380 protein-coding genes, 3 tRNA genes and 122 pseudogenes (2 of these 505 cut by a window edge) are annotated in these 458711 nt (G+C 71.2%); 183 read left to right on the top strand and 322 right to left on the bottom strand.

The genetic code is table 11. The features are described 5' to 3' along the window. The 6 genes and pseudogenes from DEJ15_RS00250 to sucC all read right to left on the bottom strand — a co-directional run. Positions 1-483, bottom strand: a pseudogene (locus tag DEJ15_RS00250) (ABC transporter ATP-binding protein) (it extends 1346 nt beyond the left edge of the window). A gap of 571 nt (positions 484-1054) precedes the next feature. After that, positions 1055-2689: pseudogene (gene purH / locus DEJ15_RS00255) on the bottom strand (bifunctional phosphoribosylaminoimidazolecarboxamide formyltransferase/IMP cyclohydrolase). Then, positions 2686-3279 (bottom strand): phosphoribosylglycinamide formyltransferase, encoded by a 594-nt coding sequence (gene purN / locus DEJ15_RS00260; RefSeq protein ID WP_110824174.1) that lies wholly within the window; start codon positions 3277-3279, stop codon positions 2686-2688. The pseudogene purH and the gene purN overlap by 4 nt, the downstream one beginning before the upstream one ends. An 84-nt stretch (positions 3280-3363) precedes the next feature. Continuing rightward, positions 3364-5457: a cell division protein PerM gene (locus tag DEJ15_RS00265; RefSeq protein ID WP_110824175.1), complete on the bottom strand. Its 2094-nt coding sequence runs from the start codon at positions 5455-5457 to the stop codon at positions 3364-3366. Between the two features lie 88 nt (positions 5458-5545). Beyond that, positions 5546-6436, bottom strand: a pseudogene (gene sucD / locus DEJ15_RS00270) (succinate--CoA ligase subunit alpha). Between the two features lie 14 nt (positions 6437-6450). Continuing rightward, a pseudogene (gene sucC / locus DEJ15_RS00275) lies at positions 6451-7621 on the bottom strand (ADP-forming succinate--CoA ligase subunit beta). A 231-nt stretch (positions 7622-7852) separates the two neighbouring features. Here sucC and DEJ15_RS00280 point away from each other — a divergent pair. The 4 genes from DEJ15_RS00280 (at position 7853) to DEJ15_RS00295 (ending at position 11648) form a co-directional block, all read left to right on the top strand. After that, complete coding sequence (locus DEJ15_RS00280; RefSeq protein ID WP_110824178.1) at positions 7853-9484, top strand: RecQ family ATP-dependent DNA helicase; 1632 nt, start codon at positions 7853-7855, stop codon at positions 9482-9484. A 301-nt stretch (positions 9485-9785) separates the two neighbouring features. After that, a complete protein-coding gene (locus DEJ15_RS00285; protein WP_110824179.1) occupies positions 9786-10091 on the top strand; it encodes a hypothetical protein in 306 nt (101 codons plus the stop codon). Positions 10092-10128: 37 nt separating this feature from the next. Beyond that, positions 10129-10947, top strand: coding sequence for an oxygenase MpaB family protein (locus tag DEJ15_RS00290; protein WP_284175352.1), 819 nt, complete (start codon positions 10129-10131; stop codon positions 10945-10947). A 65-nt stretch (positions 10948-11012) separates the two neighbouring features. Next, complete coding sequence (locus tag DEJ15_RS00295) at positions 11013-11648, top strand: pyridoxine/pyridoxamine 5'-phosphate oxidase (RefSeq protein ID WP_110824181.1); 636 nt, start codon at positions 11013-11015, stop codon at positions 11646-11648. A 214-nt stretch (positions 11649-11862) separates the two neighbouring features. On the opposite strand, the pseudogene DEJ15_RS00300 reads toward DEJ15_RS00295, so the two are convergent. From DEJ15_RS00300 to DEJ15_RS00315, 4 genes and pseudogenes are all read right to left on the bottom strand, one after another. Continuing rightward, a pseudogene (locus tag DEJ15_RS00300) lies at positions 11863-14074 on the bottom strand (GNAT family N-acetyltransferase); the annotation flags it as partial. Beyond that, positions 14071-15499: pseudogene (locus tag DEJ15_RS00305) on the bottom strand (lysine N(6)-hydroxylase/L-ornithine N(5)-oxygenase family protein). The pseudogenes DEJ15_RS00305 and DEJ15_RS00300, both read right to left, overlap by 4 nt. Next, on the bottom strand, positions 15496-16431 hold the full coding sequence (locus DEJ15_RS00310) for a pyridoxal phosphate-dependent decarboxylase family protein (protein ID WP_284175354.1): 936 nt from the start codon (positions 16429-16431) through the stop codon (positions 15496-15498). Before DEJ15_RS00310 ends, DEJ15_RS00305 begins: the two are co-directional and overlap by 4 nt. Positions 16432-16468: 37 nt before the next feature. After that, positions 16469-16888 carry a pyridoxal-dependent decarboxylase gene (locus tag DEJ15_RS00315; RefSeq protein WP_284175356.1) on the bottom strand — a complete coding sequence of 140 codons (420 nt, stop codon included), beginning with the start codon at positions 16886-16888 and terminating at the stop codon, positions 16469-16471. Between the two features lie 272 nt (positions 16889-17160). Between DEJ15_RS00315 and DEJ15_RS00320 the strand changes: the two genes are divergently transcribed. Beyond that, entirely contained in the window at positions 17161-17664 is a 504-nt protein-coding gene (locus tag DEJ15_RS00320) for a GNAT family N-acetyltransferase (RefSeq protein ID WP_110824185.1), read from the top strand. Between the two features lie 8 nt (positions 17665-17672). On the opposite strand, the pseudogene DEJ15_RS00325 reads toward DEJ15_RS00320, so the two are convergent. After that, positions 17673-20133, bottom strand: a pseudogene (locus DEJ15_RS00325) (ATP-dependent helicase). Positions 20134-20145: 12 nt separating this feature from the next. Then, entirely contained in the window at positions 20146-21192 is a 1047-nt protein-coding gene (locus DEJ15_RS00330) for a glycerophosphodiester phosphodiesterase family protein (protein WP_349814762.1), read from the bottom strand. A gap of 262 nt (positions 21193-21454) precedes the next feature. On the opposite strand from DEJ15_RS00330, the gene DEJ15_RS00335 reads away from it, so the two are divergent. Next, the gene (locus tag DEJ15_RS00335; RefSeq protein ID WP_502866179.1) at positions 21455-22384 is read left to right on the top strand and encodes a Bax inhibitor-1/YccA family protein; all 930 of its coding nucleotides are present in this window, start codon (positions 21455-21457) and stop codon (positions 22382-22384) included. A gap of 414 nt (positions 22385-22798) precedes the next feature. On the opposite strand, the pseudogene guaA reads toward DEJ15_RS00335, so the two are convergent. From guaA to DEJ15_RS00400, 12 genes and pseudogenes are all read right to left on the bottom strand, one after another. After that, positions 22799-24380, bottom strand: a pseudogene (gene guaA / locus DEJ15_RS00340) (glutamine-hydrolyzing GMP synthase). A gap of 454 nt (positions 24381-24834) precedes the next feature. Next, positions 24835-25335 (bottom strand): hypothetical protein, encoded by a 501-nt coding sequence (locus DEJ15_RS00350; protein WP_284175358.1) that lies wholly within the window; start codon positions 25333-25335, stop codon positions 24835-24837. Then, positions 25332-25628 carry a hypothetical protein gene (locus DEJ15_RS00355; RefSeq protein WP_284175360.1) on the bottom strand — a complete coding sequence of 99 codons (297 nt, stop codon included), beginning with the start codon at positions 25626-25628 and terminating at the stop codon, positions 25332-25334. The genes DEJ15_RS00350 and DEJ15_RS00355 overlap by 4 nt, the downstream gene beginning before the upstream one ends. A 47-nt stretch (positions 25629-25675) precedes the next feature. After that, on the bottom strand, positions 25676-27103 hold the full coding sequence (locus DEJ15_RS00360; protein WP_110824192.1) for a cation:proton antiporter: 1428 nt from the start codon (positions 27101-27103) through the stop codon (positions 25676-25678). A 3-nt stretch (positions 27104-27106) separates the two neighbouring features. Beyond that, positions 27107-27598, bottom strand: a complete 492-nt coding sequence (locus tag DEJ15_RS00365; RefSeq protein ID WP_284175362.1) for a cation:proton antiporter regulatory subunit — start codon at positions 27596-27598, stop codon at positions 27107-27109. A gap of 878 nt (positions 27599-28476) precedes the next feature. Next, a pseudogene (locus DEJ15_RS00370) lies at positions 28477-30216 on the bottom strand (glycerol-3-phosphate dehydrogenase/oxidase); the annotation flags it as partial. A 63-nt stretch (positions 30217-30279) separates the two neighbouring features. Further along, on the bottom strand, positions 30280-31398 hold the full coding sequence (locus DEJ15_RS00375) for a GuaB3 family IMP dehydrogenase-related protein (RefSeq protein WP_110824195.1): 1119 nt from the start codon (positions 31396-31398) through the stop codon (positions 30280-30282). A gap of 54 nt (positions 31399-31452) precedes the next feature. Continuing rightward, positions 31453-31629, bottom strand: a complete 177-nt coding sequence (locus DEJ15_RS00380) for a hypothetical protein (protein ID WP_181419459.1) — start codon at positions 31627-31629, stop codon at positions 31453-31455. 341 nt (positions 31630-31970) lie between these two features. Next, a pseudogene (locus tag DEJ15_RS00385) lies at positions 31971-32697 on the bottom strand (ABC transporter ATP-binding protein). A 134-nt stretch (positions 32698-32831) separates the two neighbouring features. Further along, positions 32832-33791: an ABC transporter ATP-binding protein gene (locus DEJ15_RS00390; RefSeq protein WP_502866180.1), complete on the bottom strand. Its 960-nt coding sequence runs from the start codon at positions 33789-33791 to the stop codon at positions 32832-32834. After that, positions 33788-34774, bottom strand: a complete 987-nt coding sequence (locus DEJ15_RS00395) for a branched-chain amino acid ABC transporter permease (protein WP_110824198.1) — start codon at positions 34772-34774, stop codon at positions 33788-33790. Before DEJ15_RS00395 ends, DEJ15_RS00390 begins: the two co-directional genes overlap by 4 nt. A gap of 12 nt (positions 34775-34786) precedes the next feature. Then, entirely contained in the window at positions 34787-36115 is a 1329-nt protein-coding gene (locus tag DEJ15_RS00400) for a branched-chain amino acid ABC transporter permease (RefSeq protein WP_110824199.1), read from the bottom strand. A 365-nt stretch (positions 36116-36480) separates the two neighbouring features. Between DEJ15_RS00400 and guaB the strand changes: the two genes are divergently transcribed. Further along, on the top strand, positions 36481-37983 hold the full coding sequence (gene guaB / locus DEJ15_RS00405; RefSeq protein ID WP_110824200.1) for an IMP dehydrogenase: 1503 nt from the start codon (positions 36481-36483) through the stop codon (positions 37981-37983). 86 nt (positions 37984-38069) lie between these two features. On the opposite strand, the pseudogene DEJ15_RS00410 reads toward guaB, so the two are convergent. Then, positions 38070-38889: pseudogene (locus tag DEJ15_RS00410) on the bottom strand (SDR family oxidoreductase). Positions 38890-39138: 249 nt separating this feature from the next. Here DEJ15_RS00410 and DEJ15_RS00415 point away from each other — a divergent pair. After that, positions 39139-40476: an ABC transporter substrate-binding protein gene (locus DEJ15_RS00415; protein WP_110824202.1), complete on the top strand. Its 1338-nt coding sequence runs from the start codon at positions 39139-39141 to the stop codon at positions 40474-40476. Positions 40477-40721: 245 nt separating this feature from the next. On the opposite strand, the gene rarD is transcribed toward DEJ15_RS00415, so the two are convergent. Together rarD and groES are read right to left on the bottom strand one after the other, a co-directional pair. Then, positions 40722-41681, bottom strand: coding sequence for an EamA family transporter RarD (rarD, locus tag DEJ15_RS19180; RefSeq protein WP_502866133.1), 960 nt, complete (start codon positions 41679-41681; stop codon positions 40722-40724). Positions 41682-41804: 123 nt separating this feature from the next. Continuing rightward, positions 41805-42101, bottom strand: coding sequence for a co-chaperone GroES (groES, locus tag DEJ15_RS00425; protein ID WP_110824204.1), 297 nt, complete (start codon positions 42099-42101; stop codon positions 41805-41807). Positions 42102-42260: 159 nt separating this feature from the next. Here groES and DEJ15_RS00430 point away from each other — a divergent pair, with 159 nt between their 5' ends. Further along, a complete protein-coding gene (locus DEJ15_RS00430; RefSeq protein WP_110824205.1) occupies positions 42261-43463 on the top strand; it encodes a class I SAM-dependent methyltransferase in 1203 nt (400 codons plus the stop codon). 113 nt (positions 43464-43576) lie between these two features. On the opposite strand, the gene DEJ15_RS00435 is transcribed toward DEJ15_RS00430, so the two are convergent. The 6 genes and pseudogenes from DEJ15_RS00435 to tsaB all read right to left on the bottom strand — a co-directional run bounded on the left by DEJ15_RS00435 (position 43577) and on the right by tsaB (position 46817). Further along, positions 43577-44518 (bottom strand): DUF4190 domain-containing protein, encoded by a 942-nt coding sequence (locus tag DEJ15_RS00435; protein ID WP_110858032.1) that lies wholly within the window; start codon positions 44516-44518, stop codon positions 43577-43579. A gap of 98 nt (positions 44519-44616) precedes the next feature. After that, the gene (locus DEJ15_RS19185; protein ID WP_502866134.1) at positions 44617-44799 is read right to left on the bottom strand and encodes a hypothetical protein; all 183 of its coding nucleotides are present in this window, start codon (positions 44797-44799) and stop codon (positions 44617-44619) included. Between the two features lie 67 nt (positions 44800-44866). Continuing rightward, a pseudogene (locus tag DEJ15_RS19190) lies at positions 44867-45034 on the bottom strand (tRNA (adenosine(37)-N6)-threonylcarbamoyltransferase complex transferase subunit TsaD); the annotation flags it as partial. Positions 45035-45116: 82 nt separating this feature from the next. Beyond that, positions 45117-45674, bottom strand: a pseudogene (locus DEJ15_RS19195) (tRNA (adenosine(37)-N6)-threonylcarbamoyltransferase complex transferase subunit TsaD); the annotation flags it as partial. Continuing rightward, complete coding sequence (gene rimI, locus DEJ15_RS00445) at positions 45661-46200, bottom strand: ribosomal protein S18-alanine N-acetyltransferase (RefSeq protein WP_258365823.1); 540 nt, start codon at positions 46198-46200, stop codon at positions 45661-45663. The pseudogene DEJ15_RS19195 and the gene rimI, both read right to left, overlap by 14 nt. Next, a complete protein-coding gene (gene tsaB / locus DEJ15_RS00450) occupies positions 46197-46817 on the bottom strand; it encodes a tRNA (adenosine(37)-N6)-threonylcarbamoyltransferase complex dimerization subunit type 1 TsaB (RefSeq protein WP_110824208.1) in 621 nt (206 codons plus the stop codon). Before tsaB ends, rimI begins: the two co-directional genes overlap by 4 nt. A gap of 210 nt (positions 46818-47027) precedes the next feature. Here tsaB and DEJ15_RS17185 point away from each other — a divergent pair. From DEJ15_RS17185 to DEJ15_RS19200, 4 genes and pseudogenes are all read left to right on the top strand, one after another. Then, positions 47028-47459, top strand: a pseudogene (locus DEJ15_RS17185) (RNA polymerase sigma factor); the annotation flags it as partial. A 50-nt stretch (positions 47460-47509) separates the two neighbouring features. Then, entirely contained in the window at positions 47510-48580 is a 1071-nt protein-coding gene (locus tag DEJ15_RS00455) for a CU044_5270 family protein (protein WP_110824210.1), read from the top strand. Positions 48581-48770: 190 nt separating this feature from the next. Continuing rightward, complete coding sequence (locus tag DEJ15_RS00460) at positions 48771-49379, top strand: hypothetical protein (protein ID WP_110824211.1); 609 nt, start codon at positions 48771-48773, stop codon at positions 49377-49379. A 213-nt stretch (positions 49380-49592) separates the two neighbouring features. Beyond that, complete coding sequence (locus DEJ15_RS19200; RefSeq protein ID WP_284175368.1) at positions 49593-50207, top strand: hypothetical protein; 615 nt, start codon at positions 49593-49595, stop codon at positions 50205-50207. Positions 50208-50601: 394 nt separating this feature from the next. Here DEJ15_RS19200 and tsaE read toward each other — a convergent pair. The 6 genes and pseudogenes from tsaE to glmS all read right to left on the bottom strand — a co-directional run bounded on the left by tsaE (position 50602) and on the right by glmS (position 55612). Beyond that, a pseudogene (gene tsaE / locus DEJ15_RS00470) lies at positions 50602-51058 on the bottom strand (tRNA (adenosine(37)-N6)-threonylcarbamoyltransferase complex ATPase subunit type 1 TsaE). Between the two features lie 38 nt (positions 51059-51096). Continuing rightward, complete coding sequence (gene alr, locus DEJ15_RS00475) at positions 51097-52260, bottom strand: alanine racemase (protein ID WP_181419462.1); 1164 nt, start codon at positions 52258-52260, stop codon at positions 51097-51099. Further along, a complete protein-coding gene (gene alr / locus DEJ15_RS00480; RefSeq protein WP_284175369.1) occupies positions 52257-53054 on the bottom strand; it encodes an alanine racemase in 798 nt (265 codons plus the stop codon). The genes alr (DEJ15_RS00475) and alr (DEJ15_RS00480) overlap by 4 nt, the downstream gene beginning before the upstream one ends. A gap of 109 nt (positions 53055-53163) precedes the next feature. Further along, positions 53164-53343, bottom strand: a pseudogene (locus tag DEJ15_RS00485) (alanine racemase); the annotation flags it as partial. A 15-nt stretch (positions 53344-53358) separates the two neighbouring features. Then, complete coding sequence (locus DEJ15_RS00490; RefSeq protein ID WP_110824215.1) at positions 53359-53757, bottom strand: holo-ACP synthase; 399 nt, start codon at positions 53755-53757, stop codon at positions 53359-53361. Between the two features lie 6 nt (positions 53758-53763). Then, positions 53764-55612, bottom strand: a pseudogene (gene glmS, locus DEJ15_RS00495) (glutamine--fructose-6-phosphate transaminase (isomerizing)). Positions 55613-55726: 114 nt separating this feature from the next. Between glmS and DEJ15_RS00500 the strand changes: the two are divergent. From DEJ15_RS00500 to coaA, 3 genes and pseudogenes are all read left to right on the top strand, one after another. After that, positions 55727-56911, top strand: a complete 1185-nt coding sequence (locus DEJ15_RS00500) for an ATP-binding protein (protein WP_146232817.1) — start codon at positions 55727-55729, stop codon at positions 56909-56911. Between the two features lie 10 nt (positions 56912-56921). Next, a pseudogene (locus DEJ15_RS00505) lies at positions 56922-57401 on the top strand (glutathione peroxidase); the annotation flags it as partial. Positions 57402-57493: 92 nt separating this feature from the next. After that, positions 57494-58440, top strand: a pseudogene (gene coaA, locus DEJ15_RS00510) (type I pantothenate kinase). A gap of 186 nt (positions 58441-58626) precedes the next feature. Here the strand turns inward: coaA and glmM are convergent. From glmM to rplM, 3 genes and pseudogenes are all read right to left on the bottom strand, one after another. Further along, positions 58627-60002, bottom strand: a pseudogene (glmM, locus tag DEJ15_RS00515) (phosphoglucosamine mutase). Positions 60003-60024: 22 nt separating this feature from the next. Continuing rightward, a complete protein-coding gene (gene rpsI, locus DEJ15_RS00520; protein ID WP_110824220.1) occupies positions 60025-60510 on the bottom strand; it encodes a 30S ribosomal protein S9 in 486 nt (161 codons plus the stop codon). Positions 60511-60548: 38 nt separating this feature from the next. After that, a complete protein-coding gene (rplM, locus tag DEJ15_RS00525; protein WP_110824221.1) occupies positions 60549-60995 on the bottom strand; it encodes a 50S ribosomal protein L13 in 447 nt (148 codons plus the stop codon). A 243-nt stretch (positions 60996-61238) separates the two neighbouring features. Here rplM and DEJ15_RS00530 point away from each other — a divergent pair, with 243 nt between their 5' ends. Further along, complete coding sequence (locus tag DEJ15_RS00530; protein ID WP_284175372.1) at positions 61239-61373, top strand: hypothetical protein; 135 nt, start codon at positions 61239-61241, stop codon at positions 61371-61373. A gap of 11 nt (positions 61374-61384) precedes the next feature. Here the strand turns inward: DEJ15_RS00530 and DEJ15_RS00535 are convergent, their stop codons facing one another. The 6 genes from DEJ15_RS00535 to DEJ15_RS00560 form a co-directional block, all read right to left on the bottom strand. Then, a complete protein-coding gene (locus DEJ15_RS00535; protein WP_349814765.1) occupies positions 61385-62281 on the bottom strand; it encodes an endonuclease/exonuclease/phosphatase family protein in 897 nt (298 codons plus the stop codon). Between the two features lie 216 nt (positions 62282-62497). Further along, positions 62498-63349, bottom strand: coding sequence for a hypothetical protein (locus tag DEJ15_RS00540; protein WP_284175375.1), 852 nt, complete (start codon positions 63347-63349; stop codon positions 62498-62500). A gap of 109 nt (positions 63350-63458) precedes the next feature. Beyond that, positions 63459-64145 carry a lamin tail domain-containing protein gene (locus DEJ15_RS00545; RefSeq protein ID WP_284175377.1) on the bottom strand — a complete coding sequence of 229 codons (687 nt, stop codon included), beginning with the start codon at positions 64143-64145 and terminating at the stop codon, positions 63459-63461. A 134-nt stretch (positions 64146-64279) separates the two neighbouring features. After that, positions 64280-65026, bottom strand: a complete 747-nt coding sequence (locus DEJ15_RS00550) for an MBL fold metallo-hydrolase (protein ID WP_110824222.1) — start codon at positions 65024-65026, stop codon at positions 64280-64282. Positions 65027-65075: 49 nt separating this feature from the next. Continuing rightward, positions 65076-65993 (bottom strand): tRNA pseudouridine(38-40) synthase TruA, encoded by a 918-nt coding sequence (gene truA / locus DEJ15_RS00555; RefSeq protein WP_258365824.1) that lies wholly within the window; start codon positions 65991-65993, stop codon positions 65076-65078. Positions 65994-66135: 142 nt separating this feature from the next. Next, the gene (locus DEJ15_RS00560) at positions 66136-66300 is read right to left on the bottom strand and encodes a hypothetical protein (RefSeq protein ID WP_284175379.1); all 165 of its coding nucleotides are present in this window, start codon (positions 66298-66300) and stop codon (positions 66136-66138) included. A gap of 443 nt (positions 66301-66743) precedes the next feature. Between DEJ15_RS00560 and DEJ15_RS00565 the strand changes: the two genes are divergently transcribed. Continuing rightward, a complete protein-coding gene (locus DEJ15_RS00565) occupies positions 66744-67259 on the top strand; it encodes a hypothetical protein (RefSeq protein WP_284175381.1) in 516 nt (171 codons plus the stop codon). 10 nt (positions 67260-67269) lie between these two features. Here the strand turns inward: DEJ15_RS00565 and DEJ15_RS00570 are convergent, their stop codons facing one another. The 7 genes and pseudogenes from DEJ15_RS00570 to infA all read right to left on the bottom strand — a co-directional run bounded on the left by DEJ15_RS00570 (position 67270) and on the right by infA (position 71833). Beyond that, the gene (locus tag DEJ15_RS00570) at positions 67270-68427 is read right to left on the bottom strand and encodes an FUSC family protein (protein ID WP_110824224.1); all 1158 of its coding nucleotides are present in this window, start codon (positions 68425-68427) and stop codon (positions 67270-67272) included. Between the two features lie 177 nt (positions 68428-68604). Beyond that, positions 68605-69186: a 50S ribosomal protein L17 gene (gene rplQ, locus DEJ15_RS00575; protein ID WP_110824225.1), complete on the bottom strand. Its 582-nt coding sequence runs from the start codon at positions 69184-69186 to the stop codon at positions 68605-68607. 64 nt (positions 69187-69250) lie between these two features. Beyond that, entirely contained in the window at positions 69251-70246 is a 996-nt protein-coding gene (locus DEJ15_RS00580) for a DNA-directed RNA polymerase subunit alpha (protein ID WP_110824226.1), read from the bottom strand. A gap of 188 nt (positions 70247-70434) precedes the next feature. Beyond that, positions 70435-70824 (bottom strand): annotated as a pseudogene (gene rpsK / locus DEJ15_RS00585) (30S ribosomal protein S11); the annotation flags it as partial. Positions 70825-70843: 19 nt separating this feature from the next. Then, a complete protein-coding gene (gene rpsM / locus DEJ15_RS00590; RefSeq protein WP_110824228.1) occupies positions 70844-71218 on the bottom strand; it encodes a 30S ribosomal protein S13 in 375 nt (124 codons plus the stop codon). Positions 71219-71424: 206 nt separating this feature from the next. Further along, positions 71425-71541 carry a 50S ribosomal protein L36 gene (rpmJ, locus tag DEJ15_RS00595; RefSeq protein ID WP_022903266.1) on the bottom strand — a complete coding sequence of 39 codons (117 nt, stop codon included), beginning with the start codon at positions 71539-71541 and terminating at the stop codon, positions 71425-71427. Between the two features lie 70 nt (positions 71542-71611). Further along, positions 71612-71833: a translation initiation factor IF-1 gene (gene infA / locus DEJ15_RS00600; RefSeq protein ID WP_017885509.1), complete on the bottom strand. Its 222-nt coding sequence runs from the start codon at positions 71831-71833 to the stop codon at positions 71612-71614. Between the two features lie 462 nt (positions 71834-72295). Between infA and DEJ15_RS19205 the strand changes: the two are divergent. Together DEJ15_RS19205 and DEJ15_RS00605 are read left to right on the top strand one after the other, a co-directional pair. Further along, a pseudogene (locus tag DEJ15_RS19205) lies at positions 72296-72439 on the top strand (hypothetical protein); the annotation flags it as partial. Between the two features lie 73 nt (positions 72440-72512). Further along, positions 72513-73403, top strand: a complete 891-nt coding sequence (locus DEJ15_RS00605) for an LCP family protein (RefSeq protein ID WP_284175383.1) — start codon at positions 72513-72515, stop codon at positions 73401-73403. A gap of 310 nt (positions 73404-73713) precedes the next feature. Here DEJ15_RS00605 and map read toward each other — a convergent pair whose 3' ends face one another. The 23 genes and pseudogenes from map to rpsJ all read right to left on the bottom strand — a co-directional run bounded on the left by map (position 73714) and on the right by rpsJ (position 86278). Then, positions 73714-74544 carry a type I methionyl aminopeptidase gene (map, locus tag DEJ15_RS00610; RefSeq protein WP_258365826.1) on the bottom strand — a complete coding sequence of 277 codons (831 nt, stop codon included), beginning with the start codon at positions 74542-74544 and terminating at the stop codon, positions 73714-73716. 1 nt (position 74545) lies between these two features. Beyond that, a pseudogene (locus DEJ15_RS00615) lies at positions 74546-75150 on the bottom strand (adenylate kinase); the annotation flags it as partial. Further along, the gene (secY, locus tag DEJ15_RS00620; protein ID WP_110824231.1) at positions 75147-76469 is read right to left on the bottom strand and encodes a preprotein translocase subunit SecY; all 1323 of its coding nucleotides are present in this window, start codon (positions 76467-76469) and stop codon (positions 75147-75149) included. The gene secY and the pseudogene DEJ15_RS00615, both read right to left, overlap by 4 nt. Before the next feature lie 178 nt (positions 76470-76647). Continuing rightward, positions 76648-77112 (bottom strand): 50S ribosomal protein L15, encoded by a 465-nt coding sequence (gene rplO, locus DEJ15_RS00625; protein WP_110824232.1) that lies wholly within the window; start codon positions 77110-77112, stop codon positions 76648-76650. Beyond that, positions 77109-77294 (bottom strand): 50S ribosomal protein L30, encoded by a 186-nt coding sequence (gene rpmD / locus DEJ15_RS00630; RefSeq protein WP_082517835.1) that lies wholly within the window; start codon positions 77292-77294, stop codon positions 77109-77111. The genes rplO and rpmD overlap by 4 nt, the downstream gene beginning before the upstream one ends. Next, positions 77294-78107: pseudogene (gene rpsE, locus DEJ15_RS00635) on the bottom strand (30S ribosomal protein S5). Before rpsE ends, rpmD begins: the two are co-directional and overlap by 1 nt. Next, a complete protein-coding gene (gene rplR, locus DEJ15_RS00640) occupies positions 78104-78481 on the bottom strand; it encodes a 50S ribosomal protein L18 (protein WP_110824233.1) in 378 nt (125 codons plus the stop codon). Before rplR ends, rpsE begins: the two are co-directional and overlap by 4 nt. Positions 78482-78483: 2 nt before the next feature. After that, positions 78484-79020, bottom strand: a complete 537-nt coding sequence (gene rplF, locus DEJ15_RS00645; protein WP_110824234.1) for a 50S ribosomal protein L6 — start codon at positions 79018-79020, stop codon at positions 78484-78486. A gap of 6 nt (positions 79021-79026) precedes the next feature. Beyond that, positions 79027-79426, bottom strand: a pseudogene (rpsH, locus tag DEJ15_RS00650) (30S ribosomal protein S8). Positions 79427-79581: 155 nt separating this feature from the next. Beyond that, a pseudogene (gene rplE, locus DEJ15_RS00655) lies at positions 79582-80174 on the bottom strand (50S ribosomal protein L5). Beyond that, positions 80174-80527, bottom strand: coding sequence for a 50S ribosomal protein L24 (gene rplX, locus DEJ15_RS00660; RefSeq protein ID WP_110824237.1), 354 nt, complete (start codon positions 80525-80527; stop codon positions 80174-80176). The pseudogene rplE and the gene rplX overlap by 1 nt, the downstream one beginning before the upstream one ends. A gap of 3 nt (positions 80528-80530) precedes the next feature. Continuing rightward, the gene (gene rplN / locus DEJ15_RS00665; protein WP_110824238.1) at positions 80531-80899 is read right to left on the bottom strand and encodes a 50S ribosomal protein L14; all 369 of its coding nucleotides are present in this window, start codon (positions 80897-80899) and stop codon (positions 80531-80533) included. 31 nt (positions 80900-80930) lie between these two features. Further along, positions 80931-81216, bottom strand: a pseudogene (gene rpsQ, locus DEJ15_RS00670) (30S ribosomal protein S17). After that, positions 81216-81536 (bottom strand): 50S ribosomal protein L29, encoded by a 321-nt coding sequence (rpmC, locus tag DEJ15_RS00675; RefSeq protein ID WP_110824240.1) that lies wholly within the window; start codon positions 81534-81536, stop codon positions 81216-81218. Before rpmC ends, rpsQ begins: the two are co-directional and overlap by 1 nt. After that, a pseudogene (gene rplP, locus DEJ15_RS00680) lies at positions 81536-81953 on the bottom strand (50S ribosomal protein L16); the annotation flags it as partial. The pseudogene rplP and the gene rpmC, both read right to left, overlap by 1 nt. Positions 81954-81966: 13 nt before the next feature. Next, complete coding sequence (gene rpsC / locus DEJ15_RS00685) at positions 81967-82767, bottom strand: 30S ribosomal protein S3 (protein WP_284175385.1); 801 nt, start codon at positions 82765-82767, stop codon at positions 81967-81969. Then, positions 82767-83161: pseudogene (rplV, locus tag DEJ15_RS00690) on the bottom strand (50S ribosomal protein L22). Before rplV ends, rpsC begins: the two are co-directional and overlap by 1 nt. A gap of 26 nt (positions 83162-83187) precedes the next feature. Further along, positions 83188-83469, bottom strand: coding sequence for a 30S ribosomal protein S19 (gene rpsS / locus DEJ15_RS00695; protein ID WP_017885529.1), 282 nt, complete (start codon positions 83467-83469; stop codon positions 83188-83190). Between the two features lie 11 nt (positions 83470-83480). Beyond that, positions 83481-84320 (bottom strand): 50S ribosomal protein L2, encoded by an 840-nt coding sequence (rplB, locus tag DEJ15_RS00700; RefSeq protein ID WP_110824244.1) that lies wholly within the window; start codon positions 84318-84320, stop codon positions 83481-83483. Positions 84321-84338: 18 nt separating this feature from the next. Next, positions 84339-84639 (bottom strand): annotated as a pseudogene (gene rplW, locus DEJ15_RS00705) (50S ribosomal protein L23). Further along, positions 84636-85297 (bottom strand): annotated as a pseudogene (rplD, locus tag DEJ15_RS00710) (50S ribosomal protein L4). The pseudogenes rplW and rplD overlap by 4 nt, the downstream one beginning before the upstream one ends. Before the next feature lie 2 nt (positions 85298-85299). After that, positions 85300-85954 (bottom strand): annotated as a pseudogene (gene rplC / locus DEJ15_RS00715) (50S ribosomal protein L3). Between the two features lie 15 nt (positions 85955-85969). Then, positions 85970-86278 carry a 30S ribosomal protein S10 gene (rpsJ, locus tag DEJ15_RS00720; protein ID WP_110824248.1) on the bottom strand — a complete coding sequence of 103 codons (309 nt, stop codon included), beginning with the start codon at positions 86276-86278 and terminating at the stop codon, positions 85970-85972. A gap of 550 nt (positions 86279-86828) precedes the next feature. Here rpsJ and DEJ15_RS17205 point away from each other — a divergent pair. Next, positions 86829-87413 (top strand): annotated as a pseudogene (locus DEJ15_RS17205) (TrmH family RNA methyltransferase); the annotation flags it as partial. 155 nt (positions 87414-87568) lie between these two features. Here the strand turns inward: DEJ15_RS17205 and DEJ15_RS17215 are convergent. From DEJ15_RS17215 to DEJ15_RS19230, 24 genes and pseudogenes are all read right to left on the bottom strand, one after another. Beyond that, a complete protein-coding gene (locus DEJ15_RS17215; RefSeq protein WP_349814767.1) occupies positions 87569-88504 on the bottom strand; it encodes a DarT ssDNA thymidine ADP-ribosyltransferase family protein in 936 nt (311 codons plus the stop codon). 82 nt (positions 88505-88586) lie between these two features. Then, on the bottom strand, positions 88587-88919 hold the full coding sequence (locus tag DEJ15_RS00730) for a site-specific integrase (protein WP_284175389.1): 333 nt from the start codon (positions 88917-88919) through the stop codon (positions 88587-88589). Further along, positions 88916-89572, bottom strand: coding sequence for a DNA topoisomerase IB-related protein (locus tag DEJ15_RS00735; RefSeq protein ID WP_284175391.1), 657 nt, complete (start codon positions 89570-89572; stop codon positions 88916-88918). Before DEJ15_RS00735 ends, DEJ15_RS00730 begins: the two co-directional genes overlap by 4 nt. A 143-nt stretch (positions 89573-89715) precedes the next feature. Further along, positions 89716-90903 (bottom strand): elongation factor Tu, encoded by a 1188-nt coding sequence (tuf, locus tag DEJ15_RS00740; RefSeq protein ID WP_110824252.1) that lies wholly within the window; start codon positions 90901-90903, stop codon positions 89716-89718. 150 nt (positions 90904-91053) lie between these two features. Beyond that, positions 91054-93168 carry an elongation factor G gene (fusA, locus tag DEJ15_RS00745; RefSeq protein ID WP_110824253.1) on the bottom strand — a complete coding sequence of 705 codons (2115 nt, stop codon included), beginning with the start codon at positions 93166-93168 and terminating at the stop codon, positions 91054-91056. 88 nt (positions 93169-93256) lie between these two features. Next, positions 93257-93728: pseudogene (rpsG, locus tag DEJ15_RS00750) on the bottom strand (30S ribosomal protein S7). A 5-nt stretch (positions 93729-93733) separates the two neighbouring features. Beyond that, positions 93734-94104 (bottom strand): annotated as a pseudogene (gene rpsL, locus DEJ15_RS00755) (30S ribosomal protein S12). 264 nt (positions 94105-94368) lie between these two features. Further along, positions 94369-95442, bottom strand: coding sequence for a hypothetical protein (locus DEJ15_RS00760; protein ID WP_284175392.1), 1074 nt, complete (start codon positions 95440-95442; stop codon positions 94369-94371). 164 nt (positions 95443-95606) lie between these two features. Further along, entirely contained in the window at positions 95607-96062 is a 456-nt protein-coding gene (locus DEJ15_RS00765; RefSeq protein WP_110824256.1) for a DUF6121 family protein, read from the bottom strand. Positions 96063-96102: 40 nt separating this feature from the next. Beyond that, a complete protein-coding gene (locus DEJ15_RS00770; RefSeq protein WP_284175394.1) occupies positions 96103-96543 on the bottom strand; it encodes a hypothetical protein in 441 nt (146 codons plus the stop codon). Positions 96544-96682: 139 nt separating this feature from the next. Continuing rightward, a pseudogene (locus DEJ15_RS19210) lies at positions 96683-96961 on the bottom strand (CBU_0592 family membrane protein); the annotation flags it as partial. A 73-nt stretch (positions 96962-97034) separates the two neighbouring features. Continuing rightward, positions 97035-97265, bottom strand: coding sequence for a hypothetical protein (locus tag DEJ15_RS19215; protein ID WP_502866135.1), 231 nt, complete (start codon positions 97263-97265; stop codon positions 97035-97037). Between the two features lie 1289 nt (positions 97266-98554). Further along, a complete protein-coding gene (gene pilM / locus DEJ15_RS00780) occupies positions 98555-99607 on the bottom strand; it encodes a type IV pilus assembly protein PilM (protein ID WP_110824260.1) in 1053 nt (350 codons plus the stop codon). Between the two features lie 102 nt (positions 99608-99709). Then, complete coding sequence (locus DEJ15_RS00785; RefSeq protein ID WP_349814914.1) at positions 99710-100291, bottom strand: prepilin peptidase; 582 nt, start codon at positions 100289-100291, stop codon at positions 99710-99712. A gap of 24 nt (positions 100292-100315) precedes the next feature. Further along, positions 100316-100426, bottom strand: a pseudogene (locus DEJ15_RS17220) (hypothetical protein); the annotation flags it as partial. Next, positions 100425-101279 (bottom strand): annotated as a pseudogene (locus DEJ15_RS17225) (prepilin peptidase); the annotation flags it as partial. The pseudogenes DEJ15_RS17225 and DEJ15_RS17220, both read right to left, overlap by 2 nt. Beyond that, complete coding sequence (locus DEJ15_RS00790; RefSeq protein ID WP_284175398.1) at positions 101188-102402, bottom strand: hypothetical protein; 1215 nt, start codon at positions 102400-102402, stop codon at positions 101188-101190. The pseudogene DEJ15_RS17225 and the gene DEJ15_RS00790, both read right to left, overlap by 92 nt. Before the next feature lie 13 nt (positions 102403-102415). Beyond that, on the bottom strand, positions 102416-104470 hold the full coding sequence (locus DEJ15_RS00795; protein ID WP_284175400.1) for a prepilin-type N-terminal cleavage/methylation domain-containing protein: 2055 nt from the start codon (positions 104468-104470) through the stop codon (positions 102416-102418). Between the two features lie 83 nt (positions 104471-104553). Beyond that, positions 104554-104991, bottom strand: a complete 438-nt coding sequence (locus DEJ15_RS17230; RefSeq protein ID WP_110824264.1) for a type IV pilin protein — start codon at positions 104989-104991, stop codon at positions 104554-104556. Positions 104992-105186: 195 nt separating this feature from the next. Further along, positions 105187-106308, bottom strand: coding sequence for a type II secretion system F family protein (locus DEJ15_RS19220; protein WP_502866136.1), 1122 nt, complete (start codon positions 106306-106308; stop codon positions 105187-105189). A gap of 106 nt (positions 106309-106414) precedes the next feature. Beyond that, complete coding sequence (locus DEJ15_RS00820; RefSeq protein WP_284175401.1) at positions 106415-106612, bottom strand: hypothetical protein; 198 nt, start codon at positions 106610-106612, stop codon at positions 106415-106417. A gap of 133 nt (positions 106613-106745) precedes the next feature. Continuing rightward, a pseudogene (locus DEJ15_RS00825) lies at positions 106746-107261 on the bottom strand (type IV pilus twitching motility protein PilT); the annotation flags it as partial. A gap of 787 nt (positions 107262-108048) precedes the next feature. Beyond that, complete coding sequence (locus DEJ15_RS19225) at positions 108049-108450, bottom strand: GspE/PulE family protein (protein WP_502866181.1); 402 nt, start codon at positions 108448-108450, stop codon at positions 108049-108051. An 88-nt stretch (positions 108451-108538) separates the two neighbouring features. Further along, positions 108539-109426: pseudogene (locus tag DEJ15_RS19230) on the bottom strand (GspE/PulE family protein); the annotation flags it as partial. A gap of 624 nt (positions 109427-110050) precedes the next feature. Here DEJ15_RS19230 and DEJ15_RS00840 point away from each other — a divergent pair. Continuing rightward, positions 110051-110449, top strand: a complete 399-nt coding sequence (locus DEJ15_RS00840; protein ID WP_110824267.1) for a VOC family protein — start codon at positions 110051-110053, stop codon at positions 110447-110449. Between the two features lie 174 nt (positions 110450-110623). Here the strand turns inward: DEJ15_RS00840 and DEJ15_RS00845 are convergent. The 3 genes and pseudogenes from DEJ15_RS00845 to DEJ15_RS00855 form a co-directional block, all read right to left on the bottom strand. Further along, positions 110624-114507 (bottom strand): annotated as a pseudogene (locus DEJ15_RS00845) (DNA-directed RNA polymerase subunit beta'). A 47-nt stretch (positions 114508-114554) separates the two neighbouring features. Next, positions 114555-118043, bottom strand: a complete 3489-nt coding sequence (gene rpoB / locus DEJ15_RS00850; protein ID WP_110824269.1) for a DNA-directed RNA polymerase subunit beta — start codon at positions 118041-118043, stop codon at positions 114555-114557. A gap of 359 nt (positions 118044-118402) precedes the next feature. Continuing rightward, complete coding sequence (locus DEJ15_RS00855) at positions 118403-118729, bottom strand: hypothetical protein (RefSeq protein WP_284175402.1); 327 nt, start codon at positions 118727-118729, stop codon at positions 118403-118405. A 606-nt stretch (positions 118730-119335) separates the two neighbouring features. Here DEJ15_RS00855 and DEJ15_RS00860 point away from each other — a divergent pair. From DEJ15_RS00860 to DEJ15_RS00895, 7 genes and pseudogenes are all read left to right on the top strand, one after another. After that, on the top strand, positions 119336-119710 hold the full coding sequence (locus DEJ15_RS00860; protein WP_110824271.1) for a hypothetical protein: 375 nt from the start codon (positions 119336-119338) through the stop codon (positions 119708-119710). Next, positions 119703-120546: pseudogene (locus DEJ15_RS00865) on the top strand (spermidine synthase). The gene DEJ15_RS00860 and the pseudogene DEJ15_RS00865 overlap by 8 nt, the downstream one beginning before the upstream one ends. Positions 120547-120991: 445 nt before the next feature. Then, a complete protein-coding gene (locus DEJ15_RS00870; protein ID WP_284175405.1) occupies positions 120992-121369 on the top strand; it encodes a hypothetical protein in 378 nt (125 codons plus the stop codon). 112 nt (positions 121370-121481) lie between these two features. Further along, complete coding sequence (locus DEJ15_RS00875; protein ID WP_110824274.1) at positions 121482-122315, top strand: hypothetical protein; 834 nt, start codon at positions 121482-121484, stop codon at positions 122313-122315. After that, positions 122312-122830, top strand: coding sequence for a SprT-like domain-containing protein (locus tag DEJ15_RS00880; protein ID WP_258365828.1), 519 nt, complete (start codon positions 122312-122314; stop codon positions 122828-122830). The genes DEJ15_RS00875 and DEJ15_RS00880 overlap by 4 nt, the downstream gene beginning before the upstream one ends. Positions 122831-122867: 37 nt before the next feature. Beyond that, a complete protein-coding gene (locus DEJ15_RS17255) occupies positions 122868-123536 on the top strand; it encodes a CGNR zinc finger domain-containing protein (protein WP_349814769.1) in 669 nt (222 codons plus the stop codon). 123 nt (positions 123537-123659) lie between these two features. After that, positions 123660-124911, top strand: a pseudogene (locus tag DEJ15_RS00895) (Nramp family divalent metal transporter). A gap of 13 nt (positions 124912-124924) precedes the next feature. Here the strand turns inward: DEJ15_RS00895 and DEJ15_RS00900 are convergent. Both DEJ15_RS00900 and DEJ15_RS00905 read right to left on the bottom strand, forming a co-directional pair. Then, positions 124925-125224 carry a DUF427 domain-containing protein gene (locus DEJ15_RS00900; RefSeq protein WP_110824277.1) on the bottom strand — a complete coding sequence of 100 codons (300 nt, stop codon included), beginning with the start codon at positions 125222-125224 and terminating at the stop codon, positions 124925-124927. Positions 125225-125273: 49 nt separating this feature from the next. After that, on the bottom strand, positions 125274-125918 hold the full coding sequence (locus DEJ15_RS00905; protein WP_110824278.1) for a hypothetical protein: 645 nt from the start codon (positions 125916-125918) through the stop codon (positions 125274-125276). 95 nt (positions 125919-126013) lie between these two features. Here DEJ15_RS00905 and DEJ15_RS00910 point away from each other — a divergent pair, with 95 nt between their 5' ends. The 4 genes and pseudogenes from DEJ15_RS00910 to DEJ15_RS00925 all read left to right on the top strand — a co-directional run bounded on the left by DEJ15_RS00910 (position 126014) and on the right by DEJ15_RS00925 (position 128315). Then, the gene (locus DEJ15_RS00910) at positions 126014-126646 is read left to right on the top strand and encodes a GNAT family N-acetyltransferase (protein WP_110824279.1); all 633 of its coding nucleotides are present in this window, start codon (positions 126014-126016) and stop codon (positions 126644-126646) included. 121 nt (positions 126647-126767) lie between these two features. Continuing rightward, a complete protein-coding gene (locus DEJ15_RS00915; protein ID WP_110824280.1) occupies positions 126768-127241 on the top strand; it encodes a hypothetical protein in 474 nt (157 codons plus the stop codon). 70 nt (positions 127242-127311) lie between these two features. Next, positions 127312-127945 (top strand): annotated as a pseudogene (locus DEJ15_RS00920) (DUF1684 domain-containing protein). 10 nt (positions 127946-127955) lie between these two features. Continuing rightward, positions 127956-128315 carry a GntR family transcriptional regulator gene (locus DEJ15_RS00925; protein WP_110824444.1) on the top strand — a complete coding sequence of 120 codons (360 nt, stop codon included), beginning with the start codon at positions 127956-127958 and terminating at the stop codon, positions 128313-128315. A 97-nt stretch (positions 128316-128412) separates the two neighbouring features. Here the strand turns inward: DEJ15_RS00925 and DEJ15_RS00930 are convergent, their stop codons facing one another. Continuing rightward, the gene (locus DEJ15_RS00930; protein WP_258365829.1) at positions 128413-129285 is read right to left on the bottom strand and encodes an endo alpha-1,4 polygalactosaminidase; all 873 of its coding nucleotides are present in this window, start codon (positions 129283-129285) and stop codon (positions 128413-128415) included. 440 nt (positions 129286-129725) lie between these two features. Here DEJ15_RS00930 and DEJ15_RS19235 point away from each other — a divergent pair, with 440 nt between their 5' ends. The 3 genes from DEJ15_RS19235 (at position 129726) to DEJ15_RS00940 (ending at position 131616) form a co-directional block, all read left to right on the top strand. Further along, positions 129726-129947, top strand: a complete 222-nt coding sequence (locus DEJ15_RS19235) for a DEAD/DEAH box helicase (protein WP_502866137.1) — start codon at positions 129726-129728, stop codon at positions 129945-129947. 47 nt (positions 129948-129994) lie between these two features. Next, on the top strand, positions 129995-131299 hold the full coding sequence (locus tag DEJ15_RS00935) for a DEAD/DEAH box helicase (RefSeq protein ID WP_502866138.1): 1305 nt from the start codon (positions 129995-129997) through the stop codon (positions 131297-131299). A 116-nt stretch (positions 131300-131415) separates the two neighbouring features. Then, positions 131416-131616, top strand: a complete 201-nt coding sequence (locus tag DEJ15_RS00940; protein ID WP_110824283.1) for a CsbD family protein — start codon at positions 131416-131418, stop codon at positions 131614-131616. Positions 131617-131697: 81 nt separating this feature from the next. Here DEJ15_RS00940 and DEJ15_RS00945 read toward each other — a convergent pair whose 3' ends face one another. Beyond that, a complete protein-coding gene (locus tag DEJ15_RS00945) occupies positions 131698-132201 on the bottom strand; it encodes an NUDIX hydrolase family protein (RefSeq protein WP_284176260.1) in 504 nt (167 codons plus the stop codon). Positions 132202-132577: 376 nt separating this feature from the next. On the opposite strand from DEJ15_RS00945, the gene DEJ15_RS00950 reads away from it, so the two are divergent. Next, entirely contained in the window at positions 132578-132946 is a 369-nt protein-coding gene (locus DEJ15_RS00950) for an alpha/beta hydrolase (protein ID WP_284175408.1), read from the top strand. Positions 132947-132960: 14 nt separating this feature from the next. Here the strand turns inward: DEJ15_RS00950 and DEJ15_RS00955 are convergent, their stop codons facing one another. Next, a complete protein-coding gene (locus tag DEJ15_RS00955; protein WP_284175409.1) occupies positions 132961-133665 on the bottom strand; it encodes a PadR family transcriptional regulator in 705 nt (234 codons plus the stop codon). Positions 133666-133905: 240 nt separating this feature from the next. On the opposite strand from DEJ15_RS00955, the gene DEJ15_RS17260 reads away from it, so the two are divergent. From DEJ15_RS17260 to DEJ15_RS00965, 4 genes and pseudogenes are all read left to right on the top strand, one after another. Next, positions 133906-136566, top strand: coding sequence for a DEAD/DEAH box helicase (locus DEJ15_RS17260; RefSeq protein WP_349814916.1), 2661 nt, complete (start codon positions 133906-133908; stop codon positions 136564-136566). Further along, positions 136541-136645 (top strand): annotated as a pseudogene (locus tag DEJ15_RS19240) (hypothetical protein); the annotation flags it as partial. The gene DEJ15_RS17260 and the pseudogene DEJ15_RS19240, both read left to right, overlap by 26 nt. Before the next feature lie 109 nt (positions 136646-136754). Continuing rightward, positions 136755-138521, top strand: coding sequence for an Lhr family ATP-dependent helicase (locus tag DEJ15_RS17265; RefSeq protein ID WP_502866182.1), 1767 nt, complete (start codon positions 136755-136757; stop codon positions 138519-138521). A gap of 23 nt (positions 138522-138544) precedes the next feature. Then, positions 138545-139324 carry a DNA-formamidopyrimidine glycosylase family protein gene (locus tag DEJ15_RS00965; RefSeq protein WP_110824287.1) on the top strand — a complete coding sequence of 260 codons (780 nt, stop codon included), beginning with the start codon at positions 138545-138547 and terminating at the stop codon, positions 139322-139324. 1 nt (position 139325) lies between these two features. Here the strand turns inward: DEJ15_RS00965 and DEJ15_RS00970 are convergent, their stop codons facing one another. The 7 genes from DEJ15_RS00970 to DEJ15_RS17275 form a co-directional block, all read right to left on the bottom strand. Then, a complete protein-coding gene (locus DEJ15_RS00970) occupies positions 139326-139850 on the bottom strand; it encodes a hypothetical protein (RefSeq protein ID WP_110824288.1) in 525 nt (174 codons plus the stop codon). A gap of 78 nt (positions 139851-139928) precedes the next feature. Beyond that, positions 139929-141035 carry a glycosyl hydrolase gene (locus DEJ15_RS00975; protein WP_284175411.1) on the bottom strand — a complete coding sequence of 369 codons (1107 nt, stop codon included), beginning with the start codon at positions 141033-141035 and terminating at the stop codon, positions 139929-139931. After that, a complete protein-coding gene (locus tag DEJ15_RS00980) occupies positions 140951-142015 on the bottom strand; it encodes a hypothetical protein (protein ID WP_284175413.1) in 1065 nt (354 codons plus the stop codon). The genes DEJ15_RS00975 and DEJ15_RS00980 overlap by 85 nt, the downstream gene beginning before the upstream one ends. 2 nt (positions 142016-142017) lie before the next feature. Further along, on the bottom strand, positions 142018-142758 hold the full coding sequence (locus DEJ15_RS00985) for an efflux RND transporter periplasmic adaptor subunit (RefSeq protein WP_110824290.1): 741 nt from the start codon (positions 142756-142758) through the stop codon (positions 142018-142020). Next, on the bottom strand, positions 142755-144722 hold the full coding sequence (locus DEJ15_RS00990; RefSeq protein WP_258365831.1) for a glycosyltransferase family 2 protein: 1968 nt from the start codon (positions 144720-144722) through the stop codon (positions 142755-142757). Before DEJ15_RS00990 ends, DEJ15_RS00985 begins: the two co-directional genes overlap by 4 nt. 568 nt (positions 144723-145290) lie before the next feature. After that, complete coding sequence (locus DEJ15_RS17270; protein WP_349814772.1) at positions 145291-145737, bottom strand: ArgP/LysG family DNA-binding transcriptional regulator; 447 nt, start codon at positions 145735-145737, stop codon at positions 145291-145293. Beyond that, complete coding sequence (locus DEJ15_RS17275; RefSeq protein WP_349814773.1) at positions 145649-146041, bottom strand: LysR family transcriptional regulator; 393 nt, start codon at positions 146039-146041, stop codon at positions 145649-145651. Before DEJ15_RS17275 ends, DEJ15_RS17270 begins: the two co-directional genes overlap by 89 nt. Before the next feature lie 68 nt (positions 146042-146109). Here DEJ15_RS17275 and DEJ15_RS01000 point away from each other — a divergent pair, with 68 nt between their 5' ends. Further along, complete coding sequence (locus DEJ15_RS01000) at positions 146110-146781, top strand: LysE/ArgO family amino acid transporter (RefSeq protein ID WP_110824291.1); 672 nt, start codon at positions 146110-146112, stop codon at positions 146779-146781. A gap of 247 nt (positions 146782-147028) precedes the next feature. Here the strand turns inward: DEJ15_RS01000 and DEJ15_RS01005 are convergent. The 3 genes and pseudogenes from DEJ15_RS01005 to DEJ15_RS01015 all read right to left on the bottom strand — a co-directional run bounded on the left by DEJ15_RS01005 (position 147029) and on the right by DEJ15_RS01015 (position 150079). Continuing rightward, positions 147029-148499: pseudogene (locus DEJ15_RS01005) on the bottom strand (APC family permease). 79 nt (positions 148500-148578) lie between these two features. Beyond that, positions 148579-149448 (bottom strand): Cof-type HAD-IIB family hydrolase, encoded by an 870-nt coding sequence (locus DEJ15_RS01010; RefSeq protein WP_110824293.1) that lies wholly within the window; start codon positions 149446-149448, stop codon positions 148579-148581. Between the two features lie 166 nt (positions 149449-149614). Then, a complete protein-coding gene (locus DEJ15_RS01015) occupies positions 149615-150079 on the bottom strand; it encodes a hypothetical protein (protein WP_284175415.1) in 465 nt (154 codons plus the stop codon). A gap of 266 nt (positions 150080-150345) precedes the next feature. Between DEJ15_RS01015 and DEJ15_RS01020 the strand changes: the two genes are divergently transcribed. After that, entirely contained in the window at positions 150346-150522 is a 177-nt protein-coding gene (locus DEJ15_RS01020; RefSeq protein ID WP_284175417.1) for a hypothetical protein, read from the top strand. Positions 150523-150648: 126 nt separating this feature from the next. Here the strand turns inward: DEJ15_RS01020 and DEJ15_RS01025 are convergent. Together DEJ15_RS01025 and DEJ15_RS01030 are read right to left on the bottom strand one after the other, a co-directional pair. Next, positions 150649-151162 (bottom strand): annotated as a pseudogene (locus tag DEJ15_RS01025) (methylated-DNA--[protein]-cysteine S-methyltransferase). Positions 151163-151165: 3 nt separating this feature from the next. After that, a pseudogene (locus DEJ15_RS01030) lies at positions 151166-152777 on the bottom strand (DNA-3-methyladenine glycosylase 2 family protein); the annotation flags it as partial. Between the two features lie 349 nt (positions 152778-153126). Here DEJ15_RS01030 and DEJ15_RS01035 point away from each other — a divergent pair. After that, positions 153127-153390 carry a hypothetical protein gene (locus tag DEJ15_RS01035; RefSeq protein WP_284175418.1) on the top strand — a complete coding sequence of 88 codons (264 nt, stop codon included), beginning with the start codon at positions 153127-153129 and terminating at the stop codon, positions 153388-153390. 165 nt (positions 153391-153555) lie between these two features. On the opposite strand, the gene DEJ15_RS01040 is transcribed toward DEJ15_RS01035, so the two are convergent. Further along, positions 153556-154104: a type 1 glutamine amidotransferase domain-containing protein gene (locus tag DEJ15_RS01040; protein WP_110824298.1), complete on the bottom strand. Its 549-nt coding sequence runs from the start codon at positions 154102-154104 to the stop codon at positions 153556-153558. A gap of 222 nt (positions 154105-154326) precedes the next feature. On the opposite strand from DEJ15_RS01040, the gene DEJ15_RS17280 reads away from it, so the two are divergent. Continuing rightward, a complete protein-coding gene (locus DEJ15_RS17280) occupies positions 154327-155196 on the top strand; it encodes an ATP-binding protein (protein ID WP_349814774.1) in 870 nt (289 codons plus the stop codon). Positions 155197-155228: 32 nt separating this feature from the next. Then, a pseudogene (locus DEJ15_RS17285) lies at positions 155229-155456 on the top strand (ATP-binding protein); the annotation flags it as partial. A gap of 456 nt (positions 155457-155912) precedes the next feature. Here DEJ15_RS17285 and DEJ15_RS01045 read toward each other — a convergent pair. The 4 genes and pseudogenes from DEJ15_RS01045 to folE all read right to left on the bottom strand — a co-directional run bounded on the left by DEJ15_RS01045 (position 155913) and on the right by folE (position 159055). Then, positions 155913-156713, bottom strand: a complete 801-nt coding sequence (locus tag DEJ15_RS01045; protein ID WP_284175420.1) for an HAD-IA family hydrolase — start codon at positions 156711-156713, stop codon at positions 155913-155915. A gap of 53 nt (positions 156714-156766) precedes the next feature. Next, positions 156767-157417, bottom strand: coding sequence for a pyrimidine reductase family protein (locus tag DEJ15_RS01050; RefSeq protein WP_284176261.1), 651 nt, complete (start codon positions 157415-157417; stop codon positions 156767-156769). A gap of 93 nt (positions 157418-157510) precedes the next feature. Next, positions 157511-158437: a dihydropteroate synthase gene (gene folP, locus DEJ15_RS01055; RefSeq protein ID WP_110824302.1), complete on the bottom strand. Its 927-nt coding sequence runs from the start codon at positions 158435-158437 to the stop codon at positions 157511-157513. Further along, a pseudogene (folE, locus tag DEJ15_RS19245) lies at positions 158437-159055 on the bottom strand (GTP cyclohydrolase I FolE). Before folE ends, folP begins: the two are co-directional and overlap by 1 nt. 156 nt (positions 159056-159211) lie before the next feature. Here folE and DEJ15_RS01065 point away from each other — a divergent pair. After that, positions 159212-160682, top strand: a pseudogene (locus tag DEJ15_RS01065) (NCS2 family permease). A 161-nt stretch (positions 160683-160843) separates the two neighbouring features. Here the strand turns inward: DEJ15_RS01065 and DEJ15_RS01070 are convergent. Beyond that, positions 160844-161245 carry a hypothetical protein gene (locus DEJ15_RS01070; protein WP_284175421.1) on the bottom strand — a complete coding sequence of 134 codons (402 nt, stop codon included), beginning with the start codon at positions 161243-161245 and terminating at the stop codon, positions 160844-160846. A gap of 189 nt (positions 161246-161434) precedes the next feature. On the opposite strand from DEJ15_RS01070, the gene DEJ15_RS01075 reads away from it, so the two are divergent. Beyond that, a complete protein-coding gene (locus tag DEJ15_RS01075; RefSeq protein ID WP_110824305.1) occupies positions 161435-161698 on the top strand; it encodes a hypothetical protein in 264 nt (87 codons plus the stop codon). Positions 161699-161736: 38 nt separating this feature from the next. Next, positions 161737-162255 (top strand): DUF1697 domain-containing protein, encoded by a 519-nt coding sequence (locus DEJ15_RS01080; protein WP_110824450.1) that lies wholly within the window; start codon positions 161737-161739, stop codon positions 162253-162255. 7 nt (positions 162256-162262) lie between these two features. On the opposite strand, the gene budC is transcribed toward DEJ15_RS01080, so the two are convergent. From budC to DEJ15_RS01095, 3 genes and pseudogenes are all read right to left on the bottom strand, one after another. Continuing rightward, a complete protein-coding gene (budC, locus tag DEJ15_RS01085; RefSeq protein WP_110824306.1) occupies positions 162263-163030 on the bottom strand; it encodes a meso-2,3-butanediol dehydrogenase in 768 nt (255 codons plus the stop codon). 147 nt (positions 163031-163177) lie between these two features. Further along, positions 163178-165622 carry a glycoside hydrolase family 65 protein gene (locus tag DEJ15_RS01090; RefSeq protein WP_284176262.1) on the bottom strand — a complete coding sequence of 815 codons (2445 nt, stop codon included), beginning with the start codon at positions 165620-165622 and terminating at the stop codon, positions 163178-163180. 133 nt (positions 165623-165755) lie between these two features. Then, a pseudogene (locus DEJ15_RS01095) lies at positions 165756-166488 on the bottom strand (HAD family hydrolase); the annotation flags it as partial. A 168-nt stretch (positions 166489-166656) separates the two neighbouring features. Between DEJ15_RS01095 and DEJ15_RS01100 the strand changes: the two are divergent. Further along, positions 166657-168009 (top strand): APC family permease, encoded by a 1353-nt coding sequence (locus DEJ15_RS01100; RefSeq protein WP_110824308.1) that lies wholly within the window; start codon positions 166657-166659, stop codon positions 168007-168009. A gap of 80 nt (positions 168010-168089) precedes the next feature. On the opposite strand, the gene DEJ15_RS01105 is transcribed toward DEJ15_RS01100, so the two are convergent. The 7 genes and pseudogenes from DEJ15_RS01105 to DEJ15_RS01135 all read right to left on the bottom strand — a co-directional run bounded on the left by DEJ15_RS01105 (position 168090) and on the right by DEJ15_RS01135 (position 171696). Continuing rightward, positions 168090-168437: an alpha/beta hydrolase gene (locus DEJ15_RS01105; RefSeq protein WP_284175424.1), complete on the bottom strand. Its 348-nt coding sequence runs from the start codon at positions 168435-168437 to the stop codon at positions 168090-168092. Between the two features lie 61 nt (positions 168438-168498). Further along, positions 168499-168882, bottom strand: a pseudogene (locus DEJ15_RS17300) (alpha/beta hydrolase); the annotation flags it as partial. A gap of 77 nt (positions 168883-168959) precedes the next feature. Next, positions 168960-169337, bottom strand: coding sequence for a PepSY domain-containing protein (locus tag DEJ15_RS01115; protein ID WP_284175425.1), 378 nt, complete (start codon positions 169335-169337; stop codon positions 168960-168962). Then, positions 169237-169605, bottom strand: a complete 369-nt coding sequence (locus tag DEJ15_RS01120) for a hypothetical protein (RefSeq protein ID WP_284175426.1) — start codon at positions 169603-169605, stop codon at positions 169237-169239. The genes DEJ15_RS01115 and DEJ15_RS01120 overlap by 101 nt, the downstream gene beginning before the upstream one ends. A 4-nt stretch (positions 169606-169609) precedes the next feature. Continuing rightward, the gene (locus tag DEJ15_RS01125) at positions 169610-170218 is read right to left on the bottom strand and encodes a sensor histidine kinase (RefSeq protein WP_284175427.1); all 609 of its coding nucleotides are present in this window, start codon (positions 170216-170218) and stop codon (positions 169610-169612) included. 13 nt (positions 170219-170231) lie between these two features. Continuing rightward, a complete protein-coding gene (locus DEJ15_RS01130; RefSeq protein ID WP_284175429.1) occupies positions 170232-171026 on the bottom strand; it encodes a HAMP domain-containing protein in 795 nt (264 codons plus the stop codon). After that, complete coding sequence (locus DEJ15_RS01135) at positions 171019-171696, bottom strand: response regulator transcription factor (protein WP_110824311.1); 678 nt, start codon at positions 171694-171696, stop codon at positions 171019-171021. The genes DEJ15_RS01130 and DEJ15_RS01135 overlap by 8 nt, the downstream gene beginning before the upstream one ends. Before the next feature lie 124 nt (positions 171697-171820). On the opposite strand from DEJ15_RS01135, the gene DEJ15_RS01140 reads away from it, so the two are divergent. Then, a complete protein-coding gene (locus DEJ15_RS01140) occupies positions 171821-172186 on the top strand; it encodes an SHOCT domain-containing protein (protein ID WP_110824312.1) in 366 nt (121 codons plus the stop codon). Positions 172187-172388: 202 nt separating this feature from the next. Here DEJ15_RS01140 and hxlA read toward each other — a convergent pair whose 3' ends face one another. After that, the gene (gene hxlA / locus DEJ15_RS01145; RefSeq protein WP_110824313.1) at positions 172389-173018 is read right to left on the bottom strand and encodes a 3-hexulose-6-phosphate synthase; all 630 of its coding nucleotides are present in this window, start codon (positions 173016-173018) and stop codon (positions 172389-172391) included. Between the two features lie 26 nt (positions 173019-173044). Beyond that, entirely contained in the window at positions 173045-173617 is a 573-nt protein-coding gene (gene hxlB / locus DEJ15_RS01150) for a 6-phospho-3-hexuloisomerase (protein WP_110824314.1), read from the bottom strand. 460 nt (positions 173618-174077) lie between these two features. On the opposite strand from hxlB, the gene DEJ15_RS01155 reads away from it, so the two are divergent. From DEJ15_RS01155 to DEJ15_RS17305, 5 genes and pseudogenes are all read left to right on the top strand, one after another. Then, positions 174078-174500 (top strand): sensor histidine kinase, encoded by a 423-nt coding sequence (locus DEJ15_RS01155; protein ID WP_284175431.1) that lies wholly within the window; start codon positions 174078-174080, stop codon positions 174498-174500. Continuing rightward, positions 174473-174673, top strand: coding sequence for a helix-turn-helix domain-containing protein (locus tag DEJ15_RS01160; RefSeq protein WP_284175432.1), 201 nt, complete (start codon positions 174473-174475; stop codon positions 174671-174673). The genes DEJ15_RS01155 and DEJ15_RS01160 overlap by 28 nt, the downstream gene beginning before the upstream one ends. Before the next feature lie 88 nt (positions 174674-174761). Next, positions 174762-175073, top strand: coding sequence for a transcriptional regulator (locus DEJ15_RS01165; protein ID WP_110824315.1), 312 nt, complete (start codon positions 174762-174764; stop codon positions 175071-175073). After that, entirely contained in the window at positions 175070-175345 is a 276-nt protein-coding gene (locus tag DEJ15_RS01170) for a hypothetical protein (RefSeq protein ID WP_284175434.1), read from the top strand. The genes DEJ15_RS01165 and DEJ15_RS01170 overlap by 4 nt, the downstream gene beginning before the upstream one ends. Continuing rightward, a pseudogene (locus DEJ15_RS17305) lies at positions 175243-175539 on the top strand (nucleotidyl transferase AbiEii/AbiGii toxin family protein); the annotation flags it as partial. The gene DEJ15_RS01170 and the pseudogene DEJ15_RS17305, both read left to right, overlap by 103 nt. 195 nt (positions 175540-175734) lie before the next feature. Here the strand turns inward: DEJ15_RS17305 and DEJ15_RS01175 are convergent. The 8 genes and pseudogenes from DEJ15_RS01175 to DEJ15_RS01210 form a co-directional block, all read right to left on the bottom strand. Further along, on the bottom strand, positions 175735-176421 hold the full coding sequence (locus DEJ15_RS01175) for a response regulator (RefSeq protein ID WP_110824317.1): 687 nt from the start codon (positions 176419-176421) through the stop codon (positions 175735-175737). Further along, a pseudogene (locus DEJ15_RS01180) lies at positions 176418-178911 on the bottom strand (ATP-binding protein). Before DEJ15_RS01180 ends, DEJ15_RS01175 begins: the two are co-directional and overlap by 4 nt. A gap of 123 nt (positions 178912-179034) precedes the next feature. After that, positions 179035-179639 (bottom strand): annotated as a pseudogene (gene kdpC, locus DEJ15_RS01185) (potassium-transporting ATPase subunit KdpC). Continuing rightward, positions 179636-181654 carry a potassium-transporting ATPase subunit KdpB gene (kdpB, locus tag DEJ15_RS01190; protein ID WP_502866139.1) on the bottom strand — a complete coding sequence of 673 codons (2019 nt, stop codon included), beginning with the start codon at positions 181652-181654 and terminating at the stop codon, positions 179636-179638. Before kdpB ends, kdpC begins: the two are co-directional and overlap by 4 nt. A gap of 130 nt (positions 181655-181784) precedes the next feature. Beyond that, positions 181785-183468: pseudogene (gene kdpA, locus DEJ15_RS01195) on the bottom strand (potassium-transporting ATPase subunit KdpA). Further along, the gene (locus DEJ15_RS01200) at positions 183468-183557 is read right to left on the bottom strand and encodes a potassium-transporting ATPase subunit F (RefSeq protein WP_017887940.1); all 90 of its coding nucleotides are present in this window, start codon (positions 183555-183557) and stop codon (positions 183468-183470) included. The pseudogene kdpA and the gene DEJ15_RS01200 overlap by 1 nt, the downstream one beginning before the upstream one ends. Then, the gene (locus tag DEJ15_RS01205) at positions 183554-183775 is read right to left on the bottom strand and encodes a hypothetical protein (protein ID WP_146232820.1); all 222 of its coding nucleotides are present in this window, start codon (positions 183773-183775) and stop codon (positions 183554-183556) included. The genes DEJ15_RS01200 and DEJ15_RS01205 overlap by 4 nt, the downstream gene beginning before the upstream one ends. Continuing rightward, the gene (locus DEJ15_RS01210) at positions 183741-184760 is read right to left on the bottom strand and encodes a helix-turn-helix transcriptional regulator (protein WP_110824322.1); all 1020 of its coding nucleotides are present in this window, start codon (positions 184758-184760) and stop codon (positions 183741-183743) included. The genes DEJ15_RS01205 and DEJ15_RS01210 overlap by 35 nt, the downstream gene beginning before the upstream one ends. 293 nt (positions 184761-185053) lie before the next feature. On the opposite strand from DEJ15_RS01210, the gene DEJ15_RS01215 reads away from it, so the two are divergent. Continuing rightward, a complete protein-coding gene (locus DEJ15_RS01215) occupies positions 185054-185284 on the top strand; it encodes a VOC family protein (protein WP_284175436.1) in 231 nt (76 codons plus the stop codon). A 40-nt stretch (positions 185285-185324) separates the two neighbouring features. Here DEJ15_RS01215 and DEJ15_RS01220 read toward each other — a convergent pair whose 3' ends face one another. Next, positions 185325-186149, bottom strand: a complete 825-nt coding sequence (locus tag DEJ15_RS01220; RefSeq protein ID WP_284175437.1) for a putative RNA methyltransferase — start codon at positions 186147-186149, stop codon at positions 185325-185327. A gap of 58 nt (positions 186150-186207) precedes the next feature. On the opposite strand from DEJ15_RS01220, the pseudogene DEJ15_RS01225 reads away from it, so the two are divergent. Then, positions 186208-186516: pseudogene (locus DEJ15_RS01225) on the top strand (maltokinase N-terminal cap-like domain-containing protein); the annotation flags it as partial. A 366-nt stretch (positions 186517-186882) separates the two neighbouring features. Then, a pseudogene (locus DEJ15_RS01230) lies at positions 186883-187837 on the top strand (aldo/keto reductase). 299 nt (positions 187838-188136) lie between these two features. Here DEJ15_RS01230 and DEJ15_RS01235 read toward each other — a convergent pair. The 12 genes and pseudogenes from DEJ15_RS01235 to DEJ15_RS17310 form a co-directional block, all read right to left on the bottom strand. Next, positions 188137-188394 (bottom strand): hypothetical protein, encoded by a 258-nt coding sequence (locus DEJ15_RS01235; RefSeq protein WP_284175439.1) that lies wholly within the window; start codon positions 188392-188394, stop codon positions 188137-188139. An 81-nt stretch (positions 188395-188475) separates the two neighbouring features. Further along, positions 188476-190104: a serine/threonine-protein kinase gene (locus DEJ15_RS01240; RefSeq protein ID WP_110824329.1), complete on the bottom strand. Its 1629-nt coding sequence runs from the start codon at positions 190102-190104 to the stop codon at positions 188476-188478. 45 nt (positions 190105-190149) lie between these two features. After that, entirely contained in the window at positions 190150-190953 is an 804-nt protein-coding gene (locus tag DEJ15_RS01245) for a phosphatase PAP2 family protein (RefSeq protein ID WP_284175441.1), read from the bottom strand. A gap of 86 nt (positions 190954-191039) precedes the next feature. After that, positions 191040-192725, bottom strand: a complete 1686-nt coding sequence (locus DEJ15_RS01250) for a bifunctional 3'-5' exonuclease/DNA polymerase (RefSeq protein WP_110824331.1) — start codon at positions 192723-192725, stop codon at positions 191040-191042. 49 nt (positions 192726-192774) lie between these two features. Beyond that, positions 192775-192969, bottom strand: a complete 195-nt coding sequence (locus tag DEJ15_RS01255; RefSeq protein WP_110824332.1) for a multidrug transporter — start codon at positions 192967-192969, stop codon at positions 192775-192777. Continuing rightward, positions 192966-193754, bottom strand: coding sequence for a hypothetical protein (locus tag DEJ15_RS01260; protein WP_110824333.1), 789 nt, complete (start codon positions 193752-193754; stop codon positions 192966-192968). The genes DEJ15_RS01255 and DEJ15_RS01260 overlap by 4 nt, the downstream gene beginning before the upstream one ends. Then, positions 193751-193912 (bottom strand): hypothetical protein, encoded by a 162-nt coding sequence (locus DEJ15_RS01265; RefSeq protein ID WP_284175444.1) that lies wholly within the window; start codon positions 193910-193912, stop codon positions 193751-193753. The genes DEJ15_RS01260 and DEJ15_RS01265 overlap by 4 nt, the downstream gene beginning before the upstream one ends. Then, complete coding sequence (locus DEJ15_RS01270) at positions 193875-194660, bottom strand: carbohydrate ABC transporter permease (protein ID WP_284175445.1); 786 nt, start codon at positions 194658-194660, stop codon at positions 193875-193877. The genes DEJ15_RS01265 and DEJ15_RS01270 overlap by 38 nt, the downstream gene beginning before the upstream one ends. After that, entirely contained in the window at positions 194657-195616 is a 960-nt protein-coding gene (locus DEJ15_RS01275) for a carbohydrate ABC transporter permease (protein WP_110824334.1), read from the bottom strand. The genes DEJ15_RS01270 and DEJ15_RS01275 overlap by 4 nt, the downstream gene beginning before the upstream one ends. 121 nt (positions 195617-195737) lie before the next feature. Then, a complete protein-coding gene (locus DEJ15_RS01280; protein WP_284175447.1) occupies positions 195738-198293 on the bottom strand; it encodes an extracellular solute-binding protein in 2556 nt (851 codons plus the stop codon). Between the two features lie 156 nt (positions 198294-198449). Beyond that, positions 198450-198974 carry a DeoR/GlpR family DNA-binding transcription regulator gene (locus DEJ15_RS01285; RefSeq protein ID WP_349814918.1) on the bottom strand — a complete coding sequence of 175 codons (525 nt, stop codon included), beginning with the start codon at positions 198972-198974 and terminating at the stop codon, positions 198450-198452. A gap of 151 nt (positions 198975-199125) precedes the next feature. Further along, positions 199126-199239, bottom strand: a pseudogene (locus DEJ15_RS17310) (DeoR family transcriptional regulator); the annotation flags it as partial. 131 nt (positions 199240-199370) lie between these two features. Here DEJ15_RS17310 and DEJ15_RS01290 point away from each other — a divergent pair. The 7 genes and pseudogenes from DEJ15_RS01290 (at position 199371) to DEJ15_RS01320 (ending at position 204210) form a co-directional block, all read left to right on the top strand. Then, complete coding sequence (locus DEJ15_RS01290) at positions 199371-200249, top strand: SIS domain-containing protein (RefSeq protein ID WP_110824338.1); 879 nt, start codon at positions 199371-199373, stop codon at positions 200247-200249. Positions 200250-200480: 231 nt separating this feature from the next. Then, a pseudogene (locus tag DEJ15_RS17315) lies at positions 200481-200726 on the top strand (ROK family protein); the annotation flags it as partial. Between the two features lie 7 nt (positions 200727-200733). After that, complete coding sequence (locus DEJ15_RS01300) at positions 200734-201228, top strand: ROK family protein (RefSeq protein WP_284175450.1); 495 nt, start codon at positions 200734-200736, stop codon at positions 201226-201228. 124 nt (positions 201229-201352) lie between these two features. Then, on the top strand, positions 201353-201895 hold the full coding sequence (locus tag DEJ15_RS01305) for an amidohydrolase family protein (RefSeq protein WP_284175452.1): 543 nt from the start codon (positions 201353-201355) through the stop codon (positions 201893-201895). 43 nt (positions 201896-201938) lie between these two features. Beyond that, positions 201939-202352 carry a hypothetical protein gene (locus tag DEJ15_RS01310; RefSeq protein ID WP_284175453.1) on the top strand — a complete coding sequence of 138 codons (414 nt, stop codon included), beginning with the start codon at positions 201939-201941 and terminating at the stop codon, positions 202350-202352. Further along, positions 202349-203377: a 1-phosphofructokinase family hexose kinase gene (locus DEJ15_RS01315; RefSeq protein ID WP_284175454.1), complete on the top strand. Its 1029-nt coding sequence runs from the start codon at positions 202349-202351 to the stop codon at positions 203375-203377. Before DEJ15_RS01310 ends, DEJ15_RS01315 begins: the two co-directional genes overlap by 4 nt. Next, positions 203374-204210: a class II fructose-bisphosphate aldolase gene (locus tag DEJ15_RS01320; RefSeq protein ID WP_110824342.1), complete on the top strand. Its 837-nt coding sequence runs from the start codon at positions 203374-203376 to the stop codon at positions 204208-204210. The genes DEJ15_RS01315 and DEJ15_RS01320 overlap by 4 nt, the downstream gene beginning before the upstream one ends. A 66-nt stretch (positions 204211-204276) precedes the next feature. Here the strand turns inward: DEJ15_RS01320 and DEJ15_RS01325 are convergent, their stop codons facing one another. From DEJ15_RS01325 to DEJ15_RS01340, 4 genes are all read right to left on the bottom strand, one after another. Further along, positions 204277-206454 (bottom strand): S8 family serine peptidase, encoded by a 2178-nt coding sequence (locus tag DEJ15_RS01325; RefSeq protein ID WP_284175456.1) that lies wholly within the window; start codon positions 206452-206454, stop codon positions 204277-204279. 302 nt (positions 206455-206756) lie between these two features. Further along, positions 206757-208154 (bottom strand): L-serine ammonia-lyase, encoded by a 1398-nt coding sequence (locus DEJ15_RS01330; protein WP_110824344.1) that lies wholly within the window; start codon positions 208152-208154, stop codon positions 206757-206759. Positions 208155-208229: 75 nt separating this feature from the next. After that, entirely contained in the window at positions 208230-208424 is a 195-nt protein-coding gene (locus DEJ15_RS01335) for a PspC domain-containing protein (protein ID WP_110824345.1), read from the bottom strand. 106 nt (positions 208425-208530) lie between these two features. Further along, complete coding sequence (locus DEJ15_RS01340; RefSeq protein WP_220032669.1) at positions 208531-209448, bottom strand: NADP-dependent oxidoreductase; 918 nt, start codon at positions 209446-209448, stop codon at positions 208531-208533. 111 nt (positions 209449-209559) lie between these two features. Between DEJ15_RS01340 and DEJ15_RS01345 the strand changes: the two are divergent. After that, positions 209560-210379: pseudogene (locus DEJ15_RS01345) on the top strand (shikimate 5-dehydrogenase). A 121-nt stretch (positions 210380-210500) separates the two neighbouring features. Here the strand turns inward: DEJ15_RS01345 and DEJ15_RS01350 are convergent. From DEJ15_RS01350 to DEJ15_RS01390, 9 genes and pseudogenes are all read right to left on the bottom strand, one after another. Further along, the gene (locus DEJ15_RS01350) at positions 210501-210950 is read right to left on the bottom strand and encodes an SRPBCC family protein (RefSeq protein ID WP_349814919.1); all 450 of its coding nucleotides are present in this window, start codon (positions 210948-210950) and stop codon (positions 210501-210503) included. Continuing rightward, positions 210947-212393, bottom strand: a pseudogene (locus DEJ15_RS01355) (phytoene desaturase family protein). The gene DEJ15_RS01350 and the pseudogene DEJ15_RS01355 overlap by 4 nt, the downstream one beginning before the upstream one ends. 47 nt (positions 212394-212440) lie before the next feature. Continuing rightward, complete coding sequence (locus DEJ15_RS01360; protein WP_110824350.1) at positions 212441-213112, bottom strand: hypothetical protein; 672 nt, start codon at positions 213110-213112, stop codon at positions 212441-212443. Positions 213113-213554: 442 nt separating this feature from the next. Further along, positions 213555-214580, bottom strand: coding sequence for a glycine betaine ABC transporter substrate-binding protein (locus DEJ15_RS01365; protein WP_110824352.1), 1026 nt, complete (start codon positions 214578-214580; stop codon positions 213555-213557). Beyond that, a pseudogene (locus DEJ15_RS01370) lies at positions 214577-215342 on the bottom strand (ABC transporter permease). The gene DEJ15_RS01365 and the pseudogene DEJ15_RS01370 overlap by 4 nt, the downstream one beginning before the upstream one ends. 117 nt (positions 215343-215459) lie before the next feature. Beyond that, positions 215460-216666: pseudogene (locus DEJ15_RS01375) on the bottom strand (ABC transporter ATP-binding protein); the annotation flags it as partial. Further along, positions 216653-217300, bottom strand: coding sequence for an ABC transporter permease (locus DEJ15_RS01380; protein WP_110824355.1), 648 nt, complete (start codon positions 217298-217300; stop codon positions 216653-216655). The pseudogene DEJ15_RS01375 and the gene DEJ15_RS01380, both read right to left, overlap by 14 nt. Before the next feature lie 206 nt (positions 217301-217506). Beyond that, on the bottom strand, positions 217507-218148 hold the full coding sequence (locus DEJ15_RS01385) for a DUF6197 family protein (RefSeq protein WP_110824356.1): 642 nt from the start codon (positions 218146-218148) through the stop codon (positions 217507-217509). 114 nt (positions 218149-218262) lie between these two features. Continuing rightward, a complete protein-coding gene (locus DEJ15_RS01390; RefSeq protein WP_110824357.1) occupies positions 218263-219153 on the bottom strand; it encodes an aminoglycoside phosphotransferase family protein in 891 nt (296 codons plus the stop codon). A gap of 105 nt (positions 219154-219258) precedes the next feature. On the opposite strand from DEJ15_RS01390, the gene DEJ15_RS01395 reads away from it, so the two are divergent. Then, positions 219259-219636, top strand: coding sequence for a hypothetical protein (locus DEJ15_RS01395; RefSeq protein WP_110824358.1), 378 nt, complete (start codon positions 219259-219261; stop codon positions 219634-219636). Here the strand turns inward: DEJ15_RS01395 and DEJ15_RS01400 are convergent. The 3 genes and pseudogenes from DEJ15_RS01400 to DEJ15_RS01410 all read right to left on the bottom strand — a co-directional run bounded on the left by DEJ15_RS01400 (position 219605) and on the right by DEJ15_RS01410 (position 222796). Continuing rightward, positions 219605-220756, bottom strand: coding sequence for a SpoIIE family protein phosphatase (locus DEJ15_RS01400; protein WP_284176263.1), 1152 nt, complete (start codon positions 220754-220756; stop codon positions 219605-219607). The two genes, DEJ15_RS01395 and DEJ15_RS01400, sit on opposite strands and share 32 nt — an antisense overlap. Before the next feature lie 116 nt (positions 220757-220872). Then, a pseudogene (locus DEJ15_RS01405) lies at positions 220873-221678 on the bottom strand (ThuA domain-containing protein). Continuing rightward, complete coding sequence (locus tag DEJ15_RS01410) at positions 221675-222796, bottom strand: Gfo/Idh/MocA family protein (protein ID WP_284175461.1); 1122 nt, start codon at positions 222794-222796, stop codon at positions 221675-221677. The pseudogene DEJ15_RS01405 and the gene DEJ15_RS01410 overlap by 4 nt, the downstream one beginning before the upstream one ends. 196 nt (positions 222797-222992) lie before the next feature. Here DEJ15_RS01410 and DEJ15_RS01415 point away from each other — a divergent pair, with 196 nt between their 5' ends. Both DEJ15_RS01415 and DEJ15_RS01420 read left to right on the top strand, forming a co-directional pair. Then, positions 222993-224432 carry a DUF4832 domain-containing protein gene (locus DEJ15_RS01415; protein WP_110824362.1) on the top strand — a complete coding sequence of 480 codons (1440 nt, stop codon included), beginning with the start codon at positions 222993-222995 and terminating at the stop codon, positions 224430-224432. Between the two features lie 80 nt (positions 224433-224512). Then, complete coding sequence (locus tag DEJ15_RS01420) at positions 224513-224971, top strand: DUF3817 domain-containing protein (protein ID WP_110824363.1); 459 nt, start codon at positions 224513-224515, stop codon at positions 224969-224971. 229 nt (positions 224972-225200) lie between these two features. Here the strand turns inward: DEJ15_RS01420 and DEJ15_RS01425 are convergent. Continuing rightward, positions 225201-227412 (bottom strand): annotated as a pseudogene (locus DEJ15_RS01425) (NADP-dependent isocitrate dehydrogenase). 161 nt (positions 227413-227573) lie between these two features. Continuing rightward, positions 227574-228062 (bottom strand): hypothetical protein, encoded by a 489-nt coding sequence (locus DEJ15_RS01430; protein ID WP_110824365.1) that lies wholly within the window; start codon positions 228060-228062, stop codon positions 227574-227576. A gap of 579 nt (positions 228063-228641) precedes the next feature. Here DEJ15_RS01430 and DEJ15_RS01435 point away from each other — a divergent pair. From DEJ15_RS01435 to DEJ15_RS01460, 6 genes and pseudogenes are all read left to right on the top strand, one after another. Beyond that, the gene (locus DEJ15_RS01435) at positions 228642-229295 is read left to right on the top strand and encodes a M23 family metallopeptidase (protein WP_284175463.1); all 654 of its coding nucleotides are present in this window, start codon (positions 228642-228644) and stop codon (positions 229293-229295) included. A gap of 171 nt (positions 229296-229466) precedes the next feature. Beyond that, the gene (locus DEJ15_RS01440; protein WP_110824367.1) at positions 229467-230750 is read left to right on the top strand and encodes a hemolysin family protein; all 1284 of its coding nucleotides are present in this window, start codon (positions 229467-229469) and stop codon (positions 230748-230750) included. Between the two features lie 131 nt (positions 230751-230881). Continuing rightward, positions 230882-231781 (top strand): helix-turn-helix transcriptional regulator, encoded by a 900-nt coding sequence (locus DEJ15_RS01445; RefSeq protein WP_110824368.1) that lies wholly within the window; start codon positions 230882-230884, stop codon positions 231779-231781. Positions 231782-231965: 184 nt separating this feature from the next. After that, a pseudogene (locus tag DEJ15_RS01450) lies at positions 231966-232145 on the top strand (methyltransferase domain-containing protein); the annotation flags it as partial. 133 nt (positions 232146-232278) lie between these two features. Next, complete coding sequence (locus DEJ15_RS01455; protein WP_284176330.1) at positions 232279-232608, top strand: hypothetical protein; 330 nt, start codon at positions 232279-232281, stop codon at positions 232606-232608. Positions 232609-232775: 167 nt separating this feature from the next. Continuing rightward, positions 232776-233255, top strand: a complete 480-nt coding sequence (locus DEJ15_RS01460; RefSeq protein ID WP_110824370.1) for an FBP domain-containing protein — start codon at positions 232776-232778, stop codon at positions 233253-233255. Between the two features lie 94 nt (positions 233256-233349). On the opposite strand, the pseudogene DEJ15_RS19250 reads toward DEJ15_RS01460, so the two are convergent. Further along, positions 233350-234338, bottom strand: a pseudogene (locus DEJ15_RS19250) (aldo/keto reductase). 219 nt (positions 234339-234557) lie between these two features. On the opposite strand from DEJ15_RS19250, the gene DEJ15_RS01470 reads away from it, so the two are divergent. From DEJ15_RS01470 to DEJ15_RS01495, 6 genes are all read left to right on the top strand, one after another. Further along, on the top strand, positions 234558-235103 hold the full coding sequence (locus tag DEJ15_RS01470) for an acyl-CoA thioesterase (protein WP_110824372.1): 546 nt from the start codon (positions 234558-234560) through the stop codon (positions 235101-235103). A gap of 5 nt (positions 235104-235108) precedes the next feature. After that, positions 235109-235723, top strand: coding sequence for a YdeI/OmpD-associated family protein (locus DEJ15_RS01475; protein WP_220032659.1), 615 nt, complete (start codon positions 235109-235111; stop codon positions 235721-235723). Positions 235724-235733: 10 nt separating this feature from the next. Continuing rightward, positions 235734-236615, top strand: a complete 882-nt coding sequence (locus DEJ15_RS01480) for an aldo/keto reductase (RefSeq protein ID WP_110824373.1) — start codon at positions 235734-235736, stop codon at positions 236613-236615. A gap of 484 nt (positions 236616-237099) precedes the next feature. Then, a complete protein-coding gene (locus DEJ15_RS17335) occupies positions 237100-237381 on the top strand; it encodes a hypothetical protein (protein WP_349814775.1) in 282 nt (93 codons plus the stop codon). Continuing rightward, positions 237378-238109, top strand: a complete 732-nt coding sequence (locus tag DEJ15_RS01490) for an ABC transporter ATP-binding protein (RefSeq protein ID WP_110824375.1) — start codon at positions 237378-237380, stop codon at positions 238107-238109. The genes DEJ15_RS17335 and DEJ15_RS01490 overlap by 4 nt, the downstream gene beginning before the upstream one ends. A 1192-nt stretch (positions 238110-239301) precedes the next feature. Next, positions 239302-240915: an ABC transporter permease family protein gene (locus DEJ15_RS01495; RefSeq protein WP_284175466.1), complete on the top strand. Its 1614-nt coding sequence runs from the start codon at positions 239302-239304 to the stop codon at positions 240913-240915. A 76-nt stretch (positions 240916-240991) separates the two neighbouring features. Here the strand turns inward: DEJ15_RS01495 and DEJ15_RS01500 are convergent, their stop codons facing one another. Together DEJ15_RS01500 and DEJ15_RS01505 are read right to left on the bottom strand one after the other, a co-directional pair. Beyond that, complete coding sequence (locus DEJ15_RS01500) at positions 240992-241276, bottom strand: hypothetical protein (RefSeq protein ID WP_110899783.1); 285 nt, start codon at positions 241274-241276, stop codon at positions 240992-240994. Between the two features lie 109 nt (positions 241277-241385). After that, positions 241386-242513, bottom strand: a complete 1128-nt coding sequence (locus tag DEJ15_RS01505; RefSeq protein WP_284175468.1) for an SDR family NAD(P)-dependent oxidoreductase — start codon at positions 242511-242513, stop codon at positions 241386-241388. Between the two features lie 117 nt (positions 242514-242630). Here DEJ15_RS01505 and DEJ15_RS01510 point away from each other — a divergent pair, with 117 nt between their 5' ends. From DEJ15_RS01510 to DEJ15_RS17345, 4 genes and pseudogenes are all read left to right on the top strand, one after another. After that, positions 242631-243341 carry an SDR family NAD(P)-dependent oxidoreductase gene (locus DEJ15_RS01510; protein ID WP_284176264.1) on the top strand — a complete coding sequence of 237 codons (711 nt, stop codon included), beginning with the start codon at positions 242631-242633 and terminating at the stop codon, positions 243339-243341. Positions 243342-243444: 103 nt separating this feature from the next. After that, on the top strand, positions 243445-243660 hold the full coding sequence (locus tag DEJ15_RS01515; RefSeq protein ID WP_284175469.1) for a hypothetical protein: 216 nt from the start codon (positions 243445-243447) through the stop codon (positions 243658-243660). Positions 243661-243752: 92 nt separating this feature from the next. Further along, positions 243753-244188, top strand: a pseudogene (locus tag DEJ15_RS17340) (PQQ-dependent sugar dehydrogenase); the annotation flags it as partial. Between the two features lie 121 nt (positions 244189-244309). Further along, positions 244310-244564: pseudogene (locus DEJ15_RS17345) on the top strand (PQQ-dependent sugar dehydrogenase); the annotation flags it as partial. A gap of 76 nt (positions 244565-244640) precedes the next feature. Here the strand turns inward: DEJ15_RS17345 and DEJ15_RS01525 are convergent. From DEJ15_RS01525 to DEJ15_RS17350, 6 genes are all read right to left on the bottom strand, one after another. Continuing rightward, on the bottom strand, positions 244641-245708 hold the full coding sequence (locus DEJ15_RS01525) for an SDR family oxidoreductase (RefSeq protein WP_110824382.1): 1068 nt from the start codon (positions 245706-245708) through the stop codon (positions 244641-244643). A 106-nt stretch (positions 245709-245814) separates the two neighbouring features. Next, positions 245815-246456: an ATP-binding cassette domain-containing protein gene (locus DEJ15_RS01530; protein WP_110824383.1), complete on the bottom strand. Its 642-nt coding sequence runs from the start codon at positions 246454-246456 to the stop codon at positions 245815-245817. Then, a complete protein-coding gene (locus tag DEJ15_RS01535; RefSeq protein ID WP_284175472.1) occupies positions 246456-247043 on the bottom strand; it encodes a hypothetical protein in 588 nt (195 codons plus the stop codon). Before DEJ15_RS01535 ends, DEJ15_RS01530 begins: the two co-directional genes overlap by 1 nt. 31 nt (positions 247044-247074) lie before the next feature. Beyond that, positions 247075-247947: a bacteriocin-associated integral membrane family protein gene (locus DEJ15_RS01540; protein ID WP_284175474.1), complete on the bottom strand. Its 873-nt coding sequence runs from the start codon at positions 247945-247947 to the stop codon at positions 247075-247077. Positions 247948-248535: 588 nt separating this feature from the next. Continuing rightward, a complete protein-coding gene (locus DEJ15_RS01545) occupies positions 248536-248919 on the bottom strand; it encodes a lactococcin 972 family bacteriocin (protein WP_110824385.1) in 384 nt (127 codons plus the stop codon). A 466-nt stretch (positions 248920-249385) separates the two neighbouring features. After that, the gene (locus tag DEJ15_RS17350; protein ID WP_181419516.1) at positions 249386-249541 is read right to left on the bottom strand and encodes an antitoxin VbhA family protein; all 156 of its coding nucleotides are present in this window, start codon (positions 249539-249541) and stop codon (positions 249386-249388) included. Between the two features lie 482 nt (positions 249542-250023). Between DEJ15_RS17350 and DEJ15_RS01550 the strand changes: the two genes are divergently transcribed. After that, positions 250024-250260, top strand: a complete 237-nt coding sequence (locus tag DEJ15_RS01550; RefSeq protein WP_110824386.1) for a hypothetical protein — start codon at positions 250024-250026, stop codon at positions 250258-250260. Between the two features lie 411 nt (positions 250261-250671). Here the strand turns inward: DEJ15_RS01550 and DEJ15_RS01555 are convergent, their stop codons facing one another. The 4 genes from DEJ15_RS01555 to DEJ15_RS01570 form a co-directional block, all read right to left on the bottom strand. Next, positions 250672-250905, bottom strand: coding sequence for an SDR family NAD(P)-dependent oxidoreductase (locus DEJ15_RS01555; RefSeq protein ID WP_502866140.1), 234 nt, complete (start codon positions 250903-250905; stop codon positions 250672-250674). Between the two features lie 70 nt (positions 250906-250975). After that, positions 250976-251848 carry a leucine-rich repeat domain-containing protein gene (locus DEJ15_RS01560; RefSeq protein ID WP_110824387.1) on the bottom strand — a complete coding sequence of 291 codons (873 nt, stop codon included), beginning with the start codon at positions 251846-251848 and terminating at the stop codon, positions 250976-250978. A 78-nt stretch (positions 251849-251926) separates the two neighbouring features. Continuing rightward, a complete protein-coding gene (locus tag DEJ15_RS01565; protein ID WP_110824388.1) occupies positions 251927-252163 on the bottom strand; it encodes a hypothetical protein in 237 nt (78 codons plus the stop codon). 123 nt (positions 252164-252286) lie between these two features. After that, on the bottom strand, positions 252287-253267 hold the full coding sequence (locus DEJ15_RS01570; protein WP_110824389.1) for an NAD-dependent epimerase/dehydratase family protein: 981 nt from the start codon (positions 253265-253267) through the stop codon (positions 252287-252289). A 51-nt stretch (positions 253268-253318) separates the two neighbouring features. Here DEJ15_RS01570 and DEJ15_RS01575 point away from each other — a divergent pair, with 51 nt between their 5' ends. Next, a complete protein-coding gene (locus tag DEJ15_RS01575) occupies positions 253319-254299 on the top strand; it encodes an aldo/keto reductase (RefSeq protein ID WP_110824390.1) in 981 nt (326 codons plus the stop codon). 88 nt (positions 254300-254387) lie between these two features. Here DEJ15_RS01575 and DEJ15_RS01580 read toward each other — a convergent pair whose 3' ends face one another. Then, positions 254388-254882 carry a DUF4126 family protein gene (locus tag DEJ15_RS01580; RefSeq protein WP_110824391.1) on the bottom strand — a complete coding sequence of 165 codons (495 nt, stop codon included), beginning with the start codon at positions 254880-254882 and terminating at the stop codon, positions 254388-254390. Between the two features lie 122 nt (positions 254883-255004). Further along, positions 255005-255556 (bottom strand): MarR family winged helix-turn-helix transcriptional regulator, encoded by a 552-nt coding sequence (locus tag DEJ15_RS01585; protein WP_110824392.1) that lies wholly within the window; start codon positions 255554-255556, stop codon positions 255005-255007. A gap of 337 nt (positions 255557-255893) precedes the next feature. On the opposite strand from DEJ15_RS01585, the gene DEJ15_RS01590 reads away from it, so the two are divergent. Together DEJ15_RS01590 and DEJ15_RS01595 are read left to right on the top strand one after the other, a co-directional pair. Further along, complete coding sequence (locus DEJ15_RS01590) at positions 255894-256019, top strand: hypothetical protein (protein WP_258365834.1); 126 nt, start codon at positions 255894-255896, stop codon at positions 256017-256019. 149 nt (positions 256020-256168) lie between these two features. Beyond that, positions 256169-256696, top strand: a complete 528-nt coding sequence (locus DEJ15_RS01595; protein WP_146232823.1) for a hypothetical protein — start codon at positions 256169-256171, stop codon at positions 256694-256696. A gap of 120 nt (positions 256697-256816) precedes the next feature. Here the strand turns inward: DEJ15_RS01595 and DEJ15_RS01600 are convergent, their stop codons facing one another. Continuing rightward, on the bottom strand, positions 256817-257314 hold the full coding sequence (locus tag DEJ15_RS01600; protein WP_284175477.1) for a TetR/AcrR family transcriptional regulator: 498 nt from the start codon (positions 257312-257314) through the stop codon (positions 256817-256819). Between the two features lie 113 nt (positions 257315-257427). Here DEJ15_RS01600 and DEJ15_RS01605 point away from each other — a divergent pair, with 113 nt between their 5' ends. Continuing rightward, on the top strand, positions 257428-258309 hold the full coding sequence (locus DEJ15_RS01605; protein ID WP_110824395.1) for an SDR family oxidoreductase: 882 nt from the start codon (positions 257428-257430) through the stop codon (positions 258307-258309). A 55-nt stretch (positions 258310-258364) separates the two neighbouring features. On the opposite strand, the gene DEJ15_RS01610 is transcribed toward DEJ15_RS01605, so the two are convergent. The 18 genes and pseudogenes from DEJ15_RS01610 to DEJ15_RS01700 form a co-directional block, all read right to left on the bottom strand. Then, positions 258365-258562 carry a hypothetical protein gene (locus DEJ15_RS01610; protein WP_110824396.1) on the bottom strand — a complete coding sequence of 66 codons (198 nt, stop codon included), beginning with the start codon at positions 258560-258562 and terminating at the stop codon, positions 258365-258367. A 306-nt stretch (positions 258563-258868) separates the two neighbouring features. Beyond that, entirely contained in the window at positions 258869-260200 is a 1332-nt protein-coding gene (locus DEJ15_RS01615; protein ID WP_284175478.1) for a pectate lyase-like domain-containing protein, read from the bottom strand. A 605-nt stretch (positions 260201-260805) separates the two neighbouring features. Next, on the bottom strand, positions 260806-261888 hold the full coding sequence (locus tag DEJ15_RS01620; RefSeq protein ID WP_284175479.1) for a BLUF domain-containing protein: 1083 nt from the start codon (positions 261886-261888) through the stop codon (positions 260806-260808). Between the two features lie 218 nt (positions 261889-262106). Beyond that, the gene (locus DEJ15_RS01625; RefSeq protein ID WP_284175480.1) at positions 262107-262775 is read right to left on the bottom strand and encodes a hypothetical protein; all 669 of its coding nucleotides are present in this window, start codon (positions 262773-262775) and stop codon (positions 262107-262109) included. Next, positions 262681-263370 (bottom strand): hypothetical protein, encoded by a 690-nt coding sequence (locus tag DEJ15_RS01630; RefSeq protein WP_284175481.1) that lies wholly within the window; start codon positions 263368-263370, stop codon positions 262681-262683. Before DEJ15_RS01630 ends, DEJ15_RS01625 begins: the two co-directional genes overlap by 95 nt. A gap of 82 nt (positions 263371-263452) precedes the next feature. Then, the gene (locus tag DEJ15_RS01635; protein WP_284175482.1) at positions 263453-264811 is read right to left on the bottom strand and encodes a hypothetical protein; all 1359 of its coding nucleotides are present in this window, start codon (positions 264809-264811) and stop codon (positions 263453-263455) included. Then, on the bottom strand, positions 264765-265319 hold the full coding sequence (locus DEJ15_RS01640; protein ID WP_284175483.1) for a hypothetical protein: 555 nt from the start codon (positions 265317-265319) through the stop codon (positions 264765-264767). The genes DEJ15_RS01635 and DEJ15_RS01640 overlap by 47 nt, the downstream gene beginning before the upstream one ends. 209 nt (positions 265320-265528) lie before the next feature. Further along, on the bottom strand, positions 265529-267652 hold the full coding sequence (locus DEJ15_RS01650) for a PfkB family carbohydrate kinase (protein ID WP_502866141.1): 2124 nt from the start codon (positions 267650-267652) through the stop codon (positions 265529-265531). A 14-nt stretch (positions 267653-267666) separates the two neighbouring features. Next, on the bottom strand, positions 267667-267969 hold the full coding sequence (locus DEJ15_RS01655; RefSeq protein ID WP_284175484.1) for a hypothetical protein: 303 nt from the start codon (positions 267967-267969) through the stop codon (positions 267667-267669). Positions 267970-268056: 87 nt separating this feature from the next. Further along, positions 268057-268713, bottom strand: coding sequence for an ADP-ribosylglycohydrolase family protein (locus DEJ15_RS01660; RefSeq protein ID WP_349814776.1), 657 nt, complete (start codon positions 268711-268713; stop codon positions 268057-268059). Next, a pseudogene (locus tag DEJ15_RS01665) lies at positions 268595-269083 on the bottom strand (ADP-ribosylglycohydrolase family protein); the annotation flags it as partial. The pseudogene DEJ15_RS01665 and the gene DEJ15_RS01660, both read right to left, overlap by 119 nt. Then, complete coding sequence (locus DEJ15_RS01670) at positions 269080-269790, bottom strand: GntR family transcriptional regulator (RefSeq protein ID WP_110824403.1); 711 nt, start codon at positions 269788-269790, stop codon at positions 269080-269082. The gene DEJ15_RS01670 and the pseudogene DEJ15_RS01665, both read right to left, overlap by 4 nt. 10 nt (positions 269791-269800) lie before the next feature. Next, positions 269801-270364 carry a hypothetical protein gene (locus DEJ15_RS01675; protein ID WP_284175485.1) on the bottom strand — a complete coding sequence of 188 codons (564 nt, stop codon included), beginning with the start codon at positions 270362-270364 and terminating at the stop codon, positions 269801-269803. Between the two features lie 109 nt (positions 270365-270473). After that, positions 270474-270851: a hypothetical protein gene (locus DEJ15_RS01680; protein WP_284175486.1), complete on the bottom strand. Its 378-nt coding sequence runs from the start codon at positions 270849-270851 to the stop codon at positions 270474-270476. A 481-nt stretch (positions 270852-271332) separates the two neighbouring features. Further along, the gene (locus tag DEJ15_RS01685) at positions 271333-271710 is read right to left on the bottom strand and encodes a hypothetical protein (protein ID WP_284175487.1); all 378 of its coding nucleotides are present in this window, start codon (positions 271708-271710) and stop codon (positions 271333-271335) included. Between the two features lie 361 nt (positions 271711-272071). Continuing rightward, positions 272072-272602, bottom strand: a complete 531-nt coding sequence (locus DEJ15_RS01690; RefSeq protein ID WP_284175488.1) for a hypothetical protein — start codon at positions 272600-272602, stop codon at positions 272072-272074. Between the two features lie 195 nt (positions 272603-272797). Next, positions 272798-273184 carry a hypothetical protein gene (locus tag DEJ15_RS01695; RefSeq protein ID WP_284175489.1) on the bottom strand — a complete coding sequence of 129 codons (387 nt, stop codon included), beginning with the start codon at positions 273182-273184 and terminating at the stop codon, positions 272798-272800. Then, positions 273159-274223: a hypothetical protein gene (locus tag DEJ15_RS01700; RefSeq protein ID WP_284175490.1), complete on the bottom strand. Its 1065-nt coding sequence runs from the start codon at positions 274221-274223 to the stop codon at positions 273159-273161. The genes DEJ15_RS01695 and DEJ15_RS01700 overlap by 26 nt, the downstream gene beginning before the upstream one ends. On the opposite strand from DEJ15_RS01700, the gene DEJ15_RS01705 reads away from it, so the two are divergent. Next, a complete protein-coding gene (locus DEJ15_RS01705) occupies positions 274222-274686 on the top strand; it encodes a hypothetical protein (protein ID WP_284175491.1) in 465 nt (154 codons plus the stop codon). The genes DEJ15_RS01700 and DEJ15_RS01705 overlap by 2 nt on opposite strands. 661 nt (positions 274687-275347) lie before the next feature. Here DEJ15_RS01705 and DEJ15_RS17360 read toward each other — a convergent pair. The 4 genes and pseudogenes from DEJ15_RS17360 to DEJ15_RS01725 all read right to left on the bottom strand — a co-directional run bounded on the left by DEJ15_RS17360 (position 275348) and on the right by DEJ15_RS01725 (position 277486). Further along, positions 275348-275812, bottom strand: coding sequence for a zinc-binding dehydrogenase (locus tag DEJ15_RS17360; RefSeq protein ID WP_349814777.1), 465 nt, complete (start codon positions 275810-275812; stop codon positions 275348-275350). A 226-nt stretch (positions 275813-276038) separates the two neighbouring features. Then, positions 276039-276386 (bottom strand): annotated as a pseudogene (locus DEJ15_RS17365) (alcohol dehydrogenase catalytic domain-containing protein); the annotation flags it as partial. A gap of 484 nt (positions 276387-276870) precedes the next feature. Continuing rightward, on the bottom strand, positions 276871-277038 hold the full coding sequence (locus DEJ15_RS01720; protein WP_284175493.1) for a hypothetical protein: 168 nt from the start codon (positions 277036-277038) through the stop codon (positions 276871-276873). 103 nt (positions 277039-277141) lie between these two features. After that, positions 277142-277486, bottom strand: coding sequence for a TetR/AcrR family transcriptional regulator (locus tag DEJ15_RS01725; RefSeq protein ID WP_284175494.1), 345 nt, complete (start codon positions 277484-277486; stop codon positions 277142-277144). 43 nt (positions 277487-277529) lie between these two features. Here DEJ15_RS01725 and DEJ15_RS01730 point away from each other — a divergent pair, with 43 nt between their 5' ends. Continuing rightward, positions 277530-278651 carry a zinc-binding alcohol dehydrogenase family protein gene (locus tag DEJ15_RS01730; RefSeq protein WP_284175495.1) on the top strand — a complete coding sequence of 374 codons (1122 nt, stop codon included), beginning with the start codon at positions 277530-277532 and terminating at the stop codon, positions 278649-278651. Between the two features lie 422 nt (positions 278652-279073). Here DEJ15_RS01730 and DEJ15_RS01735 read toward each other — a convergent pair whose 3' ends face one another. From DEJ15_RS01735 to DEJ15_RS01750, 4 genes and pseudogenes are all read right to left on the bottom strand, one after another. Then, positions 279074-279910 (bottom strand): hypothetical protein, encoded by an 837-nt coding sequence (locus tag DEJ15_RS01735; RefSeq protein ID WP_110824415.1) that lies wholly within the window; start codon positions 279908-279910, stop codon positions 279074-279076. 95 nt (positions 279911-280005) lie between these two features. Continuing rightward, entirely contained in the window at positions 280006-280716 is a 711-nt protein-coding gene (locus DEJ15_RS01740) for a Rossmann-fold NAD(P)-binding domain-containing protein (RefSeq protein WP_284175496.1), read from the bottom strand. 133 nt (positions 280717-280849) lie between these two features. After that, positions 280850-281197: pseudogene (locus DEJ15_RS17370) on the bottom strand (hypothetical protein); the annotation flags it as partial. A 116-nt stretch (positions 281198-281313) separates the two neighbouring features. After that, positions 281314-281457: a hypothetical protein gene (locus DEJ15_RS01750; protein ID WP_181419470.1), complete on the bottom strand. Its 144-nt coding sequence runs from the start codon at positions 281455-281457 to the stop codon at positions 281314-281316. A gap of 235 nt (positions 281458-281692) precedes the next feature. On the opposite strand from DEJ15_RS01750, the gene DEJ15_RS17375 reads away from it, so the two are divergent. Beyond that, on the top strand, positions 281693-281995 hold the full coding sequence (locus tag DEJ15_RS17375; protein ID WP_349814778.1) for an ASCH domain-containing protein: 303 nt from the start codon (positions 281693-281695) through the stop codon (positions 281993-281995). A 115-nt stretch (positions 281996-282110) separates the two neighbouring features. Here DEJ15_RS17375 and DEJ15_RS01760 read toward each other — a convergent pair whose 3' ends face one another. After that, positions 282111-283145, bottom strand: coding sequence for an aldo/keto reductase (locus DEJ15_RS01760; RefSeq protein ID WP_110824416.1), 1035 nt, complete (start codon positions 283143-283145; stop codon positions 282111-282113). Between DEJ15_RS01760 and DEJ15_RS01765 the strand changes: the two are divergent. The 3 genes and pseudogenes from DEJ15_RS01765 to DEJ15_RS01775 form a co-directional block, all read left to right on the top strand. Beyond that, a pseudogene (locus DEJ15_RS01765) lies at positions 283144-283359 on the top strand (hypothetical protein); the annotation flags it as partial. The gene DEJ15_RS01760 and the pseudogene DEJ15_RS01765 overlap by 2 nt on opposite strands. 70 nt (positions 283360-283429) lie before the next feature. After that, positions 283430-283813, top strand: a complete 384-nt coding sequence (locus DEJ15_RS01770) for an SbtR family transcriptional regulator (RefSeq protein ID WP_284175498.1) — start codon at positions 283430-283432, stop codon at positions 283811-283813. 121 nt (positions 283814-283934) lie between these two features. Then, positions 283935-284312, top strand: coding sequence for an MMPL family transporter (locus DEJ15_RS01775; protein WP_258365838.1), 378 nt, complete (start codon positions 283935-283937; stop codon positions 284310-284312). Between the two features lie 452 nt (positions 284313-284764). On the opposite strand, the gene DEJ15_RS01780 is transcribed toward DEJ15_RS01775, so the two are convergent. Then, positions 284765-285274: a MerR family transcriptional regulator gene (locus DEJ15_RS01780; protein ID WP_309146406.1), complete on the bottom strand. Its 510-nt coding sequence runs from the start codon at positions 285272-285274 to the stop codon at positions 284765-284767. A 76-nt stretch (positions 285275-285350) separates the two neighbouring features. Here DEJ15_RS01780 and DEJ15_RS01790 point away from each other — a divergent pair, with 76 nt between their 5' ends. Further along, complete coding sequence (locus DEJ15_RS01790) at positions 285351-285926, top strand: SDR family NAD(P)-dependent oxidoreductase (RefSeq protein WP_284175500.1); 576 nt, start codon at positions 285351-285353, stop codon at positions 285924-285926. 1526 nt (positions 285927-287452) lie between these two features. Here DEJ15_RS01790 and DEJ15_RS01795 read toward each other — a convergent pair. The 4 genes from DEJ15_RS01795 to DEJ15_RS01810 all read right to left on the bottom strand — a co-directional run bounded on the left by DEJ15_RS01795 (position 287453) and on the right by DEJ15_RS01810 (position 291373). Then, positions 287453-287626: a hypothetical protein gene (locus DEJ15_RS01795; protein WP_181419471.1), complete on the bottom strand. Its 174-nt coding sequence runs from the start codon at positions 287624-287626 to the stop codon at positions 287453-287455. 495 nt (positions 287627-288121) lie between these two features. Beyond that, positions 288122-288628 (bottom strand): GNAT family N-acetyltransferase, encoded by a 507-nt coding sequence (locus DEJ15_RS01800; protein WP_284176267.1) that lies wholly within the window; start codon positions 288626-288628, stop codon positions 288122-288124. A gap of 536 nt (positions 288629-289164) precedes the next feature. Next, positions 289165-290010, bottom strand: a complete 846-nt coding sequence (locus DEJ15_RS01805; protein WP_284175501.1) for an MMPL family transporter — start codon at positions 290008-290010, stop codon at positions 289165-289167. After that, positions 289892-291373, bottom strand: coding sequence for an MMPL family transporter (locus tag DEJ15_RS01810; protein ID WP_284175502.1), 1482 nt, complete (start codon positions 291371-291373; stop codon positions 289892-289894). Before DEJ15_RS01810 ends, DEJ15_RS01805 begins: the two co-directional genes overlap by 119 nt. 394 nt (positions 291374-291767) lie before the next feature. Here DEJ15_RS01810 and DEJ15_RS01815 point away from each other — a divergent pair, with 394 nt between their 5' ends. The 3 genes and pseudogenes from DEJ15_RS01815 (at position 291768) to DEJ15_RS17385 (ending at position 294767) form a co-directional block, all read left to right on the top strand. Then, positions 291768-292781 (top strand): SDR family NAD(P)-dependent oxidoreductase, encoded by a 1014-nt coding sequence (locus tag DEJ15_RS01815; protein WP_110826166.1) that lies wholly within the window; start codon positions 291768-291770, stop codon positions 292779-292781. Next, positions 292766-293701, top strand: a pseudogene (locus DEJ15_RS17380) (glycerophosphoryl diester phosphodiesterase membrane domain-containing protein); the annotation flags it as partial. The gene DEJ15_RS01815 and the pseudogene DEJ15_RS17380, both read left to right, overlap by 16 nt. A 223-nt stretch (positions 293702-293924) precedes the next feature. Continuing rightward, entirely contained in the window at positions 293925-294767 is an 843-nt protein-coding gene (locus tag DEJ15_RS17385; RefSeq protein ID WP_349814922.1) for a glycerophosphodiester phosphodiesterase family protein, read from the top strand. On the opposite strand, the gene DEJ15_RS01825 is transcribed toward DEJ15_RS17385, so the two are convergent. From DEJ15_RS01825 to DEJ15_RS01865, 9 genes and pseudogenes are all read right to left on the bottom strand, one after another. Beyond that, positions 294658-295656 (bottom strand): SMP-30/gluconolactonase/LRE family protein, encoded by a 999-nt coding sequence (locus tag DEJ15_RS01825; RefSeq protein WP_220032670.1) that lies wholly within the window; start codon positions 295654-295656, stop codon positions 294658-294660. The genes DEJ15_RS17385 and DEJ15_RS01825 overlap by 110 nt on opposite strands. An 80-nt stretch (positions 295657-295736) precedes the next feature. After that, entirely contained in the window at positions 295737-296747 is a 1011-nt protein-coding gene (locus DEJ15_RS01830; protein WP_284175504.1) for an NAD(P)/FAD-dependent oxidoreductase, read from the bottom strand. A gap of 100 nt (positions 296748-296847) precedes the next feature. Further along, positions 296848-297114, bottom strand: a pseudogene (locus DEJ15_RS01835) (monooxygenase); the annotation flags it as partial. Further along, positions 297057-297557, bottom strand: a complete 501-nt coding sequence (locus DEJ15_RS01840) for a hypothetical protein (protein ID WP_284175505.1) — start codon at positions 297555-297557, stop codon at positions 297057-297059. The gene DEJ15_RS01840 and the pseudogene DEJ15_RS01835, both read right to left, overlap by 58 nt. 153 nt (positions 297558-297710) lie before the next feature. Continuing rightward, entirely contained in the window at positions 297711-298289 is a 579-nt protein-coding gene (locus tag DEJ15_RS01845) for a hypothetical protein (RefSeq protein ID WP_284175506.1), read from the bottom strand. Between the two features lie 227 nt (positions 298290-298516). Beyond that, positions 298517-300031, bottom strand: a complete 1515-nt coding sequence (locus DEJ15_RS01850; protein WP_349814779.1) for a glycoside hydrolase family 3 C-terminal domain-containing protein — start codon at positions 300029-300031, stop codon at positions 298517-298519. A 130-nt stretch (positions 300032-300161) separates the two neighbouring features. Then, positions 300162-300617 (bottom strand): annotated as a pseudogene (locus DEJ15_RS01855) (glycoside hydrolase family 3 protein); the annotation flags it as partial. 370 nt (positions 300618-300987) lie between these two features. Further along, a pseudogene (locus DEJ15_RS17390) lies at positions 300988-302093 on the bottom strand (MFS transporter); the annotation flags it as partial. An 89-nt stretch (positions 302094-302182) separates the two neighbouring features. Next, positions 302183-302674 carry a TetR/AcrR family transcriptional regulator gene (locus tag DEJ15_RS01865; protein ID WP_284175509.1) on the bottom strand — a complete coding sequence of 164 codons (492 nt, stop codon included), beginning with the start codon at positions 302672-302674 and terminating at the stop codon, positions 302183-302185. 299 nt (positions 302675-302973) lie between these two features. Here DEJ15_RS01865 and DEJ15_RS01870 point away from each other — a divergent pair, with 299 nt between their 5' ends. Further along, a complete protein-coding gene (locus DEJ15_RS01870) occupies positions 302974-304290 on the top strand; it encodes an amidohydrolase family protein (RefSeq protein ID WP_284175510.1) in 1317 nt (438 codons plus the stop codon). A 51-nt stretch (positions 304291-304341) separates the two neighbouring features. On the opposite strand, the gene DEJ15_RS01875 is transcribed toward DEJ15_RS01870, so the two are convergent. Both DEJ15_RS01875 and DEJ15_RS17395 read right to left on the bottom strand, forming a co-directional pair. Next, positions 304342-304626: a hypothetical protein gene (locus tag DEJ15_RS01875; RefSeq protein ID WP_284175511.1), complete on the bottom strand. Its 285-nt coding sequence runs from the start codon at positions 304624-304626 to the stop codon at positions 304342-304344. Between the two features lie 106 nt (positions 304627-304732). Beyond that, a pseudogene (locus DEJ15_RS17395) lies at positions 304733-304858 on the bottom strand (helix-turn-helix domain-containing protein); the annotation flags it as partial. A 581-nt stretch (positions 304859-305439) separates the two neighbouring features. Between DEJ15_RS17395 and DEJ15_RS17400 the strand changes: the two are divergent. From DEJ15_RS17400 to DEJ15_RS01925, 10 genes and pseudogenes are all read left to right on the top strand, one after another. Continuing rightward, positions 305440-306015 carry an MFS transporter gene (locus DEJ15_RS17400; protein WP_349814780.1) on the top strand — a complete coding sequence of 192 codons (576 nt, stop codon included), beginning with the start codon at positions 305440-305442 and terminating at the stop codon, positions 306013-306015. Beyond that, positions 306012-306488 (top strand): MFS transporter, encoded by a 477-nt coding sequence (locus tag DEJ15_RS01885; RefSeq protein WP_110826177.1) that lies wholly within the window; start codon positions 306012-306014, stop codon positions 306486-306488. Before DEJ15_RS17400 ends, DEJ15_RS01885 begins: the two co-directional genes overlap by 4 nt. Before the next feature lie 73 nt (positions 306489-306561). After that, entirely contained in the window at positions 306562-307773 is a 1212-nt protein-coding gene (locus DEJ15_RS01890) for a family 1 glycosylhydrolase (protein WP_110826178.1), read from the top strand. Between the two features lie 201 nt (positions 307774-307974). Further along, on the top strand, positions 307975-310728 hold the full coding sequence (locus tag DEJ15_RS01895; RefSeq protein WP_284175513.1) for a glycoside hydrolase family 3 N-terminal domain-containing protein: 2754 nt from the start codon (positions 307975-307977) through the stop codon (positions 310726-310728). After that, entirely contained in the window at positions 310707-311135 is a 429-nt protein-coding gene (locus tag DEJ15_RS01900; RefSeq protein WP_284175514.1) for a glycoside hydrolase family 2 TIM barrel-domain containing protein, read from the top strand. The genes DEJ15_RS01895 and DEJ15_RS01900 overlap by 22 nt, the downstream gene beginning before the upstream one ends. A 19-nt stretch (positions 311136-311154) precedes the next feature. Continuing rightward, positions 311155-311667 (top strand): glycoside hydrolase family 2 TIM barrel-domain containing protein, encoded by a 513-nt coding sequence (locus DEJ15_RS01905; RefSeq protein WP_284176268.1) that lies wholly within the window; start codon positions 311155-311157, stop codon positions 311665-311667. A 364-nt stretch (positions 311668-312031) separates the two neighbouring features. Further along, positions 312032-312103 (top strand): annotated as a pseudogene (locus DEJ15_RS01910) (DUF4982 domain-containing protein); the annotation flags it as partial. Positions 312104-312251: 148 nt separating this feature from the next. Continuing rightward, complete coding sequence (locus DEJ15_RS01915; RefSeq protein WP_284175515.1) at positions 312252-312572, top strand: hypothetical protein; 321 nt, start codon at positions 312252-312254, stop codon at positions 312570-312572. Next, positions 312569-314470, top strand: a complete 1902-nt coding sequence (locus tag DEJ15_RS01920; RefSeq protein WP_284175516.1) for a hypothetical protein — start codon at positions 312569-312571, stop codon at positions 314468-314470. The genes DEJ15_RS01915 and DEJ15_RS01920 overlap by 4 nt, the downstream gene beginning before the upstream one ends. Beyond that, a complete protein-coding gene (locus DEJ15_RS01925) occupies positions 314467-314700 on the top strand; it encodes a hypothetical protein (RefSeq protein ID WP_284176331.1) in 234 nt (77 codons plus the stop codon). Before DEJ15_RS01920 ends, DEJ15_RS01925 begins: the two co-directional genes overlap by 4 nt. A 74-nt stretch (positions 314701-314774) precedes the next feature. On the opposite strand, the gene DEJ15_RS17405 is transcribed toward DEJ15_RS01925, so the two are convergent. From DEJ15_RS17405 to DEJ15_RS01940, 3 genes and pseudogenes are all read right to left on the bottom strand, one after another. Continuing rightward, complete coding sequence (locus tag DEJ15_RS17405; protein WP_349814923.1) at positions 314775-315056, bottom strand: helix-turn-helix domain-containing protein; 282 nt, start codon at positions 315054-315056, stop codon at positions 314775-314777. 88 nt (positions 315057-315144) lie between these two features. Beyond that, positions 315145-315456, bottom strand: a pseudogene (locus tag DEJ15_RS01935) (response regulator); the annotation flags it as partial. Continuing rightward, positions 315432-316619 (bottom strand): sensor histidine kinase, encoded by a 1188-nt coding sequence (locus DEJ15_RS01940; protein ID WP_181419475.1) that lies wholly within the window; start codon positions 316617-316619, stop codon positions 315432-315434. The gene DEJ15_RS01940 and the pseudogene DEJ15_RS01935, both read right to left, overlap by 25 nt. 133 nt (positions 316620-316752) lie before the next feature. On the opposite strand from DEJ15_RS01940, the gene DEJ15_RS01945 reads away from it, so the two are divergent. Further along, positions 316753-316998 carry a hypothetical protein gene (locus DEJ15_RS01945; RefSeq protein WP_181419476.1) on the top strand — a complete coding sequence of 82 codons (246 nt, stop codon included), beginning with the start codon at positions 316753-316755 and terminating at the stop codon, positions 316996-316998. Positions 316999-317036: 38 nt separating this feature from the next. Here DEJ15_RS01945 and DEJ15_RS01950 read toward each other — a convergent pair whose 3' ends face one another. The 4 genes and pseudogenes from DEJ15_RS01950 to DEJ15_RS01965 all read right to left on the bottom strand — a co-directional run bounded on the left by DEJ15_RS01950 (position 317037) and on the right by DEJ15_RS01965 (position 321652). Continuing rightward, the gene (locus DEJ15_RS01950; protein WP_284176270.1) at positions 317037-317975 is read right to left on the bottom strand and encodes an alpha/beta hydrolase; all 939 of its coding nucleotides are present in this window, start codon (positions 317973-317975) and stop codon (positions 317037-317039) included. A gap of 159 nt (positions 317976-318134) precedes the next feature. Further along, positions 318135-319781: pseudogene (locus DEJ15_RS01955) on the bottom strand (MDR family MFS transporter); the annotation flags it as partial. Next, entirely contained in the window at positions 319778-320536 is a 759-nt protein-coding gene (locus DEJ15_RS01960; RefSeq protein WP_284175517.1) for a TetR/AcrR family transcriptional regulator, read from the bottom strand. The gene DEJ15_RS01960 and the pseudogene DEJ15_RS01955, both read right to left, overlap by 4 nt. Positions 320537-320599: 63 nt before the next feature. Next, positions 320600-321652 (bottom strand): SDR family oxidoreductase, encoded by a 1053-nt coding sequence (locus DEJ15_RS01965; RefSeq protein WP_349814781.1) that lies wholly within the window; start codon positions 321650-321652, stop codon positions 320600-320602. Here DEJ15_RS01965 and DEJ15_RS17410 point away from each other — a divergent pair. After that, complete coding sequence (locus DEJ15_RS17410) at positions 321645-322112, top strand: hypothetical protein (protein WP_349814782.1); 468 nt, start codon at positions 321645-321647, stop codon at positions 322110-322112. The two genes, DEJ15_RS01965 and DEJ15_RS17410, sit on opposite strands and share 8 nt — an antisense overlap. On the opposite strand, the gene DEJ15_RS01975 is transcribed toward DEJ15_RS17410, so the two are convergent. Beyond that, positions 322081-322443: a DoxX family protein gene (locus tag DEJ15_RS01975; RefSeq protein ID WP_110826189.1), complete on the bottom strand. Its 363-nt coding sequence runs from the start codon at positions 322441-322443 to the stop codon at positions 322081-322083. The two genes, DEJ15_RS17410 and DEJ15_RS01975, sit on opposite strands and share 32 nt — an antisense overlap. A gap of 91 nt (positions 322444-322534) precedes the next feature. Here DEJ15_RS01975 and DEJ15_RS01980 point away from each other — a divergent pair, with 91 nt between their 5' ends. The 7 genes and pseudogenes from DEJ15_RS01980 (at position 322535) to DEJ15_RS02005 (ending at position 326401) form a co-directional block, all read left to right on the top strand. Then, the gene (locus DEJ15_RS01980; RefSeq protein ID WP_110826190.1) at positions 322535-323047 is read left to right on the top strand and encodes a MarR family winged helix-turn-helix transcriptional regulator; all 513 of its coding nucleotides are present in this window, start codon (positions 322535-322537) and stop codon (positions 323045-323047) included. A 123-nt stretch (positions 323048-323170) separates the two neighbouring features. Beyond that, positions 323171-323593 carry a DUF6069 family protein gene (locus DEJ15_RS01985; protein ID WP_220032662.1) on the top strand — a complete coding sequence of 141 codons (423 nt, stop codon included), beginning with the start codon at positions 323171-323173 and terminating at the stop codon, positions 323591-323593. 330 nt (positions 323594-323923) lie between these two features. Beyond that, a complete protein-coding gene (locus DEJ15_RS01990; RefSeq protein WP_284175518.1) occupies positions 323924-324841 on the top strand; it encodes a VOC family protein in 918 nt (305 codons plus the stop codon). Beyond that, a complete protein-coding gene (locus tag DEJ15_RS01995; protein ID WP_110826192.1) occupies positions 324838-325248 on the top strand; it encodes an ester cyclase in 411 nt (136 codons plus the stop codon). Before DEJ15_RS01990 ends, DEJ15_RS01995 begins: the two co-directional genes overlap by 4 nt. 137 nt (positions 325249-325385) lie before the next feature. Further along, a pseudogene (locus DEJ15_RS17415) lies at positions 325386-325736 on the top strand (LLM class flavin-dependent oxidoreductase); the annotation flags it as partial. Between the two features lie 94 nt (positions 325737-325830). Then, positions 325831-326034, top strand: a pseudogene (locus DEJ15_RS17420) (LLM class flavin-dependent oxidoreductase); the annotation flags it as partial. Between the two features lie 112 nt (positions 326035-326146). After that, positions 326147-326401: a hypothetical protein gene (locus DEJ15_RS02005; protein WP_284175520.1), complete on the top strand. Its 255-nt coding sequence runs from the start codon at positions 326147-326149 to the stop codon at positions 326399-326401. On the opposite strand, the gene DEJ15_RS17425 is transcribed toward DEJ15_RS02005, so the two are convergent. The 4 genes from DEJ15_RS17425 to DEJ15_RS02020 all read right to left on the bottom strand — a co-directional run bounded on the left by DEJ15_RS17425 (position 326313) and on the right by DEJ15_RS02020 (position 333255). Then, positions 326313-326525, bottom strand: a complete 213-nt coding sequence (locus tag DEJ15_RS17425) for a DUF6338 family protein (protein WP_220032663.1) — start codon at positions 326523-326525, stop codon at positions 326313-326315. The genes DEJ15_RS02005 and DEJ15_RS17425 overlap by 89 nt on opposite strands. A 473-nt stretch (positions 326526-326998) precedes the next feature. Next, positions 326999-327604, bottom strand: a complete 606-nt coding sequence (locus DEJ15_RS02010) for an RHS repeat-associated core domain-containing protein (protein WP_284175521.1) — start codon at positions 327602-327604, stop codon at positions 326999-327001. After that, entirely contained in the window at positions 327591-329285 is a 1695-nt protein-coding gene (locus tag DEJ15_RS02015; protein WP_284175522.1) for a hypothetical protein, read from the bottom strand. The genes DEJ15_RS02010 and DEJ15_RS02015 overlap by 14 nt, the downstream gene beginning before the upstream one ends. Positions 329286-331644: 2359 nt before the next feature. Beyond that, on the bottom strand, positions 331645-333255 hold the full coding sequence (locus DEJ15_RS02020) for a glycosyltransferase family 39 protein (protein WP_110826195.1): 1611 nt from the start codon (positions 333253-333255) through the stop codon (positions 331645-331647). 72 nt (positions 333256-333327) lie between these two features. Between DEJ15_RS02020 and DEJ15_RS02025 the strand changes: the two genes are divergently transcribed. Both DEJ15_RS02025 and DEJ15_RS02030 read left to right on the top strand, forming a co-directional pair. After that, positions 333328-333753 carry a hypothetical protein gene (locus DEJ15_RS02025; RefSeq protein ID WP_146232827.1) on the top strand — a complete coding sequence of 142 codons (426 nt, stop codon included), beginning with the start codon at positions 333328-333330 and terminating at the stop codon, positions 333751-333753. 166 nt (positions 333754-333919) lie between these two features. After that, a complete protein-coding gene (locus tag DEJ15_RS02030) occupies positions 333920-335194 on the top strand; it encodes an outer membrane protein assembly factor BamB family protein (RefSeq protein WP_284175523.1) in 1275 nt (424 codons plus the stop codon). 448 nt (positions 335195-335642) lie between these two features. Here the strand turns inward: DEJ15_RS02030 and DEJ15_RS02035 are convergent, their stop codons facing one another. From DEJ15_RS02035 to DEJ15_RS02065, 7 genes and pseudogenes are all read right to left on the bottom strand, one after another. Beyond that, positions 335643-335846, bottom strand: coding sequence for a hypothetical protein (locus DEJ15_RS02035; RefSeq protein ID WP_284175524.1), 204 nt, complete (start codon positions 335844-335846; stop codon positions 335643-335645). A 512-nt stretch (positions 335847-336358) separates the two neighbouring features. Further along, positions 336359-337650: pseudogene (gene dnaB / locus DEJ15_RS02040) on the bottom strand (replicative DNA helicase). A 722-nt stretch (positions 337651-338372) separates the two neighbouring features. Further along, complete coding sequence (gene rplI, locus DEJ15_RS02045; protein ID WP_110825787.1) at positions 338373-338825, bottom strand: 50S ribosomal protein L9; 453 nt, start codon at positions 338823-338825, stop codon at positions 338373-338375. A gap of 48 nt (positions 338826-338873) precedes the next feature. After that, positions 338874-339098: pseudogene (gene rpsR / locus DEJ15_RS02050) on the bottom strand (30S ribosomal protein S18); the annotation flags it as partial. A 55-nt stretch (positions 339099-339153) separates the two neighbouring features. Next, positions 339154-339721, bottom strand: a pseudogene (locus DEJ15_RS02055) (single-stranded DNA-binding protein). A gap of 3 nt (positions 339722-339724) precedes the next feature. Continuing rightward, positions 339725-340114 carry a 30S ribosomal protein S6 gene (rpsF, locus tag DEJ15_RS02060; RefSeq protein ID WP_110825785.1) on the bottom strand — a complete coding sequence of 130 codons (390 nt, stop codon included), beginning with the start codon at positions 340112-340114 and terminating at the stop codon, positions 339725-339727. Positions 340115-340274: 160 nt separating this feature from the next. After that, positions 340275-341713, bottom strand: a pseudogene (locus DEJ15_RS02065) (CCA tRNA nucleotidyltransferase). A 111-nt stretch (positions 341714-341824) separates the two neighbouring features. Between DEJ15_RS02065 and DEJ15_RS02070 the strand changes: the two are divergent. After that, positions 341825-342157, top strand: a complete 333-nt coding sequence (locus tag DEJ15_RS02070) for a DUF6049 family protein (protein ID WP_284175526.1) — start codon at positions 341825-341827, stop codon at positions 342155-342157. Positions 342158-342160: 3 nt separating this feature from the next. Here the strand turns inward: DEJ15_RS02070 and DEJ15_RS02075 are convergent, their stop codons facing one another. Both DEJ15_RS02075 and DEJ15_RS02080 read right to left on the bottom strand, forming a co-directional pair. Next, entirely contained in the window at positions 342161-342637 is a 477-nt protein-coding gene (locus tag DEJ15_RS02075) for a hypothetical protein (protein ID WP_284175527.1), read from the bottom strand. Then, positions 342638-342793 (bottom strand): hypothetical protein, encoded by a 156-nt coding sequence (locus DEJ15_RS02080; RefSeq protein ID WP_284175528.1) that lies wholly within the window; start codon positions 342791-342793, stop codon positions 342638-342640. A 218-nt stretch (positions 342794-343011) separates the two neighbouring features. Between DEJ15_RS02080 and DEJ15_RS17435 the strand changes: the two are divergent. The 7 genes and pseudogenes from DEJ15_RS17435 to DEJ15_RS19260 all read left to right on the top strand — a co-directional run. Further along, positions 343012-343966 (top strand): annotated as a pseudogene (locus DEJ15_RS17435) (DUF6049 family protein); the annotation flags it as partial. A gap of 245 nt (positions 343967-344211) precedes the next feature. Continuing rightward, entirely contained in the window at positions 344212-346035 is a 1824-nt protein-coding gene (murJ, locus tag DEJ15_RS02090) for a murein biosynthesis integral membrane protein MurJ (RefSeq protein ID WP_284175530.1), read from the top strand. 107 nt (positions 346036-346142) lie between these two features. Beyond that, a pseudogene (trxB, locus tag DEJ15_RS02095) lies at positions 346143-347140 on the top strand (thioredoxin-disulfide reductase). An 83-nt stretch (positions 347141-347223) separates the two neighbouring features. Beyond that, complete coding sequence (gene trxA / locus DEJ15_RS02100; RefSeq protein ID WP_110825783.1) at positions 347224-347550, top strand: thioredoxin; 327 nt, start codon at positions 347224-347226, stop codon at positions 347548-347550. A gap of 247 nt (positions 347551-347797) precedes the next feature. Then, positions 347798-349100 (top strand): annotated as a pseudogene (locus DEJ15_RS02105) (aminotransferase-like domain-containing protein). Between the two features lie 229 nt (positions 349101-349329). Next, positions 349330-349767: pseudogene (locus DEJ15_RS19255) on the top strand (D-alanine--D-alanine ligase family protein); the annotation flags it as partial. After that, the gene (locus DEJ15_RS19260) at positions 349655-350110 is read left to right on the top strand and encodes a hypothetical protein (protein WP_502866183.1); all 456 of its coding nucleotides are present in this window, start codon (positions 349655-349657) and stop codon (positions 350108-350110) included. The pseudogene DEJ15_RS19255 and the gene DEJ15_RS19260, both read left to right, overlap by 113 nt. 2216 nt (positions 350111-352326) lie before the next feature. Here DEJ15_RS19260 and DEJ15_RS02115 read toward each other — a convergent pair. The 8 genes and pseudogenes from DEJ15_RS02115 to rpmH form a co-directional block, all read right to left on the bottom strand. Further along, positions 352327-353315 (bottom strand): annotated as a pseudogene (locus DEJ15_RS02115) (ParB/RepB/Spo0J family partition protein). After that, positions 353315-354249: pseudogene (locus DEJ15_RS02120) on the bottom strand (ParA family protein). Before DEJ15_RS02120 ends, DEJ15_RS02115 begins: the two co-directional pseudogenes overlap by 1 nt. Positions 354250-354315: 66 nt before the next feature. Continuing rightward, positions 354316-354970: pseudogene (gene rsmG / locus DEJ15_RS02125) on the bottom strand (16S rRNA (guanine(527)-N(7))-methyltransferase RsmG). Next, on the bottom strand, positions 354967-355449 hold the full coding sequence (locus tag DEJ15_RS02130) for a Jag family protein (RefSeq protein ID WP_110825818.1): 483 nt from the start codon (positions 355447-355449) through the stop codon (positions 354967-354969). The pseudogene rsmG and the gene DEJ15_RS02130 overlap by 4 nt, the downstream one beginning before the upstream one ends. A gap of 47 nt (positions 355450-355496) precedes the next feature. Then, positions 355497-356471, bottom strand: a complete 975-nt coding sequence (yidC, locus tag DEJ15_RS02135; RefSeq protein ID WP_110825777.1) for a membrane protein insertase YidC — start codon at positions 356469-356471, stop codon at positions 355497-355499. Further along, positions 356459-356845 (bottom strand): membrane protein insertion efficiency factor YidD, encoded by a 387-nt coding sequence (gene yidD, locus DEJ15_RS02140; protein ID WP_284175531.1) that lies wholly within the window; start codon positions 356843-356845, stop codon positions 356459-356461. Before yidD ends, yidC begins: the two co-directional genes overlap by 13 nt. After that, positions 356842-357192 (bottom strand): ribonuclease P protein component, encoded by a 351-nt coding sequence (rnpA, locus tag DEJ15_RS02145; RefSeq protein WP_110825775.1) that lies wholly within the window; start codon positions 357190-357192, stop codon positions 356842-356844. The genes yidD and rnpA overlap by 4 nt, the downstream gene beginning before the upstream one ends. 17 nt (positions 357193-357209) lie before the next feature. Continuing rightward, a complete protein-coding gene (gene rpmH / locus DEJ15_RS02150) occupies positions 357210-357347 on the bottom strand; it encodes a 50S ribosomal protein L34 (RefSeq protein WP_043595303.1) in 138 nt (45 codons plus the stop codon). 492 nt (positions 357348-357839) lie between these two features. On the opposite strand from rpmH, the pseudogene dnaA reads away from it, so the two are divergent. The 10 genes and pseudogenes from dnaA to DEJ15_RS02195 all read left to right on the top strand — a co-directional run bounded on the left by dnaA (position 357840) and on the right by DEJ15_RS02195 (position 369350). Beyond that, positions 357840-359295, top strand: a pseudogene (gene dnaA, locus DEJ15_RS02155) (chromosomal replication initiator protein DnaA). 454 nt (positions 359296-359749) lie between these two features. After that, complete coding sequence (dnaN, locus tag DEJ15_RS02160; RefSeq protein WP_110825773.1) at positions 359750-360910, top strand: DNA polymerase III subunit beta; 1161 nt, start codon at positions 359750-359752, stop codon at positions 360908-360910. A gap of 70 nt (positions 360911-360980) precedes the next feature. Continuing rightward, positions 360981-361868 carry a phosphogluconate dehydrogenase (NAD(+)-dependent, decarboxylating) gene (gnd, locus tag DEJ15_RS02165; RefSeq protein ID WP_110825772.1) on the top strand — a complete coding sequence of 296 codons (888 nt, stop codon included), beginning with the start codon at positions 360981-360983 and terminating at the stop codon, positions 361866-361868. Positions 361869-361906: 38 nt separating this feature from the next. Beyond that, positions 361907-363224 (top strand): annotated as a pseudogene (gene recF / locus DEJ15_RS02170) (DNA replication/repair protein RecF). 175 nt (positions 363225-363399) lie between these two features. Continuing rightward, a pseudogene (locus DEJ15_RS17440) lies at positions 363400-363588 on the top strand (DciA family protein); the annotation flags it as partial. 273 nt (positions 363589-363861) lie between these two features. Further along, positions 363862-365877: a DNA topoisomerase (ATP-hydrolyzing) subunit B gene (gene gyrB / locus DEJ15_RS02175; protein ID WP_110825769.1), complete on the top strand. Its 2016-nt coding sequence runs from the start codon at positions 363862-363864 to the stop codon at positions 365875-365877. A gap of 112 nt (positions 365878-365989) precedes the next feature. Next, positions 365990-368674 (top strand): DNA gyrase subunit A, encoded by a 2685-nt coding sequence (gene gyrA, locus DEJ15_RS02180; protein ID WP_181419480.1) that lies wholly within the window; start codon positions 365990-365992, stop codon positions 368672-368674. Beyond that, positions 368667-369074, top strand: a complete 408-nt coding sequence (locus tag DEJ15_RS02185; protein WP_110825768.1) for a DUF3566 domain-containing protein — start codon at positions 368667-368669, stop codon at positions 369072-369074. Before gyrA ends, DEJ15_RS02185 begins: the two co-directional genes overlap by 8 nt. A 73-nt stretch (positions 369075-369147) precedes the next feature. After that, positions 369148-369224 (top strand) — tRNA-Ile (locus DEJ15_RS02190). 53 nt (positions 369225-369277) lie between these two features. After that, positions 369278-369350: transfer RNA gene (locus DEJ15_RS02195), tRNA-Ala, on the top strand. A gap of 528 nt (positions 369351-369878) precedes the next feature. On the opposite strand, the gene DEJ15_RS02200 is transcribed toward DEJ15_RS02195, so the two are convergent. Beyond that, a complete protein-coding gene (locus tag DEJ15_RS02200) occupies positions 369879-370439 on the bottom strand; it encodes a hypothetical protein (RefSeq protein WP_110825767.1) in 561 nt (186 codons plus the stop codon). A gap of 115 nt (positions 370440-370554) precedes the next feature. Here DEJ15_RS02200 and DEJ15_RS02205 point away from each other — a divergent pair. Together DEJ15_RS02205 and DEJ15_RS02210 are read left to right on the top strand one after the other, a co-directional pair. Then, a pseudogene (locus tag DEJ15_RS02205) lies at positions 370555-371095 on the top strand (peptidylprolyl isomerase). Between the two features lie 378 nt (positions 371096-371473). After that, positions 371474-371953, top strand: a complete 480-nt coding sequence (locus DEJ15_RS02210) for a rhomboid family intramembrane serine protease (protein ID WP_284175532.1) — start codon at positions 371474-371476, stop codon at positions 371951-371953. A gap of 370 nt (positions 371954-372323) precedes the next feature. On the opposite strand, the gene DEJ15_RS02215 is transcribed toward DEJ15_RS02210, so the two are convergent. Then, positions 372324-372494 (bottom strand): cell division protein CrgA, encoded by a 171-nt coding sequence (locus tag DEJ15_RS02215; protein WP_502866142.1) that lies wholly within the window; start codon positions 372492-372494, stop codon positions 372324-372326. Between the two features lie 166 nt (positions 372495-372660). Here DEJ15_RS02215 and DEJ15_RS02220 point away from each other — a divergent pair, with 166 nt between their 5' ends. Further along, positions 372661-373299 (top strand): anthranilate synthase component II, encoded by a 639-nt coding sequence (locus tag DEJ15_RS02220; RefSeq protein ID WP_110825763.1) that lies wholly within the window; start codon positions 372661-372663, stop codon positions 373297-373299. Positions 373300-373312: 13 nt separating this feature from the next. Here the strand turns inward: DEJ15_RS02220 and DEJ15_RS17445 are convergent, their stop codons facing one another. The 10 genes and pseudogenes from DEJ15_RS17445 to DEJ15_RS02260 form a co-directional block, all read right to left on the bottom strand. Next, entirely contained in the window at positions 373313-373993 is a 681-nt protein-coding gene (locus DEJ15_RS17445; protein ID WP_349814924.1) for a PASTA domain-containing protein, read from the bottom strand. Between the two features lie 478 nt (positions 373994-374471). Further along, positions 374472-375053: pseudogene (locus DEJ15_RS17450) on the bottom strand (protein kinase domain-containing protein); the annotation flags it as partial. Between the two features lie 20 nt (positions 375054-375073). Then, on the bottom strand, positions 375074-376399 hold the full coding sequence (locus DEJ15_RS17455; RefSeq protein ID WP_349814925.1) for a serine/threonine-protein kinase: 1326 nt from the start codon (positions 376397-376399) through the stop codon (positions 375074-375076). Beyond that, positions 376282-377016: a serine/threonine-protein kinase gene (locus DEJ15_RS02235; protein ID WP_349814783.1), complete on the bottom strand. Its 735-nt coding sequence runs from the start codon at positions 377014-377016 to the stop codon at positions 376282-376284. The genes DEJ15_RS17455 and DEJ15_RS02235 overlap by 118 nt, the downstream gene beginning before the upstream one ends. Next, positions 377013-378468 (bottom strand): annotated as a pseudogene (locus tag DEJ15_RS02240) (peptidoglycan D,D-transpeptidase FtsI family protein). The gene DEJ15_RS02235 and the pseudogene DEJ15_RS02240 overlap by 4 nt, the downstream one beginning before the upstream one ends. Continuing rightward, positions 378465-379904, bottom strand: a complete 1440-nt coding sequence (locus DEJ15_RS02245) for an FtsW/RodA/SpoVE family cell cycle protein (protein ID WP_110825759.1) — start codon at positions 379902-379904, stop codon at positions 378465-378467. The pseudogene DEJ15_RS02240 and the gene DEJ15_RS02245 overlap by 4 nt, the downstream one beginning before the upstream one ends. Then, positions 379901-380170 (bottom strand): hypothetical protein, encoded by a 270-nt coding sequence (locus DEJ15_RS17460; RefSeq protein WP_349814784.1) that lies wholly within the window; start codon positions 380168-380170, stop codon positions 379901-379903. Before DEJ15_RS17460 ends, DEJ15_RS02245 begins: the two co-directional genes overlap by 4 nt. Continuing rightward, positions 380103-381233: a Stp1/IreP family PP2C-type Ser/Thr phosphatase gene (locus tag DEJ15_RS02250; protein WP_349814785.1), complete on the bottom strand. Its 1131-nt coding sequence runs from the start codon at positions 381231-381233 to the stop codon at positions 380103-380105. Before DEJ15_RS02250 ends, DEJ15_RS17460 begins: the two co-directional genes overlap by 68 nt. Before the next feature lie 42 nt (positions 381234-381275). Further along, positions 381276-381840 (bottom strand): annotated as a pseudogene (locus DEJ15_RS02255) (FHA domain-containing protein FhaB/FipA). Continuing rightward, a complete protein-coding gene (locus DEJ15_RS02260) occupies positions 381837-382517 on the bottom strand; it encodes an FHA domain-containing protein (RefSeq protein WP_110825816.1) in 681 nt (226 codons plus the stop codon). Before DEJ15_RS02260 ends, DEJ15_RS02255 begins: the two are co-directional and overlap by 4 nt. Before the next feature lie 85 nt (positions 382518-382602). Here DEJ15_RS02260 and DEJ15_RS02265 point away from each other — a divergent pair. After that, a tRNA-Leu gene (locus tag DEJ15_RS02265) sits at positions 382603-382691 on the top strand. Between the two features lie 109 nt (positions 382692-382800). On the opposite strand, the gene DEJ15_RS02270 is transcribed toward DEJ15_RS02265, so the two are convergent. Next, positions 382801-383517, bottom strand: coding sequence for an SDR family NAD(P)-dependent oxidoreductase (locus tag DEJ15_RS02270; RefSeq protein WP_284175533.1), 717 nt, complete (start codon positions 383515-383517; stop codon positions 382801-382803). A 220-nt stretch (positions 383518-383737) separates the two neighbouring features. On the opposite strand from DEJ15_RS02270, the gene DEJ15_RS02275 reads away from it, so the two are divergent. From DEJ15_RS02275 to DEJ15_RS02305, 7 genes and pseudogenes are all read left to right on the top strand, one after another. Next, a complete protein-coding gene (locus tag DEJ15_RS02275; RefSeq protein ID WP_284175534.1) occupies positions 383738-384088 on the top strand; it encodes a hypothetical protein in 351 nt (116 codons plus the stop codon). Then, positions 384078-384749 (top strand): zinc metalloprotease, encoded by a 672-nt coding sequence (locus DEJ15_RS02280; RefSeq protein WP_284175535.1) that lies wholly within the window; start codon positions 384078-384080, stop codon positions 384747-384749. Before DEJ15_RS02275 ends, DEJ15_RS02280 begins: the two co-directional genes overlap by 11 nt. 84 nt (positions 384750-384833) lie before the next feature. Then, complete coding sequence (locus DEJ15_RS02285) at positions 384834-385670, top strand: SDR family oxidoreductase (RefSeq protein WP_110825754.1); 837 nt, start codon at positions 384834-384836, stop codon at positions 385668-385670. A 37-nt stretch (positions 385671-385707) separates the two neighbouring features. Then, positions 385708-386590, top strand: a pseudogene (locus tag DEJ15_RS02290) (manganese catalase). A gap of 190 nt (positions 386591-386780) precedes the next feature. Next, positions 386781-386963 (top strand): hypothetical protein, encoded by a 183-nt coding sequence (locus tag DEJ15_RS02295; protein WP_110825752.1) that lies wholly within the window; start codon positions 386781-386783, stop codon positions 386961-386963. Between the two features lie 55 nt (positions 386964-387018). Beyond that, on the top strand, positions 387019-387594 hold the full coding sequence (locus tag DEJ15_RS02300) for a MarR family winged helix-turn-helix transcriptional regulator (protein ID WP_110825751.1): 576 nt from the start codon (positions 387019-387021) through the stop codon (positions 387592-387594). Between the two features lie 91 nt (positions 387595-387685). Beyond that, a complete protein-coding gene (locus tag DEJ15_RS02305) occupies positions 387686-388321 on the top strand; it encodes a TetR/AcrR family transcriptional regulator (RefSeq protein ID WP_110825750.1) in 636 nt (211 codons plus the stop codon). Between the two features lie 103 nt (positions 388322-388424). On the opposite strand, the gene DEJ15_RS02310 is transcribed toward DEJ15_RS02305, so the two are convergent. Further along, on the bottom strand, positions 388425-389528 hold the full coding sequence (locus DEJ15_RS02310) for a Gfo/Idh/MocA family protein (RefSeq protein ID WP_110825749.1): 1104 nt from the start codon (positions 389526-389528) through the stop codon (positions 388425-388427). 1002 nt (positions 389529-390530) lie between these two features. Here DEJ15_RS02310 and DEJ15_RS02315 point away from each other — a divergent pair. Together DEJ15_RS02315 and DEJ15_RS02320 are read left to right on the top strand one after the other, a co-directional pair. Beyond that, on the top strand, positions 390531-391970 hold the full coding sequence (locus DEJ15_RS02315) for an MFS transporter (protein WP_284175536.1): 1440 nt from the start codon (positions 390531-390533) through the stop codon (positions 391968-391970). A 171-nt stretch (positions 391971-392141) separates the two neighbouring features. After that, complete coding sequence (locus DEJ15_RS02320; RefSeq protein WP_284175537.1) at positions 392142-393287, top strand: carboxylesterase family protein; 1146 nt, start codon at positions 392142-392144, stop codon at positions 393285-393287. A 765-nt stretch (positions 393288-394052) separates the two neighbouring features. On the opposite strand, the pseudogene DEJ15_RS02325 reads toward DEJ15_RS02320, so the two are convergent. From DEJ15_RS02325 to DEJ15_RS17465, 5 genes and pseudogenes are all read right to left on the bottom strand, one after another. Further along, positions 394053-394457 (bottom strand): annotated as a pseudogene (locus DEJ15_RS02325) (alpha/beta fold hydrolase); the annotation flags it as partial. Further along, positions 394361-394798: an AAA family ATPase gene (locus DEJ15_RS02330; RefSeq protein WP_110825744.1), complete on the bottom strand. Its 438-nt coding sequence runs from the start codon at positions 394796-394798 to the stop codon at positions 394361-394363. The pseudogene DEJ15_RS02325 and the gene DEJ15_RS02330, both read right to left, overlap by 97 nt. After that, on the bottom strand, positions 394795-396717 hold the full coding sequence (locus DEJ15_RS02335; RefSeq protein ID WP_284175538.1) for an FtsX-like permease family protein: 1923 nt from the start codon (positions 396715-396717) through the stop codon (positions 394795-394797). The genes DEJ15_RS02330 and DEJ15_RS02335 overlap by 4 nt, the downstream gene beginning before the upstream one ends. A 281-nt stretch (positions 396718-396998) precedes the next feature. Continuing rightward, positions 396999-397328: pseudogene (locus tag DEJ15_RS02340) on the bottom strand (ATP-binding cassette domain-containing protein); the annotation flags it as partial. Further along, positions 397321-397662, bottom strand: a pseudogene (locus DEJ15_RS17465) (hypothetical protein); the annotation flags it as partial. The pseudogenes DEJ15_RS17465 and DEJ15_RS02340, both read right to left, overlap by 8 nt. A 27-nt stretch (positions 397663-397689) precedes the next feature. Here DEJ15_RS17465 and DEJ15_RS02345 point away from each other — a divergent pair. Then, a complete protein-coding gene (locus DEJ15_RS02345; RefSeq protein ID WP_284175539.1) occupies positions 397690-398250 on the top strand; it encodes an NUDIX hydrolase in 561 nt (186 codons plus the stop codon). Here DEJ15_RS02345 and DEJ15_RS02350 read toward each other — a convergent pair. Beyond that, on the bottom strand, positions 398247-399566 hold the full coding sequence (locus DEJ15_RS02350) for a PP2C family protein-serine/threonine phosphatase (RefSeq protein ID WP_110825740.1): 1320 nt from the start codon (positions 399564-399566) through the stop codon (positions 398247-398249). The two genes, DEJ15_RS02345 and DEJ15_RS02350, sit on opposite strands and share 4 nt — an antisense overlap. Before the next feature lie 135 nt (positions 399567-399701). On the opposite strand from DEJ15_RS02350, the gene DEJ15_RS17470 reads away from it, so the two are divergent. Continuing rightward, on the top strand, positions 399702-401237 hold the full coding sequence (locus tag DEJ15_RS17470; RefSeq protein ID WP_349814787.1) for an NmrA family NAD(P)-binding protein: 1536 nt from the start codon (positions 399702-399704) through the stop codon (positions 401235-401237). Positions 401238-401313: 76 nt separating this feature from the next. Here DEJ15_RS17470 and DEJ15_RS02360 read toward each other — a convergent pair whose 3' ends face one another. The 5 genes and pseudogenes from DEJ15_RS02360 to DEJ15_RS02380 all read right to left on the bottom strand — a co-directional run. Continuing rightward, positions 401314-402597 carry an MFS transporter gene (locus DEJ15_RS02360; protein WP_110825738.1) on the bottom strand — a complete coding sequence of 428 codons (1284 nt, stop codon included), beginning with the start codon at positions 402595-402597 and terminating at the stop codon, positions 401314-401316. Further along, positions 402594-403271: an HAD hydrolase-like protein gene (locus DEJ15_RS02365; protein ID WP_284175540.1), complete on the bottom strand. Its 678-nt coding sequence runs from the start codon at positions 403269-403271 to the stop codon at positions 402594-402596. Before DEJ15_RS02365 ends, DEJ15_RS02360 begins: the two co-directional genes overlap by 4 nt. Before the next feature lie 115 nt (positions 403272-403386). Then, positions 403387-404083: pseudogene (gene nucS, locus DEJ15_RS02370) on the bottom strand (endonuclease NucS). Positions 404084-404191: 108 nt separating this feature from the next. Next, positions 404192-404626 (bottom strand): MFS transporter, encoded by a 435-nt coding sequence (locus DEJ15_RS02375; RefSeq protein WP_349814926.1) that lies wholly within the window; start codon positions 404624-404626, stop codon positions 404192-404194. Positions 404627-404723: 97 nt separating this feature from the next. Next, positions 404724-405494 (bottom strand): annotated as a pseudogene (locus tag DEJ15_RS02380) (MFS transporter); the annotation flags it as partial. Positions 405495-405598: 104 nt separating this feature from the next. Between DEJ15_RS02380 and DEJ15_RS02385 the strand changes: the two are divergent. The 3 genes and pseudogenes from DEJ15_RS02385 to DEJ15_RS02395 all read left to right on the top strand — a co-directional run. Beyond that, positions 405599-405775: pseudogene (locus tag DEJ15_RS02385) on the top strand (hypothetical protein); the annotation flags it as partial. Positions 405776-405986: 211 nt separating this feature from the next. Further along, positions 405987-406772 carry a substrate-binding domain-containing protein gene (locus DEJ15_RS02390; protein WP_284175541.1) on the top strand — a complete coding sequence of 262 codons (786 nt, stop codon included), beginning with the start codon at positions 405987-405989 and terminating at the stop codon, positions 406770-406772. 509 nt (positions 406773-407281) lie between these two features. Then, entirely contained in the window at positions 407282-407662 is a 381-nt protein-coding gene (locus DEJ15_RS02395; RefSeq protein ID WP_181419483.1) for a DUF7882 family protein, read from the top strand. Positions 407663-407718: 56 nt separating this feature from the next. On the opposite strand, the pseudogene ctaD reads toward DEJ15_RS02395, so the two are convergent. Then, positions 407719-409483 (bottom strand): annotated as a pseudogene (gene ctaD / locus DEJ15_RS02400) (aa3-type cytochrome oxidase subunit I). A 226-nt stretch (positions 409484-409709) separates the two neighbouring features. After that, positions 409710-410867 (bottom strand): carboxylate-amine ligase, encoded by a 1158-nt coding sequence (locus DEJ15_RS02405; protein ID WP_284175542.1) that lies wholly within the window; start codon positions 410865-410867, stop codon positions 409710-409712. Positions 410868-410991: 124 nt separating this feature from the next. Here DEJ15_RS02405 and DEJ15_RS02410 point away from each other — a divergent pair, with 124 nt between their 5' ends. Together DEJ15_RS02410 and DEJ15_RS02415 are read left to right on the top strand one after the other, a co-directional pair. After that, positions 410992-412113 (top strand): M20/M25/M40 family metallo-hydrolase, encoded by a 1122-nt coding sequence (locus tag DEJ15_RS02410; protein ID WP_284175543.1) that lies wholly within the window; start codon positions 410992-410994, stop codon positions 412111-412113. Then, positions 412086-412418 (top strand): zinc-binding metallopeptidase family protein, encoded by a 333-nt coding sequence (locus DEJ15_RS02415; RefSeq protein WP_284175544.1) that lies wholly within the window; start codon positions 412086-412088, stop codon positions 412416-412418. The genes DEJ15_RS02410 and DEJ15_RS02415 overlap by 28 nt, the downstream gene beginning before the upstream one ends. 63 nt (positions 412419-412481) lie before the next feature. Here the strand turns inward: DEJ15_RS02415 and DEJ15_RS02420 are convergent. The 4 genes and pseudogenes from DEJ15_RS02420 to DEJ15_RS17475 all read right to left on the bottom strand — a co-directional run. Next, positions 412482-413828, bottom strand: a pseudogene (locus tag DEJ15_RS02420) (MATE family efflux transporter). A 139-nt stretch (positions 413829-413967) separates the two neighbouring features. Next, positions 413968-415011 carry a hypothetical protein gene (locus tag DEJ15_RS02425; protein ID WP_284175545.1) on the bottom strand — a complete coding sequence of 348 codons (1044 nt, stop codon included), beginning with the start codon at positions 415009-415011 and terminating at the stop codon, positions 413968-413970. 275 nt (positions 415012-415286) lie between these two features. Beyond that, positions 415287-416078 carry a family 20 glycosylhydrolase gene (locus DEJ15_RS02430; RefSeq protein WP_284175546.1) on the bottom strand — a complete coding sequence of 264 codons (792 nt, stop codon included), beginning with the start codon at positions 416076-416078 and terminating at the stop codon, positions 415287-415289. A gap of 70 nt (positions 416079-416148) precedes the next feature. Beyond that, a pseudogene (locus DEJ15_RS17475) lies at positions 416149-417126 on the bottom strand (family 20 glycosylhydrolase); the annotation flags it as partial. 26 nt (positions 417127-417152) lie between these two features. Between DEJ15_RS17475 and DEJ15_RS02440 the strand changes: the two are divergent. After that, positions 417153-417278 carry a hypothetical protein gene (locus tag DEJ15_RS02440; protein WP_284175547.1) on the top strand — a complete coding sequence of 42 codons (126 nt, stop codon included), beginning with the start codon at positions 417153-417155 and terminating at the stop codon, positions 417276-417278. A gap of 137 nt (positions 417279-417415) precedes the next feature. On the opposite strand, the gene DEJ15_RS02445 is transcribed toward DEJ15_RS02440, so the two are convergent. Beyond that, complete coding sequence (locus tag DEJ15_RS02445) at positions 417416-418768, bottom strand: uracil-xanthine permease family protein (RefSeq protein ID WP_110825726.1); 1353 nt, start codon at positions 418766-418768, stop codon at positions 417416-417418. A 114-nt stretch (positions 418769-418882) separates the two neighbouring features. On the opposite strand from DEJ15_RS02445, the gene DEJ15_RS02450 reads away from it, so the two are divergent. From DEJ15_RS02450 to DEJ15_RS02460, 3 genes and pseudogenes are all read left to right on the top strand, one after another. Then, positions 418883-420379 carry a hypothetical protein gene (locus DEJ15_RS02450; RefSeq protein ID WP_284175548.1) on the top strand — a complete coding sequence of 499 codons (1497 nt, stop codon included), beginning with the start codon at positions 418883-418885 and terminating at the stop codon, positions 420377-420379. Between the two features lie 47 nt (positions 420380-420426). Next, positions 420427-422392 (top strand): annotated as a pseudogene (locus DEJ15_RS02455) (M13 family metallopeptidase). Between the two features lie 216 nt (positions 422393-422608). After that, positions 422609-423403, top strand: a complete 795-nt coding sequence (locus DEJ15_RS02460; RefSeq protein WP_284175549.1) for a serine hydrolase — start codon at positions 422609-422611, stop codon at positions 423401-423403. On the opposite strand, the gene DEJ15_RS02465 is transcribed toward DEJ15_RS02460, so the two are convergent. Beyond that, complete coding sequence (locus DEJ15_RS02465; RefSeq protein ID WP_146232830.1) at positions 423400-423600, bottom strand: hypothetical protein; 201 nt, start codon at positions 423598-423600, stop codon at positions 423400-423402. The genes DEJ15_RS02460 and DEJ15_RS02465 overlap by 4 nt on opposite strands. Positions 423601-423692: 92 nt before the next feature. On the opposite strand from DEJ15_RS02465, the gene DEJ15_RS02470 reads away from it, so the two are divergent. Continuing rightward, the gene (locus DEJ15_RS02470) at positions 423693-423968 is read left to right on the top strand and encodes a hypothetical protein (RefSeq protein WP_110889459.1); all 276 of its coding nucleotides are present in this window, start codon (positions 423693-423695) and stop codon (positions 423966-423968) included. Positions 423969-423986: 18 nt separating this feature from the next. On the opposite strand, the gene DEJ15_RS02475 is transcribed toward DEJ15_RS02470, so the two are convergent. The 3 genes and pseudogenes from DEJ15_RS02475 to DEJ15_RS02485 all read right to left on the bottom strand — a co-directional run. After that, positions 423987-424436 (bottom strand): NUDIX hydrolase, encoded by a 450-nt coding sequence (locus DEJ15_RS02475; protein WP_258365865.1) that lies wholly within the window; start codon positions 424434-424436, stop codon positions 423987-423989. Next, positions 424433-424918, bottom strand: a complete 486-nt coding sequence (locus tag DEJ15_RS02480) for a glutamyl-tRNA reductase (RefSeq protein WP_349814927.1) — start codon at positions 424916-424918, stop codon at positions 424433-424435. The genes DEJ15_RS02475 and DEJ15_RS02480 overlap by 4 nt, the downstream gene beginning before the upstream one ends. A 64-nt stretch (positions 424919-424982) precedes the next feature. After that, positions 424983-425738, bottom strand: a pseudogene (locus DEJ15_RS02485) (glutamyl-tRNA reductase); the annotation flags it as partial. 74 nt (positions 425739-425812) lie between these two features. Between DEJ15_RS02485 and hemE the strand changes: the two are divergent. The 11 genes and pseudogenes from hemE (at position 425813) to hemL (ending at position 435922) form a co-directional block, all read left to right on the top strand. After that, positions 425813-426937: a uroporphyrinogen decarboxylase gene (hemE, locus tag DEJ15_RS02490; protein ID WP_110825719.1), complete on the top strand. Its 1125-nt coding sequence runs from the start codon at positions 425813-425815 to the stop codon at positions 426935-426937. Next, positions 426934-428286: a protoporphyrinogen/coproporphyrinogen oxidase gene (locus tag DEJ15_RS02495; protein ID WP_110825718.1), complete on the top strand. Its 1353-nt coding sequence runs from the start codon at positions 426934-426936 to the stop codon at positions 428284-428286. The genes hemE and DEJ15_RS02495 overlap by 4 nt, the downstream gene beginning before the upstream one ends. Before the next feature lie 116 nt (positions 428287-428402). Further along, positions 428403-428669, top strand: coding sequence for a hypothetical protein (locus DEJ15_RS02500; RefSeq protein ID WP_110825717.1), 267 nt, complete (start codon positions 428403-428405; stop codon positions 428667-428669). After that, positions 428666-429124, top strand: coding sequence for a phage holin family protein (locus DEJ15_RS02505; protein WP_110825716.1), 459 nt, complete (start codon positions 428666-428668; stop codon positions 429122-429124). Before DEJ15_RS02500 ends, DEJ15_RS02505 begins: the two co-directional genes overlap by 4 nt. 68 nt (positions 429125-429192) lie before the next feature. Continuing rightward, positions 429193-429402, top strand: a complete 210-nt coding sequence (locus tag DEJ15_RS02510; RefSeq protein WP_284176273.1) for a DUF3618 domain-containing protein — start codon at positions 429193-429195, stop codon at positions 429400-429402. 112 nt (positions 429403-429514) lie between these two features. After that, positions 429515-430270, top strand: coding sequence for a hydrogen peroxide-dependent heme synthase (hemQ, locus tag DEJ15_RS02515; RefSeq protein WP_110825714.1), 756 nt, complete (start codon positions 429515-429517; stop codon positions 430268-430270). Continuing rightward, entirely contained in the window at positions 430267-431502 is a 1236-nt protein-coding gene (locus DEJ15_RS02520; protein ID WP_181419486.1) for a ferrochelatase, read from the top strand. Before hemQ ends, DEJ15_RS02520 begins: the two co-directional genes overlap by 4 nt. Continuing rightward, positions 431499-432593, top strand: coding sequence for a hydroxymethylbilane synthase (hemC, locus tag DEJ15_RS02525; RefSeq protein WP_258365846.1), 1095 nt, complete (start codon positions 431499-431501; stop codon positions 432591-432593). Before DEJ15_RS02520 ends, hemC begins: the two co-directional genes overlap by 4 nt. A gap of 52 nt (positions 432594-432645) precedes the next feature. Next, positions 432646-433527 (top strand): uroporphyrinogen-III synthase, encoded by an 882-nt coding sequence (locus DEJ15_RS02530; RefSeq protein ID WP_284175550.1) that lies wholly within the window; start codon positions 432646-432648, stop codon positions 433525-433527. Between the two features lie 12 nt (positions 433528-433539). Continuing rightward, positions 433540-434500, top strand: a pseudogene (gene hemB / locus DEJ15_RS02535) (porphobilinogen synthase); the annotation flags it as partial. A gap of 77 nt (positions 434501-434577) precedes the next feature. Continuing rightward, positions 434578-435922, top strand: a pseudogene (gene hemL, locus DEJ15_RS02540) (glutamate-1-semialdehyde 2,1-aminomutase). Between the two features lie 255 nt (positions 435923-436177). On the opposite strand, the gene DEJ15_RS02545 reads toward hemL, so the two are convergent. The 5 genes and pseudogenes from DEJ15_RS02545 to DEJ15_RS02560 form a co-directional block, all read right to left on the bottom strand. Then, positions 436178-436930: an ABC transporter ATP-binding protein gene (locus DEJ15_RS02545; protein ID WP_284175551.1), complete on the bottom strand. Its 753-nt coding sequence runs from the start codon at positions 436928-436930 to the stop codon at positions 436178-436180. 110 nt (positions 436931-437040) lie between these two features. Further along, on the bottom strand, positions 437041-437721 hold the full coding sequence (locus tag DEJ15_RS02550) for a GntR family transcriptional regulator (protein WP_284175552.1): 681 nt from the start codon (positions 437719-437721) through the stop codon (positions 437041-437043). Between the two features lie 161 nt (positions 437722-437882). Continuing rightward, positions 437883-438410: a zinc-binding dehydrogenase gene (locus DEJ15_RS17480; RefSeq protein ID WP_349814788.1), complete on the bottom strand. Its 528-nt coding sequence runs from the start codon at positions 438408-438410 to the stop codon at positions 437883-437885. A 169-nt stretch (positions 438411-438579) separates the two neighbouring features. After that, positions 438580-438861 (bottom strand): annotated as a pseudogene (locus DEJ15_RS17485) (alcohol dehydrogenase catalytic domain-containing protein); the annotation flags it as partial. A gap of 192 nt (positions 438862-439053) precedes the next feature. Beyond that, positions 439054-440082 (bottom strand): 6-phosphofructokinase, encoded by a 1029-nt coding sequence (locus DEJ15_RS02560; RefSeq protein ID WP_110825707.1) that lies wholly within the window; start codon positions 440080-440082, stop codon positions 439054-439056. A gap of 152 nt (positions 440083-440234) precedes the next feature. Here DEJ15_RS02560 and DEJ15_RS02565 point away from each other — a divergent pair, with 152 nt between their 5' ends. Continuing rightward, a complete protein-coding gene (locus DEJ15_RS02565) occupies positions 440235-441272 on the top strand; it encodes a DNA-3-methyladenine glycosylase family protein (protein WP_349814789.1) in 1038 nt (345 codons plus the stop codon). Between the two features lie 442 nt (positions 441273-441714). Then, positions 441715-442032, top strand: a complete 318-nt coding sequence (locus DEJ15_RS02570; RefSeq protein ID WP_284175553.1) for a hypothetical protein — start codon at positions 441715-441717, stop codon at positions 442030-442032. Positions 442033-442090: 58 nt separating this feature from the next. Here DEJ15_RS02570 and DEJ15_RS17490 read toward each other — a convergent pair whose 3' ends face one another. The 10 genes and pseudogenes from DEJ15_RS17490 to DEJ15_RS02615 all read right to left on the bottom strand — a co-directional run bounded on the left by DEJ15_RS17490 (position 442091) and on the right by DEJ15_RS02615 (position 448582). Next, a complete protein-coding gene (locus DEJ15_RS17490) occupies positions 442091-443644 on the bottom strand; it encodes an NAD-dependent epimerase/dehydratase family protein (RefSeq protein ID WP_349814790.1) in 1554 nt (517 codons plus the stop codon). Between the two features lies 1 nt (position 443645). Then, a pseudogene (locus DEJ15_RS17495) lies at positions 443646-443804 on the bottom strand (DeoR family transcriptional regulator); the annotation flags it as partial. A 1-nt stretch (position 443805) separates the two neighbouring features. Further along, entirely contained in the window at positions 443806-444801 is a 996-nt protein-coding gene (gene pdxA, locus DEJ15_RS02585; RefSeq protein ID WP_110825704.1) for a 4-hydroxythreonine-4-phosphate dehydrogenase PdxA, read from the bottom strand. Positions 444802-444809: 8 nt separating this feature from the next. Beyond that, entirely contained in the window at positions 444810-445277 is a 468-nt protein-coding gene (locus DEJ15_RS02590) for a nucleotide-binding domain containing protein (protein ID WP_284175554.1), read from the bottom strand. A gap of 121 nt (positions 445278-445398) precedes the next feature. Continuing rightward, positions 445399-445608, bottom strand: a pseudogene (locus tag DEJ15_RS17500) (hypothetical protein); the annotation flags it as partial. A gap of 46 nt (positions 445609-445654) precedes the next feature. Further along, positions 445655-445996 (bottom strand): annotated as a pseudogene (locus tag DEJ15_RS17505) (four-carbon acid sugar kinase family protein); the annotation flags it as partial. Next, the gene (locus DEJ15_RS02600; protein WP_349814928.1) at positions 445993-446466 is read right to left on the bottom strand and encodes a 2-keto-3-deoxygluconate permease; all 474 of its coding nucleotides are present in this window, start codon (positions 446464-446466) and stop codon (positions 445993-445995) included. The gene DEJ15_RS02600 and the pseudogene DEJ15_RS17505, both read right to left, overlap by 4 nt. A 73-nt stretch (positions 446467-446539) precedes the next feature. Next, a pseudogene (locus DEJ15_RS02605) lies at positions 446540-447028 on the bottom strand (2-keto-3-deoxygluconate permease); the annotation flags it as partial. A gap of 185 nt (positions 447029-447213) precedes the next feature. Next, a complete protein-coding gene (locus tag DEJ15_RS02610) occupies positions 447214-447624 on the bottom strand; it encodes a YsnF/AvaK domain-containing protein (protein WP_181419491.1) in 411 nt (136 codons plus the stop codon). Positions 447625-447766: 142 nt separating this feature from the next. Next, a complete protein-coding gene (locus tag DEJ15_RS02615) occupies positions 447767-448582 on the bottom strand; it encodes a DUF2382 domain-containing protein (protein WP_110825701.1) in 816 nt (271 codons plus the stop codon). A 700-nt stretch (positions 448583-449282) separates the two neighbouring features. On the opposite strand from DEJ15_RS02615, the gene DEJ15_RS19265 reads away from it, so the two are divergent. From DEJ15_RS19265 to DEJ15_RS02630, 3 genes are all read left to right on the top strand, one after another. Continuing rightward, positions 449283-449492 (top strand): hypothetical protein, encoded by a 210-nt coding sequence (locus tag DEJ15_RS19265; protein ID WP_502866191.1) that lies wholly within the window; start codon positions 449283-449285, stop codon positions 449490-449492. An 84-nt stretch (positions 449493-449576) separates the two neighbouring features. Beyond that, positions 449577-452930 carry a S8 family serine peptidase gene (locus DEJ15_RS02625; protein WP_284175555.1) on the top strand — a complete coding sequence of 1118 codons (3354 nt, stop codon included), beginning with the start codon at positions 449577-449579 and terminating at the stop codon, positions 452928-452930. 43 nt (positions 452931-452973) lie between these two features. Continuing rightward, on the top strand, positions 452974-454101 hold the full coding sequence (locus tag DEJ15_RS02630; protein ID WP_284175556.1) for a hypothetical protein: 1128 nt from the start codon (positions 452974-452976) through the stop codon (positions 454099-454101). 196 nt (positions 454102-454297) lie between these two features. Here the strand turns inward: DEJ15_RS02630 and DEJ15_RS02635 are convergent, their stop codons facing one another. Beyond that, a complete protein-coding gene (locus DEJ15_RS02635; RefSeq protein WP_181419493.1) occupies positions 454298-454822 on the bottom strand; it encodes a MarR family winged helix-turn-helix transcriptional regulator in 525 nt (174 codons plus the stop codon). A 175-nt stretch (positions 454823-454997) separates the two neighbouring features. On the opposite strand from DEJ15_RS02635, the gene DEJ15_RS02640 reads away from it, so the two are divergent. Next, positions 454998-455309 carry a hypothetical protein gene (locus DEJ15_RS02640; protein ID WP_110858041.1) on the top strand — a complete coding sequence of 104 codons (312 nt, stop codon included), beginning with the start codon at positions 454998-455000 and terminating at the stop codon, positions 455307-455309. 183 nt (positions 455310-455492) lie between these two features. Here the strand turns inward: DEJ15_RS02640 and DEJ15_RS02645 are convergent, their stop codons facing one another. The 3 genes from DEJ15_RS02645 to DEJ15_RS02655 all read right to left on the bottom strand — a co-directional run. Then, complete coding sequence (locus tag DEJ15_RS02645; RefSeq protein ID WP_258365848.1) at positions 455493-457298, bottom strand: pectate lyase-like domain-containing protein; 1806 nt, start codon at positions 457296-457298, stop codon at positions 455493-455495. A gap of 280 nt (positions 457299-457578) precedes the next feature. Then, positions 457579-458469, bottom strand: a complete 891-nt coding sequence (locus tag DEJ15_RS02650; protein WP_284175557.1) for an alpha/beta hydrolase — start codon at positions 458467-458469, stop codon at positions 457579-457581. Between the two features lie 140 nt (positions 458470-458609). Beyond that, positions 458610-458711, bottom strand: the 3' end of a protein-coding gene (locus tag DEJ15_RS02655) for a DUF808 domain-containing protein (protein ID WP_284175558.1). It continues 804 nt past the right edge of the window; only the last 102 of its 906 coding nucleotides appear in the window; its start codon lies beyond the right edge, outside the window; its stop codon occupies positions 458610-458612.

A 458711-nucleotide genomic window follows, 5' to 3' on the forward strand; every position in this document is an offset into this window, starting at 1 on the left:
CGTCACGACGTTCACGACGAGGAGCACGATGCCGAACGCCAGCCAGCGCCGGATGAGCGACAGGTCGGACACCGAGCGGGACAGCAGCTGCCCGGACTCCCATCGGTCGTGGAACGCGACGGGCAGATCCTGCAGCTTCGCGTAGAGCGCGTTCCGCATGCTCGCCTCGATGCGGGTCGACGGCCGCATGACGAGCTTCCGGCGCGAGGCGATGAAGAACGCCTCGAGGACACCGAGCGCGAGCACCGCGGCTCCGGCGGGCAGGATGAGTCCACCGTCCCCGGAAGCGAGCGGCCCGTCGACGAGGGCCTGCAGGACGTACGGGATGGCGAGCGCGACGACGGAGGCGCCGAGCGCCGCCAGCATCCCGCCGAGCAGACGCCATCGGTAGGGCTGGACGTAGGGCCAGAGTCGTCCGAGCGCGCGGGCGGTGGACGGTCGCGCCGGGGTCGGCGCCGGTTCCCGATCGGGTCCCTGGGACATGCGTGTGCGTCCTCGTGCTTCGTGCCGGGTCCCGTCGGCCAGGGGCTGGCCCTGTCCGGACGGGAGGCCCGGGGTGCGTTGCGTGGTCTGGTCGGCCGGTTGCCCGGTCACGGTGCCGCGGTCGTCGCCGTCGGGACGGCGTCCGTCGGTGGGCCGGATCGGCATCCGGTCGGAGGCGACGGGGACACGTGTCCCTGGCGCTCGGTCGGGCTGGGCCCGATCCGGCCCGGCGGGTGCGGGAGGCGGCTCTACGCGGTCGGCGTCGCCGGGACGACGGGTGCCCCCCGCGGACGGGGACGACGCGACGGCGCGACGGGCGCGTCGTGCGTCGGGAGCGGTCCCGCTGATGGACGTCCGTGTCGTCCGGGCCCCCGTTGCCGTGGTGCCGGTCGTCGTGTCCATCGTCACTCCAGTCGTCGTCTTCGTCACCGTCGTGTCCGCGGTGCCGCCGACCCGTGGAGCAGTCGTCGGCTGAGGCCGCAGAGCCCTGCAGACTATCGGCAGCGACTCCCAGCGCGCAACCAGCAACGCGTGCTCCTCCGCCCCGCCGCCGCGGCCGCTGGATCGGTACTCAGTGGAAGAAGTGCCGCTCGCCCGTGAAGTACATCGTGACGCCGGCTGCCGTCGCGGCCGCGATGACCTCGTCGTCCCGGACGCTGCCGCCCGGCTGGGCGACCGCACGCACCCCGGCGTCGAGCAGGACCTGCAAGCCGTCGGCGAACGGGAAGAACGCGTCCGACGCGGCGACCGAACCGGCAGCGCGGTCCCCGGCGCGGTTCACGGCGAGGTGGCACGAGTCGACGCGGTTCACCTGCCCCATGCCGACCCCGACGCTCGCGCCCTGGTTCGCGAGCAGGATCGCGTTCGACTTCACCGCACGGCTGGCCTTCCACGCGAAGGCCAGGTCGGCGAGGGTCTGCTCGTCGGCCGGCTCGCCGGAGACCAGGGTCCACGCGGACTGGTCGAACCCGGTGAAGCGGTCGGCGTCCTGCACGAGGAAGCCGCCCGAGATCTGCTTGACCTCACGCTCGGCGAGCGCGAAGTCCCCCCGGCAGCGTGAGCAGGCGGATGTTCTTCTTGCGGGACAGGACCTCGAGTGCCTCGGGGTCGAACGCGGGAGCCACGACGACCTCGGTGAAGATGTCGGCGATCGTCTCGGCCATGCCCAGCGTGACCGGACGGTTCGCCGCGATGACCCCGCCGAACGCCGACAGCGGGTCGCAGGCGTGCGCGGCGGCGTGCGCGGAGGCGATCGGGTCGGATGCGTCGGGGGGCGGCGACCGCGATGCCGCACGGGTTGGCGTGCTTGATGATCGCGACGGCCGGCTCCGCGAAGTCGTACGCGGCACGGACCGCTGCGTCCGCGTCGACGTAGTTGTTGTACGACATCTCCTTGCCGTGCAACTGGGTCGCCTGCGCGATCCCGGTGCCGTCGGCGCTCGTGTACAGCGCCGCGGACTGGTGGGCGTTCTCGCCGTAGCGGAGCGTCGCGGTGCGGTCCGCGGTCAGCGTGAGCTGCTCCGGGAAGGCGCTGGGGGGCCTCCCGGTCGTCGGCGCCGGACGCGACCGGTTCGGCGACGACGTCGGACGCGAAGTACGCGGCGACGGCGGTGTCGTACGCCGCGGTGTGGCCGAAGGCCTGCGCGGCGAGGCGCTTGCGGAGGGCGAGGTCGGTGCCGCCCGCACGGACGGCCTCGACGACCTCGGCGTAGGAGGCGGGCGAGACGACGATCGCGACGTTCGGGTGGTTCTTCGCGGACGCGCGGACCATGGCCGGGCCGCCGATGTCGACGTTCTCGACCACGGTCGCGGTGTCGGCGCCCGAGGCGACCGTCTCGACGAACGGGTACAGGTTCACGACGACGAGCTCGAACGGCGCGATGCCGAGGTCGGTGAGCTGCTGCTCGTGCGACTCGAGCCGGAGGTCGGCGAGCAGCCCCGCGTGCACGGCGGGGTGCAGGGTCTTCACGCGGCCGTCGAGCGACTCCGGGAAGCCCGTGACGCTCGCGACGTCGGTGACGGCGTACCCGGCGTCACGGATGGTCTGCGCGGTGGAGCCCGTGGACACGAGCTCGACACCCGCGTCGGCGAGGGCGCCGGCGAGCTCGAGCAGCCCGGACTTGTCGCTCACCGAGATGAGGGCACGACGCACGGGCACGACGTCCCGGTCGCGGTACAGGCTGGGGTCGGCGGCGTGCACGCTCATGCGGGGGTGGTGCCCTTCAGGTCGATGTGTCCGTTGGCGATGTCGAGGACGGTCTGGATGAGCAGCCGGCGTTCGACGGGCTTGATGCGGTCGTGCAGGGTCGACTCGGTGTCGTGCGGCAGGACCGGGACGCGCTCCTGCGCCAGGATCGGTCCGCTGTCGACGCCGTCGTCCACGGCGATGACGCTCGCGCCGGTCTCGGTCACGCCGGCAGCCAGGGCGTCACGGACGCCGCGCGCACCCGGGAACTCGGGCAGGTACGCCGGGTGCGTGTTGATGACCGACGGTCCGAACTCCGCCACGACCGCGGGCGGCAGCAGGCGCATGAGCCCGGACAGCACCAGCAGGTCGGGCGTCCACGGACGGATCTGCTCGGCGAGCGCCTCGCCCCACTTGGCGCGGGTCGCGTAGCGCGTGAACGGCACCGTGAAGGTCGGGATCGAGTACTCCTCGCCGAGCTGGAGGCCCTCGGCGTCACGGTCCGCCCCGATCGCGACGACGCGGGCGGGGTACTCGGCATCGCGGGTCGCCTCGAGCAGGGCCCGGAGGTTCGACCCGGTACCGGAGATCAGGACGACCAGTTCGAGCACGGGAACAACCCTAGCCTCGATCGATCGTCGCGGCGGTCGACCTCGGTCCCGCGCAGCGTGCCCAGAAGAAGGTGAGCCGGTAGCTCAGGCGTCGGTGTCGCCCTTCGGCCTCCGCCACCACGGCAGCTCGTCCTCGGGGATCTGGTCCGTCGTGTCCCAGGTCGCCGCACGGGGCGCCGGTCGCGCGGGCGGCTCCGGGTCCACGTCGTCCCGCCCGGCCACGAACTCCTCCGTGCTCCAGGGGAAGGCCGGCTGCTCGTCGGTCCGCGGCGGGACGGGGCCCGCGGAGCCCGACGGTGCAGGTGCGGCGTCGGTCGTGGGTGGGACGGCACCGCCGGGGCGGTGCCGCAAGGCGTCCGCGCGGTCTCGCAGGTCGCCGGCCCGCTCGCGCAGGTCCCCGGCCCGGTCGCGGGCACCGGTGGCAGCGGCACGGAGGCGTGCCCGGACGCTGTCGACGGCGCCGCCGGCTCGCGTGCGCGGCCCGGCGGCAGCGCCCGCGTGGTCGTCCAGACGCTCGGATGCGACAGCGTCCGTCCGCGCCCAGTCCGGCAGGTCGACGTCGGTGGCCTCGGCGTGCGCGGCCTCGGTCTGGGACGGCGCCGCGTCCGGCGCAGCCGGGAGGCCCGTGTCGGCCCCGCCGTGCTCCGCCCCGTCCGCACCGCGTCCGGGCCGGTCGTCGCCGCGTCCGGGCTGGTCGTCGCCCGCCACACGGTCGGACGTCAGCGTCTCGCCGCCACGGTCGAGGTCGGCGGTCGCTCGGGGAACCGCACCGGAGTCCGTGCTGGCGTGCGTCACCGGGTCGTGCACCTCGTCCACCGAGAACCGGTGCACGTCGGTGGTCCGGCCGGCGCCCGCGTGGTCGAGGGCAGCGATGAGCGACCCGTGGTCGGCGCTCGCGTCCGCGGTGGCGACGTCGTCCTCGACCTCGTGCCAGCGCTCACCGATCCAGGAGCGCTCCGGCAGGCGCACCAGGTCACTGCCGATCGCGAGCGCGATGATCGCGGGGACACCGACTTCGAGTGCGGCGACGGCACCGACCACCAGGGCGTCCGGGCCGACGACGGCCAGGCGCCCCGGCCCCGCCGACCCCGCGGTGAGCCCGGTGACGACACCGGTCAGGACACCGGCGACCAGCCCGGTCACGACTCCGCCGAGCGCCCGGTACAGGGCCGAGTCGGCGGACCCGAGCGCACGGACGAGCCGCGGACGCAGCAGTCCACCGGTGACGAAGCCCGCCACGACGGGCACCAGGATCCAGACCAGGCCGAACGTGTGTCCCGACGTCGGCAGCGCCCCGAGCAGCGGCACGGCCGGGAGCGGGCCGAGCACGGTCCCGAGGGGCGACACCGACGATCCGGCGCCGATCGCGAAGCCCGGGCCGACGAGCCACGCCGTGGCCCACCCGACCAGGTCCGGGACGAACGCGAGCTGGCCGACGGTCATGGCGATGCCGCCGACGACACCGGCGTGCGACCGTTCGTAGAGCGTGATGACCTCGGCGAAGGAGCCGAGGAGCGCGAACCCGACCAGGATGCCGGCGACCGCCACGACGCACGCGGTCGCGACGGTGCCGGCGCGCAGACCGAAGCCGACGACGCCGCGCCAGAGCGCCGGGATGCGGCCGACCAGGTCCACCACCCGGAGGGTCAGCGGATCGGCCGCCTGGCCACGCCGCCGCCGGCAGACCTCGGCCGTGACGACGGCCGGGACGCCGAACCAGAGCGCGGGCAGCACGACGGCCTGCCAGATCACCGGGTGGGTGGCGCTCGTGGTCGCGGTGAGGGCGACCAGCAGGCCGAGGGCGGCGACCGCCGCGGTGCCGACCAGGACCCCGGTGACGCGGTGCTCCGTCTCGGCGAACCGGCGTCCGGCCCGGCCGCCGAGCCACGCCGTGACGACGGCGAACCCGAGGGCCGCGAGGGTGACGACGATCGGTGCGGACGCCCCGGGGAGACCGGTGGCCTCCGCCGCCGCGGAGCCGAGCGTGAACGTGACGTCCACGCCGTGACCGACGAGCCAGACGTTGCCCGCCGCGGTCCAGAAGACGCTCCAGTCGACCTGGAGTCCGTACTCGAACGCCCACAGCAGGGTGAGCGGCACGAGGGCGACGCCCACGCCGACGCCGACCGTCACGATCGCTTCGATCACGGCGAGGAGGGCGGTTCCGAGGCGGTTCATCGCAGCGAGGATACGTGCCCGACCCCGCGCAGGACGGGAGGCTCGGCGCGGGTCCCGCACCGAGCCTCCCGTCCGACAGGAGCACGCGTCAGCGCGCGGCGATGACCTCGCGCAGCAGCGCGGCCGTCTCGGACGGCGTCTTGCCGACCTTGACGCCGGCCGCCTCGAGCGCCTGCTTCTTCGCCTCGGCGGTGCCGGCGGAACCGGACACGATCGCGCCGGCGTGGCCCATCGTCTTGCCCTCGGGGGGCCGTGAAGCCCGCGACGTACCCGACGACCGGCTTCGTGACGTTGGCCTTGATGTAGTCGGCGGCGCGCTCCTCGGCGTCGCCGCCGATCTCACCGATCATCACGATGGCCTCGGTCTCCGGGTCGGCCTCGAACGCGGCGAGCGCGTCGATGTGCGTCGTCCCGATGACCGGGTCGCCGCCGATGCCGATGGCGGTCGAGAAGCCCAGGTCGCGCAGCTCGTACATCATCTGGTAGGTCAGGGTGCCGGACTTCGAGACGAGGCCGATCGGGCCCTTGCCGGTGATCGTCGCCGGGGTGATGCCGACGAGCGACTCCCCCCGGGGTGATGATGCCGGGGCAGTTCGGCCCGATGATCCGGGTCTTCCCACCGAGCGCCTTCGCGTGCGCCCAGAACACCGCGGCGTCCTGCACCGGGATGCCCTCGGTGATGACGACGACGAGGGGGGATCTCGGCGTCGACGGCCTCCATCACGGCGTCCTTCGCGAACGCCGGCGGGACGAAGACGATCGAGACGTCGGCACCGGTGGTGTCGATGGCCTCGCGCACCGAGCCGAAGACGGGGAGCTCGACGTCGCCGTGCGTGACGGTCGTGCCGGCCTTGCGGGCGTTGACACCGCCGACGACCTGCGTGCCGGCCTTGAGCATGAGGGCGGTGTGCTTCGTGCCCTCACCGCCCGTGATGCCCTGGACGATGACCTTGGAGTCCTTGTTGAGGAAGATCGACATTGCTCTGGTGCTCCTTACGCCGCGGCCGCGGCGAGCTCGGCGGCCTTCTCGGCCGCATCGTCCATGGTCGCGGCGACGGTGACGAGCGGGTGCGCTGCCTCCGCCAGGATCCGTCGGCCCTCGTCCACGTTGTTGCCGTCCAGGCGGACGACGAGCGGCTTGGTGGCCGCATCCCCGAGCATGCCGAGCGCGGCGACGATGCCGTTCGCGACGGCGTCGCAGGCGGTGATGCCGCCGAAGACGTTCACGAAGACGCTCTTCACCTGCGGGTCGCCGAGGATGACGTCGAGGCCGTTGGCCATCACCTCGGCCGAGGCACCGCCGCCGATGTCGAGGAAGTTGGCGGGCTTCACACCACCGTGGCGCTCACCGGCGTAGGCGACGACGTCGAGCGTCGACATGACGAGCCCGGCGCCGTTGCCGATGACGCCGACCTGGCCGTCGAGCTTCACGTAGTTGAGGCCGTGCTGCTTCGCCTTGGCCTCGAGCGGGTCCTCGCTCGCGGTGTCCTCGAGCTGCGCGTGCCCCTCGTGGCGGAAGTCGGCGTTCTCGTCGAGGGAGACCTTGCCGTCGAGGGCGAGGATCTGCCCGTCGCCGGTGCGGACCAGCGGGTTCACCTCGACGAGGGTGGCGTCCTCGCCGGCGAACACGTCGTAGAGCTTCACGAAGACGTCCGCGACCTGGTCCTGGAGCTCGGATGGGAAGTTCGCCTGGCGCGCGATGTCGAGCGCGGCCTCCTTGTTGATGCCGGTGAGCGGGTTCACCTCGACGCGCGCGAGCGCCTCGGGCTTCTCGACCGCGAGCTGCTCGATCTCCATGCCGCCCTCGACGCTGGTGAGCGACAGGTAGGAGCGGTTCGCCCGGTCGAGCAGCACCGAGAAGTAGAACTCCTCGGCGATGTCGGCACCCTGCGCGACCATGACGCGCTGCACGGTGTGGCCCTTGATGTCGAGGCCGAGGATCGCCTGCGCGTGCTCGAACGCCTCGTCCGGGGTCTTCGCGACCTTGACGCCGCCGGCCTTGCCACGGCCACCGACCTTCACCTGCGCCTTGACGACCACGACGCCGCCGATCTGCTCGGCAGCCGCCTTCGCCTGCTCGGGGGGTGTCGGCGATGATCCCCTGGAGGACGGGGACGCCGTAGGACTCGAAGAGGTCCCTGGCCTGGTACTCGAAAAGATCCACGCTGTTCTTCTTCCCGCACGGTTCGTGCGATCGGCATCGGTGTCCGGTCGCGCCTCCACATCGAGGGTCGCTCGATGTCGAGACAACGGCCGCGACCGAGCCTAGCGCTGGCAGGTGGACGCGCGGTGCCCCGGTGGAGAACGCGCTGCCCGCGCCGGCCGCCGACCTCTGTCGTCCGGGGTACGCCGTCTCCGGGCGACCGACCAGGCCGGATCGTGCACCGTCGATCGGGTGCAGAACGAACTCCGTACCCGTACCGCCGAGGTCTTCGGTTGGGAACTCCGCGACGCGCAGGAGACCGTGGTCGACGCCGTCCTCGAGGGCCGTGACGCCCTCGCCCTCATGCCGACCGGTTCCGGCAAGTCCGCGATCTACCAGGTCGCCGCCCTCGCACTGGACGGCCCCGTCGTCGTGGTCTCGCCCCTCGTGGCCCTGCAGGAGGACCAGGTCGTGGGGATCGAGGACCACCCGGACGCACCCCGCGCGGTGACGATCAACGCGACCCGGGCGCACCGCGAGCTCGAGGACGCGTGGGACGCCGTCGCGTCCGGGGCGGCCCGCTACGTCTTCCTCGCCCCGGAGCAGCTCGCCAAGGACGAGGTCGTCGACCGGCTGCGGGAGGCCGGGGTCGCGCTGGTCACGGTCGACGAGGCGCACTGCGTCTCGAGCTGGGGCCATGACTTCCGCCCGGACTACCTGGTGCTCGGCGAGGTCATCGAGCGGCTCGGACGTCCTCCGGTGCTCGCGATGACGGCAACCGGTTCGACGCCCGTGCGCAACGAGATCGTCGAGCGGCTCGGGATGCGCGACCCGCTCGTCGTCGCGACGGGCTTCGACCGCCCGAACCTGCGCTTCGAGGTCCAGCGGCACAGTGACGCCGACGAGAAGCGTGACGCGGTCGTCGCCCAGGTGGTCGGGCTCGAGGGCGCGGGGATCGTGTACGTCGCCACCCGTGCCGAGACCATGCTCTACGCGGACGAACTCGTCGAGAGCGGTCGCCGCGCCAAGGCGTACCACGCGGGCCTGCGCGTGCGGGACCGTGAACACGTGCACCACGAGTTCCTCGACGGCGCCCTCGACGTCGTCGTCGCGACCAGCGCCTTCGGCATGGGCATCGACAAGCCGGACGTGCGCTTCGTCGTGCACGCCGACGTCCCCGAGTCCGTCGACGCCTACTACCAGGAGGTCGGCCGGGCCGGACGGGACGGCGACGTCGGCCTCACGACACTGCACTACCGCTCCGAGGACCTCGGGCTCCGCCGGTTCTTCGCCTCCGGATCGCCCCGGCCCGCGTCGCTCCGGGCGGTCTTCGACGCGGTTCCCGAGGACGGGGTCCTGCCCCGGTCCGAGGTCGCCGAGCGTTCCGGACTCGCCGCCCGCACCGCTTCCCGCGTCGCCAACGCCTTGGTGGACGCCGGCGCGCTGTCCGACGCCGCCGACGGACTCCGCCGTGTCCCGGACGGCCCCGCCGACGCGGACGCCGCGGTCGAGCTCGCCAAGGCGCACGCGAAGGAGCGGGAGCGGGTGGAGGAGTCGCGCATCGAGATGATGCGCCGTTTCGCCGAGACGACCGGCTGCCGTCGGCAGTTCCTGCTCGGGTACTTCGGTGACGAGCTCCCCGAGCCGTGCGGCAACTGCGACACGTGCTCGGCGGGCACCGCGACCGACACGGATGCGCACGGGGCGGACGGGTCGCACGACGCCGAGTGGCCGCCGGACGCGCCGGTCGAGCACGCCGAGTGGGGCCGGGGCACGGTCATGAGCACCGAGGACGACCGGTTGACGGTGTTCTTCGAGTCCGCCGGGTACCGGACGCTGGCCCTCGCCGACGTGACCGAGCGGCACCTGCTCGAGCGCGTCTGAGGCACGTGCGGCGGACGGTGCGGCGGGGGAAGGCGCGGTCGCTCGACCACCCGTCGGCGACCGCGCTCCACTCCCCCCGAGCACACGCAGTAGACACCGCGGGGGGTGACCTCGTGGTGGCCCGCAGGTGAACGGCAGGCGAAGCCGACCCGCGCGGCCGCTGTCCGCCTGGGTGCGACCGGCCGTCCCCCCGGGCACCACGGACGTTCCCACCGGCACCCGGGTAGCAAGGACCGGTGGGGCCGCGTCGGCGCACGACGGCCACCGCACGAGCACGCAACACGATCGACAGGAGCGACACATGTCCGACCCCGGCATCACCCCAGGCGACGAGTTCAGCGACGGCGTCAGCGACTCCGACGACGAGGGCCGCGCCGACGACGTGGACCGCGAGTACGTCGGCGCGTACGAGACCGACGACGCCGAGGAGGCGCTCGAGACCGTGACGAACGACGCGGTCGCCGGCGAGACGGTCGAGCCGCAGCTCGGCGACGGCACCGACGACGGCCCGACCGGTGGGGCGCCGCGCGAGGGATCGCCGGACCTCTGGGAGCACGGCGACGACCGTCCGGACCTCGGCGGCGACCTGGGCACGAAGCCCCTCTGACGTGACCGGTCGACGGACGGGAGGCCCGGCGCACGACGTGCGCGGCCGCTCCCGTCCGTCCCCTGGCCACGACCGCGACCGGCCCGGGCACCGGGACCGCGCGCTCCGCCGCTTCATCGCCGACAGCACGCCGGTCATCGCGGGCGGCCGCGCGATCCTGCTGCAGATCGCCGACCCGGTCGTCGCCGCGGGCGTCCGTCGGCACTCCGACTTCGCGGAGCGACCGCAGCAGCGGCTGGCCCACACCCTCATGTACGTGTACGCGGTGGTGACCGGCACCGCGCGGGACGCCGCCGTGGCGCGGTCGTTCGTCGAGCACGCGCACCGGCCGGTCGCGGGAGCGAACGAGGTCGACCGACAGCTGTGGGTGGCCGCGACGCTGTACGACTCCGCGATCCGGACGCACCGGTTGCTCGGCACCCCGGTCGACGCCGAGCGGGCGGAGGCGGTCCTCCGGGCCTACGCGCCGATCGCCACCGCGCTCCGGGTGCCAGCGGACCGCTGGCCGACGTCGGTCGCCGCGTTCGAGGCGTACTGGGCCGACACGCTCGGGACCCTCCGGGTGACGGACGACGCCCGCAGTGTCGTCCGGGACCTCCTGCACCCCCGGGCGGCACCGCTCTGGGTCCGTTCCGCGATGCCCCTCGTGCGGATCGTCACCGTCGGCATGCTGCCGGACGCCGTGCGCGACGACTACGGCTTCGCGTGGGGACCCCGCGAGGAACGACGCTGGCGACGCACCCTCGCCGGCATCCGGGCGGCCCGCGCCGTCGTGCCCGGACCCCTGCTGCGCCTGCCGCGGGTCCTCCTGCTGCGCGGGATGCACCGCACCGCGGCCCGGCACGCGCACCACTGAGTGATCGGGTGTCCGTCCCCCCGCGAGCCTGGACGTCCCCGCGCCGACCACGGTTGAGTGGGGCCATGTCCTCCTCCCTGTCCGGTGACGACTCCCTGCTCCTGCCCGAGTTCGACGCGCCGCCCGCGGACCCGCTCGACCTCGCCCGCACCTGGCTCGACCAGGCCGGCGAGCACGAGGTGTCCGAGCCGCTCTCGATGACGCTGGCCACCGCCGGTGCGGACGGCCGCGTCGGTGCCCGGACGGTCGACGTCAAGCGGATCGACGACCGCGGCCTGGTGTTCGGCACCTCGACGCTCAGCCCGAAGGGACGGCAGCTCGCGGAGAACCCGCACGCGGCCCTGCAGGTGTACTGGCGCGAGACGATGCAGCAGCTCCGCTTCGAGGGCCGCGCCGTGCAGCTCTCCGACGCGGAGTCCGACGGGCTCTTCGCCGACCGGTCGCCGAAGTCGCGCGCCGCCACGGCCGTCGCCGACCAGTCCGCGGTGCTCGAGCCCCGGACGCTGCAGGACCTCATCGACGACGCGAACGTGCTCCTCGACGAGTCCGACGACGACGTGCCGCGCCCGGCGGGGTGGGTGGCGTGGCGGCTCGAGCCGGACCTCGTCGAGTTCTGGCACGGCAGCCGCGACCGGATGCACCGCCGCCTGCAGTACGCGCACGCCCACGGCGCCTGGTCGGCGACCCGCCTCCAGCCGTAGCGCCGCGCGCCAGGGGCGCCCCGCCCCGGCAACCGCCGATGGGTCGCGAGCGTGCGGCGACGGGGCGGATCAGCCCCGCCCGATGGGGTTCGGCATCGCCCCCCGCGCGGATGAGTGAGGACGACTGGTCCGCCAGGTCGACCATCGCGAGCGTGTTGCGCAGCTGCAGCCGGTTCAGGCAGGAGTGCTCGAACGTCGGCACCCGCAGGTCGAGCGGACGCCGACGGTCCGGGTGCTCCGCCGCGTGCCGGTCGACGCACCCGCCGACGAGCCGCCAGAAGGCGTCCCCGGGCAGGACCCCGTCGTCGTCGAGCACCGCTGCCAGGAAGCGCAGCACCCCGTCGAACACGTCGGTGAACACGGCGAGCGCCGCCTCGTCGTCGTCGACCGGGTGCACGATGCGGCGGATGTCCTCGGGCACCGGACGGTCGTCGTGCTCCCCCGAGGACCACGACCTCCTCGCCGATGTCCTTCATGAACGCGCCGGTCACGGCCCCGTCGCGCAGGACGAGCACCAGGTTCTCGCCGTGCGGCATGAACGCCAGGTCGTGCACGGTCAGGCAGTGCACGACCGGCCGCAGGTACGCGTCGAGGAAGCGCCGCACCCACGTCGCCGCGTCCAGCCCGGAGGCACGCACGAGCTCGGCGGCGACCGCACGCCCGTCGGCGTCCCGGTGCAGCAGTGCCGCCATCGTCATGAGCTGCTCCCCGGGAGCCGTCCGGGGCACCGGGCTCTCCCGCCAGAGCGCCGCGAGCATCTTCCGCTGCGGCGAGGCGACGTCCACCCGGTGGTACGCGTCGCCGGTGTACCCGATCGCCGCGTGTTCGCGCAGCACCCGGAACCCGGCGTCCCGCAGGGTGGTGTCGGCCGCCACGAGCGACGCGACCCAGTCGTTCACCGCTGGGGTCGAGCGCATGTACGCCGGGGACATGCCCCGCAGGAACCCCATGTTCTGCACCGCGAGCGCCGTCTTCACGTACGAGCGCTCGGGGTGGCTGCGGTCGAAGGCGGTGCGGATGGACTGCTGCGGCTGGAACAGGTCCGGACCCTCCCCGAGGTCGACGAGGTCCTGCCGGCCGAGGTCGGGCGCGAACGTCACGGCGATGCGGTGCTGCCACTGCCAGGGGTGCACCGGCAGCCAGACGTAGTCGTCGGGGTCCAGGCCGCGGCGGGTGAGCGTCCGGCGGTGCTCGGCGACCGTGTCGGCCCCGAGTTCCGCGGCCCAGTGCTCCGCCTCGGTCCGGTCCGCGGCGAGCGCCAGGGAGGTGTGCGCCCGACGGGCGGCGAGCCACCGGATGCGGAAGCGGCCGCCGGACTCCGGTGCGTACGCCCGGTACTCGTCGAGGCCGAACCCGATCCGCCCGTTCGCGGCGACGAACGCCGGGTGCCCCTCGGTCATCGCCGCCTCGACGTCCTGGAACGAGGCGACGACGTCCCCGTCCCGTCGGCCGCGGGCGAGCTGTCGGGCCGACGGACCTCCGCGGCGGTGCTTGGCGGCCGCGCTCGCGAGCGTCGAGGCGACCTCCTCGAGGTACGTGCCGAGCAGGGCGTCCGGGATCCCGAGCACGTCGCGCAGTTCCAGCACGAGGTCCTGCGCGTCGAGCGGCAGCGGCACGGGGTCGGCCGAGGAGGACTCCCGCGTCAGGGTGTGCTCGTCGACGGACCAGTGCTCGAGCTGGTGCTGCCGTGCCCGGAAGCGGTAGCGCGAGCCGCCGGTGTCGAGCAGCCACCCGTCGCCGTCCGGTCGCGGTGTGACGAGTCGCTCGTGCGTGAACTCAGCCACGGCCTTCGCCACCAGGTGTCGTTGCGCGACCGCCAGGTGCTCGGGCCGGAGGTGCGCGGCCGGACCGTCGTCGTCGGGCACGCCGATCGATGCGGTGTCGAGCACCGAGAGCAGCGCGCGCTTGCCGTCCAGGTCGACCTCGCGGAGCGCCCGGAACCCGACCTCGGCGTTCTTCGCCTGCACCGCGGTGTTCCGCACGTCCGGCTCGACGACCACGCGCCGGGCACCGAGGGCGTCCCGGCAGTGCTCGACCACGGCGCGCATCACGGCACTGGTGAGTCCGTGCACCCGGCCTGCCACGGGAGGCGGGGCGACGAGCAGGTGCATGCCGACGTCACCGGGACGTGCGTCCCAGACGTCGACGAGCAGGACCGTCGCCGGGTCGTAGGTCTCGGCGTACGCGCACGGCACCCCGTCGCGCAGCACGAGCCAGCCGTCCTGCGCCGGGTCGGCCTGCACCGCGGTCAGGTACGTCCGCACGCCGTCGACGTCGGCGTGCTGCATGCCCCACCACGACGACGGCGGAGCCGCGAGCCACGACTGCACGCGGATCGCGTCCCGCTCCGGGTCCACCGGCACCACGGACAGGAGGCCCGGCAGCACCTCCGCCAGACCGGTCCGGTCGTGCTGGACCGCGCTCATGCGCGCACCTCCGCGTGCTCGGCGCGCACAGCGCGCACAGCGCGCTCGCCGCGCTCGCCGCGCTCGGCGCGCTCGCCGCGCTCGGCGCGCTCGGCGCGCTCGGCGCGGACCGAGGCGGGCAGACCGAACTCCTGGAAGGCGATCCGGGCCTCCAGGCCGTAGACCTCGCGCCCCGTGACGGACTGGATGATCGACGCGTTCCGCCACGCCCCCATGCCGAGGTCCGGTGCGGTCAGGCCGTGCGTGTGCTCCTCGGCGTTCTGCACCCAGATCCGACCGCCGAGGGTGTCCACGTGGTGGTCGCGGGCGACGGCGAGCCGACCCCGGGCGTCGCGCGCCACGAGGTGCGCGACCGGGTCGAGGAACCGCGGCGGCCGCGGCGCGTACCCGGTGGCGAGGACCAGGCGCTCGACCTCGTGCTCGTACGTCTCGCCGAGCTGCTCGTGCCGGAGTGTCAGCCGGTACACGCCCCGGTCGGCGTCCCAGTCGGCGGCGGTGACGCTCGTCTCGGTGCGCAGCGTCGTCGGGACCGGACCCCTGGCGCTGATCCGGTACAGCGCGTCGTAGACCTCGCCGACCAGGTCCGCGCTGATGCCCTTGTACAGCCCGCGTTGCTCGCGGCCGAGGCGGTCCCGGACGTGCTCGGGCAGCGCGTGGAAGTGGTCGGTGTACTCCGGACTCGTCATCTCGAGGGTGAGCTTCGTGTCCTCCATCGGGAAGAACCGCGGCGACCGGGTGATCCAGTCCAGGCGGTACCCGCCGTCGCGGATGCCCTCGAGGAGGTCGCGGTAGACCTCGGCGGCGGACTGGCCGCTGCCGATCACCGCGACGGACCCGGCGCCACGGAGGGCGTCCCGGTTCGGCAGGTAGTCGGCGGAGTGCAGCACCGGGCCGTCCAGGTCGCGGAGCGCGGCGGGCACCGACGGCTCGGTCCCGACGCCGACCACGACGTGCCGGGCCCGGTACGTCTCGGCACCGTCCGCCGTCTCGGCGTGCACGGTGAACAGGTCCTGCGCGGCGTCGTGCTCGACCGCGACCACCCGGCGTCCCCAGCGGAGGGTGTCGAGCCGGTCGGCGGCCCAGCGGCAGTAGGCGTCGTACTCGCTGCGGAGGGGGGTGGAAGTCCTCGCGGATGAAGAAGGGGTAGAGCCGACCGGTCTCCTTGAGCCAGGCCAGGAACGAGAACGACGAGGTCGGGTCCGCCATCGTGACGAGGTCGGCGAGGAACGGCACCTGGATCGTCGCGTCGTCGAGCATCATGCCGTGGTGCCAGGCGAAGCCGTCACGCGCGTCGAGGAACACGGCGTCGAGGTCGTCGATCGGGTCGGTCAGGCAGGCGAGCCCGAGGTTGAACGGGCCGATGCCGATGCCGACGACGTCGTGCATCCGGGTCGTGGCGGTGGCGGTCGCGTCGACGGCGGTCATCGTGCGGCTCCGCCGGTCACGGTCGGCCGGGTCGACGCCGCGCGCAGGCGCTCCGCCGTGGCCACCACGTGGTCGAGGGAGGCCCGCATCTGCTCCGTCGTCGTCGCCGGGTTGAGCAGGGTCAGCTTGTTGCACGGCCGCCCGTCGGCCACGGTCTTCGCGATGAGCACCCGTCCCTCGGCCAGGAGCGCCGCGCGGAGCGGTGCCACCATCGCGTCCGACTCCTCGTCGGTGACCCCCGCCGGCTGCCAGCGGAACAGGACCGTGCTCAGCTGCGTCGGCGCCACGAGGACGAGGTCCGGGTCGGCCTGCACGAGCGTGTGCGTGTCGGCGGCCAGGTCGACGACGGCGTCGAAGGCCCGCCCGATCGCCTCCGCTCCGGAGGCGCGGAGCGTCGCCCAGAGCTTCAGCGCGTCGAACCGGCGGGTGGTCTGCAGTGACTTGTCGACCTGGTTCGGTTCGGTCGCGTCCTCCGGGTTGAGGTAGTCCGCGTGCCAGGAGGCCCGGCGCAGGTCCGCCGGGTCGCGCACCACGAGCACGCTCGACGACACCGGCTGGAAGAAGGACTTGTGCAGGTCGGTCGTGACGCTGCGGGCACGCTCGATGCCGTCGAGCAGGTGCCGTCGCGTCGGGGACACGAGCAGGCCGCACCCGTAGGCGGCGTCGACGTGCAGCCACACGCCCTCGAGGTCGCACACGTCCGCGATCGGCGCGAGCGGGTCGATGACCCCGCGGTCGGTGGTGCCGGCCGTGGCGACGACGGCCATCGGGGTGCGACCGTCCCCGCGGGCGTCGGCGATCGCGAGGGCCAGTGCGGACGGGAGCATCCGGCCGGACGTGTCGGTCTCGACGTCGACGACCGCGGCGTCGGGCAGGCCGAGCAGGCGGGCGGACTTGCGCACGCTGAAGTGTGTCTCCGCGGTGGCGAACACGGCGAGGTCGGTGAGCGCGGGGGGCGGGGGGCGGCCATCACGGAGGCAGCCGTCGCGGACGCGGCGGGGGGCGGCGACCGTCGCGGGGGGCGGCCGTCGCGGCCTCCCGCGCCAGGAGGAGGGCCTGCAGGTTGGACTGCGACCCGCCCGACGTGAAGATCCCGTCACCCGCCGGGAAGCCGATCCGCCGGGCCAGCCAGTCCACCACGTGCCGCTCGATGTCGGTCCCGATGCGCGACTGGTCCCACGTGTCGACCGAGGGGTTGACGGCGGCGAGCACGGCCTCCGCGGCGACCGCGGGCAGGGCGACCGGGCAGTTGAGGTGCGCGAGGTACCCGGGCGTGTGGAACCAGACGGCCTCGCGAACGAACAGGTCGTCGAGTTCGGCGAGCGCACGCTCCGTGCCGAGTGCCGGTCCGTCGAGGTCGACCGTGGCGACGCGCTGGTGGAGGTCCACCGCGGGGGGTGTCGGTCGTCGGGACCTCGGCGACGGCGATGCGGTCGGCGAGTCGGTCGATGGTCGCGCCCACGGCCTGCCGGTAGCGCTGCGCCGTCTCGGGACTGATCAGGTCGAGCGGAGTCGTGTCGAGCGGAGTCGTGTCGAGCGGGGTCATGTTAGGTGAGGCTAACCTCACCTGCTCCCCCTGTCACCCGTCCGGAGCACCGGGCGTGGCGGACGCGAGTGACCCTCGAGTGCGTCCGGGCCGGGGCTCCCGGTACGGTCGGGGCATGGGGCACGTCCAGCAGCTCACCGTCCGACCAGCCGTCGACACGGATGCGCCGGGCATCGCCGACGTGCACGTGCAGGCATGGCGCGAGGCGTACGCCCACCTGCTGCCGGCGGCGTTCCTCGCGTCACTCGACCCCGTCGCGCGCACCACACGGTGGCGGCGGACGATCGCGGGCGCGAGCGCAGCCGGCACGAGCGTGGCGGTCGCCGAGCACCGCGGCGCCGTCGTCGGGTGGGCCACCGCGGGTCCGGCTCGCGACGACCCCGCCATCCGGGACGTCGAGCTCACCGGCATCTACGTCCTGGCATCGGCGCACGGGTCGGGCGCCGGTCAGCTGCTCCTCGACGCCGTCCTCGGCAACGCACCGGCGTTCCTGTGGGTCGCCGACGACAACCCCCGGGCGCAGGCCTTCTACCGGCGGAACGGGTTCCGACGCGACGGCACGACGAAGACCGAACGGCTGGGCGACAACGCGGTCCTCGCCGCCCGGATGGTGCGCTGAGCCGTCGGCTAGAGCTTCTCGATCGGCGCGATCTTGATGAGCAGCTTCTTCCGCCCCGCGCTGTCGAACGCGATCTCCGCGATCCGCTTGGCGCCCTGACCGGTCACCGCCGAGACGGTCCCCTGCCCGAAGTCGACGTGCGAGATCCGGTCCCCCGGAGCCAGCTCCATGTCGCCGTTGTCCCGGACCTGCCCGGACACCCGGTTCGCCCACTCCGTCTTCGGCTTCGTCTTCGCCGCGGCGGCCGCACGGTCGTAGGACCCACCGCTCCAGCCGCCACCGCCGCGGTAGCCACCGCCACCGGTGCCGCCGCCGAAGCCACCGTCGCGCTTGGCGTTGAGCGCGCGGGGCTGTGTGCCGCCGCGACTGTTCGCCATGCCCGGTGACTGCTTCCACTCGACGAGCCCCTCGGGGATCTCCTGCAGGAAGCGTGAGGGCATCGCCACGTTGACGTCGCCGAACTGCGCCCGGGTCATCGCGAGCGACAGGAACAGGACCTTCTTCGCCCGGGTGATGCCCACGTAGAACAGGCGTCGCTCCTCGGACGGACCACCGGGCTCGTTCGCCGACATCCGGTGCGGGAGCAGGTCTTCCTCGACACCGGTCAGGAACACGGCGTCGTACTCCAGGCCCTTCGCGGTGTGCAGCGTCATGAGCGACACCGTGCCGGAGGAGTCGTCGAGTTCGTCGGCCGCGGCCACCAGGGAGACCTCGGTGAGGAAGTCGGCGAGCGTGCCCTCGGGGTTGTTCTTCTGGAACTCCCGGGTCACGGCGACGAGTTCGTCGATGTTGTCGGCACGGGCGGCGTCCTGCGCGTCCGGCGACTTCCGGAGCTGTTCGAGCAGCCCCGAGCCGTCGAGCAGCTGGGTGAGGGTGTCGACCACCGGCTGGTCCGCGGCCTTGGCGGCGACCTCGTCGAGGAGCCCGGCGAACGAGGTGATCGCGGTGCGCACCTTCGGTCCGAACCCGAGCTCGTCCGCGTGCCGCAGGGCCTCGCGCATCGAGACCTCGTGCTCGTCGGCGTACCGCTGCAGGGCGGTCTCGGTGACGGCGCCGATGCCGCGCTTCGGCACGTTGAGGATGCGTCGGAGCGACAGCGGGTCCGCCGGGTTGGCGACCGTGATCAGGTACGCCATCGCGTCCTTGATCTCGGCGCGCTCGTAGAACTTCGTCCCGCCGAGCACCCGGTACGGGATCGCGGCGCGGATGAAGATCTCCTCGAGCGCACGCGTCTGCGAGTTCGTCCGGTAGAACACCGCCATGTCGCGGTAGTCCATGCCGTCCTCGTGCAGACGCTGGATCTCGTCCGCGACGAACTGCGCCTCGTCGTGCCCGGTGTACCCGGTGAAGCCGACGATCTTCTCGCCGGCACCCACGTCCGTGAACAGGTTCTTCGCCTGCCGGTCGAAGTTGTTCGCGATGACCGCGTTCGCGGCGTCGAGGATGTTCTGCGTCGATCGGTAGTTCTGCTCGAGCAGGATCACCTTCGAGTTCGGGAAGTCCCGCTCGAACTCGACGATGTTGCGGATGTCCGCGCCGCGGAAGGCGTAGATCGACTGGTCGGAGTCACCCACGACCGTGAGCGACGCCGGCGCGATCGACCCGTCGGTCTCCCGCATCCGCTCGACGTGCTGCCCGGCGTCCTCGAGCTTGTCGACCTGCTCCACGGGCACGGGACGGGTGAGTTCGCGGATGAGCGCGTACTGCGCGTGGTTCGTGTCCTGGTACTCGTCGACCAGGACGTACCGGAAGCGGCGCTGGTAGAGCGCGGCGATCTCGGGGAACGCGCGGAACAGGAACACGGTCTGCCCGATGAGGTCGTCGAAGTCGAACGCGTTCGCCCGGCGGAGCTCGCTCGTGTACCGCCGGAACACCTCGGTGAACATGACCTCTTGCGGGTCGTCCGTGTTGATGTTGCGCGCGTAGGTGTCGATGTCCTGCAGCTCGTTCTTGAGCTTCGAGATCTTCGACGCCGCCGCCCCGACGGTCAGCCCGAGCGTGTCCGCTTCGAGGTCCTTGATGATCCGCTTGAGCAGCGCCCGGGAGTCGGCCGAGTCGTAGATGGTGAACGACTGCGGGAACCCGAACCGCTCGGCCTCGCGCCGGAGGATCCGCACGCATGCCGAGTGGAAGGTCGAGATCCACATGCCCTCGGCGGCCTGCCCGACCAGGGCCTGCACCCGCTCGCGCATCTCGGCCGCGGCCTTGTTCGTGAACGTGATCGCGAGGATCTGGGACGGCCAGGCCTCGCGGTTGGCCAGCAGGAGCGCGATGCGTCGGGTGAGCACGCTCGTCTTGCCCGAACCGGCACCGGCCACGATGAGCAGGGACTCGCCGCGGTACTCGACGGCTTCCTTCTGCTGGGGGGTTCAGGCCCGCGGTGAACGGGTCCTCGTACGCACGGTCACCCGCGCCGGGACCGTGCGTACGGCCGGGCGTCGAGTCGGAGGGGTCGAGCACGATCGTCATGTCCGGGACAGTCTAGGCGCGACCTGCGACACCCATCAGGCCCGCGCAGCGCCGTCCGCGACGAGCGATCGGGCACGGACGGCGAGGTCCGCGTGGTCCGCGAACACCCCGTCCACGCCCGTCCGGACGACCGAGGTGAACCACCGCTCCCAGTCGCCGTGCGCCGCCAGGTCGCCCCCGCGCCGGAGCGCCGCGGGCAGGAACCGGTTCTCCGGTCGGAGCGTCCACGTGTACACCGCGAGCCCGACGGCGTGCGCCCGCTCGACGACGTCGCTCCGCACCGGTCCCGGGTCGTCGACGGCGCGGGTGTCCACACCTGCCATCAGGGTCGGCAGGTCCACGCTGATCCCGTCGAACTCCGTCGCGAGCCGGGCCAGTGCCGCGTCGGTCCGCTCGGTGGCGTACGTGGGGGGCCGCGGCGCCGGCTGTGGCGACCTCGTCCGCGGCCGCGCCCCGGGCCTCCTGGAGGTACACCAAGCGCGCACCGGTGCCGAGCGCGGCCACCTCGCGCAGCACGCGCTTCTCGAAGGACTCGACCGTCAGCCGGTCGTCGCCACGCCAGCCGGCCGAGCCGAGGACGCCGTCCAGCAACGAGGCCATCGGGAACCCCGCGGCGGCGAACGCGCTGGCGTGCTTCACCTCGGCGACGAGCCCGACCCGCCGCGGGGCGGCGTCCAGGATCGCGAGCAGGTCCTCCAGGCGCAGGACCGTGTCCTCGCCGTCGTGCTGCCGGGAGGCCCGGCGCAGCTCCGGCAGGCGCTCACGGGTCCGCAGGGTGCGCAGTTCCTCCCACGTGAAGTCCTCGGTGAACCAGCCCGTGGTCCGGTGCCCGTCGATCGTCTTCGTCGTCCGCCGGTCCCGGAACTCCGGGCGGTCGGCGACGTCGGTCGTGCCGGACACCTCGTTCTCGTGCCGGAGCACAAGGACGCCGTCCTTCGTCGGCACGAGGTCCGGCTCGATCGCGTCCGCACCGAGCTCGACCGCGAGCTCGTAGGCGCTGCGGGAGTGCTCGGGCCGGTACCCGGAGGCACCGCGGTGGGCGATGACGAGCGGCTGCATGCACGCGACGATACGGACTGCGCGAGCACGGCGCCGACGTTCAGCCAGCGTGGGGACACCGTTCGGTGGACCGACAGCAGCGGTCCATAGGCTCGTCACCAGGAGGGCCCGGGGACGTTCCGCTTCCCGCGAATCCACAGCCATCGAGCACACCTGGCCCGTAGGCTGTGAGGACACGAAGGAACGGCTCCGCCGCACTCCTTCCCGAGCCCACGAGCCGATGCCATCCGGGTACCGGCTCCACGACTCCACACCAGAGGAAATCAGAGGACACCATGGCCTTCAAGCCCGGTTTCGACCAGTCCCCCCGCCTTCAACGACGCGGGCCGGAACGCATGGGGCGCCGGCTCGAACACGCAGCAGGGGTACCCCCCAGCAGGGCTACCCGCAGCAGGGCGGCTACCCGCAGGCGCCGTACGGCCAGACCGGCTGGGGACAGGCGCCGCAGCAGCCCGGGTTCTCGCCCGACCAGCTGCGTGACATGTACGACCGCCCCTCGGCGAACAAGGTCGACACGGACCGGATGTCGTACGAGGACACCATCGTCAAGACGCTCCTGGCGTTCGGCGTGCTCATCGTCGGTGCCGTCGCCGGCTGGAACCTCCCGCCGGTGGTCTGGATCGTCGGCGCGCTCGTCGGGTTCGTCCTCGCGCTGGTGAACACCTTCAAGAAGAAGCCGTCGCCCGCCCTGGTGCTGGCGTACTCCTTCTTCGAGGGCCTCTTCGTCGGTGGCATCTCGGGCATGTACAACACCATGTGGGACGGCATCGTCACGCAGGCGGTGTTCGGCACGCTCGGTGTCTTCGCGGTCACGCTCCTGCTCTTCACGTCCGGCAAGGTCCGCGCGACCCCGAAGGCCACGCGGTTCTTCCTCGTCGCGCTGGTCGGCTACATGGCGTTCTCGCTCGTCAACGTCGTGCTGATGCTCCTGGGCGTGACGCAGTCGGCGTTCGGGCTCCTCGGCGTCACGGTGTTCGGCATCCCGCTCGGTGTGGTGATCGGCATCCTCGTGGTGCTCATGGCGGCGTACTCGCTCGTCCTCGACTTCGACCAGATCAAGACCGGTGTCGAGCGCGGCGCGCCCCGCATCTACGCCTGGACGGCGGCGTTCGGCCTCATCGTCACGCTCGTCTGGCTGTACCTCGAGATCCTGCGCATCCTGGCGATCATCGCCAGCAGCTCGCGCAACTAGCTCGCAGCACACGGAGGGCCCCGGCAGTCGCCGGGGCCCTCCGTCGTTCCCGCGCGCTGCGTCGCCGGCCGCGTGCCGAGGTCGCACGAACCGCCGCCGGCGGTCCGGCGAGGTTGCACGAACGGCCGCCGGCGGTCCGGCGAGGTTGCACGAACGGCCGCCGGGACGGCTGCCCGACGACCGAACGTGCGACCTCGGCGACCTCGAACGACACGTCCTGCGACCCCGCCGCTCGCGTGCGCCGAGGTCGCACGAACTGCCGCCCGGTCGCCCGTCCAGCAACAGGACGTGCGACCTCGGCGACCATCGAACGGCATGTCCTGCGACCTGGACGGGAGGCGCGGGGTGCGCCCGGCAGGACGAGCGAGGGCCCGGTACGCACTGCGTACCGGGCCCTCGGGCGTCAGGGGAGCCTCACTCCCACTCGATCGTCCCCGGCGGCTTCGACGTGACGTCGAGCACGACCCGGTTGACGTCGCGCACCTCGTTGGTGATGCGGTTCGAGATCTTCGCGAGCACGTCGTACGGCAGGCGCGTCCAGTCAGCGGTCATGGCGTCCTCGGACGAGACCGGACGGAGGACGATCGGGTGCCCGTAGGTACGACCGTCGCCCTGGACACCGACCGAACGGACGTCGGCGAGGAGCACGACCGGGCACTGCCAGATCTCGTCGTCCAGACCCGCTGCGGTGAGCTCGGCGCGGGCGATCGCGTCCGCGGCCCGCAGGATCTCGAGGCGCTCGGCGGTGACCTCGCCGACGATGCGGATGCCGAGACCCGGGCCGGGGAACGGCTGACGCCCGACGATGACCTCGGGGGAGTCCGAGCTCGCGGCCGACCGCGCGGACCTCGTCCTTGAACAGGGTGCGGAGGGGTTCGACGAGCTGGAACGTCATGTCGTCGGGCAGCCCGCCCACGTTGTGGTGCGACTTGATGTTCGCGGTGCCCGAACCGCCGCCGGACTCGACGACGTCCGGGTACAGCGTGCCCTGCACGAGGAACCTGACCTCGGCGTCACCGTCGGACGCGCGTGCTTCGAGCACGAGTGCCTCGGCCGCGGCCTCGAACGTGCGGATGAACTCGCGCCCGATGATCTTGCGCTTCTGCTCCGGGTCGCTGACGCCGGCGAGCGCGTCGAGGAACTGCTCGCGGGCGTCGACCGTGACGAGCCGGACGCCGGTGGAGGCGACGTAGTCCTCCTCCACCTGCTTGCGCTCGTCGGCGCGGAGGAGCCCGTGGTCGACGAACACGCACGTCAGCTGGTCACCGACGGCCTTGTGCACGAGCGCCGCGGCGACGGCGGAGTCGACGCCACCGGACAGCCCGGCGATCACGCGGGACGAGCCGACCTGCGCGCGGATTCGCTCGACCTGCTCCTCGATCACGTTCGCGGAGTTCCAGTCGCCCGGCAGCCCGGCAGCCCTGTGCAGGAAGTTCTCGAGCACGGCCTGGCCGAACGCCGAGTGCTTGACCTCCGGGTGCCACTGCACGCCGTAGAGCTTGCGCTCGTCGGAGGCGAAGGCGGCCACCGGCGTCGAGTCGCTGGAGGCGAGGACCGCGAAGCCCTCCGGGGCCTTCGCGACCGAGTCGCCGTGCGACATCCAGGTGGTCTGCGACGCGGGCTGCCCGCCGAGCAGGACGCTGTCGGTCCCGCTGACGGTGACGTCGGTCGCGCCGTACTCGCGCAGGCCGGTGTGTGCGACCTCGCCGCCGAGCGACTTCGCCATGGCCTGGAAGCCGTAGCAGATGCCGAGCACCGGGACGCCGAGGTCGAGGATCTCGCTGTCCAGAGCCGGAGCGCCGTCCTCGTAGACGGAGGACGGGCCTCCCGACAGGACGATCGCGGCGGGGTCCTTCGCGCGGATCTCGTCCGCCGTGACGGAGTGCGGGACGATCTCGCTGTAGACGTTGGCCTCGCGGACGCGCCGTGCGATCAGCTGCGCGTACTGCGCGCCGAAGTCGACGACGAGGACGGGACGCTGTTCGGTCTCGCTCACCGAGCGCTCTCCTTCTCCCGCGACTGCTGCGCGGTCAGCTCGTGGTGGGTGGTCATGGCGGCCTTCTGCATGCGGTGCTCGACCACGAAGGACATGAACGGGATGATCCCGCCGAGGGCGATGAGCAGGAAGCGCGACGGCCGCCAGCGCATGATGCTCCAGAGGCGGAAGTCCGCGAAGAGGTAGACGACGTACAGCCAGCCGTGGGCGATGAGGATCGCGACGGACAGGTTGAACGTGCCGGGCGCCTCGCCGGCGGTGCCGTTCGGGACGAAGAACGCTCCCCCCGCCGAGCTGCATCTCGCGCTGGATCGGCGTGTACTTGATGACGACCTCGACGATCAGGGCCAGCAGCAGCACACCGGTGATGTACGCGGAGATGCGGTAGAACCGCACGGCCCCCGGGATCTTCGGGATGTCGCGGGTCCGGACGGTCAGAGCCATGCCGTCGATCCTACCGGCGACCCGGCTCGGCCCGGGCGTCGTCCACAGCGGCCTCGTCGGCGGGCGCCTCGTCATCAGCGGCGCCACCGGCGGCCGCTTCGGCGGTCTCGCGCTCCTCGTCCTGCTCGCGCTCCCAGGCGTCCTTCACGAAGCGGTACCAGAGGAAGACGGCGAACCCGGCGAAGACGACCCACTCGACCGCGTAGAACAGGTTGAGCCAGTCGAACTGGACCTCGCGCGTGGGGGCCCGGTCGGCGATGGTGCCGAGGTCCGCGGCGTCCGCGACGGCGGCTCCGGCGACGACGTAGCCGCCGTACATCCGGTCGTCGAACGCCTTCCAGGTGTTGACGAACCGGGCCGGGGCGACGGCGGAGTACTCGCCCTGCTCGAAGGCGTCCTGGTCGGGCGACTCGGCCGGGTAGTACCGGCCCTCGACCGTCATGGTCGCGCCGTCGGTCAGACGGTCACCCCCGGCGACGGCGGCCGCCCGCTGGTCGGACCACCCGATCACGACCGGGAGGCTCGCCCCCGTCGCGTCGTCGACCAGGTGTCCGACGGCCTGGTACGTCCCACCCCCCGCTGCGGCCGGTGAGGACAGTGGTGTCCCCGGCGACGAAGCGCCCGGAGACGGTGATCTTCTGGCCCGCGAGCGTCGAGCCGACGGGCTTGTCGGGGGGTCGTGACGTCATCGAGAGCGCGCCGCGTCTCCGTCCCGGCGGGCAGCGGCTTGCCGTTCTCGATGCTGCGCTCGAGCTGCCACTTGCCGAGCGCGGCGAACACGCCCGCCAGCACGATGGCCAACACGAGCAGTGCGATCCACCTCGGACGTCGTGCAACGGCCCACATGCGTGTCAGTACTCCGGATCGCGTGGTCGGACCGGGCGTTCGGGACGCTCGGCGGGGATCTCGATCGACGACGTGCTCACGCGCACGGGTTCCGGTGTGACCGGCTGTGCGCGCGACGGCGTCGTCTCCGGTTCCCCATTCTCGCGCTCTTCCCTGCCCGCGGCCTCCACGAGGGCGATCTCCTCGGCGAACCGACGGTCGCGCTCGGCCTTGCGCTCGGCGGCGGCCTGCGCTGCCGCCAGCTCGCGCCCGCGGAGCTTCCGCACCCGACCCGGCCGGAGCACGAGCCGACCGATGCGGTCGGAGTTCACCGCGAGCAGCGGACCGAGCACCGCCATGATGAGGACGTAGAGCCCGGCGAACGCGGTGATGCGTTCCTCGAGTCCGGCCGCCGCGGACAGCGTCGCGAGGATGAGCGCGAACTCGCCGCGGTTGACGAGGATGACCGCCGTGTTGATGCCCTGCTGGACGCTGAAGCCGTTCATCCGGGCGACGAGCTGCCCCGCGACGGCGTTGAGCACGACGGTCATGCCGATGGCGGCGACGACCGGCCAGAGCACCTCGCCGAAGGTCGAGACGTCCAGGCCGAGGCCGAAGTTGACGAAGAAGAACGCCGCGAAGACGTCGCGCATCGGGAGCGCCAGCTGTTCGATGCGGTCCCGGTAGCGCGTGGCACCACAGAGCAGCCCGATGACGAACGCACCGATGGCGTCGGTCACGCCGAGCAGGTCCCCGATGCCACCGAACATCACCGCGAGGCCGAAGAACAGCACGGTGAACAGCTCGTCGTCGCGGGTCGCGAAGATCCGCGAGACCTGCTTGCCGCCCCAGCGCGCCAGGCTGAACATGACGATGAGGAACCCGAACGCGAGCGCGAGCTTCCCGATCACCGCCCAGACGTTCGTGTCGCCGGAGAGCACCACGGACACGATCGCCAGGTAGACGGCGATGAAGACGTCCTCGATGACGGTGACGCCGAGGATCATCGGTGTCTCGTCGTTCGCCAGGCGCCGGAGCTCGATGAGGAGCTTCGTCACGATGGCGCTCGACGACGTCGCCGTCATCCCCGCGATGATCAGGGCTTCGCGCGTGCCCCATCCGAGTGAGAAACCGAACGCGAACCCGACGCCCATGTTGATCGCGACGTAGGTGCCGCCCGACACGAGGAGCTTGCCGGCGTTGCCGTAGAACTCCTCCTGGTCGAACTCCAACCCCAGGTTGAACAGCAGCAGGATGAGCCCGAACGTGGCGATGAGCTCGATCGTGTGGGACTCGACGCTCAGTCCGATCCACGGGGTGTGCGGGCTCGCGATGAGTCCGACCACCATGTAGACCGGGATCGCCGGCAGGCCGATGGTCTTGCCGAGACGTCCGAGGACGTAGGCGATGAGGAACAGGCCGCCGATGGTCAGCAGCTCACCACCCAGGTGCATCGACTAACTCCCGGGCGGCGCCTCGGCAGCGGCTGCTGCCAACTGACCGCTGCGGTAGAAGGAGAACGCCTTCGCGACCTTCTCGGGCGCGCCGGCGACCACGATCGTGTCCCCGGGGAACACGACGAAGTCGGACGAGGGCGCCGGGTTGGCGCTGTCGCCGCGGACCACCGCGACGACCGTCAGGCCGATGAACCCGGAGTCGTGCAGGTCGCCGAGGGGCTTGCCGGCGATGGCGTCGTCGTAGTCGACGCTGAACCAGTCGATCGACAGGCCGGGGATCTCGTCGAGCTTGTCGAGGCCCTCCGTGATCCGGGTGCCGCCGAGCAGCTCGGCGAGGGTGTGCGCCTCGTCCTCGCTCAGGCGGAGCGAGACCTTCTCGGACTTGTCCGCGCCGTCGGCGACGTCCGCGAACGAGATGAGGTCGGAGTGACCCGACCGGTGCGTGATGACACCGCACTTGCCACCGTCGTCGGTGTAGAAGCTGTGCAGCACGCCGACGCCGGGGGAGTTTGACGCGATGGACGTCGACCATGATGGCTCCCTTTCCCAGGACACCCATGCTAACCACCGGGAGGGCTCGGCCATTCCGTTCTCCACAGGTCATCCCGGCGGTGGACGCGGCGGTCCACCCCGCCCGGTGAGGATGGCCGGATGACCTCCAAGACCGTCGTCGCCGTGTCCGGCGCGCTCGTCGTCACCGCCTACGCCGCGCTGCTGGCGGTGAACGCCCTCGTGCTCGACCCGCTCGCCGCGGTGCCGGGGGAAGTCGCTGTCGGAGATCTACGCCACCGTCGACGCGATGGGCATGAACTCCCGGCAGGACGTCGTCGGTGTGCTGGTGACGGCCGGCATCGGCGTGGTCCTCGCCGTCGGCTTCGCGATCGCGGCGATCTGGAAGGAGATCCCCGTACCGGTGGCCCTCGTCTGCCACCTCGCCTTGGTCGCGTGCGGCTCCGGTACCGTCTTCCAGTCGGGCTTCTTCCTCGGCATGGACGTCGCGGACTCCTTCGGGGTGTCCGGCGGCGCGCACGGCATGGGCGCCGCTGTGCTCTACGGCACGAGCCTCGCGGCCCTCGTCGCGATCCCGGCGGTCCTGTTCCTGACGATGGTGCAGACCCTCCGCCGCGCCCGCGCCGCCGCGTAGCCACCCGCGCCCGCGCCGCCGCGTAGCCACCCGCGCTGGCCGGTCCCGGACCGACGCACCAGCGGCACGTCCTCGGCCCAGGGTGGGGAGCCTCCCGTCCGGCCCGCGTCAGCTGGGCTCGGTCGTCTTCTCGCCCACGACCTGCTCGTCGGACGCCGTCGCCCCCCTCGGCGCCGTCGCTCCGGCCGCCGCCGACGACGACGTCGTCCTCCTCGAACCCGAACGCGATGTCCGGCGCCTCGAGCCGCACGCGGTCGGCGGACTCGTCGTCGGGCTGCAGCTGCGACTCCCGCTCGGCGGCCACCCGCTTGAGGTAGTTCGACACCTCGTTCTCGGTGGTCTCCTGGTCCCAGCCGAGCACGTCCGCCATGAGCCGCGCGGCAACCGGCGCCGCGGACTCGCCGCGGTCCCAGGCCTCGATGGAGATGCGGGTGCGGCGGGCGAGGACGTCCTCCAGGTGCAGGGCACCCTCGTGCGAGGCCGCGTACACGACCTCGGCCCCGATGTAGTCGTCGGCACCGGGCAACGGCTCGGCGAGCGAGGGGTCCTCCTGCACGAGCTGCAGCACCTCGGTCGCCAGGGTGCCGTACCGGTTGAGCAGGTGCTCGATCCGGACCTTGTGCACGCCGAACGTCTTCGCGGTGCGGGCCCGCTTGTTCCACGCGGCCGGGTAGCCCTCGGCGCCGAGCAGCGGGATGTCCTGCGTCGTCGACTCCGGGATCCTGCCGTCCATCGCTGCGGCGGCCTCGTCGATGGCGTCCTTGCCCATCACGCGGTAGGTCGTCCACTTGCCACCGGCGACGACCACGAGGCCCGGGGCCGTGTGTGCGACGACGTGCTCACGGCTGAGCTTCGACGTGGCCTCGGACTCCCCCGCCAGGAGCGGTCGGAGACCGGCGTAGACGCCCTCGACGTCCTCGCGGGTGAGCGGCACGGCGAGCACCTTGTTGACGTGTTCGAGGATGTAGTCGATGTCCGCCGCGGTCGCCGCCGGGTGCGCCTTGTCGAGGTACCAGTCGGTGTCGGTCGTGCCGATCAGCCAGTGGCGACCCCACGGGATGACGAACAGGACGCTCTTCTCGGTGCGGAGGATCATGCCCGAGTTCGACTGGAACCGGTCGCGCGGGACGACGAGGTGCACGCCCTTCGACGCACGCACCTTGAACTGCCCGCGGGTGCCGACCATCGCCTGGGTGTCGTCTGTCCAGACACCCGTCGCGTTGACGACCTGCTTCGCCCGGATGTCGAAGTGCTCACCGGTCTGGATGTCGTGCGCGTGCGCCCCGACGACCCGCTCCCCGACCTTGATGAAGCCCTCGATCCGGACCCGCGAGGCAGCGTGTGCGCCGTACGAGGCCGCCGTGCGGACGAGTGCGGCCACGTAGCGGGCGTCGTCGACCTGCGCGTCGTAGTAGGTCATGCCGCCGACGAACGCGTCCTTCTTGAGGGACGGCATCGAGCGGAGCACCTGCGTGCGGGTGAGGTGGCGGTGGTGCGGCACGCCGGGCGGACGTCCGCCGGACCAGCTGAAGACGTCGTACATCGCCATGCCGATGCCGATGTAGAAGCGCTCCCAGACCCGGTGGTTGAGCGGGTACAGGAAGCGGACCGGCTTGACCAGGTGCGGGGCGATGCGCTGGAGCAGCAGGCCGCGTTCGATGAGGGCCTCGCGGACGAGCGTGAAGTTGAGCTGCTCGAGGTACCGGATGCCACCGTGCACGAGCTTCGACGACCGGCTGGACGTGCCCGAGCCCCAGTCGCGGGCCTCCACGATCCCGACCGACAGGCCCCGGGTGACGGCGTCGAGTGCGGCACCACCGCCGACGATGCCGCCGCCGACGACCAGGACGTCGAGCTCCCGGGTCTTCAGGGTCTCGATCGCGGCCTCGCGCTCGTCCGGGCCGAGCTTCGTCGCGGGGTCGAACCCCGCGGTGCTCGACGCACCGTTCGTGACCGTCGTTGTCATGATCGCCTCCATCGCCGTCCGGCGCCGGAGCAGCGCCCGCGGATCGTCCACGGGCGCACCGCGTCAGCGGTGGTAGGGCGCCACGACCACTTCTACTCGCTGGAACTCCTTGACGTCGGAGTACCCGGTCGTCGCCATCGACCGACGCAGGGCGCCGACCAGGTTGGCGCGGCCGTCCCACGACGGGGTCGGGCCGTTCAGGATGCTCTCGAGCGAGCCGATGGTGCCGACCTCGACGCGACGGCCGCGGGGCAGCTCGGGGTGGTGCGCTTCGGCACCCCAGTGGAAGCCACCGCCCGGGGCCTCTGCCGCGCGGGCCAGTGCGGTGCCGAGCATGACGGCGTCGGCCCCCATCGCGATCGCCTTGACGACGTCCCCGGCGGTGTCGAGACCGCCGTCCGCGATGACGTGCACGTACCGCCCGCCGGACTCGTCCATGTAGTCGCGACGAGCGCCGGCGACGTCGGCGACCGCGGTGGCCATGGGTGCGTGGATGCCGAGCGCGGCGCGCGTGGTCGACGCCGCGCCCCCGCCGAAGCCGACGAGCACGCCCGCGGCGCCGGTGCGCATGAGGTGCAGGGCCGCCGTGTAGGTGGAGGCACCGCCGACGATCACCGGGACGTCGAGCTCGTAGATGAACTTCTTGAGGTTGAGCGGCTCGGTGTTCTGCGACACGTGCTCGGCGCTGACCGTCGTGCCGCGGATGACGAACAGGTCGACACCGGCGTCCACGACCGTCTGCGAGAACTCCTGCGTGCGCTGCGGGCTGAGCGAGCCGGCGACCGGGACGCCGGCGGCGCGGATCTCGGCCAGACGGCGGGTGATCAGCTCGGCCTTGACCGGCTCGGCGTAGATCTCCTGCATGCGCTTCGTGACGTTGCCGTCGGTCAGCGTGCGGATCTCGGCGAGGTACGGCTCCGGGTCCTCGTAGCGGGTCCACAGGCCCTCGAGGTCGAGGACCCCGAGGACGCCGAGACGCCCCATCTCGATGACGGTCGCGGGCGAGGCGACGGAGTCCATCGGCGCGGACAGGATCGGCGACTCGAAGGTGAACGCGTCGATCGACCACTGGACGTTGACGTCCCGCGGGTCACGCGTCCGCCGCGAGGGGACCACCGCGATGTCGTCGAACGCGTACGCCCGACGTCCGCGCTTGCCTGCACCGATCTCGACTTCGCTCACCCGGCAACCCTACCGGGCGGGGTGTCCGGGTGGCACGGCCGGACGGTCGGCGGGTCAGCGCGTGCGACGTCGGCGGAGCACCCGGAGCGTGAGCCCGAGCAGCAGCGCCAGCACGATGAGCACGACGAGGAGTGCGGCGGCGACCTTCACGAGCAGGGCCGCGCCGACGAAGAGCACGACGAACACCACCCACACGAGGGCGTCCATCGCCCGGGCCGAGAAGCGTTCCACGCTGGAACGGTACCCGACGCGCCGGAGGCGGGACGGGCCTCCCGGCCGGACGGGAGGCACGGGGTCGCTCCCGCGGACACGCGCGTCTGCGCGAGACGCCGCCGAGTGCGTGAGACGCCGCCGGAACCGGTGGCGTCTCACCGCTCCGGCGGTGTCTCGGGTGAGACACCGGCGTCTCGATGCGACACCGGCGTCTCCGGGAGACACCGGGTGTCCCGTTCCGACCCCGGCGTCCGCCCCGCGGCACGAGAGCGGGGCCGTGCGGCGCGCAAGCGCAGCCAGCACGGCCCCGTCCGTCGCGGATGCTGCCCCCCACAGCGGCACCCGCGGTGTCGACGACCCTACTTCGTGGCGTCGACGTCCTTGGCGAGCGTTCCGAGGTAGAGCTCGATGACCTTCGGGTCGTCGGCGAGCTCCTTCCCGGTGCCCGAGTACGCGTTCCGCCCCTGGTCGAGGACGTAGCCGCGGTCGCAGATCTGCAGGCACCGGCGGGCGTTCTGCTCGACCATGATCACGGAGACGCCGGCCTTGTTGATGCGGCGGGTGCGGATGAACGTCTCGTCCTGCCGCACCGGCGACAGGCCAGCGGAGGGCTCGTCGAGCAGCAGCACCTTCGGGTCCATCATGAGCGCCCGCGCCATCGCGACCGACTGCCGCTCACCACCGGAGAGCGACCCGGCGCGCTGGCCCTTGCGCTGTCCGAGCACGGGGAACAGGTCGTAGATGACCTCGAGCCGCTCGGCGAACTTCTTCGGGCGCAGGTACAGCCCCATTTGCAGGTTCTCCTCGATCGAGAGCGAGGGGGAAGACGTTGTTCGTCTGCGGGACGAAGCCGACGCCGGCCTGCACGAGCTTGTTCGCCTTGAGGTTCGTGATGTCCTCGCCCTGCAGCGTGACCGAGCCCTCGCGGATGTTCACGAGGCCGAACAGCGCCTTGAGGAGCGTCGACTTGCCGGCGCCGTTCGGGCCGATGATGCCGATGAGCTCGCCCGGGTAGCAGACCAGGTCGCACCCGTTGAGGATGTTGACACCCGGCAGGTAGCCGGCGACGAGGTTGTCGGCACGCATGACCGGCTCGCGGTCCTGCACCGCGGTGGCCCCGCCGGTCGCGGCACGCGGGGTCGTGCTGCCCGGGGTGACGGCCACCGCTGCCGGCTCCGCACTGGAGGCCCGGTCCGCGCCGGTGCCGTTCGTCGCGTCCGTCATCGGGTCGCCTTCCCTTCGTCGGCGGCGTCCGCCGCGTCCTCTTCTGCGACCTCGTCGGCGAGTTCCTCGTAGGTCTCCTCGGTGAGGAGCGAGTCGTCACCGAGGTCGGTGTCGTGGTGGGCGCCGAGGTAGGCGTCGATCACGGCCTGGTCGTCCATGACGGTGGCGGCCGGGCCCTCGGCGACGACCTTGCCCTCGGCCATCACGACGACCCAGTCCGAGATGTGCCGGACCATGTGCATGTCGTGCTCGACGAAGAGCACCGTCATGCCGTCGTCGCGGAGGGACTGGATGTGCCCGAGCAGCGACTGCGTCAGCGCCGGGTTCACGCCGGCCATCGGCTCGTCGAGCATGATCATCGTCGGGTCGGACATGAGCGCGCGGGCCATCTCGAGGAGCTTCCGCTGGCCGCCCGAGAGCGATCCGGCGTAGTCGTCCTTCTTCTCGAGGAGCTTGAAGCGGGCGAGGAGGTCCTCGGCCTTCGCCGTGATCTCCTGCTCACGCTTCCGCCACAGCGGGCTGACCAGCGCGGCGAAGAAGTTCTCGCCCGGCTGGTCCTTCGCGCCGAGCAGCATGTTCTGCATCACGGTGAGGCGCGACAGCGCCTTCGTCAGTTGGAACGTGCGGACCATGCCGGCGCGGGCGACCTTCGCGGCCCCGGTGTTGCCGAGCGTCTTCCCGTTGAACTGCCAGCGGGCCTCCTTGCCGCTCGTCGGCTTGTCGAAGCCGGTGAGCAGGTTGAAGAAGGTGGTCTTGCCGGCGCCGTTCGGCCCGATGAGGGCCGTGATGGCACCGCGCTGCACCTCGAGGTGGTCCACGTCGACCGCGGTCATGCCACCGAAGCGGCGGCTGATGTTGTCGACCGTGAGGATGGCGTCCGGCTTCGGCGAACCGGGGGGCGTGCTGCACCGCGGTGAGGGCGGTGGGGACGCCGGGCGTGGTTCCGGTGGGTTCAGACACTGAACGTCAGCTCCTTCTTGTTCCCCAGGAGTCCCTGTGGGCGGAAGACGATGAGGAGCATGAGCGCGACACCGACCAGCACGTAGGAGAACTGCTCGGCCTGCTGGGCGCTCATGATCGAGTTCGGGATGAAGTCACCCGCGAGCGTGCGGATGAAGAGACGGACGACGAAGAACAGGATCGCGCCGAGCACCGGTCCGAACACCGTCGCCGCGCCTCCGAGGATGAGCGCCGTCCAGATGAAGAAGGTCATCGAGCGGCCCATCGCGTCCGGCTGCACCGAACTCGGCAGGACGTAGATGACCCCGGCCAGGGCACCGAGCGCGCCACCGAAGACGAGCGCCTGCATCTTGTACGAGTAGACGTTCTTGCCGAGGGAGCGGACCGCGTCCTCGTCCTCGCGGATGGCCTTCACCACACGGCCCCACGGGCTGCGCATGAGCAGGAACAGCACGAGGGTGAACAGGGCGACCAGGCCCCAGCCGACGATGCGGATCCACCAGCCGTTGACGCCGTTGTTCGAGTACGTGAACCACAGGATGGTCGTGGTGCCGTCGGGAAGGAAGCTCAGCGCGTTGAACGGCTCGCGGTAGCTCGAGCCGGTGATGCCGTTCGAGCCACCGGTGGTGTCGGTGAGCAGACTCGATCGGCCGACCATGCGGATGATCTCGGCACCGGAGATCGTCACGATCGCCAGGTAGTCCCCGCGCAACCGCAGGGTCGGGATGCCGAGGATGACCGCGAAGACGATCGCGATGGCCAGGGCGATGAGCACCGCGAGGCCGACGGGCAAGCCGTTCGAGATCGAGATCGCGAACCCGTAGGCACCGAGCAGCAGGAACGCCGCCTGGCCCATGTTGACCAGGCCGGTGAGCCCGAAGTGCACGTTGAGGCCGATCGCCGCGAGCGCGAACGCCGCGGTCGTCGGCGCGAGGGCCTCCTGCGTCAGCGAGGTGAGCAGGGTGAGGATGTAGTCCATGCGGGTGCTCCCTTAGCCGATCCGCTCGGCACGGCCGAAGATGCCCTGCGGCCGGAACAGCAGGATGAGGATGAGGATGACGAGGGCGGTGGCGTACTTGAAGTCACCGGGCAGCACCAGGTTCGTGAGCTCCACGACGATGCCGATGATCATCGAGCCGACGAGCGCGCCGTAGGCCGTCCCGAGACCGCCGAGGGTCACCGAGGCGAACATGAGCAGCAGCAGCTGGAGACCGGTTTGCCAGTTCACGCCGTTCAGCACGAGGCCGAGCATCACACCGGACAGACCGGCGAGACCGGCGGCGAGCGTCCACACGAAGCGGATCACGCGGTCGACGTCGATGCCCGAGGCCGCGGCGAGCGCCGGGTTGTCGGACACCGCACGGGTGGCACGTCCGAAGCGCGTCTTCCCGAGGAACAGCCCCGTGCCGACGAGCACGACGAGCGCGATCCCCATCGCGACGTACGACTGCACCGTCAGCGTGATGCCGGCGAACGTCACCGTCTCCGGGTTGCCCTGCTGGATGCGGACGGTCGATGCCCCGAAGAAGTACTGGAAGGCGTACTGGGCGGCGATCGAGAGACCGATCGTCACGATCATGAGCTGCGTGAGGCTGATCCGGCGCTTCCGCAGGGGCTTCCAGATGCCCGCGTCCTGCAGGTACCCGGTCGCGGCACAGAGCAGCACGGTCACCAGCCCGGCGAGCCAGATGTTCCATCCGAGCTGGTTCGCGAAGACGTAGGCGAGGAGGCCACCGAGGGTCACCTGCTCACCGTGGGAGAAGCTGGACAGGCCGGTCGTGCCGTAGATGAGCGACAGGCCGATCGAGGCGAGGGCGATGAGGAGTCCGAGGCGGATGCCGGAGGCGAACTGCTGCCAGAACCGTGCCGCGGTGACGCTCGTGGCGCCGGTGTCGGTGGTCGCGCCCTCCTGGTCGGAGAGCTGGAAGATCGTGCCGGCGTTGGCGTTCAGGTTGCCCTGCACGGTGCGCTCGGCGTCCTTCGCGTCGGTGAGGTACTGCCCCTTCGGCAGCGAGTCCTGGTCGACCTTGACCGTGTAGGGCCCGGCCTCCGAGATGCTGACCGACCAGCGGCCGTCGGCGTTCGTCGTCGAGGACCCCGTGAACGAGCCGGGGCCGGTGACGTCGACGTCGACTCCCGCGGCGGGCTCCCGCTCCGAGTCGAGGATCGTGCCCTGGATGCAGCCGTTCGTCGTGCTGACCACGCAGGGCCCGGTGCTCGCCGGTGCGCTGCTGGCGGAGGGGCTGCTGGTCGCTGCGCCGGCGACGGGCGAGAGCACCACGTCGACGGCGAAGGTGGCCAGGAAGGCGAGGAAGAGCACGGCGGCGAGGACCAGGCGACGACGGCCTGGTGCCCCGCGGCGGAGTCGGCGCGCCAGCGCTGACCCCGGCGGAGTGATGGAACCCACGGATGAGCCTCTCGTTCGGATAGTCGAGGACCCTAGGGATTTTTTGTGTCCCCCCGTGTTTCCGGCACGTTCCCTGCACAAATCGTGCCGCAACCGTGACCTTGCACAGGCGAGTCGATTTGCGTTCCAGCGGACAAGCCTCCCGTCCGGCCGGTACAGCGACCGATCCCGCCCCCCAGGAATGGCGCCTGCGTCGCGCGCGTTACCATGTCCCATCGAGAGCCCACCGGTGCGTTCCCGGTACTGACACCCGTTCACCTCGCCCACGAAGGGGACCCATGGACCAGCCGGATCCGTTCGGATTCATCGGACTCACGTACGACGACGTCATGCTCCTGCCGGGGCACACCGACGTCATCCCGAGCGAGGCGTCCACGACGTCGCGGCTCACCAAGCGGATCTCCGTCAACGTGCCGCTGCTCTCCGCGGCCATGGACACCGTCACCGAGTCGCGCATGGCCATCGCCATGGCACGCCAGGGCGGCATCGGGATCCTGCACCGCAACATGTCCATCGAGGACCAGGCCGCCTACGTGGACAAGGTGAAGCGCTCCGAGTCGGGCATGATCACCAACCCGGTGACCACCAGCCCGGACGCCACCGTCGCCGACGTGGACGCGCTCTGCGGGCAGTTCCGCGTCTCCGGCCTGCCGGTCGTCGAGGCCGACGGCACGCTCGTGGGCATCATCACGAACCGGGACATGCGCTTCGTCGCACCGTTCGAGATGTCGAGCACGCTCGTGCGTGACGTCATGACGAAGGCCCCGCTCATCACGGCGCTCGAGGGCATCGACCCCGAAGAGGCGATCGCCATCTTCGCGCAGCACAAGATCGAGAAGCTGCCGCTGGTGGACGCCGACGGCAAGCTCCGCGGGCTCATCACCGTCAAGGACTTCGACAAGAGCGAGAAGTACCCGGACGCCACGAAGGACGAGGAAGGCCGACTGCGCGTCGGTGCCGCCATCGGCTTCTTCGGCGATGCCTGGCAGCGCGCCGAGGCCCTCCGCGACGCCGGGGTCGACGTGCTCGTCGTCGACACCGCGAACGGCGAGAGCGAAGGCGTGCTCGACATGGTCCGCCGCATCAAGGCCGACTCGTCGTTCGACGGCATCGACGTCATCGGCGGCAACGTCGCGACCCGTGCCGGTGCGCAGGCGCTCATCGACGCCGGTGTCGACGCCGTCAAGGTCGGCGTCGGCCCGGGCTCGATCTGCACCACCCGCGTCGTCGCCGGTGTCGGCGTGCCGCAGGTGACCGCCGTGTACGAGGCCTCCCTCGCCGCACGCGAGGCCGGCGTCCCGATCATCGCCGACGGCGGCCTGCAGTACTCGGGCGACATCGCGAAGGCCCTCGTCGCGGGCGCGGACACCGTCATGCTCGGCTCGCTCCTCGCCGGCACCGACGAGTCCCCGGGCGACCTGGTGTTCGTCGGCGGCAAGCAGTTCAAGGCGTACCGCGGGATGGGCTCCCTCGGGGCGCTGCAGACCCGCGGCAAGAAGACGTCGTACTCGAAGGACCGCTACTTCCAGGCGGACGTCCCCTCGGACGAGAAGCTCATCCCCGAGGGCATCGAGGGCCAGGTGCCCTACCGCGGCTCGGTCGGCAACGTCGTCTACCAGCTCGTCGGCGGGCTGCGGCAGTCGATGTTCTACGTCGGCGGCCGGACGATCCCCGAGCTGAAGGCCCGCGGCAAGTTCGTCCGCATCACCGCGGCCGGGCTGAAGGAGTCGCACCCGCACGACGTCCAGATGGTCGTCGAGGCGCCGAACTACCGCGGCTGACCCCCGGTTCGACAGAACACGACGAGGGCGGCCCCGCGCAACGAGACACCGTTGTGGGGGGGCCGCCCTCGTCGCTTCGTCCGGGACTACGCGCTCCGCCAGTCGTCCGACGTGATGTGGCTGCCGCCGTGCGGGCCCATCTGGAGCATGCCGCCGTCGACGGGGAGCGAGACGCCAGTGATGTACGACGACGCGGGCGAGGCCAGGAACGCCACGGCGGCCGCGATCTCCCACGCGTTGCCCGGACGGCCGAGGGGCACCCCGGGACGGGAGATCGTGTGCGGGTCCTCGTCCTCGGCGCCGGTCATCCGGGTCGCGATCTCCCCCCGGTGCGACGGCGTTCGCGGTGATGCCGTGCGACGCCAGCTCGATCGCGATCGTCTTGAGCAGGCCGCCGAGCCCGTGCTTCGCGGCGTCGTACGCGCTGGAGCCGTACCGCGGCTGGTGCTCGTGCACGCTCGTGATGCCGATGATCCGGCCGCCGGTGCCCTGCGCGACCATGCGACGAGCGGCTGCCTGGATCGTGACGAAAGCCCCGTCGAGGTCGGTCGCGACGGTGTGCCGCCACTGGTCGAGCGTCAGGTCGAGGAACGGAGCGTTGTCGCCCGTGCCCGCGTCGGCGACGATGACGTCGACCCCGCCGAGTTGGGACACGAGGCCGTCGATGACCGCGCCCGCCCGCTCGAGGTCGGTCACGTCGAGCTGCGCCACGTACGCCTGTCGCCCGGCGGCGCGGACCTCGGCCGCGGTCTCCTCGGCCCGGTCGGGCTCCGACAGGTAGGTGATCCCGACGTCCATGCCTGCGGCCGCCAGCGCGACGGCCGTGGCCTTGCCGATGCCCGACTCCGAGCCGGTGACGATGGCCCGCGTGGGCCGGAAGACGGTGGTGGAAGATGTGTCGCTCATGTCTGCGGAACGTACGCCGGGCCTCCAGGACGACCATCCGGGACCACGGAGACCGTCCGGACGGACTCCTGATCAGGGGTTCCGGTGAGGCCGCTCAGAAGTGTCACGGGTATGTAACGAAACACCCAGGCGTGTACTTCCGTCACACGGGCGAAACACATCGACCCTAGTTTTCTCCTCAATCCCACGCGGAGACGCCGCGCTCGACCCGATGCGGTAGGGCCTCCGCGCAGAGAAAGGGTTCCACGGATGATCAGAACCACCCGCGCCACCACGGCGCTGGCACTGGCGGGAGCGGCAGCGGTGCTCCTCGTCGGCTGCTCCACCTCGAGCAACGCCGGTGACGGCGCGTCCGAGTCGGCCAAGGCCGGCGGCGCGAAGAAGGACCCGGCCGCGAGCTGCGAGGCCCCCTCGTCGCCCAGCACCGACCCGCTGAAGATCGGCACGATCCTGCCGCTGACCGGGTCGCTGGCCTACCTCAACCCGCCGGCCGAGTCCGGCGTCGGCCTCGCCGTCGAGGACATCAACGCCGCGGGTGGTGTGCTCGACGAGGACGTCACCATCGACCCCGCCACCGACTCCGGCGACAGCAACGACATGACCGTGTCGAGCTCCGCCGCGACGAAGCTCGTGGACGCGAAGGTCCCGGTCGTCATCGGTGCCGAGTCGTCCTCCGTCACGCTCAACGTGATCGACCAGCTCACGAGCAACTGCATGGTGCAGATCTCGCCGGCGAACACGGCGACCGACCTGTCCGGCTACTCGTCGCACTACTACCGCACCGCTCCGCCGGACTCCGTCCAGGGTTCCGCGCTGGGCCAGCTCGTCACGGGTGACGGCAACGCCAAGGTCGCGTTCCTCGTCTTCAACGACACGTACGGCACCGGCCTCCGCAACTCCGTCCAGGAGGCCGTCGAGTCCGCCGGTGGCCAGGTCGTCTACGGCGCCAAGGGCAAGGGGCAGGAGTTCCCGCCCGGACAGACCACGTTCTCGTCCGAGGTGACCGCGGCACTCGCGACCGAGCCCGACGCGATCGTCGTGCTGGCCTTCGACGAGACGAAGTCGATCATCCCCGAGCTCGTCTCGCAGGGGAACAAGGCGAAGATCTACATGTCCGACGGCAACACGGCGGACTACTCGAAGGACTTCGACAAGGGCACCCTCGAGGGCGCGCAGGGCACCATCCCCGGTGCCAGCCCGAAGGACGACCTGAAGAAGCGCCTCGTCGACTTCTACAAGAAGTCCTCGAACAAGGACCTCGCCGACTTCTCGTACGCGGCCGAGTCCTACGACGCCACCACCCTCGCCGCCCTCGCCGCGGTGAAGGGCAAGGGCACCGACTCCGGCACGATCCAGGCCAACATGGCTGCGGTCTCCGGGGCCGACGGCGGCACCGAGTGCTCGACGTTCAAGGACTGCAAGGACCTCCTCGACGACGGTGAGGACATCCACTACACCGGCCCGTCCGGCATCGGTCCGTTCGACTCCAAGAACGACCCGTCGAGCGCCTACATCGGCATCTACAAGTTCGACGGCGACAACAAGCCCGTGTACCAGAGCGCCATCCAGGGCTCGGTCTCGAAGTAACACCCGCACGACCGACGGCCCCCGGGAGCAGCTGCTCCCGGGGGGCCGTTCGCGTGGGCGGGGCATGCGGGCGGCTCGGCTGCGGGCGGGAGCGCGGAGACACCGGCGTCAGCACGTCACGCCGCCGAACGGTCGAGACGACGCGGAACAACGCGGCGTCTCGACATCGAAGCGGCGTCAGGGACAGACAGGCGCGTCCCGCAGGCGCGACTCGCTCGCCGGCCGGGAGGCCCGCCCCGCCCCCGTCAGTTCAGGCCGGCTCGGGTACGGCGTCGGGTCGCGCACCCCGCCGCGCAGCGGTGAACGAGTCGACGGTGAGCAGCACGAGCGCCGACCAGACGATCCCGAAGCCGATCCACCGCGAGACCGACATCGGCTCGTGCTGCACGAGCACCCCCACGAGCAGCTGCATCACGGGTGCGAGGTACTGCGTCAGCCCGAGGGTCGACAGGCTCACCCGACGGGCCGAGGACGCGAAGAGCAGGAGCGGCACCGCGGTCGCCGGCCCGGTGAGCACCGTGACGAGGGTGTGCACCCAGCCCTCGCTCGTGAACGTGACCCCGCCGCCGAGCCCGGTGACGCCGAGCACGACGAGCGCCCCCCACCGCGAGCGGGAGCAACCACACGGTCTCGATCGTCAGCCCGCTGAGTGCGTCGACCGTGCCGCCCACGCGCTTCTTGACGAGACCGTACGTCCCGAACGAGAACGCCAGCGCCAGCGAGATCCACGGCATCCGTCCGTACCCGACCGCGATGACGACGACGGCCAGGACGCTGACGCCGACGGCGGTCCACTGCAGGGGTCGGAGGCGTTCGCGGAGGACCACCACGCCGAGCGCGATCGTGACGAGCGGGTTGATGAAGTAGCCGAGCGCCGCCTCGACGGTGTGCCCCGTGGTGGTCGCGAGCACGTACACGGTCCAGTTCACCAGGATGAGCCCGGCGGCGATGCCCATGATGCCCATCACCCGCGGCTGCACGAGCAGGGACCGGGTGCGCAGCCACGAGCGGGTCGCGAGGATGGCAACGGCGCAGAACACCAGGCCGAAGACGATCCGCCACGACACGATCTCGAACGCGCCCGCCGGGGCCATGGCCGCGAAGAGCAGGGGCATGAGTCCCCAGAGCCCGTACGCGACGAGGGCCTGCACCACGCCGACGGATGCCTCGCTGCGCGCCGGACGCGTGGGACTCGGTTCACTCACGGAACCATCCTAGGAAGGCGGACCGACGGACGCGGGCGCACCCGGGCCTCCCGGCGGTCGTGGCGTCCCCGGGACGACGAACGCCCCGCCGGCCAGGCCGACGGGGCGTTCGTGGAGCAGATGTCAGTTCTCGATGACCGCGAGGACGTCGCGGGCGGAGAGGACGAGGAGGTCCTCACCCGAGTACTTGACCTCGGTGCCGCCGTACTTCGAGTAGATGACCTTGTCGCCGACGGCGACGTCGAGCGGCACGCGGTTGCCGTTGTCGTCGATGCGACCCGGACCCACGGCGACGACCTCGCCCTCCTGGGGCTTCTCCTTCGCGGTGTCCGGGATGACCAGACCGGAAGCGGTGGTCTGCTCCGCCTCCACCTGGCGGATGACGATGCGATCTTCGAGCGGCTTGATGCTGACGGCCACGGTGACCTCTTCTTTCTCGGTACGTGTTCGGTACTGACGAAAACCGGGTTGGCACTTCCCTGGGGGAGAGTGCCAACCCCAACTGTAGGACGTCACTGGCACTCGGTCAATCCGAGTGCCAGCGCGCCCCGCTCTGCCCGCACCTGGGAGGATCGGGGCATGGACGCCGCCGAACTGACCCAGCTGCTGACCCCGGCGGGGATGGACCTGCTCGACCGTACGCCCTCGGTCTCGGACGGCGGCGAGATCGTCCGGGTGGTGTCCCGCCTCCGGGCCGAGGGGCACGACCCCGCACTCGTCGCGGCGGTCCTCACCCAGGCGAAGCTCCGGCAGAAGGCCCGCGGCAAGTTCGGTGACTTCGCGGCGCGCATGCTCTTCACCGAGGCCGGGCTCGAACAGGCCACGCGGCTGCAGGTGGCCGCGCAGCACGCCGGACGCTTCGCCGCCGCCGGCCTGCAGCGGGTCGCGGACCTCGGCTGCGGGATCGGCGGGGACGCGCTCGCGATGGCGGCGCTCGACCTCGACGTCGCCGCCGTCGACCGGGACGAGGTGACCGCGGCCGTCGCGACGCACAACCTCGCACCGTGGCCGAACGCCCGCGTCGAGCTCGGGGACGCCGCCACGTTCGACGTCAGCTCCGTGGACGGGGTCTGGATGGACCCGGCCCGGCGGACGAGCGGGCACTCGGACACCCGACGACTCGCCGACCCGGACGACTGGTCGCCCTCGCTCGACACCGTGTTCGCCGCCGCGACGACGACCCCGACCGGCGTGAAGCTCGGCCCGGGCATCGACCGCGACCTGATCCCCGACACCGCCGAGGCGCAGTGGACGTCCGTCGACCGCGAGGTCGTCGAACTCGCCCTGTGGTTCGGTCCGCTCGCCCGTCCCGGAGTCCGACGGGCAGCGACCGTCATCGGTCCGCACGGCATCGCCGAACTCACGGGAGCCGCCGACGCCGAGGACGTCGAGGTCGGGCCTCTCGGTGCGTACCTCTACGAACCCGACGGCGCCGTCATCCGTGCCCGGCTCATCGGGGACCTGGCGCGGTCGATCGACGGCCGGATGCTCTCCGAGGGCATCGCCTACGTGACGAGTGACCGGGCGGTCGGGACACCGTTCGCGCAGGGGTTCCGCGTGCTCGACACGATGCCGCTCGACGTCAAGCGGCTGGCGGCACGACTGGCGGCGGACGACATCGGGACCGTCGAGATCAAGAAGCGCGGGGTGGACGTGGACCCGGCCGAGTTCCGCAAGCGCCTGCGACTGCGCGGGCGTGGTCGCGTCACGCTCGTGCTCACCAGACTGGAGGGCCGCCACACCGCCGTCCTGTGCGAGCGCCTCACCGACATGGCCGGCTGAGCGGTCCGGGTGCTGCGCTGCGCTGCGCGACACACGACGACGGGGCACCGCCGTGGTGGCGGTGCCCCGTCGTCGTCCGGTGCGGTCGTCCTGCGGAGCCGCACGCGAGCAGGTCAGGCGATGACGACGGCCGTGCTGCTGGTGTCGTAGCCGTTGTAGTCGTCGTAGCCCCCGTAGTTCGGGTTCTGGGCGGCGAAGACCGCGAACAGGATGAACCCCACGACGCCGATCACGGCCAGCGCGGTGATGATCCAGCCGCCGATGATGCCGGCGAGGGCGAGGCCGCGCCCCTGCTCACCGGTCTGCTTGATGCGTCCGAGGGCCACGTGCCCCATGATCGCGCCGGCGGGGCTGGTCAGGATGGTGAGCGGCCCGAACAGGAGTCCGCCGAAGGCGAAGACGATCGACAGGATCGCGAGCACGCTCGTCTTCTGCTGCTGCCCGTAGGCGTACGGGCTCGAGGCCGCGTACGGGTTGTAGCCGGCCGCGGTTCCTTGCTGGGCGCCGTACGACTGCTGGCCGTACTGCTGCTGGCCGTGGGGCTGCTGGCCGTAGGGCGACTGGCTCGAGGCCTTCTGTCCGCCGTACTGGCCCTGGGACCCCGAGGGGTTCTGCCCGCCGTAGGGGTTCGACGCGCCGTACGGGTTCTGCGAGCCGTACTGGCCCTGCCCGGCCTGCTGCGAGCCGTACTGGTTCGAGCCGGCCTGCTGCGCGCCGTACTGGTTCTGCGCGCCGTACTGGTTCTGCGAGCCGTACTGGCCCGCCTGCGAGCCGTACGCCGCGTGCGACCCGGACTGGCCGGGCGTCGCGTACGGGCTCTGCTGCGCGCTGGTCGACTGCCCGGAGGAGGCCGCACGTCCGCTCGGGTCGCCCGCCGGGTCCGTGACACCCTGCGCTGCCGACCCCTGGCCGGAGGACGCGAACGGGTCCCGCGACGCCGGGTCGTGCCCGCGCTCCGGATCGGTCGACGCGGACGCCGCAGGCTGGCTCGACTCCTGACCCGACGCCTGGTCCGGCGTCTCGTCCGGCTTCGATCGGTCGTTCTGATCGGACACGTGTCACCCCTCCCGGTGGCCGGTCGACCACCGGCACCGATCCTCCCACACGGCTCCCTGCGTCGTTCAGGAGCGGGAGCGGCCCGGGCCGGCGCCCGTCAGACCTGGACCGTGGTGACCGGCAGGGTCGAGTCCGCCGCGATGCCGAGGTCGCTCGGGGCGTGCCCCTCGGTGACGAGCAGCGCACCGACGGCGGCGATCATCGCGCCGTTGTCGGTGCAGAGGTCGAACGGCGGGATCCGCAGTGCGACCCCGGCTGCAGCGCAGCGCTCCTCCGCCACCTGCCGCAGCCGCGCGGTTCGCGACGACCCCGCCGCCGAGCAGCAGCCGCTCGACACCGGTGTCCCGGCAGGCGGCGAGCGCCTTGGTCAGCAGGACGTCGACGACGGCCTCGCGGAAGCTCGCGGCGACGTCGGCGACGGGGACCTCGCGACCCTCGTCTCGGCAGCGCTCGACCCACCGGGCGACGGCGGTCTTCAGTCCGGAGAACGAGAAGTCGTAGCGGTGTGCCGCCATGTCCTTCGGCAGCGTCAGACCCCGGGGGGAACCGGATGGCCGTCGGGTCGCCCTCGGCTGCCGCGCGGTCGATCTGGGGTCCGCCGGGGTACGGCAGGCCGAGGAGCCGGGCGACCTTGTCGAACGCCTCACCCGCGGCGTCGTCGATCGTCTCGCCGAGCAGTTCCACGTCGCCGACCAGGTCCCGGACGAGCAGGAGCGAGGTGTGGCCGCCCGAGACGAGCAACGCCACGGTCGGGAGTTCGATCTCGGAGCCGTCCGTGCGCAGGACGTCCGCGCCGACGTGCCCGACGAGGTGGTTCACGCCGTACAGCGGCTTGCCGGTCGCCACGGCGAGCGCCTTCGCCGCGCCGACACCGACCATGAGCGCGCCCGCGAGCCCCGGCCCGGCGGTGACGGCGACGGCGTCGAGCTCGTCGAGGGTGACCCCGGCCTGCTCGAGCGCCTGGTGCAGGGTCGGCGTCATCGCCTCGAGGTGCGCCCGTGCGGCGACCTCGGGCACGACGCCGCCGTAGCGGGCGTGCTCGTCCATGCTCGACGCGATGACGTTCGCGAGCAGGGTGGTCCCGCGCACGATGCCGACGCCGGTCTCGTCGCACGAGGTCTCGATGCCGAGCACCAGTGGTTCAGCCGCGGTCATCGAGCGCCTCCTGTCCGATCGGTCCGGGTCGAGTGGCGTCCGGCACGAGTTCGGCGCGCATCACCCACGCGTCGACGCCGTCGGGCTGGTAGTACCGCGGCCGGACGGCGATCTGCTCGAACCCGGCCGCCGTGTACATCGCCTGCGCCACGGGGTTGTCCGCGCGGACCTCGAGGAACACCTCGTGCACCCCGCGGCGACGTGCCTCGTCGAGGAGTTCCGTGAACAGCACCCGGCCGAGGCCCTTGCCGCGCTGCTCGGCCGCGACCGCGATGGTCTGCACGTCCGCGACCGGGTTGCCGGGCAGCGAGGACAGGCCGGCGTACCCGACGACCGTCGGTGCGGTGTCCTCGTCGGTGGTCTCGATGACGACGTAGTACCCGTGCGGGGAGTGCAGCTCACCGGACATCTGCGAGGCCGACCAGGCATCGGTCGGGAACGAGACCTGCTCGAGCCACATGACGTCGTCGAGATCCTGCGGGTGCGCACGACGGAGCCGCAGTCCGTCGGGCAGCACGGCGGTCACCGGGCCACCCGCTTCGGCGCTCCCGGCATCGTCACGTCGGGTTCGCGCAGGTAGACCGGGGTGTCGGCGGCCAGGGGTGCGCCGGAGGCGAGCCGGTCCGCGGCCAGCACCCCGAGCCTCCCGGCCGGGATGGTCGCGGCCGTCACGCGCCGCCAGTCGACGGCCTCCGGACGCGAGGCCCGCAGCACGTCGTCCAGGTCCGCCGGCTTCGCGAGTCCCGGACCTGCGACGCGCGTGCCGTCGGCGTCGTAGGCGCTCCAGGCGACCTCGCGGCGACGAGCGTCGGTGAGGACGACGAGCGGCCCGGGCTCCCCCGTCGCGACCGCGTCGTGGCTGACGAGCGGGAGGAACGGGACGGCGCGTGCGGCTGCGAACGTGCGGGCGGCGGCGATCCCGACGCGGAGGCCGGTGAAGGGGCCGGGACCCATGCCGGCGACGACGCCCGTGACGGCTGACGGGCTGACCCCGGCGGCGCGCAGGACCTCGTCGAGGAACGGGCCGACCACCTCGGCGTGCCGGCGGGTGTCGTCGGTCGCGCGCTCGGCGAGGACCTGCCCGGTCGTCGGGTCGACGACGGCGACGGAGGTCCCGGCGGAGGTGTCGATCGCGAGCAGCACCCGTCCATCGTAGGCGCGGTGCCGTGACGGGCCGTTCGTGCTGAGCGACGGTCCGCGGGGCAGCGGCCGCGAACACTGTCGCTCAGCGAGGACCGTGCCCGCCGGCAAGGACGAAGATGGAACTCCCCGACCAGGATCGGGCAACACCTACCGTGCCCAGCAACCATCCCCCCGCCAGACGCCGCCGACGAGCTCGGTCGCCAGTTCGACCTGCACGGACGCCGCATCCTGCGCTACCTCGCCCGCCGGACCGACCTGCAGACCGCGGAGGACATCCTCAGCGAGACGTTCGTGACGGCCCTGGTGCGGTGGAACTCGTTCGACCCCGAGCGGCAGGAGCCGTTGCCGTGGCTGTTCGGCATCGCGACGAACCTGCTCAGCCGACACTGGCGATCGCAACGCCGGACACAGCGCGCCATGTCCCGTTCCGCCGCCCCGGAGCACTTCGAAGACGAGACCGGTGACCGCGTCGACGTACAGCGTGCCGTGCAGGCGGTGGTCCGGGAACTCGACCGGATGCGCCCCGCCGTCCGGGACACCGTGCTGCTGCACGCCTGGGCCGAGCTCACCTACGAGCAGATCGCGGAGGCGACGGGCGTCCCCGTCGGTACCGTCCGCTCCCGACTGAACCGCGCCCGCACGGCCCTCCGCGCTGTCCCGGGTGCCACCGACCCCCCTGAACGGACCCCTCCATGTCTGACGACGACTTCGCCGCTCTCCGTCCGCTGCGTCGGGAGGACGTACCGCCCGAGGTCCTCGAAGCTGCCCTCGACCGTGCGCGCCACCGGTTCGACGCAGCAGCGCAGGCGGCGGCGACCGCCCCGTCGACGGAAGGCGCCGCGGCGGCCAGCACCGTTCCTCCCGTCCGTCGGCGTCATCGGCTCCGCCCCGTCCTGGTCGCCGGTGCCGCGGTCGTCGCTGCCGGCGTGCTGGTCGCCACCGGCATCGGGACCACGCACTGGTCGTCACCGGACCGCGCTGCCGCGGCCACCCTGCACGAGGCGGCCCGTGCGGCCGCGGCGGACAGGGCACCGGTCGGCTCGTACACGCGGGTCGTGGAGACCGAGCGGGCACTCGGGTACGCGTCGTCGGACGGCGAGCACTACGACGAGGGCTACCTGGCACGGCGGACGAGCACGACGTGGGTGCCCGCGGACGTGACCGACACCTGGGTCCGCGAGAGCTGGTCCGAGCCGGCGACGACCTTCTACGGCGGAGCGGCCGCTCGGGAGGCCGCGGCGGACGACTACGCGACCGAGGCCCACCGCGACGACCCGCAGTGGGAGCGCGCTGCCGGCGGCGACTTCACGGTCGGGGAACTCGGCGGTGTGCGTCCGGGGACCATCGCCGTGACGGACATCGAGGGCCTGCCCCGGGACCCTGCCGCGCTCGTGCGGCGGATCGACGCCGCACCTCGCCCGGTGGACACGACCGACGCGGAGCACGTCTTCGACACCGTCCGTTGGCTCCTCCGCACCGGGCTGGTGCCCGCCGACCTCCGTGCCGCCATGTACGAGGCCCTGGCGACCCTGCCGGGCATCGTCGTGACCGAGGAGCAGGCGTCCCTCGACGGACGGGTCGGAACCGCGATCGGACTGCCGGCGCGGACGGGGAAGGAACGCCAGGACGTGATCATCGACCGGGCGTCCGGCACCTACCTCGGCGAGCGGACCGTACAGACACAGCGCACGGGCAGCATCCCGGCCGGGGCGGTGATCGACTCGGTCGCCGTGCGGACCGCACCGGTGGACGTCGTGCCCTGAGCGGCGCGGTGCCGGAGGCCCGGTTCGCTGTCGGCGACAGACCACGGAGCTCCAGACCCACGGACTGTCGCTGGGTGCGAACGGTGCCCGGACCGGTCCGACGGACCGGGAGCACAGGCGGCACCAGCAGACTGGGACGTCGACCGACCAGCCACGTCCGGCACCGGTCGACCCGGACAGGAGGCCCGTGATGGTCGTGTACGACAGCCGACCGGTCCGACGTGTCCGTCAGGTCGTCGCCGACCTCCTCGTCCTCGTCGGTCTGGTCCTCGCCGTGGTGGTCGGCAGGGAGGTCGCCGGCTCGATCGAACGGCTCGCGTCCATCGGCACCCGGGTGCAGGACGAGGGCTCGGCGTTCCAGCGGCAGCTGTCGGCGACCGCACGGGCCCTCGCGGACATCCCCCTCGCCGGTGACGCCGTGAGTGCGCCCCTGCGGAGGGCGAGCGAGCACGCCGGCGCCGTGGCGGCCGCGGGAGCGCAGCAGCACGACACCGCCGTCCACCTGGCGCACCTCGTCGGCGGCGGCCTCACCGTCGTGTTCGTCGTGGTCCTGCTCCTCGTCTGGACGCGCACCCGTGGGCGGTTCGTCCGTGCCGCGACCGCCACCCGCGAGGTCGACCGTGGACCGGACGGGACCGAGGTCCTGGCACTCCGGGCACTCGTCGGGCGCGATGCCGTGACCGCGCTCGGCCCCGGTGTCGTCGACCGGTGGCGGGAGCGGGACCCGGCGACGATCGCGGCCCTCGCGGACCTCGAGCGGCGCAGCTGCGGGCTGCGGAGCCGACCCGGTCGGCCCTGACCGATCGGTCTCTTGCCGAGCGCAGTGCTCGGCGGTACCGTTCCGCCATCGACGGAGGAGTCCCGATGCCCGCGCGCTTCGTGTACTGGATGAACGTCTCGCTCGACCTGCTCATCGAACGGGACCGCGGCGACCACAGCGGCCTCGAGGGGCCCGACTGGCTCCACATCGACGGCCCCCCTGCACCGCGAGTTCAACGACCGTGCCCGCGCGATGACGATGTTCGTCGAGGGCCGCGTCGTCCGCGACATGATGGACCCGTTCTGGCCGGACGCGCGCGACGACGACTCGCTGCCGGAGTGGTTCCGCGAGTTCGGGCACATCTGGACCGACATCCCGAAGGTCCTGGTGTCGCGGACCAGGACGACGGCCGACCACCACACCCGGGTCATCGGCGGTGACGACGCGATCGCACAGCTCGCGGCCCTGCGGCAGGAGTCCGAGGGGGGACATCGCGGTCGGCGGCGCGACCCTCGCCACGCAGCTGCTCGCCGCGGGGCTCGTCGACGAGCTCCTGCTGTACACGCACCCCGCGGTCCTCGGCAGCGGTCGACCGCTCTTCGACGAGCCGGTCCCGGCGCCCCTGCTGCTCGACCTCCTCGAACAGCGCGCGTTCGACAACGGGGTCACCCTGCACCGGTACGCGGTCCGGGGAGCGTCCGCGTGACGACGGCCGTACTGCACGCCGCGGCGTCCTGTGTGTCCGATGCCGTGCCGTGCGACGACGGTGGCGCGACCGACGTGACAGGGCTGTTCGTCACCGTGGTCCTCGTCGTGTCGGCACTGGTGCTGCTCGGCATCGTGCTGCTCGGCCGCCAGCGCCGCTGACGCGCCCTGCGCCCCCACGACCCGGACGTCGGACCCGTCGGACCCGTCGGACCCGTCGGACCCGTCGGGCGAGGGTCGAGGGCGCTCGCGGCAGGTTCGGGTCTCCGCGACGAGCGCCCTCGCGCTACGACGCCGTCGGGTACGACGCGTGGTCACGACGAGGTCAGCCCGGGAACAGGGATCGGGCATCCGCGGCCAGGGTCCGCGGTGTAGCGCGGGCGACGCTACGCCGTCTGCGCTCGATACCCAAGCGTTTCGAGCGAGTTGGCCGATCTCCGCGTGCCCCGGACGGGAGGCCCGCCCGACGTCACGGACGTCGGTGCGGTTCACGGGCCTCCCGTCCGGCGGACGCCGGGGACCCGGCGCGGACACCCGTCCCGGGACGGGACGCGGGTCAGAGGGTGATGCCCTGCCAGCGCGGGCCGCTGCCGGTGACGACGACGCGGCGCGGCTCGTCCGGGACGTCGTCGGGGTCGACGTCGTCCCCGGCCCCGACGGCACCGCCGGTCGCGCGGACGATCTCGACGTCGAGGACGCTGTCGCTGACCCCGTCGACCATGCCCCGGCCCCACTCGACGACGACGATCGAGCCGTCCCAGTCGAGGTCCAGGTCGTCGAGTTCCACCGGGTCGGACAGCCGGTACGCGTCGACGTGCACCAGGTCCGGTCCGGCCGTCGTCGGGTGGGTGCGCGCGAGCACGAACGTCGGACTCAACACCTGCCCCCCGCGCCCCGAGTGCTGCGCCGAGGCCGCGGGTCATCGTGGTCTTGCCGGCGCCGAGCGGCCCGGTCAGCACGACGAGGTCACCGGCGCGCAGGACCGCCGCGAGCCGTGCGCCGAGCGCGCCCATCTGCTCCGTCGTGTCCACCGTGGTGTCGAGCAGGACGGTCACGCCCGCTCCCCGCGCAGGTAGGCGCCGACACGGCCCTCGGCCGAGTGTCCCTCGTGGACGCGCTGGACCCGGCTCCCGATCCGGCAGACGACCTCCTCGCCGATCGTGTCGATCGCGCTCGCCCACTCCAGGACGGTCATCTCGCCGTCCTCGCCGGTGCCGAACAGGGTCACCGGGTCGCCGACGCGGACGTCGTCGTCACCGACGTCGACCAGGAACTGGTCCATGGCGACCCGGCCGGCGATCGGGTACCGCGTGCCGTTGACCGCCACCTCGACGCGCCCCTGCGCCGCCCGCGCCACGCCGTCCGCGTAGCCGACCGGGACGAGCGCCAGGGTGGTCTCGGCGTCGGTGCGGTACGTGTAGTCGTAGGAGACGCCCGTGCCGGCGGGGACGCGCTTCGTCTTCGCGACGGAGCTCGTGACCGTCATGACCGGTGTCAGACCGAGGTCGGCGGCGGTGACCCCGTCGGCGCCTGGGATGCCGAACAGGTTCGCCCCCATCCGGACCATGTCCTTCCGGAACTCCTTGCGCTCGAGCCCGGCGAGCGAGGCGGCGACGTGCTCCCAGCGGATGTCGAGCCCGAGGTCCTCGGCCTGCTCCACCATCGCGTCGAAGTGCGCCACGGCCGCTGCGTCGTCCTCGTCGGACGACTCGGCCAGGTGCGTGTACGCCGCGACGACCTCGATGCGCCCGTCGCGCTGCGCGTCCCGGGCGGCCTCCACCAGCGCCGGCCAGGCGTCGGAGGACGCGCCGTCCCGGTGCAGGCCGCTGTCGACGCCGAGGTGCACCCGGGCCGGTCGGTGGTCGACCGCGGCCACGATGCGCTGCAACTCGGCGACGTCCGAGACGCCGAGGTCGACACCGGAGTCGACCGCGTCCCGGAAGTCCAGGCCGGGGTCGTGCTGCCACGTGAACAGCCGGACGTCCTCGCCGACGCCGATCGACCGGAGGCGCAGGGCAGCCGGGACCGTCAGGACCCCGATCCACCGGATGCCGGCGTCGACCGCGGTCAGGGCGATGGCCTCGAGCCCGTGGCCGTACGCGTCGGCCTTCATGACCGCCATCAGCTCGACGGGGTCCATCCACGAGCGGACGAGGTCGAGGTTGGCGCGGTAGGCGTCCAGGTCGATGACCGCGCGGCGGAGTGGTGCGCTCACGTCGTCCTCCGTTCCACGCTGCGGCCGACCCTGGCGACCACCTCGTAGTTGATCGTGCCGATCGCGTCGGCCCACTCCTCCACCGCCGGGTCGCCGTTCGCGGGGTCGCCCCAGACCACGGCCTCGTCCCCGACGGAGACGTCGGCGTCCCCGATGTCGATGTGCATCGCGTTCATCGCGATCCGGCCGACGACCGGGAACCGACGGTCACCGATGCGGACGGACACGGCGCCCCCGGCACCGCGGTCGAACCCGTCCGCGTACCCGAGGCCGATCACGGCGAGCCGGGTGTCGTGCTCGGCACGCCACGTGTACCCGTACGAGACACCGTCACCCGCGGGCACGGGGACGATCCGGAGGACCGCGGCGGTCACCCGCATCGCGGGACGGAGTCCGAGGTCGGCCGAGGTGCGGTCCGGGAACGGGCTGAGCCCGTACAGCGCGAGTCCGACCCGGACCAGGTCGCGCCGGGTCTCCGGGAGCGCCAGGCTGCCGGCGCTCGCGGCGAGGTGCACGACCTCCGGCCGGATCCCGACCGCCGCCAGACCGTCCAGTGCCCGCTGCAGTGCGGCGTCCTGGTCGAGGTCGTCGACGCGCGACGCGTTCGACAGGTGGGACATGACGCCCTCGATCCGGGTGCGGTCCCCACCGCGGGCCAGTGCCGCCGCAGTCGCGAAGAGTTCGGGCCACTCCGACTCGACCGCGCCGTTGCGGCTCAGTCCGGTGTCCAGGACGAGGTGCACGGCCGGGACGTCGGCGTCGGCCGCGGTCGAGAGCTGCTCGACGCTCGACACCGCCGGGGTGATCCCGTACCGGGCCGCGCGGCGGAAGTCCTCGTCGGGGGGCGTGCAGCCACGCGAGGATGCGGACGCCCTCGTCGATCCCCGCCTGCCGGAGCGCCACCGCCTCGTCGAGGTCGGCGACGCCGAGCCAGTCCGCGCCGGCGTCGACCAGTGCCCGGGCGACCTCGACGGCACCGTGGCCGTACCCGTCCGCCTTCACCACGCCGATGACGCCCGCCGGAGCGACCTGTTCCGCGACCGTCGCGTAGTTGGCGATGACAGCCTCCCGGTCGACGGTCACCCCCCGTGAACGCGCTCACGCGGCCGCTCCTTCCGTTGCGGGCCGGTCCCGGCCCTCGATGACGACGAACGCCGTCGCGATCCCGCCGTCGTGGGACAGCGAGAGGTGCACGTGCGAGACGCCCCGGTCGTCAGCGACCCGCTGGGCGCCGGCGTGCAGCGTGAGCGACGGGTTGCGCTGGTCGTCCGCGACGACCTCGAGCTCACGCCAGCTCAGCCCAGCGCTCGACCCGAAGGCCTTCACGAGCGCCTCCTTCGCGGCGAACCGGGCGGCGAGCGACGCGATCGGACGCGGTTCGCCGTCGCGCAGCTGCTCGGCGTCGGTGAACAGCCGCGTCCGCATCGCGGGCGTCCGTGCGAGCACCCGCTCGAACCGTTCCAGGTCGACCACGTCGACCCCGATGCCGATGATCACGTCCGACTACTCGACGGTGACCGACTTCGCGAGGTTGCGCGGCTGGTCGACGTCCAGGCCCTTGGCCGCGGCGAGCTCCATGCCGAACATGTGCAGCGGTGCCACGGCGAGCAGCGGCTCGAACAGGGGCGTCGCGAGCGGGATCCGGAGGACCTCGTCGGCGAAGGGCAGCACGGCGGCGTCGCCCTCCTCCGCGATGGCGATCACCCGCGCACCGCGGGCGCGGATCTCCTGGATGTTCGACACGACCTTCGGGTGCAGCGAGCGGGCGTCGCGCGGGGACGGCACGATGACGAAGACGATCTGGCCGGGCTCGATGAGCGCGATCGGACCGTGCTTGAGCTCACCGGCGGCGAAGCCCTCGGCGTGGATGTACGCGAGCTCCTTGAGCTTGAGGGCGCCCTCGAGGGCGATCGGGTACCCGACGTGGCGACCGAGGAACAGCACGCTCCGGGTGTCCGCCATCCACTTGGCCAGCTCGGCGACACCGGAGGCGTCCTCGATGGTCTGCTGGAGCTTCTCCGGCAGTCCCTCCAGTTCGGCGACCTGGGTGGCGATCTGCTCGGCGGTCAGCGTGCCGCGGAGCGTGGCGAGGTGCAGGCCGAGCAGGTACAGCGCGACGCCCTGCGCCAGGAACGCCTTCGTCGACGCGACCGCGACCTCCGGTCCGGCGTGCGTGTAGATCACCGCGTCGGACTCGCGCGGGATCGTGGCGCCCTGGGTGTTGCAGATCGAGAGGACCTGCGCGCCCTGTTCGCGGGCGTACTTGACGGCCATGAGCGTGTCCATCGTCTCGCCGGACTGGCTGATGGAGACGACCAGGGTGCGGTCGTCGAGCACCGGGTCGCGGTAGCGGAACTCGTGCGCGAGCTCGACCTCGACGGGAACGCGTGCCCACTGCTCGATCGCGTACTTGCCGAGCATGCCGGCGTAGGCCGCGGTCCCGCAGGCGATGACGATGACGCGGTCCACCTGCTGCAGCCGCTCGGCGATCGGGTCGAGGTCGGTCAGCGTGATCGCGCCCTCGTGCACGCGGCCGAGGATCGTGTTGCGCACGGCCTCGGGCTCCTCGCTGATCTCCTTCGCCATGAACGAGGACCATCCGCCCTTGTCGGCGGCGGAGGCGTCCCAGTTCACCTCGAACTCGCTCGGCTCGGCAGGGGTGCCGTCGAAGTGGATGACGTCGACGCCGTCCGGACGGATCGTGGCGATCTCGTCCTGACCGATCGACAGGGCCCGCTGCGTGTACGCGACGAACGCGGCGACGTCCGAACCCATGAAGTTCTCGCCGTCGCCGAGACCCACCACGAGGGGCGAGTTGCGACGGGCGCCGACGACGACGCCCGGCTGGTCGGCGTGCACGACGAGCAGGGTGAACGCGCCCTCGAGGCGGGCCACCGTGCGTCGCATCGCCTCGGTCAGGTCGTGCGTCTCGCGGAACTCGCGCGCGACGAGGTGCGCGGCGACCTCGGAGTCGGTCTGGCTCTCGAAGGTGACGCCCTCGGCGAGCAGCTCGTCCTTGAGCGGGGCGAAGTTCTCGATGATGCCGTTGTGGATGAGGGCGAGCTTGCCGCCGTCGGCCAGGTGCGGGTGCGCGTTGCCGTCGGTCGGGCCGCCGTGGGTCGCCCAGCGGGTGTGGCCGATGCCGGTGCCGCCGTCGGGGACGGGGTTCGCCTCGAGCTCGTCGACGAGCATCTGGAGCTTGCCGGCCTTCTTCGCCGAGGTCATGTCACCGGCGGGGTCGATCACGGCGATGCCCGCCGAGTCGTAGCCGCGGTACTCGAGACGGCGGAGGCCCCCCGAGGAGGACGTCCGTGCTGCTGTTGCTGCCGACGTAGCCGACGATTCCACACATGGGACCGATCCTACGGGCAGTGCTGCGGGGCTCGCTGAGCACCGCACCGCCACATGTCGTCGACGACATACCGAGGATTGGGTCGCGCACGCGCCCGTCCACCACCCTGCTGTGATGCACGCCGACCAGAACCCCTACGCGCCCGGGTCCGGGGTGCGACCGCCCCTGCTCGCCGGGCGTGACGAGGAGCTCGGCGCGTTCGACGACCTGGTGAGCCGCACCGCCGCCGGGCGACCGGGGCGGGGCGTCGTGCTCACCGGCCTCCGCGGGATCGGCAAGACGGTCCTCCTCGACCGGATGCGCGACCGGGCGAGCGATGCCGGCTGGCTGGTCGTCGAGCTCGAGGGCCAGAGCCGCCCCTCGGGACGGGCATGCGTCCGCCGCCAGCTCGCGCACGGGCTCGCGCTGGCCGCCCGCCGTCTCCGCGGTCGTGGGATGACGAGCCGGGCGGCGACGGCGCTCGCCGCGGTGCGGTCGTTCGGCATCGCCTTCGGTGGGGTGTCCGTCGACCTCGGTGTCGAGCCCGCGGTGGGACGGGCGGACACCGGCGTCGCCGAGATCGACCTGCAGGAGACCGTCGAGGACCTCGCTCCGGCACTCACCGAGCGGGGCACCGCCCTGCTCGTCGTGGTCGATGAGGTACAGGACGTCGACCTCGATCTGCTCGGTGCGCTCCTGACCGTCCAGCACCGGGCCGTGCAGCGTGGTTGGCCGTTCTTCGTCACGGCCGCGGGCCTGCCGAACAGCCCGGCGGTGCTCTGCGATGCCCGGTCGTACGCCGGACGGATGTTCGCGTTCCGGCAGGTCGGTCCGCTGCCGCGGACCAGCGCGGAGTCGGCGCTCCGCGACCCGGCTCGGGCGGCGGGCGTGCTGTGGGACGACGACGCCGCCCGGGTCGTGCTCGACGCCGCCGACGGCTACCCGATCCACCTGCAGACGTTCGCCGCATGCGCATGGGCGACCGCCGTCGACGGCGGCACGATCACCCGGGCCGACGCCGAGGCCGGCGTCGAGCGCGGTCAGGCAGAGCTCGACGCCGGGTTCTTCCCGGGGTGGTGGGACCGCGCGTCGGAGCAGGAGCAGCAGTACCTCCGCCGTGTCGCCCGTGCGCCCGGCACCGCGGTCGCCGTCGCCACGGTGGAGGCAGCACCGGCGCCGGCGGGCGGCTGGGCGTCGGTCCGGCGGTCGCTGTGCGAGAAGGGGCTGCTGTTCATGCCCGGACCGGACCGCGTGGCGCTCACCGTGCCGCGGCTCGATTCGTTCGTGGACGGCCAGGCGATCCCCGACGAGGGCGGCTAGCGTGCGCGGCATGGGACGCTTCGACGACATCGCCATCACCACCCTGCAGGGCGAGCAGACCACCTTCGGCTCGTACGCCGACAAAGCCGTGCTCGTGGTGAACGTCGCGTCACGCTGCGGCCTCGCCCCGCAGTACGAACAGCTCGAGGAACTCCAGCGGACCTACGGGCCGCGGGGCTTCACCGTCCTCGGCTTCCCGAGCAACCAGTTCCTCCAGGAACTCGGCTCGTCGGAGGCCATCGAGGAGTACTGCTCCGCCACCTGGGGCGTGACCTTCCCGATGTCCGAGAAGGTCAAGGTGAACGGCGGCGGCGCGCACCCGCTCTACAAGGAGCTGAAGCAGACGCCGGACGCTGCGGGCAAGGCCGGTCGTGTCGCGTGGAACTTCGAGAAGTTCCTCGTGGCGCCGGACGGCGCGATCACGCGCTTCCGGCCGACGACCAAGCCGGACGCTCCCGAGGTCGTCGCCGCCATCGAAGCGGCACTCCCCCGCCTGACCCGCGGGTGCCGGACGGGAGCCGCGCTCCGCCGGACCGTCGTCGCGGGCGGTTGCCGGGCCTCCCGCTGGGTACGCTCGACCCCATGCCGATCCCGGAGACGACCGTCGCGCACCCCACTCCCTTCGTGGAGATCCCCCCGGGACGAGTGGTCGCAGCTCGCGCCGAAGGAGCACCTCTCCCTCACCGAGACCGAGATCGTGCAGCTGCGCGGGCTGGGCGACCGCCTCGACATCACCGAGGTGCAGGACGTCTACCTGCCGCTCTCCCGGCTCCTGACGCTGTACGCCGCCGGCGCACGCGACCTGCACGCCGAGACGAGCCGGTTCCTCGGCGAGCGTGCGAGCCGGACCCCGTTCGTGATCGGCGTCGCCGGGTCGGTCGCGGTCGGCAAGAGCACCGTCGCGCGCCTCCTCCGCGAGCTGACGAAGCGGTGGCCGGACACCCCCCCGCGTCGAGCTCGTGACGACCGACGGCTTCCTGTACCCGAACGCGGAACTCGAGCGCCGCGGGATCATGGACCGCAAGGGCTTCCCGGAGTCGTACGATCGTCGCTCGCTCCTCCGGTTCGTCAGCAACGTGAAGAGCGGTGCCGCCGAGGTCCGGGCGCCGTACTACTCGCACCTGGTCTACGACATCGTGCCCGACGCGGAGATCGTCGTGCGGCAGCCGGACATCCTCATCGTCGAGGGGCTGAACGTGCTCGCGCCACCGGTGCACGGACGCCTGGCCCTGTCCGACCTGTTCGACTTCACGATCTACGTCGACGCGAAGACGAAGGACATCGAGTCCTGGTACGTCGACCGGTTCCTGGCCTTGCAGGAGCAGGCGTTCTCGAGCCCGGACTCGTTCTTCCACCGCTTCGCCGAGCTGTCCCGCGAGGACGCCGTCCGCACCGCGACCGAGGTGTGGCGGGCGATCAACGAGCCGAACCTGCTCGAGAACGTCCTGCCGACGCGCTCCCGGGCGACCCTCGTGCTCAAGAAGGCCGCCGACCACAAGGTGACGAGCGTCCTGCTCCGCAAGATCTGACCGTGTCCCCGCGGTGCCTGCCGTCCCGCGGTGCCTGCCGTCCCCGCATAACCGAAGCCCGTCCGAACCGCGCGAGTGCGCAGTTCGGACGGGCTTCTGTTGTGCAGATGCGATCCACGCCAGCGGGGCGCGAGCGCGGCCGGCGCGGCCGGCGCGCGTGGCCGACGCAGGCGCGACCCCGCGCGGCTACGCGGCGTCGAGCGTCAGGCGCGCACGCACGACGTCGGCGAGCTCCTCGGCGACGCGCTGGGCGTCCTCCTGCGAGGCCGCCTCGACCATCACGCGGACGACCGGCTCCGTGCCCGAGGGACGCAGCAGCACGCGACCGGAGTCACCGAGTGCGTCGGTGGCGTCGGTGATCGCGTCCTGGACGCCCTGGTCGTCGAGCCCGTGGCGGTCGACGCCCTTCACGTTGAGGAGCACCTGCGGGAACACCGTCATGCACGCGGCGAGCTCGCCGAGCGTCTTGCCGGTGCGCGCCATCTCCGCCACGAGGTGGAGGCCAGTCAAGACCCCGTCACCGGTCGTCGCATAGTCGCTGAAGATGATGTGGCCGGACTGCTCGCCACCGAGCGAGAACCCACCCTCGGTCATCTTCTCGAGGACGTACCGGTCCCCGACACCGGTCTCGAGGACCGTGATGCCCGCGTCCGCCATGGCCCGCTTGAGCCCGAGGTTCGACATCACCGTGGCGACGAGGGTGTCGTCGACCAGGCGTCCGCGCTCCTTGAGGGACAGCGCGAGGATCGCCATGATCTGGTCGCCGTCCACCGCGTTGCCGTCGGCGTCCACGGCGAGGCAGCGGTCGGCGTCACCGTCGTGCGCGATGCCCACGTCGGCGCCGGCCTCGAGGACCGCGCGCGCGAGGTTGTCGATGTGGGTCGAGCCGACGCCGTCGTTGATGTTGATGCCGTTCGGGTCGGCACCGATGAGCGTGACCTTCGCACCCGCGTTGACGAACACCTCGGGCGAGACCCCGGAGGCGGCACCGTTGGCGCAGTCGAGCACGACGTGGATCCCGTCGAGTCGGTGCGGCAGCGTGCCGAGCAGATGGACCACGTAGCGGTCCTCGGCGTCGGCGAAGCGGGTGATGCGCCCGACCTCGGCACCGGTGGGGGGTCGGTGCGGATTGGTCGTGCATGGCCGCTTCGATGCGGTCCTCGACCTCGTCCGGCAGCTTGCGACCACCAGCGGCGAAGAACTTGATCCCGTTGTCCGGGGCGGGGTTGTGCGAGGCGGAGATCATCACGCCGAAGTCGGCGTCGACGTCCGCAACCAGGTACGCCGCTGCTGGGGTGGGGATGACCCCGGCGTCGAGGACGTCGACGCCGGCGGAGGCGAGCCCGGCTGCCACGGCGGCACCCAGGAACTCGCCGGAGACGCGCGGGTCACGCGCGAGCACGGCCCGGGGGGCGCGTGCGACCGGACGCTCGACGAGCGTCCGCGTGGTGTCCGTGCGTGAGCACGGCCGCGCTCGCCTGGGCAAGACCCAGTGCGAGCGCGGCCGTCAACTCGCCGTTGGCGAGGCCACGAACGCCGTCGGTACCGAACAGACGCGGCATGCGATCTCCCGCCGTCAGGCGATCAGCGCTTCGAGAACTGCGACGCCTTGCGGGCCTTCTTGAGACCGGCCTTCTTGCGCTCGATGACGCGGGCGTCACGGGTGAGGAAGCCGGCCTTCTTGAGGGTCGCGCGGTTGTTCTCGCGGTCGATCTCGTTCAGGGTGCGGGCGATGGCGAGACGGAGCGCGCCGGCCTGACCCGAGGGGCCGCCACCCGTGATGCGGGCGGTGACGTCGTAGGCACCGAGGAGCTCGAGCACCTTGAACGGGTCGTTGATGAGCTGCTGGTGCAGCTTGTTCGGGAAGTAGTCCTCGAGCGTGCGGCCGTTCACCGAGAAGGTGCCGGAGCCGGGGACCAGGCGGACGCGCGCGATGGCCTCCTTGCGGCGACCGACGGCACCGCCCGAGACGTTGAGGATCTGACGGGGAGCCGCCTCCGACGCGACGGGCGCGCTCTCGGTGGTGAAGGTCTCCGGGGTCTGGTCGATGGAGTCAGCGATCTGAGCCATGAGTGTTTTCTCGTTCCTGGAAGTCGTCGTGGCCGCTGTTACTGCGAGACCTGGTCGAAGGTGTACGGCTTGGGCTGCTGCGCCGCGTGGGGGTGCTCAGCGCCTGCGTAGACCTTGAGCTTCTTGAGCTGCTCGCGACCGAGGGTGTTCTTCGGCAGCATGCCGCGGATCGCCTTCTCGACGGCGCGCGTCGGGTGCTTCTCGAGCATCTCCGGGTAGGTGGTGGCCGTGAGGCCGCCCGGGTAACCGGAGTGGCGGTAGTAGACCTTCTTGGCGAGCTTCGACCCGGTCAGGGCGACCTTGTCGGCGTTCACGATGATGACGTAGTCACCCATGTCCATGTGCTGGGCGAAGGTGGCCTTGTGCTTGCCGCGGAGGAGGGCGGCGACGTGCGAAGCGAGGCGGCCGAGCACGACGTCGGTCGCGTCGATGACGATCCAGTCGTGCTGGACGTCTGCCGGCTTCGGGGAGAACGTACGAGTCACAGGAGTGCTGCTTTCGTGTCGAGGTGAGGAGTCCGTGAATCCCACTCCGGTGGGCGTTCTCGCGGGCAGACGCCCGGCGAACGACCCGGTGGAGGGCCCATCTGACTGTCTGGCGCAACAGAGCGCGCAGACCAAGGTGAGAGCCTAGCGGACGCCGGAGCGCTCGGTCAACCGCGCCCGCCTCGCCGCACACGACGGACGGGAGGCACGACCCGGGTCGGACCCGGATCGCGCCTCCCGTCGGTGGTCGCGGTCAGCGCGGCGTCACTCGGCGCCGCCACCCGTCGTCCGGCGGCGACGGAGGGCGAGGAGCCCGCCACCGGCGGCCAGGAGGGCGAGCGCAGCCGCGAGGCCGCCCCCCGATCTCCGCGCCGGTGAAGGCCAGGCCGTCACCCGCGCTCGGCGTCCCGGTCAGCCCGCCCGCGCCCGGGGTCGTCCCCCCCGTCACCGGCGACGGGGCCCGCGCTCGGGTCACCAGCACCCGGGGTCGGGGTCGGGTCGGCCGCGCCCGGGACCGGCGTCGGCGTCGGCGTCGGGGTCGGGTCCGTGCCCGGGCCCGGCGTCGGGGTGGGCTCCGGTGTCGGGTCACCCGGCACCTCGGCCTCGGTCACGTCGAAGCCGACCAGGATCGGGTCGTGGTCGCTGGCGCGGTACACGTCGTCGCGGTACAGGTCCGACACGTTCACGTTGTACCGGCTGTACTCCAGGGCCACCGACTCGGTCGAGTTGATGTTCCAGATGTCCACGCCGGTCACGCTCGCGAGCGCCGCGGGCGAGGCCAGCACGTGGTCGAGGGACCCGCTCAGGCCGCTGAACACGTAGGAGTACTCCGACGCGTCCTGCGCCGGGGCGAGGTCGGTGTACCCGGCGTCGCGGAGCACCACCATCGGGTCCTCCTCGCTGTAGGCGTTGAAGTCACCGATCAGGAACGTCTTGTCGGTGCCGTACTGCTCCTGCATGGCGGTCGAGAAGGTCGCCAGCGCCCGCGCCTGTCGCACGCGGTCGGCGTTGGACGCCCCCCTGCCCGTCGCCCTGGTCGGCGTTCTCGCCGGTGCCGGAGCCCTTCGACTTGAAGTGGTTCGCGATGACGAGGAAGTCGTCCTCCGCGGTGCCGCCGACCGGACGGAAGGCGTCGGCGACCGGCTGGCGGGCGTTCGTGAAGGCGGGGTCGAGCAGGATCGTCGACTCGCCGGTGGGGGGCGACGCGGTCCTTCTTGTAGATGAGCGCCAGGCGGATCACGTCCTCGCTGGCCGGCACGACGGAGGGCGACTCCGCGTAGGCCCACGTGTCGGTGCCGGTCGCCGCGTTGAGGGCGGCGACGAGGGTCGCCACGGCCGCGTCGCGGTCCAGGCCGAAGCGGGCCGAGTTCTCGATCTCCTCGAGCGAGACCACGTCCGCGTCGAGGGCGTTGATCGCCTTCACGATCTTCACCTGCTGGCGGTCGAGGTCCTCCTGCTCGGCAGCACCACGGGCGTCGCAGCCCGAGTCCACCGTGATCGGGTCACCCGCACGGTCCCGGTAGTACGTGCAGCCGGCCACCTCGTCGCCGGTCGTCGGGAAGTAGTTCAGGACGTTGAACCCGGCGAGCGTCAGGTCGCCGCCGACGCCCTCGGGCGTCGCGGTCCGGACGTCCGAGAACGAGGCGGGCAGGTCGGCCGTCGGGGTCGCGCCGGTGATCGGCGTGGTCGGCTGGAACTTCCAGGCGTTGTTCCGGTAGTCGAGGACCACGGGGGGCGGTGAACGTCGTGGTCGCACCGACCGTGACCGGTCCCGCGTTCGTCAACCACGGCACCGGGACCTCACGGGCGGCCTGGTCCTGGCCGTCCCGCGGCAGGAAGTTCGTGCTCGCGCCGTCGTCGAGCGTCACCTTGCGGGCGGCGTTGTCGGCGGCGACCGCGGCGGCCTCGACGCTGCCCGGACGGGCGACCTCGGTCGGCTGCAGGAGTCGGCCGGTCCCCGTGGCGAGCGCGATCTCGCCGTACTGGTTCGTCGTGTAGTTGTCGGCGACCGTGTAGGAGCCCTGCGGGGCGACGAGCATGCTCTCGAGGGACTCCCGCGCGGCGTCCGTGCGCGGGAAGACCACGGCGGCCGGCTGCGGCGCGACGGCGGGCGTGCTGAGCGTGCGCAGTCCGGCGGCGCTCGAGACGGTCAGTTCGGTCAGCCCGGAGAACTCGGACACCGTGCCGGTGAGCTCGACGTGGTCCCCGATCGCGACCTGACCGACGGTGGCCGCGGAGTAGACGAAGAGCCCGTCGGACGCGGTCCGCGTGGCAGGGTCGGTCGGGCCTCCCGTCCCGGGCGTCTGGATCGTGTAGCCGTTGAGCCCGCCGGTCGCGTACACGGCCGTGACCACGCCGCTCGTGACGACGGTCCTGCCGACGAACGGCGAGGTGTCGGTCGTGCCCTGGATCTCGGGGATGGTCGCGGCGACCGCAGGGGTGGCCGGTGGTGTGGTGCCGCCGTCACCCGGGGCGGGGGGTCGTTCCTCCGCCCGCGGTCTGTCCGGCTGCGTTGCGCGGCGTGACCGTCGTCGTGACGGTGAAGTCGGTGCCGTTGACGTCGGTGTCGGCCGTGCCCGCCCGGACGAGGCCGTTCGGCACCGCGTTCGCCCCCGTCACGGTGCGGACCGTGCCCTCGAACGTGTTCGACGCCCCGTAGCCGAGCAGGTCGACCACGCCCGCGGTGCCCGTCGCGACCGGGCCCGCCGGCAGCGTCAGCGCTGCCGTGCGGTCGGCGAGGACGAGCGTGCCGGTCGTCCCGGACGGGTTGAGCGACGCGGTGTCGTCCGCGGCGGGCAGGTCGGCCCCGGCGGGCTCGCTCCCGTTGCCCGCCATCGACACGAGGAAGGTGCCGTTCGCGGGGACCGTGCCCTCGAGGGCGCTCGTGCTGAACGCGCCGGTGCTGGTCGCCGCCCGGTACTGGAGCGACCATCCGTCGAGGGTGACCGGGCTGGCCGTCGGGTTGGCGATCTCGACGAACTTCTGGTTGAAGAACGCGTTCGCGCTCCCGCCCTTGAGGTACGCCTCTGCGATGACGAGTCCGGTGCCCGCGGGGTTCGCGGTCGCGGCGGTGACGGTGACGAGCGGTGCGGCGAGCAGGGTCGCGGCAGCCGTGGCGCACAGCAGGGTGCGTCCGACGGTTCGGGGCATGAGGACCTTCGGTTCGTGGTCGGGAGGGATCCCGACGACGGTACGGTCCTGCGCGGGCGCACAGGTTACGAGCAGGTGAACCTTCCCCCCCGGACGAGGGTCGACCGCCCGTTCTCCGGCGCCGTGCTCGGCCGTCACGCCTCGATCGGCACCCACTCCGACCCGACCCGGTGCACCGCCGGGCCGTGTCCGGGCAACACGATCGCCGGGTACGGCAGCACGCCCGCGGACTCCACGGCGAGCGCCTGGTCGGCGGTGAAGAACGGCGTGATCATGCGCGGCCGTGGTGCCCACGAGGCCGGCTGGGTGTCGTGGTGGGTGACGACGGCGTCGCCCGTGACGATCGCATCGGCGGCCGGCAGCAGGTACGCGGTGGACCCGGCGGTGTGGCCGGGCGCGGGCAGCGGGGTCATCGCGCGACCGTCGAAGTCCCGCGCGGTGAACGCGCGCGCGGACGGGACGGTGGTCGGCCGGAGCGCGTCGGAGGCGATCGCACGCCCGAGCCACCGCAGCACCCGGGGAGCGGCGAGCCGTCCGCCGATCTCCGCCGGGGTGACCTGCTGGCGCCCCGGTCCACGGACGTTGGCGAGTTCGTCGGCGTGCGCGAGGACCTCGACGTGCGGATGACGCTCGAGGATCCCGGGCAGGCCGCCGACGTGGTCGACGTGGCCGTGGGTGACGTACACGCGTCGGAGTTCGTCGAGGTCGTGGCCGGCGAGCAGCACGCTGTCCAGGACGAGGTCGGTGTCGGCGGGGTACCCCGCGTCGATGAGGGCGACGCCGTCCTCCTCGGCGAGGACGACCCAGTTGGACACCGGCCCCTCGACGAACACCACGCCGGGTGCGACGGAGACGAGGGAGCGCGGAGCACGAGGAGCCATGCCCCGACGGTAGCGCCCTGCGCCGGGACGCGACGCGGGTGCCTGCCGCTCAGTCGCCGGGCCGGTGTCCCTCCGCGTCGCGACGGGCGCGTGTCTGCACGGCACGGGCCTCCAGGGCGTCGTCGTCGGGGTACCCGACCTCCGTCAAGGTGAGCCCACGGGCCGGGGCGACCGTGAAGGCGCTCGTGCGCTCGGCGGCGATCCGCAGCTCGTCGAGCCGGTCCGGCGTCAGGCGGCCCTCGCCGACGGCGAGGCAGCCGCCCACCATGGCGCGCACCATGGAGTGGCAGAAGGCGTCGGCCTGGAGGCTCGCCACGAGCACGCCGTCCGGCTCGCGGTCCCAGCGGAACTCCTGCAGGGTCCGGATGGTGGTCGCGCCCTCACGCGGCTTGCAGAACGCCGCGAAGTCGTGCAGCCCGAGCAGGCGGAGCGCACCGCGCTCCATCACCGCCCGGTCCAGGCGCCCCGGGTACCAGGTCGTGTGTCCGCGACGGAGAGGGTCACGGGCGGCATCGAGGTCGGCGACCCGGTACCGGTACCGCCGCCAGACCGGTGAGAACCGCGCGTCGAACCCCGGCGGGGCGACCGACGCCCGGGTGACGACGACGTCCCCGTCCGGCCCGGCGAGCCCGTTCAGGCGGCGGACCAGCCCGGCGAAGGGGTCCCGCGTGGTGCCGTCGGCGGCGGGACGGCGGGGACGGGAGAGCGCGGCCCACTGCTCGTCGCTGAGGTCGAGGTGCGCGACCTGCCCGGTGGCGTGCACACCGGCGTCGGTGCGGCCGGCGACCGTGAGCTGCGGCGGTGTGCCCCAGCGGGTGAAGACGGTGGCGAGGGCGGACTCGAGCGCGCCCTGCACGGTCCGGAGTCCGGGCTGTCGGGCCCACCCGGAGAACGCGGCTCCGTCGTAGGCGATGTCGAGCCGCAGCCGCACGCCGGCCTCGCCCTCGGTCCGGCCGGTCTCGCTCACACCTCCACGGTACCGACGTCAGCGCGACGTCAGCGCCGTCGGGACAGGCTCTGCGGGATCGAGGTCGGTACCGGACCGTGATGTGCGCCCGCGTCCGAGCCGGTCGCGCGTCTCCATACTGAAGGCATGCACATGAAGACAGTCACGAGGGGGGGGTCGTGGCCATCGCGCTCCTGGCCGCGGTGAGCACCGGCATGACCGCCTGCGCTCCCACGCCGAGCACCGACCCGACAGCCGCCCCGACCGCCGCGAGCCCTTCCACCGAGGCGACCCCGGAGCACACGCCCGCCACGACCGACTTCGGCACCGAGCCCTCCGCCGGAGACGCGCCCGCGTGCGACGCCCTCCTGCCGGACGACCTCGTCCGCGCGCTCGTCCCCGATGCCGAGCCCGTCGACGCCATCACCGAACTGGCCCACCCGGCCGCCACGTGGAACGCCACCAGGCTCGCCGGCGGGACGGGATGCTGGGCGTCCAACGGCAGCTCCCCACTGGACGACCGCGCCGCGCGCACGGCCGACGAGCCCGCCTACGAGGGCGTCCGAGTCGCCGTGCTCCCGGACGCCGCTGCCGCGTTCCGGACCGCCGGCACGGACGCGACCGCTCCCGCGGAGAGCGCGACCACAGTGCGCTGCGCCGCGAGCGATGCTGCACGGGTGTACTGCAACGGTGGTGTGCTCGCCGGGACGGCCTGGGTCGACGTCGCGGTCGTGCGTCTGCAGACCGCGTCTGACGCCACCCCCCGAGGCGATGCAGCCCGAGTACGAAGCGCTCCTCGAGCACGCACGGGAGACCGTCGCCGCGTCCCCGGCTGCATCGGTGGACGGCGACGACTCGGACGACTGGTCGTTCACCGACTGCACGACGGACGGGGTCGCGGCCATCGCCGACACCACCCTCCGCGACTCGGTGACGCTGACCGACACCCCGCCGACCATCGACGAGTTCGCCCAGAGCCGGGTCGGCGGCAGCGCGTGCCGCTTCGTCGGCCCGGAGTACACCACGGGCGCGGTGTACGCCTCGGTCCCGGACAGCGGGTGGGTCGTCGAGCAGCGGCTCGCGGCGGGCACCGTCGACCGCGACGGACGGATCGACCTGCCGGGGCTCGGCGCACGCGACGCCGCATGGCGCACGTGTGACGAGCTCGCCTGCACGGTCGACGTGGTGCACGACCGCACCTGGACGCAGTACCTCCTGACGACCGAGGCGGCATCGGACACCGCCGCCGCGGTCGAGCGGTGGGCGGCGTCGTCGTTCGGCTCGTGACGCGTCGGCGTCAGCCCCGCTGACCGCCGTGCCCGCGTCGGCGCACGAGCCGGTCGCGGATGCTCGTCGGCTCGGCAGGGCCGGTCTCGGTGTCGGCGTCCCGGGTCGCCCGGCGCTCCGACTCGACGATGCCGCGGAGCGCCACCAGCGCAGTGGCGGTCACGGCGACGTCCGACGGGAACTCGTGGGAGGCGTCGAGCGCCTGCTCGAGCTCCGCGATCGCCCGGTCGCCCTCGTCCGGCGGGTGGTCGCCACGGACCATCGACGCGACCTGCCGGATGGCGTGCACGAGCGGCGTCGTGAACGCCTCGTCCGGACGTCCGAGGTTCGCCGACACCGGACCGGAACGAGCCACCAGCTCCGTCAGGTCGGTCGTGTACCAGGCGACCCGCTCGAGCGCGCGGAAGCGGGCGCCGTCGCGCTGCAGGCGGGCACGTGAGCCGCGGAGCGCACCGCGGAGGTTGATGCGGCGGCTCTCCTGGGCGATCGACACCCGAGCCCGGACGTCGGCGATGGCACGGTCGAGGCGGTCCTGCGCTTGGTCCCACGCGCGCTCGTCACGCTCGCCCTGTTCGAGCACGTCCGCCAGGCCGTCCAGGTGCGTGGCGAGGACGGTGTTCACCTGGTCGATGCGGCGCTCGGCGTCCCAGAAGTGCAGGGGCGGGAACACCAGGAAGTTCACGAGGAGCCCGACCACCACGCCGACGGCCATCTGCACCAGGTACCCGAGCGAGTACCCCTCGGCGTGTGCACCGCCGACGAGCAGGACGAAGAGCGCCGCCGTCGACACCCAGGAGCTCCCCTCGCCGAGGACCCGGAACCCGCCGACGAGGACGCCGACGCCGACCGTGATCGCCACGGCCAGGACCCCGGGGTCGCCGACCCACATCGTGAAGGCGGCGACCGCGATGCCGAGCGCGATCCCGACCAGGGTCTGCAGCCCGCTCCGGAGTCCGGCGAACACCGTCGTCTGCATCGCCACGACCGCGCCGAGCGGGGCGTAGTAGGGGTACTCCGCTGCCACACCGGGCACGTTCTGCGCGACCAGCCAGGCGATGGTGGCCGCCGCAGCTGCCTTGGCTGCGTGCAGCAGCCGGGGCTGCGTGCCGGAGTCCCGGCTCCACCGCCACAGTCGGGTGCCGACGCCGGCGACGTGCTGGAACTGCATCGGGTACCTCGTCTCTCGGTCGGCACGGTGTGGGGCGGACGCTGGTCGGGCCTCCCGGGTACGCCGGGCCTCCCGGGTCCGCCGGGCGGTCCGAACCGCGTGGTCAGGAGCCTGCGCGGTGGAACAGGAAGGCCCCTGCAGCAGACGCTGCAGGGGCCTTCCTGTGGTGCGGTGCGACTACTTGGACGCGTCCGCGGCGTCGTCCGACTTCGCAGCGGCGTCGGCCTCGACCTCGGCAGCAGCGTCGGTCGTGGTCTCGTCGGCGACCGGGGTCGACTCCTCGGTGGTCTCGGTCTCCTCGACCGGGGCCTCCGTGGTCTCCTCGGACGTGGTGTCCTCGGCGACCGGCGCAGCGGCGGCCGGGGCCGCGTTGCGCGTGACGGGTGCCGGTGAGCTCGAGACGGGCTCGAGGACGAGCTCGATCGAGGCGAGCGGCGCGTTGTCGCCCTTGCGGAAGCCGAGCTTCGTGATGCGGGTGTAGCCGCCCTGGCGGTCGGCCACCTGCGGCGCGATCTCCGTGAACAGCGTGTGCACGACGGTCTTGTCGCGCAGGGCCGCGATCACGCGACGACGCGCGTGCAGGTCGCCGCGCTTCGCGAACGTGATGAGCCGCTCGGCGACCGGACGGAGGCGCTTGGCCTTCGTCTCGGTCGTCGTGATGCGACCGTGCGTGAAGAGGGCGTTGGCGAGGTTGCTCAGGAGCAGGCGCTCGTGGGCGGGACCGCCACCGAGGCGGGGGCCCTTGGTGGGCTTCGGCATGTCAGTTCTCCAGTGGTGATGGTGGTGCGCCCCGTGTCAGGAGCGCGTGCGCGTCAGCGCGAGGTCAGTTGCTGGACTCGTCCTCGTCGTACCCGCTGTAGAAGTGGGCACCGTCGAATCCGGGGACGGTGTCCTTGAGGGACAGGCCGAGCTCGGTGAGCTTGTCCTTGACCTCGTCCACCGACTTCTGACCGAAGTTGCGGATGTTCATGAGCTGCGTCTCCGACAGGGCGACGAGCTCGGACACCGTGTTGATGCCCTCCCGCTTGAGGCAGTTGTAGCTGCGCACCGACAGGTCGAGGTCCTCGATCGGGGTCTGCAGCTCGTTCGAGAGCACGGCGTCGACCGGCGCGGGGCCGATCTCGATGCCCTCGGCCGCCGTGTTCAGCTCGCGGGCGAGACCGAACAGCTCGACCAGCGTGCGACCGGCCGACGCGATGGCGTCGCGCGGCGTGATCGCGGGCTTCGACTCGACGTCGACGACCAGGCGGTCGAAGTCCGTGCGCTCACCGGCACGCGTCGCTTCGACGCGGTAGGTGACCTTGAGCACGGGCGAGTAGATCGAGTCGATCGGGATCTGACCGGCCTCGCTGAACTCCGAGCGGTTCTGGGTCGCCGAGACGTAGCCGCGGCCACGCTCGATCGTCAGCTCCAGCTCGAAGCGCGCGGAGTCGTTCAGGGTCGCGATGACGAGGTCCGGGTTGTGGATCTCGACACCGGCCGGGGCGGAGATGTCCGCCGCGGTGACCTGGCCCGCACCCTGCTTGCGCAGGTACGCGGTGATCGGCTCGTCGTGCTCGCTGGAGACGACCAGGCTCTTGATGTTCAGGATGATCTCGGTGACGTCCTCCTTGACACCGGGAACGGTGCTGAACTCGTGGAGGACACCGTCGATGCGGATGCTCGTGACGGCAGCACCGGGGATGGACGAGAGGAGCGTGCGGCGCAGCGAGTTGCCGAGGGTGTAGCCGAAGCCCGGCTCGAGCGGTTCGATGACGAAGCGCGAGCGGAACTCGGAGATCGACTCCTCGTTCAGGGTGGGGCGCTGTGCAATGAGCACTGTGGAATTCCTTTCGGCGAAGTGTCCGCTATATGACACTTGGCGGTACGACGGGGCCGGCCGGGCCCCGACGGGTCTGTTTCAGTTGTGATCACGCGCACTGGAGTGCGCGATCGAACGACCAGGAATGGCCGACCCCGCTCGTCCCGGTCAGGGAACGAGCGGGGAACGGCCGGTTGCTCCTCGCGTCAGACGCGGCGGCGCTTCGGCGGGCGGCACCCGTTGTGCGCCTGCGGCGTGACGTCGTTGATCGAGCCGACCTCGAGGCCAGCGGCCTGGAGGGAACGGATCGCCGTCTCGCGACCCGAGCCCGGGCCCTTGACGAAGACGTCGACCTTCTTGACGCCGTGCTCGGCGGCCTGACGGGCGGCCGATTCGGCGGCGAGCTGCGCCGCGAACGGCGTCGACTTGCGCGAGCCCTTGAAGCCGACGGCGCCCGAGGACGCCCAGCTCAGGACGGCACCCGACGGGTCGGTGATGCTGACGATGGTGTTGTTGAACGTGCTCTTGATGTGGGCCTGGCCCACGGCGACGTTCTTCTTCTCCTTGCGGCGCGGCTTGCGCGCGGCGGTCTTGGGGGGTAGCCATCGTGATCTCCTATCGAGCCTTCTTCTTGCCTGCCACGGTGCGCTTCGGGCCCTTGCGGGTACGAGCGTTGGTCTTGGTGCGCTGACCGCGCACCGGGAGACCACGACGGTGGCGGAGACCCTCGTAGCTACCGATCTCGACCTTGCGGCGGATGTCGGCGGCGACCTCACGGCGGAGGTCACCCTCCACCTTGAACGTGCCCTCGATGTAGTCGCGGAGGGCGACGAGCTGGTCGTCGGTGAGGTCCTTGACGCGGATGTCGCCGGAGATGCCGGTCTCCGCGAGCGTCTGGACGGCGCGGGTACGGCCGACCCCGTAGATGTAGGTGAGTGCGATCTCCACGCGCTTCTCGCGCGGGATGTCGACGCCTGCTAGACGTGCCATTGTGCTGGCTGCTCCTGTTGTCGATGGAGGTGTGGCGCAGTACCGGTGCCCGGGCCTCCGTCCCGAGGTGTCCCCCACCCGCCGAGGCGGATGGGTTCTGGTACTGCGTTGTCGATCTTCAGTTGTGGTTCGTGCTCGAGCCGCAGGCGGTCTGACGACCGGCGACCCCGCTCACGCGGCAGGCTCCCGGAGGAGCCCCACGGGGACTAGCCCTGGCGCTGCTTGTGACGCGGGTTGCTCTTGCAGATCACCATGACGCGGCCCTTCCGGCGGATCACTCGGCAGTGCTCGCAGATGGGCTTGACGCTGGGGTTGACCTTCATTGTTCGTTCCTCGTGCTCGCTGGCTTCGTGCTCGGCGGGTTCGCCGGGCCGTTCCTTTCCAGCTCGCGGATCACTTGTAGCGGTAGACGATCCGGCCGCGGGTCAGGTCGTACGGGCTCAGCTCCACGATCACGCGGTCCTCGGGGAGGATGCGGATGTAGTGCTGGCGCATCTTCCCGGAGATGTGCGCGAGGACCTTGTGTCCGTTGGTCAGCTCAACGCGGAACATCGCGTTGGGCAGAGCTTCGAGCACCGAGCCCTCGATCTCGATGACGCCGTCTTTCTTGGCCATAGCCTCACTGTCGCTTGGTTGGATTACCGGTGTGATCCCCGAGCCGGTCTGCGGGTCGGGCGCCACGCCAGAGGGCATGGCACACCAAAGATCGATCTTATGTGGTAGACCGCCGATTGCCAAGTGCGCCTGCATGTCGGAGCGGCGCGGGCACCCCAGTGCAGGGGACGAGCCGCCCGGATCGGCCCGCAGATCCGCTGTTCGACAGGTTCTCCACAGCCGGAGCGATGCCGGAACAGGGCCCAGCCCCGTACGGTGACGAGAGCAGTCACCGAAGGAGGACCCCCGTGCCCGACGCCCCCCGGCCGCGCGAGCCCCGTCGCCCGCCACGGCCGACTCCCCCGCCGCCGCGCCTGGACGACCCTCCTGTCCGTCGTCGCATCCGCGGCCGCGGTCCTGCTCGTCAGCGGCACCAGCGTCGCCGCGATCGCCGGCGCCCAGCTCGCCGCGGCGCCGCAGACGGTGCAGCTCAGCACCGACGACCAGAGCACCGCGGAGACCGCCGACGTCACCGCCATCGAGGGTGGCGCGAACATCCTGCTCATCGGGAGCGACACCCGCGTCGGGCAGTTCGACTCCGACGAGGACGTCGAGGGCGCCCGCAACGACGTCACGATGCTCGTGCACGTGTCCGAGGACCACCAGCAGCTCACCGCGGTCAGCTTCCCCCCGCGACCTGATGGTGCCGATCCCGGCGTGCACCAACCCCGAGACCGGGACGACCTACCCCGCAGCGGAGTCAGCGCAGTTCAACACCGCGCTCGGCAACGGCGGTGTCTCCTGTGTCGTCGACACGGTGGAGAACCTCACCGGCCTCACCGTGCCCTACGCCGGGCTCATCACCTTCGACGGCGTGATCGAGATGTCGAACGCCCTCGGCGGCGTCGACGTCTGCGTCGCGACCCCCATCGACGACACCTTCACCGGGCTGCACCTGACCGCCGGCGCGCACTCCCTGCAGGGTTCGGACGCGCTCGCCTTCCTCCGCTCGCGCCACGGCGTCGGCGACGGCAGCGACCTGGCTCGCATCAGCTCCCAGCAGGTCTTCCTGTCCGCACTGCTCCGCCAGGTGACGGCGGACGGCACCCTGTCGAACCCCATCACCCTCTACAAGCTCGCCGGCGCAGCGCTGTCCAACATGACGCTGTCCGACGGCCTCGCGCAGACCCGGACCCTCGTCGGCCTCGCATCGACCCTGCGCGGCATGAGCACCTCGAGCATGCTCTTCGTGCAGTACCCGGTCGTCGACGACCCCGCCGACGCGGCGCGCGTCGTCGTCGACGAGGCCGCCGCCCACACGCTCAACGTCGCCCTGCAGACGGACGAGCGGACCTCGCTCAGCGACTCGTCGACCGGTCGCGCGTCGCAGGAGTCGTCCGACGCAGAGACCGCGGCTCCGTCCGCGAGCCCGTCCGATGCCGCGCCGTCGGACACCGCGACCGCTGCTCCGAGCGCGTCGGCCACGCCGGACGGACAGACGACCACGACGAGCAGCCCCTCCTCGACGCCGCTGCCCTCCTCGATCAGCGGACAGAGCGCTGCCGAGGAGACCTGCTCCGTCGGGAACTGAGGAACCGCGCCACGGACGGTCCGGGGTCGGGGACGCCGGGCCTCTCGTCCGGCCCCGACCCGTCGGCGCCGTCGGCAGGGCCGCCTCCCCACGCCACGGAGCCCGTCGCCTGACGGCGGCGGGTGGGAGATGCGCGGTGCAGCCGCACCGCACCGCACCGGCCACGTCCTGCCTGGAGGCCCGTCCCGCGTCACCAGGGTCGGCCCGCGACCCGGGTCCTGCAGCGTGGACGGCAGCACCGGGTGCCGGGCCGGACGGCCTCCGTGCCCGGAGCTGGAGACGCGGTCCGGAGGCGCGGTCGGGAGGCGCGCTACGGGACCGGGACCGGCGTGACGCCGAGGGGTGCCAGCCCGGCGGCCCCACCGTCGGCGGCGGTCAACACCCAGATGCCGTCGGCGTGCACCGCGACGCTGTGCTCCCAGTGGGCGGCGTCGGACCCGTCGAGTGTCCGGACGGTCCACTCGTCGTCGTCGGTCGAACTGTCGATCGTGCCGGCGGTGACCATCGGTTCGATGGCGACCGCGAGGCCCGGCTGCACGGCAGGGCCGGCACCGCGGACACGGTGGTTGAAGACCGGAGGCTCCTCGTGCATCGACCGGCCGATCCCGTGGCCGGTGAAGTCCTCGACGATGCCCCACGCCCCGGTCTCGTCGATGGCGTCCTCGACGGCCGAGCCGACCTCGTGCAGGTTCCGTGCGTGCGCGAGCGCTGCGATGCCGTGCCACAGCGCGCGCTCGGTGGTGTCGGACAGCTTCTGCCGGGCGGCCGCCACGGTGGGGTCGCCGCCGGGCACGACCACGGTGAAGGCGCTGTCACCGTTCCAGCCGTCGACCTCGGCCCCGGCGTCGACCGACACGATGTCGCCGGCCTGCAGCACCCGTGCGCCGGGGATCCCGTGCACGATCTCGTCGTTCACCGAGACGCAGAGCGTGTGGCGGTAGCCCGGCACGAGCTGGAAGTTCGGGATGCCCCCGCCGTCGCGGATCGTCCGCTCGGCGATCGCGTCGAGCTCCGCCGTGGTCGTCCCGGGACGGATCGCTGCTCGGACGGCGTCCAACGCCTGCGCGGTGAGGAGACCCGGGCGCACCATGGCGCGCAGCTCCTCGGGCGACTTGTAGATGGAGGGCTTCCGTCGACGCACCGGAGCGACCCCGGTCAGACGGCGGCCGTGAGACCGCGGGTCGTCAGGGCCTCCGCGATGCGGTCCCCGACCTCGTCCACGGTGCCGAGACCGTCGACGTCGGCGACGAGTCCGCGCTCCTGGTAGACGGCGACGATCGGCGCGGTCTGCTCCTGGTACACCTGCTGGCGACGACGGATCGTCTCCTCGGTGTCGTCAGCGCGACCCTGCTCCCCCCGCACGCTTGAGCAGGCGCGCCACGAGGGCGTCCTGGTCGGCGACGAGCTGCACGACGAGGTCGATCGCCGCACCCTGCTCCGCGAGGAGCGCGTCGAGGTACTCGACCTGTGCGGTGGTGCGCGGGTACCCGTCGAGCAGGAACCCCTGCTCGGCGTCCGGCTCGGCGAGACGGTCCCGGACCAGCGCGTTGGTCAGGTCGTCCGGCACGTACTCACCGGCGTCCATGAGCGCCTTCGCGCGCTGCCCCAGGGGCGTGCCGTCGGCGACGTTCTTGCGGAAGATGTCGCCCGTGGAGATCGCGGGGATCCCGAGCGCCGACGCGATGCGGCCGGCCTGGGTGCCCTTGCCCGCTCCGGGAGGTCCGACGATGATGAGGCGTGCGCTCAACGGAGGAGCCCTTCGTAGTGACGTTGCTGCAGCTGCGAGTCGATCTGCTTCACGGTCTCGAGGCCGACACCCACGATGATCAGGATGCTGGCACCGCCGAACGGGAAGTTCTGGTTCGCCCCGAACAGCGCCAGTGCTGCGAGCGGGATGAGCGCGATGAGACCGAGGTAGAGCGCACCGGGCAGCGTCACCCGGGTGAGGACGTAGTCGAGGTACTCGGCGGTCGGACGTCCGGCTCGGATGCCCGGGATGAACCCGCCGTACTTCTTCATGTTGTCGGCGACCTCTTCGGGGTTGAAGGTGATCGCGACGTAGAAGTACGTGAACCCGACGATGAGCAGGAAGTACAGGACCATGTAGAACCAGTTGTCACCCGAGGTCAGGTTGCTCTGGATCCAGGTCACCCACGGGGCCGGCGCGGAGCCGTCCGAGGGCTGGTTGAACTGTGCGATCAGCGCCGGCAGGTACAGCAGCGAGGACGCGAAGATGACGGGCACGACGCCGGCCATGTTCACCTTGATCGGGATGTACGTGTTGTTGCCGCCGTAGGTGCGGCGCCCGACCATGCGCTTGGCGTACTGGACCGGGATGCGCCGCTGCGACTGCTCGACGAACACGACGGCCATCATGATGACCAGGCCGACCAGGATGACGAAGAGGAAGAGCTCGAAGGACTGCGACTGCTCGATGGCCCAGAGCGCCGACGGGAACTGCGCGGCGATCGAGGTGAAGATGAGCAGCGACATGCCGTTGCCGATGCCGCGCTCGGTGACGAGCTCGCCCATCCACATGATCAGGCCGGTGCCCGCGGTCAGGGTGATGACCATCAGGAGGATCGCGTACCAGCTGTCGTTCGAGATGATCGACGTGCAGGAGGCCGAGGCGCTCGTGCCGAAGAGGGCACCCGAGCGAGCGACGGTGATCAGGGTGGTGGACTGCAGCACGCCCAGCGCGATGGTGAGGTAGCGCGTGTACTGCGTCAGCTTCGCCTGACCGGACTGACCCTCCTTGTAGAGGGAGTCGAAGTGCGGGATCACCACGCGCAGGAGCTGCACGATGATCGACGACGTGATGTACGGCATGATCCCGAGCGCGAAGACCGAGAGCTTCAGGAGCGCGCCGCCGGAGAACAGGTTGATCAGGTCGTACAGGCCGCCGGAGGACGACGCGGACGCCAGGCAGGCCTGCACGCTGGCGTAGTCCACGAACGGTGCCGGGATGTACGAGCCGAGGCGGAACAGCGCGATGATCGCGAGGGTGAAACCGATCTTCTTCCGAAGATCTGGGGTGCGCATGATGCGCGCGACCGCTCTGAACACGAGTTACTCCGAACTTCTGTGACCGGTTGACCGGTCGAGCCGGGCGAGGTCGCCCGTGGCCGGAAGCGCCGACCCCGTGGTCCGGCACGCACGTCGAACGACGCCGTGTTCCGGACCTGCCATCAAGGAAACCGTAACGGCGGCCCGCGCGCAATGCGCGGGCCGCCGCCGACGGGGACTACTTGGTGACGGTGCCGCCCGCCGCCACGATCTTCTCCTCGGCGGATGCCGAGACCTTGTCGACCGTGACGGTGATCGCCACGCTGATGTCACCCTGACCGAGAACCTTGACCTTCTCGTTCTTGCGGACGGCGCCCTTGGCGACCAGGTCCGCGACGGTGACGTCGCCACCGTTCGGGTAGAGCTCCGCGATCTTGTCCAGGTTCACGGGCTGGTACTCGACGCGGAACGGGTTCTTGAACCCGCGGAGCTTCGGGGTGCGCATGTGCAGCGGCATCTGCCCACCCTCGAAGCCGACCTTGACCTGGTACCGGGCCTTCTGGCCCTTGGTGCCACGGCCGGCGGTCTTGCCCTTCGAGCCCTCACCACGGCCGACGCGGGTGCGGTCCTTCTTGGACCCCGCTGCCGGACGAAGGTGGTGAACCTTCAGGATCTGGACGCGCTCGTTCTTCTCGTCGCTCATGCGTCGACCTCCTCGACCTTCACGAGGTGCGCAACCGTCGCGATGTACCCGCGGTTCTGGGAGTTGTCCTCACGCAGGACCGTACGGCCGATGCGCTTGAGACCCAGGCTGCGGAGCGTGTCGCGCTGGTACTGCTTCTCGCTGATGACGGACTTCGTCTGCGTGATCTTCAGCATCGCCATCACGCACCTGCCTTCTCGTTCGCAGCCGTACGAGCGGCCGCCTCGGCGTGCAGCAGACGGGCCGGGACGACGTGGTCGACGGGCAGACCACGACGGCTGGCGACGGCACGCGGCTCTTCGAGCTGCTTGAGCGCCGTCACGGTCGCGTGCACGATGTTGATGGTGTTCGACGAACCGAGCGACTTGCTCAGGACGTCGTGGATGCCGGCGCACTCGAGCACGGCGCGGACCGGACCACCGGCGATGACACCGGTACCGGCAGCGGCCGGACGCAGGAGGACGACGCCAGCGGCGGCCTCACCCTGCACCGGGTGCGGGATCGTGTTGCCGACGCGGGGGGACGCGGAAGAAGTTCTTCTTCGCCTCCTCGACGCCCTTCGAGATGGCGGTCGGGACCTCGCGGGCCTTGCCGTAGCCGACGCCCACCAGACCGTTGCCGTCACCGACGACGACGAGCGCGGTGAAGCTGAAGCGACGACCACCCTTGACGACCTTGGAGACGCGGTTGATGGTGACGACGCGCTCGAGGAACTGGCTGTCGCCGCCGCGACCGTTGCGGTCGTTGCCGCCACGGCCACCCTGCTGACGGTCACGCCCGCCACCGCTGCCGCCACCACGACGGCCACGGTTGTCGACGGAGTCGCGGTTGTTCGATGCCGAACCCGCAGCGGTCTCGACGGGACGCTCGACGACCGGGACGTCGGGCTCCTTGGCCGCGGGGGCCTTCGCCTCGGTCGCGGTGGTCTCGGCGTCGGTCGTCTCGACCTCGGTCGTGGCCTCGGCGTCGTCGTTGGTGTTCGCGATGTCGCTCACAGGTTCAGCCCTCCTTCACGGGCACCATCGGCGATCGCGGCGACGCGACCGGCGTACTTGCTACCGCCGCGGTCGAAGACCACGGCCTCGACGCCAGCCGACTTCGCGCGCTCGGCGACGAGCTCGCCGACGCGACGGGCCTTGGCGGTCTTGTCGCCGTCGAACGAGCGGAGGTCGGCCTCCATCGTCGATGCGCTGGCGAGGGTGTGACCCTTGGCGTCGTCGATGACCTGGACGAACACGTGACGTGACGAACGGGTGACGGCGAGACGGGGACGGGTCTCGGTCCCGGTGATCTTCTTCCGGAGACGGTTGTGGCGACGCGCCTTGGCAGCCGCCTTGCTCTTGCCTCGAGTACGAGTTCCGATGGCCATGATCACTTACCTGACTTTCCGGCCTTGCGGCGCACGATCTCGCCGGCGTAGCGGACACCCTTGCCCTTGTAGGGCTCGGGCTTGCGCAGCTTGCGGATGTTGGCCGCGACCTCACCGACGAGCTGCTTGTCGATGCCGTTCACGGTGACCTTGTTGTTGCCCTCGACGGCGAAGCTGATGCCGGCCGGCGGGTTGACCGTGATGGGGTGGGAGTACCCGAGCGCGAACTCGAGGTCGCTGCCCTTGGCGGCCACGCGGTAACCGGTCCCGACGACCTCGAGGCCCTTGGAGTAGCCCTGGGTGACGCCGATGATCTGGTTCGCGATGAGCGAGCGGGTCAGGCCGTGCAGCGCGCGGGAGGAACGCTCGTCGTCCGGGCGGCTGACGAGGACCTGGTTGTCCTCGACCTTCGCCTGGATGGGCTCAGCGATGACGAGCGAAAGCTCGCCCTTCGGGCCCTTGACGGCGACGTTCTGGCCGTCGACCGAGACGGTCGCTCCGGCCGGGATGTCGATGGGGAGACGTCCGATACGAGACATGATCGATCACCAAACGTAGGCGAGGACTTCCCCACCCACGCCCTTCTGCTCGGCTTCGCGGTCGGTCAGGAGCCCCGAGGAGGTCGACAGGATCGCCACGCCGAGGCCACCGAGGACCCGGGGGGATCTCGGTCGACTTCGCGTAGACGCGGAGGCCCGGCTTCGAGACGCGCTTGATGCCGGCGATCGAACGCTCGCGATCGGGGCCGTACTTGAGGTCGATGGTCAGGGTCTGCCCGACGCGGGCGTCCTCGACCTTCCACTCGCTGATGTAACCCTCGCGCTTGAGGATGTCAGCGATGGTCTGCTTGAGCTTGGAGCTCGGAAGCGAGACGGCGTCGTGGTGCGCCGAGTTCGCGTTCCGCAATCTGGTCAGCATGTCTGCGACCGGATCGGTCATCGTCATGATGCGTTTCCGTCCTTCGTCCGGTTTCGACACCCGTTCCACGAGTGCCGACCTCGACGATCGATGTGATCCCAGGGCGGTTCCCCGGGATCGGTGTGACTTCGTGCGAGCGGGCCGGAGGAGAAACTCCTCCGGCCCGCACCGCCCGGAGTAGCTTAGACCGTCTGCTCGGCAGAACGGAACGGGAAGCCGAGCTGGCGGAGCAGCGCGCGGCCTTCGTCGTCCGTCTTCGCGGTGGTCACGACGGTGATGTCGAACCCACGCACGCGGTCGATGCGGTCCTGGTCGATCTCGTGGAACACGCTCTGCTCCGAGAGACCGAAGGTGTAGTTGCCGTTGCCGTCGAACTGGCGGTCGCTCAGGCCGCGGAAGTCGCGGATGCGCGGGAGCGCCAGCGACAGCAGGCGGTCGAGGAACTCCCACGCGCGGTCACCGCGGAGGGTGACGTGCGCGCCGATGGCCTGGCCCTCACGCAGCTTGAACTGCGCGATGGACTTGCGGGCCAGCGTGACCTGTGGCTTCTGACCCGTGATCGCCGTGAGGTCCTTGATGGCCCCCCCTCGATGATCTTCGAGTCGCGCGCGGCCTCGCCGACGCCGGTGTTGACGACGACCTTGACCAGGCCGGGGACCTGGTTGACGTTCGCGTAACCGAACTGCTCGGTCAGCGCCGCCTTGATCTCGTTGCGGTACTTCTGCTTGAGGCGCGGCTGAACTTTCTCAGCAGTCGCGGCAGTCGTGTCGGTCATCAGAGCTTCTCACCAGACTTCTTGGCGTAGCGGACGCGGACGGTCTTGGTGACGCCGTCCTTCTCCACCTGTTCGTTGCGGAAACCGACGCGGGTCGGCTTCTTGGTCTTCGGGTCGACGATCGCGACGTTCGACACGTGGATCGGGGCTTCGTGCTGCTCGATGCCACCGGTCTTCGAACCGCGCTGGGTCTGACCGACGCGGACGTGCTTGGTCACGAAGTTGATGCCCTCGACGACCAGACGGTCGCCGCGGACCTCGATGACCTTGCCCTGCTTGCCGCGGTCGCCGCCACGCTCCTGCGTGGCGCCCGTGATGACCTGGACCAGGTCACCCTTCTTGATGTTCGCCATGGCTTACAGCACCTCCGGCGCGAGCGAGATGATCTTCATGAACTTCTTGTCACGGAGCTCGCGACCGATCGGCCCGAAGATGCGGGTACCGCGCGGGTCGCCGTCAGCCTTGAGGATCACTGCCGCGTTCTCGTCGAACTTGATGTAGGAGCCGTCGGGACGACGGGTCTCCTTCTTGGTGCGAACGATGACCGCCTTGACGACGTCACCCTTCTTCACGTTGCCGCCGGGGATGGCGTCCTTCACCGTGGCGACGATGACGTCACCGAGGCCGGCGTAGCGACGACCCGAGCCACCGAGCACGCGGATGGTCAAGATCTCCTTGGCACCCGTGTTGTCGGCGACCTTCAGGCGGGATTCCTGCTGAATCACTGCTGTCTCCTATTCCGAAGCGGGCCGAGGCCTACTTGGCCTTCTCGAGGATCTCGACCAGGCGCCAGCGCTTGGTGGCGCTGAGGGGACGGGTCTCGCTGATGACGACCAGGTCGCCGATGCCGGCGGTCCCGAGCTCGTCGTGGGCCTTGACCTTCGACGTGCGACGGATGACCTTGCCGTAGAGGGGGGTGCTTCACGCGGTCCTCGACCTCGACGACGATCGTCTTGTCCATCTTGTCGCTCGTCACGTAGCCGCGACGGGTCTTCCGGTAGCCGCGGGTGAGGGCTGCGGAGTCCTTCTCTTCGGTCGCCATCAGTTCTCCTCGGCGGTCTCGGCCTCGGTCGACTCAGCCGGCTTCTCGGCCTTCTTCGACGACTTCTTGGCCTTCGGGGCGGTCTCGACGGGGGCGGGCGTGGCACGGATGCCGAGCTCGCGCTCGCGGAGCACGGTGTAGATGCGCGCGATGTCGCGCTTGACGGCACGGAGACGGCCGTGGCTCTCCAGCTGGCCGGTGGCCGACTGGAAGCGGAGGTTGAACAGCTCCTCCTTGGCCTTCTTCAGCTCGTCAGCGAGACGCTCGTTCTCGAAGGTGTCGAGCTCAGTGGGACGGAGCTCCTTGGAACCGATCGCCATTATGCGTCGCCCTCCTCGCGCTTGATGATGCGTGCCTTGAGGGGCAGCTTGTGGATTGCACGGGTCAGTGCCTCGCGGGCGATCTCGTCGCTCACGCCGGAGAGCTCGAAGAGCACACGACCCGGCTTGACGTTCGCGATCCACCACTCGGGGGGAACCCTTACCGGAACCCATTCGGGTCTCAGCCGGCTTCTTGGTGAGCGGACGGTCCGGGTAGATGTTGATCCACACCTTGCCGCCACGCTTGATGTGACGCGTCATCGCGATACGAGCGGACTCGATCTGACGGTTGGTCACGTAGGCCGGGGTGAGCGCCTGGATACCGTAGTCACCGAAGGAGACCTTGGTGCCACCGGTCGCCTGGCCCGAACGCTTCGGGTGGTGCTGCTTGCGGTGCTTGACTCGACGGGGGGATAAGCATGGTTACGCCTCAACTCCTGCGCCGGCCGGCGCGTCCTGCGGGGCCTGCTGCTCGCGACGGTCGCCACCGCGCTCGTTGCGGTCGCCACGGGGGGCCGCCGCCACGACGGTCGCCGCCACGACGCTCGGGGCGGGACGAACGCTGGTTCGCCTGCTCGCGAGCGAGCTCCTTGTTCGTGATGTCGCCCTTGTAGATCCAGACCTTCACGCCGATGCGGCCGAACGTGGTCCGGGCCTCGTAGAAGCCGTAGTCGATGTTCGCGCGGAGGGTGTGCAGGGGCACACGGCCTTCGCGGTAGAACTCCGAACGCGACATCTCCGCGCCGCCGAGGCGGCCCGACACCTGGATGCGGACACCCTTGGCGCCGGCGCGCTGTGCACCCTGCAGGCCCTTGCGCATGGCGCGACGGAACGCGACACGAGCGGAGAGCTGCTCGGCGATGCCCTGCGCGACGAGCTGGGCCTCGGTCTCGGGGTTCTTGACCTCGAGGATGTTGAGCTGGATCTGCTTCTTGGTGAGCTTCTCGAGCTCGCTCCGGATGCGCTCCGCCTCGGCGCCGCGGCGACCGATGACGATGCCCGGGCGCGCCGTGTGGATGTCCACGCGGACGCGGTCACGGGTGCGCTCCAGCTCGATGCGGGCGACGCCCGCGCGGTCGAGGGTCTTCGTCAGGAACTGACGGATCTTGACGTCCTCGGCCACGAAGTCGGCGTAACGCTGACCCTTCTTCGTGCTGTCGGCGAACCAGTGGGAGATGTGGTCCGTCGTGATCCCGAGACGGAAGCCGTACGGGTTGACCTTCTGGCCCATTACTTGCTCGCCTTCTTGCTCGTCGCGGCGGCCTCGGCCTCATCCGGCGTCGCGAGGACGACCGTGATGTGGCTGGTGCGCTTGTTGATGCGGAAGGCGCGGCCCTGGGCGCGCGGCTGGAACCGCTTCAGGGTCGTGCCCTCGTCGACGTAGACGCTGCTCACGTAGAGGTCGCGCTCGTCGAGGAAGCTGTTCGTCGAGTCCGCCTTGACACGTGCGTTGGCGATCGCCGAGGCGACCAGCTTGTACACGGGCTCCGAAGCGCCCTGGGGGGGGCGAACTTCAGGATGGCGAGCGCCTCGTGGGCCTGCTTGCCGCGGATCAGCTGGATGACGCGACGGGCCTTCTGAGGCGTGACGCGGATGTGTCGCACGCGTGCGATCGACTCCACCATTTCGTTCCTCCTCTTTCGTCGCCGCCTCAGCGGCGACGGCCCTTCTTGTCGTCCTTCACGTGGCCGCGGAAGGTGCGGGTCGGCGCGAACTCGCCGAGCTTGTGACCGACCATCGACTCGGTGACGAACACCGGGATGTGCTTGCGGCCGTCGTGCACCGCGATGGTGTGACCGAGCATGTTCGGGACGATCATCGACCGACGCGACCAGGTACGGATCACGTTCTTGGTGTTGGCCTCGTTCTGCGTGACGACCTTGCGGAGCAGGTGCTCGTCGACGAAGGGGCCCTTCTTCAGACTGCGTGGCATCTTCGGAACTCCTACTTGCGCTTCTTGCCGGCGTTACGGCGACGGACGATGAGCTTGTCGCTCGGCTTGTTGGGCTTGCGCGTGCGACCCTCGGCCTGGCCCCAGGGGCTGACCGGGTGACGACCACCGGACGTCTTGCCCTCACCACCACCGTGCGGGTGGTCGACCGGGTTCATCGCGACACCACGCACGGTCGGGCGGACGCCCTTCCAGCGCATGCGGCCGGCCTTGCCCCAGTTGATGTTCGACTGCTCGGCGTTGCCGACCTCGCCGATGGTGGCGCGGCAGCGCGCGTCGACGTTGCGGACCTCGCCCGACGGCAGACGGAGCTGCGCGTAGGGGCCGTCCTTGGCGACGAGACGCACCGAGGCACCGGCGGATCGGGCCATCTTCGCGCCGCCACCGGGACGGAGCTCGATCGCGTGGATCACGGTACCGACGGGGATGTTGCGCAGCGGCAGGTTGTTGCCCGGCTTGATGTCAGCGCCGGGGCCCGTCTCGACGACGTCGCCCTGCTTGAGCTTGTTCGGAGCGATGATGTAGCGCTTGGTGCCGTCCACGAAGTGCAGGAGCGCGATGCGCGCCGTGCGGTTCGGGTCGTACTCGATGTGCGCGACCTTCGCGTCGACGCCGTCCTTGTCGGCACGACGGAAGTCGATCACGCGGTACTGGCGCTTGTGGCCACCACCGATGTGACGCGTCGTGATGCGACCCGAGCTGTTCCGGCCACCGGTCTTCGGCAGCGGACGGAGCAGGGACTTCTCCGGGGTCGAACGGGTGATCTCGGCGAAGTCGGCGACCGAGGAGCCGCGACGACCGGGAGTCGTGGGCTTGTAGTTACGAATAGCCATGATTTATCCCTCTGGTCCTCAGCCGACAGCCGTGAAGATGTCGATCGAACCGGACTTGAGCGTCACGATGGCGCGCTTGGTGTCCTTGCGCTTGCCGATCCCGAACTTGGTCCGGCGGGTCTTGCCCGGACGGTTCAGCGTGTTGATGCCGGCGACCTTGACGTCGAAGATCTTCTCGATCGCGAGCTTGATCTCGGTCTTGTTCGCACGGGGGGTCCACGAGGAACGTGTACTTGCCCTGGTCGATGAGGCCGTAGCTCTTCTCCGACACGACCGGCGAGATGATGATGTCGCGCGGGTCCTTGTTGAAGCCGCTCATGCGGTGATCTCCTTCGCGGTCTTCGACGCGATGAAGGCGTCGAGTGCGCTCTTGCTGAAGACGAGCGCGTCGGCCTTGAGCACGTCGTAGGCGTTGAGCTGGCCGTACGAGAGCGCGTGGACGTTCGGCAGGTTGCGGATCGACTTGAGCGTGAGCTCGTCGCCCGACTCGAGCACGACGAGCACGTTCTTGACGGGCGCGACCTTCTCGAGCAGCGTGCGGGCGACCTTCGTCGACGGCGTCTCGGCCGCGATGAAGCCCTCCACAGCGGAGATGCGGCCACCGCGGGCGCGGTCCGAGAGCGAGCCGAGCAGGGCTGCGGCGATCATCTTCTTCGGGGTGCGCTGCGAGTAGTCGCGGGGGGGTCGGTCCGTGGACGACGCCACCGCCGGTGTGCTCCGGAGCGCGGACCGAACCCTGACGGGAGCGGCCGGTGCCCTTCTGCTTGAACGGCTTGCGACCGGCACCGCGGACTTCGCCACGGTTCTTGGTCTTGTGGGTGCCCTGGCGCGCGGCGGCGAGCTGCGCGGTGACCACCTGGTGGATCAGCGGGACGTTGGTCTCGACGTCGAAGATCGCTGCGGGGGAGCTCGACGGTGCCGGACTTCTCACCCGTGACGTCGAGGACGTCGATCGTGGTTGCGGTCGTGGTGGCCATGATCACTTACCCTTCACGGCGGTGCGGACGAAGACGGAACGGCCACGAGCACCGGGGACGGCGCCCTTGACGAGCAGCAGACCCTTCTCGGCGTCGACGGCGTGGACCGTGAGGTTGAGGACGGTCACGCGGTCGCCACCCATCCGACCGGCCATGCGCATGCCCTTGAAGACACGCGACGGGGTCGAGGAGGCGCCGATCGAACCGGGCTTGCGGTGGTTGCGGTGCGAACCGTGCGAGGCGGAGACACCGGCGAAGTTGTGACGCTTCATGACACCGGCGAAGCCCTTGCCCTTGCTGGTGCCGACGACGTCGACCTTCTGGCCCGCTTCGAACAGGTCGACCGTGAGCTCCTGGCCGAGCGAGTACTCGGCGGAGTCGTTCGTCCGGATCTCGGTGAGGGTGCGGCGCGGGGTGACCCCGGCGGCCTCGAAGTGGCCGGCGGCCGGCTTGTTCACCTTGCGGGGGGTCGATCTGGCCCGCGGCGATCTGGATCGCCTCGTAGCCGTCGCGCTCGACGTTGCGGATCTGGGTGACCACGTTCGGGCCGACCTCGATCACGGTGACGGGGATGAACTTGTTGTTCTCGTCCCACACCTGGGTCATCCCGAGCTTCTTGCCGAGGAGGCCCTTGACGGTCTTGGTTGAGTTCGCCATGAGTTCCAGCCCCCCTTACAGCTTGATCTCGATGTTGACGTCCGCCGGGAGGTCGAGTCGCATGAGCGAGTCGACGGCCTTCGGCGTCGGGTCGACGATGTCGATGACCCGCTTGTGCGTGCGCTTCTCGAAGTGCTCGCGCGAGTCCTTGTACTTGTGGGGAGAACGGATCACGGGGATCACGTTCTTCTCGGTGGGGAGCGGCACCGGGCCGACCACGGTCGCACCGGCACGGGTCACCGTGTCGACGATCTTCCGGGCCGACGTGTCGATGACCTCGTGGTCGTACGACTTGAGCCGGATGCGGATCTTCTGTCCCGCCATGTGTTTTCCTGTCCTCTCTGCGCCGCGCACCCGCAGGCCGCCTGACGCCGCCGGGACTCCGCTGTCGCGTGCCCGGCTGTTTACGTGAACCACCGGCTCCGCCCGGAGGGGATGACCGCTGTTCTCCTGTCAACCGCGCGAGGGCCTGGGCCACCCGCGCGGACATGTCGTCACCCGCACCCGGCACTGCTGCGCCGTGGTGCTCGAGGATGACGATCGTGTTCTGCTGCCTGCGGCCCAACCCAGCCCTGCTTCACAAGGGGGGTTGTGCACTGCCAGAGCAGTGACCCTGCGGGCGCGAACGCCCGCGGAATTTCGGAACCGGACAAGTCTCCCATAGGCCCCGCGTCGGTGCAACCCGGGCGTGTCGCGATCGTACCGGCGTGTCGGACACGGCCCTCCGGGCCTCCCGGGTCCGTCGTACCGGGCTCCTCAGCGTCCCGACCCACCGCCTGGAGGCCCGCCCGCAGCGGTCGGGTCGACGCACGCCGGACGGTCGGTCGGCGGCCGCTCCCGGGGCGGCGTCCCGCGCCGCTGCTAGCCTTCGCGCATGCCGGAACCCGAAGTGCTCACCGACCAGTCCGACCCCGCGGTGCAGCGTCTCGCCGACCTCGCGAAGCCGGCGCGCGGCGCCGTCCGCACCGCGATCGTCGAGGACCTCGAGCCCCTCGTGCAGGCCCTCCGCGCCGGCGTCCGCTTCGTCGAGGTGTACGGCGACTCGATCCGGGAGTTCCCCGCCGACCTCGCCGCCCTCTGCACCGAGCACGGGGTGCCGGTACGGCTCGTCGACCCGGCCGTCCTGACCAAGGTGTTCCGCTCCGAGAAGCGTCCGAAGGTCTTCGGCGTCGCGAACGTCCCGGCACCGGCCCGCTTCTCCGCCCTCGCCGAGGGCACCGGGGACGTGCTCGTCCTGGACGGCGTGAAGATCGTCGGCAACATCGGTGCCATCGTGCGCACGGCCGTCGGCCTCGGTGCACGGGGCGTCGTGCTCGTCGACAGCGACCTCCCCACGATCGCCGACCGTCGTGTCGTGCGCGCCAGCCGCGGCCACGTGTTCTCGGTGCCGGTCCTGCTCGAGACCCGCGAGCGCGTCGCCCGGTGGCTCGGCGAGTCCGGGCTCCGCGTGGTCGACGTCGACATGGACGGCTCCCTCTCCCCCCGAGTCGCTCGGGGACCTCGAGGAGGACGTCGCCCTGCTGCTCGGCGCCGAGAAGACCGGGGCGTCGGACGTCCTGCAGGACCTCGCGACGCAGACGGTGTCGGTGCCGATCGACAGCCGGGTGGAGTCGCTCAACGTCTCCGTCGTCGCCGGCATCGTGCTCTACGCCCGCTCCCGTCGACGTCCCTGACCCGACGGCACGCAGGACGCCCCGGCTCCCACTCGGGGAACCGGGGCGTCCTGCGTGGCATGAGCGTCGCGAGCGGCGTCAGTCCTCGGGGGAGCGGCGGCACGAACCACGGCGGGAACACCGCGACACGGGGCGACGGTCCGCCCTGCTCGGCGAAGACGGCCTTCACCTGCTGCCGGACGCGGTCGTTCGGCACGCCCACGAGCGCGACCGACGACAGCGGCACCTGCGGGCCGGCGAGCAGCTCGACCCCGTGCATGGACGGGTCCGTGATGTCGGTGCGACGGAGGAGGTTCGTGGCCGCCTCCGGGCCGACGGCGAAGCGGACGTCCGGGTCCTCGGCGTCCGTGTCCGCCAGGATCACCGACGCACCGAACGCGGTGGTCGGGACGACGAGGACGACGAACTCCGTCGCACGCGTGCGCCTGGCCGCGTCCGACCAGCGGTCCTCCTCCGCGCCGGAGCGGAGTTCGTCCCACCGGCGCGCGTCCGGCGAGAGCGTGAAGGGCACGTGCCCGGCCACGCTGGAACCGTCGGGTGCGAGCGCCGCGCCACGGGCCTCCCGGGTGGCGGCGGAGCTGACGTCGACGGAGGGCGTCGCGCGGTCGGCGGCGAGGATCGCGCCCTCGGCGAGGATCGAGGCGAGGTTGTCGACGTGCGTGACGTGGTGCGCACGCAGCGCCGCGAAGTCGCGGGTGGCGGGCAACGTCGGCTCGACGGCCTTCCCGTTGGCGTTCGTCGGGGCGGACCGCAACGACGTCGTCACACGCGTGCGTCGTGGCGTCGGGGTCTTGGTGATGGTCTCCGGGTCACGCTGCCGTGGGGAGCAGATGTCGCAGAGCTCGATGGGGAAACCGTGGATGCACTCGTCGGTCACGACTGATGGGTCCTTCCGTGCCTCGTGGGGTGGGCGGGCACGACGACCAACGCTACGTCATCCGGGAACCGCGGGCGACCGATCACGTCACTGCCGGTAGAGCAGGGCCCGGACCTCGGACTCGGCGGCGTGCAACCGGGCCGGGTCGATGGTCTCGCCGTGCTCGTACGCATCGAGCAACCGGGGGGTCGATGTAGCTCTGGCGGGCGACGGTCGGCGTGTTGCCGAGGACCTCGCTCGCGGCCTTCACCGCGTGCGAGATCGCCTTCTTGCGCTTCGCCTGGCTCGACAGGACACCGGTCTGGGCCAGGTCGACCGCGGCCGCGACCGTGCCGTGCAACGTGCGGAAGTCCTTCGCCGTGAACTCATCCCCGGCACGCTCCTTCACGTAGGCGTTGATGTCTTCCGCGGTCACCGGTTGCCACTCGTCCCCCCCGCCGCTCGCGGAAAGAGAGCAGCCGAGCGTTCGCCCCCCCGCCGTTTCATCCCCACCAGGACACGGGCGAGGTCGGCGTCGTGGATCGTCGAGGACCACGCCTGGTGGCTCTTGCCGGGGAAGCCGAGCTCGATGTCGTCCCCGGAGATGTGGGCGTGCGAGCAGAGGAGTGTCGACAGGCCGTGGCTGCCGTGCTCCGTGGCGTACCGCTCCGACCCGACGCGGAGCGAGCCCTGGTCGAGCATCCGGAAGGCTGCGGCCAGTGCGCGACGGCGGTCCGGGTCCGGTCGGCGCAGGTCCTGGGTCACCATCCGCCGGGCGGCCGGGAGCGACTCGGCCAGCGCGAGGGCCCGGTCGTACTTGATCTTGTCCATCCGGTCGCGCCACGACGGGTGGTACATGTACTGCCGGCGACCGGCACCGTCGATGCCGGTGGCCAGGATGTGGCCGTTCTCGTACGGCGAGATCCAGACGTCGTCCCACGCGGGCGGGATGACGAGGTCCTCGAGCCGCTGACGCACCTCCGGGTCGGAGACCGTGGTGCCGTACGGGTCGCGGTAGGAGAAGCCCTTGCCGCTGCGGACGCGGTGGTACCCGCGACCCTTGGTCGAGGAACGGCGCAGACGTGTCACGACCCGATGCAACACCCTCGGCGCTGCCGGACGCTGCAGGAACGTACCCCGCGGGCGCCCTCTGCCGCCTCGCCCGGTGCGGAGACCACGAAGAGCGGGGCCGGACCCGAAGGCCCGACCCCGCTCTCGTGGAGCAACCGGAGTTACTTGATGATCTTCTCGACCGTACCGGCGCCGACCGTACGACCACCCTCACGGATGGCGAAGCGGAGGCCCTCCTCCATGGCGATCGGCTGGATCAGCTCGACGGTCATGGCGACGGTGTCACCGGGCATGACCATCTCGGTGCCCTCGGGCAGCGTGATGACGCCGGTGACGTCCGTGGTGCGGAAGTAGAACTGCGGACGGTAGTTCGCGTAGAACGGGTTGTGACGACCGCCCTCTTCCTTGTTCAGGATGTACGCGTTCGCGGTGAACTCGGTGTGCGGCGTGACCGAACCCGGCTTCACGACGACCTGGCCGCGCTCGACGTCCTCGCGCTTGAGGCCACGGATGAGCAGACCGGTGTTGTCACCGGCGACTGCCTTGTCCAGCAGCTTGCGGAACATCTCGATGCCCGTGACCGTGGTCTTCTGGGTCGCCTTGATGCCGACGATCTCGACCTCGGAGTTGATGTCGAGCTCACCGCGCTCGACACGGCCGGTGACGACGGTTCCACGACCGGTGATCGTGAAGACGTCCTCGATCGGCATGAGGAACGGCTGGTCGGTGGCGCGCACCGGGTCCGGGACGTTCTCGTCGACGGCGGACATCAGGTCCTGGACGGACTTGACCCACTTCTCGTCGCCCTCGAGCGCCTTGAGCGCCGAGACCTGCACGACGGGGGCGTCCTCGTCGAACTCCTGCGAGCCGAGGAGCTCGCGGACCTCGAGCTCGACGAGCTCCAGGATCTCCTCGTCGTCCACCATGTCGGCCTTGTTGAGGGCGACGACGATGTAGGGGACGCCGACCTGACGGGCGAGCAGGACGTGCTCACGCGTCTGGGGCATCGGACCGTCGGTGGCGGCGACCACGAGGATCGCGCCGTCCATCTGGGCCGCACCGGTGATCATGTTCTTCACGTAGTCGGCGTGACCAGGAGCGTCGACGTGCGCGTAGTGGCGCTTGTCGGTCTGGTACTCGACGTGCGAGATGTTGATCGTGATGCCGCGCTGGCGCTCTTCGGGAGCGTTGTCGATCTGCGCGAAGTCACGGGCCTCGTTGAGGTCCGGGTACTGGTCGTGCAGAACCTTGGTGATCGCCGCCGTGAGCGTGGTCTTGCCGTGGTCGACGTGACCGATGGTTCCGATGTTGACGTGCGGCTTGGTCCGCTCGAACTTGGCCTTGGCCACTGTGGGTCCTCCTCAGGACTCGGATGCGTCGCCCCCCGGCAGGACCTTGGTCGGCCCTGCGCTGTTGGCGCGCGGTGTGTGTGTCTCTACTTTACTTGGTGACGAGGGGCCCGTCGCCGGGCACCCTCGCCTGGGGATGACGCGGGAGCGTCAGGCCCCGGTGCTCTTCTGGATGATCTCGTCCGCCACGTTGCGCGGGACCTCGTTGTAGGTCTCGAACACCATGGAGAAGACAGCACGACCAGAGGTCTTGGAGCGCAAGTCGCCCACGTACCCGAACATCTCGGACAGCGGGACGCTCGCGCGGACCACCTTGACGCCCGACGCATCGGTCATCTCGGAGATCTGACCGCGACGCGAGTTCAGGTCGCCGATGACGTCGCCCATGTACTCCTCGGGCGTACGGACCTCGACGGCCATGATCGGCTCGAGCAGCACCGGACCGGCCTTGCGGGCCGCTTCCTTGTACGCGATCGAACCGGCGATCTTGAACGCCATCTCGGACGAGTCGACGTCGTGCGCCGCGCCGTCCTTGAGGATCGCCTTGACACCCACGGTCGGGAAGCCGGCGAGCACGCCCACCTGCATCGCGTCCTGGATACCGGCGTCGACCGACGGGATGTACTCGCGCGGAACGCGACCACCGGTGACGGCGTTCTCGAACTCGTACACCTTCTCGGCGGTGACGGGCATCGGCTCGAGCGCGATCTGCACCTTCGCGAACTGACCGGAACCACCGGTCTGCTTCTTGTGGGTGTAGTCGTAGCGCTCGACGACCTTGGTCAGGGTCTCGCGGTAGGCCACCTGCGGCTTGCCGACGTTCGCCTCGACCTTGAACTCGCGCTTCATGCGGTCGACGAGGATGTCGAGGTGGAGCTCGCCCATGCCCTTGATCGTCGTCTGACCGGTCTCGGCGTTGAGCTCGACGCGGAACGTCGGGTCCTCTTCGGCGAGCTTCTGGATCGCGGTGGAGAGCTTCTCCTGGTCGGCCTTGGTGTTCGGCTCGATCGCGACCTCGATGACCGGCTCCGGGAACGTCATCGACTCGAGGACGACCTGGTTCGACGGGTCGCACAGGGTGTCTCCCGTGGTCGTGTCCTTGAGGCCGATGACCGCGTAGATGTGACCGGCGGTGACCGAGTCGACCGGGTTCTCCTTGTTGGAGTGCATCTGGAAGATCTTGCCGATGCGCTCCTTCTTGCCCTTGGTCGAGTTGATGACCTGGGCACCGGAGTCGATGTGACCGGAGTACACGCGGACGTAGGTGAGGCGACCGAAGAACGGGTGCACCGCGACCTTGAACGCGAGCGCGGAGAAGGGCTCGGAGGCCTCCGGCTTGCGGATGATCTCGACCTCTTCGTCCTTGACGTCGTGGCCGATCATCGGCGGGACGTCGAGGGGCGACGGCAGGTAGTCGATGACCGCGTCGAGCATCGGCTGCACGCCACGGTTCTTGAACGCCGAGCCGCAGAGGATCGGGTACACCTCGGAGTTGATCGTCAGCTTGCGGATCGCGGCCTTGATCTCGTCCTTGGAGAGCTCTTCGCCGCCGAAGTACTTCTCGAGCAGTGCGTCGTCGGTCTCCGCGACACGCTCGACGAGCTTCGCGCGGTACTCCTCGGCACGGTCCTTGAGGTCCGCGGGGATCTCCTGGACCTCGTACTGGGCGCCCATGGTGACGTCACCCTTGGCATCGCCCGGCCAGACCTTGGCGTGCATCTCGATCAGGTCGATGACGCCGACGAAGTCGTTCTCGGCACCGATCGGGAGCTGGAGCACGAGCGGCTCCGCACCGAGGCGGTTGATGATCGTGTCGACGGTGAAGTAGAAGTCCGCACCGAGCTTGTCCATCTTGTTGACGAAGCAGATGCGCGGGACGTTGTACTTGTCCGCCTGACGCCACACGGTCTCGGACTGGGGCTCGACGCCCTCCTTGCCGTCGAAGACGGCGACCGCACCGTCGAGGACGCGGAGCGAACGCTCCACCTCGACCGTGAAGTCCACGTGACCCGGGGTGTCGATGATGTTGATCTGGTTGTTGTCCCAGAAGCACGTCGTCGCGGCCGACGTGATCGTGATGCCGCGCTCCTGCTCCTGCGCCATCCAGTCCATGGTGGCTGCGCCGTCGTGGACTTCACCGATCTTGTGCGTGATGCCCGTGTAGAACAGGATGCGCTCGGTGGTCGTGGTCTTGCCGGCGTCGATGTGCGCCATGATGCCGATGTTGCGGACCTTGTTCAGGTCGGTGAGCACGTCCTGTGCCACAGGGTTCCTCCGAGAGAGTTGTAGGAGAGGGTGGCGGCCGTCCGAGTGCCGCGGCTGTTGACCGAGGCACCCGGACGGTGCCGGATGACTACCAGCGGTAGTGCGCGAAGGCCTTGTTCGACTCGGCCATCTTGTGGGTGTCCTCACGGCGCTTGACCGCGGCACCGAGACCGTTCGACGCGTCGAGGATCTCGTTCATGAGACGCTCGGTCATCGTCTTCTCGCGACGGGCCTTGGCGTACGAGGTCAGCCAGCGCAGCGCGAGCGTGTTCGCACGGTGCGGCTTGACCTCGACCGGGACCTGGTAGGTCGAGCCACCGACGCGGCGGCTGCGGACCTCGAGGGTCGGACGGACGTTGTCGAGCGCCTTCTTGAGCGTCGTGACGGCGTCCTGGCCGTTCTTGGAGGAGACCCCTTCGAGTGCGTCGTAGACGATGCGCTCGGCGAGGCCCTTCTTGCCGTCGAGGAGGATCTTGTTGACGAGCTGGCTGACGACGGGGGGCGCCGTAGACCGGATCGGCGACGACGGGGCGCTTCGGGGCGGGACCCTTACGAGGCATCTAACTCAACCCTTCTTCGCACCGTAGCGGCTGCGGGCCTGCTTACGGTTCTTGACGGCCTGGGTGTCCAGGGCACCACGGATGATCTTGTAGCGCACACCCGGGAGGTCCTTCACACGACCGCCGCGGACGAGCACCATCGAGTGCTCCTGGAGGTTGTGGCCCTCACCGGGGATGTAGGCCGTGACCTCGGTGCCGTTCGAGAGCTTGACACGAGCGACCTTGCGCAGTGCCGAGTTCGGCTTCTTCGGGGTGGTGGTGTAGACGCGGGTGCACACGCCACGCTGCTGGGGGGTTCGCCTTCAGGGCGGGCGCCTTGGTCTTGACGACCTTCGGCGTACGACCCTTGCGGAACGAGCTGCTGGATGGTAGGCAACTGTTCTCCTGGTTCTTCGCTCGTGCTCTCTGGCCGACGCGGTCCGTCGGCTTCCTCATCCCACGCGGACCACCGCCTGACGGCGGAGGGAGATGGGGGGATGGAGTGATCAGGAGGCCGGAGGCCTGCAGGATCTGGGCGCGCCCGAAGGCGCACACCCGGGAGAGCCTAGCCGCCACGCCCGCTGAAATCAATCCACGGTGGGCCCGACGGCGGCCCGTTCGCCCCGGGCGAGAACCGCCCGGGGACGCGGGACGAGGGCGGTCAGGAGCCGGAGTCGGTCTGGCCGTTCGCGACCGCCGGGACGAAGGTGGCGCCGTCGTCCCCGAAGCCGGTGATCCAGCCGGACGCGTTGACGTCGATCGGCCCGGCCGTCGCGGTCCCACGACCGTTCGGACCGGTGAACTCCGCGGTGAACGTCGCCGACCCCGGAGCGCGGGTCTCGACGAGCCATCCCCTCGAGGACCAGTCGCCGACGCCGACCGACGGCCTGGCGTCGAGTGTCCACTTCTGGTTCGTGTAGGTGTTCGCCGGGTTCTCCCCGTAGGCGTAGAAGCTGCAGCCGTCGGGCGTGGCCGTCTGGGCCGCGACGCAGCCGTCCACCCAGGAGTCGACGGCCTTCGTGGCGGCCTGCTGGCCGGCGTCCGTCAGGGTCGTGGCGAGCACGACCGGGGTCCCGGGCGTCCCGAACCCCCGCACGGCGGCCGTCGAGGCATCGGCGGCGAACCACTTGCCGCCCTCGGACGACACCTCGTACGAGCCGGGGAACGCCCGCAGTGCGACCGCGCCGAGGTCACCGGTCGTCGCCTCCGCTCCGGCGACCCGGACGGTGCTGTCGGTCGGTCCCTGCACGACGACCTCGACCGAGCCGAGGGACGGCGGCTGCAGTTCCCAGACGGGGAACACACCCCAGTCCGTCCCGGTGCGCTCGAGTTCGAACGTGGCCGGCACGCTCCGACCGGCCTGGGTCAGCAGCGCGTGCACGGTCGCGCGGTCGTCGCCCTGGTCGACCGAGGTGATCCGGTGGGCGGTGATCTTGTCGTTCGCCTGCGCGTAGGCGGCGTCGGTGAGGAGGACGTCGTCGTCGTCGCGGTCGATGCCGGCGGCGTCGAGCGCGTCCGTGAGGCGACCGCCCTCGACGTCCTGCAGGAACGCCTGCACGGGGCGGTCCGCGGAGTGGCTGTCCGACCCGACCGACCACCCGATGCCGCCCGCGACCACGAGGAGCACGAGCGCTGCGGCTCCGGCGACGATGCCGATCACCGCACCCTTCCGGAGTCCGCGGCGAGGTCGACCGGCCGCGTACCCCGGGGCAGACGCGGTCGGGCCGGCGGTCATCACCGCGGGCAGCGCACGGTCGCCGCGGAGGGTGTCTGCCCCCCGGCACCGATTCCCAGCCCCGCGAGTCGTCAGGTGCGTCCGTCATGAGTCCCCCCAAGGCGCCGTCGTTCAGCTCGTCCCGGAATCGTACCGAACGCGGCGGACGCGGGCCGGGCCTCCCGTCAGTCCTGTGGACGAATCGGCGACGACTGCTGCCCCTGTGGGCGGGGGCCCTGCCACCGGACCGCGGAGATGCCGCCGACGACCGTGACGAGCGCCACGACGACCCCACCGACCACGAACGGACTGAGGGCGTAGCCCGCCGGGAAGACGAGCAGTTCCGCGGCGTCGGACCGGACGAGGGCGTAGCCGACCGCGCCCACGCCGAGCATGACGAGGTACGTCGTCGCCGCGGCGACGAGTCCGGTGACGACGGGGTTCCCCTCGCGGGCGCCCATCGCGGTCGCGAGGAACACGGCGACACCGGCGCCGACGACCATCGCCGGCCCGAGGTAGGGGGTGGCGTCCGGCTGCCGGATCGCCTCGACGTCGGCGAGCAGGGCCTCGAAGCCCGTCACGGCGATGACGAGCGCGATGAAGAGGACCGACGCCATCGTCGCCACCAACCACCGGGACATGCGCCGATCGTAGCGCTCCGCGTCGGTCCGGGTCCGGCAGCTACGGGGCGTCGGCGGGTTCCGGCTGCGTGGTCTGCTGCTGCGCGGCCTCCTGCTGGGCCGCGTGCTGCTGGTGTGCCGCCTGGACGAGCGCGAGGGCGATGGTCGCCGTGATGACCGGCACCGTCTCCGTCATCGGAGCGGGCGCGTCGGTGCCCGTGGCGGCGGTGCCCGTGGCGTCCGTGCCCGTGGCGTCTGTGCTCGTGGCGTCTGTGCTCGTGGCCTCCGTGCCCGTCGTGCGGCCGGCCGGGAGGCCCGTGGGCGCGGCCTCGTCGAGGGGCCCGTCGGGCCGGTGGCCGGTCTCCGGCTGGTCGGGCTCCGGCTGCTGGTCCGCCTCGGAGCGGTGGTCCACCCCAGAGCGGTGGTTCACCTCGGAGCGGTGGTCCGCATCGGAGCGGTGGTCCGCCTCCGGCTGGTGGTCGCGGAGGGCCGGGCCGACCACCGGCAGGACCGCCGTCGTGGTCGGGGGGTTCCGCGTGCAGCTCCGGAGCCGGCTGCACGCCGGCCGACGTGCCCCGTCGGCGGCGGACGACCATGCGCGCGAGGACCACTGCCGCCACGGCCGCCCAGATGCTGTTCACGATCGTCGAGGGGACGGCATGGTGCGCCGCCACGTTCACCGCGATCGCGACGCCACCGACCAGGTTGAACAGCTGGTACACCGGGCCGTTCGCGATCTTCCCGAGCGAGAAGAGGACGTACCCGACGAGGACCGTTCCGGCCCCGAACCAGCCGAGGAACTCCACGACACCGACCAACACGAGCGACTCCGGGCACGACGAGGGACGCCCGTTCCGAGGGACGTCCGAGAGGGAGATGGGCAGCCGCGAGCGCGGGCCCGAGCAGCATCGTAGAGGCACGGAACGCCCCGGCGGAAGCGGGTCCGGCGTGGCGGCGGGACCCCTTCCGGGGGGGCGTTCGGTGGAGTCGGGTTCAGCCCGCGTCGCCGGACGCCGCGGTCGTCGCCGACGCGTCGGCGTCGACGTCGACGTCGAGGACGTAGACGTAGCCGCTGAAGTTCCAGGTCGTGGAGGACGTCTCGGTGGACTCCGCCGACGGTTCGGAGGCGGAGGACGTGATCGACGTCACGAGGTACAGCCGGGACAGGTCCTGCACCTCGGTCGCGAAGGACATCGCCTGGTCGAACGAGCCGTCCACCGACACCGTGACGGGGATGACGGAGAAGTTCTCCCCGGTGATCCGCGCGTCGGTCGTGACGCCCGGCGGCGTGGGCGTGGCCGATGCGGACGGCGTGGGGGGTCGTAGTGGACGGCGCCGCCGGCTCGGCCCCGTCGGTCGCGGTCGACGCCGCCTCGGTGACCGGCGGGATGTAGGCGGTCGCGTCCGAGGTGGTGATCGTCGAGACCGTGACGCCTGCCGTCGTCGCTGCCTGGTCGACCTCGTCGTAGAACGCCGACATGCGGTCCGACGACGGCACGGAGGCCTGCAACTCGGCGAGTGCCGTCCGCATCTCGGGCAGGGTTTTCGCCTGCTGCCGCAAGCGGGCGAGCTCGCCGGACTTCACCGCGTTCTCGTGCTCGACGGTCGCCTGCTGGGCACCGTCGGTCGCCGCACGGCTGAGCTGGGGTTGCACGCCGAGGAAGAAGCCCGCAGCCGCGACCACCACCATGGCGAGCACGGCCAGGACCATGTTGAGGCGGTTCCGGGTCATGTCATTCCCCCCCTTCTTCTGCGGGAGGTACTTGCCGTCGAATGCTCGCTCGTCGACGTGGATGGTCATGTTGACCGTGTAGTGGCCGCTCGTCTCCTCGAGCGTCACCGAGTTGACGTTCGCGTCGACGAAGCCGTCCAACGACCGGACGGACTCGAGCCAGTCCGGCACGGTCGGCAACGTCTGGCTGATCGCGTCGAGCGTCAGCGTGGCGACCCGCCTGCCCTGCAGGGGTGCATCGGTCTGCGCGTACGGCTCGAGCGGGGAAGCCGAGTCCACGCCGACGCCGTTGATCACGACGCCCTCGGGGAGGGACGCCCGAACCTCGTGCAGGTACGGCCCCCCACGCGATCTCGGTCGACCCTCCGACCGCCTGCGCGGACTCCAGGAGCGACGTCGAGGACTCGGTCGTCCGCACTTCCTTGTACTGCGCCTGCTGCTGCAGCAGCGAGAGCGTCTGCGCCTGTGCGTTCGCGAGGTCGTCCGTCGCTCGGGTCGCCACGAGGGAAGCGCCTCCGATGCCGATGCCGACCGCCACCGCGACGACCACGACCCCCCGCCCAGAGACGACCGACGACCCGTCGCTCACGCCGGTGGACCAGCACCTCGGTCGGCAGGAGGTCCGCGCGCGGACGGGCACCGACGACCGGACCGTTGCCGGCCCCTCGTCGGGGCTGGCGCTTCGACCGCTGCGCGGTCTCCTCGACGACACGGCGCTCCGGGCTCACACTCGAGCGCCCACGGGCCCCGGCGAACCGCGGCTGCTTCATCTTCGCCTCGCTCATGCTGCCTTCCCTCCGACTGCGAGCCCCCACGCCACGGTGATCGACGAGCCGTGCGTCTGGAGGTCCTCTGGGCGGATCGACTTCGCGAGCCCGGCGTGGGTGAACGGCTCGCCGCGTCGGACGGGCAAGCCGGTGGCCTCCGCGAGCGCCGACGCGAAGCCCGGCAGCTCAGCCGCACCGCCGACCAGCAGGACCTCGCCGACGGGCTCGGACGGGTGGGTGTTCACGAAGTAGTTCATCGTGTTCCGGAGGCTCGCGAGCAGCTCTCCGACCGTCTCCCGGACCGCGGCGACCGCAAGGGCGTCGTCGCGGGTCCGCGCACGGGTCGAGTCCATGCCGAAGTGACGCTTCACGGACTCCGCCGCGGATGCGGGGACCTCGAGACGGCCGGCCAGGAGCCGGGTCACGTCCTCGCCTCCGGTGGGGATGATGCGCACGAACTTCGGCACGCCGTCGGTGACGACCACGACCGTGGTGGTGTTGCCGCCGCATTCGACGATGGCCGTGGTCCCGCTCCGCTGCGATGGCGAGAGGACGCGTGCGAGGGCGAACGGGATGAGGTCGACCGCGACCGGGTTGAGGCCGGCGGTCTGGACCGCGCGCACGTTCGCGAGGACCGCGTCCTTCACGGCGGCGACCAGGAGACCGCTGACCGTCGGACCGTTCTCGCTCGTCCCTTCCGAGGTCGGGTAGAAGTCGAGGATCGCGTCCACGACCGGGACCGGCAGCATGTCCTGGACCTGGAACGGCAGCGATTCCCTGATCTGCGCCAGCGGAGCCTTCGGCACGGTCAGGTCACGGGAGAGCACGCGCTGGTTCCCCATCCCGAGGACGACGTCGCGCGACCGGAACTTCCCGACGGACCACAGCTGACGGAGTGCGGCCGCGACCGTGTTGGGCTCGACCACCTCTCCCTGCCGCGTGGATCCCTCGGGCACCGGCACCTCGGCGAAGCGGAGGATCACCGGCTTCGCCCGGTCTGCGTCCTGCACCTCGACAGCGCGGATCGAAGCCGCGCCGATGTCGACGCCGACGATGCTCTTGGCCATGACGGCCTCCTTCCGTGCCGCCGCGGAGGAGCTCTGCGGAGGATGGTGCATGCCCGGGCGGGACGCCGGGAGGACTTGGTGGGTTCGCGATCGGGGGGCTGATCACGAGAGCCCGAGGAGCCCGAGGTACATCGCCCAGAGCGGTGGACCGAACGCGATCCCGAGCCAGGCGCCGACGAGCATCCAGGGGCCGAACGGGATCCCGCTCCGCCGTCCGGCTCGCCGCACGGCGACCAGGGCGATGGCGAAGATACCGCCGAGGAGGAACGCGCCGAAAGAACCCACTGCGAGGGGTCCCCATCCGAGGTACGCCAGGGCGAGCCCGAGCACGACGGCGAGTTTCACGTCCCCGAACCCCATACCGCCGGGCACCGCCACGGCGAGTCCCAGGTAGGCCCCGCCGAGGACCACCGCTCCGACCGCGCCCCGCCCCAACGCTGCCCAGTCGCCGGACAGGACGGATGCCGTGAGCAACAGCACCGGCATCACCACGGAGGCCGGCAGCACGATCCGGTTCGGCAATGTGTGGGTGTCGAGGTCGATGAGCGCGAGCGCCAGGCTGATCGCCATCAGGTACAGGTACGCGACGAGCACGACGAGCACGTGGACGTCCGCTGACGCTCCCGTTGCGCCACCGGTCGCAGGCGACCAGGGCGCGGTGAGGAAGAGGAGCGTGACGACCACGAAGAGCCCGCCCGTCGCCGCCTCGACCAGTGGGTACCGCTTCGGGATACGGACGCCGCAGTCCCGGCAACGCCCCCCGCAGTGCGAGCCACGACAGGACGGGCACGTTGTCGCGACGACGGATCGCGTGCCCACACCGCGGGCACGCGCTGGCCGGCCGGACGACGGAGAGTCCGGCGGGGACGCGGTGGACGACCACGTTCAGGAACGACCCCACGACGATGCCCAGGACACCGACGAGCACGACCAGGACAGGAGCGGCTGCCGAGATCGTCACGGTACCGCTGCCCCCCGATGCGGTGTAGGCGGTGCGGGACTCGAGCTGCGTCGCGACGCGGTAGGTCGTGATCGTCGGTTGTGGGAACTTCGGTGGGGTGTACGTGGCGAGGGACGGGTCGTAGGCGTAGTCCTTGAAGTACCCGCTCGCCCCGCTCCCGGTCCCCACCGCCCCACGGAAGTTCTGCGCGATCGATCCGTTCACGGTCAGCGTTCCCCGGGAGGACCCGAGCGTGTAGTTCTGCACCGCGAACGTGCCGTCGTTCGCGAGGATCGCCGCGTCGATCCGGCGGTTGGCCGGCTTGTAGGGCTGCCTGGCCTGGTTGACGGGGTTCCAGACCCACACTGCACGCTGTCCGATCAGCCCGAGGACCGTCGACGCCGACCGGGTCGCGGGGTAGGTGATGTCGCCGGTGACGTACAGGTAGTTCTCCGCAGCGACGGTCACCGCTTTGTCCACCGTGCCCTTCACGAAGACGTCACCGTTGTCGCAACCGTACGGATCGGTCACGGTGTTGCCGAGGCCCGCTGTCGGGTCTGCTTCGTTGGTGCTGCCGACTTCGGGGAACCCCACCCCGTTCGACGGCAGCGACGTGGCCGTGCTGGCGCGCGTCGTGACGTCACACGCGGTGGACTCCCGCTTGTACTCCGAGCTGCTCCAGAGATTGGGGTCCTGGCCGCCGCGCGACCGGACGGCCGGTTCGTTCTGCACGTAGATGAGGTTGTTCTTCGGGATGTCGATCGTCGCGCCGGCGGGGGTGTGCAGCTGGTCGACGTCCCCGCAACGGGCTGGCTGGCTGCCTCCCGTCAGGAAGCCGCCCGCTTGTTCGGCTGCTCCCTTCACCCACGTCTTCACGGTCATCGGCGAGACGATGTTGGCCTTCCCCCCCGCCGAGGAAGGTGATCTTCGTGGGACCGGTGTAGAGGCAGCCCGGGCCCTCGGGCGTGTCCGTCGTCGACCGGAGGTCCTCGCGCGTGTAGTCGCGGAGATCCGCGATGGTGGCCGGCGGCGTGAGCGTCGAACTCGTCGTGGGGTTGCTCGCGAAGGTCGGCGTCGTACCGGTGCACCCTGCCTTGGTCCAGCCGTACACGCTCTGCACGGTGCCCTGGAAGGTCGCGCCGCAGATCCGGAACTGGTCGTTCGACCGCACCGGGCCTTCGAGCAGGTCCCGTGCCGCGAACTGGATGTACTGGCAGGTGGTCCCGACGGCGAACGGCCGGTACTCGCTGGTGCAGGGGACCTTGCACTGCTGGCCGCCGCAGGTGGAGTTGACCGTCTCGTTGCTCACGGAGGGGTCCTGCGACTCGTAGTTCGTGAAGTACAGGTAGTTCGAGAAGCCGTCCGGTCGGACGTTCGCGATGAACGTCCGTGTCGTCGAACCAGCCCGCCCCGTCGACTGCACACGGATGGCGCCCTGCGACGTGAGCTTCGAGTTGTCGACCGCGTACCGGTAGGAGCCACCACTCGGAGTGCCGTCGCGCCCGGGAACGTCCACCCAACGGTCTTCGGGCCGGTACCCGAAGGCCGGATTGCCACCGGGGCCGTCGGAGAACTTGCTCCCGCTGTCCCTGCTGAACGGAGCGGCCTCCTCGCCGTGGGTCCCGTACGAGTTGTCCGCGTTGAGACGGGCCTGGTAGTCCGCGATGCCCGCGTACGCCGCGGCTGCGGCACGTGCCCAGTCCCGGTCGTTCGTGGTGAGTCGCGCTCCGCTCGACGAGACCGCGACGAGCGTCGCGACGAGCATCATGACCACCATGCCCACGCCGACGACCGCGACGAGTGCGACGCCGCGCTCGTCGTCGCGAGCACGCAGCGTATGGAGGATCCGGATCACGATGAGGCTCCGATCAGAGGTTCGCGAGGCTGACGCTGTTCGTCAACGTCGTTGCGCGGCGGTCGGACACGTCCGTCCCCGCGGTGATGGTGATCGCAACGCGTCGGACGTTGGTCAGGTCGGTTGCACTGAGGGGGGGGCGTCGATCGAACCGAGCGGAGCGCCTGCCGCGTTGGTGAACGTGAAGGCCCTCGTGGACACGACCGACGTCGCCAGCGTGCGGGTCGACACGGGCGTCGCACTCAAGGACGGCGTCGACGCCAGGGGGGAAGGTGTAGTAATCACTCGCACCCACCTGGGTGCCCGCCCACTTCGTCTCGGTGATCGATCGTCGGACCGGATCCAGCGTGAGCTGCACCAGCACGGGCCGCGACGCCGTCGAGTCCGTGTTGACGTAGGAAAAGAAGCGGACGCTGGTCGCACTCGCGTACTGGAAGGCGTACTGCGGTTCGTCACCCGTCGACACCGCGTTGTTCGTCGCCGATCGCAGGATCCGGGTCATCTCGTTCATCGCTGCTGCTGCCGTACGCGTGTTGTCGTTGACCGCTCGAGCCGTCACCGACGCGCGTTGCGCCGACACGAGGAAGGACCCTGCGACCGTCAGGATGAGGATGCTGAGGGTCATGGCCACGATGAGTTCGACGAGACTGATGCCGCGCTCCTCGGCGAGCAACCGTCGACGCAGCTCCCTCCACCGCCGCGTCACGGTGCACCCTTCGTCCGGGGATCGAAGAGCACCGTGCGTCCGGAGACCGTCACGTTGACGTTCGTCGCTCCGGCGGAAGCGGCGAAGACGGGAGTGTTCGGCCCGAGCGCTGCCGCGGACGTCCCCCTCCTTGAACTGGAAGGCCCCGTACGGCAGGGCGATGGTCGTCGCGGTCCTCGAATCCAGCCCGGTGAAGGTGTAGGTGGTTGCCGGTTGGGTCGTGCACCCGGGGTCGTTCGCGGTGCCCGGCCCGGGAGTCGGCGTCGCGACCAGGACGGTGTCGGAGCCCACGAGCTTCACGTCGATCAGGCCCATCGGGATCTTGACCGTGCTGGAGTCACCCGCGACACCGCCGACCCCGGTGGGGACACTCGCCGCGTCCACCATGAGGTTCGACGTCGTGGGGATCGACCACGCCAAGGGGTTGACGTTGGCGCACGTCCTCTTGTCGTACTTGCCCGCGTAGACGTCGTAGCCGTAGGGGAACACCCTCGTCTGCGAGGACGTCACCGTCGTCACCGTCTGACCGCGGACGAAGGACGCGGAAAGACCGCTCGGCAGTTTCGGGTTGCTCCCGGCCCTGGCGTTCGCCGCGTACTGCAGCGTGACCGATGCCGGCTGGTCGAGCACGAACGACTGGCTGGCCACACTGCCAGCGACGGTGGCGACCTGCTTCGACGCGGTGGAAGCGAAGTCCTCGTCGGTGTTCCCGCTCTTCGAGACCGAGACCTCGTAGGTCCCCGGCTTCACGTCGACGGCGTAGGAGCACCCGTTGGCGTCGGTCGGAGCCGGTTGCTCGGGCGGGAGCGCAGCACCGCCTCCCACCGGCCTGACGGTGACCGTCGCATCGGTGTTGGGCGCACCGTTCGCCGTCGAGACAGCGATGACGATCGTCGAACTCGTGTTGCTCGCGACCGATGTCGGTGGCGCGACCAGCGTGTCGATGTCGACGGACCGCTGCTTGCTCGACGTTCCGTTCGACCACGCGACCTGGACGTTGACGCGCTTGTAGGCGAGGACACCGTCTCCCGCTCCGCATGTGTTGTCGGAGCCCGTGGACGTGATCCAGTTCACCGATCGGGTGACGGTGTACTGCTGCCCACCGACCTGCGCCGGACTCGACGAGTTGGTCACGGTGAAGACGTCCTTGACGCTCCGCACCCGGTCGATCTCCTGCGTGGCGAGGTTGAGCGCAGCCTCGCGCGAGCGATTGTCCTGCGTCAGGTAGATGCTCGAGACGATGCCCGCGGCGACCCCTGCTGCGATCATCGCGAACACGGTCATCGCGACCATCACCTCGATGATGGTGAAGCCGTCCTGCCGCTCGCGCGCCGACTGGAGGAGGAAACTGATGCGCCGCATCGTCGTCTCCCTTCGGGTCGCGGGCAGTGGAACGGCGGCGGGCTCGGACCCGGGAGGTCGCGAGCCCGCCGCCGCGGATCAGATCAGGAGCAGACGGTCTCGGAGACGCCGCTGTCCTGCGTCACGTAGAACGACTTGTTGTTGTTGCTGACCGCCTTCAGGCAGAACTTGCCGTCCGTGCCGTTGGCGCCCGAGACGAAGGCGGGAGCGGTACCCGGAGTCGTGTAGGTGGACGTCGGGTTCGGGTAGCCCTGTTCCGACAGCGACGTGAGGTTCGCGGGGTTCTTGTTGTTCTGCGTGAAGTACGTCACGACGGCGGTCTTGGCGTTCGTCAGGTCCGACTTCGCCGCGGACTCCTTCGCGTTGTTCTGCACACCCACGTACACCGGGATGGCGATCGCGGCGAGGATGCCGATGATGATGACCACGACGAGGAGCTCGATGAGCGTGAAGCCCTTTTCCTTGTCAGCGGCGAGGTTCTGCCGGCGAGCGTTCAGCTTGCCCAGGAGTGCAAAGTACATTGCATTTCCAATCGATTGAGAATGTGAGGAGAAATCATTCGGGGCCGTGCTGCCGCCGTCATCCATCGTATTGAGCGGATTTCTCGGCCATAATCCCGAGAACGGGGGGTCAAAGTGCAGGGAAACACCCCCCACTACCGGGGTCAAGAATGACCTGACTTCCCCACGATCGGGGGGTCATGAAAAGCGCCCTGCCTACTTGACCAGGGTGGTGATCTGGAAGATCGGCAGGTAGAGCGCGACGATCATGCCGCCGACGACGACGCCGAGGAACGCGATCAGGAGTGGCTCGATCAGGGACGTCAGCGCCTCGGTCGTCGCTTCGACTTCCGCGTCGTAGAACACCGCGATCTTCTCGAGCATGACCTCGAGGGAACCAGCGTCTTCACCGACGGAGACCATCTGCGCCACCATGCTCGGGAAGATATCTTCCTCGGCGAGCGGTTCGGCGATCGTCGTGCCTTTCCGTACCGATTCGGAAACGCGCGCAGTTGCATTCTCGATGACGATGTTCCCGGAGACCTGACCGGCGATCTGCAGGCCCTGGAGGATCGGCACGCCCGCGGCGATCATGTTCGAGAGATTACGGGAGAACCGGGCGATGACGATCTTCCGGTTCAACGCGCCGAACACCGGCACGCGGAGCTTGATCGGGTCGAAGAACGAGCGAACCCTCACCGAGTTCTTGTTGGCGCGCCACCAGAGCCAGGCCACGATCACCAACGGGATGAGGACCGGCAAGACGAACTTCATCGAGCGGGACGCGTAGACGAGCAGCATCGTCGGCAGCGGGAGGGTTCCCCCCCCAGGTTGGAGAACATGTCCTGGAAGATCGGCACGATGAAGATCAGCATGATCGCCACCGCGGCGAGCGACATGATGAGCACGACGACCGGGTAGGTCATGGCCGACTTGATCGTCGTGCGGAGCTTGTGCTCCTTCTCGAAGTTCGTCGCGATCGAGTCCATCGCCTGGTCGAGGAACCCGCCGGTCTCCCCCCGCGCGGATCATGTTGATCATGATCGGCGGGAAGTCGGCCTCGTAGCGACCAACGGCGTCCGAGAAGGAGACACCCTGCTCGACCTCGTCGCGGACCTTCTGGAGGATGCCCTTGAGTTTCTTGTTCTCGGTCTGGTCCGCGAGGATCCCGAGCGTCTTCAGCAGGGACAACCCCGACGACAGCATCGTCGACGCCTGCCGCGCCATGACCGCGAGGTCCTTGAGGCCGACGCCTTTCTCGAAGCCGGGGATCTTGATCTCGGTCTGCAGGCCCGTGCCGGCCTTGGCCTCGGTGATCGCGATCGGCGAGACGCCCATCCCCCCGGAGCCGCTGGACGACGGCCCCCCTCGGAGGCGGCGTCGAGCCGACCCTTGACGAGCTTGCCGGAGCCGTCGCGGCCCCGGTAGTCGAACGCGAGGGACATCAGTAACCTCCGGAGAACTTGTCGCCGAAGTCGATCCCGCTCGCGGCGATCGCGTCGGCGGACGCGTCGGACGGTGATTCGACGCGCTGCACCAGCCGGTCGAAGCCCTCGAGGTCGTGGACCTTCTCGAGCGCCGCCTTGCGGGTGATGGTGCCGACGTTGACCAGTTCGGCCAGGTCCTGGTCCATGGTGTGCATGCCCGCGTCCCGCCCCGCCTGCATTGCCGAGGTGATCTGGTACGTCTTGCCCTCGCGGATGAGGTTGCCGATGGCGGGGGGTGGTCTTCATGATCTCGGTGGACACGATGCGCCCGGTGCCGTTCGCCTTCGGGACGAGGGTCTGGCAGACGACGCCTTCGAGCGTCGCCGCGAGCTGCGTGCGGATCTGCCCCTGCTGGTGCGGTGGGAAGACGTCGATGACGCGGTCGATCGTGCCGGGAGCGCTCTGCGTGTGCAGGGTCGCGAAGACGAGGTGGCCGGTCTCGGCGGCGGTCAGCGCGACCGAGATCGTCTCGAGGTCGCGGAGCTCGCCGATGAGGATGACGTCCGGGTCCTGGCGGAGGACGTGCTTGAGCGCGCGGGCGAAGGAGTGGGTGTCCGCCCCGACCTCCCGCTGGTTGATGATCGCCTTCTTGTGCTCGTGCATGAACTCGATCGGGTCCTCGACCGTGACGATGTGGTCGGCGCGGGTCTCGTTGACGAGGTCGATGAGCGCGGCGAGCGTCGTGGACTTGCCCGAGCCGGTCGGCCCGGTGACGAGGACGAGCCCGCGGGACAGCTTCGAGAACTCCCCGACGTGCTCGGGGATCCCGAGCTGCTTCAGCGTCTTGATCTTCGTGGGGATGATGCGGAAGGCCGCTCCCCCAGTTGCCGCGCTGCTGGTAGAAGTTCACGCGGAAGCGGTACTCCGGCGACAGCGAGTACGCGAAGTCGAGTTCCTGCTCCTGGTCGAACTGCGCGGCCTGGTCGCCCGACAGGAGCGTCTTGAGGGCGGCGATGACCTTGTTGCGGGCCCACGGGCCTCCCGGCACGGCGGGTCGGAGCGACCCGTCGACCCGCACGGTCGGCGGGGCGTCCGCGGTCACGTGCAGGTCCGATGCGCCCTGGTAGACGACCTGCGCGAGGGCGGTGATGAGGTCGGAGTCGGCCACCTCGCGCGCGTGGCGGGTGAAGTTGATCTCGGGGCTGCCGGTCGGCGTGACCACCTGGGTCGGCGCGTGCGGCGCGACGCTCGGGAGGCTCGTGGTCGCGGCCGCGGGCGCCACCGGCAAGCGCTCGGTCACCTGGTACGGGTCGTACCCGTAGGTGGCGGTCGACGGCGGGACCGCGGCCGGCGGGGTCGCCGGCACGGCCTGCGGCTGCGCGACGGGGACGGCGACGGGCTGCCCGACCGGCGCGGACCACGCGGTCAGGTCGTCGCCGAGGTCGTAGACGGCCGCCGACGGCCCGGCTGCCGCGGCGGGCGGGTACGAGGTCGGTGCCGCCTGCGCGGCCTGCGCGAGGCGTGCGGCACGGCGACCGCCGACCTCGACACCGGGCATGCCGGGCGTCCCGGGGTGCCAGCCGGCCACCGGCTCGTCGCTGGCGGGCGTCACGTCGTAGACGGACTCGGTCATCTGCTCGTCCTCCAGGGGCTACGCGACCACGCGCAGGATCTCGTCGACGCTCGTGAGTCCGAGCTTGACCTTCTCCCACCCGTCCATCCGGAGGGTGAGCATGCCCTGCTGCTGGGCGACACGGCCGATCTCCGCGCTCGAGGCACGGGCGACGGCGAGCCGCTCGATCTCCTCCGTGACGGTCATCACCTCGTGCAGTGCGATGCGCCCGCGGTACCCGGTGTTCGAGCACACGGCGCAGCCGAGGGGAGCGAAGAAGTCCGGGACGGCGGCGTCGGGCGCGTCGAGGAACCCGAGGGCGTGCAGCTGCTCGGCCTCGTACACGGCGGGCACCTTGCAGCGGTCGCAGAGCTTGCGTGCGAGGCGTTGGGCGACGACGCAGTCGAGGGCGGACCCGACCAGGAACGGTTCGATGTCCATCTCGGTGAGGCGGGTGACGGCCGAGGGGGGCGTCGTTCGTGTGCAGGGTGGAGAGCACGAGGTGGCCGGTGAGGGACGCCTCGATCGCGATCTGCGCGGTCTCGTGGTCGCGGATCTCACCGAGGAGCACGACGTCCGGGTCGGACCGGAGGATGCTGCGGAGGGCGGACGCGAACGTCAGGCCGGCCTTCGGGTTGACCTGCACCTGGTTGACGCCGGCCATCCGGTACTCGACCGGGTCCTCGACCGTGATGACGTTGATCTCCGGCTTCGCGACGGCGTTCAGCGTCGTGTACAGCGTCGTGGACTTGCCGGAACCGGTCGGGCCGGTGACCAGGATCATGCCGTACGGCTTCGAGTAGGACTTCTGGTACGCCGCCGCGTTGCGGTCGAGCAGGTTGAGGTCCTTGAGGGTCAACGACGTGTTCGTGTTGTCGAGGATCCGCATGACGACCTTCTCGCCCCACACGGTCGGCAGGGTCGCCACGCGCAGGTCGATCTGCCGACCACCGTGCCGCACGGACATACGGCCGTCCTGCGGCTTCCGACGCTCGGCGATGTCGATGTCGCTCATGATCTTGAGCCGGCTGATGACGCCGTTCTGGATGTTCTTCGGCGCCGGGGTCATCTCGTGCAGCACGCCGTCGATGCGGTAGCGGACCCGGACCTCGTGCTCGCCGGGCTCGATGTGGATGTCGGACGCGTGGTCCTGGATCGCCTGGGACACGAGCAGGTTCACGAAGCGCACGATCGGCACGTCGTCCAGGGAGCCGTCGCCGATGTCCGCCTGCTGCTCGTTCGAGCGCGAGGCCTCTTCCTCGAGCGAGGAGGTGAGGTCGTTGAGCTCGTCGTCGGCACGGAGGTACCGGTCGAACGCGGCGAGCAGGTCGCGCTCGTCGACCTGCAGGGGCTTGATCGGGCGACCGGAGGCCGCGCGGGCGTCGTCGATCGCCAGGACGTTCGCCGGGTTCACCATGGCGAGCACGAGGGTCTCCCCCCTCGAACCCGATCCCGAGGACCGAGTGCCGGCGGCAGAGCGGTGCGGGCAGCACCGAGACCGCGGTGCCGTCGACCGGGTAGTCGGTGAGCGGGACGGTCTTCGAGTTGTGCGAGGCGGCGCGCGCGGTGATGTACTGCGCCTCGCTCACCACGCCCTGTTCGACCAGCGAGCGGATCGCCTGCTCGTCGACGTCCTCGTGGCCGGTCATGGCGTCGAGGTACTCGATCGGGAGCGCACCGTTGAGGATGAGGATCTCGGACAGGGTTGCCATGAGCCCTGTACCTCCTTGCTGCCGGGCGCGCCGAAGCGGCGTGGTTCGATGCGCGCCGCCAGGGGTACGACGCTCGTCCACGCTACGTCCGGGCACGCTCCCGGAGCAGTCCCAGAAGGAGGGGGCGGAGGAGTTGTTGCTGGACCCAGAACAGGGGTACCGACGGGTATCGAGGTGACGGCGAACGCGCATGACCGACAGCATCAGCCCCACCGATCGCGTCGCGTTCCCGAACGGATCCTCCTGTGCACGGCCGGCGCGCAGGACCGGCTGTGGCGGGGAAGTCGCGACCCCTCGACGCGCCCGGTGAGCAGGGACCATGATGAGGCATGGACATCACGAGCGTGACCGTGGGGCTGCCCGTCACCGACCTCGAGGCGTCCTGCCTCTGGTACGGCGCGGTGTTCGAACGACTCGAGCCGGACCTCGAACCGACCGAGGGCGTCGCCGAGTACGAGGTCGGCGGGATCTGGATCCAGCTCCTCGAGGACCCCGATGCCGACGAGAACCCGGCGACCGTCCGCTTCGGCGTCGACGACGTGGCCGCCCAGCACGCCCGGATCGCCGCGCTCGGCATCGACGTGGGTCCGGTCGAGTGTGTCGACGGTGCGGTCGACTGGTTCGACGTCCGCGACCCGGACGGCAACGTCCTCAACCTGTACTCGCTCGCCGACGAGCGCGGGCGCGGATCCGGCGGCCGCGACAGCGGCGCCGACCGCCCCGTCTAGGAATCCAGACGGCAGGCCGGGAGGCCCGTGACGGGGCCGCCCCGGGCCTCCCGTCCGGCTCCGCCCACAACGGGCTCCGCCCACAACGGGCTCCGCCCACAACGGGCTCCGCCCACAACGGGGAAGGGCCCCGCATCCTGACGGATGCGGGGCCCTTCCTGGGGGTCACTCGGTTCAGTTGTACGTGCCCGGCGTGAAGTCGTCCGACGAGAAGCTGTCGAAGTCGACGAAGCTCAGGTCGGCGTCCGAGAACGACGAGTCGTCCGCGAAGATGCGGTTCGGGTACCGCTCCGCCTTCGCTTCCTCCGTCGCGTTCACGTCCACGTCGCGGTACCGGCTGAGGCCCGTCCCGGCGGGGATGAGCTTCCCGATGATGACGTTCTCCTTGAGGCCGACGAGCTGGTCCTGCTTGCCCTCCATGGCCGCCTGCGTCAGGACGCGGGTGGTCTCCTGGAAGGACGCGGCGGACAGCCACGACTCGGTCGCGAGGGACGCCTTCGTGATGCCCATGACCTCCTGGCGAGCCGAGGCGGTCTTGCGACCCTCCTGCAGCGCCGCCCGGTTGATCGCGTTGTAGCGCGACCGGTCGACGAGCTCACCCGGCAGCAGGTCGGTGTCGGCGTGGTCGACGACGGTGACCTTGCGGAGCATCTGGCGGACGATGACCTCGATGTGCTTGTCGTGGATCGGCACACCCTGCGAGCCGTACACGTCCTGCACACCGTTGACCAGGTGCTTCTGGACCTCACGGACACCCTTGACCCGGAGGACTTCCTTCGGGTCGACGGTGCCGGCGATGAACTGCTCGCCGAGCTCGACGTGCTGCCCGTCCTCGATGAGGAGGGTCGCACGCTTGAGCACCGGGTAGATGAACGGCTCGTCGCCGTTGTCCGGCGTGAGGATGATCCGACGACCCTTGTCCGTGTCCTCGATCGTGGCGCGGCCGGGGGGCCTCGGCGATCGGGGACGCGCCCTTCGGGGTGCGGGCCTCGAAGAGCTCGGTCACGCGGGGCAGACCCTGCGTGATGTCGTCGGCCGAGGCCGAACCACCCGTGTGGAAGGTACGCATCGTCAGCTGGGTACCGGGCTCACCGATGGACTGGGCGGCGATGATGCCGACCGCCTCACCGATGTCGACCAGGTTGCCCGTGGCGAGCGAGCGGCCGTAGCACTGCGCGCAGACACCGACGGCCGACTCGCAGGTCAGGACCGAGCGCACCTTGATGCTCTCGACACCGGCAGCGAGCAGCTTGTCGAGGAGGACGTCACCGACGTCCTCGCCGGCCTCGGCCACCACGGTGCCCGAGGCGTCGACGGCCTCGGTCGCGAGGGTGCGCGAGTAGACGGTGTTCTCGACGCGCGGGTCGCGGACGAGCCCGCCGTCAGCACCGACCGTCGCGATCGGCAGCTCGAGGCCACGGGTCGTCCCGCAGTCGTCCTCACGGATGATGACGTCCTGCGACACGTCCACGAGACGACGGGTCAGGTAGCCCGAGTCAGCGGTACGGAGTGCCGTGTCCGCCAGACCCTTGCGAGCACCGTGCGTGGCGATGAAGTACTCCGCCACGGTCAGGCCCTCGCGGTACGAGTTGATGATCGGGCGGGCGATGATCTCGCCCTTCGGGTTGTTCACCAGACCACGCATACCGGCGATGTTGCGCACCTGCAGCCAGTTACCACGAGCACCGGACGACACCATGCGGTTGATGGTGTTGTCGACCGGGAAGTTGTCGCGCATCTCCTGCGCGATCTCGTTCGTGGCCTCGGTCCAGATCTTGATCAGGTCGGCGCGACGCTCGGAGTCGGTGATCAGACCCTTGTCGAACTCGCCCTGCACCTTGGCGGCCTGGACCTCGTAGCCCGCGATGATCTCCTTCTTGCGAGGAGGCGTCACGACGTCCGACAGGGCGACGGTCACACCGGAGCGGGTGCCCCAGTAGAAGCCGGCGTCCTTGATCCGGTCGAGCGCAGCGGCCGTCTCGGTCTTGGAGTAGCGCTCGGCGAGGTCGTTGACGATCGCGGAGAGCGTGCCCTTGTCGGTGACCCGCTGGACGAACGGGTAGTCCGCCGGCAGGGTCTCGTTGAAGAGCGCACGGCCCAGGGTGGTCTCGAGGAGGATCGGCTGACCGACCTCGTAGCCCTCCGGCGCCTCACCCTCGGCGAAGTGGACACCCGTCATGCGGATCTTCACCATCGCGTTGAGGTGCAGCGTGTTCTGGTCCTTCGCGAGGATCGCCTCGGCGACGGAGGAGAACGCCCGGCCCTCACCCACGGCGCCCTCACGGACGGTCGTCAGGTGGTGCAGACCGATGATCATGTCCTGCGCGGGCAGGGTCACCGGACGGCCGTCGGACGGCTTGAGGATGTTGTTCGAGGCGAGCATCAGGATGCGGGCCTCGGCCTGGGCCTCGACCGACAGCGGCAGGTGCACGGCCATCTGGTCACCGTCGAAGTCCGCGTTGAACGCAGCACAGACCAGCGGGTGGAGCTGGATGGCCTTGCCCTCGACGAGCTGCGGCTCGAACGCCTGGATGCCGAGACGGTGCAGCGTGGGCGCACGGTTCAGCAGCACGGGGCGCTCGCGGATGATCTCCTCGAGCACGTCCCACACCTGGGCGCGCGAACGCTCGACCATGCGCTTGGCCGACTTGATGTTCTGCGCGTGCGACAGGTCGATCAGGCGCTTGATGACGAACGGCTTGAACAGCTCGAGCGCCATCTGCTTGGGCAGACCGCACTGGTGGAGCTTGAGCTGCGGGCCGACGATGATGACCGAACGGCCCGAGTAGTCGACGCGCTTGCCGAGCAGGTTCTGGCGGAAACGACCCTGCTTGCCCTTGAGCATGTCGCTCAGGGACTTCAGGGCGCGGTTGCCGGTACCCGTGACCGGACGTCCACGGCGACCGTTGTCGAACAGCGCGTCGACCGCTTCCTGCAGCATGCGCTTCTCGTTGTTCACGATGATCTCGGGGGGCACCGAGGTCGAGCAGGCGGCGGAGACGGTTGTTGCGGTTGATCACACGACGGTAGAGGTCGTTGAGGTCCGACGTGGCGAAGCGGCCACCGTCGAGCTGCACCATCGGGCGGAGCTCCGGCGGGATGACCGGCACGACGTCGAGCACCATCGCGGCCGGCGAGTTGCCGGTGGCGAGGAAGGAGCTGACGACGCGCAGGCGCTTGATCGCGCGGATCTTCTTCTGGCCCTTGCCCTCGGCGATCTGCAGACGCAGCGCCTCGGCCTCGGCGGCCAGGTCGAAGGCCTCGAGCCGCAGCTTGATCGCCTCGGCGCCCATGTAGGCGTCGAAGTAGATCCCGAAGCGGTCCTGGAGCTCGTGGAAGACGGCGTCCTCGGGCTTGAGGTCGCCCACCTTGAGGTTGCGGAAGTCCTCCCACACGCGCTCGAGGCGGGTGATGTCCTCGTCGAAGGACTTGCGGACCTGGGACATCTCCTTCTCGGCGGTGTCCTTGGTCCGGCGCTTCACGTCGGCCTTGGCGCCCTCCTCTTCAAGGGCTGCGAGGTCGTCCTCGAGCTTCTTGAGGCGGTCGGCGATGATCGAGTCGCGCTGGTTCTCGAGGTTCTTGATCTCGAGGCGCATCTCGTTCTCGAGGCCGGGCATGTCGGCGTGACGGCCCTCCTCGTCGATGCTGATGATCATGTACGCGGCGAAGTAGATGACCTTCTCGAGGTCCTTCGGCGCCATGTCCAGCAGGTAGCCCAGGCGCGACGGGACGCCCTTGAAGTACCAGATGTGCGTGACGGGCGCGGCGAGCTCGATGTGGCCCATGCGCTCACGGCGGACCGAGGACTTGGTGACCTCGACGCCGCAGCGCTCGCAGACGATGCCCTTGAAGCGGACACGCTTGTACTTGCCACAGGCGCACTCCCAGTCGCGGGAGGGACCGAAGATCTGCTCGCCGAACAGACCGTCCTTCTCGGGCTTCAGGGTGCGGTAGTTGATGGTCTCCGGCTTCTTGACCTCGCCGTACGACCACTGGCGGATGTCCTCGGCGGTCGCGAGACCGATCCGAATGGCATCAAAGGAAGTTGCTTCGAGCAATGTTCTTCTCTCTTGCTGAGTTCGAAACGTGTTCGGTACGGGAGGGATCAGATGTCGTCGACGGACGACGACTCGAACCGCGAGGAGATGTTGATGCCGAGCTCTTCAGCGGCACGGAAGACCTCGTCGTCCGTGTCGCGGAGGCTGACCGCCTGGCCGTCCGCCGAGAGGACCTCGACGTTCAGGCAGAGCGACTGCATCTCCTTCATGAGGACCTTGAACGACTCCGGGATGCCGGGCTCCTGGATGTTCTCGCCCTTGACGATCGCCTCGTAGACCTTCACGCGGCCGAGGATGTCGTCGGACTTGATCGTCAGGAGCTCCTGGAGGGCGTACGCGGCACCGTATGCCTCGAGCGCCCACACCTCCATCTCACCGAAGCGCTGTCCACCGAACTGCGCCTTCCCACCCAGCGGCTGCTGCGTGATCATCGAGTACGGGCCGGTCGAACGGGCGTGGATCTTGTCGTCGACCAGGTGGTGCAGCTTCAGGATGTACATGTAGCCGACCGAGACGGGCTCCGGGAACGGCTCGCCGGAGCGACCGTCGAAGAGCTGCGCCTTGCCCGAGGAACCGATCAGGCGCTCGCCGTCACGGTTCGGGAGCGTGGAGTCGAGGAGGCCCTCGATCTCGCGCTCGTACGCACCGTCGAACACCGGGGTGGCGACCTTCGTGCCGGGGGCTGCGCTGTGCGCGGCCTCGGGCAGGGCGGAGGCCCACTCCTGGATGCCCTCGACGTTCCAGCCCTGCTTCGCGAGCCACCCGAGGTGGATCTCGAGGACCTGGCCGAAGTTCATGCGGCCGGGGACGCCGAGCGGGTTGAGGACGATGTCGACCGGGGTGCCGTCCGCGAGGAAGGGCATGTCCTCCACGGGAAGGATCGTCGAGATGACGCCCTTGTTGCCGTGGCGGCCGGCGAGCTTGTCACCCGCGGTGATCTTGCGCTTCTGGGCGATGTAGACGACCACGCGCTGGTTGACGCCCGAGCCGAGCTCGTCGTCGCCGTCCTGCGAGTCGAACACCTTGACGCCGATGATCGTGCCCTCTTCACCGTGGGGCACCTTGAGCGAGGTGTCGCGGACTTCGCGCGACTTCTCGTTGAAGATGGCACGGAGCAGGCGCTCCTCGGCACTCAGCTCGGTCTCGCCCTTCGGCGTGACCTTGCCGACCAGGATGTCGCCGGGGCGGACCTCGGCACCGATCCGGATGATGCCGCGCTCGTCGAGGTCGGCCAGGAGGTCCGGGCTGACGTTCGGGAGGTCGCGGGTGATCTCCTCTTTCCCGAGCTTCGTGTCGCGGGCGTCGACCTCGTACTCCTCGATGTGGATCGAGGAGAGCGTGTCGTCCTTCACGAGGTTCTGCGACAGGATCATCGCGTCCTCGTAGTTGTAGCCCTCCCACGGCATGAACGCGACGAGGAGGTTCTTGCCGAGCGCGAGCTCGCCGTTCTCCGTCGCGGGGCCGTCGGCGATGACCTCGCCCTGCTCCACACGCTCACCGGCGCTGACGATCACGCGGTGGTTGTAGCTGGTGCCCTGGTTCGAGCGGTCGAACTTGCGCAGGTAGTAGGTCTGCGTGCCGCCCTCGTCGAGCTGCAGGGTCACGGCGTCGGCCGAGACCTCGGAGACGACGCCCGCCTTGTCGGCGGTGACGACGTCACCGGCGTCGATGGCGGTGTAGCCCTCCATGCCGGTGCCGACGAGCGGCGACTCGGAGCGGAGGAGCGGCACGGCCTGGCGCTGCATGTTCGCACCCATGAGGGCGCGGTTCGCGTCGTCGTGCTCGAGGAACGGGATGAGCGAGGTCGCGACCGACACCATCTGGCGCGGCGAGACGTCCATGTAGTCGACCTCGTCCTTGCCGACGAGCTCGACCTCCCCGCCCTTCTTGCGGACGAGCACCTTGTCGTCCTGGAAGTGGAAGTCGTCCGTCAGCGGGGCGTTGGCCTGCGCGACGACGAAGTCGTCCTCTTCCGAGGCCGTGAGGTAGTCGATGGTCGTGGTGACCTGACCGTTCACGACCCGGCGGTACGGGGTCTCGATGAAGCCGAAGGAGTTGATCCGACCGAACGACGCGAGCGAACCGATCAGGCCGATGTTCGGGCCTTCCGGGGTCTCGATCGGGCACATGCGGCCGTAGTGCGACGGGTGGACGTCGCGGACCTCGACGCCGGCACGCTCACGGGACAGACCACCCGGGCCGAGGGCCGACAGACGCCGCTTGTGCGTCAGGCCCGCGAGCGGGTTGTTCTGGTCCATGAACTGCGACAGCTGGCTGGTCCCGAAGAACTCCTTGATCGCGGCGACGACGGGACGCACGTTGATGAGCGTCTGCGGCGTGATGGCCTCGATGTCCTGCGTGGTCATGCGCTCGCGGACGACGCGCTCCATGCGGGACAGACCCGTGCGGACCTGGTTCTGGATGAGCTCGCCGACGGCGCGGATGCGACGGTTGCCGAAGTGGTCGATGTCGTCCACGTCGAGGCGGAGCTGGACCGGCTCGCCGTCACGGATGCCGTCCATCGTGGTGCGCTCGGCGTGCAGCGACACGAGGTACTTGATCGTCGCGACGATGTCCTTGACGGTGAGCACCGAGTCGGACAGCGGGGCGTCGATGCCGAGCTTGCGGTCGAGCTTGTACCGACCGACCTTGGCCAGGTCGTAGCGCTTCGGGTTGAAGTAGAAGTTGTCGAGGAGCGCACGCGCGGCCTCGGCGGCGACCTGCTCGCCCGGACGGAGCTTCCGGTAGATGTCCTTGAGCGCCTCTTCCTTCGTGAGGACGGCGTCCTTCTCGAGGGTCGACTCCATGGACGCGAAGCCCTGGAACTCCTCCATGATCTCTTCGCTCGTCAGGCCGAGGGCCTTGAGGAAGACGGTCACGGACTGCTTGCGCTTGCGGTCGATGCGCACGCCCACCTGGTCGCGCTTGTCGATCTCGAACTCGAGCCACGCACCGCGCGACGGGATGATGCGAGCGGAGTAGATGTCCTTGTCGGACGTCTTCTCCTGGGCGCGCTCGAAGTACACGCCCGGCGAGCGGACGAGCTGCGAGACGACGACACGCTCGGTGCCGTTGATGATGAACGTGCCGCGCTCGGTCATGAGCGGGAAGTCGCCCATGAAGACCGTCTGCGTCTTGATCTCACCCGTCATGTGGTTCATGAACTCGGCGTTGACGTACAGCGGAGCGGCGTAGGTCTTGCCGCGCTCCTTGCAGTCGTCGATCGAGTACTTCGGGTCCTCGAGCTCCGGCGACGTGAACGAGAGCTGCATGGTCTCGCCGAGGTCCTCGATCGGGGAGATCTCCTCGAAGATCTCCTCGAGGCCGGAGTGCAGCGCGAGGTCGGTGCGACCCTGCTCCTGCCCTTCGGCGAGGCGGGCCTTCCATGCGTCGTTGCCGACGAGCCAGTCGAAGCTCTCCGTCTGGAGGGCGAGCAGATCAGGAACCGTGAGGGTGTCCGTGATCTTGGCGAACGAGAGTCGCGAGTGGTTGCGACCGTTCTTGGGGTTGGTGGATGCGTTGGGCGCAGCAGCCAAGGGTTTGACCTCCGGTAGGCCCCGTCGGGCCGACACTGACGAGCAGTGTGTAGGTGAGTGGATTGATCGCTCGGCGCAACCCGATGATCACGACACGAGTACGGTGAGGCTCCGGGTCCGGAGCCGCCTGTGGGATGATCGGTGAGCGGGCCCCGCCGCCATATACGGGACCGGCATCACCAGGCGTGTTCTGCGAAGCACCTGCTGAGAGGCGTCTTCGAGGAACTCGGTCGACCGCAATATGACGACACGGATGCCAGGGAGCGCGAACTGTCATCATAGGTCGGGGACGAGTGCGCTGTCCAGTCCTGGCTTGACCGAGATCGAGTCCGGCGTGTATAAGCCCCGCCGGGCCGGTCTCATTCCCCCCGCGCGGTCACCGCCGGCCGCCCCCCTCCGAGTGCACGGACCGCGTCGCACGGTCGGTCGCTCCGCACGAAGGTCGTCCGTCCCGCGTCGTCGGTGATCTCCACCCCGGGCCCCGGCGTCAGCACGAGTGCCCGGCGGCGGCGCCCGATCCGGAGACCGACCCCGCCGTAGGTGGTGGCGTCCGCCTCAGTCACCCGGACCCTCGTGATCCGCCCTCTGGCGATCCGGCGGGGCGGGAGCGGCCGGAAGTGCAGCACGACGGCGTCCTCGGTGACGGTGAACCCGGCGCGGGCGGCGAGGGCGAGTGCGCCGACCACGACGGCGACGAGCCCGGGGACGACGAGCGCCGACTCGGGCGCGTCCCCCCGGCCAGGCGAGGACCGCCGCCGTCAGCGCGAGCCCGGCGGCCAGCACGACCCCGCCGACGACGCGCATCCAGACGGGCGCGCTCTGGCGGTCCTCGACGAGCGGCCGGGAGGCCCGCCCCGGCTCCGTCGTGCGAGCGGACGCTCGCGCGGAACGTCCGGTACGGACTGGGATCGAGAGGGTGTCGGTGGACATGGTCGGGCTCCTTCGGGCGCGGGACGCCCGGACGTGGTGCGGCGGTGTGGGTCGGACGGCGGCACGGCGAGGAGGCCCGCGACGAGGGCGGGGCTCGTCGTCGGGCTGCGTCCGGAGCGGTCGGGAACGGCGGCGGACGGGCTCCGGCGTGGACCGGGGCGGGCGTCGACGGCGTCGGGCCGACCGGGGCGACGGGAACGACCGAAGGTGGGGTCGCGTCGTCCGTCGCACGAGGACACCGGCACGGTACGTCGTGCACCTCGGCGTCTCCTGACTGTCCATGCAGAAGCATGGATCAGCGGCGGCCAGCGTCCATCGGACGACCGGTCGGCCGGCGCGCGTGCGGTTCGTATCCTGGTCGCATGCCCAGTCTCTCGAGCGAGGAGCTCTCCAGCTGGATCGCGGAGTTCCGTGCCCACGACGCCGGTGACGCTGCCGACCCACGGGCGATCGACGTGTCGTGGGACGGTTCCCTCATCGACACCGCGCTCATCGTGGCCCGGCTGGGCACGTCCGGGACCGAGGTCTACCTGAAGCGTGAGATCGGCGGCTCGCCGGAGTGGACCGTGACGTTCGAGGCCCGCGAGACCGACGCGCAGGTCTCCGCGGAGCAGGTGATGACCCTGGCCACCGAGGTCCTGGCGGTCGGAAGGCTGTGCGCGTTCCTCACCGAGCGGACGGCGCAGCACCTCCGCGAGGTCGCGGGCCGCGATGGTGTTCCATCGACCCATGGCTGATGCGTTCGACGGGTTCCGGGTCGGTGCTGGGTACGCGGTGGTCGAGCCGGACAAGCATCGGCCGGGCTCGTTCACCCTGGTGGTCGACGGCACGCCGCAGTCACACGTCGACCTCGAGGACCCGACACACCTGGCGTTCGAGTACATCCGGCGGATCGGGCACGCGATCGACCTCCTGCCGCCGGGGCCGGTCACCGCGCTGCACCTCGGCGCCGGTGCGCTGACCCTGCCGCGGTACGTCGCGGTCACGCGACCGGGTTCGCGGCAGCAGGTCATCGAGCTCGAGCGGGACCTGGTCGACCATGTGCGGGACGCCCTGCCGTTCCCCCCGCGGCGCCTCGATCCGCGTGCGGTACGGCGACGCCCGCGAGGTGCTCGAGAAGCTGCCGGCCGGTCTCCGCGGCACCGTGGACCTGGCCGTCGTCGACGTCTTCAGCGGCGCACGCACCCCTGCGCACGTGACGAGCGTGGAGTTCTACCGCTCGGTCGCCTCCTTCCTGTCCCCGACCGGCATCGTCGCGGTGAACGTCGCCGACGGTGCCGGCCTGGCCTTCGCCCGTGGGCAGGCAGCGACGCTGCAGTCGGTGCTGCCGTCCGTCGCGGCGGTCGCGGACACCGGGATGCTCAAGGGCCGGCGGTTCGGCAACATCGTGCTGCTCGGGTCCCCCGGTGCCCTGCCGATCGCGGAGATGCCGCGGCGGTACTCCTCCGACCCGCTGCCGAGCAAGGTCGTGCACGGCGACGAGCTGCGGTCCTTCATCGCGGGAGCGCCCATCGTCACCGACACCACGGCCATCGGGTCGCCCGAGCCGAACCGGTCCGTCTTCGGCGCCTGAGCAGCGGCTGCGGACGGCGTCCCTCGCGGTGCGGACGCTGCCAGGATGGGGGCACGCCGCGCCAGCGCGCGACCGCACACCACGAGGAGGCCGCCGATGACCAACGACGATCGCACCCCAGCCCCGCAGGGCCACGGCGAGCAGGACCAGCCGCGCTACGGCGAGCGCATCACGCCCGAGCACGGTTCGGCACCGCGGTACGAGGACCAGCCAACGCAGCAGTACGGCCAGCAGTCCGCGCCGCAGTGGGGCCAGCAGCGGCACGGCGACCAGCAGTACGGGCAGCAGCAGCACGGCGACCAGTACGGGCACCAGCAGCACGGGCAGCAGCAGCACGGGCAGCCGCAGTACGGGCAGCCGCAGCAGTGGGACCAGCAGCACGGCGCCGCTCCCGCCTGGCAGGCGCACGAGGGCGCGGTGAAGCGGAAGCGCACCCTGGGGGGTCGTGGCGTTCGGCCTGGGGATCGTGGCCCTCGTGCTCGGTGCCGTCGGCGGCTGGTTGTTCGGCAGCGGCATCGGGGCGAGCGAGTCGTTCCGGGAGCTCATGCGCAGCGGCGGCTCCGGCACCGTCGACCAGCAGCAGATGTCGCAGGAGCTCATGTCGGATCCCGCCGTGATGGGCGCCGTCGGCAGCGCCTTGGTCGTGGCGGGCATCGGCTTCGTCATCGGGCTCTGGGCCCTCGTGCAGGGCATCATCGCCACCGCCACGGGACGCGGCCGGGTGTGGGGCGTCCTGGCGATCGTCCTCGCCGTCCTCGCCGGCATCGTGTTCTTCGTCGCCTACGGCGCCTCGATCGCCGCCGCCGTCGCCGGGGCTCGCTGACCGCTCGACGCCGACCGACACGGCCCGTCCCGGTGCATCCGGGGCGGGCCGTGCGCGTTCCGTGCGCGTGGCACGGGGACCTCAGGGGATCGCGCGGATACCCTCGACCGTGATGTCCCTCCCGCCCGACGAACGCCGAGACCACGACCGGACCGACCAGGCCCGGGAGCCCCGTCATGCCGCCCCGGTGACCGCCGGGGTCAGCCCGGGCAGCACCTTCGCGCCGATCAGCCTCCGCCCGGCCGTCGACGTCCAGGTCGTGCAGGACCGCCTGCGCGACCTCGGCCAGAGCCGGAGCACCGACGCCCTCGCCGAGCGCGCCGAACTGCTCCGTCTGCTCGGCCGCCTGGACGAGTCGCTCACCGTGGCCGAGGAGGTGTTCCGGCTGACGATGTTCACCGGGGAACGCCAGGACAAGGTCGGCGCACGCATCCGCCGCGCCCACGTCCTGCACGACCTCGGGCGCTACGAGCGCGCCGCCACCGAGGCCTCGATGGCGCGCGACACGGCCGCGACCGAGGAGTGGCCGGAGCTGGAGGGCGCCGCCGCCGAACTCGAGGGCTGGTCCCTCTACGAGCTCTCCCGGTTCGAGGAGGCGCGCGCCGTCCTCAGCCGCGCGTACGACGCCTTCCGCGCTGCCGGAGCACCGTCCGAGCGCACCGAAGCGCTCCGCACGGCCGTCGAGGCCGCACTCCGGGCCTCCATGGCGCAGCCCGCCCCTGAGCCGGAGGCCGCTCGACCGCGGACCGCCCGCGAGGTCGCGGTCCGCACCGAGGGCGAACCGCAGACGCGCATGGCCGAACCGGAGAAGCAGATCCCGCCGATCCGACGCCGGGTGCTCGGTGCGCCCGACGCCGCCCGGACCGAGGGCGACTCGCTCTGGGGCCGCCTGTCCGCCCGGAAGGACCGGTCCGACGAGGGCCAGGGTCCGCTCGGGGAGCAGTGACCGCACTCGACCACGTCCGGTCCCGGGCTGCCGAGCTGATGGGCGCCCACCTGCCCGACGGCTCCTGGACCTTCGCGTTCGACAACGCGAAGACCCGAGCCGGCCAGTGCGACTTCGCCCGGCGCCGCATCACCGTGAGCCGGCACCTCGCCGTCCGCTTCGCTCCCGACGACGTCGAGCAGGTCCTCCTGCACGAGATCGCGCACGCCCTGAGCGGGCCACGCGCCGGCCACGGGCCCTCGTGGCGCCGGACGGCCCGTGCCCTCGGGTACACCGGGTCGCGGCTGCACGACGGACCGATCGCGAGCGAACTGGCGCCGTGGGTGGGGCACTGCCCGGCCGGACACGAGCACTTCCGGTACCGGACCCCCACGCGCCCGCTGGCCTGCGCCCGGTGCTCGCGCCGGTTCGACGAGCGGAACGTCATCGCATGGACGCGACGCCTGCCCGGGACGACGGAGACGACTAGCCCAGCCCGGGCGGATCGTGTCGGAGGCGCGCCGCACACCCGTTAGCCTGGGCGGATGCGAACAGGGCAGGACATCCGGACCGATGCCGGGTCCTCGTGGTTCTTCGACGCGGGACGCATCGCCCTCGACTTCGCGCACACCGGCGGGTTCACCGACGACCCCGACCGGCGCCGTCCGCGCGGACACCTCGGTGAACTGCTCGCGACCCCGGCCGACCTGGACGAGTGGCTCGGCCTGCACACCGAACCGATCGACGTCGGCGCCACCGCGCGCGAACTGCAGGACGCCCGTGCGCTCCGGGCCGCGATCGCCCGCCTCGCCGTCGCCGCAGCACCCGCCGCCGCCGACTCCGCGGGCGAGCGCACCGCCGTCGCCGCGGGCCTCCGTGCCGGGACCGGACGCACCCGTCCCGTGCCGGACGACATCGACACCGTCAACCTGTTCGCCGCACTGCCGGACGTGCCCCCCGAGCCTCCCGGGTGGTCGACGCCGTGCCGGGGCGAACCGCGTCCGGCTCGCGCAGGCGCTCTCGAGCGTCGCCCGCGACGCCGTCGCCCTGCTCACCGAGGTCGGCTTCGACGACCTCGAGGCCGAGGGCCGGTCCGCGCGCCTCAGCCGGTGCTCCGCGCCGGACTGCGGCCTGGTGTTCTACGACTCCTCGCGCGGCGGCACCCGACGCTGGTGCTCCATGCAGCGCTGCGGGAACCGGGCGAAGGTGCGTGCGCACCGGGCCCGCCGCGCAGGCGTCTGACCGACACCGAGCTGCGAGCAGCGGGTCCGGCAGCGGGATTGGCAGCGGGCCGCGGACCGCCCGATCTGGTGCGGCACCGAAACCCTGGATTCGGTGCACCGAACTCTCTGGCATGCTGACCGCATGACGGACACCGCCGCCCCGGTCGTGAGCCAGCGCCCGCCCGGTCGACGTGCCGCCGGGCTCGGACTGCTCGGACCGGCCTTCGTCGCCGCCATCGCCTACGTCGACCCGGGCAACGTCGCCGCGAACCTCACCGCCGGCGCCCGGTACGGGTACCTGCTGCTCTGGGTGCTCGTGGCCGCCAACGCGAGCGCGGTCGTGGTGCAGTACCTGTCGGCGAAGCTCGGCATCGTCACCGGGAAGTCGCTGCCGGAACTGCTCGGCCTGAAGATGCGCCGCACGCCGCGCCTGCTGTTCTGGGCGCAGGCCGAGGTGGTCGCGGCGGCGACCGACGTGGCCGAGGTCATCGGCGGCGCACTCGCCCTGCACCTGCTCTTCGGCGTGCCCCTCGTCGCGGGCGGGCTGATCACCGGCGTCGTCTCGATGGCGATCCTCCTGCTGCAGAACCGCCGGGGCGCCCGGACCTTCGAGGCGGTCGTCACGGCGATGCTCGCGGTCCTCACGATCGGGTTCTGCGCCGGGCTGCTGTTCGCGCAGGTGTCCCCCGACGAGCTCGTCGCCGGCATCGCACCCCGGTTCGCCGACTCCGGGTCCGTGCTGCTCGCCGCCTCGATGCTCGGCGCGACCGTCATGCCGCACGCCGTGTACCTGCACTCCGCCCTGGCCCGCGACCGGCACGGGGACGTCCCGGCCGGCCCCGAACGGCACCGGATCCTCGTCGCCACCCGCTGGGACGTGGGCCTGGCCCTGGTCGTGGCCGGCGGCGTGAACATCAGCATGCTCGTCCTCGCCGCCGCCACGCTGCAGGGCGTCGACGGCACCGACTCGATCCCCGGGGCCCAGCGGGCCATCGCCGAGAACGTCGGTCCGGTCGTGGGGGGTGCTGTTCGCGATCGGACTGCTCGCGTCGGGGCTGGCGTCGACGTCGGTCGGCTGCATGGCCGGCGCGGAGATCATGCACGGGCTGCTGCGCGTGCGGGTGCCGCTCGTGGTGCGGCGGCTCGTCACGCTCGTCCCCGCGATCGTCCTGCTCGCGCTCGACGCCGACGCCACCCAGCTGCTCGTCATCAGCCAGGTCGTGCTGAGCTTCGGCATCGCGTTCGCGATCGTGCCGCTCGTCGCCTACACGTCCCGGCGGAGCGTGATGGGTGCCGACGTCAACGCCGTCGGCACCCGGGTCGTGGCCTGGCTCATCGCCACGGTGATCGTCGCCCTCAACGTGGCGCTCATCGTGCTCACCGTCACGGGCTGAGCCCGCGCGGCTCCTAGGAGACCCGCACGTCCTTCCAGAACGCCACGTAGCCGCTGTAGTCCTGGCCGACGCGGTCGAACGACGACGGGATCGGCTCCGGGTAGGACCAGGCGTTGTCCACGTGCTCCTGCCCGTCGACCGTCACGGTCCAGTACTGGGTGTCGCCCTTCCACGGGCAGTGGTACTGGGTGGGGCTCTCGCTGAACAGCTCGGTCTTCACGCTCGCCGGCGGGAAGTACCAGTTGCCCTCGATCTGGATGAGGTCCGCCTCCGGGGCCTCCGCGATGACGGTGTCGCCGATCACTGCCTGCATGACTTCCTCCTCGTTCCGGCCGTCGGTCCGACGGCGTCCGACGGGGACCCTACGCCCGTGCGGTGGACGGTCGCAGCGTGACCAGGTCGGGACCCACGGCGAGCGCCGCGTGCACCCGCTCGGCGCCGAGCACGGCGGCCGCCTCGGAGGCCGTGACGAGGTGCTTCGCCGCCCGGCGGAGGCCCGTCCAGGCGGCGCACGCCGCCGCGGCCTCCGGGGACGTGTGGTCGATGCCGGACTCGACGAGCGCGTCGACGACCGCGCCGGCGCCGAGCAGGTCCTCCACGGCGAACTCCGGGACCGTCCGGACGTCCGGTGCCTCGCCCGCCTCGGCGGCCGCGTCGCCGCCGACGGGTCCGTCGACGTGGCCGGCCGCGACCACCGCGACGACGCAGCGGTCGCCCCGCTCGGCCTGGAGGCGCGCCACCCGTCCGGCGACCGCCGCGGTGTTGCCGAGGTGACCGAGCACGACCTCCGGCCCGTCGGGCAGCTGCCCGAGCGGCACACCCCGGTGGACGTCGTGGTGGCGGACGTCGTCGTGCCGGACGTCATCGGCGCGGACGTCGTCGGGGAAGGCGGCCGCCGGGAGCACGTCCACCCACACGAGCAGGTGCGCGTCGGCGGCGACCCGCGCCGCTCCCGGGACACCCCACCCGAACCGCACCTGGTACCGCTGCTGTCCTCGTTCCTGCACGCCGACACGATAGTCGCGGCGGGGCCTCGGCCGAGCACGCTCCGAGCGGTCCCGCGCAGCTGCCGTGCCCGGTGTGCCCGGTACGATCCCCTGCCATGGAGACCGACCCCGCGCCCACCCTCACCGGCGACCGCGTCACGCTCGAGCCCCTGTCGCACGAGCACGCGGACGACCTGCGGGCGGCCGTCGCGGACGGTGACCTCTGGCGCGCCTGGTACACCCGCGTGCCCGCGCCGGCGGGGGTCGACGAGGAGATCGACCGGCGACTCGCCGAGCAGGCCGCCGGTCGGATGGTGCCGTTCGCCGTGCGGGACCGCCCCACCGGACGGGTCGTCGGCGCCACCTCGTTCCTCGACATCGACCGGGACAACCGCCGGGTCGAGATCGGTGCGACGTTCCTCGGCGCCTCCGCCCAGCGCACCGGCATCAACACCGAGGCGAAGCTGCTCATGCTCTCGCACGCCTTCGACGTGTGGCAGTGCATCGCGGTCGAGTTCCGGACGCACTGGCACAACACCCGGTCCCGCGCCGCCATCGCGGGCCTCGGCGCGAAGCAGGACGGGGTGCTCCGGAACCACGCCCTCGGCCGCGACGGCAGCCTCCGCGACACCGTGGTGTTCTCGGTCATCCAGTCCGAGTGGCCGACCGTCCGGCTCTCCCTCGCTGAACGTCTGCGCAGCCATGACCGCGCGGAAGGGTCGCGCCGCCGCTCCGCCCGGCACGCCTGACGGTCCCGGCGGTGGCCCTCCCGCCGCGGACGCCGTGCCGTGCCCGTGCCCGTGCCCGCGCCCATGCCCGCGCCCCCGCCCGCGCGACGGCACCCCAGCACGCCCGGGTAGCGTCCGCCCCATGCACGTCGGACTCCGCATCGAACTGGACGCACCCGTGGACGCCGTCCGGGACGCCCTCCTCCGGCCGTCCGTCATGGTCGCCGTCACGAAGCCGTTCCTGGTCTACCGGTCGCTCGACCGCGACGGGTTCCCCGAGCACTGGACACCGCACGACCCGCACCCGATCAGCGCGTCGACGTTCGGTGTCCTCCCGAGCGGCTCGAGCCACGTCGACATCGACCTGCACGAGACCGAGGGCGTCCCCGTGCAGGTCGACCGCGGTGGCGGCACGAGCGGGCTGTTCGCCCGGATGGACATGCGCCACCGGATGGCCGTCTCCGCGCTGCCGGGCGGGCGCACGCTGTTCCGCGACCGGCTGACCTACCGGACCCGGCCGGCGCTCCTCGGGGTGGCGCTCTGGCCCGGCATGTGGGTCATCTGGCAGTGGCGGGCGTTCCGGATGCGGGCCCTCGCGCCCACCTGGCGGGCGTGACCCGAGCGGACCCCGCGGCCGCGCCTCCAGGCCCGGAGCGGCGTCACCGGCCGGGCGTACGCTCAGCGACGTGACCCAGACGGAGACCGCCGACCGCGTCCGAAGCACCCTCGCCACCGTCGACTGGCGGCGTCGGACCTTCGACCTGTACCGACGGGCGCGGGCCGCCGCGACCCCCCGAGGCCGCACACGCACTGTGGCGCGAGGGCCGGGACGCCATGTTCGCCGGACACCCCGCGAGCCCGCTCCTCCCCGAGGACGCAGCCGCGTTCACGTCCCTCCCCGTCCCCGACTACGACCCCGCCTGGCGCTTCCGGCTCCGCATCGAGGAGGCGGCCCCGCAGGCGCTCGACGTCGAGACCGGCACCGACGGCGTCGTGCACTTCGACCGCCTCGGCGTCGTGGAGGTCCCCGGCGTCGGCACGCTCGACGTGTGGTCGCACGGCGGCTACGCGGGTGGGCTGTTCGTCCCGGTGAAGGACGCCGGTGCCGGGAAGCCCGGCGGGACCTACGGCGGTGGCCGCTACCTGCTCGACACCATCAAGGGCGCGGACCTCGGCGGTGTCGACGGGGAGCTCGTGCTCGACTTCAACTTCGCGTACAACCCGTCGTGCGCGTACGACCCGGCGTGGGCGTGCCCGCTCGCGCCGCCCGGCAACACCGTGCCCGTGGCGATCCCGGTCGGCGAGCGGTACGGCTCCTAGGGTGGACCGCATGTCGGGATTCGTCGCGATCGACGCCGGCGGCCGCGTGCCGCCCTTCGAACAGGTGCGGTCGCAGCTCGCCGCACAGATCACCGCCGGCTACCTCGTGGACGGCGAGCGGCTGCCGAGCGTCCGCGGGCTCGCCGCCGAGCTCGGGCTCGCAGCCGGCACGGTCGCCAAGGCCTACCAGCTGCTCGAGGAGGCCGGGCTCGTGCACACCGCGCGGGGTGCCGGCACCCGGGTGGTGCGACCGGCCGAGGTTCCGGAAAGCGTCACCGCCGCGGCGGCCGCGCTCGTGGCCGCTGCGCGCGAGGCCGGCCTGTCGGCGGACCAGGCGGCCTCCGCGCTGCGGGACGCCTGGCCGGCGTAGCGGTCCGGAGCGCGCCGACTCCGCGCCGGGCGACACCGCTCGTACCGGGAGGCGCGTGTCCCGTCGCCGAGTGCGATCGGTGCCCGCGGCGCGACGCTCAGCAGTGCTCGAAGACGTACCCGTCGTCGCCGGCCGGCACGAGGTCCCGGTCGCGGAGGATCGTCATGCGTGGGCGGTCCGGCATCGCACACACGTCCGACCAGTCCTGCTCGAGCGTGTCCGCGTACTCGACGTCCACCACGCGGTCGCCGTACACGTCCGTGTAGGCGGCGCACTCGTCGTACTGCACGCACTCCTCGGCCACCGCGAAGTCGAACCCGGTGCGCTGCTGCCCGACCGTGCCGAGCTGCGGGGTGTTCTTCTGCGCGGCGGCCAGCCCCTCGTCGTGCGCCGCCCGGACGAGCGCGGCGGCGAGCGCGAGGTTGCCGGAGCGGGTGAGCCTGCCGCCGGACCGGGTCCAGGAGTCGAGGTTGTCGAACTCGACGGCGTCGAACCCACGGTCCGCGCACCGGGCGATCGTCCGCCCGAGGACCGCAGTGATGGTCGCGCGCGCCGCTGCCGTCCGGGTGTCGAGCAACATCTCGTCCGGCCACCCCGGATCGCGCACGGGCGTGCCGGCCGCCGTCCGGAGGACCGCTCCCGGGTGGTCGGACAGCCAGGACCCGCGGTCACCGGGCTGGGTCTGGAAGCCGTTGACGTAGCAGATGCCGTACGTGTCGGCGGCCGGTCGCTCGGTGCTGTCCCGTGCGACGACGGTGACGCCCGTGGGCGGGGCGTACCCGCCGCCGAGCTGGTAGTCGGGGATGCCGGTCGTCGGGAGCGGCCGGGGAGCCGCAGCGGCGGACCCGTCGGCGTGCGCGGTGGCACCACCCGTCAGCGCGATCTCGCCGCCCGCGCCCGCACAGCCCGCCGAGGCGAGGGTGACGAGGGTCACGAGGGCGGCCATGACGACGGGGATCCGGGTGCGCACGAGGCATCCTCGCACGCTCATCGCGAACGCCCCCCTCCCGCTCCGGGTCCCCGGCCCGCTATGCTGGGACCACTCGAGGCGCCGATCGCCTCGTGCGTCGTACGGACGCCCCCCGAAACTCCCGGTGTCCCGCACCGAGCCCCAGCGGCTCACACGCGGAACCGACACCGATGTATCGCGCACCTCCCCCTCCTCCCGGAACCCGTCCGGGAAGACGGAACCGGTGCCAGGCTCTCTGCTGCGGCGACAGCACCCGTCCACCAGCGCCGTCTCCTCCGGGACACGGACCGCCCACGGATGCGCTCCCGCCCGCGCCGGCCTCGACCGCGCGCCTTCCCGGCCGGCAACGGCCCGAGAGGTCACCATGACCACCCAGAACACCACGCAGGACCCCCCACACCGCCGACGTCCGGTTCGCCGACCTCGGTGTGCCCGCCCCGATGGTCGACGTCCTCGTCGGCCAGGGCAAGGAGAACGCCTTCCCGATCCAGGTCGACACGCTCCCGGACTCGCTCACGGGCAAGGACGTGCTCGGCCGTGGCCGCACCGGCTCCGGCAAGACGATCGCGTTCGCGATCCCCCCTCGCCGCCCGCCTCGCCGCCGCACCCCGCCAGCGCCGCGCCGGTCGCCCCCGTGCCCTCGTGCTCGCCCCGACCCGTGAGCTCGCGACCCAGATCGACGCGACGCTCGCCCCCCCTCGCCAAGGCGATGGGCCTCAACACCACGACCATCTTCGGTGGCGTCGGCCAGGGCCGTCAGGTCGAGGCGCTCAACCGCGGCGTCGACATCGTCGTGGCCTGCCCGGGTCGCCTCGCCGACCTGATGCAGCAGGGCCACGTGCACCTGGACGCCATCGAGGTCACCGTCCTCGACGAGGCCGACCACATGGCCGACATGGGCTTCCTGCCCGGTGTGACCAAGATCATGCAGGCGACGCCGGTCAACGGCCAGCGCCTCCTGTTCTCCGCCACGCTCGACAACGGCGTGGACAAGCTCGTCAAGAAGTTCCTGCACGACCCGGTGATGCACTCCGTCGACGACGAGACCAGCCCGGTCGAGGCGATGACCCACCACCTGTTCGAGGTCGCCGACGCCGACGCGAAGAAGGACCTCGTCAAGGCCCTCGCCTCCGGCACCGGCCGCCGCATCCTCTTCATGCGCACGAAGCACCACGCCAAGCGCCTGGCCAAGCAGCTGTCGAGCCAGGGCATCCCGGCCGTCGACCTGCAGGGCAACCTGTCGCAGGGTGCCCGTGAGCGGAACCTCGCCCGGTTCTCCTCCGGCGACGCACTCGTCCTCGTGGCCACCGACGTCGCCGCCCGCGGTGTGCACGTCGACGCCGTCGAGCTCGTCGTGCACGTCGACCCGCCCACCGAGCACAAGGCGTACCTGCACCGTTCCGGCCGCACCGCCCGTGCCGGTTCTTCGGGTGACGTCGTCACGGTGGCGATGCCCGCCGAGCGTCGTGACGTCGCGCAGATGATGCGCGCCGCAGCGATCAAGGTCACCCCGCAGCAGGTGACCGCGACCTCCCCGGCCGTGACCGAGCTCGTCGGCGAGGTCGCCCCGTACCGCGAGGACACGACCCCCCCGTGGTCCAGCAGCAGCCGCGTCGCCAGTCCTCCGGTGACGCCGCCGGCCAGGGTCGTGGCCGCTCGCGTGGTCGTGGCGCCCCCCGTCGGTGGCACCGGCGGCCGGTCGGGAGGCTCGTCCTCCGCCGGGCGCTCCGCTGCCGGCAGCGACACGGCTGGTTCGGGTTCCCGTCGTGGTGGTCGGTCCGACGCGGCCGGTCGCGACGACCGCCGTGGCGCGTCGACCGGCGGTGCCGCCTCCGGCCAGCGCCGTGGCGCACCGCGCCGCGCCGCTTCCGACACCACCCGCGGCGGTTCCGCGTCGGTGTGGTCGTCGGACGGCGGCTACGCCGCCGGTCGGTCCCCGCGTGACGACGCTGCGCCCGCAGCCCGTCGTGGTGGGTCCCGCCGCGCCTCCCGTCCGGCCGGCAGCGGTCGCTGACCCGGTCCAACCTCAACGTCTCCTCCGAGCGGCCCGGTGTCGCCGCGTACGGTACTGGTCACCGGCGGATGCGCGAGCGTCCACCGGGGAATCGTCCGTCGTCGGAAGGAGCACGTATGGCTGGGATCGAAGACATCAAGAACGCCGCTGAGAAGGCGGCCGGCAAGGCCAAGGAAGGCTTCGGCAACGCCACCGACAACGACCGCCTGAAGGCCGAAGGTCAGACCGACCAGGGCAAGGCCTCGGCCAAGCAGGGCGTCACCGACGTGAAGGACGCTGCACACGGCGTCGCCGACTCCTTCAAGAACGACAAGTAACGAAGCCGGTCCCGTACCGCGCTGCGAAGCCCCCGGATCCGATCGGATCCGGGGGGCTTCGTCGTGTGCGGGGGGACGCCGTCAGTGCAGGGCGCCCACCGAGGCGAGACCGGCACGGAGCAGCGCACCGCGACCGCCCTCCATCTCGTCTGCGACGGCGTCGGACGCGGCCTCCATCGGACTCATCCAGGTCAGTTCGAGGGCGTCCTGCCGGGGTTCGCAGGTCCCGGTGACCGGCACGACGTAGGCGAGCGAGATCGCGTGCTGCCGCTCGTCCGTGAACACCGAGGCGCCGGGCAGCGGGAAGTACTCCGCGACCGTGAAGGGGTTCGGGCTGGGCGGCAGCTGCGGGAACGCCATCGGCCCGAGGTCCTTCTCGAGGTGACGGAACAGCGCGGTGCGGATCGACTCGCCGTACATCACGCGACCGGAGACGAGCGTCCGGGCGATCGATCCGCTCGGGGACACGCGCAGCAGCACGCCGACCTCCGTGACGACTCCGAGGCCGTCGGTGCGCACCGGGACGGCCTCCACGTAGGTGATGGGCATGCGACGGCGGACGGTCGCGAGTTCCTCGTCCGACAGCCAGCCGGAGCCGGAGTCGGGGTCGGGGTCGGGGGGTGCGGAGCGAGGCCATGCACCGTTCCTACCAGGCCAGGCGGCGAATCCGGTGCCGGAGGAGCACGGCGGTGGACGGATACCGTTGTCCCCATGGTGGATGCGGACGTCGTGCAGTGGACCCGATCGGCAGCGGACCGCGTCGGGACCCCGCTCCTCGTCGCCCTGCACGGGGTCGGGTCCCACGAGCACGACCTGCTCGGTCTGGCACCGGCCCTGCCCGCGGCGTGGACGGTGGCAGCGCTCCGGGCACCGGACCCGTGGGGGGCCCGGCTTCAGCTGGTACCCGCTCGGGACGCCCGGGTCACCGGACCCCGCCGCCGCCGACGCGTCCGCGACCGCCGTGCTCGACTGGATCGACGCCGTCGCGGCCGACCACCCGCGGATCGGTCTGCTCGGCTTCTCGCAGGGCGGGTCGATGGCCCTGCAGCTCCTGCGCACGCGACCGGAGGCGTTCGCGTTCGCCGTCTCGCTGTCCGGCTTCGTGGTCCCCGGTGTCGACGACGGTCGTGACGACCGACTGGCCGCCGTCCGACCACGGGTGTTCCTCGGACACGGGGACGCCGACACGGTCATCCCCGCCGAGGCCACCGCCAGGACCAGCGCGTGGGCGGCCGCACACACCCGGGTGACCGACCGGAGCTACCCGGGTCTGCCGCACGCGGTCTCCGCGGCGGAGCTGGCCGACGTCGCGGCGTTCATCGGCGACTGAGCCGGGACGGACGGTCAGTCCGCGAGGATCTGGAGGAGGTCCCGGCGCAGCTGGTCGACCTTCGCGGTGGCGGCGGTGAGCTGCGCCTCCGTGGCGGTGGTCCGGTACATGTGCAGCACGCCCATCGCCCTGCGGAGGGACTCGACGAACGCCCGCTGCGAGTCGGGGATGCCGGGCGTGGACTCCCACGCGGCGGCGATCTCGTCGGCCTTCGCCTCGACCTCGGCGCGTCCGGCGTCGGTGAGTTCGAAGAGCGTCTTGCGGCCGTCGCCCGTCGAGACGACGAGCTCTTCGTCGACGAGCTGCTGGAGCGTCGGGTAGACCGAACCGGGGCTCGGCTTCCATGCGCCGCCGGTGCGCTCGGCGATGGTCTTGATGACGGCGTACCCGTTCTGCGGGCCCTCGCCGAGGAGGCCGAGGACGGCGAGCCGGACGTCGCCGCGACGGCGGCGCTCGCGACCGGGGCCGAAGCCGCCGCCGAAGCCCGGGCCGAACCCGGGTCCGCCGAAGCCGGGTCCGCCGAAGCCCGGGCCGGAGCCGCGACCGCCACGGCCGGCGGAGTCGTGGTCACGGCCATGGAACCCGACGCCGTGGTGCTGGCGGGCGCCGCCGAAGCGGGGTCCGCGGGGCCCGCGACCGAAGGGGCCGCGGGGGGGACGTGGTGCTGGTGTGGTCGTCCATGGAGTGCATGACGACTCCTTTCGTGGAGGATGGTCCACGACCGGGTTCGTACCGGTCGTGATGCTGTAACGATCGATCGGTACCGTTCGTCTTGTCAAGCAGCGCCCGCATCAGGACGCTGTCGGTGGTGAGGAGCAGGATGGACCGGACCATGACGGACGTCTTCGAGCGCTTCTCCCCCCGCCACCGCCGAGTGGTTCCGGGGTGCCTTCCGCGAACCGACGGCAGCGCAAGCCGGGGCGTGGGACGCCATCTCGACCGGACAGCACGCGCTCGTCATCGCCCCGACCGGCTCCGGTAAGACGCTGGCCTCGTTCCTCTGGTCGATCGACCGGCTCATCGCCTCGACCGACACCCCGCCGGCGAAGCAGCGGACCCGGGTGCTCTACGTGTCCCCGCTGAAGGCCCTCGGAGTCGACGTCGAGCGCAACCTCCGGAGCCCGCTGGTCGGCATCACCCAGACCGCCAAGCGGATGGGCCTGGAACCCCCCGGACGTCACGGTCGGGGTCCGGAGCGGGGACACCCCCCCTCGTCCGACCGGCAGAAGCTCCTGCGGCTGCCGCCGGACATCCTCATCACGACGCCCGAGTCGCTGTACCTCATGCTCACGTCGAAGGCCCGCGAGACGCTCGTCAACGTCGACACCGTCATCGTCGACGAGGTGCACGCGGTCGCGTCGTCGAAGCGCGGCGCCCACCTCGCCGTCTCGCTCGAGCGCCTCGACGACCTGCTCGAGAAGCCCGTACAGCGCATCGGCCTGTCCGCGACCGTGCGTCCGGCGGAGGAGGTCGCCCGCTTCCTCGGTGGTCGTGCGCCGGTGCAGATCATCGCGCCGCCCGCGCAGAAGACGTTCGACCTGCGCGTGGTCGTCCCCGTCGACGACATGACCGAGCTCGGCGCCCCACCGGTCGGGGCGGACGCGACCTCCAGCCCGACGAACGGATCGATCTGGCCGCACGTCGAGGAGTCCGTGGTCGACCTCATCGAGCAGCACCGGTCGACGATCGTCTTCGCCAACTCCCGACGACTCGCCGAACGCCTGACCGCCCGGCTCAACGAGATCCACGAGGAACGGGCGCTCGCGACGACGGAGGTGGCCGAGCCCGTGGCCGCCGGCGTCGGCGCCGTGGCGGTCGCGCAGTCCCCGGGGCGGGCGTCCGCGCACGCGCCGGTGGCCCAGCCGAAGCGCCCGCCGGCCCAGCTCGTCGGCGGATCCGGACAGACCGAAGGCGGCGGCTCGGACCCGAGCGTGCCGGTGCTCGCCCGTGCCCACCACGGCTCGGTGTCCAAGGACCAGCGCGCGATCATCGAGGACGACCTGAAGTCCGGGCGGCTGCGCTGCGTGGTCGCCACCAGCTCGCTCGAACTCGGCATCGACATGGGCGAGGTCGACCTCGTCATCCAGGTCGAGGCACCGCCGTCGGTCGCGAGCGGCCTGCAGCGCGTCGGCCGCGCCGGGCACCAGGTCGGCGAGGTCTCCCGCGGTGTGCTCTTCCCGAAGCACCGGGCCGACCTCGTCAACAGCGCTGTCACCGTCGAGCGGATGGTCAGCGGGCAGATCGAGTCGATCTCGGTCCCCGCGAACCCGCTCGACGTCCTCGCGCAGCACACCGTCGCCGCCGGAGCGGTCGACACCGTCGACGTCGAGCACTGGTTCGACCTGGTCCGGCGCAGCGCCCCGTTCAGCGGCCTGCCCCGCTCGGCGTTCGACGCGACGCTCGACCTGGTCACCGGGCGGTACCCGAGCGACGAGTTCGCCGAGCTGCGCCCGCGCCTGGTCTGGGACCGCGTGCACGGCACCCTGACCGGTCGTCCCGGGGCCCAGCGACTCGCCGTCACGAGCGGCGGGAGCATCCCCGACCGCGGGATGTTCGGCGTCTTCATGGTCGGGGAGCGGGCCTCCCGCGTCGGGGAGCTCGACGAGGAGATGGTCTACGAGTCCCGCGTGGGCGACGTCTTCGCGCTCGGGGCCACGAGCTGGCGGATCGAGGAGATCACCCACGACCGCGTCCTGGTGAGTCCGGCGTTCGGGCAGCCCGGCCGCGTGCCGTTCTGGAAGGGCGACGGCCTGGGCCGACCGGCGGAGCTCGGCCGCGCGACCGGTGCCTTCGTGCGCGAGGTCGAGTCCGCCTCGGACGAGGACGCCCGCGCGCGGGTGGCGGGCGTCGGACTCGACGACCGCGCGGTCACGAACCTCATCACCTTCCTCCGCGACCAGCGCGCCGCCACCGGCCACGTGCCGAGCGACACGACGCTCGTCGTCGAGCGCTTCCGCGACGAGCTCGGCGACTGGCGCCTCATCCTGCACTCCCCGTACGGCATGACCGTGCACGCGCCGTGGGCCCTCGCGGTCGCGGCCCGCCTGCGGGAACGGCACGGGATCGACGGCGGGGCGATGGCCGCCGACGACGGCATCGTGGTGCGGATCCCGGAGACCGACGCCGAGCCTCCCGGAGCGGACCTGTTCGTCTTCGACCGCGACGACCTCGAGGCGATCGTCACCGACGAGGTCGGCGGGTCCGCGCTGTTCGCCGCCCGGTTCCGCGAGTGCGCCGCCCGGGCGCTCCTGCTCCCGCGACGCGACCCCGGCCGCCGCTCGCCGCTCTGGCAGCAGCGCCAGCGGGCGTCCCAGCTGCTCGAGGTCGCCCAGAAGTACCCGACGTTCCCGATCCTGCTCGAGACCGTGCGCGAGGTCCTGCAGGACGTGTACGACGTCCCGTCCCTGCTCGGGATCGCGGACGAGATCGCCCGACGGCGCATCCGGCTCGTCGAGAGCGAGACCGAGCAGCCGTCACCGTTCGCCCGGACGCTCCTGTTCGGCTACGTCGCCGCCTTCATGTACGAGGGCGACTCCCCCGCTCGCCGAACGTCGGGCTGCCGCCCTGTCGCTCGACTCGACGCTGCTCAGCGAGTTGCTCGGTCGGGCCGAGCTGCGTGAGCTCCTCGACCCCGCGGTCATCGAGGGCGTCGAGCGCGACCTGCAGCGGCTCTCCCCGGACCGCCGGGCGCGGGACGTGGAGGGCATGGTCGACGTCCTGCGGCTCGTCGGCGCGCTCGACCTCGAGGAGCTGCTCGACCGCAGCTGGCTCGCGGACGCCCCCCGACCGGACCGAGGCGGGCACCACCCTGCGCACGGCACTCGAGGGGCTCGAGCGCGACCGCCGGGTCCTGGCCTTCTCGCACGCCGGCGCCACCCGGTGGGCCGTCATCGAGGACGCGTCCCGGCTTCGCGATGCGCTGGGCGTCCCGCTGCCGATCGGTGTCCCGACCGCGTTCGTCGAACCGGTCGCGGACCCGCTCGGGGACCTCGTCGGTCGGTACGCCCGCAGCCACGGACCCTTCAGTCTGCAGGAGGCAGCCGGTCGGCTCGGTCTCGGTGTCGCGGTCGTGCAGGACACGCTGCGTCGCCTGGTCGCCGACCGACGGCTGGTCGAGGGCGAGTTCCGACCGGACCGACAGGGCGCCGAGTGGTGCGACTCCGAGGTGCTCCGACGCATCCGCACGAAGTCGCTCGCGGCGCTCCGGCACGAGGTCGAGCCGGTGTCCCCGGACACGCTCGCCCGGTTCATGCCGGCGTGGCAGCACGTCCGCGTCCCCGGCACCCGCGGTGGGCTGCGCGGGATCGACGGCGTGCTGCAGGTCGTCGACCAACTCTCCGGTGTCGCCCTGCCCGCCAGTTCATGGGAGTCCCTCGTGCTGCCGGCCCGGGTGTCCGACTACGCCCCGAGCATGCTCGACGAGCTGACCGCCACGGGCGAGGTCCTCTGGTCCGGCGGCGGGACCCTGCCCGGCAACGACGGCTGGGTGCGCCTGCACCTCGCCGACACCGCGGCGACGACCCTGGCCGAGGCCGCCGGGGACGAGACGACCGAGCTGCAGCGGGACGTGCTCGGCGCCCTCGCCGGCGGTGGCGCCTACTTCTTCCGCCAGCTCGGCCAGGCCGTCGGGAGCACCGACGACAAGGCGATGACGACCGCGCTGTGGGACCTCGTCTGGGCCGGACAGATCACGAACGACACCTTCGCACCGCTCCGGGCGATGCTCGGCGGCGCGGCGCGCACGTCCGCCGCGCCCCGGGCCCGGGCGTACCGCGGGCGTCGTCGGCCGACGCTGCCGACCCAGTCCGGACCGCCGAACGTCGGCGGCCGCTGGTCGCTCCTGCCGCTCGCCGAACCCGACGCGACCGTCCGGGCCGCGGCGACCGCCGAGCTCCTGCTCGAGCGCTACGGCGTCGTCACCCGCGGGGCCGTGCAGGTCGAGGGCGTCCGGGGCGGCTTCGCCGGGGTCTACCGGGTGCTCGCGAAGTTCGAGGAGTCCGGCCGCGCCCGACGCGGGTACTTCGTCGAGGGGCTCGGAGCGGCGCAGTTCGCCACCGGGCCGACCGTCGACCGGCTCCGCACGTACGCGAAGGACCTGGACGACGAGGAGCGGGCCGACCCGGACCGCACGCGAGAGGCGCTCACCCTCGCCGCCACCGACCCGGCCAACCCCTACGGGGCGGCGTTGCCGTGGCCGCACGACGCCGCTGACGAGGACGCCGACGGCTCGACCGGCGCGGAGGCCGCGGGCACGTCCCCGGCGACCACCACCCCGGCGACGAAGACCGGACGGGGGCACCGACCTGGCCGCAAGGCGGGCGCGCTCGTCGTGCTCGTCGACGGCCAGCTCGCCGTCTACGTCGAACGCGGCGGCAAGAGCGTGCTGACCTTCACCGAGGACCCGGCCGACCTCGCGGCGGCGGCGACGTCGATCGCGGCCACCGTGCGGTCCGGGCTCGGCAAGCTGTCGGTGGAGCGGGTCGACGGGGAGTTCGTCCTCGAGTCGGCGCTCGGCACGGCGCTCCGCACGGCGGGCTTCACCGCCACCCCGCAGGGACTGCGACTCCGTGCCTGAGTGGATCATGCCTGAGGTCGATCGTGCCTGAGGGCGACACCGTCTTCCGCGCCGCGGCCCGCCTGCACGCCGCGCTCGCGGGGAAGGTCCTGACCCGCAGCGACTTCCGCGTACCCGCGTTCGCCGCGCTCGACCTGGTCGGGCGGACGGTGGACGAGGTCGTGCCTCGCGGCAAGCACCTGCTGCACCGGATCGGCGACCTCACCGTGCATTCGCACCTCAAGATGGAGGGCCGGTGGGACGTCTACCGGCCCGGCGAGCGCTGGCGGCGACCCGCGTTCCAGGCGCGCGTGGTGCTCGACGCCGCGGACGTGTCGACCGTCGGGTTCACGCTCGGGGTCCTCGAGGTCGTCCCGCGCGACCAGGAGTCCACCGTCGTCGGGCACCTCGGTCCGGACCTGCTCGGCCCGGACTGGGACGCCGACCTCGCCCTCGCGAACCTCACCGCCGACCCGGAGCGACCGGTCGGCCTCGCCCTCCTCGACCAGCGGGTGATGGCGGGCCTCGGGAACGTCTACCGCAACGAGCTCTGCTTCCTGCGGGGCGTGCTGCCCACGCGCCCCGTCGGCGAGGTGCGCGACCCCGCGCGGATGGTGACCATGGCCTCCCGGCTCATCGTCGCCAACCGCGACCGGAGCAACCGCGTGACCACGGGCGTCGACCGCCCGGGGCAGCGGTTCTGGGTCTACAACCGGGCCGGCAAGCCCTGCCTGCGCTGTGGCACGCGTGTCCGGTCGGGCGACCTGGGCGAGTCGGAGCTCACGCTGCGGGACACCTACTGGTGTCCGCGCTGCCAGACCTGACTCAGTGGTCGACGGCCTCGACGATGCAGCTCTGGACCTGCTTCGCGGCCTTCGACGTCTCGGAGAAGGCGGACGGTGCTGCGGTCGCGGAGCCCTGCTCGTCGGCGACGACGTCCTCGGCGACCTTGTTCACCGGGAAGACCGGGCCGTCGAAGTCCTCGGCGGTGGGGTCCTCTTCCGTACCCCAGATGCCGACCTCGTCGTCGTTGGGGTCGTCGCTCGTGTTCGGGGCGACCGAGACGCCGAGGTACCAGCCCTCGTCGCTCTCCGTGACGCTGACGACGTCGGTGCCGTCGTGCGGGCCGACCGCCTCGTCGATCGCGTCGACGGCGGCGCTCGAGGCGACCCCGCACGGCGCACTGTTGCGCTGACCCGGGTCGGAGCGGGTCGCGGACTCCTCCGAGCCCGGCACCTTCCCGACCGGGTTGCCGTTCTGGGCACCGGCGTTCGAGCAGCCGCCGAGCAGCAGGCCGACGGTGGCGAGGCCGACGAGGGTGGCGGTGGTCTTCGCGCGCAAGGTGGTCATGCTCCCGACCGTAGGCCGCCGGAGGTGTGCCGGAGCCCAGGAGCGCGTCCCCCGACCGCGCTCCCGGTCCGGCACCCGCTACCCGCGCGCCATGATCCAGGCGAGCAGGTACGAGCGGGTGTTGCCGGTGTCGATGTCCTCCGCCGGCAGGTCCCGCGCGGCGGCCAACGCGACCGTCGCCTGGCTGCCCGAGGCGAGCGCCCGGTACATGAGCAGGTAGTCCCCGAACTGCACCGCGTAGTCGCCCTCCGGCACGGCCTCGTCGAGGACCCGGGCGATCTGCCGCTTCCCGCCGGCCGCGACGTACTCCGTCGCGACCGCTGGCATCGGGATGAGCTCGATGCCGGCCGGTGCCGCCGGGTCCGCGCTGAACCACGTGGCGTGGTCCCGTTTGCCGCCCCAGTTCAGCGAGACGATCGTGTGCTCGAACCCGGGGAACGCGCGCAGGTCCGGGTCGAGCACGTCACGCTGGGCAGACACGGCCTCGTTCGCGAGCAGCCAGCTGCCGAGTTCCGCGGTCGACCGGGAGCCGGAGACCGTCCCCCAACGGGCGAGCCCGTTCCAGGCGGACACGGCCTCGGACGAGGACTCCTGGTTGTTCCCGTCCGCGAACGGCGAGTACCCGGAGGCCCACGAGTGCTGCGCGTACGGGTCGTACACGCGGAGTTCCGGGAAGGACGCCGTCGCCTCCGGGGACGCGATGTCCGCGGCGACGAGGTCGAGCACGGGCGCCCACGCCGCGACGAGCTCGTCCGACCCGTCCGCGACGATCGCCGCTGCGGACAGCAGGTAGCCGTAGTGGAAGTGGTGGTCGTTGAACTCGTCCGAGCCGTAGGAGGGCGCTTGGCCGACCAGGCCCTTCACGGTGTCGTCGTACCGGAAGCACCGCGTGCCGCTGACGCCGCAGCCCTCCGGATCGGTCCACTGGTCGATCTGCGTGACCAACTGCTCCCGCAGGCCCGCGGCGACGTCGTCGAGGTCGAGCTGCGTGGCGAGCCGGTACAGGTTCGCGACCCGGTACAGGTCCTTGCCGCCGCCGTAGCTGTCGGCGCCGAAGGACGCCTCCGAGACCGCGCCGGCGTCCGCGCGGACCTGACCGGTCAGCTCGTCGCGTTCGGACGAGGACAGCCGGGACAGGTCCAACCGGTCGTCGGCCTGGAGGCTCGGGGCCGCGAACCGGAGCACGTCACCGGTGCAGACGGGGGGCGTCCCCGGTGATGGTCGCGTAGTGCAGACCCGTGCAGTCCAGACCCGTCGCGCCCTGACCGGGCTGCGGCACGATGACGGTGTCGCCCCGTGCCGCGGTGCGGTACCCGAGAGCGGTCCGCTGCTCGCCGTGGGTCGCGGTGCCGGTCGACGAGCGGGCGAGGGTGACCTGCTGCAACGGGGACGCCGCCGCGGTGGACAGGGCACGCACCTGCTTGCCGGTCGCGTCGTCGGGCACGGGGAAGAGGACGACGGTGCCCCCCGCGACCGAGCTCGATCGCGCTGCCGCTGACGTCGCCGCTGGTGACGACGCCCCACGTGCGACCGTCGGCGGCGATGGTGCCCGTCGTCGTGCCGTCGGGGCCGTCACCGGTCGCGGTGATGCTCGAGGTCGCGCGCACGGTCTGTCCGGCCTCGGCCGTGTAGGACACGAGCGGGGACCCCTGCGCGAGGACGGTGTGCCCGACGACCCGGTCGCCGTCGCGGTGTTCGACCGTCACGGACACCTGGTCGTACGCGGACACGAGGGTCCGGTCGGCGCCGAGGTCGAGCCCGACCTGCTGCACCGCACCACCGGCGATCGTCTTCTCGGTGGCGCTCACCACGGGCAGCCCGGCGGCGAACCCGTCGTCGGTCACCTGCCACGAGATCGGGGTCGGGAAGACCGGCTGCGGTGCGGCGCCGTAGACCAGGCCGGAGAACCACCGGTTCGTCGGCGGGACGAGCCCGTCGGCGAGGCGCATGGTGCCCGCGGTGGTCTTCGGGACGGCACCGAGGGCGGCCAGGGCGCGGGCCTGGTCGCGGGCCTGTTCCCGGTCCGGACCGTCCGCGGACGGTGAGCCGGTCCCGGTGGCGCGGTCCGGGCCTCCCGTCCCGGTCTCGGCGCCGGTCCCGGTGCAGGCGGTGAGGACGAGCGCGGACGCGGCCACGAGGGCGACGGCAGCGGCACGGAGCCGCACGCTCAGATCCCGATCTGACGGAGGAAGTCGCGGAACGCGTCGGTGACACCGGCCAGCCGGCCGTCGTCGCGGAGGTGCAGTGTCGCGTCCACCGGGGTGCCCGGGCTCGTGACCCCGGACGACGGCGACGCCGACAGCTCCGGGCTCTCCACGGACACGGTCGTCTTCGCCTGGCCGTCGGCGTCGGTCACGACGCTGACGTTCTTGACGGTCCCCTCGATCGAGCGGTCGTTCGGCAGGCGCAAGTCGACCGTCGCACCGTCGGTGATCCGGCCGTAGTCGCGCGGGCTGACGAGGAACTCGGACGTGACGAACAGGCTCTTCGCCTTGTGGATCGTGCCGAGCTCCGAGCCGGCCTGCACGTACCCACCGGCTTTCACGTCGAGCTTCGCGACGGTGCCGGAGACCTCCGCCTTGAAGGTGATCAGGCCGTCGGACTCGATCTCGTACGCGCTGGTGGTGGTGTCCGCGCCGACGACGCCCTTCCGGATGTCCTGGGCGAGCTGCAGGCTCTGGACCTGCATGAGCTCCTGCCCCTCGCGGACGGTGTCACCCTCCTCGACGTACTCCTCGGTGACCGTTCCGCCGTAGTCGGTGCCGACGGCGTACTCCTGCGCGGTGATGGCGGCCGAGGCACTCGTCACGGCGCTCCGCCGCTGGTTGAAGACGAGCGTGCAGGCCGCGACGACGACGAGCACGACCAGGATGCCACCGTACAGGCGGAGTCGGTTGGTCCAGGTCATGATGCGACCTCCACGGCCGTCGGGGTGCCGGAGGCGGCGCTGGCGGTGATGACGTCGCGTGCGTTCTGCAGCGAGTCGGGGCGGACGACCTGCGTCCGGAGGGCGGGCGCGGGCTCGAGGCCGGCCGTGGCGAGGACGAAGACCGGAGCGGTGTCCGCGTCACGCTCCTGCCGGGCGGCCCGCCGGTTGACCGACTGCTCACGGAACGCCGTGACGATGAAGGCGCCGAAGATGACCGAGTTCGTGATGTTCCACGCGGTGGCGAGCGTCAGCTGCCCGTTCGACACGTCACGCCAGATCGCGACGACGCTCGTCAGGGACAGGAACACGAAGACGAGCACCTGCGGCACGATGAAGTTGAACGGCGAGGGCGCCCGGCCCCGACCGGCTCCCGTGACGTGCCAGGCCTGCTCCTTCCCGCAGAGCACGTTCCACAGCGCACGGGCGTAGATCGGGAACGACACCGCGGCCAGGAGCAGGGTCTCGTACCGGAACGACCCGAGGGCGTAGAACGCCAGGACGACCTGCATGAGGTAGAAGCCGAGGTAGAACAGCACCCACTCGCCGACCCCGATCGACATGTTCATCGGGCGGAGGTCGAAGAAGATCTCGAGCGGCGGGACGAGCAGCAGCAGGCCGGGGACGATGCCGGTCAGGTAGAAGCTCGCGGTGACGAAGTACTGCAGGCGCTGGTCCATCGTGAGCTTGCGCTTCGGGTTGAACGGGAAGTGCGTGAGCAGGATCTCGAACCCGCCGGTGGCCCAGCGGAGCTGCTGCTTGCTGTACGCCTCGATCGTCTCCGGAGCGTCGCCGACCGCCAGGGTCATCGGGATGAAGACCGACTTCCAGCCGCGCTCGTGCAGGTGCAGGCTCGTCCAGACGTCCTCGGACTTCGAGTCGGTGTGGATGCCGCCGACGTCGTCGATCGCCGCACGGCGGAAGATCACGTTCGTGCCGACGCAGAAGGCCGCGTTGAACCGGTTCCGGCCGGGCTGGATGAAGCGGTAGAACACCGTCTGCATGTAGCCGGCGCCGCGGGAGACGAGGTTGTGCAGGTTGCCGTACGTCTGCGGGGTCTGCACGAACGCGATCGACTCGTCCGCGAAGAACGGGACGGTCTCGAACAGGAAGTCCTTCGCGGGCACGAAGTCCGCGTCGAAGACGGCGAAGTAGTCGCCCTTCGCGAGCGTCAGGGCGTGGTTGATGTTGCCCGCCTTCGCGCCGTTCGAGGACAGCCGACGGACGTACCGGGCACCGAGGCGGTCGGCGAGGGCGCGCACGTCGTCGCTCCGACCGTCGTCGAGGATCCACGTGCGGTGCTCGCCGCGCATCGCGACCGCGGCGGCGACGGTCGCGGCGATCTTCGTCAGCTCCTCGCCGTACACGGTGATGAAGACGTCGACGACGACCCGCTTGCCGCGGACGCGCATCGGCCAGCGGTGGCCGCGCTCGACGAGCCCGTCACGGGCGATCTCGTCGGGGTCGAAGAGCGTGTCCTGGGTGTTGTGGAACGCGAAGTCACGCGGGTCGGTACCGCCGGACAGGATCGTCCACATCGACAGCAGGGACTGCCCGACGAGGACGCTCTCCGCGATGATGACGAGCCCGTAGGGCAGGAAGTCCCCGCGGTTGGCGGGGTTGAGCAGGAACACCGCGTAGGTGACGACGCCGAGCGTCGCCAGCAGCACGATGAGCACCATGACCGGGCTGTGGGCCCGGGTGTCGCGGTTGCGGGCGGCGGCGGGCTGCTCGGTCACGTGGACGACCGGTGCGGCCGGGCGGTCGGCGCCTTCGGCGCCTTCGGGGCCTCGGGCGCCTCCGGCGACGACGCCGCCGGAGGACCGGCGACCGGTCCGGCGACGGGGCTGCCCGTCGGCGGGGACCTCGATCACGGTGCGGTCGTCGGGATCGGTCAGGGGTGCAGAGGTCGTCCGGGGTCGCCGGACGTCCGTGGGTGCGGACATGCGCGTTCTCCTGTCGGGTGTCGGAGATGTCGATCCGTGTGCTCGCGGGGCACGACGGACGACGGGTGTCGGCGACGTCGGCGACAGGATCCGGACGCGGTGGTCCGGCACGGACGGAGGCCAGGGTTCCTCGTCCGGGGCACGGTGCTCGCCGTGGGTGCGGCGTGCACCGGAGGGTCCGCCCTCGGGAGGCGGGACCGTGTTCGGTGGGTTCGGGTCGAGCTGCTGACGGCCCGCGCCGTCAGTGGTGCGATCGTACGACACGACCCGCGACCGCCATGTGACGATCGTGTGAACAGACCCCCCAGGTCAGGGGGCACGGGCGCGGCGCGGCGCTGCTCGTGCGTTCCGCGGACATCGGTCCGCTTGGGCGCGTCACCGGTCCCGCACCGCAGGTCAAGCCGGCCGATGGAGCCGTTCCGCAGCGACCGACCGCACGGCGTCCGTGACGCGTTCGAGCAGTGGTGACGCCGTCGTCCACCGCTGCCACCACAGCGCGACATCGGCCCGCCGCCCCGGGGTGAGCTCGACGAGCGCACCTGAACGAAGCGCGTCGAGGCACTGCGCCTCAGGCAGGAGCCCCCCATCCGAACCCGAGCTGCACCGCGCGCGCGAAGTCGGCGGAGTTCGGGACGTAGTGCCGTGGACCGCGCGGCGCGTGCCCGAGGACCCGCCGGAGGAATCCCTGCTGCAGGTCGTCGTCACGGTCGTAGTCGACGAGCGGTACCCGGTCGAGTCTGGCCGTCATGCGCCGCTCGGTGTCGGCGCCGTCCAGGTACCGACGGACGAAGGACGGCGCGGCGACCGCCCGGTAGCGATCGACGCCGAGCGGGACGGAGGAGCAGCCCTGGACCGGTGCCGCCTCCGCCGTGACCGCCGCCATGACCGTGCCGGAGCGCAGCAGTTCGGCCGTCCGGTCCTGGTCCTCACGGTGCAGGTCGAAGACCACCTCGGTGTCGTGCCGCACCAGGGCGAGGGCGTCGAGGAACCACGTGGCGAGCGAGTCCGCATTCACGGCGAGGGGGGATCGAAGGGGTGTGTCCCGCCCCGTCGGCGCCCGGCATGGCGAGTGCACGCGAGGTCTCCTCGTCGAGCAACCGCACCTGCCGCGCGTGCCGGAGCACGACCTCACCGTCGGCCGTGGGCGTGATCGGGGTGGTCCGCTGCAGCAGCACCCGCCCGACGAGTTGCTCCATCGCCTTGACCCGCTGGGAGACCGCCGACGGCGTGATCGACAGGGTCCGCGCGGCCGCGTCGAAGGTGCCCGTGTCGACGGCGGCAAGCAGTGTCTCGAGGTGGTCGCGCTGGAACTGCACCATGAGCGCAGCTTACGGCGCACCACGATCATGAGCTGTGCTGATCCAGCCCAGCACCGTACGGTTCCCCTGTGACCGCACTCCTCCCCGCTCTCTCCGGCCTCGGCACCGGCCTGGCCCTCATCGTCGCGATCGGGGTCCAGAACACCTACCTGCTGCGGCTCGCGGTCAGCGCGCGTCCGGGTGTGGTGGCGGTCGCGGTGGCCGTGTGCACGCTGTCCGACGCCGCCCTCATCGTCGCCGGGGTGCTCGGTGTCGGCGTGGTGGTCGAACGGGTGCCCGTGGCGCTGCTCGTCATTCGGTTCGTCGGGGCGGCGTTCCTGCTCACCTACGGGGTGCTCGCGGCCCGGCGGGCGCTGCGCCCCTCGGACGAGGCGATCCGGCTCGAGGACCGTGCCGCAGACGACGGCACGCCGCCCGCCCGGCTCGGCGCGGGCCGTCCGGGTGGGCCGACCATGCGGGCCGCGGTCCTGACGATGCTCGTCTTCACGTGGGCGAACCCGCACGTGTACCTGGACACGCTCGTGTTCCTCGGGTCGGTCGCGAACCGACAGGGCGTCGACGACCGGTGGTGGTGGACCGTCGGCGCGGTGGCGGCGAGCTGCCTCTGGTTCGGTGCGCTCGGGTTCGGCGGACGGCTGCTGCGACCGCTGTTCGCGAAGCCGGTGACGTGGCGCGTGTTCGACGCCCTCGTCGCGGTCGTCATGCTCGCGTTCGGCGTGGCCCTGCTGCTCGGCGCCTGACGCCGCCGTGGCAAGGGCCGCCGCGGCGCCGCGGTTCGACGCCCGCGGTTCGGCGCCCGCGGTTCGACGCCCGCGGTTCGGCGCCCGCGGTTCGACGCCCGCGGTTCGGGCCGGTCTGACGCAACGAGAGCCGGATCGAACCACGGAACACCGTGGTTCGATCCGGCTCTCGTTGTGCGGGTCCGGTCGGCGCTGGGTCCGGTCGGCGCTGGGACAGCGACGACCGAGCGCGGGCACCGGGCGGCGGTCAGTGCTCGCCGCGACCGACCCGGCTGTGCCGACGGCTGTAGCCGAAGTAGATCGCGAAGCCGATGACGAGCCAGACGACGAAGCGCAGCCAGGTCTCGACCTCGAGGTTGAGCATCAGCCAGAAGCACAGCACGGCGGACAGGATCGGGATGACCGGGGACCACGGCACCCGGAAGGCGCGCGGTGCGTCCGGACGCGACCTCCGCAGCACGATGATGCCGACCGACACGAGCACGAAGGCCGAGAGCGTGCCGATGTTGATCATGCCCTCGAGGTTCTCGACCGGCGTGAACCCGGCGAGGAACGCGACGATGATGCCCGCGACGACCTGCACCCGGACCGGGGTCTGCGTCTTCGGGTTCGTCACCGAGAACCAGCGCGGCAGCAGGCCGTCACGGCTCATCGAGAAGACGATGCGGGACAGGCCGAGCAGCAGCACCATGACGACGGTGGTCAGGCCGACGAGCGACCCGATCGCGATGATGCCCGCCGCCCAGGGCAGCCCGACGAGGTCGAACGCCGACGCCAGGGAGGGCGCGTCCTCCTGCGCGAGCTGCTTGTACGACACCATGCCGGTGATGACGATGCTGACGCCGACGTACAGCAGGGTCACGATGCCGAGCCCGATGAAGATGCCGCGCGGCAGGGTCTTCTGCGGGTTCTCCGTCTCCTCGGCACTCGTCGCGACGACGTCGAAACCGATGAACGCGAAGAACACCAGGGAGGCGGCGGCGAGCAGGCCGAAGACGCCGTACTGCGCGGGCTCGGACCCGGTGGCGAAGGACACGAGCGACTGGGTCCAGACACTCCCCCTCGGCGCCCTTCGCGGGCTCCGCCGTGGGGATGAACGGCGTGAAGTTGGCGGCCTTGACGAAGAAGGCGCCGACCACGATGACGAACAGGACGATCGCGACCTTGATGATCGTGATCACCGCGGACACCCGGCTCGACAGGCGGGTGCCGAACGCCAGCAGCGCCGTGAAGACGCCGACGATGAGCACCGGCCCCCACGTGAAGCCGATCGGGCCGAGGGCGATCGTGCTCGGCAGCGTGATGCCGAAGACGTCGAACGCGGTGCTGAGGTAGATGCCCCAGTACTTCGCGATCACGGCACTGGCCGTCAGCGTCTCGAGGATGAGGTCCCACCCGACGATCCAGGCGAGCAGCTCGCCCATCGTGGCGTAGGTGAACGTGTACGCGGACCCGGCGACCGGGATCGTCGAGGCGAACTCGGCGTAACACATGATCGCCAGGCCACACGTGACCGCGGCGAGGATGAACGAGATGATGACGCCGGGTCCGGCGAAGTTGGCGGCGGCGTTCGCGCCGACCGAGAAGATGCCGGCACCGACCGCGACGGCGATCCCCATCGCGGCGATGTCGAACGTCCCCAGCGAGCGCTTGAGCGAGCGCCCCTTCTCGTCGGCGTCGGCGAGCGACGCTTCGATGGACTTGGTGCGGAGGGCCATGGGACGTTCCCGTCATCGGAGCAGGCGGACCCCGGAAGGGTAGTGGTGTACCACGAGCGTCCGCAAATGGTGGCGCCGGTCAGGCGGTCCGCCACTCCCGCAGGAAGCGCGCACCGGCCTCGTCGTGGATGACGCCCTCCGGCGCGGTCAGCACGGGGTACGGCGTCTCCGGGACCCCGTCGGCCGGCCGGACGTCGACGTGGGCGACCCGGTGTCCGTTCGCGTGCAGCCAGTCCGCCATCGCGTAGTCACTCCGGGAGTCGCCGACCGTCCGCCACTCGAGTGGCAGGGCCCCGTCCTCGGCCAGGAGCTCGAGCGCACGCTCGGCGCCCAGGTCCTTGCCGCTCCGGTCGGACTCGATGTCCGTCGAGATGATCGTGGGGTCGACGCGCCAGTCCACCGCACCGTGCTCGTCCGGTCGCACGTCGTCGAGTCGACGGGCGCCGAGTCCCCGCCGCTCGAGCGCTGCCATCGCCTGCGCGTCGAACGCCGGCTGCCGGGCGAGGTAGGCGGCGTTGTCGACCTCGACGAGCTGCTCGATCGAGACCATCGCGCGCTTCGTCTCGTCGAAGAACACCAAGTCGGCGTACTCGTCCCGGACCAGGTCGCGCATCTCGTCGGCGAAGTCGCGCGGCAGGGCCAGGTCCTCGGCGACGGTGAGCTCACCCATGCCGTCCGGGAACTGCGGTCCGATCGAGCACCAGACGGCGCCCTTCTCGCAGATCGCGTGCACGCGACCGCCGGCCGCGAGACCTCCGGCGAGGAGCGGTCCGACGACCTGCTCACGGATGAAGGCGTCGCTCCGGCCGGTGTTGAACACGACCGGGATGCCCTCCGCGGCGAGCGCGACGAGGTCCTCGATGATGCTCGGGATCGCGATCGTCCGCGAGAGCGGGCTGGCGATCGGGCCGTCGACGTCGAGCAGGAGTCCGAGGCGGGGTGCGTTCACCCGTCCATCCTGGCGCAGGACCGCGCCGTGCAGCGCAGACCGTGCGGCTCCGACCGTCCGGTGCGACTCCGGCTGGTCAGTGGTGCTCGGGCTGGTCAGTGTTGCTCGGGCTGGTCAGTGTTGCTCGGGCTGCGTTCGCCGAGGAGGAACGCGTCCACGGCTTCCTTCAGGACGACGGGGTCCGGCACGTGCCCCTGCCCCTCGAGGACCACGGACGTGGACCCGGGAACGCTCTCGACCACCGCGCGGGCAGCCCCCCCCGGGCCCACACCGCGCCCGCGGTGCCGGCCGCGACGAGCACGGGGACGCCGATCGCGGCGAGCACCCGCTCGGGCACGACGAGCCCGCCGAGGACCCGGACGTCGCGACCGAGGACGCCGGCGTCGGCGAGCAGCGCCTTCCAGAGCTTCGGCTTGAGGGGCACGGCGGACACCTGGAGCATCGGCACCCCGAGGACGCGGGTCAGGTACGCACGCACCGCGGCAGCCCGTCGTCCGCCGGCGATCATCTCGTCCAGGCGGTCGGCGAACAGGACGTCGTCCGCCCGGGCGTCGGCACTCGCGCGGTAGGGCGGCTCGTAGAGGACGACCCGACCCACCGGGACCCCAGCGGCGACGGCGTGCAGGACCACGGCGGCCCCCCACGCAGATGCCGAGCAGGTCGACCGGTCCGTCGGCGTCGGCCACGACCGCTGCGAGGTCGTCGACCTCGCGCTCGACGGACCACGGCCGGGTGTCGCCGCTCTGCCCCCGACCGCGCCGGTCGTACGTGACGACCCGGTAGCGGTCGGAGAACGCCGCGACGACGGCGTCCACGTACGGGGTGCCCCGGTGGTCGAAGGCGCCGCCGACGAGGACGAGCACGGGTCCCGAACCGCTCGACGAGACCGCGATCTGCGTGCCGTCCGCAGACGTCACCGATCGTCCGGTGCTGGTCGTCATGGCGTCCTCGTTCGTCCCCGACGTCGTGTGGTCCGTCCCCGGGCGGATGGCACTGGTCGGTGCCACCCACAGCTCGGGCGACGCTGATCTCGGCCCCCGCTGGTCGTGGGCCACGCCGTCGTCGCGAGTCTGACAGGCGGAGCCCCGAGAGTCACCACCCGCGTCCTGGGGGGAGCGCTCTGTGATCCCTGTGGACGGCGGCACGTTTCCTGTGGACGACAGCACGGCTCCTGTGGACACCGGTGCCGTCAGACGCGGGTCAGACCAGCGCGTCGACGCCCACGGACTCACGTTCGAGCAGGGCGCGCTTGACGTCGAGTCCCCAGGCGAAGCCGCCGAGGGAGCCGTCCGAGCGCAGGACCCGGTGACACGGGACGAACAGCGCCGGGGCGTTCCGGGCGCAGACGCTCGCCGCTGCCCGGACGGCATCCGGTCGACCCATCGCGCTCGCGAACGCGGTGTACGTCAGGGTCGACCCGGCCGGGATGTCCCGCAGCCGCCGCCACCCCTCCGTGAACAGGTCGGTCCCGACCTGGTGGACGGGCACCTGCATGGCGTGGTCGGTCTCCCCCCGCGTAGTAGGCGTCGACGGCATCGGCCGCGGCGACCCGTCCCTCGAGGACCCGCTGAGGCCGGTGTCGCTCGGCGATCCGGGCGAGGACCCGCACGACGTCGGCGGTCCACCCCGAGGCGAGGACCCGACCGCGGTCGTCCTCGAGCACGGTGAAGGGTCCGTCGGGGGTGGTCAGGGTGGTGCAGACAGCGTCGGTCATCGGGGGGTCCTTCCCGGAGGTCGTGGAGGTCGCAGCGGTCCGGTCCATCGCGCGATCGACGATCGGCCGCCAGCAGTGCATCGTCAGGTAGCTCCGCCAGGGGGGCCACCCGTTCCGACCATAGGGAGAGCTCACGCGCCGTCCCGGGCAGCCCGAGTTCCTGTGCACCGTTCCGGACGGCGAGGTCACTGTGGAGGAACAGATCGGGGTGGTGCCGCACCCGCAGTGCGACGTAGTCGGCGGTCCACGGCCCGATCCCCTTCACGGCGAGCAACCCCGATCGCAGGTCGTCGAGGGACTGGCCGCCGTCGACCACGAGCGACCCGTCGGCGAGCGCCGCCGCGACGCGCATGATCGTGTCGACGCGGGCAGCGGGGCCACGGAGGACCTCACGACCACGCTCGGCGACCACTGCGGCGCGCGGGAACGTCCGCGCGACGGCCGCACCCGGCACGAGCGCCTCCGGCACGAGCGCCTCCGGCACCGGCGTCCCGAGCGCGGCGACGAGCCGGGTCTGTGCGGTCCGCGCCGCCGCGACGGACACCTGCTGCCCGATGAGGGTGCGGAACACGACCTCGTGCGGGTCCACCGCCCCGGGCAACCGCATGCCGGGGACGCGGTCGACCACCGGTGCGAGTGCGGGCACCGCGGCGAGCGCGTCGTCCACCGCCACCGGGTCCGCGTCCAGGTCGAAGAGCGCCCGCACCCGGGCGACGAGCGTCGGCAGGTCGGACAGGTCGGTCAGGCGCACGAGCAGGTCGAGGCCGACGCGACCCCTGCCTCGCGGTGCCGTCCCACGACGACGGCCGGACCGCGACCCGACCCCGTCCTCGGCCGCGGCGGACGCGCGGAACCAGGCCGGGCCTCCCGGCAGGTCCAGCACCCGACCGTAGGACGTGACCCGACCGTCCGCCCCGGTCCCGACCTGCTCCATGCCGGGGAGCGCGTGCAGTGCATGCCACTCGAGCAGGCCCTGCACGTCGAAGGGCGGCCGGGCCGGCAGGTGCACCCGCAGTGCCCCGTCGGACCCGGGCGCCGAGCGCCGGTGGGCACGGAGCTCGGTCGGCGTGAGCGCGAAGACCTCGCGCACGGTGTCGTTGAACTGGCGGATGCTCGTGAACCCGGCGGCGAACGCGACGTCCGCGACGGGCAGGTCGGACCCGGTGAGCAGCGTCCGGGCGGTCTGCGCCCGGTGTGCGCGGCTCAAGGCCTTCGGGCCGGCGCCGAGCTCCTCGGTCATGATGCGGTTCAGTTGCCGCTCGGAGTACCCGACCCGGCGGGCGAGGCCGGGCACGCCCTCCCGGTCCACGACGCCGTCGACCACGAGGCGCATCGCGCGACCCGCGACGTCCTCGCGCAGGTCCCACTCGGGGCTGCCCGGGGTCGCCTCCGGCAGGCACCGGCGGCAGGCGCGGAACCCGGCGAGGTGCGCGGCGGCGCTCGTCCGGTAGAAGGTCACGCCGGTCGACCGCGGGGTCCTGGCCGGACAGCTGGGTCGGCAGTAGATGCCGGTGGAGTGCACGGCGGTGACGAACTGCCCGTCGAACCGGGCGTCCCGCGAGGCCGCGATGCGGTACCGCTCGTCGTGCAGCGCTCCGGCTCCGGTCGTCGTCATGCGGTCAGCCTGACACGGGCCGACGACAGCGGACTGGCGGAGATCGGACATCGCAGCGGGCGGGGGCCGGGGTGACGGGGCGACGGCCGGCCGGGAGGCACGACTACCGTCGTGCGCATGGGTCCCGGTTCCGACACGGTCGCGTCCGACGCGCTGCCGCATGCCCGCGAGGTCGAGGTCGTGATGCTCCTCGCCTCCCGGCGGCACCGCTACGAGGGACGTCCGGCCGACGGTTCCGCTCCTCCGCAGCCGGGGGGAACGGGAACTCCGGGAACGGATCGACCTGCGGGCCGGACTGGGCATCGTCGGCGACCGCTACTTCGCGGCCCGGGCGCACGTGCACGCGACCGTGACGGTGATCGGCGTCGAGGGACTCGAGCAGGTCGGCCGCGAGCTCGGCACGTCGATCGACCCGTCGGCGACCCGGCGGAACGTGTTCCTGCGGGGCGTCGACGTCGAGGCCCTGCACGGCGAGCCGTTCTCGCTCGACACCGGCGACGGGCCCGTGCGCTTCCGCGGGTACCGGCCGGCGAACCCGTGCGCGTGGATGGACACGCAGGTGGCACCGGGGGGCGTTCCGCGCGATGCGGGGACACGGCGGGGTGCGGTGTGACCCGGAGTCCGACGGCGTGCTCTCCCTCGGCACGGCGGTGCTCCGCACGGCCCACCCCGTCCCGGACCCCTGACCGCGACGAGGCGGCCGCGACATGCAACGTGGACGGCACCGAGCAGCGGAACACCGCTGCCGGAGACCGCCCACGTCGCGCCCCGGGAGGGGTCAGACGAGCGCTGACTCGATCGCGTCGACGAAGGCCGGCAGGTCGTCCGGCGTGCGCGAGGTGATCACGGTGCCGTTCGTCGTGTCGACCTGGACCTCCTGATCGACCCACTCGCCGCCGGCGTTGCGCACGTCGGTCTGCAGCGACGGGAACGACGTGATCGTGCGACCCGGCAGGACTCCGGCCTCGACCAGGGTCCACGGGCCGTGGCAGATCGCCGCGACCGGCTTGCCCGCGTCGACGAAGGCCTTCACGAGCCCGACCGCGGTGCTGTCCTGGCGGATGGTGTCGGCGTTGATGGTGCCGCCCGGGACGACGAGCGCATCGTAGTCGCCGGCGGAGACGCCGTCGTAGGTGGTGTCGGTGTCGACGCTCTTGCCCGGGTCCTTGTCGCCGACGAGGGTCTCGATCGAGCCGGACTCCTTCGCGGCCACGGTCACGGTGGCTCCACGCTCACGGAGCTGGTCGGTGGGGACGACGATCTCGTCCTGCTCCACGCCGTAGTTCGTCGCGATGACGAGGATCTTCTTGCCGTCGAGGGCTGCCATGGTCACTCCTTCCGCGGACCGGGGTCTCCGGGACCGCGCACACCACGGTCGTCGCCCCGCGCTGGACGCGCTCGCAGTGCGCAACCGACGCCCAGCGAGGGGTGCGCGGAGCGGACCGGAGCAACGGAGCCGTGCAGTGGTGACTCGTGGAAGTCCGCCGCCTTTGCGGGTAGTTTGGGGGAAGGCAGAAATTCTCACCGACCCCAAATGGGAAGCAAACTCATGGACGATCTCGACGGCCTCCTCGAGCAGATCCTCGCCGGACGGGCCGAGGCGAACGACCTCGAGTCCGAGTCCGTTGACTTCAAGCGAGAGCAGAAGTCGCAGCAGGACACGGCGAACGACATGGCTGACGCTGCTGCGTGCTTCGCCAACGCAAACGGCGGCACTATCGTCCTCGGCGTGGCCGACAGGGGAACCGGCCGAGACGCGTTCCTCGGCACCGCACTCGATCCTCAGTACCTCCGACGACGCATATACGACGTGACGAAGCCCTCGCTCGACGTGAGCGTCCGACCGCTCCAGTTCGCGGGCGTACAACTCCTGGTCATCGAAGTCCGCGAAGGTCTGGAGGTCTACTCATCCCGGCTGAAGATGCCGTCCAAGCGGGTCGGACACCAGTGCGAGCCGATGAGCACTGCCCAAGTGAGTCGCCTCGATGACGACCGTCGCGGCGGCGACTGGAGCGCGGCGAGTGCTGGGCGCCCCCCTCTCCGACGTCGACCGCGACGCCGTCGATGCGCTCCGGTTCTACGTCCGCCGAGCGGCGAACGAGTCGCTCCTGACGATCTCGGATGCGCCTCTCCAGGATCTCGTCGGAGCCTTGGGACTGCTGCACGAGAGAGGGGACCTGAACAGAGCAGGGGCGATGCTCCTCTGCGGTCCCGACGACGGGCGCGAGGTGCTGTCGTACCAACACCGGATCTCGGCCGGAGGAGAGACAGACCTCGGACGTCGATGGAACGGGCCGCTCCTGGTCGCGTACGCCGAACTGATCGCACTCCTGGAAGCACGGATCGGGACGACTCCGGTCAACCTGCGATCTGGTCAGCAGGTGCAGATCGAGGACTACCCGCTCGCGGCCGTTCGTGAAGCCGTGACGAATGCGCTGATGCACGGAGACCATCGCGACCGTCGGCCGATCCAGGTGGAGCACTCGCCCCAGGCGCTCACCGTCATGTCGCCCGGCCCCCCTCGTACCCGGGATCTCGCCGGAGAACATCCTCACGCACCCTCCGAAAGCGCGCTTCCCGGCTCTGGCGGACGCACTCCGGTCGCTGGGGCTGGCCGAGAAGTGGGGACAGGGTGTGGACCGGATGTTCCGCGAGATGATCCGGAGTGGGCGTTCCGTCCCCTTGGTGAGCGTGCGCACGGGAGACGAGCCGGAGACGATCGTGCAGCTCCTCGGCGGACCCCCCGAACACACGGATCACGAAGTTCGTCGCGGACCTTCCGGAGCAGGACCAGAACGACACAGACGTCCTGCTCCTCGTCTCCTACCTCACGACGAACAGGACCGTCACGGCGGCCAAACTCGCGCAGGTCGTCCAGCGACAGGTCGATGCCGCTCAGAGCCTGCTCACCCGGATCGCGAACGACGAGGCGGGGTTCCTGGAGCCGACTGCCGGCACCAAGAACGCGCGTCATCCGACGTACCGGTTCCGTGGAGCGTCGATCGCTGCACTCGGTCCGGCGATCACGTACCAAGCGCGGCCCGACACGGACCGCGCGAAGAAGGTCACCGACCACGTGCGCGAGTACGAGACGGTCAACAACGCCACGGTGCAACGGATGTTCGACGTCGACGTCTACGCGGCGAGGGACATCCTCCGCGACCTCGTCGATCGGGATGTGCTGACCCGGGTGAGCGAGCAGCGGCGTGGCCCAGCCGTGAAGTACGGGCCGGGCCCGTCCTTCCCCCCAGAAGCAGACCGGCAGGAGGGCGCGCTGATCGTCAGCCGCGGATCCGGAATCCGTCGCCCTCCGGCGTGACCGAGATCCCGTCGTACCCCGTGATGCGCGGGAGGTCGGGGGGCCACGTCGGCGGCGAGCACCCCGACGGCGACCGTCGTCGCGCCGGAGGCGACCGCAGCCTCCAGGCCGGCGGGCGCGTCCTCGAAGGCGAGGCAGTCCGTGGCGGCGAGCCCGAGCAGGGCGGCCCCGCGGAGGTAGCCGTCCGGGTGCGGCTTGCCGTGCTCGACGTCCGCGGCGGAGACGAACGCGTCCGGGACGGGCACGTCCGCGGCCCGCATCCGGTTCACGGCGAGGTCCCGCGGAGCGCTGGTGACGAGCGCCACCGGCACACCGGCGTCCTGCAGCCGTCGGACGAAGGCGCCGGCACCGGGGACCTCGACGATGCCGTCGGTGTTCTCGACCTCGTCGTTCACGAGTTCGAGCGCGACCCGGCGCTGCTCGTCCGGGGACAGGTCGGGCAGGAACCGCCGGATCGTGTCGATCGTCTGACGGCCGTGCGAGAAGGCGAGGATCGTCTGCGGGTCCAGGTCGTGGTCGGCGCCGAACCGTCCCCAGGCACCCTCGACGATCGCGGTCGAGTCGACGAGCGTCCCGTCCATGTCGAACAGGACCCCGGACACCACGACGTCGATCACGTGCCGACCCTACCGCCGGCCGACCCCGGGAGGCCGTGGCGGTCGTGCTGCCGTCAGCGCGCCCGGACGTACCTCGTGAGCAGCACGTCGCCCGCCCCGCGCAGCACGTGCGCCAACCGCATCCGCCGCAGCTCCGGGGACGAGCCGTGGACGATGCGTCCGCCGGCCCCGCCCTCGAGCGACGGGTCGATCGACAGGCACAACTCGTCGACCAGGTCCGCCGCGACGAGGGACCCGAGGAACGACGGACCGCCCTCGCAATGGATGCGTGCGAGGCCGCGGTCGACGAGGGCAGCGCGGACGAGCACCGGGTCGACCGAGTCCTCGCCGCAGGACACGACGTCGGCCACGGCCTCGAGGGCCCGGCGGCGCTCGGGGTCGGCTGCGGAGGTCGTGAGCACGATCGGCCGGACGGGCGCCTCGGTGAACACGCGGGACGCCGGGTCGAGGCCGAGCGACCCCGTGACGATCGCGAACACCGGGTGGTCTGCCGTCCCGCGCGCCCGGCGCCAGGCCACGTCCGGGTCGTGCAGGACCATCGGCCCGTAGCCCTCGTCGCGCACGGTGCCCGCGGCGACCAGGACGACGTCGGCCGCTCGCCGCAGCAGGTCGAACACCCGGAGGTCGTCGGGGCCGCCGAGGGAGCCGGACCTCCCCGCCGCCGTGGCGGAGCCGTCGAGCGAGCTGACGAAGTTGACGCGCAGCCAGCCGCCGTCCGCGGCGCCCCCCGGCGCCGTCCGTGTAGACGGCGAGCAGGTCGTCGTCGGACAGGTCGTCGACGGAGCCGGGCAGGTGGGTCACGTGTTGTGCCTCGCTTCCAGGGGTTCCCGCCAGCCGAGGACGGCCTCGACCATGCGCATCGCGTCGACGGCCTCGGGGACGTCGTGCATCCGGACGATCCGCGCGCCGAGCAGCGCGCTCATGGTCGCGGCGGCGAGGGACCCGGGCAGCCGCTCACCGCGCGGTCTGCCGAGGGTCTCCCCGACGAAGTCCTTGTTCGACACCGCCGCGAGGACGGGGTAGCCGAGCGCGACCACCTCCGGCAGGCGCCGGGTCAGCTCGAGGGTGTGCACGGTGGTCTTGTTGAGGTCGTGCCCGGGGTCGATGACGATCCGCTCCTCGGGGATGCCCGCGGCGAGCGCCCGGTCGACCCGGAGTCGGAGGAACGCCGCGACCTCACCGGCGACGTCGGCGTACTGCGGCTTCGGGTACTCCTGCCGGGGTGCGGCGAGCGAGTGGGTGATGACGACGGTGGCGTCCGAGTCCGCGACGACCTCGGCCATCCGCGGGTCCGCCAGCCCGGTGGTGTCGTTCACGACGCTGGCACCGGCGGCGATGGCGGCGGCGGCGACCTCCGGCCGGAAGGTGTCGACGCTGATCGTGACGTCGGACTGCTGCGCGACCTGCTCGACGACGGGCACGACGCGGTCGATCTCGTCCGCCGCGGACAGTTCGGGTCCGGGCGCGAACTTCACGCCGCCGATGTCGACCCAGTCGGCGCCCTGCTCGGCCGCGGTGACGGCGGCCGCGACGGCACGGTCGAGCGCGAAGGTGCGGCCCTGGTCGTGGAAGGAGTCCGGGGTGCGGTTCACGATCGCCATGACGGCGATGCGGGAGTCGAAGTCGATCGTGCGGCGGCCGATGGTGCGGACCGGGGCGCGCAGCTCGGGGACGACCCAGCCGGAGGGTCCGGACGGGAGGCCCGACGCGGGTCCGAGGCGCATCAGGCGTCCGTCCCGTGGCCGGCGTCGGCCGCAGCGGCCGTCCCGTTCCCGGTCCCCGCACCGATGAGCGCGATCGCCTCCGCACGGCCGGCGGCCTCGGACAGGATCCCGCTCGCCGCGACCGTCACGGTCGTGGAGCCCGTCTGCCGCTCGCCCCGGGTCGTCACGCACTGGTGCTGGGCGTCGAGGACGACGAGGACGCCGCGCGCCTCGAGGCCGTCCTGCACGGCGGCGACGACCTGCTCGCCGAGGCGCTCCTGCAGCTGCGGACGCGAGGCCAGGGCCTCCACCACCCGCGCGAGCGTCCCGAGGCCGATGAGCCGCTCCCCCCGGCGCGTACGCCAGGTGCGCGGTCCCGAGGAACGGCAGCAGGTGGTGTTCGCACACCGACCGGAACCGGATGTCCCGCACGACCACCAGGTCGCCGCGCTCCCCGTCATCGGCGGGCACCGTGCCGTCCCGGGCGATCTGCGTCGCGTCGAGGTCGAGCCCGTGGAAGAACTCCGTGTAGGCGTCCGCGACCCGCTGCGGGGTGCGTTCGAGTCCTGGTCGGTCGGGGTCCTCGCCGATGCCCGCCAGCAACTCGCGCACGGCGGCCTCGACACGGGCACGGTCCATGCGCTGCGTCACCCGCTCATCCAACACCGGTCACGCGGTGCGGTCCTGACCGGAGAACGCGGTGACGTACCCCGTTCTCCAGGAACGGGCCTCCCGGCAGGACTACCATCCCGTCGCGACGTGCCCATCGGTGCGGCCGTCCTCTAAACTCCACCGGTGAGCGCCCCGCAGACATCCAGCCCGCCCCGGAACAGCGTCGCATCCGGTCTCGACCGCTTCTTCTCCATCACGAAGCGCGGATCGACCATCCCGCGCGAGGTCCGTGGTGGCGTCGTGTCCTTCGTGACGATGGCCTACATCGTCATCCTCAACCCGCTCATCCTGGGCGGCTTCAGCGCCGACCAGGCCGCCAAGGACGTGAGCGGCGGATGGCTCGAGAACGCTCAGGTGGCCGCGGCCACCGGCCTCGTCGCGGGCCTGATGACCATCGCGATGGGCGTCATCGCGAACCTGCCGTTCGGCATCGCGGCCGGTCTCGGGATCAACTCGTTCCTGGCCGTCAGCGTCGTGCAGCAGGTGACGTGGGCCGAGGCGATGGGCCTCGTCGTCATCAACGGCGTCATCATCGTGCTCCTGGCCCTGACCGGGATCCGGACGCTGATCTTCACGGCCGTGCCCGCACAGCTCAAGGCCGCGATCACCGTCGGCATCGGCCTGTTCATCGCGTTCATCGGGCTCGTCGACTCCGGGTTCGTGCGCTCGTCGGGGCTCGCGTCGCCGCCGCTGCAGCTCGGCGAGGACGGGTCCGTCGGGGCACTGCCGACCATTGTGTTCCTCATCGGTCTGGTCATCATCGGCACGCTGATGGCCCGCCGCGTCAAGGGCGCGCTGCTCATCGGCATCGTCGCGACGACCGTCATCGCGATCATCCTGCAGGCCGTGTTCCAGGTGCCGACGTCCGTCGAGTCGAAGACCGGCTGGAACCTCAACGCCCCGGGGCTGCCGAGCGCACTGTTCGCCCTGCCCGACCTGTCCCTCGTCGGCCAGTTCGACTTCGGCGCCTTCGCCCGGATCGGCCCGCTCGCAGCGTCGATGCTCGTCTTCACGCTCGTCTTCACGAACTTCTTCGACGCCATGGGAACGATGACCGGCCTGGCGAAGGCCGCGGGGGGTCGCGGAGCAGGACGGGACGTTCCCGCGCCTCCGTGCCGCACTCGTCGTCGAGGGCGCCGGCGCGATCGCCGGCGGTGGCGCCTCGGTGTCGTCGAACACGGTGTTCATCGACTCCGCGTCCGGCATCGGTGAGGGCGCCCGCACCGGCATGGCGTCGGTCGTCACCGGCCTGCTGTTCCTGGCGTCGATGTTCCTCACGCCGCTGACCCAGGTCGTCCCGCTCGAGGTCGCCGCCGCCGGGCTCGTCGTCGTCGGTGCACTCATGGTCGCCCAGGTCGCGGACATCGACTGGACGGACTTCGGGTCGGCGCTGCCGGCGTTCCTCACGATCGTCGTCATGCCGCTGACCTACTCGATCGCGAACGGCATCGGTGCCGGCTTCATCAGCTGGGTCCTCATCAAGGCGCTGTCCGGCAAGGGCCGCCAGGTCTCGTGGCTGCTGTACGTGGTCGCCGCCGGCTTCCTGCTCTACTTCGCACGCGGTCCGCTGGAGTCGCTCCTCGGCGTCGGCTGAGGTCCGGCCGCGGCGCCGATCGCCGCACCGGCGCCGATCGGCCGGCACGACAGGAACCGGCCCACACCACGGACGTCCGTGGTGTGGGCTGGTTCCTGTTGTGCGCTGTCGGTCCGCGCTGCGCCGATGTCCGCTGACGCCGCTCGGCCGGGAGGCGCGGATCAGTCCGGCAGGTCGGCCGGCGTGGCCTCGTGGTGGGGCAGGCCCGGCGTCCGCCGGTCCTCCTTCATGCTCGCCTCGAACAGGTGGCGCCTGCCGCCGACGAGCTGCTCACGCGCGGTCCGCTCGAGCTCCTTCGCGGTGGCGTAGTAGCCGTCGTCGTAGTCCTCCATGATCTGGAACGTCCACCGCCCGGCGATGACGTTCCGCCCGACGAGTTCGGTGTCGATCCGCTCGGCGAGCTCGGTGTGCCCGGCCTTCCGCAGCTGCTCGACCGCCTCGCCGATGTTCAGGTCGGCGGTGCCGGTCAGTCGGTGGAAGCCGTAGAGGAGTCCGCGCGCGTGTTCGATGACCTCGATCGCCGCGGAGAGGCTGCCGAGCGCCTCGACGGTCGCCTCGGACACCCCCCTCGGGGACCTGGTGTGCGGAGTCGGGACCCTGCCCGTCGTCGTTCGTCATGCTGCTCGTCTACACGACCGCTCCTCGCGTCGTCCTGGGCGTGCTCGGAGGACGAACGCGGCACGCCGGGGCGCTTGCAGCTGTCGGAGGGCCGACCTAGCATTCGAACACACGTTCGAACGAGGAGGCTCCTGATGATGATCGTCGACACCGCTGCCACCGTGTGGTGGACCGGCGGCGCACCCGCCCGACTGGTGTGGCTGGGCCGGCGCTGGCGCGTCTCCGACGTCCCGACCCGGCTGACCACGACGCCGACCGACCTGCCCACCGCGATCACCCACGCACCCGAGCGCACCGCCGGGTGGCGCTTCCAGGCGACGGCCGAGGACGGCGAGACCCTGGTGGTCGACATCGTCCCGGACGCCGACGGGTGGAGCGTCGCCCGGACGTGGACGTGATCGTGGACGCCCCGTCCGGCCCGCGCTACCGTCACCACATGACGAGGTGGGTGGCGCTCCTGCGCGGGGTGAACGTGAACGGGATCACCATCCGCAGCGCCGAGCTGGCCGAGCTCGTCCGCGGCCTCGGGCACACCGACGTCCGGACGGTCCTCGCGTCGGGGAACGTCCTCTTCACCGCGGACGACGCCCCCGACGCGGACGCACTCCGGACGACGGTGGAGCAGGCACTCCGCGATCGCTTCGGGTACGACGCCTGGATCGTCCTCGTCCCGCACGCCGCCGTGTCCGGGATCGTCGCGGGCTTCCCGTTCCCGTCTGCGGCGGACCGGCACGACTACGTCGTCTTCGGATCCGAGGACGCCGCGCTCGACGACCTGCTCGACGGCGTCACGGCCGACGGCGTCGAGCAGGTCGCGCGCGGTGACGGCGTCGTCTACTGGTCGTGCCCGAAGGGGTCGAGCACCTCGACGCCCTTCGCGAAGCGCGCCGGGGCCGCCCGCTTCAAGCACACCACGACGACCCGGAACACGAACACGCTCCGCAAGCTCCTCTGACGCAAGGTCAGGCTTGCGGCGGCTGCCCGTTGCTCGCCGTCGTGCCGCCGTCCACGGGCAGGACCGCGCCGGTGATGAACGACGCGTCGTCGCTCGCCAGGAACAGCACCGCGGCCGCGACCTCCTCCGACCGGCCCCCGCGACCGAGGGCGATCCGCTCGGCGAACGCGGCCTTGAGCTCCTCGTCCTCCGCCTGGGACGTCGTCAGGTCGGTCCAGATGAGTCCCGGCGCCACCGCGTTCACCCGCACGCCGTGCTGGCCGTTGTCGAGCGCTGCGGCCTTCGTGAAGTTCGTCACGCCGCCCTTCGCCGCGTTGTACGGGCTCATCCGCCAGTCGGCCGCCAACCCGGACACCGACGAGGTGTTCACGACGGACCCCTTCGTGTCCCGCAGGGCCGGGAGGGCCGCCCGCGTGCCGTAGAACACGCTCGACAGGTCCGTCTCGACGACCCGGCGCCACTCCTCGGGCGCGATCTCGGTGATGTCGCCCGACGTGAACGTGCCGGCGTTGTTGACGAGCACGTCGACGCGACCCCAGCGGTCGATCGCCGCGTCCACGACGGTCGGCCATGCGTCCGGGTCGGCGACGTCCGCCTGCAGCCAGAGCGCCTGCTCGGTCGGCAGGGAGTCGGCGACGTCGCGGACCTTCTCCTCGACGCTGTCCACCAGGACGACGCCGGCGCCCTCGGCGACGAACGCCCGCGCCGTGGCCTCTCCGATGCCGGACCCCGCGCCCGTGACGATCGCGACCTTGCCCTCGAACCGCTTGCCCATGATGTGCTCCTCTCGCGACGGTCGTGCCCGGGGTGGGACGTCATCGGCCCGGAGGGGCACGGGAGACCACGCTGCCCGCCCCGGGCTGGACGGTGGTCCAGGCGGAAGCGGGCAGCGGGACGGGCGGAGGACAGGCCTCCCGACCGGTCAGGAGCTGACGTCGTCCTCCTCGTCGCGCTCCAGCGAGATCGTCGGGATGGAGGCGGTGATCACCGATCCGTCGGCACGGAGCGTGCCCTGGATGTCGCTGGTCGTCGGCGCGTGTCCGCTCATCCGCGGCCCCTGGTGCGGCAGCGGCACGACGGTCGGCTCGTCCGGACGGACCTCGATCGGGGCGTTGTGCACCCACGCGTCGAACCCGCCACCGGTCTCGACCGTGAACGTGAGCGCCTCCTGTGTCAGGTCGACACGGACCCGTGACCCGTTCACGGTGATCCGGAACGTCAGGCGCTCCCAGTCCGCCGGCAGCCGCGGGTTGAACGTGAGCCGTCCACCGTGGTCCCGCATGCCGCCGAAGCCGTTGACGAGCGCGCCCCAGATGCCGCCGGTGGACGCGATGTGCACGCCGTCGGTGGTGTTGCCGTGCAGGTCGGCGAGGTCGACGTAGAGCGCGGTCTGGAAGTACTGGTCGGCGAGCTCGTGGTAGCCGACCTCGGCGGCCATGATCGACTGCACGACGGCGGACAGGGTCGAGTCGCCCGTCGTGAGCGCGTCGTAGTAGTCGAAGTCACGGCGCTTCTCGGCGGGCGTGAACTCGTGGCCCTGCAGGAACAGCGCGAGCACGACGTCGGCCTGCTTGAGTACCTGGAACCGGTAGATCACCAGCGGGTGGTAGTGCAGGAGCAGCGGGCGCTTCGACTCGGGCGTGCGCTCGAGGTCCCACAGCTCCTTGTCGAGGAACTGGGCGTCCTGCGGGTGGATGCCGCGGTGCGGGTCGAAGGGGATCTCCATCGACTCGGCGGCGTGCTCCCAGTTGACGATCTCCTCGGCGTCGAGGCCGGTGCGACGGACCATGCGGGCGTACTCGTCCGGGTCGTCGACCGCGAGCTGCCGGCAGGCGTTCACCGCGGACCACAGGTTCGCCCGCGCCATGACGTTCGTGTACATGTTGTCGTCGACGACCGTCGTGTACTCGTCCGGGCCGGTGACGCCGTCGATGTGGAACTTCTGGTCGCCGTTCGAGCGCCAGAACCCGAGGTCCTCCCACAGCCGCGCGGTCTCGACGAGGATGTCGATCGCACCGCGCTTCAGGAAGTCGGTGTCCCCGGAGGCCCGCACGTACTGCATGAGGGCGTGTGCGATGTCCGCGTCGATGTGGTACTGCGCGGTGCCGGCCGCGTAGTAGGCGCTCGACTCCTCGCCGTTGATCGTCCGCCATGGGAACAGCGCGCCCCGCTGGTTCAGCTCGCGGGCCCGGGAGCGGGCGGCGTCGAGCATGTTGTAGCGGAAGCGGAGAGCGTTCCGGGCGACGATCGGCGCCGTGTACGACAGGAACGGCAGGACGTAGATCTCCATGTCCCAGAAGTAGTGGCCGCCGTAGCCGGAGCCGGTGACGCCCTTCGCCGCGATGCCGTGCCCGTCGGTGCGGGCCGTCGCCTGCGCGAGCTGGAACAGGTTCCAGCGGACGGCCTGCTGGATCTCCGGCTGGCCGGCGACCTCGACGTCGCTGCGGGCCCAGTAGTCGTCGAGCCACTTCCGCTGCTCGCCGAAGACCTGCTCGACGGACTCGTACTTCGCGCGGTCGAGCGTGCGGTCGCAGCGGTCCGCGAGTTCACGCGCCGGGACGCCGCGGGAGGTGTGGTAGACGATGCTCTTGACGAGACGGATCGGCTGCCCGGCCTTCGCCTGCACCCGGTAGACGTGCTTGGCGAGGTCGTCCTCGATGCTCGAGGTCTCGTCCCAGGCGTTCTCGGTCTCGATCCGGTGCTCGACGCCGACGCAGATCGTCATGCCGGAGCTCGACGCCTGGTAGCCGAGCAGGGCGCGGGAGCCCGCGTTCCGCTTCAGCCGCGGCTGGAGCACCCGGTCCGTGAACGACTCGGCCTTGCGCGGGTCGAACGCGGCGGCGGCGGCCTTCATGCCGGCGTGGTACTCGTCGGCGACGTCCTGACGGTTGAGTACCTGGCTCGACAGCAGCACCGACGCGTCGTGGTCGAGCATCGTGACCTCGTAGTCGATGACGGCGAGGTGCCGCTCGACGAAGGACACGAGGCGCCGGGAGCGGATGAGGACCCGCTTGCCGGACGGCGTCGACCACTCGGTCTCGCGCAGCAGGTAGCCGCCGCGGAAGTCGAGCCGGCGGCTGTGGCGGAGGATGTCCGCCTCGGACAGGACGAGCGGCTCGTCGTCGACGTACAGGCGGATGACCTTGGCGTCGGGGACGTTGATGATCGTCTGCCCGGTCTTCGCGAACCCGAAGGCGGTCTCTGCGTGCCGGATCGGCCACGTCTCGTGGAACCCGTTGATGTACGTGCCGTACTGGACGCCGCCGCGGCCCTCGTCGAAGTTGCCGCGGAGGCCGAGGTACCCGTTGCCGACCGCGAAGTTCGTTTCGTCGACGCCCTGCTCGTCGGCGTACTCGGTCTCGATCAGGGCCCACTCGTCGACCGGGTACCGGACGCGGTCGAGGGGGGTCTTCGGTGATGGGGTTCATGCGGTCTTCCGGGGGGTCGACGGGAGGCAGGTCGGCAGCGGGCGCGTCGGTGCCCGCACCGCGCAGGTCGGGCAGCAGGTCGGCGAGGTCGGACACGACGACGTCGGCGCCGTGCTCGCGGAGGGCGTCGACCCCGGCACCGCGGTCCACCCCGACCACCAGGCCGAAGGCACCGTTCCGGCCGGCTTCGACACCGCTCGTCGCGTCCTCGACCACGACGCACTCCGCCGCGGTCAGCCCGAAGCGGGTCGCCGCGTCGAGGTACGTGTCGGGGGGCGGGCTTGCCGGCGAGCCCGTCCGCGCGCGCGACGGCGCCGTCGACGATCACGTCGAAGCGGTCGATGATGCCCGCGGTGCGGAGCACGTGCTTCGCGTTCGCGGAACTCGACACCACGGCGACCTCGTATCCCGCGGCGATCGCTGCGGTGAGGAAGCGCACCGACCCCGGGTACGCGGCCACGCCGTGCTCCTCGAGCTCCGCGGTGAACTCGGCGTTCTTCCGGTTGCCGAGCCCGCAGACGGTGTCCAGGGTGGGGTCGTCCGCCGGGGTGCCCTCGGGCAGGTCGATCCCGCGGTCGTGCAGGAGCGAGCGGACCCCGTCGTACCGCGGCTTGCCGTCGATGAACGCGAAGTAGTCCTGCTCCGTGTACGGCGCGACCCCGTGTGCGGCGAGGTACGGCGTGAAGAGGCGGCTCCAGGCACGCATGTGCACCTCGGCCGTCGGCGTGAGCACACCGTCCAGGTCGAAGAGGAGCGCCCGCTGGTCCGCGAGGCGAGCAGGGGTTCGCCGATCCGACGACGTCATGGGGCAGACCTTCCAGGGAGCGGTGTCGAACACGAGTGCTGCGCGTCCCACTCTAGGACCGGCACGCGGCGCTGTCCTCCAGCGGTGGGTCCACGCTGAGGGGTACGTCCAGTCCGCACGACGCGGACCTGGGGACGCGTCCAGCACCGGGCAGAGACGCTCGCGCTCATGACATCCGACACCACCGCACGGCCGCAGGACGGGACCGGCTCGAAGCTGAAGCAGGCGATCACCGGTCCCCTGCTGTTCCTGTTCATCCTCGGCGACGTCCTCGGCGCGGGCATCTACGCCCTCATGGGGACGCTCTCGAAGGACGTCGGCGGTGCGCTGTGGGCCCCGCTCGTGCTCGCACTGCTCCTGGCCCTGCTCACCGCGGGCTCGTACGCCGAGCTCGTCACGAAGTACCCGAAGGCCGGTGGCGCCGCGGTGTTCGCCGAGCGTGCCTACAAGGTGCCGCTGGTGTCGTTCCTGGTCGGGTTCTCGATGCTCGCCGCCGGTGTGACGAGCGCGGCCGGCCTCTCCCTCGCGTTCGCCGGCGACTACCTCGGCACGTTCATCGACGTCCCGCCCGTCCCCGCCGCGATCGTGTTCCTCGCCCTCGTCGCCTGCCTGAACGCCCGCGGCATCTCGGACTCACTCCGCAGCAACGTCGTGATGACGATCATCGAGCTCTCCGGCCTGGTCATCGTCATCGTGTCGGTCGCCCTGATGATGGGCGGTGGCGGCGGTGACGTCTCCCGCGTCGGGGCCTTCCCGGCGGAGGCGAACCCGGCACTCGCGACCCTCAGCGCCGCGATCGTCGCCTACTACTCGTTCGTCGGCTTCGAGACCTCCGCCAACGTCGCCGAGGAGGTCCGCGAGCCGGCCAAGGTCTACCCCCGTGCGCTGTTCGGCTCCCTCGCCACCGCCGGCGTCGTCTACGTGCTCGTCGCGCTCGCCAGCTCGATCGCGTTGCCCGCGTCGGAGCTGTCCGACTCGAGCGGCCCGCTCCTGGCGGTCGTCGCCGCGACCGGCGTCGGCATCCCGGACGTGGTCTTCAGCCTCATCGCCCTGGTGGCGGTCGCGAACGGTGCCCTGCTCACCATGATCATGGCGAGCCGCGTCACCTACGGCATGGCCGAACAGCGTCTGCTGCCCAGCCTGCTCGGCAAGGTGCTCCCGAAGCGGAAGACGCCGTGGACCGCGATCATCGCCACCACCGTGGTCGCGATGGCGCTCACCCTCGTCGGGGACGTCGGCACGCTCGCCGAGACCGTCGTGCTCCTGCTGCTCTTCGTCTTCATCAGCACGAACGTCGCGGTCCTCGTGCTCCGCAAGGACAAGGTGGAGCACGAGCACTTCCGGGTGTGGACCTTCGTCCCCGTGCTCGGCGTCGCGTCCTGCATCCTGCTGCTCACGCAGCAGAGCGGGCAGGTCTGGCTGTACGCGGCGATCCTGCTGGCCGTCGGCGTGGTGCTGTACTTCATCGCCCGCGCGACCCGCGGCCGCGACCGGACCGCCTCGGGCACGGACGCCCGCTGACGGAGCCGGGACGGGCCTCCCGGCCGACCGCCGGGAGGCCCGCCCCGCGTCGGCCGTGCCCCCCGCGGTCCGTCCAGTGGTCACGTCGCGCACCCGCCGGTCAGCGGAGGTCGCGGACCCAGCTCTCGACGGCGGCGGTGATCGCACGGCCGGACTCGCGGCGGGAGACCGTCGCGGGGGAGGTCGCCGGGCTGGGCGCCGTAGGCCCCGAAGGCGGCGTGGTCCGCGCCGGCGACCTCGGTCATCGTCGCGCTGGCCGGGAGCAGGTCGCGGACGGCAGCGACGTCCTCGGGCGTCGACAGGCCGTCCCGCGAGCCGGAGACGCTGAGCACGTCGAGGTCGCTGTCCGAGCGGTCGTCCGCGCAGTAGCTGCCGAGCAGGAGGAGCCCGGCGACGTCCCGGTCCTCCGCGAGCTGGCACGCCCGCACGCCCCCCGAGTGAGTGCCCGCCGACCGCCCACGTCCGGACGTCGGGCGCATGTGCCTCGAACCGGGCGAGCGGGCGCCGGTCGAAGAACGCGAGGTTGAGCGTCGGCTTCGTGATGACGACCGTCGTGCCGTCCGCGACCACCTGCCGGAACGTCGCCATGTAGGCGTAGGGGTCGACCTTCGCACCGGGCACGAAGACGATCCCGACGCCGTCCGCGATGCCCGTCGGGGTCATCACGACGGCGTCGCCCGCGTCCCGCACGGAGACGCGGTCGTCCCGCCAGACCGTGAGGGCGGCCGACCGGGTGCCCTGCAGGACGATGTGCGCCCAGACGAGGAACACCAGCACGAGCACGAGCAGGACGGCGAGGACCCACGAGACGATCCGGAGGAGCCGTCGCCTCCGGGTCGGACCTCGGCGGTCGGAGCGGGGAGCGGTGCTCATGGCCCGACCGTACCGAGGGCACCCGTGCTGCCGCTGCCGGGCCGGATCAGCGCGGGAACCGCCGGGTGCCCGGGGCGTCAGTCGTCGGTGTCGACGGTGTTCGTGACGACCTTCCCGCTGCCGGCGTCGATGCGGATGCTGTGCGTCGTGCCGGAGCCGTCGAGGACGTCGCCCTCCCAGACCACCGTGCCGGCGTGGTCGTCGAGGCCGAGCTCGGTGACCGTGCCGCGGACGGTCTTCGTCAGGGTCGACGCCGCCTGCGCGACCGACAGGTCCGCGGCGCCGACGAACCGCTCGTTCTCCGCGACGTCGTCCGCATCGGCGGTCTCCTCGGTCGGACCGGCGGTGGTGCGCTCACCGTCGGCGTCGACGTGGACCTCCTGCTCGGCACCGTCGGAGGTGACGATGATGACCTCCCACGAGGTCCCGCCGGCCTCCTGCTCGACCGAGGTCACGGTCCCGGAGCCGACGGCCTCGCGCGCCGTGGCCGCCGCGGCGACGAGGGCGTCCTCCCCCCGGCGCGGCGGCGGCGTCGGTGGTCGTGTCGTCGTCGCCGGTCGCGCCCTCGGTGGCGGAGACGGACGGGGCGGAGGCCGCCGGGGCTGCGACGTCGTCGCGGTCGTCGTCGTCGGTGGCGCACCCGGCGAGCGCCAGCGCTCCGACGAGCGGGAGGGCGGTGACGAGGGCGATGCGGCGGGCGGTGGTCTTCTTCGTGGTCTGCATGGCGTCAGCCTGCCGAGCGAGCACTGAAGCAGACCTGAAGCGGCCTGGGGCGGCCGCACCATCTGGCGACCGGGCACCGGGCGCGACTCAGTCCCGCAGGAGTGGCAGCCGCACGGTGAACCGCGCTCCCCCCCTCGGGAGCGGCCGACACCGCGACGGACCCGCCGTGCCCGCGGACCACGGCGTCGACGATCGCGAGTCCCAGCCCGGAGCCCCCGGCGTCCCGCGCCCGGCCCTCGTCGAGCCGCACGAACCGCTCGAACACGCGCGTCCGGTCGCCCTCGGGGATCCCGCGCCCGTCGTCGTCCACGGTGAGCACCGCATCGCCCGCGACGCTCCCGAGCGCGACGGTCACCGCCCGGTCCGCGTGCCGGACGGCGTTGTCCACGAGGTTCCGCACGACCCGTCCGAGCAGCCGGTCGTCGCCGCGGACCCGGGCCGGTGCGACCCCGGACACGTCGACGTGCACGGTCGCCCGCGGCCGTGACGCCTCCGCGAACACGAGGTCGTCGAGGTCGACGGCACGGTCCCGGTCACGTCCGCGTTCGTCCAGGCGGGTGAGCAGGAGCAGCGACTCGACGAGCTCCTGCAGACGGGCTCCCTCGTCGAGCACGACGTCGGCCAGGTCAGCGGTGTCGGTGACGTGGGGGGTGCGCCCGTGCGACCTCGGCGTGCTGGCGGATCGTCGCGAGCGGGGAGCGGAGTTCGTGCGAGGCGTCGGAGACGAACCGCCGCTGCGCCTGCTGGGACGCCTCGAGCCGGCCGAGCATGCGGTTCATGGTCACGGCGAGCCGGTCGACCTCGTCCCCGGAGCCCGGTTCGTCGACCCGGGCGTGCAGGTTCGTCCCCTCGACGTCGTCGACCTCGCGGCGCATGCGGTCGACCGGACGGAGCGCACGGCCGACGACGATCCAGGTCACGAGCGACATGAGCGCCACGACGACCGGGACGGCGACGACCAGCAGCACGGTCACCGTCTGCACGGCGGCGTCGGCGTCCTCGAGCGGGGCGCCGACGACGAGGACGCCGCCCGTGCCGTCCGGCAGGTCGACGTCGTCGGCGACGACCAGCCACCGTTCACCGTCGTGCCGGTACCGGGACTCCTCGGCGGTGCCGAGCGGCCGGCCGGGGCTGTCCTCCGCCCGCGCCAGCACGCGGCCGTCGTCGCCCTGCAGCTGCGCGAGCACGTCGTCGTCCTCCGCCGTCACCGCACCGGCTCCGTCCGCCTCCACCCGGGTGGCGAGGCCGTCGAGCGTCTGCTCCGCCGACGACCGGACGCCGTCGGACAGCGAGGTCCGCAGGACCCCGACGAACGCGACCGCCCCGATGACGAGGGCGACGAGGACGACGAGGGCCGCGCCTCCCGTCGCACGCGCGCGGATGGAACGAGGGCGACGGGAGGGACGCGACCGCTCAGCCACCGTCGGCGGCGAGACGGTACCCGGCCCCGCGGACGGTCTCGATCGCCGACCGGCCGAAGGGCCGGTCGACCGTGCGGCGGAGGTGCCCGACGTAGACCTCGACGATGTTCGGGTCGCCCGTGAAGTCGTCGTCCCAGACGTTCGCGATGACGTCCCGCTTCGACAGCACCTGCCCGGGGTGCCGCATGAGGTACTCGAGGACGGTGAACTCCCGGCTCGTCAGGTCGAGCAACGTCTCGCCGCGCCAGACACGACGCTCCGCCGGGTCGAGCCGCAGGTCGCCGGCCTGGAGGACCGTGGGACGTTCCCGGGATCCGCGCCGGACGAGCGCACGGAGGCGTGCGACGAGCACCGGGAACGAGAACGGCTTCGTCACGTAGTCGTCGGCGCCGGCGTCGAGGGCGTCGACCTGGTCCCACTCGCCGTCCTTCGCGGTCAGCATGAGCACCGGGGTCCAGTCCTGCTCGGCGCGGAGGGTCTCGCAGACCTTCCAGCCGCTCATGCCCGGCATCATGAGGTCGAGGACGATGGCGTCGTACGGGTTCTCGCGGGCGTACCAGAGCCCGTCGACCCCGTCGTGGGCGACGTCGACGGCGAACCCCTCGGCCTGCAGGCCCTTCCGGATGCCGTCGGCGAGCCGCACCTCGTCGTCGACCACCAGCACGCGCATCGTCCGAGCATGGCGGCGCGGCCTGAACCGGCGCTGAAGCCGGGCCGCGCCGGGGTCCCTCGGACGGGGTGCGGCTCGTCGTCCCTGTCGGGCGCTACTCTCGGCACGACGAGGGGGGCTCTCCATGACCAGCATCGCGTCCGGCTTCGACCCGGCGTTCTCCACCGGTGACGGCTCCTCGCCGGTCGACGACTTCTCGCGGACCTTCTCCACGGCCTCGACGCTCATCACCGTGGTCGGGGTGCTGGTCGTGATCGGCATCCTCGTGTCGATCGGCATCACCGCGTACCGCAGCACCCGGATGGCGAAGCGCGGCCAGAACCCGTTCACGATCGAGGAGGACCTGGCGCACTCCGCGATGCGGTCCCGGGCGCTCGCTCCGATGACGACCCTCGAGCAGCGGTTGGCGGAACTCGACGACCTGCACCGGCGCGGGGTCATCACCGACGAGGAGCACCGCGCGGCGCGGTCGGACGCGCTCCGCACGTAGCGGCCTGCCCCGGTCAGCTCGAGACGCCCCCCGTGTCCCCGTGACGCCCTGTTCTCCTCGAGACGCCGCCGGGTACCGCGCCGTCTCGCCGGCCCAGCGGCGTCTCCGAGGCGGAGCGGCGTCTCGGGGAATGCGACGTGGGCGACACCGCGCACCGGGATCCCGGTGTGCGGTGTCGCCCACATGGCGTGTTGCGAGGGGACTACGCGGCGTCGATCGCGGCGCGGATCTCGGCGGCGGCAGCGCCGACGTCCGAGGCGCTGTAGATCGCGCTGCCGGCCACGGCCACGCGAGCGCCGGCGGCCTTGACGGACGCGACGGACGACGCCTTCACGCCACCGGCGATCGAGAACGGCACACCCGAGGCCTTGCCCTCGTCGAGGAGCGTGTCGAAGGTGAAGCCCTCCTCGGCCTGCTCGTCGAGGCCGGCGTGCACCTCGACGAACTCGACGCCGAGCGCGGTCACCTCGCGGGCACGAGCGGCCTTGTCAGGCACACCGATCAGGTCGACGACGATGCCCTTGCCGTGCTTCTCCGCCGCGGCGACGGCACCGACGATCGTGCTGTCCCCGGCGACGCCGAGCACGGTGACGAGGTCGGCCCCGGCCTGGAACGCCATGTCGGCCTCGAGCTCGCCGGCGTCCATCGTCTTGAGGTCGGCGAACACGATCTTGTCCGGGTGCGCCTCCTTCATCGCGGTGATCGCGGCGACGCCGGCGCTCTTCACGAGCGGGGTGCCGAGCTCGAGGATGTCGACGTGCGGGGCTGCCTGGGCGGCGAGCTCGAGCGCGGTCTCGGTGGACAGGGTGTCGATGGCGAACTGCAGCTGCATGCTGGTGCTTCCTTCTTCCGTGGGGGTCATTCGAGGTTGGCGTGCCGCGGCCAGAGGTCGTCGGCGGAGTGTCCGCTGCGCTGCCAGAGCGCGTGGAACAGCGCGTCGCCGAGCAGGACGACGCCCTGCTCGAACAGGCTGCCCGCGTACTGCGCCGATGCGGTGCCGGAGCGGTCGGTCTTCGTCGCGGCCGGCAGGACGAGGGTGACCTCGGCCAACTCGGCGAGCGGCGACGAGGCCGTGGTCGACACGGCGACGACCTGCGCGCCGACGTCCACCGCGGTCCGCGCGGCCTGCACGATGCTGCCGGTGGTGCCCGAGCCGCTCGCGGTGAGCAGGACGTCGCCCGACTCGATCGCTGGGGTCGTCACCTCGCCGACGACGTGGACGTCGAGCCCGAGGTGCATGAGGCGCATCGCGGTCATGCGCAGCGCGAGCCCGGACCGTCCGGCACCGTGCACGAAGACACGCTCGGCGCCGTCGAGCAGGTCGAGGGCGCGCGCAGCGGGCTCCGGGTCGCTCTCCCCGACCGCGTCGACGAGGTCGTCGAGTTCGTGGCTGACGAGGTCGAGCGCAGCGGTGAGGGTCTGATCGGACATGTCTCGAGCCTGCGCCTGACGGGCGTGGTGCGCCGCTACCCGACACGGCGGGCGTCCCGTCCGAACGGGTGGGTCGGGTCGTCGCGCAGAGCAGGGCGGGTAGGTTCGGGCTCGTGGACGACGAGACGGACCCGGAGACCGGCCGGGAGGCGCGCACCGCCCCCCGACGACCAGGTGACGCCCGTCGCGGGGCCGGGTCGGGCCTCCCGGCCGGCGCTCCCCGCACCCGCCGGTGGTGCCGTCGCCCACGCCAGCCGCGCGGAGGCCGCGGAGCACGCCCGCGTCGTCGCGGACCTGACCGACCGGCACTCGCTCACCCTCGAGTCGGTGCTCGCGGTCCTGCGCTCCCCCCCGCGTCGGCGACGCCGCGGCCCGTGCGGAGGCGGTCGAGGTCGCGTCCGCAGCCCTCGTCGACCTGCGGACGTCGAGCGATCGCCAGCGGGAGGTCCTGCTCGAGCCGGTGACGGGGGCGTTCTCGCGCCTGCGCGCCGACCTCCGCCCGCTCGTCCGGTTCGGTGACCTCGACGTGCAGTTCGTCGAACCGCCCGCGACCGGCCGCGCGCTCCCCGGCGACGTCGCGCACGCTGCCCGGGCGATCGTCCGGAACGCGGTGCTCACCCTCGTCGACGAGGGCAACGCGAACCGGGTCCGCATCCAGTGGGACTGCGACGGGCGCAACCTGCTCATGCAGTTACGGGACGACGGTGCCGGGACGCACGACGTGCAGGACGACGCGATGCGGCCGATCGCCGAGCGCGTCGGGGTCCTCGACGGACGGATGCACGTCGACTCGACGCCGGGCTGGGGGGTCCGTGCTCGACATCACGATCCCACTCGACCCCGCCCCCCGGATCGGTGCCGAGCCCGGACGAAGCCGACCTGACGCCCCGCGAGGCCGAGGTCCTGCGGCTCGTCGCGACGGGGGTCGGCAACCGTGAGATCGCGGACGGCCTCGGCATCTCCGTCAACACGGCGAAGTACCACGTGGCGAACCTGCTCCGGAAGCTCGGGGCGCGGACCCGGGCGGAGCTCGCGGCGCACGTGCACGCCGGCTGAGGCGGGAACATCCGGGCGGCGGCGTCCTACCGACGGCGCGGTGGCGTCCTGCCGACGGCTCTGGCACGATCGGACCGAGGGAGGCGCGATGAACCCGCGTGTGCTGTTCCAGGACGTCAAGCCGATCGACGTCGTCGCCTCCCTCGACGACCTCCACGGTCCGGCAACCGGTCCGCTCGTGCTCCCGCTGGAGGTCTACTGGGGCCCGGAACCGCTGGTCGACCTGGCATCCACCTCGGACGTCGCCAAGGCGTACCAAGCGGTCCTCCGCGAAGGCGACACCAGAGCCCAGGCTGCCCTGCTCGATCGGGAGCTGCTCGTCCGGACATGGCCGGATCTCCTGCTGCCGAACCGCGTCCGCGCAGCGTGGGAGGCGCGGTTCCCGGAGTTGACGGCATGACCGACCTCCGCGCTGCCCAGCGGGAGGCCACCGCGCTCGTCCTGAGGACGGTCGGCGGACAGGGCTTCGTGCTCGCCGGCTCCGGCGCGATCCGCGAACACGGTCTCGTCGACCGGTCGACCGGTCGACCCGCGACATCGACCTGTTCACTGATCGGTACGACCGCGAGTTGTTCCGTACGGCAGTCGAGGACGCGGTCGGCGTCCTCTCCGGACACGGCTACCGGGTCGACGTCCGACGGCACGACGAGCTGTTCGCGCAGCTCCTGGTGACGTCCGCGGAGGGTGACCGTTTGGAGATGGACTTCGGGTACGACTGGCGCGGCCAGGCTCCGGCGGATCTCCCGATCGGACCGGTGCTGGCCGCGGACGACGCCGTCGCCTCCAAGCTCGACGCGCTCTACGGCCGCCTCGAGGTGCGCGACTTCATCGACGTCGACGCGATCCGGGCCTCCGGGCGGTGGACGGACGCCGATCTCCTGCGTCTCGTCGCTGAGCGGGACGCCGGGTACAACCCCGTCGTCTTCGCACGGCAACTCCGCCTCGTGACGCGCGTCGCGGACGACCGGTTCGCCGAGTACGGGGTCGCTCCGCCCGAGGTCGCCGCGCTCCGGCAGCGCGCGCTCGCCTGGGCTGGTGAGTTGGAGGACGAGACCGGGGGGTCAGCCCGCCGGCGCGAACCGGTAGCCCATCCCCGACTCCGTCACCAGGTACCGCGGGTGGGACGGCTCCGGCTCGAGCTTCCGCCGCAGCTGCGCCATGTACAGCCGCAGGTACCCGGAGTCGGTGCCGTGCGTCGGACCCCACACCTCGGTGAGGAGCATCTCCCGCGTCAGCAGTCGGTCGGGGTTCGTCACGAGGACCTCGAGCAACCGCCACTCGGTCGGGGTGAGGCGGATCGCCGGACCGTCGGGCGCGGTGACCTGCTTCGCGACGAGGTCCACCACGAGGTCGCCGACCCGGATCGTCGGGGCAGCCTCCCCGCCCGCGGGAGCACGCCGCCGACCGAGCGCCCGGAGCCTGGCGAGGAGCTCGTCCATCTCGAACGGCTTCGTCACGTAGTCGTCGGCACCGGCGTCGAGCGCGTCGACCTTGTCGCCCGAGTCCGTCCGCCCGGACAGCACGAGCACGGGCACCTGCGACCACCCGCGGATGCCCTCGAGCACCCCGATGCCGTCGAGCCGCGGCATGCCGAGGTCGAGCATGACGATGTCCGGCCGCTCGGTGATGACGGCGTCGATGGCCGCCCGACCGTCCCGGGCCGTGACGACCTCGTACCCGCGGGCCCCGAGCGTCACGGCGAGCGCCCGCACGAGCTGCACGTCGTCGTCCGCGATCAACACCTTCATCGTCCCACCACTCCCAGGTGTCCGGCGATCGGCAGCCGCACCACGACGGTGAGCCCGCCGCCCGGGGTGTCGTCGACCTCGATCGTGCCGCCCATGCCCTCGGTGAACCCGCGCGCGAGCGCCAGCCCGAGTCCGAGTCCGGTCTCGTTGTCGGTGTCGCCGAGGCGCTGGAACGGCTGGAACACGTCCTCGCGCCGGTCCTCGGGGATGCCCGGGCCGCGGTCGGCGACCCGGAGTTCGACCCCGCCGGCGAAGGCGCTCGCCGCGATCCGGACGCGCTCGCCGTCGGGTGAGTAGCGGACGGCGTTGGCGAGCAGGTTCACGACGACGCGCTGCAGCAGCACGGGGTCGGCGAGCACCGGCGGGAGCTCGGCGGGCAGGTCGAGGTCGACGTCCTCCGGCCCGAGCTCGAGTTCGTCGAGCGCGGGGGGCGACGACCGTGTCGAGCGAGGTCGGGACCGGGGACGCGGCCAGTACCCCGGCCTGCACACGGCTGACGTCGAGCAGGTCGCCCAACAGCACCGCCAGTTGACGGAGGCTCTCGTCGGCGGTGGCGAGCAGGGCCTCCCGGTCGGCTTCGCGCAACCGCACGTCCCGCGCCCGGAGGGACTGCACGGCGGCGGACGCGGCGGCGATCGGCCGCCGCACGTCGTGGCTGACGGCCGCCAGGATCGCGCTCCGCACCCGGTCGACCGCGGTGATGCGCTCGGCGTCGACGGCGGTGCGGGTCAGCGCGCGGTGCTCGAGGGCGGCGTCGAGCTGCTGCTCGACGACCCGCAGCAGCCGGCGCTGGGTGGGGTCGTCGGGCGCACCGGCGAACTCCAGGACGGCGCCGGACGGGAGGCTCGTGGTCGCGTCCGGTGCGTCCCCGAACGTCCCCGACGTCGCCGGCACCTCGTCGCCCTGGCGGACCCGGACCCCGGCGAAGCCGAACGCCTCGCGGGTCCGGTCGACGAGGGCCTGGAGGGCGTCGTCGCCGCGGAGGACGCTGCCGGCGATCCCGACGAGGAGCCCGGACTCGGCGGCCGCGCGGCGGGCGGTGCGGGAGCGTCGGGCGGAGCGGTCGACCACGAAGCTGACGAGCACGGCGCTGACGACGTACATGACGAGGGCGACCAGGTGCCACGGCTGTTGCACGGTGACCTGGTGCAGGGGTTGCACGAAGAAGAAGTCGAGACTCAACCCGGAGAGCACGGCGGCGAACACCGCAGGGAGCATGCCGCCGATGAGCGCCACCACGAGCACGAGCAGCTGGTAGGCCAGGACGTCGACCGTGATGGAGTCGGGGTCGTCGGTCAGGCTGAGCAGCCAGGTCAACAGCGGCCCGGCGACCAGCGCGAGCACGAACGCGGCGACCACCCGGCTGCGGGACAGGCTCCCGCCGAGCTTCGGCAGCGCGAACCCGCCGCCGGCGCGCTCGTGCGTCACGACGTGCACGTCGATGTCGCCGGACTCGCGGATGACCGTGCTGCCGATGCCCGGGCCGGTGACTGCGGCGGCGAGTCGGCTGCGACGGCTGATGCCCATCACGATCTGCGTCGCGTCGATCGAGCGGGCGAACCGGACGAGGGTCGTCGGCACGTCGTCGCCGACGACCTGGTGGTAGGTGCCGCCGAGCTGTTCGAGCAGGGCGCGCTGCGTGCCGAGCGCGCCGGGGTGCCGCTCGCGGAGGCCGTCGTTCGTCGTGACGTGCACGGCCGCGAGCTCGCCGCCGGCGGACCGGGCCGCGATGCGGGCGCCGCGACCGAGCAGGGTCTCGCCCTCCGGGCCTCCCGTCAGGGCGACGAGGACGCGCTCCCGCGTCTCCCACCGGTTCGCGATGCCGTGTTCGGCGCGGTACCGCTTGAGGGCGTCGTCGACCTCGTCGGCGAGCCAGAGCAGCGCGATCTCGCGGAGGGCGGTGAGGTTGCCCAGCCGGAAGTAGTTCGACAGTGCCGCGTCGACGCGGGCGGCCGGGTACACGAGCCCGTCGGACAGGCGGTCGCGCAGGGCCTGCGGGGAGAGGTCGACGACCTCGATCTGGTCGGCGGCGCGGACGACGGCGTCGGGAACGGTCTCGCGCTGGACGGTGCCGGTGATCTCGCGGACAACGTCGCCGAGGGACTGCATGTGCTGCACGTTCACCGTCGAGATGACGTCGATGCCCGCGGCCCGGAGCGCCTCGACGTCCTGCCAGCGCTTCTCGTGCGGGCTGCCCGGGGCGTTCGTGTGGGCGAGCTCGTCGACGAGGGCGACCTCGGGGCGACGGGCGAGCACGGCGTCGAGGTCCATGTCGTCGAGCGCGACCCCGCGGTGCTCGACCGTCCGGCGCGGGACGACCTCGAGCCCGTCGACGAGCGCGGCGGTGGCGGCGCGGCCGTGGGTCTCGACGACGGCGACGACCACGTCCCGCCCGTGGTCGGCCATCCGACGCCCCTCTTCGAGCATCGTGTAGGTCTTGCCGACGCCGGGGGCCGCGCCGAGCAGCACCCGCAGCTTGCCTCGCTTCACGTGCTCATCCTCTCCTGCTCGGTGCCCGGCGCGGACCGGATCTGCACGTCGTCGTCCAGCTCGAACCGCAGTCACACGCGGTTCGGACGGGTCCCGGTTGTACGAGTCCGGTCCACACCGGGGTCAGCGCTGGCGCGCCAGGGCCAGGTTCAGCTCGAGCACGTTCACCGCGGGGGGCGCCGAGCACGCCGAGCTGGCGGCCGTCGGTGTGCTCGGCGACCAGGACACGCACCCGGGCCTCGGACAGCCCGCGGGCGGCGGCGACACGGGACACCTGCTGGTCCGCGTACGCCGGGCTGATGTCCGGGTCGAGGCCGGAGCCCGACGCGGTCACGGCGTCCGCGGGCACCTGCGATGCGGGCACGCCGTCGGCCTCCGCGATCGCGGCTCGGCGCTCCTCGACGGCCTTCGTCAGGTCGGGGTTGGACGGGCCCAGGTTGGACCCGGACGACGCACCGGCGTCGTACCCCTCCTCCCCCCGCGGCGGAAGGACGGGACTGGAACCAGCGGTCCGCGTCCTTGCCGGCGAAGGACTGGCCGATGAGGGAGGAACCGACGACCGTGCCGGACGAGTCGGTGACCATCGAGCCGTTCGCCTGGTCTGAGAAGGCGGCCTGGCCGACGCCCCACACCGCGAGCGGGTAGGCGACGCCGAGGACGACGGTGGCGAGCACGGTGAGGCGGACGGCCACGCCGGCGGAGCGGGAGAACGAACGAGTGGAAGTCATGACGAGAACCCCGGGATGAGACCGACCACGAGGTCGATCAGCTTGATGCCGATGAAGGGGACGACCACGCCGCCGAGCCCGTAGACGAGCAGGTTGCGGCCGAGGATCGACGACGCCGACGCTGCGCGGTACTTCACGCCACGCAGGGACAGCGGGATGAGCGCGACGATGACGAGCGCGTTGAAGACGATCGCCGACAGGATCGCCGACGCGGGGCTGTGCAGCCCCATGACGTTGAGGACGCCGAGGCCCGGGAACGTCGCCTGGAACATCGCCGGGATGATGGCGAAGTACTTCGCGATGTCGTTGGCGATGGAGAACGTGGTGAGGGCACCGCGGGTGATGAGGAGCTGCTTGCCGATCCGGACGACGTCGATGAGCTTGGTCGGGTCCGAGTCGAGGTCGACCATGTTGCCGGCCTCCTTCGCCGCGGTCGTCCCGGTGTTCATCGCGACGCCGACGTCCGCCTGGGCCAGCGCCGGGGCGTCGTTCGTGCCGTCACCGGTCATCGCGACGAGGTTGCCGCCCTCCTGCTCCCGCTTGATGAGCGCGAGCTTGTCCTCCGGCGTGGCCTCGGCGAGGAAGTCGTCGACGCCGGCCTCGGCGGCGATCGCCTTCGCGGTGCGCGGGTTGTCGCCCGTGATCATCACGGTGCGGATGCCCATGCTGCGCAGTTCGGTGAAGCGCTCGGCGAGGCCGTCCTTGACGACGTCCTTGAGGTGCACGACACCGAGCAGCGCGACCCGGCCCGACGGGTCCTTCCGGGCGACGACGAGCGGCGTCCCACCCTGGTCGGAGACCTCGGCGACGGTGGCGTCGACCGACGCCGTGACGGCGGGGTCGCTCGTGTCCGCCCACGCGAGCACCGCTGCCGCGGCGCCCTTGCGGACCTCGGTGCCGTCCGGCAGGTCGACGCCCGACATGCGCGTCTGTGCGGTGAACGGCACCTCGACGGCACCGGCCGGGAGGCCCTGCACGGCCCCGGCGGTCAGCGCCAGGTCCACGATCGAGCGGCCCTCGGGCGTCCCGTCGGCAGCGCTGGACAGCGCGGCCGCGGCGGTGAGGTCGGCCTCGGTCACCCCGGGCACCGGCACGAACCGGGAGGCCCGACGGTTGCCGTACGTGATCGTGCCGGTCTTGTCGAGGAGCAGCGTGGTGATGTCACCGGCTGCCTCGACCGCGCGGCCCGACATCGCGAGGACGTTGCGCTGCACGAGCCGGTCCATGCCGGCGATGCCGATCGCGGAGAGCAGCGCACCGATGGTGGTCGGGATGAGGCAGACGAGCAGGGCGATGAGCACCGTGATGCTGACCGTCGAGCCGACGAGCCCGGCGATCGGCTGCAGCGTGAGGCAGACGACGATGAACACGATCGACAGCGACGCGAGCAGGATGTTGAGCGCGATCTCGTTCGGCGTCTTCTGGCGGGCGGCACCCTCGACGAGCCGGATCATCCGGTCGATGAAGGTCTCGCCCGGGGTGGACGTGATGCGCACCACGATCCGGTCGGACAGCACGCGGGTGCCGCCCGTGACGGCGCTGCGGTCGCCACCGGACTCGCGGATGACCGGAGCGGACTCGCCCGTCACGGCGGACTCGTCGACCGAGGCGATGCCGTCGACGACGTCGCCGTCGCCCGGGATGACCTCCCCGGCGACCACGACGACGAGGTCGCCCTTCGCCAGGTCGACCGACGCCACGTCCTCGGTGGACGCCGACAGTGCGGCCGGGTCGGCCGGGGAGTACCCGACGATGCGCCGGGCGGTGGTCGTCGAGCGGGTCTTCCGCAGGGTGTCGGCCTGGGCCTTGCCCCGGCCCTCGGCGACGGACTCCGCCAGGTTGGCGAACAGGACGGTCAGCCACAGCCAGACGGCGATGACGAGGGTGAAGGAGGACGGGACGGGCGCGCCGGAGTCGGCCGCGCCTCCCGTCCGGCTGAACGGCTCGACGACGGCGGTGACCGTCGTCAGGCCCGCGCCCACCTCGACGAGGAACATGACCGGGTTCTTCCACATGAGCCGGGGGGTCCAGCTTGCGGAAGGCGCCCGGGAGGCCCGCCGCCAGTTGGCGGGGCCCGAACGCGGACGAGCGTCGGCCCGGTTCGGGGGGTCGTGTGCTGCTCCGTCTCGGGAGTCAGGGTGGTCATCAGGACAGTCCTTCTGCGAGCGGCCCCAGTGCGAGCACCGGGAAGTAGGTGAGTGCGGTGACGATGACGGCGACGCCACCGAGGAGCGCGATGAACAGCGGCCGGTGCGTCGGCAGGGTGCCGACGGTCGCGGGGACCTTGTCCTGCGCGGCGAGCGACCCGGCGAGCGCCAGGACGAACACCATCGGCACGAACCGGCCGAGCAGCATCGCGACACCGAGCGCGGAGTTCATCCACGTCGTGTTCGCGGTGAGACCGCCGAAGGCCGAGCCGTTGTTGTTGCCGGCGCTGGTGAACGCGTAGAGCAGTTCGGACAGGCCGTGGTTGCCCGGGTTGAAGAGGCTCGTGCCGAGCACCTGCTCCCGGACGCCCGGGATGACGAGCGACAGCGCCGTGCCGAGCAGCACCACGGTCGGGGTGACCAGGATGTACAGCGCCGCGAAGGTCATCTCCTTGGCGCGGATCTTCTTGCCGAGGTACTCCGGCGTGCGGCCGACGAGCAGCCCGCCGATGAACACCGTGATCACGGCGAGCACGAGCATGCCGTACAAGCCCGAGCCGACGCCGCCGGGGGGTGACCTCGCCGAGCATCATGTTGACGAGCGCCATCATGCCGCCGAGCGGGGTGAAGCTGTCGTGCATGGCGTTCACGGCGCCCGTGGACGTCGAGGTCGTCGCCGTCCCGAAGAGCGTCGAGCCGAGGATGCCGAAGCGGACCTCCTTGCCCTCCATCGCGGCACCCGCGGCGTGCGTCGCGGCACCGCCACCGGCGAGCTCCGCGATCGACATCGCCGAGAGCGACACCAGGAAGATCGCACCCATCACGGTGACGATCGCGGTGCCCTGACGGGTGTCGCCGACCATCCTCCCGAAGGCGCGCGGAAGCGAGAACGGGATGACGAGCATGAGGAACACCTCGAACAGGTTGGTCCACGCCTGCGGGTTCTCGAACGGGTGCGCCGAGTTCGCGTTGAAGTAGCCGCCACCGTTCGTGCCGAGCATCTTGATCGCCTCCTGCGAGGCGACGAACCCGTCCGGGACGTGCTGCGTCCCGCCGGTGAGCGTCGCGACGTCCGTGCCGGGGCCCCAGGACTGGATGACACCGCCCGCGACGAGCACGAGGGCGGAGACGAAGGCCAGCGGCAGGAGCAGCCGGCCGGTGCCACGGACGACGTCGACCCAGACGTTGCCGATCGTGCCCTGACGGCGGCGGGCGAATCCGCGGACGAGGGCGACGGCGACGGACAGGCCGACGGCGGCGGACAGGAAGTTCTGCACCGCGAGCCCGGCCATCTGCACGGAGTACCCGACGGTGACCTCGGGCGAGTACGACTGCCAGTTCGTGTTCGCGACGAACGAGGCCGCCGTGTTGAACGCGAGTGCGGGTCCCACGGCGGGCAGGCCGAGGTCGCCCGGCAACACCACCTGGATGCGCTGGAGCAGGTAGACGAGCAACAGCCCGACGACGCTGAAGAGCAGCACGCCGCGGAGGTAGGCGGGCCAGGACTGCTCGGCGTCGGGGTCGACGCCGATCACGCGGTACACGAGTCGCTCGACACGGCCGTGCCGGGGGCTCGTGAAGACGCGGGCCATCCAGTCGCCGACGGGACGGTGCACGAGGACGAGCAGCAGGACGAGGACGGCGACCTGGGCGATGCCCGCCCAGGTCTGCGCGGTGCCCATCAGAACCGCTCGGGGCGCACGAGCGCCCAGACGAGGTACACGACAGCGGCGATGCCGAGGACGGCAGCGGCGATGGTGATGCCGATCACAGCCGCTCCACCCCCCTGGCGATCAGTGTCACGACGCCGAACACGGCGAGGACACCGGCGACGACGAAGACGTCGAACACGTGGGACTCCTGGAGATCGAGGTGCCCGCGGCAGGTGCCGTGGACCGCACCGGTGGTGGTGCGGTACCGATGCTGTGCCCGGTGTGGGGCCTCCCGGTCCGTCCTAACGGTTCCCTGACGGATGCGTGTGCGACGCATGCGCGCCACTAACAGAGGCGCGCAACTGATCGGCGAGCGTCGTCGTCGCCGTTCGGAGCTGCTCCGGACCGACCACCGTGAACGGCACGGTGAACCCGGCGAACCGGGCCGCGAGCGCCGGCCACGACCACGACCCCGTCGTCAGCCGACAGGTGCCGTCGTCGAGGTCCTCGAGCACGGCGTCGTCGTCGACGTACGGTGCGACTCGGCTCGCCGGGACGTGGAGGACTGCGGTGCCGGTGCACGGCCAGCCACGTCCGAGGGGATCAGCGGTCCCCTCGGCCCCGCGGAACCGGGCCGCGACGAACGCCGCCGGGTCACCGCCCGGCACCGGCCGGGGTGTGAACGCCAGACCGCTCGGCGCCCGGGGCTGCATCCGGTCGATGCGGTACGTGCGCCAGTCGTCCGCATCGGGCGACCAGGCGAGGAGGTACCAGCGACCCGACCGCGCGACGACGGCGTGCGGCTCGACGCGGCGCGTCGGCCCGTCGTCCGTACCGACGCCGCGCCAGGCGGACGTGTACGCGAAGCGGAGGACGTGGGCGGAGCGGACGGCCTCGCTCACGGCGACCAGGACCGCGGGGTCCACGACGGTGCTCTCCGGCGCGGTCGCGACCTCGACCGCGTCGATCCGGTGGCGGAGCCGCGACGGCATCACCTGGCGCACGGTCGCGAGGGCCCGCGCTGCGGCGTCGGCGATGTCCGCGCCGGACGCCGGTGCGACGGCGAGTGCCAGGGCGACGGCGACCGCCTGGTCGTCGTCGAACAGGAGCGGTGGCAACTCCGAGCCCGCCGCCAACCGGTAGCCACCGGTCGGGCCACGGAGCGACGTGATCCGGTAGCCGAGCTCCCGCAGGCGGTCGACGTCGCGGCGCACGGTCCTCGGGCTGACGTCGAGCCGCTCGGCCAGCACGTCACCGGCCCAGTCGCGCCGGACCTGCAGCAGCGACAGCAGGGTGAGCATGCGAGACGACGGTCCGGACATGGTGCGAGTCTGCCGGAGGATGCGGACACGATCTGACCGCATCACCGGGGAGGCTCGTCAGCAGCGCGGCCGGAGCGGTCGCCACCAGCACGAGGAGTCGACATGACGTTCACCACCACCCCGCACCTCAACTTCGACGGCCGGGCCCAGGAGGCCCTGGCGTTCTACGCGGCCGCCTTCGGGACCGAGGCCTCGGTCGCCACGTACGGGCAGACGGGGGCATCGGAGGACCCGGCGTGGGCCGACCGGGTCGTCTTCGGTCAGGTCGAGCTCCCCGGGGGGGCGCCCGGGTCATGGCGTTCGACGTCTGGCCGGGACAGCCCTACGACCAGGGCCAGAACGCCTCATACGTGTACCTGATCGCCACGGACGAGGCCGAGCTCCGCGCCGCGTGGGACGGGCTCGCCGTGGGCGCCGAGGTCCGGCAGCCGCTGGGCCCGTCGGCGTGGTCGCCCCTGGCCGGGCAGCTCCGCGACGAGTTCGGGGTCGTGTGGGCGTTCGACATGCCGCAGCAGCAGTCCTGACCCGCCTGGACCGGGCGTGCCACGAGCGCGCCCGGCCCGGTCAACCGACCGGCACCCAGGTGCTCACGGTCACGGCGGCGGTCACGGTCGTCGGCGCGAAGACCGTGTCGGCCGCGACGTGGTGGTGACTCGGCCCCATGTGCACCACGTCGTGCACGTCCTCGGCGGACAGGTCCATCGTCCACGTCAGGTCCTCGCTCGACCGGAGCGCGAACGCCGGCGTGAGGGACCCGTGCAGGCGCCGCTCCTTCTCGGGGTCGACGCTGATCGTCGCCTCGGCGAGTTCCGCGAGGTGCCCGGCCCGTGGCGTCACGACGGCCAACACCCCGGCGGGGTGCAGCACCCGGGCGTACTCCCGCTGGTTCCGCGGTGCGAAGACGTCCAGCACGACGGCCGCGGCGTCGTCGACGACCGGGAGGCGCTCGGTCACGTCCCCGACGACGGCCCCGGCGCGCGTGTGGACGCGCGCCGCACGTCGGATCGCGACGGCCGACAGGTCCAGGGCGACCCCGAGCCTCACGTCCGGTCCTGCCGGTCCGTCCTCCTCCGCCGGTCGCGCGGCGTCGAGCACGTGCGCGAGGTAGGTGCCCGGGCCGGAGCCGACGTCGAGGACGATGCCGGGAGCGGTCGCGCTGACGGTGACGGCGGCGAGCGCACGTTCCACGGGCGCGTAGTGCCCGCGCCCGAGGAACCGCAGACGCGCGTCCACCATCTCCGGGGTGTCCGCGGTCAGCGCCCGGCGCTTGGCGGGCAGGAGCGTCAGGTGTCCCTGCTTCGCCTCGTCGTACCGGTGTCCGTCCGCGCACCCGGCCTGTCCGCTCCCGGTGCGCGCGAGCGGCTCGGTGCACACGGGACACGCGAGCACGGGGGAGGAGGTCGTCGCGCACCGGTCCAGGGTACGGGGAGGGCGGTAGGTTGCCGGCATGGCCGTCATCCACGAAGCGACCCTCACCCCCGGCAAACTCGACGCGATCAGCGCCTGGCTGCCCGGACAGCCCTGGAGCGGGGTCGGCACCCGTACCGCGGTCGAGCAGGTCGGCCGGTTCCGGTTCGACGACCCCGACGGTGAGGTCGGGGTGGAGACCTACCTCGTCCGCGCCGGGGACGGGCCCCTGCTGCACGTGCCGCTGACCTACCGCGGTGCTCCGCTCGCCGGCGCCGGCCCCTTCCTGGTCACCGAGATGGAGCACTCCGTCCTCGGGCACCGCTGGGTGTACGACGCCGTGGGCGACCCCGTGTACGCGGACGTGCTGCGCCGTGCGATCGCGACCGGCGGCCACGAGGCGGACCTGCAGCGGGCCTCCGGAGACGGCACCGTCGAGAAGGAGGGACGGGCGTCGGGCAGCGGTGCCGACGCGGAGTCCCCCCACGGTGACCGAGGTCACGGTGCACACCGAGGGGACGACCACCACGATCACGACCGGGCACGGCGCCGTCGCGGTCCTCCGGGTGCTCGGAGGACCGATCCCGGCCGGAGCGACGCTCACCGCCGGCTGGGGTGTCGACCGCTCCGCGGTGGTCGCCGTCCTGCTCGCGTAGCCGAAGCGGGTACGGCCAGGGCCTCGCACGCACGGGTGGCGGCTGGCAGGATCGGTCCGGTGAAGACACTGGAGTTGCCACAGACGGACCTCACCGCTTCCGACGTCGTCGTCGGACTGATGCGGATCAACGACATGAGCGACCAGGACATCCGGTCGCTGTACGCCGCGTCGCGCGACGCGGGCGTGACGATGTTCGACCACGCGGCCGTGTACGGCGGCTGGCACGGCTGCGAGGAGCGCTTCGGTGGCGCGGTCACGCTGTCCGCGGCCGAGCGCAGCGAGATCCAGCTGCAGACCAAGGTCGGCATCCGGCCGACCGCGAACGGCGCGTACTTCGACTTCTCGTACGAGCACATCATGTCCTCGGTCGAGGAGTCGCTGACCGCCCTGCGCACCGACTTCATCGACGTGCTGCTCCTGCACCGCCCGGACGCGCTGGTCGAGCCCGACGAGGTCGCGAAGGCGTTCGACGAGTTGCACGCCGCCGGCAAGGTGCACCACTTCGGCGTCTCGAACCACACCCCCCGGACAGACCGAGTTGCTGAAGAAGTCCGTGCGGCAGCCGCTCGCGTTCAACCAGGTGCAGCTGAGCATCACGCACGCGAACGTCATCACCCAGGGCCTCGTCGCGAACATGGCCGGCCTCGACCAGTCGATCGACCGGGACAACGACATCCTCAACCACGCCCGCCTGAACGACGTCACGCTGCAGGCCTGGTCGCCGTTCCAGAAGGGCTTCTTCGACGGCGTCTTCCTGGGCGACCGCGAGCACCACGCCGAGCTCAACGACGTGCTCGAGGAGATCGCCTCGGCGCACGGCGTCACCCCGACCGGGATCGCGGTGGCGTGGATCACCCGGCACCCCGCGCACTTCCAGGTGGTGCTCGGGACGACGAACCCGCAGCGCGTCCGCGACTCCGCCGCCGGCTCGGACGTCGAGCTCAGCCGCGAGGAGTGGTACCGCGTCCTGACGGCGGCAGGCCACACCGTCCCCCTGACGCCTGACGCCTGACGCCTGACGCCCGACCTCCGGGCCACGTCCCACCGGGCCCCGACCTGTCGCCTCAGCGCGTCGGGTCGGGGTCCTCGTCGTGGTCCCGCAGCGTCGGCGCCGCGGTCGGGTCGGTCGTCCCCCCCGGACACGACCTCGATCCGGAACCCGAACGCAGCCGGGTCCTCGTCGAGCTCGAGCCCGTCGCCGCTGACCTGGTCTTCGGGGATGGCGCGACCCTTCGACGGGTCGAACGCGCTGCTCATCGACATCCGACGAGCATGCCCGGCGTCCCCGGGAGTCGCCGCAACGTCGGCTGGCTAGGAGCCGAGGTCCTCGGGGTGCAGGCGGTCGCCGGGTTCGGGCGTGCGGAAGACGGGCCCGCCGCCGGCCTCGTCCTCGTCGTCGTGTCGGACCGGGGAGTCACCGGGGTTCCCGGTCGCCTCGGCTCCGGACACGTCGGCTCCCGACGGCTCGGACCCGGAGGACTCGGGCCCGCCGGAGGCCCCGCGGGCTTCCTCGACCTCGAGTTCGTCCTGGTCGGAACCGTCCACGGGGACGTCGCTGCCCTGCTGCATGGGATCGAACGGTGCACTCATCGACATGGGTCGAGTGTGCTCCTCGCAGGTGGACAGCGCGTCCGGACTGTCCGTCGGGCGTCAGCCCCGGCCGGGAGCGTCGCCGGACTTGCCGGGCCCGCCGCCGGGGCCACCACCCGGTCCACCGTTCCCGGTGCCCTTGCCCGGGTTCGCGGGGACCTCCTGCGAGGTCGTGTCGACGCCCGTGTCCAGGGGCTCCTCGACCGGCAGACTCGTCTCGACGCTGGGCTCCGGGACCGGGACCGACGAGGGCAGTTCCTCGGCTGGCTCGCTCGGCTGTTCCTCCGCGGGCTCGCTCGGCTGCTGCTCGGCCGGCTCGCTCGGCTGCTGCTCCGCGGGCTCGCTCGGCTGCTGCTCCGCGGGCTCGCTCGGCTGCTGCTCGGCCGGCTCGCTCGACTGGTCCTCGGTGGGCTGCTGTTCGGCGGGCTCGCTGGACTGGGTGGGAGCCGGCGTCCCGTCGTCCCGGCCGAGGGCGAGCGCTGCGACCAGCACCCCGGCGACCAGGAGCACGGCGAGGACGATCACCGGCAGCACCCAGCGCTTCCGCTCGCGCTCCTCGGGCGCACTCCCCGACGGGCCGGCCGGGACGGCAGCGGTACCCGTCCGTCCACCCGCACCGCCGGCGGCACCGGCACCGGCACCGGCCGGCGTCCCGAGCACCGTGGTCGCGACGTCGTCGTCAGCGCTGCGTGCGGACTGCGTCGGCAAGCGGCGGGTCGCCGTGTCCGCATCGGAGGCTCCGCTCACCGGCATCGCACGGGTCGCGGCGTCCGCCGACGCGGCTCCCGCTCCGGCCGCGGCGGCCGCCCCGACCGCCCCGCCAGCGGCAGCCGCCTTCGTGAGCGCCCCCGGGCCTCCCGGCAGGAGCTGGGTGGCGGGCGCGACGTCGTCGCGGCCGAGTGCCCGGAGCCGCGCCGCCGCTTCCGCGGCGGACGGACGGTCCTCCGGGTGCTGCGCGGTCATGACGTGCAGGAGCGTCCGCCACGCCGTCGGCAGGTGTTGGTCGATCTCGGGAGCCCGCGCGAGTCGGGCGGTGGCTGCCTCGACGGCGCTGCCGGGGAAGGCCTGCTTGCCGGTCAGGGCCTCGAGGAGCATGAGCCCGAGCGCGTACACGTCGGCCTCGCCGGTCACCGGCTGACCGAGGACCTGCTCCGGGGCCAGGTAGGCGGCCGTGCCGATCACGGTGCCGGTGCCCGTGACCCGGGCGGCGTCGCGGAGGAGCGCGATGCCGAAGTCGGCGAGCTTGACGTGCTCGCCGTCCTGCTCGAGCAGGACGTTCGCGGGCTTGACGTCCCGGTGCACGATGCCCTGCGCGTGCACGGCGGCGAGGCCCTCCGCGACCTGCGCCCCGACGCGGGCGGTCGTGACGGTGTCGAGCGGTCCCTCGCGCAACCGCGTGGCGAGGTCACTGCCCGGGACGAGCTCCATGACGAGGAACGAGTCGCCGTCGGCGGTGTCGAGAGCCGCGTCGAACAGCGTCACGAGGTTCGGGCTGCGGAGCCCGGCGAGCACGTGGATCTCGGCCTCCGCGCGAGCCCGCTCGCCGTGGTCGACCGGTCCGATCCGGAAGAGCTTGACCGCGACCTCGCGTCCGAGCTGCTCGTCGACGGCGCGGTACACCGACGCCATCCCGCCGTGTCCGAGGGTCCCGGTCACCCGGTACCTGCCACCGATCAGCCGTTCTTCCATGCAGGGGAACCTACCGGGCTCAGCTGGCGAGCACGCGCAGCCGGGTCAGGACGGGGTGGGCTCCGCGCCCCGGTGCAGCGCCGTCAGGTACAGCCGGTGCGCGGTGATCACCACCGCGAGCCAGGCGAGGCCGAGCGCCCACGCCGCCAGGACGTCCGTCGTCCAGTGGTGCCCGAGGAACACCCGCGAGACGCCGACCGACAGGACGAACAGCGTGCCCGCGACGATCGTCCAGACCCGGGTCACGACGCGGCTCTGGCGGAGGAGCAGCAGGTACACGATGGTGCCGACGATGACGGTGGAGTTGAGGGTGTGCCCGGACGGGAACGACGGCGAGTGCTCGTACGGCGGGACGGCGTCGGACAGGGGCGGACGGCTGCGACCGATCAGGTCCTTGCCGGCGATGGTCATCGCGAGCGACCCGGCGCTGGCGGCGACGAGCAGGACGAGCGGCGTCCACGCGCGGCGCTGGACCGTGAACCCGATCAGGAAGAGCACGGCGACGATCGGCATCCCGATGGTCCCGGCGATGTCGGTCCACCACGTGACGCCCTGGTCGAGCACGGGCGAGCGGAGCGTCAGCATCCAGTCGAGCACGGGGCGGTCGAGCACGGCGACGTCGTCGGCCTCGCGCACGGCGTCGTAGACCTCGGACGCGGCCCAGGTCGCGGTCGTCGCGATGCCGATCCCGACGAGCAGCGTCAACACGAGCAACGGGAGGGCGCCGTACCGTCGACCGAGGGCGGCCCACCCGTCCGCGACCGACCGGCCGGCGCGGGTCCGCCAGCGGGTGAGGTCGACGTCGCCGACGGTCCGGTCGGCGCGCTCGCGGTCGGCGCCGCCGATCACGGGGGGTCCGACCGGAGGGGGTGTCGTGCTGTTCCATCCGACCAGCCTGGACTCCCGTGGCTGTGCAGGCCCGGCCGACGGTGCGGCTACTTCGCCTCGGAGTAGGCGTCGACGACCGCCACCGACAGCGGGAAGGTGACCGGGAACCCGCCGAACATGATCCGCCCGGCGTCGACTGCGGCGGCGCGGACCTGCTCGGCCACCCACTCGGCGTCCGCGGCGGGAGCGTGCACGACGAGCTCGTCGTGCACGAAGAACACGATGTGTGCGCCGGCGGTGACGGGCCCGGACGTCCTGGTGGCGAGCCGGGTGCGGAGGCCGCCCATCCAGGAGAGCGCCCACTCCGCCGCCGTCCCCTGCACCACGAAGTTCCGGGTGAACCTGCCCCAGCTCCGGGCTCGCGACTCGACGGCCCGCTGCATGCCCGGCGACCCCTCCACCGAGTAGGCGCGGTTCCTCGCCTCGAACCAGGACGGGTCGGGGACCGGGGAGGTCCTGCCGAGCCGCGTCGTCACGGGCTCGCCGCGTTCCCCGGCCCGGGCCGCCTGCTCGACCAGGTCGAGCGCGCGCGGGAAAGCCCGGGCGAGCCGCGGGACGAACCGGCCGCCCTCGCCCTGGGTGGCGCCGTACATCGCCCCGAGCATCGCCATCTTGGCCTGCTGCCGGGTCTGCACGGCACCGGACGCCACGACCCCGTCGTACAGGTCCTGCCCGTCGCCGGCGGCCGCCATGGCGGTGTCGCCGGACATCGCCGCGAGGACCCGCGGTTCGAGCTGCGCTGCGTCCGCGACGACGAGCTTCCACCCGGGGTCGGCGACCACGGCGGCCCGAACCTGCTTCGGCAGCTGCAGGGCGCCGCCGCCGTTCGCGGCCCACCGTCCGGTGACGACCCCGCCGACGACGTACTCGGGGTGGAACCGGCCGTCCCGCACCCACTCGTCGAGCCAGGTCCAGCCGTTCGCGGTGAGCAGCCGGTACAGCCGCTTGTACTCGAGCAGCGGTTCGATCGCCGGGTGCTCCAGGTGCTGCAGCTCCCACTTCCGGGTGCTCTCCACGACGAGCCCGGCCCGCCGCAGGGACCGCAGGACGTCCGCGGGTGAGTCCGGGTTGAGGCCGGGGTCGTCGAGCCGCTCGCGCAGGACCTCGGCCAGGTCCTCGAGCTTCCGGGGACGGACGCCGTACGGGACCCGTGGTCCGAGGGCGTCGGCGAGCAGGCGCTCGTGCACGTCCGTCCGCCAGGGCAGGCCGGCGTGCTTGACCTCGGCCGCGACGAGCGCACCGGCGGACTCGGCCGCCAGCAGCAGTCGGAGCGCGCCCGGCTCGGTCGAACCGGCCACGGCGTCGAGCTGCGCCCGCAACTCCGCGACCGGGTCGAGGTCGTCGTCGGCCGGGGCGAGCGCGAACAGGTCGTCGTCGAAGAGCGACGCCTGCGTGGCCGGCGCTGGCCGGGCCTCCACGACGGCCGGTGCGTCCCAGCCGCTCTCCGGCGCCTGCGCGAGGGCGGACCCGCGGCTCGCCAGGGCGGTCCGGAGGACCCGGTGTCCCAGGCGCAGGTCGACACAGCGGGCGACCCGCCCGCCGGCGGCGAGCACGGCGGGGTACCAACGCGCGGTGTCGGACCAGACCCAACGGACGCCCGGTGCGTCGGTCACGGCGACGAAGGCCGGGAGGTCCGACTCGGCCACCCGTGTCGGCTCGCCGTCCGGCTGCCCCGCGTCCGTCAGCGGCGTCGCGGTGACGCGGCCGTCGACGGCGGCGAGGACGAGGTGCACGGGTCGATTCTGCCGTGCACCACCGTCCGCCCCGCACCGGGCGGTGCGCTCAGTCGCCCGGGCGGACCGCAGCGCTGTCGGCGACGTCGATGCGGACGTCGCCGGACTCGGTCTCCTCGACCTCCACGCGGGGTGCCTCGTCGTGCTCGTCGGACCCGGACATCCGGCGGAACGTGTCGTGCCGACGCTCCTCGAAGGTCATGTCGACGCCGTCGTCCAGGTGGTCTCGGTCGGGTGCGCTCATGCGGGCGACGGTACGCCGACCGGAGCGGTCCCGGCGCGCTCGGACCAGTGCCCGCCAGCGGCCCACCGCTCCTGGACCGCACGCTGGAGCCGACCCGAGGGCACCGCCCGACGCGCGGACGCCAGGTCGGTGCCGAAGACGAACTTCGCCACGGAGACGTCACCCGCCCCGTGCGGATCGGCCGGTCCCGGCAGCAGCGCGAACCGGGCTGCGAAGCGCGCGGTGTTCGACGACGGGCCGAGGACGGCAGCGACGTCGGGGTCGAGCAGCCACGACGAGCAGACGAACGTGTCGACCGTGGACGCCGGGTCGAGCCGCCGGAGCACGGTGGGCGCGGCCGCGAACGACCGGTCGCACCCGTCCGGGTCGAGCGGTCCCGTCTCCGGCACGTGCACCCCCCACGCCGGCGTCCCGTCCGGCAGCCGGGCGGTCCGCTCGAACTGGAGGCGCCCCACGGCCACCACGCGGCCGGTCGCCACCTGGACGAGCCAGTCGAGACCCGTGCCGTCGAGCCCGTAGCGGCCGACCTTGCGGTCGACGTCGGCGACGCTCGCCGCGGCGTCCTCCGGGCTGCAGCCGTGGGTGACGAGCCACCGCTCGGTGACCGGCAGCACCGCACGGAGGGCTCCGAGGAGGGCGGCCTCCCGGCGCGCCGGGCCGAGGTGGGCCACGGCGTCCTCGAGCGCCGGAGCCAGCCCCGCTGGTTCCCCCGGCGAGCCGACGGCGGCGGTGAGGAGCGCGACGGGGTCGGGGCGGGCCTCCCGTCCGTCGTCGGCCGGACTCACTTGAGACCGGAGGAGGCGAGCCCGTCGATCACCCGGCGCTGCAGCACGATGAACATGATGAGCACGGGCGCCATCGCCATCAGGCTCGCTGCCATCAGCACCGGGTAGTTCACGGTCCGGTCACTCGACAGCGTCGCGAGCCCGGCGGCCAGGGGCATGGCCTCGGCACGGGTCGACACCACGAGGGGCCAGAGCAGTTCGTTCCACGACCAGAGCACGGTGGTGATCGCGAGCACGCTCATGGACGGTCGCGCCAGGGGGGAGCATGATGCGCCAGAACGTCTGGAACGGGTTCGCACCGTCCATCCGGGCAGCCTCCTCGAGCTCGGCGGGCATGTTGAGGAACGCGGTCCGCATCAGGAACGTGCCGAACGCGCTGAACAGCCCCGGCGCGACGATGCCGGCGAGGGTGTCGAGCCAGCCGAGTCCCTGCACGATCTGGTACTGCGAGATGAGGTAGACCTGCGACGGCACCAGCAGGATCGACAGCACGATCCCGAGGATCAGCCCACGGCCCCGGAACCGCATGCGCGCGAAGGCGTAGCCGGCGAGCGTGCACAGGACGATCTGCGCCACGGTCCGGATGAGCGTCACCCAGATCGACGTCCCGAGCTGGCTGAGGAACGGCAGCCGCTCGAACACCTGCGCGAAGTTGTCCCACTGCAGCTGACCCGGCCAGAACACCGGCGTCGGGGAGGTCACCTGCGCGTTGGTCGACAGCGACATGATGATCTGCCAGAGGAACGGGAACGCCATCACGAACCCACCCACCCCGAGCACCACGTGGATCCACCAGTGGCTGCCGCCGCGGCGACCGGGACGTGCCTGGCCACGGACCCGGCTCCGGCTGGCGGCCGAGGCGGCCGCCGAGAGCTTGCTGCCGTGCGCTTCGATGATGCCGGTCATGACTGCACCCACTTCTTCTGGACACGGAACTGGACGACCGTGATGATGCCGATGAGCAGGAAGATGACCATCGCGATCGCCGCCGCGAAGCCCTTGTCGCCGTCGACGAACCCGGAGTTGTAGAAGTAGAAGACGAGGGACATCGTCTCCGGGACCACCGGGTTCAGCGGGCCGAGGATCGCGTAGAGCAGGTCGAACAGCTGGAAGCTCGAGATGGTCGTGACGATGAGCACGAAGAAGATGCTCGGGCTGAGGAGCGGCACCGTGACCGAGCGGAACTGCCGCCACCGGCTGGCGCCGTCGAGCTCGGCCGCTTCGTACAGCTCGGGCGGGATGTCCTTGAGCCCGGCTCCCAGGATGATCATCGAGAACCCGAGCGACGACCACAGCCCGACCAGCGAGACGGCGACGAGCGCGAAGCCCGGGGTCGAGATCCAGTACGGGCCGTCGATGCCGAACAGGCCGAGGAACGAGTTCACGATGCCGAAGTCGCCGTTGAACATGATGCGCCAGACCAGTGCGATCGCCGCCGGCATCGCGACGTAGGGCAGGAAGAACAGCACGCGGTAGAACTGTGCGAAGCGCAGGCCGGGGGTGTTCAGCAGGCTCGCGAGCCAGACCGCGATCGGGATGCCGAGCAGGACGATCACGGTGTAGACGATCGTGTTGCCCAGCGACTGGTAGAGCTGCGGGTCCGCCAGCAGTCGCGTGTAGTTCGCGAGTCCGGTGAAGCTCGCTCCGCCGAACACGCCCCAGCTCGTGAACGAGTAGTAGAACGTCTGGATGATCGGCCAGATGAAGAAGGTGCCGACGCCGATGAGCAGCGGCAGGACGAAGAGCCACGGCCAGAATCCGTCGCTGCGTGGGGCCCGCGTCGGCCGCGACGGGTCGGCGGGGCGGGTCTCGGGCGGCGGGGACGCCTGCGCGGCATCGGGTCGCTGGGTGTGGATCGTCATCAGGTCGCTCCTCGGCCAGGGCGGTCGGATCGGGTGGTCCGGGTGGTGCTGGGTGCTGCGGGTGGTGCGGACGTGTGGGTGCCGGCCGGTCGGGCGTGGGGCCCGACCGACCGGCTCGTCGTCACTCCTCGGCGAGTGCCGCGTCCATCTGCTGGGCGAGTTCCTTCGTCACCTGGTCGACGGGCTCGGAACCGTCGAACGCACTCGGCAGCAGGTTCGTCTCGAGGGTGTTCCACGCGGCGGTGTTCTTCGACACCGGCAGCGGCTTGGCGTAGTCGACCGCGTCGAGGAAGACCTGCAGGTCGGCATCGGGCATGGTCTTCGTGAAGGCGTCCTGCGTGCCGGTGTAGGCGGGGATGACGGCGCCCATGTCGCCCTGCTGCTGCTGGGCGGGCTTGCTGGCCAGGTAGGCCTGGAGTGCCTGCGCGGCGGCCTTCTCCTTCGAGCCCTCCGCGACGACGTTCGAGACGCCGTGGATGACGGTCGCCTGCTCCTTGCCCTTGGGCAGCGGGTAGGCGACGACGTCCTTCTCGAGGTCGGATCCGATGAGCGCGGAGCGGAACCAGCTGCCGCCCTGGTACATCGCGACCTTGCCGGAGGTGAACCACTGGTCGGCCGTGGTGTCGGTCAGCTGCTTGATCGAGGGCGAGGCCCCGGACGCGATCAGGTCGGTCCAGAAACCGATGCCCTCCTGCGTGGCCTTCGAGTCGTACCCCGACTCGTCGCCGTCGATGACCGAGCCACCGGCCTGGAAGATCGTGTCGTAGTAGGTGGTCTGGCCGTCCATGCCCGCGGCGGCGCCGTACGCCCCGTCCGACTTCAGCTTCTCGGAGAGCTCGGCACCGGTCTCCTGGAAGTCGTCCCAGGTCCAGTCCTTCGACGGCATGGCCACGCCGGCCTTCTCGAACAGGGCCTTGTTCATCCAGACGCCGATGGTGTCGAAGTCCTTCGGGACGCCGTACTGGGTGCCGTCGTACGTGTAGAGCTTGTTGAGCGCTGGCGAGTAGTTCTCCGGGTCGATCGCGCCGGACTCGACCTCGCCGGTGATCGGGGCGAGCTTGCCGTTCGCTGCGTACAGCTGGAAGTTCGGGCCGTTCATCCAGAAGAGGTCGGGGAGCGTGTTGCTCGAGCCCTGCGTCTGCAGCTTCGTGAAGTAGCTGGCGTACGGCGTGACGTCGACGTTCACCGTGATGTCGGGGTACTCCTCGTTGAACCCCTTGATGTTCGCCTTGATGGCCTTCACCTGGTTCTGGTCCCAGACGGCGTACGTCAGGTTCGCCTTCGTGTCCTTCGCGACCTCACCGGAGCCGGAGTCCGAGGACCCGGCGGAGGACTGGCTGCTGCATCCGGCGAGGAGCGCGACGGCGCTGACGGCGGCAGCGAGACCGAGCAGTGCGCGGCGGCGGCCGCGGCCCGGACGGGCGGTTGGAGCGGTCATCGGGTGGTCCTTTCGGGGACGTCGTCGCGGTCGGGAGCGGTCGCGAAGTGTCGGAGGGTTGCGTCGGGGGAGGGGCGGCACGTCGATGGGGACGGAGCCGTTGCGGAGCGAGCGGGTGGCGAGTGCCCCGGCGGCGACGGCGGCGCGCGCCGCGATCGGGGACAGGGTGGTCGGCTCGCCGAACGCCAGGGAACGGAGGAACTCGGTGACGGTGAGCAGGTCGGCGTCGGCGTGGCCGTCCTCGACGCCGTCGATCGGGTACTCGACGTCCCCGGCCACGTCCCAGTTCCGGCGGTGGTTCCACACCTTGACCACGCCGCCGCCGGTGTCGCCGATGTTCTCGAGGCGCCCGTGTGTGCCGATGACCGTGTAGTTCCGCCAGTAGTCGGGCGTGAAGTGGCACTGCTCGTAGCTGGCCTGGACGCCGTTGTCGAGCGTCATCATGACCATCGACACGTCCTCGACGTCGACGACGGGGTTCAGGCCGGTCTGCTCGGCGGGCGGCCAGTTGTCGAACGAGAACCAGTCGGTCATGAGTTCGCCGCTGCGGTCCCGGCGGTCGGTGACGTCCCCGTAGACGGAGAGTGACCCCATGCCGACGACCCGGCTGGTGTAGGCGCCGGCGAGCGCGTGCACGACGTCGAGGTCGTGGCTGGCCTTCTGCAGCAGGAGCGAGTTCACCCGGCTGCGGTCGGCGTGCCAGTCCTTGAAGTAGTAGTCGCCGCCGTTGCCGACGAAGTGGCGGACCCAGACGGCCTTGACCTCGCCGATCTCACCGCGTGCGATCACGTCGAGCATCAGGCGCACCACGGCCGCGTGCCGGAAGTTGTGGCCGACGTAGAGCGGGGTGCCGGTCTCGGCGGCGGTGTCGAGGACGGCGTCGGCGTCCTCGACCGTGATGGCGAGGGGCTTCTCGAGGTAGACGGCGATGCCGGCCCGGAGCAGGTCGATCGCGATCTCGGTGTGGGTCCAGTCCGGGGTGGTGACGATGGCGGCGTCGACGGCGTTCGGGGCACCGTCGGTCCCGATCAGTGCGCGGTGTCCGTCGACGACGGTGGCGTCCGGCCATGCCTCGGCAGCGCGCTGCCGGCCGGCTTCGGTGACGTCGGCGGCGGCCACGATCCGGGCGTCGACCCCGTCGGCGTCGAGCCCAGCGGCGGCCACGTGGTCCGCGATGTACGACCGCTGGCCGATGCCGACCACGCCGACTCGGAGTGTGCGGGTGCTCGTGGTGCTCATCTCGCTCCCTTGCGTGATTGTGACGGCCATGATGCCAACTCGATCATGAATGCACAATATGTGCTCACGGATCGCTCACGGAAGCGCGATGCGGGGGGTTTTACACGCCGGTAACGTTCCCGCCCTCCGTCCGGAGGTGCGGGACGGGTCAGCGGGTCAGTCCGCGACGACGAGCTCCGTGCCGGCGGCGGCCAGGTCCGTGGCGAACGACGCCGGGACGCCACGGTCCGTGACCAGGACGTCGATGCGGTCGAGCGGGCAGATGCGGGCGAAGGTGGACCGCTCGATCTTCGTTGAGTCGGCGACCACGATCACCCGACGACCCACCGAGGCGAAGTGCCGGCTGACCTCGGCCTCCCCCTCGTGCATGGTCGTGGCGCCGTACTGCCCCGTCAGCCCGTCCACGCCGAGCACGACCACGTCCAGCGCGAACTCGTCGAGCGTGTCCCGGACCAGCGGCCCGATCAGCTCGTAGGACTGCCGACGAGCGACCCCACCGGTCACGACGATCTTGACGTTGGCGCGGACCGACAGCTCGTACCCGATGTTCAGGGCGTTGGTGACGATCGTGATGCCGTACTCGCCGTCGGCGCGGATGAAGCGCTCGCTCTTGCCCAGTTCCCGCGCCACCTCGGTCGTCGTGGTCCCGCCGTTCAGCCCGACCGTGTCGCCGGGGGCCACGAGGGCCGCGGTCGCCCGGGCGATCGCCGTCTTCGCCTCGGCCTGGCGGGCGATCTTGTACTGCAGCGGGAGCTCGTACCCGGCGCCGAGGGCAGCGGCGCCCCCCGTGGGTCCGGGTGACGAGGCGCTGGTCGGCGAGCGTGGCGAGGTCGCGGCGGGCGGTGGCGGCGGAGATCCCGAGCTCGTCCCCGATCTCGGTGATCGAGACGTTGCCACGGTCACTCACCAGCTCGAGGAGGGCGTTGAGCCTCTGCTGCGGGGTCATGGCGTCATCCTACGGGCGCGTCTCCACCCGTCGCGTGATCGGGAATGACGTTTTGCACTTGCATCGAGCACGATCGATCGTCATGCTGGCCGGTATCCGATCACACGGATCGGTCCGACCGGAAGGACACCATGTCCGACACCTTCGTGGGCGCCGAGCTGGCATCGCAGCCGGACTCCTGGCGCTCCGCCGCGGCCCTGCTGCCCTCGTTCATCGACGTCCTGCCCCAGCCGGGTGAGCGCGTCGCCGTCATCGGCTGCGGCACGAGCTGGTTCATCGCGATGAGCTACGCCGTCGCCCGCGAATCAGCGGGCCTCGGCCAGACCGACGCGTTCGCCGGCTCCGAGTACCCCGTCGACCGGCAGTACGACCGCGTCGTCACCATCTCGCGCTCGGGTACGACCACCGAGATCATCGACCTGCTGCGTGCCCTGCCGGAGCAGCGCACCGTGCTGATCACGGCCGTACCGGACAGCCCCGCTGCGGCGGACGCGGACGCCGTCGTCGCGCTGCCGTTCGCCGACGAGCGCTCCGTGGTGCAGACCCGCTTCGCGACCACGGCGCTCGCGCTGCTCCGCGCCTCCCTCGGCGACGACGTCGAGCGCCTCGCCGACCAGGCCGAGACCGCGCTCACCCTGCCGATCGACGACCTGCTCGACGCCGAGCAGGTGACGTTCGTCGGCCGTGGTGCCGCGGTGGGTCTGACGGCCGAGGCCGCCCTGAAGACGCGTGAGGCCGCACAGTTCTGGGCCGAGTCGTACCCGGCGATGGACTACCGCCACGGCCCGATCGCGATCGCGCAGCCCGGTCGCCTCGTCTGGTCCCTCGGCGCCGTGCCGGACGGTCTCGCCGACGAGGTCGCCGCCACCGGTGCCCGCCTCGTGCACCACGACCTCGACCCGCTCGCCGGACTCGTCGTCGTCCACCGGTTCGCCGTCGCCCTCGCGGAGCGCCGCGGGCTCGACCCGGACCACCCGCGATCGCTGACCCGTTCGGTCATCCTCACCTGATGACCGCGCGCGGGGCGGTGCTCGGAGTCGACGTCGGCGGCACGGGCATCAAGGCCCGACTGACCGCGGACGACGGACTGGTGCTCGACGAGCAGCGTGTCCCGACTCCCCCGCGACGACCCCGCTGCCGATGCCCTCGCCGTCGTCGTGGCCGAGCTCGCCGTGCGCGCCGGCTCGGTCGCCCGACAGCACGGCACGGGCCTCGGCGCCGTCGGCCTGGTCGTCCCCGGAGTGGTCGACGAGGCCGCCGGCCGCTCGGTGCTGTCGGTGAACCTCGGCTGGCAGGACGTGCCCGTGCGCCAGCGGGTGGCCGCGGCGCTCCGCGCGTCGGGCACCGACGTCCCGCTCGCGTTCGGCCACGACGTCCGCGCCGGGGCACTCGCGGAGGTGCGGGCCGGCGGACTCGACCGCGGCACGGTCGCGTTCGTCCCGGTCGGCACCGGGCTCGCGAGCGCCCTGGTCGTCGACGGCCGGGTCGTCAGCGGTGACGGCTGGGCCGGCGAGATCGGCCAGGTCCGCATCCCCCCACGGGCCGCTCGCCGGCCTCCGGGTCGAGGAGGTCGCCTCGGCCGGTGCCGTCGCCCGCCGGTGCGGCGTACCGACCGCGCACGCGGCGATGCTCCGCGTCCGCGACGGCGAGCTCCGTGCCCGGCAGGTGTGGGACGACTGCGTCGACGTGCTCACGGACGCGCTGGCCTGGCTGACGGCCGTCGCGGGCTGTCACACGCTGGTCATCGGCGGTGGACTCGCGCAGTCCGGCCCGCTCCTGCTCGACCCGCTCACCGCGGCGCTGACGGACCGGTTGGTGGGCGTCAGGGTCCCGGCCGTCGTCGGTGCACGGCACGGCGACGCAGCTGGCGCGATCGGTGCGGGCCTCCTCGCCGAGGAGCTGCTGGAACGAGACCTGCCGACCCGCCACCGGCGGGACGACGACCGCTCGCAGCAGCACGACGACGGGCCCACGGCGGTGTCGGCGTGACGACGCTCGTCCGCGCGCCACGGGTGGTCACCGCCGAGGCCGACCTGGTCGACGGCTGGATCGCGGTGACGGGGGGGGTCGTGTCACCGCGGTCGGGAGCGGCCCGGCGCCGACGTCCGACCGCGTGCTCGAGGCACCCGGCACCGTCGTCCCGGGGTTCGTCGACCTCCATGCGCACGGCGCCCTCGGTCACGACTTCGCCTCGTGCTCGGCCGACGAGGCCCGCGCCGCCGCCGCGCACCACGCCGGACTCGGGACCGCGCACCTCGTCGCCTCGATCGCGACCGGGACCGTCCCGGACACGGTCGCCGCGCTCCGCCGCCTCCGACCGCTCGTCGCCGACGGGACCCTCGCCGGGCTGCACCTGGAGGGGCCGTGGCTGTCGCCCGCTCGACGCGGCGCGCACGCGGTGTCCCTGCTGCACGCGCCGACCGCCGGCGAGGTCGACCTCCTGGTCGACGCCGGCGGCGCGGCCCTCCGGGTCGTCACGCTCGCACCCGAACTCCCCGGCGCGATCGACGCGATCCGCCGACTGGTCGACGCCGGGGTCGTCGCCGCGATCGGGCACACCGACGCCGACACGGAGCAGGTGCAGCGAGCGGCCGACGCCGGCGCGACCCTGGTCACCCACCTCTTCAACGGCATGCCCCCCGCTGCACCACCGTGAACCCGGTCCGGTCGGGGTCGCCCTGGCGGACGAGCGGCTGACCGTGGAGTGCATCGTCGACGGCCACCACCTGGACCCGGTCGCCGTCGACCTGGTCCGCCGCGCCGCCGGTGACCGCATGGTCTTCGTCTCGGACGCGATGGCCGCCACCGGCTGCGCGGACGGGGCGTACCGGATCGCCGGGTCCGCCGTGGTCGTCGAGGGCGGTGTCGCGATGCTCGCCGACCGGTCCTCGCTGGCCGGCAGCACCATCACCGTCGGCGACGCCGTCGCCCGGGTCCTCGCCGCTCGTCCCGACAGCGACCGTCCCGGCCATGTCCGGGAGGCCGTGGTCGCCTCGTCCGTCCGGGCGTCCGCCGTGCTCGGCCTGCGTCCACCACTCACCGTCGGTGCTGCGACCGACCTGGTCGTCATCGACCCCGCCGGCCGTCCCGTCGTCCTGGAGGTCCCCGCGTGATCGTCGTCCTCACCCCGAACCCGGCGGTCGACGTGACCTACCGCGTCGCCGAACAGTCCGTGGGCGTCACCCAGCGCGTGCTCGACGTCGCCCGCCGACCGGGCGGGAAGGGCGTCAACGTGGCGCGGGTGCTCGACGCCGCCGGCGTGGCGACGACATCGGTCCTGCCGCTCGGCGGGACCACCGGCGCCTGGACCGCCGCGGCCCTGCAGCGCGACGGACTCGCGGTCACCGCGGTGCCGGTCGCCGGGGACACGCGCACCACGGTCACGGTCGTCGACGACCTCGTGCACCCGACGATGTACGGCGAACCCGGACCCGCGGTGACCGCGGACGAATGGGCCGCGGTGGGCGTCGCACTCCGCCACAGCTGGGCCACGGCGTCCGCGTTCGTCGTGTCCGGGTCCCTCCCGCGCGGCACCGACCCCGACGTGGTGCGCGCCTGGGTGCGCGACGCGGTCGACGCCGGGGTGCTCGTCGTGGCCGACCTGTCGGGTCCGGCGCTGCTCGAGGCCGCGTCCGCCGGGGCGTCGATCTGCAAGCCGAACCGCGACGAGCTCCTCGACGCCACCGGCGCCCGGGACGAACGGACCGGCGCCCTCGACCTGCTCGCACGCGGAGCCGGGATGGTCGTCGTCTCCGCGGGTGCCGCGGGCATCAGTGCGCACACGCTTGCCGGAGTCGTCACCGTTCCGGCCGTCCCTGACGTCCACGGCAACCCGACCGGCGCGGGCGACGCCGCGACGGCGGGGCTCGTCCTCGCCCTCACCGCCGCCGGCAGCCGCACCACGTCGGGCGCCCAGCGGTCGGACCTCCTCGGGCACGACCCCCCTCGGGCACGACCTCCCCCGGGCACGACCTCCTCGGGCACGACCCCCCTCGGGCACGACGTCGTCCGCCACGCCCTGCGTTCCGCCGCGGCGTACGGCGCCGCCGCGGTCCTGCGTCCCGTCGCGGGCGAGGTCGACCTCGACGCCGTCGACCGATTCCTGACCCAGCTCGACCGAACCGGGAGCACCACATGACCACCGCCCTCGCCCTCACCGGCCTCCTCGACACCGCCCGCACCGCCCGCCGGGGCGTCGGCGCCTTCAACGTCGTCCTCCTCGAGCACGCCGAGGCCATCGTGGCCGGTGCCGAGCAGGCCGGACTGCCGGTCGTCCTGCAGATCAGCGAGAACTGCATCCGCTACCACGGTGGGGTGACGCCGATCGTCACCGCGACCCAGGCGATCGCACGATCCGCCGACGTGGCGGTCCTGGTGCACCTCGACCACGTCGAGGACCGCGCACTCGTCCACGCCGGCATCGACCTCGGCGTCGACTCCGTCATGTACGACGGCTCGCGCCTCGACTACGACGCCAACCTCGCGGCGACCCGGGAGCTCGCCGACGCGTGCCACACCGCCGGGATCGCGATCGAGGCCGAACTCGGCGAGGTCGGTGGCAAGGACGGTGTCCACGCACCCGGCGTCCGCACCGACCCGGACGACGCCGCCGCGTTCGTCGCGGCGACCGGTGTCGACGCCCTGGCGGTGGCCGTCGGCACCTCCCACGCGATGCAGACCCGTGAAGCGTCCGTCGACCGGGACCTGGTCGGCCGGCTGCGGGCCTCCGTCCCGGTGCCGCTCGTCCTGCACGGCTCGTCGGGCCTGTCCGATGACGAGCTCCGCGGTGCCGTCCACGCGGGCATGACGAAGATCAACATCTCCACGCACCTGAACGGCCTGTTCACCCGGGCGCTGCGGGACGTCCTCGACGACCGGCCGGACCTCGTCGACCCGCGCCGCTACGTGGCCGCGGGTCGGGACGCCGTCGCCGCCGAGACCGCCCGGCTGCTCACGCTCCTGGCCGGCTGAGCCGGACGAGCACCACCGGCGGACCCGCCGTCGGTCACGCGGAGCACGTCGAGCGGTCCGGTCCGCTCAACCCCGGGTGCGGCTCGCCCAGACCACCGTCGTGCCCTTCCGGAGCACCAGGTTGCCGTCCGACTGCATCCGCAGGACCATGCCGGCTCCCCCCGCGCTCGGCCGTGCCGGTGGACCACCGCGTCTGGCCGAGCGGAGCCGCGAGCACCAGGTCGCCGCTCGGCAGCAGCAGGAGGGACGCCCCCCGCGCCACCGCCGGACCTCCGGGACAGCACCCGGCTGCCGGAGCCGATCACCAGGTCCCCGTCGAAGCGCATGGTGAGCCGTCGGCCGCCGGAGGCGTCCCGCAGCGACTGACCCGGGACGAGCGTGGCCCCGGGGACGAGCCGGTCGGCACCGGGGGGCCCGGTTGTGCCACAGCACGGCACCGTCCCGTGCGGTCACGCGGACGTCGCCGGCGTCGGTCACCGTCAGACGTGCGCCGCCGGAGGCGGTCCGTGCGGACGTGGACCAGAGGACCGCACCGGACGGCGCCACGACGGCGAGCCGCCCGGTGGTGCCGAGCCGCAGACCGGCACCCGCGGCACGCCCGCTGCTCTGCCAGAGCCGGCGGCCGTTGCCCCACTCGACCAGCGAGCCGTCCGCCTGCACGTCGAGCCAGTACTGGCCGTTCGGCGAGTGGATCGACGTCCCGGACGGCACGGTCCGGGTCCCCGAGGTCACGGCCGTCGCGCCCGCTCCCGCCGCGGCCGCGGTGGTGGTCGGCCGCGTGCAGTCCGCCGCGGTCGGGAGGAGCCGTCCGAGGGCGGACCACTTCGGCGAGCCGAGCCCGGTCGCCGCGTCCCAGCCCCGGGTAGCGGGCGCGGTGCCGTTGCTGCCGGTGACGACGTCCCGGAACGCGGTCGGGTTCGCGTACAGCGCCTGGTGCACGTCGCCCACGCCGACGGCACACCCACGTGCGGTCAGCGCGACGGCGAGCTGTCCGGCCAGCACCGGGGACGCCAGGCTCGTGCCGCCGCCGAGCACGAAGCCGTGCGCCGTCGACATGTACACCGCCGGACCCTTCGCCGGGTCGGCGAGCGCGGCGACGTCGGGCAGCATGCGCTTCGTGCCAGTGATGCCGGTGCCGGTCTGCCACGCGGGCCGGGCGTAGGCCGACGAGGTGCCACCGCCGCCCGCGCCGAGGGAGTTCGACCACCCGGACTCGGTCCACCCGGCCTTCGTCTTGCTGAGCGACGTGCCGCCCACGGCCACGACCGCCGGCGAGGACGCCGGGTACGAGACGTCGCGGATGGTCGTCCTCGGGCCGGTCGGGCAGCGGGCGCCGTCGTCACCGGTGGCGGCGAAGACCGTGGCGCCGGCTGCGACGATCCGCGACAGCGCCGCGTCGAGCGCCGCCCGTGCCCCGGCCGGGGTCTGCGTCTCACAGCTGCCCCACGAGATGCTGACCGCGGTGATGCCGGCGGTGCGGACGTCGTCGGCGATGCGGCTGTAGGCGTCGTAGCTGCCCTGGAACGAGTTCGGCGTGACGTACACCCGCTGACGGGCACCCGGCGCGACGGCGAGCAGCGCCTGCTGGTCGAGCGCGACCTCGGTCTCGCCCTGGTACCCGTCGCCCCGGTGCGGGTCGGCGCCGTCGACCGCGATCTGGTCGAGTGCGGGGAGCTTCCGTCCGGTCGCCGCGGCGTAGGCGCTCAGGTCGTTGCGGTCCCAGCCGGAGAACTGCACGGTCGCGACCGTCGCGCCGGCGCCCGCGGTGGCCGACCCCGAGGACCGGTACGCGCTCGCCAAGGTGGCAGGGCCGTACCCGGCGGGGACGGCCGCGTGCGCCAGCGCCGGGCGCACGTCGAGCCCGAGCACGGCGACGACGCTCCCGCCGAAGGACTGTGGCAGGGTCGGTTCGGCGGTCGGGTGCATGCCGTCGCCGGTGCCGACCAGGTCGACGCCGAACAGGGCCTCCGCCTGGGCTGCGGTGCCGTGCGCCTCGACCTCCCACGTGTCCGGGTCGGTCACCGTGAAACCGGCGTCAGTCAGCACGGTCCGAGCGCGCGACCGGGCGTCCTCGACCGGTGCGACCGCCGCCACGGCGTCCGCGCGCTGGTCGGCGGTGTCCCCGGTGGTCGCCCCGGGGAGCGCGGTGAGGGCGGCCGGGTCGACCGGCCGGAGCACGAGCGTCAGGTCGACCGCGGTGTCGCCGGGTGTCGCGCCGACGGTGGCGTCGGCCGGGGCGGGCACGCCACCGGTCGCGGGAGCGGGCACAGCGGTGCCGGCAGCAGGAGCGGTGGTCGCGGTGGCGGCCGCAGGAGCGGTGGCGGCGGGCAGCGCCTGCGCGGGGGAGCCCCGTGCCGGTGACGGCGAGCGCCACCACGACGGCGGTGGCGAGGAGGGTCGGCGTGCGGGGTGACATGAGCGATCGCTCCCGGAGGTCGGCGACGACGGCCGTCCCTGACCGTCGGTCCGAGCGGTGACGGACGCTGCACGCTAACGCGGGGCGGCACGACCGCCGCAGCCCCAGTTCCGGGGGCTGCGGCCGCGGTTCAGCAGAGCGGGACGTTCACCGCGAGACCACCCATCGCGGTCTCCTTGTACTTCGTCGACATGTCGGCACCGGTCTGCCGCATCGTCTCGACGACCTGGTCGAGCGAGACGTGGTGCACCCCGTCGCCGCGCAGCGCCATCCGGGCGGCGTTCACGGCCTTGTTCGCGGCGATGGCGTTGCGCTCGATGCAGGGGATCTGCACGAGGCCGCCGATCGGGTCGCACGTCAGCCCGAGGTTGTGCTCCATGGCGATCTCGGCCGCGTTCTCCACCTGCTCGGGGGTCCCGCCCAGGACCTCGGCGAGCCCGGCCGCCGCCATCGACGCCGCGGAACCGACCTCGCCCTGGCAGCCGACCTCGGCGCCGGAGATGGAGGCGCGCTCCTTGTAGATCGAGCCGATCGCACCGGCGGTGAGCAGGAACCGCACGACGGCGTCGTCGCGTTCCGCCCGGGACCCGCGTGCGACCGGTCCGACGTAGGTCAGGGCGTAGGCGAGCACCGCGGGGATGATCCCGGCGGCACCGTTCGTCGGCGCGGTGACGACGCGGCCGCCCGAGGCGTTCTCCTCGTTGACCGCCATCGCCGTGAGGTTCACCCACTCCATCGCGAAGAGCGGGTCGTGGTCCGGGTCGTCACGCGTGAGCTGCTCGTACCAGTCGGCCGCACGACGGCGGACCTCGAGCCCGCCGGGCAGCGTGCCGGTGCGTCGGACGCTGCGCTCGACGCAGTCCTCCATCACGGCGTGGATGCGCAGGAGCCCGGCACGGACATCGTCCTCGCTGCGGTGCGCCGTCTCGTTGGCGAGCGCCACACCGCTGACCGGGAGGCCCGTGGTCGCGCAGGCGGACAGCAGCTCGGCTCCGCTGGAGAACGGGTACGGCACCGCGTCCGTCTCGACCGGGATCGCGGTGCCGGCGACGTCCTCGCCCGGCTCCTCGTCCCCGTCGCGGGCGATGAACCCACCGCCGATCGAGTAGTACGTCTCGACGGCGGTCTCGGTCCCGGTCGCGTCGAACGTCCGGAGGCGCATCGCGTTCGGATGCCGCGGCAGCATCGTCAGCGGGTGCAGCACGACGTCGGCGAGCCGGAACGGCACGACGGTCCCGCTCGCCAGGGTCAGGCGTCCGGTGGACTCGAGGGCGGCGAGCGCGGCCGTCATCACGTCGGGGTCGACGTCCTCCGGGCGGTGCCCCATGAGCCCGACCGCGACGGCGCCGAGCGTGCCGTGTCCGTGACCGGTCGAGGCGAGCGAGCCGTAGAGGTCGACGCGGATGGACTCGACGGGTCCGTCCGCCGTCCGCGCGGCGAAGTCTGCGGCGGCGCGCATCGGTCCCACGGTGTGGGAGCTCGACGGGCCGACACCGATGCTGAACAGCTCGAAGACGGAGACCGGCACGACGACGAGCCTACGCCGTCCGGACGGGACGGCAGGGCTCCGGAGCCGGGCCCCGTGCGGGCGACCCCGGGGAGGTCAGCGGCGCTTCCCCTCGGTCGGCATCACGATCCAGAGCACCACGTAGGCGATCCAGAGCGGCCCGGGGAACAGGCTCAGCAGGACCCAGAGCACGCGGACGGCGGTGCGGGACCAGCCGAAGCGGTCGGCGATGCCGGCGCAGACCCCGGCGAGCAGGCGACCGGAGCGGGGACGGTGGAGTGTGTTCGTCATGTCCCCGACGCTACGGTGTCCCGCTGCACGGCGGCACCCGGGCGGCACCCCGCCCCGGGGTGGGGGGCAACCCCACCCGCGCTGTACGGGCCTCCCGGCCGTCGCCCTAGGGGAGCAGGACGATCTTGCCGCGGGTGTGCCGCTCCTCGAGCTGGGCGTAGGCGTCCTGCACCGCGTCGAGCGGGAAGGTCGCGGCGATCGGGACCTCGATCGACCCGTCGGCGACCATGTTCGCGAGTGCTGACAGGATCTCCGGGTCCGCCGTGTCGGCGCTGCCCGAGGCCTTCGCGCCGACCTCGGCCGCGGCGTCGAACGCGATGACGGTCTCGATGCGGTCAGCGGGGATCCCGAGCGTGATGCCGAGGTGCACGTACTCCGGGCCGAACGTGTCGATGAGCGCGTCGATGCCGTTGGTGGCGAGTCCGCGGATCCGGTCCTCGAGGCCGTCGCCGTACGCGACCGGGCGGGCCTTCTTCTCGCGCAGCCACTCGTGGTTCGCCTCGGAGGCGATCGCGATGACGTCGACGCCCTCGTTGGTGAGCAGCTGCGTGACGAACCCGCCCACGCCCCCGGCGGCACCGGACACGACGACGGTCTCGCCGGGCCGCGGGTCGACGGCGCGGACGGCCGCCGCGGCGGTGGTGGCGATCACGTCGAGGCCACCGGCGGCCTCCCACGAGAGCAGGCGGGGCTTCGGGACGAGCTGTCCGGCGGGGACGGAGACGTACTCCGCCTGGCTCGATCGCTCCCACGACCACCCGAGGACCTCGTCGCCCTCCTCGAACCCGTCGACGTCGAGGCCGATCGCGGCGACGGTGCCGGCGAGGTCGGTGCCCTGCCCGGACGGCAGCCGTTCGGGGTCGTGGTCGTCGACGAGGCCCTGGCGGATCGCGGTCTCGCCGGGGTTGACGCCGGCGGCGCGGACCTTCACGAGGACCCGCCCGGGGGCGACCTCGGGGACGGGGACCTCGGCCACGTGCAGGACCGAACGGTCGCCCCACTCGTCGAAGCGGACGGCGCGCATGGTGTCAGGGAGAGCAGTCATCCCGCGTCACGGTACGCCAGCACGCTGTCCCGCGCCCGGAGCGACACCACGTGGACCGCTCCATCGGCGGTGTCGTGGGACACTGACGCCATGCCCATCCTCCACAAGGACATGCAGCTGTGCATCTCGCTCGCCGCCCGTCCGAGCAACATCGGCACCCGCTTCCACAACTTCCTCTACGACGAGCTCGGCCTCGACTTCGTCTACAAGGCGTTCACCACGACGGACCTGCCCGGCGCCGTCGCGGGGATCCGGGCGCTCGGCATCCGCGGCTGCTCGGTGTCGATGCCGTTCAAGGAGGACGTGATCCCCCCTCGTCGACGAACTCGAGGAGTCTGCCCGCGCGATCCGCTCCGTCAACACGATCGTCAACGACGGGGGCGTCCTCACCGCGTCGAACACCGACTACGAGGCCGTCGCGTCGTTGCTCGACTCGCACGGTGTCGACCGCTCCGCACGGGTCCTGCTGCGCGGCTCGGGCGGGATGGCGAAGGCCGTCACCGCAGCGTTCCGTGGTGCCGGGTTCGAGCGCCTGACCGTCGTCGCCCGCAACGAGGCGACCGGCAGTGCCCTCGCCGACCAGTACGGCTACGCCTGGGTCGCGGACGAGGACGGTGCCGGCGATGCCGACCTGCTCGTCAACGTCACGCCGCTCGGCATGCGCGGCGACGACGAGGCGACGCTGTCGTTCACGCCGGAACGCATCACCGCCGCGCACACGGTCTTCGACGTCGTCGCGTTCCCCGCCGAGACCCCGCTCGTCCGGGCCGGTCGGGAGGCCGGTGCACACGTCATCACGGGCGCCGAGGTCATCGCGCTGCAGGCCGCCCGGCAGTTCGAGCGGTACACGGGCGTGGCGCTGACGGCCGACCAGGTCGCCCGCGCGAGCGCGTTCTCGCGGGAGGAGTAGCGCGAGGCGCCCCCGTCGCCGCGAGACGCCGTCGCCTCGCCGAGACGCCGCCGGATCCGGCGGCGTCTCGCGCAGGCCGCGGCGTCGCACGCGGACGGGGGCGTCCCGGTGCTCGCCAGCGTCAGTGGCTGCGCGCGCGCCCCGCGGCGACCCAGCCGAGTCGGCGGGCGGTCTCGTGGTTCCGGAACCAGATGCCGGGCTGCGCGATGAAGCCCGGCACGAGCGACCCGGGGCCCTTCACCGGGTTCTCGCGGATCGTCACGCGGCAGCCGCGCGGGTGCGGCTCGACGTCGACCTCGACACGCGCTTCACCGACCGGCCAGCCCCGCGCCTGGATCACCATGTGGCGTGGCTCGTCGTACTCGAGGACGGTCGTCGTGTCGTTGATGACGAACGGCCAGACGCCGAACGAGTGGTGGATCTCCGTGCCGACCGCGGGCCACCCCGGGTCCTCGCCGCGCATCCGGGACGCGCCGACCACCCACGTCGGGTAGAGCCAGCCGTCGCGGAGGACGTCGAAGACCTCTTCGGGGGGTGCAGTGGATGATCCGGACGTTCTTCGCCATGTCAGCTCCTCGGTGCCAGGTCGACGTCCACCGGCAGCCCGTAGGTGTGCCGGAGGGCGCTCTTCGCCGCGTGCCAGCCTGCCATGCCGTGCACCCCGGGCCCGGGAGCCGCGGACTGCGAGGCCAGGTACATGCCGCCGCCCATCCGCCACGGGTCGCTCGAGAGCACGGGACGCTTGACCAGCTGCCAGAAGCTCGCGGCACCGGAGGCGATGTCGCCGCCGGCGTAGTTCGGGTTGTACTGCGCCATGTCCGCCGCGGTCCGGCTGTTCGTCGCCACGATGGTGTCCCGGAAGCCCGGGGCGAAGCGCTCGATCTGGCGGATGACGGATTCCTGGTGGTCGACGGTCGAGCCGGCCGGGACGTGCGCGTACGCCCAGAAGACGTGACCGCCCTCCGGTGCCCGGCCCGGGTCGACGACGGTCGGTTCGGAGCCGAGGACGTACGGGCGATCGGGGTCCTGCCCGCGGGCGACCTGCGCCTCGGCCTCGGCGATCTCGGCACGCGTGCCGCCGATGTGCACGGTGCCGGCGCGTCGGAGCTCCCGGTTCGTCCACGGCACCGGCTCGGACAGTGCGAAGTCGACCTTGGCCGCTGCGTTGCCGAACCGGAACCGACGCAGGGCCCCGCGCTTCGGTGTCGGCAACTGGTCCCCGGCGATGGCGAGCATGGTGGGGACGCTCGTGTCGAAGAACACCGCCTTGGCCGGGGTCAGGTCCCCGAGCGCGTGCACTTCGCGGCCGGTCTCGATCGTGCCGCCGTGCGCGACGAGGTCCGCGGCGAGCGCGTCGACGATCGCCTGGCTCCCGCCGATGGGCACCGGCCACCCGCGGGCGTGGGCGTAGACGCCGAGCGAGAGTGCCGCGGCGGCCGTGGCGAGCGACGGCATGTGCTGGATGGAGTGCGCCGCGACGCCGCTGATCATCGCCGGGGCGACCTCGTCGCGGAAGCGAGCATTCCACGCGCGGGTCCCCTGCTCGAGCGCACGGAGTCCGAAGCGGGCCACGGTCACCGGGTGTCGTGGCACGTGCAGCAGGGCGTCGGTGGCGAAGTCGGACACCTGGTCGGCGTTCCGCACGAGCGGGGCCATGAGCTGCCGGTAGGCGCGGCCGTCGAGGCCCAGGGCGTCGGCGGTCCGGTCGAGGTCCTGGTACGCGATGCCGGCCCGGCCGCCGTCGAGGGGGGTGGCCGAACTGCACCTCGGGCAGGCGGAGCTCGATCCGCTGCTCCATGCCGAAGGCCCGGAAGAACTCGGACTGCAGCGCCATGGGGTGCACGGCCGAGCAGACGTCGTGCAGGTAGCCCGGGAGGGTCAGTTCCTTCGTCCGGGCACCACCGCCGATGGTGTCGTTCCGCTCGACCACCTCGACGCTGAGCCCGGCGCGGGCGAGGGTCACCGCCGCGGCCAGCCCGTTCGGTCCGGCTCCGACGACCACCGCATCAACCATGCGGGTGAGCCTACGGAGCGGCGGCTGGACGTGGTACCGGCACCCGGTCAGCTCGTGGTGGTGTCCGCCTCGGCCGGGTCCGTGCCGTCGTCCGACCCGTCCACGTCCGTCGGGTCGTCGTCGCCCACCGGTCGGCCCGTGCCCACCGGGTGCTCGGCGACCAGGGCCGCGAAGTCCTCGTCGAGGAGCTGTTGCACGCGCTCCTCCCGCCCGATCTCGTAGTCGTCGGCCGGCCGCTGCGCCCACCCGAGTCGTCCGACGACCGTGGTGCCGATGTCGTCCCAGGCCCGGGCCCGGGCGGCGAGCACGATGCCGTCGACGAAGTACTGGTCGTCACGCCGGGCGTCGAGCCGCTCGGCGAGTTCCTCGTAGGTGGCCTCGCGCGTCCGGAGCTTCAGGTCGTCGCCGCGGCGGTAGTCGTGCTGGTGCTGCGAGCGGCCGCCCTGCTTGCTCGACCGGACCCGGATCGCCCGCATCCGCTCGGCGTCGGCACGCTGCTCCTCGGCCATCCGGTGCAGTTCCTGGCGGGCGGCGTCGGCGATGAGGGCGTGGTCGAAGTACCCCTGGTCGCGTAGGGCGTTCGTGATGATGCGGTTCGCCACGGCCACGGTGACGGCGGCCTTCGCGATGAGGAAGCCCTCGTCCACGGCGCGCTTCAGTTCGACCTGGCTGACGGGTCGGTCGCGCACGTCGGGCTTGCGTCGTCCGAACAGTGCCATGCGACGACGATACCGGCGACGGACGACGGTCCGCCCGGAGACGGACACGGATCACCGCCTGGAAGGACGCCACCGGTCCGCCCCGCTCGTACCGTCGAGGTCATGGTCATCACGCACGACTCCCAGCGCACCGGGCTGGGCACCGCGAGCCTGGTGCTCGGAATCTGCTCACTGCTCGCGGGCTGGACGTTCGTCGCCCCCGTCGTCGGGCTCTGCCTCGGCATCGCGTCCCGCGGTCGGGAACCCGCCGCGCGCGGCCGCGCCGGGTGGGGGGATCCTGCTGAACCTCGTCGCGCTGGCCTTCTGGATCCTGTTGTTCGTCTTCGGGCTCGGGCTGGGTGTCCTCGCCACCTGGCAGTCGGTCGTCCAGGGGTCGTGACGGACGGGAGGCGCGGTGCCTGCTGGCACCGCGCCTCCCGTCCGTCATCGCGACCTCGCGACCTCAGGGCTCCGTGATGAAGCCCTTCTTCACCATCCACTCGAACGCGACGTCGGCGGGCTCACGTCCCTCGACGTCCACCTGGCGGTTGAGTTCCTGGAGCACCGCGTCGGTGAGCTCCGGCGAGATCTGGTCGAAGACGCCCTCGAGCTGCGGGTACTCCTCCAGCGTCGAGGTCGACAGCACCGGGGCGACGTTGTACGCCGGGAAGAACCCGCGGTCGTCCTCGAGGACGCTCAGCCCGAGGGACTTGATGCGGCCGTCGGTGGTGAAGACCTCGCCGAAGTTACACGTGCCGCGGTCGGTCGCCGTGTAGACGGTTCCGGTGTCGAGGATGTCGACCGCGTCCTTCGCCACCGCGCTGTCGCCGGAGCCACCGAGATCGAGGCCGTACTTCTCGAGCATCGGCTTGAAGCCGTCCGCGCGGGAGTTGAACTCGGACTCGACGCAGAACGTGCGCTCGTCGGCGGGCAGCTCCGCGATCTGCGACAGCTTCGTGATGCCGCCGAGGTCGTCGACCGCTTCCTCCCGCACCGCGAACGCGTAGGTGTTGTTCATCGGCGCCGGGGCGAGCCAGGTGAGGCCGTTGCCGGCGTCCTCGTCCTTGACCGCCTGCCACTGCTCGGTCTTGTCCGGGATGCCCTCCTTGTGGGCCATGAAGGTCAGCCACGCCGTGCCGGTGTACTCGTACGTCATGTCGGCGTCGTGCGAGGTCATGAGCTGCCGGACGGCGACCGACCCGGGCACGTTCGTCTCGTCGGTGACGTCGAAGCCGGCCGCCGAGGCGGCGAGGACCGCGATCTTCCCGAGGACGAGCTGCTCGGTGAAGTTCTTCGACGTGACCGTGAGCGGGGCGTCCTCGGGCAGGCTGTCGATCCGCTCGATCGTGCCCGGCGCCGCCGCCGGGACGAAGGACGCGGCGGGCTGCAGTCCGCAGCCGGCCAGGAGGCTCGTGGTGACGCCCGCCAGGGCGGCGGCGGTCAGCAGGCGGCGGGGTCGCGGGCTGCGGGTGCGTGCCGTGCGGGTCATCGGAGTCCCTTCGGTCGGGCGAACGTCTCGACGATGCGGCCGAGCCAGTCGATGGACAGGGCGAGCAGGGCGATGAGGAGCGCGCCGGAGACGAGCACCTTCGGCAGGAACAGGTTCACGCCCGTGGTGATGAGCAGCCCGAGGCCACCGGCACCGATGAACGTCGCGAGGGCGGCCGAGCCGACCAGGAGCACGAGCGCGGTGCGGATGCCGGCGAGCATGACGGGCACGGCGAGCGGCAGTTCGACCTTGAGCAGGACGGACGCCGCGCTCATGCCCATGCCCCGGCCGGCCTCGACGAGTCGGGCGTCGACGCTCTCGATGCCGATGATCGTGTTCCGCAGCACGGGCAGGATCGCGTAGAGGACGAGCGCGACGACGGCGGCCCAGAACGTGAACCCGAGCCAGAAGGCCAGGAGCACGACGAGCCCGACGGCGGGGGGCCGCCTGACCGAAGTTCGCGACCGCCAGGATCGCCCCGCTCGCCTTGCGCAGCGGTCCGCGGGTCAGCGCGACGCCGAGCGGGATGGCGACGACGAGCACGATGACGGTCGACACGACGGTCAGCAGGACGTGCTGCCAGGCCAGGTCGAGCAGCCCGGAGGGGTTGAGGGTGCTGCGCTCGGTCGCGGTCAGGTCCGCGTTGGCGAGCCAGACCGCGAACGCGGCGAGGACGACGAGGATCACGACCGGCTGGATGACCAGCCCGCGCCAGCTCGTCCGCTCCCCGGTCGCCGGGGACGCGGTGACGACGTCGCTCACCGGTCGTCCCGGCCGTCGGACGGGACGGTGTCCGCGTCGAACGAGTCGTCGGCGGACCCGGCGGGCTCGTCCCCGAGGTCGGCGGCCGCGCTGCTCGGCATCGCCTGGAGGGGGGTTCGTGTTCGTCCCGACCGGGGTGTACGCCTGGTCCTCGGCGGCCGCGGCGCGGGTACGGGTGATCGCGTCCATGACCGTCTCGACCGTGATGACGCCCTGGAAGGCGTCCCGGCGACCGGTCACGAGCGCGGCCCCGGCGCTCGAGACGAGCATGGTGTCGAGCGCGTCGTTCAGGGTGGACGCCTCGGAGACGACGGGCAGGTCCGCCTCGATGCCCTCCGGGATCCGGTCGAGGCGCTCGAGCTGGCGGCGCGACGGCCACCCGATCGGCCGCTGCCGCCGGTCGACGACCACGGCGTGCCCGTGGCCGCCTGCCTCGCGCATGCGCTGCAGGACGGCCTCGGCCTGCTCGCCCGGCGAGCACGTCACGGCGTCGGCCAGCCCGACCTCGCGGACACGGGTGAGCGTGAGCTGCTTCAGACCGGCACCCGACCCGATGAAGTTCTCCACGAACTCGTTCGCGGGCTCGGCGAGGATGCGCTCCGGGGGAGTCGTACTGCACGATGTGCGCGCCCTCGGAGAACACGACGATCCAGTCGCCGAGCTTCACGGCCTCGTCGAAGTCGTGCGTGACGATGACGATCGTCTTGTGCAGCTCGGCCTGGATGCGGATGAGCTCGTCCTGCAGGCGCTGCCGGGTGATCGGGTCGACGGCGCCGAAGGGCTCGTCCATGAGCAGGACGGGCGGGTCCGCGGCGAGCGCGCGGGCGACGCCGACGCGCTGCTGCTGACCGCCGGAGAGCTCCCGCGGGTAGCGGTCGCGGTATGTGTCCGGGTCGAGCGAGACGAGGTCGAGGAGCTCGTCGACGCGAGCGGCGATCTTCTCCTTCGACCAGCCGAGCATCTTCGGCACGACGGCGATGTTCGCCGCGACCGTCATGTGCGGGAACAGCCCGCCGGCCTGGATGACGTAGCCCATCCGGCGGCGCAACTCGTCGCCGTCGATCTTCGTCACGTCGTCGTCGCCGACGACGATGCGGCCCTCGGTCGGCTCGATGAGGCGGTTGATCATCTTCAGCGTGGTGGTCTTGCCGCAGCCGGAGGGGCCGACGAGCATGACGATCTTGCCGGCCGGGATCTCGAGCGTGATGCCGTCGACCGCGGGCTTCGCCTGGCCCGGGTACCGCTTCGTGACCTGGTCGAGCAGGATGCTCCGGCCGGTGACGTCGGTGTCGGGCGCGGTGGTCGGGGAGTCAGTGCTGGACACGGATACCTCTCGAGGTGGTCAGGCGGCCGAGGCCGAGGAGCAGGAGGTCGAGGACCAGGGCGAGCAGCACGACGCCCACGGTCCCGACGATCACGGAGTTGAGGGAGTTCGCGCCGCCGAGACGGGAGAGCCCGGAGAAGATGAAGCTGCCGAGTCCCGGACCGAGCGCGTACGCGGCCACGGCGGCGACGCCCATCACCATCTGCGCGGAGACCCGCACGCCGGTGAGGATGATCGGCCACGCCATCGGCAGTTCGACCTGCACGAGGGTGCGGAAGCGGCTCATCCCGATGCCGCGGGCCGATTCGACGACGGCCGGCGGGATCTCGTTGAGCCCGACGACCGCGTTCCGGAGGATCGGCAGCGCGGCGAAGAACGTCACGGTGACGACGGACGGCACGACGCCGAACCCGAGCGGCACGAGCAGCAGGCCGATGACGGCGAAGGAGGGCAGCGTCAGCCCGATCGTGGACACCTCGTTCGCGGCGGACCGCAGACCGGGGATCCGGTAGACGAGCGCCGCGAGGACCACGGCGATGACGGTCGCGAGCACGACGCACTGGACCACCAGCGAGAAGTGCTGCCAGGACGAGAACCAGATCTGGTCCCATCGCTCGGCGATGTACTGGAACACCGGTTCTCCGCTCCCTCCGGTCGGCTGTCCGTCCCACGGAACGGGGTACGGACGGCCCCAAGCTACGCAGGTCGCGGACGTCGGACCGGCGGGCTGGCGACCGTTCCTGGGTGGACACCCATGGAACGCGCGAGGAGAACCCCTGATGAGGGCACAGCTGTACCGGGGACCCTGGGAGAACGGTAACGATCGGGCGGGACGGTCGGCTACAGGCCGGATCCGCGCCTGCCGGCCTCTGCCCGGAGCGCGACCGACCGCAGGGCCACCCGTGCCTGTTCGTGCACGGCGACGCGCTCGGCCGTGAGGAGCAGGCCGGCGACCTGTTCCGCGGTCCGGTCACCACCGTCGTTCCACCGGGTGAGGTCTCGCACGCGGGCCATCCGGACGTCCGGAGCGGGACACCACGTCACCGGGGACCCCTCGGGCACGGCGAGCGCGTGCCACACCAGGTCGAGCGAACGCTGCACCGACTGGGCGTGCACGGCGTGCGGGCCGCCGGCCGCGTCGACGACCGCACCGACCAGACAGGCCCCGACGAGCGGTCGGCCGACGACCTCGATGGCGGCGGCGCTCGAGGCGGTCCGGGTGCGTCCGCGGTCGTCGAGGTAGGCGAACCACGCGTGCTGGACCCAGCCGCGCTCCACGACGGCCCGAGCGTCCGACAGCACGCGCTGCAGGTCCACCAGTTCGGCCTGCTCCGCCTCGAGGCGCCGCAGTCGTGCGGCGGTCCGTCGGGCGGCGAGGTGGTCGAGGACCCGCCGCACCCGGCCACGCCGGTCGGGGACGGCTCGGGAGGAGGGAGCGGCGTCGGTGGCGACGTCGTGCTGGACGCGGAACTCGAGGGTCATGAGGCCCCTCCCGATCTTCACGTGCACGGATGGTGTGGGGGGCACGCTAACCCCGTGCCCGCGGCGGCGGTAGCCCCCGCCCGACGGTCGTGCGCGAACCGGAGGGCCGGTCGGTCAGTCGTCGAGCACGGCGTCGATCGCCCGCCGTGCGACCGCGCGGGACGACGCCTCGTCGCTCACGGCGAGCGCCGAGGCGATCGAGACGGCCCAACCACGCGCCCGGCCCCACGTGTGCGGGTCCAGGCTGGCGTCCTGCGCGGTGACCCGACGTCGGAAGTCGGCTCGGGCCTCCCGGCCGAAGGTGAGCCAGGCGGTGGCGAGGTCGACCGCCGGGTCCCCCGCGGTCACGTCGCCGAAGTCGACGACGGCGGACAGCCGGTCCCCGGTCGGGCCGGGCGCGACGAGCACGTTGAACGGGTGCAGGTCGCCGTGCACCCAGACGGGAGGCCCGGCGTGCTCGGGCAGGTCCGCCGCCGTCCGCCAGAGCGCGGCCAGTTCCACGGCTCGCGGTACGGGGTGCGACGACAGCCGCTCGGTGACCGCCTCGGTCCTGGTGTGCAGCGGGACGGCGCGCACCGGGTTGGTCGGTGCGTCGGCCGGCGCGGGGACGTGCAGTGCGGCGACGAACGCGGCGAGCGTCCCGGCGACGGACGGGCTGCCGGTCCGGGCGCCGACGGGCACGCCGGGGAACCACGGCACGACGCTCCACGACCACGGGAAGCCGGAGCCGGGTCGACCGGTGCGGACGGGGACCGGGACGGGGACGACCCCGCCGACGAGACGGGCGAGCCCGGGGAGCCACCGCTGCTCGTGCTCGACCAGCGTGGCCGCGGCGGCCCGCCGGGGCAGCCGGACGGCGAGGTCGGGGCCGAGCCGGAGGAGGACGTTGTCCCAGCCGTTCGCGACGACGGTGAGTGGGCGGTCGGCGAGGTCCGGGTGCTGGTCGGCCAGCAGCGCCCGGACGAGCGGGACGTCGACGTCGACCTCGGCTTCGGGCGTGGGCACGTCGCGATGCTAGCCCGGCGGTCGTCCGGGTTCGTGTCGTACCGTGCCGCCATGCATGCTTGGCGGGAGCCCGCGCGGTGGGCCAGGACCGGACGGTGGCTGCTGGTGCCGATCGCCGTGCTCGACTGGTTCGCCCTCGTGCCGCAGGTGGTGTTCGTGGTGGCGTTCTCGATCGCCGTCGTGGGGCTGGTCGGCATGGGTGCGGCGCTCGTCGTCCGCGCGCTCGGACGGCGGCGCGGCACGATGGCGGCGCTCGGGGTCCTCATGCTCCTCGGTGGCCTGGCGATGTTCGGGCTCGACCCGTTCCCGGGATCCGTGCCGTTCCTCGACCCGTGGTGGCCGGAGGTCCTGACGCAGCCGCAGCACGTCGGGAGCGCCTACTGGCAGCTCGCGGCCCTCGGCGTCGTCCTGACCGGCTTCGGGCTGCTCGCGACCCTGCTCGTGGCCGCGTTCACCGACGGGCCGCGCCGCACCGTCCGCTGAGGCGTCCGGGCGCGCTGGCCGGCCCGGGTGCACGGTCCGGGCGCACGGGATCGCGTGCCGTCAGGCGGTCGGCTGCTCCGCGGTCCCCCCGGCGCGTGACGACGACGAGCGTCACGTCCGTCGGCGGGTCCTCGTCCCCGAGCAGTCCGCGGACCCGGTCGACCAGGGCCGCCGTGTCCGCCGCACCGGCGACCGCCGCAGCGACCTCGTCGAGGGTCGCGAACCCGGGCAGCGTCGTCAGGCCGTCCGAGGACACGACGAGCCGGTCACCGACGGCGAGGTCCAGCGCCACCACCGGGTGCTCCTCCGCCGCACCGCCGACCCCGATCGGGAGCGCGGACGGGAGCGCCCGGTGCGTTCCGTCCGACCGGACGAGCAGCGCGGTCCCGAGCCCGGCGTCCACCAGGTCGACGTGGCCCGACGTCGGGTCGAGCCGGGCGTGCACGAGCCGGGCGACCGCGTCCGCGACCCGCAGGTCGGGGGCGACCTGCGCCTCCAGGCCGGGCAGTGCGGACGCGAGCGGTTCGTCCACCCGCGCGACGAGTGCCCCGCGGACGGTCGCCGCGAGCAGCGCGGAGGCCGCACCGCCGGTCGCGACGGTGCCGACCGTGACCGCGAGGGTCCCGTCCGCCGCGACCCGCCAGTCGGCGACGTCACCGCCGCCGTCCGGACGTCGTGCCGTCACCGTCGCGAGCTCGAGTCCGGGGACCGCCACCGGGTCGGGCACCAGGCCGGTCCGGACCCGTCCGAGACGGTCGCGCTCGAGCGCGTGGCCGAGCTCGCGCTCCGCCCAGTGCGCCAGGTCGCGCAGCAGCGCGAGGTCCTCGTCGGAGAACGCGCGCGGCTGCGCGTCCATGATGCAGAGCGTCCCGACGCGGGTCCCGTCGTCCATCGACAGCGGCGCACCCGCGTAGAACCGGATGCCGTGCTCGGCCACGGCAGCGGTGTGGGCGAACCGCTCGTCGAGGGTCGTGTCCGGGATCACCATCGGCGCCGGGGTGAGCACGGTGGTGGCGCAGAACTGCTCACTCGCGGGCACGCTCGACCCCTGGTTCCACCCGAAGGTCGACTGCGTCGTGACGAGGTCGTGGTGGACGAGGTTGAGGAACGTCAACGGCACGCCGAACGCCTCGTGCGTCATCCGGGTGATCCGGTCGAAGCGCTCTTCGGGCCCGGCACCGAGGACGCCGAGCGCCTCGACCAGTGCCGTGCGGTGCTCGGCGTCCTGCGGTGTGCTCACACGCCCTGTCTACGCGCTCCCTCGTCCGTGAACCAGTCCCTCGGGTGGGGGGTCGGCGGTGAGCTGCCGACGTGGCCCGGTCGGCGCCGCCCACTGTGCGGCGTTCGCCAGCACCCGCTGGATGTCCGGGTGGTGGTACACCGGGTACTCCTGGTCGCCGGGCGAGAAGTAGAACACCTTGCCGAGGCCGCGGCGGTAGGCGACCCCCCGAGCGGAAGACCTCGCCGCCGGCGAACGTCGACAGGAAGACCTCCTCGTCGGGGCGCGGGATGTCGAAGTACTCGCCGTACATCTCCTGGCGGTCGATGACGATCGGGTGCGGGACCCCGGCGGCGATCGGGTGCTCGGGCGCGATCGTCCAGACGAGTTCCCGCTCCCCGTCGTTCCGCCACTTCAGCGAGCACGTCGTGCCCATCAGCCGGGTGAACGGCTTCGAGTAGTGACCGGAGTGCAGCACCACGAGCCCCATGCCGGCGTGCACGTGGCGGACGACGCGCTCGACGACCTCGTCCGCGACCTGGTCGTGGGCGATGTGCCCCCACCAGAACAGGACGTCCGTGTCGGCCAGCCGCTCCTCGGTCAGGCCGTGCTCCGGCTCCTGCAGCGTGGCGGTCGTGACGGTGTGCGTCGACGCGTGCTGGCCGTGGGTCGGGTGCGAGCCGTCGGCGCCGTCCGCGCCGGGGGCGAGTCGGGCCTCCAGGCCGGCGGCGACGACCGCGTGGATGCCGTCCGGGTAGTGCTCGCGGACCGTCTCGTCGCCGCGGGTCTCGTGGACGTTCTCGTTCCAGACGACGATGTTCACCGGACGACCTCCACTTCGTGCCCGGCCTGCGCCGACGCGTAGATCGCGTCCACCACGCGGCTGCGGTGCAGGGCGAACTCGCCGTGGTGCCCGTCGTGCAGACCGGAGCGGATGGTGGCGAGGAACTCCTCGATGACGCGCTGGTGGTGACCCGCGGGGACCTGCACGCCCGGGCGGGTGACCGTCGGGACGCCCTGCTCGTCGGAGTACAGGGTCACGGTGCCCTCGGTGGCGTAGTCGCGGACGAACAGCCGCGCGCCGCCGGTCGAGCCGAGCAGTTCGACCTCGATGTCCTCGACGTCCTTCGAGTAGCTCGCCCACGACGCCTGCAGGAGCAGACTGGCGCCGTTCTCGAAGCGGAGCAGGGCGCTGGCGAAGTCCTCGACGTCGAACGGGCGCCCCGTGGCGGCGGACACCGGGTCGCGGTCGCTCCCGCCCCGACCGGCACGGCCGAGCTCGTTGTAGGTCACGGCGCTGGCGGTCACCACGCGGGGCTCGCCCATGAGGTGCAGGGCGATGTCGAGCACGTGCGAGCCGAGGTCGATGAGCGGACCACCGCCCGCGGTCTCCTTGTTGACGAACCAGCTGCGGATGCCCGGGATGCCGGCACGGCGCATCCAGCTCGCGCGGGCGTGGTAGACGTCCCCGATCGGGCCGGTGCCCGGCTCGGCGAGGGCGCCGTCGTCGGTGGTGTCGACGGCGGTACCGGCGGTCTGCCCGCCACGCAGGTGCGTCGCGAGGAACTGCACGTCGGCACGGCGACGGTGGTTGTAGGCGACCTCGAGGACGCGGTCGTTGCGGACGGCCGCGTCGACCATCTCCTGCGCCTGCTGACCGGTCGTGGCGAGTGGCTTCTCGCAGAACACGTGCTTGCCGGACTCGAGTGCGGCGATCGCGATCGGGTGGTGGAGGCTGTTCGGCACGCCGATCGAGACGATGTCCAGGTCGTCGCGGGCCACGAGGTCCTGCCAGTCGGCGTACGCGTTCGGGACGCCTCGGCTGGACGCGAGTTCGCGGAGCCGTTCGGGTTCCTGTCCGGCGAGGGCGATCACCTCCACGCCGGGGAGTGCGGTGAATGCGTCGAGGTGCGTGGTCCCGGCGAAACCGAGGCCGACCACCCCCCACGCGCAGCGTCTTCGATGCATCAGTCGTCTGCGACATGCCTCCACGCTACCGAGATTCCGGTCGAATCGATACGACGAGCTCGTGCTGGTCTTTCCTGACCGTTTGGCCTACTTTTTGATCACATCCGCGCAGGCGTCGACACCAGGGGGGTGCCGATCAGCGTCCGCGCCGAGGACAGGGGCTCGTCCGATGCAGCACCGCACCATCACCACCGCCGCACTCGCGGCCGTCATCGCTCTCGCCGTGCCGACGAACGCGTGGGCGTCCCCGCACGGCGGTCACCATCATCCGGCACCGACCAGCTCGACCGTGACGTACACGGCGAGCGACGCGGTCATCCCGAACCCCTCCCGCGGGTTCGACCACACCACCGCGACGCACTACCGCGCCGACGGCAGCGGGTACACCCCGCTCGACGCCGCCACGCTCCGTGGCTACCGGTCGGAGGGCGTCACGCAGATCGTCCGGGTGTTCTACATGGAGGCGTTCGCCGACCAGCGACGGCTCAGCCCGGCCTGGCTCCGCCTGGTGCAGCGCGACTACGACACCGCCCGCGCGGCCGGCGTGGGCGTGATCACCCGGTTCGCCTACGTGCAGGGCGGCGACTACCCGTACTCGGCACCGTACGGTGACGCCGACCTGCCCACCGTGCTCGCGCACATCGAGCAGCTCACGCCGACCCTCCGCCGGAACGCGGACGTCATCCCCACGCTGCAGGAGGGGTTCATCGGCCTCTGGGGCGAGGGCTACTACACGGACCACTTCGCCAGTGATCCGGCGAACCCCGGCGTGCTGACGGAGGCGGACAAGGACGCCAGGCGCCAGGTCGTGGAGGCCGAGCTCGCCGCACTGCCGTCGAGCCGCTCCATCCAGGTGCGCACCATGCAGATGAAGCAGGACGCCCTCCGCACGCCGTCCGGCACCGCCGGCGCGCTCACTGCCGCCCAGGCGCACGACGGTTCCGCGGCGTCGCGCATCGGCCACCACAACGACTGCTTCCTCGCCTCGCCGGACGACTTCGGCACGTTCCTGACCGATCCGCTGTCGCTCGACCAGGACTACCTGGCCGCTGAGTCGCGGTACGTCCCGGTCGGTGGCGAGACCTGCGCGGTGAACGCCCCGCGGTCGGAGTACCCGTCCGCCTCGGCCGAGATGGCGAAGTACCACTACAGCTACCTGAACCTCGACTACAACCAGGACGTCCTGGCGTCGTGGGGCGATGCGGGCATGACGGACGCCGCGAAGAAGCTCGGCTACCGGTTCACGATGACGTCGAGCACCGTGACCTCCGGGAAGCACGCGTCGGTGTCGGTGTCGGTCCGCAACGACGGCTGGGCCGCGCCGTACAACCCCCGTCCGGTGCAGCTCGTGCTGACGAACGGCCACCGCCGCGTGACCGTCCCCGTCCGTGCGGATGCGTCGTCCTGGCAGCCCGGGACGACCGCGACGGTCACCGCCTCGCTCGCGCGGGTCCCGTCCGGTACCTGGCGGGTGGCACTGGCACTGCCCGCTCCGGAGCGGTCGATCGCACGGAACCCGGACTTCGCGATCCGGACCGCCAACGTCGGCACGTGGAAGGCCGGCACCGGTGTGAACGACCTCCAGCAGGTCGTCTCCGTCCGACGCTGACCAGGACCCACACGACGCCCCGGCCGACCACGGTCGGGGCGTCGTGCTGTCCCTCAGCGGAGTCCGCCACGATGGTCGGCATGACGCCTCGATCCCTGTTCCGCGGCCTCGCGATCGCGGAACTCGTGACCTGGACGATGCTCCTGGTGGGCATGCTGCTGAAGTACGGCCTCGGCGCCGGGGACTGGCCGGTCCGCGTCGGCGGCGGCGTGCACGGCTTCGTGTTCCTCGCCTACCTCGTCGCCACGACCGTCGTCGCCGTCAACCAGCGCTGGTCGTTCGGCGCCACGGCCCTCGGGTGGCTCAGCTCGGTCGTGCCGTACACGACGCTGCCGTTCGAGGTCGCGGTCGCCCGGCGCGGCATGCTCGACGGCGCGTGGCGTCGCGGGCCGTCGGCCGGGGAACGACAGGGGCCGCTCGACCGGCTGCTGTTCCTCGTGGTGCGGCACCCGGTGCTCGCGGCCGTGGTCGGCGTCGTGCTCGTCGCGGCCGTGTTCGGCGTGCTGCTCGTGCTCGGTCCGCCAGTGCCGTCCCGCTGACGGCAGGCCGCCGGCCGGCTCGCGCGCAGGACCGGTCGCGCGCGGGACGGGGTCCGGAAGCGACCGGGTCACGAAAGCGACAGTTGTGCGCGGAAAGATCCCCGCGGACTGTCGCTTCCGCGCCGGGGTCCGCGTCGGGCCGCATCGGGTCAGCGGGCCCGCCGAGCGCGGACGGACGGGAGGCCCGGTGCCAGCCGGCACCGGGCCTCCCGTCCGCGTGGGACCGCGCCTACAGGCTCGCGAGCGCCGCGTTCAGCGTCGCCGACGGGCGCATGACCGCACTCGTCTTGGCGTCGTCGGGCCGGTAGTACCCGCCGATGTCCGCCGGGTGGCCCTGCACCTCGACGAGTTCGTGGACGATCGTGTCCTCCTGCTCGGCGAGGGTCGTGGCGAGGCCCTGGAACGCCGCAGCGAGCTCGGCGTCCTCGGTCTGCGCGGCGAGCTCCTCGGCCCAGTACTTCGCCAGGTAGAAGTGGCTGCCGCGGTTGTCGATCGAGCCGAGCTTGCGGCCGGGCGACTTGTCCTCGTCGAGGAACGTCCCGGTGGCGCGGTCGAGCGTGTCCGCGAGGACCTTCGCCCGGGCGTTGCCGGTCACCCCGGCGAGGTGCTCGAGGCTGACGGCGAGCGCGAGGAACTCCCCGAGGCTGTCCCAGCGCAGGTAGTTCTGCTGCACGAGCTGCTGCACGTGCTTCGGCGCGGACCCGCCGGCACCGGTCTCGAACAGTCCGCCACCGCCGAGGAGCGGGACGACCGAGAGCATCTTGGCCGAGGTGCCGAGCTCCATGATCGGGAACAGGTCGGTCAGGTAGTCGCGGAGCACGTTGCCCGTGACCGAGATCGTGTCCTCGCCGCGGCGGATGCGCTCGAGCGAGAACCGCATCGCGTCCTCGGGCGACAGGACCTCGATCTGCAGGCCGTCGGTGTCGTGCTCCTGCAGGTACGTCCGGACGAGGCCGATCAGCGCGGCGTCGTGCGCACGGGTCTCGTCGAGCCAGAACACCGCGGGCGAGCCGGTGGCGCGGGCACGGGTGACCGCGAGCTTCACCCAGTCACGCACGGCGACGTCCTTGGTCTGGCAGGCGCGCCAGATGTCACCCTGCTCGACGTCGTGCTCGAGGACGGTCTCGCCGGCCGCGTTCGTGACGCGGACCACACCGGCGCCCGGGAGCTCGAAGGTCTTGTCGTGGGAGCCGTACTCCTCCGCCTTGAGCGCCATGAGACCGACGTTCGGCACCGAGCCCATGGTGGCGGGGTCGAACGCGCCGTTCGCGCGGCAGTCCTCGATCACGGCCTGGTAGATGCCGGCGTAGCTCGAGTCCGGGATGACTGCGACGGTGTCGTGCTCCTCGCCGTCCGGGCCCCACATGTGGCCGGAGGTGCGGATCATCGCGGGCATGGAGGCGTCCACGATGACGTCGCTCGGGACGTGCAGGTTCGTGATGCCCTTGTCCGAGTCGACCATGGCGAGGTCGGGGCCGGCGTCGATGCCGTCCTGGAACGCCTGCTTGATCTCGGCGCCGTTCGGCAGGGCGTCGAGCCCGGCGAGGATCGAGCCGAGGCCGTCGTTCGGGGTGAGCCCGGCCGCGGCGAGGTCTGCGCCGTAGCGGGCGAAGACGTCGGGGAAGAACGCGCGGATGACGTGCCCGAAGATGATCGGGTCGGAGACCTTCATCATCGTGGCCTTGAGGTGCACCGAGAACAGGACGTCCTCGTCCGCGGCACGCTGGATCTGCTTCCGCAGGAACGCCTCGAGCGCGGCGACGTGCAGCACGGTGCCGTCGACGACCTCTCCGGCGAGCACCGGGATCGGCTGGCCGAGCGTCTGCTCGGTGCCGTCCTGTGCCACGAACGTGATGGTCAGGGTGTCCTCGGCCGGGGCGACCCAGGTCTTCTCGTTCGACCGGAAGTCGTCGACGCCCATCGTGACGACGTTCGTCTTCGAGTCGGCACGCCACGCACCCATGCGGTGCGGGTGCTTGCGGGCGTAGTTCTTGACCGACAGCGGGGCCCGGCGGTCCGAGTTCCCCCTCGCGCAGCACCGGGTTCACGGCACTGCCCTTGACGCGGTCGTACCGGGCGCGGGCGTCGCGCTCGTCGTCCGTGGTCGGCTCGTCCGGGTAGTCCGGCAGGTCGTAGCCCTGCGCCTGGAGCTCCGCGATCGCGACCTTGAGCTGCGGGATCGACGCCGAGATGTTCGGCAGCTTGATGATGTTGGCCTCGGGCGTCCCGGCCAGCTCTCCGAGCTCGGCCAGGGCGTCGTCCAGGCGCTGCTCGTCGGTGAGCCGCTCCGGGAACTGGGCGATGATCCGTCCCGAGAGCGAGATGTCGCGGGTCTCGACCTCGACACCCGCGGTCTTCGCGAAGGACGCGATGACGGGCAGGAAGGAGTGGGTCGCGAGGAACGGGGCCTCGTCGGTGAGCGTGTAGATGATCTTGGCCATGCTGGCGGGTACTCCCTTGTTCGCGCGGTCCGTGCCCCCCCACGCTACTCGCGGCGCGAGATGTCTCGACGTCAAGACACCGACGCTGGGGAAACTGTCGGCCAGGCTCCCATCTGTGGACGGCGGCCGTGCCGCCGGAGGCGCCGCGGGCCTCCCGGTCGTCAGACCGTCAGACGGAAGACCCGCAGCCCGGCGGTGCGCAGCCCGGCGGTCCCGAGCCGGGTCCGCAGGTTGCGGAAGGGCCGCCGGAAGCCGGACACCGCCGTGGCCGCTCCGAGCTGGTGCAGGACCTCCGCCGTGAGGGCGCGCTCGAGCTTCGGTACCAGCCGGGTCCGGCCCGACACGGTGATGACGATGCGCACGGCAGTGGGTCGGAGCAACGGGGCGAGCCGTTCGGCGGTCTCCTGCGCGCGGAGGAACGCGGGGTCGTCACCGGAGCGACGGATCGCGATGACCGCCAGCTCGGCGTCCGCCTCGCCGTCGAGGTCCGGCACGTCGTCGACGCCGACCACCCGCATGCGCGCCGCGTCCACCCCGGCGCGGACGGCCGCCGACCGGAGGACGGGGAGGAGGTCCTGGGTACCGGCGAGCACGACCTCCGCCGACCGCAGGTCGATGGGTTCGTGCCGCTCCCGCGGCGATCGGGCCATGAGGGGTCCTCTCCGTCGCTTCCCCCCGACCCTACTGACGGACCGGCCGGGAGGCCCGGATCGCCTGTGTCCGCCGGGTCGACTCCCAGCGGGGCCGGCTGCCACCCCACCGCGCCGGGGGGCAACCGGCGACGCTGCAGGGTGTCGGAAGAGGGGCTGTACAAGCGGACAGCTTCGTGCAGAATGGGCTGCGGCCATGACTCCCCCCTGACGCAGACCACTCCAGCAGCACGCCCGTCGTGCACCTGACCCGCCGTGCTGCCCTCGCCGCCGAACGGGCCGCGCGGGCCCGTCAGACCGAGCAGGTCGGGAACACCGTGCCGGCCGAGCAAGCGGTGTGGGACGAGCAGGCGGCGGGCGCTGCGCAGAGCGGCCGGACCGAGCAGACCGGCCGGACCGAGCCGAGCGGCCGGACCGAGCGGCCGCACGTCGCCGCTCCCGCATCGGAGCGCCACGCCGACACCCGCATCCGCCGGGTTCCGCGTCGGCAGGTCGCACTCGCGCCGCGTCGGACAGCCGCGGTCGCCGCCCCGACCCCCCCGGAGCCCCCGTCGCGCCGCCCGGGCGAGCAGCCTCACGGTGACGAGCGCCGTCGCCGCCCTCGTCATGTTCGGCGCCTCCGCCATGCCTGCGCACGCCGGCACCGGTCCCTCCGTCGCGACCTCGACGCTCGCGCCGACCGTGACCACCCAGGACTTCGCCGTCACCCAGGTCGCCCTGGCGAGCACGAGCCGCGACGGTTTCACGGTCGGTGGTGGCGTCGCCGCGGCCGACGCGAAGCCCGGAGCCTCGGTGACGTACGGCGGCGCGGTCCGCTCGCCGTTCCCCGGTCCCGTGCGGATGAGCTCCGGCTTCGGGTACCGCACGGCTCCCTGTGGCGCGTGCTCGTCGCTGCACCAGGGCCTCGACTTCAACCCCGGCATGGGTGCGCCGATCGGGGCGGTGGCCGCCGGGACGGTCCGGGTCTCGGGCGTGTACTTCTCGTACGGCGAGACCGTCATCATCGACCACGTCGTGGACGGTCGGAAGGTCTCGACCCTCTACGGGCACATGATCCCCGGCTCCTCCCCGCTGCAGGTCGGCGACCGCGTCGAGCCCGGCCAGTTCATCGGCAGCGTCGGCTCCTCCGGGGTCTCGACCGGGGCACACCTGCACCTCGAGGTCCTGATGGACGGCACGCTCCCCATCGACCCGGCAGCGTGGATCGCCGCGCACACCGGGCAACCGCTCTAGATCCCGTTCCGTCCCCTGTCCGGCTGCCACGACCGCGGCGGACAGCGAGGACACAGCCGCCCCGCGGCACCGTCTCAGTCTCCCTGTGCATGATCACAGGATGGACGATCACCACAGACCGCCCGCCCACCCGACGTCGCCGCAGGCGTCCCACTCCGCGCAGCCCCGCTGATGGGTGCCGACACCTGGATCGCCTTCGGACTCGTCGTCCTCTTCGTGCTCGTCGGTGGTGTGTTCGCCGCCGCCGAGATCGCCCTCGTCTCGCTCCGCGAATCCCAATTGCAGCAGCTCGAACGCCGCGGGTCCCGGGGTGCACGCGTCGCCGCGCTCGGCCGTGACCCGAACCGCTTCCTGTCCGCGGTCCAGATCGGCGTCACGGTGGCCGGGTTCTTCTCGGCCGCCTACGGTGCCGCGTCGATCGCGCCGGACGTCGCCCCGCTCCTCACCGGGCTCGGGCTCGAGCAGGGCGCTGCCGAGGCCGTCGCCCTCGTCGCGATGACCCTCGTCATCGCCTACCTCTCGCTCGTGTTCGGTGAACTCGTGCCGAAGCGGCTGGCCCTCCAGCGCGCCGAGGGGTTCTCGATGCTCGTCGCACCGACGCTCGACCGGTTCGCCGTGCTCATGCGCCCCGTGATCTGGGTGCTGTCGACGTCGACGAACGCCGTCGTCCGACTCCTCGGCGGCGACCCCGACGCCCGCAGCGAGTCGATGAGCACCGAGGAGCTCCGGGGCCTCGTGACCGACCACGACGCGATCGACGCGCAGGGTCGCCGGATCGCCCGCAGTGCCCTCGACGCCGGGGACCGCATCCTCCGCGAGTCCATGCGGCCCTGGTTCGACGTCGACGTCCTCGACGCGGGCCTGCCGCTCGCCCGGGCGACGGACCAGGCGATCGACCGCGGCCACACGCGGTACCTCGTCACCGGCGGGTCCCGGGACGACGTCGTCGGGTTCGTGCACCTCCGGGACCTCCTGCGACCGACCGACCCCGGCGCGGCCGTCGCGACCGTGGTCCGCCCGGTGCTGGCGATGCCCGAGACGAAGTCGCTGACCGGGGCGATCGCGGACATGCGCGCCGACGGCCACCAGATCGCGCTCGTCGTCGACGAGTACGGCGGCAGCGCCGGCATGGTCACGCTCGAGGCGCTGCTGGAGGACCTGGTGGGGACCATCCGCGACGAGTACGACGACCGCACCCCGACCCGCCACGACGAGGTCGACGGGGCACTCGTCCTCGAGGACCTCGCGGCCGACGGCGGCCCCGCCCTGCCCGACGGGGACTACGAGACCGTCGGCGGCCTGGTGCAGGTCGCCCTCGACCGTGTCCCGCGCGTCGGCGACGTGGTCGAGGTGGCCGGACACCGGCTCGAGGTCACCGCCATGGCCGGTCACCGCGTCTCCCGCGTGCGGATCACCGCCGTCGCCGTCTCGGCGGCCGCCGAGGCCGCGGGGTGACCAGCGCCGGACGGGAGGCTCGACACCGGACCGGAGTCGGGCCTCCCGTCCGGCGGTCACCGCGTCGCGCCGCCGTGGCCGGCACCGGCGGTACCCGCACCGGTCCCGGCTCCGCCCCGTAGCCTGGCGTCATGGGTATCGACGTCCGCAACGAGATCCGCGACTTCCTCTCCAGCCGGCGAGCGCGCCTCACCCCCGACCAGGCCGGTATGCCGTCCTTCGGCGGCGGCACCCGGCGCGTCCCGGGCCTCCGTCGTCACGAGGTCGCGATGCTCGCCGGTGTCAGCGTCGACTACTACACGCGGCTCGAACGCGGCACCCTGAAGGGCGTCTCGGAGGGCGTGCTCGACGGTCTCGCCACCGCGCTCCAGCTCGACGAGGCCGAGCGCGCCCACCTGGCCGACCTCGCCCGACTCGCGAACGCGGGCGTGAAGAGCACCCACCGCGCCGTGCCCACGTCGGTCCGCCCCGCGGTGCAGCGACTCCTCGACGCGATCACCGGGGCACCCGCCTGGATCCGCAACGAGCGGCTCGACATCGTCGCGACGAACACCCTCGGCCGCGCGCTCTACGCGCCCGTCTTCGCCGGGACCGGACGTCCGGTCAACACCGCCCGGTTCGCGTTCCTCGACCCGGCCGCCCGCGACTTCTTCCCGCGCTGGGAACAGACCGCCCGCGACGCCGTCGCCGTGCTGCGGACGACGGCGGCCTCGAACCCCTGCGAGCCGGGCCTGATGACCCTGGTCGGCGAGCTGTCGGTGAAGAGCGAGGAGTTCCGGACGTGGTGGGCCGAGCACGACGTGCACGTGCACCGCTCCGGCCGGAAGCACCTGCACCACCCGATCGTCGGCGACCTCGAGCTGTCGTTCGAGGCGCTCGACCTCGTCGCGGACCCCGGGCTCACGGTGTTCACCTACGGAGCCGACCCCGGGTCGGAGTCCGAGCGCTCCCTCTCCCTGCTCGGCACGTGGGCGGCCACCGAGCTCGCCGAGCAGCGGGCGGCGTCACGGTCGTCCGAGTCGGTCGACTGAGGCTCCGCCTCCGACCGGTCGCGGCGCGGGTCCGCCGCCGTAGGCTGACGGCGTGACGAGGACTGCGGACGGATCGGCCGGGGACGCCGACTACGGCACCATCGGCGACGGGTACACCCGGTACCGCCGGCCGGAACCGTCGTTCGAACGAGCGATCCGGTCGGCACTCGGGCAGGCCCGCACCGTGCTGAACGTCGGAGCGGGTGCCGGGTCGTACGAGCCGCGGGACCGCGAGGTCACCGCCGTCGAGCCATCCGCCACCATGCGGGCGCAGCGTCCGGGCGACCTGCCGGAGGCAGTGGACGCGTCCGCCGAGGACCTGCCCTTCGCCGACGACGCCTTCGACGCGGCGATGGCGACGTTCTCCGTGCACCAGTGGGCGGACCTCGACCGCGGCCTCGCCGAGGTGCGGCGCGTCACCCGGGGCCCGGTCGTCCTGCTCACCTGCGACCCCACGCGCGTCGAGGACCTCTGGCTGGCCGAGTACGCCCCCCGAGGTGATGGCGACCGAGGCCCGCCGCTACCCGTCCCTGGACCGCATCACCGCTGCCCTCGGCGGCGACGTCACGACCACGCGCCTGCCGATCCCGTTCACGTGCGTCGACGGGTTCTCGGAGGCGTACTACGGCCGACCGGAACGGCTCCTCGACCCGGGCGCCCGCAAGGCGAACTCGGCGTGGGCGTTCGTCGACGAGATGACGGCGGCGCGCTCGGTCAACGCGCTCCGCACCGCGATCGAGGACGGTTCGTGGGACGCCCGGCACGGCCGTCTCCGGGTGCAGCCGTCCTACGAGGGGTCGCTGGTGCTCGTCGTCGCGCGACCGTAGGGTGGAGGACGTGAGCACCCGTTCCGAGGAGGTCGTCGGCGCCAGCGCCGGCATCAGGGCCTGACGCCCCCCGCCGTGTCGTCCGACACGGCGCCGTCATCGACCCCTCTGAACGACCGCACCGCTGACGCACGACACTGCGCCGGTGCCAGAACGACAGGCTCACCATGCTCCCGATCACCCCGGAGGCCGTCCGTGCCTCCTTCGTCAACGCCTCCCGTCGCGAACTCGCCGACATGACCGTCCCCGACCTCGACGCCGTCGTGTGGGACGACCTGACCTTCCTCGGGTGGCGTGACCCGAAGACCGCCCGCCGCGCCTACGTGGTCGTCCCGACGCTCGACGGCGACCTCGTCGGCATCCTGTTCCGGCAGGCCGAGGCCTCGCCCAGGTCCCGGGCCCAGTGCTCGTGGTGCCAGGACGTGAAGCTGCCGAACGACGTCGTCTTCTACGCCGCGAAGCACTCGGGGTCGTCCGGCCGGAAGGGCAACACGGTCGGCACACTGGTCTGCCAGGACTTCCAGTGCTCGCGCAACGTCCGGACGACCCCGCCGCCGGCGTACGAGGGCTACGACGTCGAGGCCGCGCGCCTCCGGCGGATGGAGGACCTGCAGCTGCGCGTCGCGGCCTTCGCAGCCGAGGTCTGACGCGCGTCCAGCGGCACGCAGGACGCACCGTGGGCGGCGCCGTGCAGCGCGATCGCGTTGCACGCTGCCGCCCACGGTGCGTGTTGCGGGAGGGTCAGCGCCCGATGCTCGACATGTCGGGGTAGCGGTCCCCGGTCGGCAGCGGCAGCGCCGACAGGCGCTCGACCTGGTCGGCCGAGAGCGTGACGTCGGCCGCGCCGACGTTCTCCTCGAGCCGGGTGACGCGCTTCGTGCCCGGGATCGGGACGATGTCCTCGCCCTGCGCGAGCAGCCACGCGAGGGCGACCTGGGCGGGGGGTGCCGCCGACCTCGTCCGCGATGCCCTTCACCGCGTCGACGATCCGCATGTTCGCCGCGAAGGCCTCCTCCTGGAAGCGCGGGTTCGCCGACCGGAAGTCGTCCTCGCCGAGGTCCGACGGCTTCGTGATCGCGCCGGTGAGGAACCCGCGGCCGAGCGGCGAGTACGGCACGAGGCCGATCCCGAGCTCGCGCAGGGTGTCGAGCACGTCACCCTCGGGGTCGCGCGTCCACAGCGAGTACTCGCTCTGCAGCGCGGTGATCGGGTGCACGGCGTGGGCCTTGCGGATCGTCGCGGCGGAGGCCTCGGACAGCCCGATGTGGCGGATCTTGCCCTCCTGCACGAAGCCGGCGAGCTGCCCGATGACGTCCTCGATCGGGACGGCCGGGTCGACGCGGTGCTGGTAGTACAGGTCGATGTGGTCGGTGCCGAGGCGGCGGAGCGACCCCTCGAGGGCGACCCGGACGGACTCGGGGGGCGCTGGAGATCGCCCGGGTCTGGGTCGGCGTCTGCTCGTCGGCCTCGTGGTGGTAGAGCCCGAACTTCGTGGCGATGACGACCTCGTCGCGACGGCCCTTGAGGGCTTCGGCGAGGAGTTCCTCGTTCGTGTACGGGCCGTACGCCTCGGCGGTGTCGAAGAGCGTGACGCCGAGGTCGATGGCGCGCTGGATGGTCCGGATCGACTCGGCGTCGTCGGAGCCGGCGCCGGAGTAGAAGGCGCTCATGCCCATGGTGCCGAGGCCGATCGCGCCGACCTGGAGGTCGGAGAGGAAGCGTGTCTGCATGCGTGGTCCTTTCATCAGGTCCGTTGTCTGCAGGTCCCGGTGTACTCGCCCGGGTCGTCGTGGAGGGAGGCCCTGACCGTGCCCGTCTGCCGGGAATGCACCGCGGAGCGGCAAGCGGAGAGCGGGAAACGGCAAGGTCGAGGCGGGCGACGGCACCGTCGTGGTGGGGAACCTCCAAGCTCCTCGCGCCGGGGCCCCGGTGGTGGTCGGATCGACCCCGTGAACCTGACCTTCCGGCTCCTGCTGCTGACCCTGCGCATCCGGTTGTCCCGGCGGCGGCTGTCGCTGTGGGACGAATCGCGGACGCCGTTCCGTGTGACGCTCACCGACCTGGACCCGCTGCGGCACGTCAACAACGGGAAGTACCTGTCGCTGCTCGACCTCGGCCGACTCGACCTCATGCTGCGCTCCGGCTTCTGGCAGGTGGTCGGCGCGCGCGGCTGGTACCCCGTCGTGGCCGCACAGACGATCACCTACAAACGGTCGCTGACGCTCGGGCAGCGCTTCGAGCTGCGCTCGCGGGTGCTCGGGGTGGACGAGCGGGCGGTGTACATGGAGCAGACGTTCACGCGGCACGGGGACGTCGTGGCCCGGGCGGTCGTGCAGGCCCGGTTCCTCCGCCGGACTGGAGGCACGGTCCGGCCCGACGAGCTGCTCGCCGCCGCCGGTGGCGCACCCCGTGACCTGACCCTGCCGGACTGGGTGTCCGCGTGGGCCGACGCCGTCCGCATCAGTGGCTCGGGATGCGACCGCGTGCGACCATGACCGGCATGGAGATCGAGCCGTTCGTCGTCGCCGACGCCGCCGCCTGGCGCGCCTGGCTGGACGGGCACGAGGACACGTCCGACGGGGTCTGGCTCGTCCTCGCCAAGAAGGGCACGACCAGCCCGACGAGCCTGACGTACGCGCAAGCCCTGGACGAGGCGCTCTGCTCCGGGTGGATCGACGGGTCGAAGCGCGGGCTCGACGCGGCCACGTTCCTGCAGCGGTTCACCCCGCGGCGGAAGGCGTCCCTGTGGTCGAAGCGGAACGTCGGACTCGTCGCCGCGCTGGTGGAGGCCGGACGGATGCGGCCGCGCGGGCAGGCGGAGGTCGACCGCGCGAAGGACGACGGTCGGTGGGACCGCGCGTACGCGGGGGCTGCGACCGCCGAGGTGCCCGAGGACCTGCGGGCAGCGCTCGACGCCGCACCGACGGCCGCCGCTCTGTTCGCGGAGCTCGACGCGACGAACCGGTACGCCGTCGTGCACCGAGTGGTGACCGCCCCGAGTGAGACCGCGCGGGCGAACCGCATCGCGAAGCTCGTCGGTGGCCTCACGCGTGGGGAGACGCCGTACCCCCGTCCCGGTGCGCAGCCTCCACGGGTCATCGACCCGGAGGCGTAGACCGGGATGCATGACCACTGGCACTGACACCACGAACCGTCCGGCCGCGTCCTCCGGCACCTTCCGCATCGGCGGGGACCTCGAGGTCAACCGCCTCGGCTACGGCACCATGCAGCTCACCGGCCCCGGCGTCTGGGGACCGCCGAAGGACCACGACGAGGCGATCCGCGTCCTGAAGCGCGCCGTCGAGCTGGGCGTGAACTTCTTCGACACGGCCGACTCGTACGGCCCCTACGTCGCCGAGGAGCTCCTCAAGGAGGCCCTCCACCCCTACGGCGACGACGTCGTCATCGCCACGAAGGCCGGCCTGACCCGCACCGGCCCGAACGAGTGGCCGCCGGTCGGCCGCCCGGAGTACCTGCGCCAGGAGGCCGAGATGAGCCTCCGCCGCCTCGGCCTCGAGCGCATCGACCTGTTCCAGCTGCACCGCATCGACCCGAAGGTCCCGCTCGAGGACCAGATCGGCGAGCTGAAGAAGCTGCAGGACGAGGGCAAGATCCGCCACATCGGGCTGTCCGAGGTCTCGGTCGACGACGTGAAGGCCGCGCAGCAGATCGCCACGATCGTCTCCGTGCAGAACCTCTACAACCTCACCGACCGTTCGGCCGAGGAGCTCCTCGACTGGTCGGAGGAGCAGGGCATCGGCTTCATCCCGTGGTTCCCGCTCGCGACCGGCGGCCTGACCGGTGCGGACTCGCCGCTCACCGAACTCGCGAAGCAGAAGGACGCCACCCCGGCGCAGGTCGCGCTCGCGTGGCTGCTCAAGCGTTCGCCCGTCATGCTGCCGATCCCCGGCACGTCGAGCGTCGACCACCTCGAGGACAACCTCCAGGGCGCGACGATCGAGCTCAGCGACGAGGAGTTCCAGGAGCTGTCGAAGCTGCACAGCTGAGCTGTCCCGCTCCGACCGGGAGGCCCGTGGCGGGATCGCCACGGGCCTCCCGTCCGTCTGCAGGATGACTTCCGCCCGACCCGCTTGTCCCGGCATACCGGGTATGTGCATACTCGGTATGCCCGGGGGAGAAGCGCTCCGCCGGGGCGGAGGGGGGAACGATGAGTGTCCGCATGGGCGTACTCGCACTGCTGGTGGCCGAGCCGGGCTACGGCTACCAGCTCCGGGGGGGAGTTCGAGCACCGGACCGGGGGCAGCTGGCCGCTGAACATCGGCCAGGTCTACACGACGCTCGATCGGTTGGAGCGCGACGGCCTCGTGGCCCGCGGGGGACGCCGACGACGACGGACACGTCGTCTACACGGCGACCGACGCGGGCCGCGAGGCGGTCGACCGGTGGTTCAGCGAGCCGGTCCCGGCCAAGCGCGGACGGGACGAACTCGCGATCAAGTTCGCGATCGCGGTCACGGTCCCCGGCGTCGACGTGCAACGCCTCGTGCAGGTGCAGCGCACGGCAGCGGTCCGGGCACTGCAGGACCTGACGCGCCTCAAGCGCACCACGGACCCGGCGACCGACCTGGCATGGTCGCTCGTCCTCGAGTCGATGGTGTTCCAGGCCGAGTCCGAGGTCCGCTGGCTCGACCACGTGGAGTCGAGCGTCGCGCGGTACCAGCCGACGTCGCGCGGGACCCTCGGCCAGCCCGACGACGAGGACGCGTACGGCAGCGAGCCCACCGGCCGTCGCTCCGGCGAGGCCGTCCGATGACCTCGACCCCGCTCCTCGAACTCGACGCCGTGGCCGTGCAGTACGGCAGCGGTGCGCAGGCCGTGACCGCTCTGGCCGGTGTCGACCTGACGATCCGTCCGGGCGAGATGGTCGCCGTGATGGGGACCTCCGGATCGGGCAAGTCGACCCTGTTGTCCGTGTCCGGGACGCTCATGCCGCCGACGAGCGGTGAGGTCCGCATCGACGGCGAATGGGTGTCCGACCGTCCGGCCCGGGAGCTCGCGGCCCTGCGTCGGCGGGTGCTCGGCTTCGTCTTCCAGGACTTCAACCTCATCCCCTCGCTGACCGCGGTCGAGAACGTGGCGCTCCCACTCGAGCTCGACGGCTGGCGCACCGGGCGTGCCCGGAAGGCCGCACAGCTCGCACTGGAGAGCGTCGAGCTCGGGCACCGCCTCGACGCCTGGCCGGACGACCTCTCCGGCGGCCAGCGGCAGCGGGTCGCGATCGCCCGCGGGGTCGTCGGCGACCGGAAGCTCGTCCTCGCCGACGAGCCGACCGGTGCCCTCGACTCGCAGACCGGCGAGGTCGTGTTGCGCATGCTCCGCCGACACGTCGACTCCGGTGCCGGCGCGCTGCTCGTCACGCACGACGCCCGGCACGCAGCCTGGGCGGACCGGATCGTGTTCCTCCGCGACGGCCGCATCGTCGACGAGACCGCCTACGCCGGCGTGGAGCTGGCCCTGTCGGACGCGCAGGACCGGTCGTGAGCGAGCGGCCCCGTCGGGACACGCACCGTCCGACGATCCGCAGCCGCTCCCCGTTCGCCCTCCGGCCCGCGCTCCTGCTGGCCCGGCGTCTGGCGTTCGCCCGGACCGGTCGCGCGGTGCTCGTCGCGTCGCTCATCGGGCTGCCGATCGCCGGACTCGCGGCGGGCAGCGTGCTCATCGCGTCGACGACACAGAGCACCGAGGACGAGTTGACCGTCGAGCTCGGGCGGTCCGCCGCGCTCCTCGAGTCGAACGGCCCGGACCTGGTCGGGATGCGGCAGGACCCGGTCGACCGCTACGCCGCCGTGACGCGGCCCGGCACGCCGCTCCAGCGTTGGCAGGACGACCCCACCAGCACCGACGCCGACACCCCGGCCCCGCCGACCGCGGACCTGCTCACCTCTGTCCCGGACGGAGCCGCGTCCATCCCGGTGCGGGAGGGCTCCGCGGTCGTCGCCGGGCCGGAGGTCCCCGTGACGGTCACCGCGGTCGAGGGCGAGACCTGGGCCGGCGCCCTCCACGGGCACTGGGACCGGATCGACGGCGCCGTCCCGCGCGCCGCAGGCCAGGTGCTCGTGACACCCGCCACGCTCGACCGCCTGCACGTCGCCGTCGGCGAGACACTCGAGCTCGAGGACCCGGTGCAGCGGCAGGTCACGATCGTCGGCACACTCCGCGACCTCGGTCGACCGTCGTCCACCCTCGCCGTGTTCGGCCCGTGGGGGGTCCCTCGGGCTCGGCGACGACGACGCCACCCAGGTGTTCCTCCCCGACCACAGCGTGACCTGGCCCGAGGTCCAGCGGTACAACGACCACGGCATCGTGGTCGAGTCCCGGGCCGTCGTGCTCGACCCGCCCTTCGCCAGCAGGAGCTCCGGCGGGTACGACCCGATCGTCAGTTACGGGTACGTCGGCCTCGCCGGGGCGTTCGCCCTGTTCGAGGTCGGGTTGCTCGCGGCTGCGGCGTTCCTGGTGAGCTCCCGTGCGGACACCCGCTCGCACGCGGTGCTGGCGAGCGTCGGCGGCGACCGGCGCTTCCTCTTCACGGTCGTGTCGTCCTCCGGCCTCGTGCTCGGTGCCGTCGGAGCGGTGTGCGGCACCGTGCTCGGCATCGGCGGCGGTGTCGCGGCCTTCCACCTGCTCGACTCGGGGGGACCGCGCTCGCTACCCCGGGGTGCACCTGCCATGGCTCGTGCTGCTCGCCGTCGTGGCGCTCGGGGTCCTGGCCGGGTGGGCGGCCTCGCTCGTCGCCGCCAGGAGCGCGAGCCGCGTCGACGTGGACAGTGCCCTCCGTGGCGCCACCCGCCCCGCGCCCGCGTCCCGGCGTCGGTGGGCCGCAGCCGCGGGACCCGTGCTCGCCGGGGTCGGCGTGCTGATGACGATGGCCTGCGGCGTGGGCGTGCTGATGCTCAACGACCGTCCGGTGCAGGACGACCACCTCGCGCTCGTGGTCGGCGTCGGCGTGGCGGTCGGCCCCTGCCTGGCGCAGCTCGGCATCGTCCTCGCCGCGCGTCGGCTGCTCGCCGGGGTCGCCCGGATCGGGGAGCGGCTCGGTCTGCCCGCCCGGATCGCCGTCCGCGACGCCGTCCGCAACCCGGTCCGGACGGTCCCCGTGCTCGCGAGCGTGATGAGCGTCGTGTTCGTCTCGACCGTCGTGCTGACCTTCGCGGCCGCGGGACAGGCGCAGACCGACGCGCAGTACGAGTTCTCCACCGCGGAGGGCGTGGGCACCGCGTCCATCACCGGGGACGGGATCGACGCGGCGCTCCGCGACCGGGCACTCCGGGTCGTGCGCCAGGTCCTGCCCGACGCCGACGTCCGACTCCTCGGCGCGGGCGTCGAGACCGGGTCCGACGACGCCCCGGTCACCCTGCCCGTCGACGTGCACCAGCGGGACTGTGCCGACAGCAGCACCGGAGCGTGCTCCGACTGGTTGAGCGCACCGGACGCCTCGCGCCCGCACGTCCTGACCGGAGACGTCGACGACCTCGCCGAGCTCCTCGGCCACCGGCCGTCCCGGGTCGCACGCGCCTCACTCGAACGCGGTGACGCCGTCTCCATGCGGCCCGAGTACGTGCGCGACGGCGTGGTCCGGCTCGACACCCGACCCTTCTCGCAGTTCACCGCGTACGGCGAGCAGCCGACCTCGCGGGCGACGAGCTCGACGACCCTGCCGGCCGTGGTCGAGCACACCGACCAACCCCTCCACCTCGGACTGTTCCTCACGCCGCAGGGCGCCCAGCGGCACGGGCTCGAGACCGAGCGCTCCTTCCTGGTCGGGTCCTTCCCGGGTGGCATCACCGACGAGCAGACGGACACCCTCGCGGCGACCTGGCAGACCGCGGCGGGTGCCGACGCCGACCTCTGGTACCCGTGGTTCTCGGTGGAGAACGGCCCCGAGGACCCGTTCCGACCGATCGCGGTCGTCGTCACACTCCTGGCCGGGATCGTCACGCTCGGTGCCACGACCGTGGCGATCGGGCTGGCGCGGGCCGACGGGCGTCGTGACGACGAGGTGCTCGACGCGGTCGGCGCCTCGCCCGGTGTCCGCCGCCTGGTCTCGACGTGGCAGGCCGCGCTGCTCACGCTGGTCGGCTCGCTGGTCGGGGTCGCGCTCGGGACCCTGCCGCTCCGCGCCCTGACGCTCCGGTTCACACCGACACCGGACGGCGTCGTCCACATGCCGTTCGCCCCGGACCCGGTGTCGCTCGCGGTGCTCGGACTCGGGCTGCCGGTCCTCGTGACCGCGGGGGTCTGGGCGGTCGCCGGTCGGCGACGGCGTGTGGCGGTCCGACGGACCGCCTGACGGACGGGAGGCCCGCTGCCAGCTGGCTGCGAGCCTCCCGTCCGGCGGTCACGTCGCCGGCAGCGGACTCGACGCGCTAGTCGGCGAGCCGGGCGAGCAGGGGCAGGAAGAGCCCGGCCAGCCATGACAGCACCAGCACCGACGCGCCGACCGCGAGGATCCGTCGGCGTCGGCGCTGCCGAGGGGTCTCGTCGACGCCCCACACGCCGGCCCGGACGAGGACACGGTTCGCCTCGCCGACCAGGCGGCGGACCTCCGGGTCCTCCATGTCGAGACGGCCGGCCTCGGCGTGGTCGGCGATCGCGGTGGCCTCGTCCACCGTCAGCGCGGTGTCACCGGTCGGCCGGTCCCTGCGTCGCATGCGCACCACGGTAGCCCGCCGGTGGGGTCGTCGACACCCCGGAACGGCAACCGCGCTCGGCACTCGCGCGGTGCCGGGTCCGCTGCGCGATGTCGGGCGCCGCGACCGTCTACTCGGGGAGCGGCTCCGCGTACGTGCGGAAGTCGCCGCGCTCGGTGTGGATCGACCAGAGCCGCTCGGCGATCGCGGCGCCCGAGTGGTCCTGTTGCCCGTCGTCGATGCCGAACGGGATGATGAGCTGGCCGACGTGGACCTGCTCGTCCCGCACGGCGTCGTGGAGCAGCTGCGCGTAGGCGCTCTCGCCGGCGAAGGCGACCGACGTGCCGGTGACGCGCGCGCCCGGACGGACCGCGCTGCCGCCGTTGACGAACAGGATCGTGCCGGAGCCGATCGCGCGCATGCCGGGCAGGACCTGGCGGACGGCGTTCACCGAGCCGTAGACGGAGAACTCGATCGGGCCGACGAGGTCCTCGGCGGTCGTCTCGAGCACCGGCCGCATGTACTCCTTCGCGGGCAGCGGGCTGTACTGCAGGACCTCGATCGGGCCGAGCTGCTCGGTGGCCTGCTCGAGCGCGCGGCGGAGGGAGTCCCCGTCGCGGACGTTCGCGGCGAACCCGGCGGCCTGGTGCCCCTGCTCCCGGAGCGAGGCGGCGAGCTCGTCGAGGCGGGCCTGGTTGCGGGAGATCAGGGCGACGGCGAAGCCCTCACGGGCGAAACGCTCGGCGACGGCGAGCCCGAGGCCCTTGCCGGCGCCGACGATGGCGATGGTGGTCATGTGGTCCTCCAGGGACTGGTGGTGGTCGTTCCACTGAACCAGGCGGCCTCCTGCGGCAGTCAGGTCCGGTCCGGCAGGCACGCGTCGGCCGACACCAGGGCGTCGATGCGCGCCGGTCGCCGCCGGCCGGACAGGTAGTCGTCGAGCGTCTCCCGCCGAGCCCGGAGCCGCGCTTCCTGCCGGAGCAGGTCGTCCCGGACCTGCTCGACCCGGGCGAGGAGGTCCGCCGGCGGCGGTCCCCCCGGCGTCTCCGGCCACACAGGGCACCACGTCACGGAGGAGTCCCGACGAGAGCCCGGCCGCGAAGAGGTCCTGGATGAGCGCGACCATCTCGACCGCGTCCGGGTCGTAGTCCCGGTACCCGTTCGGACGCCGTCTGCTCGTGATGAGCCCCTCGTGCTCGTAGTACCGCAGCGCCCGCGTGCTCACACCCGTCGCCGCGCTCAACTCGCCGATCAGCACGATCCCGCCGCCCTCCGCTTGACCTTGACGCTGACGTCAATGTCTACGGTACCCGCATGACCACAGCAGCACAGATGCGCGACCGCACCGCCCTCGTCACCGGGGGGCTCCACCGGGATCGGGGCCGCCGTCGCCGACGCCCTCGCGCGAGCGGGAGCGCACCTCGTCCTCGTCGCCCGGGACGCCACCCGGCTCGAGCAGACCGCCGACGGCATCCGCGACCGGCACGGTGTCCCCGTCACGACCATCGCACTCGACCTGGCCGAGGACGGAGCCGTCGCCCGCCTGCTCGACCGCCTGGCAGGCGACGGGACCGAGATCGAACTGCTGGTCGGCAGTGCCGGCGTGGCTTCGCGGGGCCTCGTCGTCGACAGCGACCCGGTCGCCCTGCGCCGCCTCGTCGACCTCAACGTCGGAGCACTCACCGAACTCACGACGGCGGTGGTCACGCGGATGGTCGAGCGGGGGCACGGTTCCGTCGTCTCGATCGCGAGCACCGGCGGGTTCGCCCCGGCACCGGTCCTGGCGGCCTACGCGGCCTCGAAGGCGTACGTCCTGTCGTTCACGCAGGCGCTCTGGGCCGAGACACGGCGAAGCGGCGTGCGGGTCGTCGCCGTCAGTCCCGGCCCGACGCGGACCCCGATGAACGCGGCCACCGGCCGGTGGGGACGCCGACCCGAGCAGGTCGCCGCGACCGTCCTCGCGGCGCTCGACGGCTCCGGCCCGTCCGTCGTCGACGGGCGGGCGAACACGCTCGCCGCGACCGTGCTGCGGCTGCTGCCGACCCGTGCCGTCACCGCGCTCGCCATGCGGGTGCTGGCGCGGTAGCGGCTGCCGGCCACGGCCACGGCCACGGCGACGGCGACGCTCCACCCAGCGGTTGTGCACCTGCGCGGGGTGCAATCGACGGACACGCACCGGGAGGCACACCATGGGCAGGACACGTCGTACCGTCTCGGCCGCGAGCGTCGCGCTCGTCGCCCTGACCCTCACCGCCTGCACGGGTACATCCGAGGCCGGCCCGGACCGCGTGCCCCGGGCCTCCGCACCGGCCGACCTGGCTGCCGGGCAGCTGGCGCCGGACGGCGAGACGACCGACGTCGTCACCGGACTGGAGGCCCCCCTGGTCCGTCGTGCGCACCGGTGACGGTCCCGACGCGCTCATCAGCCTCCGGGACTCCGCGGAGGTGCTGGAGCTGACGGCCGACGGCGAACGCCGCACGGTCGGGACGGTCCCCGGTGTCCGACACGGGGGGCGAGGGCGGCCTGCTCGGACTCGCCCTGCACGAGGACGACCTGTTCGTGTACTCGACCGGCGAGGACGGCAACCGCATCGAGCGCTACGACCTGGAGGGACGAGCCGGGTCGACCGTGCTCGGGGACGCCACGACGCTCATCGACGACCTGCCCGCGAACACGTTCCACGACGGCGGGCGGATCGCGTTCGGCCCGGACGGCATGCTCTACGCCAGTGTCGGCGACGCCGGCGCGAGCGAGGACGCGCAGGACCGGGACTCGCTCGCGGGCAAGATCCTCCGCCTCACCCCGGACGGCGACGTGCCCGACGACAACCCGTTCCCCGGCTCCCCCCGTGTGGAGCCTCGGGCACCGGAACGTGCAGGGCCTCGGGTGGAGCGCGGACGGGACGATGTTCGCGTCCGAGTTCGGGCAGGACGCCCGCGACGAGCTCAACGTCATCGAGCCGGGGAGCAACTACGGCTGGCCGGAGGTCGAGGGCACCGGGGGGCGAGGACCAGGGGTTCGTCGACCCGGTCCAGCAGTGGTCGACCGACGACGCCAGTCCGAGCGGCCTCGCCGTCGTCGGGGACACCGTGTTCATCGCGAACCTGCAGGGCCGGGTGCTCCGCGGCGTCCCGGTCGACGACCCCGGCACCGCGCACGAGTACTTCGCCGGGGAGTACGGCCGGATCCGCACGGTGCTCGCCGGCCCGGACGACACGCTCTGGTTGGTGACGAACAACACGGACGGCCGCGGCGACCCGGGTGAGGGCGACGACCGGATCGTGCAGGTCCCGCTGACCACGGGCTGACCGACTGACCGGCCGGACGACCGACGGGCCGACCGGGTGACCGGCCGGCCCGTCGTCACGTCGTCACGTCCCCACGTCAAGGGACGAGCCGCTCCGCCCGGTACCGGTCGAACAGCCGGGTGAAGGAGTCGAGCGTCCGGTGGTGCTCGGTGAACCCGGCGAGCCGGCTCTTCGACATGTCGGTCATCACCTCGATGTCGCGGCCGAGGTCGGCGTCCGTGTGCCACCACGACGCGAGGCGCTCCAGGTCGGGCTCGACGAGACCGTGCTCGGCGACGACCTCCGCCCAGACCGGTGCGGCGTCGGCCATCTGCTGCTCGAACGGCCGCGGCGCGGTGTCGAAACCCTCGGCCTCGACGCCCAGGTGCGCGGCGATCCGCGGCCACATCCAGCGCCAGCGGAACACGTCGCCGTTCGCGGTGTTGAACGCCTCGTCGGCACCGGCCGGGTCGGTCGCGGCCCACACCATCTGCGCGGCGAGCAGGTCGGCGTCGGTGACGTCGGTCAGCCCGTTCCACTGCGTCTCGCTGCCGGGGAACACCATCGGGCGCCCGGTGTGGCGGCTGATCGCGGCGGCGACGGCGATCGTCAGACCCATGTTCATCGCGTTGCCGACGGCGTACCCGAGGACGGTGTGCGAGCGGTGCACCGACCAGGTGAAGCCCTGACGTGCGGCGGCGGCGAACAGCTCGTCCTCCTGTGCGTAGTAGAAGTTGTCGACGTCCAGCCGGGGCTCGTCCTCGTGGAACGGGGTGTCCGGCATCGCGCCCTGGCCGTACGCCTCGAACGGACCGAGGTAGTGCTTCAGGCCGGTCATCAGCGCCACGTGCTGCACCGGCGCACCGGACAGTGCGGCGAGGAGGTCGCGCACCATGCCGCCGTTCACCGCGATGTTCTCGGCCTCAGTGGCCTGGCGGGACCACGCCGTGAAGAACACGTGTGTCGCCGGGACGTCGGCGAGCGCCGCCGCGAGGGACGCCGCCGACCGGAGGTCCGCCGACTGCCAGGTGACCCCGGGGCGCTCGGCTCCGGGTCGGCGCGAGAGCGCGGTGACGGTCCAGCCGTCGCTCACGAGGTGGTCGACGATCGCCGATCCGGCGATGCCGGTGGCGCCGACGACGAGGGCGTGCGGGGTCGCGGTCATGCGGGTCCTTCCGTGGGGGCGGTGGACCGGAGACAACACCTGTCGCCTGGGTGTATTCCGGTGCCCTCTTCCGCCGCCCGCTCGCGCGGTGGCCGGGAGGCCCGGATCACGTCGCGCAGGCAGGGTCCAGGTGCAGCCGGGTCGCCGCCCGGACGACGACGGCAGGGACGTGTGTCGCGATGACCACGGCCGCGCCTCCGGAGGCGAACTCATCGAGGAGGTCGAGGACCATCCGTGCGTTCTCCTCGTCGAGGGCACTCGTGGGCTCGTCGGCGAGGACGACGTCCGGCTGCTTCACGAGGAGCCGCGCGAGTGCGACGCGCTGCTGCTCACCGCCGCTGAGCTCGTGCGCACGGTCGGTCGCGCGACCCGCGAGCCCCACCCGCTCCAGCGCCTCGGCGGTCCGGACTCCGCGGTGCACGCCATCCCGCCAGCGCACGCGCCCGATCTCGATGTTCGCCTGCACGGACAGGTCGGGGACGAGCCCGAAGTCCTGGAAGAGGTACCCCAGGTGGTCCCGACGGAGCAACCGCGCACGGCGCCCACTCCGCCCGGCCGTGACGCCGTCGATGCTGACGGTCCCGACGTCGAGCACGTCGATCTGCCCGATGCAGTCCAAGAGCGTCGACTTGCCGGCGCCGCTCGGACCCGTCAGTGCCAGGACCTCGCCCCGCGCGACGTCGAACGAGAGGCCTTCCCACAGGGTCCGGCCTCCGCGCTGCTTGCGGGCCTCGCGGACGGCGATCATCACGATCCCGTCCCTCGGAGTCGGACGACCGACCGGGATGACCGCGTCGTCACCACGACGGAGACCACGCTCACGAGCAGGACGACGAGCGCAGCGCCCACTGCTGCCGGACCGGCAGCCTGCGCCGCGGGGTCGAGCACGGAGGCCGCGCCCGTGCCGTCCGGTCTGCGTTGCGACCAGGTGTCCAGGATGAGGACGGTGGCGATGGTCAGGAGGACTCCTTCGACCGTCAGGAGCAGCCGGTGTGTGTGGACGAACGACCTGCCGGCAGCGACGTCGGCGAAGACCGACCGTCCGTTGCGTCGCTGGTGCGCGACGACGGCGAGGCCGGCGAGCACGACCGCCACCACCGCACTGCTGACCACCGCGAGGACGCCGATGGCCACGCCGGTCGTCGCGCGGCGCTGGTGTTCCGCCGCCGCCTGCCCGACGGGCACGACGGCGCTGAACTCGTCCCGCAGGCCCGCCGCGTCGATCGCCCGGTCCGCCGCGCGCTCGGAGGTGAACACCACGTCCCCGGTCGATAACCAGGCACCGAGCTGGTCTGCCGTGAACACGCGGGAGGGAGCGGGGACGACGACGACCACGACATCCGTGAGCCAGGACGCCGTCGATGCGTCACACGGGTACGTGTAGATCCGACGGGGAGCGAGTTCGCCACCACCGACCTCCCGCTTCTCCGTGCCCGTCGCCCCGCGGAGTTCCCACTCCGTGAGGGCCCGGACGAGCGCAGCGCGGTCGATGTCGGAGCCGGAGGGCGTCCAGACCGTGATCCGGTCCCCGGTCCCGGTGATCCGATCCCCCCGCGGCGGTCCGGAGGTCCTGCCGCCGCAGGTACCCGGGGTCGACGAACAGGGCCGGCACCGTGCCACGACCGACGCCGGTCGAGACCTCGGTGGCCGCGGAGAGCAGCGCCCGGTGCTGGTCGAGTGCCGCACCCGCGACGCCCCCGATCCGGTCCCAGTACGGCTGCGTGTCCGATCCCGGGCGCGGGTCCGGCGTCACCCAGAGCTGGACGGTGTCGCCGGCGGCCCGGAGGTCCTGCGCCGCCGACGCCGACCGGGCGACCGCCGCTGCGGACGTCAGGTCGAAGACCGCCGCCACCAGCACCACCACCGCCGGGAGCCGAGCAGCCTGTGCGCCCAGCACGAGAGCCGCGGAGGGTCGGTCACCGCGAACTGCCAGGGCGATCGGCCGTCGGGAGGCGATGACGGTGCCGAGTGCATGGCAGGCCACGACCGGGACGAGCAGCGGCGAACAGCACACGGCGGCTGCCACGGCGAAGGTCGTCCACGTCGCGAGTCCGTTGTGTGCCCAGAGCCCCAGCGCGACGACCGGCGCCAGGAGGGCCGTGACGACGAGCGTCGTCCGGACCTCCGCGACCTCGGTGAGCACGACCGCCCAGGTGCTGCGCCCGTGCAGTCGCCGGACGACCGTCCTGCGCGGGGCGCCGACGGTGCCGACCAGGCAGAGCACGACACAGCCGAGCACCAGGGCTCCGATGAGGCCACCGGTCCCCTCTGTTCCGGCGGTGACCCCGAGCCGGGTCGCGAGGGGGGACGCGCTCGGACGTCGTCTCGAACCCCGCGGCGACGAGTGCGTCGGCCGTCGCACGTCCCGCCTGCTCGTCCCCGACGACTTCGTACGCCCCCGCCGGGTCGTACCGGTCGAGCGCGGACATGGGACGCACCGTCGTCGTGATCGAGGGGTCGAACTCGTCGTAGCCGTCCTGGAGCCACTCCGCTCCCCGTGTCCCCGGGGCACCGGTCACGAGCGCCGTCCGCCGACTCGTCGGTGCCGAGCGATCGGCGACCGTCCGGACGATCGTCGCGCGGTGCTCCTGAGCGACCCGCTCGAGCGATCCGGCGATCATCTCGTTCGACGTCGAGCCGGATCCCACGGCCGCCGTCACGACGGTCGAGACTCCGACCACGCCGGTCTGGCTCAGCTGCACGCACCCGAGGAAGGCGAGCACGACGGCCAGGACCGGTGGGACCACGTACGCCATCCGCACGCTCCGCATCACCGAGGACTCCTTCCCGAAGGGCCAGGGCAGACGCCCACTGCCGTGTCCGACGCTCAGCAGTTGTGGTAGTACGCCTTGTTGCCGCTGCGGGCCTTCGGCGTCGTCGCCAGCGCGTACCGGCCGCCGGGGACACCGGTGACGCGCTTGGTCTTCAGCCCGACGGCCGTCGCCCCGTGACAGCGGCGCTCGCGGATGTAGTTCGACCAGGTGTCGTCCCGGCCGACACCCCACTGCCAGAAACTGCCACCACCGCCGTCGCGCCGGGTCGCCGATCCCCTGACCTCGCCGGTGGGACCGGTGTCGTCCGTGATGACGACCCCGCCGGATCCCGGTGCGGACCCGAGGACGTCGACTGCCGACGCTCCCGCGGTCGGTACCACGACCAGCCCGGTCGCCAGCAGCAGACCGGTCACCACTGCGCTCTTCCTGTTCCCCACGTGTGTCTCCTCTCATGCCCCGCTCGGGGCTCAGCGGGGAGCGTGACAGTCGTGGACGGCGGCAGCCGAGAATGTTGCATACCGCCCAGCCGACGCCGTGGTCTCAGCCCGAGCTCGACGTCCAGTTCACGTCACGCAGGCGGCGCAGGTGCAGCGGAGGCATGGCATGGCATGGCATGGGCGGAGTCGGCGAGTACAGGTATGGTCGTCAGTGCAGACCCCCTCCGCACATGCGGGCCCAGGGGGGTCTCGCTGCGTTCGGGTCAGATCGTCAGGGGACACCGCAACGGAGCACGCTCGGCGAGGGACTTGTCGTACCGATGCCACGCGAACTCGTTGCCCGGCTCCGTGCATCATCTGGGCGGCGCGGTCGACGACGACGATCCTGACGTGCTCAGGCGGCAGCCCAGCGCCCATCGTATGGGGCGCCGGTCACCCACGGCCGGTCTTCGGAGGCCATGTCTCTTCAGCGGTCAGCAGTCGACGGGTGCGCGCGCCGAACCTCGGCCGCCATCTCGTCGAACGTGAGCTCACCACGGATCCATCGGTCCTGAGCGGCGTGCGTGACGTCGGACGCGCGGCCGCCCTCGAGGGCGGCCGACGTACGGGTCTCGTCGACGATCTACTGACGGAACACGCTCCGCCCCAGTGAGCTGCGTGGTCTTGGTCGTGGTGGCCATCGGGTCCTCCCCCAGTCGTTCCCTGGTTCTACCCGGGCCACTGCAAGAACGGTAGGTCAGGGGTTCTGACTGGAACTGTTCTGACGGTGAGTTTCGAAGGAACCGCGTCCCCGGATTCGCCAGGGCCGTCGACGACGTAGGCGATCCTGTCAGAAACGATCGTCAGTGAGGGCGGCAGCGGTCGATGGTTCAGAACAACAGGACAACTCGACGATCGACTCGAAAGGTCACGAAACCCCCCCGTTCGGGGGGTCCGGGCCCGGCGCATGCTCTTCGTACGGTGGGGATCCCCACCAACCGTGAGCAGCAGCCCGCGGCTGGCCCCTTCTCGGACGCGAGGTGGAGGAACCGAAGCCGATCGCCGTAGACCCTGCACCGAGGAAAACGCTCGGTCCAGCCAGAGAACCCCGCCCTAGGAGCAACCATGCCCGACCTGTTCCCGCTCGATCCCGCCGCCGCCCTCGCCAGCTACCTGTACTACGTCCTCGCCTGCGTGAGCGCATTCGTCATGTTCGGCGCCGCGTCCCTGTTCCTCAAGGGTGCACGGGCGGCGCGGGCGCACGACCTGGCCCGGCGCGCGCTGTCCGCAGCCTGGCCCTTCTCCTGGCCGCGACGCTCGCAGAACGAGGGCACATACCGGAACTCCATGACGGACCCGTGACCGGGCTACGGTCCGAGTGACGGACATGTGGCCACTTCGGCCGTGAGGAGACACGCTCATGATTTTCACGAGACCCTGGACCAGCCCCACTCGTCAACGCGAGGTTGCGGCAATCTGTGAGGACTTGGTCCCGGTGTTCCGGAAGAGGGGCGCGGATGAGACCGCGTCCTACCTCAGGGAACGCGCGGCCTTGTTGGGAAACGAGCCGACTGATGATGCTGCCCGCCGAGCCTTCGTGCAGTTGTTCGAACTCGCTTCGGCAGGTAGGGGTGGCCCCTCCGATGAGCCGGTGATGAACGACGACCGGTCGATCGACTGGGAAGCCTCTGCGGCGATGGTCCGGGCGATGGACGCTCTCGGAGAAGCAACTGCATCCACGTATCGACGATCGCGGTCCTTGAGGTGGGTGGATCAGAAGGGCAGCGGCTCTCCCCCCCAGACGGCGATGCCAGCGTTGTTGACCAGCACGTCGAGTCCGCCGACCGCGTCGACGTGGGCGAAGGCCGCGGCGACCAAGTCGTCGTCGCGGACGTCGAGCTGGACCGAGCGGGCGCCGATCCAGACGGTGTGGCCCGCCTCGACGAGCTGACGGGCGGTTTCCTTAACGAGGCCGCGGGTGGCCCCGGTGATGAGTGTCGTTGTCATGGGTCCAGCGTCGTGCTCGGCGACGACCGCAGGGAGTCGACCCGTTGTCGTAGGACCGGCAGGGCCAGGGTCAGGCAGACCAGCGAGCGCCGAGCGCCTCGTGCACCGCTCTGACCGTCGGCACGTAGTGGCGGCGGTTCGACATCCGGACGTCCCGCAGTCCGGGCAGTTCGAGCAGCACGCGCAGGTCGCCGTCGACGATCCGAGTCGACTCGTACAGGTGCAGCGTCTCGAGAGCGGTCAATCCCCGGAGTGGGTCGAGGGTCGGGAAGTCGCCGCAGTTCGAGGCATTGAGATGACGGAGCCGTGTCAGACCGGCCACGGGGTCCAGGTCCGGGATCTTCCGGTTGCTCTCGAGGTTCAACTCCCGCAGGTTTGCCGCGAGCCCGCGGACTCCGCTGACGTCGCTGAGTCGTCGGGCGATGACCACGGTCAGGTCGTCCAACCCGATCAGTGCCTCCACCCCGTGCAATGACCGGAGGCTCGGCCAGTCGTCGAGACGAAGCTTGCGGAGCGAGGTCATCGCGGAGAGCGGCTGCAGGTCGTCCGCTGAGTAGTGCCCCGCGTACAGGTCGTCGAGCGGCGCCGCGTTCGTGACCCCGCCGTCGAGGTACTTCCAGAAGGCGACGGCCAACCGGCGCAGCCGCGGGAACGCCGCGAGGTCGATCCGTACCTTCAACCCGGCGTGCAGGTGGAGGAACTCCAGATCGTGCAGCGTCCCGAGCGCCGAGACGTCGTCCACGTGCCGAGCGATCATGAAGAAGCGCCGGAGCGGGAGGTCCCGGACGAACTCGATGTGCGTGTCGGGGAACCCCGCGCCGATGCTGAGGCCTTGCACCTTGCCGGACGTCACGAGCTTGCCGATCTTCGGGTCCCACGGACCCCGAAGCACGGCGTCTTCGCCGGGCCCGAACGGGCTCGGACGGATCGTGTACGACTTCACGGTGCTGACCTCGGGTGTTCGGGCGGCGGGAGACGCTGCTGATCCTCCCATCGGTGGACCAGCAGGGCCAGGTCGTCGTCATCCCTGCGCGGCCGCCCACTCGTCCGTCCGCTTGGTCCTGGTCGCCTCGTCCGTGCCCGGACGCCCGTACAGGTCGAGGATCCCGTACACGGCGGTCAGGAAGCCGACGGAGGCCATCAACGGCAGGACGGCGAACTCCCAGACGGCGTCCCAACCGGAGGCAGCGTCGACTTGGTACTGCTGGACCACGGTGACCGCGAACAGGGCCGCGACGATGATGTCGTACACCGACATGTCGCGGGGCGCCGACGGAACGGGCGCCGGCGCCGATCGGGTACCGTCAGCATGCGGACCCGCCCCACACACGTGGACAAGCGGGTCTTGCCGTTCCACCAGCGCAGGTCAGACCGCCTCGGTTCAGACGACGAGGGGCCGCGCGACCGCCACCTCGTCGTTGTCGACGAGCCAGCGCACCGCGTCGAGCACCGTCTCCTCCGCGGTGTACCGCGGGGCGTAGCCGAGCAGCCGCCGTGCCTTGTCGATGCTGAACACGTGGCTCCGGGACAGGTGCTCCCAGCTCGCGTCGGCGTGCTCGGCCGGCACCACCTTCCGGAACCGGTCCCAGGTGACGGACTCGAGCCGGGCCTCCTGGCCGAACCAGGACGCCGCGAGCGCCGCGTACCCGCGTGCCGTGAGCGCGGTCGGGGCGACGACGGTGAAGTCCTCGCCGGCGGCGGCGTCCCGGTGCTCGACGGCCAGTTCGAAGGCCTGGGCGACGTCGTCGGCGTGCACGTGGTGCATCGACTCGGCTCCGAGTCCGGGGACGAGCAGGGGTTCGCCGGCGGACAGTTTCTGCCAGACCGTGGGGTCGAGGTTGCCGACGGGGCCGATCGGTGCCCAGCCCGGGCCGCTGATGTGGCCGGGGTGCAGCGAGGTCGTCACGACACCCCCATCGGCGGTCTCCTCCTTGAGCAGTCGGGCGATGGCGTCCTTCCCGATGCCGTACTCGCCGACGGGCGGGGTCGCGTTGTCCTCGGTGACCGGCAGCACGGCACTCGGTCCGGCGCGCCAGATCGACCCGCAGTGGACCAGGTGCGCGTCGGTCCCGCGGAGTGCCGCGACCAGTGCCGCGGCGGACTCGACCGTGAAGCAGACGAGGTCGATGACGACGTCCGGCCGGAGCGCCACGACCCGGTTGCCGAACGTGCCGTCGCGGTCCTCCTGCTCGCGGTCGGCGGTGACCTGCTCGACGTGCTGCCACTCCGGTGCGTCGACATAGGCCGACCGGCTGCCGCGACTGATGGTCACGACGTCGTGTCCGGCACGCACCAGGCGCGGGACGAGGAAGGAGCCGATGTGGCCGGTCGCGCCGATGACGACGATGCGCTTGCTGTCCATGCCGTCACCGTACGCGCGGGCCCTCGGCGAGCAGGGGCTACCGTCGTGGGCATGCAGCGACGCACCCTCGGCCGTACCGGCCGCGACGTATCCGTGATCGGCCTCGGCACCTGGCAGTTCGGCGGTGACTGGGGTCCGGTGGCCGCGGAGGACGCCTTCGCCGTGATGGACGCCTCCGCCGAGGCCGGCATCACCCTGTTCGACACCGCCGACGTGTACGGCGACGGCCGCAGCGAGCAGCTCATCGGCCGGTGGATCGCCGCGCATGCCGACGCCGGTGTCACGGTCGCCACGAAGATGGGCCGCCGGGTGGACCAGGTCCCGTCGAACTACGTGGCCCAGAACTTCCGGCAGTGGGTGGACCGGTCGCGGGAGAACCTGGGCCAGGACACCCTCGACCTCGTCCAGCTGCACTGCCCGCCGACCGCGGTCTTCGAGGACGACGCGGTCTACGACGCCCTCGACGCGCTGGTCGCCGACGGGTCGATCGCCGCGTACGGCGTCTCCGTCGAGACCGCCGACCAGGCCCTCACCGCGATCGCCCGACCCGGGGTCGCGAGCGTGCAGATCATCCTCAACGCGTTCCGCCTCAAGCCGCTCGACCGCGTGCTCCCCGCCGCCCGGGAGGCCGGGGTCGCGATCCTGGCCCGCGTCCCGCTGGCCTCGGGGCTGCTGTCCGGCAAGTACACGACGGACACCACCTTCGCCCCGGAGGACCACCGCACGTACAACCGCAACGGCGAGGCGTTCGACCAGGGTGAGACGTTCAGCGGCGTCCCGTTCGAGGACGGCGTCCGCGCGGCACAGGAGTTCGCGGCGGCCCTGCCCGAGGGCGTCAGCGTCCCGCAGGCGGCCCTCGCCTGGGTCGTCGCGCAGGACGGCGTCACGGCGGCGATCCCCGGTGCCCGCAACGCCGAGCAGGCCCGGTCGAACGCCGAGGCCGGCTCGCTCGAGCTGCCCGCCGACCTCGGGGCGACGGTCCGCGACCTCTACGACCGCTGGTTCCGCGCCACCGTGCACGAACGCTGGTAGCCGCCGACACGACGACGGACGGGAGGCCCGGCTCACCAGGTGAGTCGGGCCTCCCGTCCGTCAGGTCGTGCGACCGGCAGACCGCGGCTCAGGCGCCGCGGACCACCGCACGCGAACCGGCGATGACGGCCGCGTCCTCGGCGACGGCGACCACCGGGTCCGGCAGGACCGTGCCGACGGCCTTGCGGGCCGCCCAGGCGACGTAGGAACCGACGAGCGCCCCGATCGCGCCGACGATGGCGCCCTCGATCCGCAGGTCCGACTTCCCGGACTTCGTGGTGGTCCCGAACGCCGCGCCGACGAAGGCGCCGGCGCCGATGCGACCGAGCAGTGCGGGGAGGGCGATGCGGTTCGGGGTCTTCGGCATCTTGTCGCCGATGATCTCGCCGGCGGCGCCCGCGACGAGCCCGGCGCGGCCGAGCGACGAGTCGAAGGTCTTCCACTTCTGCCAGTCGCCGGACAGGCGCTTGTCGCCCTGGTGCAGGCCGAGGACGGCGAGCGGGGTGGCCGAGCGGCCTCCGCTGAGGACCCCGAGCAGCAGGGCGCGCGTGAGGGTGCTGGTGGTCCGGCTCTTCTTGGACATGCGGGTGGTCTCCTTCGTTTCCCTGCCGGCGTCGTCGCGGTCCGGACGCCGCCGTGGTGCGGACGTCGGCACGGTGCGGACGTCGGCACGTGCCCGACGCTACTCAGCGCGGCTGGTGGCGGTCAGTGGTGGGCGGGCACGGCGACGGCCACGGCACCGCGAGCGTCGTCCGGGACCACCGCGGCGGCGTCGTCCATCGCGGCCGTCATCTCGGCGAAGAAGGCGCTCATCTCGGCGATCGTCGTCGGGGAGAGCCGGTCGGCGGCGGCGATCATCCGCGCATGCACCGCGGTGAGGTTCGACCGCACCGTCTCGTCGCCCGAGTCGGTCGCGACGAGCAGGAACCCGCGGCCGTCGTCGGGGTCGGTCTGCCGGTCGACGTGTCCGGCGGCGACGAGTCGCTTCACGAGGGCCGTGGTGGACGCGGTCGTGATGCCGAGGTGTGCGGCCAGTCCGGTCGGCTTCACCGCGGTGCCGCGCTGTCGGGCCTGCAGGAGGAACCGGACGGCGGCCATGTCGGTGGCGCCCATGTGCATGGTGTCGCGCGTGCGCTGGCGCATGGCGACCTCGGCGGAGCGGTAGCGGCGCATGGCGTTGAGCAGCTCCACGCCGCTCTTCGCCGCACGGTCGGGGTACCAGTACCCGGACTCGTCGTAGGTCCTCGCGTCGACCATGGCGTCACCTCGTCCTCGGTTGCGGGCGCAGCCGATCCCAAGCAGTACCAGGACCGGGCGGGCCGGACTCAGCCGGGTCGCAGCGGTGTCCCCCCGGTACGGCCGGGCGGGGACGGCTGACGCATCGAGACACCCCCGTCAGCGAGCGACACCTCCATCGCCTCGAGACGCCGCCGGAAGTGACGGCGTCCCGGCCAGGCCGAGGCGTCTCGCAGGCACACCGGCGTCTCGCAGGCACACCGGCACCCGCAGGCACGCCGGCGTTCCGCAGGGTCGGGAATGTCCGCGGCGGCCCGCGTGTAGAGATGAACACCCCCCGAACGAGAAGGAGTCCGCCGTGATCGACGACGACCGCACCCCTGGCCAGCGCGACGACCTCGCCCGCCACCCGCACCTCCACCTGCAGGACGACGACCACGCGGGCTTCGGCCGCTGGCTCGGCCTCATCAACGCCGGGGACTGACCCCGGGCCGGCACGCCGATGCCGGTACCGCAGTACCGGCGGACCCCTTCCAGGAGGCCCGTCACCCGTCCGTCGGACCGGTGACGGGCCTCCTGTGCGTTGCCCCCGGCGGGCAGCGGGAGGTCGGCCGCCACGGGTACGGTCGGAGCGTGCACGGGGTCGGAGTGGTCGACGAAGCCGGGCGGCTCCGGCTGCTCGGCACCGCGGTGGCGGGTGCTGCGTTCGCGCTCGTCCTCACCATGCTCGTCCTGTCGTCGTTCCGGACCGCGACCCCGCAGGTGCTCGTGTCCGTCGGCCTCCCCGCCGGAGTGGTCGGGGCCGCGGTGGCCGGCTGGCTGCGGCTCCGGTCCTGGCGTGCCGAGGGCGGGTACGAGCGCGTGGTGATGGTCGAGCGGTGGGTGACCGACCGGCACGTCCCCGCCGAGGTGCCCGCAGACGTCTGGGTCCCGCGGCTGCAGGCCCAGGCGGACCAGCAGGTCGGCGGCTGGGGCAAGATCGTGCTCTGCGTCTTCTGGAGCGCGATGACCTGGTCCATGCGTGACCAGCACGGCACGGTGATCACCCTGCTGCTCCTCGGCCTCTGGGCCGGACTGGCGCTGTGGAGCGCGCTGTGGGTGATCCCGCGGGCCCGGGTCGCGCGGGACATGCTGCGGCAGGGCGTCGTCGCGCGGGACTGACGTGGGTACCGCGGTCCCGTGCAGCGACCCTGCGCAGATCAGCCGAGTGCTGCCGTCGCGCTCCGGAGCTCCTGCAGGACGTCGAGTGCGTGGCGTGCGAGACCGTCGTCGTCGCTCCGTTCACCCTCGGACCACCGTGCGTAGCCCTGCTTGAACGCGAGGACGCCCATCTCGCTGGCCAGGTGCGCGGTCGTCTCGGGCACCCCGCGCTCGAGCAGCGCCGTCGTCATCGCGGCGGCCATGCCGACGCTCTTCAGCGCGTCCCGCTCCTGGAGCTCGGTACTCGCGGCCACGGCGGCCTTGAGTCGGGGGGCCGAGCTCCCGGTTCCGCGGCCCCATCTCGCCGGAGGCCCGCTCGAGTCCGGCAGCGACGGCCTCGAGCGGGCTCGCCTCGGTCGGGGCACCGGCGATGCCCTCGGCGAGCAGACGACTCAGGGTCTCCTGTCCGGCGACGAGCAGTTCGCGCTTGTCCGGGAAGTGCCGGAAGAAGGTGCTCTTGGTGACGCCGGCGCGCTCGGCGATCTCGGTGACGGTCGTCGCGTCGTAGCCCTGCTCCGTGAACAGGTCCACAGCGGCGATGACGAGCCGCTCCCGTGCTCCCGGTTCCCATCGCGCCATGCCCACCATCCTACTGATGGCACTCTTGTCCCGTCAACGCACTCCGACGGGACAAGAGTGCCGTCAGCGTCCTATGGTGACGGTACCAACGTCCCATCACTCGAGGAGTCCCCATGCACGTCTTCGTCACGGGCGGAACCGGCACGATCGGCACCGCCGTCGTCGCCGAGTTGCTCGCCACCGGTCACACCGTCCTCGGCCTCGCCCGGTCGGACGCGTCCGCCGCCACCCTCGAGGCCGCCGGCGCCGAGGTCCTGCGCGGCTCGCTCACCGACCTCGACGTCCTGGGCGAGGGAGCCACCCGCGCCGACGGCGTCATCAGCCTGGCGTTCAGCCGCGACTACGGTAGCGCCGAGGCACTCGAGCAGGGCCTCAGCGAGGAGCGCGACGCCATGGCCACGCTCGGTGCAGCACTCATCGAGAGCGGCAAGCCGATCGTCACCGTGTCCGGCACGCCCTGGGTGGCCGGACGCGCTGCGACCGAGGACGACCCGCTGCCCGTCGAGGGTCCGGTCGCGAGCCGCGCGGTCGCCGTCACCGACCTGCTCGCACTGTCGTCGCAGGGCGTCCGCGCCTCGGCCGTCCGGATGCCCCGGACCGTTCACGAGGACGGGCAGGGCGGGTTCGCCGGCCTGCTCACCGAGGCCGCGCGTCGGACCGGGATCGCGGGGTACCCGGGCGACGGTCAGCAGCGCTGGCCCGCCGTGCACGCGCGGGACGCCGCCTCGCTGTTCCGCATCGCCCTCGAGTCCGCGCCGGCCGGCACCGCGTGGCACGCCGTCGGTGACGAGGGCGACCGCGTCGTCGACATCGCCACCGTGGTCGGCCGCCGCCTCGGACTCCCCGTGCGGCCCGTGCCGGACGAGACGTTCGGTCCCTTCGGGCCGATCTTCGCCATGGACCAGCCGGCGTCGAGCGCGCACACCCGGCAGGCGCTCGGCTGGGAGCCGACGCACCCGGGCCTCCTCGAGGACCTGGAGGCGCTGCAGCCCTGACCGGGCAGGCGACGGACGGGAGGCCCGGTGCCAGCTGGCACCGCGCCTCCCGCGGTCAGCGCCTGGGCTTCCGGGAGCGGTGACGCGCAACGGTCCCGACGTACATCCCGCTCAGTCCTGTGGCGAGGCTCGAGATCAGCACGCCGATCCACTGTGCGGGAGTCCCCACCGTCGCCGCGAAGCACGCCGAACCGGCGACGATCGCTCCGATCGAGACGACGATCGCGAACGTGCGGGTCGTGGATGACGACATCTTCTCCCCCCCTCTGGTCTGTAAGCCGCCCGACGGACGACTCGAGAGGCAACAGTAGTACGGGGACACCAGATTCCACCCGGTGAATATCATGTTGATCACGGTGAAGGGACTGCGGTCCTGAAGGGTCGGCAGACGACGGACGGGAGGCCCGGTGCCAGCCGGCACCGAGCCTCCCGTTCGTCAGGTGGTCGCGTCGCGACGGCCGGTCAGTTGTAGTTCGCCACCCGGTTCGGCGAGGTGTTGCCGGCGGGCGTCGGGACGGCGCCGCCGACCCCGTTGATGACGCTCGAGATGGTGCCGACGTCACCGAGGGACACCGTGACGAGACCGTGCGCCTTCACGCCCGGCGTCTGCGGCACCTCGAACGCCCGGTCCGCGTGCACGGACGGGTTCGTGTTGAAGAAGCAGTAGACACCCCCCGCCCCAGATCTCGTGCGTGGTGACGTTCGCCGCGACCTTGTACGCCGCGTACCCCGCTCCGGTCGGGCTCTGCCACGAGGCGTTGTCCGGCACGTCGTACGGCATCTCGTTCTGGAAGAAGATCGTCTTGCCGTTGTTGCCGTTCCACTGCACTTCGTACTTCTGGTAGTGCTCGACGAAGAGCCCGGTGGCGAGGACGTCGTTGCCGTTCACCTCGACGCCGGTGGCACCGGTGTTGACCGTCCACCCCGTGGGTGCGCCACCGTGGTCGGCGCGCCACGCCCAGATGTGGTCGATCAGGGTGTCGTCGGCGTTGACCCGCAGCGAGGTGCTGGCCTTGCCCTGGATGCTCGACCCGACGCGGAAGAAGACGTCCTGGATGCTCTGCGGGTTCGCCGCGTGGTCGATGTGCGAGTCCGCCGTCCCCAGTCGGATCAGCTGCGTGCTGTTCTGCGTGCCGGCGTCGACGACGAGGTTCGAGACGTTCACACCAGCGACGTCGTTCGACACCAGGACGGAGTTGCCCTTGGTCGGCACGAGCGTCGGGAAGCCGATGCCGGTCACGACGGTGTTCGCCCGCTGCACGTTGATCGCCGCGTCGAGCTGGTAGGTGCCCGGGGTGAAGAACAGGTTCAGCCCTTGCGCGAGCGCGCTGTTGATCGTCGCCGCCGTGTCACCCGGGTGCGCGACGTAGAAGTTCCGCATCGGGATGTCCGTGCCCGCGGTGTTCGGCCAGGTGACACCGCTCGAGTTCTGCCGGAGCGAGGGGACGAACACGTGGTACTTGTTCGACGAGTCCACGTACAGGTAGGGCTTCTCGCGCGTCGTCGGCGTGGTGGCGAGCGTCGTGTAGCTCTTCGAGAAGTCGTTCGCCGGGGCACCCTGCACTCCCGAGAACGTCATGTTCCAGTTCCCGCCCTGCCACGAACCGAGCGTGGAGTTGCGGGTGTACCACTGCTGCTGCGACCCCGAGGTGACGGTGCCGTCGACCTTGCTGTCCGCGATGTAACCGCCGGACGAGTAGCCCTGGCCGCCGTCCTGGTTCGAGGGGCCCATCGTCAGGTTGCCCTTGATGTGCACGCGCCGCATCGGAGCGGCCTGCGACACGGCCCAGCGGTCGGTACCGCCCTCGGGGACGACCGCGACGTTCTCGACCGACCGCCAGAAGTTCTGCGTGGCGTTCTTCTCGTCGCCCGCGTTCCACCCGGAGTCCACGTTGACCGCGCCGGTGATGGTGACGTCGTCGGGGCTCTTCCCGAGGCCGGCGACCGTCGTGTAGAAGCCGAGGTTCGCCCAGACACGGTTGTAGCTGCCCGGCTTGAACAGGAAGACGTGCCGCTGGGACCCGAACTGCGCCGTGGTGCTGCGGAGCTGCGAGGTGAAGGCGGCGTCGACGTCGGCCTGGATGGTCGAGGTGGGGGGTCGATGGGCTGTAGACCTTGACGTTGCTCCCGAAGTCCGGGGTGTCGCTCGTCGTGACCGCCTGCGCCGAGATCGCCGGGACCAGGGCCCCCACGACGCCGGCGCTCACGGCGAGGGCGACGAGACTTCTCATCCGTCGTTGCATGATGCTCGATTCATGACCGGTGCGGCCCCGTTGCCGCACGGACGCGACGGTAGACCCGATCATGCGCGTTCCGCAGTCGGACGAACGGCGGACAAGCGCGGCGTCCCGGAACGTGTTCGGCCGCCTGATCACCACCCGAAGGCGACCAGACGGCCGGGCTCACCACCCTGGGTGAGCGAGCAGGGCGCGGATACCCGGTCCACGCCCCGCGGTCCATCCTGCCCGATCGCGGAGCGCTCCACCGCCCCCCAACTCACGGGGGGAGAACGGACGGTTCCCGCGTCAGGGTGCCGGAGCGACCGGGATCTCCCAGTAGCTCGGCTGCTCGTACTGCTCCGACCACCCCCCGCCGCATGCGCGCGGCGGCACGGTCGAACGCCTCCACCGGGTCGGTGTCACCCGTCAGCAGGGCCTGCAGCCGGAGACCGTCGTACAGGGCGAGCAGCTGCTGTGCGCCCCGCTCCGGGTCCATCGTCGCCGGCTCACGGCCCTCCCGCACGTCCGCGGCGAGTGCCGTGCGGATCGTCTCCCGGAACTGCCGGTAGGCGGACCGGTAGTAGTCGGCACCGTCGACCGAGGGGTCCGTCGCCGCGGCGAGTGTCGACGCGAGCAGGCGCATCAGTCCCGATTCCTCGACGTGCGCGGCCAGCAGGGCGTGCATGAACGCCACCGTTCCGCGCTCCGTGATCATCGGGAGCAGGGGTGCCGACACCGCACGCGTCCAGCGCTCCACCGTCGCCGCGAGGAGGGCGTGCCGGTTCGGGAACAGCCCCTCGAGCTCGGACACGCTCATGCCGCTGCGCTCGGCCACCGCCTCGATGGAGAAGCTCGTCGTCCCGCCGTCGTGCAGGACCGCGATCGCGCCGTTCACGGCGCGGGTGCGCGGGACCTCGTCGTCGGCCGCGTTCTGGTTCGTCAGCGGCGCGAGCGGGTGCTTGCGGAACCACTCGAGCAGGGCGCGGGCCCGCGAGGCCCCGAACTCGGCGTCGCTCGGCCGCTGCGCCTCGAACAGGTCGCTGAAGCCCGGGACCTCGCGCATGAGCGGGTCGAGGGGCTGGAACGCCATGGACCAGTCCGGGAAGGAGCGCTGCTGCACCGGGTCGTCGCAGAGCACCCGGACGTTGGTGTGCCGGGGGTCCAGGCGGATCTGCTCGAAGCGCTGGTGGACGACGTCGTCCTCGCCCTCGATGATGCCGATGCAGTTGCTGTCGCGGTGCGCGAGCATGCCGGTGATGCCGAGGCGCGTGTTCTTCTCGCGTCCGACCGCCAGGATCTGCGCGAGTTCGGAGTCCGAGATCGGTCGGGTCTGCGTGCTGGTGTAGACGAGTGTGCGCACGGTCGGCCTCCCTGGTCGTGGCGGGGCCGGATGCCCTGGCACGAGTCAAACGCGCGACGGGCGACCGCACCAGTCCCGTGTTCGGGTCGCGTGGTCGCGGTGCGTCGGTGCCGGCCGGGAGGCCCGGGGCGGGCCCGTGCTGCGCCTCCCGTCCGGCTCGTGGGACGACGGAGGGCGGGTGACCTCGCGATCACCCGCCCTCGTCGATCAGTGCGGCACTACTTGTGGATCCGACCGGACAGCCCGGTCGTGGTCCCGGTCGTGTAGCCGGTCTTCTTGGCGGTGACGGTCACCTTCAGCCGTTCCCCGACGTCCTTCGACGTCGTCTTGTAGGTGGCCTTGGTCGCTCCGGGGATCGACTTCCCGTCACGCGACCACTTGTAGGTGAACGTGACCCCGCTCGCGTTCCAGGAACCGGGCTTCGCGGTGATGGTCCGGCCGACCTTCCACGACCCGCCGACGGTCGCGCGGCTGCCCTCCTTCAGCGCGAGCTTCGGCGTGGTCGCGACGACCGTGACGGTGGCTCGGGCCTCCCGGCCGGAACCGGCACCGACGGCGGACACGGCGAGCGCGCCGAGGTCCGCGTCGGCCGGGACCTGCAGGGTGCCGGCGACCGCGCCGCTCGACCCGGCGACGGCCGTGTCGACGACCGTCTCACCGGAGCGGAACGTGACGCCTTCGCCCTGGCGGAAGCCCGTGCCCGTGAGCAGGACGGTGGTACCCGGCGTGACCTTCGCAGCGGAGGTGCCGAGCGCCACCGGAGCGGCCGCGGCGGTCCGCTCGGCGCACACGTCACCCTGCTTGCCGACCGGCGCGATCGCCTTCGCCGGCGCCGTGACGCCGTCGTCCTCGCGGACGGTCAGGTTCGTGAACGCGGACGCGCCCATGACGGCGTTGCTGGTGTTCGTGACGCTCACCTTCAGGGCGGAGCTGGGCGTCGCCGAGGCGATGGTGTTGCCGGCCGTCGGCACGGTGACCGCGCGGCAGGTCTCGCCGGGTGCGAAGGTCACGCGCTCCATGCCGACGCCGACGGTGCCGGTCGCCGAGCCGAGGACGCTGACGTACGCGGTGACCGGACGGGACTCGGCACGCGACAGGGAGACGGCGACGTCGGCGGTGCCGGGGCCGGCGCCCTCCTCCACCGCGGTGGGGGGCGACGTTCACCGTGGTGCGCGTCTGGGCGACGGCGGTGCCGACGCTCGGGGTGTCGAACGCCAGGTCGGACAAGTAGACCCCGCCGGTGCCGGTGCCGTCGGCCCCGACGCCCGCGGTGAAGCGGACCTCGCGGACGTCGGTGAGGTCCAGGCCGGTCATCGACGCCGTGGGGATCGTCAGCTGCTGCAGGACGATCTTGTTGAGCGTCGTGTTCGTGCCGCCGGGCATCCGGTTGACGGCGAGCGGGTTGACCGCAGACGCAGCGGTCGACCAGGTCCCGCCGGAGCCGTCGAGGATCGTGATCCGGAAGTCGGTGCCGGTGGACACCGCCTCGTCGGGCGCGGTCTTCAGCGTGAGCTGCGTGCTGTCGGAGACGTTGCGTGCCGTCGCGGGGACCGAGACGCGGAGTTCACCGGTGCTCGGCGCTGCCGGGTCGGTGGTGGAGGCTCCGGTCCACAGGAACCGGGTGGTCGGGAACGCGGGGACGTTCGGTGCGAACGAGCCGGGCGTCCAGTGCGGCACCTGGGCCGAGCCCTTGGTGGTGGCGCAGAACGGGTTCGACTGCGGCAGCGTCCGACCGGTCAGGTTCGAGCAGACCGCGGCCGTGGCGCCCCCCGACGGTGCGGACGAGGGAGCTCGACTTCGTGAAGTCGGTGACGAGCTTCGTCTTCGAGGTGGGCTGCGCGGCCATGGTCCGGACGTCGGCGAACGGCGTCGCGGTGGTCGCGGGCTTGACCGAACCGTCGAACATCGACTGGAACTGGGTCTCGCCGCCCATGGTGAGGCGGAAGAAGCCGGTCATGTAGCTGACGCCGACCTGGTACTGCTGGTCCGCGGTGAGGCGGGTCGGGCTGGTCGTGGCACAGGTCGACGTGGTGTCGCGGACGTTCCAGTCGTCGCCGGTCGCCGCCGGGTACTTGCCCGGGGTCCACACGGTGTTGAAGAAGTTGTGGTTCGCGCCCATCACCCACACCGCGGAGCGGAGGACCTCGTCACCGAAGGCGTGCCGGGAGTCGTCGATGAAGTGCTGCCCCTGCTGGTTCGACACGTCGCCGTCGCAGTAGGGCAGGAAGACGGCGGTCGGCACGTCGGGCAGCGTCATGCGGCCGAAGTCGACCGGTGCGAGCGGCAGGACCGACTCGATGCCGAACGGCTTCGGGAGCGCTTCGTTGAGGGTGGCGGCCGAGACCACACCCTCACCGCCACGGGAGTGGCCCATGATGCCGACGTGCGTCAGGTCGAACCGGCCCTTGAGCGACGCCGCCGTCACGGTGGAGGCGGCGGCCGGCTGGTCGGTGCGGGTCGTCGCGCGGACGAGGGCGTCGTCGAGCGTGCGGGTCGTGGTCGTGCTCGGGGCGGAGGTCGTCGCCGTCGTGACGTCGTCGTACGAGACGGCCGTCCCGGCGTCGGCCTTGCCGAGCATGTCCAGCGTGTCGAGGATCAGCTGACCGCGGGCCTGTGCGCCGTAGTCGAGGGCGAGCTGGTTGTCGTTCGAGTTCACGGCGTTCGCCGCGATGGAGACCACGTTGTAGCCGCGGGTGGCGAGCGCACGCGCGGTGCCCTCGTACCCGAGGTACGAGCGCACGTTGGACTGGGTCGGACCACAGGGCCAGCGCAGCGGGTTCGCACCGGTGCCCGCACAGGAAGTGTGGCGGCCGTGCAGCAGCACGACGGTCGGACGCTCGCCGGCGGCGCTCGTCAGGTACATCTTCCCGGTGAGCTCACCGCGGATGCCGCCGATCGCCGCGAGGGGGGATCGCCTGGTCACCGAAGTCGTACTCGGCCTCGGTCACCTCGTAGGCGCCCGGCGTGGACGGGTCCTCGACCGCGTCCGCCGTGGCGAGGGACTTCATCTGCCGCTTCAGGGTGCGGTTCTCGGGGACGGCCGGGGTGACCGGGGCCGTCGTCGTCTCGGTCGCCTTGTCCGCGTCGCCGCTCGACCAGGCCTTGGTGACGTCCTTCGCGTCGGCGACGGACCGGTCGGCGGTGAGGACCTGCAGGGTCTTCCCGTCCGCCGACTCGGTGGCGAGGCCGATGGGCTCACCGTCGACGACGAGTGTGGGGGCGTCGTCGACCATCGGCAGCGGTGCGTCGAGGTCGAGGGACACGAGGTACCCGCCGGGAGCGGTCGTGACGTCCCAGTCGGAGCCGGAGGCGACGACGGGGTCAGGGGTTGGTGCCGCGAACGCAGGGGCTGCGGTCAGGACGAGGGCGGGAGTCAGCGTGGCGGTGATCGCCAGTGCGGCGAGCCGACTCCGGGAACGGGTTCTGGACAAGGGGCTCCTCGAGTGAAGGGGTTCTCAAGAGGAAGCTTCGAGGAGCGTGAGCGTTCGCCGAGCATCGGAAACGGGCTCGTAACCAACACTTGACGGGCGGGAAACACCGGCGCCCCGCCTCAGCCACGGAACGCGATGAACGGCTCCAGCAAGCGGCTGGACCGTCCGGTCGGACCGCTCGAGCCGCACGGGTGCGGCGATCGCGGAGGTCACCGCGTCACGCTCCGGCGAGCAGCGCGTCCGTCTCCTCCGCCGTCGGCGCGGTCGCCGGCCCGGACCGGGTCACCGCGAGCGCCGCCGCCACGTTGGCCCGGCGGACCGCGTCCGGGAGGCCCGCCCCACGCCCCAGCGCGGCGGCCAGCACGCCGGCGTGCGCGTCCCCCCGCCCCGTTCGTGTCGACCGCGACGACGGGGAACCCGGGGACCAGGACCGGTGTGCCACCGGACTCGACGACCCAGCAGCCGTGGGCACCGTCCCGGACCAGGGCGGTCCCCCGCGCTGTCACCGCGATCGCGGCGGTCGCCGCAGCGAGGGTGGTCGACGTCGGGGAGAGCAGTCGTGCCTCCCGGCTGTTGGCGCTGACCACGTCCGACCGTGCGGACACGGCGGCCAGGAGGTCTCCGGGCAGGGTGTCGACGAGCGGCGACGGGTCGAACACCACGCGGACGGACGGCGGGACGGTCTCGAGCCAGTCGGCGATGGCCGCACCGTTCACCGGGTGCGCCAGGCTGTAGCCCGACACGAAGACGATGTCGTCGTCCTGCAGGTCCACACGGTCCAGGTCGGCGCGGGTGAGCTGCCCTTCCGCGCCGACGCTCGTGACGAAGGTGCGCTCGGTCGTGGCGTCGACGAGCGCCACGCAGTAGCCGCTGTCGACGTCGGCGAGCCCGGGCTGCACGACGGTGACGCCCGAGTCGGCCAGCGCCCGCCGGACGACGTCCCCGAAGGGGCCGGTGCCGTACTGCCCGGCGAACACGACGTCCATGCCGTCCCGGCGGGCGGCGACCATCGTGTTCAGGCCGCCACCGGCCGTGATCTCGGAGCCCGCGGCGATGACGTCCCCGCCCGGCTCCGGGAGGGCGTCGATGCGCATCACGATGTCGACGATGACGTTGCCGACCGAGACGAGGCGGCCCATCAGACCGTGTGCTCGGTGTGCGGCAGCGGAGCGGACTGGTCGGGCTGCTCGTGCAGCGTGCCGCGGGGGGCCGCCGGTCAGCAGGTAGACCGCCGCCGCGACGATGAACGTGACGACCCAGCCGAGGCCGTTCACGCCGATCCAGGTGTCCGAGAACGCCCCGACGAACACCGGGTCGGCGTCGCCCACCTGGACGTTCGTGAACAGGAAGCCGACGACGATCGCGACGACCCAGGCGATGACTGCGGGCCAGGCGACCCCACCGGCGTACCAGTAGCGGCCACCACGGCGGAGGTCGAGCAGCGCTTCCGGGTCGTACCAGGTGCGGCGGAGCATGTCGGCGATGAAGACACCGAGCCAGGCCGTGATCGGCACGGCGAGCACCGAGATGAAGGTGATGAACGGGGCGTAGAAGCCGTCGGCCACGAGCATGAAGTACATGGCGCCGAGCGTGGTGATGACGACGTCGACCGCGACGGCCCAGACCCGCGGCACCTTCACGCCGAGGGTCAGCGTGGTGAGGCTCGCCGAGTACACCGACAGGTGGTTCGACAGCAGCAACCCGCCGAACGCGGCGATCAGGTACGGCACGGCCATCCAGCTCGGCAGCATGTCGCGGATCGCGGCGACCGGGTCCCCGGCCTGCGCCAGGGTCGGGTCACCGGCGGACACGAGCGAGCCGAGTCCGACCAGGACGACGAGCGGGATACCCGCACCGGCTGCACTCGCGGCGACGAGCTTGCCGGCGCGGACGCTGGTGCGCGTGTACCGGGCGATGTCGGCGCCCGCGGTGGCCCACCCGATACCGGTCCCGGCCGCGATCGTCCCGATGCCGATCACCATCGCGGCGACCGGGCCGGCGGGCTGCGCGCCGACGACGTCCCAGTCGATGCGGGCGACGAGGAACACCGCGACGAAGACGTTCAGCGCACCGAAGACCCACGTCGCCCACTTCTGCACGGCGACGATGAACGCGTGCCCGAGCCCGGAGATGAGCACCGTGGCGGCGACGAAGACCAGGATCGCGACGATCGTGATGACCGGGTGCGCCTTCGAGCCCCCGTCGGTGCCGAAGAGGATCGTGAACAGCGACAGCAGCACGAACGCGGCGGTCGTGGTGTTCACGGTCTCCCAGCCCAGGCGGCTCAGCAGCGAGATGAACGTCGGGCCGACGTTGCCGCGGACGCCGAACACCGCGCGGCTCAGGGTCAGGCCCGGCGCTCCCCCCGCGGCGTCCGGCGATCGAGATGACCCCGACCACGGCGAACGAGCCTGCGGCGCCGATCACCGCGACGAGGAGCGCCTGCCAGACGGTCAGTCCCTGGAAGGCGACGAGCGTGGCACCGAGGGGGGGGGAGCCCGAGGATCGAGATGTTCGCGGCGAACCAGACCCAGAACAGCGCGCCGGGCGTCCCGGTGCGTTCGGCGGCCGGCACCGGCTCGATGCCCCGCTGCTCGACGGTGGTCAGGGTCCCGGCGCGGGTGGTGGCGTCGGTCGGCGTGCTGGTCATCAGGTCCTCTTACGTCATCGGAAGGGTGCGAGGGGGGAAGCCGGGCGGCGGCAAGGGGGGAACCGCCGCCCGGCGGTCTGGGTGCCGCTACCGGCCGGGGCCGGTGCGGAGGTCGAGGAGGCGCTCGGTGAGCTCCTCGAGGTGCAGGTCGTTGACGGTCTCCACCTGGTGGACCGCGTCGGCGGACCAGGCGACCGCACCGTGCACGGCACCGAGGACGGCGCCGGCCATGGCGGCGATCGTGTCGGTGTCGCCACCGATGCTCGCCGCGGTGCAGACGGTCCGCCAGGGGTCGAGGTCGAGCGCCACGAGCGCGAGCGCGGCGACGACGGACTCCTGCGACGCGACGCTCGTGCCGATCAGCCCGGACACGACGTCGATCCGTTCGGCGTCGGGGACCGTGGCCAGGTGGCCGCGTGCCCACTCCGTGCGGTCGGCGATCGAGCCACCGGCGACCCAGTGGCCACGGGTCTCGCCGATCCGGGCGGCGGCGACGGCGACGTCGAGCGCCTCGGCACGCGTGGCGCCGTCGATGCCGGCCGAGACCGCTGCCGCGACCGCGCTGGCCCCCCGCGATGCCGAGCCCGGTGTCGTGGGTGACCCGGCAGGCGTCCTGCACGGCGTCCACCAGTCCGGCGAGCCCGTCGGACCCGGTACCGAGCGGTGTCGCGATCCCGACCGGGGTGATCCGCATCGCGGCACCGTTCGTCGTGCCCGTCGAGCCCGCTTCGGACGCGGGGACACCGTCGAGGATGCGCTGCACGGCGGTCTTCGTGCTCGGCCCGAGCAGGTCGAGGGAGCCCTTGGCCGCCATCGTCCGCTCCCAGTCGATGAGCGCGCGGGCGAAGTCGACGGGGTCCAGCCGACCCTGCCCCTGCACGAGCAGTTCGGCGACGAGGACGGCCTGCTCGGTGTCGTCGGTGATGCTCCCCGCCGGCATGCCGTGTGCGATGCGCTGGTTCGGCCCGGCGTCGACGAACCCGCTGATCACCCCGTGGTCGGAACGGATCTGCTCGAGCGACAGCGACTGCGTCGGCATCCCGAGGGCGTCGCCGATCGCCAGGCCCCGGAAAGCGGCGAGGGCGTGCTCGGCGGCGGTGCTGGTCGTCGTCATCGTGCGCTCCCGAACGTCATGTGGATGCGGAACCGGCTCGGGTCGAGCAGGCTGTCGACAGCCTCCACGAACGTGCCGTCGGCCGTGCGCGAGACGCGTCGGCTGTGGAGGAACGGGTCGCCCGCAGTCCTGTGGAGGAGCACCGCGTCCTCCTCGGTCAGCGGGAGCACGTCGACCCACTGCTCGGCGAGCGCCGGCACCAGGCCCGTCTCCGCGATCGTGGCGGTGAGCGACCCGTCGACGAGACCCTCGTCGACGGCTCGGGCGAGCCTCCCGAACGGCGGAACCAGGCTGCGTTCCAGGGAGATGTCCGGTCCCCCGGCCACGTGCCGGACGCGGTCGACGGCGACGAAGTCGGCGTCGTCGAGCCCGAGCTCCGCGGCGACCGCCGGCGCGCTCACCGCGGCGATCCGGAGGACGCGGACGGCGACCTCGGTGCCCGTCGCCTCGAGGGACCGGGCCCAGCCGCTCCTGGGGTCGAGCGCGGCGCCGTCGAACGTGACGACCGAGCCGATGCCGCCGCGGATCGCGATGTACTCCTCGTCCGCCAGGTCGGCGAGCGCCGCCCGCACCGTCCCGCGGCTGACGGCGAACCGCTCGGCCAGGTCGTGCTCCCCGGGCAGGCGCTGGCCCGGGGCGTAGCGGCCCGTCGCGATCGCGTCGCGGAGGGCATCGGCGACGAGGCGTCGCTTCGGTGGGACGGGCATGCAGAGGAGACTACATGTACAAGACCTGTCCAGTCACGTCGGGGCCGTTCGGACGCATGCGGTCAGTTCCCCCCAGACGTTGGGGACGACCTCGTGCAGCGCAGTCGGCCCCCCGGTCGGTGTAGCCGTCGGACACCAGCGAGACCCGGTGTCCGTCGTCGCCTTCCATGGTCACGAGCACCTCCGCGGCCGGCACATCGGTCCCGCCGCACGTCGCCCAGTCGTCCGGGCTGGCCGGGTCGGGGTTCTCCGCGATGAGGCACGCTCCGCCGTTCGACGCCGCAGCCACCCAGTAGGTGGTGCCGTGCCACGCACCGGCACGACGCTGGCCGTTCAGCACCACCTCGTCGAGCGTCGAAGCGGCCGCCTCCGTGTCCGGCAACGCGTCCGTCGCCGCGAAGGGCCGGTGCAGGATCGCCAGGTGCTCCGGCAGCCCCGGCGTCGCGGACGCCGTCGGCCTCGCTGCGGCTGCCGATGGTGGCGTCCCGCCGTCGGGTGCGTCGGTGCACCCCGTCATGCCGATCGTCACCGTCGCCATGACGACGGCTGCGCAGAGTGCGGTCAGTGTCCGCATCGTGTTCCCCCCCGGTCCGTGCTCGCACCGTAGCAGTGGTCGGCTCGCCCTCGGCGGCCGAGGTCAGGAGACGGGCACGCTCACGCCCCAGTCCGCCGTCCGGCGCCCATCACGGGATCGGGACGGGGTCCCACGCGCCGTTCAACCGGAGGGTGAAGCGCAGGGGCTCGTCGTTCGGCCGGAACGACGTGCTGGGCCCGAAGTCGAGTCCGTCCGTCTTCGGCACGCTGGCCCCGACGCTGACCCGCTGAGACGCGTCCACCGGGTCGACCGAGTCGGCCGCTGCGATCTTCTGCTGGAGCTCCCCGACGGACGTGTCCGGCAGGTCGAGCTGCTCGAGGACGTCGCGGTACGCGTCGACGCCGGCCTTCGCGCCCTCCACCGGCACGGCGTTGACGCGGAGGTGGAACAGCCGCCCCTGCGGCAGGATCACCTTGCCCGACTGGTCCGTCATCTCCTGCGCGTTGTCGAGGGCGTCGAAGATCACCTGGGTCGCCTGGACCCGGACCTCCTCGCCGCCGGGGAGCAGGAACCGGACCGGACGTCCCCCCGCCGGACTCCGAGCCGTACGCACCGACCTGGGTCCGCGCGCCTTCCGGGACGTCGGTGTCGATCCCGAACGCCTCGACCGAGGGCGGCACCGTCAGGTCCCAGGTCTCGACCCCGTTCTCGACCGTCATCGCCGTCGGTTCGGGGCCGACGTGGCTCACGCTTTGACGAGCCGTGACGCTGTTGCTCGGCTCGCTGACCGAGCCCATGGGTTCGGCAGCCACACACCCCGCGAGCAGGACGGCGAGCAGGACGGTGATCACCGCCGCCGGGAGGCGCCGCAAGCCGCCTCCCGCGCCGTTGCTGGTGGCGCGTCCCGGATCCCGATGTTCTTTGCTCATGTGCTCCCCGATGTCCCATTGCCATCACCTGACCGGGCGTCCTTGGTCCCGGGTCATCCGCGCCCTTGGAAACCGAGCTCAGGAAACGGGTAGCGGGTCCCAAGCGCCGTGGAACTCGAGGAGGAAGGTCGGATCGTCCCGGTCCGGGCGGAAGGCGGTGCTCACGCTGAACCGGAAACCGTCTGTCTTCGGGATGCTCGCACTCACGCCGACTCGCGGTGAGCTGAGCGGGTCGACGGTTGCGGCACGTTCGATTTGCTCTTGCAACTCGGACACGGTGTCATCCGGCAAGCCGAGTTCTTGCAGGGCTTTACGGTACGCAGCCACACCCGCCTCGGCTCCCTGAGCAGCCGGGGCATCGACGCGGAGGTCGAAGAACCGCCCCGCCGGCGAGAGCTCCTTGCCGGTCGCTCGACTCGTGATCGCCTGGTCGTTCTCGCTGAGCTCGAACACCACCTCGTTCGCTCGGACGTCGACGTCTTCTCCCCCCGGGAGCAGGAAGCGGACAGGACGACCACCGGGGGGTGGACGAACTGTAGGCGCCGACCATCACGGTGTCGTCGGGATCGATCCCGAATGCCTCGGCTGTGGGCGGAACCGTGAGGTCCCAGACCTCCACACCGTCCTTGATCGCCATTGCTGTCGGACGGGGACCGTGGTGGTCCACGTCGTGTGCTGCACGGTCCGCGGGGGGCAACGGGAACGGCTTCAGGACGGGACGGGACGACCGCTGCTGCGCATGCGGAGAGGAGCAACGACGTCACGACCACTCCCACCCCGATGCCGACTCGTCTGCGGCGTCCCCGTCCGAAGTACATCACGGGATCGGGACGGGGTCCCACGCGCCGTTGAGCCGCAGGGCGAAGAGCAGCGGCTCGTCGTTCGGCCGGAACGACGAACTCACGCCGAAGTCGAGCCCGTTCGTCTTCGGCACGCTGGCGTTGGCACCGACTGGTTGGGACGCGTCCACCGGGTCGACCGAGTCGGCTGCTGCGACCTTGTCCTGGAGCTTCCGAACGGACGTACTCGGAAGGTCGAGCTGCCGGAGGACGTCCCGATACCCGTCGACACCGGCATCTGCGCCCTCGACCGTCAGGGCATCGACCTGGAGGTGGAACAGCCGACCTTCGGGCAGGGTCACCGCACCCGAGTCGTCCTTCCGCTCCTCTTTGCTGTCGAGTGCGTCGAAGATCACCTGGGTCGCCTGCACCTGGACCTCCTCGCCGCCGGGAAGCAGCAGCCTGACCGGGCGACCGCCGGGACCCGTGGAGGCATAGGCGCCGACGAGGGCGGCGGTGTTCTCCGGGACGTCCGTGTCGATCCCGAACGCCTCGACCGAGGGCGGCACCGTCAGGTCCCAGGTCTCGACCCCGTTCTCGTATGACCTGGCGGTGGGTTCAGGGCCTCGATGGCTCACGCCGTGCTCGCTTCCGTCGGAGGTGGACGACCCGACGGGCGCCGGGTCGGGGGGGTCCGGGCGTGCACCCGGTGAGGAGCACGACCACCAGGGCGGCGATCGCGGGCCCGAGGACGCGGGTCGGTGTCATCGCCATCTGAACTCCGTGTCGTGCAGGTCGTCCACCAGGTCGCCCAGGCGGTGGTCGAGTCGTCGGTCCTGGATCCGGTCGGGGACCGACCCGGCGACGAGCTCGCGCGCACGCTCCGGGTCGTCGTGCGCGAGGGTCTGCCAGGCGGGCAGGGTGTCGTGTTCGATGTAGTCCCAGCGGACCGGGAAGTCGGAGAGGTTCTGCGACGGGATGTACACCGTCTCGGTCACGCCCTGCACCCCGGGCACCGTCGGCAGTGCATCCACCGTGACGGACGCCCCGCCCTCGTACTGGCCGAGTGTCTTCGTCCCCGGGATGGACGCATCCCCGACGATGCCGAGCACCGTGGTGAAGGCCTCACCGGTGACGGGATGGTCCCGCATCGTGTTGTACTGGCGCTGGATCGTGTCGTGCTGCTCCCGGTACAGCAGCGCCCCGTTCCCCCCGGTCGACCAGGTCCTGCGACCCGGTTCGCATCCCCGTGTCGATGTCGTTCCAGGCGTCTTCCGCGTACTGTGCCGACACTGCCTGCTCGGACGGGGACTGGTCAGCGCCACCAGCGAGCAGTCCAGCCGCGCGGAGCTCCTTGACACCGTCCATCCCGGCGTCGAGGTACGCCTCGTGCATGGTGGAGGCATCGAGGAAGATGCCCTTCTGCATGTCGAGGAACGTCTTCTCGTAGAAGGCGATCTCGTTGTCGCCCATGGTCGCGAGCACGTCCGTGAGCGGCCGCATCGACTGCGGCAGCAACGGTGTCACCTCGCCGATGTGGTCGCGGAAGGAGTGCAGGTCGAGGAACCCGGCGGCGAAGTCCGGCCCGACCATGTTCGCCATCCCCGCCCACATGAAGTCCGGGTTGTCGAGGTAGAGCTGTGCGTAGTACTGGTACGACCCCGTCACCTGTCCGAGCAGCGCCTCTGCGCCCCGAGCGGTGTCCCAGGTGGCCATGTCGATCCCCACCTTCTCCGCTGCCCGCGACACGTACATGCGCTGCAGCACGGTCGCGAAGTCGACCGGATCGGCTCCGCGGGCGCGCTCCGCCTGGACGATCGCGGAGTACACGGTCGACGGGGTGCCCCATGCGGGCGGTGTCGTCACCAGGGCGTCGAGCACCTCGGGGTGCGCGGCGAGCCACGCAGCACCGACGTCGGCGTCCATGTGCCGGAGGACCTCGACCGGGTCCTGGCCCTGCGTCGTCAGGTAAGCGGCGACCGCGAGGTCGAGCGCGTGGTTCGTGAGGGTCCCGCTGCCGGCGTGCTCGAACGCGGCGGCCACGTGCTCCATCCACGTGACGTCGGCGTCGTTCTCGTCGACGAAGCGCGACCCGTTGTCGAGGAAGCCGGAGCCACCGACCGGCACCCACGAGGAACTCGACGTGAACCGTGTCCAGGCGTCCGCGACCTCCTCCAGGTGCTGCCGCATGGTGGTGTTGCACGACCGGGACTGCGTCGCGAAGGACCGGAGGGCATCCGGTTTCGCGCTGCTGGTCCCCGATGCGTTGCCGCTGCTCGTCCGCGTTCGCTGCGAGGCGGTGAACGCGACGGAGATCGTCGACGGCCGGACCGCGGGCTCGGACGGTCGGGGGGTCGAACAGCTCCTCGATGTCGCTGACGACGGGACCGAGCGGCTGGGTCCGTCGACGCTCGTCCCGGTCGGCCTCCCGACCCTCCCAGGCCCGCACCTCGTCGAGCCGTCGGTTCTCCTCCGCGGCCTGCTGCTTCGCCCGCTCGACCTGTTGTGCGAGGTCGTCCATCGCACGAGCGAGCCGACCCCGCTCCGAGGACTCGGTGACGCTCGCCGTCCGGAACAGTTCGGCGTACCCCCCCGCGGAACTCCTGCATCGCGGTCTCGACCGCGCCTCGCCGGGCACCGCTCTGCCCGGTGAAGGCTCCGTCCGCGGACTGCGCCGCCCTGATCAGCGCCCCCCGCTGCAGCATCGTCGAATTCGACCCCCCATGGGTGGCATGGTAGCCACGTTGCCCGGGCACCGGTACGGCTTCGTACTCCGGACCCGTTCAGCGCTCGGAACGCGGACCGCCCCTGACGATGAGCGCGACCATGAGCGCCGCCGCCCCCCAGCAACAGGAGACCGAGCGGACCCGCTGCCCCACCGAAGCTCGCGGCCACACCGAGCCAGACGACCCCGCCCAACGCCATCAGCCCGGCCAGGACGCCCGCTCCGGCGTCGAGCAGCTCGCGGGGTGCCGGCACCACCACCAGCGCGATCACCGTGAGCACGGCCGCTGCCGGCGCACCCCACGTGAGCAGCCCGTACGCGATCCCGTTGTACGAGGCCAGTCCGAGCGGGTAGCTCACGATCAGGAAGGGCAGTGGCAGGACCATCAGCACGTCGACGACCACGACGAGCAGTGCGAACAGCCGCCAGCGGCGACGGACGCGCGGTCGCGGTTCCGACATGGTCTCCCCCCTCGTCACCGCGCACGGTCGGCGCGGCCCCCGCCCTCAGTCTGCCGGACCGGGCCGGTCGCGGCCGGGAGGCCCGTGGCGGTGCCGCGGTGCGCCTCCCGGCCGCCACACGGTGGCGACTACAGGACGACGACCGTCGTGCCGGCCGCCGTCGCCGGCCGGTCCATCGCGGCGAGCGCCGCCGGCGCGTCCTCGAGCGCGATCGTCCGCCCGACCAGCGGTGCCGGGTCGAGACGGCCCGCGGCGATCTCGGCGAGCATCGCCGGGTACTCGTGCGCGGACATCCCGTGGCTGCCGAGCAGTTCGAGCTCGAGGCCGATGACGCGGCCGAGGTCGACCTGCGGGCTGGCGTCCGCGCCGGCGAGGAGCCCGACCTGCACGTGCCGACCGCCGGGGCGGAGGGCGGCGATGCCCTGCCGCACCAGGGCGGCGCGTCCGAGCGCCTCGACGACGACGTGCGCGCCGCCCTCCGTCGCCGCTCGGACCTGCTCGTCGACGTCGTCCGTCCGCGCGTCGACCGTGGTGGTGGCGCCGAGGGTGCGGGCGAGCGCGAGCGCCTCGGCGGAGACGTCCACTGCGGTCACCCGTGCACCGCGGGAGACGGCGACGACGATCGCCGAGAGCCCGACTCCCCCCGCAGCCGAACACGACGACGTGCTCGCCGGGGGCGGTTCGGGCGCGGTTCACGACCGCGCGGTAGGCGGTGGCGAACCGGCAGCCGAGTCCGGCGGCGGTGGCGTCGTCGATGGCGTCCGGCACCGCGACGAGGTTCGTGTCCGCGTGGTGCACGACGACCCGCTCGGCGAAGGACCCGGGCCGGTCGAACCCGGGCTGGGTCTGGTTCGGGCAGATGCTCTGGCGGCCGGCGACGCACGTGGGGCAGGTGCCGCACGCGTTCACGAACGGGGCGGTGACGCGTGTGCCGGCCTGCCACTGCCGGACCTCGTCCCCGACCTGCTCGACGACGCCGACGAACTCGTGTCCGGGGACGTGCGGCAGCGACACCGTGTCGTCGTGCCCGCGCCAGGCGTGCCAGTCACTGCGGCAGACGCCGGTCGCGACCACGCGGACCACGGCGGCGTGCGGCGGACACTCCGGGTCGGGGACCTCGGTGACGGCCGGCGTCGCGGAGAAGGCGGTGAAGGTCACGGCGCGCATGGGCACGATCCTCCCATCCCGGCCCGTAGTGTCGACGGCGTGGTGACCGCCAGGACGTTCCCGTTCTCCCCGCGCAGCGCCACCGCGCTCCGGGTCGGGGACCTCGTCCCCGTGCAGGGCGAGAGCGGGCGGTGGTCGTGTCTGCAGGTCCTCGAACTGCAGCCGCGCGTCCGCGTGAACCTCGTCGTCGGGATCCTCGACTGGCGGGCGGACGGGCCGCCGTCACCGGAGACCGTCAGCGGCGTCGCGCCGCTCGAGCGTGCTGCGACCCGGATCGAGGTGTTCACCGAGGGCGGCCTCCAGGTCGTCGGATCGGTGCCTCCGAGTGACGCCGGACAGGAGACCTGGTTCGGCCCGGCGTACATCGGCAAGCGGACGCGTGTTTGGGGCTGGATGGCCGCCATCCGGCTGGCTCGCGGGTACGCCGACACCGGGATGCTGCCGTACCGCTCCTCGGGGCCGGCTGGTGAGGGAGGCCCGACGGTCAGTCCGCCGGGTGGTCGCTGACCGGACGCGTGCCCGAGGAGTGCGCACCCGGAGCCGGGGTCGTGCGCTCCCGGACCAGTGTGGACACCTCGTCGATCGTCTCGGCCAACGACCGCTCCCCGGTCCCCGCCGCCCACTGCTCGAGGGCGACCTGGAACACGAGCACGCCGAGTTCCGCGACGACGGTCGCCTGCAGCGGGGTCTGTCCACGCTCGACGAAGGCGGCCTGCGCGGCACGGACCAGGTCGGACCGCTTGCGGGCGTCCCGGTCACGGAGTTCGTCGTTCCCCCTCGATGATCCGGCGCCAGGCGGCGGTCTGCTCGTGGTGGCCGTCGAAGCGCGCCGCCGAGATCTGGTGCAGCACGTGCCGGACGACCTGCGTCGGGTCGAGGTCCGCCGGTGCGCCGACGATCAGTCGCGCTGCGGTCTCGGGGATCTCGGACCCGGCGAAGACGACCTCGCGCTTGTCGGTGAAGTGCCGGAAGAACGTCCTGGTGGTCAGCCCGGCGCGCGCGGTGATCTGCGGCACCGTCGTGGCGGCGAACCCCTGCTCGGCGAAGAGCTCGAACGCGGCGCGCTCGAGCCGTCCTCGTGCATCCGGAGCCCATCGCATCGTCCGATCGTAGCTGACGACACGACGTGTCATGAGGCGTACGATGACATCACGTGTCATCGCGATGATCGGCACCGGAGAGCGAGGAGCCCGCATGACCGCCGACGACCCCACCACCACGAACGCCGCACTGTTCCTGCTCAGCCCTCGCGGCCCCTTCGAGGTCCGGCCCACCCCGGTGCCGACCCCAGCCGCCGGCCAGGTCGTCGTCCGCGTCCGTGCCGTGGCGGTGAACCCCGTCGACGCGATCACCGGCCCGCTCCGGCGCCTCGTGACCCCGTGGGTGCGCTTCCCGACCGTCCTCGGCAGCGACGTCGCCGGCGAGGTCCTCGCCGTCGGACCGGACGTCACGGCCCTCGCGGTGGGCGACCGGGTGACCGCGTTCGCCGCCGGACAGGAGAAGCCGCGGAACAGCACGGCCGAGGGCGGGTTCCAGCGGATCGTGACCGTCCTCGAGCGCGTCACCACGCGCCTCCCGGACGACCTGTCATTCGAGCAGGCCTCCGTCCTGCCGCTCGCGCTGGCGACGGCGGCTGCGGGCCTGTACGAAGCCGACCAGCTGGCCCTCCCCCTGCCGGGCGACGGCACGGACCGGAGCGACCAGGTGGTCCTCGTCTGGGGCGCGTCGACGAGCGTCGGGAGCAACGCCGTCCAGCTCGCCCGTGCCAGCGGCTACACGGTGGTCGCGACCGCCGGTCGGGCGAACCACGACCTCGTCCGTTCCCTCGGCGCCGACGCCGTCCTGGACTACCGGGACGACGACGTGGACGCCGAGGTCGTCGCGGCACTGCGGGGCCGTCGGCTCGCGGGCACGATCGCCATCGGTAGTGGGTCGCTCGGGCACGCCCTGCGGATCATTCGTCGCGCATCCGGGGCGAAGCGCATCGCGTCCGCCTACCCCGATCCGGTCACCGCGGTGCGGTCACGGATCGCCCGCCTCCGCGGCATCCGCGTCTCCGCCATCTGGGGCGGGACCCCGGTGGTCTCCCCCGTCGGTCCGGCCGTCTTCCGCGACTTCCTGCCCGCGGCGCTGGCCGACGGGCGCTTCCGCGCAGCCCCGGAAGCGATGGTCGTCGGACACGGACTGGAGGCCCTCCCCGGCGCCCTGCAGACGCTGCGGAACGGCGTGTCCGCCCGCAAGGTCGTGGTGTCGATGGGCGACTGAGCCCCCCGCGCCTCGAGGCCGTCGATCAGGCGAGCGAACCCACGACGCGGTAGCCGTACCCGTCGGCAGCGAGGGGGGCGGTGCAGGCGGGCGTGCGTCGCCGCCCACATCCGTCCCAGGTAGCGGAGTCGTTCCGGGGCCATGCCACGAACGGTCAGGTCCACGTCCTGGGCTCCCGGCTCCTGCAGCACCAGGGTGCGCAGGGTGCCGGTCGGGTCGAGGGTGACGTGCTTGGCGGTGGTGCTGGTCATGGTGGAGCTCCTTTGTCGCGTTCCGTCCGGGACCCGGAGGGTCGGGGGCGTGCGGTGTCCCACGCTCCTCGGTCCGGCGTGCGCGTGGACACAGGCGCAGGGGACACACGGTCCCGGTGCGCCTGACGTGCAGCCGCGGTGGAGTCAACGTCAGCCGTGTGCCCGAACTCGTCAGTCCACGACGCAGTGGGTGACCGCGTCCAGTTCGAGTGTCGATGCCTCGTGTCCGGGCGGCGGGACAGGAGACTCCACGTCGACGAACAGGTCTCCGGAGCGCGTCGAGACGACCAGCCGCGAGACGCCACCGGTGTCGTCGTCCGTCTCCACCTCGACGGAGCGGCCGTGTGCCTCGGCGTCCTCGCGGATGGCGTCGATCGCGTCCTGGACGTCGTCGACCTCGTAGGACTCGAGGTCCACACTCGACCAGTCGACGCCGTCGTACCCGACGGACAGGTCGCAGATGTCCCCGCGCAGCCATTCCATGTCGTCGGACGATTCGCTGCCGGGCTCAGGGGCGGAGCCGGACGGCTGCGGCTCCGGCAGCGTGGCGACGGCATCGGCGTGGACCTGCTCCAACTCGTCGCGCATCGAGTCGGGGTCCTGCCGTTCTGCGGCCGTGGTGCGGTCGAGCGCGGCCCGGTACTCCTGCGCGTCCGGGATCCGGGTCGCGAAGAGCGCCGGCGCCAGCAGTGCCGTCAGGAGCAGGCCCGCGGCGCCGCCGACGAGCGCACCCGCGAAGGACTGCGACCGTCGGACGACGCACAGGACGGCGAGCACGACGGCACCCGCCATCGGGACCAGTCCGCCGAGGACGATCGCGAGGACCCACACGTGGAGGTACTCGAACGCGTTCGCAGGGTCCCCGAACGACGAGTCGAGGCTGAACCCGACCAGGATGCAGAACGCGACGACCGCGAGCACCGGGCCCAGGACCGCCAGGGCGATCGACCACTGCCGCAGTCGAGTGTCCCGATGGACCACCAGGTCGTCCCGCTGCACGTTCGTCATGATCCCCCCCGACCAGTCAGTCACCACCGTAGCCAGGGAGCACGCTCCGCGTCCGGTCGACGTGGATCTCCCCCCGGTGGTTCGGCGCCCCAGCGCTACCGACCGTCCTTCCCGAGCATCGCGACGAGCGACGTCGCCAGCCAGGAGTCGACGTCCACCGGGACGGGTCCGACCTCGGACGCCGGGACGTCCCCGCGCGCGATCGCCGCGAGGCTCCGCGCCTGCAGTGACAGCCCGAGGTCCATCGCCTGGATCGGGTTGCCGCCCGCGGCCGTGAGGTTGATCATCCGCGTCCCGGACAGCGTGACCACCTCGCGGCCGTCGACCAGGCGGTGCAAGACGCGCGCGTCCGGGTCGGAACCCGGCCCCGACAGGGCTGTGGTCTCCGCGGTCACCGCGAGCAGGGCCTCCAGGTCGAGCTCGAGTCCCTCGTGACCGACGCCCGCGATGACCACCCCGTCGCGGAGCAGGGCGATCTCGGCGGAGCCGATCACGCCCCGCGCGCCGGTCGCGAGGAAGAGCAGTTCGGTGCCGGGCAGCACCGCCTCCATCGGGCCGACGCGGTGCCCGCGCATGATCGCCTCGAGCGCGCGGAACGGGTCCGTGTCGACGACGCTCACGACGGCCCCGAGGTTCCGGAGCGTGTCCGCGACGCCCTTGCCGCACGGGCCGTACCCGACCACGGTGGCACGGGCGCCCGGCACCATGGCGTTCGTGGCGTTCATGAAGCCCTGCACGATGCTCTGCCCGACGCCGTGCTCGTTCTCGACGATGAGCTTCAGCCGGCTGTCGTTGATGACGACCACCGGGAAGTCCGGCGCCTGGGGCAGGGCGCGGACGGCGATGCCGCCGGTGGTCGTCTCCTCCGTCGCGCCGAGGAACGTGCTCGACCGCGGCGCCCCCCCTGGTCAGCTTCGCGATGAGCTCGCCGCCGTTGTCCATCACCAGGTCCGGCAGGGCGGCCAGCAGCTCGTCGAGGTTCCGGTCGTGCTGCTCGGCGTCGTCACTGCGGCCGCCGATCACCGTGACGCCGAGCGTCCGGAGGGCCTCCGCCGTCTCGGGCACGGTCGTGCCGACGTTGCCGGTGATCGTCACGCGGGCACCCTGGTCGAGCAGCCACCGGCACAGGACGGCGGTCTTCGGCTCGATGTGGATGCAGATGCCGACGTGCAGCCCGGCGAACACCGGGGCGTCCTGCTCGATGCTGGCCGCGAGGAGCGGCATCGAGCGGGTGGCCCAGTCGATCGCCGGGGAGCCGGAGGGGGGTGAGGGTGAGGGTGCGGGCATGACGGTGCTTCCTGTTCCGAGAGGTGGGAGGTGCGGGGTCGGGCCGCTGCTCCCCCGCCTGCTGTGCAGGAGAAGGAGCCGTCGGCCTGGAGGCGCGGTGCGCGCCCGTCACGCGTCTACGGATGGAGCTCGCGGCGGCTGTCGTCGCTGCCGTACAGGTCGGCCTTCTCGGCGGAGACGATCGGCGTCCAGCGCGGGGCGGCGACCGCTGCGCGCTGGCGCGGCGGCACCGCGCTGACGGTGCGGACGCGCGTGGTCATCGGGGCTCCGGGAGGCTCGTGGGGACGGGTCGATCCTGTCACGTCCGGTGCGTGGCGTGGCCGTCGCTCGGATCTCGTCGCTCGCTAGGGTCACTGCTGTGAACGCACCCTCGCCGTCCGTGGTCGCCTTCTGGGAGGCGCGTCGCCGCGACTCCCCCCGAACTGCCCGCGACCGTTCCCCCCCGCGTGGGCGTTCGGTGCGACCCCGGACCACGCGGACGCCCTGCTCGACCTCGTGCTCGCCGGCGTGAAGGACGGGACCGCGTCCTCGCTCTGGGACTACGAGGCCACCGGTGAACCCCTGCCGGAGGCAGGCGAGTACAGCATCATCCTCGACGGCACCGACGAGCCGCGAGCGGTGCTCGTGTCGACCGACGTCCGGATCGTGCCGTTCGACCAGGTCAGCGTTGAGCACGCCCGCGCCGAGGGTGAGGGCGACCGCACCCTTGCCTACTGGCGCGCGTCGCACGAGCGGTACTGGCGGGAGCACTCGGAGAACCCGCGGGGGGTGGGCGTCGGACATGCCGGTGGTGTGTGAACGGTTCCGGGTGCTGTGGCCGGAGGAGACCGACGGGCCAGGCTCGCCAACGCCCTGAGGATGCTGTCGTCACCGCATCCAGGCGCCCGTCGTCTCGAGGGGCCGGCCGTCGCCCTCAGGCCGCTCGGCGCTCAGGTGCCGGACGTCGACGCAGGCTGGCCTCCAGGACCGCCGGCGGCGCGTACTGCTGGTCGAGCCGTCCGACGTCCGTGCCCGGCGGGACGATCGCGTCGATCCGGTCGAGGACCTCGTCCGACAGCGCCACGTCGGCGCCTGCGAGCAGGTCGTCGAGCTGCTCCATCGACCGCGGGCCGATCAGTGCACTCGTGACGCCGGGATGCGCGATCGCGAACGCCATCGCGAGGTGGGTCATCGGGATGCCCGTGTCCTCGGACAGCGCGACGACCTGCTCGACGGCGTCGATGCGTCGCTCGTCCTGGTTGTGGCGGAACATGCCGACACGGGCGAGGTCGCTCTGCTGGCCCTTGCGGAACCGACCGGTCAGCATGCCGCCGGCCAGCGGGCTCCAGACGAGCGCGCCCATGCCGTAGCGCTCGACGACGGGCAGGACCTCGCGCTCGATGCCGCGGTTCAGGATCGAGTAGGTCGGCTGCTCCGTCCGGAACCGCTCCAGGCCCCGGCGCTCCGAGGTCCACTGCGCCTCCACCTGGAGCGACCCCGGGAAGTCACTCGTGCCGATGGCACGCACCTTGCCGCTGCGCACCAGGTCGGTCAGCGCCGACAGGGTCTCCTCGAGGTCGACCGTGTCGTCCGGTCGGTGTGCCTGGTACAGGTCGATGTGGTCGGTCTGCAGACGGCGGAGCGAGTCCTCCACAGCGCGCATGATCCACCGACGGGAGTTCCCGCGGCGGTTCGGGTCGTCCCCCATCGGCCCGTTGAACTTCGTGGCGAGCACGACGTCGTCACGGCGACCCGCGAGCGCCTTGCCGAGCAGGGTCTCCGACCCACCCTGCGAGTAGCGGTCGGCGGTGTCGATGAGGTTGATGCCGGCGTCCAGTGCCCGGTGGACGATCCGGATCGAGTCCTGTTCGTCACCGTTGCCGATGCGGCCGTCAGTGCCGAGCATCATGGCGCCCAGCGCGAAGGGGCTGACCTGGATGCCGGTCTTGCCGAGGGTGCGGTACTGCATGGGTTCCTCCTGTCGATGGCGTCCCGAGTGCAGATGTCGTAGGCTGACTCGAAGTGGAACGCTCTTCCGGAACTATACGGAACGCCTTTCCGTTTCACAACCCCCCATCCGAGGAGGACCCGTGCGTGCCGACGCCCGCCGCAACCTGGACGCGCTGATCGACGCCGCGAAGGCCGTCTTCGCCTCCGACGGCGTCGACGCCCCTGCCAAGGCCATCGCCGACCGGGCAGGTGTCGGCGTCGGCACCCTGTACCGTCACTTCCCCCCAGCGATCCGACCTGGTCGTGGCGGTGTTCCAGCAGGCCGTCGAAGCCTGCGCGGACGCCGCCGACGACCTGCGCGCAGCACACGCGCCGGACGAGGCGCTCGTTCGGTGGCTCCAGCGGTTCACGGAGTTCGTCGCCACCAAACGCGGGCTCGCCGCCGCGCTGCAGTCCGGCGACGCCGCCTTCGCAGCCCTGCCCGCCTACTTCGTCGCACGCCTCGGTGGCACCCTGGCGGAGTTGCTCGACGCAGCGTCAGCAGCCGGAACGGTCCGCGCCGACATCGACGCACCCCAGCTGCTCCGGGCGGTCGCCGACCTGTCCCACGGTGCGGCGACGCCCGAGCAGAGCCAGCAGCTCGTCGGGCTCCTGGTCGACGGGCTGCGCTACCGCGCCACCGTGTGACCACCGCTGCCCCGGTGACGAGTTGCTTCGTGCTGTCGGCGATGGGTCCGCCAGTCGGGATGACGGTCAGCAGGGCGGCGTCATCGGACTTCGTGATCTGGCCGGGCACGACGGCTTCGACGTGGTTGAGCCCTGTGATCTCGTCCTCGACGGAGGTGAGCTTGCTGAGGACGCGGTGCACTCCGGCTTCACCAAGTCCGGCACCGTCCTCGTCGCCGCAGCGACCATCATGGCCGTCGTCTTCGCCGGCTTCGCCACCAGCGAGATGGCCGTCGCCGCCTCCATCGCCGTCGGCTTGCTCGTCGGCGTCCTCGCCGCCGCCTTCCTGGTCCGGATGATGATCATGCCGGCACTGCTGTCCCTCTGCGGTGAAGCCGCGTGGTGGATGCCCCGCTGGATGCAGAAGATCATCCCGAACCTCGACACCGAAGGCCACGGACTCGACCGAGCCACCGAGCGCCAGCGAGGAACCGGCAGCATCTCGGTAGCTGCCCAGTAGTCCCCCGACAGAACGAAGCCGTCCCGCCTGCCACCGCAGCGGGACGACTTCGTTCTGCCACTCCGCCGGTGTCCACTCCGCCGGTGTCCACTCGACCGTCGGTGGTGTTGTTCGTTCCTCGCCGTGTCCGAGGATGACTCGCTGCGCGCGTTCGTGCAGGGTGCAAGCCCCACCGGGTCGCGAATGGGCTCAGTCGACGACGTCGCAGACCCCGTCGAGTTCTTCGTCGTGCCGCTTGCGCGGTGGGTCAGCGGCAGTCAGTTGCTCGTTGGCGGCGGACAGAACTGACGTCAGCACATCCGTGATCACGACCCCGCTCGAGCCCCGAGTTCGAGCGGGGTTTCTGACACTTGAACAACGACTGTCGACTGTGATGGCTCTCCGCCCTGCAGGTGCAAACACCGCGGCGCCACGCAGGGCGTGGTGCTCACGGGCAGGGGGGAACGACCCGGTCAAGCGGCGGCTGCGTTCGCTGAGGAGCGACACTCTTCTGGTGGCCGCCCCGCGACTGATTCCGCCGCGATGTCGCGGAGCCGTGTGAGGCGATCGTGGGTGGCGGTGAGGTCCTCGATCTGGCGTTGGATGCGATCGCTCTCCTCGTCGAAGTGGTCGAGCATCGTCGGTGTCGCGACGCCGGTGTCGAGGAACGGCAAGAGTTCGACGATTCGGCGACTCGGCATGCCCGCTGCGTAGAGCATCTGCATGAAGCGCACACGCGTCACGTCGGAATCGTGGTACTCCCGGTGCCCGCCCGTGGTCCGCTCCGACTCGAGGAGTCCCTGTTCCTCGTAGTACCGAAGCGACCGAACGCTGACGCCAGCGCGTTCTGCAAGTGCACCGATCCGCATTCTTCGGCTCCTGGGCTTGATTCTCACGTTGATGTCAGGTTCTAGCGTAGCGGCATGAACCTCTCTGGAGCCACTGCCCTCGTCACTGGCGCGAACCGCGGTATCGGTCGTCATCTCGCCGCCCAGTTGGTCGCACGCGGGGCGAACGTGTACGCGACCGCCCGACGTCCTGAACTGATCGACCTCCAGGGTGTGGAGCGCCTCGCCCTCGACATCACCTCCCCCCGAGTCCGTCGCCGCGGCCGCCGCTCTAGCGACCGACGTTGATCTGTTGATCAACAACGCCGGTATCGCGACCACAGCGACCCTGTTGGGCGATCTGGACGCAGCGCACGCCGACATGGACACGAACGTCTGGGGCACCCTCAACGTCATCCGCTCCTTCGCACCTGTCCTGGCCGCGAACGGCGGTGGGAGCATCGTGAACATCGCCTCGGGCGCCTCCTGGCTGGCGATGCCAGGGGCGTCCGCCTACGCGGTGTCGAAAGCTGCCCTGTGGAACATGGGCAACGCGTTGCGTCATGAGCTGGCCGGACAAGGAACAGCGGTGATGTCGGTGCACCTCGGAGTAGCCGACACGGACATGACGGCGGGACTCTCGATCGCCAAGACCGACCCCGCGGACGTGGCGCGCGCGACCCTGGACGGGGTCGAGCGCGACGATTACGAGGTCGTGGTGGACGAGCAGGCTGCGTTGATCAAGCAGATGCTCGCCCGGGACCCAAAGGAGCTGTACGCGGTCGTGGCTCAGATCCTCGCATCATAGAAGCAGCCCGAGGACACCTGGCGTGCGTGCGAGGGCGCGTCGGAGAGGTGCTCGCGACCGAAGGCGGCGACCGAACAAGAGCAGCGACCATCCCTGAGATGTGTGGGAGATGGATCGCACGCCCGGATCCGAGCGCTGTCGTCTGCGCCAAGCCACCTGCTGCTCGCGTCAGACGAATGAGCGCCGGAGACCTCCTCGTCAGCAGCTCTTCACGTCCGGTGCCATCATCCCCACCCCGACCGGCAGTGTCTCGGTCCGCAGTGTGCCGAGCGGCCCGTCCGTCAGGAACCGCAGCCCGGTCAGGTGCCCCGAGTCCGCCCCCCGGCCGGAGGTGCATCTCGGCGGCGACCCGGATCGACCCATCCGCCGGGATGACCGCGCCCCGGGTCGGCAGCACGTGGTCCGCGTCGATGTCGTCGGAGAAGTAGCCGAACATCGCGCCCTCGTCGACGCCGACGATCGGTCGCGCGAGTTGCACGCGCACCGACTTGAGCCCGGCGTCCCACGTCATGCGGGTCCCTCGGATCGTCACCGGCTCGGCCGACGGGTTCTCGACGAGGAACGCGACGGTCATCACCGACTCATCGAACCCTGGCCTGTCCTCGGACCATCCGCCACAACCACCATCGGCAGCGACCGTCCGCAGGTCGGGTCGGCCTGGCTGCTCTGCGACGACGAGGCCGGCGAGCAGCACGAGAGCGCCGATCGTCGCGGCGGAGAGGACGCCCCGGGCCCCCATCCACCACCGGCCCTCCGCTGTCGGCCGGCCTTCGTTGGCTGTCATCGCGTCGGTCATCGGGTCCCCCCGCCCGGCCGTCGGCGCGGCCACGCCGCGATCCTGACATACGCGCGATACCAGCGGGTACCCGTCGGGTCGATGGTATCCGTGGATTTGCCGGGGGCTCAGTTCGGCGCTGCTGGAGGTAGTACGAAGCTGTCGATGTCCATCCGACTGCCGCCGACCCCCCTCAACGCCGACGAGCGCCGGATCGACGTTTGCGACTGCTGCGAAAGTCGGGTTCCCCCCCGCCAAAGCTAGCCCCAAACATCCCTGCCCACGAGAGGAGCAAGGCACCATCGGAGACGGCACGATCAACCGTGTGGCATCACCGGCACACGGAGGGTCTGGCGCCCTGTCCGTCATCCCCGCATCAAGCGCCGCGGGACGATCGGGGTTCAGCGTGTCATTGAGCGCAACGGAGTCCGATTCGGAGGGTACTGGGCTTCCTGCTGGGTGCGGCCCACCACCGCGGGCATGAGCGCCGCGATGCGCGACGTTGAATGGGCACCCGGATCCGAGCGGCAAGCGCTCCCAAGGGGCTGGGACATCCCAGAACTCACCGTGGGCGTATGGACGAAGATCGAATGATTTGGGCACATCAGCACGGACGGGAACTCCTCAACACTGCAGGTGTTCACACAGCAGGACCCATCGACCGGCGGGACGTTGCTCATCCACGACTGCTCCGTCACAGAATCTCGACCCGCCGGCTGGTGACTAGCCCACGGCAGTAGGAGCGCGGTCTTCACCGGCCGCGCTCCCCACGCTCACGATGAGTACCCATCGCCCGGGTCACGCTCTTGCGGGCCTTCGCGGCACCACGCGTGGTCGTGATGGCAGGCCGCGGATGCTTGGCGTTGGAGACGTCGGCACCGTACTGCGCCTGCACGGCGACGGGGTCGACGTCGGCGGCGGCCATCTGCTCCGCGTGGCGGTCGCGACGGTCGGCGCTATCCCACGCCGACAAGCCCGCCGCGGGTGCTCCGCAGCGGCGCCCCGCTCACTTCCAGCCGCCTTCTCCGCAGCGGTACGCGCAACCGAGATCCGGTCCCGGAGCCCCACCGCGTTGTCGATGCGGTCACGGGTGTCGCTCGTGACCTCTTCCGTCGGACGGTTGCTCGTGACGATCACGTTCGCTGCGAACTTCTCGATCCGCTTGGTTTCGTATTCGTTGAGAGTGACGGTGACATTGACCAAGACGACCATCATGACCTGACCTTCCGCCTTTCACGGGCGACCACCCGCGCCTCGGGTCCGTCCCTATCGAAGGGCGAGCCGAGGCCACCGACCGGTCGCGCAACTCAGCACTACGCACTGCCCCGAGCACGACCAGGGCCTCATCATCGTCGCTGCCGAACAACGCTGCGACGACGGGGACGCGTGGTGCTCACGACAGCCGCCCGTAGGGAATGGGCTAGCGAACGCTCGCTACGTCCATGCCGGGTCCGCTCTCGGCCCGGCGCTCGAAGCCGTGGCGTTCGTAGAACTCAGCCCGACCCCGGGCCGCGAAGAGCTGTACGTCGTCCACTCCGCGGCGACGTGCCTCGTCGACAAGGCGCGCGAGGACTTGACCGCCGATACCTCCACCTCGAGCCTCTTCGGTGACAATCATCTCGGTCACGAAGGCGTGCAGCGCCCCGTCGCTGATGAGCCTGCCCATGCCGACCAGGCGGCCGGCGTCATCCCTGACGGTGCAGACGATCCAGCTCCCGGACAGGGCGCGCTCGAATCGGTCCAGAGTCCAGTCCCCCCCAACCAGTCTCGTCGTAGAGCGTCTTGAACTCCATCGCGGTCGGCGCGGAGAAGGAGTAGTCCATCCCGGAACGGTACTGCGAGACCGTCTCGAAAGCCGCTCGTCCACCGGTACGCGACTGGGGGGCGACAACCACGACGACTTCCCTGTCCTGCTTGACCGGGGCATCGCCGTCTCACATGTGATCGTCAACGCAAAGTGTCGCGTGACGTCGCATTCCGACTCGGGTTGCAGATTCCTTGTCGCGACCTCTTCGAAGCGTCTCGTGTCGCCTGCGGGATACCCCAGGTCGAACGCCTTCAAGCGCGACCTGGCAGGGTCGTGTCGCTGGCCGAACTACAGCATCGAGGTCGCGAGCTGACCCAGGTCGCGCTCACCGGCGGCGTCGCCCTGCAACAGGGTCAGTCTGCCGCCTGGCGCTCCGTCTACGGTCGTTCACCACGCACGAGTCGGGCAGCGGCTGCCAGCTGCTTCTGCGCTCAGCAAGGCGGTTCGGGATCCTGACCGCTCAACCCTGGTGCGGAGCCGTTCTCGGCGGACGCACGGGCTGCTTCCGCGGCTAGGTAGCCGGTGATGTCGATGGGCTGAGTCGGGGGGGAGGTGGATGTCTTCGGGGCGGACGGGGTGCTGCATCAGCTGGCCACTTTCGTTCGACGAGCGGAGGACGAAGGGCCCCGGTGTGTTCACCGGGGCCCTTCGGAGTGTCAGCCGACGAGGACTCGTGGCTGGTCGTGCGCGGCGGGTGCCGCGTCGTCGTGCTTGTCGAGGGCGTGGCCTTCGACGTCGACGTCGGGGAGGACCTTGTCGAGCCACTTGGGGATCCACCAGGCGGAGCGTCCGAGGAGGGACAGCGCAGCCGGCATGAGGACCATGCGGACGATGAACGCGTCCGCGGCGACGCCGACGAGGAGACCGAACGCGATGGAGGCGCCGATCGCGAACTCTCCGGTGGCGAACCCGCCGAAGACGACGATCATGATGCTCGCGGCGGCGACGAGGACGGGTCCGGATCGGGAGAAGCCCTCGCGGATCGCCTGCTTCGGGTCGAGGCCCTTGCGGTACATCTCCTGGATGCGGGAGACGAGGAACACCTGGTAGTCCATCGCGAGTCCGAAGAGCACTCCGACGAGCAGCAGCGGCAGGATGCTCAGCATCGGGTCACCCTGCGGTGCGGGCAGGAAGTCCAGCCAGCCCCACTGGAACACCGCGACGCTCGCGCCGAAGGATGCGCCGACGGAGAGCAGGTAGCCGAGCGTCGCGATCACGGGGATGAGGAGCGATCGGAACAGGACGATGAGCAGGATGATCGAGATGACGACGATGACGATGACGTACTTCACCAGCGCCTGAGCGAGCTGGTCGTCGGAGTCGATGCCGATCGCGGTCTCACCGGTGACCTCGAGGTGCGCTCCGCTGATGGTGTCCGCGTCGTCACGGATCTGGTGCACCAGGTCCTTGGTGGAGTCGTCGATCGGCCCTTCGGTCGGGATGACAGTGATCCGTGCGTAGTCGCCGTCGGAGCTGACCTGAGCCGGGACGACCTGCTGCACGCCGTCGAGAGCGGTGAGTTCCTTCTCGATCACGGCGGTCTTCGAGGTGATGTCGTCGCCCTCGGCCAGGACGATCAGGGGGGCTCTGGATGCCGCCGAACTCGCCGACGATGAGGTCGTAGGCGGTACGTTCGGTGGACTCCGGGTCGGACCCGCCGGGGACGTTGGAGGCGGTCTTCATGCTGAGCATGGGGAGCGCGACGACGACGAGGACGAGCACCCCGCTCAGGAGGGACACGATCGGGCGCTTCACGACGAAGCTGCCCCACGAGCGGAGGACGCCGCGCTTCTGCGGGCCGTCTTCGGTGAAGAGCTCCCCGCGCTGCAGTGCCGCACGGTGCTTCTTCGACAGGGCCTTCACACCCATGAACCGCATCAGTGCCGGCAGCAGGGTGAGCGAGAGCAGGACGGCGACGGCGACGGCGAACGCGGCCGCGACACCCATCTCGGTGATGTAGCTGAGGTTCGCGACCAGGAGCGCGACGAGGGCGACGATGACGGTCATGCCGGCGAAGACCACGGCGGTGCCGGCGGTACCGGTTGCCCGGGCGATCGCGTCGTCGACCCTCCGTCCGGAGCGGAGTTCGGTCTTGAAGCGGGACAGGATGAAGAGGCTGTAGTCGATCCCGACGGCGAGGCCGAGCATGGTCGCGAGGATGATCGCGTTGTCACCGATCGGGGTGAGCGCGCCGTAGGCGAGGACACCGATCAGGCCGACGCCGACGCCGTAGACGGCGACGAGGAGGTTGATGCCCGCGGCGAGGAGCGAGCCGAACGTGATCGCGAGGATGATGAACGCGATGATGACGCCGGCGCCTTCACCCGGGCCGGTGGCCGGGGCGCCGAGGGGAACCAGGTTCCCGCCGAGCTCGACGCCGAGCGCCGGAGGAGCGTTCTCCTGCAGGTCGAGGGCCGCGTCGTAGAACTTCGTCTGCTGGGCCTTCGTCAGGTCGCCGTAGGTCACCGTGGCGACGGCGATCGTGCGGTCCTTCGAGATGTACGGCTGTTCGGCGTTCAGTGGGTCGCTGACGGACTGGACTCCGTCGACCTTGTCAGCCTTCGCGAGGAACGACTCGATCTGTTTCGCAGTCGACGCGTCCGTGACGTCGCCGGACTCCGGTTGGAACACCAGCTGCAGGGACGCGGTGTCCGAGCCGGTCGTGGAGGGGAACTCCTCGTTCATCCGCTCCAACGCCTGCGAGGCCTTGGTGTCGGGGATGCTCGTGGTCGCGGCGTCCTTCTCGATGCCGCTGCCGACGACGAAGATGCCGATCAGGACGGCCATGATCAGGAGCCACGCTCCGATCACCAGCCATCGGAACCGGGCACTGAAGCGCCCGAGGTGGGACAGGAACGTGGACATGCGGTTTCCTTCGTCGTCGTGGTCCGCGAGGTGCGAACAACGTCAACGATTCCGGGCGGAACGCTTCGGTACGGCCTCCTTTTGCAGCGTCCGAACTACTCCATTTGCAGTAGATCCCCCCCCCCCTCTCCCAGCGCAACCAGTAGGCGCGACGGTCCGCTGCTCACTGAGCGGCAATCGGTTCCGGGGGGACGCAGGTGATCGGATCAGGCGAGGAGGCAGACCTCCCACCCTCGTGCACAGCACCGCTGTCCGTCACGGTCGCCGATTGACGGTGTTGCGCCAGCGCTGCCGCACGTACTGCCGATGCAGTAGACCGATCGATCCGAGACGACGATGCGTCGCCCCGTGCAGAGCCGGACGGTGGGGGGCACGCAACGAAAGGACGAACATCATGTCGAACGACACCACCATCCTCACCGCCGCCTCAACCGTCGGCACATGGTTGGACCACCCCGTCGGCGGTGAGCTCATCCGCGAGCTCCTCGCCCAGGGCGGCACCGACCCCGAGTCGCTCACTCCCGTACGTGGCCTGCCCCTACAGCAGCTCGTCGCACTCTCGAACGGTCAGCTCCCCCAGGCCGCGATCGACGGGCTGGTCCTCGCGGCGAACGGCGGAGAGATGCCCGTCGAAGCGGCGGCGAACGGCGACGCAGAGGTGGTCGTCCCGGGCCGCTTCGCGGGACAGACCGTCGTCGTCACCGGTGCCGGCGGCGGCATCGGCCGCGCCACCGCGTCCCGCATCGCCCGAGAAGGCGGGCGTGTAGTCGCAGTAGACATCGCCCCGGCCGGCTTGGAGGCACTGGTCGACGAGTTGCCCGGGTCTGATGTCGTGACCGTGGTCGGTGACATCACGAGCGAGGACGACGTCCAACGCGTGGTCCAGGCCGCGGGCGACCGCATCGACGGACTCGCCAACGTCGCGGGCATCACCGACACGATGGCGCCACTGCACGAGACGTCCGACGCCGTCTGGGAGCGCGTGATGGGCGTGAACGTCACTGGGATGTTCCGCCTGACCCGAGCGGTGCTGCCGGCCATGCTCGCGGCTCGGCGCGGCTCGGTCGTGAACATCGCCTCGGAGGCGGCGTTGCGTGGCAACGCGGCCGGGGTGGCCTACACAACGTCGAAGCACGCAGTCGTCGGCCTCACGAAGAACAGCGCCTTCATGTACGGCCCGAGCGGCATCCGGATCAACGCAGTAGCGCCGGGCGGCGTCGCAACCGGCATCCCGACCCGATTCGAGTCCGAGCTGGGATCATCCCGGCTCCAGCCGCTCCTGCAGACGATCCCGGCGGTGGCGACGGCGCAGCAGCTCGCCGCGTCGATCACGTTCCTCCTCAGCGACGACGGCACGAACCTCAACGGAGTCGTCCTGCCGTCCGACGGCGGATGGTCGGTCCAGTAGTCGACACGGTCACGGACTGGACGGGAGGCGCCGTGCGAGCTCACGACGCGCGTCCCGTCCGTTTCGTGGTGCCGCCCCTTCGCAACACGCTCACCCAGCTGGTCCGGGTCCCGGCCCGCGTGTGGCTGCTGCTCCTGGTGGCCTCCGCTGTCATCGCGGTGGCCGCGCGTCCAGCGGCTCGGTGGTCGATCGCGCTCGCGACCGACCACCGAGCCAACGGGGTGGCTGCGACCCCAACCGGTTTCGCTGCCCTGCTCGGTGACCCGATCGCCCTCGCCGGGATCGCGACCGCGGCGGGTCTCACGCTCGCCGCCACCCTCTGCTGGGCCGTCCTCGTCCTGACGGTTGCCGACCTCCAACTCGCAGGTGAGCCGCTGTCCGTCCGAGCAGCGGCGCGTGGAACCCTGGCTTCGGCTCGACGGTTCCTCCGCCCGGGCGTGGTCGTGACCGGGCTACAGCTCGCCGTGTTGCAGCCCCTAGCAGGGATCGCGGTGTTCGCGCCGCTCACGGGCGGACTCGCTGTCCCACCGTTCATCGGGCGGGAATTCCTCAAGGCGCCGCTCAGCGCGACACTCTGGTGCACCCTCGCTGCCCTGGTCGTCTTCGTCAGCCTCCGTCTCATTCTCGCTCCGGCGTTCATGATCGTCGCTGGGCAGGGGCCGGCCGCAGGGATCATCGCCAGCCTCCGAGCCACACGCCGCGGTGGTCTCGCCGTCGCAGGTCAGGTGACGGTGCTGCTCGCTGGCTCCACCATCGTCAACTCGCTGGTCATCCGGACTTCGACTGCACTGATGAGACTCGTCCCGTCCGTGCGGGTACAGGAAGCGGTCGATGTCCTCCCGGTCCTGGTCCTGTCCGCTCTCTCGGTCGTGGTCGCGCAGGCGGTCGCCCTGTCCCTCGTGGGGACCGTCCGGGCAACAGTCGGACGGCCACCCGCTGTGAACGAACGGGTCCACGTCCGGCGTTCGGCGTCTGGCCGCTTCGTGGCGGTGGGGATGGTCGTCACCCTGGGCTGCAGCATGCTCCTCGTTCCCTCGCCCGCCGTGTCACGACCTGCCGTCCCCCCCGTCCGTCGTCGGCTCAGAAGGAGGCGCCTCGGTCATCGCCCATCGTGGGCACGATCGTGGCGGTCCGGAGAACACGATCGCGGGCCTCGAAGCGGCGGCTGCCCTGCATGCGGACCGTGTGGAGGTCGACGTCCAGCAGACGCGGGACGGCACGTTCGTCGCGAGTCACGACACGAACCTCCTCGTGCTCGCAGGCCGGGACGAGGACATCCCGAACATGTCGACCGCTGCAGTCACGAGCACAACCGTCCGGATGCACGGCCGCGCCGACACCATCCCGACGATGACCGCCTACGTTGAGCACGCACGACAGCTCGGCATGCCGCTGCTCATCGAACTCAAGGTGACGGCAGCGACCAACGGCGGATCCGTGCGGGACCTGTTTGCGCAGCTCGATCGTGTGGGCCTACCGCCCGGCACGTGGTTCCACTCGCTGGACCCGACGGTCGTGCACGAGATGCTCGAGCAGCACCCGGAGCACCGTGTCGGCCTGACTGTGGGGCCACACGTCGGTCCACTCCCGGAGCTCCCCGTCGACTTCTACGCGGTGGAACAGGCGTCCATCACATCGGCGATGATCCGTCGGGCCCATCGCGACGGACGGGCGGTCTATGCATGGACGGCGAACAGCGACGTGCGCATCCGGGTCCTGCTCAGGGCGGGCCTGGACGGCGTCATCACCGACCGGCCGGTGGCGGCCCGTAGGCTGGTCGCGGGCATTGCACGCGAGTCGCCGGGGGGCACCGGGAGTGCTCCGGGACGAGCTCAGGCTTCGCTGGCTCGTCTCCTGACGAAAGTCCGAGGTCTGGTCATCCGCCGTTCGACTGCTGCGTACCCCTGCCGTAGGCGCGGAACTCGTACACGAACGACCCACCCGGGCCGCTCACCGTCATGTACGCATCGGTCGTCCCCGGCTTGATCGCGAGGTTCGTCGCGGAGGTCACGGCTCGCCGGTCGTGACTGGGCACGGTGACCTGCGCGACCGGGTCACCGTCGCGACTGAAGACATCGATCACGGGCTTCCCTTCGTACCCCTGGTAGACGTTGCCGGCGGCATCGACGGCGACGGAGTCGACCCGGCTCGCCCCGGCGTCAGGCCGGATGGCGGGATACACCGCCGTCGCCTCCTCGTGTTCGGCGTCGAGCTGGACGTGGTCGATCTGGTTGCGGTTGTACTCGCTCACCCACAGCCCACGGTGGTCCTCGTCGAAGGCGATTCCGTTCGCCGACGCGAGCCCGTCGAGCACCACCGTGGCGCGGTGGGTAGCAGCGTCGATCCGAACGACCCGTCCGACAGGGTCCTCCGTCGATGCAGCATTCCCTGCCGCATCGCTGACGAACATGTTCCCGTCCTGGTCGAAGGTCAAGTCGTCCGGCTGCATGGGCCGGCCGTCGACGGGGCCCTCGAACTCGACGCGGAGGCCACCGCCCCGGCCGTCCAGGCTGACGACCTTCCCCGTTGCGAAGTCGGTGACGTACAATCGGCCGTCGCGCGGGTTGGACTGCGCAGAAGTCGGCGCGGCGAGCCCCGCACCGTCCCCGAACGCCGTGACCTTCCGGCGGTCGAGGTCGATCCGGACGACCTTCGGCCGCGCGGTTCCGGCGGTGACGTCGACGGCGATGAGTCGCCCGTCAGCAGCGAACGTCGGCCCTTCGAGCAGCGGTCCGTACCCGGTGCCGGCTTCCGGTGCAGGCGCGACCTGGACGACGCGGCGTGCTGTCCGGTCGTCCGTGCGCGCTGTAGCCGGGGCCGCGTGGTCCGCGGGCGCAGCGCAGCCCGACAGCACGACTGCTGCGGCCGCCGACATCGTCAGCACCGCGCCGATTCGTACTCTGCCGGATCGCGCGGCTCCTTCCCACGGTGTACCGCTCGTGTACAGCTGGCGCATCAGGAGGCGCTGACGGCGAGTTCGGGCACCAGGACCTCGTCGATCGAGGACTCCCGCCATTGCCGGAGCAGCTCGTGGAACCGGACCGGGCCGGGGCTGTACCCGCCGCCGCCGCGCTTCCGGGTGCCCTCACCGTTGTAGTAGCCGGGCGTGCACTCCGCCAGGAACGCAGCGTTGTCCACTTCCACATCGCGGATCGTCGCCAACCACCGGTCCTCGGCCTCCACCGTCGGTTCCACCTGCCGGGCGCCATCGTCGCGAGCGTGCTCGAGGATCGCTGCGATGTGGGTCGCCTGCTCCTGCAGGATGTGGACGAAGTTCACCGAGTTCGCGTTCTGCAGCGCACCGAGGTGGAACAGGTTCGGGAACCCGTGGGACACGAATCCGTGCAGCGTCCGCGGGCCTCGCGCCCACGCTTCGAGCAGCTGCGTGCCGTCCCGGCCGTGGACGGGCAGTGTCCCGGAGATCACTCCGGAGACGCCGGTCTCGAACCCGGTGGCGAAGACGACAACGTCGACTTCGTACTCGGTGTCGCCGACGACCACGGCGGTCTCGGTCATCGCGGTGATCCCGCCGGTGTCGGCGGTGTCGACCAGTGTCACGTTCGGACGGTTGAAGGTCTGCAGGTACTTGTCGCTGAACGTCGGCCGCTTGCACATGTACCGGTACCAGGGCTTGAGGACCTCTGCGGTCGCAGGGTCCGTGACGACGGAGTCGACCCGCGCTCGGATCTGGTCCATCTTGCGGGCGTCCGCGATCTCGATCAGCCGGTCGCGTTCCTCCGGGTCGAGCGTGTCCTCCGTCTGCCCGGTCAGCATCGTGCGTTGCAGCGCCGCGGTGGAGGTCCATCCGTCCTGGATGAGGTCCACGTCGGTTTCCTCGCCGGAGACGACCGCGAGGAAGTTCTCCATGCGTTCCTGCTGCCATCCGGTCGGGAGGCCCGTGGTCCAGTCCGCGGGCAGGTCGCGGTTGTCGCGGACGTCGACGCTCGACGGGGTGCGCTGGAACACCGTGAGGTGTTCGGCGTCCTCCGCGACGAGGGGGGATCACCTGGATGCCGGTCGCACCGGTCCCGACGACCGCGACGCGCTTGTCGGCGAGGCCGGTCATCCCGCCGGTCTGGTCGCCACCCGTGTAGCCGTAGTCCCACCGGCTGGTGTGGAACGTGTGACCCGTGAACGTCTCGATGCCCGGGATGGCGGGGAGCTTCGGTTGGGAGAGCGATCCGGAGGAGACGATCACGTACCGGGCGCGCATCGCGTCGCCGCGGTCGGTCCGGACGTCCCACTCGGCTGCGTCGTCGTCCCATCGGAGCTCCGTCACACGGGTGTGGAACAGCACGTCGTCGTACAGGTCGAAGTGCCGTGCCATCGCCATCGCGTGCTGCCGGATCTCCTCCCCCCGGTGCGTACCGCCGTGTGGGGACCGTCCCGACCTCCTCGAGCAGTGGCATGTAGACGGAGGCCTCGATGTCGCAGTGGATGCCCGGGTACCGGTTCCAGTACCACGTCCCGCCGAAGTCGCCCCCCTTCCTCGGTCATGCGGATGTCGGTGAAGCCCGCCTGCCGCAGCCGGGCACCGGTCAGGAGTCCACCGAACCCACCGCCGACGACGAGCACCTCGACGCGGTCGGTCTTCTCCGGCCGGTCGGTGCGGGGCGTGTAGGGGTCCGTCGCCCAGTACCCGAAGGCCCCGCGTGTGCCCTGGTACTGCCGCAGCCCGTCCGGGCGGACGCGTCGATCTCGTTCGACCCGGTACCGGGCGCGCAGCGCGTCCAACTCGGTCTCGCTCATTGTGCTGTCCGTGGCGATGTCCGTCATCGTGCTCCTCGCGATGGGTCTGGCGGCAACAGGTGTTGCCGCTCCGACCAGTCAACCTCGGAGCCATCAGTGAATCAAACGCATGATTTAAATTCTCGGGATACTTCCACGTGCCACGAACGGGGGGGTCCCCCCCGAACGGTGGACCTGGGTTCACGCCGGCGCCGGCCCGGCAGCACGTCCGGTCACCAGCGCTTCGGCGAGCCACAGGGACGACACGACGTCGACGAGGGAGTCCGCCACCGCGGGCCAGTCCGTCCAGATGCGAGCGCCGCCCCGTTCCAGCGCGCGCTCGTGCTCGGCGATGACCTGGGTCAGGAGGATCCGGCCCATCGTCATCCGTTCAGCGCGGACGCGGGCCGGGAGGTCCGGGAGGCATCGCTGTATGCCGTGCGCGATCCGCATGAGACCGGGCGCTTCTCTCGCTTCGTCCATTGCGATGTCGGCCCATGCGGGATCGGTTGCGACCTGTGCGCTGAACCGGCCGTACCAGGTCGGGGAGTTCAGGGACTCGAGGTGCGTCGTGGTCGGACGCACGAAACACGCGATCCATTCTCGGATGTCGTCGGACCCTTCGACTCGTTCCAGTTCTGTGAGTCGGAGCGCGTTGATGGCGCCTTGGTGTCGGGCGAGGATCGCGCGGATGAGCTCTGCTTTGCCACCGAAGTGATAGCCGACGGCAGCGGTGTTCCCCTGCCCGGCCGCCTCCCCCGATCTGCCGGCTCGACACATGAGCGATCCCGTACTCGCCGAAGAGCTGTTCGGCGGCCGTGAGGATCGCCTCCCGCGTGGCGGCGACGCGGGACGCTCGGGTGTGCTGCTGGGCGTCGGTCATGGAGGCTCCTCACGGTCCCAACGGAGCCTAACGACCACGCGGCGCAGCCGCGCGTGCTGTGCTGCGTGCCCGACCCGACCAGGGCCGGCAGCGACTGCTGCCAGCCCTGGTCGCTCGCGACGCATCAGTCGGTGTGCGCTGCGTTCGCCTGGTCGAGGACGTGCTGGATCATGCCGAGCTGCTCGGCACCGCCGAGTGACGCCACGAACCGACGGACAGGCGTGCTGCCGATCATCCTGAGGATGTCGATCCCGGTTCCGTGCGCGGAAGTGTCGTCACCGCCGCCGAAGGCGCCGGTGAGCATCGGCTTGAACGCCGCACCGGCGACCGGGTCCTGCAGGAGCTCCTCGATCGAGGACTCGAGGGTGAGGTGCACGCGACGGGGCTCACCGGCGACGTCGACGTGCCCCGTGGAGCGGACGTCCCGGCTGGATGCTCCGATGTCGATCCGGTAGGAACCGGGCTCGATCGTCCAGCGGGCGAGCCGGGTGTCCCAGACGCCCAGGTCGTCACGGCGGACGTGCAGACGGACACGCCGCTGTTCGCCGGGCTCGAGGTGCACCGACGTGAACGCCTTGAGCTCCCGGACCGGCCGGACGTGGGTCGACTGGTCGAGTCCGGTGTAGAGCTGGACGACCTCCCGGCCCGCTCGAGATCCGGTGTTGGTGACGGTCAGATGAGCGGTGACTCCGTTGTGCTGGACGTCGAGTTCGAGGTCGGAGTAGTCGAACGAGGTGTAGGACAGGCCGTGCCCGAAGGGGAACGCCACGGGCATGTCCCGAGCGTCGTACCAGCGGTACCCGACGAAGAGCCCTTCGCCGTAGCGGACGTGCAGGTGCTCGCCGGGGAAGTTGCCGAAAGCGGGCACGTCCTGCAGACGCTCGGGAAGCGTCTCGCCCAGCCGACCGGACGGGTTCACGACGCCGAAGAGGACGTCCGCGATCGCCCCGCCGGCGCCCTGACCCAGCAGCGGCGCGTCGAGGATCGCGGAGGCCTGCTCCGTCACCGCGGTGAGCTCCAGCGCTCCGCCGTGCGAGAGGACGACCACCACGTCGGGTTGGACAGCGCGGACCGCGGCGAGGAGTGCGAGCTGGTCCGCGGGCAGCGCGATCGAATCGCGGTCGAAGCCTTCGGCCTCCTGGGTGCCGGCGAGGCCGAGGAACACCACCGCCACGTCCGCTGCCCGTGCGGCGGCGACCGCTTCGGTGCGGAGGCGCTCGGACACCCCGGGGTCGTCAGGATCGAAGCCCTGAGCCCATGCGACCGTGGCGGACGAAGCGGCCTTGCGGATCTCCTCGAGCGGCACCTCCATCCGGAGAGCGTTCACGAAGGAGCTCCCCCCCCACCCTGCGCACGTGGGACGGTGGCGAAGTGGCCGATGACGGCCACGGATGCTCCGGGGGGACAACGGGAGCGTCTCGTCGTTCTGCAGGAGGACGATGCCGGCTGCTGCTGCTTCCCGCGCGAGGTCGTGGTGCTGCTGCTCGTCCCAGGCGATGTCGTCAGCCGCGGCGTGCGTCCGGATCGCGAGTTCTGCGACGCGTTCGGCGGCGGCACGAACCTCGCGGGCGTCGATCAGGCCGTTCTCGACTGCGTCCGCGAGGGCGCGGTCGTGGGACCCGTCGCTGTTGGCGGGCATCTCCAGGTCGACTCCGGCGTGCACGGACGCCACCCGGTCGTCGACGGCTCCCCAGTCGCTGACCACGGCGCCCGTGAACCCCCCACTCTGCGCGCAGCACGTCGTGCAGGAGCCACCGGTTCTCGGCGACGGGGACGCCGTTGAGGCGGTTGTACGAACACATGACGGTCCACGGTTCGGCGTCCTGCACCACCCGCTGGAAGGCACGGAGGTAGATCTCGCGGAGCGTGCGCTCGTCGACGTCGGAACTCGACCGGAAGCGTTCGTGCTCGGTGTTGTTCGCCGCGAAGTGCTTCAGTGACGCGCCGACGCCGGTGCTCTGCAACCCCGTGACGTAGGAGGAGGCGAGCACGCCGGTGAGGTGCGGATCCTCGGAGTAGTACTCGAAGTTCCGCCCTGCGCGGGGATCACGCTTCATGTTGATCGCGGGGCCGAGCACGACGTTCGCCCCAGCGGCGCGGGCCTCCGTGCCGATGGCGCGTGCGACCCGTCCGACCAGCTCGGGGTCCCACGACTGTGCGAGCCCCGTACCGGACGGGAACGCGGTCGCGGGGGAGGCTCGGCCGGAGCCCGAGGTGGTCGGCACCCTTGGTGAGGTCCTGCATGCGCAGACCCGCCGGGCCGTCCACCATCGTCACCGACGGTACGGCGCCGAGCGCCTTCGTGGCGACGAAGTCGGCCCCGCTGCTCAGCGCCGCCTGCTGTTCGAGGGTGAGCGCGTCGACCGCGTCGGCGGGGCTGACCGAGACCTCGGTCGGGGGGACGGTGGGTTGGGTGGTCATCGGACTCCCTTGATGAACCAGACGGCGAAAGCGCCGAGGACGGAAAGCACGATCCCGATCGGGAACAGTGCGAGGTACCCGCCGAAGAGCAGGATGACAGCGCCGGCGACGGCGGGGGGCGATGACCTGTGGCAGGGTAGCGGCGATGTTCACCACGCCGAGGTCCTTGGCGTACGAGCTCGCCGAGGGCAGGACGTCGGCCATGAGCGCCTGGTCGACCGCGCTGAACGCGCCGAACCCGACCCCGGCGATCGCGGAGAGCAGCAGCCATGCGCCGTAGGTGTGCGAGACCATCGGGATGACCAGCGCGATCGCCACGATGAGCGACGATGCGAAGACGAACGGTTTGCGGCGACCTCCGAAGCGGTCGGAGATCGGCCCGCAGACGGCCGTCGAGACGATGATGCCGGCGAGGTTGAGGAGACCGGCGACGGGGACGGCGGCCGCGGCGTCGGCACCGAGTCCGATGTAGTCCTGCAGGATGTACAGCTGGTACCCGAGTACCCCGAAGTAGCCGGTGTAGAGCAGCAGCCGGCCGGTGAACGCCCAGAAGAAGTCCGGGTGGCGGACCGGGTTGATCCAGAACGTGTGCAGGAAGAGGCTGACGGAGAACGGCTCGCGGTCGGCGTCCTTGCTCGGGTGGTCGGGGTTGAAGACCAGGAAGAGGCGAGCACGACGACGACGAGGCCGGCGAAGATGACGTACCCCGTGCCGACCGACCGCGCGAACGTCGCCCCGACGACCTGACCGGCGGAAGCGCCCACGAGCGCCCCGAGACCGGCGAGCGCCGAGAAGGTACCCCGAGCTCCCCGCGGTACGCGGTCGGGCAGGATCGCGCTCAGTGGCGCCTGCATGAAGTTGATGGCGAGCTGCAGGATGACGTAGGAGATCGTCACCTGCACGATCCCGTTGGCCGAGCCCATGCCGACCAGGGCGAGCCCGGCCACGATCGCTCCGCCGAGGATCCACTGGGCGCGCTTCCCGAACCGCGATCGCGTGCGATCGGAGACGAGACCCGCGACCGGCTGCGCGATCATCGCGACGACGGCACCGATGGTGGACACGAGCGCGAAGGACGCCACCTTGCCACTCGAGTCGAGTTGCTCGAGCTGGAGTGGCAGGAGGACACCGGGAACGGCGCCGTTGATGAGGAAGAGGCTGATGTTGGCCGGGATGATCCACGCCAGGAGGCGGCGCATGGTCCCACGCACGAGGGGAGCAGGCTCGGTCGTCCCGCCGAGGACGGGTGGCTCGGAGCTGCGGTCGGACGTCGTCGTCATGGTCGGGTTCCTTCGAGGAGGCGCTCTACGGTGAGCGTGCCTCGATACCGTACAACGTTCGAGTTTCAAACTCAAACGTTGTCCTGGTTTCAGGACCGACCGTGCTCCACATCCGCTCCGACCAGTTCGAACAAGTACCGGATGTGGGCGGACATGTCGATCGACTCGTCGAGCATCCACTGGGTCTGCAGGCCGTCCGTCACCGCGGCGAGGATGGTCGCGAACCGCGTGGGATCGAGGGAGGCGGGCATGCGCCCCGCGGCCTGCTCAGCGACGACCATCCTCCCGATCCGCTCCCGGTACTCGGCGAAACGTTCCTGGAAGTACGGTCGAGCCGGATGGCCTTCCTCCGCCGCGGCCGTCGAGAACTGCGCGTAGAGCTGCACGAGCCCAGGCACCTCGGCGTTCCGCCTGCCGATGTCGATGAGCCCCTCGATCTCACCCGGGACGGCTGGTGGCTCCTGTGCCGCGGCGTCGGCATCGCGCCGACGCAGGATCTCGATGAAGAGCTCCTCCTTCGTCCCGAAGTAGTGCAGCAGGCCGGACGTGCTCGTACCGGCCGCTTCGGCGAGGTCACGCACCGTCGTCTTGTGGAACCCCCCGCGCGGCGATGACCTCGAGCGCGGTCGCCAGGATCGCGTTGCGCTTCTCGATGCCCTTCGCGTACGCGCCCCGTTCCGCCATGGGATCGAGCATAGCCACCGGTGTCAGGACGCCAGGCCCGCGCCCGGTCGGTCGTGTTCGATCGCGGATCGTAGACCCGGACGTGTTCCGTGCGTACTCCCTTCCGATGAGATCGGCCGCTCCACTCGGACTAGGTACGCCAGGTGTTCCGCTGGAACGCTCGGTTCATCGACTTCCGGATGAAAGGACAGCAACCATGGACAAGAGCGTCATGACCAAGAGCTTCTCGGAGCGGGCGAAGGATCGACTGTACGAGGCGTGGGACGCGTGGAAGCCGGGGTACGCGGACTGGGTCGCGTGGTCGAACGAGCTGTACCACCCCGATGCGGAGATGATCGCGATGAGCGGGGATGCTCCGGAGGTGTTCAGCGCGTACCAGTCGAAGATGAAGGGGTTCCGCGATGCCTACGACATGGAGATGGGCGTCATCGAACGCTGCATCGTCGCTGACGGTGTCACCGCGCACACCTACCGCATGTCCATGACGCCGAAGGGCGCGGGCCCGGAGGCGACCGTGGTGATCCCGGTCACGGAGTTCAACCACTTCGCCGACGCCCCCCGGGTACGACAAGCCGATGGTCGTCAAGCTGGAACTGGTGACCGCGGGGTCTCTGTGATGCGGATCATCGATTCGCAGCTGCACCTGGGGCCAGGCCAGATCGACACCACCCTCGCTTCCATGGACGCACTGGGCATCGACTCGGTCCTCGTGGACGAGTTCTGGGCACGGCACCCGTACGGGCACCCGGATTTCTTCGAGCCCGGCCGACGGTTGCCCGGCGGAGCCTGGCGCAGCGCCTTCCCGACGGCCGAGACCGCCGCGCTCCTGCACGAGGACCGTTTCGCGACCGTCGTGCGTGTGGATCCGGACGACGACGGTCTGTCATGGCTCGTCCCCGCGCTCGCGGCGGAACCCCACGTCAAGGCGCTCCGGGTCCTGCCGACGTGGTCGGAGGGGGCCGCCAGGGCTTTCGCCGAGGGATCCTGCGACCGTCTCTTCGGCCTCGCCGCCGACGTGGGACTTCCGGTGTTCGTCTACACTCCGGGTCGCACAGCCCTCCTCCGCGGGTACCTTCGTCGGTTCCCGGCCCTCACGGTCGTCATCGACCACTGCGGCATGCCGCAACCCGGACTGCCGGTCCCGTCGCCGAGCGCAGAGCCCGGCGACGGGAGGACGCACCCCTTCGACGCCGTCCTCTCGCTCGCCGAACACGGCAACGTCGCCCTCAAGTGGAGCCACGAGCAGGTGGTGTTCGGGTCAGAGCAGTACCCGTTCCTCGGGACGCGTCCCCACCTGCGCCGCGCGCTCGACGCCTTCGGAGCAGAACGCATCATGTGGGCGGGCGACCACACCGCGCTCCCCGGGTTGCGCTGGTCGGAGGTGCTCCACGCCGTCCGTGACAACCCCGAGCTGGGTGCCGCGGAGCGCCATGCCGTCCTCGGCGGCACCGCGGAGCGGATCCTGCGGTGGACCCCCGGTGCCGGTGCTGCGGACGGTGTCGACCCAGCGTGATCCGCTGGGGGGCCGTCCACACCGAAAGTCGTGCGGCTCGCGCACGGACACTCAGGACGCGACGAAGAACCGGTCCGCGAAGTTGTCCCAGACCGCCAGGAAGTCGACCGACGGGTCCATGACCCATTGGCGCTCGAGCCCGGTCCAGAACGCGAGCAGTTCCCGCGCAGCGAGGTCGGGGTGCGTCTTCCACCGGACCAGTCGCTCGAAGCCTTCGTACGTCGACTGCTCTCGTCGGACGAAGTACTGGTGAGCAGGGTGTGCCGGATCGACCGCCTCCGCGCCGAGCACGACGTAGAGCCGGACGAGCTGACCGCGCTCGAGATTGCGCAGCACCCTCCCCCCGGAGGAAGACCTTGACCGAATCCGGCGTGGAGATCGCGTCCGAGGCGGGCGGGTCCGTCGAGTCGACCTCGTCCCGGTAGGCCAGCACGGCCGCGAGCAGGTCGTTCATCGACGGGAAGTGATGGAGGACCGAGGGGCCGCGGATACCGCACGCGTCAGCGACGTCGGTCAGGGACACGGCGTTGAAGCCGGCGACCGAGATCAGCCGCGTGGCTTCGGTCACGATCTGGCGCCGCCGGACCTCGGGAGCGAGACGGGTCTGCGCCCGCTTCTCCCCGGGGGGGTGCTGTCGTCACGTGCTACTCCCTGACTTGTTGTCCGGACCCATTGTATTCGCAGCAGGAGCCGCGCTAATCTAGCGACCACTAGGTCTTATCTAGTGGTCGCTAGATTGGCGTCGTTCGCTGTGGTGCGACGTTCCTCCGTCCGGCGGACCGCGAGTTGGCTCTCTTCTTCACAACAACGAGGTTATGAAATGACAGACGCGCCCGATCCGACGTCCCTTCCCCCCCAACGCCTCGGGCACCGCGGGAGCCGCCTTCGAGCGTGCTGCCGAGGAGCTGGGCATGGCGAGCTCCACTCCATCCGCACGAGGCGACCAGGGGCGGATGCCGAAGCGCCGCATCCTGCCGGCCCTCATCGCACAACTCACCCTGTACATCGCCTTCGTGGCGCCGTCGTCCTACTCGCTCGCGGTTCGCATCCAGGACCTCGCGCCGGAGTCCCGTGACACCGCGCTGTCGCTCGCCATCGGCATCCCCTGCGCGATCGTCATCCTCATCACGCCACTCGTCGGCGTCCTGAGTGACAGAACGCGTTCCGCCTGGGGGGCGCCGGCGGCCGTGGCTGCTGGCCGGGATCGCCACCGGCGCCGCCGGCTCGGTCATCATCGCCGTCGTTCCGAGTCTCGGTGCGCTCATCGCGGGGTGGACCGTCGCCTACATCGGGTACACGATCACCGCGATCATGATCCTCGCGTTCTTCGGGGACCAACTCCCCGAGAACCAGCGCGGCCGCGTCATGGGCCTGAACGGATCCATCACCTACATCGGCCCGATCATGGGCATCCTCGTCGCCACACAACTGCACGAGTCCCCCCGCTGCCATGTTCCTCGTCCCCGGCGCCCTCGCGCTGATCGGCGGCCTCGTCTTCGTCCTCGTGATGCGAGACGAGGTCGTCACCACTCCGAAGGTCGCCGTCCGGATGAGCGAGATCTTCAACGGGTTCTGGTTCAACCCGCGGAAGTACTCGAACCTCGGGTGGGTGTGGCTCAGCAAGGCGCTCGTCTTCCTCTCCCTCGCATTCACGAGCATCTACTCCGTGTTCCTGCTCACGTCGCGCCTCGGATTGGACGCGGCAGCAGTCGGAGGAGTGGTTGACCGGAGTCGCCGGTGTGGCCACCTCCATCATCGGAGCGATCGGCTCGGGTTGGGTGTCCGACAAGGTCGGGAGCCGCAAGCCCTTCCTCTTGGTCAGTGCGCTGCTCATCGGCGTCGCCGCCCTGATCGTCGGCACCACGGGCAGCATCCCGCAGTTCGTCCTCGGTTCGATCCTCGGGTCCTTCGCGATCGGCGTCTACGGCGCCGTCGACCAGGCAGTCCAGCTGGACGTCCTCCCGCAGGAGGAGGACCAGAACGGACGGTTCCTGTCCACGCTGGGCCTCGCCAACCAGATTCCCCAGGCCGTCGGCCCCTTCCTGGCAGGTGCCGTGGTGGCGATCGCGGTCGGCAACTACACGGCCGTCTACATCGTTGCTGGCGTCTGTGCTGTTCTCGGTGCCGCGGCGATCCTGCCCATCAGCCTCGGCCGGCGCTCACTCGAGTCCACCACGAGCATCGAGGTCCCGCGGTGACGCCGACACGACCGCCGGGACGGGTCGGCACCATCCACCGTCCACCGTCCACGACGAAAGAAGACCGCGTTCCATGAGCACACTCCCCACGTCCTTCCTCTGGGGCGCGTCGACCGCGCCGCACCAGGTCGAAGGCAACAACATCAACAGCGACTGGTGGACGTACGAGCAGATGATGCCGCACTTCGGGCCGAGCGGTGACGCGGTCGACAGCTACCACCGTTTCGAGGAGGACATGCGGCTGCTGGCCGACGCCGGCCTCACCGCTTACCGCTTCGGCGTCGAGTGGGCGCGCATCGAGCCGCTGCCGGGCCAGTTCTCGGTCGCCGAACTCGCGCACTACCGGCGCATGATCGACACGGCGATCGGGCTCGGCCTGACTCCGGTGGTGACCCTGCACCACTTCACGGCGCCGCGGTGGTTCGTCGAGGAAGGCGGCTGGCTCGGCGACACAGCCATCGCCCGTTTCACGGCGTACGTCTCCCGCGTCGCTGAGATCCTGGACGGCGTGGAGTGGGTCTGCACGATCAACGAGCCCAACATGCTCGCGCTGATGGTGCTCATGTCCCGAGCCATCAACCCCGACGCGGTCCCCGCGTTCGCCACACCGACCGTGCAGACCCGGCAGGGAGTCGTCATCCCCGCACCGACCCTCGAGGTCGGGCAGCGGCTCGTCCAGGCGCACCACGCCGCGCGGGACGTGCTGCGGCAGCGGACCGACGCGAACGTCGGGTGGACAGTCGCGTGCCTCAACCTGTGGGCGACACCCGAGAACGCCGAGCACCTCGAGCGGGAGCGCTACGCACGCGAAGACCTCTACCTGGAGGCGGCTCGCGGCGACGACTTCATCGGAGTGCAGGCGTACTCCACCCGCGAGGTCGACGAGAACGGTCTCGTCACCGCAGCCCCGCACCCCGACAACACCCTGACCGGTGACGCCTACCGGCCGGAATCGCTCGGCATCGCCCTGCGCCATGCAGCCGACGTCGCCGGTGTGCCGGCGCTCGTCACCGAGAACGGCATCGCCACGGCGGACGACGACCAGCGGATCTCCTACACCACAGGCGCATTGGCGGGTCTGCTCGCGGCCGTCGCCGACGGCGTCGACGTCCGCGGGTACCTGCACTGGTCGGCACTCGACAACTTCGAGTGGGGCCACTGGGAACCCACCTTCGGACTGATCGCCGTCGACCGCTCCGACTTCTCCCGCCATCCCAAACCGAGCCTCGCCTGGTTGGGCGGCATCGCCCGCAGCAACGCCGTGGACCTGGAAGCGACCCCATGAGCACGTACCCTGCTCCCCACCTCGACCCAGCGAGACCCGTCGATGAACGAATCGACGACCTCCTCGGCCGGATGTCCGTCGAGGACAAGGCGGGCCAGCTCAGCCAGTACTTCTACCTGGCGGGGTTCGGCGAGCCACCGGCAGACCTCGACATCGACTCGCTCCCCCCCGGAACACCAGGCGTACCTCCGGCAACCGAAGATGGTCGAGGACGCGATCGCCGCCGGCCACGCCGGCTCCGTCCTGTTCGTGACCAGGGCCGACATGGCCAATCGGCTGCAGAAGCTCGCGGTCGAGACCGCACCCCTCGGGATCCCCCTCCTCTTCGGGTTCGACGTCATCCACGGACTCCGGACGATCTTCCCGCTACCGATCGCCATGGCCGCGTCCTGGGACGAAGGGACGATCAGCGCATCGCAGGCCGCGGCGGCACGCGAGGCCCGCGCTGTCGGCATCCACTGGACGTTCGCACCGATGGTCGACATCGCCCGAGACGCTCGCTGGGGTCGGATCATCGAGGGCGCCGGCGAGGACCCGTACCTCGGAGCGGCCGTCGCCGCAGCGCAAGTCCGTGGATTCCAGGGCGATCTCGGCTCCGAGAACGTGCTCGCGGGTCCCAAGCACTTCGTCGGCTACGGCGCCGCTCGCGGTGGCCGGGACTACGACGACGTGGAGGTGTCCGATTCCGAACTCCACAACGTCTACATGCCTCCGTTCCGAGCGGCGATCGAGGCCGGTGCGCAGAACGTCATGAGCGCCTACATGGACTTCAACGGCGTACCGGCGAGCGGGAACGCGCGCCTGCTCACGGACCTCCTCCGGGACGACCTCGGCTTCGACGGTTTCGTCGTCTCCGACGCCAACGCGGTGAAGTCCATGGAGACCCAGCACTTCGCGGCGTCGCCCACCGAGGCCGCTGTGAGGGCGATCACCAGCGGGCTGGACATGGAGATGTGCACGTTCGACCCGGCGTTCTCCCGTCTGCCGGACGCCGTGGCCCAAGGGCTGGTCAGCGAGGACGTCCTCGACACCGCCGTCCGCCGGATCCTCGCGGTCAAGTTCGCCCTGGGGCTCTTCGAGCACCCGTACGTCGACGCCGGGGCCAGCGACGCGATCCTGTCGACCGAGCACCACCGCGAACTGGCGCGGGTCGCCGCAGAACGGACGATCGTACTCCTGAAGAACGACGGCACCCTACCGCTCGCCGCCAGCACCGCCGGCTCCATCGCCGTCATCGGGCAACTGGCCGAGAGCAAGCGCGACACCCTCGGCCCCTGGGTCTTCGCTCATGGGACGGACGAGACCGTCAGCATCCTCGAGGGGATCACGGCGCGAGCGGACGGCGAGGTCTGGTTCGCGCCGGGCGCGGGGATCCCGTCCCGCGAGTTCGCGTCGATGTTCGATCGCTCGGACCCGACCGTGGTGAACACGCCGGGCGACCACGACGACGACGCGGAGATCGATCGCGCGGTCGCGATCGCGGCGGATGCGGACGTCGCCGTCGTGGTCGTCGGGGAGCGGCAGAACCAGATCGGCGAGAACGCCTCGAGGTCGACGCTCGACCTCCCCGGCCGGCAACTCGAGCAGCTGCAGCGCATCGCGGCGACGGGCACGCCGGTCGTCCTGGTCGTGATGTCGGGCCGACCGCTCGACCTGCGGTGGGCGGACGAGAACGTCCCGGCGATCCTCCAGGCCTGGTATCCGGGCAGTCGCGGTGGTGACGCCGTCGCCGACGTCGTCTTCGGGGACGTGTCCCCGGCCGGGCGCCTGCCGTTCACCTGGCCCCGCCACGTGGGTCACGTGCCGATGGTCTACTCGCACCTCCGGACCTTCCAGCCCGAGGACCAGGACAAGCGGTACTGGGACGAGGAGTCGACCCCGCTCTACCCGTTCGGACACGGACTCAGCTACGGCAGCTTCACCTACGACCAGCTGCGGACGGATCGTGACAAGGTCGCTCGAGGCGACACGGCGACCGTCTCCGTGCAGGTCACGAACGCCTCCGACCGCGCCGCGGACGAGGTGGTGCAGCTCTACATCCACCAGCGCCACGGCACGTCCTCCCGGCCCGTGCAGGAGCTGAAGGGGTTCCGGCGCCTGGCGTTCGGTCCCGGAGAGACGAAGACCGTCACCTTCACGCTCGGCCCGGACGAGCTCCGCTACTGGAGCGCGGTCACGGGGGGGCTGGGTCCAGGACGCCACCGTGTTCGACATCTGGGTCGGAGGCAGCTCGCGGGCAGCGCTCACGACCGAGCTCATCGTCGTCTAGCCGACGACGCAGCGATTGGTACCGCCTCGAGCGATCGAGGCCGAAGGACGACAGAGAGAACTCGCATGACCACCACTTCCTTCAACCTGGGTTGGACCGTCCGGCCGAAGGTCAGCCCGTACGCGCAACTCCAGAACCCGCAGGACGCCGGGGTCCCGGTGACGCTGCCCCACGACGCCACGATCACGCGGGAGCGCTCGGCTGACGAACCCCAGGGTGGACGCAGCGCCTACTTCCCCGGCGGAGCGTACGAGTACACGAAGGTGTTCGACGTGCCGGCGGAGTACCGGGGAAAGCGCGTCTCGGTCGAGTTCGAGGGCGTCTACCGGGACGCCATGGTGTTCGTCAACGGAGCCTTCGCCGCACAACGACCGTCCGGCTACTCGACCTTCGTGGTCGAACTCGACCCGTACCTGCGCTACGGGGGAAGCCAACACGATCCGAGTCGATGCCCGCACCCACGACGACTCGCGGTGGTACACCGGCGCGGGGATCTACCGCGACACCACCCTGAACGTCACCGACCTGGTCCACATCGCACCGGCCGGGCTCCGGGTGTCGACCCCGGACATCGAACCCGCGCGCGCTGTCGTCGAAGTGTCCGCCGAGATCAGGAACGACAGTGCCGGTACGCGGACCGTCGTCGTCGCGACCGACATCACCGATGCGACGGGGGGCGGTCGTAGCACGTGGGAGTTCGCCGGTGACCGTGCGGGCGGGTGGCTCAGCGGTCGCACGACAGCGCCTGTACGTCACGCGACCGTCCCTGTGGAGCGTGGAGACGCCGACGCTGTACCGGGCCACAACGCGCGTCACGTCGGGAGGCACGGAGGACGACGCCGAACCGCTCGACGTCCGCGAGACGCCGTTCGGTGTCCGCACGCTGCAACTCGACCCCGAACACGGCCTCCGCATCAACGGCGAGAGCGTGAAACTCCGCGGCGCCTGCGTCCACCACGACAACGGGATCCTCGGTGCTGCGACGATCGCACGAGCAGAAGAACGTCGCATCGAGATCCTGAAGCGCGCCGGCTTCAACGCGATCCGTAGTTCCCACAACCCCCCTGAGCCCGGCGATGCTGGACGCCTGTGACCGCCTCGGGATGCTGGTGATGGACGAGACCTTCGACATGTGGACGGAGGGGAAGTCCACCTTCGACTACGCCCTGGCGTTCCCCGAATGGTGGGAGCGCGACGTCGAGGCGCTCGTCGCGAAGGACCACAACCACCCGAGCGTCGTCTTCTACTCCATCGGCAACGAGATCCTCGAGACCGGTGATCCCCCTGGGATCCGAGTGGGGCCGCAGACTCGCGGAGAAGGTCCGGTCCCTCGACCACACCCGGTTCGTCACGAACGGGATCAACGGTTTCGTCTCGGTGCTGCGCGACGTCGTCCAGATGATGCAGGCCCGCGGTGGCGACCAGGCCGGCGGAGCCGACGGCGGTGTCAACGGCCTGATGAACTCCGCGGCCGACTTCATGAACCAGGTGAGCGCGTCCCCGCTCGTCACGTCGAAGACGGAGGAGTCATTCTCCGTCCTCGACGTAGCAGGGCTGAACTACGGCGACGCGCGCTACGTCGTCGACAAGGACCTGTTCCCGGACCGGGTGATCGTGGGCAGTGAGACCTTCCCACCGCAGATCGCCCGGTACTGGCGACTCGTCGAGGACAACGCGCACGTCCTCGGCGACTTCACCTGGGCCGGGTGGGACTACCTCGGCGAAGTCGGTATCGGCCGCGTTCAGTACACCGACGAGCCGCCCGCGTTCGAGGCTCCTTTCCCCTGGATCACGGCCTGGGTCGGGGACATCGACATCAGCGGTCACCGCCGCACCATCTCCTACTACCGGGAGACGGTGTTCGGTCTGCGCCACGAACCGTACATCGCCGTTCTCCGTCCCGAGCACTTCGGCCGTCCGACCAGTCAGGGCATGTGGGCGTGGAGCGACACCCTCTCCAGCTGGACCTTCGACGTGCCTGACGGGACGATGACACAGGTGGAGGTCTACAGCGACGCCGACGAGGTCGAGATCCTCGTCAACGGAGTCTCGGCAGGCCGCCAGCCCGCCGGCCGAGATCACGCATTCCTCGCTCGATTCGACGTCCCGTACGCACGCGGGGGAGATCACCGCGATCGGTTACACCGGCGGACGAGAACACTCCCGCAGTCAGGTGGTCTCCGCCTCGGAGCGACGGCGTCTCGACGTCGTGCCGGACCGCACCACGATCCGTGCGGACGACACCGACCTGTCCTTCGTCACCATCGAGATCCGCGACGAGCAGGGCATCCTGGCGACGACCGAGAACCGACCCGTCACCGTGACCGTCGAGGGCCCAGGAGTACTCCAGGGGTTCGGCAGCGCCCGCCCTGACAACCCGGAACGCTACGACACCGACACCCACCACACGTTCGACGGCCGGATCCTCGCGGTCGTCCGACCGACCGGTGCAGGCCCGATCACCGTCACCGCCACCTCGGCTGGGCTGGCACCCGTCACCGTGACCGTGACATCGCAGGAGTGCCCATGACCGGCATCGACCGCCACGCGCTCGTCACCCGTCACGACGTGCATCTCACCGAGGCGCGTCCCGACCACGTCCTGACCGTCGGGAACGGTGACTTCGCGTACACCTGCGACATCACCGGGATGCAGACGTTCGCGACGTTCCACGACCCGCTCGCCGCCATGGCTCGCGCCACAGCAGCAGGCGACCCTGGGGCCGCCTCACGCGGACCCACCGTGATCAACACGGCCACGATGAGCAACTGGGGCTGGCACGAGATGCCGAACCCGAACGGCTTCGTGCTGGACGACGCCCTCAGCGAGCACACCACCAGCCGGGGCACGGTGCGCTACGCCGACAAGTTCGACATGCAGGCCGCCATGCAGGGCACGCTCCCTGCAGACCATCTCGCCGGCGCATGGCTGAACGCCAATCCGCAACGGATCGACCTGGGACGGATCGGTCTGCTCCTCCGAGAGACGGTAGACAGCCCATGGCTGGATGACCCTACTGGCCTGCAGGACCCGTCGCAGCGCCTCGATCTCTGGACCGGAACGATCACGTCGACGTTCGAGTTCGCAGGCGAACGGGTCACGGTGACCACCGTCGCCTCGCCGACCACCGCCACCGTCGCGTTCCGAGTCGAGTCTGCGCTGATCAACGCAGGTCTGTTGCGGGTCGGCGTCCGGTTCCCGTACCCGAGCGACGGTTTCTTCCACACGGACGACTGGGCGCATCCTGACCGACACACCACCAACGTCCTGCCGAGCGACCCAGGGACGACACGCCTCCGTCGTGAGATCGACGGCACCAGCTACGACGTCTTGCTCGGCCACAGCTCGGCAGGGCTGACCACCGCAGCGGAACCCCACACGTTCGAGTTGTCGTCGCACGCCGAGCGGATCGAGATCGTCGCGACCTTCAGCTCGGACGCCGCCGGCGAACCGGTCGACGAGCGCATCCCGTTCTCCGTCGTCGCTGCCGACTCGGCCGACCATTGGGCAGAGTTCTGGCAGTCCGGTGCTGCGATCGACTTCACGGGCAGCACGGACGGACGAGCCCGCGAGCTCGAGCGGCGCGTGGTGCTGTCGCAGTACCTCACCGCCGTGCACGCAGCCGGCACCCTCCCTCCCCAGGAGACGGGGCTCGTCACGAACTCATGGCAGGGCAAGTTCCACCTCGAGATGCACCTGTGGCATGGAGCCCACTTCGCCACCTGGGGCAGGCCGGAACTCCTCGCACGGAGCCTCCCGTGGTACCTGTCGATCGCTGGTTCAGCCCGGGAAACCGCCCGGATGCAGGGGTACGAGGGTCTGCGGTGGCCGAAGCAGGTCGGACCGGACGGACGTGAAAGCCCAGATCCCACCGGCTCACTCCTCATCTGGCAGCAGCCGCACTTGCTCTACCTGCTGGAGCTGCTGTGGACGAGCTCCGCAGGTGACCACCACGCGGAGCTCCTCGACGACTTCACGCAGGTCGTAGACGACACGGCCGCGTTCATGGCGTCGTTCGTCGAGGAGCGCGACGGTGTGTTCCACCTCCCCCGCACCCCTGATGCCTGCCCAGGAGTTCTACGAGACTGCGACGGCGGAGGACCCGACGTTCGAGCTGGTGTACTGGTGGTGGGGACTGGAGCTCGCGCAGCGTTGGCAGGAGCGGTCAGGACGCCCGCGGAGAGCGGACTGGGCCGATGTTCAGGCCCGACTGGCTGTGCCTCGGATCCTGGACGGCCATTACGCCGCGATCGCAACGGATCCGTATCTCCGGCGAGACGACCACCCGTCGCTCCTCGCCGCTCTCGGTCTCCTGCCGCCGACACCGATCGTCGATCAGGACCTGATGGCCGCCACGCTCACGAGCGTGTGGGAGGCATGGGACTGGTCTTCGGCTTGGGGGGTGGGACTTCCCGGTCATGGCCATGACTGCTACACGGACCGGACAGCTGGATCTCGCCGTCGACGCCTTGCTCAGGGACGAGGCCAAGAACACGTACTCCGCAGTTGGTCACAACGCACAGATCGGTTCGATCCTGCCCGTATACCTGCCCGGCAACGGGTCGTTGCTCGCCGCTGTGTCGCTCATGGCCTTAACGGGATCGTTCCCGAAGGAAGGGTGGATGATCCAAGCCGAGGGGTTCCTGCCCTGGCCGTGATGCCGCGTTTCGTTGAGCAGGCCCGGAACTTCCTCCCTCGGCGGGTACCGCTTCAGGCGACGAGGCCGGCCGGTTCAGGAAATGAGACCGGCTTGGTAGGCATAGGCGACCAGTTGGGCCCGGTCGCGGGCGCCGACCTTCGCCATCGCACGGCTCGCGTGGGTCTTCACGGTGAACGGTGAGACGAACAACTCCGCTGCGATGGAGTCGTTGTCGTGGCCCTCTGCGATGCTGAGGACGACGTCCCGTTCGCGGGCTGTCAGGGCAGTGAACCGGTCGGCGAGGTCGGCGTCGATGACGCGGCTCGGGCTGTCGGTGACGTGCCCGATGAGCGCGGCAGAGGCAGCTGCGGACAGGGCACCTCCCCCCGCCGATGACTTCCTGCAGGCTCGCGATCAGCTCAGCTGGTCCGACGCCCTTGCCGAGGAACCCGTTCGCGCCAGCCCGGAGCGCGGCGAGGACGGTGTCGTCGTGCTCGAAGGTGGTCAGGACGACGATGCGGGTCTGTTCGGACGGGATCCGCTCCCGGATGCGTCGCGTCGTCTCGACGCCGTCGATCCCGGGCATGCGGACGTCCATGAGGATGAGGTCGACATCGTGGTCCCGGAGGAACGCGAGGGCGGCGAACCCGTCCCCTGCTTCACCGACCACGGCGAAGTCCGGGTGCACGTCGATGATGGTGCGCAGTCCGAGCCGGATCATCTCTTGGTCATCGACCAGCAGCACGCGTGTCACGGGGTTGCTCCTTCGTTCCATGGGATCCGTGCCGTGACGGTGAAGACATCATCGTCGGCGCCGAGCTGCAGGGTTCCGCCAGCAGACTCGACGCGTTCGCGCATGCCGACGAGTCCGTACCCGCTGCCGTGGGCGGTCGGCGGCGTGGACGCGACCGGGTTCGTGACGCTGATGATCAGGTCAGCCTCGTCCGTCAGCACCGTCAGCGCGGCCTCCCCGGTACCGTACCGGTGCGCGTTGGTCAACGCTTCCTGCGCCACCCGGAACACCGTCACCCCGACGGCCTCGTGCGCTCGGCGAGCTTGGTCGGTGATCTGCACGTCGATCGACAGGCCGGCGTCCCGGAACGAGGAGACCAGCTCGTCGATGCTCGACAGGCCGGGTGTCGGGCGCCCCGCGTGATCGTCGTCGGCGTCGTCGCTGCGGAGCATGGCCAGCGTCCGTTGCGTGTCACTGAGGATCGACTGCACCGCTGTGCGCGCCGCGACCAGCGACCGCTGGGTCGCGGCCTCGTCACGGCCGGCGGTGACCTCGACCGCGCCGAGGTGCATGCTCACGACGGCGACCTGGTGGCCGACGATGTCGTGCAGGTCACGGGCGATGCGGACCCGCTCTTCCGCCACTCGCCGCTCAGCTTCGGCCTCCCGCGTCGCGATCGCGTCGCGGGTGCGCTGCTCGAGTGACTCCCAGTACTGGCGCTGCAGCCGCAGCGCCGCGCCCACCGCACCACCGGCGACGACGGCGACGATGACCGCCACGGCGTCGAGACCGACCGCGCGGCCGGCGGACAGGAAACTCGCGAGTCCGAAGATGACGGCCATCGCCAGCGCCGTGATCCCGGTGCTGCGCGTGGGCGGCAAGCCGCGCAGGGTGAGTGCGAACAGGACGAACACCACGACGGTGCATTCACCGATCGGGTCCCGCCCTCCGACGATCACCACGACGACGCCAGCCATCGTCAACGCGAGACCGACCTGCGGCAGTCGGACGGCGACGAGCGCTCCGGTGAGGGTCACGAGTGCGCCGACACCGGCGAGCAGACCATCGCCGTCGGTGACGATGACGACCAGTTCCACGATCATCGCGGTCACGCTCACCCACAGCGGGAGGCGCTCGAGCACAGATTGCGCGCGCAGCCACAGCGGGCGCGGCGTCGCGGACACACTGGGCGTCGGAACGGTCATCCCTTGAGTCTGAGGGAGGCCGGTGCCGAACATGTACTCCATCTGCATCAGGTTCTCCAGTTCCGGGGAACGACGCCGGCGGGTGTCGCTGCGCTGATGCTGTTCACCAGTCGCACCGATGAAGGGACACCTCATGACCACGCTTCTCCCCGCACCACTCGCCACGGCGGCGATGTTCGTCTCGACGCCGGCGGAGCTCGACGATGGGTACGACCAGCAGATCCACCGTTCTCGAGCGGGGACGATCGCGCGCGTGCCGTTGCTGCCGCTCTGGGCAGCGGTCGCCACCACGAGCGCGGTGCTACGGTTCGCGGGCTTCATGGTGCTGGCCACGTCGATGCTCCTCGAGAGCGCAGCGCGGGGCATCATCTCCCGCTGACGAGCCCGCCCGCGCTGCAATGCCCTGGAGCGCGCGGGTCAGCGGAGGTGTTCGAGGAGGTGCGTGGTGAACGCGGCCATGAGCGTGTCGAGCGTCGCCTTCGGGGTGGAGCCGGCGTAGTAGAAGTCGTGATCGACCCCGTCGAACCGTCGGGTCTCGACCGGCGCACCGACCTCCACAGCATGCGCGGTGAACTCCTCGATCGAGGGACGGAGCGTGTCGTACTCCGCGGTGACGACCAGGGTCGGTGGCAGTGCGCGGAGCTCCGCCTCGGGGAGGAAAGCGGGCGAGACGAGCGGGTTCTTGCGGTCCGTGCTCGGCAGCGGGTAGGCCGCGTCGACCATCTCGAGCATCGCGGCGTTGACGAACGGCTTCTCGGTCAGGAAGGTCGCTCCGGCGGGCGGGATCGACAGGTCCACGGCGGGAACGATGAGGGCGGCAGCGCGAACAGCAGGGCCGTGCTCGCGTGTCGATTGCGTGAGGGTGCCGAGGGCGAGGTTCCCACCAGCGCTGCTGCCGGTCACCGCGATCCGGGTACCGTCCCACCCCATGGTCTCCCCGGAGCGGGCGACCCACGTGAGCACGTCGAAGCACTCCTCCAACGCCTGCGGGAACCGGGCTCTCGGTGATGTGCTGTAGTCCACGTTCACGACGACGCTGCCCACTTCGCCCGCGATCCCTCGAGCGAGGTGGTTGTCCTGCAGCGGGTTCCCGATCACGAACCCACCACCGTGGGTGTTGATGACCACCGGCGGCGTGGCACCGTTCGCGGCGAGGGGGGGCGTCAGCGGGAGGCCGCGTGATGGAGCAGCGGATCGAACCGTGACGGGTGGGGACGTGCACGATCTCGTTGTCGGGAACGGCACGGGAAGTGAGTTCCACCTTCGGTGCCCGGATGATGCGGGTGACGAGGGTCGACATCGCCCAGGTCCGGACGCGCATGCCGAGGGGTGCGGCCATGATGTGCTCTCTCTCATTCGGTCGGGGCTGCTGATGTGACTGCGGGTCGAGCGTCCTCGCTGGTGCGTCCGACGGACGGAGTGAGGGGGGGCGCCTCGCAGCGCCCTCCTCACTGCGTCCCGGCTACTCGTCGCGCAGCGCCCCGGATCGGACGGAGTCGGGAACTGAGGGGGGGCTGCCGTTGCGGCTGGGTGGCCACCGGCGGTGGCGTCCTGTCGCGCCTTCTCGAGTTCGTCGGCTTCTGCACCGCCGATGGCTTCGCCACGAGCGACCATGCCGGCCGTGTCGGAGAGCTTGATCTGCGGCAGGAACAGGGCGAGCAGGAACGCCACGGCGATGAAGGGCAGCAGGTACCAGAACACCGGCGCGAGGGAGTCGGCGTACGCGTTGACGATGCCGTCCTGTACCGCCTCCGGCAGCTTCGCCACGGTCGCCGGGTCGATGCTGCCCGCCGAGGACGCGGCATCGGTCGCGGAACCGCCGGCGCCGCGGAACACGTCGGTCAGCGACGTGGTCAACCGTGCGGTGAACAGTGCACCGAACACGGCCGTGCCGAGTGATGCACCGACCTCGCGGAAGTAGTTGTTCGTCGAGGTGGCGGTCCCGACCTGCGATGCGGGCACCGCGTTCTGCGCGACGAGGACCACGACCTGCATGATCAGGCCGAGGCCCGCGCCGAAGACGAACAGGTACACGCAGATCAGCCAGATCGGAGTGTCCGCGGCGAGCTGCGTGAGGCAGAGCATCGCGGCCGCGACGAGGATCGTGCCGACGATCGGGAACGCGCGGTAGCGACCGGTCTTCGAGATCAGGTTGCCGGACGCGATGGAGGTCCCGATGAGGCCGACCATCATCGGCAGCATCAGCAGACCCGAGACCGCGGCCGAGGTGCCGGACGCCATCTGCAGGAACGTCGGGACGAAGCCGATGGCGGCGAACATGCCGATACCGAGCACGAGACCGATGCCGGTCGCGAGCAGGAAGGTGCGGTTGCGGAAGAAGGACATCGGGAGCACCGGGTCCTCGACGCGGGTCTCGACGAGCACGAGCAACGAAGCGGCGACGACGAGGCCCGCGAACCAGGCCCACGTCTCGAGCGCATCCCAGCCGTGGTCCTTGTTTCCGCCGAACTCGGAGAAGAACACCAGGCACGTCGTGGCTGCGGACATCAGGAGCACGCCGAGGACGTCGATCCTCTTCTCGGCCTTCTTGGTCGGCAGGGTCAGCGCGAACCAAGCGATGCAGAACGCGGCGATCCCGACCGGGATGTTGATGTAGAACGCCCAGTTCCAGGTGAGGTGGTCGACGAAGAAGCCACCGAGGAGCGGGCCACCGATGGCGGAGAGGCCGAAGATCGCACCGAGCGGGCCGAGGTACTTGCCGCGCTGGGAGGCGGGGACGATGTCCGCGATGATCGCCTGCGACAAGATCATCAGGCCACCACCACCGAGGCCCTGCACCGCACGCCACACGATCAGCTGTGTGAAGTCGCCGGCGAAGGCACACCCGGCAGAGGCGATCGTGAACAGGGCGATCGCGATGAGGAACAGGTTCCGGCGTCCGAGGACGTCACCGAACTTGCCGTAGATCGGCATCACGATCGTCGACGCGAGCAGGTACCCCGTTGTCAGCCACGCCTGGTGCGCGACACCACCGAGCTCGCCGACGATGGTCGGCATCGCGGTCGAGACGATGGTCTGGTCGAGGCTGGAGAGCAGCATCCCCGCGATGAGTGCGGAGAAGATGGTCCAGATGCGGCGCTGGGTGAGCAGGAGCGGTCCGTCTGACCGTCCTGCTCGTGTCGCGCTCTTGGTCGAGCTCATGGGGTGTGCTCCAGTTCGTTTGTCGAGTGGGCCGCTCCGAGCGGCGTGCTGGTCGGGACGGTTGCGCCGTCCGAGGTCGCCATCGCCGTGACGAGGCGGAAGTTGGTCCAGAGGGTGTCTTCGAACGGTGGTCCGTCCTCGTCGGCGAAGAACCGCCAGGCGGTCGCCTTGAGGAGCGCGCCGACGATCTCGGCGACCAGGCGTCCGCGGTCGTCGGTCGGTTCGGTCCATCCAAACCGGGAGCGCAGGGCGTCCCCGACGAGCTCCATCTGCCGGTCGGTCGCGGACACGAACCGGGCCACGAGGGACGGCTCGCGATCCAGCACGTCCCGCATGAGGGATTCTTCGCCGCGGTCGAGGCCGACGACGTGCAGGTGCTCGATGGCCAGGGCGACTGCCGCATCGATGGGGGCGAGATCTGGATCGACGGCCGTTCCGGCAGCGAACGCGGTCAGCAGGCCGTCTTCGACGCCGAGTTCGATGCCGAGTACGACGTCCTCCTTGGAGGCGAAGTGGTTGAAGAAGGTGCGACGGGACACGCCGACTTCTTCGCAGAGCTGCTCGATGGTGAAGCCGTTCAGCCCATCGGAGATCGTTCGACGACGGGCTGTGGCGATCATGCGACGGCGAAGCAGTCGGGTCCGCTCAGATGTCTTCACGCTCTGCAGTTTTGCACTTCCAAGACGAAAGTGCAAGTCCTTTGCGCGGCCCGTTGACGGGGGAGTTTCCGAACCTGCGGCGGGTGTCACGAACACGAGAACGCTCCGTGGTGCCGTCTGTCGTCCGGCACCACGGAGCGTTGTCGTTCCGCGGATGGGTCAGGCCGTGTGGAGCCTGCGGAAGGTCTCCTCGAGTGTCACGGTCGGGTGACCGATCAGCGTGGAGAGGACCGGGGAGGGGCCGTCGAGGGCGCCGTCGGCGACGGCTACGTCGAGGCCGACGAGGAACCCGATGGTGCCCTCGTCGAGACCGGCGGACACCAGAACCTGCTGGTGCTCCTGCGACGAGACGTCGGCGTACGCGACGTCACGTCCGAGGACGCGGCCTGCGGTCGCGGCGAACTCCGCGCCGTCCCAGGCGGTGTCACCGGCGAGCTCGAGCGTCTCGCCACGGTGGGCACCCGTCGCAGCGACGACGGCGGCCGCTTCGGCGTAGTCGGAGCGAGCCGCCGAAGCGATCCGTCCGGTACCGCTGCTGGCGAGCCACTGGCCGGTCGCGGCGATCTGGGCGAAGGCCTGCTCGTAGTTCTCGTTGTACCAGTTGTTCCGGAGCACGGTCGCCGTGACGGGCGAGGCCGCGAGGAGGTCCTCGGTGGCCTTGTGCTCAGGAGCGACGAACAGCGTCGACGTATCGGCGCGGGGAGCGCTGGTGTAGACGATGTGCTGTACGCCGGCCTGCTCCGCAGCACGGATGGCGTTGGTGTGCTGCGGCACACGCTGACCGACCTCGCTGCCGGAGACGAGCACCAGGGTCTCGACGCCGTCGAACGCGGACGCGAGGGCCGCCGGATCGGCGTAGTCGGCAACGGCGGTGCGGACACCGGAGTCAGCGAACAGCGCGGAGAGGCGCTCGGCGTTCCGGCCGATGGCGACGACGTCGTCGGCTGTCACGCCACGAGCGAGGAGGTGTCCGACGATCAGGCGACCGAGGTTGCCGGTCGCGCCGGTGACGGCGATCGTCACTTGATGACCCCGAGGCCGTCGGTCCAGCTGATCTGCTCGGAGACGGCGAGGCCCATCTGGAGGTAGCCGATGCCCTCGAGCTCGTGGGCGCGGGCGAGGGGGGCCGGCGTCGAAGGCGTCGAGACCACCGGCGGTGATCGCGTCGCGGAGAGCGGCCTTCGCGTCGGCGTCGTCGCCGGCGATGAGCACGGCGGTCTTCTTGCCGCCGACGCTCTTCGTGGCCAGCGCGCCGGCGAAGTTGGTGTTGAACGCCTTGACGACGTGCGACTCGGGCAGGCGGGCGGCGAGGTCCGCGGCACCGCTGCCGGCGTCGAAGACGACCGGCTGGAAGGTGGCGAAGTCGACGGTGTTGGTGATGTCGACGACGGTCTTGCCGGCGAGGACGCTCTTGTACTTGTCGGCGATCTCGGGGGAGGGCGGCGTACGGGACGGCGAGGACGACGATGTCGCCGGCGAAGGAGGTGGGCTCGTCGGAGTGCTTGATCGACTCGACGGTAGCGCCGCCGTCGGAGAAGACGGAGGCGATCGCGGTGCCCATGTTGCCGGTACCGAGGATGCTGATGCTGGTCATGATGTGTGCTCCTGTTTCAGAGGTGGTGCGGTTGGAGAGGGTGTGGTCAGAGGGCGGCGAAACCGAGGATCGCGCTGACGATCGAGAGGATCGCCAGGACGATCGGAGCCGCCGGGGACTCCTTGCGGCGCAGGTGGACGACCACGGCGCCGAGCATGAGGACAGCGAGGAGGATCGCGGCGATCGGGGTGAGGACCGGCGCGACGTCGAGCAGCAGCGGCAGGATCAAGCCGATCGCACCGAGGACCTCCGCGAGGCCGATGAGCTTGACGTGACTGCTGGCGAAGTCGGCCGCCCAGCCCATGCCGCTGCTGGCCAGGGCCTCCGCGGGACGGGCCAGCTTCATCAGGCCGGCTCCGAGGAACGCGAGCGCCAGGAGGCCGTTGATGATCCAGAGTGCGATGAGCATGATCTTCCTTGTGCTTGAACGTTGAAGTAACGAGGCCGACAGTACACAGCGTTTTGTTGAACGGTCAAGTTTTTTCTGCGACGATGTGCGCATGGACGAACCGCGCTGGCTCAACAAGACCGAGGCGGCAGCCTGGATGGATCTCCTCGCGATCATCGAGCTGCTGCCCTCGGCGCTCGACGCGCAGCTCAAGCGTGACTTCGCGATGACCCGCTTCGAGTACAACGTCCTCGCGATGCTCAGCGAGTCTCCCGACGACAGCGCTCCGATGAGCAGCCTGGCCTTCCTCACGAACGGATCACTCTCCCGTCTGTCACACGCGGTGACGAAGCTCGAGAAGCGTGGGTGGGTGCGTCGCGTGCCGTCCGAGACGGACAAGCGCTCGCTCGTGGCCACCCTGACCGTGGACGGACGAGCACTCATCGAGCGAGCGGCTCCGCATCACGTCGAGGAGGCTCGACGCGCGTTCTTCGATGCGATCCCGCCCGAGCGGGTCGGCGATCTCGCCGAGATCCTGCGGCCGATCGCCGCGAACCTCCTGACGCCGGACGCCGACTGCGGTCCGGCGGCGCGCGCCGCCGCTGCGCCGGTCGCTCACGACTGATCGACGACTCCACAGGCCGCCCACTCCACAGACCCCCGACCGCCCGGACTGGCACTCGCCAGCCCGTTGCTCCGTCGCGCCCGCTCGTCCGATGCGGCCGCGCCTCCCAGAACGGAAACTCCCATGAGCACGATCGACACGACAACCCGCCGCCCGAGCCGCCTCCGCGGGGTCCTCGTCGCGACTGTCCTCGCCGCCGTCATCGGCAGCATCGCCAACGCGATCATCGCCGTCAGCGCCCTCGCGGCCGGTGCTGACCCTGCAGTGCAAGGCCTGACGCCGCCGGCCTACATCACCTTCACCGTCGTCGGGGTCCTGATCGGCGCGATCGGGTGGGCGCTCATCAGCCGCACGCGTTCGGCTGGGCGCGCGCTCGCGATCCTCGTCCCGGTCGTCCTGGTGCTCTCCCTCATCCCCGACGTGCTCCTCGCCGTCAGTGGTGGCTCCGCTGCGATCACCGCGGGAGTGGCGCTGGGCATCATGCACCTCGTGACGACGGCGGTTGCGGTGCCGATCTACCGCACGTTCCTCCCGATCGCACGCTGACTCCTCTTCCCGCCCGCCAGCTGACGACACCTTCGTCGCCCAGCTGGCGGGCGTCTGCATCCAGGCCCGCTCCTGCCGCGACGAGCAGTCAGGAATGGTCTGCACACGGTTGTTGACAGTTCAACAAGATGGCGTACAGTGATGCTCATTACTTGATCGTTCAAGTAACTCTCGGTTCCGGCAGCAGCTCGCGCGGCCAGGACCCACGCCGACGTCGAACTCTGCAGGAGCAGCAATGAACCCCCCCTCGACACTTCTTCGGGCCCGCGTTCCGCCCCGAACGCGGCCGCGCCTGGCACGCCGGACCGTGAGGTCGCGGAGTTCGGTGCCGTGCACCTCGAGGTCACCGACCTCGGCCGTTCCACCGCGTTCTGGACCGATGTCATCGGCCTCGTCCTGCGGTCCGAGTCCCAGGACGAGGTCGAGCTCGGCACGAAGGCACAGACCCTCGTCACCCTGCACCCGGGCGCCCAGACCGGGTTCCTGCAGGGCCACAGCGGGCTCTACCACCTCGCCGTGCACCCGCCGACAGAAGCCGACTTCGCCCGGATCTTGCTCCGCCTCATCCGCGTCGGCTGGCAGATCTCACCGACCGACCACATCATGTCGAAGGCGATCTACCTCCTCGACCCGGACGGCATCACGGTCGAGATCACCCTCGAGACCCCGGAACGTCTCCGCGGGTTCCACTTCGACGACAACGGCCCGTACGTGCTGCGCCAGGACGGCAGCCGTTCCAACGGTCGTGAGCCGCTCGACGTCCGCGCCGTCCTCGCCGCACTGCCCGACGACGACACAACCCTCCCCGTACCGGAGGGCACCAAGATCGGCCACGTCCACCTGTACGTCGGGGACCTCGAAGCCGCCTACGGTTTCTACCGCACGTTCGGGTTCAACCAGGCCGTGTGGGCACCCCGCTTCCACATGGGCGACCTCGGTGGCGGCGGCGCGTTCAACCACCGCATCGCGGTGAACACCTGGCAAGGCATCGGCGCACCGCAATCCCCCCGCAGGGACCGCACGCATGCGCGCCTTCACCCTCCGCCTCGACACGCACGAGCGCCTCGACCATGTCCTTGGCACCGTCGATGGACCCATCGAGGAATCCGACGCCGGCTTCCTCGTCCGAGACCCCAGCCTGAACACGCTGCTGCTCTCCGCCAACTGATTTCCCGCTCGCTTACGAGCAGCACCCCTCCCCACCCACATCCGTGGGCAAACACTCTCACCGTGAGGACAAGACCATGAGCACCACCGACGACAACAAGACCATCGCGCGCACGTTCTACGACGCCTACAACGGCAGCGACCTGCAAGGCGCGTTTGACACCTACATCTCCCAGGACCTCATCAACCACACCAACGGCGGTGCGATGAACCGCGACATGTGGATGGGGTCGGACCTCGCCGCGAAGACCGCCATCCCCGAGCAGACCATGACGATCCTCGGCCAGGCCGCAGACGGCGACACGGTCTACACCCACTGGGTCCTCGAGGGCACCTTCAGCACCGGCGAACTGTTCGGCATGCCCGCCAACGGCAACATGACCCGCCTCGAGGCAGTCGCCGTCGACGTCATCCGCGACGGTCAGATCGTCGAGCACAACGCCATCGGCGACATCTCCGGCTTCATGGGCGCTCTCGCCGGCAACTAGCCCCACGACCGCCGCACAGGAGCGCGCCACCATGCAGGTCGATCCCACCAAATTCGAGATCGGGGCGGATTCCTTCGGGGGATCCAGCAACGGACGCCGGCCACGTACTGAGCGACCCAGAGCAGGTGCGCCTCCTCGTGCGGGAAGCGCAGCTGGCCGAGTCTGTCGGCATCGACGTGTTCAGCATCGGGGAGCACTACCGCCCCGGGAACGTCGACACGGCCACCCCCGTGCTGCTCGCGGCCGCAGCTCAGGCCACTTCCACGATCAGGCTCGGTACCGCGGTGACCGTGCTGTCCACGAACGACCCGGTACGGCTGTACCAAGCGTTCGCCACCGTCGATGCGGTGTCGAACGGCCGTGCGCGCGTCATCCTCGGCAGGGCCTCCTCGGTGGAGTCCTTCTCGTTGTTCGGGTTCAACATGGCGGACTACGACGCACTGTTCGAGGAGAACCTGAACCTGTTCGTCCGTCTCATGCGCGAAGAACGAGTCACCTGGTCGGGTCAACACCGCAGCCCGCTGCAGGGCGTGCGCCTGCAGCCGCGCATGCCCGAAGGGGGGTATCCCCGCCTGGATCGGCATCGGTGGCAGCCCCGAGTCAGTCGTCCGGGCGGCGCGCTACGGGCTCCCGCTCATGATCTCCGTCGTCGCCGGACCGCCGGAACGCTTCGCCGCGCACGCGGACCTGTATCTGCGAAGCCTCGACCAACTCGGCCGGCCCGAGCTGCCCATCGCGCACCACGGGAACGGCCTCATCGCAGAAACCGACGAGGAGGCGCAGGACGCGTACTGGCCGCACTGGGAAGCGCTGATGACCCAAGCCAGCACTGAGCGCGGCTTCCCGGCCCCCCTCCCGAGCCCTCTACGCGAAAGAGGTCACGACGGGAGCGCTGTTCGTGGGTTCGGTCGAGACTCTGGCTCGGCGGATCGATTCCGTCGCCCGGTCGAACCACCTCTCCCGCTTCGACCTGAAGTACGACCTTCCCGGCATCCCGCGCGAGGCGCGCGAGCGGAGCATCCGACTCCTCGGCGAGCAGGTTGCACCGCGGGTGCGTGAGCTGCTCACTGAACGTCCGGACGACTGGCACGTGCTCGGCCGCCCGCCGGCCACGATCGCCATAATCCAGCAGCGTTCTCGACTGGCGCCGTGAACTCCCCGTCATCGCTCATTTTCCACTGTTCCTCGATGAACAGGTCATGTGGCTCTGGGTAGGTACTGAAATAGGACCGGCGGCCAAATCGGCCGCCGATCCAATCTCCAGGTGCGAGACGCACCCGAACCCAGTTTGCCGTCGTATCGATGGCAGTCCAGCCAAGGCGTGCGGCACCGGTACTGTCAATTCATCAGCGTCGTATTCACGCTTGGCACCTCGTTAATCACCTCAGCCCAGTTTGCCCTGTCTGAGACAGTTCGACGTCTGAGACAGTTCCACTCGACGCAACTGGTCGACTCCTGCAGGGACGACCTGCGTCGTGGTGTCGCGGACGTAACTCATAGCAGCGAAGGCAGTAAGCGAGGACCGCCACGAATCTCATTTTTTCTTATTGGCACCCTTGCGTCGCTTGGCGGAAGCCATCAGCACGATAGGCATGATTATTACTAGTGGAAGCCACGACCCTGGCTTCTCAGGCGAAAAAATCAAATTGAACACACCTAGGACGAGTGCTACCACTGACGATACGAAACCAATTCGTTCGAAAATGATTCTACTTTTGGCGGACATGCCCTGCTCCTATCTACCGTGACGTCAGGAGTAATCGCCACGGATAGCTCGGTAGGTAGCAACACCAATACCCACAGCGCCGCCAATCCCTACACCCACCTCTGCCGCTGTGCCAAATCCAGCTGCGCAGCCCGCAACCGCGCCAGCGACCGTCCCTGCTACGGGAACTGCGCTTCCACCGACGGCGCCGGTAACTCCTCCCGCGACGCACCCAATCGTCCCACCAACTACTCCACCGCCAGCCGCATATGTTCCTGCGGTCGTGATGTACTGCTCGGCAGCAGTAAAGAAGTCTCGGCCTGTGGGATCGGAATTGTTAATTGGGTCATCCCCAGCGTACGCGTATCGGTTCGCATTGCCGGGATCAAGGGGGGCATCCAGGGTGTCGCGCTCGATCCACATACCAGTGACGGCGGATTGCCAACGATAACCGAACTTCGTAATTCCGTTAACGGAGTTGCTTGAGCGAATACCTGATTTGAACCCGTAAGGGCTTTGCTGCCACTGGATACTGGTATCACCATAGGAGACGGTCTCACCGCCGTACGGCGAATACGAGACGGTATAGGCCGTCGAACCCTTGTCGGTGATGGCGGCGGCGGGGTTGCCGATGCCGTCAATGACCCACATGCTCGTGGCCCCGTCGGTCGTCCGAAGAGCCAGCGGACTTCCACTCGAGGGATCGCTCAGCACGGATGCAGTGCCGACGCCGGCGATGGCACGGGCGGTGATCACGGGGACACCGTTGCTGTCGGACGTTCCATACGTGTACTGGTACGCCTTGCCGCCGTCGGTTGCTTGGGAGAGCATCTTGTTCATGTCGGCGCCAGCGTACGTGTAGCTGGTCTTGACGCCATCCTTCGTAGAAGACGTCATCTGCTGGGCACTGTTGTAGGTGAAGGACTCCCCCCGGCGCAGCGATCAGGTTGCCGGTGCCGTCGTACTGGTACCCGGCGGTGGTGATCTGCCCAAGCGCGTTGAAGCTGAGCTGTGTGTCCGAGATGACGCGCTTAGTGTCCGTGTCGACTGCCTTCGCTTCGGTTCGGTCACCCGCCTTGTCGTAGGTGAACGTCCAGGTCGTGTTCTGGGCGCCGCCGGTCTGCTTGACCTTCTGCAGTCGTGTGGAGCTCTTCCCGTCGCTGGTCTTGTAGTCGTACTCGGTGATCTGACCGGTCATGTCCTTGGACCACTGCAGCTGGTCGCGGTCATTGCCCTTGTCGGGATCACAGCTGCCGCCGGCGGTTGTGCCGGCGATGTAGCAGTACTTCGTGTCGACAACGGAGGACGGGCTGCTGCTGTCGCGGGATCCGAGCACGCGGGTGACCTTGCCGGAGCCGTCGTACTCGAGCTTCTGGTGCGCCTTCCACACCGTCGGGTCGTCGCCGCCGTTGGGGGTGGCGTTGAGCCAGGTGTCGGTACGGCGGCCGTGGTCGTCGATCTTGTACAGCTGCTTCGCCGTGCCAGCGCCGGATGGGTAGGTGGTGGCGGTGAGGGCGTTCGAGGAGTCGTAGTCGTGGGTGACGGTGCCCTGACTGTCGGTGACCTTGACGGTGTTGCCGGCGAGGTCGTACCCGTAGCTGACTTGTCCGCCACCGGCGGTGTTGAGGGTGCTGGTGAAGCGGTTCTGCTGGTCGTACGTGTTGGTGACTGTGCCGGTGGCGGAGACCTGGCTGGTGTTGTTGCCGTTGCCGTCGTAGGTGTTCGTCACGGTCGTGGTGCCGTCGCTGAACGCGGTGCTCAGCAGTCGGTCGTTGTTGTCGTACGTGAACGAGGTGGTGTTCCCGCGGCCGTCGGTCTCGGTCGCGAGCCGACCGAGGGAGTCGTAGGTGTAGTCCTTCGCTCCGATGCTGGTTTCGGCAGGCGCGGTGACGTTCCGCAGCTGCTTGTTGCTGTTGTAGAAGTACTGCGTCTTGTTGCTGATGGCTTCGACCTGGCCCGGAGCGAGGGCAGTCTTGACGGTGCCGTCGTCGTTGCGCTCGAGCTTTGCGGTCGCTGCGTTGTCGCCTTCGCCGGTGCTGGACGAGGTCATGTTTCCGGCCGGGTCGTAGCCCATCTTGACGCTGTTGCCAGCGCTGTCGGTGGAGCTGTCTGCGAGGTATGGCGATGAGGAGGCGCCACCGTATGTGGCGGAGGACGCTGATCCGGAGGATGACTGCACCTTCGTCAGCGACTGCGACGCATTCGCTCCGTACTCCCCTGTCGTCGTCGACGCGGCGCTCCCGGTGCCGACGGTCGATGAGGTGACACCGTTGTTCTGCGGGTTGTACTCGCGGGACTGCTGGCGGCCCATCGCGTCCGTGGCGTTCTTCACCAGGTGCGTGTCTGCGTTGAGCTCGTAGGTGGTGTGCTTGGCGTCCGCGATTGCAGCGTTCTGGTCCGAGCGCGGTCCCGCGACGAGCGTCGAGGTGGTGCTGGCGTAGCTGATCCGCGTTATGGCCGTTCCGGGGGGAACCGGCGGTGGTGTTGCGCTGGGCGATCTTGGTGACTCGCTGCTGGCTGTCGTACGTGAACTCAGTGACGCCGCCCTCGGGAGCAGTGATCGAGGTCAAGTCGTTGCCGTTGTAGCCGAACGTGGTGGTCTTGCCCGTCGCGTCCGTGTAGGAAGTGAGGTTCCCGTTGGTGTCCTTGCCGTACCGGATCGAGCGCGCGGCGTTCGTGCCGGCCGCCTGAGTGATCGTCGTGGTCCGGTTCTGGAACGCCACTGACGCCTTCCGGGCGGCAGCTGGGCCAGCGGTGGAGGTGATCGAGTCCAAACGAAGTCCCGTACGGGCGAGCTTCACCTGCTGCGGCTCTTTGTTGTCATCGGTGACGGTCAGTGGGTACCCGTTCGGGTTGAACGCGACTTTCGTGTTCGAGCCCCACATCGTCATCGTGTAACCGGATGCGTAACGCACCAGGTCGCCCTTGAATCCGGCCGGGGTGACGTAGTTGACGTTGTCCGTCGTCGCGAACGGCCACGTCGCACCGGAGGCGTCCGTATAGACAACGCCGGTGCCGTTAGTTGAGAGCGTGCCGACGCCAGCGAAAGCGCCCTCCCACCGGTTCGCTTCATAGGAGACCGTGTCATCGACTCGCCAGCCACGGGAGTTGTACGCCATGCCGATCGGCACAGAGGAGGTTGTCCCGGGCAAAGTGAGGCCGACGTTCTGCACGTTCAGGTTGCCGGTGGCGACGTCCACTCGGGCGCTGGTCTGGTCGGTGATGTTGAACGGCAACGTCGTCGCGGACGGACGACTTCCCGTGATTCCCGTCGTTCCGGGGCCTGTTGGCAGGGCGTTGTACCAGCCCTGCAGATCGACGAGGTAGTTCACGGCCCCTGGCCCTGAGTTCCACAGTTGAATCTTGCCATCCGTTCCTAGCGGCACGATGACGGTGTTCGACCGAGTCGTGTTCGCGGGGAACGTCACCGAGTACAGCGGGTTGGGGCGGGTCACGCCGTTCGCCCAGAGGGTCGCGGTGCCAGCACTAGAGGTGCCGTTGATCGCGGTCAGCGTCACGGCAACCGCGGAGACACCGGCACCCATCTGCGGCACGCCCTGCTGACCTGCGACCTGGACTGCGCGGGTCCCGCCGGAGGGCACGGCAGTGCCGGTGCGGGTGTCGTAGAGGGTCCCAGACGCAGGCGTGAAAACGCCGCCCTGATTGGTCTGGGTGAAGTAGCCCTGGATCTCGACGACGAGATCGATGATGCCCCACTGGTTGTAGACGGTGATCTTCCCGTCACCGCTCAGCGCGACATGTGCCGACATCGCCGACGTTGTCGCGGCCGGGTAGTTCATGCCGACGCTGCCCTCGGTTCCGCCCGCGGCGTAGGGCTTGATGAGGCCAGCGTTGCCATCGCGGGAGAGGACGAGGAAGTTCGCAACGATCCCTGACGCGTTCGCGGGGACATCGACGCCAGCCTCATCACCAGTGATCTGAATGTCGACGCTCTTACCCGCACCGATCTTCTGCTGCGGCAGCCCCGTGCCGTTCGTCGTGTTCGCTGCTTCCTTGCCAGTTCCGACCACGAATCCGCCCGGCGCGACGCCACCGTCGGTGGAGGTGTAGTAGCCCTGCACGTTCAGCACCAGGTCGACGGATGTCGTTGCGGTGAACGTCACCTTGCCGTCGTCACCGATCGGCACGGTCACCATGTTGGACATGGTGTCGAGGCCGCCGCCGCCGTAAACCATGACCATCGCCGATGGGGTGTCACGGTCCGGCTTGGCGCGCAGGATGCCCTGCCCACCCGGGTGCACGACCGTCGCGCTCAGGACCACCGCGGACGCGTCGTTGGGAACACCCGCCGTACCGCCAACTTGGATCTTCCGCTCCGTGTTCGCCGGCATCGGGGTGGAAAACCCACCGGTCCCGTCACGTGTATCCAGCACACGCCCGTACGACCACACGTACTGACCGCCATCACCCGTCACGGCAGCTTGCGCAGGCGCTGGCTGCGCGATGACCGACAGCATCGAGGCGAGCAACGCAACCAGTGCGATTCCGACAGTGACAATCCAGCTCTGACGCGAAACGCGCACGGCGAGACCAACCCCTCACGCCGTTCCACGGCGAAGTCACCGCACGCTCAACCAGCCCCTCTGGAGAACCTGTACGGACACTGAGAACGATAGAGATTGACGGCGCTGCCCGCTCCCCCCACAACAAGGGACTCGACAGAACCGGAGCTAATCGATACGACGATATTCGAGGAGTATGCCGCCGTCGAAAAGCGTCGTCTCCTCGGCGATGAACCCCTTGCCGCGCATAGCGCTCGTCACCGCCGGCACTTCGGGGCTCGCAGGCTCCCCGACGTACCAAACGACCGCGTAGCCGTCAGTACGAGCCACTGCGTCACCCACGGAGCGGCTCTTCGCCCAAAACCCGGTGGACGGAGCAGGCGGAGTCTTCGTGAGATCGCTCACGTGCTCGAGCTCGTCGGGGTAGTCCACCGCAAGCTGAAGCGGCGGTCGGGCCATGGCGCCGTAGATGATCCCTGCTCGACCACTAGTTGCCGAACGTTCCTGCTCGATCTCTGTCGCTGCAGTGCGCCAGTCCACGGTGGCCGGGTCGCCCCAACGCACCAACTGCCACGCGTGCGCCCCGAACACCAGCAACGCCAGCCCTGCAACGACCGCCAGCACTGCCCGGAATCGGTACGTCAACGCCATCACACCTGCTGCAACCAGCAGCGAAAGCGCCGGCACACACATCGCCAAGTACCGGTCAGAGAACGTTGGAGACGCGATAATCGTTACGGCCAACAGTCCAACTGGCGTGACGAAGAGCCACGGCACGACGACGCTCAGCACGCCCGGCCGAATACGCACGAGCCAGATGGCACCGATGATCGCCAGCAGCCAGCTCCCACCTGCGAGCAGCAACGGCCAAGTCGTGCCGGTGTGCACCAACGGCAGCGCGAACGACTGGTCCCGGAACACGGTCAGAACAGCGCTCCGGGCGCTGGGCCGCTGCAGGAAGCCGATCTGGGAGCTCTGTGCAACTGCTCCAACTGCGAACGGGACAGTGGCGACGGCGACAACCAGCATCGAGGTAACCGCTCCGCCAAGAAGCTGTATCCGGCTTTCGCGTCGTCGCGCTGCGAGGACGAGGACGGTTAGGGCGTGCGCGATCACGACGAAGACGAACCACAGGTTGAACAGCACCCCGATGAACGCGACGAGCGAGTACCCCGCCCACGCCGCGACGAGGCGAGACCGCGAACCTGGAGCCGTGGTACGCGCTGCTGTGACCAGCAGCAGCGTTGCGGCAACGGCTGCGAGCATCTCAAAGGACTGGGATCGGCCGTTCGTTGCCGCGAGCAGCGCAGCAGGGGTTGCTAAGAATACGGCTGCAGCGAGAACCCCGAGACGGTAGCTCAGCAGTCGACGCCCCAGGGGTACCAGGAGTGCCGCGGTCGCTGCGATCGCGACCGCAGACGGTGCACGCAACGACACCGGCGAGTACCCGACCACACCGAACCAGACATGCAGCACCGCGTAGTACAGAGCATGTACGAGGTCGATTTCACCCGTCAGCGTGGCAAGGCCTGACCATGACCGGGTCGCAGCGATCACCGTTGCGGACTCATCGAGCCACAATGTCCGCTCGGTAACCCCGACCAGACCGATCACGAGACCGACGATGAACACCAGGCCGGCGGTTCCCCATACGTGGGTACTGCGGTCGGCAGCGGAGGGATCAATCGCGCGAGTCACCCGCACCATCGTAGAGAGCAGCACGCACCGCGCCGGGATCGCCGAGCCCCAAGTGTGCGAGGGCAGCTCTCCGGTTAGCACGGCTGCCCTCGTAGGATTGGGTCGGTCTTCATCGAAGCGAGGACCCAAAGGTCTCGTTCACGTTAGGTACTCATGCACGGCAAGCGCCGTTTGAAGCTGATTCCAGGGGTCTGCCTCGCCGTCGTCGGCCTAGGCGTCCTTGCCGGGTGCACCTCAGTTGCCCCACCCCGACAGAGTGCCCTGGTCGGCACCTGGACATCGGAAAGCGGCAGCACGCTCGAACTCACCAGCGACGGCGAAGCGCATTTCACTGACTTCCCGCGGGCCGCAGTGCGCCTCGAGGCGACAGGTGACCCCGTCGACGGCGGCGGCTCGTGGCGACTCAGGAACGACAGCCACCTGATCAACTTCACCGGCACCGACATGTCCTGGGCAGCTGCAAACGGCACGGAGTGGACCGCGACCGTCACAGACGACTCGCCTCGTCTGATCGTCTTCATGCTGCGCGATCCCGACCTTGAGAGCAGCAAGGAACTCACGCTGCACCTCGATCGGTAAGCAGAGATCCGCCGCACATAAAGAGCTCGCCGCTAGAGACCTGGCCACAGCGGAAACGCGAGGACCGCTCGACCGTTACGCTGCCGGGAGAGCGATGCTGTGCGAGCGTCGCCGCCGATCGGAGTTCCGCATGCCCTGGCGTTCAACGTCCGCCGTCCTCGTCTCCGTGGCCGTTCTCCTCAGCGTGATAGTCGCGCCCGAAACCGCCACGGCTGCTATCGGAATCACTGCTGGCCACACCGTGGCCCCGAGCGGCGGCACCATCGCCCTTGGTGCTGGCATCGATGGCGCGAACCAGAATGCGCAATTGGCTGAAAAGCTGCCTGCCACGATCACCCCAAGCTGGCGGAATGCTCCGCCAAAATGCCCGCAGGCCGGGAACGTCACCGCGACCTCCATCAGCGTGAACGCAACGTCAACAATTGTTGCCGAACAGCAATACGGGTGCTCGAGCCTCTCCGCGTATGCAACCGCGACTGGAAAACTGCAGTGGCGAAACCAAGCCGACTGGGTCGGTTCGGCAACGGTCACCGGTGGCAAGGTGTACGTCACGCAGGTCGACAGCAACGGATCGTCGCGGGTCACGAAGACGCTCTCGGCCCAGACCGGGAAGGTTCTGTGGTCACATGCCATCGGCGGTAACCCGCGACGTTCAGTCAGCGTTGGATCCGGGGTGGTCTCCACTTTGGACAGGGTTGCATCCGCAGCAACGGGGAAGTTCCTCTTCAAGCTCAGCCTCGGCGAGGAGTCGTCACCTGGAGTCTCGATAGTGACCGGCGGCCGAGTGCACTACGCCGACTCCGGTGAAGTCAGAACGACGGACCCAAAGGGTCGGCTGCTGTGGAGCACCAAGTACCCCGCCGGCGTCGAGGGCCTGTATGCGTCAGGCGACAGGCCGGACATCTCAGCTCACGGACGGATGCTCTACGTTTCCGGCAGCAAGACAGTCGTGCTCGGGGCGAAGACTGGACGAATCGTCCGCACCCTACCGGTCTCGGATCAAGCGATCGCTTTCGACGGCAATGTCGGGTTCTTCACCTCAAAAAGCGAACTGACCGGATTCCCGCGAATCGCGTCGACCGTCCGCGCTATCAACCTCACGACCGGGAAGGTGCTCTGGACTCATGCCCTGCCGATCGACGGCTCGACTGCATTCCGTGCCGTCGCAGCTCCCGTCGTCTCGAATGGGTTGGTTTGGTTCACGCAGCGCGCCAACACGGGCAGTCCGACCACCGTGGTCGCGCTTGACGAAGTGACCGGCGCTCAGCGGACCGAGACTGTGGATGCGTGCACGGATGGCAGCAGCTCAGACGGCAATCTCGTCATCGCACAACGCCGAATGTTCGTGTCTACCGGTTGCGGCGTGCAAACGTTCCTGGCAGCAAAGCGCGCCCCCCGTCACACCGACGCCTGGAGAGGTACTGACGGATCCAGGATTTGAGCGCGGCACGGACGAATGGACCGCCATCGGAGACGGCACGATCAATCGTGTGGCATCACCGGCACACGGAGGGTCTGGCGCCCTGTCCGTCATCCCCGCATCAAGCGCCGCCGGGACGATCGGGGTTCAGCGTGTCGTTGAGCGCAACGGAGTCCGATTCGGAGGGTACTGGGCTTCCTGCTGGGTGCGGCCCACCGCCGCGGGCATGAGCGCCGCGATGCGCGACGTTGAATGGGCACCCGGATCCGAGCGGCAAGCGCTCCCAAGGGGCTGGGACATCCCAGAACTCACCGTGGGCGTATGGACGAAGATCGAATGGATTGGGCACATCAGCACGGACGGGAACTCCTCAACACTGCAGGTGTTCACACAGCAGGACCCATCGACCGGCGGGACGTTGCTCATCGACGACTGCTCCGTCACAGAATCTCGACCCGCCGGCTGGTGACTAGCCCACGGCAGTGGGGAGCGCGGTCTTCACCGGCCGCGCTCCCCCGCGCTCATGCTGAGTACCCATCGCCCGGGTCACGCTCTTGCGGGCCTTCGCGGCACCACGCGTGGTCGTGATGGCAGGCCGCGGATGCTTGGCGTTGGAGACGTCGGCACCGTACTGCGCCTGCACGGCGACGGGGTCGACGTCGGCGGCGGCCATCTGCTCCGCGTGGCGGTCGCGACGGTCGGCGCTATCCCACGCCGACAAGCCCGCCGCGGGTGCTCCGCAGCGGCGCCCCGCTCACTTCCAGCCGCCTTCTCCGCAGCGGTACGCGCAACCGAGATCCGGTCCCGGAGCCCCACCGCGTTGTCGATGCGGTCACGGGTGTCGCTCGTGACCTCTTCCGTCGGACGGTTGCTCGTGACGATCACGTTCGCTGCGAACTTTTCGATCCGGTCGGCCTCGTAGTCGTTGAGAGTGACGGTGATATTGACCAAGACGACCGTCATGACCTGACCTTCCGCCTCTCAGGGCGACTACCCGCGCCTCGGGTCCGTCCCTATCGAAGGGCGAGCCGAGGCCACCGACCGGTCGCGCAACTCCGCACTACGCACTGCCCCGAGCACGACGAGGGCCTCATCATCGTCGCTGCCAAACAACGCGTCCATGTCGATATTTCAGACACGTTGAGTGGCAGTCGGACAAGTTAGTTGGCGGACGACAACACTCCCCTACTGCGGCATGTCCACGAACCGCGAGAACATCCCGTGGAACGCCACCGTGATCGTGTCCGTCGGCCCGTTGCGGTGCTTCGCCACGATCAGGTCGGCTTCACCCTGCCGCGGGTTGTCCTTCTCGTACGCCGACTCACGGTGCAACAGGATGACCATGTCGGCGTCCTGCTCGATCGACCCGGATTCACGCAGGTCGGAGATCATCGGCTTCTTGTCGGCACGCTGCTCGGGTCCACGGTTCAGCTGCGACAGTGCGATGACGGGGACCTGGAGCTCCTTCGCCATGAGCTTGAGCGCACGGGAGAACTCGGACACCTCCTGCTGGCGGCTCTCGACCTTCTTGCCCGAGGTCATGAGCTGCAGGTAGTCGATGACGACGAGCTTCAGGTTGTGCTGCTGCTTCAGGCGCCGGCACTTGGCACGGATCTCGACGAGGGTCATGTTGGGGGGAGTCGTCGATGAAGAACGGAGCGTCGTTGATGCGCCCGCGGGTCTGCGCGATGGTGGTCCAGTCGCGGGTGTCGACGGTGCCCTTGCGCATGTTCTGCAGCGGGACGCTCGACTCGGCGGAGAGCAGACGCATGGCGATCTCGGCGCGGCCCATCTCGAGCGAGAAGAACGCGGCGGTCTGGTTGTGCTTCAGCGCGGCGGCGCGGCACAGGTCGAGCGCCAGGGTCGACTTTCCGAGTGCGGGTCGGGCGGCCACGATGATGAGTTGTCCGGGGTGGAAACCGTTCGTCAGGGCGTCCATCTGGGCAAACCCCGTCGGGACGCCGGTCATCTGCCCGTCGCGACCCTTCGCGGCCTCGATCTCGTCGATGGCGGTGCCGATGGCCTCGGTCAGGGGGGACGTAGTCCTCGGTCTGCACACCACCGGCGACGTTGTAGACCTCGGCCTGCGCGCTGTTGACGAGGTCGGTGACCTCACCCTCGCTCGCGTAGCCCATCTGCACGATGCGGGTACCGGCCTCGACCAGACGACGGAGGACGGCCTTCTCGGCCACGATCGCCGCGTAGTACCCGGCGTTCGCCGCGGTCGGGACCATGCTGGTCAGGCTGTGCAGGTACTCGGCGCCACCACCGCGGGACAGCAGGCCCGTCTTCGTCAGCTCGTCGGTGACGGCGATGACGTCGGTCGGCTCACCGTGGGAGTACAGCGACAGGATCGCGTCGAAGATGACCTCGTGCTTGGGGATGTAGAAGTCGACACCGCGGGCGGTCTCGATGACGTCGGCCACGGCGTCCTTCGACAGCATCATGCCGCCGATCGTCGACTGCTCCGCGAGCATGTCGTGCGGGGGGAGTCCGGTCGGCGTTCCGCTCGGCGTACTCCCGGGGGGGCCGGCTCCAGATGCGCGATCGACACAGGTGCTCCTCAGTGTTCATGGCGGGGCGGTGTTCATGGCGGGGCGGTGCTCACGGCGGTGTGGTGTCCATGGCGGTGCTGGCGGACGACCCGCCGAACCGTCCCCCACCGAGCAGTTCTACCCCGGGCGACCGACATCCCCGAGTCGCTGGCTCACGCTACGGGTACAGAGTTATCCCCAGCAACAGCACCTGTGGACAACTCTGTGGATCGATTGCGGAACACGCCGGAGACCTGTGTGGATGGTTGTGCACTCCGCTGTGGAGAACTCCGCCGGAGAACACACTTTCGACTCCTGATCGGGACTTTTTCGTTCCACACCGTGTGTGGAGAACTCGACTTCAACTGCGAGTCGAAGGTTCACCTACGAGCCTTCCACTGTGCAGAACCGACTTGACAAACGGCCTCGTGATCCGGTCCCACTCGGGTGGCTCCCAGGCGCAGGGCGGGGGCCGGCGGTAACCGGCCATCGGTGTTCCTTGCACCGGAACCCCTCAGCCGACCAGGGCCTCCGGAGCGGTTCCGACCCCTTCCGACACGCCGGGAGGGCAACCGTGCAGGGCGCGGTCGTGCACCCGGTGCGGGAACGACGGAGGGCGGGCCTCCCGTGGTGGGAGACCCGCCCTCCGGCGGTGCTGTGTGCTGCTACTTCGCGGCGACGACCTTCAGCGAGATGGTCGCGACGATGTCCTCGCGCAGACGCACGGTGGCCTCGTGGTCACCGACGGTCTTGATGGTCGCGGGGACCTCGACCTTGCGCTTGTCGAGCGAGCCGACGCCCTGCGCCTGGACGGCGTCAGCGACGTCAGCCGGGCGGACGGAGCCGAACAGACGACCGTCCTTGCCGGCCTTGACCGACAGCTGGATGGTGGCGTTCTCGAGCTTCATCTTGAGGTCCTGTGCCTCTTCGATGGTGGCGAGCTCGCGCGCGGTGCGAGCTGCACGGATCGACTCGATCTGCTTCTCGCCGCCCTTCGACCACGACACGGCGAAGCCCTGCGGGATCAGGTAGTTGCGGGCGTAGCCGTTCTTGACGTCGACGACGTCACCGGCGGAACCGAGGCCGGAGACCTCGTGGGTGAGGATGAGCTTCGACATGTGTCGACCTCCGATCAGCGGCCGGAGCCGGCGTAGGGGGAGGAGCGCCATCTCACGGGCGTTCTTCACGGCACGGGCGATGAGGCGCTGCTCCTGGACGGAGACGCCGGTGATGCGACGGGCGCGGATCTTTCCACGCTCCGAGATGAACTTGCGCAGGGTCGCGACGTCCTTGTAGTCGATGACGCCGACCTTGATCGCCTTCGCGGGAGCGGCGTTCTTGCCGCCCTTGCCGCGAGGCTTCCGGCGGTCGCCGGTGCTCTTTCCAGCCATTGTTCTTCCTTACAGAGAGAGAAGTTGTGTGTCCGTCAGACCGTGTGGTCGCGGATCAGAACGGGGTCTCGTCGTCGTAGGTGCCGCCGGGGGTGCTCCACACGTCGTTCGACTGTGCGTTGCCGCCGCCCTGCTGACCACCCTGCGGGGACCACGGTGCGTCGGACTGACCGCCGCCACCGGAGTTGCCGCCGAAGCCACCGCCGGAGTTGCCCCCCGCCGCCGACCTGGCCGCGCCCGCCGCCACCGCCGCTGCCACCCGGTGCACGGGTGATCTGGGCGGTCGCGTACCGGAGCGAGGGGCCGATCTCGTCGACCTCGAGCTCGATGCTCGTCCGCTGCTGACCCTCACGGTCCTGGTAGGAACGCTGACGGAGACGACCCTGCGCGATGACGCGCGAGCCCTTCGTCAGCGACCCCGCCACGTGCTCGGCGAACTCGCGCCACACACTCGCACGGAGGAACAGCGCGTCGCCGTCCTTCCACTCGTTCGCCTGACGGTCGAACGTGCGAGGGGTCGACGCGATGGTGAAGTTCGCCACGGCGAGCCCGTTCTGCGTGTAGCGCAGCTCCGGGTCCGCGGTGAGGTTGCCCACCACCGTGATGACGGTTTCGCCGGCCACGGGCTACTCGGCGCTCGCGGTCGTGGCGGCCGAAGCCGACGCGTTGGCGGCCTTGCGGGCGGCACGGGCCTCGTCGCGCTCCTTCTGAGCGGCGACCTGGGCCATGCCCTCTTCGGCGCGGAGGACCTTGGTGCGCAGGACGGCCTCGGAGAGACCGAGCTGGCGGTCCAGCTCCTTGGCGGAGTCGGCGGACGACGTGAAGTTCACGACGGCGTAGATGCCCTCGTTCTTCTTCGCGATCTCGTACGCGAGCCGGCGACGGCCCCAGACGTCCACGTTGTCGACGGTGCCACCGTCGTTGCGGATGACCGCGAGGAACTTGTCCAGGCTGGGAGCGACGGTGCGCTCATCGATCTCGGGGTCGAGGATCGCCATCAGTTCGTACTGGTGCATGCGGAACCCACCTCCTCTGGTCTCAGCGGCCCCGGGCAGTTCCCGGGGCAGGAGGGTTGATGCATGTGTCTCGGCACGCTGCATGCGCGCGAGACAACCTGCCCATCGTAGCGGACGGCCTGGAGGCGCGCCACCGGCTGTGCAGAGCGACCGGCGCCGGTCAGGCGGACGCGTCGCGGGACGCCCACCAGGCGCGGAGGCGCGCCTCGGCGTCCTCGGGGCCGAGCGGCCCCTCGTCCATCCGCGCCTCGAGCAGGAAGCGGTACGCCTCGCCGACGGCCCGCCCCGGCGGGATGTCGAGGATGCGCATGATGTCGTCGCCCGTCAGGTCCGGACGCATGGAGTCGAGTTCCTCCTGCTCCGCGAGGACGGCGATCCGGGCCTCCAGGTCGTCGTAGGCGAAGCCGAGCCGGTCCGCCTTCCGACGGTTCCGGGTGGTGACGTCGGAGCGGGTGAGCTCGTGCAACCGCTCGAGCTGGTCGCCGGCGTCGCGGACGTAGCGGCGGACGGCGGCGTCGGTCCAGGCGCCCTCGGTGTACCCGAAGAACCGGAGGTGCAGCTCGATCAGGCGCGCGACCGAGGCGATCGTGTCGTTGTCGAACCGCAGCGCCCGCAGTCGCTTCTTCGCGAGCTTGGACCCGACCAGGTCGTGGTGGTGGAAGCTCACCGCGCCGCCGGGCTCGAGCTTGCGGGTCGCGGGCTTGCCGATGTCGTGCAGGAGCGCGGCGAGCCGGAGCACGGTGTCGGGGGGCGTCGCCGGGGTGACGCTCCGCCTCGTACCCGATCGCCTGGGTCAGGACCGTGAGCGAGTGCTCGTACACGTCCTTGTGGTGGTGGTGCTCGTCGATCTCGAGCTTCATCGCCGGCAGCTCGGGCAGGATCCGCTCGGCGATCCCGGTGTCGACGAGGAGCCGGAGCCCCTCGACCGGGTCGGACGTGTTGAGCATCTTCACGAGCTCGTCCCGCACGCGCTCGGCGGAGACGATGTCGATCGAGTCGGCGAGGTCGGACATCGCGCCCCGGACGTCGTCGGACGCCGTGAACCCGAGCTGCGCCGTGAACCGTGCCGCCCGCATCATCCGGAGCGGGTCGTCGCGGAAGGAGATCGGGGCAGCCTGTGGGGTCGCCAGACGTCCGGCGAGCAGGTCCTCGACACCGCCGTGCACGTCGACGAGTTCCCGCTGGGGGGAGTCGGAGCGCCATCGCGTTGACGGTGAAGTCGCGGCGGAGCAGGTCGTCCTCGATGGTGTCGCCGAAGGTGACCTCGGGCTTGCGGGTCTCGCCGTCGTAGACGTCGCTGCGGTAGGTCGTGATCTCGACCTGCTCGCCCCGGACCAGTGCGGCGATGGTGCCGAACTGGCGCCCGACGTCCCACGTCGTCTTCGCGAGGGGTCCGACGATCGCCAGGATCTCGTCCGGACGTGCGTCGGTGGTGAAGTCGAGGTCGGTCACCGGGCGGCCGAGGAAGGCGTCGCGGACGGGCCCGCCGACGAGGGCGAGCTCGTGACCGGCGGCGGCGAACGCCCGTGCGAGGACGTCGACGGTGTCGGTGGCGGCGAGTGCGTCGAGACGTTCGACGGCCTGGGCTACGGACTGCATGACGCCGTCGATCATCCCAGATGATGACGGCGAGCACCTGCGCGCCCGCCTGTCGTCATGGTCGTGCCTCATACACTCGTCGTGGCCCGCTCACGACCAGGGCCCTCTCACATGCAGATACTCCGTACCGTGCTCGCCGCCGCCGCGTCCGCCCTGGTCGCCACCGGTCTGGTCATCGCGCCCGCCGCGATGGACGTCGCCGACGCCGCCACCACCACGAAGCCCGCCGATCCGAGCGCCGCACAGTCCGGCACCACCTCCGTCGCGCTGACCCCGTCGGGGCGAGGGGTCCTCGAGCTCGGTGACGACCTCTCGCTGTCCCTCACCGTGACGAACGACACGGACGCCGCGCTGCCCGCGGGGGAGCGCCGACCTCGACATCATCCGACCCGTGGTCGGGACCCGGGACATCCTGACCGACTGGTTGGGCGACACCACGCCTGACGGTTACCCCGGTGAGCCCATGGGCGAGGTGGACGTCCCGGTCGTCCCGGCACACCGCTCCGTCACGGTCAGTGACATCAGCGTCCCGTTCGCCGACGTCCGACTCGGCACGCTCAACCCGTTCGGTGCACGACGCATCGCGGCCTCGTACGCAGCCGGCTCGACGTTCGCGGTCGGGCGGTCCGCCTTCACCTGGAACCCCGCGCTCGACCGCGCGCCCGTCGACGTCGCCGTCGCGATGCCCGTGACGGTGCCCGCGACCGAGGACGGCGTGCTCACCGCCGGTGCGCTCGCCTCGGCCACCGCGGTCGACGGCACGCTGACCCAGCAACTCGACGCAGCGGAGGACCACAGCGTCGCCCTCGCCGTCGACCCGCGGATCATCGCGTCGATCCGGCTCCTCGGGGACGACGCCCCGAGCACCGCGACGGCCTGGCTGGAGCGCCTGGAGGGCCTGCGGAACGAGAAGTTCCCGCTCACCTACGCGGACGCCGACGTCACCGGACTCCACCAGGCCGGGTCGCCGGGCATCGCCGCGCCGATCTCCTTCGACCAGGCGATCGCCGCCGCCGTCGAGGACGACCGCTTCCCGGGCGCGACCCCGAGCCCGACGGCCATGCCCGCGGACGGGGCCACCCCCCGGGACCTCGAGCACCGACGCACCGGACCAGGACGGTGTCGGCGCCACCGACGCGGCGACCGGTCCCGCGAGCCCCGGCGACCCGACGGACGACGGCAGCACCACGGAGCCGGACGCCCCGACGACCATCCCCACGTCGGAGTCGCTCGTCGACTTCCCGTGGACGCTCGACACCGTCGCCTGGCCCGCCGACGGCACCGTCGCCACCGACGACCTGCCGGCCCTCAGCGAGGCCGGGTACCGCTCCACCATCGTCTCGAGCGGCAACACCTCCGCCGGTGCCGGTGCCACCGTCGCCGCGTCGGAGTCCATCGGTCCGACGCAGGGGCTCGTGGCCGACCAGGCGATGTCGGCGCTCCTCCGGGACGCCGCCGGTGCCACGAACGGTCGCGCCTACACGGACGCGATGTCGGAACTCACCGCCACCCTGGCGACCGTGGCCGTCCAGGGCACCGCGACCGGGCCGCTCCTCCTCACGCTCGACCGGTCCTGGCCGACCGACTCCAGCCGCCTCGACCAGGCCCTGGACACCCTCGAGAGCACCGTCTGGGTCTCGCCGACGGACTTCTCCACCGTGGTCGACGCCACCCCCGGCTCGCTCACGCTGCAGAGCGCCAGCGTCGACGACGACCGGCTCGAGACGCTCCGCCGCCTGGTCGGGTCGGAGCAGGACCTCACCGACTTCGCCAGCGCCGTGCAGGACCCCGCGTCCGTCACCGCCCCCCGCCCGGCTCGCGACCCTCGCGGCGGCCTCGAACGCGTGGCGTGCCGACCCCGAAGGCCTCTCGACGGCGATCGACACGCTCGTCGCCGACAACGACGAGACCGTGAACAGCGTCAACATCGTCAACTCGAGCGACATCACCCTGCTCGGTGACCGGTCCTCGTTGCCGATCTCGGTGCGGAACCGGTCCGACCACGCCGTCACCGTCTTCCTGACCGTCTCGCCGTCGAACTCGTTCCTGCGCATCGAGCAGAACGCGGTCGAGGTCACCATCCAGCCCCGCTCCTCGACCCGCACCACCTTCCCCGTGCAGTCGGTCGCGAACGGCAAGGTCGCCCTGTCGATGTCGCTGACGAGCGCGACCGGGGCCCGGATCTCGACGCCCGCGACGGTCGAGATCAACGTGCAGGCGCAGTGGGAGACGGTCATCACGGCCGTCGCCGCCATCGCGGTCATCGCAGTCTTCGGCTTCGGCATCATCCGCAACGTGCGGCGCCGACTCCGTCGTCGCAACGGGGAGCCCGAGCCCGAGGACGAGGACCCGAACCGTCCGCTCGAGGTCCAGCCGCCGGCGCCGGGGGGAGCCCGCCGTCGACACCCCGCCTGGAGGCCCGAGCCCCGTCCCCGGGGCCGCCCCCCGTTCCCGGGGCCGCCACCGCGATCGCCGCGGCCAGCTCCGGCACCGACACGGTGGCGGCCGACGGCGACCGGCTCGAGGACGCGATCATGCGAGCCGGGGTGCAGTCGAGCCTCCCGGCAGACCACCACGACGACGACAGCACCCGTGACGACCGTCGCCAGCCCACCGACCGCCGTGCGTCCGAGGAGCCGACCATCAGCACCACCCCGCCCACCACGACCGGGAACGTCGACACCGCAGCGGAGGGCGGACGCGACCTCGGACGGGCGAGTGCCCTGCTCGCGGTCGGGACGATGGTGTCGCGGCTGCTCGGCTTCGCGAAGACGTTCGTGCTCGCGTACGCCATCGGGCAGGCGAACTCCCGTGCGGCGGACGCGTTCGCGGTGTCGAACCAGCTCCCGAACAACATCTACGCGCTCATCGCCGGCGGCCTGCTCTCCGCGGTGCTCATCCCGCAGATCGTCCGCTCGATGAGCCAGAACGGCGACGGCGGGCGCGCCTACGTGAACAAGATCGTGACGCTCGGCGGCTCGGTCTTCGTCGTGATCACCGTCATCGCGACCCTGCTCGCCCCGGTCCTGGTCCGCGTGTACGCCGCGCAGGCGGACGACGGCAAGGGCTTCTCCCCGGCGGCGACGGACCTGGCGGTCGCCTTCGCGTTCTGGTGCCTGCCGCAGATCCTCTTCTACGCGATGTACTCGCTGCTCGGCGAGGTCCTCAACGCCAAGCAGGTGTTCGGTCCGTTCACCTGGGCGCCGCTCATCAACAACGTCATCGCGATCGCCGGCCTCGTCGTGTTCATCGCGCTGTTCGGCAACCGCACGATGAACGCGGGGACGGAAGACTGGACGCCGCTGAAGATCGCGGTGCTCGCGGGCAGCGCCTCCCTCGGTGTCCTCGCGCAGGCGGCCTTCCTGCCGTTCTTCTGGAAGCGCGCCGGCCTGACCTTCCGACCCGACTTCCGCTGGCGGGGCGTCGGCCTCAAGGCCACCGGGACGGCGGCCGGATGGCTGTTCGCGATGATCCTCGTCACGCAGCTGGCCGGGATCGTGCAGTCCCGCGTGGCATCGCTCGGCTCCGGCAACGCCGGCAACGCCGTGCTGCAGAACGCCTGGCTGCTGTTCATGCTGCCGCACTCGATCATCGCCGTGTCGATCGCCACCGCGTACTTCACGCGGATGAGCCACGACGCCGAACGCGGCGACCTGGCCGCCGTCCGCCGCAACCTGTCGCTGTCCCTGCGGATCGTCGGCCTGTTCACGGTGTTCTCGGCCGTCGCGCTCATGGTGGTGGCGGTGCCGTTCGGCCGGATGTTCTCGAACACCTTCGAGGGCGCGGTGTCCATCGGCGGTGTGCTGCTGGCCTACATGCCCGGCCTGGTGCTGTTCAGCATGCTCTTCATCATCCAGCGGGTGTTCTGGGCCATGCACGACCACCGGACCCCGTTCCTCATGCAGCTCGTGCAGTCGGGCCTGTTCGTCATCGGGGCCCTGGCCGTGACCGCGCTGCCCGGGCAGGTCATCGGTCTCGCCGTCGCCGCGTGCACGACCGTCGCCGGGTCGGCCCAGACGATCGTGGCGCTCGTGCTCGTCCGTCGGCGGCTCGACGGCATCGAGGGCCCGGTGGTCACCCGGTCGCACCTGCAGTTCGTCGTCGCCGCACTCGTGGCCGGCGCCGTCGGCCTCGTCGTCGTCCACTTCTTCGGGGCCTTCCGCCAGGACGGCTTCGCCATGGCGGACTTCACGAGCGCGGCCATCACCGTCGTCCTCGGCGGGGTCGTCATGGTGGCCGTGTACTTCGGCGTCCTGGCGGCCATCCGCAACGCCGAGGTGCGCAGCGCCGTCGACCTCGTCCGGGCACGACTCGGCCGCTGAGCAGGGCCCAGACGGGGGGACGTCCGCGGGCCTGACGCTCACGGCTGCCCGGGAATGGCCCGCGGCTAGCATGGGTTGTCTCGGTGGCACGCAACGGAAGGGCAGTCATGCGCGAGCTCATCATCATCGGTTCCGGTCCCGCCGGGTTCACGGCCGGCATCTACGCCGCGCGCGCTGAGCTGAAGCCGCTCATCGTCGCCTCGAGCGTCGAGACCGGCGGCGAGCTGACCAAGACGACCGAGGTCGAGAACTTCCCGGGCTTCCCCGAGGGTGTCCAGGGCCCCGACCTCATGATCAAGATGCAGGAGCAGGCCGAGAAGTTCGGTGCCGAAGTCCTGTACGACGACGCCGTCTCGGTGGACCTCACCGGTCAGGTCAAGAAGGTCACCGTCGGCTCCGGCGAGACGTACGAGGCCCTCGCGGTCGTCTACGCGACCGGGTCCGCGTACCGGCACCTGGGCCTCCCGGACGAGGAGCGCCTCTCCGGTCACGGCGTCTCGTGGTGCGCCACCTGCGACGGCTTCTTTTTCCGTCAGAAGAACATCGCCGTCGTCGGCGGCGGTGACTCCGCGATGGAGGAGGCGACCTTCCTCACCCGCTTCGCCGACAAGGTGACGATCATCCACCGCGGGGACACCCTGCGCGCGTCGAAGATCATGCAGGACCGGGCCATGAACGACCCCAAGATCGAGTTCGCCTGGAACAAGACGGTCACCGGCATCACGGGCGACACGGCGGTCGAGGGCGTCACGCTCAGGGACACCGTCACCGGCGAGGAGTCCTCGATGGCGCTGGACGGCCTGTTCATCGCGATCGGCAACGACCCCCCCGCACCCACCTCGTGCACGGCCAGCTCGAGATCGCCCCGGAGGGCACGCTCGCGGTCGAGGGCCGCTCGTCCCGCGCGGTCGGCGTCCCGGGCGTCTTCATCGCCGGTGACGTGCTCGACCCGACGTACCGCCAGGCGATCACGGCCGCCGGTTCCGGTGCCGTGGCCGCACTCGACGCCGAGAAGTACCTCGCCGACCTCGACCACAGCATCACCGACCAGGCCGAGGGCGTCACCCCGACCGAGGCGATCATCGACGTCACCGCGCGGGTCTGACCCGGGCGCGGCCGACCGGGGGGAATGCCCGGTCCGTGGACCACGTTCCCCTCACCGAACCGACTTCCGTCGAAGGAGCAAACATGAGCAACGCCAAGGCCGTCACCGACGCCACGTTCGAGGCCGAAGTCCTCAAGTCCGACAAGACGATCCTCGTCGACTTCTGGGCCGAGTGGTGTGGCCCGTGTCGTGCGGTGTCGCCGATCCTCGACCAGATCGCCGCGGAGCACGCCGACAAGATCGAGATCGTCAAGCTCAACGTCGACGACAACCCGCAGTCGGCCATGAACTACCAGATCACGTCGATCCCGGCGATGAAGGTCTTCAAGGGCGGCGAGGTCGTCAAGACCGTCATCGGCGCCAAGCCGAAGCCGGCCCTCGAGGCCGACCTCGCCGACTTCCTCGCCTGAGGAACCGGCACAGCGGAACCGGTAGAGCGGGACCCGCACCACAGACCCGGACGCCCCGTCCTCCATTCCATCGGAGGGCGGGGCGTTCGCCTGTCCCGGGCCGATGTCCGCGCGCCGGGCGGGGCGGACGCGGGGCGGGCCTCCAGGCCGGAGCGGGCCACCGATCGACGATCGGCCTCGTCGCGGACCGACGGATGCCCGGTTGCATGTCGTACTGTGGCGAGAACGACCGAGTGGAGGAAACTCGATGACGAACGGCAACAGTCTCGACCCCTGGTACGACTCCTACGCCCAGCGCACCGCCGGGCTGAGCGCCTCCGAGGTCCGAGCTCTGTTCGCCGTCGCGTCGAGGCCCGAGGTGGTCTCGCTCGCCGGCGGCATGCCGTACGTCTCCGCACTGCCGCGGGAGCTCGTCACGGGCTCCATCGACCGCGTCATGCAGGAGGACGCCGCCATGGCGCTGCAGTACGGCGGTGGGCAGGGACACCGACCCCTCCGTGAGCACATCGTCGACGTGATGAGCCTGGAGGGCATCCGTGCCAGCCCGGAGGACGTCGTGGTCACCACGGGGTCCCAGCACGCCCTGGACCTCGTGACGCGGCTGTTCATCGACCCGGGTGACGTCGTCCTGGCGGAGTCGCCGTCCTACGTCGGTGCCATCGGTGTGTTCCGGTCGTACCAGGCGGAGACGGTGCACGTGGCGACGGACGAGCACGGACTGGTCCCGGAGGCCCTCCGCGAGACGATCGGCCGTCTCCGGGCCGCTGGCAAGCGGATGAAGTTCCTGTACACGATCCCGAACTTCCACAACCCCGCCGGGGTCACGATGAGCCGCGAGCGCCGCATCGAGGTCCTCGACATCTGCCGCTCGAACAGCATCCTCGTGCTCGAGGACAACCCGTACGGGCTGCTCTGGTTCGACGAGCCCGCCCCACAGGCCATCCGGTCGATCGACGACGAGGGCGTGGTCTACCTCGGCTCGTTCTCGAAGACGCTCGCGCCCGGGTTCCGCGTCGGGTGGGCCCTGGCGCCACACGCCATCCGCGAGAAGCTCGTGCTCGCGAACGAGTCGGCCGTCCTCGCCCCGAACTCCTTCGGTCAGTACGTCGTCAACGCGTACCTCGACGCAGCGGACTGGAAGGGGCAGATCGACACCTTCCGCGGCCTGTACGCCGAGCGCCGCGACGCGATGCTGTCCGCGCTGGGGGGAGTTCCTGCCCGATCTGCACTGGACGGTGCCGAACGGCGGCTTCTTCGTGTGGCTGACCCTGCCGGACTCGCTCGACTCGAAGGGCATGCTCCCGCGCGCCGTCAAGGAGCTCGTCGCCTACACACCGGGCACGGCCTTCTTCGCCGACGGTCGCGGAGCCGGCAACATCCGCCTGTCGTTCTGCTACCCCACTTCTGACCAGATCCGCGTCGGCGTCAAGCGCCTGGCCTCCGTGGTGAACGACGAGCTCGAGCTCATCGAGACGTTCGGCCCGACGGCGCGGACCGCCTCGTCCGTCAGCCGCTCCACGGTCAGCTCGCCGCCGCCGAACCTGTCCTGATCAGGCATTTTCGCTTCACCGTACCCCTTCGCAGAGGAACACACATGGCTGAGTTCGCCCGCCGTCACGTCGTCGTCGTCGCCGGGGGGGGATCTCGCACGAACGCGACATCTCTCTGCGGTCCGGACGACGCGTCGCGGACTCGCTCGCCGGGTACGGATGGCAGGTCGACCTCCGTGACGCCGACGCGTCGTTGCTGCCGGCGCTGAGCGCAGACCGCCCGGACGTCGTGTGGCCCGCGCTGCACGGAGCGTCCGGTGAGGACGGCGCGCTGCGCGGCATCCTGGAGGCCCTCGACATCCCGTACGTCGGCTCACGCTCCACGTCGGCTCGCCTGGCATGGGACAAGCCGACCGCATCGGCGCTCGTCTCTCGGGCCGGCGTCCGGACGCCCCGCTCCGTCACGCTGTCGCACGACGTGTTCCGGGAACTCGGTGCCGTGGGTGTGCTGCGGGCCATCGCCGCGGAGCACCCCGTGCCGCTCGCCGTGAAGCCTGCCCGTGGCGGGAGTGCTCAGGGCGTCACCCTCGTCGAGGACGTCGACGACCTGCCTCGTGCCATGGTCGCTGCGTACACGTACTGCGAGGACGCCGTGGTCGAGCAGCTCATCCGCGGGACCGAAATCGCCGTGGGCATCATCGACACGGGCGACGGGCCGCTCGCGCTGGCGCCGGTGGAGATCGTGCCCCGCAACGGGTTCTACGGGTACGAGGCGCGCTACAACGCGGGGGGAGACCACGTTCTACACGCCCGCCCGCCTGGCGGACGAACACTCGAAGGCCGCATCGGCAGCGGCGGTCCTCGCCCACCGCGCTCTGGGTCTGCGGCACGTGTCCCGCGTCGACATCATCGTCGACGGAGCCGGGACGCCGTGGTTCCTCGAAGCGAACGTGCTCCCGGGGCTCACCGAGACGTCCCTCGTGCCGCAGGCGCTGTCGGCGTCGGGGTTCGACCTCGGGTGGACGTACGCCGAACTCGCGGAGCAGGCCATCCGGGACCACTCGGCCTGAGCGGGGAAGGTCTCCGACGTTCGGACGTTCCACGTGGAACATCGACCGATCGTGTTCGCTGTGGTCGAGACGCGACAGCCGTCCTGACTCGGAGAACCGGCGCCTTGGGGCGGTCGGGTGCGTTGCCGGGCCCAGCTATCGCCTGTGACCCGCCTGGCTGCCGAGACCGGTCGGCCTGGCAGCGGATGGCCGGGTGCGAACGGTCCGCCTGCCCGTTCGCGTGACCGGTACCGCAGTGGTGGAGCACGCCTTGTTCTTCCGCGGCACCGGCGCGGCTACTGCCTGCTGATCGCGGACGTGCCCGCGGCTCGTTTCCTTCGCGCATGCGCATCGGGCGACCGAACTCGGACCATGTCAGCCCTCCTGGACCTGCGGCTGCCGCGGAGGACCACGTAGCTCGGGCTACGCAGCGGCGGGCGCTGCGTGGAAGCTCCGGGAGGGCGGAGGTTGACCTCCCAACCCGTGACATGGCGGGAAGCATCGTCTGAGCCCGTCCCCGTTGGCCCGACACTGTGATTTGAGCGGCAGCCACGGTGCCGCTCACGACCATCACCTTCTGTCGGTCGATCAGCACCCTGCCGTCGGCAGGCGGCACGGCGAGGACATTCCGACTGCCGTTGTCCACCCGCCGGCGTGCGACCATCCCGCCGGGGAGCCGAAGTACGGCTCGTCCGCTGAGGCGGTGTGAGCAGGACTTCGGAAGAGGCGCCTTTCATCGCCGCTCGCATCGAGGCCCCGCCGAAGCGGGGTCAGTCGGGCATGCTGCACGCGGTGGTCGCAGCTGAGGGAGCGGAACCGGTCGCGGTCTCGCGGCGCGGACCATGCCCATCAAGCTGAGCCGGGGTGGCGACACGGCTGACTCGCTACAGAGCAAGTCGCTTACTCCGCACCGCTTGTTGACCGATCGACATCCGCGCCCCTCGGCCCACACTCACCGCTCAGGCCGCGAGCGTTGTGCTGGCCTGCAGGCTGCCGAGGATCGTGGGGCATCGAACTTGTGTGTGCGGCACCGCTGGGACACGACTGCCAGCTGCCACCTTCAATCGCTGTTCCTTGCCCTCCGCGTGATGCTCTTTCCCTCCGGCAGGGTCGGTAGGCCCCGAGAGCGGCGTCGTGGAGATCGACGTTTCACGTGGAACATCGCCACCAGTTGAAACTCCTGGTGAAGGTGCCCGCGGTGCCCGACCTGCCCTCGTCGAGCACGGGCGCACTATCGGGCCTCGTCGGGCGTCTCGCGGGTTCGGGCGTTCCGCGGCTCCGGACCGAACCGTCCTTCTCCGCCGCGTGCAGACACCGTCGTCCTGCCATCCGGACGGCGACTGCCACCCTGGCAGAGCAGGCCCGGAGCAAGCGTTGTGGTGCGGGGCGTCGACCCGCTCGTCAGCTGACCGCCTGGCACCGTGTACCGACGCGCTCCGGGCGATCGCAGCGCCAGACGAAGCAGCCTTGGCTCGCATGTTCCACGTGAAACCACCACGACCACCGTCTCCCGAGGCGCGCGGCGAGCACCGCGAGCATGCATGCAACCCCCCGCGGCCTCGGTTCGATCCAAGTCGCCGCAACATCGAGGAGCAACGTCTCTGCCGTGTCGATCGGGCTCGCCTCATGGGCGCCCTCGACGTCGCTCCGCCGAGTAGCCGCGGGGCAAAGGCGTCGCCTGGTCATTGGCGGAGCGCCTCACGCTCCGGGCACGACAGCAGGACGCCGGAAGAAGAGACGCGTCGTCTGACCACGTGTGACGAGCGCAGTCGCTCCTCCGTGGCCGCCGAGTACCGAAGAGGATCACCGACCAGGGACGACCGATATCCCGGGCGCGTGAACCATCAGCCGCAGGACCAGGTCTCGGCTTCCGACCGTCGGGGGGCGGGGTTGTCGTCCTGGAGCAAGAGCTGGCCGAGCAGATTGGCGGCGGGGTCACACTACGCACCGGTACCGACCGCCGATCGTCGGCCGCTCACCTGCCCGGCGAGCCAACCGCCAGTTGGACGTTGCGACGGCCTGGCGCGATCCTCGCGGCGCCATTCCCCCCGTGCGCACAGGCCGGATGACCGCAGGACGCTCCTGACAGCGTCTGACGCCCCTTCTGCGGGCCGAGAAGGACAACCACGTCCTCCGGGTCAGCAGCAGCGCCCCTTCCCCCCTCAGGGCGCCACACAGCGCTCAGGGGGAGGCGTGCTCCTCATGGATTCTGACGGGGAAGCGACCGGCGGCCGCCGTCAGCCCGCGAGGTCCTGGATCCCGAGCTCGCCGAGGATGCGGTTGAGGTCGTCGGCAGTCGCGAAGTCGATCGTCACGGATCCCTTCCGGGCCCCGACCGCGATCTTCACGCGGGTGTTCAACCGGTCGCCCAGTCGCTCGGCCATGTCGTTGAAGTGCACCTGCCGCTTCGACGGCTGCGACGGCGCCTTCGCCGGCGCCTTCGTCGACATCTGCTGAGCAATGGCTTCCGCTGCCCGCACGGAAAGGTCCTCGTTCACGATCTTCTCGGCGAGGTACTCCATCGCCTCCGCGTCCGGCGCTGCGAGGATCGCGCGTGCGTGCCCGGCCGAGAGCACACCGGCGGCCACGCGCCGCTGCACGGGGGGAGGGCAAGCGCAGCAGACGGATCGTGTTCGTGATCTGGGGCCGTGAGCGCCCGATCCGCTGCCCGAGCTGCTCCTGCGTGATGCCGAAGTCGGCGAGCAGCTGCTGGTAGGCCGAAGCCTCCTCGAGCGGATTGAGCTGCGCGCGGTGGAGGTTCTCGAGCAACGCGTCGCGGAGCATCGCGTCGTCGGGGGGTGTCCTTGACGATCGCGGGGATCGTGGCGAGCCCGAGCTCCTTCGTCGCACGAAGACGGCGCTCACCCATGATCAGCTCGTACTGCGGCTCGGTGCCAGCCGCACCGGTGATCGGGCGGACGACGATCGGCTGCAGGAGTCCGATCTCCCGGATGGAGTGGATCAGCTCCTGGAGTTCCTCTTCACGGAACTCCTTGCGGGGCTGCTGCGCGTTCGGGACGATGTCCAGCGGGTTGAGGTTGGCGAGACGAGCTCCGGGAACCGCGAGGAGCTCCTCCGCCGTTGCCGACTGTCCCGAGGCGGCATTCGCATCGGCGGCGGAGGTGCCTCCGGTCGGGAAGAACACGTCGACGGGACGCTCTTGCTCGTTGGCGGTGGGGATCAGGGCGCCGATACCGCGCCCGAGTCCGGTTCGCTTGGGTGCCATCAGTGCTTCGCTCCTCGTTCTGCGATCTCGGCAGCAGCCTCCAGGTAGGAGAGTGACCCGCTGGAGTTGACGTCGTAGGACACGACACTCTGTCCGTAGCTCGGTGCCTCGCTGACGCGGACCGAACGGGGGGATCATCGCCTTCAGGACCTGATCGCCGAAGTGCGTCCGGACGTCGTTGGCCACCTGGTTGGCCAGGTTCGTCCGACCGTCGTACATGGTGAGCAGGATCGTCGACACCGCGAGGTTCGGGTTGAGGTGACGCTCGATGAGCTCGATGTTGCGAAGGAGCTGGCTGAGCCCCTCGAGCGCGTAGTACTCGCACTGGATCGGGATCAACACCTCCTTCGCTGCCACGAAGGCGTTGATCGTCAGCAGCCCGAGCGACGGCGGGCAGTCGATGAACACGTAGTGGTACGGCTCGTCGACGGAAGCGAGGTACTGGTCGAGAGCGGTCCGCAGACGCTGTTCTCGAGCTACCAAGGAAACGAGTTCGATCTCGGCGCCGGCAAGGTGGATGGTGGCCGGCACGCACCAGAGGGTTTCGGACTCGGGGGGACCGCTGGACCGTGTCCGCCATCGGTGCCTCGTCGACGATCACGTCGTAGATGCTCGCGACCTCGGCCTGGTGGTCGATCCCGAGTGCGGTCGACGCGTTGCCCTGTGGGTCGAGGTCGATCACGAGCACCCGAGCTCCGCCGCGCGCGAGGGCCGCAGCGAGGTTGACCGTCGTCGTGGTCTTCCCGACCCCACCCTTCTGGTTCGACACTGTGAACACGCGGGTCTTGTCCGGAAGCGGGAACTGCTGCGTCGCGATCGCCCGGCGCCGTCGGTTCAGGTCAGCGATCTCACGCGCCAGGGGCGTCGAAGCGTCGTAGTCGGTCGATGAACTCAACGAGTGCCTCTTCCCCGGTCGGTGTTTCACGTGGAACATGGGCCGCGACCCGAACGCCTCGTCCGGCGCAGGGCGCGGATCCCCGGTCAGACCGGACCGGGAGCGTCAGTCAACTGTAGCCCGGAAGACGCGGGTGGTCTCTTCGACCACTCCGACTCCGAGCTCGAGCACCTCGACGTCTTCGAGGCGCTTGCGGAGGATGACCTTCCGGGCTGCGGCGACCTCGTCGTCGACGCGCGCACCCTTCATGAGGATGAGCTGCCCACCGGACCGGACCAGGGGCACGGTCAGGGGGGATCAGCTTCGACAGCGCACTGACGGCTCGGGCCGTGACCTGGTCGAGCACCAACTCGTCTGCGACGTCCTCGGCCCGGGCTCGGACGACCGCCACGTTCTCGAGACCGAGCCGTTCCGCCTCGCCTCGCAACCACTCCACGCGGCGCTCCATCGGCTCGATCAGCGTCATGGAGACGTCCGGTCGTGCGATCGCCAGCACGAGGCCGGGCAGGCCCGCACCCGATCCCACATCGCCGACCGTTCCGCCCGTCTGCAGGAGCGGAGCCAGGAGCGCAGAATTGAGGATGTGTCGCGTCCACAGTCGCGGGAGCTCAAGGGGTCCGATGAGCCCGAGTTCCTCGCCGCGACGCGCCAACTCGTTCGTGAAGGACCGGGCGACCTCGAGGCGGTCCCCGAACAGCGTCGCTGCGACCGCCGGCTCGGTCTCGAGGACCGGAGCGTCAGCGGAGCCCGCTTCCGTCATCGGGTGATGACCGTGTGACGGTCCCGACCCTCGCCCTCGGACTCCGAGTGGAAGCCCTTCTCGGAGACCAGGTCGTGGACGAGCTTCCGCTCGTACGACGACATCGGCGGCAGCGCCGCAGTTGTCGATCCGGCTTCGATGCGCTCGATCGCGGTGTCGACCAGCCGCTGGAGCTCGGTCGCCCGAGCGTCGCGGGAGCCCCCGATGTCGAGGATCAGACGACTGAACTCACCGGTCTCGGCCTGGACAGCGATCCGCGTGAGTTCCTGCAGGGCGGACACGGTGTCGGGCTTCGCGAGGACGCGCAGCGCCTCACCGTCGTCCGAGACCGTCAGGTAGACACGTCCAGCGCGCTCCTCGATCTCGATGTCCCCGTCGAGGTCGCAGATGTCGAGCAGCTCTTCGATGTAGTCGGCGGCGATGTCCGCCTCGTCGCGGCTCTCGTCGTCGCCGCCCTGCTCGCTCGACTGGCCGAGCACCTGCTCGTCCTCGGTCGCGTCGACGACGGCCGTGGTGTCCTGCTCGGTCACTTGCTCTTCCCGTTCTTCTTCGCGCGCGACTTGCCGACCGGCTGCTGGCGCTGGGTGGTGACACGTGCCTCGACCTCGGCCACCGAGGCGCCCGTACCGGCCTCGGTCAGGACACCGGCAGTGGCCGGGGTGCCGCGGCGCTGGGCCTTCTTGGCGAGACGCGCCTCGCGCGCCAGGGCCGCCTCCGAGCCCGGCGTCGGCATGCTGCGGATCACGAAGTACTGCTGGGCCATCGTCCAGATGTTCGAGGCGAGCCAGTAGAACATGACGCCCAGCGGGAACGACAGGCCGGAGATGACGAAGACCAGCGGGAGGATGTACAGCATCATCTTCTGCTGGCGGTACATCGGAGACTCCTTGGTCTCCGGCGACATGTTCTTGGCGACGAGCTGCAGCTGCGTGATGAACTGCGATGCCGTCATCACGACGATCATGGCTCCCGCGATGATCCGGACTTCCCAGCCCGACGCGTTCGTGAAGGTCTCGTGCAGCGGCGCACCGAAGAGTGCAGCGTTGCCGAAGTCCGCCGCCAGCTCGTTCGTGAGCAGACCGATGCCGGCCTTGTTGATCTGCGCCTCGTGCAGCACGGAGTACAGCGAGAAGAAGATCGGCATCTGGATGAGCAGCGGCAGGCAGGAGCTCAGCGGGTTCGTCCCCGTCTCCTTGTACAGCGCCATCGTCTCGCGGGACATCGCCTCGCGCGAGAACTGGTCCTTCTTGCCCTTGTACTTGTCCTGGATCTTCTTCAGCTGCGGCGCGACCTCGAGCATCCGTCGCTGCGACTTGATCTGCCGCACGAAGATCGGGATCAGCGCGGCCCGGACCACGAAGGTCAGGAAGATGATCGACAGGACCCACGTGATGCCCGCGGACGGGTCCATCCCCATGGTCTCGAAGAGCCAGTGGAACCCGACGAGGATCGCGGACACCACCCACTTGAGCGGCCAGAGGAGAGTGTTCAGGATCTCCATGAGGAGGTCACGCCTTTCGAGTGCGCTGGGGGGAGCAGCACCGGGCGGATCATGCCGACCGGGTCCTGCTGTTGCTGCGGGCTCGGTGCGAGCACGAACCCGAACCGACTGACGTTGAAGGGGCGGCGACGTTCCCGGACGTCGTCGATCCCACCGGCGGCCCAGGGGTTGCACCGTGCGATCCGCCACGCTCCCATGGCCGAACCGCGGACTACCCCGTACTGCTGGATCGCCTCGAGTGCGTACCGGGAGCACGAGGGGTGGTACCGGCACACGTTGCCGTAGAGCGGCGAGATCACCGCTCGGTAGGCCCGGAGCACGACGACGCACGCGTTGCGCGGGAGCAACGCGACGACCCAGAGGAACCGGTTCATGCTGCCTTCTCCACACCCCGCGCGAAGGCACGCGTGATGTCTCCGAGCAGGGTAGGCCATCCGGCCTGCGCGGCGGCTGGCAGTGCGCGCACCACGACGTCGTACCCGAGCGGAGCGCCCGGCAGCAGACCGTGTGCGATCGCCTTCAGCCGGCGTCGCACGAGGTTGCGCGTGACCGCGTTCCCGACGGTCTTCGCCACGATGAACCCGAACCTGGTGGGACCGCCGTCGTCATCTAGGCGACGGACCACCGACACGACGACGTGCGCCGTGGCGCTCCTGCGGCCACGACGCACGGTCGATCGGTAGTCGTCGCCTCGGACGATGCGGTTGGCTCGGGCCAACACGGCGAGGACCCCGCGGATCAGGCGGAGAGCTCGGTGCGCCCCTTACCGCGGCGTGCGGCGAGGATGGCGCGGCCGGCACGGGTGCGCATGCGGGCGCGGAAGCCGTGCTTCTTGGCGCGGCGGCGGTTGTTCGGCTGGAAGGTGCGCTTGCTCATGATGATCTCCACACGGCTGCTCGCGGCGAGCCGTCACGTATGCATTGGTTGACGCGGATGGCGCGACCGAACGGCCGCAGTCAACTGGACAACGGTACGTGACGACGGCTGGGAGGTCAAACGATCCCGTCCCCGTCCGCGCTCCCACGGTGACGCCTCCGGGTTCTCCACACTGGGGACAACTCCCGTTCGGTGGGACACGGCGCGGTCCCGTACAGTTGTGGCACTGCACGGCCGGATGCCCGGTACTGCGGGGGGAGTACCTCACTCGTCTCCGGTGGACCAGCCGGGGGAGGACACTGTGGACAACCCTGTGGGAAGCTCGTCGTCGGACCAGCGCCCGCACCACCGCACCAGCCGTCCGCGGAACGCGGGAGCGGTTCCGCCCGCACCCGCGTGTCGTCGGTCGGTGGCCGCCACCGCCCGTCCCGACGGGCGAGAGACCACACCCGAAGCCGCAACCGAGCAACGAGACCAGGAGACGAGCGCGACATGACGCCGGCCGACCCCGTCGAGGACCTCTGGTCGTCAGTGCTCGGCATCCTGTCCGACGACGACCGGATCACCCCGCAGCTCCACGGCTTCCTCAACCTCGTCGAGCCCAAGGGCGTGCTGGCCGGCACGCTCTACCTGGAAGTGCCGAACGACCTCACCCGCGGGATGCTCGAGCAGCGCATCCGGGTCCCCATCACCGAAGCGGTCTCCCGGATCGGAGACGACTCGGTGGCGAACTTCGCGATCACGGTGAACCCCGACATGGCCTCCGAGCCCCGGGTCGACGCCCTCGCGGTGCCGTCCTACGCCGAACCGGTCCAGGAGCAGGTGCAGCAGAGCGCCGCTCCTCGGCAGTACATCGAGGCGCCGTTCGTCCCGAGCCAGGTCGACTCCCCCGGGCACCAGCGGGCGCCCCGAGTCCCGACTCAACCCGAAGTATAACTTCGACAACTTCGTGATCGGTGCCTCGAACCGGTTCGCCCACGCAGCCGCGGTCGCGGTCGCGGAAGCGCCGGCGAAGGCGTACAACCCGCTCTTCATCTACGGCGACTCGGGTCTCGGCAAGACCCACCTGCTCCACGCGATCGGCCACTACGCGGAGAGCCTGTACCCGGGCATCCGCGTCCGGTACGTGTCGAGCGAGGAGTTCACCAACGACTTCATCAACTCGATCGCGAACAACCGCTCGAACCAGTTCCAGCAGCGGTACCGCGACATCGACATCCTGCTCATCGACGACATCCAGTTCCTGCAGGGGAAGGACTCCACGCAGGAGGCCTTCTTCCACACGTTCAACACGCTGCACGACCACAACAAGCAGGTCGTGATCACGTCGGACGTCGCCCCGAAGCACCTCACCGGCTTCGAGGACCGGATGCGCAGCCGCTTCGAGTGGGGTCTCATCACCGACGTGCAGGCGCCGGACCTCGAGACCCGCATCGCGATCCTCCGCAAGAAGGCGCAGTCCGACCACCTGCAGGTGCCGGACGACATCATGGAGTTCATCGCGTCGAAGGTCTCGAGCAACATCCGGGAGCTCGAGGGGACCCTGATCCGGGTGACCGCGTTCGCGAGCCTCAACCGGACGGCCGTCGACATGGCGCTGGTGCAGACGGTCCTCAAGGACCTGATCACGCTCGACGAGGACAACGTCATCGCGCCGACGGACATCATCAACCACACCGCGGAGTACTTCAAGCTCTCGGTCGACGACCTCTACGGCTCGTCCCGGTCGCAGGCGATCGCCACCGCACGACAGATCGCGATGTACCTGTGCCGTGAGCTGACGAGCCTGTCGCTGCCGAAGATCGGCCAGCTGTTCGGCAACCGCGACCACACGACGGTCATGTACGCGAACAAGAAGATCGCCGAGCTCATGAAGGAGCGGCGCTCGATCTACAACCAGGTCACGGAACTGACCAGTCGGATCAAGCAGGACCGCCGCTACCGGTAGCGAGCATCCCGCTGCCACCCCCGTCCAGGAGGCCCGTCCCAGACCCGGGATCGGCCTCCTTCTGCGTGCGTCCACCATCTGAGACGGTTCCATGCGGCGGATTCCCCACAGTGTGGAAAGCCTGTGGATAACTATGGAGGACACGCCGCTCCGTTGTTCACAGCTGGTGGGGTGTCTGTGGAAACTGGGGATGGAAGTGGATAGATGACTTTCCCTCATCCATAGGTCGCCCACACGCCGCCAACAAGTGACACGGTTGTAGTTCCCTGTCGCCGAGCGGCATCCCCAGAGTTGTCCACAGTGTGCACAGGCGTTAAGACCATTACTCCTTCCTTCTCTCTCCCTCTCCCTGGGCCAACCCCTGGGGACGGCGGATGACACGGATCGGCGGTCTGCCGCCGCTGTGCCACAATGGGGCGGCCGGACAGTCAACCGATCGACAGGGGTCCACGCTGTGAAGTTCGAGGTCAACCGGGACGTCTTCTCCGAAGCCGTCTCCTTCGCGGTGAAGCTCCTCCCACAGCGCACGACCCTCCCGATCCTGTCCGGTGTGCTCATCCACGCCGACGGTGATCGTCTGACGCTCTCGTCGTTCGACTACGAGGTCTCGGCACAGACGTCGATCGCCGCCCAGATCGACGACCCCGGCACGGTGCTCGTCTCCGGCCGGCTGCTGAACGACATCGCGAGCCGGCTGCCGAACGCCCCGGTCACGTTCTCCACGGAGGACTCCCGCATCACCGTCACCTGCGGATCCGCGCACTTCACGCTGCTGTCCATGCCGGTGGAGGAGTACCCGACGCTGCCGGAGATCGGTCCGCAGACCGGTGTCATCCCCGGCGACTCGTTCTCCGAAGCCGTGTCGCAGGTGGCCGTCGCCGCCAGCCGCGACGACGTGACCCCGGTCATCACCGGCGTCCAGCTCGAGGTCGGCGAGAGCGACGTCTCGCTCATCGCGACCGACCGCTACCGCGTCGCCGTCCGGACCATCCAGTGGGACTCGGGCCGTCCCGGCGGAGACGCCGAGCCGGCGCCGACGCTGCACGCACTCGTCCCGGCCCGCACCCTGCAGGAGGTCGGCCGTACCTTCGGCTCGGCCACCACCGTCTCGGTGTCGATCAGCGGTGGCTCCGACCGTGAGCTCATCGCCTTCCAGGCCGACGACAAGACCGTGACGTCGCTGCTCATCAAGGGCAACTACCCGCCGGTCCGCCGACTGTTCCCCGACACGGTCCAGGACCACGCGGTGATCAACACCGCGGAACTGGTCGAGGCCGTCCGACGGGTCTCCCTCGTGCTGGAGCGCGAAGCCGCGCTCCGCTTCTCCTTCTCGGTCGACGGGCTCACGCTCGAGGCGATCGGTTCCGAACAAGCGCAGGCGTCAGAGTCGATCGATGCGTTGCTGACCGGTGAGGAAACGGTGGTCTCCCTGAAACCGGCCTTCCTCCTGGACGGGTTGAATGCGGTGCACTCCGAGTTCGTCCGGATCTCCTTCACCAAGACGGAGAACCCGAACAAGCCCGGACCGGTCCTGATCACCGGGCAGTCCTCGCGAGAGGAAGCTGCCACGGACGGGTACCGGTACCTGTTGCAGCCCAACCTGCTGCTGCGCTAGCCGCAACAGCCATCCAGCGCTGACGCGTGGACACCAGCATCAGCGCGACATCGACGAAGAAGAGGAAATCATGCAGATCGGTCTTGTCGGCCTCGGGAAGATGGGCAACAACATGCGTGCGCGTCTGCGCAACGCAGGGATCGACGTCGTCGGGTACGACGCCAACCCCGCCGTCTCGGACGTCGCCGACCTCGGCGCCCTGGCAGAAGCCCTCACCGACAGCAAGCGTCTCGTGTGGGTCATGGTCCCGCACGGCAAGATCACCGACGACGTGATCACCGACCTGGCCGGCGTGCTCAGCGAAGGCGACCTCGTCATCGACGGTGGCAACTCGAAGTGGCTCGACGACACCGTCCACGCCGAGCAGCTGGCTGCCAAGGGCATCCGCTACATGGACGTCGGCGTCTCCGGCGGTGTCTGGGGCAAGGACAACGGCTACGGCCTCATGGTCGGCGGTGCTGCCGAGGACGTCGAGTTCGCGATGCCCGTCTTCGACGCACTGCGCCCCGAGGGCCCGCGCGAAGAGGGCTTCTCGCACGCCGGCGGCATCGGCGCGGGCCACTACGCGAAGATGGTCCACAACGGCATCGAGTACGCGATCATGCAGGCGTACGGCGAGGGCTACGAGCTCCTCGAGGCGAAGGACATCATCAAGGACGTCCCCGCCGTGTTCGCCGGATGGCAGCGCGGCACCGTCGTCCGCTCCTGGCTGCTCGACCTGATGGTCCTCGCGCTGAACGAGGACCCGAAGCTCGACGCCATCGAGGGCTACGTGGAGGACTCCGGCGAGGGCCGGTGGACCGTGGAAGAGGCCATCGAGCACGCGGTGCCGATGCCGGCGATCTCGGCGTCCATCTTCGCGCGCTTCGTTTCGCGTCAGGGCAGCGCGTCCCCGACGATGAAGGCCGTCGCGGCACTCCGCAACCAGTTCGGCGGCCACGCCGTCAAGAAGGCGTAGCCGGTCGGGGTAACCCCCCTCGACCCGTTTCGGCCCGCGTGCACGTCGACCATCTGCAACTCTCCGACTTCCGGAACTACCGGGAGGCGGACGTCGACTTCGCACGCGGGCCGAACCTGTTCGTCGGTCGGAACGGCCAGGGCAAGACGAACCTGGTCGAGTCGATCGGGTACCTCTCGACCCTCGGGTCGCACCGCGTCCCCACCGACGCGGCGCTCGTGCGACAGGGATGTGACTCGGCGATCGTCCGGGCACGGGTCGCGCACGAGGACCGCAGCATCCTCGCCGAGGTGCAGATCAACCGGACGGGGTCGAACCGGGCGCAGGTGAACCGGTCCGCGATCAAGCCCCGCGAGCTCCCGCGCTACTGCACCAGCGTGCTCTTCGCCCCCCGAGGACCTGGCACTCGTCCGCGGCGAGCCGTCGGGGCGCCGGCGGATGATCGACGAGCTCCTCGTCCAGATCGCCCCGCGCATGCAGGGCGTGCTCGCCGACTACGACCGCACGCTCCGCCAGCGGAACACCCTGCTGAAGTCGGCCCGCACGACCGGGGCGAAGGCCGGGGCGCTCTCGACGCTCGACGTCTGGGACGACCGGCTCGTGGCGTTCGGCGCCGAGATCATCGCCGCCCGCGACCACCTCACCCGGCGGCTCGCCCCGTTCGTCACCGAGTCCTACGCGACGGTCGCGGGCGAGCGGCACCAGGCGTCGATCGCCGGTGTCCTCAGCGTGCGGGGTGCTGATCCGGAGGACGCGGCGGCCACCGACCCGGTCCTCGGGACGCCCGAGGAACCGGTCACGACCGCGTCCGCGGCAGAGGCGTTCCGCGTGGCGCTCGAGCGCCGTCGGCGGGACGAACTGGACCGCGGCCTGACGCTCACCGGACCCCATCGGGACGACGTGCTCTTCGAGCTGAACGGGTTACCGGCCCGCGGGTACGCCAGCCACGGGGAGTCCTGGTCGTTCGCGCTCGCGGTGCAGCTGGCGTCGGCGACGATCCTGCGTGCCGAGTCATCCCTCGGCGACCCGATCATCATCCTCGACGACGTGTTCGCGGAGCTCGACGAGTCACGGCGGGAGCGCCTGGCCGGGGCGGTCGCCGACTACGAGCAGGTGCTCATCACGGCCGCCGTGCACGGCGACGTGCCCGGTCAGCTCGCGGCACACACCGTGCGGATCGAAGCGGGCGCGATCGTGCGGGACGCGGACGACGCGGGTCGGGCCTCCCGTCCGGAGGTGCCGGAGGCGACCGACGCCGCTCCGGCCGACGCCGCTCCGGCCGAACCCGCCCCGGCCGATCCCTCTCCGGCCGACCCCGCCCGGTCGGCCGACGCCGTGGACCGGACGGCACCCTGATGCCGAAGCCCTGGAGACCGGCCGAGCCCTCGCGGGTGTACCAGCACTTCAAGGCCGTGTTCGGCGACCCGTCGAAGCGGGGGGGGTCGACGCGCGTCGGCGCCGGGCCGCCGGACAGGACCCGGACTCGGTGCCGTACGGGAAGGGACGGGAGCCCACCGGCCTCGGCGACGTGATGGGTGCGCTGACCGCCGAGCTCGGATGGACGGAGCCACTGGCCCGCTCGGAACTGTTCGTCGACTGGCCGAGCGTCGTCGGTGACGAGCTCGCGAAGCACTCCACGCCGGTGACGATCGAGGACGGTGCACTCGTCATCCGGTGCGACTCGACGGCGTGGGCGACGCAACTCCGACTCATGCGCGGGACCGTCACGACGACCATCGCCCAGCGGTACCCCGCGGCGGGCGTCGAGTCGATCCGGGTTTCCGGCCCGGACGCCCCCCACATGGAAACGCGGCCTCAGGTCGGTCCAGGGGCGCGGCCCCCCGCGATACCTACGGCTGACCAGACGAAATCATCCATCCGTCTGAGATTCGTCGCTCTGCGAGGCGTACGGCCCCCGGACGGAGCCCTCCCTGCGGTAGACTGGGACGTGCAGTGTGCGGGTGTTCCGCGCGCAGGCAGGAGCACTCCCGACATGACATCTGAATCTGACGACGACCAGCGAGACCCGCAGAACGACGAGGCCCAGCCGCAGGCCCCGCAGAGCGAACCATCGTACGGCGCAGACCAGATCCAGGTGCTCGAGGGGCTCGAGGCCGTCCGGAAGCGCCCGGGCATGTACATCGGGTCGACCGGTCCGCGTGGTCTCCACCACCTGGTGCAGGAGATCGTCGACAACTCCGTCGACGAAGCCCTGGCCGGGTACTGCGACACGATCGACGTCACCATCCGCGAAGACGGTGGCGTCCGCGTGGTCGACAACGGCCGTGGCATCCCGGTCGACATCCACCCCAACGAGGGCATCTCGACCGTCCAGCTCGTCCTGACCGTCCTGCACGCCGGCGGCAAGTTCGGCGGTGGCGGGTACGCCGTCTCCGGTGGGCTGCACGGTGTCGGGTCCTCCGTCGTCAACGCCCTGTCCAGCGAACTCGACGTCGAGGTCCGTCGGCAGGGCCACGTCTGGCGGCAGAGCTACACGGACGGGGTGCCGGTCGCGCCGCTCTCGCAGGACGAGGCCTCCGACGTGACGGGCACGACCATCACGTTCTGGCCGAACGCCGAGATCTTCGAGTCGGTGGAGTTCGACTACGAGACCCTCCGTACCCGGTTCCAGCAGATGGCCTTCCTCAACAAGGGCCTGCGCATCACCCTCGTGGACGAGCGGACGCCGGCCGAGGGCGAAGAGGCGCGCAAGGACTCCTTCCGCTACGAGCGCGGTCTCGCCGACTACGTCGAGTACCTCAACGCGCAGAAGAAGGCCGACCTCGTGCACCCCGACGTCATCGGGTTCGAGGCCGAGGACCCGGAGCGCAAGATCGCGCTCGAGGTCGCGATGCAGTGGAACACCTCGTACCAGGAGAGCGTCCACACCTTCGCGAACACGATCAACACGCACGAGGGCGGCACGCACGAGGAGGGCTTCCGCGCTGCGCTGACGACCCTCGTGAACCGCTACGCGCGCGAGACGAAGATCATCAAGGAGAAGGACGACAACCTCACGGGTGACGACATCCGCGAGGGCCTGACCGCCGTCATCTCCGTGAAGCTCGGCGAACCGCAGTTCGAGGGCCAGACGAAGACCAAGCTCGGCAACACCGAGGCGAAGTCCTTCGTCCAGCGCGTGGTCGGCACGGAACTCGTGCACTGGTTCGAGAGCAACCCGTCGCAGGCGCGCGACGTGGTCCGCAAGGCGATCCAGGCCTCCCAGGCGCGTCTCGCCGCCCGCAAGGCCCGCGAGACCACCCGCCGCAAGGGCCTCTTGGAGTCCGGCGGCATGCCGGGCAAGCTCAAGGACTGCCAGTCGAAGGACCCGACGCTGTCGGAGATCTTCATGGTCGAGGGTGACTCCGCCGGCGGTTCCGCCGTGCAGGGTCGGAACCCGATGACGCAGGCGATCCTGCCGCTGCGCGGCAAGATCCTCAACGTCGAGAAGGCCCGCCTGGACCGAGCCCTCGCCAACCAGGAGATCCAGTCGATGATCACGGCGTTCGGTGCCGGCATCGGCGAGGACTTCGACCCGGACAAGGCCCGGTACCACAAGATCGTGCTGATGGCCGATGCCGACGTCGACGGCCAGCACATCACCACGCTGCTGCTCACGCTCCTCTTCCGCTACATGCGTCCGCTCATCGAGCGCGGCTACGTGTACCTCGCGCAGCCGCCGCTGTACCGCCTGAAGTGGTCGAACGCCGCGGACCAGTACGTGTTCAGCGACCGGGAGCGCGACGCGATGCTGCAGTCCGGCATCGCCGCAGGCAAGCGCATCCCGAAGGACAACGGGATCCAGCGCTACAAGGGCCTCGGCGAGATGGACTACAAGGAGCTCTGGGACACCACGATGAACCCGGACACCCGCACGCTCCTGCAGGTCACGCTCGAGGACGCCGCCGCGGTGGACAGCGTCTTCGCGACGCTGATGGGCGAGGACGTCGAGTCCCGTCGCCAGTTCATCCAGCAGAACGCGAAGGACGTCCGCTTCTTGGACATCTAGGCCGGGAGACGCGGCGGACGCCGCGTCGACCCGTCCCGACACCTCGTGGTCGCGCCCGGCGTGACCAACGGACGACGAGCCTCCAGGCTGTCAAGGAAGGCAACGCAAGCACATGGCTGACGACAACGAGAACGGCGCCGACGAGCCCGAGATCGTGCACGGCTCGAGCGGGGACATCGTCGTCTCCGGTGACCGCATCTCGCAGGTGGACCTGCAGCTCGAGATGCAGCGCTCGTACCTCGACTACGCGATGTCCGTCATCGTCGGACGCGCCCTGCCGGAGGTCCGCGACGGCCTGAAGCCCGTTCACCGCCGCGTGATCTACGCGATGTACGACGGTGGTTACCGACCGGACCGGGCCTTCTCGAAGTGCTCGCGCGTGGTCGGCGACGTGATGGGCCAGTTCCACCCGCACGGTGACAGCGCCATCTACGACGCACTCGTCCGACTGGTGCAGCCGTGGTCGCTCCGGTACCCGCTCGCGCTCGGTCAGGGCAACTTCGGGTCCCCGGGCAACGACGGCGCCGCGGCCCCGCGGTACACCGAGACCAAGATGGCCCCGCTCGCGCTCGAGATGGTGCGGGACATCGAGGAAGAGACCGTCGACTTCCAGGACAACTACGACGGTCGCACGCAGGAGCCGTCCATCCTGCCGTCGCGCTTCCCGAACCTGCTCGTCAACGGCTCGGTCGGCATCGCGGTCGGTATGGCCACGAACATCCCGCCGCACAACCTGCGCGAGGTCGCCGCCGGCGCGGTGTGGGCGCTCGAGCACCCGGACGCCTCGCGCGAGGAACTCCTCGAGGCGCTCATGCAGCGCATCAAGGGTCCCGACTTCCCGACCGGCGCGCAGATCCTCGGCACCCGGGGCATCGTCGACGCCTACCGGACCGGTCGCGGATCGATCACGATGCGGGCGGTCGTCAACGTCGAGGAGATCCAGGGCCGCACCTGCCTCGTCGTCACCAAACTGCCGTACCAGGTCAACCCCGACAACCTCGCGATCAAGATCGCCGAGCTCGTCAAGGACGGCCGTCTCGCCGGCGTCGCCGACATCCGTGACGAGACCTCCGGCCGCACCGGGCAGCGCCTGGTCATCGTGCTGAAGCGTGACGCGGTCGCCAAGGTCGTGCTCAACAACCTGTACAAGCACACGCAGCTGCAGGAGAACTTCGGCGCGAACATGCTCGCGATCGTCGACGGCGTGCCCCGCACATTGGCGCTCGACGGGTTCATCTCCGCCTGGGTCGACCACCAGATCGAGGTCATCGTCCGGCGGACCCGGTTCCGCCTGCGCGAGGCCGAGAAGCGAGCGCACATCCTGCGCGGGTACCTCGCGGCGCTCGATGCCCTCGACGAGGTCATCGCCCTCATCCGTCGGTCGCCAGACGTCGAGGAGGCCCGCAACGGCCTGATGGAGCTGCTGTCCGTCGACGAGATCCAGGCCCGCGCGATCCTCGAACTCCAGCTGCGTCGTCTGGCCGCACTCGAGCGTCAGAAGATCCACGAGGAGGCCGAGGCGCTCGAGCTCAAGATCGCCGACTTCGAGGACATCCTCGCCCGCCCGGAGCGCCAGCGCTCGATCATCATCGACGAACTCACCGAGATCGTCGACCGCTTCGGTGACGACCGTCGGACCGAGATCATGCTCGGCTTCGACGGCGACATGAGCATGGAAGACCTGATCCCCGAGGAAGAGGTCGTCGTCACCATCACCCGCGGCGGGTACGTCAAGCGCACGCGGAGCGACCAGTACCGCTCGCAGCACCGCGGTGGCCGTGGTGTCCGCGGCGCCCAGCTCCGCGCGGACGACGTCGTCGAGCACTTCTTCGTCACGACGACCCACCACTGGTTGCTGTTCCTCACCGACCAGGGTCGCGTCTACCGGGCGAAGGCGTACGAGCTGCAGGAGGCCGGGCGGGACGCCAAGGGCCAGCACTCGGCGAACCTCCTCGCCATGCAGCCGGACGAGCAGATCCAGCAGGTGCTCGACATCCGCGACTACGAGGCGGCGCAGTACCTCGTCCTCGCCACCGAGCAGGGTCTCGTGAAGAAGACCGCGCTCACCGAGTACGACACGAACCGCACCGGCGGCATCATCGCGATCAACCTGCGCGAGGGCGACAAGCTCCGCTCGGCGCTCCTCGTCGACGAGCACGACGACCTGCTGCTCGTGTCCCGGCACGGCATGTCGCTCCGCTTCACCGCCACGAACGACGCACTCCGGCCGATGGGCCGGTCGACGTCCGGCGTGAAGGGCATGTCCTTCCGCGGCGACGACACCCTGCTCTCGGCCTCGGTCGTCTCGGACGACGGTTTCGTCTGGGTGATGACCGAGGGCGGCTACGCCAAGCGCACGTCCGTCGACCAGTACCGCATCCAGGGACGCGGCGGACTCGGCATCAAGGTCGCCCGTCTGGCGGCCGATCGCGGCGACCTGGTCGGCGCGCTCATCGTCGGTGCGGACGACGAGGTGCTCGTCGTGCTGCAATCGGGCAAGGTGGTAAGGTCTGCCGTGGCCGAGGTCCCCGCCAAGGGACGCGACACGATGGGGGTCGTCTTCGCGAGGTTCGCGGAGAACGACCGGATCATCGCCGTGGCCCGGAACAGTGAGCGGAACCTGGACGACCAGGAGGACGCCGAGATCGAGCCCGCCGGCCCGGTCGAGACCGTCAGCCCGGACGACGCGGTCGCCGACGCCGCCGACGCAGAGCTCGTGGAGGAAGTCTCCGCGGACGCACTGCCCACCGACGCCGAGCCTGCCGAGGCCGGAGAGGACGAGTCAAGCAATGAGTAGTGTCGCCGAGAAGCTCCAGCGGAAGGCGAAGCGGCCCGTCGGCACTCGTCAGGTGCGACTCCGTCTGGTCTACGTCGACTTCTGGTCGATGGTGAAGCTCTCCTTCCTCATCGCCCTGGCCGGCTCGATCGTGATCGTCGTGGCCACGGCGCTGGTGTGGATCATCCTGAACCAGACCGGGGTGTTCGAGCAGATCGACAGCCTGCTGAAGGACGTCACGGGGCAGAACAGCTACTCGATCATGGACCAGTTCTCGCTGGGCCAGGTCCTCGGCTTCTCGGTCGTCGTCGGCATCCTCAACGTCGTGGTCGGGACCGTGCTCGGCGCGATCGTCAGCGTCCTGTACAACCTCAGCGTGCGGATCACGGGCGGCGTGCTCGTGGGCTTCACCAACAACTGACCCGGTCCGGGTGGCGCCCAACGCCTCGATTTCGCTCCAGCGTGATCGTGGGGTAGGCTTTCATCCGGTCTGAGGGGCTATAGCTCAGGCGGTTAGAGCGCTTCGCTGATAACGAAGAGGTCCAAGGTTCAAGTCCTTGTAGCCCCACCACAACTCAACTCCCGCGTCGGAAGTCTCGACGTCGCGACCGGTCTGGTCGCTCCGGGGCCTTAGCTCAGTTGGTAGAGCGCTGCCTTTGCAAGGCAGATGTCAGGAGTTCGAATCTCCTAGGCTCCACTCCCTCTGCGTGAGCTCTGCTCCGCTCGTCCCTCGCTCCGCCGCGGTCGGTCGTCGTGCCGATCGGCGCCGCTGCTCCTGCGTCCTGCCGTGCCGCGCCGCGCCGCGCCGCGCGCTGTCCGTCGAGGTTCCGCAATGTGCTGCTCTCGGCGCTCGAGATGCGCGAATTGTGGAACCTCCACGATCGGGTCACGGCGTGCTGCGGGACCTCGAGCTCCGACATGACGCGGGTCAGGGTGCTCTGATGTGGCCGTGCTCGCTCGGGCATCGGTCCTCGCGGGGTCACCTCGGCGGTCGCAGCGAGGTTGCACGACGTGCCGCGCGCTGTCCGTCGAGGTTCCGAAATGTGCTGCTCTCGGCGCTCGAGGTGCGCTAATTGTGGAACCTCGACGTTGGGGCGGCGGCGAGTCGTGCGACCTCGGGCCGGGTCGGGGTGGGGCAGGGACCGGACGGCGCAGGGCGCCCGGGCCTCCGGGAACGACGAAGGGCCCCGGCGCAGTGCCGGGGCCCTTCGAACGAACCAGGAGGTCAGGCGGCGGGCTTGCCCGCGTTGTCCGCATCGTCGGCAACCCAGAGGTCGTCGTCCGCACGGAGCGTCTGGTACGCGGCGTAGGCAGCGCCCGCGACCGCGACGACACCGACGACGATGAGGGCGACCCCACCGAACCCGATGCCCTTCTTCTGCGGGACGGGAGCCTGCTTGAGGAACTTCCCGCCGCGCTTCTGTGCTTCCTGCACGATCTTCTGCACGCGCGGGTCCTTCGCCAGGTCGCCGACGCTGAGCACGGAGCCCGCGGTCGAGATGAGGCCGGGCACGACCTCCGACTGGAACCGGTGCGAGGCACTCTGCGCTGCAGAGGTCGCGGCGTGCACACCGGTGGCCACCGCGGGACGGAGCCCGTTGTCGATGGCGTTCTGGACGCGGGGAGCGAGGTCCTTCCGGGCAGCATCTGCGGCGTGGCCACGAGCTTCGGCCAGGATCGCGTTCGCGTGCTCCAGGACCTTCCGCTGCTCACCGAGGAGCGTGGCGGTCTTGCCCTTGAGCTTCTTGATCTGCTTCCGACGCTTGCGCGGGATCTCGATCGACATTCGGTACCTCCATGGGTCGACGTGCCCCCCATCCTGCCACCAGGACGCCTGACAGGTCACAGATCACCGGCTGTGCGTCCCGTGCACATCCAGCGGCACATGCGAGAATCGGGTCATGTCTCTGCACACCGCTGTCGCAACGATCCACACCAACAAGGGCGACATCCGCGTCAACCTCTTCGGCAACCACGCACCGAAGACCGTCCAGAACTTCGTCGGTCTCGCGACCGGTACGCAGGAGTGGACACACCCCGGCACCGGCAAGGTGTCGACCGACAAGCTCTACGACGGTGTCGTCTTCCACCGCATCATCAAGGACTTCATGATCCAGGGCGGCGACCCGCTCGGCCAGGGCATCGGTGGCCCCGGGTACCGCTTCGACGACGAGATCTCCCCCCGAGCTCACGTTCCAGAACCCCTACATCTTCGCCATGGCGAACGCCGGCATCCAGGGCGGCCGTGGCACCAACGGTTCGCAGTTCTTCATCACCACGGTGGCGACCCCGTGGCTCCAGGGCAAGCACACCATCTTCGGCGAGGTCGCGGACGACGAGTCCCGCGCGGTCGTCGACACGATCGAGGGCGTCCAGACGGACGGCCGCGACAAGCCGGTCGAGGACGTCGTCATCCAGAGCATCGACGTCGAGGACGTCTGACCCGAGTGACCGATCCCACCTCGGCGTCGTCGAACACCTGCTACCGGCATCCCGATCGGCAGAGCTTCGTGCTCTGCCAGCGCTGCGGGCGGACCATCTGCCCGGAGTGCCAGACGCCGGCGGCGGTCGGGGTGCACTGCCCCGAGTGCGTCCGTGAGCAGCGGGCGAAGTTCACGGAGAACCGTCGGGCTTCCGGCCCGAGCAGCCTGACCGTCGCGCGGCGCCGCTTCGCGATGCTCGACCAGAAGGCGACGGTCGTCCTGATCGCCGTCTCGGTGGTCGTCTGGTTGCTCGACCGGCTGTCCGGGGGGCTTCCTGGCGCAGTGGCTCGCGTACAACTCGGCGCTCCTGCCGACGCAGCCGTGGCGCATCGTCACTGTGCTGTTCGTGCACTCGGGTGTCTTCCACATCCTGTTCAACATGTGGGCGCTGTTCATCTTCGGACGGATGCTCGAGAACATGCTCGGCACGTGGCGGTTCCTGGCGCTGTACGTCATCTCCGGGATCGCCGGGTCGATGCTCGTGACGTTCCTGGCTCCCGGCACCTGGGTGGTCGGGGCGTCGGGCGCCGTCTTCGGACTGTTCGCGGCGTTCTTCGTCCTGCAGCGCAGCCTGGGCAACAACGCGGTCCAGTTGCTCGTGATCATCGGCCTGAACCTGGTGATCGGGTTCCTGCCCGGGACCAACATCTCCTGGCAGGCGCACGTCGGCGGCGTCCTGGCGGGCTTCGTCACCGGGTTCGTCTTCGCGCGGACGCGGAACGTGCGCCAGCGTGGGCTGCAGGCCACCCTGCTCGGCCTGGAGGCCGTGGTCGCCATCGCGCTCTGCTTCGTCGGGTACGCACTCACCTCCGCCTGAGACAGCTCGGCACCATCTCGAGAACGCCCCGTCGCCTCAGCGACGGGGCGTTCTCACGTTCGCTGCCGGCTGTCCTGCCCGGCGCACTTCTGCGGAGGGACGGGATGCCGCGGTTGTCCACACCATCCGCAGGACTTCTCCACAGGTGTGGACAAACCAGTGAGTTACAGCGGTGTGATTATCCCCACTGTGGAAGAGGCTGTGGACAACTCCCTGACGGGGGTGTGGAGCGATGTGTGGAGAACCGGCTGATCTGTGGAGAAGCACTGCCGAGCCTCCCGTCCGGCGCGTGAAGAGCGACGAGCTTGTGGAGAAACGACGACGCCCGCCGCACCAGCGGGTGCGACGGGCGTCGATCGGGCAGTGGCGCTCAGCGCCACCGCGTGGTCATCAGGAAGCCGACGAACATGATGCCGAAGCCGATGAGGATGTTCCAGGAGTTCAGCGTCGGGACCGGGAGCGTGCCGCCGGAGACGTAGAAGACGATCACCCACGCGAGGCCGATGAGCATGAAGCCGAACATGACCGGCTTGAACCACACGGGGTTGGGCTGGTCCCCCCGCGGTGTCCACCGAGTCGGCTCGGGTCGTCCGGGCGGGCTTGGTGCGGTCCTTGTCCATGGCCATGGCCGGTATCCTACCGTCACCAGGCGTGAGCGCGGGCCGACGGAGGCTGCTCACATCCCCCACGAGTACGGTGAACGGCCCATGACCAAGATCCTCGTCGTCGACAACTACGACAGCTTCGTGTACACCCTCAACGGCTACGTCCAGCAGCTCGGTGCCGACACCGACGTGGTGCGCAACGACGCCTTCCCGGAGGACGAGATCGCGGACCGGATCGCCGAGTACGACGGCGTCCTGCTGTCGCCCGGCCCTGGCACCCCGGCGGACGCGGGCGTCTCGATCCCGACCGTCCGTGCGGCCATCGCCGCCGACAAGCCCCTGCTCGGCGTGTGCCTCGGGCACCAGGCCATCGCGGAGGCGCTCGGAGCGACCGTCACCCACGCCGAGGAGCTCATGCACGGCAAGACCTCGCAGGTGGACCACGACGACAGCGTGCTGTTCTCGGGTGTCCCGCACCCCTTCACCGCGACTCGGTACCACTCGCTGGCCATCGTCGACGGCACCGTCCCGGACGAGTTGACCGTGACGGCACGGACCGCCGGCGGCGTCATCATGGGCGTGCAGCACCGCGGCGCCCCGGTGTACGGCGTGCAGTTCCACCCGGAGTCGGTGCTCACCGAGGGCGGCTACCGCATGGTGGGCAACTGGCTCGAGACGACCGGCCTCGGCGGCGCAGCGGAGCGTGCAGCCGGGCTCGGACCGCTCATCACGGGCCGCTAGTCAGACCGGGCGGTCAGTCGTCCCCGTCGTCGTCGCCCTGGAACCCGGCGCCGTTCCCACCGTCGTCCCCGCCCGACGGTGCCGCGGGTACGTCCGGCCGACGGGTGGGCTGGACGGACGCCGCGCAGTACGTCAGGACGACCGTGCTGCCCTGTGGGACGTCGCCGCGCGGGACGCTCTGCTGCGTGACGGTGTTGCCCGCGCAGACGTTCGTGGGCGACCCCTGCACCGTGAGGCCGAGGCCGCGCAGGGTCGAGTCGGCCGTGGTGAACGGCTGCTGGGTCACGTCGGGGAGCTGGACCTTGCCGTTCGACACGACCAGGTCGATGACCGAGCCCTTCGGGAGCGTGCCGCCGGAAGCCGGGTCCGTGCTCATGACGGTGCCTTCGGGGATCGTGGCCGAGTAGTCGGAGGTGACGGCACCGACCACGAACCCGGCGTCCTCGAGCTGCTCCGTCGCGGCGTCCTGCGCGGCCGAGCCGACGTCCGGGACGGTGACCTCCTCGGGGCCGGTCGAGTACACGACGCGGACCTCCTGCTTGCGGGCGACCGACGTCCCCGATCCGGGCTCCGACCGGATGACGTCGTTCTTGGGGACGTCGTCGGAGGACTCCCCGACACCCACCGGTGTCAACCCGCGCGTGAGGAGTCGTTGGCGCGCGTCCTTGTAGGTCTGCCCGGCGACGGACGGCACCTTGATCGAGGAGCTGACCGGGGGGCTTGCCCGGCTCGAGGTTCACGACGAAGTACGCGACCGCTGCGATGACGGCGATCGTCAGGAGGATGCCGAGCCAGATCCACGCCACCGGCGGGCGGTTCTGGGTGCGCTGGGGCGGCCGTTCCTGCGTCTCGTCGAGCTCACGGAACGCCACGTCGGCGGTGGCCGCCGCTCGCGGGTTGACCCCGAACAGCAGGGAGGCGTCGTCGGCCGCGGCCGCGGCGAGCTTCTTCGACGAGGTGGGCACGTGACCAGCGGCCGCCTGCTGCAGGTCGCGACGGAACTCCGCCGCGTTCTGGAAGCGTCGGGTGCGGTCCTTCACGAGGGCGTGCAGTGTGACGGCATCGAGCGCCGGTGACACGGTGGTCGTGATGGTCGACGGCGCGACCGGCTGCTCGCTGACGTGCTGGTACGCGACCGCGACCGGTGAGGCCCCGAGGAACGGCGGCCGGCCGGTCAGGAGCTCGAACAGCACGATGCCGGTCGAGTAGAGGTCCGTCCGGGCGTCGACGAGCTCGCCGCGCGCTTGTTCCGGTGAGAAGTACGACGCGGTGCCGAGGATCGACGTGGTCTGCGCCACCGTGGCCGACGTGTCCGTGATGGCGCGGGCGATGCCGAAGTCCATCACCTTCACCTGGCCGGAGTGCGTGATCATCACGTTCGCGGGCTTGATGTCCCGGTGGACGACGCCGGCCCGGTGCGAGAACTCGAGGGCGGTCAGGATGCCCTCGACGATGCGGGCCGCTTCCTCCTGCACGACCGGACCCTCGGCCACGATCTCGCTGAGCGGACGCCCCTCGACGAACTCCATGACGATGAAGGGGACCTGCACCTCCGAGCCCGTGGACTCGCGGACGGTCTCCTCGCCGGCGTCGTAGACGCGGACGATGGTCGGGTGCGCCATGCGGGCAGCCGCCTGGGCCTCCTGCCGGAACCGCGTGCGGAAGGCCGGGTCGTTGGCCAGGCTCGGCTTGAGCAGCTTCACGGCGACCCGCCGACCCAGTCGAGTGTCGGTCCCGACGTGGACGGTGGCCATGCCCCCCTCGACCGATGACCTCACCGATCTCGTAGCGGTTGGCGAGGAGCGTGATCCCCGCGGTCACACCTTCTGGCACGTACTCCTCCGAATGTCCGTCCGGGCAAGTGTACGGCAGGGGTTTCTGGTGAGACCCTGGCCGGCGGCCTCCCGGAGTCAACCGTTACCGGAACGTGGCGAGGCCCCGACACGGATCGTGTCGGGGCCTCGGAACGGCTCTTCCGTCGCGTCAGTCCTGCGGCGTCGCCGTCGGCGTCGGCGCGTCGGTCGGCTCCTGCGGCTGCACCCACGTGGCCGTCGCCGGGTCCGAGCTGCTGGACGCGGCGAGGTTGCCACAGGTGACCGTGTACGACAGCGTCACGTCGTTGCCGGGCTGGTCGGCCTGGATGTCGACGGACGTCTCCGACGTGTCGCCGCTCGTCGCGCCGGACCCGTCCTTGCCGCCCGAGACCGTCCAGGAGTACTTCGAGACGGTGTACCCGGTCGGGCAGGTCGCGGTGGACCAGCTGAACGTCACGGCGCCGGTGGCCGAGACAGCGCCCGCGCTCGGCGTGTTCGGCTTGTTGACCGACGGCGGTGCGGTGTACTCCCGCAGGGTCACGAGCGCGCCCTCGGCGAGGCTCCCGGTGGGGCTGATCGACTGCACGGTGTTCGCCTGCTCGGCGGCGGCGGCCGGGTCGCCGTCCTGCACCTGCACGTCGAAGCCGAGCCCCTGGAGCTCCGAGCGGACCTCGGCGGTCGGACGTCCGACGTAGTCGCCGGGGTTGATCGTCGTCCGCACCACGGTCGGCTGGGGTGCCGTGGTCGGTTCCTGGCTGGGTGTCCTCGTCCGGCTGGGCGCCGATGACGGGGCCGGGTCGGGATCGGGACCGGCGTCCTGGTCCCGGTTCGCGAACACGACACCGCCGATGACGAGTGCCGCGACGACCACGGCCGCGATGACCCACCAGATCCAGGCGCGGCTCTTCCGCTCGTCGTCCTCGTCCTCCGGCCCGACGGGCGTCCGAGGGGCGCCGCCGACCACGGGGGGCGTTCGGCTGGGTGCCGATCAGGGCCGTGGCGTCGTCGTTCCCGGCGGGTGGGTTGAAGGCGACGGTCCCGGCGCCGGCGAGGGCGGGCACGGCCACGGTCGCCGCGGCGACGTCACCGCGACGGAGGGCCTGGGCGGCGCGCGCGAGGTTCGCGGCCGTGGCCGGACGGTCGGCGGGCTTCTTCGCGATGCAGGACATCACGAGTGCCGCCACCGGCTCCGGGACCGTGCCCGGGAGCGCCGGCGGCTGCTCGTTGATGTGCGCCATCGCGATCGCGACCTGCGACTCGCCCGTGAAGGGTCGGCGTCCGGCCAGGCACTCGTACGCGACGATGCCGAGGGAGTAGATGTCCGTCGAGGGGGGGAGGCGGGGTGACCGCTCGCCTGCTCGGGCGAGAGGTACTGGACCGTGCCCATGACCTGGCCCGTGGCCGTCAGCGGGACCTGGTCCGCGATGCGGGCGATCCCGAAGTCGGTGATCTTCACGCGGCCGTCCGGGGTGATGAGCAGGTTCCCCGGCTTGATGTCGCGGTGCACCAGTCCGACCGCGTGCGCGGCCTGCAGCGCGTTCGCCGTCTGCGCGACGATGTCGAGGACCTTGTCCACCGGGAGGGTGTGCTCCCGCTCGATCATCGTGGAGAGCGCCTCGCCCGGGACGAGCTCCATCACGAGGTAGGCGCTGCCGTCCTCCTCGCCGTAGTCGAAGACGTTGGCGATGCCCTCGTGGTTGACGAGTGCGGCGTGCCGGGCCTCCGCGCGGAACCGCTCGAGGAACCCGGGGTCGCCGAGGTACTCGTCCTTGAGGATCTTCAGGGCGACGGTGCGACCGATGACCAGGTCGGTCGCCTGCCACACCTCTCCCATGCCGCCGATGGCGACGCGGGACGAGAGCTGGTACCGCCCACCGAAGGTGAGTCCGCTGGTGGGTCTCATTTGTTCAGCACCGCCTCCATGACTTTCTTCGCGACGGGAGCCGCGACCGTGTTGCCGACCCCGGACTGCCCGAGCCCGCCGCCGTTCCCGACGACCACGGCGACCGCGACCTCCGGGTCCTTCGCCGGGGCGAAGCCCGTGAACCAGAGTGTGTACGGGTCACCCGTGCCGCCCTCGGCGGTGCCGGTCTTGCCCGCGACGTCGACCCCGTCGATCTTCGCATTCGTTCCCGTCCCGGCGGCGACGACGCTCTGCATCGCCTCGGTGAGGTCGGCCGCCTGGCCGGACGACAGGGGAGCGCTGAACTGCTGGGGGGGTGAAGGACTCGACGGTCTTCAGGTCGCTCGTCTCGATCGACTCGATGAGCGACGGCTTCATCACCCGACCACCGTTCGCGATGCCGGAGGCCACCATCGCCATCTGCAGCGGGGTCACCCGGTCGTTGGCCTGGCCGAACGCGCTGAGCATCAGCTGCGCGGTGGACTCCGGCTCCGGGTACTGGCTCGGTGTAGCTGAGGTCGGGATGTCGATGACGTCGCCGAACCCGTAGGCGTCGGCGGTCTTCTTGATCGTGTCGTACCCGAGCTTCTGACCGAGTTCCGCGAAGGGGATGTTGCACGAGTACTGGATCGCGACGCGCAGCTTCACCTCGTCGCCACCACCACAGCTGCCGCCCTCGGCGTTGTTGATCCGCGAGCTCGTGCCCGGGAGCGTCAGGGTCGACGGGTTCGGCAGCGTCGAGTCGAGGGTGAAGTCCCCGCTCGCCAGGGCGGCCGAGGCCACGACGAGCTTGAAGACCGACCCGGGGGTGTACAGGTCACCGGCGATCGCACGGTTCTGCAGCGGCTTGGACGCGTCGGCCTCGAGTGCCTGGTACCGCGCGATCACCTCGTCGGTGTCGTGCGACGTCAGCGTGTTCGGGTCGTACCCGGGCTTCGACACCATCGCGAGGATCTTGCCGGTCTTCGGCTGGATCGCGACGACCGCGCCGGTGTTCGCGCCGAGGGCGTCGTACGCGGCCCGCTGCACGTCCGGGTCGATCGTCAGGTTGACGTTGTCGCCCCGGACGTCCTGGCCGGTCAGGATCGCGTTGAGGTTCTGGAAGAAGGACTCGTCGGAGTTGCCCGACAGGACGGCGTTCTCGGCGCTCTCGATGCCGGTGTTGCCCTGGCCGATCGTGAAGTGCCCGGTGACGGCGGAGTAGAGCTCGCCGTCGGTGTACTCGCGCTGGTACTGGTACTGGTCGTCGACCGCGGTGGACTGCGCGATGGGCTTGCCGTCGACCAGGATCGCACCACGCCTGGTCGAGTAACTGTCCAGGATGGTTCGAGAGTTCCTGGAGTCCGCGCGGAGCGAGTCCGCCGAGAAGAACTGGATCGACGTCGTCGACACGAACAGGGCCACGAACATGAGCACGATCACGGTCGAGACGCCGCGGAGTTGGCGGTTCATCGGCGCTCCTTCCTGGGTCGGCGGCGGCCGGTGTCGCCCCGCTCGGCGACCGCACCCTGCTGGATGCGCTGCTCGGCGGGGATGGAGTCAGTCAGCCGCAGCAGCATCGCCGCGATGATCCAGTTCGCCACGAGGGACGAACCACCGGCCGCCATGAACGGCGTCGTGAGGCCGGTGACCGGGATGATCCGGGTGATGCCGCCGACGACCACGAAGACCTGCAGGGCGATCGTGAACCCGAAGCCGATCCCGAGCAGCTTGCCGAAGTCGTCCTGCGCCATGAAGCCGACGCGGATGCCGCGGGAGACGAGGACCACGAAGAGCCCGAGGATCGCGAAGACCCCGATGAGCCCGAGCTCCTCGCCGAGGGAGGCGATGATGTAGTCGGCGTTGGCGACCGGCGTGATGTACGGGCGGCCCTGGCCGAGGCCGGTGCCCGTGATGCCGCCGTTCGCGAAGCCGAAGAGCCCCTGCACGAGCTGGTAGCTGCCCTGGGTCTGCCGCAGGAAGATCTGCTGGTCGAACGGGTCGAGCCACTGCTCGAACCGGCCCTGCACGTACACGAGGGCGCTCGCCGCTGCGAGGGCACCGCCGATGAACAGCCCGAGCCCGATGACGACCCAGCCGAGGCGCGCCGTCGCGACGTAGATCATCACGAGGAACAGGCCGAAGTAGAGCAGCGCCGTGCCGAGGTCGCGCTGGAACACCAGCACGCTCATGGCGGCGCCCCAGACGATGAGGATCGGGCCGAGGTCACGGGCCCGCGGGAAGGTCATCCCGAGGAACTTCTTGCCGACGATCGACAGGCTGTCCCGCGCGGTCACCAGGTAACCGGCGAAGAACAGGGCCATCGTGATCTTCGCGAGCTCGCCGGGCTGGAACGAGAACGGTCCGATCTGGATCCAGACGCGGGCCCCGCCGATGTTCGTCCCGATCCCGGGCAGCATCGGCAGCAGGAGCAGCGCGATGGTGAGCAGCATGAAAATGTAGCGGTAGCGCTGCAGGAACCGGTGGTTCCGGACGAGCAGCAGCGTCGCGATGGCGAGCACCATGGCGAGCAGGGTCCAGACGATCTGCTTGACACCGATCGCGTCCCACCCGGTGTCGCCGTTGTGGATGTCGATCCGGTAGATCTCGGCGATCCCGATGCCGTTGAGCACGAGCGCGACCGGCAGGACGAAGGGGTCGGCGTTCTTCGCGACGACCCGGAGCACGACGTGCATCACGAGGGCGAGCCCGAGGATCGCCGCACCGGTCCACAACACCGACGTGTCGAAGACCCTGCCCTTCGTGCCGAGCTGCACCAGGACCATCGCGCCGGCGCAGATGCCGCACGCGATGACGAGCAGCACGAGTTCGAGGTTCCGGGCGCGCGCGGGCTCGCGGAGCTTGATCGTGATCGCCTGGGTCAGCGACGGTGCGGTCGTGGCGCTCATCGTGCGCTCCTGGACGGGGAGGGGGACGGCGACGGGCTACGCGTCGACGACGGGCCGGGCGAAGGTGAGGACGACGGACGGTCGCCGGAGCCGCCGGTGCCGCTCTGGTCCTGGCCGGTCTCGGCCGCCGTGCGCAGTCGCTCGACGATCTCGCGGGCGTCGTCGAGGGACGTCGCGTTGATCGTGGAGCGGACGTTGTCACGCGTGAAGTCGGGGAGTTCGGCGATCGCGATGTCGGTGTCCTCGTAGACCTCGGACAGGGACACCGGCCCGATGGTCTGCTGGACGCCCTTGTAGATCGCGACCGAGCCGCCGTCGGTGCCCACGTAGTAGTGGTCCTGCACGATGCGGTAGCCGATGAACACCGCTCCGACGAGGACCAGGACCGCCACGACGAGCGCGACCGACCACGAGATGCGACGGCGGATGCGGCGACGACGGTCCTCGGCGATGAGCTCGGCGAAGTACTGGTCCGACTCGGGCTCGAAGTGCGAGTCCTCCGGGGCGGTGGAGACCTTGAGCGGGTGCAGCAGGATCGTGGGGGAGGCGGATCGGCTTCCGGCCGGTGGGCGCCTCGAACGTCAGCGGGGCCGCGGCGGACCCGACGGTGGTGGCCGCGTCGTCGTCCTCGCCGGGCTCGGAGTCGGTGACGTCGAGCACGACGACGGTGACGTTGTCGGGCGCGCCGTGGTCGAGCGTCTCCTTGACGAGGCGCTGCGTCACCTGGTTCGCGTCCATCGAGGACGCGAGGGCGTGCCGGATGCGCTCCTCGGCCAGGTACGAGGACAGGCCGTCGGAACAGAGCAGCCAGCGGTCGCCGGGGCGGATGTCCATGACCGCCGTGTCGACCTCGGGCGCCGCGTCGACGTCGCCGAGGACGCGCATCAGCACGGAGCGCCGAGGGTGCACGGCGGCTTCCTCGGGCGTGATCCGACCGCTGTCGACGAGCCGCTGCACGAAGGTGTGGTCGGACGTGATCTGCTGCAGTTCGCCGTCGCGCCAGCGGTAGATCCGTGAGTCGCCGATGTGCGCGATCGCGAGCTGGTCGCCGACGCGGATCATGGCGCTCACCGTGGTGCCCATGCCGGTGAGCTCCTGGTGCTCGAACACGGTCTCGGTGATGAGCTGGTTCGCGGCGATCAGGGCGGACTGCAGGGCGAACTCGGCGTCGTGCGCGGAGGTGAACTCGCGGTCGACCTCGCGGATGCGACGGATCGCGATCGCCGATGCCACGTCACCGCCGGCGTGCCCGCCCATGCCGTCGGCCACCGCGAACAGGTGCTGCCCGGCGTAACCGGAGTCCTGGTTGTTCGCGCGGATGCGCCCCACGTGGGACACAGCGGCGCTCAGCGTGCGAGCCGGCATCCGGGCCTACCGCCGCAGCTCGAACGTCGTCGTCCCGATGGTGATCGGGGTGCGTTCCGCGACGGTGGTGGGGGGCAGTGACCTTCTGTCCGTTGACGAAGGTGCCGTTGGTCGACCCGAGGTCGGTGAGGACCCATGCCCCGCCCTGCAGGTCGAGCCGGGCGTGGTTGGTCGACGTGTAGTCGTCCCGGATCACGACGTTGCTCTCGCTCGAGCGGCCGATCGTGATCGGACCGCCGCCGAGCGGCATCTCCATGCCCTCGCGTGCGCCCTCGGTGATGACGAGGCGGGTGGCGACCGACGCGGCGGGGGCGACCGGGCCTCCTGTCTGACCGATCAGCTCGGTGAACGCGCTGGCGGAGGAGCTGTTCCGGGCGGCGGCAGCACCGGTCCCGGCGGGCACCGGCGGCGTGGTCGGCCCGGAGGGGCCGGCCTTCGGGTCGGTGGGGATCGCGCGCACACGCTGGCCGAAGAGATCGCTCCGGAGCGCGAAGACGATCACGAAGACGAACAGCCACAGCACAGCGAGGAACGCGAAGCGCAGCACGAGCAGGGTCAGGCCTGTGGTCATCGCGCACCTCCGTCGTTCTCCGGGATCACCCGGAACACCATACGGGTACGACCGATCTCGATGGTGGAGTCCGGCTCGAGGATCGCCTGCTGGAAGCGTTCGCCGTTCAGCTTCGACCCGTTCGTCGAGCCGAGGTCGTTGACCTGCGCGTGCTTGCCGTCCCACAGCACCTCGACGTGCTTCCGGCTGGTCCCGGTGTCGGCGACCGTGATGTCGGCGTCCGTGCCGCGCCCGATGACCGTGCGTCCGCGGTGCAGTCGGTGCCGCTGGGAGCCGATGTCCAGGACGGCCACCCACGCGACGTCGCGCTGCACGGTGGTGGAGTCGATCTCGAGGATCCCCGTCGACAGCGTGCCGTCCTGCTGGAGGCGGATCGTCACCGGACCGGAGAACGAGTAGTTCTGTGCAACGGCGTGCTGCTGCACCCGCTGCGTGAGCTCGTCGATCAGGGGACGTCCGACGTCGTTCATGCGCGTGTGGTCCGGCGGAGCCAGGCGCACCGTGAACTCGTTCGGCACGAGGATGCGCTCGCGCGAGACGACGGCCGCCTTGGTGTCGAGCTCGCGTCGGAGGGCCGCAGCGATCTCGACCGGCTGCACACCGGAGCGGAAGGTCTTGGCGAATGCACCGTTGACGGCGCGCTCCAACCCTCGCTCGAAGTTGTCCAGTAGGCCCATGGTCTCCACGTTCTCGGTCGCTGACCACTGCATGGTAGTGGTTGGCTCCGGGGGCCGTCTGTGCGTGGTAGTGTTCTCGTCGCTGGCGCGAGTGGCGGAATTGGTAGACGCGCACGGTTCAGGTCCGTGTGCTGGAAACGGCGTGGGGGGTTCAAGTCCCCCCCTCGCGCACCAGGGCTCTCCGGTGGAGAGCAGCACGACGAAGGCCCCGGTCGGGAGACCGGGGCCTTCGTCGTGCCCGCCAGCCCCGTCCGGCCGGTCGCTCAGCCTCGTCAGGCCGGCTTCAGCGCGCAGCAGGGTCCCGGGGCGCGCGAGCCCTGGTCAGACCGTGGCGCTCCCGAGGACACGGTGCGCCACGGAGATCGACTCCCCCGGAGACGACCGACAGCGGGGACGACAGGAAGGCGACGAGGTCCGCGATCTGCTGCGGGCTGGACGCACCACCGGCACCCGGCCGGACCTCCGCGCTCGGGGTGTCGGTGACCGCGCCTGGGTTGACGACGTTCACCGTGACGCCGGTGCCGGCGAGCTCGTCGGCCAGGTTCTTCGCGATGACGTTCGTCGCGGCGTTCCGGAGCGAGGTCGTGATGTTGCCGGTCAGGTAGGCGTTCTGTCCGCTGACGACGACGACCCGGCCGAAGCCCGCGGCCCGCTGCAGGGGCAGGACGGCGTTCGCGACGCGGAGGAAGCCGAGGGCCTTGCCGTCGATCGCGGACGCCACCTGGTCGGGGTCCGAGCGTCGCTCCGGGTCGAGGGTGCCGGCGGCCGGTGCCGCCGTCACGACGAGGACGTCGATGCGGCCGTGCTGCTCGAGCACCGTGGCGACGGCGGTGTCGACGGAGGTCTGGTCCGTGGTGTCCACCGTCACGCCGTCCGTTGTGGTGCGCGAGGCGACGACCACCGTCGCACCTTCACGACGGAGACGGTCGGCGACGGCTGAGCCGATGTACCCGGCGCCGCCGACGACGAGGGCGACCCGGTCCTGCAGTTGGAGGTCCACGAGCGTGACGCTACGCCGCGGTGCCCGCGGACGGACGGGAGGCCGGTACGGACGGGAGGCCCGGCCGCGTCCGACCGCCGCCGCACGTCCGTCCTGCGGATGCGCGGACGGTGCCGTCGTCCCCCCGCAGGGGTGGTTGACCTGGTTCGTGCCCGTTCCGCACACTGTCGGGGTCGCGGGTGTCGATCAGGGGTGCCGGCGCGGGACGAGGGGCAGCAGCATGCGTCGGACGACGACGGCCGCGATCGTGGCCACACTGGCGATCACCATGACCGGGTTCGCCGCGGTACCGGCCAGTGCGGCGGGTGCGGCGGCGGTGTGTTCCGGCGCGACGCTGTCGACGGCCGACCTGGCGACCGGGTGCACGGTCGACCCGGGCACCACGCTCGCGCTGCCGGACGGCCGGACGGTGGTCGTCCCCGCGCCGGGCACGACCCTGACCGTCGCCCCGGTGGTCGTCGCGGGCGCCGAGGACCCCGGCGACCTGGTCGTCGCGAACGCGGGCGCCGCCGGCGTCGCGGTGCGGACCGAGGGGGGCCTGGTCGGGTTCGCCGGCCGCCGTGACCCGTGAACGCGCGGCACTGCAGCGTCGGGTGCTGGGCGCGACGGTGGCCGCGCCGGGTGCGGTGACCACGGGTGCGGGTGCCACGGCGAGCTGTGGCAGCACTGCGTACTCGCTCACCGGGCACCATTGGGCTGGGGCGATCGAGTGGCGGTACAACCCCGCGAACGCGAAGGCGTCGAACGTGTCGGCGCTCCGGGCTGGTGCCGACGCGTGGACGGGGTCGATCACCTCGTGCGGGCGGACCGTGACCTCGACGGCGGCCGAGCAGTACCTCGGGACGGCGAAGCAGGCACCGGCGCTCACGGACCAGGGTGGCTGCGGTGCGGCGAACCGCTACAGCGTCACCGGGTGGGGCGCGCTCCCGACCGGCACCCTCGGCGTCACCTGCGTCTGGTCCCGGTCCGGTGTCGCGGTCGAGATGGACCAGCGGTACTCGACCCGGTACCTCTGGGCCTCCACCGCGACCTGCTCCGGCAACCGGTACGACTTCCGCGGTGTCGCCACCCACGAGTGGGGGCACGCGTACGGCCTGGGGCACGTGGACCAGGCGACCGGCCAGGTCATGAAGTCGTCGGCGACGACGTGCGACGTCGCACAGCGCACCCTCGGCGCGGGGGACGCGCGGGGGGATCTCCACGCTGTACTGACCGCTGCCCCGGCCGCGTGATCTGAACACTCTTGACGGGCACACAGCGAGCCCGGCCGACCATCGCCCTCGTACGACGAACCACATCCGTCACGAGGGAGCGACATGAGCGATCAGCAACAGCAACCTCCGGGTTCCGAGCAGGCGATGACGCCGAAGCCGGACCACGGTGAGACGAGCTACACCGGCTCGGGCAAGCTCACGGGCAAGCGCGCCGTCATCACCGGCGGGGACAGCGGCATCGGCAAGGCGGTCGCGATCGCCTACGCCCGTGAAGGAGCGGACGTCCTCATCTCCTACCTGCCGGAGGAGGAAGAGGACGCGCAGGAGACCAAGCACTGGATCGAGGAAGCGGGCCGGAAGGCCGTGCTGTTCCCCGGCGACGTGAGCGACCCGGCGTACTGCCGGAGCATCATCGAGACCGCGGTGTCCGAACTCGGCGGCATCGACGTGCTCGTCAACAACGCGGCGTACCAGATGACCCACGAGACGCTCGAGGAGATCTCCGACGAGGAGTGGGACCACACCCTCGCGACGAACCTCAGCGCGTACTTCCACCTCGTGAAGGCGGCACTCCCGCACATGACCGCGGGTGCCTCGATCATCGGGTCCAGTTCGGTCAACTCCGACAACCCGGTGCCGACCCTCCTGCCGTACGACGTGACGAAGGCCGGCATCGCGAACTTCTCGGCCGCGCTCGCGCAGCTCGTCGGGGAGCGCGGCATCCGCGTGAACAGCGTCGCCCCGGGGCCGATCTGGACGCCGCTCATCCCGGCGACCATGCCGCCCGAGCAGGTCGAGCAGTTCGGCAAGCAGACGCCCCTCGGTCGCGCCGGACAGCCGGCGGAGCTCGCCCCGGTGTACGTCCTGCTCGCGAGCGACGACGGCAGCTACGTCTCCGGTGCGCGGATCGCCGTCACCGGCGGCACGCCGATCCTCTGACCGCCCACCAGAACCGACACAGAAACAGGAGAACGATTTGTACTTCCACAAGCAAGAGCTCCAGTTCAAGTCCACCCCCCGACAAGCCCGACGCGGTCTACGCCCGCAAGCTCCAGGAGGTGCTCGGAGGCCAGTACGGCGAGATTTCCGTCGCGATGCAGTACCAGTTCCAGGCGTGGAACATGCACATCCCGGGCAAGTACCGCGACATGGTGTTCGGCATCGGCGCGGAGGAGATGGGCCACGTCGAGATGCTCGCGACGATGATCGCGCAGCTGCTCGAGAAGGCCCCGCTCGGCATCACGGGCGACGCGGTGCAGGACGACCCGACGGTCGCCGCGGTCCTCGGCGGCACCGACATCCAGCACGCGATCGTCGCCGGCGCCGGTGCGCGCCCGGTCGACAGCATGGGCAACCCCTGGCAGGGCTCGTACATCACCGCCAGCGGCAACCTGCTCGCCGACTTCACGGCGAACGAGAACGCCGAGATGCAGGGCCGCGTCCAGGCTGCCCGGCTCTACCACATGACCGACGACCACGGCGTGCGGGACCTGCTGAAGTTCCTCATCGCCCGCGACACCATGCACCAGAACATGTGGGCGACCGCGGCTGCGGAACTCCGGGAGTCCGGTCTCGAGACCATGCCGGTGCCGAGCAACTTCCCGCAGCACAAGGAGAACCAGGAGGTCAACTACCAGTACCTCAACTTCTCCGACGGGGCCGAGGCGAAGAACGGCCCCTGGGCGAGCGGCCCCTCGTTCGACGGCAAGGGCGAGTACTCGTACCACGACGGCCCCACCACGTCGTCGCCGATGCCGCCGCCCACGCACCCGGACTCGCGCTTCTACGGCACGACCGAGCTGCCGAACACGATCGAGAAGATCGCCGGCACGGTGCAGGACAAGCTCAACAAGGAGTAGTCCGACCCCGGTCCACGCACGAGCCCCTCCTCACCACGAGGAGGGGCTCGTGTCGTTCCACCAGGCCGCCTGGTGGTTCGGCGCGCGAAATGTACAACGAGTCGAAAAGTTCGTTGACCACATAGTTCACGGTGTGAAAGAGTTTCCTCGTCCGAACGGACAGCAGTCTCTCGACGAGGAAGGCGCCATCATGCAGAGCACGTACCACACCACGTCACTCGACACTCGCTTCGGCGGCTCCCACCCGCGCGTGGGCCTGACGGACCCGGCCGTCATCGAGGCCTACGTCGCCCGACGGATCCAGGACCCGTCGCTGCTGTCCCGCCGCTCGGAGGTCTCGTACGCCGACTTCTTCGTCGCACCGGCCGCCTGAGCCGAGCACGGAGCACCAGCACGACCGCCCGAGTGGGTGAGGGAGACCACGACCCATGCCGTTGACCGTCGTCCGACGTGAACACGTCCACCTCTACGCCCGTGAGCCGCGCACCCGGTCCGCGAAGACCGCCGTCGACGCGCTCCTCCGCCTCCAGCACGCGGAGGAGGACCAGCTCGAACGCGCGCGGGTCGAGAGTGGCCTGACGAAGAACGAGTTCCTCACCGTCCGCTACATGCTCCAGGCGCACCGCGACGGCCGGAGCATGGGACCGAAGGACCTCGCCGTCATGCTCGGGGTGTCGAACGCCTCGGTGACGAAGATCGTCGACGGGCTCGTCGAGAAGGGCGACCTCGTCCGGTCGCCACACCCGACCGACCGTCGTGCACAGGTGCTCGAGCCGACCGTGCAGGCGGCGCGCAAGATCGACGTGTCGTACGAGACCTTCCACCAGGCGGTCGTCGAGGTCATCGACCACCTCTCCGCCGAGGACAACGAGGTCCTGACCCGGTGCCTCGGTCAGATCACGGCAGCGCTCGACGCGGGTGCGCCGAGACCGGTGGACGAGTACACGGTCGACGGGGTCGCCGTCCGCTCCCTGCCGGACCCGACGGCGGACGACGGCTCCTGACACGCACAGGACGGGAGGCCCGGCACGCGTGGTGATCCGGGCCTCCCGACCGGCACTGGCCGCGAAAACCTTCCAGCGGTAAGTTGGCAGGATGACCCACCCCGCCGACGAGGACGACGCGGCTCCGCCGCGCCGCGGCGGGTACCGCAAGGGCACCGAGCGACGTGCGCAGATCCTGGACGAGATGATCCGGATGGTCGCGGAACAGGGCGTCGACGCGTCCTCGCTCCGGTCCGTGGCGGACGCCCTCGGCATCACGCACGCGGCGCTCCGGCACTACTTCCCGAGCCGCGACGACCTGCTCCTCGCCGTCTACCGCGAGCACGAGGTCCGCGAGCAGGGTGCTCCGGAACGGATGAAGTCCGCGATCGGCGACATGCGGGAGAGCGCCGCCCGCAACCGAGCCGTCCCCGGACTCGTGCAGCTCTACACGACCCTCTCCGCCGACGCCGTGCAGGAAGGGCACCCGACCACGCGCGAGTTCATGCGTGACCGGTTCACCCGGTTACGCGCCGACCTGAGTGAGCTGATCCGCCGGGACCAGGCCGCCGGCCGGATCCGCGACGACCTCGACCCCGAGGACCTGGCGAGCCTGAGCATCGCGGCCTCGGACGGGCTGCAGGTGCAGTGGCTGCTCGACCCGGACGCCGTCGACGGGGAGCGGGTGCTGCGCCTGCTCGAGCGGATCGTGCCCGCGGGTGGCGCGGAGGAGCAGGCACCGCGCTGACCGGTTTCGACGGCGGTCGTCCTGCTCCGGGTCGACGGGCCGTGGAACGCGGAACGGCCGGCCCCCGGAGGGAGCCGGCCGTTGGCGTCGAGGAGCGGTGGTGCTACGCGGTGAGGACCGCGGCGGCCGGGTCGAAGTCCTCCGGCAGCGGCGGGACCGCGTCGACGGACGACGTGATCTCGACGGCCGACCCCGACTCGGCGGCGTCACGGATGCCGAGCAGCACGTCGAGGACGTGCAGCGCGACGGCACCGGAGGCGCGCTCCGGGCGGTCCTCGGCGACGGCGCGGGCGAGCTCGACGACACCGGTGCCACGGCCCCAGGTGGAGCCGACGGCCTCGAGCGTCTCGGGCTCCTCCTGGCCGTAGCGCCAGAGCTGCGAGGACCCCTCGAACGTGTTCGGGTCCGGGAGCGAGATCGTGCCGAGCGTGCCGTTGATCTCGACGAAGCCCATCCGCGGCAGCGCGTGCTGGAACGAGAACGTCGACTGGGCGGACTGCCCGCCGGCGAATTCGATGAGCGCGGCGTGGTGGGTGGGGACCTCGACGGGGAACGTCTCACCGGCGCGGTCACCCGACGCGATCGTGCGGCGGTCGAGCGACTTCGACGACACGGCCTGCACGCGGCTGGCGGTGCCGAAGGCGTGCACGAGCGTCGTGACGTAGTACGGCCCCATGTCGAACAGCGGGCCGGCGCCGGTGGCGAACAGGAAGTCCGGGTTCGGGTGCCACGCCTCGGGTCCGGGCACGTGGAACAGCGTCGTCGCGGTGAGCGGCTCACCGATGTCACCGCGGGCGATGGCCCTGAGCGCCGTCTGGATCCCGGCGCCGAGCACGGTGTCCGGGGCGGTCGCGACGCGGAGGCCCTTCGCCTGCGCCGACGCGAGCACGGCAGCGGCCGAGTCGTGGTCGGTCGCGATCGGCTTCTCGCTCCACACGTGCTTGCCGGCGTCGATGATCTGCTGGTCGACCTCGGCGTGCGCGGCCGGGATCGTCAGGTTGATCACGATGGCGATGTCCTCGCGGGCGAGGAGTTCCTCGACCGTGCCGGAAGCGGCGACGCCGTAGGCCTCCGCCTGGGCGGCGGCACGGTCGGTCAGGACGTCGGCGACGAAGCGGACCTCGACGTCGGCGAACTGCGTGAGGTTCTCGAGGTACTGGGTGGAGATGTTGCCGGCACCGATGATGCCGACCCCGACACGGCTCACGCGGCGTCCCCGGCGGTGTCGTTCGCCTGCAGCCAGGTGAGGGACTCGGCGATGCCCTCGAAGACGTCGCCCTTGTACGCGTCGAACTCGACGACGCGGATGGCCTGCGGCGCCGCGGCGAGGATGCCCGCCACGTCGACGTCGCCCTGGCCGGCCGGGGTCTGGTTCTCGAAGGCCCGCTGGAGGGCCTCGGGCACGATGAGTGCGCTCTCGGACGAGGGCAGCGCGGTGCGGATGTCGCCGTCGACCTTGCCGTCCTTGACGTGGATGGCGACGACGCGCTCGCCGAGGCCGCGGAGCACGGCGGGGGGCGTCCGCACCGCCGACGGTTGCCCAGAAGGTGTCGACCTCGAGGACGGTCTCCGGGGACAGCTGCGACACGAAGAGGTCGTAGACCGTGCGGCCGTCGACCTTGTTCGTGAACTCCCACTGGTGGTTGTGGTACCCGAACTGCAGGCCGCGAGCGGCGGCCTCGGCGGTGAGGACGTTGACGCGCTCCGCGATGGCCTTGACGTCGTCGGCGGTCTGCCAGCGGTCGGTCGGGATGAACGGGTCGATGACCGTGCGGATGCCGAGGCGCTCGGCGGCGTCCCAGATCGGCGCGGTGTCCTCGGCGTCGATCACGGCGACGTGACCCGACGGTGCGTGCAGGCCGGTGGCGGCGAAGGCACGTTCGAGGTCGGCGGCACGCTCGACGAACGCGTAGGGCTCGACGTTCTCGTAGCCGATCTCGCGGACCCGCGCGATGGCCGCGTCGAGGTCTTCGGCGATGGCGTCGCGCAGTGAGTAGAGCTGCACAGAGGTGGTGGGCATTGCAGAGGCTCCTTCGATCCTGACTGGTGTGCGGCCGACGGAGACACTGCTCCACGGCGAGACGATGACGACGCTACCGCAGAAACCACCCGCTGTGTAGTTTTCGCTGTCGCGGAGTTCTCGGTGGCATGTATGCTCGCCCTCGAAAAACCGTGCGAGGTATGGTTTTCATCGACTCAAGGAGGCGTCATGAGCACACCCGAACCCGCGGAGACCCCGGTGCTGGTCCACCCGGAGCAGGGCATCACCCAGCCGGTCAGCACCCTGCGTGTCAGCGTCGGCTACCAGATCGCACTGTTCCTCGGGCAGTTCGGCCTGTTCGTGGCCCTCATGGCGCCGGTCTACGTGAGCATGCAACTCAAGGCGGAGGCACTCGTCGGCAGCGACGCCGCGAACGTCATCGGCTCGGTGCTGCCGATCGGCGCGTTCGGTGCGCTCATCATGAACCCGCTCGCCGGCGCGCTGTCCGACCGCACCCGGACGCGCTGGGGTCGGCGGCGTCCGTGGATGCTCACCGGCGTGGTCGTCTTCGCGGTCGCCCTCGCCTGGATCGCGTACGCCCCGGACACCCTGCAGCTGACGCTCGGGTGGCTCCTCGCGCAGCTCGCGGCCAACACCGTGCTCTCCACGCTCACCGCGAGCTTCGCGGACAACGTGCCCGAGTTCCAGCGCGGGAAGTCGTCGAGCATCATCGCGCTCGCCCAGAACACCGCGGTCCTGGCCGGCACGTACCTGTCCGTGTTCTTCGTCGCGAACCTGCCCGTGCTGTTCATCGCGCCGGGCATCCTGGCGATCGTGCTCGTGGTCGTCTACGCCGTCGTCGCCCGGGACGAACTGCCGACGTACCCGCTGAAGGAGTTCACGTTCCTGAACCTGATCTCGTCGTTCTGGACGAACCCGGTCAAGAACCCGGACTTCGCGTTCGCGTGGTGGTCGCGCTTCCTCATCATCTTCGCGACGTTCATGTTCACCACCTACCGACTGCTCTACATGAAGGAGCACATCGGCCTGTCGAGCGACGCCGAGGCCACCGCCGCCGTCGCGTTCGGCGTCCTGCTCTACACGATCGCGCTCCTGGTCAGCGCTGCGCTGTCCGGCTGGGCCTCGGACCGGCTCGGGCGCCGGAAGGTGTTCGTCGCCGGGTCCACCGCGCTGTTCGCCGTCGGGCTCATCGTCCTCGCCCACGCCGAGACGGTGAACGGGTTCTACGTCGCCGAGGTCATCATGGGCTTCGCCTACGGCATCTACTCCGCGATCGACACCGCGCTCGTCGTCGACGTGCTGCCGAACGCCGACCGGCCGGGCAAGGACCTCGGCGTCATCAACATCGCGAACGCACTGCCGCAGTCCCTCGCCCCCGCCGCGGCGCTGTTCTTCCTGAAGTTCGGCACCGGGGGGCACGCCCGACAACTACGAGCTCATGTGCTGGGCGGCAGGAGGCGTCGCCATCATCGGCGCACTGGTGGTGCTGCCGATCAAGCGGGTCCGCTGACGCGACCCGGACCGGACGGGAGGCTCCCCACCGGTCACGGCCGTCCCGCCGCTGGCGCGTCGGTCCGGGACCGGCCGGCGAGGGCCCGGCGGCCACGCGGCCACGGGCCTCCCGTCCGTCGTACGGTTGCGGGATGACCACCGCGCCGACCCGCACCTTCACCGCCGCCGTCGGCCGGATCGTCGGCCACCACGACGGCGCGGTCGTCCGCGCGCTCGGCATCCCGTACGCCCGGTCGGAGCGGTTCGCGTGTCCGGAGCCGGTGCCGCCGTCACCGGAGGACTTCGTCGCCGACACCCCCCGCCCCTGTGCCGCCGCAACCGTCGACGCCCGTGCTCGAGGCGCTCATCCACCCCATCGAGGCCGAGGTCTCCGAGCAGTGCCAGGCGTTGTCGGTGACCGTGCCGGCGGACGTCCGCGACGACGAGCGGCTGCCCGTCATGGTGTGGATCCACGGCGGCTCGTACGTCGTCGGCGGCGGGGACATCCCGATCCACGACCCGCGCGCCCTCGTCGAGGAGCAGCGCGTGGTCGTCGTGGCCGTGACGTACCGGCTCGGGGTGCTCGGGTTCCTCGGCGACGGGGAGCGGGTACCGGCGAACCTCGGGCTGCTCGACATCGTCCAGGCGCTCCGGTGGGTGCGTGGGAACATCGCGGCGTTCGGCGGCGACCCGGAGTCCGTCACCCTGTTCGGGCAGTCCGCGGGCGGCGACGCGATCGCCCACCTCATGGCGGCGGACGGCACGGCCGGGCTCTTCCGCCGGGTGATCGTGCAGAGCGCGCCGCTCGGCCTGTCCCGGCGACGTGCCCGGATGAACCGCGCCATGGTCCGGGCCGTCGGCACGGTCGGGCCGGAGACCGGACTCGACGAGGTCCTGTCGCTGCAGGCCGCGGCGGAGCGGGTCGCGCTGCCCTACGGCCTCCGCGGCGGGATGCCGTTCGGCACGCAGTACGGGCACGCGCCGTTGCCGGCCGAGCGCCACCTCGACGCGGCCTGGCGCCGGGCGGCACCGCACGTCGAGGTCCTGATCGGGTCCGCCTCCGACGAAGCCGCGCTCTACATCCCGATGATCCCCGGCCTGGCGGCGCTCTGCCGGACGCGCGCCGGCCGTGCGCTCGTCCGCTGGCTGCTCGTCCGACCCCTCACCGCGGTGATCTACGGCCGGGACGCCCGGGCGTTCGCCGCACGACATCGCGCCGCGGGTGGCCGTGCCGTCGTCTACCGGCTGCACCGCGGGGTCACGGTCCGACCGACCGGGGCCGTGCACATGAGCGACGTGCCGCTGCTGCTCGGCGACCGTCAGGCCTGGGCCGGCAGCCGATTCGTGCCGGAGCGGGACTGGGCAGCCGTCGAGCGACGGGGTCCGGGGATCCGCGCGGTCTGGGCGGAGTTCGCCCGTACGGGACGGGTCACGGCCGTCGACGACGAGACGCTGACGTTCGACCGGGGCTGACCCGCCGCACCCCTCGAACTGGCGGTCGCGCCGTCGCCGCCCGCGACGGATGATCGTCCTCATGCCCGACGCCGATCTCCGCCACCGCATCGTCACGGCAGCGGTCGAGGCCTTCCGGCGGTCGGACTTCCACAGCGTCGGACCGGCCGAGGTCGCGGCGCTCGCCGACGTCACCGTCGCCCAGGTCACCGACGCGTACCCGGTCTGGGAGCTGCTCGTCGTCGCCGTCATGGACCGCTGGGACAACGGGGACCGCCGGCGACTGTGGCACCTGGCCGAGGAACAGGGGGGCAGCCGCCTACCTCCGCGCACGCCTGCAGTCCGGTCTCGCCGACCCCGCGCTCGTCCGGATGCGCATCGCCACGCTGAGCGCCGCCTCCGCGCCGTCACACCCCGCTGCCGGGTGGTTCCACACCCAGTACGAGCACGCGTTCGACGACGTCACCCTGGCCCTCGTCCGCGACGTCGTGGCCGGACGCGAACCGCGCGGGACCTCCCCCGAGACACGCTGCCGAGCAACTGGTCGCCCTGTACGAGGGGTTGCAGCTGCAGGCCATGCTCCGGGACGACGCGGACCTCCTCTCCGGCTGGGACCGGGCCGTCGCCCGGATGCGCGCCGGCTGGGGCGCGGTCGCGCTGGTCTGAGCAGCCGCCGGCGACCTGCCGGGACCGGCGGTGACGGACGGGAGGCGCGGTGCGGGTGAGCCGGTCGGCCCTCCTGCACCGCGCCTCCAGTCCGGACCGCTGCGGACGCAGCGAGCGGTGTCAGCCGCGGATGAACGCGAGGATGTCGGGGTTGATGACGTCCGCGTGGGTCGTCAGCATCCCGTGCGGGTAGCCCTCGTAGATCTTCAACGTGGCGTCGCTGAGCAGTTCGGCCTGCTTCACGGCGGCGTCCTGGTACGGCACGACCTGGTCGTCGTCGCCCTGCAGGACGAGGACGGGCACGGTGATGGCGCGGAGGTCCTCGGTCTGGTCCGTCTCGGAGAACGCCTTGATGCCCTCGTAGTGCGCGACGGCGCTGCCCGTCATGCCCTGACGCCACCAGTTGTCGATGACCGGTTCCGACGGCGTCACACCGGGACGGTTGTAGCCGTAGAAGGGGCCGGAAGCCACCGCGCGGAAGAAGTCGGCGCGGTTCGCCGCGAGGGCCTGACGGAACCCGTCGCGAGGAGCGGTGACGGCTGCACGCCTGGTTCGACCCCGAACGCGACGTCCAACGCCCGCCGCTGCGGTGCCGGCAGGTTCGGGATGCCCGCACGCAGCGGGTACAGGAGCATGTGGAGGGCGGCGTGCGGTTCCGCCGACTCGTCGAGCGTGCCGGTCGTCGTGAGGACCCGCACGCCACGGCTGTCCGCGTACTCGACCACGTCGGCGACGAGCGACGACTTGCCGATCCCCGCCTCGCCGTCGACCACGAACGCCGAACCACCGCTGTCCACGTCCCGGATCGCGGTGCGGAGGGCCGCGATCTCCCGCTCGCGCCCGATGACGGGCTGCGCCATCGTCATGCCGTCAGTATGCCAGCGGCGCTGCCCCGGTCACGTCCGGGGCAGCGCCGCACTCCCGCTGACCCGTCACCGCCCCCCGCGCGATCCGCCCCGCCACCGGCAGCACCCCCCACGACCGCCACGACGACCGCCGCGAGCGAGAACCCGGCCCAGGACGCGAGGTCGAACCCGGCTGCCGGAGCACCGGCGAGCCCGAACCCGACGCCGACCAGCGCCGGCAGGACGGCGAGGGTCCCGATCACCACGGCTGCGACCGCGGTGTAGGCCGTCTCGACGCCGGCCATCCGCAGCAGCTGGACGCGGGTGGCGCCCGTCCGCTGCAGCAGCCCGAACTCGTCGCGGCGACCCCGGGTGGTGGTGAGCAACGTGTTGCCCGCGGCGGCCGCCACGAAGGCGAGGAGGGCGACGACGAGGACCAGGGACAGCCGCCGGTCGCCGTCCCCTGACCGGAGGGCGGTCGTGACGTAGCCGTCGACCGAGGTGACGCCGAGGCCGGTGGCGAGCAGGGCCTCCCGGACGGCGGCACGGTCACCGGCGGCCGTGTCGACGAGCAGCGTGCCGGCCGGGCCGCTCGTCCGGTCGCGCACGAGGACGTCACCGAACGCCAGGCCGCGGTCGTAGACCGCGACGACCCGCGCCGGGGTCGCCGGTCCCTCACCCGTCCGCATCCGGATGGTGTCCCCGAGGCCGGTCGGGGTGAGGGCGATGACGTCGGTGCTCACCGCGACGGTGCCCGGCTCGTCGAGCGCGTCGAGGGAACCGGCGCGGACGGCGGGGTCGACGCGACCGTCGTCGCCCGACAGTGCACGGATCACGGTCGGTTCCCACTCGAGGTCGCCGAGGGCGGGGAGGTCCTCGTCGGCCTGCTCGATCTGGACCGAGCCGGCGGTGTCCCGCATCGTCGTCGTCGCGCGGACGCCCGGCATCGCTGCGATCCGGTCCGCCTCGGCAGCGGTCACGCCGTCCGCTCCGGTCACGACGAGGTCGGCCTGGAGGCCCGCCCGCAGTTGGTCCCCCGTCGCACGCTGGACGGCGGCGTCCGTCCCGGTCTGCACCGTCCCGAGCGCGACGAGGAGCGCGAGCGGCACCACCGCGGCGCTGAGCCGGCGGGAGGCCCCGCGGGCGTTGAGGAGCGCGAGCGTGGCCGCCGGTCCGGAGGCCCCGCGGAGGGCGCGCCGCGCACCCCACTGCACGAGGAGCGGCCCGGCGAGGGCCGCCGCGACCACGAGCACGATCGCGGAGGTGGCGCCGGTCGCACTGCCGACCAGACCGGGGGTGAAGAAGGGCGTGGTCGCGGTCGCGAGGCCGATGAGCGCGGTGACCCCGGCTGCGATCCGTCGACCGCGCGAGAGCGTGGGGACGTCGGTCGTGCTCGCACGGACGGCGTCGGTCGGGCTCGGGCGGGTCGCTGCGCGCGCGGCCATCGCTGCGGCCAGCAGTCCGGTGGGCACGAGGACGACCAGCGTGCCGACCAGCGGCACGATCGTCGGTGCGAGCGTGAAGCCGGCGGGGACGACCGCGCTCGAGCGCAGGAGGGGTGTCACGAGGGGCGCGACGAAGGTGCCCACGAGTGCGCCCGCGGGTGCGACGAGTGCGAGCAGGACCAGGACCTCGGTGCGGACCGTGCCGCGGATCTGCCCGGCGGTCGCACCGATCGCCCGGAGCAGGGCGAACTCGCGGCGCCGTTCGCGGAGGACCCCCGCGAAGACGCTCGCCACCATGAACACCGTGATGAGCAGCAGCGTCCCGGCGAAGGAGCCCGCGACGGTGGAGAGGAACGGGGCGTCCGGGTGCCGGATGCCGGCCCCGAGCCAGGCGCCCGTGACCGCGAGGAGCACGGCGGCCAGGGCGACGACCACCCCGGCGCCGACGACGGCCGCGCGGTTGACGACGAGCAGGGAGCGGAGAGCGGCGCGCACGGCTCAGCGCCCCAGGCCGAGGACGCGGGCGGTGACCGACTCGAGCGTGGGGGGAGTGGAGCTCGTCGCGCACCCGACCGTCGGCGAGGAACACGACCCGGTCGGCGAAGGCCGCGGCCCGGGGGGTCGTGGGTGACGAGCACGAGGGTCTGCCCGAGTGACCGCACCGCGTGCTGCAGGAGCTGCAGGATCCGTTCCGCGGTCGCGGTGTCGAGCGCACCGGTGGGCTCGTCGGCGAACACGACGTCCGGCCCGGCGACGAGGGCCCGCGCGATGGCGACTCGCTGCGCCTGGCCGCCGGACAGCTCCCCGGGCAGGCGGCCGGTCATGCCCCCCAGGCCGACGGCGTCGAGCAGCTCCGCGATCCGCTGCTCGTCGGCGCGGGTGCCGGCGAGTGTCAGGGGCAGCCGCACGTTCTCGCCGACGGTCAGGTGCGGCACGAGGTTGTAGCCCTGGAACACGAAGCCGACGTGGTCGCGGCGGAACCGCGTCACGGCGTCCGGGCGCAACGCGCCGAGGTCGATGCCTCCGATGACCACCCGGCCACTCGAGGGGGGTGTCGAGACCGGCTGCACAGTTGAGGAACGTGGACTTGCCGGACCCGGACGCACCCATCACGGCCGTGAAGCTGCCGGAGGCGATGTCGAGCGAGACGCCGTCGAGCGCGGTCACGGTCGACGGGCCGTTCGGGTACGTCTTGGTGACCCGGCCGAGGTGCACGGCGGTGCCGGTGCGGGCGGGTGAGAGGACTGTGGACACGAGGACTCCTGACGAGGACGGTGCGGGACGGCGTGCGTCGTCCACGCTAGGAACGCGAGCGCTCGCGGCCGAGGGCCGAAGGGTGGGACCCGGGAGGTTGCATCCTCCGATGCAGGCGGCGGCGGTCGTGCCGCCGGACCGGTCCACGACCCGCTGGACGGGAGGCACGGCGCGGCTCGCCGGCATCGGCCCGCCTGCTGCGATGGTCTGGTCATGGAGTACACGGACTACGACACCCGGCTGGCGTCCTACGCCGTGGTCACCGACGGCGACCGGGTGCTGCTCGCACGGCTGAGCTGGCCGGACGCGGGGCTCTGGACGCTGCCCGGCGGCGGGGTCGAGCTGGACGAGACGGTCGAGGAGGGTGCCGTCCGTGAGGTCCGCGAGGAGACCGGGTACGACGTCGTGGTCGAGGGGCTGCTCGGGATCCGGTCGCACGTCGTGCCGCCGGAGCGTCGGAAGCACCAGAACGGTCGACCGATGAAGGCCGTGCAGGTGGTGCACCGGGCTCGGGTGATCGGGGGGAGCGCTGCGCCACGAAGCGGTGGGGACGACGGACATGGCGCGGTGGGTGCCACTCGACGAGCTCGGGGCGCACCGGCACGGGCTGCTCGTGGTGCAGGCGCTGCGGTGGGCCCGGGTCGGCGGGGGGCACCACGGTCTGACCGCGCAGGGCCGCCGGCACCGAGCGGTCCGGTGCGCTGGCCGGTCCGGGGCGCAGCCGTCCGGTGCGCTGGCCGGTCCGGGGCGCAGGCCGGTCCGGGTGGTGCCTAGGACCGGGAGACCTCGAGCTCCGGGTCGTACCGGATCGCGAGCACGGTGACGTCGTCCTCGTTGTGGCCGGCGCGACCGCGCTCCTCGAGCCGCTCGACGAGGTGGTCGGGGTCCGGGTCGGCGACGGCGAACTCCGCGAACCGGTCGACGGCGTCGAGACCGTCGCCGAACAGGTCGAGGACACCGTCGCTGACGCTGAGGATCACGTCGCCCGGACGGAGCACCGTCTCCTGCGTCGTCCAGGACGTCCCCACACCGATCGGCAGGTCGACGCTCCGGAGCCACTCGTGGCTGCCGTCCGCACGGAGCAGCAGGGTCAGGCCGTGCCCGGCGTCGACCCAGCGCGCGATCCCGTCGACGCTGACGTGCACGTGGAAGCAGGTCGTGAACTGCTCGGTGGCGGGCGCGTCCAGGCCCACGTCGAGGCCCGTCGCGGTGCGGCTCACCGCCTCGTCGGGCGCTCCCTCGCGGACGGACGAGCGCAGGACCGAACGCACGACGGCGGCGATCATGCCCGCTCCGACGCCCTTGCCCATCACGTCCCCGAGCGTGAAGGCGGCGCCGTCCGTGATCGGGAACCAGTCGTAGAAGTCGCCGCCGACCGAGCGTGTCGGGAGGCACACGGCCCGGACCGTCAGCACGGCCGGGATGTCCACGGCGGTGACGGGCAGCAGGGAGCGCTGCACGAGGGCGGCCTGGCTGATCTCCGCCTCCGCCTGTTGTCGCAGGTCCTGCATCGCCTGCAACCGGACCACGGCCTGCCGGGCGAGCTCGTTCGTGACGCCGGCGACCCCGACGAAGACCACCAGGACGACCACCAGGCGCACGACCTCGCTGGCGCCGAGTTCCGCCTGACCGACGACCGTCGGCAGAAGGAACGTCACCGCGGTGCCGATCAGCGGGTAGACGACGTGCTGCCGACCCGGTCGGGCGGCGATCCAGATCAGCGGGAGGAGCACGGCCGCGAGGAAGGGCGACCGGGCGTCGCCGGTCCCGAAGCGCAGCAGGCCGATCGCGATGAAGTCGAGCGCGGGGACGAGCAGCTCGAACCGTGCGAGCCCGGGTCGCGCCACGAGCAGTCCGGTGAACGCCAGCCCGAGGAGCGCGAGTCCCGTCCCGGCCCACATGCTCGGCGCGTTCGTCACCGTGAGCCAGGGGAGCAGCACGCTGCAGACCGCGGCGACCACGGACACCGCGGCGATGACCGCCTGGTTCGTCAGCGGGGTCGTCCTGGCCGAGGACCGCACGGCCAGCGGCGCCGCACGGTCGGGAGCGGTGACCTGTGCGACGGCCGGGCCGGATGTCGTCTGCGCCATAGGTGACGAACGCTACCGGCCGTCCGCCGCGGGGGGGAACGCGCCCGTTCGTGGGGCACGGCGCCCGGCGACGGCGAGCGGACGCGTCCGCGGGATCGCCCTCCGTCCGGGCACTCGATGCACGAGGATGGACCCGTGCGCACCCAGGAGACCCTGTCCGTCGACCAGGCCGTGGCGCGTGCGGTGGCGCTCGCCGAGGCGGGCGGCCGCAGCGTCGTCGGCATCGCCGGCGCTCCCGGGGCGGGCAAGTCCACGCTCGCCCGTCGGGTCGTCACCGAGGTCGTGACGCGGCTCGGTCCGGGCGTCGCCGTGCAGGTGCCGATGGACGGGTTCCACCTCGCGAACGCGGCCCTCGACACCCTCGGCCGGCGCGGACGCAAGGGCGCGGTCGACACGTTCGACGCCGCCGGGTACGTCGCACTCGTCCGGCGGCTGACCGCGACCGGGGGGGACCGACGGCACGGTCTGGGCGCCCGACTTCGACCGTCGCGTCGACGAGCCCGTGGCCGGCAGCATCGCCGTCCCGCCGGAGACCGTGCTCGTGGTCTCCGAGGGCAACTACCTGCTCGACCAGACCGCCCCGTGGCGGGAGCTGCCCGACCTGTTCACCGAGACCTGGGCCTGCGTCGTCGACGACTCCGTGCGGATCGACCGACTGGTCGGCCGACACATGCGGCACGGCCGCGACCACGAGGCCGCCCGACGGTGGGCCGTGGAGGTCGACGGCGTGAACGCCGAGCGGGTGACGGCGGACCTGCACCGGGCCTCCGTCCTGGTCCGGACCTGACCGGACCCACCGACGACAGCAGCACCGACCGACAGGAGCACGACGTGACCATCGCCATCACCGGGGCCACCGGCAACATCGGCGGCGCCGTCGCCCGCGCGCTCGCCGCGGACGAGGTGCCGTTCCGCATGGTCGTCCGCGACGCCTCCCGGGCCCCACGGCTGCCCGGGGCCGAGGTCGCCGTCGCGACGCACGCCGACGGCGACGCGGCCCGCGCCGCTCTCGAGGGCGTCGACGTCCTGTTCCTGGTGTCCGGTGCGGAGGCCCGTGACCGGCTCGACCAGCACCGCACCGTCGTGCGCGCAGCGGCCAGTGCCGGCGTGCAGCACGTCGTCTACACGTCCTTCCAGGGCGCGGCCCCCGACGCGACCTTCACGCTCGGCCGCGACCACTGGTGGACCGAGCAGGCGGTGCGCGACACCTCGATGGCGCACACGTTCCTGCGCGACTCGTTCTACCTGGACTTCGTCGAGGACCTCGTCGGCGAGGACGGGGTCATCCGGGGCCCGGCGGGCGACGGGGCGATGGCCGCCGTGGCCCGGGCCGACGTGGCACGTGTGGCGACCGCGGTCCTCCGTGCGCCGGAACGGCACATGGACCGCACGTACGACCTGACCGGACCCGCGGCGATCACGCTCGAGCAGGCGGCCGCGACCGTCAGCGCCGTCCGGGGTCGGCCGGTGAGCTACCACCGCGAGACGGTGGAGGAGGCCTACGCTTCCCGGCAGCGCTGGGACCCGGAGCCGTGGCAGGCCGACGCGTGGGTGAGCACCTACACGGCGATCGGCGAGGGCGCGCTGGTGAAGGTGTCCGGGGACGTCGAGCGCGTGACCGGGCAGGCGCCGATGTCGCTCCGCCAGGTCCTGGAGGCCCGGAGCGCCTGACCGCGCCGGTCGCGGCCCGCTCACGGTGCGCTGTGCGCGGTGCGCGGTGCGGGAGGCGATTCGCGGTGCGGGAGGTTCAGCGCACCTTCCGTGCGGACAGGGACCCGACGACGCCGAGGAGCAGCACCGCCACCAGGACGGTCAGCAGCGGTGCCGTCCAGCCGCCGGTCGCCCCGTGCAGGGCCCCGGCCACGAGCGGCCCCGCCGACCCGATCAGGTACCCGCCGCCCTGCACGAACGCGGACAGCCGGCGGGCGTCGTCGTCGTTCGACACGAGCCGCACGATGACGATGAAGATGATCGTGATGCCGCCGCCCTGGGCAGCCCCGCCGAGCACCGACCACAGCAACCAGAGCTGTGGGGCGACGAGCAGGCCGAGGGGCATCGCGAGCCAGAAGAACGCGACGAGGGCGATGATGGCGCGCGGCCGGAACCGGCTGGCGAGCACCGGCACCCCGAGCGCCCCGACGACCGCCAGGATTTGGAACACCGAGGAGCTCGCTCCGGACGACGCCGTGTCGAAGCCGATCTCGTCGTGCAGCAGCGTCGGGATCCAGGCGGTCAGCGCGTAGTACGAGAACGCCTGCCCACCGAACGCGAGCATGAGCCCCCACGTCACCCAGCGCTTGGCGGGGTGCGGCAGGGTCGCCACGACGGGGGCCGCCGGGACCGTGCGGACCGCGCCGGTGTCCAGGACCTGGTCGATCGGTCCGGTCGCCGGCACCGGTCCGGAGTCGCGGTCGACACCACGCCATGCGGCACCCGCCCCGACCGCGTAGGTCCACGCGGCACCGGCGACGACCGCGAGCACGGCCCAGATCGCGATCGCGACCGGCCAGCCCCAGACGGCTGCGATCGGTGCCGTGCCGAGTGAGGTCGTCATCGACCCGACGTTGAGCGCGGACGTGTACACGCCCGTGACCAGGCCGACCCGTTTCGGTGAGGTGTCCCGCCGGATGACGACCGGGATCACCACGTTGCCGATCGTGATGCCGATGCCGATCACCGCGGTGCCGACGAGCAGCGCGGCCTCGTGCGGGACCGACCGGAGGACGGTGCCGACGAGCACGATGAGCAGCGACAGCGACACGGCGCGCTCCGCGGTGAACCGGGCGATGACCCAGCTGGCGAACGGCGTCGCGAGGGCGAAGCAGAGCACCGGGATCGTGGTGAGGAGCCCGGCGACCGTCGCGGTCATGCCGAGGTCGACCCGGATGTCCCCGATGACCGGCGCCGGCGCGACGATCGGGCCGCGGAAGTTCAGCGCGACGAGGACGATCGCGGCGGGCAGCAGCCACGCGGCCCCGCGGAGTCCGGCACGGCGAGCTGCCGCGCCGGTGGTCTCGCCCCTGCCGCTCACGTGCTCGGCAGCAGGATCGGCAGCAGGTCGAGCGGGGTCGCCGCCTGCGCGACGGTGCCCGCGGCCTCGGCGGGGGGAGCCGTACCCCCCACTCGGCGAAGACGGTCGGGACGCCGTGCGCAGCCGCCCCCCTCGACGTCGTGCAGGCGGTCCCCGACGAGCACCGGACGGCTGATGTCGAACCCACGGGCGTCGAGCCGGCGCAGGGCCTCCTCGACCACGTCGGCCTTGGCGGAGCGCACCTCGTCGTCGCTCGCCCCGGTGATGACGTCGATGTCCCCGGTCAGGCCGTAGTGCTCGAGGATGTAGGTCGCCGGGGTCTCGGGCTTGCTCGTCGCGGTCGAGATCGGCACGCCGGCCTCGTGCAGGGTGTGCAGGACGACGTCGATGCCCGGGTACATGCGGGAGTCGAGTGCTCCGTGCGAGAAGTAGTGCTCGCGGTACACGGCGAGGGTGCGCTCGGTGAGCTCGTCGTCCATGCCCATCGCGATGCGGAAGGTGTCGAGGATCGGCGGCCCCACGAACGACATGAGGGTGTCCTGGTCGGGCACGGGGACGCCGACCTGTCGGAACGTGTGCGTCAGGCTCTCGATGATGCCCGGCGCCGAGTCGCTGATGGTGCCGTCGAGGTCGAACAGGACGGCGGTGAAGGGGCGCTCCGGGCTGCTTGTCATGTCCCGCCCAGCCTAGCCGCGCCGCCGGAGCCGCCCGGCGGCGGGGTGAGCCGCCCGCCGGGGCGGGTCGGGCCTCCCGGCCCGCGGTCGGAACCGAGTCGCGGCGCCGGCGCGCTCAGAAGAGGCGCGCGTGCCCGCCCTCGATGCCGCGCATCTCGTCGTAGTCGAGGACGAGGCAGCGGATGCCGCGGTCCTCGGCCAGGGTGCGGGCCTGGGGGGGCGAACGACTGTGCCGCCAGGACGCCCTGCACCGGCCGCAGGTGCGGGTCGCGGTTCATGAGCTCGAGGTAGCGGGTGAGCTGCTCGACGGCGTCGATGTTGGCGTTCCGCTTCATCTCGACCGCGACGCTCGCGCCCGCGTCGTCCCGCGCCAGGATGTCGACCGGACCGATGGCGGTCATGTACTCGCGGCGGACCAGCGTGTGGCCGTCACCGAGGAGCTCGATCTGCTCGGCGAGGAGCTGCTGCAGGTGCGCCTCCACCCCGTCCTTGACCAGACCGGGGTCGACGCCGAGGTCGTGCGACTCGTCGGCGACCACCTCGTGGATGCTGACGATGAGGCGGTCCTGCGTCTTCTTCTGTGTGACCGTCCACACCTGCGTGATGCCTGCGGAGGCCTGGTCGTCGTCGGGTTCCGCGATCGCGATCGAACACGGCGGGCTCATCCAGTTGAGCGGCTTGTAGCTGCCGCCGTCCGAGTGGACGAGGAGCGAGCCGTCGGCCTTCAGCATGAGGAGCCGGGTCGCGAGGGGCAGGTGGGCCGACAGGCGACCGGCGTAGTCGACGGAGCAGCGGGCGATGACGAGACGCACCCGGGAAGCCTAACGGGGATCGCAGGCGGCCCGGCGGGTCGCCCGCCGGCCCCTGTGCTCGCTGCTCGCTGCTCGCTGCTCCGGGCGGAGGCAGTCGGTGCCGGCGGCTCAGCGTCGCCGGTCAGCCGTGTCGGTCCGGTCGGCCCCGCCAGCCGCGCCGGCCGGGAGGCCGGGGTCGCCGCCGGTCCGTCCGTCGCCCGGGCGGGTGATCGCGGTCCGCTCCCGCGCGGCACCGGACGCGAGGCCGGCCGCGATGATGAACACGAACACGATGAGGAGCCCGTTGAGGAGGCCGACGTGCTCGCCGGTGAACCCGATGATCGGCGGTCCGGCGAGGAACGCCACGTAGCCGATCGTCGCGACGGCGCTGACCTTGGCGGCCGCGGTGCGGGGGTCGTCCGCGGCGGCCGACATCCCCATCGGGAACCCGAGCGATGCACCGAGCCCCCAGAGCACGACACCGACGATCGCGATCGGGACGTTCGGCACGAAGATGAGCATGCCGAGGCCGACGACCGCGACCACCGCGCTCGCCCGGAGCACCGGGACCCGTCCGAACCGGTCGATGAGGGGGGCTGCCGGCGACGCGACCGACGGTCATCGCGGCGAGGAAGACGGCGAGCACGGCCGAACCGCCGTCGTTCGCCAGGCCGTGGCCGTCGATCATCGCGAGGGGCAGCCAGTCGTTCGCGGAGCCCTCGGCCAGGGCCATGCCGAGCACGACGACCCCGATGAGGAGGGTCGACGGCTGCTTCCAGATCGCCCACCGCGAGACCGGCAGTGCCACCGGGCTGGTGTCGGTCGGCTCGGGCTCGACGTGCCGGTCCTCGCCGAACCAGCGGATGGCGACGAGCATCGCCAGGCTCGTGATGACGCCGACGACCACGAAGTGCAGCGCGACCGGGACCTCGAAGCGCTCGGCGAGGGCGCCGATGCCCGCGCCGGCGAGCGTCCCGACGCTGAACGCCGCGTGGAACAGCGGCATGATCGTCCGGCCGCCGAGTCGCTCGGCGGTCGCTCCGGACACGTTCATCGACACGTCGCACAGGCCGTTGCCGAACCCGAACGCGATGAGGCAGATCCAGATCGCGGCGAAGCCCCAGTCCATCGTGACGGCGATGCCCGCGGCCACCATGCCGAGCGCCAGGCACGCGGCGGCCACGAGGACACCGCGACGGGCACCGAGCCTCGCGACGATGTGGCCGGCGAAGGTCAGGCCGGCGATCGACCCGACCGACATGCCGAGGACGAGCAGGCCCATCGTGAAGGTCGAGGCGTCCAGGGAGTCCCGCACGCTCGGCACGCGTCCGAGCCAGGTCGCGATGTCGAGCCCGGACAGGGTGAACACCACGAACACCGCGTTGCGCCAGGCGCGGGTCGTCGGAGCGGGGCGGGTACCGGCCGTCGTCATGGAACTGTCCGATCGAATCGATTCGAGGAGGGGGTAGCCGTTACGCTAACGAGCGATGGACGACACGGCAAGTGACCCCGGCGCGTCGGGCCCCCCGCCCGGGCGTGGACCGCACCGACGGTCCGGACGACGCCCCCACGGCCGACGCTGCCCGGAGACCCGACGCTGCGGGCGCACCCCGGGCCTCCCGGTCCGGTCGCCCCACGCGCCCGACGCTCGCCGCCGTCGCCCGTGCGGCCGGCGTCGCGCCGTCCACCGCCTCCCTCGCCTTCAGCGGTACCGGCCCGGTGTCCGAGGACACCCGCCAGCGCATCCTCGCCGTCGCCGCCGAGCTCGGCTACGACGGACCGGACCCACGCGCCCGCTCCCTCCGGCGTGGGCGGTCCGGCGTGATCGGCGTCGTGCTCGACGACCGTCTGAGCGACGCGTTCCGCGACCCCGTGAACGTCCTCACCCTGGACGGCATCGCCGAGGTCGCCGGAGCCGCGGGGGGTGTCGCTGCTCCTCGTCCGGAGCCCGCTCGACGACGAGCGCGGCATGGCACCGCTCGTCGACGCCCCGATGGACGCCGTCATCCTCATCGGGTGCAACGTCCGGATCGACCCGGCGGTCGCCGTCCTCCGGCGACGCTCGATCCCCGTCGTCGCGATCGAGGCGGACGCCATCGAGGGCGCCGTCCCCGTGCACCTCGACAACCGCGACGCGTCCCGACGGGCTGCCGCGTTCCTCCACGACCTCGGTCACCGGCAGGTCACCGTCGTGACCCTGCCCCTCGACAGCGCCCGGGAGCGCGGTCCCGTCAGCGCCGAGCGGGAGCGCGCATCGTCCGCGTTCACCACGACCGAGCGACTCCGCGGCGTCCGGGACGTCTACCCGGACGCACCGGCGATCGCGTCGGCAGGCAGCTCGGTCGAGGAGGGCCGCATCGCCGGAGCGGCGCTCTTCACCCCCGGCGTCGAGCCCCCCACCGCGGTCGTCGCACAGAGCGACCTGCTCGCGGTCGGGGTGATCTCGGCCGCGCTCGACGCCGGACTCCGCGTCCCCGAGGACGTCAGCGTCGTGGGCTTCGACGGCATCCACGTGGACGACAGCCTGCTCTACCGATCCCCGATCCGGCAGTTGACGACGCTCGTGCAGCCGTTCGTGCCGAAGGGCGAAGCGGCAGCCCGCGCCGCACTCGCCATGCTCGAGGGGGAGTCGCCCGAGCCGGCGTCGTTCCGGTCCGAGCTGCGGATCGGCGACACAACGGGACCACCGAGCGGGCGACAGCGCGACTGACGGCGTGGACCGCGTGCGGTCCGTCGGTGGGCGGATGGGCGAGCGGCCCGCGGCCGTGCGCGTGCGTCCGCCCGCGCCGCGGGTCACCGCGACTACCCGTCGAACGCCTCGAAGTCCGGGACGTCGAACGGGTTGTCGAGGTCGCCGTCGTCGCGGTCCTCGTCGGGGACGTCCTCGACCTCGAACGCAATCGCCACCCCGGGGGGGTCACGACCACGTCGAGTGCCCGGTTCCCGTAGAGGGTCACCGTCACGACGTCGGCGCCGGCACGATCCGCCGCCACCACGGCTGCTTCCAGCGCGTGCAGGTCCTGGCCCTGCGCGAGCGCGTGCGACGTGCCGTCGACGGTCATCGTGATCCGGCGCAAGGGGTTCCCGTCTGTCGACCGTGCCCGAGTAGGCTGCGGCTACCGGCCATCCAAGCAACACGGCCCAGGAGCCATTCCCAGCTACCGGGTGGTTCGAGCAGCGGCGGCTCCCGTCATCACCCGGTGGCCTGGCGAGGTCGGCATGGGATTCATCAGCTACGACAGTCTGGTCGTCGTCGTGGACGACCGCACGCTCACCCATCTCCAGATCGTCATCGTCAACAAGCTGCGTCGGGGCGAGGCGTTCTTGATGTCGTGGAAGGACGCCGCGGACGTGGGGTCCGGGCGGAGTTCGATCTGGCTGCACCCGAACGTCCTCGTGCACTTCAAGTTCGACGGCAGTCGTGTCCCGGCGATCAACGAGCGGTGGTTGCGGGAACTCGCCGCTTCCGCTTCGAGTTCCCGGGGGCTGGTCGTCACGCGCGAGGACGGCGACGTGACGGACCTCCGTCCCAAGCCCGGTCCGCCACGCCGCACGACGGCACTCGCCGCCACCGCTCCGCGCGACGAGACGGCGCCGTAGCGGGACCACCGCCCGCACAGCGCGGCGGTCCGGAGGGAGCGGAGTGGGATCCGTGGTCAGAACTGCTGGCCCGTGCCCGACGCGTTCCGGGTCCTGCCGCTCGCCTGGTCGTGCGTGGCTGCGTCCGGGGCGTCCATCGCCGGACCGACGCCGACGGGGACGCCTGCCTCGGGGTGGTTGAGGTCGAAGGCCGGGGACTCCGAGCGGATACGAGGGACCGCGGTGAAGTTGTGCCGAGGCGGCGGGCAAGAGGTGGCCCACTCGAGCGAGCGGCCGTAGCCCCATGGGTCGTTGACCCGCACGCGCTGTCCGTGGCGCATCGTCTGCACGATGTTGAGGAAGAACGGCAGCATCGAGGCGGCGGTGAGGAACGCACCGACCGTCGAGACCTGGTGCAGCCAGGTGAACCCGTCGCTCGGCAGGTAGCTCGCGTACCGGCGCGGCATGCCGATCACGCCCAACCAGTGCTGGATGAGGAAGGTCATGTGGAACCCGATGAACAGCATCCAGAAGTGGATCTTGCCCAGGCGCTCGCCGAGCATCTTGCCGGTCAGCTTCGGCCACCAGAAGTAGAAGCCGGAGAACATCGCGAACACGACCGTGCCGAAGACGACGTAGTGGAAGTGCGCGACCACGAAGTAGCTGTCGTGGACGTGGAAGTCGAGTGGCGGTGACGCGAGGATGACCCCGGTCAGGCCGCCGAAGGTGAACGTGACGAGGAACCCGATCGCCCAGAGGATCGGGGTCTCGAACGTCACCGAGCCGCGCCACATGGTGCCGACCCAGTTGAAGATCTTCACGCCGGTCGGGACCGCGATGAGCATGGTGAGGAGCGAGAACCACGGCAGCAGCACGCTTCCGGTGGCGAACATGTGGTGCGCCCAGACCGTGACGGACAGTCCGGCGATCGAGATGGTGGCGTAGACGAGGGTCTTGTACCCGAAGATCGGCTTGCGGCTGAAGACCGGGAAGACCTCGGAGACGATGCCGAAGAACGGCAGTGCGATGACGTAGACCTCGGGGTGGCCGAAGAACCAGAAGAGGTGCTGCCAGAGCAACGGGCCGCCGTTGGCCGGGTTGTAGATCTGCGCGTCGAAGGCACGGTCGAGGAGGAGCCCGAACAACGCCGCTGCGAGCACGGGGAACGCCATCAGCACGAGGATCGACGTGATGAGCACGTTCCACGTGAAGATCGGCATCCGGAACATCGTCATGCCGGGAGCGCGCATCGTGATGGCCGTCGTGATGAAGTTCACCGCACCGAGGATGGTGCTGAACCCGGTCATGCTCAGGCCGGCGACCCAGAGGGTGCTGCCGAGTCCGGGCTCGAAGGTGGTGTCGGACAACGGCGCGTACGCCGTCCAGCCGAAGGACGCCGAGCCCGCCGGCGTGAGGAAGCCGCCCATCGCGATGGCGCTGCCGAACGCGTACATCCAGTAGGACAGGGCGTTGAGTCGGGGGGAAGGCGACGTCCGGTGCGCCGATCTGCAGCGGCATGATCGCGTTCGCGAAGCCCGCGAACAGTGGTGTCGCGAACAGCAGCAGCATGACCGTGCCGTGCATGGTCATGAGCTGGTTGTACTGCTCACGGGTGTCGATGACGTCGAGTCCGGGTGTCGCGAGCTCGGTGCGCATGACCACGGCCATCAGCCCGGCGACGCAGAAGTAGCCGAACGCCGTCACCAGGTACAGGTTGCCGATCGTCTTGTGGTCCGTCGACGTGTGCCAGTTGACGGCACGGATGCCGGTGCGCAGCGGACGACGTCCGAGGAGTTCGTCGGGTTCCTCGCCGAGGGCCGGCGGTGTCGTCGTCTGCGTCATGGGGATCCTCCGTCGATCGGTGGCTGCGTCGACGATCCGGCGGCAGTGGGGCCACTCTCGCCGTCATGTCCGCGGTTGCACAGGGGCACTGGTGGACGTGCCGCGTGATGCGGACTCCGGAGCGGCCTCCAGGGCGGAACCCGCGGGATCCGGCTCGGACCTGCTCCGGGCATGACGGGACGGGACGCGAGCGGTCGCGGCTCCCGGACGACGCACGCTGCGGTCGTCACCGTGGGGTCCGCACGGCGGTCTCCGGGAGGGTCGACGGGGTCGGCTCCGCGCCTGCGGCTCGGACGGCGACCTGCCCGAGGTCCCCGGACGTGGCGTGGACGGCGCGCTGCCGGGTCGCCCCGTTGCCCGAGACGAAGGCCTGGTGGACGGCGTGCTCGACGAGCTGGTCGTCGCCGTTCACCGTCAGGGCGGGTCGGAGGTGCTCGAGCAGCATCAGGACGACCTCGTGCGCGGGGAGCGGCCGGTTGGTGAGCGGTTCGACGAGGTGTCCGTCGAGTCCCTCGATCGCGGCCCGCCAGTTCGCGAGCCGGATGATGCAGGCAGGCGTGGCGGCAGGCGGCTTCCCGGCGTGCCACTCGTCGACCGCGGTGTCGACGAGCGCCCGCACGAGCCCGGCCACGGCGACCGTCATCGTCGGGTCGAGCGGTACGTCCGTCACCCGCACCTCGACGGTCGGGTGGTTGCGGGACAGTCGGGCGTCGAAGTAGAGCATCGCGGGGTCGAGGAGGGCTCCGGTCCCGTTGATCGCGGCGGTGACCCCCCGGTACCCGGCCACCGTCTCGTACCGTTCCGCTGGTCCGGCGGTCGGCCACTGGTTCCACGTCACCGACCGGAAGCTCGCGTGACCGGTGTCCTCACCGGCGTGGAACGGCGAGTTCGCGGTCAGGGCGATGAGGATCGGCAGCCACGTCCGGATGCGGTCGAGGACGGCGACGCCCTCGTGGTCGGACTCGACGGCCACGTGGACGTGCAGTCCGCAGGTGAGACTGTGCCGGGGCACCGCGCCGAACCGCTGCACCATCCGTTCGTACCGGTCGGAGGAACGCAGGTGGGGGACGGTGGGCAGCGGCGAGCTGGCGAGCGGCGCCGCGAGGGCACCGTGCTCGCCGGCGAGCCGCATCGCGAGGGCACGGTTGTCGAGGACCTGCCGGCCGAGCGTCGCCAGCGTCGAGTGGGGACGTGTGATCACCTCGAGCATCTCCAGCTGCATCTCACCGGCGAACTCCGCGCCGTCGAGCGGCAGCCGCTCCGCCCGGGCACGTTCGAGCACCAGGTCCGCGATCGGGACCGGCGCTCCGGTGGTCCCGTCCACGAGGAGCAGTTCTTCTTCGACACCGATGGTCCGCATGCCCTCAGCCAAGGCGTCCGACACCGTGTCCCCTCCCCGTTCCCGCGTTCGGTGGCCCATGTCCGCCGTGCGAGCCGTCTGTGACGCCTCGGCCCCTGACGGGGGGGACCGTGTGCGAGGAACACCCTCGACGTCAGGACCGAACACCATGGACTCCACGCCCTCCCTGCCCCTGCCCGGACCGTCCGACCCCTCGGGTGTCGGTCGCTTCCTGGCCGACAACCGCGAGGAGGTGCTCGGCCAGCTCGAGCACTGGGTGCGGATCCCGTCGGTGGCGTCCCAGCCCGAGCGCTCCATCGACGTGGAGCGATCCGCCCGGTGGCTCGCAGCGGCCATGCGCGAGGTCGGGCTCACCACGGACATCCTCTGGGCGGGCCCGTCACCCACCGTGGTCGGCGAGTGGATCGTCGATCCGGCGAAGCCGACGGTCCTGGTCTACAGCCACCACGACGTCCGGCACGCCAAGCCGGAGGAGTGGGCCGAGACGGAGCCGTTCCAGCCGGTGCTGCGCGACGGGCGGTTGTACGGGCGGGGCGCTTCCGACGCGAAGGGACAGGTGGTCGCGCACCTCTGGGGTCTCCGCGCACACCTCGCCGGACGGGGCGACGCCGGTCCGGCGGTGAACCTGAAGTACGTCGTCGAGGGCGAGGAGGAACTGGGGTCGACGCACTTCGCCTCGCTGCTCGACCAGGAACACGAGCGCCTGTCGTGCGACGTCGTCGTCTTCTCGGACACCCTGCAGTGGAAGGACGGGGACCCGGCGGTGGTGACGTCGATGCGTGGCATGACCGGCGCCACCCTGACCGTGACCGGGCCCCTGCGCGACGTGCACAGCGGTGCCGCGTCAGGACCCACACCGAACCCGGTCCACGCACTCGTCACCGTGCTGGCCGCGTTGCACGACGACGACGGACGCATCGCGCTGCCCGGGTTCTACGACGACGTGGAGGAACTCACCGACGAGCGCCGGGAGCAGCTCGGCGACCTGTCGTTCGACACCGACGTGTGGCTCGAGCGCACCGAGACCCGGAGCGTCACCGGTGAGTCCGGTCACACGGTCGAGGAACGTCTCTGGGCACGACCGGCCATCGAGGTGCTGACCCTGCTCGCGGGCGACCCGACCGGGTTCCCCCCGGGCGGTGATCCCCCCGCGAGGCAACGGCGGAGATCAGCATCCGCACCGTCCCCGGACAGCACGTCGCGGCCGTCGCCGACCAACTCCGCCGCTTCGTCGGATCGACGATGCCCGACGGGGTCGAGTACGAGCTGACCATCCCGGAGGAGTCCGGCCAGGACCCCTACGTGACCCCGGACGGGCCGGCACTGGAGGCGCTCGTCCGCGCCATGGAACGAGGTCACGGTGGAGGGACCGCCGGACGCATGGGGAACGCGGGCGGCGGTCCGGCGGAGCTCCTCGGGCGCACCTTCGACGCACCGGTCCTCTTCATCGGCACCGGCCTGCCCGAGGACCACTGGCACTCGAGCGACGAGAGCATCGACGTCGGGATGCTGCTCGACGGCGCCGCGTCGATCGCACACCTCTGGGAGGGGCTCGCAGCAATCGAGCGGGACTGAGAGTCCCGACCTCGCGGGCACCGGCGTGTCGACCGGTCGGCCCGCAGCCGGCGGACCGCGTCGTCACCGTGCCAGAGCCGCCGCGATCCACCCCGGCCGGTGCGCCCGGACCCCGAGCGTCACCGCCCGCACGCCGATGTACCCGAACGAGAACACCGCCCACAGCGCCGCCAGCCCGTCCCCGAGCCACCACAGCAGCGGCAGGTACACGACCAGGTTCACGACGCCCGCGAGCGCCAGGTAGCGGGCGTCACCCGCACCGATGAGCACCCCGTCGAGCACGAACACGTAGCCGGCGACCGGCAGCCCGACCGCGATGAGGACGAGCACGAGGGGGGAGGGCCGCCCGGACGTCGGCGGAGTCGGAGAAGACCGGCCCGAGCACGCCGCTGGCAGCGGCGGTCAGCACCCCGAGCAGGACGCCGCCGACGATCCCGAGCACCACGAGCCTCCCGGTCACCAGGCGGACGCGCCCGGCGTCCCGCGCCCCGAGGGCGTGCCCGACCAGCGCCTGTCCGGCGATCGCGAGCGCGTCGAGTGCGAACGCGAGCGTGCTGAACACCGTCAGCCCGATCTGGGTCGTCGCGAGACCGATCGTGCCGAGGCCGGCCGCGGTGGCGATCGTCGCGAGCATCGCGACCCGCAACGACGCGGTCCGGAGGAACAACCACGCGCCGGACCGCAGCGCCCGTACGACCCCGGAGGCGCCGGGCCGGAGCGGTGCGCCCGATGCCCGGGCGGCGCGGACGGCGATGCCGACGTACACCGCGGCCATCGCCCACTGCACGACGACCGTGCCCGCGGCCGACCCCTCCACGCCCCAGCCGAACCCGTAGATGAGGAGCGCGTTGAGCAGACCGTTCGCGACGAAGCCGACGCTCGCGACGACGAGGGGGGGTGCGGGTGTCCTGCAGTCCGCGGAACAGCCCGGTCGAGGCCGTGACGACCAGGATGCCGGGCAACCCGATCAGCGAGACGGTGAGGTACGCCGTGGCGGCCGCGGAGACCCCGGGCGTCGCCCCGAACAGGTCGACGAGCGGCCCGGCGAGCGGCCAGCCGACGAGCGCGAGCACCACCCCCCAGCGCGAGCGCCAGCCACATACCGTCGATGCCAGCGTGCACGGCGCCGCGGCGGTCACCGGAGCCGAGCGCCCGGGCCACGGCCGGCGTGGTGGCGTAGGCGAGGAAGACCAGGAGGCCCGTCACCGTCTGCAGGACCGCGCTCGCCACCCCGACGGCGGCGAGTGGTGTCGCGCCCAGGTGCCCGACGAGGGCGGTGTCGGTCAGCAGGAAGAGCGGTTCGACGACGAGCGCGCCGAGTGCGGGCAGGGCGAGGCGGACGATGTCGCGGTCGACGGCTCGACGCACGTGGCGGGGGGTCGGTGTCGGACGCGGAGGGCACCAGGACATCCTGCCGTCGCTCCGGCCGGGCTGGTGACCCCGCCGCTCCGGGCCGAGGGCCACCCCTCCAGTGGGACGACTCTCGTCGAGGACCTGTCAGCGCGCGGTCGCTGCTGACGCTGCGACACCGGCGCGGTGGGCGTCCGGCTCAGCCGGGCAGGAGATCCGGGTGAGGACGGCGTCGCCCTCGAAACTCTCGACGCCGCCCGCCCAGACGGTGAGGGGGGACGTCCTCGTGGAGCTCGACGGGGATCACGAGGTCGTGCGGGTTCCCGGTGGCGCCGTAGTCGTCGTACACGGCGAACTGCACGTCGGCTCGCGCGCAGTCGCGGCCGGGGATGACGTCGAAGCCGACGCAACCGAGGTCCCAGCACCCTTCGGGCTGGGCCTCGTGGTCCAGGGTGGGGAACCAGGTCGCGACGTGGTCGTCGATCACCGGTCGCGGTCGGCACCCGGCGGCGTCGATGCTGCTCCACGACTCCTCACCGACCGAGGCGATGAACGCCGGTGTCCCCGGTCGGACACGCACCGATCGCACTTCGGTGCGAGCGATCGGCCCGGTCTCGGTGTCGGCGAAGCTGATCGTCAGGTCGAGGTCGCACTCGACGGAAGCGACGACGCCCCACGCCAGACAGTCGGAGTCGCCCATGGCCGCTCCGCAGAGTGCCCACCACGCGTCCTCGTCCTCGACCTGCCCGATGCGCACGGCACCGCCCTCGACGGCGAACGGCGGGACGGGGAAGCCGCGGGCGCCGCGGGTCGCGGCGACGGTCGGTGTCGGTGTGGGCTCGCCCACGACGGCGGGGCGTGCTGCCGTGGACTGTGCGGGGACGGGCGCCGGGAGGCCCTGAGCACCGGCCCCCCCACGAGCGCCAGGACCGAGAGGGTCGCGCTGAGCACCAGCGCGACCCGCCGAGCGCTGCTCACGGCGGCGACGGAGACCGTCGGGTCGCCGGCGACCGGCCAGGCGCGGAGGTCGTCCTGGGCGCGGATCGCCCGTGCGGTGTCGACGGCGAGGTTCCACCACCGGACGGTCGACACGGTGAACAGCGCGCCACCGCCCAGGACCGGGACCACGGCGAGCACGCCGACGACCCCCCGTCCCGAGCACGGACAGGACGACACCGACCACGACGAGCCCGAGTCCGACCCACCGCAACGTCTCGTACTGCCATCGGTAGGCCGGCATCATCGCACGCACGACGTGGACGGAGGTTCTCAGCGCCGGGCGACTCACGCGGTGAGGCTAGTGAATGCGCCGTCGCCGCTGCAGGCCCCTGTTCGGGTCGGACCGACGGCCGCGAGCATCTGGCGTGCTCGCTTCTTCGTCAGTCCCTCCGGTCCAGACCCGCACGCGACCGGCGGAGCCTCCTCGGCGAGAACGACCCGTCCACGGGCTACCTGCACGAGTGGTCGAGTGGTCGCTCCGTGACGGGTCCTCCTACCGATGGTGGCGGGTGGTGGTGATCACGAGGTCGCCTTGTCGATCATGGCGAGCACGTGCGGCGTACTCCATCGCAGGAGGTCATCGGAGGGCGAGTCCTCGAGGTCCTCTCCCCAGATCGCGACCGCCGCGCCCGCCATCGGAGCAGCGAGGAGCGCACCCGATTCGCCGTCCCACGTCCGGAGTGACCAGTTCTCCCGGAGATCGGCGACCGTGTAGTCGCTGTCGGCCTCGTCGAGGTCGCTCGGCACCTCGTAGAGGTAGTACGAGTTGTAGTTGAGCAGCTCGATCCCCGCGGCGTACAGGTCGGTGGCACCCGCTCGCCGCTGTCGGCGTTCGCGGCGCTCCGCAGGGTCCTCGGTGTCGCCGTCGAAGCTCCAGTACGTCACGTGGATGCGCGGATCCAGTCGCTTCACCGCAGCCCGGTCGATGCCGTCGTTCCAGGCCCAGACCTCACGATCGCCGAGAGCGGCCGCCATGGCGTTCAACCACCCGACGCGGTCAGCGGCAGTGACGCCACCGCCCCATTCGTCACCACCGATGTGCACGGTGCGGCTGGACGGGAACGTCCGCGTCACCTCCGCTGCCAGCTCGGTCGCGAGCGTGAGACTGGCGGGCGCGGATGTGTCGAGCTCACTCTCGCCCGAACGGATGCGATCGACCCACTCCTTGCCGTGTCGCGCCTCGAGCAGGGCGAACGCGGCTGCCATGTGGCCGGGAGTGTCGACCTCGGGCACGATCGCGATGCCCCTCCGGGCCGAGTACGCCGCGATCTTCCGCGCCTGTGCTGCGCTCAGGAACGGACGGCCGGTCACGCGGCTCGTGTATACGCCGTCGTGGAGATCGGCGTTCGCGGGGGGTCTGGCCGAGGACGTCGCTCTCGATCCCGACGTTCTGGTCGTCGGTGAGGTGCAGGTGCAGGAAACGGCCGCCGTTGTCGGCCAGCAGGTCGACGTACCGCTTGATCAGCGCCACCGGGTAGTAGGCGCGAGCGACGTCGAGCATCACACCCGGTTCGGGACGTGCGCGGGACGCGGGTCTGCTCGTGACGGTCGTGGCAGACGTGCGGCATCGCTGTACGGAGTAGACCCCGGTGCAGCCGAGGACCCTGTACTTGCCGGCTTTCGCGCGGAGGGGTGACCTGTGGATCGCGCGGACCGTGGTGCTCGCGCCGGCGGCGAGCGGCTTCACGGTCACGTGGCCGAGCGTGTACTTCTTGCTGCCGGCGGACAGGTAGAGCCAGGCGTGGGCAGCCGGCTTCCGCACCGAGCTGGTGTTCTCGACCGTCAGGGTGGTCCGCACGGCCGTGCCGGTGGAGGTGACGGTGTTGGTCGCGGTGACCTTGGTGACCGTCGCTGCCGAGGCGTTCGACTCGATGGCGACGGTGTGCACCCCAGGAGCGTCGAGCGTTGCGCTCTCCGCCGGTGCTGCGGTCGCATCGATCCCGACCAGGGCCACTGCCGACACCGCGATCGCGAGACCGGCGGCGACCATCCGGCTGACGTGTCGACGCGCAGGCGCTCCGGGCGTCGGGGACTGGTTCTTCTTCTGACGCACCACGATGCTCTTCCCCCTCGACCATGCGGATCGTCCACCCGCACCACCGCGACACCGTTCAGCCTCGGACGGACCGGGTGGCGCGCACGATCGTATCCACCTCGGGTCTGGGCCCTCGGATGCTGCACTGTTCGCCGCGATGCGCGCTGCAGCCTCGGTAAGCTCCCGCTGAGAACGAAGGACGGCTCCTGTGTCGCAACTCAACAAGCCAGCCGTGGTAGCCGCGGCCCCGACGAACGTGCTCGCGATCGTCGCGCTCGTGCTGGGCTTCGTCGTTCCCGTCGGCGGGATCGTCGTCGGGATCATCGGTCTGTCGCAGATCAGGAGGACCGGTGAGAACGGCCGGGGGGCTGGCAGTCACCGGCGTCGTCGTCGGCGCGGTGCTCACCGTCCTCAGTGTCCTGCCGATACTCCTCCTGCTCCCGGAACTCCTGCAGGTGTTCGGGCTCCGCGGGTAGCGTCGCGGTCGTTCCGGGCCCGGGCTGGAGCGTGCTCCTTCGTCAGGAGTCGCCGGCGGAACACCAGCCGGCGGGACCTCCGCTCGACCGTTCTCGCAGGTGATCGGCCGGAACGAGCGGACGATCACCGGGGCCGGTCAGCCCTTCCGGCGCCCGTCGACCCGCGGCTCGACGGGGACGCCACCCGTCGCGGCCCGGTCGGCGTCGGTCGCGTCCGGGGTGACCGGATCGGTGCCCCGGGCCCGGCCCACCAGGTCCATGAGGTGGTAGACGACGATCGCGGCGATGGTGCCGATGATGATCCCGCCGAAGGTCGCGCCGCCGAACGAGAACGTGAAGTCGGCGATGCCCATGATGAGCGCGATGCCAGCGGTGAGCTGGTTCTTCGGCTTGGCGAAGTCGACCCGGTTCTCGACCCAGATGCGGATGCCGATCACGCCGATGAGTCCGTACAGCGCGGTGGTGGCGCCACCGAGCACGCCGGCCGGCACCGTCGAGATGACCGCACCGATCTTCGGCGACAGCCCGAGCAGCACGGCCGCGATCGCCGCGACCCAGTACGCCGCGGTGGAGAACACCCGCGTCGCCGCCATGACGCCGATGTTCTCGCCGTAGGTCGTCGTGGCCGAACCGCCGCCGACGCCGGCGAGCACGGTCGAGACCCCGTCGGCGAGCAACGCGCGCCCGGTCAGCGGAGTGAGGTCACGTCCGGTCAGCTGGCCGACGCCCTTCACGTGGCCGACGTTCTCGGCGACCAGGGCGAGCACGACGGGCAGGAAGCCGAGGTAGACGGCGGTCTGGGACAGGTCGAAGGCCGGGGCCGTGAAGGTCGGCAGTCCGACCCAGGCGGCGTCCTGCACGGCACCCAGGTCCACCTCGCCCGCGACGAGTGCGACGAGGTAGCCCACGACGACACCGACGACGATCGACAGGCGACCGACGAGCCCCTTGAACAGCACGGTGCAGAGGACGATCGCGGCGAGCGTGACCGCGGCGATCACGGGCGCCTCCACGAAGTTGTCGCGGGCGGCCGGCGCGAGGTTGAACCCGATCAGCGCGACGATGGCGCCGGAGACCACCGGTGGCATGAGACGGTCGATCCACCCGGCGCCGGCCAGGTGCACGATCAGTCCGACCACCGCGAGCAGCGCCCCGACGACGATGATCCCGGACAGTGCGAGCGGGATGCCGCCGATCTTCGTCGCGGCCCCGATCGGCGCGAGGAACGCGAACGACGAGCCGAGGTAGCTCGGGAGCCGGTTGCCGGTGATGAGCAGGAACAGGATCGTGCCGATGCCGCTGAACAGCAGGGTCGTCGACGGGGGGAAGCCGGTGATGAGCGGCACGAGGAAGGTGGCGCCGAACATGGCGACCACGTGTTGCACGCCGAGGCCGACCGTCCGGCCCCAGGTGAGTCGTTCGTCCGGCGCCACGATCGCCGAGGCGGACACGGTGCGGCCGTCGCCGTGCAGCTTCCAAGGGAGTCCCATGCGATGACCGTAGCGGGCGCACGGGCGTCCGTGGGTCCGCAACCCGCCCTGTGGAGAACCGTGACGGACGGCCGGAATGCTGGATATGGTGTGTGGGACACCACGAGGAGCACCATGCGAACCACCAGCCACGTCCTTGTCCCCGTCCTCGCCGCACTCGCGGTCGGCGCACTGACGGCCGCGCCCGTGCTCGTCGCCGACCCCGCCCTGGCCGCGGGTGTCGACCGGCACGCGACGGAGACCTCGCGGTCGCCGGCGTCCGACCCGCCTGCCCCCGTCGACTTCACCGCCGGGGTGCGGTCGATCGCACACGGCACCGGCGTCGTCACCGTCACCGGCACCGTCCCGACAGGCGAGAGCGTCCAGGTCGCCGGGGACGTCGTCGAGCCCGTCTGGACCGAAGGGGACGCGGACGGTCGCTGGACGGCGCGGGTCCGGGTGCATCCGGGCGAGCACGTCATCCGGGCCACGTCCCAGGTGTCCGGGCAGTCGATCGACATCCCGGTCCGGATGCTCGTGCTGCTGCCCCCGGACATGACCGCGACCATCAACGGCATCGGACGGACCATCACGCTCGACGGGTTGGGCCATCCCGGAGCGCACCTCGTCGTCCGGGACCGCGGGACGGAGCGCGCCGAGACCGACGTCGCCGACGACGGCACCTGGCACGTCGTGCTGCGTGGTCTCGCGTTCGGTCGCCACCACGTGGAGGTCGGCCAGTACTTCGACGGCACCCTGAACGGCGGGGTCGACGACGTCTACGAGCTCTCGGGCACCCCGACCGTCGAGCACGCGACGGCTTCCCGGCAGACGGAGCACCTCGTCCTGGACGGGCGTGCTCCCGCCGGCAGCACGGTGACCTTCGCGGACCGCCGGGGTCCGGTCACGGGAGCGGACGGCGAGCCCGTGGTCGTCCACGTCGGGGACGACACGTCGTGGCGGGCGGAGCTCCCGATCCCCGACGACGTCCGTCTGGACGTGGTCTCGGTCATCGCCTCCGACGGAGGGGACGAGATCGGTCGGACGGACGCGCACGTCACGATCCCGTCCGCGCTCACCGGCACGGTCGAGCGACTCGGCGACGGCCGCCTCCGGTTCAGCGGCACAGGAGAGGTCGGCGGCACGGTGACGCTCGAGGACGAGGCCGGGAAGACCCTCACCGCCGCGGACGGCGAACCGCTCCGCACCACGATCGGTCGGTCGTGGGAACTCGTCGTCCCGCGCGACGCCCTGCCCGCCGCTGCCGTCGTCGCACAGCAGCGCGTGCAGGACGTCGAGCAGGGCGCCCTGCGGCTCGTGCTCCCCGGCGCACCGGGACGCCCCGGTCCGGGCGCCGGGAGCGCCGGGAGCGCCGGTGGCACTCCGACGGGAGGCGGCGTCACCAGCGGGGGAGGAGGCCCGTCATCCGGCCGCGGCCCGCCTCCGGACCGCGGGCACGCGTGCTGCCGCTGCCGGACGACTCGCCTACACCGGTGCGGACGTCGTGCACCCGGCCGTCGCGTCCCTCGTCCTGCTCGTGCTCGGAGCCGGCACCCTCCCGCTCGCCGGGGTCGTGCGCCGGCGTACGACTCCCCCGTCGGTGAGGGGCTGACGACGTGGACAGGTCGGTGAGCGAGCACCGGGTGGCGGAGGAGGGACCGGTGGCTATCGTGGAACCCATGACCGACGTCGCAGGCACCACCGGAATCCGCACCGACGAACTCGACGAGTCGGTGCGACCGCAGGACGACCTCTACCGGCACGTCAACGGCAGGTGGATCGCCGACACCCCGATCCCGGACGACAAGGCCCGCTACGGGTCCTTCACGGTCCTCGCGGAAGAGGCAGAGGCCGCCGTCCGGACGATCATCGAGCGCGCGCAGACGGCTGAGCCGGGCACCGAGCAGCGGAAGGTGGGCGACCTGTTCACGTCCTTCACGGACGAGGTCGCCCTCGAGTCCGCGGGCTCCGGGCCGATCGAGCCGCTCCTGGCCGACATCGCCGCGATCGAGGACAAGAACGACGTGCTCCGCATGGTCGGTCGCTTCGAGCGGCTCGGGCTGCCGAGCTTCATCCAGCTCTTCGTCGACAACGACCCGGGCGACCCGGACGCCTACATCGTCTTCCTCGAGCAGTCCGGCCTCGGTCTGCCCGACGAGTCGTACTACCGCGAGGACCGGTTCGCCGACATCCGTGAGAAGTACCGCGAGTTCGTCGGGTCGATGTTCCCGCTGGCCGGCTACGACGAGAGCGGCGACCGCACCGAGCACGTGATCGCCCTCGAGACGGCCATCGCGTCGGCACACTGGGACAACGTCGCCACCCGCGACAGCCAGAAGACCTACAACAAGATGCCGTGGGACGAGGTCTCGGCGCTCGCCGAAGGCGTGGACCTCCGCATCTGGTGGGACGCCATCGCCGCACCGGCGGGTGCGTTCGACACGGTCGTGGTCCGGCAGCCCTCGTTCATCACCGGCCTCGCACAGCTCTTCCGCGAGCAGCCGCTGCCCGTCTGGAAGGACTGGCTCTGCTGGCAGGTGATCCGGGCCTCCGCCCCGTACCTGACCAGCGCGTTCTCCGCGACCAGCTTCTCGTTCTACGGCACGGCACTGACGGGTGCGCCGAAGCAGCGTGACCGCTGGAAGCGCGGAGTCTCCCTGGTCGAGGGTGCGATGGGTGAAGCCGTCGGACGGATCTACGTCGAGGAGCACTTCGACGAGACCTCCAAGGCGACGATGGACGACCTCGTCGCGAACCTGGTCGAGGCCTACCGGCAGAGCATCACCGGGCTCGAGTGGATGACCGACGAGACCCGCGCCCGCGCGCTGGACAAGCTCGAGAAGTTCACGCCGAAGATCGGCTACCCCGTGAAGTGGCGCGACTACAGCGCCCTGCCCATCCGGGCGGACGACCTGCTCGCCAACGTCCGCGCGATCGCGTCGTTCCAGGTCGACCGCGAGCTCGGCAAGATCGGGAAGCCGATCGACCGCGACGAGTGGTTCATGACCCCGCAGACGATCAACGCGTACTACAACCCGGGCTTCAACGAGATCGTCTTCCCCGCGGCGATCCTGCAGTTCCCGTTCTTCGAGGCGACCCGCGACGCCGCCGCGAACTACGGCGCGATCGGCGCCGTCATCGGGCACGAGATCGGCCACGGCTTCGACGACCAGGGCTCGCAGTACGACGGCGACGGTCGCCTGCAGAACTGGTGGACCGAGGCCGACCGCCAGGCGTTCGAGGAGCGCACGAAGGCCCTCATCGCGCAGTACGACGCCCTCGTCCCGACCGAGGTGCCGGATGGCCACGTCAACGGCGCCCTCACGATCGGTGAGAACATCGGCGACCTCGGCGGCCTCTCGATCGCGTGGAAGGCGTACCTGATCTCGCTGGACGGCGCCGAGCCCCCCCGTGATCGACGGCCTGACGGGTGCCGAGCGGTTCTTCCTGAGCTGGGCGCAGGCCTGGCGCATGGCGATCCGCCCCGAGGAGGCCGCACGCCTGCTCAGCATCGACCCGCACTCGCCGAACGAGTTCCGCTGCAACCAGATCGTGCGCAACATCGACGTGTTCTACGACACCTTCGCCGTCTCCGACAGTGACGCGATGTACCTGGCTCCGGCCGAGCGCGTCGCCATCTGGTGATGGTGGAGCCGGACGCGCCGAACTCGTCGCGCCGGCGCCGCCCGGGACGCCCCTCCGACGACGGCACCACCGCAGGAAGCGGGGGGTGCCGCTCGGTCCGGCGGTGGCCGCGCCGGTGGTGGCGGTCGCAGCCGCGGCAAGCACCGGGGAGGTGCGGACGAGCGCTTCACAGCGACGACCGAAGCGCTCGGCGCGATCGCCGTCGACGGCGCCGGGGTGAGCGCGTCGATCATCGACACGTCCACCGGTCGGGCGCTGCTCGCGATCGACGACCGCCTCGTGCAACCGGTGGCGAGCCTCGGACGGGTGCTGCTCCTCATCGAGGTCGCCGCGCAACTCGAGGACGGTCGCCTGCACGGTGACCGCCTCCAGCGGATGGCCCGCGACACCGCGACCGGCGCGGGCCTGTGGCAGTTCCTGCAGGAACCGACCATGCAGGTGTCGGACCTGGCGACCCTGGTCGGCGCCACCGCCGACGCCTGGGCGACGAACGCGCTGCTCACCACGGTCGGGATGGACGCCGTGCGGTCCCGCGCGGAGTCGCTCGGCATCGAACGGACGGCCCTGATCGACCGGGTGCGCGACCGGCGCGGACCCGACGACGCCCCCGACGTGTCCGTCGCCGCCGCGGGTGAACTGAGCTGGCTGTTCCGCGGCCTCGCGCTCGGTGAGGTCGTCGACGAGGCGGTGTCGAACCGGGTGCTCGGCTGGTTGTCGCTCGCCGCCGACCTGTCGCTCGTCGCGGGGTCCTTCGGGCTCGACCCGCTCGCGCACCGGGCCCTCGACCACGGCCTGCAGTCCGTCGCCGTCACCGGTTCCGGACCCGGCGTCCGCGCGGAGGCCGGGGTCCTCCGTGGGCCGGCGTCGTCGGTCTGCTACGCGGTCACGATCCGGTTCGAGGACGACTCGCTGCAGCGCCGCCTCGCGGTCGTCGACGCCCTGCGCACCATGGGGACCGAGGTGCTCGAGGTCGTGCACGCCCCCCGCCGAGCGCTGACCCCGTGGGCCTAGCGCATCCTCGCCCCGGCCATCACCCGCGTGACGCGGCCGTCGGCCTCGCGCGTCAGGCCGTGCCACACCCCGACGATGCCGCACACGACGGGGATGCTCACCACGGCGAAGAGCACCCGTTCGGGCATGGAGTCGGGTTCGAGCGGCGTGGGCACGAGGTGCACGAGCCCGAAGACGGCAGGGCTCCCGTGGCGCACGTCCTCCCAGGAGCACACCGCCGCACAGCGACATCGGGCAGGATCGGCAGCGTGCACGTCGACGACGACGTGCCGGACGGAAGGACAGACCCATGGCAGCAGGCAAGCACGAGGCAGCACGCGGCGACGAAGACCGCGCGGACGGCGTGGACGAGCGCGCCGGCGAGTTCGTGGACAGCGAGATCCCCGGCGAGCACCGCGTCGCCGACGACGAACCGGTCGGTGAGTTCGTGTCGAGCGACATCCCCGGCGAACGGCGTCCGGAGTCCGAGGGTGAGCGCGGCGAGTACGTCGAGTCGGACATCCCCGGCGACGTCGAGCCCGGCGGCCCGGAGACGGCCGGCGAGTACACCGACCGCGACCAGTAGCGGCGAGGCGGGCCGACCTCAGTCGACGAGGTCGGCCTGCGTGAGCAGGCGCAGCGTCTCGACCCCGGCGGGCGGGCACCGGCCGGCGTCCGCGGAGGTGACCCACTCCACCTCGTCGACCTCTGCGGAGGCGAGGGGCGTGGCGGTGTCGAGCGCGCCTCCCGGCCGGGCCAGGAACAGCGTCATCGCGACGATCGTCCCCGGTGCCTGCCCGTGCGCCGGCTCGGTCACGGTCGCGAACTCGTCGACGTCGGCGCGCGTGAGCCGCAGCCCGGTCTCCTCGAACGCCTCGCGGACCGCGGCGTCCACGCTGCTCTCGCCGGGCTCGACCTTGCCGCCGGGCAGGTAGAGGACGCCGCGCCCGCGGGCGCGCACCATGAGCACGCGACGGTCGCGGACGAGCAGGAGGGCGCTGACCCGCAGCAGCGGGGCGGCGGCCGGGAGGCCCGGATCGCCCGAGCCGGTCAGCTCGCGTCCGCCTCGTCGTCGCGCACACGCGCGGCCCGGTCGGCGAGGGGCACGACGGCGGACGGCACGTCCGCGACGGGCTCGGGGCGCACCCCGAAGAGTGCGTCGAGCGCGCCGGTGAAGTCGTCGCCCCGACCGGCACGGCCGAGTTCGCGGGCCCGGACCGAGGGGCGGTGCAGGAGCACGCCGACCAGGTGCCGGAGTGCCCGCTCGGTCTGCTCGGCGGACTCGGGGGTGGTGTCGCCGCGCCGCTTCACGCGGTCGATCTCGTCGTCGAGGATGTCGAACACGTGCTTGCGGAGGGCGACGAGGGCGGGGGTGGTCGACTGCTCGAGGGCCTGGGCGCGGAAACGGGACACGGCGTCGTCGACGATCGCGCGTGCTTCGGTCTCGGCGTTCAGCTCGGCGATCGGGGCGTGGATGCTGATTGTCTCGAGGTCGAGCAGTTCGACGCCCTCGACGTCGGCGGCGTCCGGGTGCACGTTGCGGGGGGAGGCCGAGGTCGATCACGATGCGGCGGGCACCGTCGTCGAGGTCGCACGCCTCGACGACCGGGACCTCGCTCGACGTGCAGGTGATGACGACGTCGCTCGTGCCGATCGCGGTGCGCAGGTCGGTGGCGGCGACGAGGTCGTGCTTGGCGGCGAACCACGGCGCCCGGCCGGACGGCGAAAAGACCTGGATGTGCTGGGCGCCGCGGTCACGGAGGGCGGCGATGGTGGTGGCGGCGTAGCTGCCGGTCCCGACGAGGAGCACGCGCGTCGCGGCCCAGTCGGTGATCCGCGAGGACGCGAGCTCGAGCCCGAGGCGGACGAGCGACCGGCCGGCGGCGCCGATCCGGGTGCGGGTCTTGACACCGCGGGAGGTGTGCGCGGCCTCCTGGAAGAGCCGTTCGAGGTCCGAGGTGGTGGTGCCGTTCCGGCGCGCGTCCTCGAGGGCCCGGCGGACCTGTCCGGAGATCTCGGTCTCGCCGACGACGACGGACTCGAGCCCGCTCGACACGGCGAAGAGGTGCTGCACGACGTCTCCGCCGCCGAGCACCTGCACGGCGTCGAGGACCTCGTCGGCCTGCAGCTCGCTCGCCGCCGAGACGGCCTCGACGGTGGCGCGGACGGCTGCGTCGTCGTCGCCCGCGATGTCGAGGTAGGCCTCGAACCGGTTGCACGTGGCGAGGACCACGGCGCCGTCGAGGACGTCCGAGTCCGTGACGAGGTGGCTGGCCGCCGCGGGTGCTCCGATGCTCAGACGCTCCAGGAGGTCGAAGCTGGCGTTGCGATGCGACGCCGTGAGACAGATGAGCACGTGTTCAATGGTAACCCCGGTGCCCCGAGCACCGGGTCGGGGAGCCGTCCTGTTCGCGGTGCGAGAATCATCCGGTGACCGACGCGCTCCCGACCACCCATCCGCTCGCCGACGGCCGCACCACGGGCTCGCGGCTCGTCCGTGCCCTCCGTGGGGACCGGCCGGAGACGCTGCCGGTGTGGTTCATGCGGCAGGCCGGCCGGTCGTTGCCGGAGTACCGGGAGCTCCGCGTCGGGACGGCGATGCTCGACGCGTGTCTCGACCCGGCCCTCGCGTCCGAGATCACCCTGCAGCCGGTCCGTCGGCACGGGGTCGACGCCGGCATCTTCTTCAGCGACATCGTCGTGCCGATCAAGCTCGCGGGCGTGGACGTCGAGATCGTCCCCGGTCGTGGTCCGGTCCTCGGGTCGCCCGTCCGGACGGCGGCGGACGTGGACGCCCTGCGTCCGCTCGAGGCGGAGGCCCTGGCCCCGATCACCGAGGCGGTCGCCCGGACGGTCGCCGAGCTCGGCAGCACGCCGCTGATCGGCTTCGCGGGCGCGCCCTTCACACTGGCCGCGTACCTGGTCGAGGGCGGCCCGTCGAAGGACCACATCCGGGCCCGCACGATGATGCACGCCGAGCCGGAGACCTGGGCACGGCTGCTCGACTGGGCCGCCGACGTGTCGGGGGCGTTCCTCCGTGCCCAGGTGCTCGCCGGTGCCTCGGCCGCGCAGCTCTTCGACTCGTGGGTCGGGTCGCTGTCCCGCGCGGACTACGTCTCCCGCGTCGCTCCGCACTCGGCGCGGGCACTGTCCCACGTGACCGACCTCGGCGTCCCGCGCATCCACTTCGGCGTCGGCAGCGGCGAGGTCCTGGCCGACATGGCGACCGTCGGCGGCTCCGTCGGTGCGGTGGACGCGGTCGGCGTGGACTGGCGGCTGCCCCTCGACGAGGCCGTGCAGCGCGTCGGCGGTGACGTGACCGTGCAGGGGAACATCGACCCGGCGATGCTCTCGGCCCCGTGGCCGGTCCTCGAGGCGCACGTCCGTGACGTCGTCCGCCGCGGAGGCGTTGCCCGTGCGCACGTCGTGAACCTCGGCCACGGCGTCCCGCCCGAGACCGACCCGACCGTGCTGACCCGCGTCGTCGAGCTCGTGCACGCACTGGGCGACGGCACCGACGTCGGGACCGACGGGACCGACCGGGCCGCGTCGTGACCGAGGTCGTCGTGGTCGGCGGCGGGGTCGCCGGGCTCGTCGCCGCGCGTGACCTGGCGAAGGGCGGCGCCCACGTCGTGCTGCTCGAGGCCTCGGGCGTGCTCGGCGGGATGATCCGACGGCACACGGTCGCGGGCCTCGACCTGGACATGGCGGCGGACTCGTTCGCGACCCGGACGGATGCCGTGTCCTCGCTCGCGGTCGAACTCGGTCTCGGCAACGACATCGTCTCCCCGGACCCGCGGGGTGCGTGGCTGATGACCCGCGACGGGCGGACCGCGCCGATCCCGTCGACCGGCCTGCTCGGGATCCCGGGCACCCCGATGGCCGCGGACGTCATCGCGGTCGTCGGTGGTGCCGGCGCCCTCCGCGCACAGATGGACGCGCTGCTGCCCTCGCCGGTGGGCGCACGGGCGACGTCGCTCGGCGCGATGGTCCGGAGCCGGATGGGCGCGAAGGTCCTCGACGACCTGGTCGTCCCGGTCGTGGCCGGCGTGCACTCGACGCACCCCGACGACCTCGACCCGGACCGCGTGGCGCCCGGGCTCCGTGCCGCCCTGCAGCGCGAGGGTTCGTTGGCCCGTGCGGTGCTCGCCCTCCGGAAGCGTGCCGTCGCCGGGTCCGCCGTGCAGGGGCTCCGAGGCGGCATCGCGCGGCTCGTCGACGAGCTCGTCGCCGACCTCGACACGTACCGCGTCGACGTGCGGCTGCACACGCGGGCCACCTCCGTCGGACGAGCGGCGGTCGAGACCGTGTCGGCGGACGGCACGACCGAGCGGCTGGCGGCGGACCACGTCCTCGCGACGGTCGCCGACCCGGCCCGGACGGCGGCTCCGCGTCGGTCCGGCATCGAGCTCGTCACCCTGGTCGTGGACCGGCCCGAGCTGGACGCTGCACCCCGCGGCACCGGGATGCTCGTGCACCCCGCCGCGACCGGCGTCGCCGCGAAGGCGCTCACGCACGCGACGGTCAAGTGGCCCTGGCTGGCGGAGCGGGCGGCCGGGAGGCACGTGCTGCGGCTCAGCTACGCCCTGCCCCCGGCAGGCGCGGACCAGGCGACCGGCGCTGCCGGCGCGACGAACGCGGACGAGGTGGCCACGAGCCTCCCGGTCGACCCCGCCGGTGCGGTGAGCGCACGGGCGACGACGGACGCGACCGCGCTGCTCGGCCTGCCCGTCCGTCCGGAGCACGTCGTCGGCGCGGCCCGCGTCCGCTGGCACGGACCGGACGCCGAGGCCGCCGGGCTGGCGGAGGGCGTGGTCGGGATCGGTGAGGCGTCCTCTGGGCGAGGGCTGTCCGGCATCGTCACCGCTGCCCGGGCGGCTGCTGAGCGCATCCTGGATTCCTGAGCGGACCGCTGACCCTCCGAGGGCTACTGTTGGGGGGAACCGTCGGACACATGCCGATCGGTGCATGACCACGCACGGTGCCTTCACAGCACACTGACCCAACGGAGGAATCGCTCATGCGAGGAAAGCTCCTGTTCGTCGCCGGCGCAGCACTCGGGTACGTCCTGGGATCGCGAGCCGGACGGGCGCGGTACGAGCAGATCAAGACCGTCAGCGGCAAGATCTGGAACAGCAACGGCGTCCAGAAGAGCGTGAACCAGGTCGAGGACTTCGTGTCCGACCGCACGCCCGACGTCGCCGACTTCATCGGTGAGCAGACCAAGAAGGTCGTCCGCAAGGTGAGCTCGAAGGCGTCGTCCGGCAAGGGCTCGCAGATCTCATGACCGACACACGCGACCGGAAGTCGCGGTCGCTGTTCGGCCTCGTGAAGGACGTCCCCGACCTCGTCAAGGACCTGGTCAAGGGGGAGATCGCCCTCCTCAAGGCCGAGATGATCGGCAAGGCGAAGGTCTTCGCGGTCGCCGCGGGCATCCTCGTCGCCGCGCTGGTGATCGTGCTGTACGCGATCGGCGTGCTCCTCACCGCAGCGGTGATGGGCCTCGCCACGGTGATGCCCGCGTGGCTCGCCGCGCTGCTGCTCGCCGTCCTCATGCTGATCGTCGCGGCGATCCTCGGGTTCATCGGGTGGAAGCGGCTCAAGAAGGGCCTGCCGGTCACGCCGAAGCGCACCATCGCGAGCGTCAAGAACGACGTCAACGCGGTGAAGGGCCTCGGCCGGAAGCCCACCCCCGAGACGCTCCGTGCGTCACGGAAGCCGGACGTCGACGGCCGGTTCTGACGCCCGTCATCCCCACGACTCCCTCGGAGGACCAGTGACCGACCCCCCAGCACGACGACCAGTCGAAGATCGCCGACCGCGTCGCTGCGACCCGTGCCCAGCTCTTCGACACCCTCGACGCGATCGAGGACAAGCTGAACGTGCCGAAGCAGCTCGGCATCGCCGCGTCGAAGGTCAAGCGTGGCGTCGACGCGAACCCGGTGCCCTACCTGGCCGGGCTCGCAGCGGGAGTGGCAGTGGTCGGGGGTATCGTCGTAGCGGTGCTCCGACGGCGGTGATCCACACGCGGCGAGCCTTCGCGAGCCGCAGTGGACGATCGTCCCGGACACCCGCTCGGCGAAGGGGGGCCGGCGAACCACACCCCCGGCGAACGTGGAGGACGACCGATCCATGAGCACTGACGTGCCCACCCCAGCAACTCCCGCAGCACCAGCGGCCAGTACAGCGCACGAGACGGACCCGGCTTCCGGAATCGACCCGAACCTGCTCACGGCCTACGCCCTCTGGGCGGTCTTCCGCCGCCCGGTCGGCGCCGTCCGACCCGGCGGTGCGGATGCGGTCGCGGAACTCGACGCGGTCGTCTCCGCGGCTGCCGAGCGCGGCGTCACCATCCGCGGCTTCTACGACGTCTCCGGCTTCCGGGCCGACGCGGACGTCATGATCTGGCTGCACGGCGACGACGCACAGGCGATCCAGGCGGTCCTCCGCGAGATCCGCCGCACGGCCCTCTTCGCCGAGGCCGAGCCGGTCTGGCACGCCATGGCCATGCACCGGGAAGCCGAGTTCAACAAGCGGCACACCCCGGCGTTCCTGCGCGGCAAGGACCCGGAGCCGTGGATCACGGTGTACCCCTTCGTGCGCTCGTACGAGTGGTACCTGCTGCCCGAGGAAGAGCGTTCGAAGATGCTGCGCGACCACGGCATCGCCGGCGCGAAGTACCGCCGCGTCCTGACGAACACCATCGCGTCCTTCGCCCTCGGTGACTACGAGTGGATCCTGCCGCTCGAGAGCCCGGACCTGGTCGACCTCGTCGACCTCATGCGCGACCTCCGCTACACCGAGGCCCGCATGCACGTCCGCGAGGAAGTGCCCTTCTACACGGGTCGTCGCGTGACGACCGCCGAACTCCCGGAGGTGCTGTCATGACCGACACCAGCATGATCACGAACGGCCAGCCCGTCCTCGCCGCCACCGCTGCGGCCGCGTCCGGCCCGGAGCACGTCGAGGTGCCGACCGCGTACGACGCGATCCTGCTCGCCGGCTTCGGTGGGCCCGAGGGTCAGGACGACGTCATCCCGTTCCTCCGCAACGTCACGCGCGGTCGCGGCATCCCGGACGAGCGTCTGGAAGAGGTGGCGCACCACTACCGCCACTTCGGCGGCGTCAGCCCGATCAACGCCCAGAACCGTGCGCTCAAGGCCGCGCTCGAGGCCGAGCTCGCCTCGCGGGGCATCGACATGCCCGTCCTCTGGGGCAACCGCAACTGGGAGCCCTACCTCGAAGAGGCGTTCACCGAGGCGGCCGACAAGGGCTACAACAAGCTCATCGCGATCGCCACGAGCGCGTACTCGTCGTTCTCGAGCTGCCGTCAGTACCGCGAGGACTACGCCCGCGTGCTCGACGAGACCGGTCTGATCGACACGATCCAGATCGACAAGGTCCGCCAGTTCTTCGACCACCCCGGCTTCGTCCGGCCGTTCATCGACGGGGTCCGCGACGGACTGGCCCGCGCGATCGCCGAGAACGACGGCCTCGACGTCGCGACGGAGCTCCAGGTGCTGTTCTCCACGCACTCGATCCCGTCGACCGACGCCGCCCGCTCCGGCCCCGACTACCGGGGCTTCGACGAGCACGGTGCGTACGAGGCGCAGCACCTCGCCGTCGGGCAGGTCGTCCTCGACCAGGCGTGGGCGGAACTGCTCGAGCAGCCCGAGCACGCGCACCTGCAGGGCACGTCGAAGCCCGCCTGGAAGCTCGTCTACCAGTCGCGCTCGGGTCCCCCGACGCAGCCGTGGCTCGAGCCCGACATCAACGACTACATGAACGAGGAGCTCAAGGGCGGCCCCACCCGCGCCGTGCTGATCGTCCCGCTCGGCTTCGTGAGCGACCACATGGAGGTCATGTGGGACCTCGACGAGGAAGCCACCGAGACCGCCGGCGAGCTCGGCTTCTGGTCGCTCCGCACGCAGACCCCCGGGGTCGACCCGGCCTACGTGTCCGGTCTCGTCGACCTCGTGCTCGAGCGGGTCAACGGCACGCCGACCGCCGAGCGTCCGCACATGACCGACATCGGCCCCTGGTACGACGTGTGCCGCCCGGGGTGCTGCGAGAACGTGCGAGCGGGGTTCAAGCCCGCAGCCGCCGGCGTCGCTCCGTGACCGAGGCGACCGCGGACCACCCCAGCACTCCGGCGACCGACGGCCCGGCCCCGATCCGGCTCGGCACCCGTGCCAGCCGACTGGCGGTCGCCCAGTCGCAGGACGTCGCCGACCGCCTGGCGAAGGCCGCCGGCCGTCCGGTGGAACTCGTCACCGTGACGAGCGAGGGCGACACGAACCGGGCCTCCCTGGCGTCCCTCGGCGGTACCGGCGTCTTCGCGTCCGCGCTGCGCGAGGCGCTCGTGGCGGGCGAGGTGGACGTCCTCGTGCACTCGCTGAAGGACCTGCCGACCGCGCCGTACCCGGGCCTGACGATCGGCGCCGTGCCGAAGCGTGCCGACGCTCGTGACGTCCTCGTGGCGCGGAACGGCGCCACGGTCGAGACCCTGCCCGAGGGCGCGAAGGTCGGCACGGGGTCGCCCCGCCGTGTCGCGCAGCTCAAGGCGGACCGGCCGGACCTGGACGTCGTCGACATCCGCGGCAACATCGACACCCGGCTCGCCCGTGTGGAGGACGACCTGGACGCGGTCGTGCTCGCGGCCGCCGGGCTCGGACGCATCGGACGGCTCGATGCCGCGACCGAGCTGCTCGACCTCGGGTTCTGGCCGAGTGCTCCCGGTCAGGGCGCGCTCGCGGTCGAGATCCGCACGGACGAGGACGACCGCAACCTGCTCGCCGCGCTGCGGAAGATCGAACACGCCCCGACCCGCCTGACCGTCACCGCCGAGCGCGAGGTGCTCGCCAAGCTCGAGGCCGGCTGCTCCGCACCGATCGGCGCGACCGCGGTCGTCGACGCCGAGATGCTCCTCGTCTCGGCGACGGTCTACCGCCCCGACGGCTCCGAGTACCGGACCGCGTCGCACGCGGCCGTGCTCGACGGGTCGGCGCAGGACCGCCTCGACGAAGCCCTGTCCGTCGCCGACCGGGTCGCCGCCGAGCTGCTCGAGAACGGTGCCGCCGAGCTGGCCGACCTGTCGAGCTCCGCCGGGTCGGACTCGGCCGAGCACGACGCCGGGCACACCGTCGGCCCCAGCCTCGACACCCCCGGTACCGAGGGGCCGTCCGACACGTCCGCCACCACGACCGAGTAGGGCGACGATCACCACGGACACCACGCGGGACGACACGACCGGGCACCGGCCCGTGGTCGTCGTCCCGCGCGGTGGCTCCTGGGGTGCGCGGGTCGCCGCGGCGGCCGCGGCCCGCGGGCTCGACCCGCGCATCGTCCCGCTCGTCACCGACGCGCCGCCGCTCGACGCCGGTCCCCTCGACCGGATGGTCGCGCGGCTCGCGGCCGGCCGCCCCGCCCCGGCTCCCGGTGCCGGCCGCCCCGCCCCGGTTCCCGAATTCCGGAACCTCGAGGCGTCAGGTTCCGACATCGTGGAACCTCGACGACCCGCACGCGGCGAGTCGTCGCACCTCGACGGCGCAGGCGCCGGTCGAGCGGGCGACGACTGGCTCGTGGTGACCAGCGCGACCACCGTGCGGGTGCTCGCGGAACGCCTGCCGGGCCTCCCGGCCGGGGTCCGCGTCGCCGCCGTCGGCGAGGTGACCGCCCGCGCGGCCCGCGCCGTCGGGTGGACCGTCGACCTCGTGCCGGACGACCACTCGGCAGCCGGACTCGTGCGGGCGCTCCCGGCGGACGCCCGACTCGTCCTCCACCCGCGCTCCGACCTGGCCGCACCCACCCTCGTCGACGGCCTGCGGGCCAGGGGCATCGACGTGTCAGAGGTGGTCGCGTACCGTACGGTCGGGACCGGTGACGCGCCGATCCCGGGCGACCCCGCGCCGGACATCGTCCTCGTGACGAGCGGCAGCATCGCCCGCGAAGTCGCTCGTCGTCTCACCCCCCCCTCGACCCCCCGCACCCGGATCGCCTGCATCGGCCCCGGCACCGCCGACGAGGCCCGCGCCGCCGGCCTGCCGGTGGACGTCGTCGCCGCTGAACGGTCCGCAGAAGCCCTCCTCGACGCCGTCGTCGAGGCCCTCGACCCATCCACCCCCGAACAGGAAGGCCACCCGTGACCGGCCGCTTCCCCCCAGGTCCGCCCCCGACGTCTCCGCGCCACCCCCCGCAATGCGTCGTCTCGTCGCCGAGACCCGGCTCCACCCCGCCGAGCTCGTGCTGCCGATGTTCATCCGCGAAGGCGCCACCGACGCGATCGACATCTCGAGCATGCCCGGGGTGCAGCAGCACTCCCTCGACTCGTTCCGCCGTGCACTGCACGAGGCCGCGTCGGTCGGCATCGGCGGCGTGAACCTGTTCGGCGTCCCGCAGCACAAGGACGCGGTCGGCTCCGGCGCGACCGACCCGGACGGCATCCTCAACGTCGCGATCCGCGTGGCGAAGGAAGAGGTCGGGGACGCCCTCGTCGTGCAGTCCGACCTGTGCCTCGACGAGTTCACCGACCACGGGCACTGCGGTGTCCTCGCGGCGGACGGCTCGGTCGACAACGACGCGACGCTGCTCCGCTACCGGGACATGGCGGTCGCCCAGGCCGAGGCCGGCGCCGAGCTCGTCTGCCTGAGCGGCATGATGGACGGCCAGATCGCCGCCGCGCGGGACGCGCTCGACGTCTCCGGGCACTCCGGCACCGCGCTGCTCGCCTACGCGGCCAAGTACGCCTCGGCGTTCTACGGGCCGTTCCGGGAGGCCGTCGCGAGCACCCTGCAGGGTGACCGCCGCACGTACCAGCTCGACTCCGGCAACGGGCGCGAGGGCCTCCGCGAGGTCGAGCAGGACATCGAGGAGGGCGCCGACATCGTCATGGTGAAGCCCGCGATGAGCTACCTCGACGTCCTCGCCCGCACGGCCGACACCTCACCGGTGCCGGTCTGGGCGTACCAGATCTCCGGCGAGTACGCGATGATCACCGCCGCCGCCCAGAACGGGTGGATCGACCGGGACGCCGCCGCGATGGAGGCCCTCATCGGCATCAAGCGCGCCGGCGCCGACGCGGTCCTCACCTACTTCGCCGTCGACATGGCCCGCAAGCTCAACGAGGAGGCCGGCCTGCGCACCTCCGGCAGCTCGGCGGACGTCGCCGGCATCGCACCGACCGGGAAGGCACCCGAATGACCACGACGACGACCACCAACGACGACCTGTTCGGCCGCGCGAAGGACAGCATCCCCGGCGGCGTGAACTCGCCGGTGCGTGCCTACGGCTCGGTCGGCGGGACGCCCCGCTTCCTGGTGTCCGCGAAGGGCGCCACCGTCACCGACGCCGAGGGTCGCGAGTACGTCGACCTCGTCGCCTCGTGGGGCCCGGCGATCCTCGGCCACGCGCACCCCGGCACGGTCGAGGCCGTGCAGCAGGCGGCGGCCCGGGGTCTGTCGTTCGGTGCCTCCACGCCCGGGGAGACCGAACTCGCGGAGCTCGTGAAGCAGCGCGTGCAGGTGGACGGCGACGGTCCGATCGAGAAGATCCGCATGGTGTCCACGGGCACCGAGGCGACCATGACGGCGATCCGCCTGGCCCGCGGCTACACCGGCCGGGACCTGCTCGTGAAGTTCGCCGGGCACTACCACGGCCACTCGGACTCGCTCCTGGCCGAGGCCGGTTCGGGCGTCGCCACGCTCGCACTCCCCGGCAGCGCGGGCATCACCGCCGAGACCGCCGCGCAGACGCTGGTGCTGCCGTACAACGACCTGGACGCCGTCCGTCGCGCCTTCGACGAGCACTCGGAGCGCATCGCGGCCGTGATCGTCGAGGGCGCCCCCCGCGAACATGGGCGTCCTCGCCCCGGAGCGCGGGTTCAACCGGGCCCTGGCACAGATCACGCAGGCGCACGGCGCGCTGCTCATCGTCGACGAGGTCCTGACGGGCTTCCGTGTCGGCCCGGCCGGCTGGTGGGGGCTCGAAGCGGACGGCACCGTGCCCGAGGGGACGGGGTGGAAGCCCGACCTCGTCACCTACGGCAAGGTCATCGGCGGCGGCATGCCCCTCGCCGCACTCGGCGGGCGCCGCGAGGTCATGGACTTCCTCGCCCCGCTCGGCCCCGTGTACCAGGCGGGCACGCTGTCCGGGAACCCGCTCGCGGTGGCCGCGGGCATCGCCACGCTCCGGGCCGCGACCGCCGACGTCTACGCGCACCTCGACCGGACGGCGGACGTCGTCTCCCGGGCCACGAGCGAGGCGCTCGCGGCCGAGGGCGTCGCACACACCGTCCAGCACGCCGGGAACCTGTTCTCGTTCGCGTTCCTGGACACCCCGCCGCGGGACTACGACGACGTCCGCGCGCAGGAGGCCTTCCGGTACGCGGCGTTCTTCCACAGCATGCTCGACTCCGGCGTGACCCTGCCGCCGAGCGTGTACGAGGCGTGGTTCCTCACCGCCGCGCACGACGAGCGCGCGGTGTCGCAGATCCTCGACGCGCTGCCGGCTGCCGCGAAGGCGGCCGCTGCCGCGACCGAGTAGCCGGCCGACGACGGACGGGAGGCGCGATCCGGAGGGGCCGCGCCTCCCGTCGGTCCGTCCGCAAGGTGCGCGAGACGCCGCCGTCCGCCCGTGACGGAGGCGTCTGCCCGTGACGCCGCCGAGTGCGCGAGACGCCGCCCTGTTCGACGGCGTGCTGCGACGAAGGAGGCGTCCGTCACTGACGGGGGCGTCTCGTGGCCGCGCGACGACCGCGGTCGCGCGACCGGTCCGTGCCAGCCGGGAGGCCCGCCCGCCTCAATCGGCCCGTCGTGCGTGCCAGCGCCCACCGCTGCGCTCGACCGCCAGCGGGAAGTCGAACGCGGCCGACACCAGCGCCGAGGTGATGACCTCGTCCGCCGGCCCCTGCGCCACGACGCCCCCGTCGCGGAGGAGCATCGCGTGCGAGGTCGAGGCCGGCAGGTCCTCCAGGTGGTGGGTGACCATCACGCTGCCGAGCTCCGGCTGCCGGACACGGAGGGCGTCGACGGTCTCGAGCAGGTGCTCCCGTGCGGCGACGTCGAGTCCGGTCGCGGGTTCGTCGAGCAGCAGCAGCCGCGGGTCGGACAGCAGCGCCCGGGCGATGAGCGCACGTCCCCGTTCGCCCTGCGACAGCACCGGCCATCGGGCGTCGCGGCGCGCGGTGAGTCCGACGTCGGCGACGAGCTGCTCGGCACGGACGAGGTCGTCGGCCGTCGGCTCCCACCGCGTCATGAGGTCGGTCGTCCCGGTGCGCCCGGTCAGCACGGTCTCGAGGACGGTCAGCGGCGACAGCATCCGGTGCCGAGGGTCGACGTGCCCGATGTGCTCGCGGAGCTCACGGACGTCGACACGTCCGAGCTGTCGACCGAGCACCTCGACGTGGCCGGCGGTCGGGTGCCCGGTGGCGCCGAGCACCGCGAGCAGGGTCGACTTGCCGGCGCCGTTCGAGCCGAGCAGCGCCCAGTGCTCCCCCGCTGCGGACGGTGAGGTCCACGTCGTGCAGCAGGTCGCGTCCGCTGCGGGTGACACGGAGGGCGGTGGCGCGGAGCAGGACGTCGGTCACGTCTCCATCCTCGCGCAGGACACAGGACGCAGGACGGCCCCGCCACATGGGGTGGCGGGGCCGACCGGTCGCCGGATCAGGCCTCTGCGGCCTTCGCCGCCCGTGCCGTCGCGAGGTGCTCGGCCATGGCGCGACCGAGCCCGCGCACGAGTGCGCCGCCGGCCTCTCCGTCGCGGCCCTTCGCGGCGGCACGGAAGCCGTCGAGCGCGTCCGCGACGTCCCAGAACACGAACTCGGGCTCACCGATGCGGACGAACTTCGCGCGGTTCAGCAGCGACTCGCTCGTCTTCACCAGGAGCTCGTTGCCCGACTTGGCGACCATGAACGCGATCGCCTTGTCGATGTCGTCGTTCAGGGCGCGGTCCTCGGCCTCGGCGTGCGTGCGCATGTCGTCGAGGATCTTGCCGAACGCCTTGACGTCGGCGTCCTCGAAGCGGGGGGAACGACCAGCGGGCGGCGAGCTCACCGATGCCGAACAGCACCTGGAAGGCGTCGTCGTACTGCTCGCGGGTGGGGGGAGGCGACGCGCGTGTAGCGGTTCGCCTCCATCTCGACCAGGCCGTAGTCGACCAGCTTCGCGATCGCCTCGCGGATGGGGGGTGCGACTCACACCAAGCCAGGCGACCAGCTCGTCGTCGTTGAGGCGTTCCCCGGCCTGCAGGGTGCCGTCCTGGATCGCGGCGAGCATCTTCTCGAGGACGACGTCGCGGAGGAGCTTCCGGGGCGAGTTCTCGACGGTCGACTTGGGTACCGGCATCCGGGTCTCCTCAATGAAGGTGTTCGGTACTCAAATCCTAACGTGACATTGTGCAAACGCTTGCTAAGCAGCAGGCGCAGGAGCGGGAGTCGCCGCCACCCGTGCCCGCCCTCGTGCTGACCGGTGCAGCCCCGTCGGCACCGCCGGCCGGGAGGCCCGGATCACCGCGTGACGTCGACCACCGTCCGCCCGTGCACCCGTCCAGCGACGACCTCCGCGCCGACCTCGATCGCCTCGGCGAGGCCGACCGTGCGGGTCGCCGCCCGGAGCAGCGCCGGGTCGAGGTCCGTCGCGAGCCGTGCCCAGGCCCGCTGCCGCAGGTCGAGCGGCGCCGCGACCGAGTCGATGCCGAGCAGGGACACCCCGCGCAGGATGAACGGCAGCACCGTCGTCGGCAGGGAGGTGTCCTGCGCCAACCCGCACGCCGTGACCGAGCCGCCGTACTGCGTCGCCGCGAGGACGTTCGCGAGGGTCGCACCACCGACACTGTCGACCGCGCCGGCCCACACCGCGCGCTGCATCGGCTTCCCCGGCTCGGCGATCGTCGCGCGGTCGATGACGTCCGCCGCGCCGAGGGCCCGGAGCGCGTCGCCGTTCTCCGGCCGACCGGTCGACGCGGTCACCCGGTACCCGCGGGCCGCGAGCAGGGCGATCGCCACCGTGCCGACCCCGCCCGAGGCTCCGGACACCAGGACCGGCCCGTCCTCGGGGGGCGACTCCGCGCTCGAGCGCCAGGACGCTGAGCATCGCGGTGAACCCGGCCGTGCCGATCGCTGCCGCCAGGTCGTCGTCGATGCCGTCGGGCAGGGAGACGAGCGCGTCCACCGGGACGACGCACTGCTCCGCCCAGCCGCCGTGCCGGGTCTCGCCCGCGCCCGCGCCGGTCAGGACCACGCGCTCGCCGACCGCCACGTCCTGCACGTTCGGTCCGACCGCGGCCACGGTGCCGACCACGTCGATGCCGGGCACGAGCGGGTCGGTCCGCACGACGCCGGGGTCGCCGGCGACGGCCAGGCCGTCCTTGTAGTTGACGCTCGACCGCGTGACGGTGACCAAGGCCTCCCGGTCGCCGGGGGCGGGCAGGTCGACGTCGGTGACGATGGGGGCGGCGGAACGGGACACGAGGACGGCGCGGGTCATGGGCGCGACGCTACCCCGGGCCTCCCGGTCGGGCGCGGGCGCAGCCGATGCAGGTGGGCCACACGCTCCAGGTCGCACGACATGCCGCTCGTCTCCGGAGCGAACGGCATGTCGTACGACCTCGGCGAACGGCCGGCGGCGTGTTGTGCGACCCGGGTGGCCGAGGACCGATCGAGGTCCCGGCGCCCGGCGTCAGCCGAACATGATGGCGGCTTCGTCGTACCGGTCCTGCGGCACGGTCTTCAGCTCGCCGAGCGCGTCCTCGAAGGAGACGTGCACGATCTCGGTGCCCTTCAAGGCGACCATCCGGCCCCAGCGCTCCTCGACGACGGCGTCGATCGCCGCCAGGCCGAGCCGGGTCGAGAGCACCCGGTCGTAGGCCGTGGGGGTGCCGCCGCGCTGGATGTGCCCCAGCGTCGTGGCGCGGGTCTCGATGCCCGTCATCTCCTCGATGAGCGGGGCGAGGCGCTCGCCGATGCCGCCCAGGCGCGGTCGGCCGAAGGCGTCGAGGCCGCGCTCGGTGTGGGCGGTGTCCTCGTGGTCGGGGACGAAGCCCTCCGCGACCACGACGAGCGGTGCACGCCCGCGGTCGTAGGCGGCCTGGACCCACTCCGCGATCTGCGCGAGGGAGGTCTTCTGCTCGGGGATGAGGATCGCGTGCGCGCCCGCCGCCATGCCCGAGTGGAGGGCGATCCAGCCGACGTGCCGGCCCATGACCTCCGCGACCATGCAGCGCGAGTGGGACTCTCCCGTGGTGCGGAGGCGGTCCATCGCCTCGGTCGCGATCGCCACCGCGGTGTCGAAGCCGAACGTGTAGTCCGTGGCGCCGAGGTCGTTGTCGACCGTCTTCGGGACGCCGACGATCTTGAGCCCGGCGTCGGTGAGGCGCTTCGCGGCGGCCAGCGTGCCCTCGCCGCCGATGGCGACGAGGGCGTCGATGCCGTGCCGCTCGAGCGTCGCGGTGATGTTCTCGACGCCGCCCTTCGGGCCCTCGAACGGGTTCGTCCGGCTCGTGCCGAGGATCGTCCCGCCCTGCTTCGCGATGCCCTGGATGTCCTTGCGCCCGAGCGGCACGATGTCACCCTCGACCACGCCCCGCCAGCCGTCCCGGAAGCCGACGAACTCGTGGCCGTGGATCGCGATGCCCTTGAGCACGATGGCCCGGATGACCGCGTTGAGACCGGGGCAGTCGCCGCCGGAGGTGAGGATGCCGATGCGCATGGAGAGGACTTCCGATGTCGGGTTCGGTGGACTCCCTCATCATGGCCGACGCGGGTCCGGGACCGCCACGCTGTGACCGAGGTTGTGGACAACCGCCGGTGGTGCCGTCCGCCACGGTCGCTGGTGTCCGTGCCGACGCTTACGATCCCTGCATGGCTTCCGTCCGATCCGCTGCGGCGTCGACCGGCGACGCCGAGCAGGATCGCGACCCGCTCGTCGACCTACGCCGCGTCGACACCGTCTACCGGCCGGGAGGCCCGGTGGACGTGATCGCGACGCTGCGGCCCCTGTCGCGCGGCTCCGGTGACCCGGCGCACCGGGTGGTCGGGTCCGACGTCTGGCTCGCGTTGCGCACCCCGGAGGGGCCGGCGTCCGTCCTCGTCCGGGCCGTCGGCGACGCCGTCGCGATCAGCGCGTGGGGTGCCGGAGCCGCGTGGGCCGTGTCGCACGGACCGGACCTCGTCGGCCGCGGTGACGACTGGTCCGAACTCGACGTGTCCGCGCATGCGTTCCTGGAACAGGCGCGACACCGCCAGCCGGGGTTACGGCTCCTCCGGACGAACACCGTCGTCGCGATGCTCGTGCCCGCGATCATGGAGCAGAAGGTGACCTCGCGGCAGGCCTGGCGTGCGTGGCGGTACCTCGTCCGACGCTTCGGCACGCCCGCACCCGGCCCGGCTCCCGAGGGCATGGTCGTCCCGCCGGACGCCGACACCTGGGCGCGCATCCCGAGTTGGGAGTGGCACAAGGCCGGCATCGAGCCCGGGCGCTCGGCGACGGTGATGCGCGTCGTGAAGGTCGCGCCCGCACTCGAACGGACGCTGGCGCTCGGCCGCGGCGGGGAGCTCGTCGCGAGTCGGCTGCAGTCGATCCCCGGCGTCGGACCGTGGACCGCTGCCGAGACGGCGCAGCGGTCGCACGGGGACCCGGACTCGCCGAGCGTCGGGGACTACCACGTGCCAGCCCTCGTCGGATGGGCACTCACCGGAGGGCCGGTCGACGACGACGGGATGCTCGAACTGCTGGAACCGTGGCGGGGGGCACCGCGAACGGGTCGTGCGGCTCATCTCGGGGTCGGGGTTCCGGAAGCCGGCGTTCGGGCCGCGGATGACGATCCAGGACCACCGCGGGCACTGAACATCCGTCGCCGTTGCCGCCCGATCGAGGCTCCGCTACTCTGGTGCTCGTAAGCCCCGTGTGGACCGCTGGTTTCGACCATGTCGCCGGGGCTCTGCTTTTTTTCTGCGGGGGAAGTTGGGGAAGTGTCGGACTCCTGGGTGGACGACTGGCTCGGCGCCGCGCGGTTCGCGCGGTACGTGGCAGACGCCGACGGCGACCGAAGCCGGGCCCTTCGCCTGTACGAATGGAACGTCCAGGCGGGGCAAGCGCTCATGCACGACATCGCCCACTTCGAAGTGGCACTGCGGAACGCCTACGACACGGCCATCTCGGCGCGCTGGCGAACGAACACGCACTGGCTCCTCGATGCGGAATCGCCTGCGATCGTCCCGATCTGGCGCACGAGGAACGTCAAGGGGATCAAACGGGGCTCGGACGTCAACGCCCTCAACCGGAAAGCAGTCGATGCCGCCATCGCTCGCTGTGGTTTCGGAAGCGCGACCCCCCGGGAAGGTGATCGCGGAGTTGACCCTCGGGTTCTGGCGGCAGCTGACGACCAACGCGATGGAGAAGACCGTCTGGGTGCCGTACCTGCACCACGCCTTCCCGAAGGGTACGCAACGCTCTCACGTCGACCACACGATCGAGTCGGTGAACACGCTCCGCAACCGGATCGCGCATCACGAACCCATAGCGACGCGGTCGGGGAGCCCGGACCCCGCTCAGGTACACCGGGAGATGTTGAACATCCTCAATGGCATCGCTCCAGCGGTCTACAGCCACGTGTCCGAGACATCGCGTGTCCGGCATGTACTGACGCTCCGCCCATGAGTAGCTCCCGACGGCCAGCCGCGCGGGCATGGCTCGGAGGAGCAGCAGCGTCCCGCGGTCAGCTGTGCCGTGCACCCTCGCCGGCGAGCACCGCGCGGTAGCCCTCGCGGAAGGTCGGGTAGCGGAACGTGAAGCCGGTCGACCGCAGGAGCGCGTTCGACAGCCGCTTGTCGCCTCCCGCCTGCCGGTCGGACGCCGGACCCGACCCCGGTGCCGGCACCGCCAGTTCGTCGGCGAGGAACCGGAGCACGTCGTCGAGTCGGACTGGCTGGTCGTCGGTGCCCAGGTAGGTCGGCGCCGGGTCGTCGAGTGTCGCGAGGTGCACGATCGCGGCCGCGGCGTCGTCGCGGTGGATGCGGTTCGTGTGGGGAGACGCCCCCGGGCTCGGCGCGAGTCGGGCCGCGCCGGATCGCACCTGGTCGATGAGCCGCTCCCGCCCGGGCCCGTAGATCCCCGAGAGTCGGAGGAGCACCGCACGCGGCGCTCGCTCTCGGAGGAGCGCTTCGGCCTCCACGAGGACCTGCGCCGTGGGCGTCCCGCCGGTCGCCGGGGTCTCCTCGGTGACGACGCTGCCGTCCGACACGTCGTAGACCGCGGTCGAGGACACGACGACGATCCGCGGGCTCGCTCCCGACCGGTCGATGCCGTCCAGCACGTTCCGGAGGCCGTCGACGTAGGTCGCCCGGTACTCGTCCGGGTCCCGGCTGCCCGCGGCCAGGGCGACGACCACGATCGCGGTGTCGGCGTCGATCTCGGGCACGTCCTGGCGCAGGTCGGTGCTCCGGCCCTCGATCGGTGCGGGCAGGAGCTCCGCGCGACGACGGAGTCCGACGACGCGGTACCCGAGGTCGGCGAAGCGGAGGGCGGCCTCGGTGCCGAGGTCGCCGCAGCCGGCGATGACGACGGTCTGGTGGTGCAGCATGGCTCGACCCTTCCACGGAAGGTGCGCCGGTGTCCGGCGGTGCGCAGGCGAACCGGTGCGATGAGCGCCCGTCCTCAGGCGAGGTGACCGGTCGCCGCCACGTGCAGCGTCACCGACTCCGCCCCCCCGGAACGCCGCCAGTTGCTCCTCCGTCGCCCCGTCGTCCGTGACGAGCACCCACGGCCGCTCGATCCGCGTCCACCAGTGGGCCGAGGCCACCCCGAGCTTCGTCGAGTCCGCCAGCACGTACAGCTCGCGCGCCCGCTCGACCATCACGCGCTTCAACGACGCCTGCTCCGGCGTCTCCTCGCCGAGCCCGAACTCCGCGGAGACCCCGTCGGCCCCGAGGAACGCGACGTCGGCCGACACATCCGCCATCACCCGCTCGGCGAAGGGCCCGACGAACCCCGAGCTGATGTGCCGCAGCCGCCCGCCCACGACGATGAGCTCGACTCCCGTGCTGTGCTCGAGTGCGTTGGTGGTCGTCAGTCCGGTCGTCACGACGGTGATGCCCTCGCGGTGGACGAGGTTCCGCGCGAGCGCCCCCCACGGTGGTCCCGGCGTCGAGCACGGCGACGGCCCCGTCCTCCACGAACGTGCTCGCGAGCCGGCCGATCGCTGCCTTCTGCTCGACGGCGATCGCCTCACGCTCCCGCAGACTCCGCTCCGCCCCGCCGATGGTCTGCGCACCGCCGTACGTCCGGACGATGGTGCCGTCCCGCGTCATCGTGTCGAGGTCCCGCCGGATCGTCGACGCGGAGACCGAGAACACCGCTGCGAGCTCGTCGACGGTGACGGGCTTCTCCTGCAGCAGGCGGCTGATCTCGCGCCGACGGTCGCGGGCGTTCACGTCAGCCTTCGCGCTCCGGGGACAGGTCGGCGGCCTGACGGAGCGCTTCGAGCAGCGGTTCGTGGTCCACGATGTCCTTCCCGGCGATGTCGAACGCCGTTCCGTGGTCGACCGAGGTCCGGACGAACGGCAGGCCGACGGTGACGTTCACACCGTTCTTCAGCCCGAGCACCTTCACCGGGATGTGGCCCTGGTCATGGTACTGGGCGACGACCAGGTCGTAGTCGCCGCGACTGGCGAGCATGAAGAGGGTGTCGGCGGGCAGCGGACCGATGACGTCGAGGCCCTCGGCACGTGCTCGGTCGACGCCGGGCTGGATCTTCTGGGCCTCCTCGTCGTTGCCGAACAGGCCGTTCTCGCCACCGTGCGGGTTGATCGCGGCGACGGCGATGCGCGGACGCTCGTTGCCGGAGCGGACGAGCAGGTCGTTGCCGCGCGCGATGGTGCGGTAGACCCGGTCACCGTTGATGGCGGCGACGGCGTCGACGAGGCCCAGGTGCGTGGTGACGTGGATGACGCGCATGTTCGGCGCGGTGAGCATCATCGAGACCTCGTCGATCCCCGCGAGTTCGGCGAGCATCTCGGTGTGGCCGGGGTACTGGTGCCCGCCCATGTGCAGCGCGGCCTTGTTGAGCGGACCGGTGCAGATGGCGTCGATCGTGCCGGCCATCGCGAGCTCGACGGCCTTCTCGATGAACAGGAAGGCGCCGTGTCCGGCCTCGGCGGAGAGTTCGCCCCAGGCCAGGTCCTCGGGGATGCACGGGATGTCGAGGACGTCGATGGTGGTCGGGTCCTCGGTCACCTCGGACGGGTCACTGATCCGGTTGAGGGTCAGCGTGCTCGAGATGACGTCCATGGCGAGCTGCAGACGGCGGAGGTCGCCGATGACGAACATCGTCGCCAGCGACCGGGTCGCCTGGTCGGCCATCGCCTTGGCGATGATCTCGGGCCCGACGCCGGCGGCGTCACCCATCGTGATCGCGATGATCGGCTTCATTGTGTTCCTCACTCTTCGGTGTTCAGCTGTCGGAGGGCCCGGACCGTGCGGGCGAGGGTGCCGGCGTCGCCGAACGCACCCGCCTTCGTCACGAGGATCGGGCGGTGGTCGGGGTGGCTGCTCAGGACGACGCCGGGTTCGACGGTCCCGTGCACGCGGACGCTGTCGATGCCGAGCGCGTCGAGGACGGCCCGCGCGGTCTCCCCGCCGGTCAGGACGAGGGCGTCGAAGCGGTGCGCACTCCGCGTGACGGTCGTCGCGAGTGCCGCGGCGACGTCGAGGGCGTTCCCCTTGTCGACCGGGATGCCCAGGTCGGGCGTCAGGACGACGTCGCCGGGAGCGCTGGAGATCTGGTCCGTCGCAGCCTGCTCGCCGTCGTCGCGGTGCCGCAACTCGACGTGCTCGGCGCCGCGGCGTACGAGTTCGTCGATCTGGGACCGGGCGGGGCCGGAGTAGCTCCCGACGACGACGAGCACGCGGTCGACGGCCGGCAGCGGGGGGAGCCGACATCGCGGTCGCGCCGTCGGTCGGCACCATGTGCGCGGCGAGTCCGCCGGACCCGGTCGCCAGGACCGGACCCGCGACCAGCCGGGAGGCCCGGGCGATCTGCTCGAGATCGGCGTCGGTGACCGCGTCGACGACCACCGCGTCAGCGCCGTCGGTGCGAAGACGGTCGAGGCGACCGGCGAGGACCGCGGGGCTGTCCGCCGGACCGGGGGTGAGCCTCCCGGCCTGGAGGCCCGCGGCGGCGAGCGAGGCGACGACGTCGCCGGCGTGGTCGCCGTCCGTGTTCGGGACGCCGTCCACGTGGACGACCCCGCCGACGGTCGTGCGGCCGGTGCCGGGGAAGGCGGGGGGCGACGACAGCCAGGCCGCGTTCAGCGCCGGAGATCGCGGTGAGGGCTGCGGCGAGTTCGGCGCCGACGTTCCCGCGGAGGAGCGAGTCGATCTTCTTGAAGACCGGTCGGCCGAGGGCGACCGAGCGGCGGACGACCGACCCGACCAGATCCGCGGCCTCCTGCTCGGGCAGGTACCGGCTCTCGGTGTCCACGGCGAGGACGTCCGCGGCGGGCCACGGCACGTCGGGGCCGAGGACGACGGCGCTGGTGCGCGCCGATCCGTAGCCGCCGGCGGCGTCGGCGGCCCCGGTCAGGTCGTCGGCGACGATCGTCAGGGTCGCGTGCGTCCCGCTCACGTGGCGGCTCCGTTCCCCGCGCTCTCCACGGGAGCGGCGTTCGCGGGCGTCGTGTCCGTGCCGCCCTTCTTCGCCGCGATCCGCCGTGCGTACCAGGCGACGACGAGCGGGGTCCCGATCGAGGTCACCACGATGGCGGCGGACACCAGCACGGTGGCGGGACCCGCTGCCTCCTTGTAGGCCGGGTTGGCGGCGGCGACGAGCATCGGCACCGCGGCGGCGTTGCCCGCGGTGGAGGACGCGGCGAGGCCGCCGAGGCCGGTGCCACCGGTGAGGCGGTCGGCGAGGAACAGGACGCTGCCGCCGAGGAAGAGCACGACCAGGCCGAGCAGGACACCGAGCAGTCCCGCGCTGAGGACGGTCTGCAGGCTGATGCCGAAGCCGAGCGCCAGGCCGAAGAAGAAGATGAGGACCGGTGCCGCGGAGGAGAGGAACTTCCGCATCGCCGGGTCGAGCGAGCCGAGGACCATGCCGAGCACCAGGGGGGATGAGTGCACCGACGAGGGCCTGCCATGGGAACGCGGACAGCCCGGCGACCCCGAGGATGAGCATCGTGAGGAAGGGGCCGGACTCGATCGTCATGATCGAGTACGCGGCGACGTCCTTGGGCTTGCCGTACTGGCCCATGAGCGCCATGTAGAGGCCGCCGTTCGTGTCGCTGAACGCGGCGACGAGGGCCAGGACGGACAGGCCGGTGAGGAAGCCGCCCTGGATGGGCAGCTCGGACATGAACTGCCCGGCGACCACACCGATGACGACGGCGAGCAGCACCTTCGAGCCGAAGAGCGCCCCGCCCTTCTTGAGGATGTACGGCGTCGCGCGCAGGTCGATGCTCGCACCCATGCAGACGTAGAAGACGGCCAGGATCGGCGTGCTCCCGGTAAGGAGGCCTCCGGTGAAGGACCCGAAGAAGTCCGCGGTGCCCGGGGCGACCGTCGCGAGGACGGCACCCACGAGGAGCGGGACGAGCATCATGCCGCCGGGGACCTTCTCGATCCCGGCCTTGATCGGAACGGACATACGCAACTCCATCGTTTCGTTCCCGGGCGCTGACGTGCTCGGTGTCTCCAGGATTGCACAGAACGCGCAACTGTTTGCGCGTTCTGTGCAGAACGCGCAACCGACCCCTGTGGAGCACGCGGTCCTGCCGGGAACGAGACGAGCCTCCCGTCCGTCGCGATGACGGCCAGGAGGCCCGGTGCACTCGGGTGGGCTGCTCAGGCCATCGGCGCGCGCACCTCGTCGACGTCGACGACCTCGTGCCGGAGGGTCTCGTCGACGACCTCGTCGTGCGTGACGGTGTGCGTGGTGAGCGTGACGCGCTCGACCGGCACGACGGTCTTGGTCACGACGAGCTGCTCCTCGTGCAGGACGACCACGATCGGTTCGCGGACGGTGTCGCCGGTGCCGGCCGGCAGGCGGGTCTCACCGGTGATCGGCTCGCGGGTCAGGCGGATCTCCTCACGGCTGACGTCGACCGTGACGGTGCGCTGCTCGGTGACGATGTACCGCTCGAGTCGGACGCGTTCCGTGGCGTGACGCTCGGTGGTGACGGCGAGGCGCTCCTCGCTGCGGACCACCTCGACGTGGTCGTCGGCGTCGGACACGTGCTGCTGGTCTCGGTTCATGCTCTGCTCCGTTGGGCCGTGCGGTGCTCCGTTGAGGGAACGGGAGGGGCGGGTACGCCTGTCGGCCCCGCTCGTCATGATCGGGGCCGACAGGTGTGAGCGGGCTCAGTCCCGGCGACGGAGGGGTCGCCGCCGGTGGTGCTCAGGAGCGGAGGTCGCGGTCGGTGGACCCGGTGGCGCTGCGGACCTCGCTGTCGTCGAGTTCGATCTCCTCGTGGGCGACCTCCTCGTCGACGGTCTGCTGCTCGGTGACGGTCTCCGTGCCGAGGCGGACGCGTTCGACGGGGACGGTCTCCTTGGCGGTCACGACGCGCTCCTCGGAGAGGACGACCTCGTGCTCCTCCTCGCTGAGCTCCGGGCCGGCGAGGGCGTCGGCGGCGTTCGCGTCGGTGATCGGCTCGCGGGAGAGGGTGACCTCCTCGTGGCTGACCGGGACGGTCTTGGTGACCTGCTCGGTGACGACGTGCTTGCGCAGACGAGCACGGCCGGTCCGGACCTGCTCGGTGCCGACGTGCAGACGCTCCTCGGAGCGGGTCATGGCGTCGTCGGTCGTCGGGCCGGAGGTGTCGTGGCCCTGGGTGCCGTGGGTGTTCACACCACGGTCGGCGTCCTGGTCGTACAGGGGCTGCTCGTCCGCCACGGAGGTGTCGGTCATGCCGTAGTACGAGTAGAGCGCCTGCTCCTCCTCGTCGCTGAGGGCACCATCCGCCTCGACGCGCGGTGCGTCCTTGACGAACGCCTTCTCGTACGCGACGCGGACGATGCCGGCGTCGAAGTTGGCGTCGGTCAGCGGGGCGAAGGTCTCGGACGAGCCGAAGAGCCCCGTGCGGATCGTCACCCAGGTCGGCGCCTGCGTGTCGTTGTCGACGTAGACCTGTCCGACCGTGCCGATCTTGGCCTCGCCGCTGCCGTAGACGTCGGCGCCGATGAGGTCGTTGATGCTGTTGCTGTCGATCATGGTGGTGCTCCTGTTCCCCGGCGTGGTCACCGGATCCGATGAGGAGTGCGTCCGAGATGGAGGTGCGGGATCACCTCGGCGGACTTACGGCGTAAGCCCGCGTCGGAGCTTACGACGTAAGCGCGCGTACGGTCTCAGGTACGGCAGCGACGCACCCCGAGGACGCAGTCGGGGCCGGAAGCCACCCACAGCGAGGGAGATCCGCCATGGCGGCACGCGACAGGACGACCGCACCCGGGCTGAGCCGGGACCTCATCGTCGCGACCGCGCTCGGGCAGATCGACCGGTCGGGCACGCAGGGGCTGTCGATGCGCTCCCTCGCGCAGGAGCTCGGCGTCGAGGCCATGTCCCTCTACCGGTACGTGCACGGGAAGGAGGACCTGCTCGAGGGCATCGTCGCCTCACTGATGAGCGACCTCGTCTCCCACCTCGAGGAGGCCGAGGGCACGCACTGGCAGGCGTTCCTCCAGACGGTCGCGCACGCGGTCCGCCGGATCGCGACGGACCACCCCAAGGCGTTCCCCCCCTCGTCGCCACCCGCCATCCCGCGGCACCCTGGCTGCGTCCGCCGCTCCGGAGCATCGAGGTCGTCGACACGTTCCTCCGGGCCCTCACCGGGAACGGGTTCTCCGACGCGCAGGCCGTCAACGCCTACCGCGCGTTCAGCAGCTTCCTGCTCGGCCAGCTCCTCCTGCAGTCCGTGGTCAGGGGAGCCGAGGCAGGACCCGCCGAGGAGCCGCTCGACGAGGGCGGCGCCGCCGTCCCGGAGGGCGACGGGAACCTGTCCCTCGACATCGCCCCGGAGGTGCAGCGGCTGCGTGCCCTGCTCAGCGAGGACCGCAGCGACGAGGAGTTCGAGGTCTCGCTCGAAGCGCTCCTCGACCGCCTGGACCGCGAGCTCTCGCAGTAGCGATAACGATTCTCATTTGCCTGTAAGGTTCCGGGAGCAGCGCGCCGCGCTGCGCTCCCGTCTCCCACCTGACCAGGACCCCCCATGCAGACCCGTCTCGTCATCGGTGCGCTCGCGCTCGCCGTGCTCGTCCCCGGCGCGCTCCTCGCGCGCCCCGCACCACCAGCCGCGGACACGCGGACCCTCTCCGACTCCGTCCCGACCTGGGTCGCCCACGCCGAGCGTGGTGCCCCGGTGACCACCGACACCCTGGACTTCTCCGTCCTCCTCGATCCCGCGCGCACCGACGCCGCGCCGGACGTGGCCGCGTGGCTGCGCGGGGCGGGCCTCCAGGTCGACGACCTGCGCGAGTCGGTCGCGGTCCTGCCGGTCTCCGGTCCGGCCGACCGCGTCGGCGACGCGTTCGGGACGTCCTTCGCCTCCTGGACCACCGCCGGTGCGACCGCGGTCGCACCGGACCGTGCCCTCTCGGTGCCGCGTGCGCTCGACGCCGTCGTCGGCGTGGCCGGTGTCGTCGACGCCGACGGGATCCGACCGACCGTCGCCGGTCCGACCGACGATCCGACTCCCGGTCCGGGCGAGACGGACGCCCGGCCTCCGGTCCTGGCGGACGACGGCCAGTGCGCCGCCTACTGGGGTGAGCGGGTGACCGATGCGTGGCCCGCCTCGGTGGACGTCACCCACCGCTCGAACGCCCTGTGCGGGTACCAGCCGCAGCAGCTCCGCGAGATCCACCACGTCCCGGCGGAGTACACCGGCGAGGGTGCACGGATCGCGATCGTCGCCGCGTACGACGACCCGGACGTGGAAGCGAACACGAACACGTACTTCCGCGCGGCCGGCGCCCAGCCGTTCCGCAGCGGGCAGTACCAGCACCACGCACCGGCCTCGCCCGACGTGGACCGGTGCGGCGGCCCGCAGAGCTGGACCGAGGAGCAGCACCTGGACGTGCAGGCGGTCCACGCGATGGCGCCCGATGCCTCCGTCGCCTACTGGGGTGCCGACGACTGCAGCACCACAGCGCTCTTCACACGGATCCTCGACGTCGTCGAGGACGACCAGGCCGACGTCATCAGCCTGTCCTTCGGGTCGACCGAGGACCTCGACAGTGCTGACGACCGCGAGCTCCTGAACCGGGTGCTCGTCGAGGCGGCGTCGCGGGGCATCTCCGTCTTCGCGTCCTCGGGCAACGACGGCGACCACAGCGACTTCGGCGACCACGACGAAGGTGCCGACGTGACGTCCCCGGCCTCGAGCCCGTACATCACCGCCGTCGGCGCGACGAGCACCGGTCTGGCCGCCGACGGGTCCGTCGCGGTCGAGGCCGGGTGGGAGACCGAGACCCGGTTCGCCCGCAACGGTGCCCTGATCCCGCCCGGCTTCGCGTACGGCGCCGGCGGTGGGGAGTCCGACGTGTACGACCGTCCGACGTGGCAGCGTCAGCTGCTCGACGAGCCGGGGACGGGGCGCCTCGTCCCGGACGTCGCCTCGATCGGCGACCCGAACACCGGGTTCGTCGTCCACGGCCCGCACAACGGCCGCGTCGAGTACGCCACACACGGCGGGACGAGCCTCGCGACGCCGATGGTCGCCTCGATGGTCGCGCTCGCGAAGGCCGCGACCGGAGTCGAGGTCGGGCTCGCCACCCCGGCGCTGTACGACCTGCTCGGCACCGACGCGATCCGTGACGTCACGCCCGCGTCGGCGGCCACCTGGTCACCGAAGGGCCCCGACGCCGGAGCCCTCTGGCCGGAGACCGTCTTCGTCTGGGACACGAAGCCGCAGAGCCTGCAGTCCGCCCCCCGGCTGGGACGACGTGACCGGCGTTGGTGTGCCCGACGGACGCGCCTTCATCGAGGGCTTCGGCAAGGAGGACGACCGATGACCGCACGCACCAGCACCCGCAGCAGGACCAGCACGAGGGCCGCCGTCGCGCTCGCCGCGACGATGCTCCTCGGGCTCGGGATCGCCACCCCGGCGCTCGCCGCCCCGGCGCTCGCCGCCGACGGGGCACCGCTCGCGAAGGCGTCCGGTGTCGAGGTCGTCGACATCGACGGCGGCACGCTCACCCGTCCGACGCCCGCCGTCGAGTGGCGTTCCGGCGAAGCCGTGGAGGCCCGTGCCGACGGGACGACGGACGTCCTGAAGCTCAACACGACCCAGACGACCGGGCTGCGGACGACGGCAGGACCGGACGGCGCCGTGTCGACGATCGAGTCGGGGACGTTCACGCTCCGTGACCGCCCGGCGGTGACCTTCCGGGACCTCCGGGTCGCCTGCACCCCGGGTGCCGATCCGGTCGTCACCCTCGGCAGCCTGTCGATCGGTGGCACCGACGTCACCGCGGAGGCGACCGCCCGACCCGGGTGGAGCACCGACCTGCCCGACTCCCGCTACGGGCCGACCCGGGTCCTGGTCGGCACCACGACGACCAGCGCGGACGGGACGGCGACGACGGTCGGGCTGCGGATCGACGGGGACTCGGGCGCCTCCGAGATCTCCCGCGTCCGGGCGGGCTCCGTCTCCTGCGCACCGGCGAGCACCTGGCCGACGCCCGCACCGACGCCGGCGCCGACCCCGACGCCGACACCCACACCCACGCCGACAGCCACGCCGGAGCCGACCGCACCGCCGACTGCCGACCCGGACGACGCAGCACACGCCCGCTCGGTCTCCGGCATCACCGTGACCGCGCCCGACGGCTCCGTCCTCATCGACGGCCAGCCGGCGCTGACCGGGACCGGGACCCGCAGCGTGGACCGGGTCACAGCGGCTGACGGCTCCGCCTCGACGGGTCGTGGCGTCACCGTCACGACGACGGCCGACGGCGCCTCCGACATCGGGATCGACTCGTTCGAACAGGTCCCCGACGCCGCGACCGACCCCGTCGCCGCGTACCGCTGGCCGGCGCTCCGCGTCTACGGCCTGCACGCCCACGTCACGCCCGAGGGGACGATGACGGTCGGGTTCGACGACGAGTCGAGCGCGGTCTTCGTCAACGGCGTCTGGATCAACACCGCCACCGACCTGTACACCGGCGTCGACGCCGACGGGGAGGAGCGGGTGCGGGTCGCCTTCGGCGAGCGCACCGTGCACGAGGACGGCAGCACGACCCTCACCGCCCTGCGCTACACGGACCTCACCGGCACCCACCCGGAGGTCGCACTCGGGATCGTCACCCTCCCGGCACCCGCCGCGAGTCCCGCTCCCGACGCGCGGGTCACCGAGGCGTGGGGCGTCGGTGTCACGGCCGCGGACGGCAGCACCCTGGTCAGCCCGCAGCCGCGGGTGACCGCAGCCGGCGACCGACGGTCAGCCGAGCGGATCGGAGCCCCGGACGGCTACCCCGCCCGGGCCACGGACGTGACGGCGGCGATCGGGGCGGGGGGGCGACACCGCCACCCTCTCGGTCGGACACTACGAACAGGTCCCGGGTGAGGGCGACGACCCCGTCGCCGAGTACCGGTGGCCCGCCCTCAAGGTGAACGGGCTGCACGCCGAGGTCACGGCGGACGGCACGATGGACGTCACGTTCGACGACGAGGCGAACGCCGTGTTCGTCAACGGCGTCTGGATCAACACCGCCACCGATCTGTACACCGGCCTCGACGGGGACGGGGACGAGCGGGTCCGCGTGCACGTCGGGGAGCGGGTCGAGAACGCCGACGGCACCGTCACGCTCACCGCCCTGCACTACGAGGACCTGACCGGCACGTACCCGGAGGTCCGACTCGGCCAGGTCACCATCGCCCCGACGGCCGGAGGTGACCCCGGCGACGGCGACGGCGACGGCGACGGGGCGCCCGCACCGGCTCCCGGCACCGACGACCCGGCACCCGGTCGCTGGTACGCCTACGGGCTCCGGAGCACGGGAGCCAGTGACGTCGGCGCGCAACCCCTCGCGGCACCGGCTGCCTCCGGTGGTCCGGTCACGGCCCGCGCGGACGTGGTGGGCGACGGTGGTGCCGGGCAGCTCCGGGTGACCGGGGCCTCCGTCCGGTCCGCGCAGGACCGCGGTGCGGTGCGACTCGACCGGGTCGTGCTCTTCCCCGGCACGCGCCTTGCGGGTGAGCTGCGCGACGTGCAGGTCACGGTCAGCGGGACCGCCACCACGGTGACCACCGGCGGCGGTCGGATCGCCGGCACGACGATCCCGGCCGGTCCGGTCGCAGCGGACACCCGGATCGCGGTGCCGGGAGGCGCGGGCACGCTCGTCCTCAACGAGCAGCGCACCACGGGTGCCGACCGGTCCGTCACGGCCGTCCACTTCACGGACCGTTCCGGACTCGGTGCCGACGTCTCGGCAGCCGTCGTCACCACCGAGCGGGTCGATCCGCCGGTCGACGGCGGGGCTCCGGGAGGCGGGGACGCCGGTCAGGACGACGGCGCGCCCGGGCAGGGCGGCGGCAACGAGGCAGCGCCCGGCGCGCTCTCGCCCGACGGGTCCAGCCCGGCCGGGACCAGCGGGACCAGCGGGACCAGCGGGACCGGCGGGCAGGCCCTGGCCTTCACGGGTGCGTCCGTCCGGTCGGCGCTGATTGCAGCGGCGCTCCTGCTCACGGCGGGAGTGGCCACGATCGCGCTCCGCCGCCGTCGTCACTCCTCGTGACCAGCAGCGGGAGGCCACTCGTCGGCCTCCCGCTGTGCGGCGACGCGTGACACGGTGAGGTCCGGGCTGCTGCAGTGCGTCTCCGCGACGCCTGCAGCAGCCCGACCGCGTCCCCGCGACTCCTGGGGTGGCCCCGACCGCGTCGGTCAGCGCCGTCAGCGGGCGGCGCCCACGAGTCGACACCCGGCGGAGCGGTTCAGCCGTCGGATCTCGCGTCGTCGCGCTCGCCGGCCCGGCGGATCGCGTCCGCGAAGCGGGAGGCGAACCGGGTGACCACGGCGGCCTCGTCGTCGGAGAGCTCGTCGATGACGGTGATCAACGGCGTGTGGATGTGCCCGTACGCCCGGGTGAGGTCGGCGGTCGCGCTCTCGGTCGGCACCAGCACGACACTGCGACGGTCGCGCGGGTTCGGTCGTCGCTCGACCCGGTCAGCGCCGCTCAACCGGTCCACCAGCTTCGTGACGCCGGCCGTGGTCAGGCGGAGTTTCGCCGCCAGTTCCGTAGGGCTGAGGAATCGCTCCGTGCGCCCGGCCTCCACCAGGTGCAGCAGGGCCACCGCGTCGACGGGACGCATCTGCAACGCCCGCAGGGCCTGCTCGTCGGCGTCGTGCACGCTGTCACTCAGTGCCTGCAGGGCTTCGATGGCGGCCGCTCCCGCCGTGCTGCGGGGCTCCTCTGCTCCGGAACGGTGGGCGTTGCGTGCGTTGTCCTCGTTCGGCATCAGATCGGACCTCGTCCTTCGGCTCTCGATGATGCTGCTCCTCCTCAGCGGCGGAAGCAAGCAGAGTGCGTATTCTGCGAAGTACGAAACTGGGTGAGTAATCAGCGCGGTTGGAGGAGTGTCGAGATCACGCGGCCACCGGACGCCCGGTGGCACTGAACACGAAGGAGACACCATGTCGAACACGACAGGGAACACCGCGCGCCACGACAACGTCGTGCGCCGCACCTGGAACGAGACCAAGTCCGCCCTGAAGACCACGGAGTTCTACGCGTGGATCGTCGTCTCGCTCGCGATCCTCATCGCGTCCGCCGTCGTCGACAACGCGGACGAGGGCCACACCGGCTTCGGCGCCGACCAGGCCTGGCTCTACGTCGCGCTCGTGACGATGGCATACATCCTCAGCCGTGGCATCGCGAAGGCCGGCGTCCGCAAGCCGGAGCACGACGACGACGACCGCCGCGACGGCAACGGCCGCTCGAACTAGTCGAGCGACACCGCGCCCCGGCTCCGGCCGGGTGCGCGCACCAGCACGTCACACGTGCAACTCCGGAGATGGTGGACCGGATCGAAACAGGCCGTCCCGCATCCCAGCGGGACGGCCTGTTCCGTCCGTGCGACCGCACGGTCGCCGCTCCGCCCTGAGGCGCCGGGGCGGACAGCGCGGCTCCTACTCGACGGCCCCGTTCGAGTAGCGCGTCACGGTCTGCGGCTGCCCGGACACGGCTCCCGTCGCGGCGGAACCCTGGCCGTTGATGACGTGGTCGATCGTCCCCGCATCCGCGTTGAGCGCGACCGTCGTGAGGTCGTGCATGACCACGCCCGGTCGGTCCGGGACCTCGAAGGACTGCGTCGCGTGGAGCGTCGGGTCCACGTTCGTAAAGATGTAGCTCCCGAGGCCCCATGCTTCGTGCGTCCGGACGTGGTCGGACACCTTGTACGCCGCCCATCCGTCGGTCTTCTGGTGTCGCCACGACGCCTGGTCCGGTGCGTCGTAGGGCAGCTCGTTCTGGAAGAAGACGGTCCGACCGCGCTCCCCGTTCCAGATCACGTTGTACTTCTGGTAGTGCTCGACGAAGAGGCCGGTCGCGGTCACGTCGTCGCCGTTCACGACGACCCCGGTGTCCGCGGTGTTGACGGTCCAGCCGACCGAGCCGGCGACCCCGTGGTCGGCCCGCCAGGCCCAGATGTCGTCGAGGATCGTGTGGTCGCTGTTGACCTCGAGGCTCGTCGTCGCCTTGCCGACGTGCGGGCCGCCGATGCGGAAGAAGACGTCCTGCAGGGCGGTCGGGTCGGCTGCGCTGCCGGCGGTGGACCGGTGCCGGTCGCCCTTGTGGTGGCCGCTGCCGATCCTGAGCAGCGTCGGCGAGTTGACGGTGCCGGCGTCGAAGGTGAGCCCGGCGATGTCGACGCCCCGCACGTCGCCGACGACCATCGGGACCGCGCCGTGCTGCGCGGTGAGGGTGGCCAGGCCGAGTCCGAGCACGACGGTGTCGGCGCGCTTCACGGAGATGCTCTTCGCGACGTCGTAGACGCCCGGCGTGACGAGCAGGTTCTTCCCCTTTGCGAGGGCGGCGTTGATCTTCGCGACCGAGTCCGAGGGGTGCGCGACGAAGAAGTCGCTGAGGGGCAACGACCGGCCGGGCGTGTGCCCGTTCGCCCAGCTCGGGCCGACCGAGTCGGTCACGGCGCGCGGCACGAACACGCGGTAGGCGCCGCGGCCGTCGACGTACAGGTACGGCTTCTCGCGGGAGACCGGCGTCGCCGTCAGTGTCGTGTACGGCGGCACCGGGAAGGACTGTGCCGGGGCGTTGAGGTCGCCGGAGAACACCTGGTTCCAGACCCCGTTCGACCATCCGGCACCGAGGTCGGTGTTGCGCACGTAGAACTGCTGCTGCGATCCGTTCAGCGCGCCGCCCTCGAGCTTCGAGTCGGCGACGAACCCGCCGCTGGCGTAGTTCGGGTCCTCGCAGTACGGCATGAACGTCGTGTGGTCCTTCACGTCCACCCGGCGCATCGGCGCGGCTTGCGACACCGCCCACATCTCGCTCCCCGTGTGGCATGCGTCAGCGGTCGGCACCACGTGGACGGTCAGGTTCGACACCGACCGCCAGAACGTGTCGAGTGAGCCGCTGCCGTTGCGGCCCGTCGCGGTGACACCGCCGTTGATGGTGACGCCGCTCGGGTCCTGCCCGAGGCCGTCGACCTCCGTGTAGTACCCGACGCGGATGTCGAGCGGGTCCGTGGCCGAGCCGTAGGTGCCGGGCTCGAACAGCAGCGCGTACCGGGACGTCCCCATCTCGTTGTCGACCTGCTGGTCGTAGACGGCGTCGACCTTCGCCTGGATGTCCGCCTGCGGCATGTCCGGGGAGAAGACGAGCACGTTCGGGCCGAGGTCGCCTGCCGGAGCGTGGCTGTGCGGTGCGGCGACGGCCGTCTGCGTCGTGGCGACGACGCCGAGCACCGCTGCGCTCACGGCCACCGTCGCGCCGATGACGCGTCTGCTGGTTCGGGCCCGTCCGAGGGGCGCTGGGGCGAAGGGGTTCACCGGAACCTGCTTCCTTGCAGATGTGCAGCACCCGTCGGCATCCGGGCGACGTCGCTGTCACCGGGCGGAGACGGGGCCACGCGGGTTGGGGTGGCGGAAGCGTAACGCCGTCCGAACGTGGCACCCACGTCCACCGCTGTGCGGGCTCGTTGCGTGGATGATCCGGCGGCATCCGGACGGACTCCTCGGCACGGCCCGTCGGCGCGGTTCACGCGACGGCGAGCGCCCGGCGGAGCTCCTGGCAGAGTTCTCCGAGGGCCTGGGGCACCGCACGACTGATGCGCGGGAACGCCATGAACCCGTGGGGCATGCCGAAGTAGGTCGTGGTCCGGACGGTGACCCCAGCGTCCTGCAGGGCAGCGGCGAACCGGAGGCCGTCGTCCCGGAGCGGGTCGTGTTCGGCGACCTGCACCAGGGCTGGCGGGAGCCCCGTGAGGTCCGCGGACAACGGCGACGCGTACGGCTCGCGCGGGTCGGCGCCGCCCAGGTAGTGCTGCCGGAAGGCCAGCATGTCGGCCTTGGTGAGGATGGGGGCGGTGGCGTTCTCGTCGATCGACGGACTGGCCATCGTCAGGTCGGTCGCCGGGTACAGGAGCGCCTGGAACGCGATCGCGGGGCCGGACCGGTCGCGTGCCATCAGCGCGACCACGGCGGCCAGGTTGCCGCCGGCGCTGTCGCCGACGACCGCGACCCGTGACGTGTCCGCACCGAGTTCGCCCGCGCGCCCGACGAGGTCCACGGTGGCGGCGTACGAGTCCTCGGCGGCGGCGGGCCAGCGGTGACGCGGGGCGAGTCGGTAGTCGAGGGACGCGACGACCACCCGGGCGTCCCGTGCGATGTTCGAGGCCAACCAGTCGTAGGTGTCGAGCGTGCCCGAGGTCCAGCCACCACCGTGCAGGAGGACCACGAGCGGCGGTGTCCCGGTGAACGTGGTCGGACGGTACAGGCGCACCCCGATCGGCCCGTCCTGCCCGGCGGCGGTCGTGTCGCGGACGCCGACCCCCGGCGCGAGGCCGCCGAGCAGCAGGTCGGTGACGGCGTTGTGGCCGACCACTCGTCGCTGGTCGGCGATGATCTGCGCCTCGGAACGCCGCGTCACCGAAGCCAGTCCGATCAGTCGTCCCAGGACCCTGGTCCGTCGGTCGAGTCCCGTCACCGTTGCTCCTTGCGTCTCCGCGCCGGTTGCGGCGCCGTCCTGGCCTCTGCCGGCAGTCTCCACCCGGCAGGGGGGGCCAGAGGTCAGGGAACGGGAGGACCGAGCCTGCCCGTCAGTGCGTGCGCCCCCCGCAGCCGGCCGATCCCGAGCACGATCCCGACGACGACCATGCCGAGCACGAGGCC

This window comes from Curtobacterium sp. MCJR17_043, from assembly GCF_003224315.2.
Classification (GTDB): Bacteria; Actinomycetota; Actinomycetes; order Actinomycetales; family Microbacteriaceae; genus Curtobacterium.

Excerpts from the sequence above, each read along its gene's own strand:
- DEJ15_RS00265 (WP_110824175.1), bottom strand. The coding sequence starts at position 5,457 with ATGAACCGCCTCGGAACCGCCCTCCTCGCCGTGATCGAAGCGATCGTG.
- DEJ15_RS00285 (WP_110824179.1), top strand. The coding sequence starts at position 9,786 with ATGTCCGACCCCGGCATCACCCCAGGCGACGAGTTCAGCGACGGCGTC.
- DEJ15_RS00295 (WP_110824181.1), top strand. The coding sequence starts at position 11,013 with ATGTCCTCCTCCCTGTCCGGTGACGACTCCCTGCTCCTGCCCGAGTTC.
- DEJ15_RS00320 (WP_110824185.1), top strand. The coding sequence starts at position 17,161 with ATGGGGCACGTCCAGCAGCTCACCGTCCGACCAGCCGTCGACACGGAT.
- DEJ15_RS00330 (WP_349814762.1), bottom strand. The coding sequence starts at position 21,192 with ATGCAGCCGCTCGTCATCGCCCACCGCGGTGCCTCCGGGTACCGGCCC.
- DEJ15_RS00360 (WP_110824192.1), bottom strand. The coding sequence starts at position 27,103 with ATGCACCTGGGTGGTGAGCTGCTGACCATCGGCGGCCTGTTCCTCATC.
- DEJ15_RS00395 (WP_110824198.1), bottom strand. The coding sequence starts at position 34,774 with ATGGACTACATCCTCACCCTGCTCACCTCGCTGACGCAGGAGGCCCTC.
- guaB (WP_110824200.1), top strand. The coding sequence starts at position 36,481 with ATGGACCAGCCGGATCCGTTCGGATTCATCGGACTCACGTACGACGAC.
- DEJ15_RS00415 (WP_110824202.1), top strand. The coding sequence starts at position 39,139 with ATGATCAGAACCACCCGCGCCACCACGGCGCTGGCACTGGCGGGAGCG.
- DEJ15_RS00430 (WP_110824205.1), top strand. The coding sequence starts at position 42,261 with ATGGACGCCGCCGAACTGACCCAGCTGCTGACCCCGGCGGGGATGGAC.
- DEJ15_RS00455 (WP_110824210.1), top strand. The coding sequence starts at position 47,510 with ATGTCTGACGACGACTTCGCCGCTCTCCGTCCGCTGCGTCGGGAGGAC.
- DEJ15_RS00460 (WP_110824211.1), top strand. The coding sequence starts at position 48,771 with ATGGTCGTGTACGACAGCCGACCGGTCCGACGTGTCCGTCAGGTCGTC.
- DEJ15_RS19200 (WP_284175368.1), top strand. The coding sequence starts at position 49,593 with ATGACGATGTTCGTCGAGGGCCGCGTCGTCCGCGACATGATGGACCCG.
- DEJ15_RS00500 (WP_146232817.1), top strand. The coding sequence starts at position 55,727 with ATGCACGCCGACCAGAACCCCTACGCGCCCGGGTCCGGGGTGCGACCG.
- rpsI (WP_110824220.1), bottom strand. The coding sequence starts at position 60,510 with ATGGCTCAGATCGCTGACTCCATCGACCAGACCCCGGAGACCTTCACC.
- DEJ15_RS00545 (WP_284175377.1), bottom strand. The coding sequence starts at position 64,145 with ATGCCCCGAACCGTCGGACGCACCCTGCTGTGCGCCACGGCTGCCGCG.
- DEJ15_RS00550 (WP_110824222.1), bottom strand. The coding sequence starts at position 65,026 with ATGGCTCCTCGTGCTCCGCGCTCCCTCGTCTCCGTCGCACCCGGCGTG.
- DEJ15_RS00565 (WP_284175381.1), top strand. The coding sequence starts at position 66,744 with ATGCAGCCCGAGTACGAAGCGCTCCTCGAGCACGCACGGGAGACCGTC.
- DEJ15_RS00570 (WP_110824224.1), bottom strand. The coding sequence starts at position 68,427 with ATGCAGTTCCAGCACGTCGCCGGCGTCGGCACCCGACTGTGGCGGTGG.
- rplQ (WP_110824225.1), bottom strand. The coding sequence starts at position 69,186 with ATGCCGAAGCCCACCAAGGGCCCCCGCCTCGGTGGCGGTCCCGCCCAC.
- rpsM (WP_110824228.1), bottom strand. The coding sequence starts at position 71,218 with ATGGCACGTCTAGCAGGCGTCGACATCCCGCGCGAGAAGCGCGTGGAG.
- rpmJ (WP_022903266.1), bottom strand. The coding sequence starts at position 71,541 with ATGAAGGTCAACCCCAGCGTCAAGCCCATCTGCGAGCACTGCCGAGTG.
- infA (WP_017885509.1), bottom strand. The coding sequence starts at position 71,833 with ATGGCCAAGAAAGACGGCGTCATCGAGATCGAGGGCTCGGTGCTCGAA.
- DEJ15_RS00605 (WP_284175383.1), top strand. The coding sequence starts at position 72,513 with ATGGTGCCGATCCCGGCGTGCACCAACCCCGAGACCGGGACGACCTAC.
- rplO (WP_110824232.1), bottom strand. The coding sequence starts at position 77,112 with ATGAGCGACGAGAAGAACGAGCGCGTCCAGATCCTGAAGGTTCACCAC.
- rpmD (WP_082517835.1), bottom strand. The coding sequence starts at position 77,294 with ATGGCGATGCTGAAGATCACGCAGACGAAGTCCGTCATCAGCGAGAAG.
- rplR (WP_110824233.1), bottom strand. The coding sequence starts at position 78,481 with ATGGCCATCGGAACTCGTACTCGAGGCAAGAGCAAGGCGGCTGCCAAG.
- rplF (WP_110824234.1), bottom strand. The coding sequence starts at position 79,020 with ATGTCTCGTATCGGACGTCTCCCCATCGACATCCCGGCCGGAGCGACC.
- rplX (WP_110824237.1), bottom strand. The coding sequence starts at position 80,527 with ATGGCGAACATCAAGAAGGGTGACCTGGTCCAGGTCATCACGGGCGCC.
- rpmC (WP_110824240.1), bottom strand. The coding sequence starts at position 81,536 with ATGGCGATCGGTTCCAAGGAGCTCCGTCCCACTGAGCTCGACACCTTC.
- rpsC (WP_284175385.1), bottom strand. The coding sequence starts at position 82,767 with ATGGGCCAGAAGGTCAACCCGTACGGCTTCCGTCTCGGGATCACGACG.
- rpsS (WP_017885529.1), bottom strand. The coding sequence starts at position 83,469 with ATGCCACGCAGTCTGAAGAAGGGCCCCTTCGTCGACGAGCACCTGCTC.
- rplB (WP_110824244.1), bottom strand. The coding sequence starts at position 84,320 with ATGGCTATTCGTAACTACAAGCCCACGACTCCCGGTCGTCGCGGCTCC.
- rpsJ (WP_110824248.1), bottom strand. The coding sequence starts at position 86,278 with ATGGCGGGACAGAAGATCCGCATCCGGCTCAAGTCGTACGACCACGAG.
- DEJ15_RS00760 (WP_284175392.1), bottom strand. The coding sequence starts at position 95,442 with ATGACCGCCGGCCCGACCGCGTCTGCCCCGGGGTACGCGGCCGGTCGA.
- DEJ15_RS00765 (WP_110824256.1), bottom strand. The coding sequence starts at position 96,062 with ATGTCCCGGTGGTTGGTGGCGACGATGGCGTCGGTCCTCTTCATCGCG.
- pilM (WP_110824260.1), bottom strand. The coding sequence starts at position 99,607 with ATGGCCAAGAGCATCGTCGGCGTCGACATCGGCGCGGCTTCGATCCGC.
- DEJ15_RS00795 (WP_284175400.1), bottom strand. The coding sequence starts at position 104,470 with ATGCGGCGCATCAGTTTCCTCCTCCAGTCGGCGCGCGAGCGGCAGGAC.
- DEJ15_RS17230 (WP_110824264.1), bottom strand. The coding sequence starts at position 104,991 with ATGTACTTTGCACTCCTGGGCAAGCTGAACGCTCGCCGGCAGAACCTC.
- DEJ15_RS19220 (WP_502866136.1), bottom strand. The coding sequence starts at position 106,308 with ATGGGCGTCTCGCCGATCGCGATCACCGAGGCCAAGGCCGGCACGGGC.
- DEJ15_RS00820 (WP_284175401.1), bottom strand. The coding sequence starts at position 106,612 with ATGCACACCATGGACCAGGACCTGGCCGAACTGGTCAACGTCGGCACC.
- DEJ15_RS19225 (WP_502866181.1), bottom strand. The coding sequence starts at position 108,450 with ATGGACATCGAACCGTTCCTGGTCGGGTCCGCCCTCGACTGCGTCGTC.
- DEJ15_RS00840 (WP_110824267.1), top strand. The coding sequence starts at position 110,051 with ATGGACATCACGAGCGTGACCGTGGGGCTGCCCGTCACCGACCTCGAG.
- DEJ15_RS00860 (WP_110824271.1), top strand. The coding sequence starts at position 119,336 with ATGCCCAGTCTCTCGAGCGAGGAGCTCTCCAGCTGGATCGCGGAGTTC.
- DEJ15_RS00875 (WP_110824274.1), top strand. The coding sequence starts at position 121,482 with ATGTCCCTCCCGCCCGACGAACGCCGAGACCACGACCGGACCGACCAG.
- DEJ15_RS17255 (WP_349814769.1), top strand. The coding sequence starts at position 122,868 with ATGCCGGGTCCTCGTGGTTCTTCGACGCGGGACGCATCGCCCTCGACT.
- DEJ15_RS00900 (WP_110824277.1), bottom strand. The coding sequence starts at position 125,224 with ATGCAGGCAGTGATCGGCGACACCGTCATCGCGGAGGCCCCGGAGGCG.
- DEJ15_RS00910 (WP_110824279.1), top strand. The coding sequence starts at position 126,014 with ATGGAGACCGACCCCGCGCCCACCCTCACCGGCGACCGCGTCACGCTC.
- DEJ15_RS00915 (WP_110824280.1), top strand. The coding sequence starts at position 126,768 with ATGCACGTCGGACTCCGCATCGAACTGGACGCACCCGTGGACGCCGTC.
- DEJ15_RS00925 (WP_110824444.1), top strand. The coding sequence starts at position 127,956 with ATGTCGGGATTCGTCGCGATCGACGCCGGCGGCCGCGTGCCGCCCTTC.
- DEJ15_RS19235 (WP_502866137.1), top strand. The coding sequence starts at position 129,726 with ATGGTCGACGTCCTCGTCGGCCAGGGCAAGGAGAACGCCTTCCCGATC.
- DEJ15_RS00935 (WP_502866138.1), top strand. The coding sequence starts at position 129,995 with ATGGGCCTCAACACCACGACCATCTTCGGTGGCGTCGGCCAGGGCCGT.
- DEJ15_RS00940 (WP_110824283.1), top strand. The coding sequence starts at position 131,416 with ATGGCTGGGATCGAAGACATCAAGAACGCCGCTGAGAAGGCGGCCGGC.
- DEJ15_RS00970 (WP_110824288.1), bottom strand. The coding sequence starts at position 139,850 with ATGACCACCTTGCGCGCGAAGACCACCGCCACCCTCGTCGGCCTCGCC.
- DEJ15_RS00985 (WP_110824290.1), bottom strand. The coding sequence starts at position 142,758 with ATGACCTGGACCAACCGACTCCGCCTGTACGGTGGCATCCTGGTCGTG.
- DEJ15_RS00990 (WP_258365831.1), bottom strand. The coding sequence starts at position 144,722 with ATGTCCGCACCCACGGACGTCCGGCGACCCCGGACGACCTCTGCACCC.
- DEJ15_RS17275 (WP_349814773.1), bottom strand. The coding sequence starts at position 146,041 with ATGGTGCAGTTCCAGCGCGACCACCTCGAGACACTGCTTGCCGCCGTC.
- DEJ15_RS01040 (WP_110824298.1), bottom strand. The coding sequence starts at position 154,104 with ATGGCAGCCCTCGACGGCAAGAAGATCCTCGTCATCGCGACGAACTAC.
- DEJ15_RS17280 (WP_349814774.1), top strand. The coding sequence starts at position 154,327 with ATGGACGATCTCGACGGCCTCCTCGAGCAGATCCTCGCCGGACGGGCC.
- folP (WP_110824302.1), bottom strand. The coding sequence starts at position 158,437 with ATGCGCCTCGGACCCGCGTCGGGCCTCCCGTCCGGACCCTCCGGCTGG.
- DEJ15_RS01075 (WP_110824305.1), top strand. The coding sequence starts at position 161,435 with ATGATGATCGTCGACACCGCTGCCACCGTGTGGTGGACCGGCGGCGCA.
- DEJ15_RS01080 (WP_110824450.1), top strand. The coding sequence starts at position 161,737 with ATGACGAGGTGGGTGGCGCTCCTGCGCGGGGTGAACGTGAACGGGATC.
- budC (WP_110824306.1), bottom strand. The coding sequence starts at position 163,030 with ATGGGCAAGCGGTTCGAGGGCAAGGTCGCGATCGTCACGGGCGCGGGG.
- DEJ15_RS01100 (WP_110824308.1), top strand. The coding sequence starts at position 166,657 with ATGACATCCGACACCACCGCACGGCCGCAGGACGGGACCGGCTCGAAG.
- DEJ15_RS01120 (WP_284175426.1), bottom strand. The coding sequence starts at position 169,605 with ATGCAGACCACGAAGAAGACCACCGCCCGCCGCATCGCCCTCGTCACC.
- DEJ15_RS01135 (WP_110824311.1), bottom strand. The coding sequence starts at position 171,696 with ATGCGCGTGCTGGTGGTCGACGACGAGGTGCGGCTCGCCGACGGCATC.
- DEJ15_RS01140 (WP_110824312.1), top strand. The coding sequence starts at position 171,821 with ATGACCAGCATCGCGTCCGGCTTCGACCCGGCGTTCTCCACCGGTGAC.
- hxlA (WP_110824313.1), bottom strand. The coding sequence starts at position 173,018 with ATGCAGCTGCAGTTCGCCATCGACACCCTGTCCACCGAGACCGCGCTC.
- hxlB (WP_110824314.1), bottom strand. The coding sequence starts at position 173,617 with ATGTCCGATCAGACCCTCACCGCTGCGCTCGACCTCGTCAGCCACGAA.
- DEJ15_RS01165 (WP_110824315.1), top strand. The coding sequence starts at position 174,762 with ATGAACCCGCGTGTGCTGTTCCAGGACGTCAAGCCGATCGACGTCGTC.
- DEJ15_RS01170 (WP_284175434.1), top strand. The coding sequence starts at position 175,070 with ATGACCGACCTCCGCGCTGCCCAGCGGGAGGCCACCGCGCTCGTCCTG.
- DEJ15_RS01175 (WP_110824317.1), bottom strand. The coding sequence starts at position 176,421 with ATGAAGGTGTTGATCGCGGACGACGACGTGCAGCTCGTGCGGGCGCTC.
- kdpB (WP_502866139.1), bottom strand. The coding sequence starts at position 181,654 with ATGTGGAAGAACCCGGTCATGTTCCTCGTCGAGGTGGGCGCGGGCCTG.
- DEJ15_RS01205 (WP_146232820.1), bottom strand. The coding sequence starts at position 183,775 with ATGCGTCGCACACGCATCCGTCAGGGAACCGTTAGGACGGACCGGGAG.
- DEJ15_RS01210 (WP_110824322.1), bottom strand. The coding sequence starts at position 184,760 with ATGTCCGGACCGTCGTCTCGCATGCTCACCCTGCTGTCGCTGCTGCAG.
- DEJ15_RS01215 (WP_284175436.1), top strand. The coding sequence starts at position 185,054 with ATGGCGTTCGACGTCTGGCCGGGACAGCCCTACGACCAGGGCCAGAAC.
- DEJ15_RS01235 (WP_284175439.1), bottom strand. The coding sequence starts at position 188,394 with ATGCAGCAGGGCAGCGACGTCCCCGTGGACGGTTCCGACCAGGACGAA.
- DEJ15_RS01240 (WP_110824329.1), bottom strand. The coding sequence starts at position 190,104 with ATGGAAGAACGGCTGATCGGTGGCAGGTACCGGGTGACCGGGACCCTC.
- DEJ15_RS01255 (WP_110824332.1), bottom strand. The coding sequence starts at position 192,969 with ATGAGCGCACCCGACCGAGACCACCTGGACGACGGCGTCGACATGACC.
- DEJ15_RS01265 (WP_284175444.1), bottom strand. The coding sequence starts at position 193,912 with ATGCCCCTGGCCGCCGGGCTCGCGACGCTGTCGAGTGACCGGACCGTG.
- DEJ15_RS01270 (WP_284175445.1), bottom strand. The coding sequence starts at position 194,660 with ATGACCGGCATCATCGAAGCGCACGGCAGCAAGCTCTCGGCGGCCGCC.
- DEJ15_RS01275 (WP_110824334.1), bottom strand. The coding sequence starts at position 195,616 with ATGACGATCCACACCCAGCGACCCGATGCCGCGCAGGCGTCCCCGCCG.
- DEJ15_RS01280 (WP_284175447.1), bottom strand. The coding sequence starts at position 198,293 with ATGAGCACCACGAGCACCCGCACACTCCGAGTCGGCGTGGTCGGCATC.
- DEJ15_RS01290 (WP_110824338.1), top strand. The coding sequence starts at position 199,371 with ATGTCCGACACCTTCGTGGGCGCCGAGCTGGCATCGCAGCCGGACTCC.
- DEJ15_RS01320 (WP_110824342.1), top strand. The coding sequence starts at position 203,374 with ATGACCACCGCCCTCGCCCTCACCGGCCTCCTCGACACCGCCCGCACC.
- DEJ15_RS01335 (WP_110824345.1), bottom strand. The coding sequence starts at position 208,424 with ATGACGAACACACTCCACCGTCCCCGCTCCGGTCGCCTGCTCGCCGGG.
- DEJ15_RS01340 (WP_220032669.1), bottom strand. The coding sequence starts at position 209,448 with ATGCGCGCCGTCCGCTTCGACGAGTGGGGCGACCGTTCGGTCCTGCAC.
- DEJ15_RS01360 (WP_110824350.1), bottom strand. The coding sequence starts at position 213,112 with ATGGCACTGTTCGGACGACGCAAGCCCGACGTGCGCGACCGACCCGTC.
- DEJ15_RS01365 (WP_110824352.1), bottom strand. The coding sequence starts at position 214,580 with ATGACCCGCACGGCACGCACCCGCAGCCCGCGACCCCGCCGCCTGCTG.
- DEJ15_RS01385 (WP_110824356.1), bottom strand. The coding sequence starts at position 218,148 with ATGACCCTCGAGTTCCGCGTCCAGCACGACGTCGCCACCGACGCCGCT.
- DEJ15_RS01415 (WP_110824362.1), top strand. The coding sequence starts at position 222,993 with ATGCAGCACCGCACCATCACCACCGCCGCACTCGCGGCCGTCATCGCT.
- DEJ15_RS01420 (WP_110824363.1), top strand. The coding sequence starts at position 224,513 with ATGACGCCTCGATCCCTGTTCCGCGGCCTCGCGATCGCGGAACTCGTG.
- DEJ15_RS01430 (WP_110824365.1), bottom strand. The coding sequence starts at position 228,062 with ATGGCCCGATCGCCGCGGGAGCGGCACGAACCCATCGACCTGCGGTCG.
- DEJ15_RS01440 (WP_110824367.1), top strand. The coding sequence starts at position 229,467 with ATGGGTGCCGACACCTGGATCGCCTTCGGACTCGTCGTCCTCTTCGTG.
- DEJ15_RS01445 (WP_110824368.1), top strand. The coding sequence starts at position 230,882 with ATGGGTATCGACGTCCGCAACGAGATCCGCGACTTCCTCTCCAGCCGG.
- DEJ15_RS01460 (WP_110824370.1), top strand. The coding sequence starts at position 232,776 with ATGCTCCCGATCACCCCGGAGGCCGTCCGTGCCTCCTTCGTCAACGCC.
- DEJ15_RS01475 (WP_220032659.1), top strand. The coding sequence starts at position 235,109 with ATGGAGATCGAGCCGTTCGTCGTCGCCGACGCCGCCGCCTGGCGCGCC.
- DEJ15_RS01480 (WP_110824373.1), top strand. The coding sequence starts at position 235,734 with ATGACCACTGGCACTGACACCACGAACCGTCCGGCCGCGTCCTCCGGC.
- DEJ15_RS01490 (WP_110824375.1), top strand. The coding sequence starts at position 237,378 with ATGACCTCGACCCCGCTCCTCGAACTCGACGCCGTGGCCGTGCAGTAC.
- DEJ15_RS01500 (WP_110899783.1), bottom strand. The coding sequence starts at position 241,276 with ATGCGACGCAGGGACCGGCCGACCGGTGACACCGCGCTGACGGTGGAC.
- DEJ15_RS01515 (WP_284175469.1), top strand. The coding sequence starts at position 243,445 with ATGGGCAGGACACGTCGTACCGTCTCGGCCGCGAGCGTCGCGCTCGTC.
- DEJ15_RS01525 (WP_110824382.1), bottom strand. The coding sequence starts at position 245,708 with ATGACCGCGACCCCGCACGCCCTCGTCGTCGGCGCCACCGGCATCGCC.
- DEJ15_RS01530 (WP_110824383.1), bottom strand. The coding sequence starts at position 246,456 with ATGATCGCCGTCCGCGAGGCCCGCAAGCAGCGCGGAGGCCGGACCCTG.
- DEJ15_RS01550 (WP_110824386.1), top strand. The coding sequence starts at position 250,024 with ATGCCCGACCTGTTCCCGCTCGATCCCGCCGCCGCCCTCGCCAGCTAC.
- DEJ15_RS01555 (WP_502866140.1), bottom strand. The coding sequence starts at position 250,905 with ATGACAACGACACTCATCACCGGGGCCACCCGCGGCCTCGTTAAGGAA.
- DEJ15_RS01565 (WP_110824388.1), bottom strand. The coding sequence starts at position 252,163 with ATGTCGGTGTACGACATCATCGTCGCGGCCCTGTTCGCGGTCACCGTG.
- DEJ15_RS01570 (WP_110824389.1), bottom strand. The coding sequence starts at position 253,267 with ATGGACAGCAAGCGCATCGTCGTCATCGGCGCGACCGGCCACATCGGC.
- DEJ15_RS01575 (WP_110824390.1), top strand. The coding sequence starts at position 253,319 with ATGCAGCGACGCACCCTCGGCCGTACCGGCCGCGACGTATCCGTGATC.
- DEJ15_RS01580 (WP_110824391.1), bottom strand. The coding sequence starts at position 254,882 with ATGTCCAAGAAGAGCCGGACCACCAGCACCCTCACGCGCGCCCTGCTG.
- DEJ15_RS01585 (WP_110824392.1), bottom strand. The coding sequence starts at position 255,556 with ATGGTCGACGCGAGGACCTACGACGAGTCCGGGTACTGGTACCCCGAC.
- DEJ15_RS01600 (WP_284175477.1), bottom strand. The coding sequence starts at position 257,314 with ATGGCGCGATGGGAACCGGGAGCACGGGAGCGGCTCGTCATCGCCGCT.
- DEJ15_RS01605 (WP_110824395.1), top strand. The coding sequence starts at position 257,428 with ATGCACGTCTTCGTCACGGGCGGAACCGGCACGATCGGCACCGCCGTC.
- DEJ15_RS01610 (WP_110824396.1), bottom strand. The coding sequence starts at position 258,562 with ATGTCGTCATCCACGACCCGCACGTTCGCGATCGTCGTCTCGATCGGA.
- DEJ15_RS01625 (WP_284175480.1), bottom strand. The coding sequence starts at position 262,775 with ATGGGCGCGTCCGCGTTCACGAACCTGACCGTCCGCGAGGACGACGGC.
- DEJ15_RS01655 (WP_284175484.1), bottom strand. The coding sequence starts at position 267,969 with ATGACCAGCACGCCGACCGACGCCACCACCCGCGCCGGGACCCTGACC.
- DEJ15_RS01670 (WP_110824403.1), bottom strand. The coding sequence starts at position 269,790 with ATGCCCGTCCCACCGAAGCGACGCCTCGTCGCCGATGCCCTCCGCGAC.
- DEJ15_RS01675 (WP_284175485.1), bottom strand. The coding sequence starts at position 270,364 with ATGCGGACACTGACCGCACTCTGCGCAGCCGTCGTCATGGCGACGGTG.
- DEJ15_RS01695 (WP_284175489.1), bottom strand. The coding sequence starts at position 273,184 with ATGCGGGACCATCCCGTCACCGGTGAGGCCTTCACCACGGTGCTCGGC.
- DEJ15_RS01705 (WP_284175491.1), top strand. The coding sequence starts at position 274,222 with ATGGTGGTGTTGCACGACCGGGACTGCGTCGCGAAGGACCGGAGGGCA.
- DEJ15_RS01700 (WP_284175490.1), bottom strand. The coding sequence starts at position 274,223 with ATGCGGCAGCACCTGGAGGAGGTCGCGGACGCCTGGACACGGTTCACG.
- DEJ15_RS01725 (WP_284175494.1), bottom strand. The coding sequence starts at position 277,486 with ATGCGATGGGCTCCGGATGCACGAGGACGGCTCGAGCGCGCCGCGTTC.
- DEJ15_RS01730 (WP_284175495.1), top strand. The coding sequence starts at position 277,530 with ATGACATCACGTGTCATCGCGATGATCGGCACCGGAGAGCGAGGAGCC.
- DEJ15_RS01735 (WP_110824415.1), bottom strand. The coding sequence starts at position 279,910 with ATGACGAACGTGCAGCGGGACGACCTGGTGGTCCATCGGGACACTCGA.
- DEJ15_RS01750 (WP_181419470.1), bottom strand. The coding sequence starts at position 281,457 with ATGACCACGCGCGTCCGCACCGTCAGCGCGGTGCCGCCGCGCCAGCGC.
- DEJ15_RS01760 (WP_110824416.1), bottom strand. The coding sequence starts at position 283,145 with ATGCAGTACCGCACCCTCGGCAAGACCGGCATCCAGGTCAGCCCCTTC.
- DEJ15_RS01780 (WP_309146406.1), bottom strand. The coding sequence starts at position 285,274 with ATGACGACCGATACCGCGGTTCGCGCCAGTGACGAGGGCAGTGGCTCC.
- DEJ15_RS01795 (WP_181419471.1), bottom strand. The coding sequence starts at position 287,626 with ATGGCCGCCGCCGACGTCGACCCCGTCGCCGTGCAGGCGCAGTACGGT.
- DEJ15_RS01800 (WP_284176267.1), bottom strand. The coding sequence starts at position 288,628 with ATGCCCCGGTCAAGCAGGACAGGGAAGTCGTCGTGGTTGTCGCCCCCC.
- DEJ15_RS01810 (WP_284175502.1), bottom strand. The coding sequence starts at position 291,373 with ATGTCCACGTTCCTGTCCCACCTCGGGCGCTTCAGTGCCCGGTTCCGA.
- DEJ15_RS01815 (WP_110826166.1), top strand. The coding sequence starts at position 291,768 with ATGTCGAACGACACCACCATCCTCACCGCCGCCTCAACCGTCGGCACA.
- DEJ15_RS01825 (WP_220032670.1), bottom strand. The coding sequence starts at position 295,656 with ATGTCGGCGGCCGCAGCAGTCGTGCTGTCGGGCTGCGCTGCGCCCGCG.
- DEJ15_RS01840 (WP_284175505.1), bottom strand. The coding sequence starts at position 297,557 with ATGACGGACATCGCCACGGACAGCACAATGAGCGAGACCGAGTTGGAC.
- DEJ15_RS01845 (WP_284175506.1), bottom strand. The coding sequence starts at position 298,289 with ATGTGTCGAGCCGGCAGATCGGGGGAGGCGGCCGGGCAGGGGAACACC.
- DEJ15_RS01850 (WP_349814779.1), bottom strand. The coding sequence starts at position 300,031 with ATGCCCGCCAACAGCGACGGGTCCCACGACCGCGCCCTCGCGGACGCA.
- DEJ15_RS01870 (WP_284175510.1), top strand. The coding sequence starts at position 302,974 with ATGGACAAGAGCGTCATGACCAAGAGCTTCTCGGAGCGGGCGAAGGAT.
- DEJ15_RS01890 (WP_110826178.1), top strand. The coding sequence starts at position 306,562 with ATGAGCACACTCCCCACGTCCTTCCTCTGGGGCGCGTCGACCGCGCCG.
- DEJ15_RS01895 (WP_284175513.1), top strand. The coding sequence starts at position 307,975 with ATGGTCGAGGACGCGATCGCCGCCGGCCACGCCGGCTCCGTCCTGTTC.
- DEJ15_RS01900 (WP_284175514.1), top strand. The coding sequence starts at position 310,707 with ATGCGACGGGGGGCGGTCGTAGCACGTGGGAGTTCGCCGGTGACCGTG.
- DEJ15_RS01905 (WP_284176268.1), top strand. The coding sequence starts at position 311,155 with ATGGACGAGACCTTCGACATGTGGACGGAGGGGAAGTCCACCTTCGAC.
- DEJ15_RS01920 (WP_284175516.1), top strand. The coding sequence starts at position 312,569 with ATGACCGGCATCGACCGCCACGCGCTCGTCACCCGTCACGACGTGCAT.
- DEJ15_RS01925 (WP_284176331.1), top strand. The coding sequence starts at position 314,467 with ATGACTGCTACACGGACCGGACAGCTGGATCTCGCCGTCGACGCCTTG.
- DEJ15_RS01940 (WP_181419475.1), bottom strand. The coding sequence starts at position 316,619 with ATGACCGTTCCGACGCCCAGTGTGTCCGCGACGCCGCGCCCGCTGTGG.
- DEJ15_RS01945 (WP_181419476.1), top strand. The coding sequence starts at position 316,753 with ATGACCACGCTTCTCCCCGCACCACTCGCCACGGCGGCGATGTTCGTC.
- DEJ15_RS01950 (WP_284176270.1), bottom strand. The coding sequence starts at position 317,975 with ATGAGAGAGAGCACATCATGGCCGCACCCCTCGGCATGCGCGTCCGGA.
- DEJ15_RS17410 (WP_349814782.1), top strand. The coding sequence starts at position 321,645 with ATGAGCACGGCGGTCTTCTTGCCGCCGACGCTCTTCGTGGCCAGCGCG.
- DEJ15_RS01975 (WP_110826189.1), bottom strand. The coding sequence starts at position 322,443 with ATGCTCATCGCACTCTGGATCATCAACGGCCTCCTGGCGCTCGCGTTC.
- DEJ15_RS01980 (WP_110826190.1), top strand. The coding sequence starts at position 322,535 with ATGGACGAACCGCGCTGGCTCAACAAGACCGAGGCGGCAGCCTGGATG.
- DEJ15_RS01985 (WP_220032662.1), top strand. The coding sequence starts at position 323,171 with ATGAGCACGATCGACACGACAACCCGCCGCCCGAGCCGCCTCCGCGGG.
- DEJ15_RS01995 (WP_110826192.1), top strand. The coding sequence starts at position 324,838 with ATGAGCACCACCGACGACAACAAGACCATCGCGCGCACGTTCTACGAC.
- DEJ15_RS02010 (WP_284175521.1), bottom strand. The coding sequence starts at position 327,604 with ATGTGGGTCATTGACGGCATCGGCAACCCCGCCGCCGCCATCACCGAC.
- DEJ15_RS02025 (WP_146232827.1), top strand. The coding sequence starts at position 333,328 with ATGCACGGCAAGCGCCGTTTGAAGCTGATTCCAGGGGTCTGCCTCGCC.
- DEJ15_RS02035 (WP_284175524.1), bottom strand. The coding sequence starts at position 335,846 with ATGGCCGCCGCCGACGTCGACCCCGTCGCCGTGCAGGCGCAGTACGGT.
- rplI (WP_110825787.1), bottom strand. The coding sequence starts at position 338,825 with ATGTCGAAGCTCATCCTCACCCACGAGGTCTCCGGCCTCGGTTCCGCC.
- rpsF (WP_110825785.1), bottom strand. The coding sequence starts at position 340,114 with ATGCACCAGTACGAACTGATGGCGATCCTCGACCCCGAGATCGATGAG.
- DEJ15_RS02070 (WP_284175526.1), top strand. The coding sequence starts at position 341,825 with ATGCAGATACTCCGTACCGTGCTCGCCGCCGCCGCGTCCGCCCTGGTC.
- trxA (WP_110825783.1), top strand. The coding sequence starts at position 347,224 with ATGAGCAACGCCAAGGCCGTCACCGACGCCACGTTCGAGGCCGAAGTC.
- yidC (WP_110825777.1), bottom strand. The coding sequence starts at position 356,471 with ATGGAGATCCTGAACACTCTCCTCTGGCCGCTCAAGTGGGTGGTGTCC.
- yidD (WP_284175531.1), bottom strand. The coding sequence starts at position 356,845 with ATGAACCGGTTCCTCTGGGTCGTCGCGTTGCTCCCGCGCAACGCGTGC.
- rpmH (WP_043595303.1), bottom strand. The coding sequence starts at position 357,347 with ATGAGCAAGCGCACCTTCCAGCCGAACAACCGCCGCCGCGCCAAGAAG.
- gnd (WP_110825772.1), top strand. The coding sequence starts at position 360,981 with ATGCAGATCGGTCTTGTCGGCCTCGGGAAGATGGGCAACAACATGCGT.
- gyrB (WP_110825769.1), top strand. The coding sequence starts at position 363,862 with ATGACATCTGAATCTGACGACGACCAGCGAGACCCGCAGAACGACGAG.
- gyrA (WP_181419480.1), top strand. The coding sequence starts at position 365,990 with ATGGCTGACGACAACGAGAACGGCGCCGACGAGCCCGAGATCGTGCAC.
- DEJ15_RS02185 (WP_110825768.1), top strand. The coding sequence starts at position 368,667 with ATGAGTAGTGTCGCCGAGAAGCTCCAGCGGAAGGCGAAGCGGCCCGTC.
- DEJ15_RS02200 (WP_110825767.1), bottom strand. The coding sequence starts at position 370,439 with ATGTCGATCGAGATCCCGCGCAAGCGTCGGAAGCAGATCAAGAAGCTC.
- DEJ15_RS02220 (WP_110825763.1), top strand. The coding sequence starts at position 372,661 with ATGACCAAGATCCTCGTCGTCGACAACTACGACAGCTTCGTGTACACC.
- DEJ15_RS02235 (WP_349814783.1), bottom strand. The coding sequence starts at position 377,016 with ATGAGACCCACCAGCGGACTCACCTTCGGTGGGCGGTACCAGCTCTCG.
- DEJ15_RS02245 (WP_110825759.1), bottom strand. The coding sequence starts at position 379,904 with ATGAGCGCCACGACCGCACCGTCGCTGACCCAGGCGATCACGATCAAG.
- DEJ15_RS02260 (WP_110825816.1), bottom strand. The coding sequence starts at position 382,517 with ATGGGCCTACTGGACAACTTCGAGCGAGGGTTGGAGCGCGCCGTCAAC.
- DEJ15_RS02275 (WP_284175534.1), top strand. The coding sequence starts at position 383,738 with ATGCGTCGGACGACGACGGCCGCGATCGTGGCCACACTGGCGATCACC.
- DEJ15_RS02285 (WP_110825754.1), top strand. The coding sequence starts at position 384,834 with ATGAGCGATCAGCAACAGCAACCTCCGGGTTCCGAGCAGGCGATGACG.
- DEJ15_RS02295 (WP_110825752.1), top strand. The coding sequence starts at position 386,781 with ATGCAGAGCACGTACCACACCACGTCACTCGACACTCGCTTCGGCGGC.
- DEJ15_RS02300 (WP_110825751.1), top strand. The coding sequence starts at position 387,019 with ATGCCGTTGACCGTCGTCCGACGTGAACACGTCCACCTCTACGCCCGT.
- DEJ15_RS02305 (WP_110825750.1), top strand. The coding sequence starts at position 387,686 with ATGACCCACCCCGCCGACGAGGACGACGCGGCTCCGCCGCGCCGCGGC.
- DEJ15_RS02315 (WP_284175536.1), top strand. The coding sequence starts at position 390,531 with ATGAGCACACCCGAACCCGCGGAGACCCCGGTGCTGGTCCACCCGGAG.
- DEJ15_RS02330 (WP_110825744.1), bottom strand. The coding sequence starts at position 394,798 with ATGACGATGGCGCAGCCCGTCATCGGGCGCGAGCGGGAGATCGCGGCC.
- DEJ15_RS02345 (WP_284175539.1), top strand. The coding sequence starts at position 397,690 with ATGGAGTACACGGACTACGACACCCGGCTGGCGTCCTACGCCGTGGTC.
- DEJ15_RS02350 (WP_110825740.1), bottom strand. The coding sequence starts at position 399,566 with ATGGCGCAGACGACATCCGGCCCGGCCGTCGCACAGGTCACCGCTCCC.
- DEJ15_RS02365 (WP_284175540.1), bottom strand. The coding sequence starts at position 403,271 with ATGACAAGCAGCCCGGAGCGCCCCTTCACCGCCGTCCTGTTCGACCTC.
- DEJ15_RS02395 (WP_181419483.1), top strand. The coding sequence starts at position 407,282 with ATGGGATTCATCAGCTACGACAGTCTGGTCGTCGTCGTGGACGACCGC.
- DEJ15_RS02410 (WP_284175543.1), top strand. The coding sequence starts at position 410,992 with ATGGACTCCACGCCCTCCCTGCCCCTGCCCGGACCGTCCGACCCCTCG.
- DEJ15_RS02415 (WP_284175544.1), top strand. The coding sequence starts at position 412,086 with ATGCCCGACGGGGTCGAGTACGAGCTGACCATCCCGGAGGAGTCCGGC.
- DEJ15_RS02425 (WP_284175545.1), bottom strand. The coding sequence starts at position 415,011 with ATGATGCCGGCCTACCGATGGCAGTACGAGACGTTGCGGTGGGTCGGA.
- DEJ15_RS02445 (WP_110825726.1), bottom strand. The coding sequence starts at position 418,768 with ATGGGACTCCCTTGGAAGCTGCACGGCGACGGCCGCACCGTGTCCGCC.
- DEJ15_RS02450 (WP_284175548.1), top strand. The coding sequence starts at position 418,883 with ATGCGAACCACCAGCCACGTCCTTGTCCCCGTCCTCGCCGCACTCGCG.
- DEJ15_RS02470 (WP_110889459.1), top strand. The coding sequence starts at position 423,693 with ATGGCAGCAGGCAAGCACGAGGCAGCACGCGGCGACGAAGACCGCGCG.
- DEJ15_RS02500 (WP_110825717.1), top strand. The coding sequence starts at position 428,403 with ATGCGAGGAAAGCTCCTGTTCGTCGCCGGCGCAGCACTCGGGTACGTC.
- DEJ15_RS02505 (WP_110825716.1), top strand. The coding sequence starts at position 428,666 with ATGACCGACACACGCGACCGGAAGTCGCGGTCGCTGTTCGGCCTCGTG.
- hemQ (WP_110825714.1), top strand. The coding sequence starts at position 429,515 with ATGAGCACTGACGTGCCCACCCCAGCAACTCCCGCAGCACCAGCGGCC.
- DEJ15_RS02520 (WP_181419486.1), top strand. The coding sequence starts at position 430,267 with ATGACCGACACCAGCATGATCACGAACGGCCAGCCCGTCCTCGCCGCC.
- DEJ15_RS02550 (WP_284175552.1), bottom strand. The coding sequence starts at position 437,721 with ATGCCGGTACCCAAGTCGACCGTCGAGAACTCGCCCCGGAAGCTCCTC.
- DEJ15_RS02560 (WP_110825707.1), bottom strand. The coding sequence starts at position 440,082 with ATGCGCATCGGCATCCTCACCTCCGGCGGCGACTGCCCCGGTCTCAAC.
- DEJ15_RS02565 (WP_349814789.1), top strand. The coding sequence starts at position 440,235 with ATGGCTTCCGTCCGATCCGCTGCGGCGTCGACCGGCGACGCCGAGCAG.
- pdxA (WP_110825704.1), bottom strand. The coding sequence starts at position 444,801 with ATGAAGCCGATCATCGCGATCACGATGGGTGACGCCGCCGGCGTCGGG.
- DEJ15_RS02600 (WP_349814928.1), bottom strand. The coding sequence starts at position 446,466 with ATGGTCCTCGGCTCGCTCGACCCGGCGATGCGGAAGTTCCTCTCCTCC.
- DEJ15_RS02610 (WP_181419491.1), bottom strand. The coding sequence starts at position 447,624 with ATGAACCGAGACCAGCAGCACGTGTCCGACGCCGACGACCACGTCGAG.
- DEJ15_RS02615 (WP_110825701.1), bottom strand. The coding sequence starts at position 448,582 with ATGATCGACAGCAACAGCATCAACGACCTCATCGGCGCCGACGTCTAC.
- DEJ15_RS02625 (WP_284175555.1), top strand. The coding sequence starts at position 449,577 with ATGCAGACCCGTCTCGTCATCGGTGCGCTCGCGCTCGCCGTGCTCGTC.
- DEJ15_RS02635 (WP_181419493.1), bottom strand. The coding sequence starts at position 454,822 with ATGCCGAACGAGGACAACGCACGCAACGCCCACCGTTCCGGAGCAGAG.
- DEJ15_RS02640 (WP_110858041.1), top strand. The coding sequence starts at position 454,998 with ATGTCGAACACGACAGGGAACACCGCGCGCCACGACAACGTCGTGCGC.